The 461373-nt window shown below is 58.9% G+C and carries 393 protein-coding genes, 11 pseudogenes and 2 riboswitches (2 of these 406 running past the window's edge); of the genes and pseudogenes, 214 read left to right on the forward strand and 190 right to left on the reverse strand.

Annotation, left to right across the window (positions count from 1 at the left end; all coding sequences use genetic code 11):
* On the forward strand, nucleotides 1-1106 hold the 3' portion of the coding sequence (gene rpoD / locus ACSQ36_RS35595) for an RNA polymerase sigma factor RpoD (RefSeq protein ID WP_436186455.1). The gene continues 787 nt to the left of window position 1, outside the view; only the last 1106 of its 1893 coding nucleotides appear in the window; its start codon lies off the left edge, out of view; its stop codon occupies nucleotides 1104-1106.
* Nucleotides 1107-1259: 153 nt separating this feature from the next.
* On the opposite strand, the gene ACSQ36_RS35600 is transcribed toward rpoD, so the two are convergent.
* Nucleotides 1260-1886, reverse strand: a complete 627-nt coding sequence (locus ACSQ36_RS35600) for a ParB-like protein (protein WP_436185710.1) — start codon at nucleotides 1884-1886, stop codon at nucleotides 1260-1262.
* Nucleotides 1887-2186: 300 nt separating this feature from the next.
* Here ACSQ36_RS35600 and ACSQ36_RS35605 point away from each other — a divergent pair, with 300 nt between their 5' ends.
* Together ACSQ36_RS35605 and ACSQ36_RS35610 are read left to right on the forward strand one after the other, a co-directional pair.
* On the forward strand, nucleotides 2187-4085 hold the full coding sequence (locus ACSQ36_RS35605) for a potassium transporter Kup (RefSeq protein WP_213769209.1): 1899 nt from the start codon (nucleotides 2187-2189) through the stop codon (nucleotides 4083-4085).
* Between the two features lie 841 nt (nucleotides 4086-4926).
* Nucleotides 4927-5342 (forward strand): annotated as a pseudogene (locus tag ACSQ36_RS35610) (IS5 family transposase); the annotation flags it as partial.
* A gap of 11 nt (nucleotides 5343-5353) precedes the next feature.
* Here ACSQ36_RS35610 and ACSQ36_RS35615 read toward each other — a convergent pair.
* A protein-coding gene (locus tag ACSQ36_RS35615; protein WP_436182871.1) for an IS3 family transposase occupies nucleotides 5354-6531 on the reverse strand; the annotation gives its coding sequence in 2 pieces (ribosomal slippage) (nucleotides 5354-6264 and nucleotides 6264-6531; 1179 coding nt in all).
* 70 nt (nucleotides 6532-6601) lie between these two features.
* Between ACSQ36_RS35615 and ACSQ36_RS35620 the strand changes: the two are divergent.
* The 3 genes and pseudogenes from ACSQ36_RS35620 to ACSQ36_RS35630 form a co-directional block, all read left to right on the forward strand.
* Nucleotides 6602-6997 (forward strand): annotated as a pseudogene (locus ACSQ36_RS35620) (transposase); the annotation flags it as partial.
* Between the two features lie 211 nt (nucleotides 6998-7208).
* Nucleotides 7209-8339 (forward strand): IS110 family transposase, encoded by a 1131-nt coding sequence (locus ACSQ36_RS35625; RefSeq protein ID WP_436180774.1) that lies wholly within the window; start codon nucleotides 7209-7211, stop codon nucleotides 8337-8339.
* 513 nt (nucleotides 8340-8852) lie between these two features.
* Nucleotides 8853-9563: pseudogene (locus ACSQ36_RS35630) on the forward strand (cytochrome-c peroxidase); the annotation flags it as partial.
* A 10-nt stretch (nucleotides 9564-9573) separates the two neighbouring features.
* On the opposite strand, the gene ACSQ36_RS35635 reads toward ACSQ36_RS35630, so the two are convergent.
* Entirely contained in the window at nucleotides 9574-10479 is a 906-nt protein-coding gene (locus tag ACSQ36_RS35635; protein ID WP_436185711.1) for a LysR family transcriptional regulator, read from the reverse strand.
* Between the two features lie 133 nt (nucleotides 10480-10612).
* Here ACSQ36_RS35635 and ACSQ36_RS35640 point away from each other — a divergent pair, with 133 nt between their 5' ends.
* Both ACSQ36_RS35640 and ACSQ36_RS35645 read left to right on the forward strand, forming a co-directional pair.
* Nucleotides 10613-11464, forward strand: coding sequence for an oxidoreductase (locus ACSQ36_RS35640; protein ID WP_436185712.1), 852 nt, complete (start codon nucleotides 10613-10615; stop codon nucleotides 11462-11464).
* A gap of 146 nt (nucleotides 11465-11610) precedes the next feature.
* Nucleotides 11611-12063 (forward strand): ester cyclase, encoded by a 453-nt coding sequence (locus tag ACSQ36_RS35645; RefSeq protein WP_436185713.1) that lies wholly within the window; start codon nucleotides 11611-11613, stop codon nucleotides 12061-12063.
* Nucleotides 12064-12119: 56 nt separating this feature from the next.
* Here the strand turns inward: ACSQ36_RS35645 and ACSQ36_RS35650 are convergent.
* From ACSQ36_RS35650 to ACSQ36_RS35665, 4 genes and pseudogenes are all read right to left on the reverse strand, one after another.
* Nucleotides 12120-12290, reverse strand: a pseudogene (locus ACSQ36_RS35650) (DMT family transporter); the annotation flags it as partial.
* 121 nt (nucleotides 12291-12411) lie between these two features.
* Complete coding sequence (locus tag ACSQ36_RS35655; RefSeq protein ID WP_436185714.1) at nucleotides 12412-13014, reverse strand: hypothetical protein; 603 nt, start codon at nucleotides 13012-13014, stop codon at nucleotides 12412-12414.
* Nucleotides 13015-13115: 101 nt separating this feature from the next.
* The gene (locus ACSQ36_RS35660) at nucleotides 13116-13544 is read right to left on the reverse strand and encodes a hypothetical protein (RefSeq protein ID WP_436185715.1); all 429 of its coding nucleotides are present in this window, start codon (nucleotides 13542-13544) and stop codon (nucleotides 13116-13118) included.
* 138 nt (nucleotides 13545-13682) lie between these two features.
* Complete coding sequence (locus ACSQ36_RS35665) at nucleotides 13683-14003, reverse strand: ribbon-helix-helix domain-containing protein (protein ID WP_436185716.1); 321 nt, start codon at nucleotides 14001-14003, stop codon at nucleotides 13683-13685.
* Between the two features lie 431 nt (nucleotides 14004-14434).
* Here ACSQ36_RS35665 and sctC point away from each other — a divergent pair, with 431 nt between their 5' ends.
* Genes sctC through ACSQ36_RS35750 form a run of 17 tightly spaced genes read left to right on the forward strand, consistent with a single transcriptional unit; the run spans nucleotide 14435 to nucleotide 28462 of the window.
* Nucleotides 14435-16507 carry a type III secretion system outer membrane ring subunit SctC gene (sctC, locus tag ACSQ36_RS35670; protein ID WP_436185717.1) on the forward strand — a complete coding sequence of 691 codons (2073 nt, stop codon included), beginning with the start codon at nucleotides 14435-14437 and terminating at the stop codon, nucleotides 16505-16507.
* A complete protein-coding gene (locus tag ACSQ36_RS35675; RefSeq protein ID WP_436185718.1) occupies nucleotides 16497-17594 on the forward strand; it encodes an FHA domain-containing protein in 1098 nt (365 codons plus the stop codon). Before sctC ends, ACSQ36_RS35675 begins: the two co-directional genes overlap by 11 nt.
* Nucleotides 17572-17829 (forward strand): hypothetical protein, encoded by a 258-nt coding sequence (locus tag ACSQ36_RS35680; protein ID WP_436185719.1) that lies wholly within the window; start codon nucleotides 17572-17574, stop codon nucleotides 17827-17829. Before ACSQ36_RS35675 ends, ACSQ36_RS35680 begins: the two co-directional genes overlap by 23 nt.
* 17 nt (nucleotides 17830-17846) lie before the next feature.
* The gene (locus tag ACSQ36_RS35685; protein WP_436185720.1) at nucleotides 17847-18173 is read left to right on the forward strand and encodes a hypothetical protein; all 327 of its coding nucleotides are present in this window, start codon (nucleotides 17847-17849) and stop codon (nucleotides 18171-18173) included.
* A 55-nt stretch (nucleotides 18174-18228) separates the two neighbouring features.
* Complete coding sequence (locus tag ACSQ36_RS35690; protein WP_436185721.1) at nucleotides 18229-18687, forward strand: tetratricopeptide repeat protein; 459 nt, start codon at nucleotides 18229-18231, stop codon at nucleotides 18685-18687.
* Between the two features lie 25 nt (nucleotides 18688-18712).
* Entirely contained in the window at nucleotides 18713-19012 is a 300-nt protein-coding gene (locus ACSQ36_RS35695; RefSeq protein WP_436185722.1) for an acyl carrier protein, read from the forward strand.
* Nucleotides 19012-19929, forward strand: coding sequence for a type III secretion system inner membrane ring lipoprotein SctJ (gene sctJ / locus ACSQ36_RS35700; protein ID WP_436185723.1), 918 nt, complete (start codon nucleotides 19012-19014; stop codon nucleotides 19927-19929). The genes ACSQ36_RS35695 and sctJ overlap by 1 nt, the downstream gene beginning before the upstream one ends.
* A complete protein-coding gene (locus tag ACSQ36_RS35705; protein WP_436185724.1) occupies nucleotides 19926-20501 on the forward strand; it encodes a hypothetical protein in 576 nt (191 codons plus the stop codon). The genes sctJ and ACSQ36_RS35705 overlap by 4 nt, the downstream gene beginning before the upstream one ends.
* A complete protein-coding gene (locus tag ACSQ36_RS35710) occupies nucleotides 20495-21274 on the forward strand; it encodes a FliH/SctL family protein (protein WP_436185725.1) in 780 nt (259 codons plus the stop codon). Before ACSQ36_RS35705 ends, ACSQ36_RS35710 begins: the two co-directional genes overlap by 7 nt.
* A complete protein-coding gene (locus ACSQ36_RS35715; RefSeq protein WP_436185726.1) occupies nucleotides 21271-22242 on the forward strand; it encodes a FliM/FliN family flagellar motor switch protein in 972 nt (323 codons plus the stop codon). Before ACSQ36_RS35710 ends, ACSQ36_RS35715 begins: the two co-directional genes overlap by 4 nt.
* A complete protein-coding gene (sctR, locus tag ACSQ36_RS35720) occupies nucleotides 22239-22883 on the forward strand; it encodes a type III secretion system export apparatus subunit SctR (RefSeq protein WP_436185727.1) in 645 nt (214 codons plus the stop codon). The genes ACSQ36_RS35715 and sctR overlap by 4 nt, the downstream gene beginning before the upstream one ends.
* Entirely contained in the window at nucleotides 22880-23155 is a 276-nt protein-coding gene (sctS, locus tag ACSQ36_RS35725) for a type III secretion system export apparatus subunit SctS (protein ID WP_436185728.1), read from the forward strand. The genes sctR and sctS overlap by 4 nt, the downstream gene beginning before the upstream one ends.
* Nucleotides 23156-23157: 2 nt before the next feature.
* Nucleotides 23158-23880, forward strand: coding sequence for an EscT/YscT/HrcT family type III secretion system export apparatus protein (locus ACSQ36_RS35730; RefSeq protein WP_436185729.1), 723 nt, complete (start codon nucleotides 23158-23160; stop codon nucleotides 23878-23880).
* Nucleotides 23877-24617, forward strand: coding sequence for an EscU/YscU/HrcU family type III secretion system export apparatus switch protein (locus tag ACSQ36_RS35735; RefSeq protein WP_436185730.1), 741 nt, complete (start codon nucleotides 23877-23879; stop codon nucleotides 24615-24617). The genes ACSQ36_RS35730 and ACSQ36_RS35735 overlap by 4 nt, the downstream gene beginning before the upstream one ends.
* 1 nt (nucleotide 24618) lies before the next feature.
* Nucleotides 24619-26697: a flagellar biosynthesis protein FlhA gene (locus tag ACSQ36_RS35740; protein ID WP_436185731.1), complete on the forward strand. Its 2079-nt coding sequence runs from the start codon at nucleotides 24619-24621 to the stop codon at nucleotides 26695-26697.
* Between the two features lie 11 nt (nucleotides 26698-26708).
* On the forward strand, nucleotides 26709-28034 hold the full coding sequence (locus ACSQ36_RS35745; protein ID WP_436185732.1) for a FliI/YscN family ATPase: 1326 nt from the start codon (nucleotides 26709-26711) through the stop codon (nucleotides 28032-28034).
* Nucleotides 28010-28462 carry a hypothetical protein gene (locus ACSQ36_RS35750; protein ID WP_436185733.1) on the forward strand — a complete coding sequence of 151 codons (453 nt, stop codon included), beginning with the start codon at nucleotides 28010-28012 and terminating at the stop codon, nucleotides 28460-28462. Before ACSQ36_RS35745 ends, ACSQ36_RS35750 begins: the two co-directional genes overlap by 25 nt.
* Nucleotides 28463-28536: 74 nt before the next feature.
* Here ACSQ36_RS35750 and ACSQ36_RS35755 read toward each other — a convergent pair whose 3' ends face one another.
* The gene (locus ACSQ36_RS35755) at nucleotides 28537-28701 is read right to left on the reverse strand and encodes a hypothetical protein (protein WP_436185734.1); all 165 of its coding nucleotides are present in this window, start codon (nucleotides 28699-28701) and stop codon (nucleotides 28537-28539) included.
* A 686-nt stretch (nucleotides 28702-29387) separates the two neighbouring features.
* Complete coding sequence (locus ACSQ36_RS35760; RefSeq protein ID WP_436185735.1) at nucleotides 29388-30455, reverse strand: DUF1521 domain-containing protein; 1068 nt, start codon at nucleotides 30453-30455, stop codon at nucleotides 29388-29390.
* A gap of 445 nt (nucleotides 30456-30900) precedes the next feature.
* On the opposite strand from ACSQ36_RS35760, the gene ACSQ36_RS35765 reads away from it, so the two are divergent.
* Nucleotides 30901-32964 carry a cytotoxic necrotizing factor Rho-activating domain-containing protein gene (locus ACSQ36_RS35765; RefSeq protein WP_436185736.1) on the forward strand — a complete coding sequence of 688 codons (2064 nt, stop codon included), beginning with the start codon at nucleotides 30901-30903 and terminating at the stop codon, nucleotides 32962-32964.
* 213 nt (nucleotides 32965-33177) lie between these two features.
* On the opposite strand, the gene ACSQ36_RS35770 is transcribed toward ACSQ36_RS35765, so the two are convergent.
* Together ACSQ36_RS35770 and ACSQ36_RS35775 are read right to left on the reverse strand one after the other, a co-directional pair.
* A complete protein-coding gene (locus tag ACSQ36_RS35770; RefSeq protein WP_436185737.1) occupies nucleotides 33178-33390 on the reverse strand; it encodes a hypothetical protein in 213 nt (70 codons plus the stop codon).
* A 78-nt stretch (nucleotides 33391-33468) separates the two neighbouring features.
* Nucleotides 33469-33639: pseudogene (locus ACSQ36_RS35775) on the reverse strand (ubiquinol oxidase subunit II); the annotation flags it as partial.
* A gap of 39 nt (nucleotides 33640-33678) precedes the next feature.
* On the opposite strand from ACSQ36_RS35775, the gene ACSQ36_RS35780 reads away from it, so the two are divergent.
* Nucleotides 33679-34140: an Lrp/AsnC family transcriptional regulator gene (locus ACSQ36_RS35780; protein ID WP_213768042.1), complete on the forward strand. Its 462-nt coding sequence runs from the start codon at nucleotides 33679-33681 to the stop codon at nucleotides 34138-34140.
* 53 nt (nucleotides 34141-34193) lie between these two features.
* Here ACSQ36_RS35780 and ACSQ36_RS35785 read toward each other — a convergent pair whose 3' ends face one another.
* From ACSQ36_RS35785 to ACSQ36_RS35795, 3 genes are all read right to left on the reverse strand, one after another.
* Nucleotides 34194-35996, reverse strand: a complete 1803-nt coding sequence (locus ACSQ36_RS35785) for a S10 family peptidase (RefSeq protein WP_436185738.1) — start codon at nucleotides 35994-35996, stop codon at nucleotides 34194-34196.
* Nucleotides 35997-36313: 317 nt separating this feature from the next.
* Complete coding sequence (locus ACSQ36_RS35790; RefSeq protein WP_436185739.1) at nucleotides 36314-36856, reverse strand: GNAT family N-acetyltransferase; 543 nt, start codon at nucleotides 36854-36856, stop codon at nucleotides 36314-36316.
* Between the two features lie 133 nt (nucleotides 36857-36989).
* Nucleotides 36990-37892 (reverse strand): LysR substrate-binding domain-containing protein, encoded by a 903-nt coding sequence (locus ACSQ36_RS35795; protein ID WP_213768045.1) that lies wholly within the window; start codon nucleotides 37890-37892, stop codon nucleotides 36990-36992.
* Between ACSQ36_RS35795 and ACSQ36_RS35800 the strand changes: the two genes are divergently transcribed.
* Nucleotides 37882-38607, forward strand: coding sequence for a hypothetical protein (locus tag ACSQ36_RS35800; protein ID WP_436185740.1), 726 nt, complete (start codon nucleotides 37882-37884; stop codon nucleotides 38605-38607). The genes ACSQ36_RS35795 and ACSQ36_RS35800 overlap by 11 nt on opposite strands.
* On the opposite strand, the gene ACSQ36_RS35805 is transcribed toward ACSQ36_RS35800, so the two are convergent.
* Nucleotides 38559-39656 (reverse strand): branched-chain amino acid ABC transporter substrate-binding protein, encoded by a 1098-nt coding sequence (locus ACSQ36_RS35805; RefSeq protein WP_436186456.1) that lies wholly within the window; start codon nucleotides 39654-39656, stop codon nucleotides 38559-38561. The two genes, ACSQ36_RS35800 and ACSQ36_RS35805, sit on opposite strands and share 49 nt — an antisense overlap.
* Nucleotides 39657-39927: 271 nt before the next feature.
* The gene (locus ACSQ36_RS35810; RefSeq protein ID WP_436185741.1) at nucleotides 39928-40620 is read right to left on the reverse strand and encodes a DUF2848 domain-containing protein; all 693 of its coding nucleotides are present in this window, start codon (nucleotides 40618-40620) and stop codon (nucleotides 39928-39930) included.
* 191 nt (nucleotides 40621-40811) lie between these two features.
* Between ACSQ36_RS35810 and ACSQ36_RS35815 the strand changes: the two genes are divergently transcribed.
* Nucleotides 40812-41807: a LysR family transcriptional regulator gene (locus tag ACSQ36_RS35815; protein WP_436185742.1), complete on the forward strand. Its 996-nt coding sequence runs from the start codon at nucleotides 40812-40814 to the stop codon at nucleotides 41805-41807.
* Nucleotides 41797-42348 carry an ureidoglycolate lyase gene (locus tag ACSQ36_RS35820; RefSeq protein WP_436185743.1) on the forward strand — a complete coding sequence of 184 codons (552 nt, stop codon included), beginning with the start codon at nucleotides 41797-41799 and terminating at the stop codon, nucleotides 42346-42348. Before ACSQ36_RS35815 ends, ACSQ36_RS35820 begins: the two co-directional genes overlap by 11 nt.
* Nucleotides 42349-42368: 20 nt before the next feature.
* Here the strand turns inward: ACSQ36_RS35820 and ACSQ36_RS35825 are convergent, their stop codons facing one another.
* Nucleotides 42369-43292, reverse strand: coding sequence for a LysR substrate-binding domain-containing protein (locus ACSQ36_RS35825; protein ID WP_213768051.1), 924 nt, complete (start codon nucleotides 43290-43292; stop codon nucleotides 42369-42371).
* Nucleotides 43293-43429: 137 nt separating this feature from the next.
* Between ACSQ36_RS35825 and ACSQ36_RS35830 the strand changes: the two genes are divergently transcribed.
* From ACSQ36_RS35830 to ACSQ36_RS35870, 9 genes are all read left to right on the forward strand, one after another.
* The gene (locus tag ACSQ36_RS35830; protein ID WP_213768052.1) at nucleotides 43430-44509 is read left to right on the forward strand and encodes an ABC transporter substrate-binding protein; all 1080 of its coding nucleotides are present in this window, start codon (nucleotides 43430-43432) and stop codon (nucleotides 44507-44509) included.
* Between the two features lie 40 nt (nucleotides 44510-44549).
* The gene (locus tag ACSQ36_RS35835; RefSeq protein WP_436185744.1) at nucleotides 44550-45629 is read left to right on the forward strand and encodes an ABC transporter ATP-binding protein; all 1080 of its coding nucleotides are present in this window, start codon (nucleotides 44550-44552) and stop codon (nucleotides 45627-45629) included.
* On the forward strand, nucleotides 45616-46488 hold the full coding sequence (locus ACSQ36_RS35840; RefSeq protein ID WP_436185745.1) for an ABC transporter permease: 873 nt from the start codon (nucleotides 45616-45618) through the stop codon (nucleotides 46486-46488). The genes ACSQ36_RS35835 and ACSQ36_RS35840 overlap by 14 nt, the downstream gene beginning before the upstream one ends.
* Nucleotides 46489-46501: 13 nt before the next feature.
* Nucleotides 46502-47299, forward strand: coding sequence for an ABC transporter permease (locus ACSQ36_RS35845; RefSeq protein WP_213768055.1), 798 nt, complete (start codon nucleotides 46502-46504; stop codon nucleotides 47297-47299).
* The gene (locus ACSQ36_RS35850; protein WP_436185746.1) at nucleotides 47296-48438 is read left to right on the forward strand and encodes an NAD(P)/FAD-dependent oxidoreductase; all 1143 of its coding nucleotides are present in this window, start codon (nucleotides 47296-47298) and stop codon (nucleotides 48436-48438) included. The genes ACSQ36_RS35845 and ACSQ36_RS35850 overlap by 4 nt, the downstream gene beginning before the upstream one ends.
* A 108-nt stretch (nucleotides 48439-48546) precedes the next feature.
* A complete protein-coding gene (locus ACSQ36_RS35855) occupies nucleotides 48547-48927 on the forward strand; it encodes a (2Fe-2S)-binding protein (RefSeq protein ID WP_213768057.1) in 381 nt (126 codons plus the stop codon).
* Complete coding sequence (locus tag ACSQ36_RS35860) at nucleotides 48917-50311, forward strand: NAD(P)/FAD-dependent oxidoreductase (protein ID WP_436185747.1); 1395 nt, start codon at nucleotides 48917-48919, stop codon at nucleotides 50309-50311. Before ACSQ36_RS35855 ends, ACSQ36_RS35860 begins: the two co-directional genes overlap by 11 nt.
* The gene (locus ACSQ36_RS35865; protein WP_436185748.1) at nucleotides 50304-51440 is read left to right on the forward strand and encodes an NAD(P)/FAD-dependent oxidoreductase; all 1137 of its coding nucleotides are present in this window, start codon (nucleotides 50304-50306) and stop codon (nucleotides 51438-51440) included. Before ACSQ36_RS35860 ends, ACSQ36_RS35865 begins: the two co-directional genes overlap by 8 nt.
* A gap of 60 nt (nucleotides 51441-51500) precedes the next feature.
* Complete coding sequence (locus tag ACSQ36_RS35870) at nucleotides 51501-51854, forward strand: RidA family protein (protein ID WP_436185749.1); 354 nt, start codon at nucleotides 51501-51503, stop codon at nucleotides 51852-51854.
* Between the two features lie 196 nt (nucleotides 51855-52050).
* Here the strand turns inward: ACSQ36_RS35870 and ACSQ36_RS35875 are convergent, their stop codons facing one another.
* On the reverse strand, nucleotides 52051-52956 hold the full coding sequence (locus ACSQ36_RS35875) for a LysR family transcriptional regulator (RefSeq protein WP_436185750.1): 906 nt from the start codon (nucleotides 52954-52956) through the stop codon (nucleotides 52051-52053).
* Between the two features lie 130 nt (nucleotides 52957-53086).
* On the opposite strand from ACSQ36_RS35875, the gene ACSQ36_RS35880 reads away from it, so the two are divergent.
* From ACSQ36_RS35880 to ACSQ36_RS35890, 3 genes are all read left to right on the forward strand, one after another.
* Nucleotides 53087-54181 (forward strand): alpha/beta fold hydrolase, encoded by a 1095-nt coding sequence (locus tag ACSQ36_RS35880; RefSeq protein ID WP_436185751.1) that lies wholly within the window; start codon nucleotides 53087-53089, stop codon nucleotides 54179-54181.
* Between the two features lie 151 nt (nucleotides 54182-54332).
* Entirely contained in the window at nucleotides 54333-54746 is a 414-nt protein-coding gene (locus ACSQ36_RS35885) for a DoxX family protein (protein ID WP_213768063.1), read from the forward strand.
* 145 nt (nucleotides 54747-54891) lie between these two features.
* Complete coding sequence (locus ACSQ36_RS35890) at nucleotides 54892-55596, forward strand: YceH family protein (RefSeq protein WP_436185752.1); 705 nt, start codon at nucleotides 54892-54894, stop codon at nucleotides 55594-55596.
* 173 nt (nucleotides 55597-55769) lie between these two features.
* Here ACSQ36_RS35890 and ACSQ36_RS35895 read toward each other — a convergent pair whose 3' ends face one another.
* The gene (locus ACSQ36_RS35895; RefSeq protein ID WP_436185753.1) at nucleotides 55770-56825 is read right to left on the reverse strand and encodes a porin; all 1056 of its coding nucleotides are present in this window, start codon (nucleotides 56823-56825) and stop codon (nucleotides 55770-55772) included.
* A gap of 188 nt (nucleotides 56826-57013) precedes the next feature.
* Between ACSQ36_RS35895 and ACSQ36_RS35900 the strand changes: the two genes are divergently transcribed.
* On the forward strand, nucleotides 57014-57247 hold the full coding sequence (locus tag ACSQ36_RS35900) for a hypothetical protein (RefSeq protein WP_436185754.1): 234 nt from the start codon (nucleotides 57014-57016) through the stop codon (nucleotides 57245-57247).
* A gap of 826 nt (nucleotides 57248-58073) precedes the next feature.
* Here the strand turns inward: ACSQ36_RS35900 and ACSQ36_RS35905 are convergent.
* Complete coding sequence (locus tag ACSQ36_RS35905) at nucleotides 58074-58904, reverse strand: DUF72 domain-containing protein (protein ID WP_436185755.1); 831 nt, start codon at nucleotides 58902-58904, stop codon at nucleotides 58074-58076.
* Nucleotides 58905-59198: 294 nt separating this feature from the next.
* Here ACSQ36_RS35905 and ACSQ36_RS35910 point away from each other — a divergent pair, with 294 nt between their 5' ends.
* The 3 genes from ACSQ36_RS35910 to ACSQ36_RS35920 all read left to right on the forward strand — a co-directional run bounded on the left by ACSQ36_RS35910 (nucleotide 59199) and on the right by ACSQ36_RS35920 (nucleotide 60943).
* Nucleotides 59199-59582 carry a LysR substrate-binding domain-containing protein gene (locus ACSQ36_RS35910; protein ID WP_436185756.1) on the forward strand — a complete coding sequence of 128 codons (384 nt, stop codon included), beginning with the start codon at nucleotides 59199-59201 and terminating at the stop codon, nucleotides 59580-59582.
* 265 nt (nucleotides 59583-59847) lie between these two features.
* A complete protein-coding gene (locus tag ACSQ36_RS35915; RefSeq protein WP_436185757.1) occupies nucleotides 59848-60039 on the forward strand; it encodes a hypothetical protein in 192 nt (63 codons plus the stop codon).
* 604 nt (nucleotides 60040-60643) lie between these two features.
* Nucleotides 60644-60943, forward strand: a complete 300-nt coding sequence (locus ACSQ36_RS35920; RefSeq protein WP_436185758.1) for a hypothetical protein — start codon at nucleotides 60644-60646, stop codon at nucleotides 60941-60943.
* Between the two features lie 479 nt (nucleotides 60944-61422).
* Here the strand turns inward: ACSQ36_RS35920 and ACSQ36_RS35925 are convergent, their stop codons facing one another.
* The 3 genes from ACSQ36_RS35925 to ACSQ36_RS35935 form a co-directional block, all read right to left on the reverse strand.
* Complete coding sequence (locus ACSQ36_RS35925; protein ID WP_436185759.1) at nucleotides 61423-62217, reverse strand: ABC transporter substrate-binding protein; 795 nt, start codon at nucleotides 62215-62217, stop codon at nucleotides 61423-61425.
* An 815-nt stretch (nucleotides 62218-63032) separates the two neighbouring features.
* Nucleotides 63033-63647, reverse strand: a complete 615-nt coding sequence (locus tag ACSQ36_RS35930; RefSeq protein WP_436185760.1) for a hypothetical protein — start codon at nucleotides 63645-63647, stop codon at nucleotides 63033-63035.
* Nucleotides 63648-63681: 34 nt separating this feature from the next.
* Nucleotides 63682-64182: a hypothetical protein gene (locus tag ACSQ36_RS35935; protein WP_436185761.1), complete on the reverse strand. Its 501-nt coding sequence runs from the start codon at nucleotides 64180-64182 to the stop codon at nucleotides 63682-63684.
* A 347-nt stretch (nucleotides 64183-64529) separates the two neighbouring features.
* Here ACSQ36_RS35935 and ACSQ36_RS35940 point away from each other — a divergent pair, with 347 nt between their 5' ends.
* Entirely contained in the window at nucleotides 64530-65462 is a 933-nt protein-coding gene (locus ACSQ36_RS35940; RefSeq protein ID WP_436185762.1) for an FRG domain-containing protein, read from the forward strand.
* Between the two features lie 882 nt (nucleotides 65463-66344).
* Nucleotides 66345-66680 (forward strand): hypothetical protein, encoded by a 336-nt coding sequence (locus ACSQ36_RS35945; RefSeq protein ID WP_436185763.1) that lies wholly within the window; start codon nucleotides 66345-66347, stop codon nucleotides 66678-66680.
* Between the two features lie 191 nt (nucleotides 66681-66871).
* On the opposite strand, the gene ACSQ36_RS35950 is transcribed toward ACSQ36_RS35945, so the two are convergent.
* The 3 genes from ACSQ36_RS35950 to ACSQ36_RS35960 all read right to left on the reverse strand — a co-directional run bounded on the left by ACSQ36_RS35950 (nucleotide 66872) and on the right by ACSQ36_RS35960 (nucleotide 68244).
* A complete protein-coding gene (locus ACSQ36_RS35950) occupies nucleotides 66872-67288 on the reverse strand; it encodes a DUF1801 domain-containing protein (protein ID WP_436185764.1) in 417 nt (138 codons plus the stop codon).
* Between the two features lie 96 nt (nucleotides 67289-67384).
* The gene (locus ACSQ36_RS35955; RefSeq protein ID WP_436185765.1) at nucleotides 67385-67912 is read right to left on the reverse strand and encodes an SRPBCC family protein; all 528 of its coding nucleotides are present in this window, start codon (nucleotides 67910-67912) and stop codon (nucleotides 67385-67387) included.
* A complete protein-coding gene (locus ACSQ36_RS35960) occupies nucleotides 67909-68244 on the reverse strand; it encodes an ArsR/SmtB family transcription factor (RefSeq protein ID WP_213768076.1) in 336 nt (111 codons plus the stop codon). Before ACSQ36_RS35960 ends, ACSQ36_RS35955 begins: the two co-directional genes overlap by 4 nt.
* Nucleotides 68245-68369: 125 nt before the next feature.
* On the opposite strand from ACSQ36_RS35960, the gene ACSQ36_RS35965 reads away from it, so the two are divergent.
* Nucleotides 68370-69524, forward strand: coding sequence for an epoxide hydrolase family protein (locus ACSQ36_RS35965; protein ID WP_436185766.1), 1155 nt, complete (start codon nucleotides 68370-68372; stop codon nucleotides 69522-69524).
* A 43-nt stretch (nucleotides 69525-69567) separates the two neighbouring features.
* Nucleotides 69568-69684, forward strand: a pseudogene (locus ACSQ36_RS35970) (ester cyclase); the annotation flags it as partial.
* Nucleotides 69685-69711: 27 nt separating this feature from the next.
* On the opposite strand, the gene ACSQ36_RS35975 reads toward ACSQ36_RS35970, so the two are convergent.
* A complete protein-coding gene (locus ACSQ36_RS35975; RefSeq protein ID WP_436185767.1) occupies nucleotides 69712-70659 on the reverse strand; it encodes a LysR family transcriptional regulator in 948 nt (315 codons plus the stop codon).
* Nucleotides 70660-70781: 122 nt separating this feature from the next.
* Between ACSQ36_RS35975 and ACSQ36_RS35980 the strand changes: the two genes are divergently transcribed.
* From ACSQ36_RS35980 to ACSQ36_RS36005, 6 genes are all read left to right on the forward strand, one after another.
* Nucleotides 70782-72032: an MFS transporter gene (locus tag ACSQ36_RS35980; RefSeq protein WP_436185768.1), complete on the forward strand. Its 1251-nt coding sequence runs from the start codon at nucleotides 70782-70784 to the stop codon at nucleotides 72030-72032.
* 384 nt (nucleotides 72033-72416) lie between these two features.
* Nucleotides 72417-73136 (forward strand): ABC transporter substrate-binding protein, encoded by a 720-nt coding sequence (locus tag ACSQ36_RS35985; RefSeq protein WP_436186457.1) that lies wholly within the window; start codon nucleotides 72417-72419, stop codon nucleotides 73134-73136.
* A 486-nt stretch (nucleotides 73137-73622) separates the two neighbouring features.
* Complete coding sequence (locus ACSQ36_RS35990) at nucleotides 73623-74441, forward strand: MipA/OmpV family protein (protein ID WP_436185769.1); 819 nt, start codon at nucleotides 73623-73625, stop codon at nucleotides 74439-74441.
* Between the two features lie 9 nt (nucleotides 74442-74450).
* On the forward strand, nucleotides 74451-75176 hold the full coding sequence (locus ACSQ36_RS35995; RefSeq protein WP_213768083.1) for a response regulator transcription factor: 726 nt from the start codon (nucleotides 74451-74453) through the stop codon (nucleotides 75174-75176).
* Nucleotides 75173-75946 (forward strand): response regulator transcription factor, encoded by a 774-nt coding sequence (locus ACSQ36_RS36000; protein ID WP_436185770.1) that lies wholly within the window; start codon nucleotides 75173-75175, stop codon nucleotides 75944-75946. Before ACSQ36_RS35995 ends, ACSQ36_RS36000 begins: the two co-directional genes overlap by 4 nt.
* Nucleotides 75947-76159: 213 nt before the next feature.
* A complete protein-coding gene (locus ACSQ36_RS36005) occupies nucleotides 76160-77464 on the forward strand; it encodes a sensor histidine kinase (RefSeq protein ID WP_436185771.1) in 1305 nt (434 codons plus the stop codon).
* A gap of 169 nt (nucleotides 77465-77633) precedes the next feature.
* Here ACSQ36_RS36005 and ACSQ36_RS36010 read toward each other — a convergent pair whose 3' ends face one another.
* The gene (locus tag ACSQ36_RS36010; RefSeq protein ID WP_436185772.1) at nucleotides 77634-80747 is read right to left on the reverse strand and encodes an autotransporter outer membrane beta-barrel domain-containing protein; all 3114 of its coding nucleotides are present in this window, start codon (nucleotides 80745-80747) and stop codon (nucleotides 77634-77636) included.
* A gap of 592 nt (nucleotides 80748-81339) precedes the next feature.
* Between ACSQ36_RS36010 and ACSQ36_RS36015 the strand changes: the two genes are divergently transcribed.
* Nucleotides 81340-82335: a glycosyltransferase gene (locus tag ACSQ36_RS36015; protein ID WP_436185773.1), complete on the forward strand. Its 996-nt coding sequence runs from the start codon at nucleotides 81340-81342 to the stop codon at nucleotides 82333-82335.
* A gap of 146 nt (nucleotides 82336-82481) precedes the next feature.
* On the opposite strand, the gene speG is transcribed toward ACSQ36_RS36015, so the two are convergent.
* The 11 genes from speG to ACSQ36_RS36070 form a co-directional block, all read right to left on the reverse strand.
* On the reverse strand, nucleotides 82482-83024 hold the full coding sequence (gene speG / locus ACSQ36_RS36020) for a spermidine N1-acetyltransferase (protein ID WP_213768092.1): 543 nt from the start codon (nucleotides 83022-83024) through the stop codon (nucleotides 82482-82484).
* Between the two features lie 76 nt (nucleotides 83025-83100).
* On the reverse strand, nucleotides 83101-84072 hold the full coding sequence (locus ACSQ36_RS36025) for a LysR family transcriptional regulator (protein WP_436185774.1): 972 nt from the start codon (nucleotides 84070-84072) through the stop codon (nucleotides 83101-83103).
* Nucleotides 84073-84400: 328 nt separating this feature from the next.
* Complete coding sequence (locus ACSQ36_RS36030) at nucleotides 84401-85042, reverse strand: hypothetical protein (protein WP_436185775.1); 642 nt, start codon at nucleotides 85040-85042, stop codon at nucleotides 84401-84403.
* Between the two features lie 49 nt (nucleotides 85043-85091).
* Nucleotides 85092-86486, reverse strand: a complete 1395-nt coding sequence (locus ACSQ36_RS36035) for a selenium-binding family protein (protein ID WP_436185776.1) — start codon at nucleotides 86484-86486, stop codon at nucleotides 85092-85094.
* 714 nt (nucleotides 86487-87200) lie between these two features.
* The gene (locus tag ACSQ36_RS36040; protein ID WP_436185777.1) at nucleotides 87201-88130 is read right to left on the reverse strand and encodes a Gfo/Idh/MocA family protein; all 930 of its coding nucleotides are present in this window, start codon (nucleotides 88128-88130) and stop codon (nucleotides 87201-87203) included.
* Nucleotides 88131-88194: 64 nt separating this feature from the next.
* Entirely contained in the window at nucleotides 88195-89937 is a 1743-nt protein-coding gene (locus ACSQ36_RS36045; RefSeq protein ID WP_436185778.1) for an IlvD/Edd family dehydratase, read from the reverse strand.
* 205 nt (nucleotides 89938-90142) lie between these two features.
* Complete coding sequence (gene yjfF, locus ACSQ36_RS36050) at nucleotides 90143-91237, reverse strand: galactofuranose ABC transporter, permease protein YjfF (RefSeq protein ID WP_436185779.1); 1095 nt, start codon at nucleotides 91235-91237, stop codon at nucleotides 90143-90145.
* A complete protein-coding gene (locus tag ACSQ36_RS36055) occupies nucleotides 91234-92271 on the reverse strand; it encodes an ABC transporter permease (RefSeq protein WP_436185780.1) in 1038 nt (345 codons plus the stop codon). The genes yjfF and ACSQ36_RS36055 overlap by 4 nt, the downstream gene beginning before the upstream one ends.
* Nucleotides 92268-93782 (reverse strand): sugar ABC transporter ATP-binding protein, encoded by a 1515-nt coding sequence (locus tag ACSQ36_RS36060; protein ID WP_436185781.1) that lies wholly within the window; start codon nucleotides 93780-93782, stop codon nucleotides 92268-92270. The genes ACSQ36_RS36055 and ACSQ36_RS36060 overlap by 4 nt, the downstream gene beginning before the upstream one ends.
* Nucleotides 93783-93890: 108 nt before the next feature.
* A complete protein-coding gene (locus ACSQ36_RS36065) occupies nucleotides 93891-94859 on the reverse strand; it encodes an ABC transporter substrate-binding protein (protein ID WP_436185782.1) in 969 nt (322 codons plus the stop codon).
* 263 nt (nucleotides 94860-95122) lie between these two features.
* Nucleotides 95123-96037, reverse strand: coding sequence for a LysR family transcriptional regulator (locus ACSQ36_RS36070; protein ID WP_436185783.1), 915 nt, complete (start codon nucleotides 96035-96037; stop codon nucleotides 95123-95125).
* Nucleotides 96038-96149: 112 nt separating this feature from the next.
* Between ACSQ36_RS36070 and ACSQ36_RS36075 the strand changes: the two genes are divergently transcribed.
* Entirely contained in the window at nucleotides 96150-96971 is an 822-nt protein-coding gene (locus ACSQ36_RS36075; protein WP_436185784.1) for an SDR family oxidoreductase, read from the forward strand.
* Nucleotides 96972-97889: 918 nt separating this feature from the next.
* Nucleotides 97890-98701 (forward strand): IS5 family transposase gene (locus ACSQ36_RS36080; protein ID WP_436180705.1). Its coding sequence is split into 2 segments (ribosomal slippage): nucleotides 97890-98238 and nucleotides 98238-98701, totalling 813 coding nucleotides; the frame shifts between segments, so codons are not numbered across the junction.
* Between the two features lie 246 nt (nucleotides 98702-98947).
* On the opposite strand, the gene dld is transcribed toward ACSQ36_RS36080, so the two are convergent.
* The gene (gene dld, locus ACSQ36_RS36085; protein ID WP_436185785.1) at nucleotides 98948-100687 is read right to left on the reverse strand and encodes a D-lactate dehydrogenase; all 1740 of its coding nucleotides are present in this window, start codon (nucleotides 100685-100687) and stop codon (nucleotides 98948-98950) included.
* Nucleotides 100688-100842: 155 nt separating this feature from the next.
* On the opposite strand from dld, the gene ACSQ36_RS36090 reads away from it, so the two are divergent.
* The 3 genes from ACSQ36_RS36090 (at nucleotide 100843) to ACSQ36_RS36100 (ending at nucleotide 105313) form a co-directional block, all read left to right on the forward strand.
* On the forward strand, nucleotides 100843-101733 hold the full coding sequence (locus ACSQ36_RS36090) for a LysR family transcriptional regulator (RefSeq protein ID WP_213768806.1): 891 nt from the start codon (nucleotides 100843-100845) through the stop codon (nucleotides 101731-101733).
* A 241-nt stretch (nucleotides 101734-101974) separates the two neighbouring features.
* Nucleotides 101975-102835, forward strand: a complete 861-nt coding sequence (locus tag ACSQ36_RS36095) for an oxidoreductase (RefSeq protein WP_436185786.1) — start codon at nucleotides 101975-101977, stop codon at nucleotides 102833-102835.
* Between the two features lie 1287 nt (nucleotides 102836-104122).
* Nucleotides 104123-105313 (forward strand): porin, encoded by a 1191-nt coding sequence (locus ACSQ36_RS36100; RefSeq protein WP_213768808.1) that lies wholly within the window; start codon nucleotides 104123-104125, stop codon nucleotides 105311-105313.
* A 380-nt stretch (nucleotides 105314-105693) separates the two neighbouring features.
* Here ACSQ36_RS36100 and ACSQ36_RS36105 read toward each other — a convergent pair whose 3' ends face one another.
* From ACSQ36_RS36105 to ACSQ36_RS36120, 4 genes are all read right to left on the reverse strand, one after another.
* On the reverse strand, nucleotides 105694-106992 hold the full coding sequence (locus ACSQ36_RS36105) for an L-fuconate dehydratase (RefSeq protein WP_436185787.1): 1299 nt from the start codon (nucleotides 106990-106992) through the stop codon (nucleotides 105694-105696).
* Between the two features lie 95 nt (nucleotides 106993-107087).
* A complete protein-coding gene (locus ACSQ36_RS36110) occupies nucleotides 107088-108029 on the reverse strand; it encodes an ABC transporter substrate-binding protein (RefSeq protein WP_436185788.1) in 942 nt (313 codons plus the stop codon).
* Nucleotides 108030-108127: 98 nt separating this feature from the next.
* Nucleotides 108128-109153, reverse strand: a complete 1026-nt coding sequence (locus ACSQ36_RS36115; protein WP_436185789.1) for an ABC transporter permease — start codon at nucleotides 109151-109153, stop codon at nucleotides 108128-108130.
* 25 nt (nucleotides 109154-109178) lie between these two features.
* Nucleotides 109179-110690: a sugar ABC transporter ATP-binding protein gene (locus tag ACSQ36_RS36120; protein ID WP_436185790.1), complete on the reverse strand. Its 1512-nt coding sequence runs from the start codon at nucleotides 110688-110690 to the stop codon at nucleotides 109179-109181.
* Nucleotides 110691-111124: 434 nt separating this feature from the next.
* Between ACSQ36_RS36120 and ACSQ36_RS36125 the strand changes: the two genes are divergently transcribed.
* From ACSQ36_RS36125 to ACSQ36_RS36145, 5 genes are all read left to right on the forward strand, one after another.
* The gene (locus tag ACSQ36_RS36125) at nucleotides 111125-111919 is read left to right on the forward strand and encodes a DUF899 domain-containing protein (protein WP_436185791.1); all 795 of its coding nucleotides are present in this window, start codon (nucleotides 111125-111127) and stop codon (nucleotides 111917-111919) included.
* A gap of 322 nt (nucleotides 111920-112241) precedes the next feature.
* Nucleotides 112242-113255, forward strand: coding sequence for an SGNH/GDSL hydrolase family protein (locus ACSQ36_RS36130; protein ID WP_436185792.1), 1014 nt, complete (start codon nucleotides 112242-112244; stop codon nucleotides 113253-113255).
* A gap of 320 nt (nucleotides 113256-113575) precedes the next feature.
* On the forward strand, nucleotides 113576-114217 hold the full coding sequence (locus ACSQ36_RS36135; protein WP_213768815.1) for a TetR/AcrR family transcriptional regulator: 642 nt from the start codon (nucleotides 113576-113578) through the stop codon (nucleotides 114215-114217).
* Between the two features lie 323 nt (nucleotides 114218-114540).
* The gene (locus tag ACSQ36_RS36140; protein WP_213768816.1) at nucleotides 114541-114942 is read left to right on the forward strand and encodes a VOC family protein; all 402 of its coding nucleotides are present in this window, start codon (nucleotides 114541-114543) and stop codon (nucleotides 114940-114942) included.
* A 109-nt stretch (nucleotides 114943-115051) separates the two neighbouring features.
* The gene (locus ACSQ36_RS36145; protein ID WP_436185793.1) at nucleotides 115052-115441 is read left to right on the forward strand and encodes a hypothetical protein; all 390 of its coding nucleotides are present in this window, start codon (nucleotides 115052-115054) and stop codon (nucleotides 115439-115441) included.
* A 10-nt stretch (nucleotides 115442-115451) separates the two neighbouring features.
* On the opposite strand, the gene ACSQ36_RS36150 is transcribed toward ACSQ36_RS36145, so the two are convergent.
* Both ACSQ36_RS36150 and ACSQ36_RS36155 read right to left on the reverse strand, forming a co-directional pair.
* The gene (locus ACSQ36_RS36150; protein ID WP_436185794.1) at nucleotides 115452-115577 is read right to left on the reverse strand and encodes a hypothetical protein; all 126 of its coding nucleotides are present in this window, start codon (nucleotides 115575-115577) and stop codon (nucleotides 115452-115454) included.
* A gap of 132 nt (nucleotides 115578-115709) precedes the next feature.
* On the reverse strand, nucleotides 115710-116132 hold the full coding sequence (locus ACSQ36_RS36155; protein WP_436181452.1) for a hypothetical protein: 423 nt from the start codon (nucleotides 116130-116132) through the stop codon (nucleotides 115710-115712).
* Between ACSQ36_RS36155 and ACSQ36_RS36160 the strand changes: the two genes are divergently transcribed.
* Nucleotides 116131-117378, forward strand: a complete 1248-nt coding sequence (locus tag ACSQ36_RS36160; protein ID WP_436181453.1) for an ISL3 family transposase — start codon at nucleotides 116131-116133, stop codon at nucleotides 117376-117378. The two genes, ACSQ36_RS36155 and ACSQ36_RS36160, sit on opposite strands and share 2 nt — an antisense overlap.
* 36 nt (nucleotides 117379-117414) lie before the next feature.
* On the opposite strand, the gene ACSQ36_RS36165 is transcribed toward ACSQ36_RS36160, so the two are convergent.
* The 4 genes from ACSQ36_RS36165 to imuA all read right to left on the reverse strand — a co-directional run bounded on the left by ACSQ36_RS36165 (nucleotide 117415) and on the right by imuA (nucleotide 123321).
* Nucleotides 117415-117888 (reverse strand): DUF2501 domain-containing protein, encoded by a 474-nt coding sequence (locus tag ACSQ36_RS36165; protein WP_213768818.1) that lies wholly within the window; start codon nucleotides 117886-117888, stop codon nucleotides 117415-117417.
* Between the two features lie 134 nt (nucleotides 117889-118022).
* A complete protein-coding gene (locus tag ACSQ36_RS36170) occupies nucleotides 118023-121184 on the reverse strand; it encodes an error-prone DNA polymerase (protein WP_436185795.1) in 3162 nt (1053 codons plus the stop codon).
* Between the two features lie 6 nt (nucleotides 121185-121190).
* The gene (locus ACSQ36_RS36175) at nucleotides 121191-122684 is read right to left on the reverse strand and encodes a DNA polymerase Y family protein (protein ID WP_436185796.1); all 1494 of its coding nucleotides are present in this window, start codon (nucleotides 122682-122684) and stop codon (nucleotides 121191-121193) included.
* Complete coding sequence (imuA, locus tag ACSQ36_RS36180; protein ID WP_213768820.1) at nucleotides 122614-123321, reverse strand: translesion DNA synthesis-associated protein ImuA; 708 nt, start codon at nucleotides 123319-123321, stop codon at nucleotides 122614-122616. The genes ACSQ36_RS36175 and imuA overlap by 71 nt, the downstream gene beginning before the upstream one ends.
* A 140-nt stretch (nucleotides 123322-123461) precedes the next feature.
* Between imuA and ACSQ36_RS36185 the strand changes: the two genes are divergently transcribed.
* The 5 genes and pseudogenes from ACSQ36_RS36185 to ACSQ36_RS36205 all read left to right on the forward strand — a co-directional run.
* The gene (locus ACSQ36_RS36185) at nucleotides 123462-124382 is read left to right on the forward strand and encodes a DUF72 domain-containing protein (RefSeq protein ID WP_436185797.1); all 921 of its coding nucleotides are present in this window, start codon (nucleotides 123462-123464) and stop codon (nucleotides 124380-124382) included.
* A 622-nt stretch (nucleotides 124383-125004) separates the two neighbouring features.
* Entirely contained in the window at nucleotides 125005-126417 is a 1413-nt protein-coding gene (gene tnpC / locus ACSQ36_RS36190; protein WP_436181325.1) for an IS66 family transposase, read from the forward strand.
* A gap of 152 nt (nucleotides 126418-126569) precedes the next feature.
* Complete coding sequence (locus tag ACSQ36_RS36195; RefSeq protein WP_213768822.1) at nucleotides 126570-126920, forward strand: DUF4148 domain-containing protein; 351 nt, start codon at nucleotides 126570-126572, stop codon at nucleotides 126918-126920.
* 82 nt (nucleotides 126921-127002) lie between these two features.
* On the forward strand, nucleotides 127003-127218 hold the full coding sequence (locus ACSQ36_RS36200; protein WP_436185798.1) for a hypothetical protein: 216 nt from the start codon (nucleotides 127003-127005) through the stop codon (nucleotides 127216-127218).
* A pseudogene (locus ACSQ36_RS36205) lies at nucleotides 127125-127313 on the forward strand (ATP-binding protein); the annotation flags it as partial. The gene ACSQ36_RS36200 and the pseudogene ACSQ36_RS36205, both read left to right, overlap by 94 nt.
* A gap of 168 nt (nucleotides 127314-127481) precedes the next feature.
* On the opposite strand, the gene ACSQ36_RS36210 reads toward ACSQ36_RS36205, so the two are convergent.
* Nucleotides 127482-128222: an SDR family NAD(P)-dependent oxidoreductase gene (locus tag ACSQ36_RS36210; RefSeq protein WP_436185799.1), complete on the reverse strand. Its 741-nt coding sequence runs from the start codon at nucleotides 128220-128222 to the stop codon at nucleotides 127482-127484.
* Nucleotides 128223-128324: 102 nt separating this feature from the next.
* Here ACSQ36_RS36210 and ACSQ36_RS36215 point away from each other — a divergent pair, with 102 nt between their 5' ends.
* Nucleotides 128325-129224 carry a LysR family transcriptional regulator gene (locus tag ACSQ36_RS36215; protein WP_436185800.1) on the forward strand — a complete coding sequence of 300 codons (900 nt, stop codon included), beginning with the start codon at nucleotides 128325-128327 and terminating at the stop codon, nucleotides 129222-129224.
* Nucleotides 129225-129246: 22 nt separating this feature from the next.
* Here the strand turns inward: ACSQ36_RS36215 and ACSQ36_RS36220 are convergent, their stop codons facing one another.
* Complete coding sequence (locus ACSQ36_RS36220) at nucleotides 129247-130161, reverse strand: LysR family transcriptional regulator (RefSeq protein WP_213768824.1); 915 nt, start codon at nucleotides 130159-130161, stop codon at nucleotides 129247-129249.
* Between the two features lie 104 nt (nucleotides 130162-130265).
* Here ACSQ36_RS36220 and metE (ACSQ36_RS36225) point away from each other — a divergent pair, with 104 nt between their 5' ends.
* The 10 genes from metE (ACSQ36_RS36225) to ACSQ36_RS36270 all read left to right on the forward strand — a co-directional run bounded on the left by metE (ACSQ36_RS36225) (nucleotide 130266) and on the right by ACSQ36_RS36270 (nucleotide 146427).
* A complete protein-coding gene (gene metE / locus ACSQ36_RS36225) occupies nucleotides 130266-132545 on the forward strand; it encodes a 5-methyltetrahydropteroyltriglutamate--homocysteine S-methyltransferase (RefSeq protein ID WP_436185801.1) in 2280 nt (759 codons plus the stop codon).
* Nucleotides 132546-132837: 292 nt separating this feature from the next.
* Nucleotides 132838-134667, forward strand: coding sequence for an allophanate hydrolase (gene atzF / locus ACSQ36_RS36230; protein WP_436185802.1), 1830 nt, complete (start codon nucleotides 132838-132840; stop codon nucleotides 134665-134667).
* 12 nt (nucleotides 134668-134679) lie between these two features.
* Nucleotides 134680-138303, forward strand: a complete 3624-nt coding sequence (uca, locus tag ACSQ36_RS36235) for an urea carboxylase (protein WP_436185803.1) — start codon at nucleotides 134680-134682, stop codon at nucleotides 138301-138303.
* 26 nt (nucleotides 138304-138329) lie between these two features.
* Nucleotides 138330-139046 carry a GntR family transcriptional regulator gene (locus ACSQ36_RS36240; RefSeq protein WP_213768828.1) on the forward strand — a complete coding sequence of 239 codons (717 nt, stop codon included), beginning with the start codon at nucleotides 138330-138332 and terminating at the stop codon, nucleotides 139044-139046.
* A gap of 203 nt (nucleotides 139047-139249) precedes the next feature.
* Entirely contained in the window at nucleotides 139250-140548 is a 1299-nt protein-coding gene (urtA, locus tag ACSQ36_RS36245; RefSeq protein WP_436185804.1) for an urea ABC transporter substrate-binding protein, read from the forward strand.
* A 228-nt stretch (nucleotides 140549-140776) separates the two neighbouring features.
* Nucleotides 140777-142396 (forward strand): urea ABC transporter permease subunit UrtB, encoded by a 1620-nt coding sequence (gene urtB, locus ACSQ36_RS36250; protein ID WP_436185805.1) that lies wholly within the window; start codon nucleotides 140777-140779, stop codon nucleotides 142394-142396.
* A gap of 1 nt (nucleotide 142397) precedes the next feature.
* On the forward strand, nucleotides 142398-143588 hold the full coding sequence (gene urtC / locus ACSQ36_RS36255) for an urea ABC transporter permease subunit UrtC (protein WP_436182404.1): 1191 nt from the start codon (nucleotides 142398-142400) through the stop codon (nucleotides 143586-143588).
* A 35-nt stretch (nucleotides 143589-143623) separates the two neighbouring features.
* Nucleotides 143624-144451: an urea ABC transporter ATP-binding protein UrtD gene (gene urtD / locus ACSQ36_RS36260; protein WP_436183183.1), complete on the forward strand. Its 828-nt coding sequence runs from the start codon at nucleotides 143624-143626 to the stop codon at nucleotides 144449-144451.
* Nucleotides 144452-144462: 11 nt separating this feature from the next.
* Nucleotides 144463-145155 (forward strand): urea ABC transporter ATP-binding subunit UrtE, encoded by a 693-nt coding sequence (gene urtE, locus ACSQ36_RS36265; RefSeq protein ID WP_436182405.1) that lies wholly within the window; start codon nucleotides 144463-144465, stop codon nucleotides 145153-145155.
* A gap of 216 nt (nucleotides 145156-145371) precedes the next feature.
* Complete coding sequence (locus ACSQ36_RS36270) at nucleotides 145372-146427, forward strand: HoxN/HupN/NixA family nickel/cobalt transporter (RefSeq protein ID WP_436185806.1); 1056 nt, start codon at nucleotides 145372-145374, stop codon at nucleotides 146425-146427.
* Between the two features lie 67 nt (nucleotides 146428-146494).
* On the opposite strand, the gene ACSQ36_RS36275 is transcribed toward ACSQ36_RS36270, so the two are convergent.
* Nucleotides 146495-146668, reverse strand: coding sequence for a DUF3717 domain-containing protein (locus ACSQ36_RS36275; protein ID WP_436186458.1), 174 nt, complete (start codon nucleotides 146666-146668; stop codon nucleotides 146495-146497).
* 89 nt (nucleotides 146669-146757) lie between these two features.
* On the opposite strand from ACSQ36_RS36275, the gene metE (ACSQ36_RS36280) reads away from it, so the two are divergent.
* The 4 genes from metE (ACSQ36_RS36280) (at nucleotide 146758) to ACSQ36_RS36295 (ending at nucleotide 154435) form a co-directional block, all read left to right on the forward strand.
* Nucleotides 146758-149052, forward strand: coding sequence for a 5-methyltetrahydropteroyltriglutamate--homocysteine S-methyltransferase (gene metE / locus ACSQ36_RS36280; protein ID WP_436185807.1), 2295 nt, complete (start codon nucleotides 146758-146760; stop codon nucleotides 149050-149052).
* 383 nt (nucleotides 149053-149435) lie between these two features.
* Nucleotides 149436-149840 carry an FKBP-type peptidyl-prolyl cis-trans isomerase gene (locus ACSQ36_RS36285; RefSeq protein ID WP_436185808.1) on the forward strand — a complete coding sequence of 135 codons (405 nt, stop codon included), beginning with the start codon at nucleotides 149436-149438 and terminating at the stop codon, nucleotides 149838-149840.
* 687 nt (nucleotides 149841-150527) lie between these two features.
* Entirely contained in the window at nucleotides 150528-151322 is a 795-nt protein-coding gene (locus ACSQ36_RS36290; protein WP_213766182.1) for a substrate-binding periplasmic protein, read from the forward strand.
* Nucleotides 151319-154435 carry a bifunctional diguanylate cyclase/phosphodiesterase gene (locus ACSQ36_RS36295; RefSeq protein WP_436185809.1) on the forward strand — a complete coding sequence of 1039 codons (3117 nt, stop codon included), beginning with the start codon at nucleotides 151319-151321 and terminating at the stop codon, nucleotides 154433-154435. The genes ACSQ36_RS36290 and ACSQ36_RS36295 overlap by 4 nt, the downstream gene beginning before the upstream one ends.
* 21 nt (nucleotides 154436-154456) lie before the next feature.
* Here the strand turns inward: ACSQ36_RS36295 and ACSQ36_RS36300 are convergent, their stop codons facing one another.
* Nucleotides 154457-155323 carry a LysR substrate-binding domain-containing protein gene (locus ACSQ36_RS36300; RefSeq protein WP_436185810.1) on the reverse strand — a complete coding sequence of 289 codons (867 nt, stop codon included), beginning with the start codon at nucleotides 155321-155323 and terminating at the stop codon, nucleotides 154457-154459.
* Between the two features lie 116 nt (nucleotides 155324-155439).
* Here ACSQ36_RS36300 and ACSQ36_RS36305 point away from each other — a divergent pair, with 116 nt between their 5' ends.
* Nucleotides 155440-156657, forward strand: a complete 1218-nt coding sequence (locus tag ACSQ36_RS36305; protein WP_436185811.1) for an aminotransferase class I/II-fold pyridoxal phosphate-dependent enzyme — start codon at nucleotides 155440-155442, stop codon at nucleotides 156655-156657.
* Between the two features lie 215 nt (nucleotides 156658-156872).
* On the opposite strand, the gene ACSQ36_RS36310 is transcribed toward ACSQ36_RS36305, so the two are convergent.
* Entirely contained in the window at nucleotides 156873-158159 is a 1287-nt protein-coding gene (locus ACSQ36_RS36310; protein ID WP_436185812.1) for an MFS transporter, read from the reverse strand.
* Nucleotides 158160-158269: 110 nt separating this feature from the next.
* Between ACSQ36_RS36310 and ACSQ36_RS36315 the strand changes: the two genes are divergently transcribed.
* Nucleotides 158270-159202, forward strand: a complete 933-nt coding sequence (locus tag ACSQ36_RS36315; RefSeq protein WP_436185813.1) for a LysR family transcriptional regulator — start codon at nucleotides 158270-158272, stop codon at nucleotides 159200-159202.
* Between the two features lie 1029 nt (nucleotides 159203-160231).
* Nucleotides 160232-160335: riboswitch (glycine riboswitch) on the reverse strand.
* 542 nt (nucleotides 160336-160877) lie between these two features.
* Here the strand turns inward: ACSQ36_RS36315 and ACSQ36_RS36320 are convergent.
* From ACSQ36_RS36320 to ACSQ36_RS36335, 4 genes and pseudogenes are all read right to left on the reverse strand, one after another.
* Complete coding sequence (locus ACSQ36_RS36320; protein ID WP_436185814.1) at nucleotides 160878-161069, reverse strand: hypothetical protein; 192 nt, start codon at nucleotides 161067-161069, stop codon at nucleotides 160878-160880.
* Nucleotides 161029-161226: pseudogene (locus ACSQ36_RS36325) on the reverse strand (sensor histidine kinase); the annotation flags it as partial. The pseudogene ACSQ36_RS36325 and the gene ACSQ36_RS36320, both read right to left, overlap by 41 nt.
* A complete protein-coding gene (locus ACSQ36_RS36330) occupies nucleotides 161199-161588 on the reverse strand; it encodes a tautomerase family protein (RefSeq protein WP_436185815.1) in 390 nt (129 codons plus the stop codon). The pseudogene ACSQ36_RS36325 and the gene ACSQ36_RS36330, both read right to left, overlap by 28 nt.
* A gap of 46 nt (nucleotides 161589-161634) precedes the next feature.
* On the reverse strand, nucleotides 161635-162051 hold the full coding sequence (locus tag ACSQ36_RS36335; RefSeq protein ID WP_436185816.1) for a MarR family winged helix-turn-helix transcriptional regulator: 417 nt from the start codon (nucleotides 162049-162051) through the stop codon (nucleotides 161635-161637).
* A 210-nt stretch (nucleotides 162052-162261) separates the two neighbouring features.
* Here ACSQ36_RS36335 and ACSQ36_RS36340 point away from each other — a divergent pair, with 210 nt between their 5' ends.
* The 8 genes from ACSQ36_RS36340 to ACSQ36_RS36375 all read left to right on the forward strand — a co-directional run bounded on the left by ACSQ36_RS36340 (nucleotide 162262) and on the right by ACSQ36_RS36375 (nucleotide 172998).
* Nucleotides 162262-162528 (forward strand): hypothetical protein, encoded by a 267-nt coding sequence (locus ACSQ36_RS36340; protein WP_213766191.1) that lies wholly within the window; start codon nucleotides 162262-162264, stop codon nucleotides 162526-162528.
* Nucleotides 162529-162633: 105 nt separating this feature from the next.
* On the forward strand, nucleotides 162634-164766 hold the full coding sequence (locus tag ACSQ36_RS36345) for a phosphocholine-specific phospholipase C (protein ID WP_436185817.1): 2133 nt from the start codon (nucleotides 162634-162636) through the stop codon (nucleotides 164764-164766).
* A gap of 1317 nt (nucleotides 164767-166083) precedes the next feature.
* The gene (gene thrS, locus ACSQ36_RS36350; protein WP_436185818.1) at nucleotides 166084-167307 is read left to right on the forward strand and encodes a threonine--tRNA ligase; all 1224 of its coding nucleotides are present in this window, start codon (nucleotides 166084-166086) and stop codon (nucleotides 167305-167307) included.
* Nucleotides 167308-167632: 325 nt separating this feature from the next.
* Nucleotides 167633-168367: a GntR family transcriptional regulator gene (locus ACSQ36_RS36355; protein ID WP_213766194.1), complete on the forward strand. Its 735-nt coding sequence runs from the start codon at nucleotides 167633-167635 to the stop codon at nucleotides 168365-168367.
* Nucleotides 168367-169404 carry an ADP-ribosylglycohydrolase family protein gene (locus ACSQ36_RS36360; protein ID WP_436185819.1) on the forward strand — a complete coding sequence of 346 codons (1038 nt, stop codon included), beginning with the start codon at nucleotides 168367-168369 and terminating at the stop codon, nucleotides 169402-169404. Before ACSQ36_RS36355 ends, ACSQ36_RS36360 begins: the two co-directional genes overlap by 1 nt.
* 72 nt (nucleotides 169405-169476) lie before the next feature.
* Nucleotides 169477-170916 (forward strand): purine-cytosine permease family protein, encoded by a 1440-nt coding sequence (locus ACSQ36_RS36365; RefSeq protein ID WP_436185820.1) that lies wholly within the window; start codon nucleotides 169477-169479, stop codon nucleotides 170914-170916.
* Complete coding sequence (locus ACSQ36_RS36370) at nucleotides 170913-171860, forward strand: PfkB family carbohydrate kinase (protein WP_436185821.1); 948 nt, start codon at nucleotides 170913-170915, stop codon at nucleotides 171858-171860. The genes ACSQ36_RS36365 and ACSQ36_RS36370 overlap by 4 nt, the downstream gene beginning before the upstream one ends.
* A 100-nt stretch (nucleotides 171861-171960) precedes the next feature.
* Nucleotides 171961-172998: an NADP-dependent oxidoreductase gene (locus ACSQ36_RS36375; RefSeq protein WP_436185822.1), complete on the forward strand. Its 1038-nt coding sequence runs from the start codon at nucleotides 171961-171963 to the stop codon at nucleotides 172996-172998.
* A gap of 56 nt (nucleotides 172999-173054) precedes the next feature.
* On the opposite strand, the gene ACSQ36_RS36380 is transcribed toward ACSQ36_RS36375, so the two are convergent.
* A complete protein-coding gene (locus ACSQ36_RS36380) occupies nucleotides 173055-173645 on the reverse strand; it encodes a GNAT family N-acetyltransferase (RefSeq protein ID WP_436185823.1) in 591 nt (196 codons plus the stop codon).
* A 230-nt stretch (nucleotides 173646-173875) separates the two neighbouring features.
* Here ACSQ36_RS36380 and ACSQ36_RS36385 point away from each other — a divergent pair, with 230 nt between their 5' ends.
* Nucleotides 173876-174079 carry a hypothetical protein gene (locus ACSQ36_RS36385; RefSeq protein WP_213766200.1) on the forward strand — a complete coding sequence of 68 codons (204 nt, stop codon included), beginning with the start codon at nucleotides 173876-173878 and terminating at the stop codon, nucleotides 174077-174079.
* A 59-nt stretch (nucleotides 174080-174138) separates the two neighbouring features.
* On the opposite strand, the gene ACSQ36_RS36390 is transcribed toward ACSQ36_RS36385, so the two are convergent.
* Nucleotides 174139-175041 (reverse strand): LysR family transcriptional regulator, encoded by a 903-nt coding sequence (locus ACSQ36_RS36390; protein ID WP_436185824.1) that lies wholly within the window; start codon nucleotides 175039-175041, stop codon nucleotides 174139-174141.
* A gap of 121 nt (nucleotides 175042-175162) precedes the next feature.
* Here ACSQ36_RS36390 and ACSQ36_RS36395 point away from each other — a divergent pair, with 121 nt between their 5' ends.
* The 4 genes from ACSQ36_RS36395 to ACSQ36_RS36410 all read left to right on the forward strand — a co-directional run bounded on the left by ACSQ36_RS36395 (nucleotide 175163) and on the right by ACSQ36_RS36410 (nucleotide 179677).
* Nucleotides 175163-176128 carry a quinone oxidoreductase family protein gene (locus ACSQ36_RS36395; protein WP_436185825.1) on the forward strand — a complete coding sequence of 322 codons (966 nt, stop codon included), beginning with the start codon at nucleotides 175163-175165 and terminating at the stop codon, nucleotides 176126-176128.
* A 4-nt stretch (nucleotides 176129-176132) separates the two neighbouring features.
* Nucleotides 176133-177383, forward strand: coding sequence for a multidrug effflux MFS transporter (locus ACSQ36_RS36400; protein ID WP_436185826.1), 1251 nt, complete (start codon nucleotides 176133-176135; stop codon nucleotides 177381-177383).
* 266 nt (nucleotides 177384-177649) lie between these two features.
* Nucleotides 177650-177859, forward strand: coding sequence for a hypothetical protein (locus tag ACSQ36_RS36405; RefSeq protein WP_436185827.1), 210 nt, complete (start codon nucleotides 177650-177652; stop codon nucleotides 177857-177859).
* A gap of 216 nt (nucleotides 177860-178075) precedes the next feature.
* Complete coding sequence (locus ACSQ36_RS36410) at nucleotides 178076-179677, forward strand: peptide chain release factor 3 (protein ID WP_089163638.1); 1602 nt, start codon at nucleotides 178076-178078, stop codon at nucleotides 179675-179677.
* Nucleotides 179678-180635: 958 nt separating this feature from the next.
* On the opposite strand, the gene ACSQ36_RS36415 is transcribed toward ACSQ36_RS36410, so the two are convergent.
* A complete protein-coding gene (locus tag ACSQ36_RS36415) occupies nucleotides 180636-181448 on the reverse strand; it encodes a transporter substrate-binding domain-containing protein (protein WP_436185828.1) in 813 nt (270 codons plus the stop codon).
* A 435-nt stretch (nucleotides 181449-181883) separates the two neighbouring features.
* Here ACSQ36_RS36415 and ACSQ36_RS36420 point away from each other — a divergent pair, with 435 nt between their 5' ends.
* The 4 genes from ACSQ36_RS36420 (at nucleotide 181884) to ACSQ36_RS36435 (ending at nucleotide 185093) form a co-directional block, all read left to right on the forward strand.
* Complete coding sequence (locus tag ACSQ36_RS36420; RefSeq protein WP_436185829.1) at nucleotides 181884-182957, forward strand: acyltransferase family protein; 1074 nt, start codon at nucleotides 181884-181886, stop codon at nucleotides 182955-182957.
* A gap of 104 nt (nucleotides 182958-183061) precedes the next feature.
* Nucleotides 183062-183883 carry an AraC family transcriptional regulator gene (locus ACSQ36_RS36425; protein WP_436185830.1) on the forward strand — a complete coding sequence of 274 codons (822 nt, stop codon included), beginning with the start codon at nucleotides 183062-183064 and terminating at the stop codon, nucleotides 183881-183883.
* Between the two features lie 182 nt (nucleotides 183884-184065).
* Nucleotides 184066-184779 carry an AzlC family ABC transporter permease gene (locus ACSQ36_RS36430; RefSeq protein WP_436186459.1) on the forward strand — a complete coding sequence of 238 codons (714 nt, stop codon included), beginning with the start codon at nucleotides 184066-184068 and terminating at the stop codon, nucleotides 184777-184779.
* The gene (locus ACSQ36_RS36435; RefSeq protein WP_213766208.1) at nucleotides 184776-185093 is read left to right on the forward strand and encodes an AzlD domain-containing protein; all 318 of its coding nucleotides are present in this window, start codon (nucleotides 184776-184778) and stop codon (nucleotides 185091-185093) included. Before ACSQ36_RS36430 ends, ACSQ36_RS36435 begins: the two co-directional genes overlap by 4 nt.
* Nucleotides 185094-185150: 57 nt before the next feature.
* On the opposite strand, the gene ACSQ36_RS36440 is transcribed toward ACSQ36_RS36435, so the two are convergent.
* Entirely contained in the window at nucleotides 185151-186395 is a 1245-nt protein-coding gene (locus ACSQ36_RS36440) for a PepSY-associated TM helix domain-containing protein (protein WP_436185831.1), read from the reverse strand.
* Nucleotides 186396-186650: 255 nt separating this feature from the next.
* Nucleotides 186651-188375, reverse strand: coding sequence for an MDR family MFS transporter (locus ACSQ36_RS36445; protein WP_436185832.1), 1725 nt, complete (start codon nucleotides 188373-188375; stop codon nucleotides 186651-186653).
* 123 nt (nucleotides 188376-188498) lie between these two features.
* Between ACSQ36_RS36445 and ACSQ36_RS36450 the strand changes: the two genes are divergently transcribed.
* The 4 genes from ACSQ36_RS36450 (at nucleotide 188499) to ACSQ36_RS36465 (ending at nucleotide 192465) form a co-directional block, all read left to right on the forward strand.
* Nucleotides 188499-188990: a RidA family protein gene (locus tag ACSQ36_RS36450; protein WP_436185833.1), complete on the forward strand. Its 492-nt coding sequence runs from the start codon at nucleotides 188499-188501 to the stop codon at nucleotides 188988-188990.
* A 27-nt stretch (nucleotides 188991-189017) separates the two neighbouring features.
* A complete protein-coding gene (locus ACSQ36_RS36455; RefSeq protein WP_436185834.1) occupies nucleotides 189018-190208 on the forward strand; it encodes an amidohydrolase family protein in 1191 nt (396 codons plus the stop codon).
* A complete protein-coding gene (locus tag ACSQ36_RS36460) occupies nucleotides 190205-190720 on the forward strand; it encodes a GNAT family N-acetyltransferase (RefSeq protein WP_213766213.1) in 516 nt (171 codons plus the stop codon). The genes ACSQ36_RS36455 and ACSQ36_RS36460 overlap by 4 nt, the downstream gene beginning before the upstream one ends.
* Nucleotides 190721-190911: 191 nt before the next feature.
* Nucleotides 190912-192465 carry a methyl-accepting chemotaxis protein gene (locus ACSQ36_RS36465; RefSeq protein WP_436185835.1) on the forward strand — a complete coding sequence of 518 codons (1554 nt, stop codon included), beginning with the start codon at nucleotides 190912-190914 and terminating at the stop codon, nucleotides 192463-192465.
* 108 nt (nucleotides 192466-192573) lie between these two features.
* Here the strand turns inward: ACSQ36_RS36465 and ACSQ36_RS36470 are convergent, their stop codons facing one another.
* The gene (locus ACSQ36_RS36470; protein WP_436185836.1) at nucleotides 192574-193065 is read right to left on the reverse strand and encodes an Lrp/AsnC family transcriptional regulator; all 492 of its coding nucleotides are present in this window, start codon (nucleotides 193063-193065) and stop codon (nucleotides 192574-192576) included.
* A gap of 186 nt (nucleotides 193066-193251) precedes the next feature.
* On the opposite strand from ACSQ36_RS36470, the gene glmS reads away from it, so the two are divergent.
* The 3 genes from glmS to ACSQ36_RS36485 all read left to right on the forward strand — a co-directional run bounded on the left by glmS (nucleotide 193252) and on the right by ACSQ36_RS36485 (nucleotide 196661).
* Nucleotides 193252-195081 carry a glutamine--fructose-6-phosphate transaminase (isomerizing) gene (glmS, locus tag ACSQ36_RS36475; protein WP_436185837.1) on the forward strand — a complete coding sequence of 610 codons (1830 nt, stop codon included), beginning with the start codon at nucleotides 193252-193254 and terminating at the stop codon, nucleotides 195079-195081.
* Between the two features lie 257 nt (nucleotides 195082-195338).
* The gene (locus tag ACSQ36_RS36480) at nucleotides 195339-196181 is read left to right on the forward strand and encodes a hypothetical protein (RefSeq protein ID WP_436185838.1); all 843 of its coding nucleotides are present in this window, start codon (nucleotides 195339-195341) and stop codon (nucleotides 196179-196181) included.
* Nucleotides 196182-196316: 135 nt separating this feature from the next.
* Nucleotides 196317-196661: a helix-turn-helix domain-containing protein gene (locus tag ACSQ36_RS36485; RefSeq protein ID WP_436185839.1), complete on the forward strand. Its 345-nt coding sequence runs from the start codon at nucleotides 196317-196319 to the stop codon at nucleotides 196659-196661.
* 108 nt (nucleotides 196662-196769) lie between these two features.
* On the opposite strand, the gene ACSQ36_RS36490 is transcribed toward ACSQ36_RS36485, so the two are convergent.
* From ACSQ36_RS36490 to ACSQ36_RS36520, 7 genes are all read right to left on the reverse strand, one after another.
* Nucleotides 196770-197654: a restriction endonuclease gene (locus ACSQ36_RS36490; RefSeq protein ID WP_436185840.1), complete on the reverse strand. Its 885-nt coding sequence runs from the start codon at nucleotides 197652-197654 to the stop codon at nucleotides 196770-196772.
* 217 nt (nucleotides 197655-197871) lie between these two features.
* Nucleotides 197872-199314 carry a hypothetical protein gene (locus ACSQ36_RS36495; protein ID WP_436185841.1) on the reverse strand — a complete coding sequence of 481 codons (1443 nt, stop codon included), beginning with the start codon at nucleotides 199312-199314 and terminating at the stop codon, nucleotides 197872-197874.
* 168 nt (nucleotides 199315-199482) lie between these two features.
* Nucleotides 199483-200343, reverse strand: a complete 861-nt coding sequence (locus tag ACSQ36_RS36500) for a hypothetical protein (protein ID WP_436185842.1) — start codon at nucleotides 200341-200343, stop codon at nucleotides 199483-199485.
* Between the two features lie 574 nt (nucleotides 200344-200917).
* A complete protein-coding gene (locus ACSQ36_RS36505; RefSeq protein ID WP_436185843.1) occupies nucleotides 200918-202639 on the reverse strand; it encodes a hypothetical protein in 1722 nt (573 codons plus the stop codon).
* Nucleotides 202640-202739: 100 nt separating this feature from the next.
* Entirely contained in the window at nucleotides 202740-204797 is a 2058-nt protein-coding gene (locus ACSQ36_RS36510; protein WP_436185844.1) for an AAA family ATPase, read from the reverse strand.
* Nucleotides 204798-204799: 2 nt separating this feature from the next.
* Nucleotides 204800-205240 carry a hypothetical protein gene (locus tag ACSQ36_RS36515; RefSeq protein ID WP_436185845.1) on the reverse strand — a complete coding sequence of 147 codons (441 nt, stop codon included), beginning with the start codon at nucleotides 205238-205240 and terminating at the stop codon, nucleotides 204800-204802.
* Between the two features lie 2 nt (nucleotides 205241-205242).
* A complete protein-coding gene (locus tag ACSQ36_RS36520) occupies nucleotides 205243-206076 on the reverse strand; it encodes a hypothetical protein (protein ID WP_436185846.1) in 834 nt (277 codons plus the stop codon).
* A gap of 296 nt (nucleotides 206077-206372) precedes the next feature.
* Between ACSQ36_RS36520 and ACSQ36_RS36525 the strand changes: the two genes are divergently transcribed.
* The gene (locus ACSQ36_RS36525) at nucleotides 206373-206894 is read left to right on the forward strand and encodes a hypothetical protein (protein ID WP_436185847.1); all 522 of its coding nucleotides are present in this window, start codon (nucleotides 206373-206375) and stop codon (nucleotides 206892-206894) included.
* A gap of 352 nt (nucleotides 206895-207246) precedes the next feature.
* On the opposite strand, the gene ACSQ36_RS36530 is transcribed toward ACSQ36_RS36525, so the two are convergent.
* A complete protein-coding gene (locus ACSQ36_RS36530; protein ID WP_436185848.1) occupies nucleotides 207247-207903 on the reverse strand; it encodes a hypothetical protein in 657 nt (218 codons plus the stop codon).
* 160 nt (nucleotides 207904-208063) lie between these two features.
* A complete protein-coding gene (locus tag ACSQ36_RS36535; RefSeq protein WP_436185849.1) occupies nucleotides 208064-208471 on the reverse strand; it encodes a hypothetical protein in 408 nt (135 codons plus the stop codon).
* Nucleotides 208472-209011: 540 nt separating this feature from the next.
* Between ACSQ36_RS36535 and ACSQ36_RS36540 the strand changes: the two genes are divergently transcribed.
* The 4 genes from ACSQ36_RS36540 (at nucleotide 209012) to ACSQ36_RS36555 (ending at nucleotide 215308) form a co-directional block, all read left to right on the forward strand.
* Nucleotides 209012-211870, forward strand: coding sequence for a UvrD-helicase domain-containing protein (locus tag ACSQ36_RS36540; protein ID WP_436185850.1), 2859 nt, complete (start codon nucleotides 209012-209014; stop codon nucleotides 211868-211870).
* Between the two features lie 1686 nt (nucleotides 211871-213556).
* The gene (locus tag ACSQ36_RS36545) at nucleotides 213557-213778 is read left to right on the forward strand and encodes a flavin reductase family protein (RefSeq protein WP_436185851.1); all 222 of its coding nucleotides are present in this window, start codon (nucleotides 213557-213559) and stop codon (nucleotides 213776-213778) included.
* A gap of 119 nt (nucleotides 213779-213897) precedes the next feature.
* A complete protein-coding gene (locus ACSQ36_RS36550; protein WP_436185852.1) occupies nucleotides 213898-214146 on the forward strand; it encodes a flavin reductase in 249 nt (82 codons plus the stop codon).
* 172 nt (nucleotides 214147-214318) lie between these two features.
* Nucleotides 214319-215308, forward strand: a complete 990-nt coding sequence (locus tag ACSQ36_RS36555; protein WP_436185853.1) for a quinone oxidoreductase family protein — start codon at nucleotides 214319-214321, stop codon at nucleotides 215306-215308.
* Nucleotides 215309-215445: 137 nt separating this feature from the next.
* Here the strand turns inward: ACSQ36_RS36555 and ACSQ36_RS36560 are convergent, their stop codons facing one another.
* The 3 genes from ACSQ36_RS36560 to ACSQ36_RS36570 form a co-directional block, all read right to left on the reverse strand.
* Nucleotides 215446-215616, reverse strand: a complete 171-nt coding sequence (locus tag ACSQ36_RS36560; RefSeq protein ID WP_436185854.1) for a hypothetical protein — start codon at nucleotides 215614-215616, stop codon at nucleotides 215446-215448.
* Between the two features lie 275 nt (nucleotides 215617-215891).
* Nucleotides 215892-217010 (reverse strand): sugar ABC transporter substrate-binding protein, encoded by a 1119-nt coding sequence (locus ACSQ36_RS36565; protein ID WP_436185855.1) that lies wholly within the window; start codon nucleotides 217008-217010, stop codon nucleotides 215892-215894.
* A gap of 48 nt (nucleotides 217011-217058) precedes the next feature.
* Entirely contained in the window at nucleotides 217059-218144 is a 1086-nt protein-coding gene (locus ACSQ36_RS36570; RefSeq protein WP_436185856.1) for an SDR family oxidoreductase, read from the reverse strand.
* A gap of 623 nt (nucleotides 218145-218767) precedes the next feature.
* Between ACSQ36_RS36570 and ACSQ36_RS36575 the strand changes: the two genes are divergently transcribed.
* From ACSQ36_RS36575 to ACSQ36_RS36605, 7 genes are all read left to right on the forward strand, one after another.
* The gene (locus ACSQ36_RS36575) at nucleotides 218768-219892 is read left to right on the forward strand and encodes an LLM class flavin-dependent oxidoreductase (RefSeq protein ID WP_436185857.1); all 1125 of its coding nucleotides are present in this window, start codon (nucleotides 218768-218770) and stop codon (nucleotides 219890-219892) included.
* A 565-nt stretch (nucleotides 219893-220457) separates the two neighbouring features.
* Entirely contained in the window at nucleotides 220458-222260 is a 1803-nt protein-coding gene (locus ACSQ36_RS36580; RefSeq protein ID WP_436185858.1) for an acyl-CoA dehydrogenase, read from the forward strand.
* Nucleotides 222261-223467: 1207 nt separating this feature from the next.
* The gene (locus tag ACSQ36_RS36585) at nucleotides 223468-224400 is read left to right on the forward strand and encodes a substrate-binding domain-containing protein (protein WP_436185859.1); all 933 of its coding nucleotides are present in this window, start codon (nucleotides 223468-223470) and stop codon (nucleotides 224398-224400) included.
* Nucleotides 224401-224542: 142 nt separating this feature from the next.
* On the forward strand, nucleotides 224543-226054 hold the full coding sequence (locus ACSQ36_RS36590; RefSeq protein ID WP_436185860.1) for a sugar ABC transporter ATP-binding protein: 1512 nt from the start codon (nucleotides 224543-224545) through the stop codon (nucleotides 226052-226054).
* Nucleotides 226051-227028, forward strand: coding sequence for an ABC transporter permease (locus ACSQ36_RS36595; protein WP_436185861.1), 978 nt, complete (start codon nucleotides 226051-226053; stop codon nucleotides 227026-227028). Before ACSQ36_RS36590 ends, ACSQ36_RS36595 begins: the two co-directional genes overlap by 4 nt.
* Nucleotides 227025-227996, forward strand: coding sequence for an ABC transporter permease (locus ACSQ36_RS36600; protein ID WP_436185862.1), 972 nt, complete (start codon nucleotides 227025-227027; stop codon nucleotides 227994-227996). The genes ACSQ36_RS36595 and ACSQ36_RS36600 overlap by 4 nt, the downstream gene beginning before the upstream one ends.
* 297 nt (nucleotides 227997-228293) lie before the next feature.
* A complete protein-coding gene (locus tag ACSQ36_RS36605; protein ID WP_436185863.1) occupies nucleotides 228294-229430 on the forward strand; it encodes a porin in 1137 nt (378 codons plus the stop codon).
* Nucleotides 229431-229538: 108 nt separating this feature from the next.
* Here ACSQ36_RS36605 and ACSQ36_RS36610 read toward each other — a convergent pair whose 3' ends face one another.
* From ACSQ36_RS36610 to ACSQ36_RS36655, 10 genes are all read right to left on the reverse strand, one after another.
* Entirely contained in the window at nucleotides 229539-230234 is a 696-nt protein-coding gene (locus ACSQ36_RS36610) for a glutathione S-transferase family protein (protein ID WP_436185864.1), read from the reverse strand.
* A gap of 306 nt (nucleotides 230235-230540) precedes the next feature.
* Nucleotides 230541-230993 (reverse strand): heme-binding protein, encoded by a 453-nt coding sequence (locus tag ACSQ36_RS36615; protein WP_436185865.1) that lies wholly within the window; start codon nucleotides 230991-230993, stop codon nucleotides 230541-230543.
* Between the two features lie 44 nt (nucleotides 230994-231037).
* Nucleotides 231038-232255 (reverse strand): glycolate oxidase subunit GlcF, encoded by a 1218-nt coding sequence (gene glcF / locus ACSQ36_RS36620; protein WP_436185866.1) that lies wholly within the window; start codon nucleotides 232253-232255, stop codon nucleotides 231038-231040.
* A 15-nt stretch (nucleotides 232256-232270) separates the two neighbouring features.
* The gene (glcE, locus tag ACSQ36_RS36625) at nucleotides 232271-233338 is read right to left on the reverse strand and encodes a glycolate oxidase subunit GlcE (protein ID WP_436185867.1); all 1068 of its coding nucleotides are present in this window, start codon (nucleotides 233336-233338) and stop codon (nucleotides 232271-232273) included.
* Complete coding sequence (glcD, locus tag ACSQ36_RS36630; RefSeq protein WP_436185868.1) at nucleotides 233338-234837, reverse strand: glycolate oxidase subunit GlcD; 1500 nt, start codon at nucleotides 234835-234837, stop codon at nucleotides 233338-233340. Before glcD ends, glcE begins: the two co-directional genes overlap by 1 nt.
* A 72-nt stretch (nucleotides 234838-234909) precedes the next feature.
* On the reverse strand, nucleotides 234910-235620 hold the full coding sequence (locus ACSQ36_RS36635) for an enoyl-CoA hydratase/isomerase family protein (RefSeq protein WP_436185869.1): 711 nt from the start codon (nucleotides 235618-235620) through the stop codon (nucleotides 234910-234912).
* 81 nt (nucleotides 235621-235701) lie between these two features.
* On the reverse strand, nucleotides 235702-236484 hold the full coding sequence (locus ACSQ36_RS36640) for an enoyl-CoA hydratase/isomerase family protein (RefSeq protein WP_436185870.1): 783 nt from the start codon (nucleotides 236482-236484) through the stop codon (nucleotides 235702-235704).
* Nucleotides 236485-236533: 49 nt separating this feature from the next.
* The gene (locus tag ACSQ36_RS36645) at nucleotides 236534-238114 is read right to left on the reverse strand and encodes a class I adenylate-forming enzyme family protein (RefSeq protein WP_436185871.1); all 1581 of its coding nucleotides are present in this window, start codon (nucleotides 238112-238114) and stop codon (nucleotides 236534-236536) included.
* Between the two features lie 120 nt (nucleotides 238115-238234).
* Entirely contained in the window at nucleotides 238235-239029 is a 795-nt protein-coding gene (locus ACSQ36_RS36650) for an SDR family NAD(P)-dependent oxidoreductase (protein WP_436185872.1), read from the reverse strand.
* A 63-nt stretch (nucleotides 239030-239092) separates the two neighbouring features.
* Nucleotides 239093-240046, reverse strand: coding sequence for a LysR family transcriptional regulator (locus ACSQ36_RS36655; protein ID WP_436185873.1), 954 nt, complete (start codon nucleotides 240044-240046; stop codon nucleotides 239093-239095).
* Between the two features lie 222 nt (nucleotides 240047-240268).
* On the opposite strand from ACSQ36_RS36655, the gene ACSQ36_RS36660 reads away from it, so the two are divergent.
* The 5 genes from ACSQ36_RS36660 (at nucleotide 240269) to ACSQ36_RS36680 (ending at nucleotide 245185) form a co-directional block, all read left to right on the forward strand.
* On the forward strand, nucleotides 240269-240784 hold the full coding sequence (locus tag ACSQ36_RS36660) for a flavin reductase family protein (RefSeq protein ID WP_436185874.1): 516 nt from the start codon (nucleotides 240269-240271) through the stop codon (nucleotides 240782-240784).
* 139 nt (nucleotides 240785-240923) lie between these two features.
* Nucleotides 240924-242048 carry an LLM class flavin-dependent oxidoreductase gene (locus tag ACSQ36_RS36665; RefSeq protein WP_436185875.1) on the forward strand — a complete coding sequence of 375 codons (1125 nt, stop codon included), beginning with the start codon at nucleotides 240924-240926 and terminating at the stop codon, nucleotides 242046-242048.
* A 246-nt stretch (nucleotides 242049-242294) separates the two neighbouring features.
* Nucleotides 242295-243065 (forward strand): enoyl-CoA hydratase, encoded by a 771-nt coding sequence (locus ACSQ36_RS36670; RefSeq protein ID WP_436185876.1) that lies wholly within the window; start codon nucleotides 242295-242297, stop codon nucleotides 243063-243065.
* A 32-nt stretch (nucleotides 243066-243097) separates the two neighbouring features.
* Complete coding sequence (gene bktB / locus ACSQ36_RS36675) at nucleotides 243098-244282, forward strand: beta-ketothiolase BktB (RefSeq protein WP_436185877.1); 1185 nt, start codon at nucleotides 243098-243100, stop codon at nucleotides 244280-244282.
* Between the two features lie 54 nt (nucleotides 244283-244336).
* On the forward strand, nucleotides 244337-245185 hold the full coding sequence (locus ACSQ36_RS36680; protein ID WP_436185878.1) for a 3-hydroxybutyryl-CoA dehydrogenase: 849 nt from the start codon (nucleotides 244337-244339) through the stop codon (nucleotides 245183-245185).
* A gap of 77 nt (nucleotides 245186-245262) precedes the next feature.
* Here ACSQ36_RS36680 and ACSQ36_RS36685 read toward each other — a convergent pair whose 3' ends face one another.
* Complete coding sequence (locus ACSQ36_RS36685; RefSeq protein ID WP_436185879.1) at nucleotides 245263-245763, reverse strand: 6,7-dimethyl-8-ribityllumazine synthase; 501 nt, start codon at nucleotides 245761-245763, stop codon at nucleotides 245263-245265.
* A gap of 331 nt (nucleotides 245764-246094) precedes the next feature.
* On the opposite strand from ACSQ36_RS36685, the gene ACSQ36_RS36690 reads away from it, so the two are divergent.
* The 9 genes from ACSQ36_RS36690 (at nucleotide 246095) to ACSQ36_RS36730 (ending at nucleotide 253848) form a co-directional block, all read left to right on the forward strand.
* Nucleotides 246095-247255 carry an acyl-CoA dehydrogenase family protein gene (locus ACSQ36_RS36690; protein ID WP_436185880.1) on the forward strand — a complete coding sequence of 387 codons (1161 nt, stop codon included), beginning with the start codon at nucleotides 246095-246097 and terminating at the stop codon, nucleotides 247253-247255.
* Between the two features lie 59 nt (nucleotides 247256-247314).
* Nucleotides 247315-248472, forward strand: a complete 1158-nt coding sequence (locus tag ACSQ36_RS36695) for an acyl-CoA dehydrogenase family protein (RefSeq protein ID WP_436185881.1) — start codon at nucleotides 247315-247317, stop codon at nucleotides 248470-248472.
* Nucleotides 248473-248577: 105 nt separating this feature from the next.
* Nucleotides 248578-249237, forward strand: a complete 660-nt coding sequence (locus ACSQ36_RS36700; protein ID WP_436185882.1) for a TetR/AcrR family transcriptional regulator — start codon at nucleotides 248578-248580, stop codon at nucleotides 249235-249237.
* A 104-nt stretch (nucleotides 249238-249341) separates the two neighbouring features.
* Nucleotides 249342-250514 carry an NADH:flavin oxidoreductase/NADH oxidase gene (locus tag ACSQ36_RS36705; protein WP_436185883.1) on the forward strand — a complete coding sequence of 391 codons (1173 nt, stop codon included), beginning with the start codon at nucleotides 249342-249344 and terminating at the stop codon, nucleotides 250512-250514.
* A complete protein-coding gene (locus ACSQ36_RS36710; RefSeq protein WP_436185884.1) occupies nucleotides 250504-250965 on the forward strand; it encodes a PaaI family thioesterase in 462 nt (153 codons plus the stop codon). The genes ACSQ36_RS36705 and ACSQ36_RS36710 overlap by 11 nt, the downstream gene beginning before the upstream one ends.
* A 46-nt stretch (nucleotides 250966-251011) precedes the next feature.
* Nucleotides 251012-251761, forward strand: a complete 750-nt coding sequence (locus ACSQ36_RS36715; protein ID WP_436185885.1) for an electron transfer flavoprotein subunit beta/FixA family protein — start codon at nucleotides 251012-251014, stop codon at nucleotides 251759-251761.
* 22 nt (nucleotides 251762-251783) lie between these two features.
* The gene (locus ACSQ36_RS36720) at nucleotides 251784-252716 is read left to right on the forward strand and encodes an electron transfer flavoprotein subunit alpha/FixB family protein (RefSeq protein ID WP_436185886.1); all 933 of its coding nucleotides are present in this window, start codon (nucleotides 251784-251786) and stop codon (nucleotides 252714-252716) included.
* 260 nt (nucleotides 252717-252976) lie between these two features.
* Nucleotides 252977-253351 carry a LysR family transcriptional regulator gene (locus ACSQ36_RS36725; RefSeq protein WP_436185887.1) on the forward strand — a complete coding sequence of 125 codons (375 nt, stop codon included), beginning with the start codon at nucleotides 252977-252979 and terminating at the stop codon, nucleotides 253349-253351.
* The gene (locus tag ACSQ36_RS36730; RefSeq protein ID WP_436185888.1) at nucleotides 253327-253848 is read left to right on the forward strand and encodes a substrate binding domain-containing protein; all 522 of its coding nucleotides are present in this window, start codon (nucleotides 253327-253329) and stop codon (nucleotides 253846-253848) included. The genes ACSQ36_RS36725 and ACSQ36_RS36730 overlap by 25 nt, the downstream gene beginning before the upstream one ends.
* Before the next feature lie 123 nt (nucleotides 253849-253971).
* Here the strand turns inward: ACSQ36_RS36730 and ACSQ36_RS36735 are convergent, their stop codons facing one another.
* The 4 genes from ACSQ36_RS36735 to ACSQ36_RS36750 all read right to left on the reverse strand — a co-directional run bounded on the left by ACSQ36_RS36735 (nucleotide 253972) and on the right by ACSQ36_RS36750 (nucleotide 258634).
* The gene (locus ACSQ36_RS36735) at nucleotides 253972-255147 is read right to left on the reverse strand and encodes a 12-oxophytodienoate reductase (protein WP_436185889.1); all 1176 of its coding nucleotides are present in this window, start codon (nucleotides 255145-255147) and stop codon (nucleotides 253972-253974) included.
* Between the two features lie 802 nt (nucleotides 255148-255949).
* The gene (locus ACSQ36_RS36740) at nucleotides 255950-256588 is read right to left on the reverse strand and encodes a glutathione S-transferase family protein (RefSeq protein ID WP_436185890.1); all 639 of its coding nucleotides are present in this window, start codon (nucleotides 256586-256588) and stop codon (nucleotides 255950-255952) included.
* 122 nt (nucleotides 256589-256710) lie between these two features.
* Nucleotides 256711-257244: a hypothetical protein gene (locus tag ACSQ36_RS36745; RefSeq protein ID WP_436185891.1), complete on the reverse strand. Its 534-nt coding sequence runs from the start codon at nucleotides 257242-257244 to the stop codon at nucleotides 256711-256713.
* Nucleotides 257245-257968: 724 nt separating this feature from the next.
* Complete coding sequence (locus ACSQ36_RS36750; RefSeq protein ID WP_436185892.1) at nucleotides 257969-258634, reverse strand: gamma-glutamylcyclotransferase; 666 nt, start codon at nucleotides 258632-258634, stop codon at nucleotides 257969-257971.
* A 966-nt stretch (nucleotides 258635-259600) separates the two neighbouring features.
* Between ACSQ36_RS36750 and ACSQ36_RS36755 the strand changes: the two genes are divergently transcribed.
* From ACSQ36_RS36755 to ACSQ36_RS36790, 8 genes and pseudogenes are all read left to right on the forward strand, one after another.
* Nucleotides 259601-261178 carry an MFS transporter gene (locus ACSQ36_RS36755; protein WP_436185893.1) on the forward strand — a complete coding sequence of 526 codons (1578 nt, stop codon included), beginning with the start codon at nucleotides 259601-259603 and terminating at the stop codon, nucleotides 261176-261178.
* 100 nt (nucleotides 261179-261278) lie between these two features.
* Nucleotides 261279-262529 (forward strand): ergothioneine biosynthesis protein EgtB, encoded by a 1251-nt coding sequence (gene egtB, locus ACSQ36_RS36760; protein WP_436185894.1) that lies wholly within the window; start codon nucleotides 261279-261281, stop codon nucleotides 262527-262529.
* Entirely contained in the window at nucleotides 262513-263529 is a 1017-nt protein-coding gene (gene egtD, locus ACSQ36_RS36765; RefSeq protein WP_436185895.1) for an L-histidine N(alpha)-methyltransferase, read from the forward strand. Before egtB ends, egtD begins: the two co-directional genes overlap by 17 nt.
* A gap of 76 nt (nucleotides 263530-263605) precedes the next feature.
* Complete coding sequence (locus tag ACSQ36_RS36770; RefSeq protein ID WP_436185896.1) at nucleotides 263606-264511, forward strand: LysR family transcriptional regulator; 906 nt, start codon at nucleotides 263606-263608, stop codon at nucleotides 264509-264511.
* A 649-nt stretch (nucleotides 264512-265160) separates the two neighbouring features.
* Complete coding sequence (locus ACSQ36_RS36775) at nucleotides 265161-265580, forward strand: DUF3331 domain-containing protein (protein WP_436185897.1); 420 nt, start codon at nucleotides 265161-265163, stop codon at nucleotides 265578-265580.
* 194 nt (nucleotides 265581-265774) lie between these two features.
* Nucleotides 265775-266068, forward strand: a complete 294-nt coding sequence (locus ACSQ36_RS36780; RefSeq protein WP_436185898.1) for a hypothetical protein — start codon at nucleotides 265775-265777, stop codon at nucleotides 266066-266068.
* Between the two features lie 133 nt (nucleotides 266069-266201).
* Nucleotides 266202-266423, forward strand: a complete 222-nt coding sequence (locus ACSQ36_RS36785; protein ID WP_436185899.1) for a hypothetical protein — start codon at nucleotides 266202-266204, stop codon at nucleotides 266421-266423.
* 157 nt (nucleotides 266424-266580) lie between these two features.
* A pseudogene (locus tag ACSQ36_RS36790) lies at nucleotides 266581-267318 on the forward strand (MlaA family lipoprotein); the annotation flags it as partial.
* A 358-nt stretch (nucleotides 267319-267676) separates the two neighbouring features.
* Here ACSQ36_RS36790 and ACSQ36_RS36795 read toward each other — a convergent pair.
* The 9 genes from ACSQ36_RS36795 to ACSQ36_RS36835 all read right to left on the reverse strand — a co-directional run bounded on the left by ACSQ36_RS36795 (nucleotide 267677) and on the right by ACSQ36_RS36835 (nucleotide 279343).
* On the reverse strand, nucleotides 267677-268840 hold the full coding sequence (locus ACSQ36_RS36795; RefSeq protein WP_436185900.1) for a porin: 1164 nt from the start codon (nucleotides 268838-268840) through the stop codon (nucleotides 267677-267679).
* A gap of 701 nt (nucleotides 268841-269541) precedes the next feature.
* On the reverse strand, nucleotides 269542-269763 hold the full coding sequence (locus ACSQ36_RS36800) for a hypothetical protein (protein WP_436185901.1): 222 nt from the start codon (nucleotides 269761-269763) through the stop codon (nucleotides 269542-269544).
* 77 nt (nucleotides 269764-269840) lie between these two features.
* Nucleotides 269841-271391 carry an efflux transporter outer membrane subunit gene (locus ACSQ36_RS36805; protein WP_436185902.1) on the reverse strand — a complete coding sequence of 517 codons (1551 nt, stop codon included), beginning with the start codon at nucleotides 271389-271391 and terminating at the stop codon, nucleotides 269841-269843.
* Between the two features lie 10 nt (nucleotides 271392-271401).
* A complete protein-coding gene (locus ACSQ36_RS36810) occupies nucleotides 271402-274668 on the reverse strand; it encodes an efflux RND transporter permease subunit (protein ID WP_436185903.1) in 3267 nt (1088 codons plus the stop codon).
* Nucleotides 274669-274683: 15 nt separating this feature from the next.
* Complete coding sequence (locus tag ACSQ36_RS36815; RefSeq protein ID WP_436185904.1) at nucleotides 274684-275859, reverse strand: efflux RND transporter periplasmic adaptor subunit; 1176 nt, start codon at nucleotides 275857-275859, stop codon at nucleotides 274684-274686.
* Nucleotides 275860-276047: 188 nt separating this feature from the next.
* Complete coding sequence (locus ACSQ36_RS36820) at nucleotides 276048-276836, reverse strand: alpha/beta hydrolase (protein ID WP_436185905.1); 789 nt, start codon at nucleotides 276834-276836, stop codon at nucleotides 276048-276050.
* A gap of 172 nt (nucleotides 276837-277008) precedes the next feature.
* Nucleotides 277009-278037, reverse strand: coding sequence for a LysR family transcriptional regulator (locus ACSQ36_RS36825; protein ID WP_436185906.1), 1029 nt, complete (start codon nucleotides 278035-278037; stop codon nucleotides 277009-277011).
* A gap of 18 nt (nucleotides 278038-278055) precedes the next feature.
* Nucleotides 278056-278394 carry a gamma-glutamylcyclotransferase gene (locus ACSQ36_RS36830; RefSeq protein ID WP_436185907.1) on the reverse strand — a complete coding sequence of 113 codons (339 nt, stop codon included), beginning with the start codon at nucleotides 278392-278394 and terminating at the stop codon, nucleotides 278056-278058.
* A 370-nt stretch (nucleotides 278395-278764) separates the two neighbouring features.
* Nucleotides 278765-279343 carry a DUF3331 domain-containing protein gene (locus ACSQ36_RS36835; RefSeq protein ID WP_436185908.1) on the reverse strand — a complete coding sequence of 193 codons (579 nt, stop codon included), beginning with the start codon at nucleotides 279341-279343 and terminating at the stop codon, nucleotides 278765-278767.
* A gap of 657 nt (nucleotides 279344-280000) precedes the next feature.
* On the opposite strand from ACSQ36_RS36835, the gene ACSQ36_RS36840 reads away from it, so the two are divergent.
* Both ACSQ36_RS36840 and ACSQ36_RS36845 read left to right on the forward strand, forming a co-directional pair.
* Entirely contained in the window at nucleotides 280001-281842 is a 1842-nt protein-coding gene (locus tag ACSQ36_RS36840; protein WP_436185909.1) for an ATP-binding protein, read from the forward strand.
* A 157-nt stretch (nucleotides 281843-281999) separates the two neighbouring features.
* Nucleotides 282000-282371: a response regulator transcription factor gene (locus ACSQ36_RS36845; RefSeq protein ID WP_436185910.1), complete on the forward strand. Its 372-nt coding sequence runs from the start codon at nucleotides 282000-282002 to the stop codon at nucleotides 282369-282371.
* Nucleotides 282372-282377: 6 nt separating this feature from the next.
* Here the strand turns inward: ACSQ36_RS36845 and ACSQ36_RS36850 are convergent, their stop codons facing one another.
* Entirely contained in the window at nucleotides 282378-283085 is a 708-nt protein-coding gene (locus ACSQ36_RS36850) for a response regulator transcription factor (protein WP_436185911.1), read from the reverse strand.
* 255 nt (nucleotides 283086-283340) lie between these two features.
* Here ACSQ36_RS36850 and ACSQ36_RS36855 point away from each other — a divergent pair, with 255 nt between their 5' ends.
* Nucleotides 283341-284372, forward strand: a complete 1032-nt coding sequence (locus ACSQ36_RS36855; protein WP_436185912.1) for a helix-turn-helix domain-containing protein — start codon at nucleotides 283341-283343, stop codon at nucleotides 284370-284372.
* A gap of 156 nt (nucleotides 284373-284528) precedes the next feature.
* Here ACSQ36_RS36855 and ACSQ36_RS36860 read toward each other — a convergent pair whose 3' ends face one another.
* Both ACSQ36_RS36860 and ACSQ36_RS36865 read right to left on the reverse strand, forming a co-directional pair.
* On the reverse strand, nucleotides 284529-284780 hold the full coding sequence (locus ACSQ36_RS36860; RefSeq protein WP_436185913.1) for a hypothetical protein: 252 nt from the start codon (nucleotides 284778-284780) through the stop codon (nucleotides 284529-284531).
* Nucleotides 284781-284843: 63 nt separating this feature from the next.
* Nucleotides 284844-286148, reverse strand: coding sequence for an MFS family transporter (locus tag ACSQ36_RS36865; RefSeq protein ID WP_436185914.1), 1305 nt, complete (start codon nucleotides 286146-286148; stop codon nucleotides 284844-284846).
* A gap of 278 nt (nucleotides 286149-286426) precedes the next feature.
* Here ACSQ36_RS36865 and ACSQ36_RS36870 point away from each other — a divergent pair, with 278 nt between their 5' ends.
* Nucleotides 286427-287524: an IS5 family transposase gene (locus ACSQ36_RS36870; RefSeq protein ID WP_436182245.1), complete on the forward strand. Its 1098-nt coding sequence runs from the start codon at nucleotides 286427-286429 to the stop codon at nucleotides 287522-287524.
* Nucleotides 287525-287684: 160 nt separating this feature from the next.
* On the opposite strand, the gene ACSQ36_RS36875 is transcribed toward ACSQ36_RS36870, so the two are convergent.
* Nucleotides 287685-288917, reverse strand: a complete 1233-nt coding sequence (locus ACSQ36_RS36875) for a cation:proton antiporter (RefSeq protein ID WP_436185915.1) — start codon at nucleotides 288915-288917, stop codon at nucleotides 287685-287687.
* 918 nt (nucleotides 288918-289835) lie between these two features.
* On the opposite strand from ACSQ36_RS36875, the gene ACSQ36_RS36880 reads away from it, so the two are divergent.
* Complete coding sequence (locus ACSQ36_RS36880) at nucleotides 289836-290438, forward strand: ATP-dependent endonuclease (protein WP_436185916.1); 603 nt, start codon at nucleotides 289836-289838, stop codon at nucleotides 290436-290438.
* Nucleotides 290439-290707: 269 nt separating this feature from the next.
* Here the strand turns inward: ACSQ36_RS36880 and ACSQ36_RS36885 are convergent, their stop codons facing one another.
* Nucleotides 290708-291064 carry a helix-turn-helix domain-containing protein gene (locus tag ACSQ36_RS36885; protein WP_436185917.1) on the reverse strand — a complete coding sequence of 119 codons (357 nt, stop codon included), beginning with the start codon at nucleotides 291062-291064 and terminating at the stop codon, nucleotides 290708-290710.
* A 141-nt stretch (nucleotides 291065-291205) separates the two neighbouring features.
* Between ACSQ36_RS36885 and ACSQ36_RS36890 the strand changes: the two genes are divergently transcribed.
* Genes ACSQ36_RS36890 through ACSQ36_RS36905 form a run of 4 tightly spaced genes read left to right on the forward strand, consistent with a single transcriptional unit; the run spans nucleotide 291206 to nucleotide 295611 of the window.
* Complete coding sequence (locus ACSQ36_RS36890; protein ID WP_436185918.1) at nucleotides 291206-292327, forward strand: CBASS cGAMP-activated phospholipase; 1122 nt, start codon at nucleotides 291206-291208, stop codon at nucleotides 292325-292327.
* Nucleotides 292327-293364 carry a cyclic GMP-AMP synthase DncV-like nucleotidyltransferase gene (locus ACSQ36_RS36895; protein ID WP_436185919.1) on the forward strand — a complete coding sequence of 346 codons (1038 nt, stop codon included), beginning with the start codon at nucleotides 292327-292329 and terminating at the stop codon, nucleotides 293362-293364. Before ACSQ36_RS36890 ends, ACSQ36_RS36895 begins: the two co-directional genes overlap by 1 nt.
* Entirely contained in the window at nucleotides 293357-295147 is a 1791-nt protein-coding gene (locus tag ACSQ36_RS36900; RefSeq protein WP_436185920.1) for a ThiF family adenylyltransferase, read from the forward strand. Before ACSQ36_RS36895 ends, ACSQ36_RS36900 begins: the two co-directional genes overlap by 8 nt.
* Complete coding sequence (locus ACSQ36_RS36905; protein ID WP_436185921.1) at nucleotides 295144-295611, forward strand: Mov34/MPN/PAD-1 family protein; 468 nt, start codon at nucleotides 295144-295146, stop codon at nucleotides 295609-295611. Before ACSQ36_RS36900 ends, ACSQ36_RS36905 begins: the two co-directional genes overlap by 4 nt.
* Nucleotides 295612-295639: 28 nt before the next feature.
* Here the strand turns inward: ACSQ36_RS36905 and ACSQ36_RS36910 are convergent, their stop codons facing one another.
* The 7 genes from ACSQ36_RS36910 to ACSQ36_RS36940 all read right to left on the reverse strand — a co-directional run bounded on the left by ACSQ36_RS36910 (nucleotide 295640) and on the right by ACSQ36_RS36940 (nucleotide 300070).
* Nucleotides 295640-296380 (reverse strand): SIR2 family NAD-dependent protein deacylase, encoded by a 741-nt coding sequence (locus ACSQ36_RS36910; RefSeq protein ID WP_436186460.1) that lies wholly within the window; start codon nucleotides 296378-296380, stop codon nucleotides 295640-295642.
* 118 nt (nucleotides 296381-296498) lie between these two features.
* The gene (locus ACSQ36_RS36915) at nucleotides 296499-296924 is read right to left on the reverse strand and encodes a putative phosphothreonine lyase domain-containing protein (protein WP_436185922.1); all 426 of its coding nucleotides are present in this window, start codon (nucleotides 296922-296924) and stop codon (nucleotides 296499-296501) included.
* A 266-nt stretch (nucleotides 296925-297190) separates the two neighbouring features.
* Nucleotides 297191-297454 (reverse strand): excisionase family DNA-binding protein, encoded by a 264-nt coding sequence (locus tag ACSQ36_RS36920; RefSeq protein WP_436185923.1) that lies wholly within the window; start codon nucleotides 297452-297454, stop codon nucleotides 297191-297193.
* Between the two features lie 62 nt (nucleotides 297455-297516).
* Nucleotides 297517-297900 (reverse strand): hypothetical protein, encoded by a 384-nt coding sequence (locus ACSQ36_RS36925; protein ID WP_436185924.1) that lies wholly within the window; start codon nucleotides 297898-297900, stop codon nucleotides 297517-297519.
* Between the two features lie 50 nt (nucleotides 297901-297950).
* Nucleotides 297951-298580 (reverse strand): hypothetical protein, encoded by a 630-nt coding sequence (locus ACSQ36_RS36930; protein WP_436185925.1) that lies wholly within the window; start codon nucleotides 298578-298580, stop codon nucleotides 297951-297953.
* Nucleotides 298543-298854, reverse strand: a complete 312-nt coding sequence (locus tag ACSQ36_RS36935; RefSeq protein ID WP_436185926.1) for a BPSL0761 family protein — start codon at nucleotides 298852-298854, stop codon at nucleotides 298543-298545. The genes ACSQ36_RS36930 and ACSQ36_RS36935 overlap by 38 nt, the downstream gene beginning before the upstream one ends.
* A gap of 706 nt (nucleotides 298855-299560) precedes the next feature.
* Nucleotides 299561-300070 carry a DUF6471 domain-containing protein gene (locus ACSQ36_RS36940; protein WP_436185927.1) on the reverse strand — a complete coding sequence of 170 codons (510 nt, stop codon included), beginning with the start codon at nucleotides 300068-300070 and terminating at the stop codon, nucleotides 299561-299563.
* 2071 nt (nucleotides 300071-302141) lie between these two features.
* Here ACSQ36_RS36940 and ACSQ36_RS36945 point away from each other — a divergent pair.
* From ACSQ36_RS36945 to ACSQ36_RS36970, 6 genes are all read left to right on the forward strand, one after another.
* Nucleotides 302142-303539 (forward strand): hypothetical protein, encoded by a 1398-nt coding sequence (locus ACSQ36_RS36945; protein WP_436185928.1) that lies wholly within the window; start codon nucleotides 302142-302144, stop codon nucleotides 303537-303539.
* Nucleotides 303540-303550: 11 nt separating this feature from the next.
* The gene (locus tag ACSQ36_RS36950; RefSeq protein WP_436185929.1) at nucleotides 303551-304990 is read left to right on the forward strand and encodes a TnsD family Tn7-like transposition protein; all 1440 of its coding nucleotides are present in this window, start codon (nucleotides 303551-303553) and stop codon (nucleotides 304988-304990) included.
* The gene (locus ACSQ36_RS36955; RefSeq protein ID WP_436185930.1) at nucleotides 304987-306513 is read left to right on the forward strand and encodes a hypothetical protein; all 1527 of its coding nucleotides are present in this window, start codon (nucleotides 304987-304989) and stop codon (nucleotides 306511-306513) included. The genes ACSQ36_RS36950 and ACSQ36_RS36955 overlap by 4 nt, the downstream gene beginning before the upstream one ends.
* Nucleotides 306514-306883: 370 nt before the next feature.
* Nucleotides 306884-307570, forward strand: coding sequence for a hypothetical protein (locus ACSQ36_RS36960; protein ID WP_436185931.1), 687 nt, complete (start codon nucleotides 306884-306886; stop codon nucleotides 307568-307570).
* A 66-nt stretch (nucleotides 307571-307636) separates the two neighbouring features.
* Complete coding sequence (locus ACSQ36_RS36965) at nucleotides 307637-310024, forward strand: hypothetical protein (protein WP_436185932.1); 2388 nt, start codon at nucleotides 307637-307639, stop codon at nucleotides 310022-310024.
* Nucleotides 310025-310114: 90 nt separating this feature from the next.
* The gene (locus ACSQ36_RS36970; RefSeq protein ID WP_436185933.1) at nucleotides 310115-310678 is read left to right on the forward strand and encodes a hypothetical protein; all 564 of its coding nucleotides are present in this window, start codon (nucleotides 310115-310117) and stop codon (nucleotides 310676-310678) included.
* A gap of 193 nt (nucleotides 310679-310871) precedes the next feature.
* On the opposite strand, the gene ACSQ36_RS36975 is transcribed toward ACSQ36_RS36970, so the two are convergent.
* Nucleotides 310872-311048 (reverse strand): hypothetical protein, encoded by a 177-nt coding sequence (locus ACSQ36_RS36975; protein ID WP_436185934.1) that lies wholly within the window; start codon nucleotides 311046-311048, stop codon nucleotides 310872-310874.
* The gene (locus ACSQ36_RS36980; protein ID WP_436185935.1) at nucleotides 311023-312372 is read right to left on the reverse strand and encodes a solute carrier family 23 protein; all 1350 of its coding nucleotides are present in this window, start codon (nucleotides 312370-312372) and stop codon (nucleotides 311023-311025) included. Before ACSQ36_RS36980 ends, ACSQ36_RS36975 begins: the two co-directional genes overlap by 26 nt.
* A gap of 356 nt (nucleotides 312373-312728) precedes the next feature.
* Here ACSQ36_RS36980 and ACSQ36_RS36985 point away from each other — a divergent pair, with 356 nt between their 5' ends.
* Entirely contained in the window at nucleotides 312729-313535 is an 807-nt protein-coding gene (locus ACSQ36_RS36985; protein WP_436185936.1) for an AraC family transcriptional regulator, read from the forward strand.
* 22 nt (nucleotides 313536-313557) lie between these two features.
* On the opposite strand, the gene ACSQ36_RS36990 is transcribed toward ACSQ36_RS36985, so the two are convergent.
* Together ACSQ36_RS36990 and ACSQ36_RS36995 are read right to left on the reverse strand one after the other, a co-directional pair.
* Nucleotides 313558-315243, reverse strand: a complete 1686-nt coding sequence (locus tag ACSQ36_RS36990) for an MOSC domain-containing protein (RefSeq protein ID WP_436185937.1) — start codon at nucleotides 315241-315243, stop codon at nucleotides 313558-313560.
* 132 nt (nucleotides 315244-315375) lie between these two features.
* Nucleotides 315376-316353, reverse strand: a complete 978-nt coding sequence (locus ACSQ36_RS36995) for a LysR substrate-binding domain-containing protein (protein ID WP_436185938.1) — start codon at nucleotides 316351-316353, stop codon at nucleotides 315376-315378.
* A gap of 244 nt (nucleotides 316354-316597) precedes the next feature.
* Here ACSQ36_RS36995 and ACSQ36_RS37000 point away from each other — a divergent pair, with 244 nt between their 5' ends.
* The 4 genes from ACSQ36_RS37000 (at nucleotide 316598) to ACSQ36_RS37015 (ending at nucleotide 320026) form a co-directional block, all read left to right on the forward strand.
* Entirely contained in the window at nucleotides 316598-318016 is a 1419-nt protein-coding gene (locus ACSQ36_RS37000) for an amidohydrolase family protein (protein WP_436185939.1), read from the forward strand.
* A 22-nt stretch (nucleotides 318017-318038) separates the two neighbouring features.
* Nucleotides 318039-318518, forward strand: coding sequence for a DMT family transporter (locus ACSQ36_RS37005; protein ID WP_436185940.1), 480 nt, complete (start codon nucleotides 318039-318041; stop codon nucleotides 318516-318518).
* Nucleotides 318519-318553: 35 nt separating this feature from the next.
* The gene (locus ACSQ36_RS37010; RefSeq protein WP_436185941.1) at nucleotides 318554-318958 is read left to right on the forward strand and encodes a carboxymuconolactone decarboxylase family protein; all 405 of its coding nucleotides are present in this window, start codon (nucleotides 318554-318556) and stop codon (nucleotides 318956-318958) included.
* A gap of 171 nt (nucleotides 318959-319129) precedes the next feature.
* Nucleotides 319130-320026, forward strand: a complete 897-nt coding sequence (locus tag ACSQ36_RS37015) for a SphA family protein (RefSeq protein ID WP_436185942.1) — start codon at nucleotides 319130-319132, stop codon at nucleotides 320024-320026.
* Between the two features lie 76 nt (nucleotides 320027-320102).
* On the opposite strand, the gene ACSQ36_RS37020 is transcribed toward ACSQ36_RS37015, so the two are convergent.
* A complete protein-coding gene (locus ACSQ36_RS37020; protein ID WP_436185943.1) occupies nucleotides 320103-320888 on the reverse strand; it encodes an IclR family transcriptional regulator in 786 nt (261 codons plus the stop codon).
* A gap of 199 nt (nucleotides 320889-321087) precedes the next feature.
* Between ACSQ36_RS37020 and ACSQ36_RS37025 the strand changes: the two genes are divergently transcribed.
* From ACSQ36_RS37025 to ACSQ36_RS37035, 3 genes are read left to right on the forward strand one after another with little or no spacing between them, the layout of a single operon-like run.
* Nucleotides 321088-322644 (forward strand): MFS transporter, encoded by a 1557-nt coding sequence (locus ACSQ36_RS37025; RefSeq protein ID WP_436185944.1) that lies wholly within the window; start codon nucleotides 321088-321090, stop codon nucleotides 322642-322644.
* 9 nt (nucleotides 322645-322653) lie between these two features.
* Nucleotides 322654-323697: an HlyD family secretion protein gene (locus ACSQ36_RS37030; protein WP_436185945.1), complete on the forward strand. Its 1044-nt coding sequence runs from the start codon at nucleotides 322654-322656 to the stop codon at nucleotides 323695-323697.
* Nucleotides 323698-323701: 4 nt separating this feature from the next.
* Nucleotides 323702-325201 carry an efflux transporter outer membrane subunit gene (locus ACSQ36_RS37035; RefSeq protein WP_436185946.1) on the forward strand — a complete coding sequence of 500 codons (1500 nt, stop codon included), beginning with the start codon at nucleotides 323702-323704 and terminating at the stop codon, nucleotides 325199-325201.
* Nucleotides 325202-325306: 105 nt separating this feature from the next.
* Here ACSQ36_RS37035 and ACSQ36_RS37040 read toward each other — a convergent pair whose 3' ends face one another.
* Nucleotides 325307-326167, reverse strand: coding sequence for a pirin family protein (locus ACSQ36_RS37040; protein ID WP_436185947.1), 861 nt, complete (start codon nucleotides 326165-326167; stop codon nucleotides 325307-325309).
* Nucleotides 326168-326477: 310 nt separating this feature from the next.
* On the opposite strand from ACSQ36_RS37040, the gene ACSQ36_RS37045 reads away from it, so the two are divergent.
* Nucleotides 326478-327728, forward strand: coding sequence for a phosphatidylserine decarboxylase family protein (locus tag ACSQ36_RS37045; RefSeq protein ID WP_436185948.1), 1251 nt, complete (start codon nucleotides 326478-326480; stop codon nucleotides 327726-327728).
* A gap of 130 nt (nucleotides 327729-327858) precedes the next feature.
* Here ACSQ36_RS37045 and ACSQ36_RS37050 read toward each other — a convergent pair whose 3' ends face one another.
* The 4 genes from ACSQ36_RS37050 to ACSQ36_RS37065 all read right to left on the reverse strand — a co-directional run bounded on the left by ACSQ36_RS37050 (nucleotide 327859) and on the right by ACSQ36_RS37065 (nucleotide 331547).
* The gene (locus ACSQ36_RS37050; RefSeq protein ID WP_436185949.1) at nucleotides 327859-328146 is read right to left on the reverse strand and encodes a hypothetical protein; all 288 of its coding nucleotides are present in this window, start codon (nucleotides 328144-328146) and stop codon (nucleotides 327859-327861) included.
* Between the two features lie 59 nt (nucleotides 328147-328205).
* Entirely contained in the window at nucleotides 328206-328913 is a 708-nt protein-coding gene (locus tag ACSQ36_RS37055; RefSeq protein WP_436185950.1) for an MgtC/SapB family protein, read from the reverse strand.
* 198 nt (nucleotides 328914-329111) lie between these two features.
* Entirely contained in the window at nucleotides 329112-330908 is a 1797-nt protein-coding gene (locus ACSQ36_RS37060; protein WP_436185951.1) for a thiamine pyrophosphate-requiring protein, read from the reverse strand.
* Between the two features lie 393 nt (nucleotides 330909-331301).
* Nucleotides 331302-331547, reverse strand: a complete 246-nt coding sequence (locus tag ACSQ36_RS37065; protein WP_213766233.1) for a hypothetical protein — start codon at nucleotides 331545-331547, stop codon at nucleotides 331302-331304.
* Between the two features lie 311 nt (nucleotides 331548-331858).
* Here ACSQ36_RS37065 and ACSQ36_RS37070 point away from each other — a divergent pair, with 311 nt between their 5' ends.
* From ACSQ36_RS37070 to ACSQ36_RS37090, 5 genes are all read left to right on the forward strand, one after another.
* Complete coding sequence (locus ACSQ36_RS37070) at nucleotides 331859-332872, forward strand: SDR family oxidoreductase (protein WP_213766234.1); 1014 nt, start codon at nucleotides 331859-331861, stop codon at nucleotides 332870-332872.
* A gap of 114 nt (nucleotides 332873-332986) precedes the next feature.
* Nucleotides 332987-333859, forward strand: coding sequence for a DUF72 domain-containing protein (locus ACSQ36_RS37075; protein WP_213766235.1), 873 nt, complete (start codon nucleotides 332987-332989; stop codon nucleotides 333857-333859).
* A gap of 178 nt (nucleotides 333860-334037) precedes the next feature.
* Nucleotides 334038-338207 carry a CheR family methyltransferase gene (locus tag ACSQ36_RS37080; protein ID WP_436185952.1) on the forward strand — a complete coding sequence of 1390 codons (4170 nt, stop codon included), beginning with the start codon at nucleotides 334038-334040 and terminating at the stop codon, nucleotides 338205-338207.
* Nucleotides 338208-338657: 450 nt separating this feature from the next.
* On the forward strand, nucleotides 338658-339758 hold the full coding sequence (locus ACSQ36_RS37085; protein WP_436185953.1) for a BamA/TamA family outer membrane protein: 1101 nt from the start codon (nucleotides 338658-338660) through the stop codon (nucleotides 339756-339758).
* A 45-nt stretch (nucleotides 339759-339803) separates the two neighbouring features.
* Nucleotides 339804-340625 (forward strand): MipA/OmpV family protein, encoded by an 822-nt coding sequence (locus ACSQ36_RS37090; protein ID WP_436185954.1) that lies wholly within the window; start codon nucleotides 339804-339806, stop codon nucleotides 340623-340625.
* Nucleotides 340626-340640: 15 nt separating this feature from the next.
* On the opposite strand, the gene ACSQ36_RS37095 is transcribed toward ACSQ36_RS37090, so the two are convergent.
* The 4 genes from ACSQ36_RS37095 to ACSQ36_RS37110 form a co-directional block, all read right to left on the reverse strand.
* Nucleotides 340641-341225, reverse strand: coding sequence for a histidine phosphatase family protein (locus tag ACSQ36_RS37095; protein WP_213766239.1), 585 nt, complete (start codon nucleotides 341223-341225; stop codon nucleotides 340641-340643).
* Between the two features lie 121 nt (nucleotides 341226-341346).
* On the reverse strand, nucleotides 341347-342933 hold the full coding sequence (locus tag ACSQ36_RS37100; RefSeq protein ID WP_436185955.1) for a Na+/H+ antiporter: 1587 nt from the start codon (nucleotides 342931-342933) through the stop codon (nucleotides 341347-341349).
* Between the two features lie 218 nt (nucleotides 342934-343151).
* The gene (locus tag ACSQ36_RS37105; RefSeq protein ID WP_213766241.1) at nucleotides 343152-344036 is read right to left on the reverse strand and encodes an HpcH/HpaI aldolase/citrate lyase family protein; all 885 of its coding nucleotides are present in this window, start codon (nucleotides 344034-344036) and stop codon (nucleotides 343152-343154) included.
* Nucleotides 344037-344090: 54 nt separating this feature from the next.
* Nucleotides 344091-344900, reverse strand: a complete 810-nt coding sequence (locus ACSQ36_RS37110; RefSeq protein ID WP_436185956.1) for a transporter substrate-binding domain-containing protein — start codon at nucleotides 344898-344900, stop codon at nucleotides 344091-344093.
* Between the two features lie 206 nt (nucleotides 344901-345106).
* Between ACSQ36_RS37110 and ACSQ36_RS37115 the strand changes: the two genes are divergently transcribed.
* Nucleotides 345107-346069, forward strand: a complete 963-nt coding sequence (locus tag ACSQ36_RS37115) for a LysR family transcriptional regulator (RefSeq protein WP_436185957.1) — start codon at nucleotides 345107-345109, stop codon at nucleotides 346067-346069.
* A 29-nt stretch (nucleotides 346070-346098) separates the two neighbouring features.
* Here the strand turns inward: ACSQ36_RS37115 and ACSQ36_RS37120 are convergent, their stop codons facing one another.
* Nucleotides 346099-347025 carry a 2-hydroxyacid dehydrogenase gene (locus ACSQ36_RS37120; protein WP_436185958.1) on the reverse strand — a complete coding sequence of 309 codons (927 nt, stop codon included), beginning with the start codon at nucleotides 347023-347025 and terminating at the stop codon, nucleotides 346099-346101.
* Nucleotides 347026-348110: 1085 nt separating this feature from the next.
* Nucleotides 348111-348842, reverse strand: coding sequence for a class II aldolase/adducin family protein (locus ACSQ36_RS37125; protein WP_436186461.1), 732 nt, complete (start codon nucleotides 348840-348842; stop codon nucleotides 348111-348113).
* Between the two features lie 358 nt (nucleotides 348843-349200).
* On the opposite strand from ACSQ36_RS37125, the gene ACSQ36_RS37130 reads away from it, so the two are divergent.
* Together ACSQ36_RS37130 and ACSQ36_RS37135 are read left to right on the forward strand one after the other, a co-directional pair.
* Nucleotides 349201-350538, forward strand: coding sequence for an MFS transporter (locus ACSQ36_RS37130; RefSeq protein WP_436185959.1), 1338 nt, complete (start codon nucleotides 349201-349203; stop codon nucleotides 350536-350538).
* Nucleotides 350539-350805: 267 nt separating this feature from the next.
* Nucleotides 350806-351027, forward strand: coding sequence for a hypothetical protein (locus ACSQ36_RS37135; protein ID WP_031360236.1), 222 nt, complete (start codon nucleotides 350806-350808; stop codon nucleotides 351025-351027).
* 35 nt (nucleotides 351028-351062) lie between these two features.
* On the opposite strand, the gene ACSQ36_RS37140 is transcribed toward ACSQ36_RS37135, so the two are convergent.
* Nucleotides 351063-351671, reverse strand: a complete 609-nt coding sequence (locus tag ACSQ36_RS37140; RefSeq protein WP_436185960.1) for a TetR/AcrR family transcriptional regulator — start codon at nucleotides 351669-351671, stop codon at nucleotides 351063-351065.
* Nucleotides 351672-351811: 140 nt separating this feature from the next.
* Between ACSQ36_RS37140 and ACSQ36_RS37145 the strand changes: the two genes are divergently transcribed.
* The 4 genes from ACSQ36_RS37145 to ACSQ36_RS37160 all read left to right on the forward strand — a co-directional run bounded on the left by ACSQ36_RS37145 (nucleotide 351812) and on the right by ACSQ36_RS37160 (nucleotide 356415).
* On the forward strand, nucleotides 351812-352588 hold the full coding sequence (locus tag ACSQ36_RS37145; RefSeq protein WP_436185961.1) for an SDR family NAD(P)-dependent oxidoreductase: 777 nt from the start codon (nucleotides 351812-351814) through the stop codon (nucleotides 352586-352588).
* 322 nt (nucleotides 352589-352910) lie between these two features.
* Complete coding sequence (locus ACSQ36_RS37150; protein WP_436185962.1) at nucleotides 352911-354161, forward strand: NAD(P)/FAD-dependent oxidoreductase; 1251 nt, start codon at nucleotides 352911-352913, stop codon at nucleotides 354159-354161.
* Between the two features lie 193 nt (nucleotides 354162-354354).
* Nucleotides 354355-354936 carry a histidine phosphatase family protein gene (locus tag ACSQ36_RS37155; RefSeq protein ID WP_436185963.1) on the forward strand — a complete coding sequence of 194 codons (582 nt, stop codon included), beginning with the start codon at nucleotides 354355-354357 and terminating at the stop codon, nucleotides 354934-354936.
* Between the two features lie 696 nt (nucleotides 354937-355632).
* Nucleotides 355633-356415, forward strand: a complete 783-nt coding sequence (locus ACSQ36_RS37160; RefSeq protein ID WP_436185964.1) for a TMEM175 family protein — start codon at nucleotides 355633-355635, stop codon at nucleotides 356413-356415.
* 165 nt (nucleotides 356416-356580) lie between these two features.
* Here ACSQ36_RS37160 and ACSQ36_RS37165 read toward each other — a convergent pair.
* A pseudogene (locus ACSQ36_RS37165) lies at nucleotides 356581-356754 on the reverse strand (2OG-Fe(II) oxygenase); the annotation flags it as partial.
* Complete coding sequence (locus ACSQ36_RS37170) at nucleotides 356754-357329, reverse strand: hypothetical protein (protein ID WP_436185965.1); 576 nt, start codon at nucleotides 357327-357329, stop codon at nucleotides 356754-356756. The pseudogene ACSQ36_RS37165 and the gene ACSQ36_RS37170, both read right to left, overlap by 1 nt.
* Before the next feature lie 355 nt (nucleotides 357330-357684).
* On the opposite strand from ACSQ36_RS37170, the gene ACSQ36_RS37175 reads away from it, so the two are divergent.
* Together ACSQ36_RS37175 and ACSQ36_RS37180 are read left to right on the forward strand one after the other, a co-directional pair.
* Nucleotides 357685-358134 (forward strand): ester cyclase, encoded by a 450-nt coding sequence (locus tag ACSQ36_RS37175; protein ID WP_436185966.1) that lies wholly within the window; start codon nucleotides 357685-357687, stop codon nucleotides 358132-358134.
* Between the two features lie 65 nt (nucleotides 358135-358199).
* Complete coding sequence (locus tag ACSQ36_RS37180; protein ID WP_436185967.1) at nucleotides 358200-358892, forward strand: hypothetical protein; 693 nt, start codon at nucleotides 358200-358202, stop codon at nucleotides 358890-358892.
* Nucleotides 358893-359217: 325 nt separating this feature from the next.
* Here ACSQ36_RS37180 and ACSQ36_RS37185 read toward each other — a convergent pair whose 3' ends face one another.
* The 7 genes from ACSQ36_RS37185 to ACSQ36_RS37215 form a co-directional block, all read right to left on the reverse strand.
* Entirely contained in the window at nucleotides 359218-360648 is a 1431-nt protein-coding gene (locus ACSQ36_RS37185) for a serine hydrolase domain-containing protein (RefSeq protein WP_436185968.1), read from the reverse strand.
* A 13-nt stretch (nucleotides 360649-360661) separates the two neighbouring features.
* A complete protein-coding gene (locus ACSQ36_RS37190) occupies nucleotides 360662-361465 on the reverse strand; it encodes a lipid II flippase Amj family protein (RefSeq protein WP_436185969.1) in 804 nt (267 codons plus the stop codon).
* 132 nt (nucleotides 361466-361597) lie between these two features.
* Nucleotides 361598-362281, reverse strand: a complete 684-nt coding sequence (locus tag ACSQ36_RS37195; RefSeq protein ID WP_436185970.1) for an SDR family NAD(P)-dependent oxidoreductase — start codon at nucleotides 362279-362281, stop codon at nucleotides 361598-361600.
* A 15-nt stretch (nucleotides 362282-362296) separates the two neighbouring features.
* Nucleotides 362297-363637 carry an NAD(P)/FAD-dependent oxidoreductase gene (locus ACSQ36_RS37200; RefSeq protein ID WP_436185971.1) on the reverse strand — a complete coding sequence of 447 codons (1341 nt, stop codon included), beginning with the start codon at nucleotides 363635-363637 and terminating at the stop codon, nucleotides 362297-362299.
* A 21-nt stretch (nucleotides 363638-363658) separates the two neighbouring features.
* The gene (locus ACSQ36_RS37205; RefSeq protein WP_213766259.1) at nucleotides 363659-364450 is read right to left on the reverse strand and encodes an amino acid ABC transporter permease; all 792 of its coding nucleotides are present in this window, start codon (nucleotides 364448-364450) and stop codon (nucleotides 363659-363661) included.
* A gap of 30 nt (nucleotides 364451-364480) precedes the next feature.
* Nucleotides 364481-365299 (reverse strand): substrate-binding periplasmic protein, encoded by an 819-nt coding sequence (locus ACSQ36_RS37210; protein ID WP_436185972.1) that lies wholly within the window; start codon nucleotides 365297-365299, stop codon nucleotides 364481-364483.
* A 68-nt stretch (nucleotides 365300-365367) separates the two neighbouring features.
* Nucleotides 365368-366690: an NAD(P)/FAD-dependent oxidoreductase gene (locus ACSQ36_RS37215; RefSeq protein WP_436185973.1), complete on the reverse strand. Its 1323-nt coding sequence runs from the start codon at nucleotides 366688-366690 to the stop codon at nucleotides 365368-365370.
* 137 nt (nucleotides 366691-366827) lie between these two features.
* Here ACSQ36_RS37215 and ACSQ36_RS37220 point away from each other — a divergent pair, with 137 nt between their 5' ends.
* The 3 genes from ACSQ36_RS37220 to ACSQ36_RS37230 all read left to right on the forward strand — a co-directional run bounded on the left by ACSQ36_RS37220 (nucleotide 366828) and on the right by ACSQ36_RS37230 (nucleotide 369997).
* Nucleotides 366828-367745: a LysR substrate-binding domain-containing protein gene (locus ACSQ36_RS37220; RefSeq protein WP_213766262.1), complete on the forward strand. Its 918-nt coding sequence runs from the start codon at nucleotides 366828-366830 to the stop codon at nucleotides 367743-367745.
* Between the two features lie 209 nt (nucleotides 367746-367954).
* On the forward strand, nucleotides 367955-368821 hold the full coding sequence (locus tag ACSQ36_RS37225; RefSeq protein ID WP_213766263.1) for an AraC family transcriptional regulator: 867 nt from the start codon (nucleotides 367955-367957) through the stop codon (nucleotides 368819-368821).
* Nucleotides 368822-368902: 81 nt separating this feature from the next.
* The gene (locus ACSQ36_RS37230) at nucleotides 368903-369997 is read left to right on the forward strand and encodes a threonine aldolase family protein (RefSeq protein WP_436185974.1); all 1095 of its coding nucleotides are present in this window, start codon (nucleotides 368903-368905) and stop codon (nucleotides 369995-369997) included.
* Nucleotides 369998-370054: 57 nt separating this feature from the next.
* Here ACSQ36_RS37230 and maiA read toward each other — a convergent pair whose 3' ends face one another.
* The 3 genes from maiA to ACSQ36_RS37245 all read right to left on the reverse strand — a co-directional run bounded on the left by maiA (nucleotide 370055) and on the right by ACSQ36_RS37245 (nucleotide 372924).
* Nucleotides 370055-370717 carry a maleylacetoacetate isomerase gene (gene maiA, locus ACSQ36_RS37235; RefSeq protein WP_436185975.1) on the reverse strand — a complete coding sequence of 221 codons (663 nt, stop codon included), beginning with the start codon at nucleotides 370715-370717 and terminating at the stop codon, nucleotides 370055-370057.
* A gap of 179 nt (nucleotides 370718-370896) precedes the next feature.
* Nucleotides 370897-371172: a hypothetical protein gene (locus ACSQ36_RS37240; RefSeq protein ID WP_213766266.1), complete on the reverse strand. Its 276-nt coding sequence runs from the start codon at nucleotides 371170-371172 to the stop codon at nucleotides 370897-370899.
* A gap of 282 nt (nucleotides 371173-371454) precedes the next feature.
* Nucleotides 371455-372924 (reverse strand): MATE family efflux transporter, encoded by a 1470-nt coding sequence (locus ACSQ36_RS37245; protein ID WP_436185976.1) that lies wholly within the window; start codon nucleotides 372922-372924, stop codon nucleotides 371455-371457.
* Between the two features lie 345 nt (nucleotides 372925-373269).
* Between ACSQ36_RS37245 and ACSQ36_RS37250 the strand changes: the two genes are divergently transcribed.
* Nucleotides 373270-373671: a DUF3597 domain-containing protein gene (locus ACSQ36_RS37250; protein ID WP_213766271.1), complete on the forward strand. Its 402-nt coding sequence runs from the start codon at nucleotides 373270-373272 to the stop codon at nucleotides 373669-373671.
* A 160-nt stretch (nucleotides 373672-373831) separates the two neighbouring features.
* Here ACSQ36_RS37250 and ACSQ36_RS37255 read toward each other — a convergent pair whose 3' ends face one another.
* From ACSQ36_RS37255 to ACSQ36_RS37275, 5 genes are all read right to left on the reverse strand, one after another.
* Complete coding sequence (locus ACSQ36_RS37255) at nucleotides 373832-374938, reverse strand: lipocalin-like domain-containing protein (RefSeq protein WP_436185977.1); 1107 nt, start codon at nucleotides 374936-374938, stop codon at nucleotides 373832-373834.
* On the reverse strand, nucleotides 374938-377508 hold the full coding sequence (locus tag ACSQ36_RS37260) for an FtsX-like permease family protein (RefSeq protein WP_436185978.1): 2571 nt from the start codon (nucleotides 377506-377508) through the stop codon (nucleotides 374938-374940). The genes ACSQ36_RS37255 and ACSQ36_RS37260 overlap by 1 nt, the downstream gene beginning before the upstream one ends.
* Nucleotides 377505-378212, reverse strand: a complete 708-nt coding sequence (locus tag ACSQ36_RS37265) for an ABC transporter ATP-binding protein (RefSeq protein ID WP_436185979.1) — start codon at nucleotides 378210-378212, stop codon at nucleotides 377505-377507. The genes ACSQ36_RS37260 and ACSQ36_RS37265 overlap by 4 nt, the downstream gene beginning before the upstream one ends.
* A 110-nt stretch (nucleotides 378213-378322) precedes the next feature.
* Nucleotides 378323-379102 carry a class I SAM-dependent methyltransferase gene (locus ACSQ36_RS37270; RefSeq protein WP_436186462.1) on the reverse strand — a complete coding sequence of 260 codons (780 nt, stop codon included), beginning with the start codon at nucleotides 379100-379102 and terminating at the stop codon, nucleotides 378323-378325.
* Nucleotides 379103-379306: 204 nt separating this feature from the next.
* Complete coding sequence (locus ACSQ36_RS37275) at nucleotides 379307-380701, reverse strand: ATP-binding protein (protein ID WP_436185980.1); 1395 nt, start codon at nucleotides 380699-380701, stop codon at nucleotides 379307-379309.
* A gap of 246 nt (nucleotides 380702-380947) precedes the next feature.
* On the opposite strand from ACSQ36_RS37275, the gene ACSQ36_RS37280 reads away from it, so the two are divergent.
* Nucleotides 380948-382198 (forward strand): porin, encoded by a 1251-nt coding sequence (locus ACSQ36_RS37280; protein WP_436185981.1) that lies wholly within the window; start codon nucleotides 380948-380950, stop codon nucleotides 382196-382198.
* 46 nt (nucleotides 382199-382244) lie between these two features.
* On the opposite strand, the gene ACSQ36_RS37285 is transcribed toward ACSQ36_RS37280, so the two are convergent.
* The 3 genes from ACSQ36_RS37285 to ACSQ36_RS37295 all read right to left on the reverse strand — a co-directional run bounded on the left by ACSQ36_RS37285 (nucleotide 382245) and on the right by ACSQ36_RS37295 (nucleotide 387420).
* Nucleotides 382245-384518 carry an LPS-assembly protein LptD gene (locus ACSQ36_RS37285; RefSeq protein WP_436185982.1) on the reverse strand — a complete coding sequence of 758 codons (2274 nt, stop codon included), beginning with the start codon at nucleotides 384516-384518 and terminating at the stop codon, nucleotides 382245-382247.
* A 75-nt stretch (nucleotides 384519-384593) separates the two neighbouring features.
* On the reverse strand, nucleotides 384594-386918 hold the full coding sequence (gene bamA / locus ACSQ36_RS37290) for an outer membrane protein assembly factor BamA (protein ID WP_436185983.1): 2325 nt from the start codon (nucleotides 386916-386918) through the stop codon (nucleotides 384594-384596).
* A 133-nt stretch (nucleotides 386919-387051) separates the two neighbouring features.
* On the reverse strand, nucleotides 387052-387420 hold the full coding sequence (locus ACSQ36_RS37295; RefSeq protein WP_436185984.1) for a hypothetical protein: 369 nt from the start codon (nucleotides 387418-387420) through the stop codon (nucleotides 387052-387054).
* 1294 nt (nucleotides 387421-388714) lie between these two features.
* Here ACSQ36_RS37295 and ACSQ36_RS37300 point away from each other — a divergent pair.
* Nucleotides 388715-389851 (forward strand): porin, encoded by a 1137-nt coding sequence (locus tag ACSQ36_RS37300; RefSeq protein ID WP_436185985.1) that lies wholly within the window; start codon nucleotides 388715-388717, stop codon nucleotides 389849-389851.
* A 132-nt stretch (nucleotides 389852-389983) separates the two neighbouring features.
* Here the strand turns inward: ACSQ36_RS37300 and ACSQ36_RS37305 are convergent, their stop codons facing one another.
* The 5 genes from ACSQ36_RS37305 to ACSQ36_RS37325 all read right to left on the reverse strand — a co-directional run bounded on the left by ACSQ36_RS37305 (nucleotide 389984) and on the right by ACSQ36_RS37325 (nucleotide 393981).
* On the reverse strand, nucleotides 389984-390289 hold the full coding sequence (locus ACSQ36_RS37305; protein ID WP_213766279.1) for an NIPSNAP family protein: 306 nt from the start codon (nucleotides 390287-390289) through the stop codon (nucleotides 389984-389986).
* Nucleotides 390290-390432: 143 nt separating this feature from the next.
* Nucleotides 390433-391260: an IclR family transcriptional regulator gene (locus ACSQ36_RS37310; protein WP_436185986.1), complete on the reverse strand. Its 828-nt coding sequence runs from the start codon at nucleotides 391258-391260 to the stop codon at nucleotides 390433-390435.
* 79 nt (nucleotides 391261-391339) lie between these two features.
* Entirely contained in the window at nucleotides 391340-392068 is a 729-nt protein-coding gene (locus ACSQ36_RS37315; RefSeq protein ID WP_213766281.1) for an SDR family NAD(P)-dependent oxidoreductase, read from the reverse strand.
* A gap of 6 nt (nucleotides 392069-392074) precedes the next feature.
* Nucleotides 392075-393385: an MFS transporter gene (locus ACSQ36_RS37320; RefSeq protein ID WP_436185987.1), complete on the reverse strand. Its 1311-nt coding sequence runs from the start codon at nucleotides 393383-393385 to the stop codon at nucleotides 392075-392077.
* A gap of 68 nt (nucleotides 393386-393453) precedes the next feature.
* Nucleotides 393454-393981 (reverse strand): 2,4'-dihydroxyacetophenone dioxygenase family protein, encoded by a 528-nt coding sequence (locus tag ACSQ36_RS37325; RefSeq protein WP_213766283.1) that lies wholly within the window; start codon nucleotides 393979-393981, stop codon nucleotides 393454-393456.
* 388 nt (nucleotides 393982-394369) lie between these two features.
* Between ACSQ36_RS37325 and ACSQ36_RS37330 the strand changes: the two genes are divergently transcribed.
* Both ACSQ36_RS37330 and ACSQ36_RS37335 read left to right on the forward strand, forming a co-directional pair.
* The gene (locus tag ACSQ36_RS37330; protein ID WP_213766284.1) at nucleotides 394370-395824 is read left to right on the forward strand and encodes an MFS transporter; all 1455 of its coding nucleotides are present in this window, start codon (nucleotides 394370-394372) and stop codon (nucleotides 395822-395824) included.
* 80 nt (nucleotides 395825-395904) lie between these two features.
* Entirely contained in the window at nucleotides 395905-396345 is a 441-nt protein-coding gene (locus ACSQ36_RS37335; protein ID WP_436185988.1) for a TIGR02594 family protein, read from the forward strand.
* 49 nt (nucleotides 396346-396394) lie between these two features.
* Here the strand turns inward: ACSQ36_RS37335 and ACSQ36_RS37340 are convergent.
* Nucleotides 396395-396711 (reverse strand): annotated as a pseudogene (locus ACSQ36_RS37340) (VOC family protein).
* Nucleotides 396712-397517: 806 nt separating this feature from the next.
* On the opposite strand from ACSQ36_RS37340, the gene ACSQ36_RS37345 reads away from it, so the two are divergent.
* From ACSQ36_RS37345 to ACSQ36_RS37360, 4 genes are all read left to right on the forward strand, one after another.
* A complete protein-coding gene (locus ACSQ36_RS37345; RefSeq protein ID WP_436185989.1) occupies nucleotides 397518-398978 on the forward strand; it encodes a CBM96 family carbohydrate-binding protein in 1461 nt (486 codons plus the stop codon).
* Nucleotides 398979-399323: 345 nt separating this feature from the next.
* On the forward strand, nucleotides 399324-400205 hold the full coding sequence (locus ACSQ36_RS37350; RefSeq protein WP_436185990.1) for an alpha/beta hydrolase: 882 nt from the start codon (nucleotides 399324-399326) through the stop codon (nucleotides 400203-400205).
* Nucleotides 400206-400359: 154 nt separating this feature from the next.
* On the forward strand, nucleotides 400360-400962 hold the full coding sequence (locus ACSQ36_RS37355; protein ID WP_436185991.1) for a GNAT family N-acetyltransferase: 603 nt from the start codon (nucleotides 400360-400362) through the stop codon (nucleotides 400960-400962).
* A 1253-nt stretch (nucleotides 400963-402215) separates the two neighbouring features.
* Nucleotides 402216-404507 carry a hypothetical protein gene (locus ACSQ36_RS37360; RefSeq protein ID WP_436185992.1) on the forward strand — a complete coding sequence of 764 codons (2292 nt, stop codon included), beginning with the start codon at nucleotides 402216-402218 and terminating at the stop codon, nucleotides 404505-404507.
* Between the two features lie 193 nt (nucleotides 404508-404700).
* Here the strand turns inward: ACSQ36_RS37360 and ACSQ36_RS37365 are convergent, their stop codons facing one another.
* The gene (locus tag ACSQ36_RS37365) at nucleotides 404701-405288 is read right to left on the reverse strand and encodes a TetR family transcriptional regulator (RefSeq protein WP_436185993.1); all 588 of its coding nucleotides are present in this window, start codon (nucleotides 405286-405288) and stop codon (nucleotides 404701-404703) included.
* Between the two features lie 111 nt (nucleotides 405289-405399).
* On the opposite strand from ACSQ36_RS37365, the gene ACSQ36_RS37370 reads away from it, so the two are divergent.
* Nucleotides 405400-406149, forward strand: a complete 750-nt coding sequence (locus ACSQ36_RS37370) for an SDR family NAD(P)-dependent oxidoreductase (protein WP_436185994.1) — start codon at nucleotides 405400-405402, stop codon at nucleotides 406147-406149.
* 33 nt (nucleotides 406150-406182) lie between these two features.
* Here ACSQ36_RS37370 and ACSQ36_RS37375 read toward each other — a convergent pair whose 3' ends face one another.
* The gene (locus ACSQ36_RS37375; protein WP_436185995.1) at nucleotides 406183-406983 is read right to left on the reverse strand and encodes a hypothetical protein; all 801 of its coding nucleotides are present in this window, start codon (nucleotides 406981-406983) and stop codon (nucleotides 406183-406185) included.
* 216 nt (nucleotides 406984-407199) lie between these two features.
* Nucleotides 407200-408315 carry a porin gene (locus tag ACSQ36_RS37380; RefSeq protein ID WP_436185996.1) on the reverse strand — a complete coding sequence of 372 codons (1116 nt, stop codon included), beginning with the start codon at nucleotides 408313-408315 and terminating at the stop codon, nucleotides 407200-407202.
* 667 nt (nucleotides 408316-408982) lie between these two features.
* On the opposite strand from ACSQ36_RS37380, the gene ACSQ36_RS37385 reads away from it, so the two are divergent.
* Complete coding sequence (locus ACSQ36_RS37385) at nucleotides 408983-409756, forward strand: YkgJ family cysteine cluster protein (protein ID WP_436185997.1); 774 nt, start codon at nucleotides 408983-408985, stop codon at nucleotides 409754-409756.
* 55 nt (nucleotides 409757-409811) lie between these two features.
* Here the strand turns inward: ACSQ36_RS37385 and ACSQ36_RS37390 are convergent, their stop codons facing one another.
* The 13 genes from ACSQ36_RS37390 to ACSQ36_RS37450 form a co-directional block, all read right to left on the reverse strand.
* Complete coding sequence (locus ACSQ36_RS37390; RefSeq protein ID WP_436185998.1) at nucleotides 409812-410099, reverse strand: DUF6723 family protein; 288 nt, start codon at nucleotides 410097-410099, stop codon at nucleotides 409812-409814.
* A 731-nt stretch (nucleotides 410100-410830) separates the two neighbouring features.
* On the reverse strand, nucleotides 410831-411454 hold the full coding sequence (locus tag ACSQ36_RS37395; RefSeq protein ID WP_436185999.1) for a hypothetical protein: 624 nt from the start codon (nucleotides 411452-411454) through the stop codon (nucleotides 410831-410833).
* A gap of 96 nt (nucleotides 411455-411550) precedes the next feature.
* Nucleotides 411551-412048, reverse strand: coding sequence for a low affinity iron permease family protein (locus ACSQ36_RS37400; RefSeq protein ID WP_436186000.1), 498 nt, complete (start codon nucleotides 412046-412048; stop codon nucleotides 411551-411553).
* 263 nt (nucleotides 412049-412311) lie between these two features.
* Nucleotides 412312-413553: an MFS transporter gene (locus ACSQ36_RS37405; protein ID WP_436186001.1), complete on the reverse strand. Its 1242-nt coding sequence runs from the start codon at nucleotides 413551-413553 to the stop codon at nucleotides 412312-412314.
* A gap of 111 nt (nucleotides 413554-413664) precedes the next feature.
* Nucleotides 413665-413973 (reverse strand): type II toxin-antitoxin system RelE/ParE family toxin, encoded by a 309-nt coding sequence (locus ACSQ36_RS37410; protein ID WP_436186002.1) that lies wholly within the window; start codon nucleotides 413971-413973, stop codon nucleotides 413665-413667.
* Nucleotides 413970-414248 (reverse strand): YlcI/YnfO family protein, encoded by a 279-nt coding sequence (locus tag ACSQ36_RS37415; protein ID WP_213765913.1) that lies wholly within the window; start codon nucleotides 414246-414248, stop codon nucleotides 413970-413972. The genes ACSQ36_RS37410 and ACSQ36_RS37415 overlap by 4 nt, the downstream gene beginning before the upstream one ends.
* A gap of 186 nt (nucleotides 414249-414434) precedes the next feature.
* Nucleotides 414435-414941, reverse strand: a complete 507-nt coding sequence (locus ACSQ36_RS37420; RefSeq protein ID WP_436186003.1) for a 6,7-dimethyl-8-ribityllumazine synthase — start codon at nucleotides 414939-414941, stop codon at nucleotides 414435-414437.
* 84 nt (nucleotides 414942-415025) lie between these two features.
* Nucleotides 415026-415199, reverse strand: a riboswitch (FMN riboswitch).
* Nucleotides 415200-416342: 1143 nt separating this feature from the next.
* The gene (locus ACSQ36_RS37425; protein ID WP_436186463.1) at nucleotides 416343-417158 is read right to left on the reverse strand and encodes an ABC transporter permease subunit; all 816 of its coding nucleotides are present in this window, start codon (nucleotides 417156-417158) and stop codon (nucleotides 416343-416345) included.
* A gap of 35 nt (nucleotides 417159-417193) precedes the next feature.
* A complete protein-coding gene (locus tag ACSQ36_RS37430; protein WP_436186004.1) occupies nucleotides 417194-417985 on the reverse strand; it encodes a taurine ABC transporter ATP-binding protein in 792 nt (263 codons plus the stop codon).
* The gene (gene tauA, locus ACSQ36_RS37435; RefSeq protein ID WP_436186005.1) at nucleotides 417982-419001 is read right to left on the reverse strand and encodes a taurine ABC transporter substrate-binding protein; all 1020 of its coding nucleotides are present in this window, start codon (nucleotides 418999-419001) and stop codon (nucleotides 417982-417984) included. The genes ACSQ36_RS37430 and tauA overlap by 4 nt, the downstream gene beginning before the upstream one ends.
* Nucleotides 419002-419146: 145 nt before the next feature.
* Nucleotides 419147-419953, reverse strand: a complete 807-nt coding sequence (locus ACSQ36_RS37440; RefSeq protein ID WP_436186006.1) for an amino acid ABC transporter permease — start codon at nucleotides 419951-419953, stop codon at nucleotides 419147-419149.
* Entirely contained in the window at nucleotides 419943-420686 is a 744-nt protein-coding gene (locus ACSQ36_RS37445) for an ABC transporter permease subunit (RefSeq protein WP_436186007.1), read from the reverse strand. Before ACSQ36_RS37445 ends, ACSQ36_RS37440 begins: the two co-directional genes overlap by 11 nt.
* Before the next feature lies 1 nt (nucleotide 420687).
* Nucleotides 420688-421470, reverse strand: coding sequence for a transporter substrate-binding domain-containing protein (locus ACSQ36_RS37450; RefSeq protein ID WP_436186008.1), 783 nt, complete (start codon nucleotides 421468-421470; stop codon nucleotides 420688-420690).
* Between the two features lie 384 nt (nucleotides 421471-421854).
* Here ACSQ36_RS37450 and ACSQ36_RS37455 point away from each other — a divergent pair, with 384 nt between their 5' ends.
* The 9 genes from ACSQ36_RS37455 to ACSQ36_RS37495 all read left to right on the forward strand — a co-directional run bounded on the left by ACSQ36_RS37455 (nucleotide 421855) and on the right by ACSQ36_RS37495 (nucleotide 432000).
* Nucleotides 421855-422748, forward strand: a complete 894-nt coding sequence (locus ACSQ36_RS37455) for an amino acid ABC transporter ATP-binding protein (protein WP_436186009.1) — start codon at nucleotides 421855-421857, stop codon at nucleotides 422746-422748.
* A gap of 32 nt (nucleotides 422749-422780) precedes the next feature.
* The gene (locus ACSQ36_RS37460) at nucleotides 422781-423407 is read left to right on the forward strand and encodes a cysteine dioxygenase (RefSeq protein ID WP_436186010.1); all 627 of its coding nucleotides are present in this window, start codon (nucleotides 422781-422783) and stop codon (nucleotides 423405-423407) included.
* Nucleotides 423407-424594 carry a cystathionine beta-lyase gene (gene metC, locus ACSQ36_RS37465; RefSeq protein ID WP_436186011.1) on the forward strand — a complete coding sequence of 396 codons (1188 nt, stop codon included), beginning with the start codon at nucleotides 423407-423409 and terminating at the stop codon, nucleotides 424592-424594. Before ACSQ36_RS37460 ends, metC begins: the two co-directional genes overlap by 1 nt.
* Nucleotides 424595-424627: 33 nt before the next feature.
* Nucleotides 424628-426250 carry a rhodanese-like domain-containing protein gene (locus ACSQ36_RS37470; RefSeq protein ID WP_436186012.1) on the forward strand — a complete coding sequence of 541 codons (1623 nt, stop codon included), beginning with the start codon at nucleotides 424628-424630 and terminating at the stop codon, nucleotides 426248-426250.
* Nucleotides 426247-427068, forward strand: coding sequence for a transporter substrate-binding domain-containing protein (locus tag ACSQ36_RS37475; protein WP_436186013.1), 822 nt, complete (start codon nucleotides 426247-426249; stop codon nucleotides 427066-427068). The genes ACSQ36_RS37470 and ACSQ36_RS37475 overlap by 4 nt, the downstream gene beginning before the upstream one ends.
* 209 nt (nucleotides 427069-427277) lie before the next feature.
* A complete protein-coding gene (locus tag ACSQ36_RS37480) occupies nucleotides 427278-428723 on the forward strand; it encodes an NAD(P)-binding domain-containing protein (RefSeq protein ID WP_436186014.1) in 1446 nt (481 codons plus the stop codon).
* A gap of 174 nt (nucleotides 428724-428897) precedes the next feature.
* Complete coding sequence (locus ACSQ36_RS37485; RefSeq protein ID WP_436186015.1) at nucleotides 428898-429989, forward strand: ABC transporter permease; 1092 nt, start codon at nucleotides 428898-428900, stop codon at nucleotides 429987-429989.
* On the forward strand, nucleotides 429983-430870 hold the full coding sequence (locus ACSQ36_RS37490) for an ABC transporter ATP-binding protein (protein WP_436186016.1): 888 nt from the start codon (nucleotides 429983-429985) through the stop codon (nucleotides 430868-430870). Before ACSQ36_RS37485 ends, ACSQ36_RS37490 begins: the two co-directional genes overlap by 7 nt.
* Nucleotides 430871-430944: 74 nt before the next feature.
* A complete protein-coding gene (locus ACSQ36_RS37495) occupies nucleotides 430945-432000 on the forward strand; it encodes an ABC transporter substrate-binding protein (protein ID WP_436186017.1) in 1056 nt (351 codons plus the stop codon).
* A gap of 1111 nt (nucleotides 432001-433111) precedes the next feature.
* Here the strand turns inward: ACSQ36_RS37495 and ACSQ36_RS37500 are convergent.
* The gene (locus ACSQ36_RS37500) at nucleotides 433112-434587 is read right to left on the reverse strand and encodes a PLP-dependent aminotransferase family protein (protein ID WP_436186464.1); all 1476 of its coding nucleotides are present in this window, start codon (nucleotides 434585-434587) and stop codon (nucleotides 433112-433114) included.
* 173 nt (nucleotides 434588-434760) lie between these two features.
* On the opposite strand from ACSQ36_RS37500, the gene ACSQ36_RS37505 reads away from it, so the two are divergent.
* Nucleotides 434761-435483 carry a GNAT family N-acetyltransferase gene (locus ACSQ36_RS37505; RefSeq protein ID WP_436186018.1) on the forward strand — a complete coding sequence of 241 codons (723 nt, stop codon included), beginning with the start codon at nucleotides 434761-434763 and terminating at the stop codon, nucleotides 435481-435483.
* 247 nt (nucleotides 435484-435730) lie between these two features.
* On the opposite strand, the gene ACSQ36_RS37510 is transcribed toward ACSQ36_RS37505, so the two are convergent.
* Both ACSQ36_RS37510 and ACSQ36_RS37515 read right to left on the reverse strand, forming a co-directional pair.
* The gene (locus ACSQ36_RS37510; RefSeq protein WP_436186019.1) at nucleotides 435731-437041 is read right to left on the reverse strand and encodes a UDP-N-acetylglucosamine 1-carboxyvinyltransferase; all 1311 of its coding nucleotides are present in this window, start codon (nucleotides 437039-437041) and stop codon (nucleotides 435731-435733) included.
* A gap of 227 nt (nucleotides 437042-437268) precedes the next feature.
* Nucleotides 437269-437841, reverse strand: a complete 573-nt coding sequence (locus ACSQ36_RS37515) for a TetR/AcrR family transcriptional regulator C-terminal ligand-binding domain-containing protein (RefSeq protein ID WP_436186020.1) — start codon at nucleotides 437839-437841, stop codon at nucleotides 437269-437271.
* A 129-nt stretch (nucleotides 437842-437970) separates the two neighbouring features.
* Between ACSQ36_RS37515 and ACSQ36_RS37520 the strand changes: the two genes are divergently transcribed.
* Nucleotides 437971-439176: an MFS transporter gene (locus tag ACSQ36_RS37520; RefSeq protein WP_436186021.1), complete on the forward strand. Its 1206-nt coding sequence runs from the start codon at nucleotides 437971-437973 to the stop codon at nucleotides 439174-439176.
* 161 nt (nucleotides 439177-439337) lie between these two features.
* Here the strand turns inward: ACSQ36_RS37520 and ACSQ36_RS37525 are convergent, their stop codons facing one another.
* On the reverse strand, nucleotides 439338-440285 hold the full coding sequence (locus ACSQ36_RS37525; protein ID WP_436186022.1) for a helix-turn-helix domain-containing protein: 948 nt from the start codon (nucleotides 440283-440285) through the stop codon (nucleotides 439338-439340).
* 222 nt (nucleotides 440286-440507) lie between these two features.
* Between ACSQ36_RS37525 and ACSQ36_RS37530 the strand changes: the two genes are divergently transcribed.
* The gene (locus tag ACSQ36_RS37530; protein ID WP_436186465.1) at nucleotides 440508-441401 is read left to right on the forward strand and encodes an NAD(P)H-binding protein; all 894 of its coding nucleotides are present in this window, start codon (nucleotides 440508-440510) and stop codon (nucleotides 441399-441401) included.
* A gap of 216 nt (nucleotides 441402-441617) precedes the next feature.
* On the opposite strand, the gene ACSQ36_RS37535 is transcribed toward ACSQ36_RS37530, so the two are convergent.
* Nucleotides 441618-443753 carry a 2Fe-2S iron-sulfur cluster-binding protein gene (locus tag ACSQ36_RS37535; protein WP_436186023.1) on the reverse strand — a complete coding sequence of 712 codons (2136 nt, stop codon included), beginning with the start codon at nucleotides 443751-443753 and terminating at the stop codon, nucleotides 441618-441620.
* A gap of 6 nt (nucleotides 443754-443759) precedes the next feature.
* Nucleotides 443760-444401 carry a glutathione S-transferase family protein gene (locus tag ACSQ36_RS37540; RefSeq protein WP_213765935.1) on the reverse strand — a complete coding sequence of 214 codons (642 nt, stop codon included), beginning with the start codon at nucleotides 444399-444401 and terminating at the stop codon, nucleotides 443760-443762.
* 116 nt (nucleotides 444402-444517) lie between these two features.
* On the opposite strand from ACSQ36_RS37540, the gene ACSQ36_RS37545 reads away from it, so the two are divergent.
* Nucleotides 444518-445429, forward strand: coding sequence for a LysR family transcriptional regulator (locus tag ACSQ36_RS37545; protein ID WP_436186024.1), 912 nt, complete (start codon nucleotides 444518-444520; stop codon nucleotides 445427-445429).
* Between the two features lie 117 nt (nucleotides 445430-445546).
* On the opposite strand, the gene ACSQ36_RS37550 is transcribed toward ACSQ36_RS37545, so the two are convergent.
* The 8 genes from ACSQ36_RS37550 to ACSQ36_RS37585 all read right to left on the reverse strand — a co-directional run bounded on the left by ACSQ36_RS37550 (nucleotide 445547) and on the right by ACSQ36_RS37585 (nucleotide 455290).
* A complete protein-coding gene (locus ACSQ36_RS37550; RefSeq protein WP_436186025.1) occupies nucleotides 445547-446782 on the reverse strand; it encodes an acyl-CoA dehydrogenase family protein in 1236 nt (411 codons plus the stop codon).
* 607 nt (nucleotides 446783-447389) lie between these two features.
* On the reverse strand, nucleotides 447390-448805 hold the full coding sequence (locus tag ACSQ36_RS37555) for a YeiH family protein (RefSeq protein ID WP_436186026.1): 1416 nt from the start codon (nucleotides 448803-448805) through the stop codon (nucleotides 447390-447392).
* A gap of 324 nt (nucleotides 448806-449129) precedes the next feature.
* Entirely contained in the window at nucleotides 449130-450482 is a 1353-nt protein-coding gene (locus tag ACSQ36_RS37560) for a TAXI family TRAP transporter solute-binding subunit (protein ID WP_436186027.1), read from the reverse strand.
* Between the two features lie 257 nt (nucleotides 450483-450739).
* On the reverse strand, nucleotides 450740-451573 hold the full coding sequence (locus tag ACSQ36_RS37565; RefSeq protein WP_436186028.1) for an ABC transporter permease: 834 nt from the start codon (nucleotides 451571-451573) through the stop codon (nucleotides 450740-450742).
* On the reverse strand, nucleotides 451566-452756 hold the full coding sequence (locus tag ACSQ36_RS37570; protein ID WP_436186029.1) for an ABC transporter substrate-binding protein: 1191 nt from the start codon (nucleotides 452754-452756) through the stop codon (nucleotides 451566-451568). The genes ACSQ36_RS37565 and ACSQ36_RS37570 overlap by 8 nt, the downstream gene beginning before the upstream one ends.
* A 67-nt stretch (nucleotides 452757-452823) precedes the next feature.
* Nucleotides 452824-453612 (reverse strand): ABC transporter ATP-binding protein, encoded by a 789-nt coding sequence (locus tag ACSQ36_RS37575; protein ID WP_436186030.1) that lies wholly within the window; start codon nucleotides 453610-453612, stop codon nucleotides 452824-452826.
* A complete protein-coding gene (locus ACSQ36_RS37580; protein WP_436186031.1) occupies nucleotides 453609-454721 on the reverse strand; it encodes an acyl-CoA dehydrogenase family protein in 1113 nt (370 codons plus the stop codon). Before ACSQ36_RS37580 ends, ACSQ36_RS37575 begins: the two co-directional genes overlap by 4 nt.
* Entirely contained in the window at nucleotides 454718-455290 is a 573-nt protein-coding gene (locus tag ACSQ36_RS37585; protein ID WP_436186032.1) for a carboxymuconolactone decarboxylase family protein, read from the reverse strand. Before ACSQ36_RS37585 ends, ACSQ36_RS37580 begins: the two co-directional genes overlap by 4 nt.
* Nucleotides 455291-456395: 1105 nt before the next feature.
* On the opposite strand from ACSQ36_RS37585, the gene ACSQ36_RS37590 reads away from it, so the two are divergent.
* Nucleotides 456396-457526 (forward strand): IS110 family transposase, encoded by a 1131-nt coding sequence (locus tag ACSQ36_RS37590; protein ID WP_436181324.1) that lies wholly within the window; start codon nucleotides 456396-456398, stop codon nucleotides 457524-457526.
* A gap of 483 nt (nucleotides 457527-458009) precedes the next feature.
* Here ACSQ36_RS37590 and ACSQ36_RS37595 read toward each other — a convergent pair whose 3' ends face one another.
* The 4 genes from ACSQ36_RS37595 to ACSQ36_RS37610 form a co-directional block, all read right to left on the reverse strand.
* Nucleotides 458010-458999: an AraC family transcriptional regulator gene (locus ACSQ36_RS37595; protein WP_436186033.1), complete on the reverse strand. Its 990-nt coding sequence runs from the start codon at nucleotides 458997-458999 to the stop codon at nucleotides 458010-458012.
* A 136-nt stretch (nucleotides 459000-459135) separates the two neighbouring features.
* Nucleotides 459136-459714 carry a peroxidase-related enzyme gene (locus tag ACSQ36_RS37600; RefSeq protein ID WP_213765945.1) on the reverse strand — a complete coding sequence of 193 codons (579 nt, stop codon included), beginning with the start codon at nucleotides 459712-459714 and terminating at the stop codon, nucleotides 459136-459138.
* Nucleotides 459711-460235, reverse strand: a complete 525-nt coding sequence (locus ACSQ36_RS37605; protein ID WP_436186034.1) for a CMD domain protein — start codon at nucleotides 460233-460235, stop codon at nucleotides 459711-459713. Before ACSQ36_RS37605 ends, ACSQ36_RS37600 begins: the two co-directional genes overlap by 4 nt.
* Nucleotides 460232-461373, reverse strand: the 3' portion of a protein-coding gene (locus ACSQ36_RS37610; RefSeq protein WP_436186035.1) for an acyl-CoA thioester hydrolase/BAAT C-terminal domain-containing protein. It continues 205 nt past the right edge of the window; 1142 of the gene's 1347 nt are visible here — the last part of the coding sequence; its start codon lies off the right edge, out of view; the stop codon is at nucleotides 460232-460234. The genes ACSQ36_RS37605 and ACSQ36_RS37610 overlap by 4 nt, the downstream gene beginning before the upstream one ends.

The raw sequence follows: 461373 nt of genomic DNA on the forward strand, positions 1-461373 counted from the left end.
CGAGCGTGCAGGAACATATCCAGCGCGAGCTGGCCACGATCCGCTTTACCGCTCGTACGATCGACCGGTTGTGCGCCGAGGTCCACGAGCAGGTCGAGCAGGTCCGCGCTATTGAGCGCCGTATCCTGAAGATCGCCGTCGATCTGGCGGGCATGCCGCGTGAGAAGTTCGTGGAAGTATTCCCGGGCCACGAGACGGATCTCGAGTGGACGACCCGTCACGCTGCAGCGTCGAACGCCTATGGCAAGGCGCTGGAACGCAGCCTGCCGGCCATTCAGGCGGAACAGCAAAAGCTGATCCAGATCGAATCGAACCTGATGTTGCCGCTGTTGCAACTGAAGGCGCTGAACAAGCAGATGACGTCCGCCGAGCACAAGATGCGTCAGGCGAAGCGCGAAATGACGGAAGCGAATCTGCGTCTGGTGATCTCGATCGCGAAGAAGTACGTGAACCGCGGCATGCATTTCCTGGATCTGATCCAGGAAGGCAACATCGGCTTGATGAAGGCCGTGGACAAGTTCGAATACCGCCGTGGCTGGAAGTTTTCGACGTACGCCACGTGGTGGGTCCGTCAGGCGGTGACGCGTTCGCTCGCCGATCAGGGCCGGACCATTCGTGTGCCGGTGCACATGATCGAGACAATCAACAAGCTGAACCGCGTATCGCGCGAAATCCTGCAGCAGACGGGTCAGGAAGCGCATCCGTCGGTGCTGGCGGTTCGCCTCGATTTGTCGGAAGAGAAGGTTCGCAGCATCCTGAAGATTGCGCGGCAGCCGGTTTCGCTCGAAACGCCTTTGGGCGAAGACGGCGACACGACGCTGGGCGACATGGTGGAAGATTCGAACACCGAGTCGCCGGCCGATGCCGCCATGCATGCCGACATGCGTCTGGCGATCAAGGATGCGCTCGATTCATTGTCGCCGCGTGAAGCGAAGGTGCTGCGCATGCGCTTTGGTATCGACACCGTTTCCGACCATACGCTGGAAGAAGTCGGCAAGCAATTCGATGTGACGCGTGAGCGGATTCGCCAGATTGAAAGCAAGGCAATGCGCAAGCTCGTGCATCCTAGCCGGTCGGAGAAGCTGCGCTCGTTCCTGGCACATTAAGGACGCCGCAAGGCTCGCTGGAAGGTAGGTTGACGCCGTTGGACCCGCAGAGGGTTCAACGGCGTTTTTGCTTGGTGCTCTACGGCTTGACGCTCTCCCGCTTACCCCAGGCAGATCCGAGCCTCCCGCTTCCGATGCGAACCACGCCCACATTCAAGGGCGTGGATTTACTCCACTGCTGACCTTGCTCTTGTAGAACCCCGGAAGCACCAACGCGTCTGGACTTTTGGCAAGATGCACCCCCTGCTGCACAGCGGCGTTGAACTGAAACGACGTGCTCCACAAGCGGATGCGAGTCCGGAAGAAGTCCGCCCACTGGAATTCGGCAAACGGTTCAGGCGTTTTAATGTAGCCGCCCGCGTTGCGCACAAACGCTGCCAGGCTTCGGTACGGATCGTCTATGAGTCCCGATACATTGGATGGAATCGCGGCAACGCCATGCAGGATGCCGTGCTCGTCATAGGGGTGCACCCAGCGCCGGTTTGCCATCTCCAGCCAGAAGGCGTCGCCTTTCAGCTTCGACAGGTCGGCCATGACCTCAACGTAAGCATAATTAATCTGGGCGTCGAATAGCGCTCGCGCAAGGTGATGGTGATCGGTCGCGAAGTGAGTGCCATCCCGGCCCAACACGGCCGGAATAGGTAGGGCCTTCAGCGCGCGCTTCAATTCTTCCGCAGGCAGGGAGGCGAAGTGTTTGCGTTTCTCATCGACTTCCAGCATGCCTGCGGTTATCTGCGTCGGATGGATCTGCTGCAATTCCAGCCTGACTAATTTTTTCATGGTGTGTACGCAGGATTAAAGGGCCAGCGGCAAGCGTAACCGACGCGGTTCCCGCCAACAAGTTTGCGAGGCAGCAAGGGCGGCGCCTGCGTTCGCGTCCTGGTCACACTATTCAAACGTGTGCGCTTCGCATTTTTCTTTACATGACTCACCGTCATTTTTCGCGGTTATTGTTATGGAGATGTTCTGGAGATGTTGAAGCGCGCTTGGTGTAAATGCTGAGGTCCATGCCGATGAAACCGGTTAGTCTGTGGGCGATCCCGGATAGCGGCGATGATTAACAAATCGAGCGAAAGGCATATGTCAGCATCCGTTGCAAATTCTTCGACCAAAGTGGTCCCAGGTGCACCCGTTTTAATGCTTGGCGCTGTAGGCGTCGTTTTTGGAGACATCGGGACAAGTCCGCTTTACACCCTTAGGGAATGTCTCAAGGCCGCGGGCGGAGCCAGTCAGGTTAATGTGTTTGGCATCGTATCGCTGATCCTTTGGTCGATCCTGATTGTCGTCACGCTGAAGTACGTCAGCTTTGTCATGCGAGCAGGCAATGACGGCGAAGGCGGCATTCTTGCGCTGACCGCGCTGGCATCGGGCGTTGCTCCCGAGCGCTTGCGTAATGTCTTGCTGACGCTGGGCGTGTTCGGCGCGGCCATGTTCTATGGCGACTCCATGATTACGCCGGCTATTTCCGTCATATCGGCGGTGGAAGGCGTGACGCTGATCGATGCTCAGCTCACCGCCTGGATCGTGCCTATTTCATTGGTTATCCTGACGGGTTTGTTCGCCATCCAGAAGCACGGCACCAGTGCTGTGGGGAAGATCTTCGGGCCGGTCATGGTGGTCTGGTTCGTGACCTTGGCCGCGCTGGGTTTGCTTCACATCGTCCAACATCCGCTCATTCTTGAAGCCGCTTCGCCGACCTTCGCCATATCGTTCGTGGCGCATAGCCCGGGCACCGCGTTCATCGTGCTGGGTTCGGTCTTCCTGGCGCTGACCGGCGGCGAAGCCTTGTATGCGGACATGGGGCACTTTGGTAAAAAGCCGATCCGTCTCGCATGGATGTTTCTCGTCTGGCCGAGCCTGGTCATGAACTATTTCGGGCAGGGCGCGCTCGTGTTGATGCATCCCGCTACGCTGAAACAACCGTTCTTCGAGTCGGCTCCCGGCTGGGCGCTTGTCCCGCTTGTCATCCTGGCGACGGCGGCAACCATTATTGCGTCGCAAGCGGTGATCTCGGGCGCGTTCTCCATGACGAAGCAAGCCGTGCAGCTTGGTTTCCTGCCGCGCATTCCGATCGTCCATACATCGACGCATGAAATTGGTCAGGTCTATGTACCGTTCATCAATCTCTCGTTGTTCGCGGCTGTCGTGTTCCTGGTGGTGTTCTTCAAATCATCCGATAACCTCGCGTCCGCCTACGGCATTGCGGTGGCTTCCACCATGCTGCTCACCACCCTGTTGATGTATTTCATCACCCATTGCCTTTGGCACTGGAAACCGCTGGCTACGGCGCTTGTTATCGGGCCATTTGCGATTGTCGATGCGGTGTTTGTATCGAGTAACGTCAGCAAGGTGCTCGACGGCGGCTGGTTTCCGCTGCTTGCAGGCGCTACGTTGTTCACGGTCATGACGACCTGGCACAAGGGACGCGAAACGCTGATCGACCGCATGAAAGCGGAGAACCTGCCGCTCAAGGACATCATCCATTCGCTGTGCAGGAGCAGTCACCCGCCGTCGCGCGTTGAAGGCACGGCGGTGTTCCCCGGCGGCGTGGCCGGCATGACTCCGACGGCGTTCATGCATAACCTCAAGCACAACCGTGTGCTGCACAATACGAACATCTTTCTCGCCGGCACGACCGACAACGTGCCCCATGTCAGGGACGCTGACAAGGCCGTGGTGGAGGATCTTGGTGATGGCTGTTATGCGGTCAGGGTGCGTCACGGCTTCATGGAGATTCCCGACGTGCCGGCGCTTTTGACGCTGATCCAGAAGCAGATTCCCGGTTGGACCTATGATGCCGCCGATACCTCGTTCTTCCTCGCCCGCGACACGATTCGTGCTACCGGTGAAAGCAAGGCGATGGCGCTATGGCGCGAGAAGCTGTTCGCGTTTCTTGGGCGGAATGCTGCGCAAGCGGCGGAGTACTATAGTTTGCCGCCTAATCGTGTGGTTGAGTTGGGTGGGCAGATCAATATGTAGGGGTGGGGGGGCGGGGATGGCGGGTGGGCGGTTCTGGGGGTAGCGGTCGGGGTCTATGCCGGGTTGGTGCTTTCAGTGTTAGTGGTCTGCGAGAGTCGGATATTCTCTTTATCACTATTAGCCACTGTGCGTGGCGGCACGTCATTTCTTTGTCCAAAGCGACAAAGAAACGAAGCAAAGAAAACGCTTTCAACCACGCTACCCTAAGTGTCCACAGCGTGCAGTTTTCATTCATAGGTGCCCCAAAAGCACGGTGCTCGCCAGAGCGAAGGATGTGTGAACCCCTCCTTCTCGCGAATCCTGACACGAACACGCTTCGCCCCGTACGCTCTCGGGCAAGCACGATCGCTAAGGAATCCAAATGGCCTCACACATATTTACGGTCGCGGTTTCTTGGTGGGTTGGCTCTCGGTCTACGCGCCTATATTCACGCGTCACAGCCCGATGCGGATTTACTACTTCAGTTTTTGGTGAGTTTGCTGCACGGCCTAGACAGTTATTTTCGTTGGATACGGCCTTACGCATTTTTGCGGCCTCGTTGCTTGGCGGGTTGGCGGCGTGGTCCGTCATGCGTACAAATTTGGCGGGAGGTCGTCCGCGGATAGCGCGGGGTGCTCCTTGGGCAGGTTCAATCACTGGTGGCGAAGCGTGTGGGTATCCGTGTTCGGAGAAAGAGGGGTTCACACATCCTCCGCTCTGGCGAGCACCGTGCTTTTGGGGCACCCATGAATAGAAACTGCACGCTGTGGACACTTAGAGACTGTTGCAGAATTACAAAAAGGGGCTGTTAACTTTTTGGCTCTGGTGTTAACTTCTGTCTTGTTTTCCCTGACAGGAAGCCATGGCTAAGGAACTTATAGACGACCAATTATGGGCACTCATCGAACCGCTGCTGCCCAAAGCTGCGCCGCGCAATCGCCGGTATGCAGGACGCAAGCCAATACCTGATCGCGCCGTGCTCACAGGCATCGTGTTCGTGCTGCGCGCAGGCCTCGCGTGGAATTTGCTGCCGCAGGAAATGGGCTGCGGGTCGGGCTCCACTTGCTGGAGGCGCCTGGACCAGTGGCATAAAGCGGGCGTATGGCAACGCATGCACGAAACGATGCTGGCCGAACTGCGCCGTCGAGGCCAACTCGATATGGCCAGAGTACTGGTCGACAGCTCCTCCATTCGCGCGTTGTACGCGGGAAAAAAACAGGCCCAAACCCCACGGACCGGCGCAAACTCGGCAGCAAACACCATATCATCGTCGATGCGCAATGTAGTGGTCAAGTTATTTCGGACAGACCGATAGGTTCTTTTACTGTCAGTTTTGCCTCATAGGCAGCGGGCGACAGATAACCCAAAGTCGAGTGCAAGCGCACGGCATTGTAGAAACTGACGATGTACTGGTTGATATCGCGCCGTGCCTCTTCGTGGTTGGCGTATCGGCGCTGCCAAACACGCTCCATCTTCAGGTTCAGGAAGAATCTCTCCATCACTGAATTGTCCCAGCAATTTCCCTTGCGGCTCATACTGCAAATCACATGATGCTGCTTAAGTAAGGCTTGGTATTCATCACTCGCGTATTGGCTACCCCGGTCGGAATGCAGTACCAGTCCCGGTGCTGGGCAGCGCTGCTGCAGCGCCATGTTCAAGGCCGATATCACTAGCCCGGCTGGCATAGTGGGCGCCATGGACCAGCCAACCACCTTGCGTGAGTACAGGTCCAGCACGACCGCCAGATACAGCCAGCCTTGGGCCGTACGGATATATGTGATATCCGAAACCCACGCGCGATTGGGCTCGGCCACGTCAAACTGACGGTCGAGCACATTCGCGGCCACAGGTAACGTATGTCTGCTGTCGGTGGTCGACACGAACTTGCGCTTCCAGCTCGTGCGCAGGCTCGCTTCGCGCATCAGCGTACGCACCCGATGGCGCCCGATACGTAGCCCTTGCTCACGCAGCGCATGCATCACGCGCCGGCTGCCGTAGCTCGCGCCGCTGGCGGCGAATACCGCCTTGACGTGAGTCTGTTCTTGCAGACGCTTTACGCTCGGCCTGGCACGCCGGTGCGCGTAGTAGCCAGAGCGGCTCACCTGCAAAACCCGACAGGCGTCACTGACCGATACGGCCTCCTGTTGCAAGTGGGCTACCACGCGGTAACTCACCTCAGTTCCCGTGCAAAGAAGGCCGATGCTTTTTTTAGCAGCGTATTGTCCTCGCGCAGTTGCCGGTTCTCCATCTCAAGCTGGCGAATACGCTGCTGCTCGGCCGTCAGTGGCTTGCCCACACCGGCCCCTCCGCTGGACTCGGCATCGTACTGCGCCACCCAGCGACGCACAGCTGTCTCACCAAGTTCCATCGACCGGCAAACCTCGCTCAGCGATAGCCCTTGGTCTCGTATCATCCTCACCACTTCCAGCTTGAAGCTGGCGTCAAATTGTCGGCGCCTTCTTGTCATCTAGCTCAATTCCTCATCGATTTCAGGATTGTCCTCCTATCGACTTGTCCGAGGAAATTAGACCACCACACAAGGCATCCCGCTCGGCGTCATCCTGACGGGCGCAAACCGCCATGACGTCACTCAGCTTGACCCACTGGTCGAAGCCATTCCGCCAATTCGAGGCAAGCCAGGACGGCCCTTGCGTAAGCCCAAAATTGTTCAGGGCGACCGAGGCTATAGCTCTGAGCCACATCGGCGACGCTTTCGCAAACGCGGCATCACTCCTGAACTCGCGAAACTGCGCTCACCCCATGGCAGTGGTCTAGGCAAAACACGTTGGCCTGTCGAGCGTACGATCGCTTGGCTGCACTCCTATCGCCGCCTGAAGATGCGCTACGAGAAATATGCGCACATACACGAAGCCTTCCTCACGCTCGCGTGTGCTTTAACTTGCTGGACCCGGCTAAAAAATATGCAAACTTAATTCTGCAACAGTCTCTTAGGGTAGCGTGGTTAAAAGCGTTTTCTTTGCTTCGTTTCTTTGTCGCTTTGGACAAAGTTAGTATGACTTCCGTGAGCAGTAAGGGCTGGCCCCCGTGGCAGAGCTAAAACACGCGGGTTAGCATAGTGCCAGAGCCGTAACAGTGAGGGCGAACCCGTCACTCATAGGTTTTGTTTCCAACCCGGAGGCCAGCATGCAAAACGATATCACGTTATTTGTCGGACTGGATGTTCACAAAGACTCGATTACAGTTGCCTACGCGCTGGGCAGCGGCGAAGTCGAAGTGCTCGGCAAGATCGGCACGCGCTCTCGCGATATTGATCAGTTATGCAAAAAGCTTCAATCCAAGGCTCGCCACGTAAAAATCGTTTATGAAGCCGGTCCTCTGGGCTATGACCTGCAGCGCCGCCTCGCTGCCAAAGGCTTCGAGTGCATGGTGTGCGCCCCCTCGCTGATCCCGCGCAAAGCCGGCGATCGCGTGAAGACCGACCGCCGCGACGCGCTCAAGCTCGTGCGCTCACTGCGCGCGGGCGACCTCAGCGCCGTGCATGTGCCCACCGTCGAAGACGAAGCATTTCGCGATCTTGCGCGTGTCTGGGCCAGTACGCGCGATGCCCTCAAACGCGCCCGCCAAGCGTTAAAATCGTTCCTGCTCGCCCACGCCGTGCGATACGCGGGCACGGCGAACTGGGGACCGGCGCATCGACGCTGGATCAGCAAGTTCTCGTTCGGCAACGCATGGCAGGACCTCGCCTTCACCGAGTTGCGCCGCGCGATCGAAGACCGGTTTGCGCAGTGCGAGCGGCTTGAGTCGGCCTTGCGCGAAGCGGTGCCGCAGTGGCGCTTTTATCCCGCCGTGCTCGCCCTGCAAACCATGCGCGGCATCAAGTTCACCACCGCCGTTGGCTTGCTCTCGGAGATCGTCGATGTGACGCGCTTTGCCCATCCTCGGCAGTTGATGGCGTGGCTGGGCATAACGCCTTCAGAATACTCGTCGGGGGGCAGCCGGCGCCAGGGCAGCATCACCAAGACGGGCAATTCGCTTGCGCGAAAGTTGCTGATCGAGGCCGCCTGGAGTTATCGGCATACGGCCCGGGTGAGTCCCGAGATTCAGCAGCGTCATGAGGGCGTGCCCAAGGTGATTATCGATCGCGCCTGGGACGCGCAGTTGCGTCTGTGTGGGCGCTTTAGAAGAATGGTGGCGAAGGGCAAACTCAAAAACGTGGCGGTCGTCGCGATCGCTCGCGAACTCGCCGGGTTTATCTGGGACATCGCCCGTCTGGGCATGGAGCAGGCGATCAACAACTCCAGAGCGGCTGTCTAAACCAGCAAAAAACAGTTTTGCAATCATCGAAAAGGCAGTTTCCTGAAGGCGGCGTAGCCCGGCATCAGAGTTACCCGCGGCATTTCTTTGCAACGGCTTATCAACGGTTCACGCCGACTTGCGCACAAAGTTAGCGGCAGGCTCACGAGACGGATCACTGTAATGCGGTAACCAACCCGCGAATATCAGATTGATTCACCGTCGAGTGTTACTGCTACGCCGCCCTCAGGAAATTGTAGGAAGAGAAAAGATGACCACAGCTAAAAACACCTGTTGACACGGAAAGTCATATCAGAAATGACGTGCCGCCACGCACAGTGGCTAATAGTGATAAAGAGAAAATCCGACTCACGCAGACCACCACGGCCGAAAGCAGCAACCCGGCATTGACCCCGACCACTACCCCCAGAACCGACCAACCCGGCACTGACCCTGACCACTAACCCCAGAACCGACCAACCCAGCATTGACCCTGACCGCTACCCCCAGAACCGACCACCCCAGCATCAACCAGAACTGCGCGAAGCATTCGGCACCACCATTTTCGACAACGACGAGAAAGCCTTCGACGCTATCCTGCGCTCGCTTGAAGCATTTGAGCAGACGCCGCACAAGTTCTATCCGTACACCAGCAAGTTCGATGCATTTCTTGCGGGCAAGGCGAAGCTGAACGAGGCGGAAATGCGCGGGCTCGAATTATTCAACGACGAGAAGAAAGGCAATTGCGCCGCATGTCATATCAGCCAGCGCGCGAAAGATGGCTCGCCGCCGCAGTTCAGCGACTTTGGTTTGATTGCGCTGGGTGTGCCGCGCAATCGGGCATTGCCTATCAACAAGGACCCTAAGTATTTCGACCTCGGCGCGTGCGGTCCGGAACGCCACGACCTTAAGGGCCAGTCGGAGTATTGCGGCATCTTCAGAACACCGTCATTGCGCAATGTGGCCACACGCAAGGTGTTTTTCCATAACGGGATCTATCACTCGCTGGACGAAGCCGTGCGCTTCTATGCTCAACGCGATACGAACCCAGAGAAGTTTTATCCGACTGTTCACGGCAAGGTCCAGAAGTTCGACGACTTGCCTAAGCGCTACTGGGCGAATCTCAATACCGACGCTCCATTCGATCGCAAGCCCGGTGAAAAGCCTGCTTTGGATGAGGCGGAAATCAAGGACGTGGTCGCGTTTTTGAATACGTTGACGGATGGATATCAGGCGGCCAAATAAACCCTGGCGCTTAGCCTTTGGTTGAGCGCTTAGGCTTTAGTGCATCAATCAATGCCCTTAGCTTTGCCTGCGACTGCGTGCGGACCGGGAAATACAAATACAGGCCGTCGCCAGGAGGAGTAAAGGGCAGCAACACTTGTTCGAGTTCGCCTGCGGCCAGCTCACGCTGGGCTTCGAAATCCGCGACGTACGCGAGCCCCAGGCCCATCCGAGCAAATTTAATCAAGGCGCCTCGATCATTGACCGTCAGACGGCTGCCGATGTCGATCATGACCTTGCGGCCATCGACCTGAAAGTCCCATCGGTGGACGACGCCTGATTTAACGAAACGATACTGAATGCCTTCGTGATCCATCAGGTCTTGCGGCGTTCGTGGACGTCCTGCCCTTGCGAAATATGCGGGGCTGCCGACAACCGACCAGACAGCGTCCGGCGTGAGCCGCAAAGCCACCATGTCTTTCGCGAGCGCTTCGCCCAGGCGAATGCCGGCATCGAAGCCACTTTCCACCAGATCCACGGCGCCTTCATCGAGCGTCAGGTCCAGATGCACGTCGGGATGGGCCAGGCGAAATTGTTCGATCATTGGCTCGATCAGCAGCGTGCAGGCAGAACGGGTCATCGTGACGCGTAAGGTACCGGAGGCGTTGTCGCGAAAGCTATTGAGCGCTTCAAACGCACCGTCGATATCTTCAACAGCCGGACGCAGGCGCTCGAACAGCGATACCCCTGCCTCGGTCAACGCGACTCTCCGGGTGGTGCGCTGAAAGAGCGACACGCCGTGACGCCGCTCCAGCAACCGGATCGATTTGCTTACCGCCGTGGGTGAAACCTGCAGGCGAGCGGCTGCGGTCGTGAAACTCTTATGCTCGGCCACCGCCAGGAACATGGCCACGCCGTCCAGAAGATCCTTGTCCATGCACCGCTCCATTATGAACTTTTGGTTCATAGCGAATGTACCTCGATACGCTTTTTCAAGCTGAATCGGATGCGTAGGATTCGCGTCATGGCAGCCGGATTTCCGGTCGCCGTTCCTACCAGCGAGATTTAAAATGACCCTGCAAACCAGCTTCAAGCGCGTCTGGATGATCACCGGCGCATCGCGCGGATTGGGCGCCGAGATCACCGCAGCGGCGCTTGCTCAAGGTGACGCCGTGGTTGCCACGGCGCGCAAATCGAGTGCCGTCACCGGCGCACTCGGCTCGCAGCCCGGCCTGTTGGCTGTCGACCTCGATGTCACCAGCGAGTCGGCGGCTCATCAAGCCGTCAAGATGGCGGTCGAGCATTTCGGTCGCATCGAGGTGCTTGTCAACAACGCCGGTTATGGCTTGGCAGGCGCGGTTGAAGAGAGCAGTGCCGAAGAGGTCCGCAGTATTTTTGACACCAACGTGATGGGTTTGCTTAACGTCACGCGCGCCGTGCTGCCGCAAATGCGCAGCCAGCATTCGGGGCATGTGATCAACATGTCGTCGCTTGGCGGCTATCGGGTCGGTGCGGGTTTCGGCGTGTACGGTTCGACCAAGTTTGCAGTAGAGGGACTTTCAGAAGCGCTCCACGCAGAACTTTCGCCGCTCGGCATTCATGTCACGGTCGTCGAGCCGGGTTATTTTCGAACGGACTTTCTCGATTCGTCGTCTGTGATGGAAGCGAAGAATGTGATTGCGGACTACGCTGAAACCGCAGGCAAGGTTCGCGTGTCGGCGAGGGCGTACAACCATCAACAGCCAGGAGACCCCAAGCGGCTCGCCCAGGCCGTGCTGACGTTGGTGGCCGCCCCGAATCCACCACTGCGGCTTCAGTTGGGCACGGACGCCTTGACGCGGGTTCGTGAGAAGAATGCTTTTGTCGAGCAGGAGCTTCTGGCCTGGGAGGCGCTATCGCGGTCGACAGATTTTCCTGCGTGAAAAGGCGTCGTGTGCCGTAGTCGGGCGTAGTCTGCCAAGTGGCTTATCATTGCTAAAACCCTCTCCCATGCAGATGGAATGCAGCATAAGGGAGCGGGCCGACTGCTTGCCTATGCGCGTCTCATCAGCGCCCGAGAGGATGGAACATGACTGTATCGAACGATGTAGGGCACGCCGCCACGAGGGATGTCATCACGCGTTTTTATCGCGCTATCGAGCTTGCGGATATACCGCTTCTGCGCACGGCCGTCACTTCCGACTGGCAGTATGTTGCGGGGGCATCGGGACAACCGATCGGCGTGGAGGAGATAGCACCCATGCTTGCAGATCTGCGGCATGCGCTCCCCGATATGAGAATCATCCTGCTCGATGTCCTGATCCACGACGCCATGGTCGGCGTGCGTGCAAAGATCACGGGTACGCAGTCGGGACCATTCATGGGCATTCCGGCTACGTCCAAGGCGGTCGATTTCGCGATTCATTCTTTCCATGAACTCCGCGATGACCGCATTGCCAAGACGTGGCACATTGAAGACTGGCTGGGCTTGTTCCGGCAGATTGGCGAGTTGCCGCCGGGCCTGACGAACCGTCCCGCTTAGGATGGCCGGCTCGCGGGATTAACGGAATACACCAACATTCGTATCCTCCATGCGCCCAGCATCAACAGCGTAAGCCCGAAGGTGCCGAACAGCGGCGGCAAAAACAGATCGAGCCATGCATCGCGCTTCACGGGGGCGCAGTTTGGCTACCCGCAGGAGCGGCTACGGCACGGGACGAGTTAGATGATCGATTTGCCGATTCCGAAGTTGCTGCCGGCTAGCAGCATCGCAGTAATGAGAAGCCGGGATAACGATTCAAGTCGAAGGTCCGGATAAGAGTGCACATCAGCACGCCGGGTTATCAGAGAGGTTGGTAAAAGCGCACGCCGGCTACTTGCGTCAGGCGCCTCATGCATCGTTGTAGAGGTCATAGGGTGTGCCGCATGCGGGGTCGGCTCGGGCGAAATGCGCGATGATGCGAGGGCGGCCAGGACCCAATGCAGCTCGGCCCCCGATGATGCGCAGGCCCGTCAGACGCAGCGGGGTCCCGGGGGGCACGATGACATGATCGGCGAGCAGGGCTGTCGACAGATTCTTCTGTGGGACCGATTCGTCAAAGATCGAGAATAGCTGGTACGCCCCGTCGCGCGGTTGCGCTTGCACCGCGTTAATCGCCCATGCGGCGGCGTTGCGCGGCAGTACAAAGGCGCACTGCACGCCGAGGTCGGCAAAATGCCGGCCTCGGCTGCGTTGTAGCGCGGCGAGTCCGTCGCAAGAGACCCGCGACACCCGGTACGAGGTGCCCACGTAATCCCGCATCAACTGCAATTCGTCGAGGAAACGCTGCACGACCGCGTCCGGCGGTACGGCGTTGCGCAGCATTTCGCCGACATGGCGATGGCCGCCGTCGACAAAACCAGTAATGGCCGTGTGCAACTCCGCATTGGAGCGTCGTACGAGTCCGTCGATTCGCCGGAGGTCGAGAGGACCCGGCACGGGGGAATTATTCATTGCGTCCTGAGGGGGAGGGCGGGATTCGAAGCGGGGCGGCATACTGGATGCCGCCCCCAGGCCGGCTGAGGCTACCCGACGGCCGGCTGTTCAGGGCTCTGTCAAGAGGCGCCCGTTCCCGATGAACCCGATGAACCCGACGAACCCGCTTGGCCCATCATCGACGTGATCATGCTCATAATTGGCGAAACCACTTGTGCCGCAGCGGAAATGGCTGTTTTGATGAGGTCCATGATCTGGCCCATCGCGCCCATCATGTCGCTACCGCCACTCCCACTCCCCTGTGCCGATGAGTCGGCGTCCTGTGCGGCTTGGCTGTCACCGCCCGCGCCTGCGTGGTGGGCGTGGGCATGCTGTGCCGCTGCCCCGGAAGACGATTGCGTATCGCCGCCGTTCCCGGTTTTGTCGGCGGGGAACATATGCACGGAGGCGAAATGCGCTTCGGTCTGCTTGCCGCTTTGCGTCGGCACGGACGTGTTGCCCGTGTTGAACGACGTGCTGTTGTTCATGTTGTTGATTGCATTCGTCATGATCAAATCCTTGTGATTAAAAATTTAAACCGGTCAGTTGTTGTTTCGCGTGAGTAATTACGCGTCGTGTTCTGCGGTTATCGCACCGCCACATATGGGGAAAATGAATGTGCCTATCCCGATGAACCTCCTTGCAAGTTATTGAAACGCATTGCCTGGCGCGTCCGGGTCGATGGTCTTCATATCGATCAGGTGCTTTTGTCCGATTATTTGGGTTACGCAAATTATTCTGATAAACCCGGTGAAATTGCAGACGATTTCTTGTGTCATATCAATATCGATAGCCCACTTTGAGATTAGCTTGCCGACCGTTAGGGATTCCTGGCGTGCAATTTCTTCGATGATTCGCCAGTAAATCTCCTCGAGCCGCAGACATGTTGCAAATCCGTTGATTCTGATGGAGCGCAGTCTTGGTTTCGCAAGCTGAGGACTGAAGTTGCAATACTGTGTCATTCGCATGTCGGTGGGTCTGCGCGAGTCGGCAGATGCGAAATCCGTAGGTACAGACCCTCTATCAAGGACTCAAGGCCCATTAATGCCCTGCACGAGGGCGAGAAAATCGGAGAGTCGCGGCTTTGATCGAATGGTTCGTTTGTCATAATCCGATAATCAGGTTGGCAGTTCGTCAATCCTCTCTCTCTGCTAACTCGGCAGGTCATACAGATATACGACTTGCGACAATGTGTGATTTCGCCTTATTTTTAGGATAGGAAAACTCATCAGGGTGAACTCGAAGCGCGCATGAATTTTTTGCTTTGAGATTTTGTTTAATCAAGGCGTGCGTAGAGTTTGATCTTCGGCCGGTGTCGTATATGTGTATCACCAGGTGGTGTTGAAACAACATTAAATTTCTAGCTGACGTAGTCAATAAACGCAGCTAGGGATTTTTAATGCTAATGACGTGGTGCAACGATTCGATCATCGAGAAGGTAGGCGGAGCTCCGTCCTTGCCACAGTGGGCGATCCGGGTTGCCGTACGCCACATTGCGGGGCTGCTCGGGGTGGCTTGTCCCGTGCTGCTGATGTCAGCGGCCGACGCCGCGACCCCCGTTTGGCAGGGTGCACCGATTCACTATGCAGTGAACGGCGCACCATTGCCCGATGTGTTGCGCGACGTACTCGCCGTCGAGGGCATGAGCACCGACATCGGCCGCGAGGTAAAAGGACCGGTCAACGGCCGCTTCGACGACACGCCGGGCAACGTCTTCATCCAACTGGTAGAGGCTTACGGCCTCGTCTGGTATTTCGACGGCAAGGCGATGCATGTCGCGACGGCCTCGGACGTGCGCAGCCGGGTTATCCCGTTTGCGCCGATGACCCGCGAAGCGGTGGCGTCGTTGCTTCGCAACCTCGATCTCGACGACCCCCGCCTGCCGATCAAATACTCGGCGACCACGGTCAAGGTTGCGGGTCCATCGAAATTCGTCGACGCGGTGGCGGACGCAATCGACAAGGCGCAGCGGCAAACGACGGTCGACCCGTCATTTGATGAGACCGTCATCCGTGTTTTTCCGCTGCGCTACGCGCAGGCGCAGGACGTTCGTTACACGGTCGGGGCGCAGGAGCAGGTCGTGCTGGGTATCGCGTCACTGCTGCGCCGGTTGATGTCGGACACCTGGCAGGCTACGACGCCGCGCATAACGCGTACGCGCACCGATGAGCGCGCGAGCGAGCGCCGCACGCGGGGCGGGCCGCCCCCGCTGCCAAGCCTGCTCGGCATTGGCCTTGGCAGCGTATCGCCCGAAGGCGAGGGGGAGCGGGTCCCACTGCCTGACTCTGACACCGCGCAGCCCGCCGTGACCCAGGCGCGCCGCAACATCGTCGCCGACCAGCGCAGCAACGCGGTGGTGATCAGCGACCTCGTGTCGATGATGCCGAACTACGAGCGTGCGATCGCGATGCTCGACCAGCCGCAGGAACTGGTTGAGATCGACGCGTTAGTGATCGACGTGTCGTCGAATGCGGCGCGCTCACTCGGGGTGCGGTGGGGCGGCGCGAATGGCCGGATCAACGGCGCCGTCGGGACCGCGAGCGCGCCGCTGAGCATCGGCGCCGCGGCCCTGACGACGCCGGCCAGCGCGATGACCGGACTGAATCTCGCGACGCTGGTCGGTAATTCGGCGCAGTACCTGTTTGCACAGATCCAGGCCCTGGAAGAGAGCGGTAAGGCGCGTGTGCTGTCGCGCCCGCAGGTGCTCACGCTGAACAACACGGAAGCGGCCCTGACTTCGCGCAGTTCGGTGTATGTGCGCGTGGCGGGCAACCAGGCCGTCGACCTGTTCAACATCGACACGGGGCTAACGCTGAAGGTGACGCCGAGCGTCGAATCGAGTGGCGAGCCGCGCCGCAATATACGGCTCAACATCCAGATCGAAGACGGCACCTTCAATACGTCGATGGCGGTGGACGGAATTCCGAGGGTCGACAACCATTCGGTCGTCACTCAGGCGATCGTGCGCGACGGCGAGAGTCTGCTGATAGGCGGTTATCAATACGAGCGCAGCGACAGCACCACATCGAAGGTGCCGGTGCTCGGCGACGTCCCGTACCTTGGCGCGTTGTTCCGCGATACCCGGACCACGCGCGAGCGCTTCGAACGGCTGATCATGATCACGCCGCGCCTAAAACGCCAGCCGGGTGGCGGGGAGTCGAATGTGGTGCCGGTCGTCGCGGGAACGACGATAGGCGCCGCAAGTTCGAGTCCGGATGCCATCCCGGCACAGGTGGGTGTCGTATCGACCTTGTTGCGTACGCCGGAACCTTCGCCGGGAAGCGCCGCGGCAGGTTCCGCGGAACCGGTCCACACGGGGGGCACCGTGGCGCCCAACGTCGAGGTTGGATCGCGGACGCTGGCGCAGCCCGCTGCGGGAGGGACGCAGCAGTCATCGTCGCCATCGCTTTTGTCATTACCTTCTTTACCGATAGCGACAAAGATGCCGTGGGAGAACCGCCATGACCGCTGACGCGCTGATCGTCGTGAAGGGCGGCGTGCACAACGGCGCGAGCGTCGTGGTGCCGGCTGGCCGGCCGATGCGGATAGGCAGCGGCGGCGATGCCGACCTGATGGTGATAGACAAAGGCGTCGAACCGTTGCATATCACCATCGAATTGCACGGCACGGCGCTCGCACTGGTTGCTCACCAGGCGAAGGTCTCGGTGTTCGGCCGACCCGTGCCGCCGGGACGGCGCGTGATGCTTGCGCGCGGTGCCTGGTTTTCGGCGGGTGTCGTGACCTTTCAGTTCAGTGGCAACCATGCGCCGGGCACGGCGATTGTGCGTAACGCCGAGCGCGCTTTTTTGCTGCGCCATGCGCCGCTTGTGTATCTCGCCAGACGCTGGTCGGATGCGTCGCTTGTGACAAAAGCAGCTGTCCTCGGGACGCCGTTCGCATTTGTGCTGCTAATGTGGATTGCATCGAGCCAGTGGTCCGACGCACCGCGTGTAGCGCGTTCCAACGAAGCGTTCCGTCTGGTGACGACGCATATCGACCCGAAGTCTGGCGCGCTTGTCTATGACGGCTATGTACAGACGCCCGCCGATCTGTCTGCACTGACCGCTAGTGCGTGGTCGCAGAAGCGCGCGCCGGTGATGCACGTGATCGTGCTCACGCAGTTGCAGGACCAGGTTGGCGAGTTTCTCGCGCGCTACTACCGTGGTGCCGAGGTGCGCCCTGCAGAGCCCGGTACGTTCACTGCGATGCTGCCCGCGACCCAGGGGTTTCTGTCGCCCGAATCGTGGGATTACACACGCGTTGCCCGCCTGGCAAGTGCCGAGATCAAGGGGCTGGGCGGTCTCACTTTTCCCGGCCACGCGCAGGAAGGAGAACAGGTGCGTGTGCCGCTCGAAGCGCTCGGTCTGAATCTGCTCGCCAGCCGTCACGCAGTCTGGCTCACGGATGCACAGGGCGTGCGCTATTTCCCGGGTGCACGATTACCCATCGGACGGGTCACGCGAATCTCGACCTGCTCCGCGTATGTCGTGCGCGACGACGATGGTTCGACCTACGAATTTTTTATGGATGCTGCTCATGCCCCCAAAAAATGCCGGTAAAAGCACGTTTGGCGCGTGCGCCGACTTACTGATAGAGACTCAACTTGCTGAAGCCGGCGGCGCCGGGAGCAAGATGATCGCGACACGGCTGACCGCTGAGATCGACCGCATGAGCGGTGCGCTGGTGACGGCGGCGCCGACTGTGAAAAATGAACTGACTCTGCTTGTCGAGTGTTTGCGAGCGGCTCGGCAGGTGGTTGAACGAAGCGCGAGCTTCACAAACGCTCGGGATTAAATTTAGGAATCCAAAAAATGAGTGAAGTCAATACGACAATGTCTCCGAATTCGGGAGGCAGTAGTGCTGGTGGTGGTAGTGGTGGCTCTTCGGTGGTCGGAGACACAGGAGGTATATCGGCCCAGAAGGTTGTCGAAGTGCTGGCGAAGATTCTGGAAAAGCAGAACAAGGACTTCGACAACAAATTGAAGCAGGCCGAAGTCGCCGACGACAAGCAGCAGAACGTCGCAATGCTGAAGGTCCAGCAGGCGATGGGCTCGGTCAACACGACCCAAAGTGCTGCATCGTCCTGTATCCAGGGCCTGACCGACGCGCAGAAGGAAACGGCGCGCGCTTCCAAGTAACGTTTTTTTAACCGGGACAAAGACGCCCTAGCGGCGTCTTTGGGAGCCATTGCAGATGCAGGACGACACACTGGAATTACTGATTTCGATCGGTCATTACGCTCGCGTCAACGGGCGCTTTGATGAGGCGCGCTACCTGTTCGACCGGCTGGTCTTGCTGTATCCGCGGCGGGCCTTTCCGTACCTCGGGAAGGGTCTTGTCGAACTCGATCGTGCGAATTACCGCGGCGCATCGCTGCTGTTCAGCATAGCGCTCGAAGTTGTGCCGGACAGCGCACTGGCACGCGCCTGGCTCGGCGTGTGCCAGATTTTCGAAGGCCACTACGAGCTCGGCGCGCGCACGCTGACGGCGGTGGGGGACAGCGACGAGCCTGGTGCGAGTTCGATGGCGGCGGCATTTCTGAACCTGCCCGAATGCGCACCTTATACCCGCGCCGCTCTCGCCGCGCAGGCCGTCCCCGTTGCGGCTTCCTTTTCAACCATAGAAAGACTGACTAATCTAAGCAGGCATTGATATGTTGCAACCACCGGTCACCTCCATGCCGACGCAAGTCGGCCCATTGTCCCCTGTAGCTCCAGTCACGGATCCGTCCGCAGGCGGTACGGGCGATAGCGCTTCGCTGGTCGAGCGTCTGCTCGAGCACGCGCAGAACTCGCAGGATGCGTCGGCGCAGCAACTGGCGCAACACTTCGATCAACTCGACTCTGGCCGCGTCTCAACGTCCGACATGCTGCGTCTTCAGGCTGACATGGGCGCCTTCGCGGTGAAGGTGCAGATGACGGTGCGCGTGGCCGACGAGATCGGCCGCGCAATCCAGACGCTGACGCAACGAAGCTGATGCGCCGCGCCCTGATCCTGCTGCCGGTCTTGCTTCTCCTCGTCGGCTGCAGAACCTCGCTTTTTGAAGGCCTGGACGAGGACCAGGCGAACCGCATTGTCGCCGCGCTGAGCCATCACGGCATCAGTGGCTACAAGGAACGCAACGCGGACCGGACCTGGAACATCTCGGTCGACGACAGCGATGCGGTGATCGCCACCGAGCTGGCCAGCGCGTATGCACTGCCGCGCGGTGGCCACGCGAATCTCGGTGACCTGTTTAGCCGCCAGGGGTTGATCTCGAGCCCGGGGGAGGATCGTGTCCGCTACGTGTATGGGCTGTCGCAGGAACTGTCCGAAACGCTCGAAAAGATCGACGGCGTACTGCTCGCCCGCGTGCACATCGTGTTGCCCGAAAAGGATCCGATGGATCCCACGCGTGACACGCTGCCGTCGGCGTCCGTAATGATGCGCTACCGCAGCGACTACAACATCGAACTGATGAGCGACCGGATTCGCGCGCTGGTGGCGGGCAGTGTGGAGGGGCTGGCGCCAGAGCGCGTGTCGCTGACGTTGCTGGCGGTGACGCCGGTGCTGAGCTTTCCGGGCAACTGCGCGGACGGTGCCGACGTCGCCAGTGCCTCGGGCGCGGTCGATGCGACGGCCTGCGAGCGCGACAACAGCAAAGCGTCAATACGCGTGACGGCAATGCTGTATGTCTTGGCCGTGGTCGTGCTGCTGGTCGCCGGGTTCATGTGGTTGTGGCACTCGGGAAAGCGTACGTGGTTCAAACGGAAGACGCACGGACTACCGCCTGAAGACTCCTGGCAGCCTGTGCAGAACGCGCAACAGGACGCGTCTGACGCGAGCACCGTCGACACTGCGGAAGCCGGAACGGCTCCGCCACAATCCACAACCCGTATCGGAGGCGACACATGAAGCACGCCTATGCCTGCGCACCCGCCCATTGGGCGCATCACAGCTGGCTCGAAGCCGGACAACCGATTCGACAGGAGCGCGCCGCGCGTGCTGCCCATGCCTTTCTGTTCAGCCGTTACCCGCAACTTGCACAGGTGGTGCTTAGCGACGTGCCTCCAGTTCTGCCGCTCTGGCCGCGGCCTGCGTGCGCGCGGTTGTGCCGGATCGTTGCAGCGCTCGCGTTCGCCCGTTCGTTGCGCCGCGTAGTCGCTGCTGGGGCCCGTGCTGCGCTGGCGGTCAGCGTCGCTCCGCGCGTGCTTGTTGCGATTCAACAGCACCCGCGTGCCGACGCGGCCGACCTGAGAGTCGAGCCGCCACCATCGCTATCCCGCCGGGGCGATATGACAGCGCTCGGACTGGCGTTGGCGATGCGGGCTGCCGCGGACTCCCGCTACGCGTTCTGGTGGAGCCTGCGCCTGCCGCGCGATATATCCGAGGCGGCTGCGCACTATCAAGTGCACGGATTGTCGACGCTCGACGCGCAGGAGCTGGTTGTCGACGCGCGGCGCTTGATGGAGGCGCACTTATGCTGATCTGTCGAATGGGCGCGTGGCGAATCGAGTCAGACGGCCATTTGAGCGTGCTCGAACTGGCGTCGCTTGAAGGCATTCGAGCAGTCGAAGCGGAGCGCGCAGTTGAAGCGGCACAAGAACGCACTCACCTCGCCGCGCAGGTGCGTGAGCTCAAACGCCGTGCGTGGCGTCGCGGTCAGTCAGCCGGCAAGGCCGCTGCGTTGCGTGAGCATGTCCGACACGCGGCTGCGGCCGCCTTTGCCGCGCATCGTCTGCAAGACCGGTTGACGCAGATCGTGCTGAGCGCGGTGTGTGACATTGTCGGCGGACTGCCGCCGTCGGCCACGTTGGCCAATCAGTTGCGGCGCGCGGTCGCCGTGTCGCAGTCGCAACGACTCGTGTCTGTGCGCGTTGCCGCACCGGTGTTCAAGGAAGCCACGCAACTGATCGCAGCGATCGAAAAGGAACTCGGCACACCGTTTTGCACGGTTCTGGCCGATGCGGGATTACCTGCCCATTCGTGCGTCATCGAAACTGAAGCTGGCGTGATTGATGGCGGCCTGAAGATGCAACTGCGGGCATTGGAGCGCGGCATCCGGGACGGCGTGGCGGAAGTGTTGCGTACCTACGACCTGGCTGACGGGTCAGGTCGTACGGCGCTCGACAACATCGAGCGTGGCGTGCGGCAAACGCTGGCCCTGCTGGTCACGCCACAGGCGCCTCCGCCGCCTCGGCCCACCTCGTCGAATACGGCTCGCGTGGTTCAACGCCGGTTCGCGCGGGAGGCAGCATGAGTCTCTGGCCGGATATGGAAACCCTCACACGGGCCGACGCCGAGCGCCACAACCTGGCGATCCGGCACTTCGGCCGGCCACAGACGGTGCGCGTCGGCGCGCGCCTCTACACGCTGGAGTTCGAGTCGTGCCGCGCGCGCTATCCACTGCTCGTGTCCGGCACGGTGGGGAAAACACCGTTTAGCGCCGCGTGCGACGCCGGTGCGCTGCTGCCGGAACTCGCGCAGCCGGTGATCGCCGAGCGCGGTGACACAGCCCTGATGCACGTCGTTGACGCACTGAGCGACTGGTTGTGTGCGCTCGAAGGGCTGTTTGGCTTCACGATCGAAGTCACCACCGTCGCTTTCAATGCATTCACGCCGCCGGGCGCGTACGGCATCGCCGTCACGCACGCTGCGAGCGGTCGTGCTGCTCACTTCTCGTTTTGCAGCCCCGCGGTCGATGCCTGGCTGCAACGACGTATGCCTGTGCCGCTATCCAGCGAGGCGCTGCTGCGCCGCCTGTACGTGCGGTTGCCGATCTGTGTGCCTGGCCCGTCAATGTCGCTGCCGCGTATGCGCAAGATCGCGGTGGGCGATGCCCTGCTGTTCGACCGTAATTCGTGTTACCTGCGCGTGCCTTTGCGGTTGGGTGCGTGCCGGATTTTGTTGAAGTTCACTGAGGAGCACACCTTGATAGACCATGTACTGAATGATGAAATCCCGCCCGCTGAAGTGACCAGTGAGCTGTTGCCTATTGACTCCCTGACGTTCGCGTTCGACGCGATGCTCGCCACGCTATCGTTGTCGGTCGCTGAACTGGCGCATCTGCGCCAGGGATCGATCGTCGCATTCCGGCTGCCCGCGAATGAGCGAAAGGTCACGCTACTGTGCCAGGGCATTCCGTTCGCGCGTGGCGAGCTGATTGACATCGAGGGTTCATTAGGAGTGCGAATAACCCGGCTAACCCATGAGGATCTGCCGACATGACTCCCCAACTCGATCAGCTGCAGACTGTCAGCATGTTCTTCATGCTCGGTCTTTTACCGCTGATGGTCGTGATGACGACTTCGTTCACGAAGTTCAGCATCGTGCTCACGCTCCTGCGCTCGGCACTCGGCGTGCAGCAGGCGCCGAGCAACCTGGTGATCTCGGGGATCGCGTTAGCGGCGACGCTGGTCGTGATGTCGCCCACCATCGCGAAGATTGAAGCCGCGTTGCCGGCCGGCGACAGCGGTGAAGTTGCGATGCCTCGTCCCACCGAGCTGTGGCAGGCGGTACGCGGTCCGCTCGGCGAATTCATGCTGAAGCATTCGCGGCCCGACGAGCGGAAGTTTCTCGTCGGCGCCGCGAAGCGGATCGATCCCGTGCGCGACGCCCACGAGACTGATTTCCAACTGCTGGTTCCCGCGTTTCTGATCAGCGAAATATCGAGCGGGTTCGAGGCGGGTTTTCTGCTTTATATCGCTTTTCTGGTGGTGGATCTGGTTGTCGCCAACGTGCTGACCGCCATGGGCATGATGATGCTGTCGCCAAGCACGGTATCGATCCCATTGAAGCTTTTTATCTTCGTGTCGGTGTCAGGTATCTCAAAGCTGATGCACGGCCTTATCCTCGGCTATGCCAAATGAACAGTGTCCCGTCTCTTGCCACGTTGTCCAGCGATGCGCTCATGCTGGTGTTCTGGTTGTCGCTGCCGGCTCTCGCCGTGGCGACTGTCGTTGGTTTGCTGATCGGGCTGTTGCAGTCGGTCACGCAGATACAGGATCAGAGCCTGCCTTACGGCGCAAAGATCATCTGCGTCGGTGCGGTGCTGATCGTGACCGGTCCTTGGGCGAGCCGCGAGCTCACCCGCTTTCTCACCCATGTGTTTACCTTTATCGCTGCGGGGCGTCTGCATTGAACATGAATTACACCGGCTATATCGAGGGTTTTGCGTTCTGTGCTATCAGACCCGCAGTGGCGCTGGTCCTGATACCGTTTGGCCAGAGTGGTTCACTCGGTATCCTGTTACGGCTACCGATGCTGCTTGCATTGGCGATGCTGCCGCAACAGATCGGCTGGCCGGCACCATTGCTGCCGGCGATTTGCGTCGAAGCGGCGACCGGTGCTGCGCTCGGCATGCTGCTCGGCACGATCTTTCATGCGGCGGCGGCGGCGGGCGCAATACTGGACCAGCAGGGCGGCTACTCCAGCGCCTCGATTTACGATCCGCACTTCCAGCACGAAGCGGCGCTATTCGAAACGATGTTTTCGCAGTTTGCGGCACTGACGCTCTTTACGGGGCCAGGCATGCCGCTTCTGTTTGGCTTTTTCACGGATGCGTGGGTGTTATGGCCACCGGGCCGTTTGCACATAGATCTGAGTGACGTGTTCCGGGAGATTGCGTTGCGTGACCTGCCCGGCGCGCTGACTGAAGGCGTACGGCTCGCCAGTCCGTTGCTCGGTCTCGCGCTGCTGATCGATATCGCCTTCGGGTTGATGTCGCGGCACGCAAGGCGACTCAATCCGTTTGCCACCGCGCGCACGGTCAAGGCAATGATCCTGTCGTTTGCCGCGATGCTCAGCGTACCGCCGCTTTTTGCCCAGTTGCGCATTGCATTCGATCAAGTGATCCATCTGCGATGAGTGATAAAACTGAAGCCCCGACCCCCAAGCGGATCCGCCGTGCGCGCAAGGACGGCGAGATCGCAAAGAGCACGCATCTGACGGTCGCGTTCAGCGGTCTGTGCTGGTGGCTGTATCTGTTCATCGAGGCCCCTCGGCTGTATGCGTTGGGCACGAGGCTGATGGTGCATATGACGGCACTCGACCCCACCGTTGCGTTCGACGACCGGCTTGTGTCGACGTTCGCCGCGCTAAGCGCGTTCATGCCGGCAATCCTGACCCCGCTCGGCATTGGCGCGCTTGCCGTTCTGGCGCCGGAACTGATGCAGACGCGCGGCCTGCTCGCGTTGAAGCGCGTGACACCCGACGTGAAACGTCTGAACCCGATCAACGGGCTCAAGCAGATGTTCAGCTTGCGCCTGGTGTGGGACACGGTGCTCACGCTGTTGCAGTTCGCGATCCTGCTATTTCTGTTCGCGCAGGCGCTCGCCACATGGCTGCGGCAGCTCGCGCCTATCTGGGCCTTCTCGTTACCGGTTCACCTCGGTTATATGGCGATGTCGCACTCGCATCTGCTGGCCTGGATGGCGGCATCGCAGATCGTGCCCGCCGCCGCCGACTATTTCATCCAGCGCTTTCTGTGGCTGCGCGGTTTGCGCATGGACAAGAGCGAAATCAAACGGGAATTCCGCGACGACGAAGGCGATCCCTACGTAAAGAACCGTCGCCGTACGCTTCATCGGGAGCTTGGTCAATAAAATGTCGAACCGTTCCATTCTCAGCCGTTACGATCTGTCAGCCCTTTTTGCGCGTCACGCCGACCTGGCAGTCGGCATCGGCGTCCTTTCAGTGCTTGCGCTGCTGATCGTGCCCGTTCCGCCATTCTTGCTCGATCTGTTCATCTGTTTGAGCTTCGCTGCCAGCTTGACTATGCTGAGCGCCACCTTATATGTGTCGAAGGCCGCGGATCTTGCAAGTTTTCCGTCGTTGCTACTTCTCACCACGCTTTTGCGCCTCGCGTTGGCGATCGCGTCGACCAAGATGATCTTGTTGCATGCGCACGCCGGACAGATCATTACCGCATTCGGCGAACTGGTGGTGGGGGGCAACGTCGCGGTCGGGCTGGTGGTGTTCATCGTGCTCGCGTTGATCCAGTTCATCGTGGTCGCGAAGGGGGCTGACCGGGTGGCCGAAGTGGCCGCGCGTTTCACGCTGGATGGCATTCCGGGACGCCAGATGAGCATCGACGCGGACATGCGCAATGGCGTGCTCACGGCCGTGCAGGCAAGCCGGATGCGCGCGGCGCTCGAACGTGAGACATACTTCTACGGCTCGCTCGACGGCGCGATGAAATTCGTCAAGGGCGACGCGGTGGCAGGGCTCGTCGTCGCGCTGGTAAATATCGTGGGCGGACTGGCGGTCGGCATCGCGCAGCGCGGCATGTCGTTTGGCGACGCGCTGCACACCTATACGATTCTCACGGTCGGCGATGGTCTGGTGTCGCAGATCCCGTCGCTGATCGTGTCGGTCGCGGCCGGCATCCTCGTGACCCGTGTGGCTTCGACCGATAACGTGGATTCGCATCTGGGCGCCGACATTTACCGGCAATTGGCGCAGCATCCGAAAGCACTCGGAATGGCCGGTGTTGCATGTCTCTCATTGGCGGCGATTCCCGGTTTTCCGCACATTCAGTTTCTGGTTGCCGGCGGACTGCTGCTTGCGCTAGCGATTACGCTGATGCGCAATACCGCACTCGCGACGAACTCGCAGCGCGCGCTGATGCCTCAGATGACGCGCGACGGTGGCAACTATGTGCCGCGTATCCTTGACGACGTCGAACTGGGTACCAGTGCGACATTGCGGCTGCGGCTCGGCGTGAAGGCTTTCGATGCGTTACGGCCCGAGGCGCTGAACCGGCAACTCGGCCAGTTGCGCCGCCACCTGATGGTTGAACTGGGCGTACCGTTTCCCGGCCTCGCGTTGCTCCGCGATGCACGACTCGACCCGGATCGCTACATCGTGGATATCGAGGACGTACCGTTTGCGAGCGGGACGCTGATTGCCGCGCACACTCTGGTGAGCGGCGCTGAAAACCTGATTGCGTACGAAGGTGTCGAGGGCTACCGGCCGCGCGCGGAGAAATCGGTCTGGGTGCCGAACGCGACTGCGGCGTCGATCAGCAATCCGGAGATTCATAAGTCGACCGTCGATGAAGCCGTACGCGAGCACCTCGCCGAAATCTGCGAACGTTCGGCACCCGATTTTCTCGGCACGCAGGAAACGCGCTTCTTGCTCGATCAACTGGCCATCGAATTTCGCGAGCTGGTCGCGCAGGCAGGGCAGGCCGCGAGCACGGTGCAACTTGCCAGCGTGCTGCGGCAACTGCTGCAACAGCGCGTGCCGATTCGCAACCTGCGTGCGATTCTCGAAGCAGTCGTGCGCGTGCCGGTGGGTGAGCGCACGATCGACCGGATGGTGCGGGAAGCGCGCATCCAGCTTGGACGGCAACTGACGCGCGGTTATGCCGACCTGGAGACGTGGACGATCGCGGCGGCCGTGCTGGACCCGGCGTGGGAGGCCAGTCTCGAAGCGCAGATCAGAAGCGGTGTCGACGGCGAGCCGCAATGCGTGCTGTCCGCTGAGCAACTCACCCAGGTGCAACAGATTCTCGCAGCAGACCTGTCCGGGATCCGTCTGATCGTCACGCATGCTGTCTTGCGTCCGCACCTTGCGCGTGTGTTGAGCGATTTCGGCTGGCGCGTCGAGGTGCTGGCGATCGAAGAGATTCCACTTGACGTTTACCGCATCCAGACGGTCGCGACGCTGGGTGCGGCATGAGCGGGAATATCATGCGATCGTCCGGAAATAGCGTGCCGGTGTTGACCTCGGCTCCGGCGCTGCGCGGCCGGGTAGTCGAAGCGCGCGGCGTGGTCGCGCGAGTGGTGGGGGTGTCGTTGCGCATCGGCGAGAAGGTGCGGCTGGTGCGCCCGGATACCTTCGAGGCGCAATACGGCGAAGTGGTCGGCTTTGCGCAGGACGGCGCACTCATCATGCCGCTCGCTGGCTTGACGGGCCTCTCAGACATCACCGAGGTGCAAGGCTGTGGCTCGACGTGGGGCACGTTTGACGCCGCGGGACTGCTCGGTCGGGTGGTTGATGGTCTCGGCAACCCGCTCGACGGGGGGCCTGCGCCCCAGCCGCTAGCGACTGGCGCGGTGGCGCACGTCGATGCCGGGGCGACCCTCAATCCGCTCGAACGGCCGGTCATCGCCACACCGTTTGTCACCGGCGTGCGGGCGATCGACGGCCTGCTCACCTGCGGCGTTGGCCAGCGCACGGGCATCTTCGCACCGGCCGGCGGGGGCAAGAGCACGATCATGGGCATGATTGCGAACGGCGCATCGACCGATGCGGTCGTGGTGGCCCTGATCGGCGAGCGGGGCCGCGAGGTGGCCGAATTCATTCACGACAATCTTGGGCACCGACGTGCCTCGACGATCGTGATCGCCGCGACGTCCGACCGTCCCGCCGCGGAGCGGATCAAGGCGGCGGAACTCGCGGGCAACGTCGCGGTTGGCTTGCGCGCGACCGGGCGCAATGTGCTCTTGCTGTTCGATTCGCTGACGCGCTATGCGCGCGCGTTGCGCGAGCTCGGCTTGGCGGTTGGCGAGCCGCCGTTGCGCGGCGGCTTTCCGCCAAGCGTCTTCGCGCAGTTGCCGCGACTGATCGAATCGGCCGGCGTGACAGCGCAAGGCAGCATCACGGCTTTCTATACCGTGCTCGCCGATGAGGCCGATCTGTCCGACCCGGTCGCGGAAGAGGCGCGCTCGCTGCTGGACGGTCACATCCAGCTGTCGTCGAAACTTGGGGCGGCCGGGCATTATCCGGCGATCGACATTCTGCGCAGCCGTAGCCGCTTGATGAATCGCGTCGCGGATGCCGCGCAGCGCGCCGACGCCAACCGTGTGCGCGACTGGCTGGCGCGCTATGAAGAGATCGAGATGCTGCTGCAGATCGGCGAATACGAGTGGGGTAACGATGCCGAGACGGACCGGGCGATCGACCTGCGCCCGGACATCCAGCGTTTTCTGTGTCAGCCGTACGATCGCTGCAGTTCGTGGGCCGAAACGCGCACGCTGTTGCACGGGTTGTGCGCCGGCGTGCCCTCGGTGTGATGCGCAGCGCGGCGCAGGAGGCGGATCTTTGGCGGCTGCTCACGAGGGTGCGCGGTTTGCGGGTGCGCCGCGGGCTTCGCGCGCTGGCCGACGCGCGCCGGCGGGAGCGGCAGGGGGCCGCTGCGGTGGCTGAACAGGCCGCGGCGCTGGAACGGCACGCAGCCGAGCGGCAGCGCGTGCTCGCGTTCTGCCGACGCGATCAGAGGGCCGGCGGGCAGTGGCATGCAACGCGCCATGCGCATGACGCACAAGCGCCTGTGCTGCAGCGGCAACTGAGCGATGCACAGCACGCGCACACGCAGGCGCGCCACGAAGCGGGAGAAGCGTTGCGGGACTGGAATGTCGAGCGGATCCGGCATGACGACGCTAGGCAGCGCTGGCGGGCGGCTCTCGCACGCGTAGCGCGTGATGGCCGCGAGCGTGGCTAGCACCGGCGCGGAGCAAGGTGCGGCGAGCGGCGGTGGGAGGGGCGCCCCTTCGTTGCCCTTACCTTCAATTCCGGTTAGGAATGAGGGTCATTTTGAATGAACATTTGCATCGTGCGGCGCGGGTCGGCCGATTGATCGCGAGCGAAGTGGTAGTTCTCCAGATCGAACTGCGTCATGTAAGCCGGCGCCACAACGGCGTTTATGACCATGCCGAGCGCTGCGGCAGAGCAGTCTTTCATCGATAGATTGGGGTCCGCGACATCGCGGGCGAAGGCTCAGGCTTCGCGTGCTGACGCAGCGGCGTGATCCAGTTCGCCGGAATCCACGTGATGCACATTATTGATGATCGTTTCCGCGGACTGGTTCGAAAGATTGATACCGGGGCGCTGCAGCAGACCGTTGACCGCGTTGACGGAGATGGGATACGAGCCTGGCTGATCGTCGGTTGGCGATTTCTGCGTCTTTGCTGAAGTTAAACATCGAAATCGGCTTTGCCGAACACATCTCCAATGGAGAGGTACGGATCCATTTGAATACCTAAGCTTCCTTTCAAGGTCGTATTTACCGTTACATATTCTTTCTGCATGTAACCGAAAGGCCAGGCGGTATCGTAGCGTTTTTATCTTGCTATCAATAAGGATGTCAAACGAATTGGAGACGTCCGCGGTGCATGGCGTTAGTGATCGCCATGTCGGGATCGATCGTGGAATTTGAATAGCTAGCCTAACTATTGTTGCGGCGATCACGGCCGGACGCGAAAGCCATGCCGCTGCATGGACGTGTAGGCGGTTGGCTCATGGGAATGGAGGGCGGGAGAGGGAAATTCATGGGGAGCCGTTGGATGCCGCACTTATCCGGCGATCGTGCGTGCGGCATCCGGCGGGGGCAATGACTGATGCAGTTGCCCCCTCACCGCGTGATGCGCTTACGTGTTGGCCTTCTTGATATTGTCAGGCGTCGGCTCTTTGCCCGTGGTCGGATCGATCCAGCCGCTGCCGCCGCGGGCGGCCTTGACGGTGTAGCCGTCCGGCGCGGCGGCGTCGAGCGCGCGGCCGTTGTTGCTCTTCTGTACGCTGAGCCCCGCCTGGTTCTGCTCGCTCAGCCCCGTGACTTGGTAGGCCTGCTTGCCGTGGGTGATCGTCACCTGATCCGCGAACGAGACATCCTTGTTGTTCGCCGCCGTCTGGGTGCCAATGGTGACCTTGGTCTTGTCAGGCAGCACGAACGTCATCGGGCCGTTGAACATCGCAGTCGACGAGTTGGCTGCGTTGGCGTGCTGGGTGAGATGCGGATCTCCAAAGATCTTCGTTGTATCGCCGGATTTTGTATTGGTCATGACCATCGACGAATCGGCCTTGTTGAAATCAAGCTTGTAGTTGCCCAGGTCGATACTCGCCTTGTTGTTGCAAACTGCGGTATCGCTCCATTGCGTCTGGCTGCTCTTGCCTGAGTCCTTGCCACCGCAGTCGTTGCGCGAGGGCGTCTGGTTGCTCTTGCCTGAGTCCTTGCCACCGCAGTCGTTGCGCGAGGGCGTCTGGTTGCTCTTGCCTGAGTCCTTGCTACCGCAGTCGTTGCGCGAGGGCGTCTGGTTGCTCTTGCCCGAGTCCTTGCTACCGCAGTCGTTGCGCGGCGGCGCGCGGTTGTCGACGCGCGAGTTGTCGTTGCAGCGATTACCACCCGTTGAATTGTTTTGGCCGCCGTGATTGTCATTGCGCTCCGCGCATGGCGGTTGCTGCTTCGCGGGCTGACCGCGACTGCTGATGCTTCCCTGCGCGATGAATGTGCTGTTTTGGCGATTCCCCGCGGTTTGGCTGAAGACGGGGAACGAGGCCTTCGAGAAGCCGCTCAGCATATTCGACATCTGGCTACCCGATCCTGCGCCGCGCGAGAGCTGCGATTGTGCGCCGCCACCAAACAGGGTGTTCGCATTGCCTTGAAGCGATAGATAAGGATTACTGATTTGAGGATAATTAGTTTGGGTTGCTGCTTGCATGTCGATATTCCTAAAGTAAAAAAGGCGGCTTTCGCTGTACAGCCGGAACCGCGTTGCCGACGGTATGAGATGGGTCCCGCGTATGAATGGTAGGGGCGGAGCGGCAGCGACAGGCCATACTTATGTATAGAGTTGCACGTCGTCCCGCGGATTGACTTGTTGGTGACACATGAGACGGGTGGCCTCCTCGCGGGAGGGCACGCCGTCCTTGAAGTACTGGAGTCACACCTGCCGGAGAACCATGAGGGCACGATGGTGACTCCCTAGCTTGCTGAACGAGGTGCGCTGACTTTGCCCTCAGTCATTGTTTGCGATTCCTGAATACGAGGAAACGAGCTTGGAGCGCTAAAGGTCACCTTGAAATGTCTGGACATTTCAAGTGCGGGACAGAGTTATTCGAACATCTGGTGCGCCGGTTTGGCGCTCATTTTATGGAGGTGTGATCATGCGAGTGAATACCCAAAGTGGGTCGGCTTACGATCAGGTCGGTTCGGCATCTACAGCTAATAATTCAGATCCGACGCAAACTGGTTCGGCGGCAGATCAAAAATCGGACGTACCTAGCCCAACAGAGTTGTTGCAGGCTGGAGTGCCGTTGCCGACTAATATCCAACCGGACGCCATCTGGACGCGTCTCCAGGGGGTCGAGAAGCAAGTTCATCAGATTGAGCAAACGCAACGCGAGGGGGGCGCGCTTTCTGACGCTGACCGTTCGGTATTAGCGACGTACGACAAACTCCGCAGTGATTCTTTGTTTCAGAGTCCGAATACCGGTCGGGACCCGACGGCTATGCGGCGCGTTTCGGATAATCCCAGTGGCACAGGAACGACCGCGCCCGGGCCCACGACCAAGAAGGAAGATGGCCCTGGCCTGCGGTACATTGGCGCTGTCCAGATCAGGAGCGATTACACGCTCGATGAAGGCACTGCCATCTTCACGGACGCGCTAAGAAATCCTTTTTCCTCTTTTTCGAGAAGTGCAACGGACTCCTACCTGAAGTTGGTGCAGGGGCGTCCCATATCCGAAGAGGAAAAACAAAATATTGATCGATACATCAATTTTATCGATGCCGCCTATTCGATGACCCCTCAGGGACAAGGGATGATTGCGACGGCCCACGGGTTGGAGGCAGCAAATAAAGCGAGATCGGGCCAACTGCCGTCACCAGAGGAGATGGCAGGTGGAATACAGTCGACTACCAATGCAATTGTCCCCGGATCTTCCGGCAAGCCGTCTCAAGCCGAGACGCCGGCTAGTCCGCCGAGCACACCCTTCAAGCCGCCGACCCGTCTCCCCGACGGTCGGGTCGGCTATCCTATGAGCCCGACGCAGCCGCCCCGTTTGCCAAATGAGACGCCGACCAGTGAGCCTTCTGGTGCGCGTGACCCGCAGCAGAAAATGCCGGGAACATCGGGAACATCGGGAGCGACCGGTGCGAGACCGCGTACACCGCCGCAGCGGCCAACCGGCACGCGGCCGAAGAAAGGGCCGGTTGAGGCCGCGCGGGCCGCGTTCTCCAAGTTGAAATCGCCTTCAGTAAGAAAGGGGCGTGTGGAAAAGCTAATCGGAAAAGGACCATTTAACGTTGAACCTGCTGCAAATTCAGCAGAAGAGAACAAGAGAATCCATGAATTTCCGCTCAATTTTGATTTTTATCGGAAAGACGGAGAGGGTGGAATGAGCTACGGAGTCGATACGGGGCGCGTCATGTCGGCCAAAGACGTCGTCCCCGACGTACGAAAGGACGTCTTGACGGTCGGAAACGGCTCACAAGTTACCTCGAAGGATAGCAACAGCAAGGTCTCTCTGGGAGAATGGGGACCGTCAAAGAATCGACTTTCCAGAGAAGTGAGTGTCATCGAACTAGGCAACGGTCGGAACGGCGTCGGTGCGATCAGAATTTCGTATGAGGATCTGAAACCCGGGCAGACCATTGTTGTGACCGGAGGCTCCTTGAGTGGCTGCACTACGATGTACGCATCGGATACCGGCCATTTCTACGGCTATCATGCAGGAACCTACGGCGAGGGGAAGGAACCCTGGCTTACGTCTCGTGACGGTGCAAACGCTATTCGATATGCAAGCAGTAAAATGACGAATGAAACGACGACGGATCCTCATAACTATGAGGGCACTAACAATGACCTTGTCCATGTCGGCAATAAGTATCCATTTTCCGTCATTGTTTACAACGGAAAACATGAGGCGCCGGCAAGGAGCGGGGAATTTTTGAAGCCGTCCGATCCTCAGCCTCTGGATGCGCGCATCACGGAATCCGAGGGTGCGAGAAATCATGGCACACACGCTTTCGACTACCACATTTCAGACCAGCAAGTAGGGCAGTTGGGTACAGCGGAAGCGGTGATAAGCAAAGATAAACGAGGTGTAGTTACCGTGCGTGTGGTGGCGGAAAAGGGCGAAGTCGAGTTGCCGGGACCGAGTTCCCGTCGAGGTGGAAAATATACGCCCGTGAAGACAAATACGTACGAATATAAGCCACAGGGTTGATAGCGCTTATTGATATTGCGTGCGGTGCACAGTGTCCATACCGCGTGGACACAGATAGGCGCTTCGTCGACGCTGCTGTCGACAAACTGATTTGCCGTGAAGGGCGCCCGGACAGAGCGCGGCCGCTAATCCCGCCTCATGCGCCAGTGCTTGAATGAAGAGCGAAAACAACTCCGGTTGGATGGAAATACCGAGTTTGTGCGTAGCCTTAGGCTACCAATGCCACCGGGCGGACAATCCCGATTGCCTGCCCGGTGGCATTTTGATGCGTATCAATAGCTCGGCCTGATCGTGACCGAGCAGTCGCACCACGTCCTGCATGGGGTCCGTGCTCTGCAACTGATGCTTGAGCGCATAGACGAGCACAATCTTTTTCCCGAAAATCCACCCGTGTGTCAGTGCTGCGAGAGAGCTGACGATCGCCATGAAAATCCGCCGCGCAATGGTCGATTGCAGAGCGGAGCCGTGTCACACAGACAGCAGTCGGAACCAGTTTTCCTTTGTCGCAAAGAGCTGGCTCGAATGGCTCGACGAGGTGTTCGGGAGCACCAGGGACGGCGGCACGATGTATGGCCAGATGCTGATCACCGGTCGGCTATAGCCGAGGAAACAGATTGCGAGTGTCAACAGGAGCGGTATGGCTTCGTGTTGCAGCCGAACAGAGCGGAAGCTGCCCAGACTCGGAGAATCACAAGAGAATGACGAATGGAACAGATGGAACTTGACAAGATAGATCGCGCAATCCTGATAGCGATCCAGGCCGATGGCCGTGCGACCAACGCGAGCCTTGCCGACGCAGTCGGCCTGAGCGAAACGCCGTGCGCTCGGCGCCTCAAGCGACTCGAAGCGGAAGGTTACATTGAAGGGTATCGGGCGATCCTGTCCAAATCCGCATTAAAGCTAGGTCTGGTCGCATTTACGCTGGTGCGCTTCGGCGTGCACGACCGGCAACTGGCCGACCGATTCGAGCGCGAAATCCAGGCCATACCGCGCATTGTTTCGTGCCACAACATTTCCGGCAGCGCCGATTATCTGCTGGAGATCGTCGCGCGAGATCTGGAGGACTATGGCACGTTCCTCCGTGACGTACTGCGGACGTTGCCAGGCGTCACGGCAGTCGAGTCCACGCTGTCACTACGAGAGGTCAAGCGCCACGCGGGATTGCCGTTGCTTTGAGCGACCCTATCGGCCATTCATCAGGAATGCGAATAAGTCTGCTTGCTACCTGTTTACTGTGATGCGGGCTTGTTTGTGTCTGCCGTGGCGGCATTATAAAAACGCACGAGATCGCCCTTGAGCGAATGCAGGGCTGCATCGTCGAGATAGATCATGTGGCCCGTCGGATAATACGCGAGCTGAACATTCGATCGTAGCGATGGGTCCAGTCCCATATGCGCCAGATCGTATTCGGTCTGGAAGAACGGCGTTGCCAGATCGAAGTAGCCGTTGAGCGACAGCACGCGCAGGCGGGGATTTTGCCGTATCGCTTCAGCAAGGTCGCCGGCCGCATACGGTAGCGTAAGTTGCTCCCCCCACCATTCGCGATGTTTCCAGTTCCATTGGCGCAACGCTTCGTCGTTGAATACGCGGTACGTATCTTTCGCGTCGAAATGGAGGTCTTGCGCGAGATGCTCGTGCAAGGCCGCATCGAAGGCGCTCGATACGCTGGTGACCGACGGATCATAGTCGGGATGCTCGGAGGCATCGTCGTAGTCAAGGCCTTCGAATCGCGCATCGTAGCGACCAACGGTACGCGATTCGCTTCTCAGGAGTTCCTTGCGAAACCGCGACGGCCAGATTTGCAGCCGCGTCTGCTTGACGTAATTCACATCGAGCCCCGTGTAATGCGCCACACGTGCGGCGATTGCATCGCGCTCCGAATCGGGCAGCGAGTCACCCGCGGCTAACGCTTGCGCGTACGGACCGGAAGCGAACGCGCGGACCTCGTCGACGAACGCCGGCAAGCTCGGTGGCTTGGGTACGATCTTGTCGTGATACCAGGCAATGGCCGCATAGCTCGGCAAGTAGCTCTCGGCCTCCAGATCCGTCCCCGGCGCGTGCGCGCCCGAGTTGAGGATGGAGGACATCAACACGACTCCGTTCAATGCAATGTTGCTCTGGCTCAAACGATACGCAAGCATGGCGGCGCGCGCCGTTCCATACGATTCGCCAAGCAAGTACTTCGGTGAATTCCAGCGCTGGTTCACGCTCAGGTAGCGCTCGATAAAGTGTTCGAACGCGTCCAGGTCTTCATCGACTCCCCAGAAGCGCTTCCCGGTTGCGTGGCCTACTATCCTTGAGAAGCCTGCGCCGGGGGCATCGATGAAGACCAGATCGGTGGTGTCGAGGAGACTGTCCGGATTGTCCGAGAGCACATACGGCGCCGGTGCCGTGATGGCCGGACTCGACGTATGTGCACGCTTGGGTCCGAACGATCCCATCAGCAGAAAGACGCTGCCCGCACCCGGGCCGCCGTTAAAAAGAAACGTGATCGGACGGGTGGCGGTGCTTTTCGTATTCGCGGTGTAGGCGACATAAAAGACGCTGGCCTCAGCCTGGCCCGCGTTGTTGCGCAGAAGCAGGTTGCCGGCAGTGGCCGTGTAGTCGATCTTGCGGCCATCGAGCCTGATTGAATGTTGCGTGACGGACGTGGTTTCCGGCGGGACCGGTATCAGGGTGTCCGCTTTCGTTTCGCTGGCAGCGTCACTGGCTGCCGCTGTTCGCGCGGCGCTTGCGCGGTTGCGGCGAGCAGGGTTGAGGAGCGCATCCGATGCGGCGTGGGCGTTGGCCTGATTGGCCTGATTGGCCTGATTGGCCTGATTGGCCTGAGCAGAGGGGGGCACCGCGTCCGCGCGTACGAGTGTTCCGGCAGCCGATGAAGCGGACGCGTCGGGCGACGCCTGCGTGCCGACGGGCGCGGCTGAGGTGTCAGCCGGCGCCGTGCCGGTTTCCTGGGACAAGACGGCGGACGGACCGGCGGCGAGACCAAGCACGATCAGACCGCTTACCACTGAATAGAAACAAGGGCGCATCTTAGTCCCGGCAGTTTTTGTTTTCTTCAGGTGCTGCCTGGATTCTCGATAAGCGGACCCGCCACGTCAATAGCGTCGTCCTCATCGGAGTGACGAAGCGCGATCCGTAAGCGCGCATGTAAGTATTCCGAAGCCGTAGTGTTAGCCAAGGCCCTTGCCGGTCGTAAGTACTAACAAGGTACGACGCAAAGCGAATGACGCTTGAGTGAACCCTTGGCACGTTCCCTGTTCATTCCCTCGATGCCGTTGGACACGAGATCGATTCGCCGATCTGATTACGGTTTCCTATACCTGGGTAAACAGAGAATGGAAGCGCTTTAACTTTCACGCAACGACGCCTCGCGCTGAAATACAACGGTTGGCTTGCCCTTGTAAGTGGTCGTGCGACTTTGCGCGAATGAACATTTCCTGGCGAGTGCAAGCGAGGCCGGATTTTCCGGTGAGATGATGCAGACAATCTCTGCGTTGGGCCACCGTGTATCCGCCCACTGCAACGCGGCACGTACCGCTTCAGTTCCATACCCCTGTCCTTGCGACTCTGACGTCAACATCCATCCAATCTCTGGCGCTTCATCGAATGCCGGGTCGATACCGCGCTTGTATTGCCCAAAGCCGACCTCGCCGATGAACTTGCCGCTGAGCTTCTCGCTGACTACCCAGTAGCCGAATCCCATCAATGACCAGTGCCCTGCGCTTCGAAGCAGGCGTGCCCATGCTTCTTCCTTCGTGAAGGCGACGCCGGTGACATGGCGCACGACCGCGAGGTCCGACCACATGGCGTAGATGTCGTCGAAATCGGTGCGTTGCGGCGGACGTAGCAGAAGGCGATCGGTTTCCAGGACGGAGGCGGAATGGGGCATGGTGAAAGCATGTGAGCGTGGATAAGGCCGCGCACGCCGGGTGCAGCGTGACCGGAAACGACCATGGAATATAACCGCTCACGTCAGAACCGCAAGAGACCAGTGGCACATCCTGCACTGACCACCCGTCGCCTCAAGCCATCACGCCGCTATGCTCCGACACCAGCATCTCGATCAACGCGCTCAGGTCGCGCGTGGCTTCGTTACGCATGGTCGGCGCAACATGAAGCTCCAGTTCGGCCGGCGGCAGCGCCGGCAGACCGTCCGTGTCGCCGAACGTGCGCCAGCACGCGGGCAGCGTCCGACGATCGATGATCGTCACCGCCGCACCGTGATTCACCGCAATGCGGATTCCCGTCGGACTCTGGCTCGTATAGACGAGTTGATAATCACGCCCGATCGCAGTCAGCGCCTGCAATCCCCGTTGCCGATAGGTACAACTTTCGTCGAAGAGAGCGAGCGGCACTGGCGCATCCGCGCACAACACGAAATCGCGATGTGCTGCCCATACCAGTTCCTGACGCGCCAGGGGTTTTCCCCCGGCACGCTCGCCATGCCGCACGACCAGCGCCAGATCGAGTTCGCCGGCACCCAGCCGCTCCAGCAATTCCAGCGACGTCCGGCAATGAATATGCGGCCGTGCACCGGGGCGCAATGCATAAAACGCCCGCAGCAATTCCGGTAGCCATAGCTCCGCATAATCTTCCGGCAGCCCGAAACGAATCACATTGCCGCGGCTGCCGCGCGTCAGCGAAGCAATCGCTTCGTTTTGTACCTGCAATATCCGCCGTGCGTGGATCAGGAAGTTCTCGCCATCGCTTGAGAGCGCGAAATGACGGCTATTGCGCATGAACAGGTGCGCGCCAAGCCGTTCCTCAAGCGTCCGGATACGCAGGCTGATGGTCGATTGCGTTCGATGAAGCTGGCGCGCCGCCGCTGTAAAACCCCCGCTTTCAGCCACTACTACAAACGCACGCACGAGTTCCGCATCGAGTGAAGCGATCTTGGACCAATCGGGCTCGCTAATGGAATCCATCGGAAATACTCGCTTTCCAAAAGAAATTGGCCGCCAAAAGATCGGGCCGTTATTTGCAGATTGTGTTCGCAGATTGTTGTTGAAGTCGACTCGTAAATCCACTCGCCAAAATATCGATTTGGAGCCTGCCGTGGTTCTCTCCGTTTCACTTGCCGATGCCGAATGCCTGGATCTCGGCGATATCGTCAACACCGACCGCTATCCCCTGCATGACCCGGACAGCCCCCGCCTGAACGAACTGGTGGCTGCCTGCAGCGCCGTGCTGCACGACTTCCTGCGCCCGCAGGCGCTGGAGCGGGCGCGCAACGAGGGTCGTGCGCTGGCCGCGAAAACTACTTTTCAACCCGTAAGGTCAACGCCTACTTTACCGCCGACGACCCCGCGCTGTCCGATGCGCGATCCGCGCCGCATCTTCATGGACCGCATCAGCGGTTTTGTGACACGCGACCTGATACCGGCGGACGCGATCGTGCATCGCGTCTATGTCGCCGAGGCGATGAAACGGTTCGTGGCGAATTGCTCTCGGATTATCCGTGCGAGGATCAGGCCAGGTTGCTGGCCTGATCCTCGCACACGACGCATCATGAACATCGACAACGCCGGTTCGCCGAGCGGCGCGCTGAACGCGTCGCGTAGCAGGATCGGCTTTGCCGCCCGCAACAATCCTCACATCTTGATGACATCCATTACGGTCTTCTTCTTGTCCTTGAACTGATAGATCGTGATGGCTGCGTCCTTGAGATCACCATGCGGATCGAACGCAATACGGCCGATCACGCCGTCATACTGAGTCGATGGCATCGCGGCAAGCACCTTGGTGCGCTCGGCCGAGTCGGCGCGTTTCATCGCGTTGTAGATCACGTAGACGGCGTCATAGGTGAACGGCGCGTACGCGTCGATCGGCGTATTGAAACGTGCTGTATAGCGCTTTTCGAAGTCCTGTCCCTTGGGCATCTTCGACAGTGCCAGGCCCGCCTCCGAACAGGTCACGTTGCCGATCGCGTCGCCGGCCAGATCGATCATCTTCTCCGTGCATGCGCCGTCGCCGCCGAGCACCTTCGCTGTGATCCCGAGATTGCCCGCTTGCTTGGCCAACGGCCCGGCGGTGGCGTCCGAGCCGCCGTACATGATGACGTCGGGACGCAAGCCCTTTATCTTCGTCAGTATCGCGCGGAAATCGGTTGCCTTGTCGTTGGTCGCTTCGCGCGTGACGATCGTGCTGCCGTTCGCTTTCGCGGCTTTTTCGAATTCATCGGCGAGGCCCTGACCGTAGGCGGTCGAGTCGTCGATGATCGCAATGCGCTTCGCATGCAGCGAGTCGAGCGCGTAATGAGCGAGCGCGGGTCCCTGAAGCGCGTCGGTAGCGACTACGCGAAACGTGGTCTTGTATCCCTGCAACGTGTACGTGGGGTTGGTCGAACCTTGCGAGATCTGCACAATGCCTGCTTCGCTGTAGATCTTCGATGCAGGGATCGAGACGCCCGAATTGATGTCGCCCACGACGGCCACCACACCGTCATCCACCAGCTTCTGCGCGACCTGCGTCCCGGTGCGCGGGTCGGCGGCATCGTCCTGGGAGTCGAGCTGGAATCTGACCGGCTTGCCGCCGATCACCGGGTGCTGGCTGTTGATTTCGTCGATCGCCAGCCGGGCAGCATTTTCGCTGTCCTTGCCCATATGGGAAAGCTGCCCGGTCAGGGGCGCAGCGTGGCCGATCAGGACGATGGCCGGATCGGCTGCATAGCTCGGTCCCCCGACAACCAGAAAGACCGCTGCGGCGAGGGCGGAGCAGGCGGGACGCGAGAAAGGAAGCGGGGCGGAAGAGGAAATCACGAGCGGATCCTTGGGGCTTGGAGAGTGAGCGGAGGCAGATGTGTTCATCGAACGCGACCGGCAACATGGGCGGCGAATGAGGCTCAGTATTCAAACGCCAATTTGCCCCGTCCAGCGACTAATTCTGTTGGCCGGCAATAAACAAATCTAATGCCTCGCTGAATGGCATGAGTCTGCCGAGCCTGGTGCCCGGTCATCGCTCTCATTCGGCATGGGCCAATGCGTCGACCATGTAGCGATGCCGGAGGCTCCGTCCCAGCACCGGATCATGTAGTTCGAGCTCGTAGCCCTCGCCTGCGCTTAGTTCACCGAGCACGGCTTGCGTGCCGCAAAACATCGCCGATCCGGGCGGCATGGCGCCCGCACCGAAACCTCGTTCAACCAGCTCGTCCGGACGCAGCAAGCGGGCGAGCGTGCCCTCCTGGTACAGCACGGGGTGGGCATCGCCGTCGATCCGCCAACTCCGGGCGATCAGCGAATCCCAGTGCGAGGCGACATCGGAGTAACGCCAGAGCGCGGCGCCCACCGGCTTCGCACACATCTGTTTCGATACGGCAACGTCGTAGCTTTCCACCCGCCGGTCAGTGTGGTCGGACCCTATGCCGACGAGCAAGCCATCGTTCGCGGTCTGGATCAGCACGACTTCGACCTCGCCGGATGAGTGCGTGCCCACTACATCGATTGCGTCCTCGGTCGTCAGCAAGGCTGGGGAAATTCTGTAGAACGTTGGCACCGACGCAGGACGTTTGACGCCCAGCGCTTCCAGTTCCCGGATATGGTGCTCGACGTCGCGCGCATCGCGCCCCGCCCAGCCGGCGATGACCAGGCGGCTCACCGTTACCTCGATAACCTTGATACTCGCGCCGCCATCGATCCTGCATTCAAGTGTCTTCATCAAAACCTTTCACCCGTTGAATTCAATGAATGACAGTCTTGAAGAAGGGCGCTGCGATGTCCAACAAGTAAATGTGGGCCCACGTGGTCACTTTTTCTTGTCACGCGGGAATTCTTCCAGCGATAAACTGACGGGATTGATTCGGTCGATACCCGCCGCTTCGCCACTCAACGCATCAGCCGGGGTGCGCCATGAATGTCCGCTTTCTCGAAACGTTTGTATGGCTCGCCAAGTTGCGCAACTTCCGGATGACGGCCGAGCACCTGCACGCGACCCAAGCCGCCATCTCCAGCCGAATATCTGCCCTGGAGCAGGAGTTCGGCGTACGTCTGTTCGACCGGGGCCCACGCGATGTGACGCTCACGCAGGAAGGCACCAAGGCGCTTGCGTTCGCGGAGCAAATCCTGAAGCTGAACCGCGACATGCTCGCGAGCGTCAGCGACCGTTCCAAAGTCGCGGGGCTGCTGCGGCTGGGCGTGATCGAGTCGGTCGTGCATACATGGCTGCCGAATTTGCTGAAGCGGGTACGGGAGGCGTACCCGAACCTGACGATCGAACTCACGTCGGACACCACGGCCAATCTTTCCGGGCATCTCGTCAATGGCAACGTCGACGTCGCGTTGATGACCACGAACGTTACCGGCAGCGACGCCGTCAACATTCCGCTCGGGACACTCCCCATGCGATGGGTGGCGAGCCCTTCACTGAATCTATCGGCTGAAGCGCTTTCGGAGGCCGAACTGGCCGCGTTTCCCATCGTCAGTTTTGCGCGGCACTCGGCGCCGCATGGGTTCCTCACCGAGTTGTTCTCGGCCAGCGGCGAGACCACCGTCCAGATCAACTGTGTCTCGTCGGTGGCCGCGATCATCCGTCTCGTCCTGGATGGCTTCGGCATAGCCGTGCTGCCGACCGCGTTTGTCATGGACGAATTGCAGTCGGGCCGGCTGCAATTGCTGCAGGTGACGCACCGCGTTCCGGCGCTCCCGCTCGTCGCCACGTTCAGGCGCAGCCCGGACAGCCTGCTGTGCGAATCCATCACGCGCCTCGCGTTGCAGGTCGTGCGCGATTTCAGTCTCGCCAACGGCCCCGAGTTCGCGCTGTTCCCCAACACGGGTGATACGCCGATTTCACTGTCAAGCCTCCGTTCCCCGTTACATCCAGACGCCTTGCCGAAAAATGCCGACTGATCCTTATCCTCCTATCCCTTCCCTCACGATCGAACCGCTCAGCGCCGAGGCCTTCAACGCCTATGGCTGGATGCTGGGCAAACCGCTTAAAAACGACGGCCACGCTCCCGCGTACACCAGTCCGGCCTCGGATTTCTGGCGCGAACATCTCTTCGATACTGGCGTGACCGGCGAGACGGAAGTCCTGTGGGTCAAGTACAGGAACGCTGACGAAACGATCGCAAGCCTCGAAGCCCATTGGTTGACGCAGCAGGCCATCGTGCCGCTGACCGCGCCTGTCATTCAGATCGTTGCAACGAGTACGGAGGGCGGCCAACCCGATATGGAGTCGCTGCGTGCGTTTTGGGTGCCGCAGGGTGAGGGTGTCTGCATGCGGCCGCACTGCTGGCACGCAACGCGGGTGCTTCATGGTGAGTCGACGTGCCTGATGCTCACCCGGCGCTCGACGACCTACGACCTGGTGGTCCATCTGGAGACGGGAGCGCCCGCCTGCGAGAGTGCAATCAAGTCGATTCCGACGTATAAGCTGGCGGGTCAATAGCCGTCAGGACCACGTCCCTCTCAAGCCCGCTTCAACCGCTCCGGCTTACCCATCGCCGCCAACTGATCGTCGTGCGTCTTTCGCAGTATGTCGACGAATTCCATGGTCAGACGAGCCCGCGGCTGATGCGGGGGGAAAAGCAGATAAGTGGGAAACAGGACCGCTGGGGTGAATGGGCGGATCTCGATGCCAGGACCGGCAAAATCCTGCGCAACGATAGGATGCGACAGCGTGACGCCCATGCCGCAGCGAACCATCTCGCAGCAGATGGCCGCGTATTGGGCCTCGATTGCCAGCACCCGTTCAACGCCGGCGCGCTCGAAAACCTCGTCCATCTGTGCGCGTGTGCCGTCGCCATGACACAGCGATATGTACGGCTCACCCTGAAAATCCTTCGGCTTGAGCGACGCCTTCTTCGCCAGCCGATGACCCGCAGGCAGCACGCATACCGCCGCCACCTTCGATAACAACTCGACCTCGCAATTGGACGCCTCGCTGGGATAGATCGCGACGCCGAGGTCGCAGAACTGCGAACTCGTCCAGTGATTGACGGTGCCTGAGGTGTTCACGTGCAGCGAGATGGTGACCTCCGGATGCAACGCCTGGAAGCGCTGGATTGCGTGCGGCACCAGCGTCATTCCCGCCGACGGCATGGCTGCAATGCGCAATCTCCCGGTCCCCAGGTTCTTGATCTGAGCCGCGGCGTTGGTCAGTCCCTGCAAGCCTACATACGCGCGCTCCACTTCGCGAAAAAACGCATTGCCCTCGCTGGTTGGAATCAGCCGCACGCCGCTGCGCTGGAACAGCAGTAGTCCGGTTTCGCGTTCGAGCTGGGTGATCAGGCGGCTGATATTGGGCTGCGACGTGAACAATTCCTTCGCCGCCGCGGTCATGGAGCCTGCCAGCATGACCGCCCGGAATGCCTCTATATGCTTAAGATTCATTGAGTGAGACCCATATCATCCATGTATGGATAGTTATTTTATTCTTATTGGACGATATGCCCTGCGGCGAACAAAATAATTTCGCTTGGGGGCCACATTCCTCAACCGTCCGACCCGCATAGTCTGGAGAATCGCACATGAAACAACAGCAGCAAACCCGTTGCTCGCCGTCTTCTCGTTCGTATTTGCGGCCGCTGGTGGCCGCGCTCGGCTGTGCCGGGGCGTTGTCGGGATCGTTGTTGGCGCACGCTGAAACCACGCTCTACGTGGCGAACGTCGGTGGCTCGAACGAGACCATGTATCGCGAGAAGATCATCCCGCCGTTCGAGAAAGCGCACGACGTCAAGATCGTCTACGTTGCCGGTAATTCCAGCGACACGCTCGCGAAATTGCAGGCGCAAAAAGGGCATCAGCAGATCAACGTCGCGGTGATGGATGACGGCCCGATGTACCAGGCGATGCAGATGGGTTTGTGCGCGAAGGTCGAGGACGCGCCGGTGATGAAGGACCTGTATCCGCTTGCGCATCTTGGCCCCACGTCGGTGGGTGTCGGCATGGTCGCAACGGGCATTGGTTATAACGCGGATGCATTCAAGAAGATGGGCTTGCCCGCGCCGGATTCCTGGAACGTGCTGTACGACAAGCGCCTGAAGGGCAAGCTCGGCATGCCGCCTATCACCAACACTTACGGCCTGCATGCGCTTGTCATGCTGGCGCGTTTGAATGGCGGCGGCGAGAAGAACATCGACCCGGGTTTCACAGCGATGACCAAGCAGGTCGCGCCGGACGTGTTGTCGTGGGCGCCGACGCCGGGTGAGATGGACGGCCTGATGCAAAGCGGCGACGTGATCCTCGCACCGTATGGCAGCGGCCGCGCCGTTGCACTGCAGAACACCGGTTTCCCGCTGAAGTTCTTCTACCCGAAAGAGGGCGGCGTCGCGCTGCAGGTTGGCGCTTGCGCGGTGGCTGAGAACGCGCAGCCCGCGTTGTCGCAGCAGTTCATCCAGTACCTGTTGAGCCCGCAAGTGCAGGTGATCCAGGCGCAGGCGATCGGACTCGGCCCGGTCAACAAGACCGTACAACTGACACCAGAAGTGGCGGCGCGCGTGCCGTATGGTCCCGAGCAGATTTCGAAGCTGGTCGCGATGGACTGGGCGACGATCAACCAGCATAGGACCGAGTGGACCGAACGCTGGAATCGCAGCGTGGAGCGTTGAGCTTCACACACGGCACGCCGACTCTCACCCACGGACGCACATGAGCTTTCTGACCCTCAAAGGCATCTCGAAGCGCTACGGCGACTTCACCGCGATCGAGCAGATCGACCTTGACGTCGAACGTGGTGAGTTCCTGTCGCTGCTTGGTCCCTCCGGTTGCGGCAAGACCACGACCTTGCAGATGATCGCGGGTTTTGTTACGCCGACCACCGGCACTATCCTGCTCGACGGCCGCGACATTACGCATGAACGGCCCGAGAAGCGCGGCATGGGCGTTGTGTTCCAGAGCTATGCGTTGTTTCCGCATATGACCGTGAACGGCAATGTCGGCTTCGGTCTGGAGATGCGCAACATGAAACGCGCGGCACGCGCCGAACGCGTGGCCGAAGCGCTCGACCTGGTGCGCCTGAACGGACTGGGCGGGCGTTATCCAAAAGAGTTGTCGGGCGGCCAGCGGCAACGCGTTGCGATTGCCCGCGCGCTCGCGATGCGTCCCGAACTATTGTTGCTGGACGAACCGATGTCCAACCTCGACGCCAAGCTGCGTGAGGAAATGCACATCGAATTGCGGTCGATACAAAAGCGACTGGGTATTACCACTATTCTCGTCACGCACGATCAGGTCGAAGCCATGACGATGAGCGATCGCATCGCGGTGATGCATCGCGGAATGATTGCTCAGTTGAGCACACCGTTCGAAGCGTACGAGCGGCCGGAGACGCCGTTTGCATCGGCGTTTCTTGGCAAGACCAATTTGCTGCCGGGCGCGGTTTTGCGTCGCAACGCGCGCTGTGCTGAAGTCGATGTAGCGGGCATTACGCTCAAGGTGCCGCACGAAGGCCGCCATGTTCAGGGCGAGGTGAACGTGTATATCCGTCCGGAGAAGGTTCATCTCGCGGTCATCGATACAGCGGGTGTTCGTACCATGGGCCGCATTACCACGCGCGTATTCACCGGCAACCAGTGGCTTTTGCTGATCGATACCAGCCTTGGGCAACTGAGCGTGGCCCAGCCGAACAACGGCGCCCCGCCGCCGGATGAGGGCACGGAAGTGGGGGTGGCGTGGTCGGACGACGACCTGCGCGTGCTTCAGAAGGAGGGGCACCATGGTCACGCTTGACAACGAACGCGCGGGTGCGGCCCCGTGGCTCCTGTCCGCCCCTGCGTTGCTATTGTTCGGCAGCCTGCTGCTGGTGCCGCTGCTGTTGACGCTCGTGTTGTCCTTCCACGTATTCAGCGACAGCCAGGGCACGCTCGCGACCTACACGCTACGCAACTACCTCGAAGTCGTCACCGATCCCTACTACGGCGCAATCTTCGCCCGCACCGCGGGAATGGCGTTCACGGTGACCTTCCTCTGCATTTTGCTTGGCGTGCCCGAGACCATCGTGCTCGCGCGGATGAAGCGGCCGTGGCAGTCCATCTGCCTGCTGGTCGTGCTCGGTCCGCTGCTGATATCGGTCGTCGTGCGCACGCTCGGCTGGCAAATCCTGCTTGGAAATAACGGTGTACTGAACAATGCGTTGCAGGCGCTTCACATCACGTCGGAGCCTATCCGCCTCGTCTTCACCATGACCGGAGTTGTGATTGCGTTGACGCATGTGCTGGTGCCCTTCATGGTGATGTCGGTATGGGCGACGTTGCAGAAGCTGGACCCGCAGGTGGAATGGGCCGGCCGGTCCATGGGCGCCTCGCCGTTCCGCGTGTTCCGGCGTGTAGTGCTGCCGCAGATCCTGCCCGGCGTGCTGTCCGGATCGATCATTGTGTTCGCGCTATCCGCGTCCGCATTCGCGACACCCGCGTTGATCGGTGGCCGGCGTCTGAAAGTGGTCGCGACCGCCGCGTACGACGAGTTCCTCGGTACGCTGAACTGGCCTCTCGGGGCGACAATCGCCGTCCTGTTGCTGATTGCCAACGTGGCAATCGTGCTGGGCTGCAGTCGCCTGGCCGAGCGCCGTTTCAAACACATCTTCGATTGAACCGGGAGACGCCATGAAACAAAACGGATTCCTGGGCCTGCTGTTCAACGCGCTGTTTCTCACGTTCATTGCAGCGCCGCTGGTGGTCGTGATCGCGGTTGCATTCACTGACAAAGGCTTCATCTCGCTGCCGTTCGACGGTGCGTCGCTGCGCTGGTTCAGGGCAATTCTGGACAACGACCAGATCGTCGATGCCTTCTGGCTCTCGGTGCGCCTCGCGCTGGTGGCGGCCACGGTCGGCGTAGCGCTCGCGTTGCCGGCGGCGTTGGCTATCGCTCGTTATCGCTTCCCTGGCCGCGCCGCACTGACCGGCTTTTTCCTCTCGCCCATGATGATTCCCGCCGTCGTGCTCGGCATCGCGTTCCTGCGATTCCTGAGTTTGCTCGGCCTCGGCGGTTCGTTCTGGGCGCTCTGCGCGACGCACGTGATCATTGTGTTGCCGTACGCGTTGCGGCTGGCGTTGTCATCGGCTATTGGTCTCGATCGCGATGCCGAACGCGCAGCACTGTCATGTGGCGCGAGCCGCTTTACGGCCTTTCGCCGCGTCGTGCTGCCGATGATCCGTACCGGCGTAGCCGGCGGCTGGGTGCTGTCGTTCATCCAGAGTTTCGACGAACTCACCATGACCATTTTTGTCGCGACACCCGGCACCACCACGCTGCCCGTCGCGATGTACAACCAGATCGCGCAGACGATCGATCCACTGGTGGCCTCCGTGTCGACCGTGTTGATCGTCGGCACAATAGTACTGATGCTGGTGCTAGACCGCATGGTCGGTCTGGACCGCGTCCTGATTGGAGAAACACGATGAGAGGTCATTCAGTCGACAGTCCCGACGTGCTGGTGGTCGGGGGTGGGCTGGTAGGAACCGCGGTGGCCTACGGGCTGGCGCGCGAGGGAGCAAAGGTGACGGTGCTGGACCAGGGTGACGGCGGTTTTCGTGCATCGCGCGGCAATTTTGGGCTGGTGTGGGTGCAGGGCAAAGGCTACGGTTTGTCGCCCTACGCACGCTGGTCGCGCAGTTCGTCGCGGCTGTGGCCGGGACTCGCTGCGGCGTTGCTGGAGGAAACGGGTATAGACGTTGCGCTGAAGCAGCCGGGCGGTTTCCACCTGTGTTTCTCCGACGAAGAAATGGCCGAGCGCGAGAAGCGCCTGTCTACGTTGCAGACAGAACTTGGCGGCGAATATCCCTATCAATTGCTCGATGCTCGGGAGTTGCGCGAACGTCTTCCCGCCGTCGGACCTGAAGTGATCGGCGCAAGTTATACGCCCATGGATGGTCATGTGAATCCGCTCAAGCTGCTGCGTGCGCTGCACGACGCCATGCAGCGGCGCGGCGTGACGCTCATCAATGACGAAGACATCGGGCGCATCGTTCCCGAGACGAACGGCTTCGCCGTGCACGGCAAGAACGCCGTGTGGCGTGCGCCGAAGGTTGTCTTGTCAGCAGGTCTTGGCAACCGCGCGCTCAGCGCCCAGGTGGGTCTGCACGCGCCGGTTGCACCGAATCGCGGGCAGGTGCTGGTCAGTGAGCGGGTCGCCCCGTTCCTCCACTACCCGACCATCAACGTACGCCAGACCGATGAAGGATCGGTGCAGTTCGGCGACTCAATGGAAGAGGTCGGCTACAACGACTACACCACCGCCGATGTGCTGTCGACCATCGCGCGGCGGGGCGTGCGGGCATTCCCGTTGTTGAAGAACGTGCGGCTGGTACGCATGTGGGCTGCGCTGCGTGTCTACAGCCCGGACGGCTTTCCGATCTATGAGCAGTCGCTGCAGTATCCGGGCGCGTTCGTCGTGACCTGCCACAGCGGTGTGACGCTCGCGGCGGCACATGCCATGCGGATTGCTCCGTGGATCATGGGTGGTCCGATCCCCGATGAACTCGCGGCATTCCGCGGCGGCCGTTTTCTCGCCGCCAATCATGCGACCAGCCATGCTCACTAGCCGCTTCAACGTCTCGCTTGCATCGGCTCCGGCTTGTTGTCGCCGTTGTCCGCTCCCCGCGATGCATCCTGAACGCCGACATTCCGCTTTGCTTCGACTTGTCCGACTATGACTTCAAAACCGCTATTCAGAATACTCTCGCCGGCCCCCGGCACTGGCACTGGCACTGATACCCAGGCCGAGGCTACTATCCAGATCTGGTTCAACGACCAGCCGCTCAGCGTGCCGGGCGGACGCTCGGTTGCCGCCGCATTGCTGGCCGCTGGAGTCCAGCGATTTCGCGCGACGCCCGTGTCCGGTGCGCCCCGTGCACCATATTGCATGATGGGCGCGTGTTTCGAATGCCTGGTCGAGATCGACGGCATGCCGAGCCGGCAGAGTTGTCTCGTCACGGTGCAGGACGGCATGCGTATTCATTCGCAAGAGGGCGCACGCGATCTGCCGCCGCTGTCGGATGTGAATTCGGTGGAGAACGTTCATGGCCGCTAATACTGTCGATGTCGCCGTGATCGGCGCCGGACCTGCCGGGCTCGCTGCCGCGACTCAAGCTGCGAGAGCGGGGCTGTCCGTGGTCCTGCTCGATGAACAGGAAGCTGTGGGCGGACAGATCTATCGCGCGATCGAACGCAGCGACGCGCAACGCCGCACTATCCTTGGCGCAGACTATGCCGCCGGTGCGGCGCTGGCGAGCGAGTTCGCCCGTTCCGGCGCGCGTTATGTGCCTAACGCATCAGTTTGGCAAGTCACGCGCGAGCGCTCGGTGCACTACCTCAAGGACGGCAAGGTAAGCAGCTTCGAGGCCCGGCGCGTGGTGCTCGCGACCGGCGCGCTGGAGCGTCCCTTCCCGATTCCTGGTTGGACCCTACCCGGTGTGATGACCGCCGGTGCCGCACAGATCCTGCTGAAAAGCGCGGGCGAAGTGCCGGCTGAACCGCCGATACTCGTCGGCTGCGGACCGCTGCTTTACTTGCTCGGATGGCAGTACGTTCGCGCGGGTGTACCCATTCGCGCGCTTGTTGATACCACGCGTTACGAGGATCGCTGGCGCGCGAAGCGGCACATGTTGTCCGCCTTGCGCGCGTGGCCATACTTGAGCAAGGGCCTGCAGTTGATGCGCACGTTGCGCGAAGCCGGCGTTCCGATGCATGAAGCCGCCGATGACCTTCGGGTGGAAAGCGGTATCGATGAAGACGGTTCCGAACGGGCGCGCGCGCTGCATTTTTCGGTGCGTGGCGTGTCGCATCGAATCGAGGCCAACGTGATCCTGTTGCACCAGGGCGTGGTGCCGAATACGCAGTTCACGCTCTCGCTCAGGGCATCGCATAAGTGGGATGACGCGCAGTTATGCTTCGCACCCTTAACCGATCAATGGGGCGAGCTCGATGTCCCCGGCATCTTCGTGGCGGGCGATGGCGGCGGCATTGGCGGCGCGCAGGCGGCAGAGACGCAGGGCGAAGTGACGGCGCTGGCGATTGCTGCGCAGCTTGGCGCGATTGATACCGCCGCGCGCAATCGCAGCGCCGCGCCGCTGCTTCGCCGCCTGGCTGAGGTCATGCGCATTCGTCCTTTCCTCGACAGTCTTTATCGTCCACGCGATGAAAACCGTGTGCCGAAGGACGAGGTGATCGTGTGCCGCTGCGAGGAGGTGACGGCCGGCGAACTCCGTAGTTTCGTGAAGCTCGGTTGTCTCGGGCCGAACCAGGCGAAGTCGTTCGGCCGATGTGGCATGGGCCCATGCCAAGGCCGCCTGTGCGGATTGACCGTGACCGAAGTGATCGCCGATGCACGCAGCGTACCTCCTGAAACCGTGGGCTATTACCGCATCCGTCCGCCGATCAAGCCGCTTACGCTCGGAGAACTGGCCGGTGAATAAGCCCGTAGCCAATGAGTCAGATGTGCTGGTGATTGGCGGTGGGCTGCATGGATCGAGCAGCGCATTTCATATTGCCCGCCGTGGGGTGAGCGTGACCGTGCTGGAAGCCGATTATGTCGGCCGCCATGCGTCGGGCGTCAATGCAGGCGGCGTGCGCACGCTTGGCCGGCCATTGCCCGAGATTCCTCTGGCGTTGATGTCGCGGGAGATATGGCACAACATCGTCGATACAATTGGTGACGACGCGGGTTTCGTGGCGTCGGGTCAGTTGAAGATCGCGGAGACCGAAGCCGAACTCGATGAATGCCGCGAACGCGTCGCGCTGCTCGAGGCGCATGGTTTCACGCACGAGAAAATAATCGACCGTGAGACTTTGCTTGAGCTGGAGCCGGCGATCACGCCGCATGTGACTGGCGGCATCTGGGTCGAACGCGATGGTTACGCGTTGCCGTTCCGGACAACGACTGCGTTTCGGCTGGCAGCAGAGCGTCATGGAGCCGTGTTCCATGAAGGCACACCGGTGACAAGGATCGAACAGAAGGGCGAGCGCTGGTTCGCGCATACGCCATCGGGTGTGTTCTCGGCTGCGAAGCTGGTGGTGACGGCCGGGGCATGGGCGGGAGAACTGTCGCAACAAGTGGGCGAGCCGGTGCCGGTTCATCCCGAGGGGCTGATGCTGATGGTCACACATCGGGCCGCACCGTTCTGCCGCGCGACGCTCGGCGCAACGGGACGGCCCTTGTCGTTCAAGCAATTCGATAACGGCACGGTGGTTATTGGCGGCAAGCTGATCGGGATTGCGGACCTGCCCGGGCGTCATGGCGAAGTCGATTTCGCGCGGCTGGTGAAGAGCGCGAACACGGTTGTCGATCTGTTTCCGCACTTGCGCAATCTCGGCATCAATCGCGCATGGGCCGGCGTGGAAGCCTTCACCGACGACTCGCTACCGGTGATCTCGCCTAGCCGGCGAGCGTCCAATCTGACCTATTCGTTCGGGTATTGCGGCAGCGGGTTTCAGCTTGGGCCCGGATGCGGGAAGCTGGTGTCCGAGCTGGTGCTGGACGGCGTAGCGTCGTTGCCGCTGGATGCGTTTGCCATTGACCGGTTCAAGGATGTTGCGGCGGCATAAACGCAACACAGGGTTGTGCCATGCTGATTGATGGTTATTTTAAATTAACGAGGAATACTTATGAACGATATCGTCAGGATCGAAACCAATCAACGGATGAGCCGTGTTGTGAAGGCTGCGGGGCTGGTGTTCGTCGGCGGACAAACGTCGAATGACCGTACGCTCGATGTGAAAGGTCAGACGCAACAGGTTCTTGCGAAAATCGATGGTTTTCTCGCGCAGGCGGGTATCGATAAAACGCGGCTGGTATCCGCGCAGGTCTGGCTGGCAGATATCGGCCGCGACTTCGCGGGCATGAACGACGTGTGGGATGCATGGGTCGCACCGGGTTGCGCGCCGACACGCGCGACGGTGGAGTCGAAGCTGGCCGCGCCTGATTTGCTGGTCGAGATTACGGTGACTGCGCTGGCGTGATTTCGTAGGCTCAAGGTCGGGGCGTGAGCCGCTTTTGAATTCAGCAGCTATCGTTCCGTCCGTTTGACACTTCCCACGTATCAACCACTGCCGCATAGCGGAATGCGTGGCGGCGGCAATACCGCTTGCCACCAGTGCAGGAGCCCGGCTGTGCGGTTGTGGACCTTCACCAGCGCGCCGTAGCCTGGTCCAACGCTTAGCGATCCCACGGTGGTTCGTCACGATAAGCGTCGGCGAGATAATCGATGAACTGACGAACCTTCGACGGCACATAGCGCGCAGTCGGATAAACCGCGTTGATGGTCAGCTCGGCGGTTCTATAGTCGGGCAGCAACTTGATCAGGTTTCCAGCCTTGATATCCTGCCCAAAAACGAAGGTAGGGCCATACGCAATCCCGACGCCCGCGAGTACTGCCGAGAGCAGCATCTGCATGTTGTTGGCCTGCATCCGAAGCGCTCCGTCGATCACATGGTCGCGATTCTGTTTGTCCGTCAGTATCCACTCGGGAACCGATACCGCTTCACTGAACGCCAGACGAGGTGCACGCCGGAGGTCTTCGGGATCTTTAGGTGTGCCTTCGCGGCTCAGGTACGCCGGCGATGCGCAGATCGCCATGCGGCAAGGTGCAAGACGCCGGGCGACGAGATCAGAGTCGGGCAGCTTGCCAATGCGGATAGCGACGTCGATCCCCGCGCTTTGCAGATCGACGTAACGATCATCGAGCGAGACTTCAATGCTGACATGCGGATGGTCGTCAAGATAGCGCGCGACGACCGCGCCCATATGCAGCGTACCGAACGTGACCGGCGCGGCGACCCGCAAGGTGCCGCGTACTGTGCTGTGCGCGTCGCTGGCTTCCCGGTTGGCATCGTCGAACTCTTCGAGAATGCGTTGGCACCGGATGTAGTAGGTGCGCCCGGCGTCCGTCAGGCTCAGGCTGCGCGTGCTGCGATGAAGCAGGCGGACGTTCAACTCGGCTTCCAGCGCGCTGACATACTTGCCCGCCATCGAAGCGGACAAGCCAAAACGTTTGCCGGCGGCCACGAGACTGCCTTCATCGATAGCAGCTACAAACACGGCGATGCTTGCGAAGCGGTCCATTTTTATTCGATAGCCCGATGATTGAGTGATGATACCAAAGCGGGGATTATCGCGTTTTGCGCGCTAATCTAACATCGCGTTGTGAGTTTGGCCGAGCGTGGCCAAGCCGCCGATATCAAGGAGAAGCGCGATGAAAGTAACGTCGAACGGTATACAGATTCACGTCAAGGATCAGGGAAACGGCACGCTGCCGGTTGTTTTTCTACATTATTGGGGAGGGTCGTCGCGCACGTGGGATGACGTGATCGCGGCGTTGCCGACGCAATACAGGACCATCGCGCCCGACCTCCGGGGCTGGGGCAACTCGGACGCGCCGTCCGCTGGCTACGCGCTCGCTGACTTTGCCGATGACGTGCAGCAATTGATTGCGGCGATGAAGTTGGACCGGTTCGTCCTGGTCGGTCATTCGATGGGCGGCAAGATTGCGCAGTTGCTCGCGTCGCGCCGCCCGCAGGGACTTGCAGGGCTTGTGCTGGTTGCGCCGTCTCCACCCGTGCCGCTGGTTCTGCCCGCTGAAGCGCGCGCGGCAATGGAAGGCGCTTACCAGTCACGGGAGTCCGTCGGCATGGCGATAGACCAGATGCTGACCGCCAAACCGTTGAGTCCGAAGCACCGGGAACAGGTGATTGAGGACAGCCTGCGTGGCGCGGTTCAGGCGAAGCTGGCGTGGCCCCAGTCCACCAGCCTGGAAGACATCTCGCTTGATGTCGCCGCGATCGATGTACCGACCATTGTCATTGCCGGCGAGCTTGATCGTATCGACGGTACCGCGATACTCGAAGCGCAATTGCTCACGCGCATTCCCCATGCGGTCATGCATGTGCTGCCTGACACCGGCCACTTGTCACCGCTTGAATCGCCGATGGAAGTCGCCGGTATCATCCGCGAGTTTGTCGATGGCATCGAGCGCGTCAACTGCGATGCAATCACGGTCACTTTGCTGATGAACGTGAAGGATGATTTTGCGGCGGATTTTATTGGCGGACTGCCTGCGTTGGTGCGTGAAACATCGTCTTCGCCAGGCGTGCGGTCGGTTCGCGCGTTCCGCAATGCCGAAAGCGTTAACGCGATCCTGTTTGTCGAAGAGTGGGAGAGCGAGGCGGCGTTCAAGACGTACATTGCGTGGCGGACGGAGCGCGGCGATATGGCAAGGCTCGGTCAAATGCTGTCGAAGCCACCGGAGATTTCGACCTGGTCTACAACCGCGGCGCAGGTCGTGAGTTAGGCAACCCGCAACGTCGGGCCGCCGTTTCCTTAGCTTATCGAAACAATCCCGCCGTTTGCCTACTGCCGCATAGCGATGCTAATGTTCGACTGGTGCCCATCGGGCGTTCCAACCCCGTGTACGGTCGTGCCCTTTCCAAAGGAAAGCCATCATGCGATACACCTTGTTCGAGCAACGTAAAGACGAATTGATTCTGATCGCGCGCGTACTGCTCATGATCCTGTTCGTGATCTTTGGTTGGAGCAAGTTGACGGGGTTCTCGGGCACGGTCGGTTACATGGCCACGGAAGGCGCACCGTTCCCCACGCTCTCTGCCATCATCGCAATTGTCATGGAGTTTTTTGTCGGCATTGCGATTGTGGTCGGGTTCTACACCCGGCCGCTCGCGCTCCTCTTTGCGTTGTACACGCTGGGCACGGCCCTGATAGGACACCGCTTCTGGACCATGACCGGCGACGCGTATATGGCCAACATGATCAACTTCTACAAGAACATCAGCATCATGGGCGGCCTGCTGCTGTTGTGCGTGACCGGCGCGGGAAAATATTCAATCGATCGAAGATAAGCGCATCCATCGCCGCGTATTCTCTGGACAGGGCAGGGCGGATATCATAGTGCTCTTCGCAGGGCTGGTTAAGCGCCTATAGACATCCTCCGCCCGGCTTAACGCCCGGTCCGAATACCCGTATCTGCATCCAGCGACGTCAAGCATGAACTCCACTCCCGATGTACCTTCACGACCGCCCATGCGCACCCTGACGCCGCTCGAGGCGCGCGTGTTGGCCGTTCTTGTCGAAAAGCAGCACACGGTCCCCGATGCTTATCCGCTGTCGGTCAATGCACTCACATCCGGTTGCAACCAGAAGACCGCCCGCTCCCCGGTGATGAACGTCACCGACGCCGATGTCCTCACGACAGTCGATGACCTGAAACGCTTGAGCCTGGTTTTTGAAGGCAGCAGCAGCCGCGTGCCGCGCTTCGAGCACAACATGAACCGCGTGCTGGGCATCCCGAGCCAGGCCGCCGCGTTGCTCACCACGCTCATGCTGCGCGGGCCGCAGACCGCAGCGGAGCTACGCCTGAATGCCGCGCGTTTGCATGGTTTCGCCGATATCTCGTCGGTCGAGGCGTTCCTCGATGAACTCGCCGCGAACGAGCCGCCGCGCGTCGTGAAGTTGCCGCGCACGCCGGGCGAGCGCGAAAGCCGCTGGGCGCATTTGTTATGCGGCGAAGTGAGCGTGAGTGTGAGCGAAGTGTCGGGCGGCGGTTCTGTTGACGATTCCGTTTCGTACACCGAGTTCGAGATTCTTAAAGCCGACCACAAGCGGCTTGGTGAGGAGTTGGTCCGCCTGCGGACGATGGTTGAACAGATGGCGGCCGAACTGGGGATCACCCTCGATAAAACGGGCGAGTAGCCGTAATTATTACGCGATGCCCGTGCACGATGGCGAGGCCGCCTCCGTCGGCATTGTGCATGGACAGCGCTGCCGTAACGGCGCGTCAGGCAAAAGCGCGGCGGCGCTATCAAGGCGATTCCCACTAGTGGAATTTAATACTTGGCCGCGCGGAGCTTGTCTGAACATCTGCTTCAAAACCGTTCGATCATGCCGAATTGCACACCGCGTACCGGCGCGCCCGGGTAGGCGACCGGCAATCCCGTTACATTGACGCCGCGCAGGGTGAACGTAGCGTTGGCACGGTTTTCCAGATCGGCTGCGGTGAAATACAGCAGGAGCGAACGCGACAGTGTGTATTCGAACGCGATGCTGAACTGGTCTGCGTTGTTGCCCTCGCCGCTGCGATCGCGCGCGTGCGCGTAGCCCAGTGACGCGCGCGCCAGCGGCGAGATGGCCCAGGAGGCTGACAGCGAAATGCCGTCGTCGTGATAGCGTGGACTGCCGCCGTCGCCGTTGAACAGCGCGACGTAGGTGCGCACGGGACCGAACAGATAGGACGCGCCCGCCAGGTTCGCGCGCAATCCGGCGTCGCCATGGGTTTGTTGCCGTGCATACGATAACTGCAGGGCATTGAGCGTGTAATTGGCCGTCACGTAATACCCGCCGATCCCGTTGCCGTCACCTGGGTCGCGCAGCGCGGCCATGCCCGTGACGTCGAAGCCCGCCACCGATGGAGAGATCCAGGTCAGTGCGTTATCCGTGTAGGGCGTGATCTTCGACAAGTTGTTCAACCCCGATCCAATGGTGCCTGCGCCAAAGGCATCGAGTCCGCCCTTGAACGGGATATAGAGCGGCGAATATTGCCGGCCGAAGCGGGTTTCACCCCACGGTGCGTCGAGGCCGACCCATGCCTGCCGGTTGAACAGGGTACCGGCCGTGTCCAGGGTGCCGTCTGCAGAGCCAAAGCCGTTCTCCAGGTCGAAGATCACGCTTGTGCCATTGCCCAGGGGCTCGCTGCCGCGCAAGCCGATGCGCGAGCCGCGATACGCGCCGGAATCCATTCGCGGTGTCCAGCCATTGCCGGGATTAGTCACTTCGATGCTGGTGTCGAGCGTGCCGTATAGTGTGACTGAGCCTTGCGCATGGGCCGTGCCTGCGGTAGCGAGGAGCGGCAGCGCGCAGAGCAGCGCGTGTTTGCAAGTGCGGCGGCAGAGGAGCGCCGCATAGTGCCGGGCAGGGGAATTCATCGCGGTCGGATTACGTTCTTTGCAATTGAACTCCGCGACTGTAGCAAGTTGGACCACAGTTGCAACGAAATTCGAACGACGCCATATTGCGACTGGTGCTCGGCGACCAAAGGCTTAGCTTCTGAACCTTGTTTGATGCATAGGAAATAAGGATACCGAAGAAAGAATTAAACGCGAAACCCCACAGCATGGCGATGATCGAAATTGCAGCGGTAAGGGCCGTGGTATTGCCCGGGGGGTTGTCGGTTCTGGGGTTAGTGGGCGGGGTCTATGCCGGGTTGGTGCTTTCGGCCGTGGTGGTCTGCGTGACTCAGATTTTTTCTTTATCACTATTAGCCACTGTGCGTGGCGGCACGTCATTTCTTTGTCCAAAGCGACAAAGAAACGAAGCAAAGAAAACGCTTTCAACCACGCTACCCTAAGTGTCCACAGCGTGCAGTTTTGATTCATAGGTGCCCCAAAAGCACGGTGCTCGCCAGAGCGGAGGATGTGTGAACCCCTCTTTCTCCGAACACGGATACCCACACGCTTCGCCACCAGTGATTGAACCTGCCCAAGGAGCACCCCGCGCTATCCGCGTGAACCACCCACCGAATTTGTACACACCTCGAACCACGTCGCCAACCCTGCTGAAAACGAGGCAGCAAAGATGTTCTGGGCCGTAAGCCACGAAAATAAGCGCGCTGACCAAGCAGCTAACCCGCGAAGAACCTTAGAAGCAAATACGCGTTAGGCCGTGCAGGTTCGTGGTCAATTCGTGCTTGCCCGAGAGCACGGGTGGCGAAGCGTGTTCATTGGCAAGCGCGAGTCTACGAGTACGCGTGAGGCCGCACTGGCTCCTTGGCAACTGGTGCTTGCCCGAGAGCGTACGGGGCGAAGCGTGTTCGTGTCAGGATTCGCGAGAAGGAGGGGTTCACACATCCGTCGCTCTGGCGAGCACCGTGCTTTTGGGGCACCTATGAATCAAAACTGCACGCTGTGGACACTTAGGGTAGCTGGTTGTAAAAGCGTTTTCTTTGCTTCGTTTCTTTGTCGCTTTGGACAAAGAAATGACGTGCCGCCACGCACAGTGGCTAACAGTGATAAAGAGAAAATCCGACTCTCGCAGACCACCACGGCCGAAAGCACCAACCCAGCACTGACCCCGACCACTACACACCGACCTCCCGGCATTGACCACTACCCCTAACCCTCAAGCCCCAGCAAACCTCCTCCAACCCCGAGTGCGAACGAAACCCAATTCCCCCACTAAGCGCCACTACCGCTTAATCCCTCGATCATGGCAATACTCGCCGCCGGGTTGTGCGTCTTGAACCCGCTGATCACATACAAATAGACGTCTCGCGGCGTAGCCACCGCGGCTGGCTTGCTGACTGTTTCAAGTCCTTCCGGCGTGCCGCCAGATGCCCAGTCCCGAGCCCGCTCAGTCCATAGATCCAGCGTTTTGTCGTCATAGCCGCGCGCAAACTCCTCGGTCGTCCCCATGATGCGGGCATAGACGAACTTCGCCGTTACATCCGCGATCTGCGGATATTTCGAATCCCCCGCCATGACGATGGCAACACCATGTTTTCGCGCGAGGGCAACAAATGCCTCGTCGCGAAAACTCTCATGCCGCACTTCGAGCGCATGCCGGATCTCACGACCATCAACTTTATGGGGCAACAGGTTCAGGAAAGCTTCGAAGTCGTCCGCATCGAATTGTTTGGTCGGGGCAAATTGCCAATTGATCGGGCCGAGCTTGTTCTTCAATTCAAGCACGCCGCTCGCCAGGAAACGCTCGACAGATTCGCCGGCCTCCGCGAGCACCCGCCTGTTCGTTGAGAAACGCGGTGCCTTTAGCGAGAAGACAAAAGCATCCGGGGTTTCGTCGTGCCACTTCGCGAACGTGGCGGGCTTCTGCGAGCCGTAGAACGTGCCGTTGATCTCGATCGTGGTCAGCTTGCGGCTCGCGTATTCGAGCTCGCGCTTTTGCACGAGTCCTTTCGGATAGAACGTGCCGCGCCACGGCTCGAAGGTCCAGCCGCCGATGCCGATCCTGATCTGCCCAGCCTTGCCCGCCGTCTTCCGGGTCGCCATGAATGAGATCCCTCCCAGTGCACTCGATGCGCTCAAGTGTAGCGAATTGGCGCAGGGCGTGCGATGGGGGGACTTGAGGATCAGCTATCGGAAGACTGAAGGTCCACTGTGGGTCCTTGCTGCACCGCAGAAAGCGTCTTCCTAAGTGGCTTCCTGTTAGCACGGTCGCCAGCCAAGGCCGTTTGCCCGGTACGCGTGAACGCCACGAGCGCGAGCGAAACCAGCGCTGCAAAGACGACATAAAAAGCGGGAACATAGTGGCGGGTTGCGACGGCACACGCAGACGTCGCATCCTTGCTCAAGAGTCATCCGTTCATTCGCTTCGACCGGACCTCGCCAACGGGCGCAAAAGTCGAGCAGACCTTGCGGCGCATGCGGATAAAACCCAAGGAGATTCTCGAGGTCATTTCAGTGGCGGCCATCATCGATCTGGTCAGGCAAAACGTGGGAATTTCCATTGTGCCTTTGCTTAAGCATGTTGCATGGACGCGCGACCATTCGCTGATTGCGCTACAACTTCCATACCGTCCGCTCAAGCGCGTAATCGGGATACTTGAAAGTGACCGCCAGTTCGAGATTATGGCTGTAGTGCGACAGAAAGCTGCTGCAGGCATTGGCTTAACCCCCTTTACTTCTACGACGCATTGCCCAGATCTTACCTATCCTTACCAACACTAAAGATCTGCGCGCTTGAGTCGATAAGCTGGAGAGACCGACCAAGAGGATGAGGGAAGTTGCCATGCAGTTAAGCAATATTGCGTCGTCACCCACTTCGGAGCGAACGATATCGACTTCGAGTCCCGCGACTGACCCATGGTCTGTATCGGACGACAACGTCGACCCGGCACAAACAACACAAACAACACAAACAACGCAAGCGATAAACCCGGCAGATGCCACGACCCAGGATTCGGCCGTCACGATTTCGCCCGAAGGGGCTGCAATGGCGGGTCAGGATGCAAGCAGTGACGACGGGTCAACGTCGAACGTATCGGCGGTCAAGTCGCTTGCTTACGGGACGCTTGGCCTCGAACGTCCCGACCAGCCGCAACAGAATCGCAACGAGTTCTACACGGCTGGGAGATGGATCGCTGCGGGACTCACCGTTGGAGGAATCATTTCGCTACTGGTTTGACGTTCCCGGACATAGCCCACTCAGCGAATGTTTGCAACTTCAACCGGCAGTTCAAGACGGCGAAGGAAACGACTCCGGCAGCGTATCGCCGGGAGTTTGCCGAGGCCGGCGTTCCCGATGACGAGGATGTCGCCCGGCTAACTGAACGCTCTCCATCGCTTCAAAGGGAACGGGAACAGATTGGTTCGGAGAACGAAGAACATAGATAGTTTGCGCGCCATGCGACATGGGTGATTTGACGCTCTGCCAGGCGGCTGTACCGAGGCATGTGTCGGTCGGGGAAACCGTCACTGATCGGCGGTTTGGGGAGGGTGACTTCGGTGTTTTATCGTCGGACCAAATACGGCCCATACCGGTCGGTCAGGACAGGCGTCCAGATCGTCGATCTGCATCGGGACCGCGTATTCGCTGCTTCGACTACTAATGGACCGCTTCAGAACATCGTTTTGTTAGATGTTTTACACTGTTCATGGTATCGAGCGGTCATGCTGGCGTAGCTGCCAATTACCACGATCTCGTGAAATCCGGTGATTGCGCAATTCGTGGTCAGGCAGGGAGCGATTGTCTGCGTCGATACTCCAGTCTAATCAAGGAGATACGGATCATGAACAAGGCAATCAGCACATTAATCGCGGCCGTCGCCGCGCTCGCGCTGTCGGGCGGCGCTTATGCACAGAGCAACAACACGCTGGCGACCCCGAGCACCGTGTCGCCGGCCGCCGCCCACGCAACGAGCGGCTACGGCACGCCTGGCGCCACCGGCTCGGAAAGCGGCAAGGCCGCCGGGTCGCCGAACTCGGGCCTGCCGAATAGCACGACCAGTAGCCCGACGTCCCTCATCAACGCTCCCGGGAGTCACAACACGCTGGCGACCCCGAGCACCGTGTCGCCGGCTGCCCAATAACGGCAATTAATGACGACAAACAGGCGCAAGCAAAAAGCGAACAAGCGTCCCCTCATTCATCACTCGTCGTAAGAAAAGCCGCTGCCCTCACGGACAACGGCTTTTTGTTTCTCCCTAACCAACCTCTTCCTGGCTGCGGCTTGCGGCACACCTACTGAATAATAGCGACCGGGCTAGCCCACCGTAAGGCGTCAGATGGCCGAATTCGACCAACGTTGAATGAGCGCTTCGCGGAAAATCGAGGGACCGAAACGGGTCGATCGCCAACGATCGCAAAAACGAAAAACGCCCGCGAACCGAGGCGGGCGTAATCCATATCGGTGAAGACATGGAGGAGACGTTTCAGATATTGAGCGCGGCCTCACGGCCTTGCAATCGACCAAAAAAATTCTTGGCGATCTTCTGACCGTAAGGCGTCGCCCGTAGACGGGTCAAGCAGCCTGATTGCGTTTAGCGTCGACGGATCCTCGCGAGAATGCTTACTTCGGCGAGACGTCGATGTCGCCCAGATACTTTTTCGCTAACGATTTAACCGTGCCGTTCGCCTGAAGCTTGGCGATCGCCTTGTTCAGACGCTCCTTTAGCGCGCCGTCGTCTTTGCGAATTCCGAACGCAATGCCGCTTCCAAGGATTGCGTCATCATTCACTGGACCGCCGGCGAAGCTGAAACCCGCGCCGTCCGGTTTCGACAAGAAGCCCGATTGGCCTGCGGCGGCGAGAACCAGCGTGCCGTCGATACGACCGGACTTCAGGTCAGTGTAGATCTGGTTCTGGTCCTGATAGGTGGTCACCGTTACGCCGTTGTTGGCCCACTTGGCCTTCGCATAGGTCTCCTGGGTCGAGCCTTGCAATACGCCAATGTTTTTGCCTTTGAGCGAGTCCGGTGTCGGCATCAGGCCAATGCCCGCCTTAGCGACCAATTGAGTAGGCACCTTGTAGATGATGTTAGTGAAGTCAATTACTTCGCGGCGTTTCGCTGTGACGTTCATGGCCGAATTGATTACGTCGAACTTGCGGGCTTGCAGCGCGGGGATGATGCCGTCGAACGAGCTTTCCGTCCACTCGCACTTCATCTTGAGTTCTGAGCAGATGGCGTTGCCGATATCGATATCCAGGCCCTGCAACTCGCCCGACGCGGACTTGGACTCAAACGGCGGATATTGCGCTTCCAGTCCGTAGTGCAGGGTCCCAGCGGCGAATGCGGCGCTGGCGCCCAGCGTCGCAACCAGCAGTAAAGCAGCTTTAAAAAGAGTGATCGACGTTGCGTTCTTCATTGGCTGATCTCGTGTGGCGGATTAAAGAGTTCTGACGGGTTCGTAAGTTTTTTTCGCCGCTACGCATAGGAAACGCGGACGCAGCAAGCACTCAATTTAAGCAGGAAAACAAATCGGAAACTATTAAACCGAGTGCGGTTTCGAGCATAGCGGCGGGAGCCGGTTTGCCCGTTAGCCGCTAATTGTCCATTCGCTAACTGTATGGCTCATTGGTCCGGCCGTTTCCTCTCGGACATTGGTGCATCGCTGCGCACCAAAATTGTGCTTGGTCGACTCCTTTGCATCTTCTCCTATAGCTCTAACCGCAAACGCCGATCGCAAGCGCATTTGCGGTTCCGTGCATAGCAGGATCCCGTGCGGACGCATTTATGCATTTATCTTCGCCGACCGTACGAAGTGCATGACTGAGGCGTTGAATCGTGGGAGTTCACAACCGGCCAACGTGCGCGTCCTTGTTCCCGGACCACTCGCAAACGCGCTAACAGCACGGAACCGGTCATGCGAGTGGGGTGGCAATGCGCACTCAGTTCAGCCGCCGTCCGTGGGGAATTTTATATAGGCGCCGATGGGCGACGTTGTAGTGCCGGGGACCGTTGGCTTGATCGATCGCTAGCACGTTTCGAAGGTTCGAACGTCTTTTACCAATCGTGCAGGGGCGCATTCGGCCAGGAGTCGTCGTTCGTCCGGACCTACATCCGGACATTCAGACGTCGCCTCTGCCTCGGAAACGGCCATTCGATTCGCAGCGGTTAGCGTCGAATGATCGGCCATCGCAGCCCTTCAATATGCATTCACCGCGTGCCGGTGTCTAAATCCTAGCTTGGCGGCCAGACGTTTTTGAAGTCTATTTTTACCCGGATCGGGGTCTCGAAGTCCATAATCTTGCGCGCGCACTCGACTTTTCCCCACCAACTATCCACGACGTATGCATTGATGGGGTCTCGATAGTGGTACAGATTGTTTCCGATTTTCTGGTCAGCGTTTGCCGGAGCCAAGACGCATATCAGCCCCAGACCGTAGATGGCACTCTGGGGCAGGGTCATCGACTGATTCTTGATGTCTATAGAGAACTGCTGATGACCGTCTGCAATTTGCACCGAGACTCCGAAGCCATCGGGGAGTTCGTCCCCGTGGGCTAGGCTACAACGAAACTTTTCGTAGACGATATCTGCGAAGGTGATCCCGATATTGCCTTTTGCGTCTTTGAAGGGGAACACCGTCTCTTCCAAGTTCACCCCTCCGAACATCAGTTCGATGATGTCCAAATGCTCATTAACGAACTTTCGATAGCGCTCGCCAACCTTGCTGATGCTCGGGTAGGTTTTCTTAGCTGTACCATCGACGGCCAAGCATGCGTGCAACATCGCTTGATCCAAGTCCTTTCTGTCACTGGCATCAATAGAAAGCTTTATGTGATCTGCAATCTTCATGGTGTCACGTTCTCTACTGTAGCGGATGATTGCATTATTGCTTCTGGCGGCTCGCTACGAGCATTGCCTGTGTCTGCGCGATTTGCTCCCTCGCCGCATCGTCTGCTGCAAGCTCGCCGTGATACTTGTCAATCAAGGTGGACAGACTGTTCTTGATCTTGTGAGCGGCGACTATCTCCGACTCCAAGGGCTCGGCAGACAGGGCGGAAAAGTCAGCGCCTTCGCTCCGAATGGATGCCGCGATCTTGTCTATTTCTGCCAGATCGGCATCCGTCATCTGATGCCACGCGGCCATCGCTCCTGACCCGCCAAGTCCTTTTGCAGCCAAGACGGCTCTGCGAGACCCAGCAGCAGCGTTCACTAGGGCGCGCAACGTTGAAAGGGAATTGTGGGCATCACCAAGCGCCTTACGCAGTTCAAGCCGCAAGTCCAGCGCCTTGATCTGGTTGCTGCGCCGGTAGCCGATGAAGCCCATCACCGCGCCGAAGATTCCGGTCGCCATGCCCACATAGCCAGTCCAGTCTGAGTCAGCCATTTGGTTCCCGTTTCTGGTATTTTTCGTGTGAACATTCTGCCACCGGTGCGCGCAGGATAGCGCGCTTAAAGAAGCGTCAAAGCATGGGATTCGTCGTAAGGACTTGGAAAGATCCGGTGTGGAGCAAAGTCATCTCTAGGGCAATCATCGCTGCTGCGACTGGTACATGGGCGAGAGTTCAGGGCTATCTAATTATCACCGCATTGCAGCATGGCGTACCTCCCAGAGAACACCCCGACAATCTGAGTATGTCTTGAGGCGAAGGCGCTTTATGCAAGCAGTCGCCGACATTCGATAGCGCTGCTTCTGAACCGTTGCTTTGCCCCCTAACAACCGAGGACCACGACGTGAACGGACAATGGTTAGGCATCAAACACATGAATCCAGGAGTGCCGCGCCGAGATTCAAATCTGGCAATAAACATCGACAAAGTCGGAGGTTTCTACCAAGGAGCAATGTTTGACTGGCCTTTTGATCCGCCGCACATCTGCAGCGTGGTACCTCTGAAAGTGCCAGCGAACCTGAATCCGTTCACCCTGGAAAGCCGGGTCTATGCCTATGCAGGGCCAAATGAGCCTGCTCCGTTCGTCGACGGCAGCGAGTATTTTACGAAACTGACCGGTCAACCAATAGCACTTCCAAGACGGGTCTATATTGAGGGGGATTGGCGCGATGACCGCATGCGCATGTCGTATACGACCGACCTAGGCACGGGGGGGCATGCGATCGTTGAGCGGATGGGGGAGAAATCGAAGTCCAAGTTCGTCGCACCGATACTGAAGTGGGAGGACCTGAAGAACATTTTCGGTCTTGCACCTTATCGGACCTGTGCCTATCGTGGGCACTCGAATGCAGAGTGGCCATTGCGGTCTCTCTATCATCGAGAAGGCCGGGCAGATCTCTACCGATACAACATTGAAGACATGCAGTTGATGTACAACCGCTTGAGTGGTTCCCTGCCCCAAGCAATGAATATGCGGGATAACGACAGTCGTGGGGGGGTTCTCCACCTGTTGCAGCACCACGGCTATCCGACTCCACTGCTCGACTGGTCGTATTCGCCTTATGTCGCAGCTTATTTTGCCTTTCGACATCATCACAGCCCGAGGACAGACGACCAAGACCGGTGTGTCCGCATTTTTAAGTTCGACGTCGAGACCTATATGACGACGGTCGAGCCGATTAATCTATTGGCAACGCCTCGCTCGAATCTCACCTTTTTAGAGTTTCCGACGCAAACAACCCGCGCGCCATTCCTCAACACGCGCTCTCTGGCCTGACGAGCGTGGACGATATAGAACGATACATCCAACTTCAAGAGGGAAAATTCAAAAAAACCTTCCTGGAGGCGTTTGATATCCCGGTGTCCGAGGCACCCAAGGCGCTCGCTGATCTGAGAGCGATGGGCATTACGGTTGGGTCATTGTTTCCAGGAATTGATGGCGCGTGCGAGGAGATGCGTGGAATTCGGTTTCCATGACTTCGTATCTGGCAAACGCTGATCCGTGTTCTTCCGGCATCCTTAAACTGCCCCATACGACCGACAACGATTGATCTCAGCGGTGTGCAGGATATCGCCGAATGGCCTTTCGCCCGGTCATAGCCAATGACCGTTGCGCCCCCAAACCCGCCGTTCGCAGCACTTCGCAACGAGTATCTCGACTGGGTACGTCTGCCCGACGCGGGCTGATCAACGGCGGCCTGGCTGCGGCTAGTATCGATCGGTGAGCAGAGTGTGCAGATCGTCGACAATCCGTCCGCACCGACACCGCGCACTCGCCGCCTCAACTACTAAGGGAAGCGCTTCAGGAAATCGGTCCATTAGAAGTCTTCCATTGTCCTTGGTGTCGGGCAGTCATGCCGCCGCAGCCGCCGGTTATCACGATTTCGGGAAATTCAAACGTGCATGCTGGCTGCATGACCTCGTTCGCGTGAATTCAGGTCACGCGGCGTCTGCCGCATCTGGCCGGCCTCGAAATCGCACGTGGCGGCGCGGCTGAACGGCGTGGTCGATCTGCTAAGCGCAGACGAAAGCCGCTGGCTGCGACGCACGCCATTTTGGTGCGGACAAGGAGCACGCGGCACGGTAACTGCTCGTTCATAGTCAAGCAGGCGGCGACCGTCTGTGTCTATATTCCAGTTAAATCAAGGAGGGACGGATCATGAATAAGGCAACCAGCATATTAATCGCGGCAGTTGCCGCACTCACGTTGTCGGGTGGCGCTTATGCACAGGCGGGTGGAGGTTCAAGCGGTGGAGGTTCAAGCGGCGGCGGTTCGTCGGGCAGCACGGCTAGCCCGGCGAACGAGGTGAACGGTACAACAGGCGGCTACGGCACGCCAGGCACCACCAACTCGGACAGCGGCATGGGTGCCAAGGCGCCGAACTCGGGCCTGCCGAGTGGCACGAACAACAGCTTGACGACTGGTACCAGCGCTCCCACCAGCAACAACACGCTGGCGACGCCGAGCGTAAAGTCACCGGCCGCCGGCCAATAACAGCTGTAAAGATGACAACCGGCCGCGAAAAAATGCGCAAGCGCAAAGCGAACAAGCGCTTTAATCGCATGGGGCGCAAGAGTAATAGCGACCGCGCCCCACCTGTAACGCGCGTTATGGCAAATTCGGGCAGCAGGGCGAGGCTCCGGCGGAGCATTTGCCCGGCCCACGGAGGCAACGAATCCCGTAGTTCATTTCGCTCGCTTTGGCCTTGCTTTTGCGCCGGATGTATTCAGGGCGATAGCAGCATTGATGAGCGCCTTGAATGCATCCGAGTCGACCTCCTCGCCCTCATGGATGTCAATCGCGCGCCTTGTGTTCCCGTCGAGGCTTGAGTTGAAGAGCTTGGCCGGGTCCTTCAACGAAGCCCCTTTGGCGAAGGTCAATTTCACTACAGATTTATAAGACTCCCCCGTGCAGATGATCCCGTCGTGTGACCACACGGGAGTGCCCATCCACTTCCACTCCTCCACGATGTCCGGGTCTGCATCTTTGATGAGCTTGCGCATTCTGCTCAAGGTCTCTCCGCGCCAATCGGCAAGCTCGGTAATTCTTTTGTCAATCAGATCAGATGCCGGCTGACCCCCGGTTGAATCCGATTTTTTCATTATGTCATCCTAAATTTCCAGACTCTTCCATATTTCGGGGAAAGCCTTTTCCTGCGCTCGGGGATTTGAACGTCGTCGCCTTCCGCGTTCTGGGGTTCAGATACCAAATTGCTTCGCATACTCGGTGTTCAAGCGTGGCCAACCGAATTTCATCGCATCGCCACCGACGATACGCCCGATAGGATCGCCGGCCACGAGCCGATCGAGTACATCGAGGCAGATATGCCAGCCGGCTGCACCCATCGATATGAAGCCACGATCGATGTTGTGCCAGAGCGTGAGACGCGTGCCGCCGCCAAACAGCTCAAGTTGCCATCGCATGTCATTTTCGCCCCAGCGGTACTCAAGCAGGTTCGGCGCCTCGGCGCGCGTCACCTGCGTGTCCGAGATGTGCGGCGTCGGCGTTCCGACTGTCGAGAGCTTGACGGGGCCGACAGACGCGAGGCTCCGGTCGGCATCGAACGGTGCCCATTCACGCAGACTGGCCGGGTCGGTCAACGCTTTCCACACTTTCTCCGGCGGATGGCGCAACTCACGTACGAGAATCAGTGTCCACTTTTCTCCATCCTTTTGGACTTCGGCGCCGGCGGCCGGTCCTGGCATGTATTCGTCGCGGTTGCTCATCGTTTCTTACCCTTTTTGCGCGGTACAGGATCCATCCGATCAAGGTGGCGTTCGAGTGCGTCGACGTGGACCGACCAGAATTGGCGGAACGGCGCGAGCCAGGCGTCTATCTCCATCAGTGGTTCCGGTTTGATCCGGTATAGACGCCGCTGCGCGTCAACGCGCGACTCCACGAATCCGGCCTCTCGAAGCACCCGCAGATGCTTTGAAACCGAGGGCTGCGAGAGGTTTAACTTCTCCTCGATATCACCCACGGACCGCTCGGAAGTAGCGAGCAGACTCAGGATGGCGCGGCGGCTTGGCTCGGCGATGATGGCAAATGTTGATTCCATTTTTTATATATACGCCGCGGAGTATATAAGTGTCAAGCCGTGCGAATGCGTGTGGCGATATTAGGCGTGTTGTCCCTCACAGTCAGATCGTGGAGAATCGACTGCACTGTTCTAGCGGAGGTGTCATGCATATCGAGCCATTTCAGATTTCCGTGTCCGATGTTGAGATCGACGACTTGCGCCGGCGTTTGCGCGACAGCCGATGGGCATCCATGACTCCGTCCGAGTCGTGGCAACAAGGCACAGACACGACATGGCTGCGCGAATTGGTGAAGTACTGGGCCGACAGTTTTGATTGGCGGGCGGCTGAACGCAGTCTGAATCAGCAACCTCAATTCATGGCCGACGTGAATGGTCAGCGCGTTCACTTCGTTCATCGGCGTGGTGTGGGACCCCGGCCCTATCCGCTGGTCGTTACGCATGGCTGGCCGGGATCGTTCTTCGAATTTCACGCGTTGGCTGATCTGTTGTGCGACCCGGCTGCATTCGGCGCGGACCCGAACGATGCCTTCGACGTCGTTATTCCTTCACTGCCGGGATTTACATTTTCGCCAGCGCCCGCCACCTCCGGCACTTCCTCGTTTCAGGTGGCCGATCTATGGGCATCGCTGATGCAAGGTCTTGGGTACGAGCGATTTGGTGCTCAAGGTGGCGACTTGGGAGCGGGCGTGTCGGTCGCGCTAGCCTTGCGGCACTCCCAGGTAGTCGATGGAATTCATCTCAACTTTCTGCCGGGCTCGTATGAACCCGCAATCGACGTCGCTAATTCGCCGCTGACCGTCGCAGAACAAAACTTCCTTCGAGAGAAGGGTGAGTGGGCTGCGCTCGAGGGCGGTTATGCGCATATGCACGGCACGAGGCCGCGGACGTTAGCGGCGTCGCTTAACGACTCGCCGGCCGGGCTTGCTGCGTGGATCGGGGAGAAGTTTCGCGCATGGAGCGACTGCGACGGGGTGATCGAGCGTAGGTTTTCGAAAGATGAGTTGCTCACCAACTTATCGCTCTACTGGTACACCCAGAGCATTGGTACAGCAATCCAAATGTACTGGGAAAACCGGTTGCAGCCCATGCGTTTCGCCGCTGGACAACGGGTATTACCGCCGGTGGGCTTTGCGCACTTTCCGAAAGAGATCAATCACCCGCCGCGCGCATGGCTGGAACGAACGTTCACTGTCGCGCAGTGGACCGACATGCCGCGTGGTGGTCATTTCGCGGCAATGGAAGAACCTGAACTCCTTGCGGCCGATATTCGTAGCTTTTTCAGGCGCTTCCGGCAGTGAGTTCGTTGAAGAGGGCACATGGACGTTGGTCAGAACTCGCTGCACGAGCTTCCGCGAAGCGCTCCCGGATCTGAACTTCTGGGGCGCTGCTGATCTTATCGCCGAGGGGGAGTATGTAGTCGGCCGTTGGAAGGGTGGTGGCACGCATGCCGGTCCGGCATCCGCGCAATAACGCCAATCATTTTACTCAGGATACCAAACTGTTTGAGGAGTCTGTATCTTCCCGGTGCATCGCCGTTGTTCCTTTGGTGAGCGCCTCGGTGAGCGAACAGCGCAACAGATCAATGGCCCGCATGAGCCGGCCGGGGACGGAACCGTGAATGAACCACACATCGACTCCCGTGCGAAAGTCAGTGGCGTCGATAACCTGAAGCGCCGGACGATGCACCGTGCGTTCCAGCAAGTCCGGCGTGACGAGCCCGATACCGAGTCCACGCGCTACCAGGGACAATTGCAGCTCGGAGCCAAACGCTTCGACGGCGACATTGAATGGCACTCCCGCCGCCTCCATCGCACGTCTTAGCACCGAGCGCATCCCGCAGCCATCCTGATTGAGTACCCATTCGTAACGCGCCAGATCCGCCAGTGTCACCGGCGTATCGGGCAGACCGAGGGCGCGCGCCGCGACGATCACGGTCGGAAGGAACGCGAGGCGCGCAGCACGCAACGTCTCGGGTGGTGCGAAGCCCGACGGCATCATCACGATCGATGCATCGAGCGAGCCCCGTTCGACACTCTGCAACAGAGCCGGCGACCAACCCGCTGTTACGCGCAGCGTAAGCCGCGGAAAGGCACCGCGCAGGAGGTCGACCGGCTTTTCGAGTGCTGCTTCGGCCAGAAATGGCGGCATTCCAATTCTCAACTCGCCGGACGGCTCGCTTTCGGGAGAGACCACCAACAATAGATCGTCCACCGCGCGCAACACGGTGCGCGCCAGGGCAACGACCTCGTTGCCTGCAGCGGTCGGCTTGAGCGGCTTGCTTTGGCGATCGAGCAATTCCACACCCAGCATGCTTTCAAGGTTTTGCACGCGCCGCGTCAACCCAGGTTGCGTGAGATGGAGTTTTTCTGCAGCGCGCACCATCGAACCGCTGTCGACAACGGCAACGAACGCTTGTAGATCACGGGTGTTCAAACGGCGGCTCCGACGGGTGTTTCCATATTAACTCGCATAATCATTATCAACATATTTCAATTGTCGCATAGTGTGGGGTTCGCTAGGATGCTTTCTCAGATCCCGTTTTGAGAACCCGTTCGATGAATCCATCCGCAGAAGGTCCCGCCCGTGCCGTCGCGACGCAGGAAGCCGACAATCCGCACAGGCTCACCGGACCACTGACTGCCTTCTTCGCGGCGGCAGTCGGCGTGATTGTGATGAACCTGTTTGCCGCGCAAACGCTGACGGGTGCGATCAGCCGCAGCTTGCATCTCGCCCCTGAGTTCTCCGGCCTCGCAGCCACGGTGCCGCAACTGGGCTACGCAGTCGGACTGGTGTTGCTCGTACCGCTGTGCGACCTGCTGGAGAACCGGCGGTTGATCGTGCGCACACTGGCATGCGGCGCCGGTTTTCTCGCGGTCGCGATGTTCACCGACTCACGCGTATTGTTTCTGGCCGCTGTATTCCTGGCCGGTGCCGCATCCAGCGTGATCCAGATGCTGGTGCCGATGGCCGCTTCGATGGCGCCTGACAGTCACCGCGGACGTGCAGTCGGCAACGTGATGAGCGGCTTGATGCTCGGCATCCTGTTGGCGCGTCCGGCTGCGAGCGTGATTGCCGGGTCGATGGGCTGGCGTGCCTTCTACGGGCTTGCCGCGGTGATCGATGCGCTACTCGCTGTCGTCCTGTACATGAAACTGCCTGTGCGCATGCCAGCTATCCCGACGCGTTATCCGGCACTCCTGTACTCGCTTTGGACGCTGATGCGCACCGAGCCTGTGTTGCAACGGAACGCTGCATCGGCGGCGTTGGTGATGGGGGCGTTCAGCGCGTTCTGGACGGCGATCGGCTTGCGGCTCGTGCAGCCGCCTTTCAGCTTCGATATGAATGGCATCGCCCTGTTCGCGCTCGCCGGCGCGGCAGGTGCGATCGTGACGCCGCTCGCCGGCCGCGCGGGCGACCGTGGGTCGGGTCGCAAGACGTTGCTTGCCGGCCACCTCGCGATGCTCCTTGCGCTTGTGGCAATCGGCGTAGCGGGCGCGGGCTGGGGAGGGTTTTCGGCGAGCGCTCATCCGGTGCTGGCGGTTGCGATGCTCGTCGTGGGCGCGGCCGCGCTCGACGCAGGCGTCGTCACTGACCAGACCTTGGGCCGGCGTGCGATCAACCTGATGGATCCTGCCGCGCGTGGAAGGCTGAACGGTTTGTTCGTCGGCGTATTTTTTGTCGGCGGCGCGTTGGGTGCCGCGCTTTCCGGCGCCGCGTGGGCGATGGCCGGCTGGACCGGTGTCTGTGTAGTGGGATTCGTTTTCACCGGCCTTGCTTACGTTCTCCGGCTGACCAGGGCTGGCTGACGAGGCGAGATAAGAGTGTCGACGGTCACGGATTTTTAACAGCGTCGGTGGCAAGGGACATTCATTTGTCTGGTTGCGGCGACGCCCCCGGTGCGTTTGAGACATCCGTGCTTCACAAGAACTTATGGATGGGCACCTACGACGTGGATCGTTAGGGAATCAAGCAACGATCCTACTGAGATAATGGGTGCCGGTTCGCTAAATAAAAGGCATCCCAAGATGACGAAGCTTTCGATGATGCAACGCCCCACGGGTTTCATCGCAACGCTATCTGTAGTGTTGGCAGTTAGCGCCGCCCTATCCGTTTCCGCGTTCGCACAGTCCCAAGGCACGATCCCGCCGCCATCAACTGTTCCACAATCCGCGAAGCAGGCAAGTGAGCCCATGGTGAAAGTATTTGCGCCGAGCGGCACGCTGCGCGCATCCATCAATCTCGGGAATCCGGTGCTGGCGAGTATCGATCCGGCAACCGGCAAGGCGGCAGGGGTATCGGTTGATCTCGCCACTGAGCTCGCCAAGCGTCTCGGTGTGCCGCTGCAACTGGTCGTGGTCAGGTCGGCGGGTGCATCGGTGGATAACGTCAATCAGGACAAAGCGGACGTCGGCTTTTTCGCCGTTGATCCAAAGCGTGGACAAGAAATCAGTTTCACGAAACCGTATGTGTTGATTGAAGGCTTTTACCTGGTGCGCGCCGCGTCGCCGATTACCACCAACGATCAGGTCGACCAACCGGGAGTGACTGTCGCCGTTGGCAAAGACAGTGCGTACGATCTGTTCCTCACGCGCGAATTGCATCGCGCGAAGATTGTGCGAATTCCGACGTCACCTGCAGTGGTGCAAGGTTTCCTGGATCAGCATCTGGACGTGGCCGCCGGCGTCAGGCAACAGCTTGAAAGAGATGCCGCGAAGGCAGGTGGATTGCGGATGCTCGATCAACGTTTCATGGTGATCCGTCAAGCGATGGGGGTGCCAAAAGCAAAGGGCGATGAAGCGGCCGCGTACTTGTCGACGTTTGTCGAGGACATGAAAGCATCCGGCTTTGTCGCGGCGTCTCTGGCGCGTCATCAGATTGCGGGCGCGGTCGTTGCGAAAGACAACGACTAGCAGGCTGCGAGGCCGTGCGCATAGCGTTACTTTGCCCGGTGCGGTGGTCACGTCGACGGTGCATCACCGGATGTGCATTGTCCCGTTCGGAACAGCTAATGTCCGGACGAGTTTTGATTGCCGCAAGAAATGGCATACGCGTAGGATTCCTCTTCTTATAGCGAAGAAATTGAACGTGGATCGTGTACGGATAGATACCTCATGCCTTGAGGCTGGGCAGCACAAAATGGCGCAGCGCTAAACCTGGCGCTTGCCAGTCTCTCGGATCGTGCAGGTAACCACTGCCAGCAGATCCTTTTGATGTCGGCCGAACTTCCATTCCCAAATCACATGATTACAACCGGTCGTCGCGTCGCGTCGCGCGACGTGAAGTGACATATTTCTCGATACCTGTTCCATGGAAGTAATTGTTTGCTGAGTAAGTGAACAGTAAGTGCCCCGGTCCTACAGTGCGTCCTCACGACCACACCAATAAAAGGCACCCCTGTGAAAAAACACCTTCGTCGCGAGTATCAACTGCTATTCGCCGTTGCATCTGCTCTGATGTATTCGGGCGCGGCTTGGGCAGATGGTCCTGGCGCGAATCTGCCTTACGCCGACACGACCGGCTTCACAGTTTTGAGCAATGCCACGAACGTTACCCATTGGGGACTGGGCGGCGGGGCGGCCTTTGAGCAATCACCCTACAAAGGATATGGCACGCACATAACGCCTATTCCGTTCTTCTTTTTCGACGATAAATGGATTCACGCCATTGGCACAACCGTCGATCTGAAGGTCGGGAAATGGGGCGGCGTTGCGTTCATGCTGCGCGGGAATTACGCGATCGCCGACGGCTACAGGGGCTCCGACGCACCCATACTCAACGGAATGCAAAACCGGAGCGCTGCATTCTGGCTGGGCCCTGCACTCAAATGGCAGACGCAATATGGCGATCTTTCGGGTGAGTACCTGACTAGCGGAAACAAAGGACAGAAGGCCGATATCGAGTTCGGCAAGACCCTGGACTATGGTAACTTCTCTATAGAACCCCATGCAGCAGTCAGTTGGTTCAGCGGCGACTACGTTGATTATTATTATGGCGTGAGGACGTCGGAGGCGCGAGCCGGACGACCTGCATACACCGGGACATCCACCTACAAGGAAACCGTCGGCGCCAAGTTCGACTATCGCGTAACGCGCAAGCAGCTCGTAAGCCTTGACCTGGGTATCGCACACCTGGGCAGCGGAATGACTGACAGTCCCATCGTGGGCAAGCGATTCATTCCTGAGGCCAAGGTAGCCTATCTCTATCAATTCAATTGAACCGGCCCTATGTCGCGAATTGCACTGATCGAAGATCATGTCCGCCTGGCGGCCATGATCCGGCAATCGTTGTCCGGTGCTGGAATCGAAACCGATATCTTCAGCAATCTTTCTGAAGCAGCCTATGGCCTGAGCCATGCCGACTACTCGGTAATGATCTTTGACCGCGGATTGCCCGACGGCGACGGGCTACTTTTTCTTCGAACGTTGCGTGCCGCCGGAACCATGACCCCTTGCCTGATGCTGACCGCTCGGGATGCGTTGCACGACCGCATAGAAGGGCTCGAGACTGGCGCGGACGACTACGTTACCAAGCCATTTGAGATGAGTGAGCTGGTAGCGCGCGTACGAACGCTGATGCGCAGGCCTGCCGAAATGACGACGCTGGTTCAAAGCTTCGCTGATATTGCTATCGATCCACAGCAACATGCAATGCGGTGCGGCAACCAGTCCGTCCCGCTTGCGCCCGCTGAATTACAGATCATGTCTGTTCTATTGAAGGCCGCGGGCCGGACCGTTCGCCACTCGGCGCTTGAGCATGCGGGCTGGGGTCTGGGCGACGCGGTCACCCCCAACGCGCTTGAAGTGACCATTCACCGGCTGCGAAAGAAGCTGCTTGCGGTGGGCGCGACCACGCGACTTGCAAATATCAGGGGTGCGGGTTTCGCAGTCCAGCGACTGGACCGCCTCCCTTTGCAGGCGAGCGTCGGGCAACGCGATGAAAGGCAGAAATGAAGCGGCTTATACTTGTAGTAGACAGCGACCCCACGTGCCGCGATGTCTTGCGCACGTCCTTGCAGACCGATGGCTACGACGTCGCGGTCTTATATGACGCGAGCAAAGTGGCTCGCCGGATCGAAGAGGAGCGGCCTGCGCTGATCTTGATGGCCAGCGGTTCGTCCGAACGCGGCAGTCTTCCAGCACTCCGGGCGCTTCAGGCGCTGCGAATCGCTCAGGATGACTTACCGGTAATCATGATGGGCAATCGCGACGACGTAACGGAACGCATTATCGCGCTCGAGTGCGGCGCTGACGATTTCATATCCAAGCCATTCAATGTGCATGAAGTGTTGCTGAGAATCGGCACCGTTCTGCGACGGGTCGGACAGCATCATTTTCAGGACCCTACATACCGGAAGCCATTTTTGTTCAGCGGGTTTAAACTGGACTACGGGCTGCGCTCGCTCACGTACCTCGATGATCCAGTCTCACTGACGCAGCATGAATACGCCATACTCGCCCTGTTTTCAACAGCACCAGGGAGAGTCTTCTCAAAAGCTGCGATTGCTCAAAGCATGCATTCGGATGCGTCCAGCGCTCGCACCAACGTTGGTGTCTGGGTTCATCGACTGCGCGAACGGATCAAGCTGATAGTTGGTGCATGTGAGTTCATAGAGACGTTTCGCGGCCATGGATACGTTTTCCATCCCGACCGTCAGCCTACGCCGCAACGCCGAAGAGTGGACGCTGAACCGTCAGCGGCAAGCCAACGCAGTGCGAGATGACTACCGGTCACAGTGACCGGCACGGTTAATCATTTCGGCACCGTTTGTACTGACGCTTGCCGGTGGCTGACGGCACACGGATGGATCACTATCAGGTCCGCGCCCGCATCGCGCAATGTCATCCTTCACCGCATTCGATCAAGTTACACGGACAGCATCATCATGCTCAACTACTGGATCAAAAGCCTCTCGGTGCGCTTATGGGTTACAAGCGTGGCGGCGTTGGCCGTGAGTCTTACCCTCATCGCCACAATCGTGCTGTACGCCTTCAATCACTTGCCACCCGATACATTCCGGGTGAGCGAGAGCATAAGAAGCGCGCACCAGTTAGCCTCCCAATTGCGCTTTGACGAGTCGGGGCGCCCGGTGTCGATAAACCTCGACGAGCACGCGACGTGGCTCTTCGACTTCGCATCGACCGAGTTGCTGTATCGTACGCTCGACGCTTCGGGACATGTGCTTTTTGCGTCGCGTGGCGCGCTGAACAATGCCTCCTGGGATGCCGGTGACTTGACCAGCGCCCTCGGCGCCATGAAACGCGTGACCATTAATGGCAAGCCTTTTGACGTGGTGACCCTGGAGATCATGCACGGGCAAGCCCCTTATTTTCTACAGAGCGCGGCGAGCGTAGCGTTCAATAAAGCCGTTCTCGGCGAGAGGATCGAGCCGATTCCGAAGATCGTGGGTTATACCTTGCTGATCGCGACAATCATCTTCGGCCTGACCTTGACGTTCACTGTTCGCCGCGTGCTGCGGCCTCTTCGCGTGGCATCGGATTCCGCCGCTTCAATCACCCCGCGGAACCTTCGCATGCGGCTTTCCATCAAGGGCGTCCCCAGTGAGATCAAGCCTATTCTTGTCGCGTTCAATGATGCGCTCGCGCGCCTCGAAAATGGCTTCGCTGTACAACAGCAATTTCTCGCCTCGGCTGCTCATGAACTTCAAACACCGCTGACTTTGATAAGAGGGCAGATCGAGTTGCAACCCGAGGTCGAGAACAAGGATTTGCTGTTCCGCGAAATCGACTTGATGGCGCGGCAGGTCCGGCAACTCTTGCACCTCGCCGAGGTAAGCGAATCGCAGAACTTTGAATTCAGCGAGGTCGACAAGGTCGATGTTGCCGAGGACGTCGTGGACTATCTGGCACGCAAGGCAGACAAAAAGCAGGTGAAACTGCATGTCGACGTCCCTGTCATTCCCGCAACAATGCGAGCTGACAGGAGCGCGCTTTTCATCTTGCTGAAAAACATTGTTGAAAACGCGATCAACGCGACGCCTTCGCATGGGTCCGTCATTGTTTCCGTCGATGAAAAGACGATCTGTGTCCAGGACGAGGGACCCGGTGTCAACCCTGAATATTTGCCATTTCTGTTTGAGCGTTTTTGGCGCGCGCCCGATGCTCAACACGACGGCGCCGGCCTGGGCCTCTCGATCTGCAAAGAAATAGCGCTGGCGCACAATTGGAAACTTACCGTCAGAACGCTGGCGTCCGGAACCCGGTTTATTGTTTCCTTCTAGACCTGCTCAGTAGCCCGAATTAACCACCCCACTCGCGGTAGAGTTCGTCGATACGAGTGAGCCTTCAAACAGAAAGGCCGCGCTCGTTTCCGGGCGCGGCCTTTCTGACACGAGCTTAACTGAACGTCAAACCTCATGCACCGGTCACCCACACCGGCGCGCATCGCTTTTACCAGCTATATCGATATCCAACCTGACCAAACACGCCCTGACGATAATCGCCACCAAGGTTGCGGGAGTATTTGACGTTGGCGTACATCTCCGACGACTTGCTCATGCTCGTGGTGACACCCACGCCGACTTCATACCAGGTCTTCGAGAGACCGCTGTTGAACGACGCGCCATCCACTGCCGTGTTGCCCGGGTTCAGGAAGTCGTGCAGTACGTCGGCGGTGAAGTAGGGCGTTGCCGTTCCCGTCTTCGTGTCATTGGTCAGGTTCGCCTTGAAGATCCGGAAGCCGACGCGGCCGCGCAACGCGTTGCTCGACGTGCTCGATACCGGCGAGATGCCGTCGTCGAAGCCGTTCAGATGCAGGTACTGGTACATCAACTGGGCTTGCGGTTCGATGGCAATCGTCGTCGATCCGATCAGCAACGGCTTGCCCACTTCACCGGACAGGCCCGTGCCAACGCCGTTCTGCGAAGCGCCGCCGCCATACACATCGCCGTACTTGTTGCGATAGTGGGTGAGTTGCGCCACGGCGTCGAAGTAGCTGCCGTCTTTCAGATATTTGGTCCAGTAGCCACCGAGCGATTGCGCCTGCGTCTCGACTGAGCCGGTAGCGGTCGTCAGCGCCGGATTGAGACTGCGTGCGCTGTCTTCGAAGGTTGCCGACGACGAGCCGATAGTCACCGTGACGCCTGCATGCGTGCTGCCGCCGGCCGGGTTCGTCGAGAGCGTCCAGTCCTTGCCGAACTCTGCGAAGAACGTGCGTTCATCGCCGGAGAAACGGTCCCCCGAGTTGGCGTTCAGGCTTTGGCCGCCGATACGTCCCCACACGCCGTTACCATACGTTCCCTGCGCGTTCTCGAGACTCGCGATGTCGCCGACACGTTCATGCAGCCGATCCATGATCGTGAAACCATAGTCGAGGTTGAGCGACGGCGTCATCGTGTAGCCGACCACGGCAGGGCGATACGCGATGACCGAAGGCTGAGCGGCAGGCGGGGAGCTGGGCGTGCCCGCGGACACGATCGGTGTCACCGGTGTAACCACCGGGCCAGAGTCGGCCGGCGTGGTTGGTGGCGTCGGTGTCACAGGTGGTGTAACCGGCGGCGTCACAGGTGGCGTCACCGGCACGCTCTCAAGCGCCGAGCGCAAATAGAAGTCGTTGGGGCGCCCCGAGCCGCCTTGATACAACAGATACTGGTACGCCCCCGCCTGAACCGGCGCAAGCATGTGGAAGGTACTGGCAGCGGCGCTGCCGTTCACCTGGACGAGCTTGATGCCGTCGCCTACCGTCAGCGCGCCCAAGCCGCTCGGACGCACTGTCACGGTCGTGCTCCCGCTCGCGTTGCCGCCAATGACCAGTTGGTCGGTGAACTGGTTGGACGGCGCGCCGCCCGCGTTCATGACAGTGTTCACAATCAACTGCGCGTTGTTGCCGACGTAGTTCCCGCTCACATTGAGCACGTTGCCCGGCGTGCCCGATGCAGCCGCCAGGTTGATCGTGGCGTTATTGGTGAGATCACCGCGGATCGCAAAGGTGCCGGTCGTAGATGCTGAAAAAGCCGGCAAGGCATTCGCCGCCGCGATCGTGCCCGAGTTCGTCACGGAGCCGAATACGGTACCGAAACCGCCAAGCGTGGCGCCGTCCGCGACGGTCGTCGCGCCCGTGCCGATGCTTGCCGAATTGTGCTGTGCGTCGCCGACTGCAAGGGTACCCGCCAGCACGTTCGTGTCGCCGTAGGCGCTCGCGCCGTTCATAGTGAGCATGCCGCTGCCGAGCTTGGTCAACGAGCCGGTACCGGTCACCGCTTGTGAGAGCGTGGACGAATATTGCTGCGTGTCGATCGTCCCGCCATTCGCACCGATCGAGATGGCGCGGGTCGCGGCGAGGTCGAGGTCGTTGTTCAGTTGCAACGTGCCGCCGTTGAACGTGACACTGCCAGTGGTCGCGCCCAGCGCATTGTCCGCTGCGATATTCAGCGTGCCTTGCGTGATCAGCGTGCCGCCGGAATACGTGTTGCCGCCGGTTGCGGTGGGCGCGAGGAACAGCGTGCCCGCACCGGTTTTCTCGATCGAACCCGTGCCGCTCAACAATCCCGCGTACGTGCCGTCATCGGTTTGCGCGAAGCGGACCAGGCCGTTGTCGGTAATTGCGGCCGGCAGGCTCTGTGCCCGGGCTTGAAGCGTCCCCGCGGCATCGACGAGCATCTGTCCGGTGTACGTGCTGTTGTCGCCTGTCAGGATCAGCGTACCACCCGCAACTTCAGCACTTTGCACGTCGACCGGAATGCCGTTGACGGTCCACGTACCCGTGTCGGTCTTGATGAGCGTCTGGAAGTTGACGATGTTGCCGGTCAGCGTGTCCACGCCGAGTCCGCTCAGGAATAACTGGTTGTTGCCCGCACCGCCGTCGATATTGCCCTGCACCGACGAGCCGGTGTAGATGCGCATGACGTCGTCGCCACCGGAGAAAATGATGTCGCCGATAACCGTGCCCTTGTTGGTGAAATCGATAGGGGCGTCGCCGCTCGAACCGATCACGCTGCCGGGTGACCGGATCACGCCGGTTTCGTTATTGATGATCGTGTTGCCGCCGACCTTGTTCTGGAACCAGATGGCGCTGGCGTTGATCGCCCGGATCAAGCCGTTGTTGATGATGACATTGCCCTGGCCTTGTATGTTCACGGCCTCGGCAATGTCCTGCGTGCCCTTGGACAGCACCTTGCCACCCGCTTGCACGGTCAGCGTGCCGTTGTCCTGGAACTCGATGGTGTTGGCGCCCGTGCCATAGTTGCCGTGCGAATTCACGGCGTAATTGCTGACTGTGCCGCCCGTCTGCACGGTGATGTTCGCGTTGTTAGCGAGACTGATTGCCGATGCATCTTGCGTGGTAATCCTCGCGCCGTTCTGGACAGTGACCGTCTGATTGTCGTTGCCCGGAATATAGCCGGTACCGATGGTCGTGGTCCATGGGTTCGGCGATGTTGAGTCGCAAACCGTATCGAGGCCGTTCACGGCACATGCTGCTGCCGCCGCAATGGGACTCAGGAGAAAAGGAATCAGCAGAAGTGATGGTGCAAGCGAGATCGCTCGCGAACGAACTGGATTAGACATGAACCGCCCCCGGTGTTGTTATCTGTAAAAGCGGGCGGAATTTAACAAGCAGGCTATCTTGTGAATGTGGCTAGCCGAACGAACGAACCTGGAAACCTTACTGAGTAATACCTGCTTTGTGCAGCATCGCGCTTTAAGTGGCAGAAAGAGCCTGGGTATTTGTCAATTGTTGTCAGATCGACGAGAAATAAAATAGGCGCTTGTTCGTCAGTGGAGGGCAGGCCACTTCCGTTCCCTGGCCTTGGTTCCTTGTTCGCGTGCATTAAATAACAGAATCCGCGCGTGCGTTATGAGCGCTGCCGAACACGCAGCGCAGATGCAACGCGTTGTGTGGGTTACCCATCGCTCAAACGCCAATGTCTTGCTTCAGGGCGTTCCCTCTGTGTCCGTGCATCGGTACGATGCGTCTTTCGGCGCGTCAGGCGCTTGGGAAAGCGCTGATATCGGGGGAGATATGGGAGCGAAAAGCACGGTGGCAAACGAGTCGACTAACGTTCATGTTCACCTCTACTATGGTGTCGATCCAAGCATATATCGCAAAGACGAGAACGTTGGGTGCCTGTACGGTTATCACCACGCCGAGTCGGAATCGATGACCCTTTCGTATTCCCACGATCATCCCGAAGGACGTGCTCTCCGCACTATTCGACGCGGCTTGAAAGCGCTTCTCGGTTGCGATCTCGTTCATACATTTCGCAATCGCGCAGCGCTGCTTGAAGCGGACGTGATCTGGACGCATACGGAGCGCGAGTATCTATCGGCGGCGTTATTGCTGATGCTCAAACGTGGTCCGCGTAAGCCGCTTCTGCTTGCACAAAGCGTGTGGCTGCTCGACATATGGGAATCGCTTGGCGTGTTCAAGCGCGTGATCTTCAAGAGGCTGCTAAGCCAGGCGAGCTTGCTGACGACCCTGACTCACGACAACGCAGCACTCACGAAAAAATTCTGGAACCGCGAAGCAACGGTGGTGCTCTACGGTGTCAGTACCGACGATTTCCCCTTGCAGCCAGTGTCCGAGTGGCGTCCTCACGAACCATTGCGCGTGGCGGCCATTGGTAACGATCGCGACCGCGATTGGCAGACCTTCATGGCTGCATTCGAAAACGATCCACGCTTCAACGCGAGGCTTGCGACCCAGCGCAAAGTCACGCGTTCTGATCGGGCGGATAACGTTGTTGTCGCGCCGGTGTCGGGGTTGGCGGAGCAACGCGCGCTCTATGAATGGGCCGATGTAATCGTCGTGCCGCTTCATCCCAATCACCATGCATCGGGCATTACGGTTTTGCTCGAAGCGGTGACGGCCGGCAAGGCGGTCGTTGCAACGGGCATAGGCGGTCTGTCCGACTATTTCTCCGATGACGCCGTCTCATACGTACCGGTCCACGATGCACAAAGCCTGCGCGAGACTGTCGCCGCGCTAGGCGCCGACCCTGAAGGCACGACGAAGCGAATTCGTCGCGCGCAGCAGGAGTTGGTATCGAAGGATTTGACGACGCGCGGTTTCGCCCGGCAACACGTCATGCTGACTCATCAAATGTTGCGCCGGGCACAGTCGAAGGAACGGGAGGAATCGCTTGCGCGTGTGTAGGCCGCGGGTCATGCGGCTTAAGGCGCTCAAGCGGTGGCTCGATATCCCGTCACCACCGCAAGCGCCAGCGTCGCGTCTGACAACAACAGCGACACGACAAACAATGGCCGGGTGAACCTGATCCACTCGCCGACGCCAACGCGTGCTTACTTGGCTGCCTGCGTTTGTTTGAGGAAATCGTGCTGGAAAATGCACATGCGATACGCATTGTGATACCGGCCGTTGCCAAAGAACTCTTCGATCAATTCCGCTTCCTGTTTGAAGCCGCACTTTTCGTAGACGTGAATGGCCGACTGATTCGACACATCGACGATCAGATAAAGCTTGCGCAGATTGAGCACGGAAAACGCGTAGTCCGTTGCGAGCAGGGTTGCGTTTGTCGCATAGCCCTGGCCTTGAGCGCCGGGCGCGATGATGATCTGGAACTCGCCGCGCCTATGGATGTAATCAAGCTCGATCAATTCCGCGAGCCCTACGGTCTCGCCCGTCTTGTCGACAGCGACGAAGCGGCGTTCACGCAGATCGTGGACGTGGCGATCGTATAGCTGGGACAACTCAGAGAAGGTTTCGTAGGGTTCTTCGAACCAGTAACGCATGATCTTTGCGTTGTTGTTCAGGCTGTGGACGAAGTGGAGATCGGTACGTTCGAGCGGCCGCAGCATGAGCTGATTGTTCTCTTCGATGATCATGAGTAACACTCCGTGAATGGTGGATCGACCTGCAATATAACTTAAGGGCCTGCGCGTGCCTTGTTGCGCACAGGCCCTAAGCGATGGCATCTTGCCGCGCGCCATACACTTCGAGCGCGGCATCGTGCAGCGCCCGAAGCACAACGGTTGCCGCCGGTGACAATAATTGCGTCTGCCGCGTGATAATGCCGAATGCATCCATGCGGCAGGGCAGTTTAATAGCCAGCCGTTTGAGCGTGCCGAATTCCTCGTATTGCCGGGCGACCTCTTCGGGCATCACAGTGAGCATGTCGCTCTGCAGCAAAATGCCGGAGATGGCGAGGATGTTGTTGGTATTCACCACATTCTGCGGCGAACTGAGGCCGATCTGCGAAAACACCATATCAAATCTGTGCCGCAGCACGCTACCGGGAGGATGCAGAACCCAGCCTGCGTTGACAATGTCGTGCATGGTCAAGCCGGTCGCCTGTTCGAGCGGATGCCCGGGGCGCACGACCACGCAAAGCGGTTCCTCGGCAATAGGCTCGTATCGCACCGTGTCCTTGAACTGGCCCTGTCGCTCGAGTACGCGGCCGATCATGATGTCGAGGTGGCCCTCTGCAACCAGCGGCAGCATTACGTCTGAAGTCTCAACCTGCAGCCATATCTGCAATTGCGGATAAAGCGCCTTCACGCGCGCGATGGCAAGCGGCACCATGGTTGCGGTGGCTGCGGCAATCGCGCCAATCTGCACCTGACCCACGAGTCCCGCGCGCAACGCGGAGATCTCGTCGTGCGCCTGGCTCAGATTCGAGAGCACCATGCGCGCGTGCCGGATCATCACTTCACCGTACAGCGTAGCGTGCATCCCGTAAGGCGTGCGGTCGAAAAGCCGCACCTCCAGCACGTCCTCCAGTTCCTTCAATAAACGCGATGCAGCTGGTTGTGTCATGCCGAGGACATCGGCAGCGCGGCGGACATTGCCTTCTTCTTCCATGGCCGCGAGCAGCATCAACTGCCGCGTCTTGAGGCGCGCGCGCACGAACCAGTTCGAGGAGCTTTGAGCCATTGCCCTGTGCCTATGCGTGAATTGAAACGACACTGAAAGCTTTTTTGCTTACTGGATATGCGGGCGTTTTTTTCATTGTCGTTTTCGCTCAGTGACAAAACGGTTGTGGTTCCGGGAAGGCGCGAATGCTCTATAGGGATAGGGCGAAACCCGCAGTGAAGACGCGTCTCGCAGGCCGTGGACGTCAATCGTAGCCGATCGTGGCTGTCAGACAAGCTCGCTACGCAAGCCGCATTATCGCCGCTTGGCAGCCGTCGCCCGGTTTGGCGCACGAGTGAGAAATGACAGGCGCTTGCCGAAGCCGGGCGAGCAATCCGGCGTTCGGTTGCTAAGCCGTGGCGATCAGCAATACGCCGGTGCCCGCGAGCCCGATGGTCCAGAGCCTGTCGAAGTTGATCCAGCCGCGCCTGAGCACGCCCACGCCCAGCCAGTCGTATACCAGCAGAGCGATGGCGCCGGTCACGAGCAAGGTGGTCAGCGTATGCAGGCCGACGGCGGCGAGCGAGACCAGCAAGGGCCCGGATGATTGGCCTGCCACGGACCCGCACAATGGGATCAGCGCTGGAATCAGCATGAGACCTGCGCCGTGCGCGGTCGCCATCAGGAACGACCAGAGGACGAGGCCGACAAAACCGGTTGTCATGCCAACACGCACGCGGTGCCGGTGTCCGTAGCGAACCTGATACACCGCCCACGCGACGAGCAGGACGCCACTCGCGATGCGGATAAGATGGCTGTCAACCACCATCCCTGTGGTGAGCACGAGCGCGGCGACTATACCGATAGAGAGTGCGTGGCCCAGTGCCATTGGCGGGATCGCGAGCAGGACGGCCAGCCGGCTACGCCGATGCAGACCGAGGGCGACCGCGAACAGCCAGCCCATGGCGGGGTTGATTCCATGAAAGACGCCGAGCCCTGCAATGGCGAGCCACTCCCATGCGTGGCCCGTCCCCGCCCATGCCATGTTCATGATGTGCCCGGCGTGAGCGCTTCGCGAGAGCCGCGGCTCGCGGATAACGTCACGGATAACAATACGAGTCCGACGAGCAATCGCCGCCCTCGAGCCGCACCTGATGTGGCCGGTGCGTGGAAGGCCACTCAACCAGGAAGCGCGGATCGAATTCAATACCGCCTTCGGGCGACGCATCGAGTTTCACCATCCAGCCGTTGAGACCATCGGGATAAAACTGGTCGTCGATAGCGCCGTATAGCGAATTGGTGAAATACACGCGGCGGCCGTCGCGGCTGACCTCGACCATCTGCGGTCCGCCGTTCAGGGGGCGCCCGGCCGCCTTCGGATGTGATTCGCGCGATACGATGCCGCCGATCCTCACCGTCCCGGTGAGTTTCGGCGCGAACGGATCGGACACGTCGTATTGCCGCAAGTCGCCGGTTCCCCAGCACGCGACGTAGAGAAATCGGTCGTCCATCGACAGGTCGATGTCCGTAACGAGCGGAGGCACTGCGCCGAAACCTTTCAGCATGGGTGGCAACAGATCGGGGTTGGCGGGCTCGGCCGGAATCTCGATGATCTTCTTGACGGCCCAGGCGTCACCATCGCGATACCACGTCCAGATCGACGCGGATAAATCGTTCAGGCTGATTACGGAGTTGACGAAGCCGTATGCCTTGGTGGGATCGTGGGCCGGACGCAGTTCGAACACGAGCTGGTTTTCCGCGCCGAAATCGATTTCCTGTTTATGCTTGCGAGTATGCAGGTCCCAGAAATGCAGCTTGTGTCCGTATTGGCCGCCTAGCAGGATTTCCGGCACCAGGCCGTTTTCGAATGTAGCAGGCAAGCCCCATTCGCTTGTGACCAGGGTGTCGTGTCCGAGATGCCACCAGGCATCGTAGGAAAGTTGCTGAGGACCACGATCTATTTCCCATTGACCGCGAATATCGAAGGTTTCGTGGTCCATCAGGAAAATACCGCCCGGCGCTTCGCCCTGCGCGTTCCCCAATGCGGCCACATAAATTCCCTCGGGGCCGCAATGAACCGTATGGGGACGTGTGTAGCCCGCTTTCTCCGCGACTTCGCCTGGTTCCAGCACGCGTACTATTTTAGGGTTGCGCGGGTCCGCCTTGGTATCGAGGATATGGATTCTTGACGATCGCAAGCCGGGCACGACCAGATAACGACGTTCGGCGTGGGGGTGGGGTGCATTTGGGCATAAGCAGGAACTGCAGGCGTTCCAGCCGAAATGATGAAGCTCGTCGCCCGTGTTGGGCATTGCAACATTGCTGATCAGTTGCGAATAGCTGGCCGACGCGGGGTCCACGTCTATAACCGCGATGGCGTCTGGAACCTGTCGTGTTGGATCGAAGCTTGCGACGTACGCGATGGTTTCGTGCGGGGCTTTCATGGCCATCCGCGGGGAGGGATAGAACGTTGGATCCGGTGTCCAATTTGCCATGCCATTTCTCCAGGGAACGTTTTTCCCTGGTGGCCTGGTAGAGGCCGCTCCAAGGATTACCCGCAGACCTACCGGGCAAATATACCTTGTTTCCGGCAATTTAATTGCACGGGCGCGTTAGCGCCGAAAGCTTGTTTTCTTCTAAGCGAATATCGCGTAGCGATATAAAGACGGGCTACCTAACGGGCTCCGGCCACGGGTAAACGAGAGGGTATGTCTCCCAGGTGAGTTGCGAATCGTGAGTTCGTTTGCACGCGGTCAGAGCAATCCTCTGGCAGGACGGGTCCCAAAGTATGGAGGCGGCAAATGGTGCTTGCCCGAGAGCGTACGGGGCGAAGCGTGTTCATGTCAGGATTCGCGAGAAGGAGGGTTTCACACATCCGTGGTTCTGGCGAGCACCGTGCTTTTGGGGCACCTATGAATGAAAACTGCACGCTGTGGACACTTAGGGTAGCGTGTTTTGAAAGCGTTTTCTTTGCTTCGTTTCTTTGTCGCTTTGGACAAAGAAATGACGTGCCGCCACGCACAGTGGCTAACAGTGATAAAGAGAAAATCCGACTCACGCAGACTGCTAAGGCCGAAAGCAGCAACCCGGCACTGACCCCGACCGCTGCCCCCAGAACCTGGCAACCCGGCACTGACCCCGACCGCTACCCCCAGAACCCAACACCCCCGGCATAGACCCCTGACCACCGCCCGCGAACAAACCCCTCCCTACCCCTCGAATTTCTCAACCTCACGCCGGCCGCCAAGCAGCATCGCATCGGCAACATGCTGAAGCGGACTGACATCGACATCGCTTGAACCGGTCGAGATCAACTCGAAGAATCGATCATAAAGACTCGGATATTCCCTCTCCCGTCCGATGTCCTTCACCTCCCCGTCGATCTTTAAAAACTTCCCGCCCTGAGCTAGATGCAACACACCATCGCGGGTGGTCACTTCAATCTGCCACAATTCTTCCGGACCAAATCGCCAGTCGAATTCCGCCCGGATTGGCGTGCCAAGCGCGTCGCTGAAATCAAGGTTCGCGGCAATCGGATTGTGCCGGTTTGCCGGAACAAACAACTCCGCTGACTTGAGGAAAAACGCATGCGGCAAGATACGCGTGATGATGGATAACGCGTTGATACCCGGGTCGAATACACCGAGGCCGCCCGGTTGCCAGATCCACTCCTGACCTGGATGCCAGCGGCGCACATCTTCTTTCCACAGGACGTTCACTGCCGTAATCTCTTTACCGGCCAACCACGCACGCGCGGTTTCAACACCCGGAGCATGACGGGAATGCCACGACGCAAACAAGGTGCATCGATTTTGCTGCGCCAAGGAAGCGAGCACGGTAACTTCGGTCACGCTCGCACCCGGCGGTTTCTCCAGCATCACATGCTTGCCCGCTTCAAGCGCCGCGCGCGCCTGGGAGAAACGGACTTGCGGCGGCGCACACAACGACACGGCTTGCAAAAGCGGCTCCGCCGCCAGCATGTCTTCGACATTCTGATAATTGTGGACCCCATCGATCCGCGCATTCCGGCTCGCCCCTGCAATGAGTTTGAACCCGGAATGACCGGCGATAGCGGGTAAATGCTGATCGCGAGCGATCTTGCCGACGCCGGCAATGCCTATCGCAACTTGTTCTGTCATGGTTGGACCTTAAAGAAAGCTTCGTTGATGTGGTACGTAACGGTAGTGCGTGCAACGTGCCGGATTAATGCGAATGCCGCGGCACATCGGCACCTCGGCATCCTACGAGAAAATCGAAATCGCAGCCTTGGTCGGCTTGCAGGACGTGATCGACATACAGCTTTCTATACCCGCTCGTATCCGCAATCGCAACTGTTTGCACTTCGGCCCAATTAGCGAGACGGGAGGTGAGTTCCGCATCGCTGACGTCAAGGTGCAGCGTTCCGCCAAGGCAATCCAGTTCGATCCAGTCGCCTTCCTTCACCACCGCCAGCGGACCGCCGGCACGCGCTTCGGGCGCAACGTGCAGCACCACCGTGCCATAGGCCGTGCCGCTCATGCGCGCGTCCGAGATCCGCACCATGTCGGTTACGCCTTGCGCCAGCATCTTCGGCGGCAAGCCCATGTTGCCGACTTCTGCCATACCCGGATAGCCCTTCGGTCCGCAGTTCTTCAACACGAGAACAGAGTCGGCCGTCACATCCAGTTCGGGGTCTCCGATGCGGGCCTTGTAGTCATCGAAGTTTTCAAACACGACCGCGCGGCCACGATGCTTGAGTAACGCCGCCGTCGCCGCTGACGGTTTGACCACCGCGCCATTGGGTGCGAGATTGCCGCGCACGATGCATAGGCCGCCATCAGGAACGAGGGGATTGTCGAGTGGACGAATGACCTCTTCGTCGTAGATAGGCGCTTCTTTCACGTTCTCCCATAACGAATGGCCGTTCGCCGTCAGCGCATCGGGATGGGGCAGCAAGCCTGCTTCGCCCAGGCGCCGGATCACGCCGGGCAAGCCGCCCGCATAATAGAACTCCTCCATCAGGAAGCGCCCCGATGGTTGCAGATCGACAAGCGTAGGTGTGCCGCGGCCAATGCGCGTCCAGTCATCGAGTTCCAGATTCACGCCAATGCGCCCAGCGATTGCCTTCAAATGAATCGCTGCATTCGTCGATCCACCAATCGCCGCGTTCACGCGAATCGCGTTTTCGAAGGCTTCTTTCGTCAGGAGTTTCGAGAGCCGGACATCCTGCTGCGCCATCTCCACAATGCGCATGCCCGACATATGCGCAAGCACGTAGCGCCTGGAATCCACGGCCGGAATGGCCGCATTGTGCGGCAGCGTAACGCCAAGTGCTTCGGCCATGCAGGCCATGGTGGATGCGGTACCCATGGTGTTGCACGTGCCGGCCGAGCGCGACATGCCCGCTTCCGCCGACATGAATTCGTGCAGCGTGATCTTGCCGGCCTTCACTTGCTCGCTAAGCTGCCAGACCACCGTGCCCGAGCCGATATCGCGGCCATGATGTTTGCCGTTGAGCATCGGGCCACCGCTTACCGCAATGGCCGGCACGTCGCAACTCGCTGCGCCCATCAACAACGCGGGCGTGGTTTTATCGCAGCCGACAAGCAGCACGACGGCATCGACCGGATTGCCCCGGATCGATTCCTCCACGTCCATGCTGGCGAGATTGCGTGTGAACATGGCGGTCGGGCGAAGGTTCGATTCGCCGTTTGAGAACACGGGGAATTCGACCGGGAATCCGCCGGCTTCGAACACCCCGCGCTTCACATGCTCGGCGAGCTTCCTGAAATGCGCGTTGCAAGGCGTGAGTTCTGACCACGTATTGCAAATGCCGATGATCGGCTTGCCCTGGAATTCATGATCAGGAATGCCCTGGTTTTTCATCCAGCTTCGGTACATGAAACCGTTCTTGTCGGCTGTGCCGAACCATTGGGCGGAGCGCAGCGGGCGTTTTGCGTCTGACATCGATTTTTCCTTACCGTTTGCTATTCGTTTGCTATTTCAAGGCTTCATTTGCACGAACGCGCCTCCCGTTCGAGACCTGTTTGGTGATTCGCCAAACGCGCTGACCTATCCCTTTTATAGAGCATGCAGAGCAGTCGTGCTGTCTTACATGTCTTACTGATCTCAACGAGAGCGGCGGCTGCGAGCGCGGTTTGGGGGGGGCGCGTTAACTTCTGGATCCAAGCGCAACGGGATCGGCTTTGTTCGCCGCATCGTGTTGCCGTGCCGCATCTCGCCGCTTTAGCGTCGACCCCGCTCGTTCACCCGATGCCGTCCCATCCGATTTGCGCCTCGCCGCATGCCGTTCGATCACACGCTGCAACAGGCAGAACGCGCATAGGAGGGCTCCTATCACGATGCGGGTCCACCACGAGCTCAGCGTGCCATCGAACGTAATAAGCGTCTGGATGGTCCCGAGAATGCCCACGCCGAAGACCGACCCGATCACGTAACCAACCCCACCCGTGAGCAGGGTTCCACCAATGACCGTGGCGGCGATGGCATCGAGTTCCATGCCCTGGCCTTGCAAGCCATAGCCTGAGAGCACATACAGCGTGAACACCACGCCGCCCAGCGCCGAGCAGAAGCCGCTCAATGCATACACGCCGACCTTCGTGCGCGCCACTGGCAGCCCCATCAGCAACGCGGAACGTTCGTTGCCGCCGACCGCATAGACGTTGCGCCCGAAACGCGTGAAGTGCGCGACGAAGATGGCGAGCAGAAGCGTTGCGATGGCGATCAGGCCACCGGCCGTGAGCGACGCGCCGCGAATATCGATGTGAAAGCCCGACAGCGCGTGAAAGCTAGGGTCGTTAATGGTGATCGACTGCGTGGTGATCAGGAAACACGTGCCGCGCGCGAGGAACATACCCGCCAGCGTGACAATGAACGGCTGCAGTTTGAAGAAGTGGATCAGCGCGCCCATCGCTGCGCCATACAACGCGCCCAGCATGAGCACGAGCGGCACGATCACCCATATCGACCAGTGCAGATGTTCAGCGAATACGGCGCAGAGAATGGTCGTCAGTGCGACGACCGATCCCACCGACAGGTCGATGCCGCCCGATACGATCACAAACGTCATGCCAATTGCGACGATCAACAGGAATGCGTTGTCGACGAGCAGGCCGAGCAACACTTGCAGCGAGAAGAATCCGGTGTACATCACGGAGCCGAAGCTGAAGAGCGCGATGAACAAAACGATGGTGACGACGATCGGCAACGTACGCGGATCGACCAGGCGGTCGAGAAGGTTCCTCATTTTGCTGCCTCGGCAAGGGGCTTTTTCAGGGCGTAGGAAAGGACGCGTTTCAGTTGCCGCATGATGATCGTGCGGGCAGTGGCCGACTGGATCACGCTGACCACCAGCACCACCGCTGCCTTCACGACGAGCGTTGCTTCAGGCGGAACGCCGATGGAGTACGTGGTGTAGGTCAACGTCTGGATGATCAACGCGCCGAGCACGGTGCCCGCGAGGCTGAACTTCCCGCCGAGCAGCGACGTGCCGCCGAGCGTGACGGCGAGGATCGCATCGAGTTCGAGCAACAGTCCGGCGTTGTTGCCGTCGGCGCTGCGCACGTTGGAGCTGATCAGAATGCCTGCTATAGCCGCCGTCAGCCCGGAGAAGGTATAGACCCCGAACACGATTGCGCTTGCGCGCAAGCCGACCAGTTTCGTGGCCACTGGATTGATACCGATCGCACGGATGAACATGCCAATCGCGGTGCGATTCATGAGTAGCGCGGTTGCGGCAATCGCACCGGCCGCGACCCACACGGAACACGGCATGCGGGCCAGATAACCGCCACCGACCATGAGATATCCGGGTGCGCCGATCGGGATGATCTGGCCACCCGTGAGCAACTGCGCGACGCCGCGGCCGGCCACCATCAGGATCAGCGTCGCGATGATCGGCTGCATGCCGACGAACGCCACCAGCACGCCATTCCACATGCCGGCGAGCACGCCCACTGCGAGCGCGGCGGCGAGTGCTTCACTGACTCGCGAGGGATCGTCGGCGAGGATGCTGGCGGCTGCTGCGCCGGCGATTGCAACGACTGCGCCGACGGAAATATCAATGCCTCGCGTTGCGATCACGAGCGTCATGCCGAGCGAGACGAGCACGAGCGGCGCGGCACGATTGAGGATATCGATAGGTGCGCCGAACCAGTGGCCGTCGAGCACCGTGATTGAGAGGAAGTGCGCGTTCTGGCTCAGGTCGAGCAGGATCAGCAGCACGAGCGTGAGGGCCGGCCATACGAGAGGATGTTGCAAAGCGGCTTTGATGCGGTTCATCGGCTGCCTCCCGCAATGAGTCTGTACACCTGATCTTCCGACGCCGCGTGTCCCTCGACCTCCGCCACCTTGCGCCGGTCGCGCAGCACTGCAATCCGATGGCTCACGCGCACGACCTCGCTCACCTCGGAAGAGATGAAGACAATGGCGAGCCCTTTCGCGCACAGCGCCAGCACGCGATCCATGATTTCGAATTTCGCCGCGACGTCGATGCCGCGCGTGGGTTCATCGAGGATCAGCATCTTGGGTTCCGTCGCAAGCCAGCGCGCGAGCAGGACCTTCTGCTGGTTCCCGCCCGAGAGAAGTCCGATTGGCTGTTCGGCATCGGGCGCCTTGATGCCCAGTCGCTCGATATAGTCATCCGCTATCTGGCGTTGTTTTGCGTTGCGTATAACGCGCCACCAGCCGCGTTGCACCTGCAGCGCGAGAATGATGTTCTCTCGTATGGAAAGATCCGCGACGATGCCTTCCTTCTTCCGGTCCTCCGGGCAATACCCGATGCCGCGGCGCACTGCATCACGAGGAGAACGAAGCTTTACCGGCTTACCGTCGATAGACATGGCGCCCACGTCCGCCCGCTCCGCGCCGAACAGGAGCCGGGCAGTTTCGGTGCGGCCGGAACCGAGCAAGCCGGCCAGCCCGAGGATCTGGCCGGGCTGTACGTCGATATCAACGGGATTCATGACGCCGCGTCTGCCTACACCGCGCATTTCGAAGAACGGCGGCACAGCGGCCTTGTGCGCGGGCGGTTCGTCAGCCGCACGCTTCAGGCGCTCGGTCATGCGTTCATGGCCCACCATCTTTGAAACGAGCAGTTCCACCGGCAAGTCGCGGGCGAGATATTCACCCTCGCGTTCGCCATTACGCATGACCGTGATGCGGTCCGATATCGCGTAGGTCTGCTCAAGAAAGTGCGTGACGAACAGGATCGCCATGCCCGATTGCTTGAGCGTGCGTAGCACGTCGAAGAGCCTTGCGACTTCGCCGTCGTCAAGGCTTGAGGTGGGTTCATCGAGGATCAGCACGCGCGCATCCACCGAGACCGCGCGTGCGATTGCCACCATCTGCTGCACGGCGATCGGATAGGTATCGAGTGATTTGGTCACATCCAGGAAGACGTTCAGCTCGGCGAGCGCCGCTTCGGCCCGTGCATGAATGGTCTTCCAGTCGATGGCACCATGCTTCTTCGGCTGCCTTCCGGCGAACACGTTTTCAGCGACGGACAGATTCGGGCACAGGTTCACTTCCTGATAAAGCGTCCTGATTCCAGCCGCTTCCGCGTGAAGCGGGGTGGCGAAATTGACGGTTTCGCCGCCAAGCCGTATCTCGCCGGCATCGTGTGCATGGACACCGGTGAGTACGTTGATGAGCGTCGATTTGCCGGCACCGTTCTGGCCCATCAGCGTATGAATCTCTCCGGGAAACAAACTGAAGTCCACGTTCTGCAATGCCTTGACGCCTGGGAACGACTTGGAGATGCCAATGGTTTCAAGAATGGGCGAGCCGGTCATGAACGAAGGCCGAAAAGGGAGGTTGAAAGTGCGCAACGAGTCCGCCGTTGTTGCGCCTTATGTGACGGACTCGCGTTTGTCAGATGTTTTCTCCGCAACCGCGGCGGCTCAGTACTTGCGCTGTGGCAAGACCTGCGCTGCAACGCTCATCGGGAAAATGGTTTCATCGGTCACGATGCGCTTGGGCAAAGTTTTTCCCGCCTTCACCTCCTTGACCGCCGTCATGAGTTGCGGTCCGAGCAGCGGACTGCATTCCACGTCGACGTTGATCTTGCCCGCGACCATGGCTTCGAAGCCGCCCTTGGTGGCGTCGAACGAGACCACGCTCACATCGCGGCCGGGCTTCACGCCGGCTTCTTCCATCGCCTGGATTGCCCCGAGCGCCATGTCGTCGTTATGGGCGTAGACCACGTTGATCTGCTTGCCGTAGGTCTTGATGAAGGCTTCCATGACCTGCTTGCCGCCCGCGAGCGTGAAGTCGCCGCTTTGCGACGCGATGACCTTGAACTTCGGATCGTTCTTGATCACTTCCAGCAGCCCGGCGCGACGATCGTTGGCGGGCGCTGAGCCGACCGTGCCCTGCAACTCGGCGATGTTGATGGGACCGGCGTCGTTCTTGTAGCGCTCTTCGAGCCATCTGCCTGCGCGGCGGCCTTCTTCGAGGAAGTCCGAGCCGATCATGGTCACGTACAGCGATGTGTCTTTAACATCGATATTGCGGTCAGTGAGAATCACCGGGATCCCGGCGTTTTTCGCTTCGATGAGTACCGGTTCCCAACCGGATTCCACGACCGGGGAGAACGCGATCACATCGACTTTCTGCGCGATATAAGAGCGGATCGCCTTGATCTGGTTTTCCTGCTTTTGCTGGGCATCGGAGAATTTCAGATTGATGCCGGCGTCTTTAGCCGCGCTTTTGACAGAAACGGTATTGGCCGTGCGCCAGGCGCTTTCCGCGCCGACCTGTGAGAAACCCAGGGTGATCTTGCTGTCATCGGCGTGGGCGGTCAGGTTTGCGCCCAGTAATAGCGCAGCACCAAGCAGCGCACCAATGGCTGCGCGTCGAGCATGTCTCATGGTTGTCTCCGATTGTTTGTGTTTATGTTCGGTACTGCCGCGCTTATCCGTGCTTATGCGTTTTTGCGCGGTCAACTGGTTCAGGTCGTACCGGAATGAAGCGTAGCGCCAGGGTTCATGGCGGTCCAATCAGTTATTTGGTATTTGCGATACCAGAATTGGTATGGCGGAGGGGAGTTGTCAGCGCGGGCGGATTGCCGGAATGAGCTAGTCTCGTTGAAGCGGCCGCCCCGGTGGCGGTAAGGGACTCCAGCGCTGGAAAGTCAGTCAGGCGTATCAGGATCGGACGCCGTGCACTCGCGAATGAGGTCGATGAACGCGCGCAATCCCGCCGGCACATGCCTGTGCCCGGGGTAGTACAAACAAAGCCCGGGTGCACGCTCGGACCAGTCGTCGAGCACGCTGACGAGGCGGCCGGCGGCGATGTGATCGGCCACCGCCCACTGGCTCATCCATGCAAGGCCGACGCCGTGAAACGCGGCGTCGAGCATCAGATGCGGGCTGTCGAGCGTCAGTGCGCCCGGTACCTCCATATCGATGCGCTCGCCGTGTTGCCCGAACGTCCACTTGTAAGGCGCGCCGCCCGGCAGGCGGGCGCGAATGCATTCATGCGCGCGCAAGTCGTCGGGCACCATCGGCTTGGTGCGATCGGCAAAATACGCCGGCGCGCCCACCACCAGGAAGCGCACCGCCGCACTGCAAGGCACGGCGATCATGTCTTGCGGCACGTGGCCGATCTGCCGGACCCCGGCATCGAAACCTTCCGCGACGATGTCGACCATCCGCGCGTCCGTCACTATGTCGAGCTTCATGTCGGGATAACGCCGCAGGAATTCGTAGCCGACAGGGTTCATCAGCCGCAGCGCCGCGCCTTCTGACGCGTTGATGCGCAATGTGCCCGTCAGTGTTGCGCGATGCGTGTTGGCCTCATCCATTGCGGCGGAGATTTCGCGCAGTGCGGGACCGATGCGCGCGAGAAACTGCTCGCCGGCTTCGGTCAGCGATACGCTGCGCGTAGTGCGATGAAACAAGCGCACGCCCATGCGCTGTTCGAGCGCGGCGACCGCGTGACTCAGCGCCGATGGCGACATGCCGAGTTCTTTCGCGGCGCCGCGAAAGCTGCGGTGTGCCGCAACCGACGCCACCGATGTCAGTTCGGATAACGCTGTCTTGTTCATTGTTCCATTGTTCGATTACTTGCATTAACCCATGCGATATTGTGCGTATTGTCGCATCGATCATGGGTTGTTACCTTGTCCGCATGTCATCAACGGTCAGGGAAACAGAACCATGAGCAAGACGATTTTGATTACTGGCGCGTCGTCGGGTATTGGCCGGGCGAGCACGGCGTTGTTTGCCGCGAAGGGTTGGAACGTGGTCGCGACGATGCGTCATCCCGACGCGTCGCTTGAGGCGGACAATCTGCTGGTCGAGAAGCTGGATGTGCAGGACGTCGACAGTATTCAATACGCCGTCGATGCCGGCATCGCGCGCTTTGGCGCGATCGATGTGTTGCTCAACAACGCCGGCTATGGTCAATATGGGTTGTTCGAGGCGCTGTCGCGGGAAGACATCCAGACGCAGTTCGACGTCAACGTGTTCGGCGTGATGAACGTCACGCGCGCGGTCCTGCCGCATTTCCGGGCGCGCAAGTCCGGTGTGATCGTGAACGTCGGGTCGGGGGCGGGCATTTTCACGCTGCCGATGATCTCGCTCTACTGCGCGAGCAAGTTCGCACTGGAGGGCTTCTCTGAAGCGTTGTCGTATGAACTGGCGTCGCAAGGTATCGGCGTGAAGCTCGTTGATCCGCACGGGGGCGTGACGAGCACGCGGTTTAACGAGCGGTCGGCGCAAAGCGCGGCGAGCAGCCATGCGTTGAAGGACTATGACAATTTTGTCGGCCGAACGAGGGAGGCTTTCGCCAATCTCGCGGCGGCGAGCAATATCACGGCGGAAGAGGTGGCGCACGTCATTCACGGTGCGGCGACCGATGGTACTGACCGCTTGCGCTACCTTGTTGGTGATGATGCGCGCGGCTTTATCAGGGCCCGCCGCAACCTGGATGATCAGGACTATATCGGGTTCATGCGGGCGCGGTTTCCTTCTGTATGAGGTTTGGGGCGGCGGGGTTGGGGTGGCGTGAGGGGGAGGTCTGCTGGCGCTCGTGGTTCTGGGTTTATGCCGGGGTAGTCGGTTCTGGGGTTAGTGGTCGGGGTCAATGCTGGGTTGCTGCTTTCGGCCGTGGTGGTCTGCGAGAGTCGGATTTTCTCTTTATCACTGTTAGCCACTGTGCGTGGCGGCACGTCATTTCTTTGTCCAAAGCGACAAAGAAACGAAGCAAAGAAAACGCTTTCAACCACGCTACCCTAAGTGTCCACAGCGTGCAGTTTTGATTCATAGGTGCCCCAAAAGCACGGTGCTCGCCAGAGCGAAGGATGTTTGAACCCCTCCTTCTCGCGAATCCTGACACGAACACGCTTCGCCCCGTACGCTCTCGGGCAAGCACAATTGCTAAGGAACCCGCACGGCCTTACAGGTATTTACGGCTACGGTTCTGACGAATTAGCTACCAGTTCTGTGCGACTGTATTCATTCGCCACAGCTTGACGCGTGTTTGTGGTTACTGCTTCAGTTTCTGTGAATTGGCTGCGCGTTCTGTACAGCTATTTTCGTCGGTTACGGCCGCCCGCATCTTTGCGGCTTCGTTTCTTGGCGGGTTGGCGACGAGGTTCGAGGCGCGTACAAATTGGTGGTTGGTCGTCCGCGGATAGCGCGGGGCGCTCCTTGGGCAGGTTCCTTAGCAATTGTGCTTGCCCGAGAGCGTACGGGGCGAAGCGTGTTCGTGTCAGGATTCGCGAGAAGGAGGGGTTCAAACATCCTTCGCTCTGGCGAGCACCGTGCTTTTGGGGCACCTATGAATGAAAACTGCACGCTGTGGACACTTAGAGACTGTTGCAGAATTACAAAAAGGGGCTGTTAACTTTTTGGCTCTGGTGTTAACTTCTGTCTTGTTTTCCCTGACAGGAAGCCATGGCTAAGGAACTTATAGACGACCAATTATGGGCACTCATCGAACCGCTGCTGCCCAAAGCTGCGCCGCGCAATCGCCGGTATGCAGGACGCAAGCCAATACCTGATCGCGCCGTGCTCACAGGCATCGTGTTCGTGCTGCGCGCAGGCCTCGCGTGGAATTTGCTGCCGCAGGAAATGGGCTGCGGGTCGGGCTCCACTTGCTGGAGGCGCCTGGACCAGTGGCATAAAGCGGGCGTATGGCAACGCATGCACGAAACGATGCTGGCCGAACTGCGCCGTCGAGGCCAACTCGATATGGCCAGAGTACTGGTCGACAGCTCCTCCATTCGCGCGTTGTACGCGGGAAAAAAACAGGCCCAAACCCCACGGACCGGCGCAAACTCGGCAGCAAACACCATATCATCGTCGATGCGCAAGGCATCCCGCTCGGCGTCATCCTGACGGGCGCAAACCGCCATGACGTCACTCAGCTTGACCCACTGGTCGAAGCCATTCCGCCAATTCGAGGCAAGCCAGGACGGCCCTTGCGTAAGCCCAAAATTGTTCAGGGCGACCGAGGCTATAGCTCTGAGCCACATCGGCGACGCTTTCGCAAACGCGGCATCACTCCTGAACTCGCGAAACTGCGCTCACCCCATGGCAGTGGTCTAGGCAAAACACGTTGGCCTGTCGAGCGTACGATCGCTTGGCTGCACTCCTATCGCCGCCTGAAGATGCGCTACGAGAAATATGCGCACATACACGAAGCCTTCCTCACGCTCGCGTGTGCTTTAACTTGCTGGACCCGGCTAAAAAATATGCAAACTTAATTCTGCAACAGTCTCTTAGGGTAGCGTGGTTGAAAGCGCTTTCTTTGCTTCGTTTCTTTGTCGCTTTGGACAAAGAAATGACGTGCCGCCACGCACAGTGGCTAATAGTGATAAAGAGAAAATCCGACTCTCGCAGACCGCTAACACTGAAAGCAGCAACCCGGCATCGACTCCGACCACCACGGCCGAAAGCACCAACCCAGCATAGACCCCGACCACTAACCCCAAAACCGACCACCCCGACACCTAACCCACCACTTCCCGGTACTTCGCGAACTTCGACGTCTGCCCGATCCCCGGGTTGAAGCAATTGCAAGGATCGATCTGCTGATAAAACGCGGCGAGCTGAGGCTTCGCATGATACAGATGCCCTACGTTATGCTCCGCCGGATACTCAGCCCCGCGCCGGTCCAGCAGCGTCCACATCTTGTGTTCGACTTCAAGGCAGTCATTGCCCTTCTTGACGATGTAATCCTGATGAAACACGTGACACAGAAAGTGGCCGTAATACAACTTGATAGAGATCGTCTCTTCGATGTCCGCCGGCAGCGTCTCGATCCAGTCGCGATCATTGCGGCGCAGAGCAACGTCGAGCGCGACGATATTCTCCACTTCCCGTGTGTGCACGGCGCGATATCGGACCGCGGCGCCAGCAGCGGCGAAGCGGTGCAGGAACGCTTTCGTGCCCTCTTCGTCGGTGCATTCGAAATAGCCGCCGGTGGCGCTTTCAAAATAGCTTGATAGGAAGGCACGCGTTTCTTCCACACTTTCGGCCGTCACTTTCAGCATCAGGTGATGCTCGTACTTGTCACGATACTGTTTCATACGCGGCGGCAGATGGCTTGGAAACAGCCGGCTCGCAGCCTGCATGACGCGGTCGGTGAAATGCGAAGGGAAAAACCCGAGGCGATCGAACAGCGCATCGAAACGGCTCTTTAGTCCGAACAACGCAGGCAGCCGGGACGTGCCAAGATAGTTGATTGCGAGGAAGGTATCTTTACCGTACTCCTCAGCAATATCGAATGCGTCGCGATGAAGGTATTCCCCCGAGATCGGCAAGTGTTTGAAGTCGTGCAGCGCGTGACGGCGGATCTCGGTGAGCTCGTCGGGCCGGTTCGTGCCAATATAAAAAACCTTTGCGTTCTGCTCGATCGGGAATGTGTCGAGCCGTACCGCGAACACCATCAGCTTGCCGGCCGAGCCTGATGCTTCATGGAGGCGCTGTGGATCGGCGTTGAAGCGCGCCGGTGTATCGGCATCGACCTGGCGCACGTGAGTCGCGTAGCCGTGATCCGATCCGGCGCCCGCGTCGTGCCGGACATCGGCATCGGAGAACTCACCGCGCTCAAGCCGGCCAAGGATGCCGTCGGATGTTTCGCCAAGTTCGATTCCCAGATGGTTCACCAGGTTCAGCTTGCCTGCCGCGTCGACCTGCGCAAATACCGCCATCTCCGTATACGCCGGGCCGCGATGCACCAGCGCACCGCCTGAGTTGTTGCAGACACCGCCGAATACCGACGCGCCGATGCAGCTCGATCCAATCACTGAATGCGGCTCGCGGCCAAGGGGCTTCAGTATTCTTTCCAGTTGGTCGAGTGTCGCCCCCGGAAGGCAAACGACCTGCTTGCCATCGTTGATCACGTATACCTTCTTCATGCGGCTCGTACTGACGATCACGATGTCGCGATCATAGTCGTTGCCGTCAGGTGTCGAGCCACCCGTGAGACCGGTGTTCGACGCCTGCGTGATGACAATCACATTCGCCGCGATGCAAGCCTGCAGCACGTTCCATTGTTCGACGATCGTGCCGGGGCGCGCTACCGCGAGCGCCTTGCCTGCGCCAAAACGAAAGCCCGTGCGGTAGCGGCGGGTCGCGCCGTCATCCGTCAGGGTGTGCTCCTTGCCGATGATGTTGCGCAGGTCGGCAATCAACGTGTTGGCCGCGTCGGTCGGGAGGGTTGCCATTGGTACGCGCGCTGTTGACATGAAATTCTCCTGAGGAAAGGTTGAGCGTGACGCGCATCGGTTTCATCCGGCCGTTTCGAGTGCGGCCTTCAAGCGCATCAGGTTGACGCAAAGGTTAAAATCATGCCGGTCATTAGTCCAATATCTCGAAGTCGCTATTTGGAGACGAAAAAGATATGGAATTTCGCCAGTTGCGCTACTTCCTCGCCGTCGCCGAGCATCTGCATTTCACCGATGCCGCGGCACATCTGGGAATCGCCCAGCCGCCCTTGAGCCAGCAGATCCTGAAGCTCGAGCGGGAAATCGGCACCCAGCTCTTCATCCGGCATCCGCGCCGCGTCGAATTGACCGAAGCGGGACGGCTCTTTCGCGAAAGCGCACGGCGTATCGTCGAGGACGCGCAGCAAGCGTTCGTTGAAGTGCAGAACGCGGGGCGCGGAGAGACGGGAAGGTTATCGCTCGGTTTCGCGGGCTCCACGGTATTTCACCCCGTGGTCGCGACAACGATGCAGAAGTATCGGCATGCGTATGAGCACGTCGCCATTAGTTGTGAGGAAAGCAATAGCTCGCTGCTGCTCGACCGGGTCGCCGAGCGGCAGCTCGACGCCGCGCTGGTGCGCATGCCGCTGAACTGCCGGGATCTGATCGTCGAACCGCTAGTCGATGAAGACATGTTGGCGGTGCTGCCGGCGAACCATCGCCTGAGCCGGCGACGGCGCGTCGATCTGGCCAACCTCGCGGACGATCCGTTCATCCTCTTTCCGCGGCCGATCGGGCCGGATCTATACGATTCGATCATCAGCGCGTGCCGCGAAGCTGGCTTCGCGCCCTCGATCGGCATGGAGTCGCCACAGATTTCATCGGCGGCGAACCTCGTCGCGGCTGGATTCGGTGTTGCCGTGGTTCCCGCGTCGATCGGGCAGATCCAGGTTGAAGGCGTGTCGTATCACGAACTGCAGGGCAAGCCGCTTTCGACCGGTATCGCATTGATCCATCGGCAGCGCGAAAAGTCGCCGACCGTGCTGAACTTCGTCAGGATTTTGCGGCAGCAGCGAGTGGCCCGCTGACTTCAACTTGTGCACAGACCGCCGTGTCCCGGCGATCAGGCCGCGTAACTGCCGATACCCCGCGCAACCAGCGCTGTCGGCCCCGGCGGCGAGGATATAAGTTGCCTGAAAGGCTTATCGAAGCGATGACCCGCAGGCGAGCAGCCGACCACGCGACGCGCTCCAACATGCGATACTTTTTATCCCGCTATCCCTACCGTGTGGTTTAGCTGCCGCGCGGCTCTCGTCAAAAAGGAACCTCATGCCGTCCACGCATACTCCCTCGCCAGCACCCGTTTGGTTCATTACCGGCTGTTCCACCGGATTCGGCCGAGAGCTCGCACTTGCCGTCCTTGATAAAGGCTGGCGTGCTGTCGTGACAGCTCGTCAACCCAGCTCGCTGGCAGAATTCGACGAGCGCTACGGTGACCGCGCACTGGTGCTCGAACTCGATGTAACCCAGCCCGGCCAGATCAAACACGCCGTTGAAAAAGCCCTGCAGCAATTCGGTCGCATTGACGTGTTGGTCAACAATGCCGGCTATGGCTACCTGAGCGCCATCGAGGAAGGCGACGACCAGGACGTGCGCGAGATGTTCGAGGTCAACTTCTTTGGTGTTGCCGATACCATCAAGGCCGTCTTACCCGCGATGCGGGAACAGCGCGCCGGGCACATCGTCAACATCACGTCCGTAGGCGGCCTGATCGGCAATCCGGGAAGCGGCTACTATGCCGCCAGCAAGTTCGCGGTGGAAGGCCTGAGCGAAGCGTTGGCCGCGGAGACGGCCGATTTGGGGATCAAGGTTACGGCGGTCGAGCCCGGGCCGTTCCGTACCGATTGGGCAGGACGTTCGCTGAAGCAAGCTAAACAGCCGATTGAGGCCTACGCGGCGAGCGCTGGCAAGCGCCGCGCTACCATCTCGGCCGCTAGTGGCAAGCAGCCCGGCGACCCGGCACGCGCGGCGCTGGCTATCATCGCCGCGGTGCAGTCGCCAACGCCTCCCGGTCATCTGATTCTGGGCAGCAACGGGCTGGAGCGTGTCCAAATCAAGTTGGAGGCTCTGCGCGCCGAGATTGCCGCATGGGAAGCCACCACCCTGAGCGCCGATTTCCCTGGCGAGTAGATCCACGCAGTTGCCGGCTCGATTCCAGTTCGATTGGACCACTACTGGATCGAGTCGCCGGCGCCGATCCGGTTGTGCGGCTCATAAGGTGCGCTCTGTCGCAGAGCATAAAATTACTTTTATAAGCTTCTAATTATTTTCTGCCCTATCTCATAGGGAAACGGACGCACTTAAGCAGTCGCGTTTCTACAACACTTGTCCATCGACCCAATGGATGTAGTGGCGACATGCAATGTCATCCGAAAAAATTAATCCGACAAATACCTTTCGATAAACCAACGTAATCCGTATTTCTTATAGCCTGAATTTATTGGGAACCTTATTGTCTGACCATTGGCAAGAGGGTTAAAAAACAAACACGAGCCGCTACCTGGATGTCGGGGCAAGGTCGTTGACGGGGGCGGGTGTAATGGAACGGCGAATCGACTCAAGGGGGCGGCCCCGCGAGTGGTACGAACAGAAATAGGCCACAAGGCCTCGCAAACCGGTGGTGCAGGGTGAGCCTGTCGTTCGACCGGACCTGAACATTCACGCGATCAGCGTCGCCGAAACCGCGGTGTTGGACGGCGAGGTGATGGGCGCAGTGTTGGACGTAGACATGTCAGGGGATCGGATAGTCGCCTATGCGCAGCTTCACATGGCGCCTCGCCGCAAAGCATAGCAAAGTTATTGCGTTACGCGATAGAACATTGTGCTTCGAATTTACCCTGATTTAAGAGAATACTGCGTAATGGCATTATTCGGTCCGTTACGTCGTCAGCGACAAGTTGACATTATTGACTCCTGTCACGTAGCGCGAATCTTCATATCGTATCAGTCGCCTCCATGCGGTCGTAACTATTGATTGGTGCTGCTTCTCCCGGTTACTGGAGTGACCGGCTCCGTGTAAACCAGTATCAATATATAGGGTGTTTAGGAGAACTTTTCGTTATCGAAAAGAGAGGGGGGCCATGCAACGTGACGCAGGCGCTTTAGTGTCGAGCAGATTGTGGCGACGTTGAACCGGGCAGAAACGGGAGCTCTGCCGCGTTGAGTTGCTGAAGGTGCATGAGCGTAGATGGCGCGAGTTCGCGCGGGAAACGCGGGGATTTTGGGTTAGCCCAGTAAAACGGTGAGTGCTGTCGGGTAAAGAAGGGGAGTCAACCGGATACCGCTTACTGCAGTACCTCGCTTAATTTTGGCGTTATTGCGTGTATTGCGTGGTTGCGCGCTGACGGCAAGACAGGAACAAAGCCCGACGAACTCTGATCGGCGTTTCGAGACACATAAACGATAATCACCTACCACATGAAAAAATCAATTATCGCCTTCGTCGCGCTCGGCACACTAGCTGGCGCCGCACACGCACAAAGCAGTGTCACCCTGTTCGGTATCATCGACGAAGGGGTCGACATGATCACCAACAACAAGGGCGGCCATGTTTACCAGGCAGCCGGCAGCGTGATGCAGGGCGACCGGTGGGGCCTGACCGGCTCCGAAGACCTCGGTGGCGGCATGAAGGCGGTATTCATGCTCGAAAACGGTTTCAACATTAACAGCGGCGCGCTCAGCCAGAATGGCCTGATGTTCGGCCGCCAGGCTTGGGTCGGCCTCGCGACTCAATACGGCACGGTCACGCTCGGTCGTCAGTACGACTCTATTTTCGACTACACAGCCCCGTTCGCAGGCGGCCAACTGGGCGCTGGCGTCTATGGTGCGCACCCGGGCGACCTCGACAACTCGAACATCGATTACCACGATAACAACACCATCAAATACGCAAGTCCCACCTTTTCGGGCTTCAAATTTGGCGGTACGTACAGTCTCGGCGGTACGCCCGGCAGCATCGGCACCAATCAGATCTGGTCGCTCGGAGCGGCGTATAACCAGGGACCGCTCGGCCTCGGCGTTGCTTACCTGAACGCGCGCAATCCAGGCACCAGCATGTTCAGCACTGCCGCGTCGAGCCTGCCCGAAACCTTGATGACGCCGATCTACTCCGGCTTCATGAGCGCGAATACGTTTCAGGTGATCGATTTCGGCGGATCCTACACGTTTGGTCCGGCGACGCTCGGCGTCACGTATACGAACGCCAAGTTCATGAATTTGGGCAGCAATCCGATGCCGACCGGCGCCAAGGGTCCGGCCTCTGGCTACGCGACGGGTAGCACGGCGACCTTCAATGATGTGCAGGTCAATTTCCTGTATCGGATCACGCCCGCGCTGCGGTTGCTCGTGGCGTCTGATTACGTCGAGCGCAATTCGCTCACGGAGAAGAACGGACAGGCAGTCGACAACGGGAAGTACCTGCAATACAACGCGTCGCTCGACTACTCGCTGTCCAAGCGCACCGACGTGTACGTAATGGCGCTCTACCAACGCGCGCTCGGCGACGACTCTACAGGCGGCCCGGCCGTCGCGGCCATCACCGATACCACCGCCATTTCGTCGAACGGCAACCAGTTCGTTGGGCGCATTGGAATTCGCCACAAGTTCTGAGGACGCAAGCTTCACGCATGCCACGACCGGCAGCCCGCTGCCGGTCGCAACGCAATCGCCTTCGTGCACCGTCGTGTTGGGAATCGTATGGCGACACTGGGTCGTTTTTCGTCGAACCAGTTTGCCTTGCGGGTGATGTGGACGTCGTATCCTATATCCATGTGCCCGGGTTCGCGGTTAGTGCCAGGCGGGAGTCATCCGTTATGAGGTGGACCTGACTGCACGCACGGTCGCCTACTACGGATGTCACGATGAATCATACGTCGAGACATATCCCGCAGTGGAAATCCAGTAGCCGTAACCACCCGGCGCATTGTCTTTGTCGAAAGCGGCTTCTTGCCAGGCTTCCGAATCGATACAACGCCCCCGCGCGTACCGTCTCAAACCCGCCAGGCCGGACCCTCCGGAAAGTCATATTGATCGAGCGACGCCGCGTGCATTTCGATGCTGTAGCCGGGAAGTTGCGGTGGCATGTAACGGCCGTTCTGGATCACGACAGGATCGACGAAATGCTCATGCAGATGATCCACGTACTCGAGCACCCTATTTTCCAGCGACGCTGACACGCAGATATAGTCGAACAACGAAATGTGCTGGACGTACTCGCACAAGCCGACGCCGCCCGCATGCGGGCACACGGGCACGCCGAATTTCGCCGCCATCAGCAGGACGACGATCACCTCGTTCAGCCCGCCGAGGCGGCAGCTATCGACCTGACAGAAGTCGATAGCCTGCGCCTGCAGCAACTGCTTGAACATCACCCGGTTATGGCAGTGCTCGCCCGTGGCGACCCCTATTGGCCGAATCCGCTGGCGGATAGCCGCGTGGCCGAGAATGTCGTCGGGGCTCGTGGGTTCCTCGATCCACCACGGATCGAATTGCGCCAGGCGCCGCATGTTCGCGACGGCTTCATCGACGTCCCACACCTGGTTCGCATCCATCATCAGCTTCCGGTTTTCACCGATTTCTTCGCGCAGGATGCGGGCCCGGCGCATATCTTCTTCAAGATTGCCGCCTACTTTCTGCTTGAAGTGCGTCCAGCCCTGCGCGACGCCTTCACGGGCGAGCCGGCGAATCTTGTCGTCGTCGTAGCCGAGCCAGCCGGCCGACGTCGTGTAGGCCGGATAGCCGCGCGCCAGCATGTCCTTTTCTCGCTCGCCCCGGGTCTTTGCGTGGCGATGCAACATGGCGATGGCTTCGTTCGGCGTGATCGCATCGGTCACGTAACGGAAGTCGAGGCAACGCACGAGCGCTTCGGGGCTCATGTCGACGAGCAGCTTCCACACAGGCTTGCCTTCCGCTTTGGCCCACAGATCCCAGGCCGCGTTCACGACCGCCGCCGTCGCCAGATGGATTGCCCCCTTGTCGGGGCCGATCCAGCGCAACTGGCTGTCCGACGTCAGCGCGCGCCAGAAAGCGCCCATGTTCGCGGCAATGTCCTCAAGCGTTTTGCCGACGACCAGCGGAGCAAGCGCCTTCACCGCAGCCACGCAGATCTCGTTGCCGCGCCCGATGGTGAAGGTGAGGCCATGGCCCGTGAGCGCCTCCGGCGAATCGGTTTCGAGCGTCACGTAGGTGGCGGAGTAATCCGGCGCGGCGTTCATCGCATCGGAGCCGTCGAGCGAACGCGAGGTTGGAAACCGGATGTCCCGGACGGACAGCTTGGTGATCGTGGGCATCTGAACAATCTCCTGGACGAGAGCTATCGACTTCCAAAGAACAACGAGAGCCGCGGCGTCGAAAGACGCCGCGGCCCTTCCTCTGACGGCGACGGTTAATCGTAGAGCACGGCGGCGATCTTGGGATCGTTGATATTGCTCTTGTCGTACCAGTAGAAGCCCGTGTCGACTTTCTTGGGCAGCGTCCCGCCCTTCAGCGCCTTCACAGCAGAGTCGACCACGCATTTGCCGATGCCGATCGGGTTCTGCGTAATCGCGCCATACATCAGGCCCGAATTGATGTCGTCCTTCTGCTCCTTGCCGGAGTCATAGCCGATCAGGACGAGCTTTTTGCCCGATTCCCTGACGCCGATCGCGGCACCCTCGGCCGAGCCTTCATTCGAACCGAAGATGCCCTTGAGATTGGGGTTGGCCTGGATCATCGTCTTGGCAATTTCCGCCGACTTCAGATGGTCGCCGCCGCCATACTGGACCGAGACGATCTTGATGTTCGGATGCTTTGCTTTCATCTCGTTCAGGAAGCCGTCGCGGCGATCAACGCCGGTGCGGCTGGTCTGGTCGTGCACGATCAGGCCGACCTCACCGGAATTGCCGACCGCCTCGGCCATCTTGTCGGCGGCGAGCGCGGCCGCAGCAAGGTTGTCCGTTGCGCAGGTCGTGAGCGGAATGTCGCTGTCGACGCCGGAGTCGAAGGCGATGACCGGTATCTTGGCGGCCTGCGCTCGCTTCAACAGTGGAATGGCCGCTTTGCTGTCAAGCGCGGCGATGCCGAGTGCCTGGGGTTTCTTGGCAAGTGCGGCCGAGAGCATGTCGATCTGCTTGTCGACCATGGCCTCGGTTTCCGGACCCTCGAAGGAGATCCTGACGTTTTGCGCCTTTGCCGACTGTTCCGCGCCGGCTTTGACGGCCTGCCAGAACTGGTGCTGGAAGCCTTTCGAAATGAGCGGGATGTAGGGTTCGTCCGCGCGCACAAGACTTGTGCCGCCAATGAGCGCGCCAACGCCGACCACGACACCGATTACTTTTCTTTTCAACATGGTGGTTCTCCTCCTAAGGTGGGCCATTAACCTTCAGCCGTTTGGGGAGCCTTGGCGCTCCCTTTTCTTGATATTGTCCCGTGCAGTGTCCGCTGTCGTCAGCTCTTCTTGCGCCGCAAAATATCGGCGTAGACCGCGAGAATGATGATGAGACCTGTCACCACGATCTGCCATTCCTGGGCGACGGACAGGATGCGCAGGCCGTTGGTCAGCACGCTCATGATGAAGGCGCCGATGATCGTTCCCAGGATCGTGCCCGAGCCGCCACTGAGCGAGGTCCCGCCGATAACCACGGCCGCTATCGCTTCGAGTTCGTAACCTTGGCCGAGCGCCGGCTGGGCCGAATTCAGGCGCGAGGCTATAAGCAGTCCGGCGATGCCGCAAATTGACCCGCTCAGGCCGTAAATGGCGATCTTCCATCTATCGACGTTCACGCCGGAAAGGCGCACGGCTTCTTCGTTGCTGCCGAGGGCAAAGGTGTAGCGGCCAAGCGCCGTGCGATTCAGCGTGATCGAACTCACCACTGCCAGGAAGAACAGGATCAGGACCGCGTTCGGAACGGGCAGGCTAGGGATTAAATCGCCGATCAGCGAATCCTGAGAGATCCGGTAGAAGTTTTCGGTGTCGGTGAAATAGATGGGCTTGTCAGCCGAGACGACGAGCGACAGCCCTTTCAGCAGCAGCATCATGCCCAGGGTGGCGATGAACGGCGGTATCTTCATCTTCGCGGTGAGGGTGCCCGAAACGGTCCCGCAGAGTGCGCCTGTGCCTATTGCAGCGATCACGCCGAGCGTCATCGGTAAATGCCAATAGGTCAGGAACACACCGCAAATAACGGCCGTGAAGGTCATCAGCGTGCCGACGGACAAATCGATGCCGCCGGTGATGATGACGAACGTGCAGGCGATCGCCAGAACGCCGTTGACCGCCGTCGCCTGCAGAATCCCGAGCATATTGTCCATCTGCATGAAGGCGGGCGAGGCGAAGCTGAAAAACGCCAGCAGCAGGACCAGGCTCCCGAAGGCGAGCAGCTTTTGCAGGGCGGTCGGCGAGAAGAGCCGGGCTCTCAGGCCGGACACACGTCCCTGATTACCCAACGCCGAAGTATCCGATGGCAGTGTCATGAAACGGACCTCTCCTCTAAGAGACTCATGCCGCTTTTAAGGTTTCACGCTGCGTCGCCAATTGCATGATGCGCTCCTGCGTCGCCTCCGTGGCTGAGAGTTCGCCGGTAATGCGGCCCTCGCACATCACGACGATACGGTCGCTCATACGCAAGATTTCCGATAGTTCCGACGAGATCATCACGATCGCCTTGCCCTGGTCCGCGAGCGAGCGCAGGAGCTTGTAGATTTCGCTCTTGGCGCCGACGTCGATGCCGCGCGTCGGCTCGTCGAAGAACAGCACGTCGCAGTCGCGCTCAAGCCATTTAGCGATGACAATTTTCTGCTGATTGCCGCCCGAGAGGAGCCGCACCTCCTGCGTCGCGGAAGGCGTACGAATGGCGAGCAGATTGATGAAATGGCTAGCTGTCCGGCGTATCTGGGCGCGGCGCAAGAAAACATTGAGCGACAGGAATTTGCCCAGGTTGGACATCACGATGTTCGATTCGACGTCCATTCCCGTCGCCAGGCCGAAGCGTTTCCTGTCTTCCGAGAGATAGCCGATACCGCGCGCCACCGCGTCGCTCGGCGTCCTGATCGTCACCTTCGCGCCTTTCACCAGAACGTCGCCCGATTCGATCGGATCGGCGCCGAACACCGCTCGGGCGACCTCGGTGCGGCCGGCGCCCATCAGGCCGGCAAAGCCCAATATCTCGCCTTTGCGCAGCGCGAAGCTCACGTTCCTGACCAGCGGGCCGGCGTTCAGATTCCTTACTTCGAGCGCGACCTCGCCTTCGCCTGCGGCGCTGTGAGAAGGCGCGGCGTCGGTCAACGCTCGCCCGACCATCATCCCGATGATCGCTTCGACGGTCGTGTCCTTTGCAGTGACCGTGGCCACATATTCCCCGTCCCGCAACACGGTGACGCGGTCGGAAATCTGCTTCAGTTCGTCCATCTTGTGGGAGATATAGATGATTCCCACATCCCGGCTTTTCAGTTCCCGGACGATGCGGAAAAGCTCGGCGATCTCGGCGTCGTTGAGCGCGGAGGTGGGCTCGTCCATGATCAGGACGCGCGAATCGAAGGACAAGGCCTTGGCGATCTCGACCATCTGCTGGCTGGCGACGGTGAGGGTGCCGACAACGGCACGCGGGTCCAGATTCACATGCATGCGGGCAAGGATGTCGCGCGCCTGCGCATTGAGCTTGTCTTCGTCGAGGAACAGGCCGAGGCGTCCGCGTGGCTCTCGGCCGATGAACATATTCTGGGCGACGCTCAGATGATTCATCAACTGGAGTTCCTGATGAATGATGCAGACGCCCATGGCCTGCGCCTCGCGCGGGCTTGAGAAGTCGACGGGCTGGCCGTCGTAGAGGATTTCGCCGGAATCCCGGGTGTACACGCCGGCGAGGATTTTCATCAGCGTCGACTTGCCGGCGCCGTTCTCGCCCATCAGCGTGTGGACTTCACCCGCCATGAGCTCGAACTGGACTTCGTGAAGCGCCCTTACGCCGGGAAAGCTCTTGCTCAGTCTGTTGACGGAAATGAGCGGGATCATGGCGCGGATGGACCGACGGTTCCGCGCCGGCCGCCGGCCTCATCGTGAGAAATGGGGCGAAAAAGCGCCGGGCCGGGCTGCGTTAGACGCAGCTGGGTATTGGGGCGGAAATCGTGGTTGAAATCGTAGCGAGAAGCCAGACGCATTGCTGGGCCCCCAAATCGATGTGCCACGATTTTACGACGCCGGATGCCAGCGGCTCAATGGTAGGCATTCCCTAGTGTCGTGCGCAGAGGTATCTCGCGGATGAACACGAGCCAGACCCCGGCTGCAGCCAGCGACCCCACAGGAATACCGTCACGCTTGTTACTCCCAGCGTTCGATTTCCGATGCCAGACTATTTCACAGCCGCCAACGAGCAGTGAGCAGCGAACGGAGCCGCTCTTCAGTGACGAGGCGCGGGAATTTGTCCAAACCAGGAGATTGCAAAAGCCATGACACCATCATCCGAGAACGAACGGAAAGACGGACAGCCTGCCATGCACACACCACCGGTCGTGTCGTCGCAAGCGTGGGAGGCGGCCCGCGAGCAACTGCTCGTGAAGGAAAAGGCCCACACCCGCGCCCGCGACGCACTGGCCGCAGAGCGCCGGCGCATGCCGTGGATGGCCGTGGAGACGGCGTACGGGTTCGACGGGCCCGCTGGCAGGGTCAGCCTGCTCGACTTGTTCGAGGGTCGACGTCAGTTGATCGTCTACCGCGCCTTCTTCGAGTCGGGCGTGTTCGGCTGGCCCGAGTACGCCTGCCGGGGCTGCTCCATGGTGGCGGATCAGGTTGCCCACGTCGCTCACCTGAACGCCCGTGACACCACCCTCGTGTTCGTCTCGCGTGCGCCTCAGGCGGACATCGCGCGGCTGAAGGCGCGGATGGGCTGGGAGATGCCGTGGTTCACCCTCACGGACAGCTTCGATGCCGACTTCGACGTGGGCGAGTGGCACGGCACGAACGTGTTTTACCGCGATGGCGACCGCGTGTTCCGGACTTACTTCATCAACAGCCGCGGCGACGAGCAGATGGGGAGCACCTGGAACTATCTCGACATCACGCCGCTTGGCCGTCAGGAGATGTGGGAGGACTCGCCCGAGGGTTATCCTCAAACCCCGACCTACAAGTGGTGGAACTGGCACGACAGCTACGTCGCAGACGCAGCGCCCGACAAGAAGTGGGTCGAGGTGTCGGACGCCGGAGAGGCGGCGTTCCGGGACCCGCAGCCGAGCGCGAAGCCATGACCGTTGGATCCGAGGGGGCGCGATCGGCCGTAGAGCGAAGCTCCTCCATGAAGAGCGGTCAGTCAAGACCGACCTCGATCACACCAAGCTGAGTCCACAGACGGTCGGTCCCGAACTCACCGCTTGCGCGCTGGCGTCCTGCCGCTGGTATGGCCGCCTCTAGCGGCTGGTTTGGGGTGCCGTCGCCAATCAGGACGGTAGCGCATGCTTTTTGCTTAAGCGAAGGGGCAAAGGTACATATCGCAAGAGTGAGATGCAGGCTGGCTGGCGATAAGCCCGCCGCATGAGGGCAACTGCCCGGCCGACCAGCGGTGGAGGAGCTATGCAAGGAAGCAATGACAAGGTACGTGCTGCAATTCTTGCCGTGGCGATTTCATTGCTTACCTCATGCGGCGGAGGCGGCAGTGGTTCGAGTGGCGCGGCCGCCCCGGCGGGCGGCATTGATCTGCAAGTTGTTTCGTTCGGCGACAGTCTGTCGGACGTCGGGACCTACGCACCGATCGCCAGCGCGGCCGGCGGCGGGCGTTTCACGACCAATCCGGGGCAAGTGTGGACTCAGGATGTCGCGCAATACTACGGGGACACGCTCACCGCTGCATTTACGATCGACATCGCTCATGAGTTGAGTGCGCAAGGCGGCCTTGGCTATGCGGAGGGCGGCGCCACGGTGGCAACGCCGGCAAACCTGTATGACTTTCTGACCAACGTGATCGGCAATATAGAAATGCCCGTCAACCAGCAGGTTTCGAGCTATTTGGCCACTCACGGCAGTTTCAACTCCAATCAACTGGTGCTGGTCTGGGCGGGCGCGAACGACGTGCTTCGGGCCGGGCCGCTGCCGGCCGCGGCGCCGACCGTACAGACGGCGGCGACCACCCTGGCTCAAGTTGTCGGACAGATCGTTCAGGGCGGCGCCACTCATGTCGTAGTCGTCAATGTCCCGAATATCGGACTGACGCCGGACGGCATTACTTCGTCCGACGGCGGGGCAAACCTGACTCAGTTATCGCAACTATTCAACGATGACTTGAACGCTGCCTTGCAGGCCAATGGCCTGCAAGGCAAGGTGATCCAGATCGATTCTTATACTTGGGCGGATCAGATCATTGCGAACTTTCAGGCGAACGGCTTCGCTGTGTCAAACACGAGTACCGCCTGCGACCCCGCGAAAACGCCCGATGACACGGCATTGCTGTGCTCGCCGGCGACCTATGTAACGCCCAATGCCGATCAGACGTACATGTTCGCCGACGACATTCATCCGACGACGCATCTGCATGCACTGTTCGCCCAGTTCGTGGAGCAGCAGATCGCCGCGACCGGTCTGGGTCACTGAACCTGTGAAATGATGACTCGATGATTCGCCAGCAGAATGGGCGGGTATTCGCATGTCCGGTCAGACCTCGTCTTGCTATTGCGTCGATCATGGGTACTCCTGCGCGCCGTGATCATGACGAAGCTCGAAAATTTGCTCTCGCCGAAATCACGGCAAACCCCTTTCACTAAACCTCGAATCCGGCGGGACGTAACAGTCTTGTGCTGCGAAACAACATCCAACCGCACAGCGACTTCGTGTAGCGCTTCACTCGATCATTAATAAGTTCGCCGGAACGCTGTAGAGTCTGAGCTAATACTCGCTTTTGACCAGGTTGCATCGTGACGACAAACAGGCGTCAATCATTAAAGCCGCGAAAGATTCCGCAGCAATCCCGCGCCGAACAAACCGTTGCCGCGATTCTGGAGGCAGCGGCCCGTGTGCTCGAAACGAAGGGGATGGACGGGATGAATACCAATCTCGTCGCGCAGCGCGCGGGTGTCGGCGTCGGCTCCCTGTATCAATACTTTCCCAACAAGGACGCGCTCATTGTTGCCCTTAGCAAGCGGGAAGGGGCCGTGTTCTTTGCAGAGGCGGCAGGCGCATTGAGCGAACCCACGGGGCAGGGAGCATTGAAGCACCTCATTACCGTTTCAGTCCGCCAGCAACTGCGTCGTCCCGCGCTTGCTCGCGCGCTCGATTTCGAGGAAAACCGCCCCGTCATCGCCAATGAACTGGCGGCGTCGAAGGCTGCTTTTCATGAAGTAATCCGGCAGATTCTGGTCCGCAAGGATATTCCGCCGCAGCCAAACATGGAGACTGCGACCGATGACCTCGTTGCCATCCTTCGCGCCATCGTAGATGCGGCGGGAGAGCGCGGTGAATCGGACCGACGAGATCTGGAAAGCCGTGTCAGCCGTGCCTTATTCGGATACCTGGGGATTGTGGATCGTCAGCCCGAAAAGTCACGAACCCGGAAATAGGCGCTTCCCGGGCCGCGAAAGGCCGTCTTCGCGAGTCATCTAATCACCATAGCGTGCATCCTGGTGCCGAGATAACGGGAGTTGTTTCGGTGACTTCTTAAATGCGAGCAATTATTCATATCGTTGCTGTGGCGATGCGTAAAACGCCCGCCATTACTGGGCTGCGCGTCGCGGAAAGTGCGCTCTCCAATGCGAGTTTAAAAATCGAGCAATTACTCGCAAAATGGACATCGTGGAGCATCGCCGGATCGGCGCAACCGCATAGGATTGGGTCAGTGACCACTCGCTCCACGGCAAATTTCAACCTTTCTACGAGAACGATCATGAATCTTCATAAAGAAGCAAAGCTGAACCACCTGAGCTTTCCCACCACCAACGTAGCCGAGACGGCTGCATTTTTCGAGAAATATCTCGGCTGCGAGATCGTCGCCGCTGGAGAGAGCTGTCTGCTCAAACGGAATGGCTTCGACATCGTTCTGGACCACGTAACGGAGGAAGTGCCGGTTTGGCCTAAAAACTTCCACTTCGGCCTGGAGGTCGACAGCCTGGATGACGTCCATACCCTCTATAAGGAATTCCTGGACGGTGGCGTTCGCATGGAAACGGAGGTCTTCAACAACTCGCGTGGATCTCGGTTCTTTTGTCGCTCGCCTGGTGGCGTCCTGATCGAGGTCAACACTCGCGCAGATATGCACAAGCAGGAGCAATGGCAAAAGCTGTTTTAAAAGGAGAGGCGGATAGCATCGGAAACGTACGCCTCGGTCGAGTCACAGCGATTTTTGCGACCAATTTCCTCTGGTAAGCTGAGTGCCACGCCTTTCTACGAGGGTCGGAATGCCACGCGCATCGATCATGATCCGGATTTTGTTCGCACTATGCCTTCTTGCCGCAACCTTCAATCATGCGCGTGCCGTTCTCCAACATGGTTTGCTTTGGGATTATGGCTACGGAAACAAGATTGCCCTGACAAGCAAGATCTATTGGGATGTGCTGACTATTCTTGACCCACTCGCCGCGATCCTCTTGTTTGGCAAACCACGGGCGGGAATCTGGTTGACGGTCGCGATCATCGTGAGCGACGTTATACATAACACGTACTATGCCGCGATGAATGATCAATGGCTTGAGCCATTTTATCTGGCGGAAATCGGCTTCCTCGTGGCCGTGCTCGGTCTTGCACCGGTAGCGGCACGGCCATTTCCCTCATTGCCGAGCGATGCCTGAATACGTTCTCTCAAGAATCGCTCATGCGCCTCAGCGTCGTGCCACGATCCATCGCCAGGCATGCTTCATAGTCCGCCATGGTGCGTGGGCGGATCAGCAGGCGATCGGTCTTGAACGTGGGTAGCGGATCGCTCATCGGAACTGAAACGAAAACTAAAGAGGAGGGCGATGCATCGCGCTAACCCCGACATGTCCAATGCGAACGAAGGACTCGCCGGGGTTAAAAACTAAGGATCGTCGGGGGAATCTGTGGGTGAAATCGATGGATTCAGGCGGCGTTGAGGAAACAACATAGCTTTCGGCAGGTGGCATCGAAGAGGCCTTGCTCGCGCTCAGAGCGGTCATCCAGGAGTGGGCCACCGTCTTGCTCGTCGATATACCGTAACAGTATTGAGCGGGCGTCCAGCCTCCTGAGTTCGCGGTAAAGCTGCCGCTCTTCAACGAGACGACCACCGAGCATCCAGATGAAGTCCCGATGCTGGTGCAGGGTTTTTCGGCTGTAACCGCTGTCCAGAAGATGCAGGAGATACGGTGTGAATATCTTGACGAGATCCTGTCCGAACGGAATGTCCTGTTGCTCAAAGCTCCAAGACTTGGGCCAGTTTTGCAGGTCGGGAACGAGTCGTTCAAGAGCGCTTGATTCGGGTGTGACAATGGCGGTATTACCGACGATTTTTCGCTTGCTAGCCATGCTTTTGACCCGCTTGCTCAATTCCTGTCATCATTTCCCCGGTTTCGTTTATGAAGGGGCGCGGCTGTGCGACAGGACGCAGACCATTGAGATTGACGTGCGCCCACGTAAGGGATCCAAACCAGTTTGTTCGTGCTGCAACGAGCGCGCAAGCGGCTACGATACGCTCGGAGAACGTCGCTTCGAGTTCATCCCAATCTGGGGTTTTGCCGTCATTCTGCTGTATTCGATGCGTCGTGTCGATTGCCGTCGGTGTGGCGTAAAGGTTGAGACGGTACCGTGGGCTATCGGCAAGCATACGTTGACCAAGGCATACATGCTTTTTCTGGCCCAGTGGGCTCGTAAGCTGTCGTGGAAAGAAACCGCGCTGAGTTTCCGCACCAGCTGGGAGAAGGTCTTCAATGCCGTGGAATGGGTAGTCGACTGGGGGCTGAATCATCGTGAGCTCGGGACGATTCGCGCTTTCGGCGTTGACGAGATCCAGTATGGCCGAGGGCACCAGTACCTCACGCTCGTCTACCAGATCGAGGCCGGCCGCACGCGACTGCTCTGGGTCGGACAGGAACGTACTAAGGAGAGCTTCGCGAAGTTCTTTGCGATGATCGGCAAGCCGCTGTGCGAGAAGGTCGAATTCGTGTGTTCCGACATGTGGAAGCCCTATCTCGAAATGATAGCGCGTCATTGCCCGAACGCCCTGAATATCCTCGACCGTTTCCACATCGTTGCCAAGATGAACAAAGCGATCGATGAGGTGCGAGCCGATGAGGCCAGGCGCATGTCGCGTGATGGCTATGAGCCTGTTCTCAAAAAATCCCGCTGGTGCCTGCTTGCGCGACGCGAGAACCTTACTGGCAAACAACGCGTTCGCCTGCGTGACCTACTCCAGTACAACTTACGTAGCGTACGTGCCTATCTGCTCAAAGAAGAATTCCAGCAACTCTGGGACTACATCTCTCCTGTCTGGGCGGGCAAGTTCCTCGACCAGTGGTGCAAGCAGGTGATGCGCTCACGCATCGAGCCGATGAAGAAGTTTGCCCGGACCGTGCGCTCGCACCGGGATCTGATCCTCAACTACTTCCGTGCCAGAAAGCAGTTCTCCAGCGGCGTTATCGAGGGGCTGAACAATAAGGCCAAAGTCACTATGAGAAAAGCGTACGGCTTCCGAACCTTCCGAGCCACAGAAATCGCGCTCTATCATGCACTTGGCAAGCTTCCCGAGCCTCCATCCACCCACACTTTTTACTGACGAACCAAAACTAAAAACTAAAAAACAAACCAACTATCACCCGCCCACCAACGACTTCCCTTGCGAAAGAATCTTGTCGCAAACCTGCTTCGTAACCTGCTGCTTCAACCCACCCCCACTCAGATCAACCGACTTCCCATCACCACTTTTCAAAAGTCCCGCCGCCCCTGCGGTATACCCACTATCCGACGACGCAGCCGACGTCCCGCCCAGCTTGCTCATCAGCGAGTCTTTAACCGACGACGCTCCATTCCCACTCAGATAGTTGTTCTTGATACAAAACTGCAGCACACCCGCAACATTGCTGGTACTACCCGATGTCAGCGATGACCCGGTCAACCCGCTGGTCATACCGCTCATGCTCCCCAGGCTGCTGAGCCCGCTGGACGATGACGCATCGGATCCGCCTCCCTTCAACAAATTGCCAAGCTGTGCATGAGCGGCTGAAATAGGTAACAACATTGCAATTGCAATGCCTGCAACGGTGCTGCGATACATGCGGACTTTCATACTCAGACTCCTTCGGTGACTAAAACCAGCCTCTAATATAGTGCGTTTCAAGCAAGACGTTGAATAAGAACGCCCCCGGCTTGAGATAAAACAATTTAGATGGAGTGCTGATGATAAAAGAAGATCAGAAAAAATCAATGAAAGTCCCGGCTCACGCTCGTCAGCCCACCCAGTAGATACGACATATCCACCAGCCGTTGCGCGACGAGATGTCGAACCTCGCCCTCGCATTGCCACGTACCGTACACGGCGAGCAACGTTGAACCGAGCGCCTCGCGGCGCTGCTTCTCCAGCAGACTGGGCCACACGATCACGTTAACATTACCCGTCTCATCTTCGATCGTAACGAACATCACGCCCTTCGCCGTTCCAGGCCGTTGGCGCACGGTCACGAGTCCGCACCCGCGCGCTAATCGCCCGTTCCTGTAACTACGCAACGTAGCCGCCGACATCAACCGATGCTCAAGCAACGCCGGCCGCAGCAGTTCAAGCGGATGACGTCCGAGAGACAGCCCCGTAGCCTTGTAGTCGCTGATAATATCGTCGGCCTCAGAAGGTGCGCCGAGCAGCGGCGTGACATCTTCCACGCGTGCATCGTTGAGCAGGTCCTTGTCGGGCACTGCGGCCACGGATTGCCATAACGCTTCCCGTCGATTACCCGCGAGCGAAGTCAACGCATTGGCGGCAGCCAGCGCCTGCAGATCATGCCGGTCAAGTTGTGCCCGTTGCGCGAGGTCTCCCACGTTTTCGAACTGACGCAAACAACGGGCAGTTCCAATACGCTCAGCCGCACCATCCCGCATCCCGCGAAGCAGCGATAACCCCAGCCGCACCGCAGGCCTGCTGTCATCGCCCCGATGTTCATCCGGATATTCAAGCACCGAATCCCAGCCGCTCACCGTCACGTCAGCGGGAAACACGGCTACGCCATGGCGCTTCGCGTCCTGCACGAGTTGCGAAGGGGAGTAGAAACCCATCGGTTGCGAATTCAGCATGGCCGCAAGAAACGCCGCCGGTTCATGACGTTTCAACCAACTGCTGATATACACAAGCAGCGCGAAACTCGCCGCATGGCTTTCAGGAAAACCATATTCACCGAAGCCCTTGATCTGCTCGAATATGGCGTCTGCAAAGTCCTTTTTATAACCGTTCCTGGTCATGCCACTCACAATGCGATCGTAGTATTTCTCCAGTCCGCCCTTGCGTTTCCAGGCGGCCATCGCGCGGCGCAATTCATCGGCTTCACCGGCAGTGAAATCGGCGGCGATCATTGCGATCTGCATGACCTGTTCCTGAAAAATTGGCACCCCCAAGGTTCTGTCGAGCGCGACTTTCAGATCGTCGTTTGGAAAACTCACCGGCTCCAAACCCTGACGCCGCCGCAAATACGGATGCACTGCGCCGCCTTGAATCGGACCGGGCCGCACGATCGCGACTTCGATCACCAGATCGTAAAACTTCTTCGGCCGCAGTCGCGGCAACATCGACATCTGCGCACGCGATTCAATCTGGAACACGCCGATCGTGTCCGCCTGCGAGATCATCTCGTAGGTGGCTTCATCGTCACGCGGAATGTCCTGCATCTCGAAGCGCTCGCCGTACTTCTCCGACACCATATCGAGCGTGCGTCGAATGGCCGAGAGCATGCCGAGCGCGAGCACATCGACTTTTAAAAGCCCCAGCGCTTCCAGATCGTCCTTGTCCCACTGGATCACGCTGCGATCCGGCATAGCCGCATTTTCGACAGGAACCAGCCGCGTGAGTTTCTCCCGGCTGATCACAAAACCACCCGAATGCTGCGACAGGTGCCTCGGAAAATTCAGCAATTGCGCGGCCAGCGACGCCCACGACTGAATCAACGCATTCTCCGGATCAAGCCCGGATTCGGTGAAGCGTTGCAGCAGGTCATGACCGTTATCGAACCACTGATGCGACTTCGCGACGCGATCCACAATCTGCGGATCGACCCCCAGCGCCTTGCCCGTTTCACGCAATGCACCACGCGGCCGATACGTCGACACCGCCGCCGCAATCGCCGTGCGATCACGCCCATATTTACGATAGATGTACTGGATCACTTCCTCGCGCCGCTGATGCTCGAAGTCGACATCGATATCCGGCGGCTCACCGCGCTCTTTGCTGATAAATCGCTCAAACAGCATGTTGCTGCTCGCCGGGTCTACTTCAGTAACACCGAGGCAATAACACACGGCAGAGTTGGCGGCGGAACCGCGTCCCTGGCAAAGGATGTTTTCGCGGCGGGCAAAACGAACGAGGTCATAGACCGTGAGAAAGTACGCCTCGTATTTCATATGCTCGATCAACTCGAGTTCATGTTCTATCTGAGCCTGCACCTTGTGCTCAATGCCGAGCGGAAAACGCCGATGCGCGCCAACATAGGTTTCCTGCCGCAAATAAGCAGCGTGGGTATATCCCGCCGGCACGATTTCGTCCGGATACTCGTAGTGCAATTCATCGAGTGAAAACGTGCAGCGTGTGAGCACATTGAGCGTTTCGCCAAGCGTGTATTCCGGATAGAGATTCGCGAGCCGCAACCTGGAGCGCAGATGTTGTTCGGCGTTCGGAGCGAGATCGTAACCACATTCCGACACCGGCTTGCCGATACGAATCGCCGTCATGGTGTCCTGCAGCGGCTTGCGCGAACGCAAGTGCATCACCACGTTGCCGGTCGCCACCACGGGCACTTTGTGAAACGCGGCCACATGCTCGACGGTCCCCCGATGTATGTCATCGAGCGCGCGCTGGTGCAGCGTCAACCCAACCCACGCGCGTTGAGGAAACGTGGTGTCGAGCCATTCGATCTGGGCATCGAGCGCAGCCTGTTTTGCGGGGAAATCGGGTACGAGGATCGCGAGGCAATCCGGCATGCCACGCAGATGGGCGAATTCTTTATCGGGTCGTGCCAGATCATTCGGCGTGAGCAGGTACGCGCCTTTTTTCGACCGCATGCGGGCAATGGTGATGAGCTCCGACAGATTGCCGTATCCATTGCGGTTCGTTGCCAGCAAAATGAGTCCGAAGGCCGGCGAAAGATCCGCATTGACAAGCTTGAAATACGAGCCGATCACAAGCGGAAAATTCAGCTTCTTCGCCTCCACATGCGCGCGTACGACACCCGCGAGCGAGCATTCATCGGTGATTGCCAGACCGGCATAACTCAGTTGCGCCGCCCGCGCGACCAGCTCCTCTCCACGCGATGCCCCATGAAGAAACGTGAAGTTGGAAAACGCGAAAAGCTCCGCATACGCGGGCAGCATGGAGAAGGTCGTATCCACGATGCATCATCCAAACAGACCGTGGAGAAACCAGCGCGGATCTTCGGCTTCCGCACTCCCGGGCCGCTCGCGATAGATCCAGTAGCAACTTTGATCGCTGGCTTGCGCGACGAAATAATCACGGCTTGTCAAACCGCCGTCGAACCATCCCGCCTCGATGCGCTCAGCCGGCGACACCAGTTTCAGCGACGACCCATAGAACGGCCGATGGCTTTTCATCATCAGTTGCAGCGGCTTTTCAAGCAGCCACGTCGGGCGCGGCAGATCGGACGGCACGGCTTCAAGCTTTTGAGGATGGGTGGTGTCGGTGACGGAGATCCATCGGTTCGCCTGTTCAGGCCGGTAATCCGATGAAGGCGCCGCGCGCAGCACATTCTCGGCGCCCAGCCGCGCCACCAGCAATTCCAGCAAGCGGTTGTGGTCTTCAGGCGAACCGCCGGGTTCGGGAAAAAGCGTCTCGGTAGGCGGTTCGGCAGGCTGTATTTTTGCGGCGCTCAGACGCATGGCGATAACCGGCGCCACGAGTTCCGTGCGGCCAAGCCGCTCCTTGAACAAGCGCAGCAGATGTTCTTCGTGCCAGGTGGGTTCGGCGAGAGCGATCTGGATAACGGTGGGGTCGATGGCATCGCGGCCGCGCTCGTGTTCCAGCGTGAGCGTGGCGTACGTGAGCGCCAGTTGCTGCGCGCTCAGCCAGCCGCACAGTTGCACGATCAGCCGGCGCGCTGAAAACAACATGGCTTCCGCATGTTCTATACGATCGGGCAACTCGATGCGCGCGCTGAAAGCGGGCGGCACGGCCAGCCATTCATGGAGCTCGGGCGCGAGTCCATACGCGCGATCGAGCGAGTCCAGCAGCGCGACGCCACAGCGTTTTTTCAGACCCGCACGCGGCAGGCGCCGAATGTCGTTCAGCGTCTTGCAACCCAGCCCGTTGAACCAGTCCGTGAAAGCCCGCACTTCCGGCGCGGCCTGGAACGGCAGCGTCCCGAGCTTGCGTTCGAGCGAAGCCATTTTCAGCACGCGCCGCTTGCCGAGGTGAGCGTTCCGGGCGCTTTTGGCCAGCAGCCACGCGCCCTGGCCGGTCGGCGCTGTGCTCAGGCGCGCCGTGACGCCGATGGCATCGACAATGTTCCGCATCTGTTGACACAGCCGCACGACGCCGCCGAAGAGCCGCAAGCTCGCCGTCACGTCGATAACAATGGTTTCCTCATCGCAGAGCGCGACCATGGGTGAGAATTTCATCAGCGAAAAAGCTACCTCGCACATCAAGTCGTTTTCTCGGCTCAGCTCGCGCTCGAACATGAGGGTGTCGGGCGAGAGCGTGAGGACGCCGCCGCGTTTCATGCCTACGCATACGCCGACCTCGCGGGCGCCCGGGTCTGCTATAAAAACCGTGTCGCGGTCGAGGACGACGCAGCCATGTTCAGGCCTACGCGACCAGCGTGGACGGAACACTTCCAGCGACAACCGGGGTAGATGTATGCCGACGTACACGGGCATGGGGACTCAGCAGGACAGGAGAGGGTTGCAGGGTGACGGACAGTCTTTCGGCACGGATCGGGCCTTTGCGTTTGATGATGTCGACAGCAATACCGTCGCCGGCCGGCCGCACGCACAGCCTCAACGTGGCCGGTGACGAGTCCGCCGCACTCGCGAGCGGGCGCACCATCAGGAACAGCGTTTCAGAGGATTGCGCGGCCATGTGCAGGCGCCGCAGCGATTCCGTGCGCGCGTATTGCTGCCAGAAGACAAGCGCGCCGCAACTGCCCGTCTTGAGAATTTGCTCGGCTGACCACAATGCGTCAGCCAGTTTCGATGCACGCACCTGGAGCAGTTTGTCGAGCGGCACACCCAGATACGCAAAAGCGAGAGAATTTGGACTATGAGGCGGTTGCACAAAAGCGATAGGGCGGCGGCTCACGGCGGCGAGCGCCGGGCGTAACAGCCTGACTTCGCCCACGCCCGGCTGCTGCACCAGCAACTCGATCAGCGTTCCCAGGGGCCAGCCGCCACCCGGCAGTTCGGCCGACAGCACGGCATAACCCGTGTCGACGGTCTGCCCCTGAGCGCGCGCGAGCTGCGACCCGCGCCACAAGGCGGGGTGGATGTCTTCGACGTTCTTGAGCAGGGCTGACATGGTAAATTTAACTGTATGGATGTACAGTACTCTACCTTGAATTTGATCGAGCCTGAACTGCCCCTTTTAAACATGGGGAGGAAAAACGGGGGAGAAATTATGTCGACTGAACGTAGTGGAAATGGTAGGGAGAATGCGCGGTGACCGTCCTGGTCGGCACAGCGTCGTGGACGGACCCCACGCTGATCAAGTGCAAGCGTTTTTATCCGCCCGGCTGTTCGAGCGCGGAGGCCCGGTTGCGTCATTACGCGTCCGTGTTCCCTTTGGTGGAGGTCGATTCCAGCTATTACGCCATGCCTGACGCTGCAAATTCAGTGTTGTGGACTGAGCGGACACCGCCCGGGTTTGTGTTCAACATCAAGGCGTTCCGCTTGTTCACGGGGCACCAGACCGCACGCGACATGTTTCCGCCAGACGTTCAGCCGCACCTGCCGCAAAACGGCAAGACGAGCCTGTATTACAAGGATTTGCCGGGCGAGTTGCAGCAGGAATTATGGTGCCGGTACTTTGAAGCTATCGAGCCGCTTCGTGCCGCCGGCAAGCTTGGCGCAGTGCATTTCCAGTTCGCGCCGTGGGTGATCTGCAATCCCCACGGCATCCGGCATGTCGAGCACTGCGCGGACGTCATGGGCGCAATGGACGGCTACACCATGGCGGTCGAGTTTCGCAACCAGACCTGGTTCGACGAAAAGCGCCGCGATTCCACGCTGGCCATGGAACGTGAGCGCGGACTGGTGAATGTGGTGGTGGATGAACCGCAGGGGTCGAGTAACAGCATCCCCGCCATTTGGGAAACAACGCATCCGCGGCTGGCGTTGATTCGTATGCATGGACGCAATCAGGACACGTGGAATGTCAAAGGTGCGGTTGCGTCGTCGTCGAGATTTCAATACGAGTACAACGATGATGAAATCGATTCAATCGCCAGCCAGGTTATCGAGATTTCAAAAGCGGTCGAACTGACGCATGTGGTTTTCAATACCAACTACGAGGACCAGGGACAGAGGAACGCGCTGAAGTTGGCCGGGGCTTTGGGTGTCGCGCATTCAGTCGACGGTTGACATCGTAATGACGATGGGAGTCAGGATAAAACGCCTGGCGCCAGCACGCCAAAGGTGATACCCGTCTCACGATGAAATCTTCTCGGATATGCCAAGCCTGACAGCCCACTTTGTCACGGCACAGGGTTGATCGGGCGCTTAAAAAATCGTTTCGCATATCTAATTTAATTTTTTTCAGCAATTGCGCAGGATTCGATGAGCGGTCGATAGGGCACGACCGCCTCGTCTCGCACTCCCCTCGCGATGGCTCGGGCACGGAATCGCCCCTCATCCCCTCTCCCCAAGTCTTTCTGCCTCCGGCCAAAGATAACAATTTGGTAATGCTGATGTCAGTCTCGCGCAAAGCTTGAAAGCCGATACTGATTGCAAGTCACCGAGATTGCACTGCGGCCAGATAGAAGTTGATGGCCATGCTACGTCGTATGTAAGCAAGAGCCAAAGCAGCCAGTCGTGGCTTACGAAGGTCTGTCAGCAACAACTTGAAGAAATTATTTGATCGATCGTGGAATAACAGCAATGCCGATGTGTTTGCCACTGCATGAACGCGGTAATTTAGATTTAACGTAACTAGTCAGCACTTGTAAACTGCTGCGAAGCTCGGCATGATTCGGAGATGACATTAGTGCCTAACCTTAAAAATCTAACGGACGAGCAGAAGGACGCACTCATCATTGAGTTGGTGAGACGTCTGAATGAGATTGAAGCGAAGCTGGAGAAGGACAGCCACAACTCAAGCAAGCCACCGTCCTCGGATGGCTTGAAGCGCAAACCCAAACCCAAGTCGCAGCGCACGGTGAGCGGAGCCGCGCCAGGCGCTCAGCCAGGTCATGAGGGCAAGACACTCAAACGCGTGGCGCAGCCAGATCACGTTGAGATTCATCGCGTGAGTCGGGTATGTGATAACTGCGGGAAAGAAATCATGCCCGATCGCATTTCAGTGCTGGCCGAAGAGCGCCAGGTCATCGATTTGCCGGTGATCCGGTTTGAGGTGACAGCCCATCGCGTGGAGCGGGCGCAATGCGGCTGCGGCCAATTACATCGGGCCGAGTTTCCCAAAGGCGTAAGCCAGGCGGTGCAGTACGGCAGCCAGATCCAGGCGGCGGCGGTCTATCTGACGCAATATCAGCAGTTGCCCCTGGAGCGTACCTCGCAGGCGTTGCGCGACCTGTTTGGCCTGAGCATGAGTTCGGGCACGGTGCAAAACTGCATCACGCAAGCGGCACGGATGTTGAGTCCGGCCGTTGAACTCATTGGGCAAGCGCTGCAAAGCGCGCCGGTCGTGCATTTCGATGAAACCGGCATGCGCGTGGGACGTACCCTGCACTGGCTGCACACGGCCTCGACCCAGGCGCTGACGTGGTATGGCTCGCACCGCACGCGTGGGCGCGAAGCACTGGACAGTTTCGGTATCCTACCCTCATTTACCGGGATCGCAGTGCACGATGGCTGGGTGCCTTACTCCTACTATGAGTGCGAGCATGCGTTATGCAATGCGCATCATCTGCGCGAGTTGATCGGGGTGTGGGAGTCGACCCAGCAGCCCTGGGCCGAACACATGCTCAAGCTGCTGCGCCAGGCCAAGCGCGAGGTCGATGACAGCATTGCCTGCGGCCGTACGGGCTTGAGCCGCACGCGCACCAACTACTATCGGCGACGCAGCCGCGCCCTGATCAGAGAAGGCCGCAAGCTCAACCCGCAGCAAGCGCGCGACCCCACGCGTGAAGATGTGCGCGGCAGAATCAAACAAAGCGAAGCCTACAATCTGCTGGGGCGCCTGGAGCGTCATACCGCGCAAGTGTGGCGTTTCGTGGCCGACCATCGCGTGCCGTTCGACAATAACCAGGCCGAACGCGATATCCGCATGCCCAAGCTCAAACAAAAAGTCTCGGGATGCTTCCGCACAGCGAGCGGACTTCAGGCGTTTTGCACCATCCGATCGTATCTGGCTACCCTGCGCAAACAACGCCGCCCACTCATGGCCGCGCTCGCTCTTAGCTTCGCTGGCCACGTCCCTTCGCCTTTAGCGGCTGACTAGTTACGATTTAACCAAGAAAGGAAACCGAAACGAAGATCGGCCATTTAATAGCAGTTTCAAGGCTTGTCATCGCACTCCGGCAACTACAGCGTCATCCGTTTCAGGGCAAGGTTGCCCGTTAATCAATCACACTCATTGAAGGAATATCTATCATGAAAAAAGCACTTATCTGCCTTGCTCTCGCCGCTGGTGCCTTGGCCGCTCCGGTTCTCAGCTTTGCACAATCGAATGCTCCCGTGACACGCGCTGAAGTCCGCGCAGACCTGGTGCGTGTTGAACAGGCGGGCTACAACCCGGCGCGCGGTGGCGACGTCGACTACCCGGCCGACATCCAGGCTGCTGAAGCGAAGATCGCCGCTCAGAACGGCCAGCAACAGGCGACGCAAGCCTATGGCGGCGTGGCGGAGAACGGCACTTCGTCGTCAAGCGCCCCGATGCACACGGCCACGCGCTCGACCTGCGTTGGTCCGGTCAGCTTCTGCAACATCTACGCAGGCGGCTAAGTGGCGCGGTTCAGGCCCTGTGCTGTCGCGGTCATTTCCATTGCCTTGCACAGGACCTGAGTTGCCATGTGGACTATCAAGCTTGGCTGGGTATCGTCGCCGCCTGACGCAGCGTCAGGCGCGGCTGGAAAGTCAGGTGATGGGCAACGAGGCGTTGTCGGCGGAAGTGATCGATTCATCCGGTCGTGTTTTGCTGGAACATAACTTGTACGCGTTTTCGATCGGTTTTATCGTGCTGATCCATCGAGGACGAGCGGTGCGTCGGCGAGCGGATCGACCGGGCTGGGACTGGCGATAGTGCGGACGATCATGGAACTGCATGGCGGCAAGGTACATGCGAAAAGTGAGCCGCAGGGAACACGGTTCGTCCTGACTTTCCCGTTGGTCAAATGAATCCTCTGCTTTGGCCGGAATGGACGCTTGGCAGTACCCCACCACGCTTAAGGAATATGGCCGTCCCTGAAGCTTTGATACTGTACGGGCTTCATTTCCGTTGCCGTCCCTCAGCCGCAATCTGCAACACGCCGTGTACAAATAATCTCTTGTGCAGCAGGAAACGCATCAAAATACCATTCCGCCCGCGACATCGATCGTGCATCCGGTGACCCAGCCGGCGTCGTCCGAAACAGCGAAGGCGACGGCTGCGGCAATGTCGCTGGGCTGACCAACGCGCGCGAGCGGCGTCTTGGCGATAAAGAACTCAGCCATCCCTTTCGCAGATTCCGCATTCCCTTCGGTGGCGACGAAACCCGGCGCAATGCCGACCACGCGAATCTTGCGAGGGCCAAGCTCCATCCCCAGCGTACGCGTCAGGGTGTCCACCGCGCCCTTGGTGGCGCAGTAGACGTGAACCATCGGATAGGGGCTGTGCGCCAGACCCGAACTGATGTTGACGATCACGCCACCCGCCGGCAACACGCGGGATGCTGCCTGCGTGGTAAGAAGCAGGCCGCGTACGTTGAGGTGGAAGTGCTCGTCGAAACTCTCGGCCGTCAGCGTTTCCAGAGAGTCCATTTTGTAGACCCCCGCGTTGTTGATCAGGATATCGAGCTTGCCGAACGTATCGAGGGCAGCATCGATGAGCGGCTGGATCTCAGCCGGTTTGGAAATATCGGCTTTGACCGCGATGGCCTTGCCTCCCGCCGTAACGATTCTCTTGACGACGACATCTGCGTCTTCCGCACTGCGCGAGTAGTTCACGACCACGTGAGCGCCGTCGGCGGCGAGGCGTTCAGCGATACCCGCTCCAATGCCTTTGGATGAACCGGTGACAATAGCGACTTTGCCGGAAAGCTTGCTCATGAATGGGGTGCTCCTATGAGGATTGAGCGCCCATGATAGGCTGCCGATTGGTAAGGATTAAGGGGGGTAATCAATATGCAGCATGAAGCGCTGCTTCATAATATGGCGACGCTGCCAGACCTGCTGCCGGGTATTGCCGCCTTTGCTCGCGTGGCGCACCATGCCAGTTTTACGCGCGCCGCGGCCGAGCTGGGTGTGTCGCCGTCAGCCTTGTCGCAAACCATGCGCGCGCTGGAAGGGCGCCTCGGTGTGCGCTTGCTCGACCGTTCGACGCGCCGGGTCGGGTTGACTGAAATCGGACAGCGTTTCCTGCAGGATGCACAACCGGCGCTTGCCGCGCTCGCGACCGCCGTCGACGGGGTCAACGAATTACGTGACAAGCCTGCCGGCCTGCTGCGCCTCAACCTCTCGCGCACGGCGGCGGACATTCTGGTGATGCCTCATCTGGTCGACTTCCTGGAGGCCTATCCCGACATCACCGTGGAAATGCATTGCGACAACGCGCTCGTGGATCTCGTCGGCGGGGGCTTCGACGCCGGCATTCGCCTTGGCGAGAACCTGGCGCAGGACGTGGTAGCCGTGCCGTTCGGCGGCCGGCATCGTATTGCGACTCTCGCGGCGCCACGCTATCTGGCAGGACGCCCGCTGCCGCGCAAGCCCGAGGACTTGCGCGCGCACAGGTGTATCAATGTTCGTCTCGCGGGCAGTATTTATCGCTGGGAATATACGCACAAGGGCCGTGACTTCGACATTGAGGTGCCTGGGCCGCTGGTGACCAACGACGGCGATATCATCCTCGCGGCTGTCCGGGCTGGCGCCGGCATTGGCTGCGCGTTCGAAGTCCAGGTGCACGACGACATTCAGGCCGGGCGCCTGATTGCGCTGCTGAAGCCGTGGTGGCCCACGTTCCCCGGATTTTATCTCTACTACCCCAGCCGTGTCCACGTTCCCCGCAAGCTGCGCGCGTTCGTGGATTTCATGCAGGATCGATTGAATCGATAAGGGCTGGAAGAGCTTAGGATGCCTATGCGTGTTCCGTTTCCACCGTTACATTCCAGTCGGACCCACGCGCAAGCTCAACAAAGGCGCTCAGATAATCGATCGTCGTATCCGTTTCACGGACGCCCAGGAAGATCTGCTTGGCGATGCCTTTTTTGCCCAGCCGGACCGCATTCACCGCGACCTTGTCCGCATACTCTTCAACCAGCCAGCGCGGTAACGCGGCCACGCCCCGACCGCTTGCGACCATTTGCAACATGATGTCGGTGGTTTCTATGACCTTGTGCCGCTTCGGCATGACGTTCGCCGGCATGAGGAACTGGTTATAGATATCCAGCCGATCGATCTCGACCGGATACGTGATCAGGACCTCTTCGGCGAGTTCATCGGGCAGGATGAAAGGTGCTTGCGCCAGCCGATGCTGCCGCCCCACCACCAGTACCTGCTCATAGTCGAACACCGGTTCGAAGCGCAAGCCGGGTTTTCGCAACGGATCCGGCGTGACCAATATGTCGATGTCATAGCCGAACAACGCGCCTATGCCGCCAAACTGGAATTTCTGTTTGACGTCGACATCCACGTCGGGCCAGCGTGCGAGGTAGGGCGACACCACCTTGAGCAGCCACTGGTAGCAAGGATGGCATTCCATGCCAATGCGCAGCGTCCCACGCTGTCCCAGCGCGAATTGCCTCATGCGTTCTTCCGCATGTTCCATCTGCGGCAGCACGCGGTTCGCGAGCGCCAGCAGATACTGCCCCGCCTGCGTCAGGCGCAGGTTGCGACCGTCGCGGCTCCATACGGCGGTCCCAAGCTGCTGCTCCATCTTCTTGACGGTATGGCTAAGCGCGGACTGCGTCAGGCACAGCACGTTCGCGGCCGCTGTCAGCGAGCCGTGACGGTCGACTTCCCGAATAATGGCCAGATGAGTTCGTTCGAGCATGTGTCGTCCATGAAAGGAACTAATCGATCAATGAGAAAAGACCATTATATTTCATAGACCACGCAACCTATGATCGAGCCGTTCATTTCAGGAGCGGCACATCAATGGTCACGACGCACAATTTGGGTTTCCCCCGTATCGGCGCAAAACGCGAACTGAAATTCGCGCAGGAAGGTTATTGGAAAGGGCAGTCGTCACGCGACGAACTGACCGGGTTGGGCGCACAACTGCGCCAGCGGCACTGGGAAAACCAGGCCGGCCTTGACCATGTGCCCGTCGGCGATTTCTCGTTCTACGATCAGGTGCTCGACACGAGCTTCACGCTGGGCAACATCCCGGAACGGGTTCGCGGTTTTGACGGCGACCCGCTGGACAATTACTTCCGCGTCGCGCGTGGCCGCTCCGCGCATGACTCGGCTTGCAGCTGCGGCGTGCAGGCTGGCGAGATGACCAAATGGTTCGATACGAACTATCACTACATCGTGCCGGAATTCAGCGCATCGACCGAATTTGCACTCGATGCATCGCGCTTGCTCGATCAGTTGGCACAGGCTCGCAAGCTCGGCGTGAAAGCCAAGCCGGTCATCATTGGCCCGGTGACGTATCTTTGGCTTGGCAAGGCCAAGGACGACTCGGACAAGCTCGCGTTGCTGCCGCGCCTGTTGCCGGTGTATGCAGCGTTGCTTGAACAACTGGCGGCGCAAGGCGTTGAATGGGTGCAGATCGATGAGCCAGCCCTGGTCACTGAGCTCGATGCAACGTGGCAGCATGCATTCGTCACGGCCTACGACGCGTTGAAGGGTTCGAAGGCCAAGCTGCTGCTGACCACTTACTTCGGACAATTGCAGGATAACTTATCAATCGCGTGCAAGCTGCCGGTTCAGGGTCTGCATATCGATGCGATCAACGCGCGTGCCGAGGTTGCGCAAGTGCTCGCGCAGCTGTCTGCGGACAAGGTGCTGTCCCTTGGTGTCATCAATGGCCGGAACATCTGGAAAAGCGACCTGAGCGCCGTGCTGGACTGGCTGGAACCTATTCATCAGACATTGCAGAACCGCTTGTGGATTGCACCGTCGTGCTCGCTGTTGCATGTGCCGGTCGATCTGGCCAGCGAGCAAAAGCTCGATAAGGAAATTCAGTCCTGGCTCGCTTTCGCATTGCAGAAGCTCGATGAACTGAAGGTGCTGGCTCACGCGCTAAACGACGGCCGCCAGTCGGTGCAGGCGGCGCTCGCTGAGAACGGCGCCGCAATTCAAAACCGCCGTTCGTCGCCGCGCGTGCACAACCCGGCGGTCAAGGCAGCGGTTGCGAAAATCGATGCAGCACTTGGCCGTCGCTCAAGCGCTTACCCGCAACGCGCCACGAAGCAGTCGGCCTTGTTGAAGCTGCCGGCGTATCCGACAACGACTATCGGCTCGTTCCCGCAGACCGCCGAGATTCGTCAGGCTCGCAGCCAGTTCAAGACTGGCGAGCTGGACGATGCCGGCTACAAGGCCGTCATGCACCGCGAGATCACGCGCAGCGTGCGCGAACAGGAAGCACTAGGTCTTGACGTACTCGTGCACGGCGAAGCCGAGCGCAACGACATGGTCGAGTACTTCGGTGAACAGCTCGACGGCTACGCGTTCAGCCGGTTTGGTTGGGTACAGTCCTACGGTTCGCGCTGCGTGAAGCCGCCTATCCTGTTCGGCGACATCAGCCGTCCGAAGGCGATGACCGTGGAGTGGATCAAGTACGCACAATCGCAAACCGCCAAGCCGATGAAGGGCATGTTGACCGGCCCGGTCACCATCCTGAACTGGTCGTTCGTCCGCGATGACCAGCCGCGTTCGGTGTCGTGCCATCAGTTGGCGTTGGCTATCCGTGAGGAAGTGCTGGACCTGGAAAAAGCCGGCGTGCGTGTGATTCAGATCGACGAGGCGGCACTGCGTGAAGGTTTGCCGTTGCGCAAGTCGCAGTGGAACGAATACCTGCAGTGGGCCGTTGAATCGTTCCGTATCACGGCGAATGGCGTGCAGGACGAAACGCAGATCCACACGCATATGTGCTATTCGGAGTTCAACGACATCATTGCGTCGATCGCCGATATGGACGCCGACGTGATCACGATCGAGACGTCGCGTTCGGACATGGAGCTGCTGGATGCCTTCGATAACTTCAACTACCCGAACGAGATCGGCCCGGGCGTGTACGACATCCACTCGCCGAATATCCCGAGCCAGGAGCACATTGTGCAGTTGATGCGCAAAGCGGCTGAGCGTATTCCGGCGGAGCGTTTGTGGGTCAATCCGGATTGCGGCTTGAAGACGCGTCAGTGGGATGAGGTTATCCCCGCGCTCAAGAACATGGTCGCTGCGGCAAAGACGTTGCGCGCGGGCGTGTGAGTTTGATTTAGCGACAGGCACGAATGCGAACAGACGGCCGCCTTCGGGCGGCCGTCTGTTCTTTGGGCGGCGCACTGGCATCGGCTAAGAATGTGGCTGGCCGGGCTCGCTACTGGTGCGAACTCGCCCAATTTCCGCTCGTTCGGCGCCACTTTAGGGCGTTCCGCCGCCGCAGGACACGCTGCCAATTTTCCTTTAAAACCTCTCCGAAGCCCATCAACAAAGACCTTCCCACCATTGGCACAACTCTTGTATATGAAGTTCGAAACTTGTACACAAGAGGAAATACCAGATGCTCGGATGGACTATTCCTGACTGGAAACGTGCATACGGAACCGGTGCTAAGCCAGCGGAACTGCTTCACGAACTCAGGGCGTCGCTCTCTGCAGACGACCCAGCCTGGATTTCTATCGTGTCCGCTTCCGGGCTGGACGCTCGCCTGACCAAGCTCGCTCAAAAGCTCGATGCTGTTGGCGGCGATATGGACCGCCTTCCGTTATATGGGGTGCCGTTCGCAGCGAAAGACAATATCGACGCTGAAGGCCTTGAGACAACGGCCGCTTGTCCCACGTTTGCCTATTCACCGGACAAGGATGCAACGATCGTTCGGCGTTTGGCCGATGCCGGTGCGATCATCATTGGGAAGACCAATCTCGATCAGTTCGCAACGGGTCTCGTTGGTGTTCGATCACCTTACGGAGTACCAACTAATACGTTTAATGCGGAATTTGTGTCGGGAGGGTCGAGTTCAGGATCCGCTTCGGTCGTGGCTCGCGGTCTTGTACCCTTCGCGCTGGGGACGGACACTGCAGGCTCTGGACGTGTGCCTGCCGGGTTGAACAACATCGTTGGCATCAAGCCTACGCGTGGCGCCTTCAGCAATACCGGTGTCGTACCCGCGTGCCGTACGCTGGATTGCGTGTCCGTATTCGCGATGACCGTGGGTGACGCGATGACCGTGTATGACGTGGCGGCTGTCATCGATCTTGAAGATGGCCTTTCACGTGCCGCACCGGAAGCGTCGCGTGATTGGCGTATGCCGGCTGCGCCGCGCATCGCCATTCCCGCTCAACCGGAATTTTTTGGCGATGATTTCGCCGCGCAAGCTTTTCAGGTTGCCATCGGCCAGCTTGAGGCGCAGGGTGCGACCTGTGTGCCGATCGACTTCACCCTGTTCGACGAAGTCGCTGCGTTGCTATACGACGGCGCCTGGGTGGCCGAACGCTACGCCGCCATTCGCGAATTCGCGACTAATCACGAAGCCGATATCCATCCGGTCGTGCGTGACATCATTTTCAAAGCCAGGGAATTTTCAGCCGCCGATGCTTTTGATGGCGTGTACGAGCTTGCCGATCTCAAGCGCCGCGCCGACGCACTGCTTGCGGGATTCGACGCCATACTTGTGCCGACGGCTCCCACGCATTATCGAATCGCTGATGTCCAGGCGGATCCCGTGCGTTTGAATAGCCACATGGGGAAATACACCAACTTCGTCAACTTGCTCGACTGGAGCGCGGTGTCGGTCCCTGCGAGTCTTCGCGAAGACGGTTTGCCGTTCGGTATTACGTTCATAGGTGACGCATGGCAGGAGCGTGGACTCGCCGCGTTTGCCGAGCACTGGCATAACAGCACCGGTCTCGCACGCGGTGCGACCGGCCTGGCACTGAATCTTCAGGATGCAACGTTGTCGGTGCGCGACGCTTCGCCAGCGAACACAATCCGCGTCGCGGTCGTAGGAGCGCATCTGCGTGGAATGCCGCTCAACCATGAACTGGTCAGTCGCGGGGCAAGCTTTGTTGCAAGCACGACGACAGCGTCTAACTATCAGCTGTTTGCACTGGCCAATACAACACCGCCTAAGCCCGGCTTGATGCGTTCCGATAGCGGTGCATCGATCCAGCTTGAACTATGGGACATGCCCCTTGCCGAGTTCGGTTCCTTTGTGGCTGGCGTCGCCGCACCCCTGGGAATCGGTACCGTCAGCCTCGCCGATGGAACCGATGTCAAAGGCTTCATCTGCGAGTCCGCCGGACTGGACCACGCTGTCGACATCACCCGGTTCGGCGGCTGGGCAAACTATCTCGCCGACAGAAGCAGGACGACCGTACCATCCCACTCCTGATCGGGGACTTCCATGTTCCACACCGTATTGATCGCTAATCGCGGCGAGATTGCCTGTCGCATTGCGCGCACGCTGAGACGCATGAACATACGCTCGGTTGCCGTCTATTCAGACGCTGACCGCAACAGCCTTCATGTCTCCTCAGCCGACGCCGCAATTTCGCTGGGCGGTAACACCGCGGCCGAAAGCTATCTGCGGGTGGATCTCATCATCGATGCGGCGAAGCGAAGCGGTGCTCAGGCGATCATTCCGGGCTACGGTTTTTTGTCGGAGAACGCGGAATTCGCCGCGCGCTGCGAGGCCGAAGGTTTTGCATTCGTGGGGCCGACTCCGCAGCAAATGGAGCAGTTTGGGTTGAAGCATGCCGCTCGCGAGCTTGCTGAACTGGCCGGTGTGCCGCTAACTCCCGGATCGGGCCTGCTTGCCGACGTGTCGGACGCACGACAAGAGGCTGCAAGGATCGGCTACCCCGTCATGCTGAAGAGCACGGCTGGGGGCGGTGGCATTGGTCTCACGCGATGCAATGACGAAGCCGGGTTGATTGCCGCGTTCGAATCAGTCAAGCGATTGGGGCAGTCGTTTTTCGCGAACGCTGGCGTGTTTGTCGAACGTTTTGTCGACCAGGCTCGCCATGTTGAAGTGCAAATCTTCGGCGATGGCCGGGGTAATGTCGTCGCGCTCGGTGAACGAGATTGTTCTTTGCAGCGGCGTAATCAAAAAGTCGTTGAGGAAACACCTGCGCCGAATTTAGCGGATGCGGTTCGACAACGGTTGTGGGCCGCTGCGGAGAACCTGGGCCGTTCGGTTTCGTATCGGTCGGCCGGTACGGTCGAGTTTATTTACGACGCGCCTCAGGAGGCGTTCTACTTCCTCGAAGTCAACACGCGGTTGCAGGTTGAACACGCGATCACCGAAAGCGTGACCGGTATCGATCTGGTGGAGTGGATGATCCTGACCGCTGCCGGTCATCCGCCCGCGCTGGATCGCCCGATCATCCCGAAAGGGGTAGCAATAGAAGTGCGGGTGTACGCCGAAAATGCGCTGCGTAACTTCGCGCCGAGTCCCGGCACACTGACTGAAGTCAGCTTCCCTCCCGATATCCGCGTGGACGGCTGGGTCGAAACCGGGACGGAGGTGTCCGCTCACTACGACCCGATGATTGCGAAGCTCATCGTACATGGCGCTGATCGTTCGGCGGCTATTGCGGCGATGACCCGGGCACTCGCCGAAACACGGCTGGCCGGTATAGCGACAAATCTGGATTACTTGCGGCAAGTGGTGGCGAGCGACGCTTTTCGCACCGGCGATGTCTCGACGCGGTTTCTCGACGCGTTCGTGTATCGGCCGAGCGCGATCGAGGTGATCGATGCGGGCACTTATACCTCTATCCAGGACTATCCCGGCCGCGTTGGGTATTGGGGCATCGGCGTGCCGCCGTCTGGGCCAATGGATGACTGGGCGTTCAGGCTGGCTAACCGGATCGTCGGTAATCAGCCGCATGCTGCGGGCATTGAAACCACGGTGCTCGGACCTACGCTGCGGTTTCATTGCGATACGATCGTCGCCTTGACCGGTGCCCCGACCGATGCGACGCTGGATGGAAAACCAGTATTGTTCTGGATACCTATTTATATCAAAGCAGGGCAGATCCTGCGCATCGGAAAAGCGACCAGCGGGTGCCGGACCTATCTCGCGGTGCGCAACGGCCTGGACGTTCCGCTGTATCTCGGTAGTCGCGCCACGTTCGCGCTCGGACAATTTGGCGGCCATGCGGGCCGCACGTTGCGCCCGGCAGACGTCTTGCCCATAGCAGATCCCGGCCTGCCTGCGACGGCTGACCTGGCGCCCCTGCATGCCCCGGCGGCACTCCCTGATTCTCTCGTACCCAGGTATGGGCGTACATGGGATATCGGGGTGTTATACGGCCCGCACGGCGCCCCTGACTTCTTCACGGCGGAATCAATCGAGACATTCTTTGCGAGCGAGTGGGACGTCCACTACAACTCGAACCGTCTTGGTATCCGGCTGAATGGTCCGAAGCCTCAATGGACGCGTTCCGACGGTGGCGAAGCGGGGCTGCATCCGTCGAACGTGCACGATTGTGAGTACGCGATCGGCAGTGTCAATTTCACCGGCGACATGCCGGTGATCCTGACCCGCGATGGCCCGAGCCTCGGCGGATTCGTTTGCGCCGTGACCATCGCGAAGGCTGAATTATGGAAGGTGGGGCAGGTCAAGCCGGGCGACAAGATCCGCTTTCGTGAAATGACGTTCGACGATGCACTCGCGCTGGAACAGGCGCAGGATGCCTTTATCGCAGGATGGGATGCCTCGGTCTTCGCACTTCCAGATGCAAGCGCTGAGCGTGGCTCACCCATTTTGTTCGAGATGGCTGCGTCCGGTGAGCGTCCCAAGACGGTCTTCCGCCAAGCGGGCGACAAGTACATCCTGATCGAATACGGCGAGAACGTTCTCGATCTCAATCACCGTTTTCGCATTCACGCGTTGATGGAGGCTTTGAAGAATAGTCCGGTGAATGGCGTGTGTGAGCTCTCTCCCGGCGTGCGTTCCTTGCAGGTACGTTTCGACAGCCGCGTGATCCATCAACGCGCTCTCGTTGATGCCCTTGCCGCCACGGACGCAACGCTTGCCGGCATCTCCACCATGACGGTGCCCAGCCGTGTTGTGTACTTGCCAATGGCTTACGAGGACTCCGCGACACTCGACGCAGTGATTCGTTATCGGCAATCGGTGCGTGACACGGCCCCTTGGTTGCCCAGTAACACCGAGTTCATCCGGCGCATCAATGGCCTGGAATCGGGCAACGCAGTACGCGATACCATTTTCGAAGCCAGCTACATGGTTCTCGGGCTTGGCGACGTGTACCTGGGCGCTCCGTGTGCCGTCCCCGTTGACCCACGGCATCGCCTGGTCACATCGAAGTACAACCCGGCGCGTACGTACACCGCCGAGGGCACGGTGGGCATCGGCGGCGTCTATATGTGCATCTACGGAATGGATTCGCCCGGCGGCTATCAACTGGTTGGACGCACGTTGCCGATCTGGAACAAGTTCCTCAAGAACGAGATGTTTGTCGATGGCAAACCCTGGCTGCTCAGGTTCTTCGATCAGGTGCGTTTTTATCCGGTGAGCGAGCGCGAACTCGATGTGCTTAGAGACGAATTCAGGGAAGGGCGGTGCGGCGTTCGGATAGAAGAGCAGGTCTTTGATCTAGGCGCATACAACGCTTTTCTTGAAAGTATCGCGCCGGAACTTGAAGTCTTCCGGGCCAGGCAGAAACTCGCTTTTGACGCGGAGGTCGCGCATTGGGCGGCCGATACTGCGGCCGATACTGCGGCCGATACCCACGTATCGGCCGTAACCGAAACGGCCGGGGAGTTGATCGAAGTTGCGGAGCTATCAGGCTTCGTTGTCTCGGCGGACATTACGGGCAATGTGTGGAAGCTCATGGCGGACCCCGGTTCGCGCGTGAATGCCGGCGACCCCCTTTTGATTCTTGAAGCAATGAAAATGGAGTTTCATGTCGCGGCGCCGCACGATGGCATCGTGGGAACATTCCACTGCAAGCCCGGTATGATGATCAACGCTGGGGATCCTTTGGTCTCACTCGAATAATCGGCTTACATCGGTTGGAAAAGCACATGGTGGATACGAAGACGCCCGCGGGTCCGGCGAAAAATGCCAGCAATCTCGCGGCACAAATCTATACGCAATTGAAGGCCGATATTTTCGATTTCCGGCTGCTGCCGGGCGACAAATTCAGCGAAGGCGATATTGCAACGCGCATGCAGGTGAGCCGGACGCCGGTTCGTCAGGCGCTGTTTTGGCTGCAGCGTGAAGGATACGTCGAAGTGCATTTCAAAAGCGGCTGGCAGGTGCGCGCTTTCGATTTCAAATACTTCGAGGACCTGTACGAAGTGAGGGTCATGATGGAGACCTCCGCCATTGCCCGGGTCGTTGCTCTCGATGCAATGGACCGGCTTGATACGTTACGCGAGACATGGTGTGTGCCGGCCGAACACTACCTCGCTGACTCGACAGTCGTGGCAGCGCTTGATGAGGCGTTTCACACCCGCATTGTCGCGGCGGTGGGCAACGACGAGATGGCCCGCATTCATCAGGACGTAACGGAGCGCATCCGGATCATCCGTCGCCTGGATTTTACGAAGGCGCCCCGTATCGATGCCACCTACCGGGAGCATGGTGAAATCCTGTCGGCGATCTTCGAAAAAAATGTCTCCGGCGCACAAGAGATGATCCGTGCGCACATCGCGGAGAGCCAGGCCGAAGTGAAACGCATCACGCTTTACATGCTCCATTCCGCACGCGAGCGTTACGCCAGTCAGGATGATTCGTAGCGTACCTCCGAAAGCGTGCACACCGCACCAGTTTTGAGCGCGTACGCACCGTGCCTAGTCAGTCAGCAGGCCTGTGATTGACTGTCGAACACCGGGAAGCCTTTTCTACAAAGGCTTTCACGTCCTTGGCCCAGAATTTGCGAATGGTATTCCGTCTTGTATCCAAGACTAAATCCAACTTACATTCTGGTTAAGGACGGTCAATGAAAAAGCGTGAGTTCCTGAAGGTCGCATCGGCAGCGGGGGTTGCAGGCGTAGTTGGCAAGATCCCTTCGGCTTTCGCTCAAAGCGACAAAGGCCCCATCAAAGTGGGCGTACTGCATTCCCTGTCCGGGACGATGGCGATTTCGGAAACGTCGCTCAAAGACACGGCGCTGATGACCATTGCGCAGATCAATGCAAGCGGCGGCGTGCTGGGCCGTCAACTGGAACCGGTGGTGGTTGACCCCGCTTCGAACTGGCCGCTGTTCGCCGAAAAAGCCCGTCAACTGATCTCGCAAGACAAGGTCGCGGTGACCTTTGGCTGCTGGACATCGGTGTCGCGTAAATCGGTGCTGCCGGTGTTCGAGGAACTCAACGGCCTGCTCTTCTACCCGGTGCAGTACGAGGGTGAAGAGATGTCGAAGAACGTGTTCTACACGGGCGCCGCACCGAACCAGCAAGCCATTCCCGCCACCGAATACCTGATGAGCAAGGAAGGCGGCGCAGCAAAACGCTTCTTCCTGCTGGGCACCGACTACGTCTATCCGCGCACGACCAACAAGATCCTGCGCTCCTTCCTGCACTCGAAGGGCGTGAAGGACGATGACATTCAAGAGGTCTACACCCCGTTCGGGCACGCGGACTATCAGACGATTGTGGCGAACATCAAGACGTTCTCGCAAGCCGGCAAGACCTGCGTGATCTCGACGGTGAACGGAGACTCGAACGTGCCGTTCTACAAGGAACTCGGCAATCAGGGGCTCAAAGCCACCGATGTGCCGGTCGTCGCGTTCTCGGTGGGCGAAGAGGAACTGCGCGGCATCGATACAAAACCGCTGGTGGGTAATCTCGCGGCATGGAATTACTTCATGTCGCTGAAGAACCCGGAGAACACGAAGTTCAAGGCGATGTTCGCCGACTGGGTCAAGAAGAACAACCTGCCGGGCGGCGACAAGCGCGTGACCAACGATCCGATGGAAGCGACCTTTGTCGGCATCCACATGTGGAAGCAGGCGGCCGAGAAAGCGAAGAGCGTCGATGTCGACAAGATCCGCGTGGCGATGATCGGCCAGAAGTTCGCCGCCCCGTCGGGCTTTACGCTTGAGATGGATGGGAACCACCACCTGCACAAGCCGGTCATGATTGGTGAAGTGCGTGCCGACGGTCAGTTCAACGTCGTGTGGCGCACGAAGACGACGGTGCGCGCGCAGCCGTGGAGCCCATACATTCCGGGCAACGAAGGCAAGCCGGATGTGGTGAGTTCGATTCCGGATTTCCTGCGTCGGCGCCGCGTGGCTTAAAGGCTTGGGGTTAAGGTTAAGTCTTTTGCCTGAGTCCTGAGTCTAAAACTAAGGCCTGAACCTCGGGCTTAAGCCTTAGCAAGTACGAACTACCAACGTTGAAACATCGAACCGCCGCGCAATCAAGCACAAGAACCCCGCGGCGGTTCATACGAGTCCGGGCAGCATGGAACACGCAACACATCACACCACGCCGCCCCGCACTCCGCTCTACCTGACAGGCCATTCATGACTGATTCGATGCTTCGCTTCGCTCGCCGTGGCCTCTGCGCAATCCTGATTGCCTGCATGCCGTTGGTCGCCTTTGCGGCCCTGAGCGCCAACGATCTCGCGCCGCTCGCGGCTGACGACTTCGACGCCAAATCCGCCGCCATCGACAAGCTGATCGCCAACGCCGACGCCCCTTCAATCGCTGTGCTCAACGCGCTCTCCGATGGTTCTCTGGTCGCCACCGACGCCGGCAAGGTCTTAATCCAGACCGACGACGGCAACAAGGACCCGCTCACCAACAAGATCGTCGACGCACCCGATGCGCAACCGGTCACCTTGAACAATCTGCTGCGCTCGAAAGTATCCGGCGCGGTGTCGGGTTTGCAACTGGCATCGCCCGATATCGCTACACGACGCGCGGCCATCGATGAATTGCTCAAGAACGCCGATCCGTCGATCAAACCTTTAGTCGATAAAGCCCGCACCAAGGAAACCGATCCGACACTTAAAAAACGCCTCGATACGCTCTGGGCCACTACCGCCTTACACGATACCGATCCGAACAAACGCCTCGAAGCCGTGCAACTGGTCGCAGCGCGTCACGACCTCGATATGAACGAACTCTTGCGTCCGATCGTCGTCAAGAACGCGGACGGCACCTTCGCCGAACCCGATGCCCGCGTGCGCGCAGCAGCCCAGGCGGGCATTGAAGAGCTGAACTCGATTCAACGACGCGGCGAGATTGTCGGCACGATCTTCGCGGGTCTGTCTCTCGGTAGCGTGTTGTTGCTCGCAGCGCTGGGCCTTGCAATCACGTACGGTCTCATTGGCGTGATCAACATGGCGCATGGCGAATTCCTCATGATTGGCGCGTACGCCACGTACGTCGTGCAAAACCTCGTGCAGCACTACGCACCCGGCGCGTTCAACTGGTATCCGCTGTTCGCGGTGCCCGTGTCGTTTGCCGCCGCCGCCTTGGTCGGCATCGTGCTGGAACGACTGGTGATAAAACATCTCTACGGCCGGCCACTCGAAACGCTGCTGACCACCTTCGGCATCAGCCTGATTCTGATCCAGGCCACTCGCACCATCTTTGGCGCGCAGAACGTGCAGGTGACGAACCCCTCGTGGATGAGCGGCGGCGTGTCCATCATGCAGAATCTCATATTGCCTTACAACCGCCTGACCATTCTCGGCTTCTCGCTGGTTGTCGTGCTGCTCGCCTGGGTCGTGCTCACCAAGACGCGCCTCGGCCTGTTCGTACGCGCCGTGACGCAGAACCGCCGCATGGCCGCATGCGTGGGCGTAAAAACCGCGCGCGTGGATTCGTATGCGTTTGCCTTCGGCGCCGGCATCGCGGGACTGGGCGGTTGCGCGCTCTCGCAGATCGGCAATATCGGGCCGGATCTGGGGCAGAGTTACATCATCGATTCATTCATGACGGTGGTGCTGGGCGGTGTCGGACAACTGGCGGGAACGGTGATCGGCGGGTTCGGACTCGGACTTGTCAGCAAGACGATCGAACCGTTCTGGGGCGCGGTGCTCGCTAAAATCGCGGTGCTCGTGCTGATCGTGTTGTTCATCCAGAAGCGTCCTCAGGGCATGTTCGCCCTGAAGGGCCGCAGCGCCGAGGTTTGAGATGACTACACCCAACGTCTCAGCCAACCTCGATGTTGCGCCGCAACCCGACGAGCAAGCCCGGCGTGAAGGCTTTGCGTTAGGCCTGCCCCCGCGTGCGGCGCTTTTACCCCGCAGCGGCTGGATTGCGCTGATCGCGTTCGTGATCGCGATGGGCATCTGCGTGCCTATCGCCGCGCTCGTGCTGCCGGAGTCGAGCACGTTCCACCTCTCCGCGTATTCGATGACGCTCGTCGGCAAGCTCATGTGCTACGCGATCGGCGCATTGGCGCTTGATCTCGTGTGGGGGTATTGCGGCATCCTGAGCCTCGGGCACGCGCTGTTCTTTGCGCTCGGCGGATACGCGATGGGCATGTACCTGATGCGCTCGATTGGCCGCGAGGGCAACTATCAGAGCGACCTGCCCGACTTCATGGTGTTCCTCGACTGGCACAAGCTGCCGTGGTACTGGCAGGGCACGCAACACCTCTGGTACGCGCTGTTGCTGGTGATTGTTGTGCCCGGGGTGCTTGCCTGGATATTCGGCTTCTTCACGTTCCGCTCGCGCGTCAAAGGCGTGTACCTGTCGATCATCACGCAGGCGATGACGTTCGCCGCGATGCTGCTGTTCTATCGCAACGAAACCGGTTTCGGCGGCAATAACGGTTTTACCGATTTCAAGCGTATCGCGGGCTTTCCGATTACGTCGGCGAGTACGCGCACGGTGTTGTTCCTCATGACGCTCGGCGTGCTGATTCTGGCGTTTATCGCGGCACGGGCGATTGTGACGTCCAAGCTTGGGCGCGTGGTGACGGGCGTGCGCGATGGCGAAGCGCGGCTGATGTTCTTAGGTTACAGCCCGCTCGCTTACAAGCTATTTATCTGGACCGTGTCGGCGATTCTGTGCGGCATTGCGGGGGCGTTGTACGTGCCTCAAGTCGGCATCATCAACCCGAACGAGATGTCGCCGGGCAACTCTATCGAAATGGCGATCTGGGTGGCCGTGGGTGGTCGGGGAACCTTGATCGGACCGATCATCGGGGCGTTCGCGGTGAACGGTGCGAAGAGCTTCTTTACGGCGAACTTCCCTGAATACTGGCTGTTCTTTCTGGGCCTGATCTTTACGCTGGTGCCCTTGTTGTTGCCGAACGGCATCATGGGGCTCATTGATATGGCATTGCGCCGGAAGAAAGCGGGAGGACATTCACATTGACCGCCTACAACGCATTGATCGTGGACCTGCCGCCGCTGCCTGAAATCAACGAACGCAACCAGAACGGCATCACGGGTCTGGGCCACGTGCTCGAACCGGGCGAGATCGATGTCTCGCACGGCACGATCCTGTATCTGGAAGACGTGACCGTGAGCTTCGATGGTTTCCGGGCGCTCAACAAGCTGACGCTGTCCATCGATGTGGGCGAACTGCGCTGCGTGATCGGACCGAACGGCGCGGGCAAGACCACGATGATGGACGTGATCACCGGCAAGACGCGGCCCGATTCGGGCAAGGTGTTTCTGGGCCAGACGCTTGATCTGACGCGTATGTCGGAGCCGGTGATCGCGCGCACGGGTATCGGCCGCAAGTTCCAGAAGCCGACCGTGTTCGAGAATCACCCGGTGTGGGAGAACCTCGAACTCGCGATGAAAACCGACAAGGGGTGGTTAGCCTCGCTCAGATCGAAACTTGACCGCGAGGCACAAGCAAGGATTGAAGAGACGCTGGAACTGATTCACCTTGAAGCCGATGCCACGCGTTATGCCGGCGAGTTGTCGCACGGGCAGAAACAGCGGCTGGAGATTGGCATGTTGCTGATGCAGCAGCCGGCGCTCTTGTTACTCGATGAACCGGCCGCCGGCATGACGGACCACGAGACCATGCAGCTCGCGGAATTGCTGAACAAATTGCGCGGCACCTGTTCGATGATGGTGGTCGAGCACGACATGGAGTTCGTCGCGGCGCTCTCGGGCGACACGGGGCGGGTGACGGTGATGGCCGAGGGCAGCGTGCTCGCGCACGGCACGCTCGATGAAGTGAAGCGCAATGAGAAAGTGATCGAGTCGTACCTCGGTCGATAGAGGAAATACACATGCTCGAAGTCGATTCCCTCAACCAGTTCTACGGCGGCAGCCACATCCTGCGCGATGTGAAGATGACCGTGCCTGATGGAAAACTCACTGTATTGCTGGGCCGCAACGGCGTGGGCAAGACGACGTTATTGCGCTGCCTGATGGGCGTGGTGCCGACCAAAAGCGGCACGATCTCCTGGCGCGGCGCAAAGATCTCATCGATGCCGACTTACAAGCGCGTATCGAGCGGCCTGGCTTACGTACCGCAAGGACGCGACATCTTCGGCCGGCTGACAGTTGAGGAAAACCTGCTGGTGGGCGCGGCGAGTCGCCGAGCGCCATCGAAAGTCCCGGACCGGATCTACGAGCTGTTCCCGGTGCTCAAGGAAATGAAAAGCCGACGCGGCGGCGATCTGTCGGGCGGCCAGCAACAGCAGTTGGCCATCGGCCGGGCGCTGATGAGTGAGCCGCAGCTGCTCATTCTCGATGAACCGACAGAAGGCATTCAACCGTCGATCATTCAGGATATCGGGCGCACGTTGCGTCAACTCGTCGATGAAATGGGCATGACGGTGCTGCTGGTCGAACAGTACTACGACTTCGCGCGCGAGCTTGCCGACCGGTATTGGGTCATGAGCCGCGGAGAAATCGTAGCGGGTGGCGCAGGCGCGGATATGGAAGCGCAGGGCGTGCGGGAGTTGATCGCGGTTTAGGTATGATCGATGGCTGATACATGTTGCCCGTGAATTCATAGACATCGCGACAGGCACGGCGTAAAAGCACACAAGGGGAGAAGCCGGTGAGAACCCGGCACGGTCGCGCCACTGTATTTGGTTCGTAAGCTTTTAGATTGCCGAACCAAGAGTCAGACCTCTCCTCCCGATCGTTTTCCAATTCAAGCGGGACGCGTCTTCCCGAGGGCTGCCCAAATGATTTCTCAACTCGTACAGATTTTTAATGACTCAGGCGCCAAAGTGCGGGGCAAGCTTTTCGGCATCTATGGAATATTGATTGCGATCAATGTTGTCGCCTGGGTTTGGGCACTGGTGGCGTTCCGTCATCATCCGGTACTGCTGGGAACCGCATTGCTGGCCTACGGATTTGGGCTGCGTCATGCGGTGGATGCCGACCACATTGCCGCTATCGACAATGTCACGCGCAAGCTCATGCAGGAGAAGAAACGCCCCGTCGCGGTCGGCTTCTTCTTTTCCCTTGGGCACTCGAGCGTGGTCGTACTCGCCTCTGTCGGCGTGGCGGTTGCAACGTCGGCCATGCAAGGCCGATTCGACCACTATAAGGAAATTGGCGGAGTGGTCGGCACGTTGGTGTCGGCGCTGTTCCTGTTCGCGATTGCCCTGATGAACCTGATTATCCTGAGGTCGATCTATAAAGCGTGGCGCAACATCCGGAGCGGTGGTGCTTATGTCGATGACGATTTCGATCTGCTTCTGGCCGATCGCGGATTTCTGGCTCGCATCTTTCGCCCGCTGTTTCGCATGATCACGCGAAGCTGGCAAATGTACCCGCTAGGTTTCCTGTTCGGTCTGGGATTCGATACGGCGACTGAAATTGGTTTGCTCGGCATAGCGGCAACCCAGGCGTCGCAAGGGCTCTCTCCCTGGGCGATCATGGTGTTCCCGGTGCTGTTCAGTGCGGGCATGTCCCTGATAGACACACTGGACGGTCACCTGATGCTCGGTGCTTACGGATGGGCTTACCTGAAGCCGATCCGGAAAATCTATTACAACATGACCATTACGCTGGTGTCCGTCATCGTGGCCGTCGTGATTGGCGGTATAGAGGCGCTTGGGCTGCTCGCCGATCAATTGAAACTGCAAGGCCCGGTGTGGGATGCCATAGGGACCTTGAACGATAATTTCGGTACGCTCGGCTTTGTGATTATTGGCATTTTCGCCTTTAGCTGGATCGTGTCAGTCCTGATCTATCGTGCAAAACGTTTCGACGAGCTGGAAGTTAGCCGCTAAAGGCATGAGCGAGGCCGCACGGGTTCGGGCGGCTCCACTCCTTACTTTCCCAATCGGACACAAACAGCTAACGCACCGGACCGCGTTGATCCAGGGCACTCGTCAGTGCCCGAATTTGCTCGCTGCTAAGTGAGGAAGCATCGATCGCGTCGACTCGTGAAAAGATCATCTGCCCATAAGCATCGGCGAGAACCCGCGCTTCCCGGCAGAGTGCGCAAGGACGCGCAAGTTGCGCCGACATGAATGAAACTAATAGGAAGATGAAAACATGTCGCTTGTTGAATAACACGCCGGCATTCAGACTGTGGGCCACTCGGTTAAGGACGCGTTATGGCTCGCACTCATCTACATGGTTTTCCGCGCATCGGCGCGCATCGCGAACTCAAGTTCGCGCAAGAGGCGTTTTGGCGCGGGGAGTGCGACGATGCTTATTTGCATAGCGTCGCCGCGGCATTGCGTGCGCGCCATTGGGCGTTGCAACGCTCGGCGAAGCTGGATTTCGTAGCGGTCGGCGACTTCGCCTATTACGATCAGATGCTGAACCTGACCGCGCTGCTGGGTGCGTTGCCTGAGCGGTTCGAATTCGAACCGTCGACCCTCTCGCTCGCGCAATATTATGAGCTGGCGCGGGGCAACAAGGCACAACCCGCGATGGAGATGACCAAGTGGTTCGACACGAATTACCACTATCTCGTGCCGGAGTTGGGGCCAGGTACGACATTCAATGGTGGCGTCGACTGGTTCTTCGACGAGATCGATGAAGCGCTCGCACTGGATCATTCTCTCAAGCCGGTTCTCATCGGCCCGATTACGTACCTGTGGCTGTCCAAGAGCCCCATTCCCGGCTTTGACCGGCTTTCACTTCTGCCGAAACTCCTGATTCGCTATATGCGCATTCTCGACCGGTTGAAGCAACGTGGGATTGAATGGCTTCAACTGGACGAACCGGTACTGTGCCTTGATCTGGATGACGAATGGATCGAGGCCTTTTACGCGGCTTACGATGTGCTTGGCGTGTCAGGCAACAAGGTAATGCTGGGCACTTATTTCGACACGGCCGCTCACCATGCACCGCTCATCGCGAAGCTGCCTGTGCAGGGTGTTCATATCGACCTGATCAGGGCGCCCGAGCAACTGGACACGTGGCGCGCGGTGCTGCCGGCGGACAAAGTGCTGTCGGTGGGTGTGATCGACGGTAGGAATATCTGGCGGGCAGACCTCAGTAAAGTCGTCGACTCGCTCCGGAGTGTGAGCGAAGAACGTTCGGATAACTTATGGATTGCACCGTCCTGTTCTCTGCTGCACGTGCCGGTTACGCTTGCTTCGGAGAAAAGGCTCGATAACCGGTTAACGTCATGGCTTGCATTCGCGACTGAAAAGCTTGATGAGGTTGCCGCCATCGCGCTCGCGTTAAGCGATTCGGCGGAAGCCGGGTCTGTACTTGCCGCGTCGAACGCAGCGCTCGATACACGACGCAGTTCGGACACGATCATCAATACTCTCGTGCAGCGAAGGACCACTGCCATCACCCACGCGATGGCGAGCCGCAAAAGTCCTTTCGCCGTGCGCCAGCGAGTGCAGCGGCATACGCTCAGGTTGCCGCTTCTGCCGACCACGACCATTGGTTCGTTCCCCCAGACGCTAGCCATCCGGCAAGCTCGCGCGGCGTACCGGCGCGGGGAACTGGGCGCACTCGATTACCTGGAACGCATGCGCGCGGAGATCGCAACAGCCGTGCGCAAGCAGGAGGAACTCGGACTCGACGTCCTCGTGCATGGCGAAGCGGAACGCAACGACATGGTCGAATTTTTCGCGGAGAAGCTGTGGGGATATGCGCTGACGGAGAACGGCTGGGTTCAGAACTACGGTTCGCGCTGCGTCAAGCCGCCCATCATTTACGGCGACATCTATCGTCCTGAGCCCATGACGGTGGACAACACGTGCCATGCGCAATCCCTGACCAACCGCGTGATGAAGGGCATTCTTACGGGACCGGTGACCCTGCTCCAATGGTCTTTTGTCCGTGACGATCAACCCCGCGAAACAACAGCGCTGCAGCTTGCATTGGCCATTCGCGACGAGGTAAAAGACCTCGAAAAGGCCGGCATTCGCATTATCCAGATCGATGAACCGGCGTTCCGCGAAGGCTTGCCCTTGCGCCGGGCCGAGTGGCCCGGTTATCTTGACTGGGCGACTCGGGCATTCAAGATCTCCGCTAGCGGCGTCTCCGACGCAACACAGATTCACACCCATATGTGCTATTCGGAGTTCAATGACATTCTTCCGTCCATCGCGGCGCTGGATGCGGACGTAATTACGATCGAGACATCGCGCTCTTCAATGGAGTTGCTGGACGGCTTCGGTGCGTTTGCCTACCCGAACGGAATCGGGCCCGGCGTCTACGACTCGCACTCGGCGCGGGTGCCGAGCGCGGAGACAATGCAGCGCTTGCTTGAACGTGCATGCGAAGTCATTCCTGCGGAGCATCTATGGGTCAATCCTGACTGCGGTTTGAAAACGCGCACCTGGCCGGAGACAGAAGCGGCACTGACAAACATGATCCTGGCGGCCCGCGCCGTGCGGGAGACGCTTGCCGCAAAAAATAAGGAAATAGCGGAAGTCTGAGCGTTTGTCAGCACGCGAGTGCGGCTTTGGGCCACCATGCCATTGCCGCTGGCGACTTTTAACCGGCTTGCCGTGGCTCCTGGACATTGTTTCGTGGGCGCTGCGGCCCCTGAGGGGCTGCCTGCGACGCTTGTCACCATGACCCGGTCTTACTCTCAATCCTGCGCAGCGAAACGTGCAGAAGGCGTGCAGAAGGCCCGTTTGGCGAACGCACGCGGCCCACACTGAAGTCCACCCGAGCTTACCCGTAAAGAACCGTAAAGAATCGTCTCGAAACGAGGTTCTGCCATGCCGTGGCCTGTCCGTGCTACTGTATTTGGCTTGGCTTAGTTGACTTTGTACTTTACTCACCCCACCCACTTTCGGGACGTTCTGGACGCTTTATGAAAAAAGTATCACTGCTGCTCGCTCTTGCTTTTATCGCTTCGTCATCGGCTTATGCTGCTACGGGCGCGACTGAAACGCTTCCTTCCGGCGTCACCGTGACGCAGATCAAGGAAGGCACCGGGGCGCAGCCTACCGCCGCCGACACGGTGACCGTCAACTATCGCGGCACGCTCGCGAATGGCACCGAGTTCGACTCCTCGTACAAGCGCGGGCAGCCGGCATCGTTCCCGCTCGGCCAGGTAGTCCCTTGCTGGACACAAGGCCTTCAGAAGATGAAGGTGGGTGGCAAGGCCAAGCTCGTGTGCCCGCCGGCAACCGCATACGGCGATCGTAGCGTAGGCCCGATTCCGCCGAACAGCACGCTGACGTTTGAAGTCGAGTTGCTGAAAATCGGCAACTAAAGCCTATACAACGCGCATTCGCTCGCACGCAATCATGCGAATCGCGCGTCCTGTGCTATTGCGATATCGATATCCTTTGCTATCGCAATAGCACTGTTGTCTAACGCCATCGTGTAACGCCATCAATTGGATTTGTGAGTGTTGCGGACGTTTAATTTCATTCCAGTGGAAAACCCTCCTTCCCTATGAGTTTGCCGTTGAGACAGCCCGATCTTTAATCAGGGGATTGACGGGTGCGAAATAAAACTATCGACGCGAACAGGGCACACGAATCTGTCACTTGCACTAGCTAGCCTATGCGCCGACGTGCAGACCATTGACAGCCAAAGGTCGGAACATGGCTCTACAGCGGCGGAATCCAGTGCCACGTGCTGCCGGTACGGTAGAACCCGTAGCTACACCGGGGGTTGGCAAATGATTCCCGTCAGTTGCAGTTTTAATAAGCGTCCGGTAGTATTAATTCACGGGGCGTTATCATTTTTACTAAACCGATTACCTGCCGGGGCTGCCAGAATAAGCAATTTTCTGTCGTTTTCCGTGCGGCAGATCGGATATGCAAAGGCATCTTGAAAAAGACTCCCTGCATAACTCGTTGTCGAGGGGCCTGAATCACCAAGCATGCCCCCGCGACCGGTGTTAATAAAAAGAGGGCTGTATTCTAGTCACTTCCACCACCATGGCGACGCTGTGATCCGACACACTCTGGGCGGCTTGCTACTGGTGATCTCATGCCTCGGCCGCGCGGTCGCGGCAGGCCCCGATTGCTCACGTCCCTTCACGCTTGCACTGCATGACCACGGCCTGCTTTATTCCGCCGATACCGACACCGGTATTGACAAGGATTTCGCCGACGAACTGATCCGCCGCAGCGGCTGCAAGATTAATGTCAGCCTCATGTCGCGCGCACGCATCTGGCAATTGATCGAATCCGGCGCGCTCGATTTCAGCTTGTCCGGCATTGCCAACGACGAGCGTAACCGCTTCGCTTCGTTCGCCTGGTACTTCAGCAACAAATACTATTTGCTGGTGCGCAAGGACGCGGGCATGCATCAGCTAGCCGATTTCGAGCGTAGCGACCAGTTTCAACTGGGCGTGATTCGCAGCTTCCGGTACAGCGACTCCGCCAACAAGCTGGTCGACACGCTCGCGGCTGAAAATCGTGTCAGCCAGGCCGGCGGCCTGGCGCCGCTGTACGAGGCGCTGATCCATCAGCGTATCCAGGGCATGATCATGGAGCCCTTCGACTACCCCGCGCTGGATGAAAAGAATATCCGCGATGTCACCACTATCATCGAGTTCAACGATCCCGCCATCCCTCATGGCGTGATCATGTCGAAGAAGGCGCTGCCGCCCGCCGAGCAGGACAAGTGGCGTGCGCTGGTGAACGAGATGCGCGCGGACGGAACCGTGCTGCGTATTTTCGAGAAGTACTTCAAACCAGATCTGGCCAGATCCATGGTCGATTTCCAGGCCCCCCCGTGACCTGGGCGCGCCTGGTATTGCTGCCCTTGCTGATCTTGTCCGCTGCGCTTGGCGTCACGTGGATAGTCTGGGATCACGAACGGCAAGCTTCCCGCAACGAATTGCTCTCCCAGTTCAATTTTTCACTGGGCGACGTGGTCAGCCGCGTCGAACAGCGCATGTCGACTTACGAGCAGATGCTGCGCGGCGTGCAGGGCTTGTTCGCCGCCACCGGCCAGATGGACCGTGACCACTTGCGCGACTACGTCAGCGCACTCAATCTCGACGCCAATTTTTCCGGCATCCAGACTATCGGGGTCATCGAATGGGTACCGGCAGCGCGCAGGAACGCCCATATTGCCGCGATGCATCAGATGGGTTTTGCCGGCTACACCATCCAGCCGCAGGGCTTGCGTGAGAACTACGCGCCTATCATCCAGCGCGAACCGCCCGCTACCAGCAGCCTCGCTCCACTCGGACTGGATTCGTGGGCCGACCCTGTGCGGCGGCAGGCCATGGAGAAGGCGCGCGATTCCGGCATGGTGGCGGTCTCCGGGAAAGTCCGCCTGGGCGTGGACATCGGCCCGGATGCAAAACCCGCTTTCATCATGTACTTGCCTATCTATAACCGGGGCCAGCCGCACGACAGCGTTGTCGAGCGCCGGGCGCATCTTGCCGGCTGGGTGTACGCGTCGTTTCGCATGCACGATGTCATCGCCAGCCTTTACGGCGACCCGCTGCCCGGACTCGCGTTCGCCATCTACGACGGCGTGGAGCCGTCCGCCGCGGCCTTGCTGTATCGCTCCCGTGTCATGGGCGAGCAGCATCGGCCCCCGCTCATTTCGGCCAATGAGTACCTGGTTGTCGCAGGGCACAACTGGACGCTCTCGATGAGCACCCTGGACGACTTCAAGGGCCGCTTCGGCCGTAACGCCGAAGCACTGATCGCCGTCACCGGTACCGGTCTGAGCCTGCTGCTGGCACTGCTCGCCTGGTTGATGGTCACTGGCCGCGGCCGCGCGATGCGGCTGGCTTCCACGATGACCCGCGAGTTGCGCGAGAGCGAGGAGAAGTTCCGCGCGATCGCGGACTGCACGGTGAACTGGGAAGTCTGGTGGGGACCGGATGGCAAACCACGCTGGATCAATCCATCGGTCGAGGAATACACCGGATATACCGTCGCCGAATGCATGGCCATGACCGACTTCGCGGGCACGCTGATCCATCCCGACGACCGCGCCCGCGTTGCCCCGGAGTTCCTGAAGGGGCTCCAGGGCTTCCGTGGCGACGACCTCGAATTCCGCTGCGTTCGCAAGGACGGAACGCTGGTCTGGCTATCCGTTTCCTGGGTTCCGATCACCGACGCCAAAGGCGTTTTCACGGGTTTCCGGACCAGCGGGCGCGACATTACCGACCGCAAGCAAGTCGAGGCCGAACTGCGGATTGCGGCGGTCGCCTTCGATTCGCTCGAAGCCATGATGGTCACCGATGCCAGCAACACCATCCTGCGCGTCAACTCCGCGTTCACGGAGTGCACCGGCTACACCGCTGAAGAAGCCGTGGGCCAGACGCCGCGATTGCTGCGCTCGCACCATCACGACGATGCTTTTTTCAGCGAGATGTGGGAAACGATCCACCGCATGGGTGGCTGGCAGGGCGAGATCTGGGGGCGTCGCAAGAATGGCGAGGTCTATCCGAAATGGCTGACGATCTCGGCGGTGACAGGCGAAGGCGGCGTCGTCAGCCACTATGTGGGCACGCATCACGACATCACCGAACGCAAGATCGCGGAAGAGCGCATCAAGGAGCTTGCCTTCTTCGACGCCCTGACGCGTCTGCCCAACCGCACGCTGCTGCTGGATCGTCTGACGCAGGCCATTACGGTCAGCGCGCGAAGTGGTGCGTGTGGTGCGCTGTTGTTCATCGACCTGGATCACTTCAAGACGCTGAACGACACCCTGGGCCACGACAAGGGCGATCTGCTGCTGCAGCAGGTGGCGCAGCGTCTGGCTGCGAGCGTACGTGACGGCGATACCGTGGCGCGGGTAGGCGGCGACGAGTTCGTGGTGGTGCTCGGAAGCCTGGACGAAACCTGGCAAGAGGCGGCCAGCCAGACCGAAGCCGTGGGCGAGATAATCCTTGGCGTGCTTGGCAAGTTGTATCAGCTCGGCGACATCGATTACCGCAGCACTGCGAGCATTGGCGCCACTGTGTTCCGGGGCTATCAGACATCCATCGACGAACTCCTGAAGCAGGCGGACCTCGCCATGTACAAGTCGAAGGAACTGGGGCGCAACGCGCTGTGTTTCTTCGACCCGGCCATGCAGACCGTGGTAGTGGAACGGGCTGCGCTCGAGGCGGGCTTGCGACAGGCGATAGAGGGCAATCAGTTCCTGCTGTATTACCAGGCACAGGTGCTCGACGGTGACCGGGTCATGGGCGCTGAAGCGCTCGTGCGCTGGCAACATCCCCAGCGCGGTCTCGTGCCGCCCGCGGAGTTCATCCACCTCGCTGAAGAGACCGGGATGATCCTGGCGTTAGGAAACTGGGTGCTCGAAACCGCGTGTACTCAACTGGCGTCATGGGCAACGCGGCCGGACATGTCCTACCTGACGATCGCAGTCAATGTCAGCGCGCAGCAGTTCCGCGAGCCCGATTTCGTGCACAAGGTGTTGAGCGTGATCCGTCGAACGGGCGCCAACCCGAACCGGCTCAAGCTGGAACTGACCGAAAGCGTGCTGGTGGACAACGTGCAGGACATCATTCAAAAGATGCATGCACTCAAGGCCCGGGGCGTGGTCTTTTCACTGGACGATTTCGGTATCGGCTATTCGTCGCTTTCGTATTTGAAGCGCCTGCCTCTGGATCAGTTGAAAATCGATCAGTCATTCGTGCGCGACGTGCTCGTCGATCCAAACGACGCAGCGATTGCCAGGACGATTGTCGCGCTGGCGCAGAGCCTGGGATTAGGGGTTATCGCCGAGGGGGTGGAGACTGAAGAACAACGCGACTTCCTGGCCGGTGTCGGTTGCCATGCGTACCAGGGTTTCTATTTTTGCAGGCCGTTGCCTATTGAAGGGTTCGAAGAGTTTGCCGGCAGAGCGCAAATCAAGCCGAAAGCGGCCCGTGCATAACAGCTTGGCCGGCGGACCGCATTACTTCGCAGCGGCTCGGATTCGCAGGTCGGTCAGGATCTGTTCCGCCAAAAAATCACAGGGCGGCCGGTTCGATCCCGCGCTGCGCGCGAGCACGATTTCCAGGTCCGGCAGGGCGGGCAGGCCCTCCGCGCTGCCGAGCTGGACGAACCGTTCCGGAACGCTGCATCGGGACAGCGGGGCAATCGCGAGCCCCGCTTCGACCATGCTGAAAAGGCCCAGCAGGCTCGGACTTTCATAAGATGTGCGATAGCTGATCTTCGCCCGTTCGAGCGCCTGGATCGCCTTGGACCGCGCGACGCTACCCGGTGCAAAGACGGCAATGGGCAACGGACGTTCCTTCCAGACTTCGTTGCCGACGGCACAACCGGCCCAGACCATGGGTTCAAGCCGGATAAATTCGCAGCTCAACCCCTTCATTCGCGCCATGCAGGCGAGATCGATCTTGCCTTCCTTGATGAGCGGCGCCAGTGCGTTGCTCGGCATGCCGATGACCTGGATCTCGACCTTGGGGTAGCTGGCCGAAAATTTTCTCAGCACGGAGGGCAGGAGAGACGATGCATAGTCGTCCGGCACCCCGATTGACACCCGCCCCCTGACGTCCGGGCGAACAATCGACGCCCATGCTTCGTCGCGAAGGGCAAGCAAACGCCGCGCATAGGCGAGCAGCACATGGCCGTCCTGTGTCAGCGTGATGTTGCGCGGCTTGCGCGAAAACAAGGGTTTGCCTAAAGACGCCTCCAGCGACTTGATCTGCATGCTCACGGCGGATTGCGAACGATGCACGAGCGCGGCGCCACGCAGGAAGCTGCCTGTGTCGGCAACGGCAACAAACATGGAGAGCGCATCCAGGTCGAAGGTTTTCATGGGTATTGGAGGTATCAGAAAATCTGAACGAAGTCTTCAATATAACTCGCTTTCCTGAATCCGATGAGCCTCACATACTGGGCGTCTCTCAACGCGAAAACGCCGGAAAAGAAACGATGTCGATGACTTACGATGACTTCAGGAAGCTCGGAATAAAAATCGATATGACCCGCGGAAAGCCGTCTCCGGAACAGCTCGACCTGTCCTCGGACGCACTGGCCAACGCTCTGAAAGCGGGCGAATTCATGTCGCGGGACGGTATTGATTGCCGCAATTATGGCCATGCGCTGGGTCTGCCCGAGGCACGTGAATTCGGCGCCGATCTGCTTGGGGTTGCCGTGGAGCAGGTAGTGGCTGCGGGTAATTCCAGCCTCGAGTTGATGCATGACGCCATGGCGTTCGCCATTTTGCATGGCATGGCCGACGGCAAGCCGTGGCGCAACGCGGGTGACGTCGCGTTCCTTTGTCCCGTGCCAGGATACGACCGCCATTTCGCGATCTGCGCGGCGCTTGGCGTGCGCATGATCCCGGTACCGCTGACCGGCAATGGTCCCGACATGGATTTTGTCGAAGCACAGGTCGCCGCCGATCCGGCCATCAAGGGCATGTGGTGCGTGCCGCTCTATAGCAATCCGACCGGCGAAATCTACTCGGTCGATACAATTCACCGTCTCGCCTCGATGCAAACCGCCGCCTCCGACTTTCGCCTGTTCTGGGACGACGCGTACCGGTTCCATCACCTGACTGAGCACAAGCACACCACGTTGAACATGATCGAGGCTTGCGCGGCGGCGGGGCATCCGGACCGGGCGCTGGTGTTCGCGTCGCTGTCCAAGATTACTGTTGCCGGGGCGGCGTTAGCGTTTGTTGCATCGTCGCGGCGTAATATCGACTGGTGGCAGCGTTGCTCGGCTATCAGGACCATTGGACCGGATAAGCTCAATCAACTCCGGCACGTACGATTTTTGCGGGACCGGCTGACATTGGAGGGTTTGATGGAGCGGCATCGGGCGCTGTTACGACCCAAGTTCGACGCCATGACAACGGCCTTCAGCGAGATCCTTGCCGATCTGCCGGGCGTGTCCTGGACCGTCCCGCAAGGGGGCTATTTCATCAGCCTCTATAGTCCCGATGGCCTCGCTAAACGCACGGTCGCGCTGGCCGCTGGCGCCGGTATTGCGATGACGCCAGCAGGCGCTGCGTTCCCTCATGGTCTCGATCCACGCGATCGGCATCTGCGCGTTGCGCCGACCTTTCCTGCGCTCGATGAAGTGAAGCGGGCCGCGCAAGGTATTGCGTTGTCTTTGCGTCGCGCATTCGAAGAGCGGGAATGATTTTTGAATTTCTGCGGGCGTGGTTTTTAACCTTGCTTTGTGCAGTCGTTCCTTTAGATGATGTGCGTGTACGGTTTGCGTCCGGGTTTGCTTCCGGGTTTGCTTTCGTAATTCGGACGCAAATGCAGGTCAGGGAGGCGTGAAACCGGTAGCGGAATGAATTCATGGCATGGAGTATTGCCCATGCTTGGGCAGTACTCCTGCTCGCTATGCCATCACCGAAAATCGGCGAGTCCGCTTCTGCAAACCGGCGTAGGCCGCCGAGTGTTCGGCATGAGGAACGCCAGTCCGACGAGGATGACCGAGGCCGCCGATGCCAACCCGTACACCGGCTGAAACGAACCGAATGCGGTCTTGCATAAGCCACCCAGCACGTTTCCCAACGCCCCGCCCACACCAAACGCCGCTTCGCAGATTCCGCATACCATCGCGGCGAGAGCCGGTTCGCTTGTCTTGCCGACATACGCGTGCAGCAGGCCGAAAATCGGAAAGAACGAAAAGCCCAGGGCGACCGCCGCGACCATCAGCGCATAACTGCCCGGACGCGACGCGGCGATCATCGACGCGCACAAAAGCAGGACCCCGGCGCTGACGAGTGCGGTGCGCATGCCATCGCGTTGCGTATTCCCATTTCGATCAGGACTGCCACGCATATCGCCGATCATACCGAGCACCAGTCCACTTACCACGCCGACGAGCCCCACAAGCGCCCACGCGTGCGCTGTTACATCGAGACCCAGATGCAGGTCATCGTGCGAATAAGCTGAGAAATAGGTGATGAACGGCACACCGGCAAACCCGCATAACAATGCAATGGCGTACACCAGCAGGAATTGTCTGGCGAGCATGCGCCGCAGCCCGAGGCGCTCGCTCGGGCGCTTGGCCTGGCCCCGTGGCGTGACGCGTGGCCGCTCGGCCGACGCACGGCCAAGCCGTGCAAACACGAGGGCGATTACGCCGCTCAACACGGCGGTCAGGACAGCGCTCACGAGCCAGACAGAGCGCCAGCCCCACGACGCCAGCAACGCGGGCACCATCAGCCCGTTCAGCAAGACGCCGTAGTTCGTGCCGCTGCCAATGACACCGATTGCTTTTGCCTGATGCCGCTCATCGATCAATGGTGCGACCAGCGCCATCATCGGGACCCAGGTCGCGGCGGCGCAGGCATTGAGCGTGACGACAACTGCGCCCATCATCCATGTGTTGTCGACGAACGCGAGGCCAGCGAGGTCGATGGCCGAGAGCACGGTCGCCGTGAGCATGACCCTGGCCGCCCCAAAACGAGCGGCAGCGAGCCCCGATAACAGCGCCATCGCGACATTGGCAAGTTGCCGCGCAGCCGTGATGTACCCGGCCTGTGCATAGTCGAAACCGATGTCCTGTTTCATCTGCGGCAGGACGACTGGAAACAGATAAACGCCGAACCCGTAGGTCGCGGCGATCACGGCGGTCAGCAGCAGCGTGACAGCCAGTTGATTTGCTAAGCGCGGCGAAACATCCATGGCAGGCTACCGGAAGAAGTCGTTAGATTTATTCTCGGCGGTCTTGCTTTATGATGGAAATGATTTAATTTACTATCATTGATTAAGCTTCGTCATCATTGATTGCGACCATGAACCTCGATCTTGCCCTCCTGCGCGCGTTTGTTGCTGTCACGGAAGCTGGCGGTTTTACCAAGGCGGCGCGACGACTGAACCTGACGCAATCCGCGATCAGTCACCAGATACGGCGGCTTGAAGAAGAAGTGGGGCGGCCGCTTTTATATCGCACCACGCGCAGTCTGACCCTGACTGAAGATGGCGAGGATTTCTTGCGTTACGCGATGCAAATCCTGAATGCAATGGACGCGGTTACCCAGCGTTTTCAATCTTCGCCGGCTTCTGGTGTTGTCCGTTTTGGAGCACCGGATATTTTCATGGGAGAACGGTTACCGGTTCTGCTGACGCAATTCTCGCGCGCATTTCCGAATGTTCGGCTGGACGTGAGCGTGGGCATGAGCCTTGATTCGCAGGCGATGGTTGCCGCGCACGAACTGGATCTTGCCGTGGTGCTGTGCGTGGGTTCGGAGGCAGATCGGGATGCTGACGGTATCGTGTTGCGGCGAACGCGGTTCGTCTGGGCGGCGGCCGAGTCGTTCGAAGCGCGAGAGGGGGCGTCGCTGCCGCTCGCGTTGTTTCCGGCGCCGTGTGTGAATCGGCGAGTGGCGCTCGAAGCGCTCGATGGCTTGCCGGTGGATTGGCATGTCGCTTTTACATCGTCGAGTCAGTCGGGTATCCGTGCCGCCGTGATGGCGGGGCTTGCGATTACGCCGCTGACACGCGATGACCTGGAGCCGGGCATTGTGGTGGTCGATGAGCAGTATGGTTTGCCACTCCTTCCGGAAGCGGAATTCAGGCTGTTGTGGGGCAAGGGTGAGCCGACGCTTGCCGCGCAGGAGTTTGGACGTCTTGTGCTTGATGCACCGGTTGAGCGTCCGTTGCGAGAAGTTTCGCTCGCGCCGGTGGACGGGTTTGGGGGCGTGGGGAGGGTGGTGCTGGGGTGTTAGTGGTCGGAGTTGATGCCGGGTTGGTGCTTTCAGGGTTAGTGGTCTGCGAGAGTCGGATTTTCTCTTTATCACTATTAGCCACTGTGCGTGGCGGCACGTCATTTCTTTGTCCAAAGCGACAAAGAAACGAAGCAAAGAAAGCGCTTTCAACCACGCTACCCTAAGTGTCCACAGCGTGCAGTTTCTATTCATAGGTGCCCCAAAAGCACGGTGCTCGCCAGAGCGGAGGATGTGTGAACCCCTCCTTCTCCGAACACCGATACCCACACGCTTCGCCACCAGTGATTGAACCTGCCCAAGGGGCACCCCGCGCTATCCGCGGACGACCAACCACCGAATTTGTATGCACGACGGACCACGCCGCCAACCAGCCAAGTAATAAAGCCCCCCAATATGTAAGGCCGCAACCGACGAAAATAACCGTGTAAGCACGCATCCAACTTACCAAAAACTGAAGCACTAAACACGTATCGAGCTGCTAGACATCAAGCTGTGATCCACGAATATGGCCGCGCGAACCAGGTCGCGAACCCATCAAAAAACACGGCCGGCAGAACGCGTGAGGCCGTGCTGGTCCCTTGGCAATGGTGCTTGCCCGAGAGCGTACGGGGCGAAGCGTGTTCATGTCAGGATTCGCGAGAAGGAGGGGTTCAAACATCCTTTGCTCTGGCGAGCACCGTGCTTTTGGGGCACCCATGAATCAAAACTGCACGCTGTGGACACTTAGGGTAGAGCGGTTAAAGCGCTTTCTTTGCTTCGTTTCTTTGTCGCTTTGGACAAAGAAATGACGTGCCGCCACGCACAGTGGCTAATAGTGATAAAGAGAATATCCGACTCTCGCAGACCACCACGGCCGAAAGCACCAACCCGGCATTGACCCCGACCGCTAACACTAAAAACACCAACCCGGCACTACCCCGACCACTACCCCCAGCACTCGTGACGCCGGCAATACCGGCGCCAATGATGACGATTCGCGACATGACAAGGTCCAGATGAAAGTTGGGCATCGCCGGGATTGCCGGCGTCTATGCCCCATCTGTCCGTTTACCTGAGAGTTTCAGTCGCGGCGTTGTACGCACGACATCCCCGTCGGTGGGCGCATTAAAGCGCCGCTCTCCAGATGTTCCTGCTACGCGGTCCTTGGGCCTGAGAGTTTCCGGGGCGGTTGCTCTGCCGGCGCCGTCACCGTGTTCCGTGACAGTCTCTCCCGCGCTAGCGATTAGAACCCCGCCAAGATACCGTCTGATAAGCAAGGGGATCGACTGGGCAGCGGCGCTCGTGACTCATCACTGGCATCGATCGGAAACGCCGGACGCACGTCTTGACGCAGAGCGCGCCGGGCCGTTTTTATAGCAAGGTACTAAGGATACTTAATTATTCTTTGCGAGCCCGAGCCCGAGCCCGAGCCCGAGCCCGAGCCAGTAATGACCCAGCGGTCCGCCCTTCAACAGCGCCTGATTTCTTTAATCTTTCATTTAATACAATTATTTCTTTTTACTTTCATTCCAATATAAAATGCGCTTCCCCTAACAGATTTGGAGCCCGGCATGACCCCTTTTGCGAAGGCAGCAGCTACTTTGGCCGCCTGTATTGGCGCTTTTGCTGTTGTCGTATGTATTGTCGAAGGGCTGGCTGGATAACGCGGGCGCGACCGGGCTCCTACCCGGCGCCGCTAGCGCATTTGCCAGACGCGCAAGTGGAATAGCGGCAAGATGCCATAGACGTAGTCGAACATATCCGACTGAATTTGTTCGTACGATTCCCAGCTCGTCCTGTTCACGAACAGGAACACTTCCAGCGGCAGGCCACCGGTTGGCGGAGCCGTCGCGGGCATAGCGAACGGCGTTATCGATGAGATTGCCACACAGCTCCGCCAGCAATTCCCGATTCCCCATGACCTCGACATCCGTCTCATGCTCGAAACCGAGATCGATATTGCGCGCCCGCGCTACCGGCGACCAGTCGAGCGTCACGCTGTGCGCGAGCGAAAAATTCAGTGATGGTACCGGTACTCCTGCGTGCGGCCGCCGTATCCATACGAAGCCGCCCTGACATCTTCAACATGGATATAGCTCTCTTCATGCAGATCGCCCAATATCCTTCCGAACCCTTCAAAAACAGCCGAGATATACCGTGCCTTCTCGTCCTTTGTATTCGTTTCGTCGGTGATCTTGATATCGAAATAGAAGCTGGATTTTTTCTGCTCGCTTAGCAGCCGGCCACCGATCACCCAGCTATCCGGGTCGATGAATTGAATGGTGATCGCCGTTACCTCGCGCTTCTTGCCCAGGATACCGGAGGTCAGTTCAAGCAACATGTCCGATATGGCCGCAACAGCCTCGGGTGATTTTTCGATGCTTACCTTCACGTTCAAAATCGGCATTTTTTCATCTCCAATTAGTTCGCTATACAACTATTAAGGAAAAAATTCAGTCGAGGCTCGACCGTGCATCTTTCACGCTTGCGACTGTAGTCGCAAAGCGTTTCTCACCTAGTTCAGCCTTCAAACGTTTGGTGACTGCGGCGCTCGCGGCATTCAACTGGTCCTTGATTCGCAATGCTTCGCCAGTCGGATGAATCGCGGTCTCACGTCCGTCGGACGCGGTAACCCGACGCTCGATAAACATCAACTTCTGCAAGCCGTCCAGAGTCCGCGTTGCAGTGGACCGCGAAATGGCGAGTTCAGACGCCAACTCGCTCTGCACGATGCCAGGCTTCGCCAGCACCGCACGCAGCATGAATCCCTGCGGCGGCGTCAGACCAAACGTCTTGTACGCGTTCGCCCACTCGCGCTCGAGGGTTCGCGCAAGTGCCGTTGTGTTGAAGTAGATGCAGTGATCGAACATGAAAACACTCTAGGAGAAAATGATTCGCTATGCAACTAGTTTTCGATTTTCCGATATGCAATGCGAAAGCTAATTGACAGTATTTAGTGTCTCGCCGCGCCTTATCAATCCTTACCAGATATTTCACAAAACTTTCTTGAAGCATCTTCAGACTGGCGTCCGCGATGCAACGAAAACGTTTGCGCGTATCCCCCGACAAGCGGAGACAGCATGAAACGAACCGCGATATTGGCACTAATGGCATCAGCAACGATGGCGCTCACCGCCTGCGGACCAGACGATCAGGCAAGCGTCAGCGACACGCAAGCCTCGGCCAACTCGTCATTGCCGGCCAGCGCCGTCGAGCCGCTCATGCTGGCCGCACCAACCGATGGCCAGGCCGCGAGCAGTCCCATTGCGGCCGCTCAGGCAAGCCTCGCGTTGGATGCGCAGCAGGTCACACCCGTCCTTCATTCCGCGCCTGACGCTTCCGAGTGACGCCGCAAGCGACGCGCTCCAGTGAATAAAAATCCCCATTCCGATCGAGTCCTTCGACCGGGACGGCATTGCTGCACCTATCATGACGCCACGAGGTGAATCAAAATGACGTTGAATAGCCGCCGCCGTTTCTTGCAGACCGTTGCTACTTCAGCCGGCGCCGCCGCCGCGTTGACGGTGTTCCCCGAATCGATTCGCAAAGCGCTCGCCATTCCGGCGTCGCGGCGCACCGGATCGATCAACGACGTTGAACACATTGTTGTGTTCATGCAGGAGAACCGTTCCTTCGATCACTACATGGGCCATATGCGAGGCGTACGCGGATACAACGACCGCTTCCCGATCGCGTTGCCCAGCGGTCAGCCGGTATGGTTCCAGCCGTCGAAGGAAGACCCAACGAAGCCAGTGCTGCCGTTTCATCTGAATACGCTGACGACCAGCGCGCAGTGCATTGGCGATCTGGATCACTCGTGGTATCCGACTCACTACGCGATCAATAACGGCCGTTACGATCAGTGGCCTGCGTACAAGACGGACATGACGATGGGTTATCACCTGCGCAGCGACATTCCGTTTCACTACGCGCTCGCCGATGCCTTCACCGTCTGCGATGCCTACTTCTGCTCGCTCGCCGGCCCGACGCATCCGAACCGCGCGTACCTCATGACGGGCATGGTCGATCCAACCGGCACGCAAGGCGGCCCGCTGCTCGATAACAACGACTATGTGGATGGCGACGGCCCGCCGCAGTATCAGTTGCTCTCGTGGACGACCTATCCGGAACGTCTGGAAGCGGCCGGTATTTCGTGGCAGATCTACCAGCAAGGCCTGACCGGCGCCGACCCGCTGAACGGCAATTACGGCACCAACATCCTGCAGAATTTTGTGAACATCATCAATGCGCCACAAGGCTCTTCACTACAGTTGCGCGCGAACGCCGTGCGTACGATCGACGACCTGAAAGCCGACGTGCTGGCGAACCAATTGCCGCAAGTATCGTGGTTGTGTCCGCCCGCAGCGTACTCGGAGCATCCGAAATACACGCCGGCTTACGGGGCGGAATACACGTCGCAGATCCTGGATGCGCTGACGGCTAACCCCGAGGTCTGGAGCAAGACTGTGCTGTTCATCATGTACGACGAGAACGACGGTTTCTTCGACCACCTTGTGCCGCCGCAGCCGCCCATGTCGCGCTCGCAAGGCTTGTCGACGGTGACAACCGAAGGCGAACTCCATACGGTCGTCAATCCGGGACGGGGTGGCAGCTACACCGCCGACGGCCTGCCGTACGGCCTCGGCCCGCGCGTGCCCATGACGGTTGTTTCACCCTGGACCAAGGGTGGTTTCGTTTGCTCGCAGGTGTTCGATCACACGTCGGTGATTCGTTTTATCGAAACACGCTTTGGGGTGGTGGAGCCGAACATTACGCCGTGGCGTCGCGCGGTATGCGGCGACCTGACTACAGCCTTTGATTTCCGCACGCCCGACGCGCAGATGCCGGTGCTGCCCGACACCAGCAACTACAAGACGATCGCGGACAATCAATGCGCCACGCAACCGGCTCCGACGGTGCCGGCCGTACCTGGCGTGATTGATCCGCAGGAGCCCGGTACGCGCTTCGCTCGCGCGCTGCCCTACGAGTTGTATGTACAAAGCAGTCTCGATGCGGGCAACAAGCAATTTACGCTTCATTTCGCCAATACTGGCTCGCAGGGCGCGCACTTCTATGTCTATTCATCGAACCGTACTGACGGTCCGTGGCGCTATACGGTTGAAGCGGGCAAGACCTTGCGCGACAGCTTCGACATCAACAGAACGGCGGGCATCTATGCGTTCACGGTCTATGGTCCGAACGGATTCGTGCGCGAGTTTGCCGGTACGTTGACGCCACCGGGTAGCGGCAGTGTGTCCAATCCGCCGGCTGACCCTGAACTGGCGGCGCAATATGATGTCGCGAACGGCAATGTGTCCCTGCAGTTCACGAACCGGGGCCGTGGTATTGCGCGCTTATCGGTGGTCGATAATGCCTACGGTGCTCGGCCGCGTCCGGTGTTGGTGCCGTCGTTGGGGTCCATCGAAGAGTCGTGGATTCTTGCCACGAGTCATCATTGGTATGACCTGAGCGTCACCAGCAACGACGATCCGACGTTCTTGCGTCGTCTTGCGGGTCATGTTGAAAACGGGCGGCCCAGTATTAGCGATCCGGCTGCGGTTGCGCCGGTGACTGTGCTGGATTAAGGACGCAGGCGGTTATTTTTCGCTCGCGCCGGTGGACGGGGTTGGGGTTCTGGTGGGTTTGGGGTTCGTGGGCGGGGTGAGTGCTGGGGAGGTCGGGTCTGGGGTTAGTGGTCGGGGTTGATGCTGGGTTGGTGCTTTCGGCGTTAGCGGTCGGGGTCTATGCCGGGTTGGTGCTTTCAGTGTTAGTGGTGTGCCTGAGTCGGATTTTCTCTTTATCACTGTTAGCCACTGTGCGTGGCGGCACGTCATTTCTTTGTCCAAAGCGACAAAGAAACGAAGCAAAGAAAGCGCTTTAACCGCTCTACCCTAAGTGTCCACAGCGTGCAGTTTCTATTCATAGGTGCCCCAAAAGCACGGTGCTCGCCAGAGCCACGGATGTGTGAACCCCTCCTTCTCGCGAATCCTGACACGAACACGCTTCGCCCCGTACGCTCTCGGGCAAGCATGATTGATAAGGAACCCAAATGGCCTAAAGCATATTTACGGTCGCAGTTTTTTGGTGGTTGGCTCCCCGGTCTACGCGACCGTGTTCGTGCGTCACAGGCCGATGCGGATTTACTACTTCAGTTTTTGGTGAGTTTGCTGCGCAGCCTAGACAGTTATTTTCGTTGGATACGGCCTGACGCATTTTGGGGCTCTATTACTTGGTGGGTTGGCGACGAGATTCGTCGTGCATACAAATTCGGTGGTCGGTCGTCCGCGGATAGCGCGGGGTGCTCCTTGGGCAGGTTCAATCACTGGTGGCGAAGCGTGTGGGTATCGGTGTTCGGAGAAGGAGGGTTTCACACATCCTCCGCTCTGGCGAGCACCGTGCTTTTGGGGCACCTATGAATCAAAACTGCACGCTGTGGACACTTAGGGTAGCGCGGTTAAAGCGCTTTCTTTGCTTCGTTTCTTTGTCGCTTTGGACAAAGAAATGACGTGCCGCCACGCACAGTGGCTAATAGTGATAAAGAGAATATCCGACTCTCGCAGACAGCTAACGCCAAAAGCAGCAACCCGGCATCAACCCCGACCGCTAACCCCAGCATTGACCCCGCCCAACCTCAAAACCGACCAAACCCGTCCACCGGCGCGAGCGAAAACACTATTGACTTGGGGACCCAAAGCCCTTTATTGTGTGCCACATGAACTCGCATTTCTCCACCCTCACGACCGCGACTACCACGACCACCTTCTCAGGCGGGTCGTCTGGAGGCCGTGCGCGATAAAGTATCGAGGTGCGTTTTTCAGAAGGCCCCGCCGGAAACGGACGGGGCCTTCTGCGTTTACAGCCCTCCATGCCCGTTACGGCCCTTGAATTTAACGGAGAGCATTGTGGACGATATCGATCATCGGCAGTTAGGTAACAAGCTGGACCTGTTCCATCAGCAGGACGAAGGACCCGGAATGGTGTTCTGGCATCCGCGCGGGTGGGAGCTTTATCGCGTGGTGGAGGATTACATCCGGCGTCGAATGCGAGGCGCCGGGTTTCGCGAAGTGCGTACGCCGCAACTGCTGGCGCGTTCGCTTTGGGAGCGCAGCGGGCATTGGGATAAATTTCAGGCCGGCATGTATTCGGTGAACGGTAGTCAGGACGAAGACCATGAAAGCCACCCCTATTGCCTGAAACCCATGAGCTGTCCGTGTCATGTACAGATTTTCAATCAACGTATTCGTTCTTATCGCGACCTGCCGATCCGATACAGCGAGTTCGGCGCATGCCATCGCGACGAGCCTTCAGGATCGCTCGAGGGATTGAAACGCACGCGCGCTTTCACGCAAGACGATGCTCATGTCTTTTGCACGGAAGATCAGGTGGAAGCCGAGGTAGGGCGGTTTTGCGATTTGCTTCGCGTGGTCTATGCCGACCTTGGCTTTTCGACGTTCCGCGTTCAACTGGCAATGCGCCCGGATCAGCGGGCGGGCGATGATGCGCTCTGGGATCGCGCAGAAGAGACGCTTGCGAAGGCCGCGGCTTCCGCCGGCCTCACGTTCGATGTGCGTCCGGGAGAAGGAGCTTTCTATGGCCCGAAACTCGAATTTCATCTGACCGATAGCCGCGACCGTAGTTGGCAGTGCGGAACAATCCAGCTTGATTTCGTCTTGCCGGATCGTCTTGATGCAAGCTTCGTCTCGTTCGAGAGCGAGCACGTGCGTCCGGTGATGATTCACCACGCGGTCCTGGGCAGCATGGAGCGGTTTATCGCCATGCTTCTCGAGCATCATGAAGGTTGGCTGCCCTTATGGCTTGCGCCTGATCAGGTGACGGTGGCAACGGTGTCTGATATCAGCGTGGGTTATGGACAACGCGTGATGGACTTGCTTGACGAAGCGGGACTAAGGGCGGTGTTCGACGACAGGCCTGAGCGGCTTGAACGGAAGATCGTCGATGCACGCGAACAGCGGATCCCCATATTTATCACGGTGGGCGCACGCGACCAGCGCGACGAGACGGTGTCGCTGCGACTTCGGGACGGAACGCAAAACACCTTCCCGATACACGAGGGCGTTGAACACTTGCGTGAGATGAGCCGGACGCCCGCGAAAGCCCGATCGTAAAAATAGGGGAGGAACTGCGACGGGCTCTGTCCCTGACACGCGCTTGCCGCGCACCTCGCCGCCCGGCCGCCATCTGGCACGGCCCCAAGGGTTTCCCCTTATCAATTCCCGCTTGACCATCACAATATGACGTCTTAAATTATGTACATGTTCCTACATGTTCTTTTTAAAGGTTCATAAAAAGAACAAGCAACTGGGGCTAAGGCGGCGTCGATGATTGAATCTTTCAATCACGCCTCGTGTGCCGTTTTTTAGAAAAACATGTGCATACTTGTGCTTTTTCAGGGACTGGACTTTCCAATCTCATTGGCACAGGAGTCACACCATGGTTAAACGAGCAGTAAAAACCGCAGAGGTCGGGCGCTCGAAGGCACATATGGTTGCCGCCACGATCGAGCAGGACATCCTCACCGGGCGTCTGCCGTTCGGGCAGCAACTCGAAAGCGAGAATGAGCTGGTCGAGCGTTTTGCGGTCAGCCGTAACACTGTTCGCAAGGGGTTGGATCTTCTGACCAGCGGCGGTTTGATTACGCGCAAGGGGGGTATCGGCTCGTTCGTGACGTTCAATGGTCAGGCGATTGACGGGACGCTCGGCTGGACCACTGCGATAGAAAAAGTGGGCGGCGGCGCGCAGACCCGTTTGCTGCAAATCGCGCTGATCGAAGACGAGACGCTTGCGCAGGAGTTGAAGCTTGAGCGCACAGCCTTCGTGGCGATCGACCGGATGCGCGTGATCGGCGCCGACGCTGAGGCGCAGTGCATTTCGCTCGAACGCAGCCGCTTGCCGTTCAACGACGACCTCGCGGCGTTGCCGCTGGAAGGGCTGGTGGGCGGCTCGCTGAACCGGACGTTGATCGAGCACGGCATGGTGCCGCATCACGGCGAACAGTGGGCCGAAGTGGTCGGCCTGGAAGCGGCCGATGCACGCTTGCTCAAGCGTCGCGCCGGCACCTCGTTCCTGCGTTCGCGACGGCTCACGCGGGATCGGGATGAACGGATTATCGAGTATGTCGTGAGCTTGCTGGACCCGGCTTTTTTTGCACTACACCTGGAATTCTGATGTCTTCGTCTTTGCTTTTGAATCACCCCACATTGGCAGATCGCGCACGCGGCGCCTTCTATGGTCTTGCACTCGGCGACGCGTTCGGCATGCCGACCCAGGCACTCAGCCGCGAGCGCATCGTCGAGCAGTTTGGACGGATCGACAAGCTGGAAAACGCGTTTCCGGATCAACCGATTGCGCCGGGTCTTCGGGCTGGCTCCATCACTGACGACACGGAACAAGCGGTCCTCGTTGCGCATTTGCTGGCCGATGGCCACGGCAAGATCGAACCGATGGCGTTTGCGCATGCGTTGATCGAATGGGAAGCGTCCATGAAGGCGCGCGGTTCGCTCGATCTGCTCGGACCATCGACGAAACAGGCCATCGTGCGCATTGCCGCCGGTGAAGACCCTCTGCGCACGGGCCGTTTTGGTACGACCAACGGCGCAGCCATGCGCGTGACGCCAGTCGGGATTGCGTTCGACCTGAGACGCCATGACCAGTTTATCGATGCCGTCGTGCAGTCGTGTGTCGTGACGCATAACACCACGCTTGGCATTTCGAGCGCAGCGGCGGTGGCGGCAGCGGTATCGGCCGGACTGAACGGCGCGAGCCTGGTTGAAGCGCTGGAAGCCGGCATTTCGATGGCCGAGGCTGCCGACAGCCGTGGCTTCTGGGTGGCGGGCGGGCGCATTGCGCCGCGCATTCGCCATGCCCGTGAGCTGATGCGCAATTGCGCCGGGCACGAGGTGGCGGACACGATCTACGACGTGATCGGTACGTCGGTGGCATCGCAGGAATCGGTCGTGGCGACCTTCGCGCTGGCCTTTGATTTGGATACACGTGACAGCACGATCGAAGCCGCCCTGGGAGCTGCAGCGAGCCTGGGCGGCGACACCGACACGATCGCCGCCATGCTTGGCGCGATCCTCGGCGCGTGCGCGGGTTACGACGCGTTGCCGGCCGGTCCCATCGAAACCATTCGACGTGTGAATTCGCTCGATCTCGAGCCGCTGGTCGACCGTTTGCTTGGATTGCGTGCCGCGGCTGCCTGACGCGCTTTAACGTGCTTTAACGCATTTTTCGCAGCACCCCGCTGTACCCTTTAATCTGGAGATCGGACTCAGATGGCTTCGTCACGCACGTCAAACAGCGCTCGCCGGGTCGAGACGCGTGGTATCGAACCTGTACCGGAAGGCGAATGTCATGGGCATCCGCTGCAGCTTTTCTGGGTCTGGTTCGCCGCCAACATCAGCATCCTTGGACTGCCGCTCGGCGCGACGCTGGTTGCTTTCCAGCATCTCGCGATCTGGCAGGCGGCGCTTGTCGCGGTGATCGGCGCGGCGGGATCGTTTGCGATCGTCGGCGTGATCTCGATTGCGGGGCGGCGCGGGCATGCGCCGAGTCTCACGCTGTCGCGTGCGATCTTCGGCGTGCGCGGCAACATTGGGCCGACCATCGTCTCGCTGTTGTCACGGCTCGGCTGGGAGACCGTCAACACGACCACCGCGGCGTACGTGCTGCTGTCGCTTGCAACCATCGTGTTCGGCACGCCCGCTGAAGCCAGGAACGCACCGGTACTGACGCTCGTGTTTATCGCCGTGTTCGTGGTGCTGACGTTGATCGTGTCAGGGCTCGGTCACGCTACGCTGCTCGTGATCCAGAAATGGTCCACCTATGTCTTCGGCGTGCTCAACTTGCTGGTGGCCGGCTTTCTCGTGACGGCGATCGACTGGCATGCTGTGTTCAACGCGACGCCCGCGCCGTTGAGCGCAGTCATCATTGGCATTGGCACGATTGCAGCAGGTACGGGGATTGGCTGGGCCAATGCGGGCGCCGATATGTCGCGCTATCAGGCGCCTACGGTGAAGGGACCGGCGCTGGTGGCATCGGCTGCGTTCGGCGCGGGCATTCCGCTGATCCTTCTCGTCACGCTGGGCGCGCTGCTGTCGGTTGGCAACGATCATCTCGCATCGGCCACGGACCCAATCGCCGCGATCCGCGAAATGTTGCCACCATGGATGGCTATTCCATACCTGATCACTGCGTTCGGCGGTTTGCTGCTGTCCAATTACCTGTCCGTGTATTCGGCCGGTTTGACGACACTCACGCTTGGCCTGAAGGTGAAGCGCGTACAGGCGGTGGTGGTAGACGTCGTGGTGATCTTCACGGGTTCGATCTACTTCATGCTGATTGCCGGGAGCTTCTATGGTCCGTTCATCGGTTTCATTTCACTGCTGGCGGTGCCTATCACGGCGTGGGTCGGTATCTTCGTGGTGGATCTGATTCATCGTCAGGAATACTCCCCGGCCGACTTGCTCGATGTCTCTCCGCGTAGCGCGTACTGGTACAAAGGCGGCATTGAATGGCGTGCGTTCGGTACGTGGGCACTGGCGATCGTGCTTGGTTTTTGTTTCATCTCCACGGGTGCGATCCACGGCATATTCGCGGACTCCTGGTTCGGACGTAACGGCCTCGGATGGATCGTGACGTTCGTGGTGGCCGCAGGCATGTATGCGCTTCTGGGCGGCGCGCGCGGTGCGGCCAAACGTTGGAAGACAGCATGACGCAAAGAGACTCACAGCAGCCATCGAGATTGATTCATACGGGGCAGGTGATTGTCGATCTGGTCATGCAGATCGATACGCTGCCCGCGCCCGGTGGCGACGTGCTTGCGCACAACGCAAGCTTCGAAGTAGGCGGCGGTTTCAACGTAATGGCGGCAGCGCGGCGCAGCGGCATGCGCGTGGTGTATCCGGGCGGTCATGGACATGGCCGTTTCGGCGACATGGCGCGCCAGGCGTTAGCGCAGGAAGGCGTGGAGATTGCGGGGCCGGAGGTCGCGGACCGGGACACGGGCTTGTGCGTCGCCATTGTCGATGCATCCGCCGAGCGCACGTTCGTCTCGCACATGGGGGCGGAAAGCGTGCTCGATCGACACGTGCTTGATGCGCTCTCGGTGAACGCGCGCGATATTGTTTATGTCAGCGGTTATAGCCTGATGCTTGCGGACAAGGGCGCTGTGCTTGTCGACTGGCTTGAGCATTTGCCTTCTGAAACGCGCGTGGCTTTTGATCCGGGACCGCTTGTCGATGCTATCGATGCAACGTTGCTTGCGCGCATGCTGGCCGTCGTATCAATCTGGACGAGCAACCGGGTTGAGGCGTTGCGTTTCGCCAATACCGACAATTTCGATGCAGCGTTCGACTCGATCATCGCGCGGTTAAGAACCGGCGCGCTCGCAATCGTGCGCGATAGCGCTTCCGGCTGTCATCTGCGCGTGGGGGAAACACGCGACCATGTGCCGGGTTTCGCAGTAAAAGCGGTCGACACCAATGGTGCCGGCGACGCTCACGCGGGCGTGTTCCTGGCCGTGCTTGCAACTGGCGCCGACGCACGAACGGCGGCTCGTCGCGCGAACGCTGCGGCGGCGATTGCGGTGACGCGCTATGGACCGGCAACGTCGCCGGATGCGTCGGAAATCGATGCGTTCATTGCATCGGTTGCTTAGGCGAATCAAGCGAATCCCCCGCGTCTGAGCGCTCGACAAAGCGCGATTGCGCCCGCGCGTATATGCTCGGTTTCCCCGCGATGCATCCTGGAGAAACCGCATGACCTCAGCTACCGCTCGACAAATCGTGTTGGCCTCGCGTCCCACGGGCGGCCGTGCCGCACTCTCTGATTTTCGCCTCGAAGAAGTGCCCATGCCCGTGCCCGGTGAAGGGCAGGTGTTGCTGCGCATCGACTATCTATCGCTTGATCCGTACATGCGCGGCCGCATGAACGAAGCACGTTCTTACGCGAAACCCGCACAGATCGGCGAGGCCATGCCCGGCGAGAGCGTGGCGACGGTGGTCGAATCAAACGACGCAACGCTCCCGGTCGGCGCCCAGGTACTCGTGAACGCGGGCTGGGTCAGCCACGCGGTGGCCGATGCCCGCAACCTGAGTCCGTTATCCGCAGAGGGTATTGCAACGCGCGCTTATCTGGGCGTGCTCGGCATGCCGGGTTTCACGGCATATGCCGGCATGGCGGCGATCGGCAAGCCTAAGCCTGGCGAGACGGTCGTGGTCGGTGCGGCAAGCGGCCCGGTGGGCTCGCTCGTGGGTCAGCTTGGCAAGATCGCTGGGGCCCGCGTCGTGGGCATTGCAGGCGGTGCGAAGAAGTGCAGCTATGTGGTGGACGAACTTGGCTTCGATGCCGCCATTGACCATCGTGCGCCCGACTTCGCCGACCAGTTGGCGAATGCATGTCCCAAGGGTATCGACGTATATTTCGAGAACATTGGCGGCGCGGTGTGGAAGGCTGTGCTGCCTTTGCTCAATCAATACGGCCGGGTTCCCGTCTGCGGATTGATGGCGCAGACGTCGGGCAACAACGCTGACGCCGACGATGGCCTCGCCGCGACCATGCGCGCGATTCTTACGCGCAGCCTGACGGTGCGAGGTTATATCAACTACGAGTTCCTGCCTGGGTATCGGGATGCTTTCCTGCTCGATGTCGGCGGCTTTTTGCGTGCCGGTCAGGTGAAGCATCTGGAGGATGTCACCGTGGGATTGGAGAACGCACCGCAAGCGTTCCTCGATATGATCGACGGTCGTAATTTCGGCAAGGTGCTGGTGCGGGTGGCTGAGGAAACGAACGTCTGAGCGGAAGTTCTTAAACTCATAATCCGGCGACGGTCCGCTCCACCGCATCTCATCACTCAATCTTTCGGGTTCACCAGCGAGGTCAGAACGTGATCCGCCCATTGCCCATCGATCTTGAGATACGCCTTGGCCAGCCCTTCATGCTCGAATCCGAGGCTGGCCAGCAGACGCCCGCTGCGATCATTCTCCGGCCGATAACTCGCCATGACACGATGCAGCCGATACGCATCGAAGATAAAACCCAGCGCTGCGGCGAGCGCCTCGCGCATCAGCCCGCGTCCCTCGTAATGCTGGTCGATCGAATAGCCGAGATGACACGCCTGAAACGGCCCGCGCACGATATTCGTGAAGTGGCAGTCGCCAATCAGCGCGTTGCGGCGTTCGCTCGCGAAAATCAACAGATGCAGCGCAGTGCCGGCGGCCATCGCGTTTTCCATTAACGCCATGCGTTCATTCGCGGCCTGCATTGTGAAGAAGGAGTCTTCTCGCAACGGCTCCCAACGGTCGAGATGCGCGCGATTGGCGAGCCGGTAGATCAGCAGCGCGCCGGTGTACTGACTGCTGGCCGGACGCAGCACGACACGCTCCGTTTTCAAGCCCTCCGGCGGGAATTGCGCCGTGGCGCGGTTCTCGGCTTCGATTGCCATAAGCGGTAACTACGCCTCCTTGGTCGTGTTCAACGGCAATGCAACATTGAGACAACGACAATACAGCGACGAATTAAAGCCAGCTTTTCGTATGATGAAAAGAGGCAATAATTCCCTAAGCAGTGCGTTGGACGGTGTCGTTTTCCGTCACCGGCACCTAATTTGGACTGGCAAAAGATAGGTGAAAACCCTTATAATTCCCAAAGTGAAAGATTCAAGGAACTTTGGAAATGCCCCACCGTTTTATGATCGTCGAGCGCATCGCTTTCGCGTTATTGACCTTGTCCGCCGTAGCAGATGCTGGCTTTATCAGCTACGAAAAGAGCCCGAACTTCAGGGATAACATCCATGAAATCGTTCGTGTGAGCAAAGAGGTTTCGCTCATGTATCCCGCGACCGGCAACGACCCGTGGATGCCGCTGGCTTCCAACTAACGTGGTGAGAAAGCGCTCAAGCTGAAGTGTAAATCGCGCGTATCTTGCAGCGGAGCGCTTCACGCGGAGCTTTTTACGCCAAGCGCCTCTTGCACGAAATCGAGAAAGACCCGCACTCGCGGCGACAAATGCCGCCGGTTCGCGAACACCGCATATAACTCGATTTCATCGCAGTGATAGGGCGCAAGGCACTCAATCAGCCTGCCCGCGCGCACATCGTCTTCTATGTCCCACAGCGCCTTCAGCGCAAGGCCGCGGCCTCTGAGCGCCCAGTCGTGGAGCACTTCGCCGCTCGCAGTCGAGAGCGTGCCGCGGACCTGAATCTCGCGGCGCCGGCCGTCTTCCACGAATAACCATCTGTCGAAAACGCGCTGTCCGCGCACGAGCCGCAGGCAATCGTGCGCGGCGAGATCGGTCAGCGTTACCGGCATTCCGTGCCGCGCCAGATACTCCGGCGCCGCGCACACAATGCGCCGGCTCGACAACAGTTTCTTCGCAATCACGCCGGTATCCGCGGGCAAGCCGATACGCAATGCCACGTCGAGATTGTCGTCGATCACATCCAGCCCGATATCGGACAACACGAGCCGCACCTCGACCTCCGGATACCGATCCGAGAATGCTTCAATCAGCGGCGCGATCTGCTTGCGCCCAATTTCCGACGGCGCGCCGATGCACAACAAACCCTGCGGCACGCGCGCCTGAGCGCTGATCTCGGCCTCGGCGTCGTCGACGGCATGCAGGATGGCCACTGCGCGTTCATGAAACAGCGCGCCTTCCACCGTCAGGTCGAAGCGCCGCGACGTCCGCGTGACGAGACGCACGCCCAGGCGCTTTTCCAGCGCGGCCAGCCGCCGGCTCATGGCGGCGGTCGAGCCGTCGGTCCGGCGCGCCGCCGCCGAGAGGCTGCCGGCGTCCACCATCTGCGCGAACAGGCGCAGGTCGTTGATTTCATCGGGCATCGATTGGGTCCATCTTGATTCCGTCCATCTTTCCACTTGACGCAACGATTCTATGCGGATGGACGCCTTTTCGCCACGCGCGCCGGGGGCAATAATGCGGGCATGACAACGGAGGAACATCATGAAAGCACTGCGTTTCAACCAGCACGGCGATCCATCGGTCCTGATTACCAGCGATTTGCCCGCGCCTGCGCCTTCCGGGGATGAAGCCGTCGTACAGGTCTTCGCGGCATCGATCAATCCAAGTGACGTAAAGAACGTGCAAGGGCGCATGAGCCAGACGACGCTGCCGCGTACGCCCGGCCGCGACTATTCCGGCGTGGTCATCGCAGGTCCTGCCGAGTGGCTGGGCGCGGAGGTCTGGGGCTCGGGCGGCGACGTGGGTTTCACGCGCGACGGCACGCATGCTGAACAGGTCGTCGTGCCCGTTGCAAGCCTGCGTCGCAAACCGGTCAATCTGACGTTCGAGGAGGCATCGGCGATCGGCGTGAATTTCATCACCGCGTGGTGCGCCGTGGTGGAAGCCGCGCAATTGCAGGCCGGCGAGAGCATCGCGATCATCGGGCTCGGCGGCGTGGGCGGGGCGGCCTCGCAGATCGCGAAACGTATTGGCGCGAAGGTAGTGGGCGTGGGGCGCGGCGCGGCCGCGACGAGTCCCTACGTCGATGCAATGGTGGACTCGCAAGCCCCCGATGCCATCGCACGCATTCGTGAAGCAACGAACGGCGGTGCGGCTGTCGTATTCGATACCGTCGGCGGATCGATGTTCGAAACGGCCTTGCACATGCTGAAAGTGGGCGGACGGCTGGTGGAGATATCGGCGTCGGATCGTCGCGAAGTCACCTTTAACCTCGCGGATTTCTATCACAACGAGAGCCGCCTGATTGGCGTCGATACGTTGAAGCGCGATCTGGTAGCGTCCGCGCAGATGCTGGAGGCGCTGCGTCCGGGCTTCGAAGACGGCAGCTACAAAGCGCCGGCCATTGCGCATACCTTCGCGCTGGAAGATGCGCAAGCCGCCTTCCGGGCGGTGGCGGAGGGGACGAAAGGCCGCGTGGTGCTGACACCGCACACGAAGCGGATCTGACGACGTGACACAACGCTGGCGGCTGGCGCCGCAATCCATCCTGTTCGCTGTCTTTCTGGGCGCGCTGGCTGCGTTGCCGCCCATTTCCATCGATATGGCGTTGCCCGCGCTTGGCAATATCGCGAACTCATTGGACGCGAGTGCGAGTCAGGCCGGACTCACGCTGAGTCTCTTCATGGCGGGTTTCGCGGTCGGGCCGATCGCATACGGCCCTCTTTCCGATGCGCGTGGCCGCAAGCCTACGCTGCTGCTGGGCCTTGCCTTGTTCACCGTGGGCGGGATTGTTTCGGCGCTGGCGCCGGGCATTGCCGTGTTGCTCGGCGCCCGGCTGGTGCAGGGCATTGGGGCGGGCGCGGGGATGACGATTGCGCTTGCGATCGTCCGCGATCTGTTCGAAGGCAACGCGATGCAGCACCGGCTCGCGGCCATCACCGTGGTCGCGAACGTAGCGCCGATTGTGGCGCCTTCAATTGGCGTCGGGTTGCTGGCGGCGATTGAATGGCGAGGAATATATGGCGTCATGGCCGCCTGCGGATTGCTGGCCGCGCTTGCTACGTGGGCAGGCCTGACGGAATCGGCGCCGCAGCAGAGCGGGGGCTTCGCCCTGTCCGGACTTCGCGATGGGTATCGACGCGCGCTGACGCATCGCGCGGTGATTGGGCATATTCTCATCAACGGCTTTGGGTTTGGCTGGATGTTCGCGTATGTGGCGGGTTCGCCGCTTGTGCTGCTGCATATCCTGCATGTCCGGCCGATCATCTACGCCGCGATGTTCGCGATGACCGGCGCGGGCATTGTCGCGGGTGCAACGGTGAACGGTTTCATCGCGGCGCGCGGAGTCGAATCGTGGCGCATTCTCGCCACCGCTATTTGCACGACGCTGGCCGCGACTTTCGGTTTGATTGCACTGAGCGTGTTGCATCAGGCCTCGTTGCCGACCGTCATGCCCTTGCTCGTGGCGAGCACTTTTTGCTTCGGGCTTGCAGCGCCGAGTGCCGCACGCGGCGCGCTCGACCCCATTCCAGAGTTGGCGGGCGTGGCGGGCGGCTTGCTGACATCTATACAGATGCTGTGCGGCGCGGCGTCGAGTTCATTCGTGGCGCTGCTGTTTCCTGTACTTGGCATCTTCGCGATGAGCGGCGTGATGGCTGCCTGCGCGTTGCTCGCGGGAATGGTCTGGATCTGGCTCGGGAAGCGAGATGGAATCGAATCACCCTCAACCGATGTCGATGCAAATTCGACCTCGCCGGTTTGAACGTCGTGAAACATGCGGCGGCTTGGTAACTGCATCGATTGTCAAACAACGTTATGTACTGGCGCTGAATTTCATGCAGTGGAATAAATGAGGTACAGGGTCCGGCTTTGTGTACTAATCGAAGGAATCCTGCACACAGAAAAATTGTGTGGCTGCCGTCATTTTTTCTTTGGGATCGTGTCAACACACTTCGGGGTGAGACGTTAAACGGGTACACGCGACGTCGTCGCCGCGTAGTCGACATCAACCTCAAGGATCTCACTGCCATGAAAAAGCAACTCGTTGCCGCGACGCTTGTCGCTTTGTTCTCCGCTGGCGCATTCGCACAAGCTTCGGCACCTGCTCCGGCTCCTGCCGCTGCGATGGCTGCCGATGCAGCACCGGCTAGCGCCACGCACAAGACCAAGAAGCATCATCACAAGAAGCACAAGCATGCAGCAGCGACGACGATCCCGTCGTCGGCACCGAAGCCCTAAGCTGTATCAAGTTTTAAGCTTCAAGTTTTAGCGTTTTCGAGAAGGGCCCCGATCCAGTCGGGGCCCTTCTCGTTTGTGCCGGCAGGCAGGCCCCGGCACGAGCAGACCCCCCCTCGTGTATCATCCACACCACGCGGCTTTTTCGGGCCATTTTTGGGCCATTTTTCGGACCACCTCCCGCCCGAATGCTCAACCCCACAGCTCTCTCCAGTACCGATGTCACTCTCCGAACTCAAACGGCGCCGCACCTTCGCGGTCATTTCCCACCCTGATGCGGGCAAGACTACGCTGACCGAAAAGCTGCTGCTGTTTTCGGGCGCGATCCAGATTGCAGGCACCGTGAAGGGGCGCAAGAGCAGCCGCTATGCGACGTCGGACTGGATGGAAATCGAAAAGCAGCGTGGCATTTCGGTCGCGAGTTCGGTCATGCAGTTCGAATACGGCGATTGCGTCATCAACCTGCTCGATACGCCGGGACACGAAGACTTCTCCGAAGATACGTATCGCGTGCTGACGGCGGTGGATGCCGCCGTGATGGTGATCGACGGCGCCAATGGCGTTGAAGCGCAGACGCTCAAGCTGCTTGAAGTCTGCCGCAGCCGCCGCACGCCGATCCTTACGTTCATCAACAAGCTCGACCGCGAAGTGCGTCAACCGCTCGACCTGCTCGATGAAATTGAGCAGCACCTGGGTGTGGCCGCTGTGCCGTTCACCTGGCCTATTGGCATGGGCAAGGAATTCCAGGGCGTCTACGACATTGCACACGATCAGGTGCGAGTATTCCGCGCTGGTCAGGATACCGCCGGCGGCGCGGTCGAAACCGTGCGTGCGCTCGACGATGCCGACGGTGAGCGTCGCTTTGGCCCGAGCTGGGCGCGTGCGAAAGAAGAAATCGATTTGATCACGGGCGCGACGCCCGCGTTCGATCGCGCTGCGTTTCTGGCAGGCGAACAGTCGCCGGTGTTGTTTGGATCGGCGATCAACAACTTCGGCGTGAAGGAAATTCTCGATGCGCTTGTCGAGCTTGCACCGCCGCCGTCCATGCGCATGTCCGTGCAACGTCCGGTGTTGCCGGAAGAGCCGCGCTTTACCGGCGTGGTGTTCAAGGTGCAGGCGAACATGGATCTGGCGCACCGCGACCGCGTGGCGTTTATTCGCGTTTGCTCGGGACATTTCGAGCGTGGCATGGCGCTGAAGGTGACGCGCACCAACAAGACTTTCCGCGCGAATAACGTGGTGACGTTCCTGTCGCAACGCCGCGAGACCGTGAGTGAAGCATTCCCTGGCGATATCATTGGCATTCCGAATCATGGCACGCTGAGCCTCGGCGATACATTGACTGAAGGCGAGTTGTTGCAGTTCGTCGGCTTGCCGTTCTTCGCACCGGAAATTTTCCAGACGGTGGAGGTGGTTGATCCGATCCGGGCGAAGCAACTTGGTGAAGCGCTGCGGCAATTAGGCGATGAAGGCGCGATTCAGGTCTTCCGTCCGGTGCTTGGCGGGTCGACTATTCTGGGCGCTGTCGGGCAGCTTCAGTTTGAGGTGGTGTCGCATCGGTTGTCGGCGGAATATAAGGTGGATGTGCGGATCATGCCGGCGCGGTATCGCATGTCGCGGTGGGTTACGTGCGATGACGCCGCCGAATTGCGTCGGTTTACTGATGCGTATTCGGCTCGTATTGCGCTGGATGCGTCGAATGCGCCGACGTATCTCGCTTCGCATGTTTCCGAAATTGATGTGGCGAAGAAGGCGTGGCCGAAGATCGTTTTTAATGAGCTGCGCGAGCATTCCGGAGCGCCGTTTCAGAAGTCGATTTGATGAAGGGTTGGGCGGGGGGCCGGGGTTAGCGGTTCTGGGTCGATGCCGGGTTGCTGCTTTTGGCGTTAGCGGTCTGCGAGAGTCGGATTTTTTCTTTATCACTATTAGCCACTGTGCGTGGCGGCACGTCATTTCTTTGTCCAAAGCGACAAAGAAACGAAGCAAAGAAAGCGCTTTCAAACACGCTACCCTAAGTGTCCACAGCGTGCAGTTTCTATTCATAGGTGCTCCAAAAGCACGGTGCTCGCCAGAGCGAAGGATGTTTGAAACCCTCCTTCTCCGAACACGGATACCCACACGCTTCGCCACCAGTGATTGAATCTGCCGAAGGGGCACCCCGCGCTATCCGCGGAGAACCACCCTTCGAATTTGTACGCAAGACGGACCACGTCGCTAACCCGCCAAGTAATAAAGCCCCAAAATATGTAAGGCCGCAATCGACGAAAATAACCGCGTAAGCACGCGGTCAGCTCACCAAAGACTGAAACACTAAACACGCATCGAGCTGCCAGGCACCAAGCTGTGATCTACGAATATGGCCGCACGAACCAGGCCGCGAACCCATCAAAAAAAGACGGCCGGCAGAACGCGTGAGGCCGTGCTGGTCCTTTGGCAACTTGTGCTTGCCCGAGAGCGTACGGGGCGAAGCGTGTTCGTGTCAGGATTCGCGAGAAGGAGGGGTTCACACATCGGTGGCTCTGGCGAGCACCGTGCTTTTGGGGCACCTATGAATCAAAACTGCACGCTGTGGACACTTAGGGTAGCGTGGTTGAAAGCGTTTTCTTTGCTTCGTTTCTTTGTCGCTTTGGACAAAGAAATGACGTGCCGCCACGCACAGTGGCTAACAGTGATAAAGAGAAAATCCGACTCTCGCAGACCACCACGGCCGAAAGCACCAACCCAGCATCAACCCCGGCGTTTAGCAACCTGACGGTACAAACCCAGCCCCGCAACAAACTCAATCCGTACTCTGTGCCATCTTCTGCGGCAATGGCACATGCAGCCACTTCTCGACAATACCGTTCAACTCGCCGTCTTTCTTCGCCTCGGTGAGGATCGCATCGACCTTCGCCATCAGTTTCGGCTCGTTCTTGTCCAGCCCGACATGACACGCCGACTCATGAATCACATACTTGAGCGCAGGTTTGTTCGGCGCCGACGCCGGCAAGGTCGCGGCAATCTTGTTAGCCACGAAGTCGCCCGTGCCCACCAGCGGCACCTGACCCGCAAGGTACGCGGAGATCATGCCGCTGTTGTCCTCGAAACGCTTGATCGTGGTAGAGGGCGGCACGCTTTTCGTCAGCATCAGGTCTTCGAAGGTACCGCGAGCGACACCCACCGTCTTCCCCGCCATGTCCGCAGGGCCGTCAATTTTCATATTCGCGGGACCGTACACGCTATTGTTATAAGGCGAATACGACTGCGAGAAGTCGATGACCTTGTCGCGCTCCGCATCGCGGCCAAGGGTCGAAATGACCAGGTCGACCTTGTTCGTCTGCAAGTACGGAATGCGGTTCGCGCTCGTGACCGGCACGAGTTCCAGCTTGGCGCCGAGTTTCTTCGCAAGCAACCCGGACACGTCGATATCAAGCCCTTCCAGTTGCATGCTCGGACCGACCGATCCGAAAGGCGCAAAATCTTGCGGCACTGCCACGCGCAGCACGCCGCGTTTTTGGATGTCATCCAGCGCTTCCGCGTGGACCGGCGTCAAACGTGCGAACACGCTAAGCGCGACTACGCCAAGCGTCATCAACAACTTCGAAGTTTTCATGTTTCCCCTGAAACGTGTAGTGGTCTGTCTACGTCGATCGTCTGGTTACCCGGCTCGCGACATCGCAAAGTCTATTAGCAAGTCTTTTGTTTTCTAAACGATTCAAAATTCACGCGCTCGGCGAAATGAAGGAGCAGGCGGCGGAACCGGCTTTTCCGATGGGGCGGCAAACGACTGCGCGTGACGCAGGATCTCTCAAGCGCTCAGGATGGCCTTGACCCCGAATAGGTATCGAGGTTGTCGGCGAGATGAATCCACGGCAACTGTTCTGCGATATGCGTGTGATCGGCTACGGTCCGCCCCCGCCGCCGAAACCCCTTATCGAATTATTTTCTAATATTTTCTCGACTTGGCGACCCGAAGGGATATTTTTACGCGCGCGGATCGCATTTTTTCCACCCTACACTGAGCGCTCGATAATGACGGTCCGCCACTATGAACGCCATAAAGTCCACCCGGTTTGATTTGCTTGACGGCTTGAGAGGTCTTGCCGCAATCGCCGTCATGCTTCACCACTACACACAGCACACCGGCTGGGACTGGTTCGGCGGGGCGTGGGTCGCGGTCGACCTGTTCTTCGTGCTGTCCGGCTTCGTGATCGCGCACAGTTATGGCAAGAAGATCCTGAACGGAATGTCGTTTCGTGAATTCGCCTTCGTGCGGCTCGTCCGGCTCGCGCCGCTCTACCTCCTGGGGCTGGCCCTCGGCGTGTGCGCCGTGTTGCTGTCGATGGCAAAAACCGGCACGCCGCAAATATCGGGCACGCAGCTCGCGACAGCCACCGTGCTGGGCGCGGCGTGGCTGCCGTACTTTAATACTATCGGCTGGCCTTTTGGCACGGACACCATCGTAGGCGCGACCTTTCCGTTGAACGATCCATCCTGGTCGCTATTCTTCGAGTTATTCGTCAACGTTGTATTTGCCGCTTATCTTTACAAGTTTCGCAAACTGCCGAGCGCCAAATATTCGATACTCGCGTTCATCGCATTTATTGCCTGCACAGTCATCTTTCGGCAAATCAATCCAGGCTGGCGGGCAGAGAGTTTCCTGCTCGGATTCCCACGCGTTATTGCTGAATTCTTCGCCGGGGTTTTCATCTTTTCGATGGGGCTTCAGTATAAAAAGGCACATCCGGCATTCACGGCAATGGTCACGATCGCGGCGCTGGCGTGCTTCGCCATTGGCAGTCCCAAGGCGGCATTCGTCAACTCGCTGACGCTCGTTCCGTTGTCGGTCGCGTTGCTGTGCTCGGTGTCCATAGAAGGTATTGGCAAGGGTATCTGCAAGGTGCTGGGCGAACTCTCGTATCCGCTCTACGTGATCCATTTCCCGGTCTATCGGCTGGTGTTCGAGTCGTTCGAGATCCGGGTGCTCAACCCGATCGTCCAGACGCTGGTCGTGGCTGGCATTTCGATCGTGCTGGCCTTGCTGCTCGCGCGAGCGGACCAGGAACTCAGAAGGAAGCTGACGAGTTTCATCAAGACCAAGACGTCTCCCGCGGCCGTCTGATCGAGGCTCTTTCAGGCACAGGAAAAACGGCAGGGTTATTCAAAATCCGCTGAAAACGCGACCCGGGCTAAACTTGCGGTTTCCGCCCGCGGCATCGCAAAGCCATGACCGTCTCCCGTTTCAGCAATTCCGCGCGCTATTGGCGCTCGCCGCTCGTGCCCGGCGCGGAGATGCTCACGGCCGAGTATTACGATCATTCCTTCACGCCCCACTGGCACGACGCCTACACCGTTCCCGTCATTGAAGCGGGCGCGGAGCAGTACGACTATCGCGGATCGAACTTCGTGGCCGAGGCGGGTTCGGTGCCGGTCATCAATCCGGGCGAACTGCATACCGGCGCGCGAGCGGTGGATTTCGGCTGGCGGTATCGCGTGTTTTATCTGCCGGTCGATTTCGTGCAGTCGGTCGCCAACGAAGTGGCAGGCCGCACCCAGCCCATGCCATGGTTCTCCGCCGATGTCATCCGCGACGCCGATCTCGCCCAACGCGTGCAGATCGCGCATCAGGCAATGGAAGCCGACCTGGATCCGCTCGGGGCGGAACATGCGTTGCTCGACGCGGTATCCACGCTGCTTGCACGTCATGCCGGACAACGCCCGCCGGTACAGCGCATGCGTCAGGACTCGGTGCGTGTGAATGCGATGAAAGCCCGCATGACCGATGACCTGACTGAGCCGTTATCGCTTGCCGAACTCGCGCAGACCGTGGGACTCTCGACCTTCCATGCCGCGCGCCTGTTCACGCGCGAGACCGGACTCGCCCCTCACGCGTGGCGCAACCAGATGCGTGTCAATCGCGCGCTCGATGCCTTGCGCGCGGGCGTCCCGGTGACGGACGTCGCGGCGGCCAGTGGTTTCACCGACCAGAGCCATTTCACGCGGCACTTCAAAAAGACCTTCGGCGTGTCGCCCGGACGCTGGCGTTGAGTGTTAGCGCACCGCATCTTGTCCATGTAACCCGACCGCAAGAACGTACAAGCGCTTGAACGCGGCACGTCCTATCCTCGCTATCAACGGAGGAGACTTTGAACTCAACGCATCAAGGCCATCAGGCCCATCAGCCGCGTAACCTCGCCGAATTCGGCGCAGGCGCACGCGACACCATTCCCATGATGATCGGCGCCGCGCCATTTGGCGTGATCTTCGGCACGCTCGCCGCCACCGGTCCGCTGCATGCGTGGTCGGTGCAGTTCATGTCGCTTGCGGTATTTGCCGGCTCGGCGCAGTTCATCGCGCTTGGGCTGATCGCCGGCCATGCGAGTTTTGCGGTGATCTGGGCAACCACGTTCATCGTCAACCTGCGTCACGTCCTGTACTCCGCAACGCTCGCGCCCTACGTCGCGCACTTGCCTGCGCGCTGGCGCTGGACGCTCGGCGCGTTCATGACCGATGAGGTATTCGCCGTCTCGTACGCGCATTATCAGCGCCGGGCACCGGGCGAAACCGGGCCGTATTACTTCCTTGGCTCGGGCGTATCGATGTATGTGAACTGGCAGATATGGACCGTCGCCGGACTGCTGTTCGGTTCCGCGTTTCCGGGTCTCCAGTCGAAGGGGCTCGACTTCGCGATGGTCGCCACGTTCATTGCGATCATCGTGCCGCAGCTTGTTGCGTTGCGTTTTGTGGCAGCGGCGCTGGCCGCCGGCGTGTTGTCGTTTGCGTGGAATGACTGGCCTTACAAGCTCGGTTTGCTAGCGGCAGTCGTGGTGGGGGTGGCGGTGGGTATGCTGCTATCGATGCGTGCAAAAGACTCCACCGACTCCAGGCAACGCCCGGCACAACGTCCCGCGCAACGTCCCGCGAAAATGGAGCGTGCCAAATGAAATACGCTCTTCTGATCCTGGGCATGGCGGTGATTACCTATGGCATCCGCTCTGCGGTTTTCGTGTTCGGTGAGCGCTTGAGCTTTCCGCCTATTGTGCGCATGGCGCTTGATTTCGTGCCGGTGACGGTGTTGACGGCGATCATCGTGCCAATGACGTTTGCACCGCACGGCGGTGCTGCCGAGCTTACCTGGCGTAATTCGCAATTGATCGCGGCGGTGGTGGCCGTTGTCGTATGTGCGCTTACGCGCAAGCCCTTGCTGACCATTGCGGTCTCGCTGGCGGTGTTCTTTGGCTGGCAGATGATCGTTTAGATTTTCGCTCACGCCACGGAGATGAACGTCTCCGTGGGAGACGTAAGCGAACACCCCTCACGCAATCGTGCCGCGCCCCACGCTCACTTTCGATCCGCTCGCTGACCGGCGACGCGCTCGCGCCTTCTTCATCCAGATCAGGAACCCGGTAGCGCTGAGCATGGCCACTACGACACCCAGGACGCTGACGAGGATCCTTCCCGTCAAGCCGATGATGCGGCCCGAATGCAGCGGAAACTGAGCCTGCATGAAGATGTCGCCGACCGATCCCCGGCCCGGAATCTGAGTGCCGATAGACTTGCCGGTCTGCGCGTTCCAGAAGAGCCACGCGTTGCCCAGACCCGCATCGCCGTGATCGTTGCCGGCCTCGAAATAACCCACACCATAAGCGTTCACCAAAGGCGAATACAGCAGGCCGCCCGGCGGCGCATCGATGCCGTCATGGCGCGCCGCGACCCGCGCCATCTCAACGACCTGTTCCCGGCTCAACGGCGATGCAGTCGGACTGGCCGGCAACGCCAGCCCGGGGTCGGAGAAAGGTGTTGAGCCCAGCGTCGAGAACATCGACACAATCGGGCGCATGACGGGGTTCGTCAGGTTCATTGAGACCGAGGTGAGCGCGATCATCATCAGCAGACCCCACACCCACACGCCGCCCGAGCGATGCAGGTCGAAGGTGAGCGCATAACCACCGCGCTTCACGCGGAACGCGAGCGACTTGCGCCAGCTTTTGATACTCGGAAACGAGAGCACGATCGCAATCAGGCTGTCGAACAACCATACGATCCCGACAATGCCCATCAGCCACATGCCGAGGTCAATACCGCCGCGTATCGACAGTATTGGCAGATGCAACGAGTAGTGCAGCTTGTAGATGAACGGGATCAACTCAAGCCGTGAGACTGAGACAGCGCCCCATTCGCGACGCGCCTGGATCTCGCCGGTGGCAGGATCGACGGCAAGCTGGTTGAAGTTGATTTCGTAGGGCAGGCCCGTTGCCGGATTGGTGCGAGGTGTCACGCCCATCTGCAGCGTATGGCCCGGCTCGGCCACGAGCGGCAGGTACGTGACCTGCACGCGCGGATCGGCGGCTTCAATCCGGTTCGCCAGTTCCAGCGGAGACTGTGCAGGCAGCGTAGGCAACGCAGACGCAGACGACTTTGCCACGAAGAACTCCGGGTTCAACGCGGCATCCAGTTCGTGATCCCACGCGATGATCGCACCCGTCAAACCCGACATGAACAGGAACAGCGCAATCCCAAGGCCGAACCAACGGTGCAACCGCACCAGCCACGATCTCATGCTCGACGTGCGGTAATGGGCGCGCTACGGGATGTGCGAAAAATTACTGCTGCCTGCTTCATCGAAGTCATTTTCCATAAATGGGAATCATTCGCATTTTAGTGGCTGGGCGGCAGCGTTGCAAGTAAACTGAAAGAATGACGAGCGCGAAGGGGCCGGTCGGATTGAGCGTTGGGGCTTTGCGCTGCATGAAGGCAGGAGCAGGTGCTGCGCAGAACCGGGCTGACTCTTGAATCAGCCCGGCCTTTAATGCATTTAGTCTTCGATCGGCGATAACGCCTCAAGCGGCATCTTCTTCTCGTGCCCCAGCGTGATCGTAGGGAGGAAGAGGAGAAACCCGACGACGAAAATCGCGATCACGAAAATCGACAGAAACGTCAGATGAAGCGACTGATGCAGAACCTGACGGATTGCATCGCTACTGCCGAGGTTCGTCACCTGATTCTGAAGCAGGGCCCTCAACTGGTCCGACGTAACCGCTGCCGCACCGTTCGAATGACTGAGACCGAAGTTGAGCACGGCGCCGAACAAGGTCGCGCCGATCGTGCTGCCGAGATTACGCGAGAACAGATTCGATGCAGTCGCGCTGCCGCGCTGCGCAACATCTACTATCTCCTGAATCAGCACGAGCGAACTGACGCTCGACGTTCCCATGCCGAAGCCCATGATGAGCGAACCAAACGCCGCGATGAGCGGCGAGCTTTCCGGCGACAGCACGATCAGGAACACCGCACCGGCCGGAATAAACGCGCTGCCGCCAATCAGGATGCGCCGCAGCCCGATCCGATGAAACGACTTCGCGGCCAGCGTCGCGCCGACGGGCCATCCGACCATCATCATGGTCAATGCAAGACCGGCGACCACCGGCGAGCGATGCAGGACACCCTGCACGTACATCGGCAGGAAGGTGGTTGCGCCCATCAAGATCATGCCGGACAAGACGGTCGATCCATTACACGCTGCGATCGGCCGGCGGCTCCAGAGTGCGAACGAGATCATGGGTTCGGTTGCCCGTTTCTCCTGCATCAGGAAGAACAGCAGGCACACGATAAAGAACCCGCCCGCGATCAATGCCTTCGTGACGTCGTCATTGCCGGCATACGTCAGCGACATCATCAGCGCGGCGATCGACACCATGAAAAGCGCCGCCCCCGCAAAGTCGATGGACGGTCGCGCATGCCGCTCGGATTCCTTCAGGAACGCGATGAACCCGGCCGCCGACGCGAGGCCGATCGGCACGTTCATCCAGAAGATCCAGGCCCACGAGAAATCGTGGATGATGAGCCCGCCTACCATTGGTCCGACCACCGCCGATATGGCCCACACACTCGCCAGATAACCTTGCACCTTGCCGCGTTCGCGCGCGGGGTAGAGGTCGGCGACAATCGTCAGCGTGACCGGCTGGATCGCGCCCGCGCCGACTCCCTGGATCAGCCGGAACACGATCATTGCGGGCATCGACCAGGCGAAACCGGCGAGGATGGAGCCGATCAGAAAGATCGCGATACCGGCAAGAACGACGGGCTTGCGGCCATACAGGTCCGCGAGCTTGCCGAAGATGACCGTCATGGCGGTCTGCGTCAGCAGGAACGACGAGAAGACCCAGCTATAGAGATGCAGGTCGCCAAGCTGCGAGACGATCTGCGGCATGGCGGTGGAAACGATGGTGGCTTCGATGGCGACCATTGCCATTGAAGCCATGACCGCTGCAATGACAAGACGACGCGACGATTGCGGGCTGCGGGACATGGAGATTGGAGTAATGAGGTAATGAGGGGCGCGGACAAAGTCGCAGGGTCTTGGCGCTGCGACGCGTGAGTCGGTCGCAGCGGCGCGACCATCGAAGAGTATGCACCTTGATGGAAATGTTCGCTGAACCCCGGCCGCGCTTAAACCTGCTTGAGCGGCTGTGCGGGCAGCCCCTAAGACGTCTTCGTTAGCGACGCGGAATTGTTGAATGACTATGTAATGCCTCGTCAATCATGCGCTTTTGTTCGCCAGGGATGTTGTGACACACTTGGATCTTCGTCGCGAATGCTTTCATTTCATTTCATTCATTCGTTCTTTCGCTTAAGGCCCATCTTTTTTAATCGAGGACCGTCAATGACATCCGTGCCCGTTCCGGCCAACCCGGATTCACCCGCAAGGCGCCTTGCGGCGCTTGGACTCGTGCTGCCGAAAGTGCCTGTGCCTCGCGGCGCGTTCAAGCCGTTCTCGCGTTCGGGCTCGCTGATCTTCCTCGCGGGACAGATTTGTGAATGGGAAGGCGACGTGCGATACGCCGGTCCTATTGGTGCACAGCACGACCTTGAAACGGGGCAACGGGCAGCGCAAATTTGCGGGCTCAACCTGCTTGCAGCGCTTCACCTCGCACTCGATGGCGACCTTGACCGCGTGGTCAGTTGTCATCGGATGGGCGGCTTCGTGTATTGCACGCCGGGTTATCCTGACGTGCCAAAAGTCATCAACGGTGCCTCCGATCTCATGTTCGCGGTGTTCGGCGAACGAGGCCGGCACGCCCGGACTGCGGTGGGTGTTGCCACGCTTCCAGCGGGAGCGTCGGTGGAAGTAGACGCGATCTTTGAAGTCCGCTGATTGTCTTTTCTGTTTCCGGGAGTTCCAGTGCTCGATAGCTTGTTGGTCACCAACGTCCGTCTGCCGGACAGCGCCCTCGTGGATATTGCCGTCAGAGGTGGACGGATAGAAGAAATCGGCCCGAACCTGCAGCGCGGCGCTGACGTGGTGCGCGAAAACGGCCAGGGCGCGCTGGTCCTGCCGGGGTTTGTCGAAGGCCATACGCATCTCGACAAAACGAACTGGGGCATGCCGTGGTATCGCAACGATGTGGGTCCGAAGCTCATCGACAGGATCGAGAACGAACGAGCATGGCGCGCGAGCACGGGGCACGACGCGGGTGCGCAATCGCTCGCACTTGCGCGGGCTTTTCTCGCAGCAGGAACGACGCGGCTTAGAACGCATGTGGACATAGACACGGACGCCGGGCTCAGGTATTTGCATGGCGTGCTGGCGACGCGTGAAACACTGGCCAATGTCATGGAGATACAGGTCGTGGCGTTTCCCCAGTCGGGCATGCTGCGCCGTCCAGGGACCGACGCGCTGCTAAGCGACGCGCTCAAGGCTGGAGCCGACGTGCTCGGCGCACTGGACCCTGCGCTTATCGACCAGGACCCGGTCACCTCGCTCGACACCACGTTCGAGATTGCGAACCGCCTTCAGAAGCCTGTCGATATCCATCTTCACGAACCCGGCGAGATAGGCGCGTTCACCTTCAACCTGCTGCTCGACCGCGTCAAGGCGTTAGGCATGCAGGGATGCGTTGTCGTCAGTCATGCGTTTTGCCTGGGGCAGTTGCCGGATCGCGAGCGCGATGCATTGTTGGCGAGGATCGCGGATCTCGACGTCGCGCTGTTGACGACGGCGCCGCCATCCGTGCCCGTCCCTTCCATGCGCGCTTGCATCGAGGCAGGCGTAACGTTGTTTGCGGGAAACGACGGAATACGCGATACGTGGACGCCTTTCGGCAAGCCCGACATGCTCGAGCGGGCCATGTTCGTTGGCATGCGCTACGACCTTCGACGCGATGAAGATCTCGCGCTTGCGTTTGACTGCGTCAGTACATTGGGTGCGTGGGCCTGCGGGTTCGAGGACTATGGGTTGCACGAAGGCGCGCGGGCCGATCTTGTTTTGGTAGATGCCGAAACAGTCGCTCAAGCGGTTGTTTCTCGACCGGTTCGCAAGCTCGTGGTTGCACGCGGCAGGATTGTTGTGCGTGATGGGATTGCATCCTTATGAAACTGATTGCCGAGCGTCTTTATCTCAGGGATCTGGAACCGTCCGATGTCGACGCAGTGCACGAATATGCCGGCTCGATCGAGGTCGTCTTGCATCAGGAATGGGGGCCTAACACGATCGAGCAGACGGGAGAATATATAGCAGCCTGTGTACTGGGGAATTCGTTGCCCGACAGAAGAACCGTGGAACTGGCAGCGGTGCTCAACGATGGCAGCCTGATAGGCAGCTACCGGGCAAGTTTGTCGGAAGACGGTGCCGAGGCGGAGATCGGCTATTCACTTAGTCCCCGCTATTGGCACAAGGGCTACGCTACCGAAGCGGCGAAGCGGTTGGTCGACTACCTGGTGAGCGAGCGGAACGTGCGAGAAATCTTTGCGACCAGCCGGCCGGAGAATGTCGCGTCCATTCATGTCCTTGAGAAACTCGGGATGCAGCAGGTGGATTTTTATCGCAAGAACGTGCTGATCAGAGGCGAGTGGCGCGACACGCTGGTATTTTCGATGAAAGTTTGATGAACGTTATATGGCAGACCGCTAAGTCAATGTGAGCCGCTTGCCGCTGCGCCCGGCAATATCCCCTTTTGCGTTGACACCGTTCGGTGTGTTCCATACTTCAGAATTCCTCCAGACGGCCGATATGCACACAACGGCGCGTACATCCTGATGCGCTGGGTCATGAACTGTGCCTCGCATCGGAGAGTAGATTGGACCGTCTCAGTTTGAACACCAAATTATGGCTGGCGCTGCTTATTACCTGGCTCGGACTCTTGTTCCTCGGCGGATGGGCCGCGTGGCAGTCACGCGAAACCATGACCGCGGAGCGCAAGACTGGCGTCGAAAACGTGGTCGAGTCGGCGTACGGGATTGTTGCTGACTACGCCAGCCAGGTAGACAGCCATCAACTGACGCTGGAGCAGGCTCAGGAGCAGGCCAAGGCGAAGCTCGCCGCCATGCGTTTCTCCGGAAACGGCTACATGATCATTACGACCGCCCGCCCGGTGGTCATCATGCATCCTGTACTGGCCGATCTGCGCATGAAGGACGTGACCGACTACAAGGATACGAACGGCAAGCGTTTGTTCGTGGAAATGGTCAAGGTCGCTCAGGCAAACGGACAGGGTTTCGTGCCGTACATGGCACGCTTCCCGGGCAAATCGGAACAGGTGCCGAAGATCAGTTTTGTCAAACGGTTCGCGCCGTGGGACTGGTACCTGATCTCGGGCGTCTACGTGAACGATATCAATGACGCGTTCAAGGCCAACCTTTTGCAATACCTGATCGTGATCCTGTTGATTGGCGGCGTTAGCTCGGCGGCGCTGGTGTTGATCATCCGTAACGTGAAGCACAGCCTGGGTGGCGAACCGGCGTATGCCGCCGCCGTCGCAGAGGGCATTGCGAACGGCGACCTGTCGCACGAAGTCGCGCTGAGCGCAACGGATGCGGGCAGCATGTTGTCCGCCATGCAACGCATGCAGCAACGGCTCGCCGATACCGTCCGGCGCATTCGCGGCGGCACTGAAACCATTACCGTTGCCGCCCAGCAGATCGCGGCGGGCAACCACGATCTCTCCGCACGCACCGAGCAGCAGGCGTCGTCGATCAGCGAAACCGCGGCGAGCATGGAGCAGCTCACCGCGACCGTGAAGCAGAACGCGGAGAATGCGCATCAGGCGAACAAGATGGCCGCGAATGCATCGCTGATTGCAAGCGAAGGCGGGACGGCGGTGCAGCAGGTCGTATTGACGATGCAAAGCATTGCGGCCAGTTCTACGCGCGTGGTCGACATCATCTCCGTGATCGAAGGCATCGCTTTCCAGACCAATATTCTTGCGCTTAACGCGGCCGTCGAGGCGGCGCGCGCGGGCGAGGAAGGGCGTGGTTTTGCGGTAGTGGCGGGCGAAGTGCGCAATCTCGCACGTCGCAGCGCGGACGCGGCCAAGGAGATCAAGAGCCTGATAGAAGAGTCCACCGGCAAGGTCGATGACGGCAAGGCGCTGGTCGAGCGCGCCGGCACGACCATGCACTCGCTGGTTCAGGCCGTGCAGCGCGTGACGGATATCATCGGCGAAATTTCAGTGGCGTCCGAGGAGCAGAGCCGCGGTATCGAGCAGGTGAATATCGCTATTGCTCAAATGGACGAAACGACCCAGCAAAACGCCGCGATGGTCGAACAAGCGACGGCCGCGGCTCAGTCGATGCAGGAGCAGGCCCAGATGCTGCGCGATACCGTCAACGTGTTCCGGTTGGCGAGCGTGTGAGAGGCGGCGCGTGCCTTGGAAGCGGATCGTTGGCGCTGCGATTATCAGACGTTCGCCCGCTTGGCTTAGGCTCAAGCTCAGCGGACTGAGGTCAATGTCGGTCACGCGTTATCTGGCTCGATCACCCACGACCCTGACCGGAGCATTGGCTTCGAACTTGGCGCGATGCGTCGAAAAGAATGTTCGCACATTGCGAATGTTCGAAGAGGTCTTGAACAGGCGGCGCGCGAATTCGTCGTATTCCGGCATGTCGACGACTTCGGCTACGACCAGAAAGTCAGGCCCGGGCGACACGCGATAACACTGGGTCACCACCGCTTCCTCGCAGATATACGTTTCGAAAGCGTCCAGATCCTCGGCTGCTTGCCGGTCAAGACTCACCTCAATAATCGCGGTTAATGTTGGCCCGATTTTGGCGTAATCGAGAATGGCCACTTCGCGCTGGATGACCCCGGCTTCCTTGAGTTTGCTCACCCGACGCAAGCACGTAGGCGGTGATGCATGCGCGCGGGCGGCGAGCTCGACGTTGGAGACAGACGAGTCTCTTTGCAGGATGGCGAGGATTCGAAGGTCGAGTTCATCCAGATAAATTCCAGGCACTTTGGGCTCCGCTTTGAGCGCTAAGGGTGGTCACTCGCGCTTAGCTTAGCGTGAAATAAAATTTCATCAAGCATTCTGGTTGATTAAAAACTTCAAACATTCTACTAATATGAAATTAAATTGCATGGAGTCAACCTTAATATTCCTGCATCGGTTCCAAAGGGGAGCCGCCTAAGGAACAACGTCATGTGTGGAATTGTCGGTGCGGTCGCGCAACGCAACATCCTGCCTAACCTGGTCGATGGACTTAAACGCCTCGAATATCGCGGCTACGATTCGTGCGGTGTCGCGTTATATCAGGCAGGGAAATTGGTGCGGGCTCGTAGCGTCGATCGCGTTGCGCATTTGCAAGACGTGATCTCCAGCGAGGCTTTGTCCGGTTATACGGGGATTGCTCATACGCGTTGGGCGACGCACGGCAAGCCGGTTACCGCGAATGCGCATCCGCATTTTTCACCGAATGCAGAAGCGCCACGAATAGCGCTTTCACACAACGGGATCATTGAAAATCACGAGGAGTTGCGCGCGGAGCTTGAGGAAAGCGGCTACGTCTTCGCCAGTCAGACCGACAGCGAGGTTATCGCGCATCTGATCGATCATTTGTATAACGGCGACCTGTTCGAGGCCGTCAAGGAAGCGGTTACTCAACTGCGTGGGAGCTATGCCATTGCCGTGCTGTGCCGCGACGAGCCGCATCGGGTCGTCGGCGCGCGCGATGGCATGCCGTTGGTGGTTGGCATCGGTGACGGCGAGAACTTTCTGGCGTCGGACGCTATCGCGTTGTCGAACGTCACCGATCAGATTGCGTACTTGGAGAACGGCGACGTAGTCGACATCCAGCTTCACCGGCATCGGGTAGAAAACGCCAGTGGCCGCCGTGTCGAGCGCCGTGTGCATACCGTCGCGGCGCATAGCGGGGCGGCTGACCTGGGGCTTTATCGCTATTACATGCAGAAGGAAATTTTCGAGCAGCCGCAAGCGGTCGCCGACACGCTTCAGGATGTCACATCGATCATGCCGGAGTTATTCGGCGACAACTCGTGGCGCGTGTTGAATTCCGTTGATTCCGTGTTGCTTCTCGCGTGTGGCGGAAGTTATCACGCGGCGCTGACCGCCAAGTACTGGATAGAAAGCCTGGCACAGTTGCCGGTGAGCGTAGAGATCGCAAGTGAATACCGGTATCGCGAAAGCGTGCCGAATCCGAAGACACTGGTTGTCGCGGTGTCGCAAAGCGGAGAGACGGCGGATGTCCTGGGTGCTGTGCAAGTCGCGAGGCAGCAGGGCATGCTGAATACGCTCGCAATCTGCAATGTGCCGACCAGCGCATTGGCGCGTGAATGCGCGCTGACTTTTTTCACGCGAGCGGGGATAGAGATCGGCGTGGCATCGACGAAGGCCTTCACCACGCAACTAGTCGCGTTGTTCCTGCTCGCGTTGACGCTGGCTCAGGCGCGTCAGCGGTTATCCGAACAGGATGAGCAGACCCATCTTCGTGCGCTTCGCCATCTTCCGGACGCAATGACCAAAGTGCTTGCGCTTGAGCCGCAGATCATGGATTGGGCGGAGCAACTTACGCGAAGGCAGAACATCCTGTTTCTTGGGCGCGGCATGCATTATCCGGTCGCGCTGGAGGGCGCCCTCAAGATGAAGGAGATCTCGTACATCCATGCCGAAGCGTATCCAGCCGGCGAGTTGAAACATGGTCCCCTTGCGCTGGTTAGCGACGAGATGCCAGTTGTGGCCGTCGCGCCTAATGACCGGCTGCTCGAAAAGCTCAAGTCGAATATGCATGAGGTGAGTGCGCGCAGCGGCAAGCTATTTGTATTCGCCGATGCCGACTGTGGCATCTCGCCGAGTCCCGGCATTGAAGTGATTCGGCTTACTGAATACTTCGGTTTGTTATCGCCTATCTTGCACACTATTCCAATGCAACTGCTGGCGTTCCACGCGGCGCTCGCACGGGGAACGGATATCGATAAGCCGCGGAATCTGGCCAAGTCGGTAACTGTTGAGTGAGGGGGCATGGGTTGGTGGGCTCTCGTAGCCACTTCTATTAGTTTCACTTAAGGGCCCGCGAAAAGTTTCACTTAAACGGGTACCAAGTTTCGCTTAAGCCATATGCAGCAAGGCTTAAGCGAAACTATTAGAACTTCCGCCTGGCGTGTTCGCCGCCTCGCGGCGACTGCGAAAACGCCCGCCGAATTCAACCAGAAAGCCTCATCTATAATTGGCGCCACATCCAATCTGACTCCTACGCCGGAGCCGCCTATCACATGACCATTTTGGAAACGAACGAGAGGCTGTCCGAGACCTATAGCGAAGCTCGCTACTTCTTGAGTCTGGACCAAGCCGCGCGCGCGGACTCTGCCTGGTTCAAAGGCTTTCTGGCCTATCCCAGCGTGCGGAGCTTTTTCAAACAGTCTGTCTTCGGCAAAGGCACTGTGCTGCGGGTAACTGCAGTCACCCAAATTGCACACGCTTACGTGGCTTGCTTCGAACGCGAGCCAACCGAGCATCTGCCCACAGCCACTGAAGTTCGTGGGTTGTTGAAGAAGGCGGCCGCCTTCGAGGCCGAACTTGCAGCTGAAAGTTCGTCTTGGGTGCCACCTGAATTGGAGAAGAGCTTCCACAGCCCGATGAAGAACCTTCGGGACGCTGCATCGAGGGTCGAACGTAGGTCGGCGGGACGTCCTGCATTCAGTGAGCGGCGTATCTTCGTATTGCATCTCGCTCGCGCGCTCTACGGAATGTGCGGCGACTTTCCGGGCAGGTTCATTGCCACGGTCGCTGCTCGGGTATGGGAAGACACGGACGACCGTGCTGTCCGGAAAATATTGACCGACGACGAGCGGGGCGCCATCAAGCGGCACGCCACGGAGAATCGCCGGCAAATTGCAGAAAGCGAAAACACTACGCACTTGCTGCTGAACCGCGCTAGCATCCGACCGAAAGCTTCGCCTCAGGCCGAAGAGCCGCAGACGACCAGCGAGATATTTGAAACGATGCTGTCGCTCGCGAAGCGCATTCCGGACGAGACAACATCAATCTCCGCCGTCAATCTCATGCACATGCTTCGCGATGAAACCGGAATTGAGTCGGACTTACCACCAGAATGAGGCGGCCGAAATAGGCGTCAAAATCGGCCGAATTTCGGCCGGGTGATTTTCCGGTCAAATTGCGGGGTATTTCGGTGGCAGTGGTGCGAGGCAGGAGGCGAACAATACGCCTTGTCTTTACTACGACTGCTTCGAATGCACAATTTTCTGTCGTTCAACCGCATCATCGACAACTGGCCCGATAACACCGCCGCGCATCAGCGCGCACGCCTGCTTGAGGCAATGAGGGTACGCGGAGGGGTAACGACGCTGGAGGCGGTGCGGTTTCTCGACATCGTCGACCCTCGAGCGCGAATTGTTGAGCTGCGTAAGGAGGGATACCTCATCCACACCTCCTGGGCGCACCGGCCGTCCGAGTGCGGGCGACTGCACGTCGTCGGGTTGTATACCCTCACTGGCAACGTAGAGGGCGTCACAATCGTGAGGGGCTCGAAGGCCGCTCGCGACGCGTCCAGCCAACAGATGAGGCTCGCGCTCTAGTTGTGCAATGCGCTTCTGCTCTGGTGCTGTTCGTCGAGTCGGTACGCATGTGCACCGGTTGCTGGACTTGAGTATGGCAGCATCGTAGTCAGCGCGCCCATCATGTACTCACGCGAAAATGTCCCGAACCCGTTCGAAAGGAAGCCCCGATTCCGCAGCACGCCGGACCTTCCGTTCGAGCACATGGTTCAAGGGAAGCTGTCTGTCCAGTGTGTCGAAGAGGTCTAGGCCATCCATACAAATAACGCGCTTGGCTCGACCGAAGGCGGCTAACCTTTCCGCGGTGAAGCCACTGTTGCTCACGAACAAGCCGCGGGCCCATGCTGCTTTCTGCTCAAGCTTTCCATGAAAAGCGTGCAAGTCGCCCGTTCCGGTGGGGTCGGACTGCCACTTCGCCTCGACAAGATAGGTTTCTCCCTGCAACACGAAGCTGCCGTCTATCTGCTCGCCGCGATGGCGAAAAGGCTCCCGTGCTTCGAGGCCGAAGCAATCAAACGCCTCCTTGAGCCACACCTCAAACGCGTAACCGCGCGGATGCGGAGATAGTGACGACAGCTCAAGAAGCTTGTTCTTAAGTCCCAAAATTCGGTGAGCATCAAGCGCAGGCTTGGGTGGTGGATTCCCACCAAAGGCGGCATCGGGCTTGCCCTCGAGACGGTTAATCAGGGAAAGGAACTGTCCTTCAGCATTGACGACCCAGTCGTCTCGACCCTGCGACTGCCGTATGGCTTCGCGATATTTCCACAGAGCTTTGAGCGTGGTTATGGCTGTGGCCAAGTCGACCTTGTTCAGAAAGCACCTCAATCGCTTTGCTTTGGAGGTACCGTTATCAAGGTAGGCTGGGTCGTCGATGTCGACATTGAGCTCTTCGAGGAAGAAGATGCCCATGGTTCGGTCAGAAAAATCGAGCACATACCCGCCATTCATATCGAACAGGTCATCGACCAGTTTCATGTCGAAGGTTCGAATATTTGGCGTCTTCATCCGTTGCATAAGGTCCCCGCGTGTTGGGTAATCATGCCGGCGTCAATTTTCCGCCTGCACCGCAGGCCGCCGCTCTTCTCGAGTCCAATCTTGGGAATCGAAGAAAGTATGCCCGAACTCGAGCAGAACATCTCGACATGTCCGGCTTTGCCGACGATAGGCTCAAGGTTGTGTAGCTGCACGCGCGCATCGTCGCGAACAGCGAGTCTTATCGGCGGCGCTAGCTTCAGGAAGCTGTCACCATCTCCTTCGGTCTCGCTCGCTCCATCAACTTCTCGTAGAAGGGGGCGTAGACATCGAAAAGGTGAGGCGGTAGTTCTGGGCCGCGGTAAGGGGCCTCGTTCAGAAGGTCGGACAGCAGCAAAAGGCGCTGTTCCGGGATGCTTCGGCGCCTAGTGTAGTCTTCGAAAAACATCGCGAATCCGCACTTTTTCAGGCGGACGGCCTCGATAAGCCGGTCGACATGGTCGACGCTGAAAATGTAGACCGGGTTCCCCGATGCGAAGTGGTCTGCACTTGACGTGAATAGCTGGTCCGTCTCCGCCGCAAAAAGGTCACCGTACGTGATGACGACCTTGTGTACGGTCGCGCTTGGATAAATCTTGTGTACGAAAGTCTCGACATTCCTGAGTTGTTCATCCGCCTTTTTCACGGTCGCACTGAGCTTTGAGGCGTAATCACGTGCTGTTCCAGCCGCCGGGAGTGTGTGAGTCAAGGCCTTGTTCTTGACCTCGAGCAGCACCACATCGGCCCCATCTAAAACCGCGAAATCGCAGCACTTGCCGTCAACCGAAAAACGAGTCCGGACTTGCTCTTCGTTCAGAATCTCAAGACCAGTTAGCCTTAGGCTGCGCCCGACATACTCTTCGAACAGCTTTTCGAAGCTCTGTCGAATCCCGTGATTCTCGCTGCGGCCGACGATGTCACTCAACGTGTATCCCAGGTTACGGTCAAGGCAACAACGCCCCCAAAAATACCAAGCATCGTTGCTGAGCCGTGTAAAGGGGGACCTATAGAGCAGGTTCGGTTGGAACCATTCGTCTGTACTGACCTCGCCGAAATGTTCCGCAGTCACCTCGCGGGGGATGAGCATCGTTTGATAGAACCGCTCGACAGGTGCTCGGCCAAATATATCCTGCAGACCAGCTCTGTATCTCGGGGCAATGACTGTCGAAATATTTTCGAGTGAGTGTTTGCGAAAGAGGGTCGCGATGCCGAGAAAGTCCATCGGCGGCATGCCCAGGCTGTCTTCGAGCAAACGATAGAGATGCGAGTTCGGTTGCAGTTGGTTGATGAGGTCAATCTGACGAGCGAAGGGTCCCAGCTCTTGCTCTCGTTGATGCGGAATCTGCGGGAGAATCCACGACCGAAGTGCGAGATGAAACGAGCGTCCGGGCCCGAATCCGGTGAACGCTAGGTCGGAAACCTTCCAGGCCAAGTCAATACATCGCCGTAACTCTTGCAGCGAGATTTCCACCGAACCATACATACGTGGCTCATCGCGCAGCACCCAGACTGCGACGCGCTCGGCGAGCCATGGCGCGTGCGGCTTCCCATCATCGGCTGTCGATTCGGCCTTGATGAACTGAGACAGCTCGGCCAAAACACTGCCGTAGGAAAATTTCCGAAGCCGGTTGCGGATTGGACGAATTGCGTCGGCGTACGTCATGTGTTCTGTCGCATTTCGCGTGTAGAACGGCCGTCGAAGCAGCCAATGTGCTACGGCTAACGTGTCCGCCATTTTCCCCATCGCGCTTAAAGATGTGTCAACCCCGGAAGAGTTCACAGGGTTGGTGTAAAACAACTCGGTCGTCTCGAACAAAAAGTCGGCGTTTAATCAATACTCGCTGGTGAGCGACGGAGAGACTGTGAACCGCGGTAGATATGGCCCATGACGTACGTGGTTCATAAGGCTCCAGTATGCAGACCGAGCGAAGGAATGATTGCAACCCTCCGGATAATTATAGTGATACCGGTGGTCCTCCCCAAGCTCCTTTTGATACGACCGCGAGAATTCAGCAGCCAAATAGTCGTGGATTCCCCAAAGCAAGTCATTCAACATTTGGGCTATATGACTTGAGTGGTAAGCAAATATGTTTTCATGAAACCATTCATAGAACCCAGATAAAGCTTTAAAGCCCTCTTCAGCACCAATCTCAACGCCGCTTCTCTTAAGTGTCTGGACAATCTTCTCTACATTTGACTGAAGACGTGAAAAGTTGTGCTTGGCAATATCTCCACAAATCTTGATGTAGCGAATTCTTTCTATGCGAACGTTCACTTCGACGTCTATCTCGCCGAACCAGACATCGCGAACCAGGCAGTCACTTTCCAGCCACGCTGAGAGCGAATCGAGAGGCTTCTTTAGTTGGCAGCTATTTCTCGCGAGCTTCGGCGCCGCGCATATTTCACGTAAGTAAAAAAGAAACGTGTAATCCGTGGGGCGGCCCGATTTGGGCGGTCTCTTTAGCTTAAGAAAGCTATCATTCCCACCGCGTTCGTTAGGCTGAGATAAAAAATCTCCTAGTAAAATATTGAACAATCTCCTGTCGTTCGAGTTTTCGAACATCAAAGTGACGTCGTTCGTTCGATTGAGTTTGTTGAAAAATGCATAATTAACCATGCCACCAAGCATTTCCCAAGCCGCCAAAAGTACGATTGCTTCGTGTTCAATTTCACTGAATTTTTCTGAGCGCATATTTAGTGTTGACTGTCGGTAAAATCACGGCGCATCGTTCGATACATCGCCTTTGGAAATGCCGTCCTGTTTGAGGTTCAGCAAAGGCTCATCATTGAGTGAAAAGTATGCCGCAGAAGCTTTGCTCAGATGCAAACGCCTCGTAAGAAGTAGCGCGGCATTTACGAATGACCCACCAAAGATAGAAGTTGCGATGCGCCTCATGGCGGGAAGCGAAAGGCTCGGGGTCTGGTGCCGTCACAAGCGCTGTTCCCCATAGTCCGCTCATTCCGACTGGGTGAACCGGGTTCCATCCGGCGTTCCAATAGCCTAGTGTTGCGATTGGTCCTTTCGTGCATGAGATGTCAAGGCAGCCGTCGTTCGGCTCAATAGAAATAGGGTCTTCGACTTCCGTTAGGACCGGATAGTTGAGTCGCGAAGGATACAATCGCGCTGAAGGTACCCAATGGCATCGTGGCCCACGCTCATCCTGATTCTCGAACGAAAGCGAGGGTTGAGTTGACTTCGCCACTCCTAGTGCCCGGCGCTCGACGTCGACCTGTGCCCGGAAACATCTTCAGCTCAGTATTATGGCTCAATGGTCAACTGCCTCAAGGAGTTCGCTCAAGCTGACCAGAGAATGCTGCAGTTGCGAGGTCAGCGCCTTGATGTGCTCAAGTGGCGTTTTGTGCGTTTTCAATAGGGCCTTGCGAATCTCCGTGGCCTCGCTCCCCGTCGCATGTGTGCCGGCAAGCTTGCTGCGCAGACGCTGCAGTTCGAAAAGCGGTTCGCATACCTCGCGGACGCGGTCATCATCGACGTCCAGTCTTCTCAGCAGCTCATCAAGCCATTTGATTGAACCCCAAGTAGGCTGCCCATCACTGCCACGGGCGCGCGCCGTGGCCTCAATGAAGCGCTTCTCAAACCCCTCCGTCACGCACTTCGCCAGATTGACAATAACCTCATTCCAACCCTTGTTAGCCTGCGTCAACGGATAGTGCAGTTGCTCCAAGAGCCGTGGCTCGCGCAGGGTGAACCACGGCGCCCTATGCCGCGGCAAAACTCCAAGCTGTGCTTTCAACTCATCCAGAGGGTCGCGGTCGCTCGCGAAGGTGCCTTGAAAGTCAGTCTGGAATGAGCGCTTCGAGATGGACGATTTAGGCTTTTCGTTGAACGACTTCCAGTAAAGCTGCTCGTCGAACGGCAGGTTTCCCAGATACGTAATCATCGTGTGAACCTGGCCAGCCTCGTTGAAATCGTACGTCTTGAGGTACCAAGAGTTGCGGCAAGTTATCGACCGTGAGTCGATACGGTACTTATCAGGGTCCGCCTTGTACTTGTCCAGCACTTCGGGACGGAAGAAGACAGGAGATGTCTGGTACGGCAGCGCGGAGTCCGGCTCAAAGTACGAAGCGAGACTCGTCGGGTCACAACTGACGTCTACAATTACTCCGTTTTTGAAGTCCTGCGTGATGAAGGACGCGTATTGCCGTGGGGCATTCTGGGCTGCATATAGGGCATCGCCCATACCGTGGGAATCAAGTCGCGGCCGCAATATCTGCCCGCCACGGAAATAGCTCGAGCGATGGTTATCAACCCGGTATTTCAGAACCAGCTCGCTCCATGCGTCGGTGAAGACCTTTTCGACACCACCATCAAACATATGGAATCTGTCGTGACGGACATCCACATCGAACATCTGGAAGACACAAGTATCTGTAGCGGCCATGTGGAGGTTCATCAACTCCCGGTCGACCGTTACTATCGTCGTTCTCAGCTCATTGCCTGAGCTCTCTTCGAACTCGACCTTCGCGACATCCTCGACATCGCCGCGGTCATCAAGGCGACACCACGCGCTGCGCTCCTCCATCCAGTGCAAACCATGCGCCAAAGTCAACTCTTGTGAGAGCTCGTAATAGTTCGCTCCGTCACGGAGCGCCTCGAAGGACCTTCCGGAGACGATTCTTCTGGCAACGCCCAGCATCCCCGAGTCCCCTAGCGCTCCGCTATCGTATTCGACGCGCGGCCCTTCGCCGCCACCATACACAAGCCCACAACTCGGGCCGTCGAATGGATTACCGCTCCATCCTGTGAAGTCGGAGACTGCGCCAATGTCCACTGAAGAACTTGGGACAAGCACCGAATGAATGAGCACGGACCCCAATTCGCCAAACGCGCTAGCGTAGAGAACAACCTTATCGACGTGCCGCTCGTCACCAAGCAGTTCGTATAGGTCTGATTGCTCCTCTTTGCGACCGACTCCAACCCCCAGGTTTGCGGTCAGGATATTTTTGAGCTTTTGCCTGATGTCAGACATACCAATTGGCTATGATAGTTGCGCGAGAAATAGGGTTCGCGCATTCCCTCAATATCGAATGTGGCCGTTGTACTCGATGCAATGGCACGATGCGTTACGACTACAGAACACCATCGTGAACGAGCGGTCCGACGACCTTTTGTGGCAGTCGGATGAGATGAAATTTGCTCCCCTCAGTAACTTCCGCGAAGAGCGCGTCACTATCGTCGAAGGAAGCGGCGACGATACTCTGCAGTTGCTTCTCGCCGCTCAAAATCTGCATCAAAGCCTTTTGACTGTAGGTGCTCATCGAATGCTGGCCAGGTTCGTCGAACAGAATCACACCAGGGTGGTTTCCTTCGAAGCCTCGCTGATTGGAGGCCTGATAGATAGCGATAAGGTACGCCCAGATAAGACGGACGAAGTCGCTCGCTGACGACTCCGATTTCATGTCCCTGCGCAACATCGCCCGCAGGGTCAAATCGTCCAGTGCCGGCAACAGCGTTTCCGGATTGATGCGAATGTCGGACGGGTTCGCGCTGCTGTACTCGAATGAAGAAGCGTTAGCCCGGAAGTGCTTTTCCAGAATTCCAATCTTCGTGCGGTCGAGTTGCGAATACAGGTCGTGGGGGAAGTCCTTCTTCGCCTTCTCCGCCAAACCCAAACGGCGGGCCAACTCCGGCCCCTCCTCCAAGAAAGTCGCGAGGCGTGACTGAGCCGCCTCATATTCCCTGATTTCGCGCTCCAAAGTTACCTGCTTTCGCACCGCCGCCTCCAAAATCGCATCCGATTGAGAGGTACTGCGCCGGATGCTGACCACGTAGGCCCGTTGCTCAGAGATGACCGCTTCCAGCTGCTTCAGCACCGCGCCGGTTTCCTCGAGGTCGCTCGAGAGCCCAGCGATTTGCCTGCGCAGCATGCGAACCTGCGCTTCCAGATACTCGACGTTTGCGTCAAGGTCCATAGGCTGGATACCATCGGCACGCCCCGCGAGCGTCGCCGTCGGGGAACCACAAGTGGGGCATTCCTCTTTCGATGTAGCGAGTTCCATCGCAGCACCAAGCTCTCGCAGCTTGCGCGTGGTCTTGTTCTTCTTTAGGTCGGAATCCGCTTCCGAAGAGAGCTCCCGAAGCTCGGCAAGAGTCCCCTTCCGAAGGCGCTCCTCTGTTGCCAACTCCTCATATTGGGCCAGTGCGAGCTCAAGCTTCTCCGTCTCCGTTTGCAGAAGACGAATGACATCCGGGGACGCAGAAGTTGGACCAGCTCTCCGCTTGGCATCTATATCGTGCCACTCCTGCAGCTTGGCGGAAATTGCGGTCTGTATCGGAGCATCTTGCCCTTCGAACTGCACCCACAACGAGGCGTCCTCCGCTTTGAACTCCTTGTTGAGTATCTTCGGGACCCCTTTTACGGCCACGCCTGTCGAGCGCAGGCTGCCATTCAGTTCGGCAGAGGCATTGGCCCATTGAGCCTGGAGCGCTGCGATGAGTTGCTGGTTTTTCGCCTTATCCTCTTCTAGGCGGAAGTTGTCCATCCCGAGGAGGTACTGGACCACACGCGTCGGCGCCGAGAGTATCTGATAGAAGGGAATGTTCGCAATGTAGTCGGTCCAACCGCGCTTCTGTTCAATGAAGAGCGCGGCGGCGACGACCTGAGGATAAAGCCGCGTCAGCCCTCCGTTCGAGGATTGCACCCGCGGCAATTGCATCCCGATGAAACGCTCGAAGTAGTTCAGAAAACCCTGTTCATCTTGCGCCGCGCCGCTATCGTGCAAAAACAGAGGGATGGGCGCTCTGGTTGCCGTCGACGGCGTGGTGAGCATCGCCGCGTCGAATACCTCTACGAGCTTCGTGCCCTTGTCCACGTTCTTGATAGGACGGCGGAACGTCACGACCCGGCCCGCTGCATTGCGTACCTCCACAAGCACCGCCGATTCGTCGATTTTCCGCACTCGGCCATCGTACTGGAAGCTGTCACGAACAGCCGACGTGAGCGCCCGCTCGCCCTTCATGCCAACCAGCTCTTCGAGGCCGAGGCCGTACATCAGCGTGTTGACGAGGGTACTTTTCCCGGATGAATTGTTGCCTCGGATGACATTGAGCCCCTCCTTGAACTCGCACCTGAATCCAAAGCGTTCGCCGTTGCTATTTATTCTGACTTCCGCCGCGCTGATGAACATGCTTATATCCACCTGTTAACTATAGTTTGAACCATCTTCTCGGTAATCGAGGTCTTCAGCGTTGCAAGGAATCCCCGGTCCTCGGCATACAGCTCCTCGTCAACGACGGCAGCACATAGTTGCGCGCCCTTCTCAGTCAGTTTGACCCCCGTCGAGGTTGGCTCGACCAAACCATCCGCCTTGGCCAAGGAGACTGCTATATCCAGTGCTGGGTCGAAACCCCATGCGGGGAAATCGAGTCCTCCTTTCGTGGCGGCGGCCGCCAACTTCTTCCGGCGCGGCGCGCTCTTCAGGACCCAGTTGAACATCTGCAGCCGTACCATGCTCGACTTCTTTCCGTGCGAAGCCATCTGAAGCACGAGAAGAATCTGGACAATCTTGTAAAGCGGACGGTGCTCCGGAATGACGACCGAAGGGCGGACAGTGAATGCGAGGGATGTCATAGTTATTCGGACTCGCTGAAGTCGAGCTGGCAGACCGCCAACCAGCGAGACACCATGAGGTCCGCGAGATGCTGGGCGTCTGCCACACTGATGGTCGTCTTTGGTTCTTCCGCGAGCCGTTGGCTCAGTTCCGCTTTGATACGGTCAATGAGCTTTTGAGGCTCATCAGACCATGTAAACTGGAGCTCCGTCATCTCCTCGGCATAGCGGCCGATGACATGAACAATCTGCTGATAGGCCTGAGGCGAGACGCGCTCAATCGCAGAAAGTCGCATGTCACATTCGACGAACTTGCGCTCGGTCGTATCGTTCAAAAATTTGAGACTACGCTCAAAGTCAGGGCGATTGGACTTGCCCTGCAGGCGCACTCGGTTTTTACGGTCAACGAGCAGTTGAAACGCTTCCGGCGCCTCCGGCAGAACCACGGTCGGTGCCAACTTGGGGCCAAGCTCCAGCTTGGCTCCCTGGCTGCGTCGAAACTCTTCAAATTGACTAGCGTAATGCTCAACATCTTGAATGAAAATTGAAAAACTCGAATCAAGAATGGTGCACTGCCAGGCCCGCGCCTCTGCCTCTTTCTTCCGGGCGTGTTTGTGGATGTCGTTGTGGGGAATCACGGGCGTAATGAACAGCCACGAATGAATCTTGGTGTCCCCGATTCGAGCCTTGATTTCTTTCTCGTAGCGTTTCAGCTTCGGTATATCGGTGGTTATCTTGTCCCGGACAGCGTCGTGCAGTTCGGCCTGCGTGTAATTCTTCTCAGGACAGTAACATTGGAAAGCATGGCCGTCGGCAGTCCAGCCTTCAATTCCATAATCGCCAGGAGACGGCGGCATGTGTTGATACCTGTCCCCGTACTTAAGGACGAAAGCCGCGCGGCACATGCGCTCCCAGCTCGGGCCATCGAGGTACCCAAAGGTCGTGTGATTCAAATCGCCCCCCATATTACATACGTCTTGTGCCGGAGGTTCACCGTTTCCTTGGTCTTGGCGTGCCCATGAATTGAGCAAAGCAGGCGACCCCCGTCGCATCTCTCGCTGCGCGTCAGCATTACATTATCTTTCACAACGCACAGTATCAGGAAATCTTGACGTCAAGGCGAGCATCGCTCACCTATTCAACAGAATCCTTAATGAATAAATTTCCCCTAAATCGCTTGCTGGCCGCCGCTCGCACGAAATTTTTTGCAGCGAAACCGCCTACAAAAACCGGGCAGATTTTCAAACGCCCCCTCCCGACGCGAAAACATCCCCCCTATTTCGCGGTATACGTTGGGCTTCCCCTTCCTGGTGTGCAGCCGCCGATGACCTGTGGGCCTGTCACTCGCGAGCTATCTGCGAACTGGAAGATTCTCGTCGGCATGGCCGGCCTCTTGGCCGAGGACATGTTGAGCGGCGAGACGGACGATGCCGGCGCGATGGCTGATACCCTGTTTTTCAGAATTTCCAACGGAGAGGCCTCGACATCCGACCTTCGCCACATGGACATCACGGACATCGAACGCTGCTCTCTAAGCTACGAGCTCGTCGAGGAAGGCGTGCGCCTTCTACGTGAGGTCTGGCCAGCTGTGCAGCAGGAAGCAGAATATCTAATCGCCTCCGCTGCAACTGCACACGGTTCCCCAGCGCGCCGGCTTGCTCTTTTCGACGTTTAAAAGGCGCACCGAATCCGACGGTGACAAGCCAGGCCACCATCAGACCGGTGCTCGTGCCGGTCGTACCGCGGGAGTCAGCCGGACTGGAAGCAGCAGAAGTGACAGCGGGTGAAGAGGCCTGCGTCGCAACCGGCTGCGGAAGCGCCACGCCGGCGGCACTCCCTTGACGCACAAGAGATGCTTCCGATGTGGGCAAAGCTTGAGATGCGGGAGCGACGATTGCTTTCCGACGCTTCGCTGCCGGGACATTCATCAGTCCTCTGTTGCCCTTCATACAGTTCAGTGTTGTGACACTCGAGCAGATGAAGCGTGCGTTGGAGTTGGGTCCCTATTCGGCTTATCTGTGGCGCAATTAGGCAGCTTCGTCGTTGGCCGGGAATGTGCCGCTGAGGAAATCCCAAAGCGCATAACGGTCGGACTCGCTCAGGCTCTTGACGTAGTAGAACGCCATCGCTTCGATGGCCCGGGTGCGCGTCACCTCGTAGCCGAACGTGGCGCGCGCCCACGCCAAAGCGCTTTCGGCGTGGTCCTCGTCAACGAGATGTACGCCGCCGAGCCATTCGCGGTAGAAGTCGAGTCCGTACCCTTGGCTAGGCGTGCCTGACACCCAATCGCAGAGCCAACTGTCAGTAATCGGAAACCGCTCGGGCCTATAGAAGTGCAGGAATTTCGCGCCGGCCATCATGGAGTTATTCACCAAGCTCCACGCGAGGTTGAGCAACAAGTGTTCGTTGCTCCCGCAGTTGAGGGCGGCTGCAAACTTCTCCGCGACTTCCATATCGACCACGTAATGATGCTCACGGCGCTTAATCCACGTGTAGACGATGGCGACGTGCTCTTTGACTTTCTCTGCGGTCCAGGCACGTTCGCGCGTAACCGCCGCGAAGTTCTCGAGGTGCCCGAGGTAGGTGCTGATGTAGCAGTCATCGCGCCTTTCGCTGCCGGTCACGCTTTCGATGATGTAGTGAAGCCGCTTAGCGATTGCTGGGGGATTTGCGCGGCGTGGCATGGTGGTGGTCTCCGTGGTTTGGTGGCTTCACTTTGCCCGGAGATTTTTGATGCCACAACCTGTTCGTTGTAAGCGCATAATGTTCGAGTAGCAACCCGAGTTGACGAGTGTCGGCGCACAAGGCAACGTGGTCGCACGCCAACGACAGGAGGCATCAAGTTCATTGCACGGGCATGTTCTTATATTTTTTGTACAACTCCTGCTCAGCCGGCGAATAGTTCTTCGCCATGGGACTGCGGTAACGCCCGATGAAATCCTTGCACAAGCCAGCGACGAGCGAGTCCATGTATCGTCCATCGCCGTGGACGGTAGACACGACCGTTCCGTCGCGTAACATGAAATACGACGGCTGCGCTCCGGTGTAACCACCATAGCTGTTCCGTGCATTGATATTGACGCAGACAACGTAGCCGAACTTTAAACCATTGGACGTCTTCCGCCATCCGGACTGCGGTGAGTTCAGATAGTTGTATCTCGCGCTATCCGGGTCCTTCAGGACGTTCTCCATGTAGTCGTGAATGACATCTTGATAGTTATCTGGATAAGTGCCGTAGTCCGCCGAAGACATCTCTTCTGACGTCGGCGCGGCAGCACACGCAACCAGAGCAATGCAAAAGGTCGAAAGAAACCCCGCTCTAAAGAAACCCATTTTTTACCCGTGTCGCTTACTTTGTTAGTGTCCTGGTCGGTTGCCAGGCCCTCGTTTTTCGCGCCCGAAAGGTTATACGAAAGGGCGTTATTCGCAGCTACTTTGCCCGTGGCAATGCTATTGCCATAACTCGTTCGCTGTGAGCACGCGATGTTCGAGTAACCACGCTTTTTCGGCCGCATATTCGCTGACTTGCCGCGCATGAGCCGTAGGCGTCAGACTGAAAATACTGGCGCCAGGCCGTCTGCCACAGCGCCGAGGCGGATTGCGGCAGACGGGTTCGATTTTGTCTTTTCGCCTGGGGAGCCTTCGGCCGTATTGCAGCACTACCGGAACCGCTAGGGCTTCGCCGGCTCGACGACTTTCGTTTTCCATACAAACCGGCTACTCTACTGCTTTTGCAAGAATGCTGCCGTCACCTGCCCGATTTTTCGGCATCGCGAACGCGAGCTAATTACAATGACCAACACGGATAGCGAAAAGCAGTGGGTGCCCTCCCACTACGGCCAGATATTCACGAAATCGAGGAATTGGATTCTGCGCCTGGTGGATGGCAGTCTAGTTCTCTTCGCCGGCGGCAAGGTAAAAATCCGGCTCAACCTTGATGGCAAGAACCGACCGCTTATCAAGCATGGGGTGCTTTGGGCAGACATCACCTTCAGGGCTGGCCAGCCAGACGAAATCCGCATCGATGGGCTGCCGAATGAACAGGCGAGGGAGCTCGACGAGGCAATTGCTGCGTGCGAACGCCCTTATCTGTTCAAACTCGCGTACGGCCTGATACTGACTTGGCTGCAGCAGGGCGGCGCATACATAACCCAATGTGAGAAGGACGCACGCTGGATAACCCAGAGCTGGCAAGCGGCATTCGAGTCCCGGCGACCGCGCCTCGAGCTCTCCGATGCGGAACTGTGGAAGCTTTTCAAAGACCCGGCGGTTCGCGCCAGACTTCCCGGCGAAGCGAACTACGTCGAATCAGTGCTAAAAAGCTGGCGACAAGACTGGCCGGCCTATTGGGCGGGAAGAAATGAAGAACACACGCGGCGAGAGCTGGTCGCCTGCAAGGACTTATTGGACCAGGTCGAAGGCAAGCCACTGACTGAGGAGCAGGCCCGCGCGGTCGTCTGCTTCGACGACCGTGTGCTGGTTGTTGCCTCAGCAGGGTCGGGGAAGACATCTGCCATGGTTGCGAAGGCGGCATACGCCATCCGCCGCGGCATTGTTCGCCCCGACCAGATTCTCCTCTTGGCCTTTAATAAAAAAGCTGCCGACGAGCTTCAGGACCGCGCTAGCATATCGTTCAACCGGTTGGGTATGGCAGATGTCGTGGTGGAGGCGCGGACGTTCCACGCGCTAGGGCTCAGTATCATCGGCAAAGCCACAGGCGAGAAGCCGGATGTGCCTGACTGGGCAATTGACGCACAACCTGGTCAGCGCAAACTGACGGAGATTGTCGACCGGCTCAAAGACAGCTCGCCCACATTCCGCACGAACTGGGACCTCTTCCGTATTGTCTTTGGCCGAGACCTTCCAAAGTTCGGTGAGCAGGGTAACCCAGACGCCGCCGATTCTGATGCCAATGCGATTAAGACCATCGACGGGAAGTTTGTGCGCAGTCGGGAAGAGTGCTTCATCGCGAACTGGCTGTTTTATCAAGGCGTCCGCTACGCCTATGAAAGACCATTCGAGCACAAGACAAGAACGGCCGAACATCGTCAGTACAAGCCGGATTTTTACTATCCGGACATCGGCCTCTACCATGAGCATTTTGCTTTGGATGCCAACGGTGAACCGCCACCGCACTTCGAGAACTACCTGTCGGGCGTAGTCTGGAAGCGCGAAGAACACCAGCGCCGTGGTACTCAGCTCATCGAGACGACATCTCATCAAGTCCGCACAGGTGAAGTTTTCTCGAACCTCGAGCTGGCTCTCACTTCACGTGGAATTGTCCTCGACCCGAACCCGGAGCGTCCCGTTCCAAAGTACGGGCAGCCCCCGATGGATGCCGCACTATTGGTCAGGCTCGTCCGGTCGTTTATCGTGCATACGAAGAGCAACTGCCTTTCTGTCGATGACATGCGCAAACGTCTGGATGGCATGCCCAAAGATGCCTTCAAACACCGGCACCGGATGTTTCTCGACCTTTTCGAGCCGATACTCGAAGCCTGGAATGGTGCCCTTGCGGAAGAGGACGGTATTGACTTCGAGGATATGCTGAATCAGGCGGCTGAGCATGTTGAAAGCGGTCGATATATTTCAACGTACGAGCTTGTCATGGCGGACGAATTCCAAGACGCGTCGCGCGCCCGGGCTCGTCTATGCCGTGCTCTCGCGAATGCCCGGCTTGGCACCCGCCGAATGACATTCGGAACGATACTTGGGACGGTGGGCACCAATGTACCCACGGCGCCGGACCGTCCTGAACACCGGTACTTCTTCGCCGTGGGTGACGACTGGCAGTCTATCAACCGTTTCGCTGGCGCCGACGTCTCGGTGATGACAGGCTTCGCTGAGTGGTTTGGCAAGTCACAGGTACTCCGGCTTGAACAAACGTTCCGATGCCCACAGACGCTTTGCGACGTATCCAGCCGGTTTGTGACGAAGAACCCGCAGCAAATCAGAAAAACCGTCCGGTCATCGACGCCTGCTACCGGCGCCGTGCTGGAGGCGTTTCAGGTCAAGACGCGGCTCCAAGTCCAGAAGGCCATCGACGATTATCTGGCGAACCTGCATTGTGGTATCCGGGACGGAAGCGTTCCCCGTGCGCGCGACGGAAAAATCACCGTCTTCATTCTCGGCCGGTACAACGCGGACAAATCCGCACTCCCGTCTGGCTGGCAAGCGCGCTACGGAAGGGAAATCGCATTGTCGTTTGTCACGATGCACAGCTCGAAGGGAGCGGAAGCCGACTACGTCATTCTCCCTGGCATGGTCGCCCACGGGTTTCCTAACGCGCGAGAGGATGACCCGGTACTGGCACTGGCAATGCCTGACACCGACCCATACCCCTTCGCGGAGGAACGACGCCTCTTCTACGTAGCGCTGACTCGCGCCCGTCGTTCTGTCGCAATGTTCACGGTCGCTGGTTACCGCTCCTCGTTTCTGCAGGAACTGGTCTCCGAGGGAGCCGTTACTGTGACGTCTACAGAGCAAGAAGACGCGACGGACCAAGAGTGCCCGGCGTGCAACGCCGGCCGGCTTATTACGCGTGAAGGTCGCTACGGACCGTTCCGGGCATGCTCCAACTTTCCGGCATGCAGACACAAGCCGCCAGCGGAGAAGCAAGGCTTCCTGTCTGACGCAGACGTCCCTTTCTAGCGGACGCCACGCCGGTGGTTCCGTGCGATTCGTTTGGGCGAGTGCGCTCGTTCCTGCTTGCAGCCGAGACCTCACGCGGTCAGTATTGCCTTTCCGTACGGCACGCGAGGCCGCAATACACTAATCTGGGCCATGCGATTGTTGCCAATCCGACAAAAACAGAATCGATGTGAACTATCGAGACGTATCATTCAATAAAAATCTCAATAGATACTTCCCGAAATCTCAGGTTATGGCTCCCGCTACATATAGGTGCATAACTGCCTCAGTCGGTTGCCGACGACGGAATTCTCAGCGCTCAACGAATTTCGCAGCGGCGCGTACCCGCTCATCCTAAAACTCACTAGCGCTCCGTTCGTTCAGATACTTTCGCCAGCGCTGCGTGAGCAGGACCGTAGTGAAGGAGGTTCGAAATGGAACTACCGGAAGTTCGGAAATTTCGTCAGACTGCAAGAGACTGCCCTCCGCCAAAGCGACCATTCCGTCCCAGATGAAAGCGTCTGGCTCCTCTCCCTTACCAAACCACCGCTGATAATCAAAAGGGTCAGTGTTCGGCGGCATATCAAATCTATGCCCCGGCGACGGCTGGATAAAGCACGAAATGACCTGAAAATTCCGCGTTCGGTCGCGTTCTCGCAATGCAACTGTTCTGTGGAAGTTCATCGATATGACTTGACCTCCACCCACGATTTACTTGACCTCCACCCACACGCAACTTGACCTTCACCCACGCTTTCCTTGACCTTTACCCACGGAAAATGGGTATCCACCTCCGAAAACTCCGCTGTAGGCAAGGCGTTTTATCGCTCGAACGTTCCAGTAATCATATAATCTTTAATCTGTGTATTCGCTATGTGCGAGCGACGAGTCTCCCGACATTGGCTCGTGTTTGCGCTCTGCTGAACCTTATCGAGATTGCGTGAACCGCTGCTCGTTTGCAAGCGCGGGGTTTGTGGCAGCCAAGACAGGAGTTGGCGGGCGCAGAAGCATTTCTGCTATCAACTGGCACCTGCGCAGTACCCTTGCGACGGGGCCATACGGTCGGTACGCACACTCATTTGCACTCCCTGGCTGCCCTGTCTACAGCTTCAAAAAAGCTTTTCGTGCGAATTTGCTTTGTGCCGTGGCTCAGGTTTACCTCCCGGCAACTGGATGAAACTTAAGAAGTTTGCTAGAACTGCTGAACTTATACAGTTGATTCACAGAAGATTTGAATGAGATGAGCGAGCGTGGAACAACACGCTGCGTTCGAAAATGGTTGCAGCAAACCACGAATTCACGAGTCGGAAATGCAACGAAGGACGAACGGGCCTACGGCATGTCGAGATGAGCAAGGTTGCAGCATTCAACCACTGACTGTTTTGCGTGCGGACGGCTTAGCGTCAATCCGTCCCCCAGTAACTGCGCCGTTCTGTGTGTCAGTAAACCGTCATCTAACGGGTCCCCGAATTTATACGTCGCTTCACGATTTAATTAAGGTGAATTCGAAGAATCGATTTTGATATTTATCATATACAAAACAATGCGCCTGCTTATCCCATCCACTCGGCTGTCGTGAATGCCATCTGAAAAGGTGTTCGGGAAATTCGAAAAGTCATTTCGCCAAAAGTGAACGCAGCATGTGGGGTGTTCGGTGCTACTGTTGTTGCCGTGTAGTGTGCCAGCAAGACGGAAGGAGACACAGAGGTGCTCGCAGATACCGAGGAGACTATCCGTCCGCCAGAGCTTGCCGCAGGCTCCAAGTCGGCCATGAGCCGGGTCGCTTCTTCCGTGGCGCTAGTCCCGACCGTCGGCGAAAGCGGCCGTCCCCGCGGTCTCGCCGCATCCACGTGTCTGTCTGTGTCAATGAACCCCGCTTCCGCGCTGATGTGCGTGAACCGTTCAGCAGGCGTATCGCCGGTGATTTAGGAGACCGGGTTCTTCTGCTTAGTTATGCTGAAATCCATTCACGAGGAAATCAGCACCATGTTTGGCCAGCCTGACAATCGAAACCAACGATTTGTCAAAGGCGAGCTGGACTTGCTGGAATGCAGTACATCGACGATGAGCCTGCGATGTTCTGCCCCGTTGCCCGAGAGGTGGAGCACGGGACGCATACGGTCATCATCGGAAATGTACTCGACGTCATCGTGCCAGAAGTTCGTGACCCTCTCGTTTATATGGGAGGGCGATACCTGCGTCTGGACGCCGGAGCTGGATTTCACACAACTCCTGATGGCACGGGTACGGCGGATTGCGTTTCGAAGCAGGACGGCAGTAAGGCGATGGTCAGCTGACAGGCAAGGAGTCGGCTGGAATCACGGCAGCCTTGCCGTGGGTCGCGCATGACGGTTTCGCCGCCGCGCGAGGAACCTATCAGGAGACGACATATGCTGCTGGGTCTGCCCGGCGGTCGCGGCGACACAGTAGCAACTGTTGATTTAGTGCGTAAAAACTGGAGAGATGTAAATGAGTTGGGAAGCTGACGAGGTACGAATTCAGGAGTTTGGCGGTCCGGAACAGATGCGCCTTGAAAAGGTGAGCCTTCGAGACGTTGGGCCGGGCGAAGTTCTTCTGAGACAGGATGCCATCGGCATCAATTTCGTAGACACCTATCATCGCCGGGGGCTATTCCCGATTGGCGAACTGCCGCGTGCACTTGGCGTGGAAGCTGCGGGTATTGTTGAGGCTGTCGGGGAGGGTGTCACGCGAGTCCGTGTGGGCGACCGTGTGAGCTATCCCAGGTCGGTCACCACGGGCTCCTATGCAAGTCGCCGCATCATGCCGGAACGGATGCTGATGCGGCTCCCCGACGGCATTAGCAATGAGGTCGCGGCAGCTATCAGCCTGCAGGGTATGACGGTCCATATGCTGCTGAAGGGCGTTCGTGAGCTCAAGCCGGGCAACACCATTCTCGTTCATAGCGCTGCGGGTGGTCTTGGCCTGTTGTTGGTGCAGTGGGCCAAGAGCATCGGCGTGCGGGTCATCGGCACCGTCGGCTCGCCTGAAAAGGCGGAGCTGGCAAAGTCTGTAGGCGCAGACGAAACCATCCTCTACAAAGAGGTCGACTTCGCGGAAGCAACAAAAGAGTTGACGAAAGGCGAAGGCGTCGACGTGGTCTACGAAGGCGTCGGCGGCGATACGCTCAAGCGTTCGCTTGCGGTCATCAAGCCGTTCGGCCTCGCAGTCAATCTTGGCCAGGTTGGCGGCCCGTTACCCACCTTGGACCTGGCAGACCTTGGGCCGTACCAGTCTCTTTCGGTGTGCGTGCCGGGTCTCTCACCCTATCTGAAAACATTGCCGGACATTCAGGTGGCAGCGGACGAGCTTTTCGGAAAGGTCCTGTCCGGCGCTCTGAAGGTGCATATCGGTGCGCGGTTTCCGCTTGCGGCTGCTGCGGACGCTCACCGGCTGATTGAAGCTGGCAAATCGATGGGTTCCGTCATCCTCGAGCCCTGACGATTGAGCTTTATTCGCACATATTTCGCCATTCCTTGCCCTGTCACGGACGCCCTTCTTAGAAGCAGGGGTAGGACGACACGTGACGGCGCAATTGTCGCCTTGAGCGCCCCTGCAGCATCAAGTTCCCGTTGTTACTAGCTTAAGCGCTGGACAGCGAGCTCATCGCTGTCTCCTACCTTGCCGATAATCTTCTCCCAGCCTGACGCGTGCGGTACGAGCAGACCGGGCTGGCTGTAGCGCAAACGAGTAGGCGCCGTCTCTCGCCTGCGATTCACATATTCATGGACTTCCTTCTGAAGGCTCACGAAAGCTTAGCGCCACTGCAGCCGACGCACGTTCCAGGCCCTGATGCGGGAGTGGCCGCCTTTTGATGCGACCACATGCTGCAGGATTTACGTTCGGCCAGCTATTGCTTCGGCGCCGTAGGGACCCCCGGAGCGAGCAGGGAAGTGAGGGAGGTCGCTCGGCCAACTCGTCGAGGACGTCGCCTGCAGGACGACGCTTCCCTTTTCTGCAGCTCTGGCAGTCGTATACGGCCGCCGACGTTGGGGTTTCGTCTCGGTCGCCGCAAGCTTGCGAGCTATTTGTCTTTCGCCGAGATTTTCGTGAATTCCTGAGGTTTGAGTACGACGCCACAGTTGGTGTAGCTGGAGACAGTCTCGTAGGTGTCGGGTAACTCAGGAAAGTAGTTGACATCGACCTTCATGTCTTTTGTCATGGCATGAAGAGGCGGAAGGTAGGCAAGAGAAGGAAGGGTCTTGCCTTGCAGTAGTGCGATGGCTGCCTGCAACGCTACGGGGCCCTGACCGGGGGAGGTCGAAATGGATATCCCGGGGATTTTCTGAGAGACCAATGCCTTGACGAACCCATTGACCGCATCGCCGCCGACTGGTGTTGCAGGACTGTTCGCTGCCTTAAGAGCGTTCGTTACGCCCTGGCACCCATGCTGACAAACAATTGCATCGAAGTTGCCATTCACGGCGATGGCATCGGAGACAACTTTCTGAACGGTGCCGGTATCCCAGTTACCGACTACCTCTGTAACCTGAATATCCTTGTACCTATCCAGGACCTCGCGCGCGCCGGCATGTCGGGCTCGGTCATTTGGGGCGCCCGCGGGTCCGCGCACTTCAAGCAGTCGGCCTTTTTTTGCTGGCATGAGGTCGATGACTGTCTGAGTCTTAAGAACGCCGAACGCCTTGAAATCCGGAGTGACTCTGAACACATCGGGACTATCTACGACATTATCGAATGACACAAGTGCCGTGCCCGCCTGCTTCGCGCGCCGGATAACAGCGTCAAACGCTTTGGGGTTCACCGCATCAAAGACGATGGCGTCGTATCCGACCTGGATGAAACTATCGATTGCAGCGATTTGCGTGGCGACGTCGGACCCGGTGCTGACAACTTTCAGTTCCTTGATGTTTTTGGCGTTCTCGGGCCGGGCAACCCACGCCTGCGTTTCCTGAACCATCTGTGTGAGCCAGGGAATGCCGCTGAAGCCATAGACCAGCGCCACCCTGTAGGGTCCTTTGCGAGCCGGGTACTGAATTGTGCCGGTGGAAGCCGGCGCGGGGGTGTAGCAGGAGGGCATAAAAGTTTCGACGGCAGCCGCAATCTGCGGTGTCATCGGCGCTCCCAGTGCGAGTACAACGGCGCTCGCAAGCGCTTTAAGGGCCTTCCTGGATATGCGTGTCATTTATGTCTCTAGTCTCTTTTCGATTTTTCAAGCAATGTCGGTACGCGCCTAGGGAATCAGGCGGTATTCACGCAGCCGACGTAAGTGAGAGAGAATGCTCTGATGCGAATCGATGCATGCACCGAAGCCAGCCTGCCGAATCTTGATGGTGCTCTGGACCATGTCGCTGCCGAAGTTCAGTTGACCATCAAGGAATGGCCAGGACACCAGTTCGGACCACGGTGTCGGCGTCAGATTGTGCTTTCTAATTGTCCGTTCCCAGAGGGCTGCCTTGTCCCGCATCTGTTCGGCGAGAGACATGGGCTGGGGAGCGGCGACAGCCATATCGAAGAACTCTGCCACTTCAGGCCAGAGGTGCTGCCACCGGAAGTGGTCACCGTTCGTGACATTGAAGATTTCGTTGCGAGCGGAGGGAGAGGTGAGCGCCCAGAGCACGGCTTGCGCGAGAATTTCAGAGTCTGTCACCTGGTGCAGCGCCGTCCATGCTGCCTTCCTGCCGGGAAATCGCAACGGCACATTCAATTCACGGCTGGCTACGGCAAACGCCGCGAGTCCCATGACAAGGTTCATCGGCGAGCCAATGCTTGGACCGATTACAGCATCAGGCCGCAGCACGGTCCAGTTGTAACCCCGTGTCTGTGCGCGAGCCCAGAGAATGTCTTCCTGGTCGTTGTAGAAAATCGGACCCATGAAACGCGGGTCACTTTCCTTGGCGGGTGATTTGTAGGGGCCAAGATGCTCCGCGTATGACTTGCCACCACCGATGAGAACAACAGACTGCAATTTCGCGCCCGCGAGCTGAAGCCCTTCGAGTGCGTTGTCGAACATCGAGGCATTGGGCCCAACAGCCGCTGCCATCGATTCCCGTTCAGCGTATGCGCAGTAAACCAGGTCGGTCACGCTTTCCAGCCTGGAGCGGGCGTCCCTTATCTCTGCCGGGTTAAGCAAATCGATGCGCAGGTGGTCTGGTGTTGGAGCCCCGTCGAGCATTTGGGCTGGTGCCGCGCGTCGCGCGGCAGTCAGGACGGTCCAGTCTGTGTTTCGCATTGCGCTCGCCACGGCTGTCCCGACTACGCCGTAGCCACCCACAATGAGGAGTCTCCGAGCTGGCGCAGACCCTGTGTTAGTCGTCATGGTTACCTTTCTGAAGGTTAATTGGACAATGATGCGGATGCGTCGTGCTGCCCTAGGTCCATGCTATGCGCGAGGCTTGTTCCGAACTGCCGTCAAATTGGACTCGTTTTTACGCGCGGCCCTGAGAAGGACAATATGAGTGAACGAACTATGAGTCAATATTCATTTATGAATGACAAGTCATTTTAAGGGTAAACGACACGCACCTGGAGTCGGGTGACGACGGAGAACAGTCATCAGTTTTTATGAAATCTGTTTTCTGAAATCTCAGGAAATGAATTGTCGTCCCGTCATTTATCCTGTACCTCAGAGCGAGATGAGTGCTGCATTTTGAATGTATTTAGTGATACTAATGATGGAGAAATCAACAGAAGGGCCAGCAATGTCTTCGACGTGGTGCCGTCGGAGATAAGAGACCCCCTAGCGTACGTAAGCGGCTGCTACCGGCGGCTTCACAGCTACCCGTATTCAGACTGTTCATGTTTTAGAGGAGTGCCCTGAGAGCGCCGGCACCGCTTACCTGCGTCCTGGATAAGCGGACCGGCTTGATGCGTCGCCAGAATCAAAACGTACCGCGTAGACGGTCAGATTCTGGTCTTACATAGAAAGAGTTAGGAGATGAAATGAAACTTGGCATTTTCATGCAGCCGCTCCACCTGTCCGGCGCACCATATCACGCAATGTACGACATGGACGTTGCGTGCGCCATTCACGCGGACAAGGTAGGATATGACGAGCTCTGGATGGGCGAACACACGTCGCAGCGAACCGAACCGGTAACCAACGCGCTGCAGTTTCTTTCGGCACTGATTCCTGTTACCGAGCGCATCAAGCTTTGCACTGGCGTTCTAAACCTGCCACATCATCACCCTGCTCGCATTGCGGCGGACGCAGCCATGTTCGACCACATGTCGAAGGGGCGCTTCATTATGGGCATTGGCCCGGGAGGACTTGCATCGGACTTTGAGGTATACAAGAGCGACCACAAGGCGAGCGGGGCAATGCTCGCGTCCTGTTACCAGATGATTCGCGCTATCTGGAACACCGATGCGCCATACGACCTGAAGACGGCGCATCACGAGGTCAGCATCAAGAACACCGTTCACGAAGAACTCGGTGTAGGGCTGATGCCGGTCCCGTATCAGAACCCGTTCCCACGCGTGGCGACTTCGGCGATGAGCAACTTCTCCAGCACCGCAAGGCTGGCTGGTGCCAACGACTGGGACGTGATTTCTGCCAACTTCAACCTTCCCTCGACTGTCGCGTCGCATTGGCAGGCCTATTGCGATGGCGCGCTTTCGGCCGGGGTGAAACCTGACCGCCGGAACTGGCGAATCGCCCGTTCTGTGTTTGTTGCCGACTCCCAGTCTGAGGCAGACGAATACCTGGCCCGCGAAACTAACGCGCTGGCCACATACTTCGATTTCATGGTGACTCACCTGAAGGTCATTGGTTACGCGAGCATCTTCAAGTCGCGCCCCGACATGACGGACGACGAGGTGAACATCGAGCATTGCATCCGCGAGATGGTTATTGCCGGCGACGCAAAATCGGTCGTTGACCAACTGGTCGCGTTCAGCGAGAAGACCGGCCCGTTCGGCACTCTCCTGACCACCTTCCATGAGTGGGATGACGAGGCCCTCTGGCACCGTTCGATGGAACTGACAGCGAACCAGGTGATGCCGAAGCTGAGCGAGTACATGGAGCCCCGGCTGACCGAAGCGCAGCAGGTCGAATACGCGCAGTAAGTATTCTTTCGGCCGCTGTCGCGGCGGTTGCTGCGATATATCGAGCTGCTGCGGTGCAGTGAATGAGCGCTGTTTCGCGTTCTCCGGAACACTGAATCGCATTTCTTGTGAGGGACCAGAAGAATCTCCTGTGCTGGTTCCGCCGCTCGCGTGCACTCCAAGGGCACGCGAGCGGCTTTTTCATTTATGAAGCAACGTCTGTAAACGGGACCATGCGCGAAAGTTCGCTGACGTTGCCTGAGAGGTTTACGCACGAGTGTCGCCCCTCTACCGGGGCGGTGCGCTGCATGCTGATTCTGAGGTCATCAATGGCGCTGGGCTCCTCACGCTCGAGAGCGGACGGAACCTGTTTGAATTCGTGCCGGTATTCGTTGAACTGCGCGGGCTTATCCCGTGCGCGAGCCGCGACTGGGGATTGGGCACGCGCGGAAGCCAGCGAGCGTGGCGAAAGAGAAAGTATGGATACGACAGTCGTCGGCCCCGGTCGATATGGCGACACGTTCATTGACCTACGCGAGGTCAGTGTCCTGCTGACTCGTCCGCATCAACACTTAGGAAAATTGTAATGACCTACATCGCCCCAACCAAAGACATGTTCTTCGTACTCGAAGAACTGGCCGATATCGCAACAACCTCGACGTTGCCGGGTCTTGAAGATGCAAACCTGGAAACCGCGAAGGCAATCCTGGACGAAGCAGCGAAGTTCAGCTCGGAGGTACTAGCACCGCTGAACTTCGAAGGCGACAGGAATCCGAGCTCGTGGCAGAACGGCGACGTCATCACAACGCCGGGATTCAAGGAAGCATTTCATCAGTTCGCCGCAGGCGGTTGGCAAGGTATCGTCCATCCCACTGAGTTTGGTGGCCAAGGCCTGTCGAAGCTGATTGCGACGCCATGCACTGAAATGCAGAATGCTGCAAATATGTCCTTCGCCCTATGCTCATTTCTGACGGACGGTGCCATCGAGGCCCTGCTGACAGCGGGGTCCGACGAACTGAAAGAGCGATATTTGCCTAAGCTCATCTCGGGTGAATGGACCGGGACGATGAACCTCACTGAGCCACAGGCTGGTTCGGATTTGTCGCTGGTCAGCTCCCGCGCGGTTCCGAACACTGTCGGCACTTATGCGATGTTCGGTACGAAGATTTTTATCACCTACGGCGAACACGACATGGCGAGCAATATTGTGCATCTTGTTCTCGCGCGAACTCCTGACGCTCCCGCAGGTGTGAAGGGGATTTCGTTGTTTGTCGTGCCCAAATTCCTGGTCAATGAAGACGGCACGCTGGGTCAGCGCAACGACGTGCGATGCCTCTCAATCGAGCACAAGCTCGGTATCAAGGCGAGTCCTACGGCAGTGCTGCAATTCGGTGACAACGGCGGCGCGGTGGGCTATCTGGTCGGCGAGGAGAATCGGGGCCTCGAATACATGTTCATCATGATGAACGCGGCCAGATTCGCGGTCGGCCTGCAGGGAATCGGTGTTTCCGATGCGGCATATCAAAAGGCTGTGATTTATGCGAAGGAGCGTGTGCAAAGCCGACCGGTGGATGGTTCGTCCAAAAAATCCGTAGCCATTATTCAGCATCCCGACGTCCGAAGGATGCTGACGACAATGCGTGCACTGACGGAAGGCGCTCGAGCGCTGGCTTATGTTGCAGCGGCTCATCTTGACTTCGCACACTACGCCGAGGACAGCCCGAGACGGGGCCATCACAGAGCCCTCTACGAGTTCCTGGTGCCCATTGTAAAGGGGTGGAGCACCGAGATGTCACTGGAAGTGACGAGCCTTGGCCTGCAGGTACATGGCGGCATGGGGTTCATCGAGGAGACGGGCGCCGCGCAGTTCTATCGAGACGCCCGGATTCTCCCGATTTATGAAGGCACGACCGCCATCCAGGCAAACGACCTGGTCGGACGGAAGACGTTCAGGGATGGCGGTGCAACTGCGCGAGTCATACTCGAAGCCGTGGGGAAGACTCTAGCCGAGTTGGAGAGCATCGATGCTGGAGAAGCCGGGAACGCCTGTCGTGCGATGCACGGTCGTCTGAAAGATGGGCTCGAGGCATTGTCTGATGCTGTGCAATTCGTACTGGACACCAATAGGCACGACCCGAATGCAGTCGCAGCGGGTAGCGTGTTGTACCTCAAGCTTGCCGGCATCGTACTCACTGGCTGGCAGATGGCCCGCGCGCTCGTGGTGGCGGTCAAGAAGCGGAAGGACGACCCTGACTTCTACGGCGCCAAGATTGCGACGGCCCACTTTTTTGCAGACTACATCTTGCCGCAGGCGCCCGCTCTCGCCGTGTCGATACTGAGCGCGAAAGACGGCGAAGCGTCGCTTGCCCTTGTCGAAGACCAGTTCTGACGGGATGAGTCGTGGTAAACACAAGTTCGCCAAACAACACGACCGGCGGATGGGCCGAGCAGTACGGCCCGCGAGAGTCAATGGAACATGATGTCGTCGTCGTAGAACGGTGTGGGGCCCGCCAGAAGGCGGCGGTGGGCCCAATTACCCCAGCATGTGACTGCCAGAGCGACTAATGCGGCAGTCGCTCCGTTAGCAGAGCGACAGGCGTCGTGCCGCGAACCATGAGCATCAACGAACCGGCGGGGCCAGCAACTTTCAATGCCCCCGGTTCCGTCCAATCAATCATCCCAATAGAGGAGCTTCCCCCACTTCGGCCTGACACGTCTGGGCCACTGGTGGACGGCGTTTGCCGCCGCCACAGCTACCTCGTCAATTGTTGGCGGATATCCGATGACAGTGTCTTCAAATTACAGGCCGTCCAGTACTTCACGCCACTTGTGTATTTCCCCAGATTTCCTCAGAACATCTCGTCTCGCGGCTTGTGTCGAGAGCGCTGATAGAGGAAACGATAAGAGTGAATGAGTGCTGAGTCAATATTCATTGCGCGATTTCTGTGCACCTCGGGGTAAACGACATCGAAGATTTATAGGTTCCCAGAACCCCGAAACTAAGCATGAAACCAGTCCTCGCCACAAGTGACCATATTTCACTTTTTATGAAATCTGTTTTCGGAAGTTCCAGAGAAAGGATTGCCGGTGGCGTCATTTATCCTGTGCCTCACACCGACGGAAAACACTTTGTTCGGTAGCGCTTAATAATGATTTGATGAGACGAAGTGAGCGGTCACGACGGGCATTCTGATTCCGATATGCAATGTATTGTAGTAAGTAATACGAAATAACGTTACCTGGTTTTTGTAAGTCTAGCTTGCGAAGAAAACAGTATCGCCCAGTGAGGTCAAGAGGTAGGTCGGCGCTAGTAGGAAGGGCGGTCGGTCTTCAGCGGGGCTGCCCGAACCGAAAAAACAGATGCGGCCAAAAGAGCTTGTGCTATGCGGTTTGAGAAAATATTGGAGACGAAGATGAAGCATGCAACGAAAAGTGGCATCCCTTTGGCGGCAGCAGTTGTACTGGCGGTGGCATCGCTGGGTACGTCACTGTCATCGGTGGCAGCAGACACATACATGCCTGCGTGTTACAAGCCTGCGCCGGGCGTGACAACCACGATTAAGTACCCAGCTCGCCCGGGTCCGTATCGGGTCGCATTGGTCAACGGCTATACCGGTATTCCGTGGCGTACCCAGATGATTCAGGAAAGTCGCGCGTGGGCTGCGCGCCCTGAAAATGCACGCAACATCAAGGAGTTGAAGGTCGTCAGTACCGGTGCCGATGTTGCAGCACAAATCGCTGCCATCGACAACTTCATCGAAGCCGGCTACGACGTGATTGCCTTTGATGCCGTTAATCCCAAGGCATTCGATGCCGTCGTCCGCCGTGCGAAGAAGGCGGGAACAGTCCTGGTGTCGTTTGATAACCCGGTCGACAACGGAGACATCCTGCAGATTACGCCGGAGTGGACCCGCTTCGAGACCATCCGTACCCAAGTCATTCTCGACCAGATGCCGGTCAAGAAAGGCAGACTGCTCGAAGTCCGGGGGCCGGCCGGCAACGCTGCTGACCGCGACCTACATGCTGGCATGCAAAAGGCCCTCAGCAACTACAAGGACATTCAGGTAACCGAGGTCGTTGGCAACTGGGATACCGGTACGGTGCAAAAGGTGGTTTCTGATGCAATTGCCGTCAACGGAAATTTCGATGCGGTAACTTGCCAGTATGGTTGCCAAGGCGTTACGCGGGCACTTCAGGCAGCGCGCAGTCCTGCAATTCCTGTTGGGGGCGATGCCGCCAATGGCTTTGTAAAGGCGCTCGCTGCACAGAAGCTGCCGGGTGTCGCGGTTTCGACGTCGCCTGGACAGGGTCCTGTTGCCCTGCAGGCAGCGGTGGCACTGATGCAGGGGAAAACTTTCCCGACCCGAGCGTATCTTCCGATTCCGTATGTCCTGACGAAGGACATGAAACCTGACGTCAATTATTTCCCCAATCTCCCGGACACGTACGAAACGGTAGCGAGCTACGTGGACTGCGGCATCTCCTTCACGCCACAGGAAGTCAACAAGTTCCTGGCAGACAACAACTGAGCGTTCGGGTGTGGATGTCCCGCTAGTTGCGACGTCCACCATTTGATGTCAAGAAGAGAGGTCCATGGTGACTGCAATTGACGTGGTTGATAGCTTCCTGCGCCTGGATGGCGTAACGAAGCGCTATGGCGGTACGACCGCCTTGAAGGACATCTCGTTTGGTGCCGCGCGAGGTTCGATTCACGCAATCCTTGGCGAGAACGGTGCGGGCAAAAGCACCTTGATGAAAATCCTGGCTGGCGTTGTAAAGCCCGACAGCGGAACCATCACACTGGGCAGCTCGCCCTTGAGTATGTCAACGCCCTCCGACGCGTTGGAGAGGGGAATTGTCTGCATATTTCAGGAACTGTCGCTCGTACCCCATCTGACCGTGGCTGAAAACATCTGCATCCGAAAGCCGCCGCGGCGCTACGGTCTGGTTGACGGGGCACGCCAACACGCCGAAGCAGCCAGGGTACTGACGGAGATGGGGTTCGAGGGGCAGTTTAATCTCTCGGAGCGCTGCTCGGACCTTTCGCTCTCCAAGCGGCAAATTATCGAAATCGCCAAGGCAATCATTCAGCGTCCCCGTGTACTGATTCTGGATGAGGCGACTTCTGCGCTCGCCGCAGGCGATGTCAACAAAATCCTGAGTCTGCTTAGGAGGTTGCGCGAGGACGGCGTTTGCGTGCTTTTCATCTCGCATCGTATGCATGAAATCGATGCTTTGGCGGACACGTGCTCTGTATTTCGCAGTGGCGAGCGCGTTGCAAGCTTCCCAGCCGGCACGCGCTCACACGAAGACATCGTCAAGCTCATGATTGGTCGCCCAATCGCACAGGTCTATCCACCGAAGCCGGGGTCGGCGTCGACTCACCCTCCTTACTTGCGATTAGCAGGGTTGAACTGGAACAACGTACTCAAGGGTATAGACCTGCAGGTTCGGCCGGGTGAGATTGTCGGGCTTGGTGGTCTCGACGGGCAGGGGCAGCGTGAACTGCTACTGGCCTTGAGTGGAGTTCTTGCAAACGTGGAAGGGGAAATCTACGTCGGCGAGAGACTGGGGGTGCCTGCGAGTCCAAAGGCCGCCAAAGGGCGGGAATTTCAGCTCGCCTTTGTCCCGGAGGAGCGTAAGACGGAGGGACTGTTCATTCGCCGCTCTGTGGCGGACAACCTTAGCGTCGCCGCGCTCAGTCGGGTCACCCGGCGCGGCGCCATCGAGGACAGGTCTGAGAAGTCGATGATTCTGGAGTTGGTCGAGGCACTGCAAATCAAGGCGCCAGACCTGTCGTTGCCGGTCGCGACGCTTTCGGGAGGGAACCAGCAGAAGGTCCTGTTGGGAAAGTGGCTTGCGACCAAACCGAAATTGCTGCTGTTGATGGACCCGACCCGCGGCGTCGATGTCGGGACCAAGCAGGAGATATATCGACTCTTTCGCGACCTTGCGGAGAAGGGCATGGCCATTCTTCTCTACTCGAGCGATTACGACGAACTGATTGGGCTGTGCGACAGGGTCGCCGTCATGTACGACGGAAAAGTTCGCTCGGTCCTTTCCGGCTCGAGCCTGAATGAGCAGCAGATTCTTATGGACTCGATGAATCTGTCCAGTTCCGGCTCCGCGCAGACTCCTGCGTCTGTGTCACAGGATGTACAACTCGGGAGTTACGCGAGATGAAAACCTCATTGCCTCTGTTCTGGCGGTACCAGTCGCGATATCTGATGGCCGGTGCTGTCCTCGTCGCACTGCTGCTTCTCTTTGTTTGCATCCATCCGCGTGGCGCCTCGGTGAACGTGTTCACTGCATGGGCCAATCAAGGGGTTAGTCTTGCTCTCGTAGCGGCTGGGCAAACAATTGTTGTGTTGGTCGGTGGAATCGATATTTCAATCGGGTCCATCATGGCCCTGTGCAACAGCCTTGCCTCGGAACTGGTTCAAGGTGGTCCCGTACAGGTTGTTGCAGGCATCGCTGCCGTACTTGCTATTGGCGCACTGTGTGGCCTGGTCAACGGAATGATTATCGTGTTTGGCCGCATGCAGCCCATCGTCGCGACCCTTGGCACAAGCGCAGCATACACGGGCGTCGCGTTGCTTGTCCGGCCGGCCCCCGGCGGGGCCGTGTCGGAGGGATTAAGCGACGGTTTGACGGGCGCCTTTGCAGGCTGGTTTCCGACCTCTCTGCTTTACCTGTTGGCCCTTGTCCTTCTTCTCTGGCTACCGGTTAAACGTTCGCTGACAGGAAGAGCCATCCTGGCTGTCGGCTCGGCAGAAACATCCGCATTTATGTCGGGTCTTCCAGTCTCGAGAGCCAAGGTCGTAGCTTATACGCTCGCCGGTATGTTCGCCGCAACGGGCGGACTATTCCTCGCACTTCAGACGCTCAGCGGTGACGCGACGACGGGCATGCCTTACACGCTCAATTCCGTGGCTGCAGTTGTGTTAGGAGGGACAGCACTGAGCGGCGGTTCGGGTAGTGTCCTTGCTTCCATCGCCGGAGCCTTTATCTTGCGCACAATTGGAAGTCTCATGTTTTTCATGGGTGTGCCGCCGTCGGCACAACCCCTGTTTGACGGGCTTGTCCTTGTTGGCGCGGTGGTGGTCGGGGCTTTGGGATTGATTGGTATCCGCAACCGGTTGGAGGTGTTTCAATGAAACAGGGCATATTCCCCCGCATTGCCATGGGCTCGTCAACCCGGGCGCTACTCGTCGTGCTGGCGGTGCTGATTGTGGCGGGCGGCATGGTGCACGAGCAGTTTCTCTCTCCCCGCTATCTGCTGCTTCAACTCCAGAGCGGCGCGCTGCTGGGCATCATTGCTGCCGGCGCGATGCTCGTCATTCTCGTGGGACATATCGACCTATCGGTGCCATGGACCTTGAGCGTCTCGGCCATCGTGTCGACGGCGGTGATGCAGACCGCAGCTGGCAGCGCCTGGGCTGAACTGAGTCCGCTGGCCGGTCTGGTAGCGGGAGCGGCTATCGGTGTTCTGAATGGCTTCGGAGTCGCATATCTTCGAATTCCGTCGCTGATATGGACACTTGCAGTGAACGCGATTTTGCTCGGTGCCAGTGCCTTTTATGCGGGAAATGCTGTTGTCGCGAGTCAGCCATCGCACCTGATGACCGTATTGGGAAGCGGAAAACTCTTCAATCTCGTGCCCAACGCGGTCTTGCTATGGGTTGTCTTTTCGGTTGGGCTGATGTGGCTGCTACGGCGCACAGTGATTGGCCGATACATCTATCTGGTCGGGTCCCGGGAGAAGGCTGCTTACCTGTCCGGTATCGATACTCGCCGCGTCGTCCTTGGGGCATTCGTTTTGTCCGGGCTATGCAGTGCCATCGCCGGGATGCTGCTAGCCGGTTACGCGGGGCAGGCCTATCAAAGAATGGGTGACCCGTACCTCTTGCCGGGTATCGCCGCTGTCGTAGTCGGGGGTACAAGCATACTTGGCGGGAAGGGCACATACGGAGGGACGATTGCCGGTGTTCTCGTCATCACGCTTATCAGCAGCATGCTCTCGCTCATGCACGTCCCTGAGGCGATTAAGCAGATTTGCTACGGAATTTTAATCGTCGGTATGGTCAGTCTTTACAGCATCCGTCAAACCACTGCGACCGCATAAGACCTTGCGTCGTTGCCGACGGGCTCCACGCCAGCAGCCATCTCGCGTTATTCCGTTTGGGTAATCGAGGGAGGTCAATTGTTACGGGCGTAAAACATAGGACTACGACGTAATGAGACAAATATTGCTCTGATGAAGAGCGAAATAACTTCAGTTGATATTGGAGAATCTAGATAAAAGTGAACCAGCATTTGAATTTAATGGGTGGTGCCGAGTAAGAAAACATAAGGATTCTGGCGGGCCATAAAAGTAAAAAGGCTTGCCATTCAAATTCCATCAATGAGGTCGGAGGAAGACGTGAAGAAGGTATTTATTGCAGGTGCATCGTTGATTCTGATGGCATCACATTCGTTCGCGCAAAGCAGTGTCACCCTGTATGGAATTATCGACGAGGGTTTCCAGTACACGAGCAATACGGGCGGGAAAAGCTCGTACCAGTTGGCTGACGGGTCGATGGCGGGGGACCGTTGGGGCTTGCTGGGAAACGAGGACTTGGGCGGTGGCCTACGCGCAGTTTTTCGGTTGGAGAATGGATTCAACCTGAATTCTGGAACACTGGGTAACGCGGGACGGATTTTTGGCCGGCAGGCCTATGTCGGGGTGGCTAGCAACTCGCTTGGCACCTTGACGTTCGGGCGACAGTATGACTCGTTCGTCGATTTCATCGCACCTTTGACATCCACGGGCGGTTATGCCGGTTGGGCGTTCACGCACCCGTTCGACAACGACAACGCGGTCGATACCTTTCGGGTCAACAATTCCGTCAAATACACGAGCACCAACCTCAATGGATTGACGTTTGGAGGGCTCTATGGCCTGAGCAATCAGACGGGAGGTTTTGCCAACAACCGTGCCTACAGCCTTGGAGCTACATATTCCGCGGCGGCCTTAACGGTAGCGGCGGCTTACATGCTCATTGACAATCCCGGTCAAAATGCCAGCGGTGCGCTGGCCAACGACGATACGAACTTCACTGCACGTAAACAGCAGGTTTGGGGCGGAGCGCTTAAGTATGTATGGGCTTCGGCGAGCTTCGGGCTAATCTACACGCACACCTCGCTCGACCAGCCGACCAGTTCCATTTACGCCGGGAATTTCAGCGTTGTCCCCAGTTCATTGAAGTTCGACAACATTGAAGCAAACATGCTTTACCAGTTCACACCTGCGTTGTCGGCTCTGTTGATGTACACCTACACCAATGGAACCTTTGACGCTTCGCAGGGGACGTCAAAGCCGCATTGGCACCAAGCCGGTCTGATGGTCGACTACTATCTTTCGAGGCGGACTGACATCTACGCCCTCGCAGTTTATCAACGCGTAGCAGGCGGCCTCACGGGGACCTTCCTCGACAATGCAGACATCACCGGCGGTGCAGGACCATCCAGTGGACGAAATCAGACCTTCGCTCGCATAGGGTTGAAGCATACGTTCTAACAAGGAGCAATTCAGACACGTGCCAGTTCCTCCGACACTTTCGCCAAGAAGCGTATGTAGGGCGGCACGTGATGGCTCATTGGTACTGGTAGCGTTATCTCCGTTTCGTTAATTCCCCGTGGTCACCAGTTTAAGCGCCTGGGCAGCGAGCTCAGCGGTGTCCCCTGCCTTGCCTGTGATTTTCTCCCATCCCGAGGGGTTCGGTACAAGCACCCCCCGTTGCACAGCGTCTCGAGCTTCGACCATTGAAAGCCAGCGCTGCAGGTTAGGAAACTCTTCGATGCCGACGCCACCCCAGTCATGAATGCGCACCCACGGGAAGGTCGCAATGTCGGCGATAGAGTACGGTCCAGCAATGAAGTTCCGGGTGGCCAGTTGGCCTTCCAGCACGCCAAACAACCGCTTGACTTCAGCGTGGTAGCGCTTAATGGCCGGCTCGATTTTTTCGGGGAAGTAGCGGTAGAACACGTTTGCCTGACCCATCATCGGGCCAATGCCGCTCATCTGAAACATCAGCCACTGGATGATATGAATCCGCTCCTCGCTGGTGTTGCCGAATAGCTCGCCAGTTTTCTCCGCCAGATGAATGAGAATGGCCCCGGACTCAAAAATCGTCAGGTTGTTGCACTCAGTGTCGATGATGACAGGGATGCGCCCGTTCGGATTCAAGCTGAGAAAGTCGGGCAGCTTCTGCTCTCCCTTCAGAATGCTGACCGGGTGAACGTTGTAGGGAAGTTCAAGCTCCTCGAGGGCTATGGAGACCTTCCAGCCATTGGGAGTATCGGATGTGTAGAGTTCAATCATGGCAACGCCTGGCTAGTGTTTCGGGTGCGAGGGGGCTTTAGACCCTGTATGCCGGTTCCTGGAGTGGCCGACTTCGCAGTCGGCCGACCGTGGCGGCACGTGAGGGAAGTATGGGAGAGGAGAGGTCTGGGATAAAGACAGCTGGAAGAGACTCACTGTCGAACGCCTGGCGTCAATGCGAGGGGATTGGAAGAATCTCTCAGGTCACCGGTGCTGCATTGCTCGGCCGTGTTGAACTCTCGTCAGTAATTCGCGAATGGTCCCGCTTGGATTCCCGTTCGACGGGGTGGTGCCGACGCCCCTCGTTCATCGGCGAGGAGCGTTGAGCCAGCCTGAACTGTGTGAGCGAGAGGTTTGGCCGGAAATCGCTCCGGCGGCAGCCTTCGCAATCTGTGCATCCTGTGCCGCCTGTACGCCCGAGACCCCTACGGCGCCCACAACTTGGCCGTCTGCGATGACCGGCACGCCGCCTTCCAGAGTGCCAGATAGCGGTGCGCTCAGGAATGCCGTGCGCCCGCCGTTAATCATCTCTTCGTAGGCTTTCGATTCCCGGCGCCCCAGGGCAGCCGTACGCGCTTTCTCGGTGGCAATGTAGCTGCCAATCGGTGCGCAACCATCCAGTCGAAGCAGAGCGAGCGGATGGCCTCCGTCGTCAACGACAGCGATTGCAACCTTCCAGTCGTTCAATTGGGCTTCGGCGCGAGCAGCTTCGAGGATGCGCGTGACTTCGGCTTCTGTCAGTATAGGCTTTGTGAGCATGAGAGAGTTCCTCAGGAATGGGGTGAAATCTGTCTACGAACGACTTATGGAAGCGTGTCTTCGACGAGCTCAATCCAGTGCTTGACCGGACGTGCAGAGCCGCTCTGAAGATGAACCTGACAGCCGATATTGGCTGTCACAATCTGGTCGGGGTTGCCACTCCCAAGCGCAGTCAACTTGTTATCACGAAGCGTTGCCGCGAGCTCAGGCTGAGTGATGGAATAGGTTCCCGCGGAGCCACAGCATAGGTGTGAGTCAGGGACAGCCGTCATTGGGAATCCAAGTCGCTGCAATATCCCTTCAATCGAACCGCCCTGTTTCTGGGCATGCTGAAGCGTACACGGGCAGTGAATTGCGACACGCTGGTCGGCCGCTGCAGGCAGCATTTCGAGCGGCTCATGCGCCAATACTTCGACCAGGTCGCGTGTCAGTTCACTGACACGTTGCGCCTTGAGCGCATATAACGGGTCGTCGCGCAGAAGATGGCGGTATTCCTTGACGAACGCGCCACAACCGCTCGCCGTCATAACGATTGCTTCAGCACCCGCTTCAATTGCCGGCCACCACGCGTCGATATTCTGTCGCGCCCGCGTGAGTCCTACCTCCTGGGCGTTCAGGTGATAATCGGTGGCACCGCAGCAGCCGGCCTGTGGCGCAGCGACGACGCTGATGCCAAATTTATCCATCACTCGCGCTGCCGCCACATTGGTGTTCGGTGAAAGGGCCGGCTGAACGCAACCCTCGAGCATCAGAACCTTGCGTACGTGTTGCGGGCGAGGCCGTTCCTTGGAGGCAGTGGCGCGCTTTGGAATTTTCGCCTGCACTGCTGCCGGCAACAATGCGCGGGTCAGGCGCCCAGCGCCAAGTAACGTGCGAAACAGCATCGGCCGCGGAATGACTTGGCGTAGCCCTGCACGCAGGGCTCGCTCCCGAAGCGGCCGACTCACCCGCCGTTCGACTTCGGCGCGGCCCACGTCGAGCAGAGCGTGATAGTTCACGCCTGAGGGACACGTTGTCTCGCAGTTGCGGCAGGTGAGGCAGCGGTCCAGATGGCTCTGCGTCTTGCGAGTGACCTCTTCGCCTTCAAGTAGCTGCTTGATGAGGTAGATGCGTCCGCGCGGTCCGTCGAGCTCGTTGCCGAGTAGCTGATAGGTTGGGCACGTGGCATTGCAAAAGCCGCAGTGCACGCAGGAGCGCAGAATCGACGCCGCTTCGTCCGCGCGCGGCAGCGCCTGTGCGGCTGCACTAAGATTGGTCTGCATTGGGTTGTCTATCCTTCAGAGTGCCGTGTACATACGCGCCGGATTAAAGATGCCGCGTGGGTCCAGTTGTCGCTTGATGCGTTGATGGAGGCTTAACATGGCCCCGGGCAATGGGTGGAATGGCTCAACGTCTGCTTTGTGCGAGAAACAGGTTGCGTATCCACCGAGCTGCGCGGCATCTGCGCGAATGACATCGACCGGCTCGTCGCTTTTCAACCACCGCTGGGCACCGCCCCAGTCAAGAAGCACAGAACCTGGAAGAGGCGTGAGCGGTGCGGTTTGCGGTACAGAAATCCGCCAGAGCGGACGGTGGTCGGCAAAAAAGGGCAATTGTTGGTCGCGTAGTTCATCCCAGAATGCAGACTCGAGCTCTTCTCCGCCAATCTCCTGCACGGAATTCGCGACAAGGTCTTTGCCACCCTCCAGCCTGACGTGCAGCCAACTGTCCAGATGACTCGCGCCTGTAATGGGTAGCCCAGCGTCGCGCCAGGCGCGCAGCTTCCTCGGGACATCAGCAGCTGAGAGTTCCAGCAGCAGGCTGCGCGTAGCGCGAGGTTTCGGAAGCACCTTCATCGAGACTTCTGTGACGAGACCCAGACAACCAAAACTGCCGACCATGAGTCGCGAAACGTCATAGCCGGCCACGTTCTTCATAACCTCACCCCCAAATCGAAGGTGTTTCGCCTCTCCGGTGATGACGCGGCATCCGAGTACGAAATCGCGTGTCGCGCCGGCATAGGGTCGCCTGGGGCCAGACAAGCCCGTGGCGACCATGCCGCCGACGGTGGCGTTGCCGTCGAAGGAAGGAGGCTCCCATGGCAGCATCTGTCCGTTCTCTGCCAGCAACGCGTTGAGCTCGGCAACGGAGGTGCCGGCGCGGGCCGTAACGACAAGCTCTGTCGGGTCATAGCTCACGATGCCGCGGTGTGTGCGCGTATCTATGTCGATGCCATCGACCTCGCGGCCAGGAAACGGCTTGCTATTGCCGCCGCGAATTCGCAGGGCGTTGCCAGTGCCTGCGGCCAAAGCGACGTCAGCGAGCAAACGTCGGCTGTCGTCGAAGGAGCTATTATCGGGTTGCATCAGAATCGCTCCAGCTCTGGAAATGGCAATGCGCCATGGTGAACGTGTATTGAGCCAAATTCGGCGCAGCGATGCAGCGTGGGGATATTCTTGCCCGGATTCAGAAGACCGCTCGGGTCGAATGCGGCCTTGATGGCATGAAAGAGCGATAGCTCCTCAGAATTGAACTGAGCACACATTTGATTGATTTTCTCGCGACCAACTCCGTGCTCGCCAGTAATACTGCCGCCGACGGCCACGCAAAGCTCGAGGATGCGCGCGCCCAGTGCTTCGGCCAGGTCCATTTCCCCCGGTCTATTGGCATCGAAAAGGATGAGTGGATGCATGTTGCCATCGCCCGCATGAAAGACATTGGCCACACGCAAACCGTGTTCGACCGACAGGTCTTCGATACCCTTGAGAACACGCGGCAACTCTCGTCGCGGAATCGTCCCGTCCATGCAGTAGTAATCGGGCGAAATGCGACCGACTGCCGGGAACGCGTTTTTTCGGCCGGCCCAGAATCGCTGGCGTTCGGCTTCGCTCCCTGCGAGCCTCACGTCGGTTGCGCCCACTTCCCGCAACAACGCCTCGACCATTGCGCAATCTTCTTCGACATCGCTTTCTGCGCCGTCGAGTTCGCACAGGAGAATGGCCTGCGCATCGACTGGGTAGCCCGCGTGAATGAAGTCTTCGGCTGCCCGAATCGCGAGGTTGTCCATCATCTCAAGGCCGCCGGGGATGACCCCAGCCGCGATGATTTCGGCGACCGCAGCGCCGGCCTTGCCGATATCATCAAATGAGGCCAGCAAGACCTTCGCGCTTCTCGGTTTGACCAGAAGTTTGACCGTCACTTCCACGACGATGCCCAGCATACCTTCCGACCCGGTCATGAGCGCGAGCAGGTCGAATCCAGGCGAATCGAGCGCGTCCGAGCCGAAGGTGAGGTGCTCTCCCTCTATCGTGAGTACCTCGAGTTTTTGAATGTTGTGCACCGTGAGCCCGTACTTCAGGCAGTGCACGCCTCCGGCGTTCTCGGCTACGTTGCCACCGATTGAACAGGCTATCTGCGATGACGGGTCCGGCGCATAGTAAAGACCGAAGGGTGCAGCAGCCTGTGAGATAGCAAGGTTACGCACCCCGGGCTGAACGCATGCCGTGCCGGCCTCAATGTCGACATCGAGGATGCGATTGAATCTGGCCATCACGAGGAGAATACCCTTCTCGAGCGGTAGCGCACCGCCCGACAGGCCGGTGCCAGCGCCGCGCGCGACGATTGGGATACTGCGCTCGTGAGCGAAGCGCAGTATTGCCCGAACCTGCTCAACGCGTTCGGGAAGCACAACCATCATCGGAGTCGTTCGATAAGCAGAGAGACCATCGCACTCGTAAGGGCGTAGGTCCTCCAGCTCATGCAGAATATCCAAATCGGGCAGGAGAGAGTGAAGCTCCGCAACGGCCAGCGTCTTGTCGTACGACATCAGCGCGCCGTCGATTCTTTCGTCGTATTGATAGGACATTCGGTGTGCTCAATTGCAGGGCGAAAACTTGACACAGCGCGTGCTGCGCCTTAGTGCGATGCGTTCGCTGTTTCAGCGAACGGCCGCCTTGCCCATCATTTCCGCGGCAAAATCTCTCTCGATGTCATACGCGGTCCAAAGCGAATTTTCATCCTGATGATTCATCACCGCCCTGATTTGCTGACCAAGGGGATTCGCAAGGTTTTTGCTGATGTCGAGAGCCATCGCGATTGCCCTCTCGAGCACCGCCTCTGCGTCCGCGGCGAGTTCCTGGACGAACCCCAGGTCGAACGCGCGTTGTCCATTAATGGGCGAGCCCAGCAGAGTCATCGCCCGAGCCGCGCCATGCGGGAGGTGCTCCTTCACCATCGCGTAACCACCGTAGGCTCCCACCTTGACCTCCGGAAGCGCCAGTCGCGTGTCGGCCGTCGAGAGGCGGATGTCGCATGCGCCGGCCAGAATCATTCCGCTACCCATGACGGCACCATGTAGGGCCGCAATGGAGGGAAGAGGGCTTGACACAATCGCCTTCATCGCGTCGCGGACCATACCAATGCCGCGCATCGTCTCAGCGCAGGTAATGTTCTCGAACTCCCGAACGTCGTTGCCTCCACAGAAATGCTTCTGGGGCAAACCACTGAAGACAAGCGCAGTGGCACCTCGAGTCTTTGCGCTCGCGATGACGCCAGGTAGTTCGCCCCAGGCTGCGAAGGACATGGCATTGACCGGGGGAGCGTTGAGGTGAATAACGGCGATGCCGTTCGCGAGGTCTAGTCGAAACATGGCGGGAGTCCTTGTGCTCACTGATTTCTGAGGGCTTGATGCGGCTGCCCGGCCTTGGTGACCAAGGAGCCTGACGTCGTCTTAAGCCTTGCCGAAAATCGGCTTCCGCTTCTCAGCGAAGGCCTCGATAGCTTCGGCGTGGTCAGCGCTGAGGTTCGTGAGGCACTCGTAAGCAACGCCGGCATCCATGTGGCCGTGCGCGAGCTGGCGCAACGGGATGGTGTAACCAGCCTTTGTCCACCGAATCGCCTTGCTCGCACCGCTACGCAGCTTTGCGACGAGACTGTCCACCTTGGCGTCCAGCTCGGCTGCCGGGACCACGTGGCCGATTGCTCCCAGACGATGGGCTTCTGCGGCGCTCAGCAGTTCGCCGGTGAGAAGGATTTCGCGGGCCTTGCCGTAGCCGATGACCTGTGGCCACAGGAAGCCGCCGCCGTCGGCCGCGTTGAGGCCAACTCGCACATGCGGGTCACCAATTCGTGCGCTGTCGTCAGCAACGGTGATGTCGCATAGAAGCGCGAGCGTGGCCCCGAGGCCAACAGCGTCGCCGTTGATGCGGCCCACAATGGGGATTTCGCAATCGAGCATCGCATAAACGATGCGCTTAGCTTCCCAAGTGACAACTTCGAAGCTTTCCGGGTCACGCACGGCCGCGCGCATCCATTCGATGTCACCGCCGGCGCAGAATGCACGACCGGCACCCGTCAACACGATGGCCGACAAATCCCGACGGGCGCCGAGTTCAATGAAGATTTTGGACAGGTCGGTATGCAGGTCGCCATTGACCGCATTCAAAGCGTCTGGACGGTTAATGGTGACGTATGCGACGCGGTCGCGAACTTCGAGCAACAATGCTTCTGACATTTCAATTCCTTTCTACGGTGACTAATCGACTCTCGGGTCGGGGTGGTGCTCAGGCAGGTACCTTTGCGGTTGATGTCGATGTGGCAAGCCTGTCGCGAAGGTCACGCTTAAGAACTTTGCCCATCGGGTTTTTCGGTAGCGCGTTCAGCACATGCCACTGGCGGGGACGCGCATAGTCCGCGAGGTGGGCAGCGCAATGAGCGGCGAGCGCTTCAATATCAATTGACTGCCCAACTGCTGGCACCACACATGCGGCCACATCCTCGCCGAGTCCTTCGTGAGGTACTGCGATAACGGCTGCCTCAGCGATGCCGGGAAAGCTGTACAGGACGCTCTCCACGGCGGCCGACGAAATCTTGAGTCCGCCGCGGTTGATGATGTCCTTCATCCGGTCGACAAAATGGAGTACGCCTTCGTCATCGAAGCGACCAATGTCGCCGGTGTGAACCCAGCCATTGACAAACGTTTCGCGGGTCGCGTCCGGGTTACCGAAGTAGCCTAGGGCCATTGAGGGGCCACTGAACACGATTTCGCCCAGTTCCCCTTGTGGCACGGGTAGTCCATCGCTCTCGACGAGGCGCACCGAGCAGGTTGGCATCGCAAAGCCGATAGCCCCGGCTTTGCGCGGTAGAAGATGCGCGGGCAAGTACGTCCCGGCCGGACCTGTTTCGGTCATTCCCCAGACGTGAATCTGGTCCGCCCACGGAACGCGCGTTGAAATCTTGTCGATGACTTCCGGGGGCATGACCGAGCCGCCGTAGCCGAACCGGCGTACGCTGCGCAGGTCGTACGCGTCCCGGACGTATTCGTCGACAAGGAAGTGAATGATGGACGTGACTCCGTGGTAGACGGTCGTACATTCCGTTTCAATGAGGCGAAGACGTTCGGCGTTGGACAGAGGCACCTGCTCGAGGACCACGCAGGCGCCGCTGACCCATGAAGACATGCACGCCATGCTCATGACCGAACTGGTGAAGAACGGCCACGCACCCTGATATTTGTCACCGCGCTCAAGCCCAACCGCGCGCCCCATTGCCTGACCCGCGTGCAGCATGCTGCGATGGCTGTGCATGACTGCTTTCGAGCGGGCAGTTGTGCCCGACGTGAACAGAAGGCAGGCCAGGTCCGTATGGTTGACCTCTACGGACACGGGGTCAGCCACGAACGTGCACTCGGGGTCAGGCCAGTGCTGCGGAGATTCAGGTGGTGCGTCGAGCAGCAGCAGGCTGGCTGCCGGATACAGTTCGGCAATCCGTGCGGCGGACTCTTCCATACAGACCACAGCGACCGGTTCGGTCAGCGTTAGCGCGTGCCGGAGCTCATCATCGGAAGAGCGCGTGTTCAGGGGCACCACAACGGCACCGATTTCAAGGCAGCCAAGACCGGTCAGTACGCACTCACGGTTGGCGTAGTTGGTAAGGAAGACAGCCACTCGCTCGCCATGTCGTACGCCGTGGCGGTAGAGGGAACGCCCCATCATCTCCATCCGGTGGACCAGTTGACCGTAGGTCAAACGGTCTCGATGGCCTCGCCATGAGTGACCGGAGAACGCCGCGGACGACGGCATTTCCGTGACACGTCGGCGCAGTAAAGACGGGATAGTTAGTCCGTGAAGCTCGTTGTAGCTCATGAATTACCTGCAATCGCGTTGTTCGGGTTTCCTCGGTCTCGCGCACTGCATCAAGGTGCACGCGACATCGAGCGGTCGACCATCCTGAGTGAGGTAGGTCGGCCGAGTGCTAAGTCACCTTCAGGCAATCGTGTCGACGACACCGCCGTCGACGCGCAGGGCAGCACCTGTGGTTGCCGACGCCTGGGGCGACGAAAGGTAGACGACCAGATTGGCAACCTCGTCCATGCTCGCTGCTCGTTGGATGAGCGACGTGGGGCGATGAGCGACAACGAATGCTGCCGCTGTCTCTTCCATCGACAGGCCCGATTTCTCCTGCTCTGTCTTCAGGAGCGCCTGAAGACCGTCGGACAGCGTCGGACCAGGCAACACGGCATTGACGGTGACGCCTGTGCCTGCCATGCGCTTGGCCAGACCACGGGAGACCGTCAGGTTTGCTGTTTTCGTCGTGGCGTAATGAAGCATGTCAACTGGAACGTTGAGCGCCGATTCTGACGAGATGAACACGACGCGACCCCAACCGCGCTCCGCCATCCCCTGGAGATAAGCGCGTGCGGTTCGTACACCACCCATCACGTTCACTTCGTACATTCGAAGCCACACGTCGTCAGGTGTCTCGAAGAAATCCTGCTGGCCATAGATGCCTGCATTGTTGATGAGGATGTCGACTGCCGGCACCGCAGATTTAAGTGTTGCCGCACCTTCAGCAGTGGCGACATTGGCGATGACGCCACTGATTTCGGCGGCCGGTAAGTCTGAACGCAGTCTTTCAACCGCGCTGTCGACTTCGTCTTTCGTCAGCCCGTTCAAGACTACCGATGCTCCGGCGTTAGCCAGCCCACGCGCAATGGCGAACCCAATTCCCTGAGCGGACCCGGTGACCAGCGCCGTTTTTAAGGTTAAGTCAATCTTCATGGATAGCACTCCTATTTATCGAATATGGTTTATTCAAACGTCTAATCGGAGATAACTTTTTTGCTAGATGACCGAGTCGAGCAGGTGTGACGAGTGGGATGCAACGAGATGGCGGGCGGGCACTTCCATCTGTTTGAAATAATGAACAGTAAAATCGACGAAAGTCTTCACCCGTACCGTAAGACGCTTTGAGCCATCCGTTAGCAGGTGAAAACGTTGGGCCGGAAGATGGTAGTCTTCCAGTACGGGAACGAGTCGCCCGGCTGTAACATCAGCGCCGACTTCCCAGGCCCCTTTCCATAAAACACCCAAGCCTGCAACGGCCCATTGGCGCAGGGCATATCCGTCGTTGGTCATCCTGTTGCCCTTGACCTGCACCGAGGTCGAAAAGCCGTCCTGCATGAACCGCCAGCGGTCCAGGGGGAAGTCTGAGCGCAGCAAAATCAAGCAATTGTGGTTGCGCAGCTCATCGAGCGTGCGGGGAGCACCGTGCCTTTCGATGTAGTCAGGTGAGCAGCAAACGACCGGCCGGTCGTTGCCGAGCGGTCTGGCCACCATTGAGCTATCCGGAAGGTTTCCCCAGCGAAATGCGATGTCGAGACCGCGGTCGACGAAGTTCAGCACCTGGTCGCTGAAGTTGATGCGGAAAACAACCCCCGGATTTTCAGCGATGAAGGCGTCAATCAATTGAGAGAGGTATTGCCGGCCGAGGTCGATGGGGCAGGTGATTCCGATTGTGCCCTGAAGGTCGGCGTGACCACCTTTAATCGCGCGGTCGAGCGATTCGACGTCGTCGATAATTCCCACCGAATTCTCGAACAGGTATTGGCCTTCGGGCGTTGTGCTCAACCCACGCGTGCTCCGCTTGAGCAGGGGTGCACCGTATTGCTCCTCCATAGCCTTAAGCCGGCCGCTCATGGCCGCAGGCGAAAGGCCTAGTTGCCGTCCTGCGGTTGAAAGTGACCCTGTCTGGACGACCAGACGGAAGAGTCGCATGTCCTGTATGCGGTCAGCCATGGTGCGTTTGTCTCAAGTGTCGTTTTAGTTCTGGTGGCTGATGTCGTGTTGATGTCAGCCCAGTACGAGCCAGTATAGGCGCAGGTACAGTCACAAAGAGCGTTTCAGCTTTTCGGAAACGGTGAAAAGTTATTTCGCTAAATGTGAAAACGGCTTTCGGTGATTCCAGTGCTAATGTTTAACGACACAAAGTCGTGACAGTGAAACACGAAGGAGACACAGATGCACGCATATAACGCGGCGACTGTTGCAACGCCCGAGCTCGCCGCTGGATTCAAATCTGCCATGAGCCGGGTCGCATCGTCCGTAATGCTCATTACCACCGTCGACAGTGACGACTATCCCCACGGTCTTGCGGCCACTGCATTTTCATCGGTCTCGATGGAACCCGCGTCTGCCCTGATTTGCGTGAATCGCTCTGCCAGCGCCTCCCCGATTATCAAGGAAACCGGACTTTTCTGCGTAAGCCTGCTTCAAACTGCGCACGAGCAGATTAGTACGATTTTTAGCCGCTCGGACATGCGTACACAGCGATTCGTTGAAGGCGACTGGAAAACCGGCGTCAGAGGTATTCGCTACCTCGCTGACGCTCAGGCCGCAATTTTCTGCGAAGTCGCGCGCGAAATCGAACATGGCACCCACACCATCATCATCGGTAACGTCATCGAGGTGGTATTGCCGCAGGTGAGCGAGCCGCTGGTATATGTGGGCGGCCGTTACCGTCGGCTTGACAGCTGAAAGCTAAGCAATGTGGAGAGTAGTTCCTTGGAGGGGGGCTGTCGGTATTCATTCCGGTCAACAGAATTGGGGTCCTTCAGCCACTCAAGTGTGAGCCGCCGATGCCGGTGGTTTTTAAGTAGAAGATTCAGGAGACAATATGAAACTTGGTATGTTCATGCAGCCGTTGCACCTTGCCGGCGCGCAATATCACGAGATGTATGACATGGATGTCGCGTGCGCGATTCACGCTGACAAGGTGGGCTTCGACGAATTGTGGGTGGGCGAGCATACTTCGCAGCGCACCGAGCCGATTACCAACGCGCTGCAGTTTCTTTCAGCTCTGATTCCGGTTACCGAACGCATGAAATTGTGCACCGGCGTGCTGAACTTGCCGCACCACCATCCGGCAAGAATCGCGGCCGATGCCGCAATGTTTGACCATATGTCGAAGGGCCGCTTCATCATGGGCATTGGCCCTGGCGGTCTCGCATCGGACTTCGAGGTCTTTGACAGCGACCACAAGTCAAGTGGTGCGATGCTGGCTTCCTGCTACGCGATGATTCGCGCCATCTGGAATACGGATGCACCGTATGACCTCGAGACGGCGCATCACAAGGTCAGCATCAAGAACACGGTGAACGAGGCTCTTGGCGTAGGGCTGATGCCCGTCCCCTATCAGAACCCGTTCCCGCGCGTGGCGACTTCGGCGATGAGCAACTTCTCCAGCACGGCAAGGCTCGCGGGTGCCAACGACTGGGACGTGATTTCAGCTAACTTCAACCTTCCGTCGACTGTCGCCACGCACTGGCAGTCGTACAGCGAAGGTGCTCAGGGCGCGGGATTCAAGGCTGACCGCCGCAACTGGCGAATTGCCCGTTCCGTCTTCGTCGCAGATTCGCAGGCAGAGGCCGACGAATATCTGGCCCGTGAATCCAACGCGCTGGCCAAATACTTCGATTTCATGGTCACGCACTTGAAGGCTATCGGCTACGCAAGCATCTTCAAGTCGCGCCCCGACATGTCGGACGACGAGGTGAACATCGAGCATTGCATCCGGGAAATGGTTATTGCCGGCGACGCAAACTCGGTCGTTGACCAACTGGTGGCATTCAGTGAGAAGACCGGCCCGTTCGGTACTCTCCTGACGACCTTCCATGAATGGGACGACGAGGCACTGTGGCGCCGTTCGATGGAGCTGACAGCGAAGCGGGTGATGCCGAAGCTGAGCGAGTACATGGAGCCCCGGCTGGCCGAGGCGCAGCAGGTCGAGTACGCGCAATAAGTGTTTTTCGTCTGCTATCGCGGCGTCAGCGGCGATAGCAGGGGATATTTGTTGGCTCCAGCGCGATGTGTCGAATTGCTGCGGTGCAACGCACAAGTGCTGCGTCGCTACCTCGGAACGCTCAATCTCCGCATTTCTCGATTGAGGAACCGGCAGCGTCTCCTGTGCTGGTTTCGCCGTTCGCGTGCATTCCAAGGGCACGGGAGCGGCTTTTTTATTTGGTGAGGCTGGAGGCTCAAATCACAGATGCGAGACATCTTTTTAACTCGGGCTGCTGGCGTGCTGACCATTGCGTTCAACCGCGTCGACAAGAAGAACTCTTTTACCGCAGCGATGTACACGGACATGGTCACAGCGTTGGAAGACGCAGCAGGTGATGACCAGGTTCGCGCGGTAGTCTTTCAGGGTACCCGGCAGGTGTTTTCGGCTGGCAATGACATCGACGAGTTCAGTTCCAGTCCACCCATCGCACCGGATGCGCCAGTCTGGCAGTTCGTTCGGGCGCTTAGCACTTTCCCCAAACCCATCGTCGCCGCCGTCAACGGCTTGGCCATCGGTATTGGGACCACCATGTTGTTGCATTGCGACCTCGTCTATGCGGCAGCCGATGCCCGTTTCAGCGTTCCGTTTGTGAATCTTGGAGTGTGTCCTGAAGCCGGTTCAAGTCTTCTCCTGCAGAAGATTTTCGGTTACAGGAGCGCAGCCGAAGCTCTGCTGCTCGGAGGACAGTTCAGCGCGGAAGAGGCCTTCAAGGGCGGACTGGTAACCCGCTTGCTGCCTCCTGACGATGTGCTGGCTTACGCGCAGCAACAGGCTGCGAATCTGGCTGGCAAGCCTGTCTCCGCGTTGATGGAGACAAAGCGGCTTCTGAAGAGCCAGGACGCTGAGTCTGTCAGTTCGCGAATCGCGGAGGAGACCAGCCTGTTTCAAATAATGGTGACGCAGCCTGCAGCTCGTGAAGCCTTCGCCGCCTTCAGCGAGAAGCGCAGGCCGGATTTCCGTAAGGTCGGTCAATAAGCGGCAAATCACTTAATACCCGAGGAGTTGAAATGGAACGCGATGTAGTCGTCGTAAGCGGTGTACGTACCGCTATCGGAACGTTTGGCGGTAGCCTGAAGGACATCGCCCCGACAGAGCTCGGCGCGCAGGTGGTACGTGAAGCGCTGCGGCGTGCTTCGGTCGGTGGCGACGAGGTAGGTCACGTTGTCTTTGGCAACGTCGTTCATACCGAGCCGAATGATATGTATCTGGCGCGTGTCGCTGCGGTAAATGGCGGCGTAACGCAGGATGCGCCTGCGCTGACGGTGAACCGCCTATGCGGCTCGGGTTTGCAGGCAATCATCTCGGCAGCACAGACAATCATGCTGGGCGACGCGGAGATTGCCGTTGCGGGCGGCGCAGAGAATATGACTCGTGCTCCGTATTCGATGCCGCAGGCGCGCTTTGGGGCGCGCATGGGGGATACGCAACTGGTTGACATGATGATTGGGGCGCTCAGCGACCCGTTCCATCGGTTCCATATGGGTGTCACCGCGGAGAACGTGGCTCAGCAGTTCGACGTAACCCGCGACCAGCAGGACGCACTAGCGCTGGAATCTCATCGGCGCGCATCGAATGCCATCGAACAGGGGTATTTCAAAGAGCAGATTCTGCCTGTTGAAATAAAGAGCAAAAAGGGTCCGACATTGTTCGAAGTTGACGAGCATGTGCGCGTCGGTGCCTCGCTTGAAGATTTTGCGAAGCTTAAGCCGGTCTTCGCAAAAGAGAACGGCACGGTTACCGCTGGAAACGCCTCGGGAATCAACGACGCTGCTGCGGCTCTGGTACTGATGGAGCGCAAGGTGGCCGAGAGCCGCGGCGCAAAACCGCTCGGCAGGCTGGTTGCCTACGCTCACGCCGGCGTAGACCCGAAAATCATGGGCATCGGTCCCGTTCCGGCCAGCCGCGCGGCGCTCGCACGCGCAGGCCTCACCATCGCTGACATGGACGTCATCGAGGCCAATGAGGCGTTCGCTGCCCAGGCCTGTGCTGTCACGCGTGAGCTCGGACTGGACCCTGCCAAGGTCAACCCGAACGGTTCGGGAATCTCGCTCGGCCACCCAATCGGTGCCACCGGCGCTCTTATCACGGTCAAGGCGCTCTATGAGTTGCGGCGCACGGGCGGGCGCTATGCGCTTGTCACGATGTGTATTGGCGGCGGTCAGGGTATTGCGGCAATCTTCGAACGGATTTAAGGAGTCACCGTGCTAACGCAGAATCAGGATGGTACGCCGGTTGCCGGCAGGGTAGTGAAGTCGGTCGGTATCGTTGGCTCCGGCACGATGGGGCAGGGAATTGCGCAGACGTTGAGCACTTCCGGCTTGCAGGTCGTGCTCATTGACATCTCGACCGCAGCGCTGAAAAAAGGAGTCGGAAAGATTGACGCTGCGCTCGGTCGCTTGGTCGAAAAGGGGAAGTTAGAGGCTGCAGCCAAGGACGCGGCGCTTGCGCGCATAACGACGTCGGCGGACTATTCAGCGCTCAAAGATGTTGACTTCGTCATTGAGGCCGCGACGGAAAACGTAGACGCGAAAATTCGCATCTTTGAGCAGATTGTGCACGCAGTTTCGGAAGAGACCATCATCAGCTCCAATACGTCGTCAATTTCCATCACGCGGCTTGCTGCACACATCGGTGTTCCGTCGCGCGTGGTCGGCATGCACTTCTTCAACCCGGTTCCACTCATGCCATTGGTTGAGGTCATCCGTGGGCTTCAAACGAGCGACGTGGCTGTGGAAGCGGCGCGCCAACTGGCCGTCGTCGCTGGAAAAACACCCATCGTGGTCACCAACTCGCCGGGCTTTGTAGTCAACCGACTGTTGGTGCCGATGCTTAACGAAGCGTTTTTCCTGCTTGGGGAGGGTGTGGCCAGTCCCGAAGAAATCGATGCGGGTATGAAGCTGGGTGCAAATCACCCGCTGGGCCCGCTCGCTCTCGCAGACATGATTGGCCTAGATGTCTGTCTGTCGGTGATGGAAGTGTTCCATGCCGATTTTGGAGACCCCAAGTATCGCCCGAGCCCGCTGCTGCGCGAGATGGTGACTGCCGGTCGCCTCGGGCGGAAGACTGGACAGGGCGTCTATTCCTACGCCGTATAGAGTTTGCCGCTTGCGGATGAACACAGGTCCGCTGCATTGCGCAACGGGCCTGTATTTTCAATCGGTCTTCCCAATGCTCAAACCGTTGCGAGCGACGCAATCTTGCGTACGGTCTCGACGCAGGCTTTCGCGACCTCTGCGCCTTTGACCACGAAATGCTCACGGAAGAACGTCGCATGTTCTTCGCTTGAGTGAAAGTTGTGCGGTGTGAGTACGGCGGAGAAGACCGGCGTGCCAGTTTCGAGCTGAACCTGCATGAGTCCGTTGATGACGGCCGTCGAGACGAAATCATGACGGTAGATTCCGCCGTTGACGATGAGACCGGCGGCCGCAATCCCGGCATATTTTCTGCTTTGGGCCAGCATTTTCACGTGCAACGGGATTTCGAAGACTCCCGGCACCTCGTAGAAGTCGATGTCTTCCTGCGCGTAGTCCTGCGACTGCATGGTTTCGAGAAAGGCAGTCTTGCACCGGTCGACAATATCTCGATGCCAGCAAGCCTGGACAAACGCAATACGGTGGCGTTCACCTTTATTTGCCTTGGTGGACAGCGCATATTGGGTATCAAATGCATTCATTGCGAAAGACCTTGGGTTGAGCGATACACGCGATGCTAACGCTCTGCTTGTCTCTGCAGCCTACGAATCCGCCGAAGTCACTTTTCACATTTCACGAAGAATGCATCCACGACATTTCCCCTGTGCAATTCTCCCGGGTGTCGCGTGGTGCTGAAGTCCGCGTGGGGTGGGCGTTCCACGAGAGAGATGTCTCTTCACACATGAAGCGGGCAGCAATCTTCCACTAACAGGTTTGCCATAAAATGATTAGAAGTTCATAAAATGACGGTTGACTCAGTATTCATGTCGGAATATCTTTTTCCCATCCGCAGAACTGCAATCGGGAGAAAGAGTGGACTTCACAGAATCAAGCGAGATACAACAGCTTCGGGACACGCTGCGCCGCTTCGTAGAGAAAGAGATGCCGCGGGAAGCTGCGGCTAAGTGGGACCGGGAAAACGTGTTCCCGCGAGACGTCTTTGACAAACTCGCGTCGCTAGGGGTATTGGGTCTGACTGTCCCGGAAGAATACGGTGGGTCGGGACGAGACATTGTTGCGACCATGATGGTCATTGAGGAGTTGTCGCGTCGCAGCCTCGCGGTCTCGGTGCCGTACATCATGGCGGCCTGCTATGCAGGCATGAATCTGGTCGAGTGTGGCTCAGAGGAGCAGAAGCGGGAACTGTTGCCTCGGGTCGTCGACGGTAGTCTGCTCTTTGCGTACGGATGGACGGAACCGGACATCGGTGCTGACCTCGCGAGCGTGAAGACCCGGGCAGAGCGGGTGAGCGACAAGGTCGTTATCAACGGAGCGAAGCGCTTCTGCTCAGGCGCGGCTGTATGTGATTATATCTTCACGCTTGTCCGCAGCGGGCCAGAGGGAGAGCGGCACCGCAATCTGTCCATGGTGCTGATTCCCCCCAACACCCCGGGCGTGACAATCACCGAAATCGACAGCCTTGGCATGAAGGGTGTGGGTACGACGGATGTCATTTTTGACAACGTCGAAGTACCTGCGTGGAACATTGTCGGCGGCGACGCGGGATGGCATCAGGGGTGGTCGATGCTGGTCGGGTCGGGGCTCGACGTGGAGAAGCTGGAGGTCGCAGCGGTTGCCACTGGCGTCGCGACCGCCGCATTCGAAGATGCATGGGCGTACGCGCACGAGCGTCGACAGTTCGGTAAGTTGATTGGTGACTATCAGTCCATCAACCACAAGCTGGCGGACATGAAGACCAGCCTGCACGCTGCGCGTCTGATGCTCTTTCACGCATCGTCGATGGCAAACCGGCACGAGCGATGCGCAGTGGAGACCTCCATGACCAAGCTGTTTGCTGCAGAAGCCGCGAAGGACATTGCGCTTGAATGCCAGACGATTATGGGAGCCTACGGCTATGTGAAAGAGTTTGGTGCAGAGCGTTATGTCCGCGATGCTCTGCTCATTCCGATTATGGGTGGCTCATCGGCAATTCAGAGAAACAACATCTACAAGTGGACCAACGCTGGGCTTTAGACCCGGTGCTTCGCGTTGCTTTTCGGGTAGTTGTTTGAACAGTCAAGGATAACTTCATCGTGGATTTCACAGAGTCGGACGATATTCGTCAATTGCGCGACACTCTCCGTCGATTCGTCGACAAGGAGATGCCGCGGGACCTGGTAGCGAGGTGGGATAAGGAAAACCGGTTTCCCCGCGAAGTTTTCGAGAAGCTTGCCGGACTCGGTGTGCTCGGGCTGACGGTACCGGAGGAGTACGGCGGTCTCGGTCGCAACATCATTGGCACGATGGTGGTCATTGAGGAACTCGCGCGAAGGAGCCTTGCTGTTGCCCTCCCGTATATCAACGCCGCCTGTTACGCGGGGATGAATATCGTCGAATGCGGAACCCAGCAACAGAAAGAGGAGATTCTGCCGCGGGTTGTCGACGGGTCCATGATTTTCGCGTACGGATGGACTGAACCAGATGTCGGCTCCGACCTGGCCAGCATGAGGACCAGGGCTGAGCGCCGCGGAGACACCATTGTCGTCAACGGTGCCAAGCGTTTCTGTTCCGGGGCAGGCGTGAGCGATTACATCTACGCCCTCGTGCGGACAGGACCAGAGGAAGAGCGCTACCGGAATCTGACGCTTCTCCTGATTCCACCGACGCAGGCCGGCGTGACGATTGAGCCAATCAACGGCCTTGGCCTGAAGGGATTCCCCACGACTGACGTGACGTTCGAAGATGTGGAGTTGCCGTTGTCGAGCATCGTCGGAGGCGAGGAAAAGTGGAATGGTGCCTGGCCGATGGTGGTTGGCTCCGGTCTTGATGTAGAGAAGCTCGAAGTCGCGGCGATGGCAATCGGTATCGGCCAAGCCGCACTCGATGATGCCTGGACATACGCCAGCGAGCGGCAGCAGTTCGGCAAGGCGATTGGGAACTATCAGTCCGTCCAGCACAAGCTCGCGGAAATGAAAACGCGCCTTCACGCGGCCCGGCTGATGCTCTATCACGCGGCGAGCCTGGCGGACCGGCATTTGCCGTGTACCGGCGAGACTTCAATGGCCAAGCTCTTTGCCACGGAGGCCGGCAAGGCGATTTCTCTCGAGTGTCAGACCATTTTCGGCGCGTACGGGTACGTCAAAGACTTCGATGTAGAGCGATACGTTCGCGACTCACTCGCTCTGCCTATCATCGGTGGTTCGTCGGCTATCCAGCGCAACAACATCTATAAATGGATGAAGCGGCGATGAGACGCAGCGAGGTACCGGTAATATCGTGCGTTCGGGGGGGCTGGGAGAGATATGACCGGTACCCGCAAATCGCTATCTTGCTCTGTAGCAGATAGCGGACACGACATGAACGAGGCAGCCGGTATGACATCTGAAGTGGCAGACAAGGACGTTCCTCGCCCAGCAGGCAAGGCGAGACGCTCTACGCGAGAGGTGCGAGCGGAGGAACTGAGAAATAGGATATTTGCGTCGGCATCGACGGTAGTCGGGCGTCATGGGTACGCGGAAGCGTCCATCGGGCGGATTACCGAAGAGGCTGGCATTGCTCAGGGCACCTTCTATCTGTATTTCGAATCGCGCCAGGCGCTCTTTGACGTGTTGCTTCCCTATGTGGGCGTCGACATGCTTGCGTACATCAGCAAGAAGGTGCATGGGGCCGAGTCCTTTCTGGAAGTCGAGGAGCGCGGCTTCAGAGCGTTCTTCTCCTACCTGCGGACAAATCCCGGGTTTGTTCGTGTACTGAATGAAGCCGAGGTTGCGGCGCCAATCGCGCACGCGGCGCATATGAAGTTGCTCACCGAGCACTACGTTCATTCGCTTGAGCGAAGCGTGGCCAACGGTGAAATCAAGCGGTTTGACGGTAGGGAGCTCGAGGCGCTGGCCTACATATTCCAGTCGGCCCGAAGTTACCTGTACATGAGGTACGTAAAGGGGCATGAGAAGTCGAAGCTGCCAGAGTGGGTAGTGAACACCTATATGAAGCTTGTCAGGGACGGCCTCAAGTAAGGCTGCCCGTAGCAAGGGGACTTTGGTGTGTCAGGCTCGCATTGTTGTTTCTCGTACCACCGGTTGACCGTAGCTGCTGTTCTTTTTCTTTTGCGGAGTAAGCCTTGAATTCCAGACTGTTCTCTCCATTGACGCTGCGCTCGGTGTCCTTGCCCAATCGCATTGTCATCAGCCCGATGAGCACCTATTCAGCTGAAGACGGTTTTGCCAACGACTGGCATCTCGTCAACTATGGCAAATTTGCGCAGAGCGGTGCTGGCATGGTCATGGTCGAAACTGCGGCTGTTTCGCCGGAGGGACGCGGTACATACGGAGACCTAGGTCTCTGGGATGACGACCACATCGGCCCCCTGGCAAGAGTCGCAGCATTCATCCGGTCGCAAGGCTCGGTCCCCGCGCTTCAGATTGGCCACTCGGGGCGAAAGGGCAGCATGCAACGCCCATGGGAGGGTTACGGCATTCTGACGGGCGTGGAGGCTGCGCGCGGCGAGCCCGCCTGGCAGACGGTCGCGCCTTCAGCCATCGCGGCTGCGGATGGGTGGCCCGAGCCGATAGAGATGACCAATAGCGAACTGGAAAAGGTTGCGCTCGCATGGCAGGTCGCTGCCCGCCGCGCTGCTGAGGCCGGCTTCGACGTTCTGGAAGTTCACTGTGCCCACGGTTATCTTCTGCATGAGTTTCTTTCCCCCGTGGCGAACCAGCGTACCGACGAATATGGCGGTGACGCAGCGCGTCGCATGGCCTATCCACTCGAAATCGTGAGACGGGTGCGCGCGGTGTGGCCGACCGAAAGACCGCTGATGTGCCGTGTCTCGTCGATAGACGGCGCGGAGGGAGGCTATGACATCGAAGACACCGTTGCATTCGCGCGAGAGCTCAAGGCACTGGGCGTTGATGTTGTTGATTGCTCCTCGGGTGGAATCTCCGGGTTCGCCACGGTCTCAAATCGCCTGCCACGTACGTATGGGCACCAGGTGCCTTACGCCGCACGCGTCCGCGCGGGCGCCGGCATTTCGACGATGGCTGTCGGTCTTATCGTCAGCGCACAGCAGGCCGAGGAAGTACTGGAAGGCGAGCAGGCGGACCTGATTGGCGTCGGACGAGAGGCGCTCTATAACCCAAACTGGGCATTGCATGCGCGACACGAGCTGGGGCAGGAGACCTTTGACGGATGGCCGCCTCCCTATGGCTGGTGGTTGGCAAAGCGTGCGCGACTGATTAAATCGATGGACGAAGCGGGCGTGCCGCGGCCCGTAGGTCACCAACATGTCTACTGACATCACCCCTGAGATTGATTCCGAACACGAGGCGGCCGACTGGGTCGTCCCGGCTGGCTTCTGCCCTGTGCCGTCAGAAGGCTTTCTGGACACGGTAGGTCCCGTCTATATGCGGGAGGATGATGCGGGCGGGCTGTGCATTGCCAGCCAGATGCTTGAGCGCCATCGCAACCAGGGAGGGAACGTTCACGGCGGAATGCTCGCGACGCTGGCCGACTACGCCATCGGCTTCAACCTGCTTCAAATCGGCGAACGGCCGACTAGGTTTGGAACGGTCAGTCTGAATATTGATTTTGTCTCGAACGGCCGGATTGGCGAGTGGCTCGAGGCAACTGTGACCACCGACAAGGCGGCGGGCCGGGTGAGGTTCGCGTCATGCGTCATTCGCGGCGATGGTGGCCGATTGGTAGTGCGAGCGAGTGGAGTCTTTTCGGCGTCGACACTCGAGTAGAGACATCTGTCTGGAAGATTAAACAGCCATAGCAAAGAGGTTTTGATTGAAAGTTCTCGTTCCAGTGAAGAGAGTGGTCGACTACAACGTGAAAGTGCGCGTGAAGTCTGATGGGACCGGCGTTGACCTTGCAAACGTCAAGATGTCGATGAATCCATTCGACGAAATTGCCGTTGAAGAGGCGGTGCGCCTGAAGGAGGCGGGTATCGCGACGGAAGTAATTGCGGTGTCAGTTGGTGTTTCGCAGGCGCAGGAGACGCTGCGCACAGCCCTCGCGATTGGGGCGGACCGTGCCATCCTGATTGAGTCCAATGAAGAGCTGCAGCCACTCGCGGTGGCCAAATTGCTCAAGTCGCTCGTCGATAAAGAGCAACCGCAACTCATCATCCTTGGCAAGCAGGCCATCGATGATGATTCGAACCAGACCGGGCAGATGCTCGCAGCGCTGGCGGGGATGCCGCAGGGCACTTTTGCATCGAAATTGACTGTGACGGACGGCAAAGCGCTGGTGTCTCGCGAAGTCGATGGTGGCGCAGAGGTACTCTCGTTGACGCTGCCTGCCGTCGTAACGACGGACCTGCGACTCAACGAACCGCGATACGTGACGTTGCCTAACATCATGAAGGCGAAGAAGAAGCCTTTGGAAACCCTCAAGCCGGAAGAACTGGGTGTCGATGTTTCGCCGCGGCTCAAGACGCTTAAGGTGGTCGAACCGCCTAAGCGCTCCGCCGGCGTCAAGGTTCCTGACGTCAAGGCACTGGTTGAGAAGTTGAAGAACGAAGCCAAGGTGCTGTGAAGAAATTCGGAGAAACAGGGAAATGACGATTCTGGTAATTGCCGAGCACGACAACTCGACCCTTAAGATGGCCACGCTGAACGCCGTTGCTGCCGCACAAAAGATAGGCGGAGAAGTTCACATCCTGGTCGCTGGTCTCAATGCGCATGGCGTAGCGGAGGCTGCCGCGAAGGTAACCGGCGTAAGCAGGGTTCTTCACGCAGATGCTTCTCATCTGGAGGCCGGGCTCGCGGAAAACATTGCGGAGACCGTTCTCGCTATTGCGGCAACCTACTCACACATTCTCGCCGCGGCTACGGCATCGGGCAAGAACGTCGCGCCGCGCATCGCTGCAAGACTCGATGTGGCGCAAATCAGCGACATCATCGGGGTCCAGAGTGCCGATACATTTCAGCGGCCCATTTACGCGGGTAATGCCATCGCTACGGTCCAGTCTCAGGATGAAATCAAGGTCATTACGGTGCGCACGACAGGGTTTGATGCGGTCGCGCCTGAAGGTGGAGAGGCTGTAGTCGAGACTATCGGCGCTGGACTGGATGCCGGAACGTCACAATTCGTGAGTCGCGAGGTGACCAAACTTGACCGGCCGGAGCTAACGTCGGCGAATATTATTGTGTCTGGCGGACGCGGGCTCGGCAGCGGAGAGAATTATGCGAAGGTACTTGAGCCGCTGGCCGACAAGCTTGGCGCAGCGCTTGGTGCTTCACGAGCTGCGGTTGATGCCGGCTTCGTCCCCAACGACTATCAGGTCGGCCAGACCGGCAAGATAGTCGCGCCACAGCTCTACGTGGCGGTTGGCATATCGGGTGCCATTCAGCATCTTGCCGGGATGAAAGACTCCAAAGTTATCGTCGCCATCAACAAGGACGCTGAAGCGCCTATCTTCAGCGTCGCCGACTATGGCCTCGTAGGGGACCTTTTCTCGGTGGTTCCAGAGCTGGCTGAAACGCTCTGATGGAGGGGAGGGGGCGGCCGCCGCATGGCGACGGAAATTCGCGTGGGTCCGGTGTTGGCTTCCTTTGACGCTGGGTTCGAGGCTTCTTTGCTGACGTTTTCAGGTGAAGGACGAATTTTTCGCGGACGCGGGTGTCGCGAATATTGTCCGCTAGTGACGAATAATTAATTCGGCGAGTTAATCTTTTGTGCGCCGGGTCAACCACGTATAGTCCGCCCGCTTCCTTTGGCTTGAGAAGTGCATGTTTAATGGAGCTCGCGATGATTGACCGCCCAGACGTATCGATTCCAGAAATTTCGGCATTCGAGGCGGTGGCACAGACGGGAAATTTCACGAAGGCAGCCCAAGTACTCGGTACTGGTAAATTACATGTTGGAAAAATTGTTCAACGTCTCGAAGAGCGATTAAATACCCGACTCTTCCAACGAACCACGCGGGCTGTTCGGCTGACAGAGGATGGTGAAACTTATCTGGTGGCGGTGCAGTCGGCGCTTGGCCGATTGCGCGAGGCGGAGCGGGAACTCGCGGCTCGCAAGAATGAGGTAGTTGGCAGAGTGCGACTGGACCTGCCGGCGTCGTTTGGAAGACTGCTTTTCCGACGTTTGCAACGTTGCGTCGCTGCTATCCGAAATTAACGCTTGAGCTTGCGTTCAGCGACAAGATGTCCGACCCGGTGGCGGACGGTTGGGACATTGTGGTGCGCATTGGTGAGCTTCCCGTAGACAGTGACATAACAGTGCGGAAGCTTTGCGAGACCCGCTTTGGTCTTTATGCATCCCCGGACTACGTCGCGGAACGCGGAGTTATCCATTCTATGGGCGATTTATCCGCTCACGATGCTGTCATTTTTCGAGGGACATCGGGGAGGCTACGGCCATGGGCGCTCAATGACAATGGCCACATTCGCAGAGTTGCGCCAGAGCCCGCGATTGTTGTTGAGAACGGTCAAGCGCTCATCGAGGCACTCTCGAACGGACTTGGCGTCTCTCAGCTTCTGGACCGAATCGCGCAACCCCATGTTGAAGCAGGCCGGCTTCAACACGTTCTGCCAAGCGGGGATGTCGACGGATTGCCGGTTCACGCCATTATTCCTTGGGTCAAAAAATGGCAACAAAGACACGTGCGGTCCTGAACCAGCTCGTGGAAGACCTCCTGCCCGATACCCCATAAGACAAACCTACCCGTTCTTTACGATTCACGGCGGGACGCGTGTCCCGCTGTTTCGATATTGACAACAGGCCGGCGCGGGAGTGCTTTAGATGAGTCCCTTCAGCACTTCCGGATTCCAGTTGTTCAACTGGTCGATGCGGCCTTCGCGAACCTTGTTCGCCCAGTCGGGATTGACCAGCATGCCGCGGCCCACGGCAATCAGGTCGAAGTCGCCGCGGTCGGCGAGTAGCAGCAGGTTGTCGAGCGATGCAACGTTGCTGCCTTCACCCATGAGCGTGTCGATATGCTCACCCGTCATGCCGATAGAGCCCACTGTAATGGTCGGCTTTCCAGAGAGCTTCTTCGTCCACGCGGCCAGGTTCTGGTCAGAGCCGAATTCGGTGTCCCAGAATCGACGTGTCGAGCAATGGAAGACGTCAACGCCTGCGTCCACCATGATGCGCGAGAATTCCTCAAGCTCCTCAGGCGTGTTGAAGTTCTTCGCCTTGAAGTCCTGCACCTTCCACTGCGAGATGCGCAGCGAGATGGCGAAGTCCGGTCCGGTCATGCGGCGAATATCAGCGATGGCGTCAGCAGCGAGGCGCGCTCGATTTTGCAGCGGACCACCCCACTTGTCCTCACGCTTGTTGGTACCAGGCCAGAAGAACTGGTCGAGCAGGTAGCCGTGCGCTGCGTGGAGTTCAACGCCATCGAAGCCAATCATTTTTGCGTTGATAGCCGCCTTGCCATAGGCTTCAACGATAGAGTCTAGGTCTGCAGGGAGAGCCGGAGCGCCGTCGAGTGTAGTCGGCTTGCCGATGCCGCCAAAGAGTCCAGACGGACCGACACGACGGGGCGGTCTGTAGTCCGCGCCCTTTGCTTCGTAAAGGCCGTCAACAGTGTGCTGCTTCATCTGGCCCACGTGCCAGAGTTGCGCAAGAATGGGCGTGCCTTCTGCATGCACCGCGTCCACAACCTTCTTCCAGCCTCCAAGCGCTTCCACGCCGTACATGCGGGGAACGTCCACTTCGTTGGCTGCTGCGTCGTGCGGGACCCACGTGCCTTCTGTGATGATGAGGCCGGCACCGCCGGCCGCGCGCTTGCGGTAATACTCGGCATTGGCCTCGCCAGGGACACCCGCCGGCGCCATGGTCCGCGTCATGGGCGACATGACGACGCGATTCTTCACGGGCAGGCCGCCAATTTGAACCGGCTCGAATAGCTTCGCGGTTCGTTCAGCGGCGATGGCTTCTACAGGTTTGTTGGAGGGGTGTGCGTTCATGTGAATCTCCTGCATCGGAATCCAGCTTTTGTTTTAGGGGAAGAGGGGCACCCGACTGTTACTGGGCGCAACGAGGCCTTTCCGGCGACACGACACCGAGAAAACCGCAACGATGTATTCGCTCCCGACTGGGTATAGGCGCGTCGAATCTGTTCTGTCCGGTTCACGAGCCTGATGCGGCATCTCATCATGGCGATGCGCCAGAGAGAGTGCGAACGGCCCTTGCCGCGATGAGCCGTTGAGGAAACGTTCGCGCTCGCTTAATACTGGCTTAGAACTCGGATGAGAAAAACCCCTTGTCGGGAGACTCTCTGTCGCTTCGCGGGAGTCAATCCTCTATTGCACCGTCCGCGGTTTCCGTTTATTCAGGGCGAGTTGGGACAAGAACGCGGCGCTCTCCCCATAGGGTCCAGAATCTATCCAACATCGCCGCAATTCGGGTCATGGAAAGGAACGTCGCGTAGCCATAGGGCGGTTACGGGCCATTTCCACGCGGTCCTCAAGCGAGGGCCTGACCGAGTCGGGATACCCTTCGAGTGGGGCGATAAAGCCAAATGTCAGTTTGCCAGGCTGGAAGACGCGGGAGAATCCACGGTGCGTCGCAAGGGCTGCCGGTAGCGATGCGAGCGGGTCGGATTCACTACGCTTGATATTCTCGTTCACGGCGGCCTGAATGATGTCGAGGTCTGCAGGGACAACACGTTTTTCGGCGCACTGCAGAACCAGGGCAGCGGCCGAAATCCAATAGAAAAACTCCCCGCCGCAGGGCGAGGAGCTATTGGTGCGAAACCGCTCGGCGGTATTATGCCGCCAGCAATTTCCTGTGACGTGCGACCAGTTCCGCTTCGTCCTTCAGAGCCTTTTGTGCCGACGGACGAGCCTCGACGCGAGCGACGTAGGCCATCAGGTTGGTCAGGTGGTCCAGGTTGACGCCCGAGCGCGCCTGCCACATCGTTGCCCACACGTAAGCGTCAGCAACGGTGAACTGCTCGCCGGTCAGGTACGAACGTCCGTCTGAGAGTTGCTTGTCAAGCACGCCATATGCAGTGAGCAGCTTGTTCGTGTGGAATTCGATGCCTTCTGGGGTCATCAGCTTGCGCATGAGGGGGATATGCTTCTGCGCGATTTCGGTGGCGATGAAGGTCAGGAGCTGGTCCATACGGGTGCGCTCAATCGTGCCGCGCTTCGGAATCAGGTTGGCTTCCGGATGCTGGTCCGCGAGGTAGGACGTAATAATGATGGTCTCGGTCAGAGCGGTTTTTTCGCCGTCGAGCACCAGTGCCGGAACGTACTGGAGCGGGTTGACGTCGGAAAAGTTGCTGCCGTCCGACGTGGATTTACCGAACACGTCGAAATGGACCAGTTCCGGCGACAGGCCAAGCTCGTTGGCGATTGCCTGCGCGGCGAGGGAGCAGGTGGCCTCAGCGATGTAGAGTTTCATTTGAGCGTCCTACGAGAGGATGGATGACCGGCGTGAGCCGGGTTTCGAGTGGTGCGTGCATCCTGCACCGTTGTGATGAAGTATGGGGAAAATGGAGGTTGCGATAAAGAGTCATTCGAGCGTCACTCTGTCGACTCAAGAGCGACAATGGTTCCGTCCACTTCCATTTTCGATAGCTGTGTGGCAACAGCAGCCAGGGAAAATATGGCCAGCGATATGCCGCATAGTAGGATGCCCGCTGTTCCGAATACGGCTGAAAATGCGGCTGCCATGGCAACTCCTGTGAGTACGCCGACGCAGCCGGAGCAGACATGCAATGCCGTCGTGACGTCGGGCTTGCCCGGAGCAATCGCACGCAGCGTGGAGTGCGTAACGAGCATGCCGCTGGAGTGCGCCGCACCCCAAGCCAGAACCGCTACCACGGTCTGGAAGTCAGGGCCGCGGGCGAAGATATAGAGCAGCAAGAAGGCTAGTGCCAAGGTGGCCGGGTTGATGAGTGCCACCAGGGCCGGATAGTCGCGCAAAAGCCGCCCGCTGATGACAGCGCCCGCGATTCCGCCAATGCCGAATAAAACCATCAACAGACTGGCCGACTCGAAGTCGATTGCAGGCCGGTCGGTGAGAAGGTGCAGGGAGTTGCTGAAGACGGAGAACATCGCTGCGTATTGCAGCGATGTCGCCGCTAACGAAACCCATACGACACCCGAGAGCCGAATTAAAGGTGCAGGTGCAGACACTGACATGTGAGGCGGGCTTCTGCGCCGATGCCAGAGCATCATGCATATGCCGATGGCTGCAGTGAGATAGGCGGCGGCGACAAATGATACGGGTTCGGGCAACTTCGTCGATAGCCAGGTCGCCATCGGAAGCCCGAGGATGAGGCCGAACAGTGCGCCTCTCGCGGCGAAGGAGCCGCGCGTGGGCGAACTACCGGGTCCATCATGTGCAGTAGTGCTTGAAACCGCGCCTGCGAGAAGTACGGGATGAAGAAGCGCCGGATGAAGGGAGAGCGAAAAGCTTGCCAATCCAAAGACTGACCCAAATACTGGACTGGTTGCGCAAAGACAACTGCAAACCGCAAGGCAGAAGAGGACCGCCGTAAGCATACGCGCTCTCTTTTCTGCGGGCAGACACAAGGCCGCCGGCGGTGCCAGTAGACTGGCGACTAGAACGAGAGCGCCCATGTAATTCCCTTAAATAAGGAATACCTAGTCCGTGCCCAGAACGTCTGGCCTCGACATATATCCCACATTTCGAAGGTTCAGTTGACGGGACGAAATCCTGTGTAACGAATGTAGCGCGGCCACGAGTCGAGAAAAAGCCGTCTCTAGCGAATTGAGATTTCGCCGCTGTCTGACAAACCTGCGCGGTGCCGGTTGATTACCTGGGGCTTTGGCCGAGCTGTATCAGTTCGGCGGCAAGCTCGTCTATGTAAGGGTCTCGCATCTGGCAGTCAGCGAGCGCGCATTGCAGCTTGAACACATACTCCGCGTTAGTTCCAAGTGAACCGGATGCCGCGGCCATGAGTGGTGCAATCGTCTCGGGCTGTGCGTCGGCCTCGAATTGGGACTGCTCAGGATTTGCAACGAACACGAGGGCCGTGGCCTTTCCCCCAGTCCGAAAAGTGACCGGAGCCCACGTGGGTGTGTACGCACCCGTTACCATTTCGCGAGTCCAGAGAACACGCAGTTCATCGTTCAGGGTGGCTTGTGGAATGCGTAAGGCTACGCCTTCGGTGCTACCACTGGGCTTGAGCGAGAGCATCCTCCCTGGCTTCTCAGGGCTGCCGCGGCCGGCGATGAGCCGGATACAGAAACTGCGATGCCAGCCGTCAAGCGTTGCGACGACGCGCTTGTCGTATTCGGAGATGGGATTCCACATCAACGAGCCGTAAGCAAAAACCCAAAGGTCACCTTGGTCCGGCCGACGCGACATGGTTTCTGCGAGCGACTGGTCGATTTTGGCTTGGGTCCAGAGAATATCTTTCGGCAGAGAGTCGAAGCTCTCGAGATAAGCTCCAGAACTGATAGCAGTTCGGTTCAACATGGCATTTGTCTCAATATGACCGGCAGAGCAGTGCTCATAGGCGAGGGTGCACGCGCGGTCGACTGACGCATTCGCGTCAGCTTGAGCGACGGCCGGTCCGGCGAATCTTTAAGTTGTTCTCAGGAATTAGTCTGAGAGTGTGATTTGCAAGTATGGTGGTCGACGGCCGCCAGATAAACCCGCATACGGGAGACGCAGCGTCCTCGTAGAAGCGACAATGAGACGAGTGAAGCTGACTGCCGAAAGTCACTGTTGATTGTCCGAGGAGGCCGAGTAGTCTGTTTCTTAGAAGCATTATGAACAAAGTATGCACGGACTGCCCCATGCTCGATGGCGAACGGGTTTCGCCGGGTTGGCAATACTACCAGGCCAACTGCCCACCTCCCGGGAAGCAGTTACTCATCGGGAGGTGGACAGAACCCTTTTCAGTCCCTGACGCTGAATGTGAGGCGCCACTATTCGTCAACCAGTAGAGCGTGATGTTCTCGAGAATCTGGTCCTATGGGAAAACGTCTTCGGGGACGCCGTTGCTGTCGCTCCATGCGCCGAGCTTCTCGACCGGTTACAGCTGCGCGCCTTGGGACTGGTCATCACCGTCTCGCACTTGGGAACGCGGATAGCGTCCAGACGCTTTTTCAGGTCATCGAGGTCGACTGCGAAATGTCAACCCGAAACGGGTTGATGTTCATCGTCGAACCTTGCTTGTGAAAACCTGTGTAGGGAAACCATCCTTAGGCGAGCAGGCGGATTTCAGAAAGATGCGTCCAGAGTCGCTTGAGGCGAGGCAGTTGGCGAATCTCCCGTTCGGTGCGGAGAAAAGCATTGTCGCTTATGGGGAGACGCTCTAACCACTGTGGCGTTGTTTATCTTCGGCGATTCGTTGTTCAGAATGACGCGCTTCGAAGGCCTCATCTCACGTGAGCCCGTCGACGTGCTTCGCAATCCAATCACTCCACAGGTTCATCGATGAATACTGCAACGACATCCGGAACAGATAGTAACAAGCTGCTAATCCTTGCAGCCGTCTGTCTTTCCGCGCTAGTTTTGCCACTTGCCTTTTCAGGAGGCGCTGTCGCTACGCCAGCAATCGGGCGAGACCTGGGCGGCAGCCCCGCCATGTTGACCTGGGTGACTAACGCGTTCATGCTGAGCTTCGGTAGCCTGCTGATGGCCGCCGGTGCGTTGGCTGACCAGTTCGGGCGCAAACGACTCTTTGTTCTCGGGCTGGGTGGCTTCATCATCACTTCGTTCGCCATGAGCTTCGCGCCGTCGGTATTATGGCTCGATATTTTGCGTGGCATACAGGGTATCGCCGCTGCGGCGTCGCTCTCGAGCGGCGGCGCATCGCTTGCGCAGGAATTCGATGGCCATGCCCGTACGCGGGCTTTCAGCATGCTCGGCACGAGTTTCGGTATCGGTCTCGCGTTTGGTCCGCTGATGGCGGGCGCGCTCATCGAGCAGTTTGGTTGGCGCTCGATTTTCCAGGTCATCGCAGCAATCGGCGTTGTCGCCTTCATCTTTGGCGTGCCGCGCATGCGCGAGACGCGCGACCCCAATGCATCGGGTCTCGACTATCCGGGCACGGTCACCTTTACGGCAACGCTCGCACTTTTCACGTTCGGCGTGATTCAGGCGCCGGAGAGCGGATGGGGCAGCCCGCTTGTTGTGACGCTACTTCTTGCATCAGCCGTCTTTCTCGCAGCGTTCATCATGGTCGAGACGCGCGTCAAGCGTCCGATGCTCGAGTTGAGCCTGTTCAAATATCCCCGCTTCGTCGGCGTGCAGATTTTGCCGGTCGGCACCTGCTATTGCTACATCGTTCTCATCGTCATGTTGCCGTTGCGTTTCATTGGCGCGGAAGGGTTGAGTGAAATCGACGCTGGCATGCTGATGATTGCACTCTCTGCCCCGATGCTCGTCGTACCGATGCTGGTCGCTTCGTTCACACGCTGGATGTCTGCCGGTGTGCTTTCCGGCATCGGTTTCCTGATTGCTGCCGCTGGACTTTACTGGTTAAGCCTGGTTGATTTTAGCGGTCCGAAGGCCGAGCTCATCCTGCCGATGTTGGTGATTGGCATTGGTGCAGGTATGCCGTGGGGTCTTATGGACGGTCTGTCGGTCAGCGTGGTGCCGAAGGAGCGCGCAGGTATGGCCTCGGGCATCTTCAGCACGACCCGCGTAGCAGGTGAAGGTATCGCTCTCGCAATCGCGACTGCAATTCTTGGGGCGTTAGCGCATACCGGTCTTTCCCGCGTCGTTCCTGGGAACGGTGGTGACATCTCCGCTCGTGTTGCCGAGGCAGCGCAACGTGTGACCGCTGGTGACATGGTGCATGCCGCATCGACCTTGCCGGAGGTAACCCGGCATGCGTTGTCGTCAAGCTATGCGGACGCGTTCACGAGCCTTCTGCACGTTCTGATTGTTATCACGTTGCTGTCGGCTTTCGCCACCTTCGCGTTCCTGAGCAAGACTCCGGCGCAGGATGACGAGCCGGGTGCGAAGTCTGACAGGAAGGATGTCGTTGAAGAGGCTGTCAGCGCATAACGCTCGAGTGGCGGCGCTGAAGGGGCTGTCCCGCAATGGGGTAGCCCCTTTTCGCATCAGTCGAGTCAATCGGGCTTGACTGTTCTAGATGGGCGAATTGATGACAGACAAGGACACAATGACTTTTTTCGTCTCGAAGCTGCAACGAAATTACCGCGAGGTGCGCGAACGCAGCGTGGAGCTGGCGGAGCCTCTCACGGCGGAAGACCAAAGTGTTCAGTCGATGCCGGACGCAAGTCCAACGAAATGGCATCTGGCGCACACAACCTGGTTCTTCGAGACGGTTGTGCTCATGAAGCACGCTGCTGGCTACGTGCCGTTTAACGAGAAATACCAGTATCTGTTCAACTCATATTATGAGGCGCTCGGCCCGCGTCACGCCCGGCCGATGCGGGGGCTGTTGTCCCGGCCGTCGGTAGAAGAGGTGCTTCGGTATCGCCACCACGTGGACGAAGCGATGCTTCGTTTGTTGACCACTTCGGATGTTGTGACGCTGTCCCAGCTTGAGCCAGTTATCGTGCTGGGGTTGAATCACGAGCAGCAGCATCAGGAGCTTCTTCTTACTGACATCTTGCATGCGTTTTCGTGCAATCCAATGCTGCCAGCGTACGCGAACGTGCCCGCGGTACACGCAGACGAAGATATTTCAAGGGAAACTCGGGCTGTCCGGTGGCTTAGGCAAGCTGGCGGTGTAGTTGACATCGGTTTCGGCGGCCAGGGATTCGCGTTCGATAACGAGTCTCCGCGCCACAAGGTATTGCTGCGCCCCTACGAAATAGCAGACCACCTCGTGAGTAACGGCGAATTCGCCGACTTTGTAGCCGACGGAGGATATGAGCGCCCCGAGTTCTGGTTGTCGGACGGCTGGGCGATAGTCCAGCGGGAAGGCCTGAAGGCGCCTGCTTACTGGATTGCAACAGCGGAGCCGGCTGACGCGCCATGCTGTCTCAGCGTGTGGGAGCAGTATGGTTTGCAGGGGCTGCACCCGCTGGTGTCGAGTGCGCCGGTTTGTCATATCAGTTTCTACGAAGCCGCTGCGTACGCAGAATGGGCGGGCGCGCGGCTGCCGACGGAATTTGAGTGGGAAGCAGCGTTCCACGCCCCGGGTATCCAGCACATGACCGGTCAAGTCTGGCAGTGGACCCGTTCCTCCTATGACCCATATCCGGGTTTTCGGCCGTTGCCTGGTGTGGCGGCCGAATACAACGGCAAATTCATGGTTGGGCAGCAGGTGCTCCGCGGTGGCAGCAGTGCCACGCCGAAGGGGCATACACGAGCGAGCTATCGCAACTTCTTCCCGCCGGCGACACGCTGGCAATTCTCGGGAGTGCGTCTTGTCAGAGACATCTGAAATTCAAGCGCTACTGGACAGTGAGCGTGAGCTGATTCAGGCCATTCGGAAGAGCGATTTTGGGCGCGACCTGCTCGCTGGACTGTCGAGGTCGCCTCGCAATATTGCGCCAAAGTATTTTTATGACGCGGCCGGCTCAGCTCTCTTCGAGCGAATTTGCGAGCTGCCGGAATACTACCCAACTCGGACTGAGCTCGACATTCTGCGCTCGAACGCATCGCAAATTGCTATTCAGATGGGCGCGCATGTGAATATCATCGAGTTCGGGGCGGGCTCACTCGAGAAAATCCGTGTTCTACTTGATGCCTTCCAGCCGGATAGGGCCCCGGACCGATTCATTCCCGTGGACATTTCCGCCGAACATCTACGGGATTCCGTCCAGAGTCTGCGCCGCGCATACCCGTGTCTTGAGGTTCTGCCCATCGCCGGCGACTACATGAAGCCCGAACAGCTCGCAGATATTGAGGAGATGGGCGGTCGCAAGGTGGGCTTTTTCCCGGGCTCGACCATTGGGAATTTCACGCCACACGAGACCGTAGCTTTCCTGTGCCGTGCGCAGAAGATGTTGGCAGGCGGCGGTTTGCTAGTAGGCGTTGACCTCGTGAAGGAGGTGCAGACTTTGCATCAGGCCTACAACGATAGTGAAGGGGTAACGGCAGCATTCAACCTCAATCTGCTCGTGCGCGCGAATGCGGAGTTGCGAGCGGACTTTGACCTGTGCGGCTTCAGGCATCACGCGTTCTATAACGAGCCCATGCAGCGCATCGAGATGCATCTGATGAGCCTGCGCCAGCAGACCGTCCGCGTTGCGGGCTACGACTTCCGTTTCGAGGAAGGCGAGACCATCCACACGGAGAATTCGCACAAGTTCACGGTCGAGGGTTTCCGCGGGATTGCGACAGCCGCCGGATTCAGGCCCGGTCCTGTCTGGACGGATGACGCGGGTCTGTTTAGCGTTCACTGGCTGGAAAGCCCGAGCGCCACGCCTAGGCCGTGGTGACTGCACAGCGGTTACTCGCAGGCTGTAGGCGCCTGATACAGTTCGTTTTTCCCACCTTGCGCAACGGGGTTAAGAGATGAGTGAGCGGGTAGATGCACCCATAAACGAGATAGCGGTATTTGTGGCGGTTGCCCAAACCGGCAGCTTCACACGCGCAGCTGAAGAAATCGGTAGCAGCAAGTCCAATGTTGGTAAGGCGGTCCAGCGCCTTGAGGCCCGACTCGGCTCGCAGCTCTTTCAGCGCACGACCCGCGCGGTCCGGCTGACCGAAGACGGCGAGACGTATCTCCTTGCTGCGCAGGAGGCGCTCGAAGGTCTCCGGGAAGCGGAGCAGCAGCTCGCATCGAGGCGAGCTGAGCCTGCCGGGCGGGTCAAGATTGACCTTCCGGCGGGATTCGGACGTCTGTTGCTGCCGAGCTTCATTCAGCTCCGGGAAAAGTACCCGAAGCTCACGTTGGAGATGGCGCTTACTGACCGGATGTCTGACCCCGTGGGGGAAGGTTGGGACATTGTTGTTCGCATCGGCGCATTACCGGATGACAGCGAATTTACCGTGCGCAAGCTTTGCGTGCTAAGGCTTGGACTGTACGCATCGCCGGAGTATCTCGCGCGCCGCGGCGAAGTAAAAATGCTCGCGGAACTGGCCGAACACGACGCTATAGTTTTCCGTGGCCCAACGGGGCGACTACGTTCTTGGACCGTGCGAGAAAACGATACCGTGCGGGAAATTGTGCCGCACCCTGTGCTCGTACTTGCTGACGGGCAGGCGCTTGTCGAGGCGGCAGTGGCGGGTTTCGGCATTACGCAGATTCACGACCGTGTCGCACTTCCGCATGTGCGTGCCGGTCGTCTTGTACAACTGCTGCCCGAAGCGGATGTCGACGGGCCGCCCGTGCATGCCATCATTTCGCTCGGTCAGAAGATGGCGGCCAAGACCAGGGCAGTGGTGAATCATCTTGCTGAAACGCTGCAGACAGGATAACAAACAGGCATACGGTCGGATGCCTGACCCTGATGCCGGGCAAACTTGACCTGGTTCGTGGTGGCCCTGGCGGTTTGAAGAAGGCGTCGGTGCCGCCGATTTCGGCAGTGCCCGCGCGACAGACTCGCGTGACGCGAAGCCCGCAGCCCTGCGCGTGGCAAATCAGCGACGCCTTCCAGTCCAAGTGGTACGACGGGTTGCTACCCCACGAATTGCTGGCACCAACTCCTGGTACTCCCTCGCTTTCAGTTGCTCCAGTGACGTCGAGCAACAATGGAGCAGTATTGCTCTTGACGGTTAATCCTATGAGCACGACATGATGTGCTGATTGGAAAATCATATTTTCGCCAATTCAGAACAATCTATTTCCTGAGTCTTACTTTGCATCGCGATTAATTTGACTGTCGCTACTCAGGCTACACACTAACCACTCCAATGACCTTTATCTGAAGTCTGAAAGGTCTCAGAATTGCGAGCATCGGTTGAGTTGAAAAATACATGAAGTTAGACAACATCCTTTGCTGGATGACAGGTGTCACCAACGAAGCGTTTCTACTGGCATGCGGTGCTTTGCGCAGATGACGCTGACAGGTGTCGTAGCGCGCACAAGAGGAAACGCAAGGGTAGTGGCTGGTTCCAGGAGCAGACAATGCGCTTTCTCGAATACCGGATGGACCCGTGGGGCCACCTGGTTGGCGAGCTGCGTGCTTCTTCGAAGGGGCTACAGCACGACGCCGACCGGCGATTTTCCACGATACAGGCTCCGCTGAGCACGCGGCGGATATACAAGCCGTGTCCACAGCTTGTCGTGAACATCGTGGAGCGGACGGGCCCGACGTCGGCCACCGTGACCTGGAACGAACCTAGTTGCCGGTATGGCTACCAGACCTGGCGAGCCGTGGTATCTCGCGTTTCAGGCGTCTGTGTCGTCAGTGGCAAGACCATTCGAAAGGGGGGCATGGTGTTTCGCCCTCGGGCAAGGCCTGTTCCTTTGAACGTGAACGCGATGATTCTCGAGTCGGTGGTGGATAGACTCGCGCCGTTAATGGAAGAAAGCGAACACATGTAAATGGTTTGCCGGGTGCTTGTCTGGACGTCAGCCGGATTGTTCGGTAACCGCAAGAAATCAATTCGGCAAACTAACCTTTATCGGGAGCGATGGCACGGCTAAGCTTCATTTGCCTGGTGGCTAGGTGCCTCCAGAAGCCAAACGAAGGGGTCTTGCCATGAGCAACGCTTTCACTCATCAAACTGGAGATTCAAATGGTTTCACGACTTCTGCGCGTTTCGCTCGCGCTGATTCTGGCCGGCGCCGCGAGCGCCGCTCTCGCGGAGGGCGGCGCAGGCATTGGGCACGCAGGAACGTATCCGCCGCAGTACGGGCCGAATACGCCGTCAAACAAGGACCTGCTCGACGTGCGGAAGGAAAAGCGCGAGCAGGCTAACCGTGCAGTGGTAGCTGATGCATCGTCAGATGTGGGTGGCACGGCCAACGTAGTATCGCAATCAGGCGTGGCAAGGGCAACGGCAGCGCCGGCGATTTACAGCCATCATTAAGCGGAACGTCGTGCCAACGCGGGAGCGTTGGTACGACGGAACCCACCTCCCATTTCTCGAACGTTTAGGGTCCCGCGATAGCTGGAGCACATTTCGACATGGCGGAGGTATCTGAGTCTGCCATGGAGACAAAATGGCTATCGCAGCAATCGTAGTGGGTTTTCTGGTGAGCATCATAGGTGGTCCGAGTCTGCTGCACCACCGGTCTACAACGCAGGTCGAGCACCTACAGCAATCAGAGGAAGTGCAGCATTCGCAACTGCCGCCGGAACAGCAGAGCCCGCTAGCGCCTATGCAAGGTGTCGATAAGGCGCCGAAGTCCGCATCGGTGATGAAAGAGAGTAGCGCCTCCTGACCCCGAAGACCCAGGTTTTGGTACCGACGGCTGCCGAAAGAGTGCCGCGGGTAGCTTCGTTCGCGACTTGTCGGCGGAAACGGGCAGCGACACAGAATTATAGAAGGAAGCAGCAGAGATGAAGAAGTTGTGGAGCACGCGCGTTGCAGGTGCCCTTATGACAGTGGCCGCGATAACGGGGGTGGCTGGATGTGCAACGGGACCCGACCGAAAGGCGTCGGACCCGCTCGAACCCATGAACAGGGCGGTTTTCTCGTTTAATGAAGGCCTCGACCGGCATGTTGCGAAGCCCGTGGCTACGGGTTACACGAAGGTAACGCCAGAGCCCTTGCGCACCGCAATCGGCAACTTCTTTTCGAACCTCGGTGACATTGGCAATTTCGCCAATAACCTCCTGCAATTTAAGCTGACAGCGGCCACCGAAGATTTGATGCGGTTCGCGTTCAATTCCACCTTTGGTCTTGGCGGCTTGCTCGACTGGGCGACGACCGCAGGTTTGCCAAAACATCATGAGGATTTCGGGCTTACGCTCGGACACTATGGAGTACCAGCGGGGCCCTATTTGGTGCTACCGCTATTTGGGCCAAGTTCCGTGCGTGATGCAAGCGGCTGGATTGTTGCGAGTACGCTCACCCCTACGACTTATCTGGCGGTTGAGGCCGGTGCACCTCTCTTTGGGTTGAACGTTGTAAGTACTCGCACCGAGATGCAGAGTGCGACTGACCTTCTTGACCAGGCGGCTCTCGACAAATACAGCTTCGTGCGGGATGGATATATTCAGCGGCGTGCATACCTGTTGAATGACGGTAAGGCTTTGCCCTCGTACGAAGAGCCTGCCGATAGCGTCGACGATTTGGCAGCTCAGGCGCCGCCTGATGGCGGAGCCGCGCGTGCTTCGAAGTAGGGATGAGGGATTGGACTGATGGATGGCGCAATAACCCGCAAAGAGGGTCACGTTGCAATGTCTGGCTTTGACATTGCAACGCAGGTCGACTGCGCAATCTGCGGGTCGACGGATATTTCAGTGGTCGGCGACGAAGAGGCAAGGGCGACGTTCGAGTTTGTCAGGGGTGGCCGCACGGATAGCACATGGCTTGCAACTCCGGCTCTGGTAGTCTCGTGTGCCGAGTGCGGCGTAACCTACGAGTTGCAATCCTGATTCGATTTGATGGGCGAAAAAAAAGCGCGAAGGCTGCAGTCATCGCGCTTTTTTTTCCGCTGGTCGGGCCAGAAAATTGGCCCGACTTCAGAGGTTAGAACTTGTGGCGGATGCCCACGATTGCGATTTCCTGATGGCTCGTCCCGGCATATCCATAAGACCCAATAGATGCCTGGGCACTTTGCGTGGTACGGCCACCGGTTGCCGCATCGTAGACGGATTGCGTGCCGCTTGCGTGCTGGTAAGCCGCCATAGCGTAGAAATCGGTACGCTTGGACAGCGCGTAGTCAGCACCCAGCGAGGCCTGGTGATAGGAAGCGGACGTGTCGCCGCTCGCCTTCATGTAGGTGTAACCGGTACCCACGAGCAACGCGGGTGTGAGTTGATACGCTGCAAAGACGTTGCCGATATTGAACCGCTCGGTCTCGCTGTAGCTGGACTTACCGTCCGGGCTGTAACGCGCGTTGCTGTACGAGAGGCCAACCGTAGCGGAGCCAAAGACGTACTGGCCGGCGACCCGTGCGATGCCGATGGAATGGGCAGTCGCGTAGCCGTTATTGACCGGGCTGTTGAAGAGTGAGTCGGAAGACTGGCTATTCCAGCCTGTCGTACGATTAGCCGTCGGGTTGTTCGCGTAGAAGTAGCCCGCAGCCAGCGACACCGGGCCATTGTTGTACGTCGCCGCACCGCTCCACGTCTGACCCTGGCCAGTCGTTCCCGCGCCATTGCTGAAGCCGTAGAGGCCTTCGAACTGCAACCCTGCATAAGTCGGCGAGACATACTTCACCGCGTTGGAAGTGCGCAGACTGTTGTCGTAGTTGTCGACATCACCCGGCGTCGCGAAGATGCCGCCGAAGAAGTTGTCTCCCGTAATACCCTGAACCATGTCGACAAGTGGGTCGTACTGACGGCCGAGTGTGACGGTGCCGTACTTGTCGCTGGTCAGTCCGACAAAGGCCTGTCGACCGAACTCGCGGCCACCCTGATTCAGTCGGCCGGTACCCGGGTCAAAGCCGCTTTCCAACTGGAAAACTGCCTTCATCCCACCGCCAAGGTCTTCGGAACCTTTGATACCCCAACGATTGCCGCTCATGTTGCCGTTAATCATCCCCACCTGTTTCTTGTTGCCATCGGCGTTGTGAACATAGCCGATGCCCGCGTCGATGATGCCGTAAAGCGTGACGCTGGATTGCGCGTGGGCTGCTCCCGTGAAGCCAGCGAGCGCAATTGCGAGAGGGGTCAATACGTACTGCTTCATATCTTCGTTCTCCAGATGTTTTAATCGTGTCGGTAAGACGAACGTAAAGATAGCGTGTCAAAACGATGGCGATAAACGACAAAGTGTTGGGTGTATCAGGGGCGCTACGAAAAAATGGACGTTCGTGTCGCTTGATAAAGTTGAAGATGGAATCAGGAGAGAGCTAAATGCCTGTATTCATTGAACTCGCTAGGCATTTGTCAGGCGCTGTTCGGAATGAGCGAAAAGACTATTCGCAAGCTAGGTCTTCCGAATGGAAGCTCGGCGGGGTACCCTTCATTCAACCCTATCTCCTGGCAGTTGTTGCCTTGGGCCAGGGACTTCACGCTCATCACGCGAAGTCCCGATTCTCCTTCCCCATCGTTACCGCCTGTCCGAGATTTCAATCCAGGACAATTTTCAATTAGTATAGCGAATCGATGCACGTGAGAACGCGCGTGGGTGTTGTTCTATTTGTTGTGGGCGAACACAGCATTCGTGCACCGGGACCTTACATGGCGGTTCCGCACGCGATAAGATGCGGCCAGCCTAAGTGCTTCCCGCAAGTTGTCACCCGGGCTCGGGGTTTCGCTCACAAGGCGGGCCCCGTCTCAATCCGTCGTTCTCTTGAGCTATTCGCTCCGCCCACTCGCCGAAATCGCGCTTCAACCTTGCTGCCGGTCCCTGATTGGTGGCGAGCGGCATACTCACACTCCCGTCCCCTAGAAAAACCATACGCATCGAACTGCGTCGGCGGTCGCCAGAACGATTGCCATGCCTATCGCCAGCACCGCTGCGGCGAAATAGAGAAGCGATGCGATGATGGCGATTCGTAGCATCCTTGCTGCAAAGGTGACCTTAACTGAAAGTATCGGTCTGCAGATGGCACGATGCAGCCAGTTAAATGGTGTTCCGAGAATCGTGTGCGGCACGGTGGATTTCATGTCGTCGCTCCATAAAGCGACAGGCCCATTTGATACTTTAGATGGGCCTGTGTCATGCATAACTCAAAACTGCTTCGTTACTTCTGTGCGACCGCTGTTTGCACTGGAGCTGCGGGCGCTACCTGTCCCACGGCCGGCTGGGTAGGTTGGGGAACCACGTCACCCCAACCGCCGCCAAGCGCGCGAATCAGGTTGACCGTGGAGGTGGCCTGCACACCCTGCAGTTGCACAGCTGCCCGGCGAGCCTGCAAGACCGTACGCTCCGAATCAATGACGTCCAGATAGTTGACTGCGCCTTCGGTGTACTGCGAGCGCGAGAGGTCTGCTGCACGTTGTGATGCCTTGACCGCTTCGTTTTGCGTTTGCGTCTGGTCTTCCAGGATGCGCATGTCTGACAGGTTGTCTTCGACTTCCTGGAAGGCCACGAGAACCTGCTGCCGGTAGTTCGCAACGTCCTCCTCATAGACGGCGCGGGCGTTCGCGAGGTTGCCCTTGCGGCGGCCGCCATCAAAAATCGGGATGTTCAACGCCGTACCAGCAAGCGGACCGAGCAGGAACGCCCGGCTGCTCCACTTGAAGAGGTCGCCGATGGTCGCCGATTCGAAACCGCCCGTACCCGTGATGGTGAGAGAGGGGAAGAACGCCGCTTTCGCGATACCGATGCGCGAGTTTGCCGCGGCCATCGAACGTTCTGCAGCAGCGATGTCCGGCCGACGCTCGAGCAGCGAAGATGGCAGACCCGGCGGCACGCGCAGGTTGACCGGCCTAATTGGGTCGGCCGCCATCGAGAACTCCGCCGGCGCCTTGCCGAGCAACACCGCGAGGCTATGCTCAGAGGCGGCTCGAAGACGCTGCACGGTCATTGCATCCGACTGCGCAGTGGCCAATTCCGCTTTGGCACGCGAGAGGTCGAGCTCAGTGATTTCGCCTTCCGTGTAGCGACGCTGCACCAGTTTTAGCGCCTGCTGACGCAGCTCGACGGCGTTCCTGAACACCTCGGACTCGGCGTCGAGTTCACGGAGCGCAAAATAGTTCTGCGCGACATCAGCCTGTAGAGCAAGCATCACCGAGCGAAAGAGTGCCTCGCTGCGCTGCGTGTCGGCACGCGCCGCGTCAACTGTCGACGCGACACGACCGAACAGGTCGACTTCATACGAAGCGCTCGCCTGAGCGCGCCAGAACGTCTGCTGCGGCACATTCGTGCCATCCGACTCAAACTGGGAAGCGGCGGAGACTCGCTGCCTCGTCGGACCAAAGCCGGCGTCGAGCGAGGGGAAGAGCCCTGCGCGCGCTGCCTGGTTCATAGCCCGTGCTTCCTTCACGCGAGCCGCCGCGGCTTTGAGATTCTGGTTCGCATCCAGCGCCTGCTGTTCGAGGTCGTTCAGCTTTGCGTCCTCGAACACTTTCCACCACTCACCACGTGCGAGGTCTTCCGACGGTTGCGCCGTCTTCCAAGTGCCAGCTTCTTCTGGCGACAACGGCTGCTGCGGTGCCTCTTTAAAGGTCGCAATCGTCGGTGTGGACGGCACTTCGTACTTCGGCGCCAGCGAGCAACCGGCCAGAACCAGGAGGGTGCTCAGAAGCAAGGAGCCGGTAAAACCCTTCTTCATCAAAAAAATTCCTTTCATGACGGTTTCCTTAGTCCTGCAGGGCCGGTTCCGGCGTTTTCGCACCGGGGGCAGTTGAAGCTTCGGTGGCGCCACGATTGCCGCCATGCCCTCCATCGTTGACGTCAGGCCCATGGATGTGCGGGTGGTTGCCATGCTTGTCGGTGAGCTGTTTGCCGCCCGACAGCTTGCGCAGGAGCACATAGAACACCGGCGTGAGGGCGAGGCCGAAGAACGTCACACCCAGCATCCCGAAGAACACAGCGATACCCATCGCACGACGCATTTCCGAGCCAGCGCCCGTGGACACGACCAGAGGAATCACACCCATGATGAAGGCGATAGACGTCATCAGAATCGGACGCAGGCGCAGGCGGCAAGCTTCGATGGCCGCCTGAACAATCGTACGACCCTGCATTTCCAGTTCACGTGCGAACTCCACAATCAGAATCGCGTTTTTCGCCGATAGCCCCACTAGCACCATCAAACCAATCTGCGTGAAGATGTTGTTGTCACCACGCGTGAGCCAGACACCGAAGAGCGCGGAGAAAATGCTCATCGGCACAATCAACAGAATCGCGAGCGGCAACGTCAGGCTTTCGTACATGGCGGCGAGCACGAGGAACACGAGCAGCACGCTGATAGGGAACACCCAGAACGCGGCGTTTCCGGTCAAAATCTGCTGATAGGTCAGGTCGGTCCATTCGAACTTAATACCGCGCGGCAAGGTTTCAGCTGCAATGCGTTCGACCGCAGCCATCGCCTGGCCAGACGAGTATCCCGGCGCTGGGCCACCGTTGATGTCGGCCGCAAGGAAGCCGTTGTACCGAATCACGGTCTCCGGGCCGAACGTCGGTGTTACCTTGACGAGTGACGACAGAGGCACCATTTCGCCAGCCGCGTTGCGCGTCTTGAGCTGAAGAATGCTTTCAGCGGAGGAGCGGAACGGCGCATCGGCTTGTGCACGCACCTGATACACGCGACCGAATTTGTTGAAGTCGTTCACGTACAGCGAACCCAGATAAATCTGCATCGTGTCGAAAACGTCTGTCACGCTCACACCGAGCTGCTTCGCTTTCTCACGGTCCAGTTCAACGTTCAGCTGCGGAACGTTAATCTGGTAGCTCGAGAACGACGGGCCGAGTTCAGGGGCCTTTGCTGCGGCAGCCAGGAACGCCTGAACGGATTTGTTCAGTGCTTCGTAGCCGAGCGCGCCACGGTCCTCAATCTGCAGCTTGAAGCCACCGATAGTGCCCAGACCCGAGACCGGGGGCGGCGGGAAGGTCGCAATCACTGCGTCCTTGATACCGCCGTATTCCCTGTTCAGGTTGGCGACAATCGCATTTGCCGACTCGTCCTTGGTACGATACTTCGAGGGACTCATGACAGGAAACACCAGGCCGCTACTGGACGAATTCATCAAGCCAGTAACGTTCAAGCCAGGAAACTCCGGAGAGTGCACGACACCCGGCTGCTTGCGGGCAATGATGCCCATCTCGTGAACGACCTTTTCGGTCCGGTCGAGCGATGCACCCGGCGGCAACTGGAGGATGCTGACGAGGTAGTCCTTGTCCTGACCAGGCACAAAGCCGCCGGGCACAATCTTGCCGAGCAGGAACGTGCCGCCCAGCAGGACGCCGTAGACAACCATCATCGCAGCCTTGCGATTGATGATGCTGCCGACACCCGTGCCGTACGCTTCCGACCCGCGGCGGAATACCTTATTGAACACGTTGAAGAACGGCCCAAGAATTCGGTCCATGATTCGCGTTAGCCAGTCCTTGGGCGCGTTATGGTCCTTGAGCAGTAGTGCCGACAGTGCGGGCGACAACGTGAGCGAATTGAAGGCGGAAATGACGGTCGAAATAGCGATGGTCATCGCGAACTGCTTGTAGAACTGACCTGTCAAACCCGACATGAATGCCAAGGGCACGAACACGGCTACGAGAGTCAGTGCAATTGCGATAATCGGCCCACTCACCTGCCGCATCGCTTCGTATGACGCCTCAAGCGGCGTGAGACCGGCGGCGATGTTCCGCTCCACGTTCTCCACCACCACAATCGCGTCATCGACCACAATCCCGATGGCGAGAACCATGCCGAACAGTGACAACGCGTTGATAGTGAAGCCGAACGCCAACATCAGCGAGAACGTACCCACAATCGACACCGGCACCGCCAGCAACGGAATCAGCGAAGCGCGCCAGGTCTGCAGGAAGACGATGACGACGATAACGACAAGGACGATAGCTTCAAAGAGCGTGTGGACAACTGCGTCGATACTTTCGCGGACGAACTGCGTCGGGTCATAGACAATCTTCGCTTGAACTCCCTCCGGCATGTCCTTCTGCAGCTCCGCCGTGATTCGACGCACATCGGTCGAAATCTGAAGCGAATTTGCATTGGGTTGCTGGAAGATAATGAGCTGGACGCCGGGTTTGCCGTCGAGACTTGCACGCAGCGCATATTCTGCGGCGCCCATTTCCACCCGGGCCACGTCGCTCAGATGCGTCACCGCACCGTCCGGGGACGTTTTCAGAATGATGTTGCGGAACTCTTCTTCGGTTTTCAGGCGACCCTGGGCATTCACGCTCAATTGCAGCGGAACGTTCGTCGTCATCGGGGCCCCGCCGACGATACCTGCTGCCACCTGGACGTTCTGCTCGCGGATTGCCTTGACCACATCGGTCGCCGTCAGGTTCTGGCGGGCGACCTTGGTCGGGTCGAGCCAGACGCGCATGGAATAGTCGCCAGCGCCCCACATCGCAACTTCACCCACACCTGGAACCTGTGCAAGTCGGTCCTTGACGTTGATAAGGGCGTAGTTGCGCAGGTAGGTGAGGTCATAGCGTCCGTTCGGGGACACCAGGTTCACACCCATCGTCAGGGTTGGTGATGACTTGACGGTTGTAACGCCCAGGCGCTGCACGTCCTCCGGAAGCCGCGGCATGGCCTGCGAAACCCGGTTCTGCACCAACTGCTGTGCCTTGTCAGGGTCCGTGCCGAGCTTGAACGTCACGGTTGTCGTCATCGCGCCATCGCTATTAGCCTGCGACTGCATGTACAGCATGTTCTCGACGCCGTTAATCTGCTCTTCGATTGGAGAAGCAACGGTTTCGGCAATGACCTTCGGATTCGCGCCAGGATACTGGGCACGAACGACGACCGACGGCGGCACGACTTCGGGGTATTCGGCAGTTGGCAGTTTTGTCAGCGCGATGAAGCCCGCCAGCACAATCACCACCGACAGAACGGCCGCGAAGATTGGCCTGTCGATGAAAAATTTAGAGATGTTCATGGTGACCTTCTCGCGTTACGCATCGGATTTGGCAGCGTCGGCCATGTTGACCATGCGCGGGCTGACGGTCTCGCTAGGCCGCGCGTGCATCATGCCGTTGACGACGATGTGCTCTCCAGGCTTAAGACCCGACGTCACGACGCGCAGGTTGTCATGCAGCGTGCCAAGCTGAACTTCGCGGTAGACGACCTTGTTTGCACCATCGACAACCAGGACGAACTTCTTCGCCTGGTCGGTGCCCACTGCCGCGTCGTCAATCAGGATGGCCGGATGCGGTTCGCCACCGCCGACCTTCACGCGCGCATAGAGACCTGGAACGAGTGCACCGTCTGCGTTGTCAATAGTGGCGCGCACGCGGATAGTGCCGGACGACGTGTCGAGGCGGTTGTCGACAGAGGTAATGGCACCCTGGCGGGAATAGCCATCTTCATTCGCGAGACCCAGCGACACCGGTACCTTCGAGTTGCGGTCGCGGCCCAGGTATTGCAGATACGTCTGTTCATCGACATCGAACGAGGCGTAAATAGGTGACACCGAAACCAGCGTTGTGAGGAGCGGTGCATTGGCGCCGGCCGAAACGACGTTGCCGACAGTAAGCTCAGCGCGTGATACCCGGCCCGTTACCGGGGCCGTCACGTTGGTGTAACCCAGATTCACCTGTGCGGCTTCGAGCGCGGCCTCGGCAGCCTTTACGCCTGCCGCAGCTTCGCGCGAAGCGTTCTGCTTTTCGTCGTAATCGCGCTTCGCAATGGCGTTGTCGGTCAGCAGGCGGTCGGCGCGTGCGGCATCGGTCGACGTGTAAATGGCGCGAGCCTTGGCTGCGGCAACCTGTGCGGCGGCACGGTCGACTTCGGCCTGGTAGGGGCGGGGGTCAATCGTAAAAAGCGGGTCGCCTTTCTTCACCAGCGCGCCGTCCTTGAAGTGAACGGCAACAATGGTGCCGGCAACAAGTGGGCGGACGTCGACGTGGTCAATGGCTTCGAGCCGCCCCGAATAGCTTTGCCAGTCAGTGATGGTCTGCGAGAGGACGGTCGCGACGTCAACCTGGGTGGCTGGCGGCGGCGCATCTGCGGCCTGAGCCGCACTCACCGGACCTGAAGTGGCCTCGTAGGTGAAGCCAATACCTGCTACTGCGCCGACAATAGCCAGCGCACCGAGCGCGACGGTAAGCCGTTTGCGATTAGTGAGCATGAGTAGTACTCCTTATGGATGCAAAGTGGTCTGTAAAAACGTGAAAGCTTTGGATTTCAGTTCATAGCCGCCTCGGCTTTACATCCCTCTGGGTGTATAGCGTTGACGAAAGTATGGACTCCGTGTTTCTGGTTATAAAGTAGCGAACAGTGGTTTCTTTGTATCCATTGGAGCGATAATTCGGTGCATCACTTGGGTGCAAGCCGCTTGCGCAGGAACTCGACAACATCATCGAGCGCCGATGCATGCGAGATGAGTTCGCCATGGCAGACCCCGCTGTGGCGTGTCATCTCGACGGGCACGCCGGCCGTAATAAGCTCTCGTGCATAGGTTTCGCCGTCGCCGCGCACGACGTCCCGTTCCGCCGTCGCTATCAGCGTCGGCGGCAGGGTGCCAAGGCGTCGTGATTCGAGCGGCGCCGCATAAGGGTGGATGCGCTGGTTAGCGCTGGGCAGGTACGCGCGGTACGAGCGAGCGCAATCCTCTGGGGCAAGGTCGCTCCTGCCAGGGCGTTGCTCCTCCATCAGTCGGGTCATGCTCGGGTCAAGCATTGGGGCGAGTAGCGCCTGCGCCGACAGGCGCCGCACGCCGCGGTCGCGCGCGATGGCGGCAAGTCCCGCCGCAATGCTGCCTCCAGCGTCATGTCCGACCGCGGCAATCCGGTTCGAGTCTGCGCGATACTTGCGAGCGTTTTCCACTCCCCACTCGAGAGCGAGATGGGCATCCTCGGTCGCCGCTGGAAACGGAAACTCTGGCGCGAGCGAATAGCCCACGGCAATGACCCATGCCGGGATTCGTGCTGCAATGAGCGAAGCAGGCGTGCTGGCTTCATCCAGCGAACCCTTGACGAAACCACCTCCATGGAAATACAGCACGATGGGCATATCACTGTTAGCGCACGGATGGAAGCTGCGCAACCTGATGTCTTGCGCGTGTCCTGCAATCGTGATGTCCGAGATGTCCAGCGTGGCTTTCATCAAAGTGTCTGCGCTATGCGCCAAAGGTAAATGAGGTTTAAGCAGCCGGGATTTTGCATACATCCAACGGCCAGATAAACATCTCACTTGCGATAAGACAATTCGCTCGCAGCGAATTGTAATTTCAAGGAGTGCTCACCACGCGGCGATGCTTCACTGCTTTGCCGGACCCTTAAATCGGCACCATATCCCTGCTACGCGCACCCGGGGCCCGGGCTGACTCCAGCACGCGGCCGGTAGGGTTTGCGGACCGGCGATGTGTGACGTTTTGAGCAATCACGGACGGGAGCACGTTGTCAGCGCGAAGCAACTGACAATTCTCAAATAGTTCGGCAACCCATTCGACGAACACTCGAACCTGCGGAGATAGGTGTCGATTCTGTGGATATACCGCCGAAATCGCAAACGGGCTGGGTCGCCATTTCCCGAGCACTTCAACCAGGGCCCCCGATTCCAGATGGGGCATCGCAAGGAAGTGAGGCACTTGAATAAGCCCGAGGCCTCGCAACCCGCACTGGAGATAAGCATCGCCATCATTGGCAGCGAGCTTCGAACGCATGCGGACCTCGACTGACTTGCCGTCAACGACAAAGTCCATCTCTACAATACGGCCATTGAGGCCAGAGAAGTAGTTGACGGCGGTGTGCGTTTCCAGCTCTTCGAGCGACAATGGCTCGCCGTTGCGGGCAATGTATTCGGGGCTTGCGACAGTAACAAACTCCGACACGCCCACTCGCCTCGCAACCAGCGTGGAGTCCTGCATCGGGCCGATGCGGATGGCGCAATCTACGCTATCCTGAATCAGGTCAACGGCCCTGTCGCCGACGCCAAGCATGAGGTCGATGTCCGGGTATCGTGAGTGAAAATCGTCTAGCGCTGGAACGACTACCAGACGTCCGATTGACCCAGGCATATCGACTTTGAGCTTGCCACGCGGCGCAGACGCCCGTGAAAATGAACTCTCCGAATCCTCGACCTCGGCGAGAATGCGCGAGCAGCGCTCATAGTAGGCGGCGCCGTCTGGAGTGAGGCTGATGCGCCGGGTCGTCCGATTAAGCAGACGCACCTTGAGGTATGACTCGAGATTCTGGATAACGGTCGACACCGACGAACGCGTCATGTGCAGGGAGTCGGCCGCACCGGAAAAACTGTTGGTGTCAACTACCCGGGTGAAGACCTGCATCGCTTGAAGTTTGTCCATGATTCTCACTTAAGGCAATTACGCCACGCGGCGGGTTCTGCGCCGCTGCAGTCGTTCGGATGCGTCGGGTACATCGCAGCAGGCTCGTCGCGACAGGCGCTCAATGTCGCTCGCGAGCTCTTCGATACGGGAGTCCTGCAAACCGCACTCAAACATAGCCTCGCGCAGCGTCAGCAGGTACTCGGTATTGCTTCCAAACTGTGCCGTTGCGGTGCCAATGAGCGTGGCAACGGTCGCCACGCATAAATCTGGCTCAAACCGTTCGCGACTCTCATCCGCAACAAAAGCGAGAGCATGTGATTCGGTACCGTCGTCCATTCTTATGGACGCCCGCGTTGGCGGATACGGGTTCCACATCAGCCGGCGTCTCCTACCTGTTCTCTGTGAGCGAATTCTGGATTCGCTCAAGGGTCCACAGCTCCCGCTGCGACTTGAAATGCTCGAGGTATGCGCCTGAGTTATTCGCCTCTCTTGTCAACATCGCCATCGCCCCGTCAAGTTTGAAAGTGGTGGGGCATTGCTCAACTATCCTTGTGACGTCGCAGGAACATGTCGCCACATTTGGCGACAGTATGACGGCGGCGTCGTACGAGATAAACACTCTCGCTGGAGACGCTTTGGCCACTCAGAAGCGACAATCGGTGTGGAGTGTGCGACCTTGGCGACACTCTCGCGCAGCCCGTAAGCCTTTGCCACCAACCTCAGGCAGTGCGTTACGTGCAACCGGTCAGTCGTCACGGACGTGCTGGAGCGCTGACGCGAGAATCATGGCGTCACCATTTGCCGGGGGCGTCCCACCGCGAATCTGCGGGCGATACACCTTGTCGCCCCTTCCGATGTGCGCCCCTGAAAGTGCACATTGCCCCGAGCAGCGAGCAAGCGCTGGCGCCCAGACCTGTTCCTCGTAATTGCACAAGGTGGGGTCGTGCCACGAAAGGCACACTCTCGAGTTGGCCATGTGCTCCAGAACCGTGACGGTGAATGTTTTCATCTGCGCCCCACCCGGTGCTGTCCGCGAGGGCGCGCGCCGGCATTCCGGGCGGCTAAACACGAGCGACATCTCTGAAGGGTCCGAGAACTGCCGGAGAGCAGTAAGCGTTCGTGACCAGGGGTCACTTCCGGGCGGAGAGGCAGTGTCGGACGAGGGGCGACGCCGGCCAACTAGCCTGCGGCCATCGGATAGGTCAACGAGCGGCGCTTCCGCAGTAGCGCCTGTATCTGAGGGCACGGGCTTTGAAGAATCGAACTTGTCCGTCTCAGTCGAGGACCCCGAAAGCGCAATTAGTACTTGAGTGTTCAACATCATTTCCTCTCTTGCAGAGTTAATGCGGCTATCGAACAACTGATGAGATGCGGCGGCCCTCTACTGAAGACAGACCTGCCTTAAGTCCACGGTCCGTCTATAGACGTTTCTATCGAGCCAACTGACGAAGGTGTACTCGATGTAGCTGTTAGCGCCGATGAATATCCAATTATGTAGAGCATGTGACACGGCCAGTCCCTTGAAACAGTCATGCAACGGTTAAAGGAAGACGGTCAAGCAAGACTGCTAGCGGAGATGGATGCCGGCTTGCCTTATCGCGGTCAGCAACGGGAGAGATGGTTGTGGAGAACTTCAGAAAATCGTGCTGCCATCAGACATGCGCTATCGCGATGACTGAAGAGTAGCTACGACAAAGGAGGGAATCTATTCGACGGAGGGGTACGGCGATGCTGCAAAGGCGTAGCCGGAATATACAACGGTATAAGGCGACGGCCAAAAATGGCTCGTAGGTGGGTGTTGAATTCAAGGGAAACGAGTAACCGAAGCTTCACCGCGTTTATACGTTTGTATATGATGGAGCGTGCGTGTTGGATAGAGTAGACCGTTTTCTTCCAAATGCGTAATGAAGAGCCGAGGGCCTTAGACGGTGCTGACGCGGGCCACCTGGCGGTGAGCTAGGGGCACGCCACAGGAGGGAGCGTGGGCGGCAAGATAGGTTCGTCGGACAAGAGCAGTCAGTGGGGTTACCTGGTGCGGCTATGGATTGGCGGAAGCGTCCTTCTTTGCGCCATTGCGTGGCTTTGCCTGAACCTTCAGCTCAAAATCGCCACTGCCGGCTTCTGCATGCTGATTGTCATCGTGCTGCTGTCTCTTCTGGATAGCTTCGTTTCGTCAGCAATTTTCTCAAGCGTTGGCGGCCTGCTGCTGAACGTCTATTTCACTCCGCCCATTTATAGCCTGGCAATCGAGAAACCGCAGGATGTGCTGCCTATTGCGGCATTTTTCATCACGTCGATTGCTATTACTTCGCTCGTGCGACGTATCAGAACCGCTGAACGCCTGCAGAGGGAGCAGGCAAGGCTCCTAGACCTGACTCACGATACCGTATTCGTTCGCGACAGGCAGGACGTCATCACCTACTGGAACCACGCTGCGGAAGTACTCTATGGGTGGAACACGTCCGATGCTATCGGGAAGGTTGCCGACGTCCTGCTAAAGACCGTTTTTCTTGTGCCGCGTGAGGAGATAGAGCTGACGTTGTTACGAAGTGGGCACTGGGAAGGCGACCTGGTGCACACAAAACGTGACGGCTCTGCGGTCATCGTGGCGAGCCGCTGGACGCTACAGCATGATAGCCGGGGAGAACCCCGCGCGACGCTGGAAACGAACAACGATATAACACAGCGTCGGCAGGCTGAAGAACTTGTCAGGAAGAGTCAGGCCCAGTACCTTGCAGAAGCCCAACAACTCAGCCGCACTGGCAGCTTCGGCTGGAACGTGGCAACTGACGAACTCTTCTTCTCTGAGGAGGCGTTCCGGATTTTTGAATGCGACCCGGCCCGCGCACCCACGCTCGAGACGGTGCGCGAGCGCCTTCACCCTGAAGATGTTCATCTCTTTGAACATATGTTCTCCCAAGTAAGCGGAGCGGAAAAGGATTTTGACATCGAGCACCGGTTACTTTTCCCGGACGGCCGGGTAAAGCACCTCCACGTCGTGGCGCACGGTTCCGATTCCGTGGACGGTGGACGCCAGTTCATTGGTGCTGTCATGGACGTGACGGGCGCGCGGGAGACGGAGACCCAACTTCGGCAGACGCAAAACGAGCTCGCCCGCGCCAGCCGCATCTCAGCTCTGGGCGAGCTGAGCGCCTCAATTGCGCATGAAGTTGGACAGCCTCTCTCAGCCATCATCACGAGCGGCGAAGCCTGCCTGCGCTGGTTGCGTCGCGACCCACCCAACGTGGAGGAAATTGAAGGCTGTGTAACTGAGATGATTAGTGAGGGCAGTCGGGCTGCCGAAATCGTCCAGCGGGTGAGAAAGTTGATGAAGGGCGCACCACCCGAACACGCGCCGGTAGATGTTAACGAACTGGTCGAGGAGGTGGTCGCGCTCACAAGAATCGAGATGGAAAGCCATGGTTGCTGCCTTGTGCTACACCTTGAGCCCCAAAGTCTCGTTGTGATGGGGGACCGCGTGCAGCTTCAGCAGGTGCTTATCAATATCATCATCAACGCCTTGCAGTCGATGGCAGCTTTGCCCGGAAAGCATCGGCTGGCCGTGAGCTCGTCGACCGACGTCGACGGTAACGTGGTGCTGGCAGTGCGCGATAGTGGCCCTGGCATCACCCAGGCGAACCTCTTGCGTCTTTTCGATGCCTTCTTTACCACTCGCAGTACCGGAATGGGCATGGGGCTCGCCATCTGTAACTCGATTGTCGAGGCACATGGTGGTCAGATTTTGGCCTCCAACAACACCGAGGGCGGTGCAACGTTCAGTGTCATCTTGCCCACGGCTCGGGTGTCCATCGCCACGGCATGACCAGGCGGGTGTAAGCGGGTGCCGTCCGGTACAACCCGCTTATACAATCGTATCATCGCGCTGGGCGCGCCTGTAACGTAATCTGTAAAGGACAAGACGGACGGGCGCGACTCACCGCCCCGTCATCCATTGAGAGAGAGAAGTAGGGGCCTCGATTTTGCAGACAACACCTGTAGTATCCATTGTCGACGACGACTTGGCGGTGCGTCGCGCGCTGGGGAGCCTTGTGCGCTCATTTGGCTGGGAGGCGCGACTCTTTGAGTCAGCCGAAGCGTTCCTTGCGTCCGGGGAAGCTGCTGCCACAGCCTGCCTAATTTCTGACATCCGGATGTCTGGTATGTCCGGTGTCGAAATGCATGAACGTCTCGTCGCTCAGGGCGCAGCGCCCGCTACGATTTTTATCAGCGCCTATCCAACGCCGGCTCTGCAAGCGCGAGCAACCGGCAATGGCGCCCTTGTTCTTCTTCAGAAGCCCTATCAGGCTTCTGCGATGACGCATTGGCTATCCGTGGCAGTCGGCAAACCGTAGTCTCGACTATTGCAATGACCTCCGTGTTAGCAGGGGACCGCGTAGCTTATGCGGCTCGATGGCGAGCGCCTCTGCTTTGCGAACAAGGTCGGGCAGGGAGCGCGCGTTTAGCTTGTGCATCACCTGGCCGCGGTGAACCTTGACTGTGACTTCGCTCAGGCTCATTTCCGAAGCAATTTGTTTGTTGAGCAGACCCGCGAGTATGAACGGCACTACCTCTCTTTCGCGGGGTGAGAGGGTCTCATATGACGCCCGCAGTTCGGCCACTGCGTGTTCCGATTCGAGCCGCGTGGCGTCCCGGGCCAGCGCCTGACCGATGGCGTCGAGCATGTCCTGGTCGCGAAATGGCTTGGCGAAGAAGTCCATTGCACCGGCCTTCATTGCCTTGACACTCATCGCGATATCGCCATGACCAGTCATGAATACCACAGGAATCCGTAGTCCGCTTTGCACAATTTCCTCCTGGAAGGCCAGACCGTTTTTATTTCGCAGCCGCACATCCAGAATGAGGCAACTTGGCACGGCCGGGCGCGTGAATTGCAAAAACTCCTCTGTGGAGGAGAATGTTTCAACACGCATGTCGACCGACCGCATGAGCGTCGCCAGTGCGCGACGTACCGGTGCTTCGTCGTCGACGACGTAGACAACGGCGTCGAGCCAGTCAGGGGTGCTGGAAGGCTTCACGGGTGGTAGAAGGGCAAGTCCATTAGACATCTGGCCACACTCCGGCTGGAGCTTGATTTAAGTCCCTGGCAGGCTTTCTGTTGCGTCGACTTATTCTTTGCCTTCTAGCGAGTGAAGTATAGAACGGCAATACCGTCGCTTGTATCACGCGTCGCTCGTACATTACGAAAAAATTACATATTTTGGACCGTGCGCGTCGTAAGTCAAAATGTGTTAAATCTGCGGCAATGACGGTGAGTAATCCGTGGCGGACGCGGACTCCTCGCTTATTTTCAGGAGGCTGCAATGGCGACGCAGCGAGGCACGACTGCTTCTTCGGAAGCCGGTTTAAAGCAGGCGGGTTCCGTGGTCGGGGCCGGCAACGCGCCGGTGTCACTCAGCGTTGATGGCGCTGTGCGCCTCGCGACTTCTAGCGTCATGACGGACACCTATGCCCGGGAGTTCGCCCACCTCTTCAACGTGGACACAGCACACACGCTCACCACGACCAGTCTAAAGACGGCACAGCTGACTGCCACCCATATGTGTTCGTCAGTGCACGGACTAGGGAAGAGCACGCCATTGCCGACGGAGGACGCATATATCCTCTCGTTGCAATTGCAACACTCGGGCGCAGCGGAGCTTTGGAAGAGAGGACGACGGGTCCCGACAGAGCCGTATGCCCCGGGCTCAATAATGCTGGGCCATCTTTCCGATGAGCCTGTAGCGAACTTGCCGGACCCGTTTGAGTGCATTCTTTTTCATATCCCACGGCCCGCTTTTGACGAACTCAGCGGGCTGTCCGCTTTGCCGCCAGTAGGGGACCTGGATGACGTCAACCGGACAATTGACCCCGTTTTACACCATCTGGGCCTCGCCCTCGTCCCAGCGATGGCAGACCCCCAGCTTGCCGGCAGTCTCTTCTTTGACCATGTTGCGCATGCCATGTACGAACGGCTTGCTACCACGTACGGACGCTTTCGAGGGCCGTTGCCTCCGCGCTGCCGGGTGCTCTCGAAGACGCAGGAGCGCATAGCCAAGGAATTACTTGTAGCGGACCTGCTGGTCGAGCCACCTCTGAGTGACATTGCAATCGCGTGCGGGCTGTCGGTACGCCAGTTCGTTGACGCATTTCGCAGCACAACAGGGATGCCGCCGTTCCGGTGGTTGCGCGCCTACCGGATAGAGCGAGCCAAGGAGCTGCTTCGTCGCACTTCATTCTCGCTTGCAGAAATCGGAGCCGCTTGCGGGTTCTCAGACCAGAGCCATTTCACCAGAACGTTCTCGGCGGCAACCGGGACTACGCCGGGTGACTGGCGTCGTGCATGCGGCGCTTAGAGTCTCGTATCGAAGCAACCGTCTCGGAGTGAGTTGTGCTGGCCAAACATTCACGCAGAAATGACTGCATGAGTCCCGATTGAATCGTTGAAAGTGCTTATTCAAGTATCTGTTTGGGGAAACGCACTCGGACTAGAGCCCGCGGTCGTCGAGCAGCTAATAAATGAGACTCATCAACTGCGCCTCGGCGTTGAACGACCAGATAGACGAGGTTGAGTGGTCGAGGGGGGCAGGAACGAATCTCGTATTCGTACAAGAAACCCCCTGCGTGAACTCGTCCGCGAGTAGTACCTCGGGCTGAATGATGAGTCCGGCCCCCGCGAGCGCGGCCGAGCGCAAGGTGTAGCCATCATTGGTCGATTCGACGGCGTGCAACGGCACACGTACGCAATGTCGCCGACGCGCCATCCGTGACGCCCCCTGAAAGCGTGGATGCGGACCGAAGTGAGTTGCCGCCGACGTCTCATCAAATCAAGGCTCGTGGCGTAGGTAACCTTCCTTGTCCGTATCGCGCATGCTGAACGAGACAAGGAGGGAGACGGCGCACAGCACCGTCACGTACCAGAAGAATGTCGTTTCGCTCCCGGCCTGCTTGAACCACAGCGCGACGTATTCTGCCGAGCCGCCAAAGACAGCGTTTCCGACCGCGTACGATAGCCCCACGCCAAGCGCGCGCACTTCCGGCGGGAACATCTCAGCTTTGATGAGGCCGCTGATGGAAGTATAAAAGCTGACAATCGAAAGCGCGATGGTCACAAGAACGAACGCCATGAAGGGACTGGCGACATCCTTGAGCGCGTGAAGTAACGGAACAGTGCCGATTGTTGCAAAAAAGCCGAACAGCAGCATGGACCTGCGTCGCCCAATCTTGTCGGACAATGCGCCAAATAGAGGCTGCATGCACATGTAGACGAAGAGAGCACCGGTCATAACGTTGCTCGCAGTCTTAGCGTGCATACCGGCGGTGTTCACCAAGTATTTCTGCATGTAGGTGGTAAACGTGTAGAAGATGAGCGAGCCGCCCGCAGTGAAGCCAACCACCCTGAAAAACGCCTTACGGTGCTTCCACAGTCCTCGAAGGGTACCTGCTTCCTTTTGCATCCGCGACTCCGCCGTTGTGGTTTCCTCCAGTGACTTGCGCAGATAGAGCGCGATGAGCGCGGCGGCCGCACCAACGACAAATGGGATGCGCCAGCCCCAAGCTTTTAGCTCCGCAGTGGAGAGCGTCTGCTGAAGAATGATAAGTACGAGGAGCGCACACAATTGTCCACCAATCAGTGTGACGTACTGAAACGACGCATAAAATCCCCGCCTGCCTTTAATGGCGACTTCACTCATATATGTCGCGCTGGTGCCATATTCTCCACCGACTGACAACCCTTGAAGCAGTCGCGCCATTAGCAGCAACGCCGGGGCGGCAGCCCCAATCTGAGAGTAGGTAGGCAGGGCAGCGATGACAAGGGAGCCGCCACACATCATCAAGACGGAGACGAGCATCGAGGTCTTTCTGCCGTGCGTGTCCGCGAGCCGCCCAAAGAGCCAGCCGCCGATAGGCCGCATTAGAAATCCTGCCGCGAAAACACCTGCTGTGTTCAGTAATTGCGTGGTCGGGTCCCCACTGGGAAAGAATGCCGGAGCGAAATATATTGCACAGAAGGAATATACGTAGAAGTCGAACCATTCAACCAGATTGCCGGAGGAAGCTCCGACGATAGCGAGAACACGTTGGCGGGTGTCGCGCGCTGAGACCGCGCGGGCGTCAGTTAAATCTGTCATGCGGTACCTTTGCTGTGTTGCATTTGAAAAAAAACCGACGGTCAATTGCCGACGTCAACTATTTCTGGCCTGCAACACATACGTCTGCAGGCAACAGCTAATGCAGTTAAGCATTTCCAGCTGTCGGAAGGTTGATGATTTAAGGGCGGCACTCACGCGCATAGGTCGCAGTTTGTCGTATCTGATTCTCTTAACAGGCTGCGGAAATACCTCACTCCGAAGTCACCCAAAAGGTCAGTTCAAACGTTGTTAGTAAAGCCCCCCAACTGAGAGAAGCGATGCGCGGCGCCGATACCTTTACCGAGAATCTATTCACCTTGCGTAAGCTGGAGGACTTTGTTCCAGCAGATCATCCGCTGCGCTCGATTCGCAAGATGGCCAACGCAGCGTTGGCCAAGATGGACCGCTTGTTTGCCGGGATGTACGAGGCTGATATCAAAGGTGGGCGGCCCAGCATTGCCCCGGAGAAGCTGCTGCGCGCGATGCTGTTGCAAGTGCTCTATAGCATTCGCTCGGAGCGCCAGTTGATGGAGCAGGTTCAATATAACCTGCTGTTTCGTTGGTTTATCGGGCTGTCGATGGACGATGCCGTGTGGGTGCCCACCGTCTTCACCAAGAACCGCGAGCGCCTGATCAAGCATGACGCGGTCATTGAGTTCTTCAACGAGGTTGTGGGCATTGCCGAGAAGAAGTGCTGGCTTTCCGGTGAGCACTTCAGCGTCGATGGCACGTTAATTCAAGCATGGGCCGGCCATAAAAGCTTTGTGCGTAAAGACGATGATCAGGATAGCGAAGACGGTGGGAACTTCAAGGGCGAGACGCGTAGCAACGAGACGCATGAATCGAAGAGCGACCCGGATTCGCGGCTGTATCGCAAGGGCAAAACGGCAAGCGAGCTACGCTACATGGGCCACACGTTGAGCGACAACCGCCATGGGCTGATCGCCAGTGCCGTGGTGACGCTGGCCGATGGCTATGCCGAGCGCGAAGCGGCCAAAGTACTGATCAACGATGCCCGCCAGGCGCTTGGCGATCCAACGCGCGAGATCACGCTGGGGGCAGACAAAGGCTATGACGCCGCAGAGTTCATCAAGGCTTGCCAGGAAATGAACATCACGCCTCACGTGGCACAAAACAAGTCAGGCCGCCAGTCGGCAGTGCCCGAGTCAATCGCCGGGAGTGCGGGCTATGCGGTGTCACAGCAAAAGCGCAAGCTCATCGAACAGGGTTTCGGCTGGGCCAAGAGCATCGGCGGTATGCGCCAGGTGATGGTGCGCGGCTTGAAGAAGGTCGATCAGATGTTCGTGCTGACGATGGCCGCGTACAACCTCGTGCGCATGCGCACCTTGGGACAACTCCGTGCGTTGCAGCCGTAGTGAACCAAAAATGCGCAAGAGAACGTCATAAACAAGTCCGAAAACCGAAATTAACCGGTCCATATTCCAAACTATGAGAAATCCCCCGCTGAAAATTCTGATCACGCTCATGGCTCAGTAAAGTCGGCCTGTATTTCCGCAGCCTGTTAAACGCTTTGCTTCATGCTGTGAGGCGCCGCACCAATGGACCGAGAGTGGTGGCTTGTACAAGCAAGCTGAAGACGACTACAAGATAGGTGACGCCGATAAGCATCTCTCGCCCAGGAAACTCAGGCAGTGATAGAGCCAATGCAATCGAGATTCCGCCGCGGAGGCCACCCCACGTCATGATTTTTACTGAATGTGGGTTGACTACGCGGAAGCTACGCAGCGCCACGAGCGGTATTGCGACGCTGATGGCGCGAGCCACCAGTACAATAGGGATTGCAGCAAGAGAGACCCAGAACACTCTTACCTCGAACGAAACAGCAATGACCTGCAGTCCGATAAGCGCAAAAAGCACGAGGTTTAGCAGTTCGTCGAGCAAGCCCCAAAAACCAAACAGATGTTCCCGAGTTCGCGCCGACATCGCGCGTTTGGCGTTTTGGTTGCCAACCACGAGTCCCATGACCACCATCGCTAGTGGCGCGGAAACATGCAAAAATTCGGACAAGCTGTATCCCGCAGTCGCGAGCGCGAGAGTTACCACAATTTGGACCGCGTAGCTATTGAGCACGCGCAGCATTTGAAAGCCACCGTAGCCAAGCAGCAATCCAACAATTGCGGCTCCTCCTACCTCGCGAGCTAGAACACCTGCAGCATGGGTAGCTGAGAATTCAGTAGCCCCTGTTGCAAGACCCACCAGCGTGACGAAGGCTACGACACCGGTCCCGTCATTGAATAAAGACTCTCCAGCTATCTTTATCTTGAGGCTTTCGGGTGCGCCAGCGTTCTTTAGAACGCTCATGACGGCAATTGGGTCCGTTGGCGAGATAAGAGCGCCGAAGACGAGGCTCCACAGCCAACCAACGGGATGCCCAAGAGTGAGGGTAAGCAGATGGAACCCTGTACCGACTGCAGCCGTGGATATTAAAACGCCAGCGGTAGCAAGCAGGAATACCGGCAGCTTCACTGTGCGCATTTTTGATAAGTCGACGTGAAGTGCGCTCGCGAACAATAGGAAGCTGAGCAGCCCGTGGAAGACGACGTCCGAAAAATCAATACCACCCACAAGCCGTCTCGCCTTTGATACGAAATCGGGATTCCCGTAGCTTGCGACCAGAAAGCAGAGACTGACCAACAAGCCGACGGCGGTGATGCCAAGGGTATCGGGGAGCCTCAGAAATCTCTGGTTTATCAATCCAAAAATCGCGATAAGGGTTAGCAGAACGCCAACCGCTTGAAACATCGTCATTCGCCAGGCTCCGTGCGCTTGGTACGCCACGTATCCGGCGCTTTTCTACAAGCTATCGAGAATAAAAAGCACTGCATAGTGCTGTGCCGAAGGACCAAGAACGCTGGGAAAGACTAAGCCTGTTCGTCGCCAAGCACCCACGAGGGCTCCAATTACTCACTGCTGTACGCCGAAGCTAGCGCTTATCCCGGCGCAACAATACTGAAATGGCGGTCCCGGAAAAAGCCCTCCGTGGCGAAAAGACAAGTCGTCGCTGTCGAACAATATGCCTAAAAGATTGATTGGCGGCAGCTCAAAATCGAGCACGAAGACTCTGATACCTGGAGCGCAGCCCGTGGGGCGGTACTTCTCCGAACGCATGCGCTCCGGATGATGGGCGCTTCGACCACCTGTGTCGTTACGTCAGCGAGCCGTCTTGCTTTGACGTCCAACCGGCGCCGGAAAGTAGGTTTTTTGTATCAGCGACAGTACCGGTTGTTGCCGCGTAGGGTAAAACGTCTTCAAATGGGACTACCGATTAAATTCAATATTTTATACTCACAGCCAGAGCAATCGAAGCTTGAGACGGTGGGTATGCCATTAGACACTAGCCCTTTCGTCGACACTGGCGCTTCAGGGATTTGAGGGGCCCACCTCGTTTATGTGGGGCGGCATGGAGGCGCTAACGGAATGCCCCTATCTTGAAGCCGAGGCACTGTCCGACCTTCCTACGGTTCCGTTTCGCCTAGTCATCATCAACGTGTTGGTGACGCGGCGGTGGCTAACCTATCTCAATGACTGGAAACCGGATACGTCTGAAGCCTGATGGATGGGTTGCAGCAGAGCTATGGATAACGGCATCTCAGGGACGGTGCGCTCAAGCGGAGGCGGTGCCGTGGCGACGCTCGACGCTAGGCGACGCTGCGCTTGAGTTCTTGCTTGCCATGGCGACCGGCAAGCTTCGACTTTGCCCGCATCATGAACGCGCTGTGCTACAGGAAGCCGGGAGAGCTGATACCTGAACGTAACTCGTGCAGGGTATTTTTTGCTCGCAGAATTGTGTTCGTGGAGGGTGCTGCTGAGTTATTCCTGTTCGAGGCTCTTGCCTCTCGACTAAAGTACGAACTCAGCAAGCACGCGGTCAGCGTTATCAGCGCCGACTGTCTGAGCTTCGACGCGTTTCTCCCGCTGTTTGGCGAGAAGGGTCTCCAGGTTCCCGTGGTCGTTCTGACTGACGGCGACTCAGCCGGCGGTTACCCGAAACCAGGCGAAAGTCTTGAAATATCGGATGCAGCGAAAGGCATCACTGCTCTCGCAGACAAGTTCGTGCGGCCATTCTTCGCGGAAAAGACATTTGAGTACGACCTTGCGATGGATGCATTGAGCCGGAACACTATGCTTACTGCGCTCGCAGGCTTGCACCCGGTTATCTCCAAGGAGCTGGCCAAGGAGGTCAAGAGCGCATCTGAAGAAGAGCGCGCAATGGTTCTGTTCAAGGGAAGCCTCAGGGCCCACCGACACTATCGCAGCTGCAGCAATTAGCTTCGGCTGCCGCTCGAATACTTCGTAGACGAAAGTCTCTATATCTCGCCACCGCGCTGCGGCAAGTAGACTGCCCGCCTGTGCCGAGATGGTGTCGTCAGCCATCGTACGGAAATTTGAGTAGAGCGCACCCCGGTGAGTCGTATCGAATGTTTCATCTGTATCAAAGAACTTGCCTGTGCTGATTTGAAGCATCGTTATGTCCGCCTGCGGGCCGTACGCCCGCGAAATCTCAACAAGTTCAAACTCCTGATTTCCCGCCACGTCAACTAGCGACTTCCGTCATTCCTGTCATCCTCGTCATCGCCTTTGATGGCGCGACGCACGCGCGGCGGTGTGAGGCGCGATAGGGGCGTTTGTCGCTCCGGCAGAGTGGGCTGGGGCAGCGCAACCTGCAATCCCCTTAAGCGATTGCACGCGCGCAGGGCTGCTACCAACGTCTCGATTGTCCCCGACCCATCCCGCTCAAATCTCTGATACGTCCTGAGTGGGATGCCGATTACAGCCGAAAATTCCAGCTGAGACTTGCTTTGCCGGATGCGTTCGGCGCGTATGCGCTCTCCAATTTCCTGTGTTATTTCTACGTCACTTAGGCTATCGAAATCCGTAATTTCATAGGTTGTCATTGACAAAATCTGTGGATAAGTTGTGCATAAAATTATAACACGCCAAATATGGCGTACTGAAAGTTGTTAATTGACAAAAATCCTTACTTCAGATTAAAATTATTACGGTCAAAACTACCGACGACGATGTCGTCTTGAAGAATGTCCGAAAGTAAACCTTACCGTGTGCTTTCGCTCGACGGCGGCGGGGTACGGGGGCTATACACCGCTGTTCTGCTCGCAGAGCTTTCGCGTCGTTTTGCCGCCCAAGACGGCTTGACCCCGGGGGCCGAATTTGATTTGGGCAAGCAATTTGACATGATTGTTGGCACGAGTACGGGGGCGATTCTCGCGGTTGCATTGGCGGCCGGGGTCCCCCTTAGCGAGGTCGCGCGGCTGTTTCGCGATAAGGCACCGGGTATCTTCCAGCATCCGGTGCCGGAAGGTGGTCTCGCGTTGGTAAGCTGGATTTCCCGGCATTTGCGCAAGCCGGCGAACGCACCTGAAGCACTCCGGGCGGCGCTCGCGGAGGTGCTGAAAGACGAGACGGTCAAGCAGATGTATGAGCGCCGAGGCATCGCGCTTTGCATTCCGACGGTCAACGTCGAGACGAATAAGTCGTGGGTGTTCAAGACGCCGCACGACCGCAAGGAAAACCGCCTGCACCGCGACGACAACTACAAGCTGGTCGACGTCTGCATGGCGTCGGCTGCTGCGCCGATTGTCTTTCCGCTGAAATGTGTCGAAAAGCCGGAGGACAAGGCTCAGGTGAACTGGTTCACCGACGGTGGCCTATGGGCCAACAATCCCTCGCTCGTCGCATTGACCGAGGCGCTCACGATGGTGGACCCCGAGCGACCGATTGAACTGATGGCCGTCAGCACATGTCCGCCGTTCAAAGGTAGGGCGCTTCGCGACCACGATAGCCGTCGCGGACTGCTTGGCTGGAAGGTGGGCCTGGGTATCGTAGAGGTGGCGCTCGACGCGCAATCCTTCGCCTATCACTACGTCACGCAGGCAGTCGCGGACACTGCAAACCGGCCCGTTCGTTACGTTCGGCTGGAGGACCCCAAAGTCCCGACCGACCAGGCGAAATTTCTCAGCCTCGACAACCCCAGCCCGCAGACGCTGGAGTTGCTGACAAGGCTCGCCCATGAAGCTGCAGACTTGAATATCTCTGCGGCTACGGCGCAAAAGAATCCAACTCAGCCGCTCATCCGCGAGTTTTTCCGCGGAATCCAACCAATTGTCACGTCGAAAACAACCCAATCGGGGGAAATATAATGGCAAACGTCAACAAGCAGCTTCTTGGCTTTTTTAAGTCTCAGGTTGCGCTCACCGAGAAGACAAAGTCGGACATGCGTAATCGCCGGCACAGCTGCGAGGAGCGCTTGGAGCGCGGTCTGGAGCGTAACAAAAAGCCGAAGGTGGACAGGTTCGTCAAGCAGGGGTCGTATGCAATGCATACGATGGTGCAGTCGAACTCCATTACTTCAGATATTGACAACGGCGTCGTCTTTCACGAGGACAAGCTTGTTGGCGACCGCGGTGGCAAGTTCAGCGCCTACGACGCCAAGTGCATGGTGCGCGACGCATTGAACTATGACAACGCGTTCGAGCGTGCGCCGGAAGTGTTGAAGAACTGCGTTCGCGTCTTCTACAAAGACGGCTTCATCATCGACATGCCGGTCTACCGGGAAATCGGGGAGGGTGATGATGCGAAGTACGAACTCGCGGCAGCCGAATGGAAGCATTCCGACCCGGAGGCAGTCACCGAATGGTTTCGGAACAACGTCGCACAGAAGAGCCCGGACACCGTCGATGGGCGCCAGATGCGCCGCATGGTACGTCTGCTGAAGTCGTGGTCGAAGAGCCGCGCATCCTGGTCTTTGCCGAGCGGCTTCGTCTTGTCGATTCTGACGAACGAAGTCTATCCGTATGGCGGCTATCCGGACCGTGAAGGCCACGCGCTCTATCAAACGGTGCAGCAGATGCATAATCGCCTGCGTTGGAACCTGACAGTAAGCCGCCCGGTTTCGCAGTACGAAAATGTGACGAAGACGGCAGCCGACGCCAATATGGTCAGTCTTCGCGACAAGCTGAACGAAGCTGTCGGCCGTCTCGCACCGCTTGGGGACGCGAGCGCGACGGACCTAGAGGCGCTGAAGGCACTTAAGTGGTTCTTCTGTACCGACTACTTCGACGAAGAGATTGAATCCCTTGAAGATGCGGTGAAGACGAGTGCGAAGTTTGTTTCGACGGAATCCCGTCGACCCACCGGGCCGGTCGTGAAGTCGGGCGGCGAAGGACGCTATGCCTGATAACGGGATGGCAATGGTGGTTGCGGAGGACGCCACGTCGCCGACGTTCGAGAGTTTAATCGGACGTTGGCGCGACACCTCGCAACTGAGCAACGCGGCACTTGCGCGGCAGTACCCCAAGCGGCGGTTCACTCTCGGCTGGCGGATTCCGGCTGCCGACTTGGGATTGCCGGAACCACTCATCGTCGCACTTGAACGGGAAGGCGCCTTCCAGGTGCCGCGCATCGCGGTCGAGCGACGCCCTGAGCCTTGCGAGATGCCTCATCTCGAAAGCGATGGTGTGTTTTGCTTGCTGCCGTCGTCAACGCCGATTCGGCTGCCTGTTACTGGTGAGTTGGCGGTTTATCTTGTGGAAGAAGCCGTCAAAGTCTATTCGGATGCACTGACTGGCGCGAACCGTAATGACTATCTCGATGAGTTCGGTACCTACTGGACCTTGGACTGCGCTGCTGAGCGCGGCGTGTACGTCTGGTTTCGCGATTTCTTGCAGACGCGGACGGTCTACGCTGTGAATATGGCGAACGGCGTGATGGTCGCCGACTCAATTGAGGACGTTGAAGGCTGGATGAAGAAGCTAGGTCGTCCGGTCAAGCGTCGGGACATCGGCCGAGCGGTCTTTGTGCGCTTGAATGGGCCTCTATATCCGGAAGATTATCCGTCGAACTCTTCTGAGCTTCTTCGCCTCCTGTTCCATCGTTGTCCCGAGGCTGTCGAGAACGTATTGACGTCCATTCGTCTTGGCGAAGACCTCGTGGTCGTATGGTGTTTCGAGCATGACGCCCAGCCGGTAATGGGTGCAACAATTACGCAGGTCCAGCATCAATTTCCGCATCCTGCCAATCGCGGCCAGGCGTTCCTGTCTGGACGTAACCGAGTGAGGGTGCCGGCGAACGTGCTGACGAACAGGCTGTCACAAGCCAAGTTCCCGAGCAAGCGTGCATCGGTCGTTCGTGTTGACAGCGAATTCCTTGTCAGGCGTACAGCAGGCGAAGTAGCCGACGCTGTGAAAAGGCTCAATGTCGTTCTAGTGGGCTGTGGCGCGTTGGGCGCGATGATTGCCCTGCTCCTGGCGCAGGCTGGCGTGCGCAACATGACACTCATTGACGGAGACGTTCTGACTTACCAGAACGTCGGCAGGCATATTTTGGGCGCCCAATATATTGGCCGAAACAAGGCGGAGGCATTGCGCGACGAAATCACCGCTAGATATGTCGATTATGCCGTTCTCGCGCTTGCGTCAAAATGGCAGCTCGCTCGCGATGTCAACCAGCGGCTCTTCGAGAAAGCCGACCTCGTTATCAGCGCAACCGGTGACTGGCTTTCCGAGGCTGAGTTGAACGCCGGGCTTGAGGCCGGTGACGTGCCACCGACCATCTTCGCTTGGCTGGAACGATACGGGGTTGCCGGTCACGCTACGTTCGTGTCCGCAGACGCTTCGTTGCAGTGGGCACTAAATGAGTATGGTGAAGCGATGTGCCGGGTAGCCAAGGTGCCAGGTGAGACGCCACGGGAGGCGGCATGTGGTGCCTTCTATCAACCCTTTTCTGCGGCAGCGTCGGCTGAGGTTGCGTCGATGACTGTCAGTTTGGCTCTTGCCGCTGCGGCGAGTGAGGTCACTACGGGGCAAACGTGGACGTGGATTGGGCCGTATGAAAACCTGTTGAAGACAGGGGCAGAGATTTTGCCCGCCTGGCGCCCGCTGGTCTTCGACGGTCCTGGTTTTCAGAAGGTGTATCGTAATCAACTCAACCCACCATCGAATGAGGCTGCGCTGCAGCGATGAGTAAGCGTTATTTGACAGCTTTTGGACAGGTCGAGCTGAGTGACGACGTGTTAGATACGCTTTCCCGCTATCGACAAATTAAGGCTTCCTCAAGCGAAGCGGGTGGGCAACTGTTCGCAAGTTTTGATGGCGACAGAATGGTGATTCTGCGTGCGACCGAGCCGACGGCGAAGTCGCGTCGTGGAAGAACATTTTTCTGGCCTTCCAGATACGACGAACAGAAGGAGATAAAAGCGCTTTTCGCCGAAGGATTGCACTACGTTGGCGACTGGCATTCACATCCGGAATTTTCGCCTGAACCGTCATCGACCGATATTGACAAGATTCAGGGGATATTCGGTAGCTCGAAGCATGACCTGAACTGCATGGTGATGCTCATTGTGGGGACGAGTGAGGCCACGGACGGCATTTGGTTCGGCAGCGTATCGGACGAGGGTGTACATCACGCCACTCAGGTTGAGTAGACGTCCCGTCGCCCATGTCGACGCTCCGTCACCCGCGCGCCAGGTCGAGTAGTTTGAGTGTCGTGGCGGCCCCGCCCTCGAATCCGACACCATGCAACGGGTTCGTATTTGGCTCCCGAGGATTTATACGAATGAGTCGTTGGCGCGCGTTTCGCTCGCTGAAGCGCCGCACTGTGGGCAGTGTTTTGCCTGCGCCGAGTTCCACGACAACCAGCCGTTGAACGGTTGCAATCCAGGCCTCCAGGCGCTCCCGTTGCTTTTCGTATGGCACATCAATCCACGCCCAATCTCCGAACATCAGAATATTTGGACGTGCGAGCGCGCCGCAGCGTGGACAACGCGGCATCGGGCTCACCAACTCAGATGTCTTCTCATTCACGAGCGGGTGAAATTCCTCGGCTAGCCACGTATCGCTCGAGCAGACATTTAGGCATTGAAGTGCGTGGATAGACCCATGGCATTCGTGCACCCGATTTTCGGGAAACCGGGCATTTTGGAACTGTCCATCCACGTTGCTTGTGAACACGAAGGCGCCACGGGACATCCGGTCAGCCCACCGGCGCAAAATCGCGAAACCCTCGTGCGGGACGGTCTCGCGGTAAAGCTTCAGGCGGTGTCCGTAGAAGCCCCAAGCAAGCTCCGGATGCTCCGCAAACCTGGCTGGATTTGCCATGTCCTCGAACGAGAGGCCTTGCTGCCGGAGCGCGGGATAGGCGCGCCAGAAGCCTTCTCGGCCACGGAAGTCAGGAAGACCCGAATCGACGCCCATGCCAGCACCCGCAGTGATGAGCAGCCCGTCTGCTTCTCGCAGCCAACCGGCAGCTCTCTCCAGCTTTTCATCTCGCGGATGGGCCACTTGTGCTCCTCAATTGAGTTACGACCGCTCGCTACGCGCGCAAGTGCCACTCACCTGGACCGTATTTCCTGTTCCGAGTATCAATGTCACGCTTGTAGCCGAGTTCCTCCACGAAGCCCAGTGACAGCAACACTTCGCGGGCGCGCATGAGGTCCTGAGTATCGGCCCAGTCACGCGTGTAGACGCAGATGACGTGCCCATCGCGGCCCATGCTGCGCAGAGCGGTAGACACCTTTGCACACATTAACCGGTCGTTCTCGATAGCGTCTCTGATTTTGCTCCATTGCTCGTCCACTTCGGCGGGGCTGACAAAGATGCACCATTTCCCGGCCGCGGCTACAGAGGCGAAGTCGTTGTAGCTCGGGGATTTCTTGTAGTGCCAACTGCAACTCAAGTCCTCGGAAGGCTTGTCCGACTTCCGGAACAGTCGGTCTTCCACATCAATTCCTTCCTTCATCCGAGCCTCCTCGCGCATGGCGATTCTTTCGTTTCAATCCGCTGTGCTGAGCCTCGCTCGACATTGTTCCAACTCTTTGCTGAACGCGTCTATTTGCGCTTGAATGCCGGCCGCTCGTTTCAGTACCTGTCCCACATCGTTCCAGTAGGCATATCTTAGGCCCCCGTCATCTAGGCCCAACCGGTCGAACGTGCGAAGGGCAATCGCGAGGTCGAATGCCCTAGAGCACGTTGGCGTCGGGAACGATTGCAATGGTCACGGTCTCCTCACTCCTCTTCCGCAGCCGATGCATGGTAAGCCGCTATCGCGGCCTGCTGGGCGGCTTGGTAGGCGAGCACTGAGTCCATTCGCACAAAACGGTTATTTCCGGTTATGTGGTGAAGCTTGAGCTTGCCCTGGTCGAGGAGCTTGACAACGTACCGACGGGAGACGAACAGGAGCTTTGCCGCATCGGCCGTGGACATGTACTCATCAACGTCAGGCCGCAAGGCGGGACGATTCAGCTCGCGGATTTTCATGCGTTCAGACATACGAGACTTGACTCGAGCGCACACATTCATGACTTGGGCTTATGCACGAGCGAGCTTCAGCCTCAATGCTTCTTGCGTTGCATTGCGCGACACTGCTCGAGTTCCCTGCTGAGTGAGTCTATTTCCTCCTGCATGCCAGCCGCTCGTTTCAGTAGCTGTCTAACTGCATGCCAGTATTCATAACTTAAATCGCCACCTTCCAAGCCTAACTGGTGAAATGTGCGAAGCGCAATCTCAAGGTCAATATCGTTACCGGCGGTCATCTCTTCTTCCCCTGATTTTGTGGCGCGCGGCTCGCGCTCGGAAGTAGGCAAGCGCCTAAACAAAATCCCTTCGTTCACGTATCTCTTTTTGATGCGCAGCATGACCAAGCTGAGTACGAACGCGAGTGCCGGCACGACCAGCAACGCCGGATTCACGAGAGCGAATTGCCAGATTGCTTCCATGGCCGATACAGGTTTAAAGCTCCCGCAGCCAGCGGCAGACGACGGGGTTCTCATCGCTCGGCGAATTCCGCAGCGGCGCGCGACACTTGCTTCCTGTCGCCATAGAAAAGTGCTTGCAACGGTGTCAGGTCACTCAGCGCACTATTGGGTGTTGTGAAAAAATGCCACTTGTTCCAGCCTTCCAAGTCACCGAGCGTTCGCACAACCTTCGCCAAGTCCTTCCGGCGAATTTGTTCGACCAGGAAGAATGCCGGGAAATACGGTTCATCGTCGATGTCGACACTGAAGATGCGCTGAGCAGCGACTTCTTTATCCACCTTTTGGGGGGTGAACCCTATGGCCGCACAGAAATGAGACTTGTGCAGTAATTTTGCGCTGGCAATCAGGCGTGCAGGCGTCGACTCCCCTTGATTTGAACGGAGGTCCTCCCGCCGTCGCGCGCTTTCTTCACGAATCGAACGTTGTTCTATGTTCAACACTGTGGCTAGCCCCGCAACTTTCACCAGCGCACGTTTGAACCGGCGCCCGAGTTCGGCATCCGGAATCTCAAGAAGTGCGCGAGCTCCCACAGGGTCGAAGAGAGTCACCGCGACCCCGGCGCTCCGCAAAAGCTCTAATACGTGCGCATCAGGGGACGAAGGTTCACTTGTTGGATTGTTTCGACGGGGCGGCATGGTCATGCTCGCTCGAAACTCTGTTTGTCAGTCCGCGTCGCGAACAACTGAACGACGCGAGTGCACGCTGCAAGTTCGTCAGGGTACTCGACGGTCGGATGCGCCCAGACTCCTTGTAGCGCGGACGCTGATATGTCCAAGTCGACATCCGATGGGTAGTGCCTGAGAAGACCGATTGCACCAGACCGCGAATCGTGACCTCTTCTGCATTGGAGAGCATCTCCAAGAAGTCCCTGGTATCGACTACAGCCTTGGTACGCTCGGCTGGCGTTGTCATCATTCCTTCTCCGTAAGTAGTTCGGCAGTTACATCCGTATAGGAGGCTATGTCGTTGGCCTTGCACCACCGCGCCCAGATATATTGACCGTCCCCGAGCACCCTTGAGGGCCAACCAGTTGATAGACGCGGCCAGATGAAGTTACGCCTCGCAAAGCAGCCGGGTCAAAATGCCGAATAGCGGAGCTTACGCGACCTGTGTAGTCCCGAACGTCGCTGCCTACGAAGTGCCTAGAGCCTCTCTCCGTCTCGAGGATTTGCCAGTCAGAAATCGACATATCGGGTTCAGTGCTTACTTCGGGAACGCTCCAAACAGGCATGACTGCCTCCGTTTTCGACCGGTGAGAAGTCAACGCAAGATTGACGGCCGCGGTCATGCGAGCCGGCCTCGACAGCGCGGATGTTAGTGCTGACGGTTCGGTATCTCGTCAGCTATTGCGCGAATTTGGGAGTCGGGTAGCGAGTCAAAGGCCGACACATTCTGTCGAACTCATGCGCTAAGACTGCCACGAGACGTCTACGGAAAGAAGGACATCGGTGACCCTCAATGTCGGTGGCCGTGGACCGCACGCGCTATCCAAAGCCGCAAGGCAACGTTGACCAGTTAGAATTCTGCTTGATGAGGTCTTGTTGAGGTGCGAAATTTTTCGCACATATTCAGTCTAGTACAACAACGAAAATCCGCAACCTGCGAAAGCAAATCCAAGTGCTTAAGACCGGACTGTACTTCTCGCTGCCTCAGCGAGGTCGTCTTGGTCTATGAACCTTTCGAGAGAGTTGGAGTTCAGCAGGTACAGCAACTGAAGAAACAGACTGAGCGGAAGTGAGCCATTCTGAATTTGCGCGTCCAGGGTCTTCGCCGGCATCACCGTGCCTAACCTTGACAGGCTTGTAACGAAGTCTCTTGCAAGCTCAGGCGGCTGGTGGGACATCTCGACTCGGGCGACGGCACTGGCTCTGCTGTCCCAATCGTTTATGCCGCGAAGCGCATCTGTCCATCGTTCTGGAGGACGCACTCGCGTGACCGACAAGATGTGAAGGAAGAGGCTCAACTTGAGCGTTCCACGTGAGATACGTGAAACGATGGCCCGGTCTCCCCCGGTCTCACCGTCGTTGGTCAATGCCGTGACCAACGAAGCGTACGTGTAGTCTTTTCGAGTGAGTGCCACACGGGTAACCCGTGATGCAAGGCGGGCCCAAGGGGTGTCTGCTTCACTCATAAAAAGTTCGCGAATCGTAAAAAATTTCTTGCATTTCGAAACGTATGGACTACGCTTAAGTGCGAAATATTTCGCACCTTAACGGGGGGCAATAGTAGAACAATCGCCGAACCGAGCGGCAACCCCACATGTTGGAGATAGCTCCGAGTACCGTTACGGAGTATATCGTCGGCGCGCGCGTGCTTACACGCATACTTTCGAAAAGGGGGTCCCCATGGCCCCACGGTCCATTCTCTACGTCACGGTCGAGGGCGTTCTCGTTCCGAGTGCTGCTAGCCTGCGTCGAATCTCGGACAGGGAGTCTTGTTCGCTCAAGGCGGGCGAGCACGTCGGACGACTCGAAGAGCTACTTGCACACAACGAACAGTTGGGGATTGTGCTCAACTCGAGTCTAATAGTTCAGTTCGGCTTCCGCGCCATCTGGCAGCTCTTCCCGAGTGCGCTTCGTGGCCGCATCGTCGGTGCTACCGTTCCAGGCAATAGGCTGGTCCGCCGATGCAGGTTCGGGCGACAAACGGGGCGGTGTACCTTGCTCTCTGCGGACGTCGAACGAAGGCAGCCAGAGCAACTGGCAGTGTTAGAGCAGGACGCCCGATGTGTTCCGGTGCCGCTTCGAGACCGAACGGTCATCGTTCCAAACGGACTATGGGCTGCGACGCTTGACGACTGGAACCGATTGCGGCAGTTGCTCGCGCAGCAGGCTTTCCCAGAATAATCGTTGACAGACCATGAGAGCTTATTTAGCGCTATACATTAATGTCGCTTTTTAAACTATATATCCACGACTAATACTTGATTTGTTCTGTCTGAATATAATTTTAAATACGTCACAGCGCAAAAGTAGTCAATAAATATTCTGTCTGATAAATCGTTTCATGTGAAAAGGCAATAATGACAATGTCAGTGCCAGTTCACAAAAATTTATAGTTAAAAAAGACGCTTTTTTGTGGAAATGCTGTTGACGAGTGCCGATTCATGGCTACTATGTTGGTAGGCGCCTGGTTGGTAAAAATCTAAACAGAGTGTCAGGTTGTAGAAGTTGAAAGTAAAGAACGAAGTTGAAGTAATACAAGTTGGAGTAGTAGAAGTTGAAGTAGTAATAGTAGTAGCTGTTGTAGCAGGTGAGATTGTGAGTCGGTTGAAAAGACTCGCCGTCTTATGGAGTATGCGGCAGCCGTTAATGGCTCGGCCGCTGGAGTCTCTCTCTGGGGAGTTCTGTCGCCATACGGTGATGAGACTCCCGATTGCGAGGCGTCAACTCAACCGGACAGCGCTCACTGCAAGGTGGCGCGTGAGGAACTGCTCATGTTGTTTGCCGTCGACCAACCGTTTTCTTGGCCCTTGCGGCCCGGCCACTCCCCGCCAACGTTCGCCTGGCGGCCCAGATGCACTGACGAGTGCGCAAGCGCCTTCGACACTCGCTCCCCAATCTTCCGTCCGGCTAATGATTCGTCATTAGTCTGGCGGAGGGACAGTCGCGGCTGATTGTTTTTTCGGGTTGCTTTTGCACCGACGGTCGTCGGGAAGAGCGCTCGCGCTTAAAGCCGTGAATCCGCCGGCCTTTGTCTATCGAGGCGACCCGCTAAGGAGGTATATGGAATAACCGCTTAATTGAACCGGTCAGAATGCGTTGAACTGACCATAAAAAGATAAATGGGACGGTAACCAGCCGCCCCATTTATCCAGTTGCGCGTTATCAAAAAGATACTACGCCCCTCACACGCGCGTAGTTTCTCAAATGATAGCGCCGATGTCAACGCTCGCTCTCCGAAAACTGGTTTGAAAACCAATCCGGAGGATTTCGGCTGCCTATCGTATGAGGTAATGCAATGTATTTGCAATGTGGATTATCTAACTGCAACGCTCCAGTACCGTCGGATTTTCTGTCTCGAGGTATTGAGCCTTATAAATCAGATAATTTGGTTGGAGGCGCTCAACCGACATTTTTCCCGAGTCGCTTCCAAAACGGACGCTTCGCGCCGGGAAAACATCTCTTACAGCGACCTTTGATTCGCGGCCGTCGCACGTCTTGTGCGCCGTCTGTTCCCGCCCCATTACACGGAGGCGAATAATGGGAACGGCGACCGCAACCGCCATTGAGCGGACAACCGACGGCAGGCTGAGCTCGGCACCAATCGAGGTCACCCGCGAACCTGTGGCATTAGGCAAGCGCACAGTCACGCCAGCACAAGCCCGAAAGGAGTTGGAGTTGCTCCCGCTGGGAAATCAGTTGTCGACCACACCGGATGACCACATCTTGATAACAACTGGGGTCATGGGGCAACTAGGAGCGGACCTGAGCGTTTCTTGCCGGGAAAGCGCGGGAGAGCGGGACCTTTCCAATCCCGCCTATCGAGCAAAGGTCCTGACGATGAACCGCCTGCTCAATTATCGGAAAAATCGCCACGGACATCCTGTCGACGACCATGAAATCGTAGTGACGGGGACCCAACCGCGTGTTCACTTCGTGGTCGGGACTGCCGGCGTTGGGCTGCGCGCTCTCGTTCATTCCCTGCAGAAGTTTCTCGGTCACGACTTGAGACCAGTCGACGTGAGGGTCGACTCCGGTCAGGTGATGCGCTACTTCCGGCTCGAATCGCTGGTCATTATTCCCGCGCTGACAAGCGGTCCGAAAGCCATCGCTCGATATGTCGCGCGGTATATCGGCGCAAAGCTTCACCCGGGGTTGGCCAGTCGCGGCCGGGGCACGCTGTTCAGCACCGAGGAAGAAGCTACCACCTCGACCCAGGCAATTCTGCTCGCGGCGAACGTCGGCGCGATTATTGTCGGGCCGCTTCACACTCGCGAAGCGGAACCGCATCACGCCAGCCGAGGATGGCGAATGCTCGCAAGCATAGCCGTCGCAACCGGCATACCAATCGTCATTTTAGGCACCGCAGGCATGGCCGTTGGCCTAGTTGAGCAGTCGGCGGCGCTGAGCACCCTCACATCGCGAGGTGTTTACGTCATTGAACCGTTCGGCCGTTTCTCTGGGGCATGGCGCAACGTCGCACAGTTCATTTGGCTCAAGTACATCGCATCGGGCACAAAGGCGCCCGACTGGTTCATTGTCGAACTCTGGAGACTGACTTTCGGCCGCATCGAGCTGGCGGTCAAGCTTGGCGCCTTCATATCCGGAGCGTGGGCGGTTGACGGGAGGCAGGAGCTTACTGCGGCAATGCTGAGAGGCTACGCCAGTAACGCACTGGTCCTCGAGCAACCATTCCTGGGTGCCGTTCTGCGGGCTGAAAAAGGAGGGCAGTTCGAGCGCGGCCCCGTGTTGCGGTATGCCGACTGGTTACCGTTGCGGACGGTCCTCGATTCGTTTCCCTCGCTCGATTTGGAAGACAGCTACTCAGGCAAGAAGACGTATCCGAAGCTTCCGGAGCCACCGCTCGTCCCATATGGCGTGTCTACTTCGACGGTCTTCCAGGCTTCGCTGCCCGACTCATCTGAGAAACCACGCTAGGGAGCCGAACAATGACCTTCTTCACTTTTCCGGAGGCTGTGGCGGGGCAAAGCGCGGCTTCTATTCTGCGAACGGTCGCCGAATGCACGAACTGCACTCGGGCGCGGCGCCTTCACGCGACCAGTTTGCGCCGGTGCGCGCCGCTCATCAATTCTCTGCCTTGTCGAGCGAAGCTATTCTGCGAGATAACCGAAGACGTCTATGGCGACGCTGAGCACATACTGAGCGAGTACAGTCTTCGGGCTTGGCAAGCGCTCGGCATGTCGGAAGCGAGCTTAAAATGCCTGACTTTCTCGCTCACCGACGGCCGTTATCGCACTCCTTGCTCCAGGCTGTTACCGCTCCTCCAATGTCAGAACCGCACGGAGCTGGTCTGCCCGGAATGTGCTCTCAACGATTGGCACGAGCACAGACACCCGGTCCAATACTGCGCGCATTGCATTGACTACGTGACTCGCTGCTATCGAGATGGTGCGCTGCTCGAAAGCGAGGGCGAAGGCAGTACCTACGAAGGTCTCTTCTGCAAGGAAGGCACGGCCTGCGCAGGCCGCAACTCGCTTCTCTATGCTCGGACGGCTATCGAGCTTTCTGAGAAATGCCATTGTATAGAGACATGGCCTGCCATCGTTGCCATGCTGACCGAAAAGGGCTACGTCCGGGAATCGGGTCGCTGGGACGTCGCAACGTTGAAGCGTGAATCTGAGCGATTCTTCGCTGAGGGGTTCGAGGACCGACGGCTCTCAGAAATTGCTCGTCTGGGCGAGTTTTGGGCAATCGCAATTCGAGCTTTCGCGCGCAGCAGGCCCATTCATCCAGCAACGATTGCGCTCGCATATATCTTCGCGACTGAAGCCGGTGAAGCCCCGGTGCGAAAGAAGACGCGGCCACACGAGCCGACATCCGGGCCTGACGATGATGTGCGCTCCGCAAAACGATTGTCGTGGCTGAACCTCCTCGACGACTCGCGCGATTGCACGCGCAAAGGACTTCGGAAGAAGGCAGCTGCGTTATGGAGCTGGCTATATCGCAACGACCGTGACTGGTTTGTCGAACATCAGCCGCAGCGCTCCCGCCGGGTTGGTGGCAGGCGAGTTCAGCCTTTGCCTCCTTGCGTCGAAGACGCCATCTACAGCGCCCGCGCCGACCCTCGGAGCTCTGCATATGGTCGCGCACCGTTGCCATCCGCTTATCAGATGCGCGTCGCACACGGGATGACCGAATTCGCCTTTAATCGCGCCGTCGCTCAGTTCGGTGGTGTCGGCGCGACGGCGGTCACGCCGGCCAGCAAAGAGGTATTTGTCGCGCGTCGAATTCAAAGTGCAGTGAACGATTTCGCAATCAGTTGCTTTGCCGCGCCCACCGTTATTGCTCGCGCGGCTGGACTAAGACCGGTGACGGTAGAACGTCAACTTTCCCGCTGTGGTCTCGTGAACCTTGAGGAGGTCCTATGATGCACGCTCCGCTGCTCCAAACGTCCTTGCCACCAGATGAGATGTTATCGCTGTACTTCGGACGCCTAGGAGGGTTGACTCCGCATGAAATCCGGACTTGTGGATGGTTCGCCCCGAGCGGCTTGGATGTGCACCTTGCTCCGTTTCGCGACTTAATTGGGACGTTCGAGCAAGTGTCGGCAACGAACACTCACCTGCCGCTGCAAACGAGGGTAATGACCCCACGAGACATCGAAGTCTATATGGCTCACTGCAAAACAAAATACAAGGGTGGCATCCTGGCGTTGCTGGGGATGAATGGGCAAGGCAGCGGATGGGCTACCCCGATATTGGCATCGTGCCCAGAATGCGCGAAGGTCGACATCGCACCCTGCGGCACTCCTTTCTGGAACCGTCGTAACCTAGTTGCTGGGACGCTGTATTGCTCCTCGCATTGCCGCCCACGGGAGACCGCTTGCGTCAATTGTCGCGAATACTTCAAAGATTTTCCCGAGCGCAGTTCCTGTCCGGACAAACACTGCGGTTGTGGGTTGCGGCCCCTCTATGGAACGACGGGACTATCTAGTAGCGAGGAAGCGGCCGAAATCGAGCTGCATCGAATTTCGAATCTTTTGTTGGATGCCACGTATCGACCGGACATCCAGCGTGATGCAATTTCGTGGGCAGTATCCCGGAAAGCGACTGAACTGGGACTGGTAGTCAACAACCGCACACATGTGGGTCGCGTAGCAGACTTGTTGTCCGAGCATCCCATGCATTCGGTGTTGCAAAGAACAAGAGTCCTTGCGGACAAATCATCTGTCGATGACCTCCTGTTAGGAAAGCGGGTCTACGCGAACCCCGTCCAAAGCATTGGACTGCTCTCACTGATGCATGGAACTTGGGCGAATTTCGAAGACTGGTTGACAAAAAAACCTCCCGCCTTGGACCCGATTGTTCAGCCCTCAGCGTCTCCGCGGAAGCTGTCCCTTTTAACAATGAGGACGAAGGCGTCGGTTGAGAAACACGAGGCCCGTATTTTCGCGAAACTCTGCGCGAAATACAGCGAGATGCGGAGAAGGCATCCGGATATGACTCACTCCGAAATCGTCAGACCGATGCCTCACTCGTACGCAAGTTTTACGAGTAAATCGAGGCTGCGCGAGGCTGGCGTGGATGTCGCACCGTATCTTCGTAAAGGAAACATTAAGGATTACGAAAGAATTGACCGTTCATTGAGAGCGCATGTTCGTCTTCGTGCCAAAAGGCTAAAAAAGGATGGATTTCCCAAGGCGATTACGAAAGCGGTTCTGACTCGAGGGCACGAGCACGCCGGTCTGGTCGGAATTCTGAAGGGTCGTCTACCACGTACGCAGGACGCGTTGAAGGCCTCGGTTGAGGACCGAACCGCATGGCGAAGCCGGCTTCGAGGCTTATCTGTGTCGGCGCAGCGTGCGCCAAAAAAGCAACAAAAGCGGGAGACCAATCAAGAGGCCTTTTCTTTTGTTCAACCCGTGGCCGACGTGGAGTCGGTCCAGCGATAGGAGCAACATCATGAGACAGCATCAAGAAAATTCATACCCCACTCAATCTTTCTACGGTTGCAAAGCGGTACCCCCCAAAGTGCGGACGCGCGCGGTTCGAGACGCTGTCGCCCCGAGTTGGAGTCTCAAAGGTAGCAAGCAGCATGCGGGAATCGAGCACGCGCCAGAGATGCTAGGTCGGTCATTCGTTCCGATTGAAATCAGACGTGAGTGGGCCGATGTCAGCTTGCGCTCAAGGCCGGATAAGGTCAGAAGCAAGCCCGCGCACTTTCATCTTCGCGATTTGCCTCTACCGTTTGAGACTCCGCCCAACGTCATGCTGCCGCCGGTTGACGACTATGGATGGCCGACAGGCGAGGATTACGAGCCTATGCTGGAAGCTCGTACGCCAATGTCTATCGGCACCCGGGCGACGATGCGGGGAGTCAAATATCGCAGGCGATTTGAGATGTTGTCGATGGGTGAACTCGCCGTTCAAGTCGCACACATGTTCAACCCGTACGTGATTGACCTGCGCGAGCAGTATCCGGTCTACGACCCCGCGGACTTCTGGCGTGCGAATGCATCTGGAGAGCGCATGGTGAGAAGACAGGTGATGACCATTGACCTAGTCCTCACTTACATACTCCCCGGCAGCAACACGCCTCGCTATCACGCCATCTCAGTAAAGCACGCCGGCTATGACCCTTCGCCAAAGGACCGAGAGCGCGAAGACAGAGAACGAACGGCGATGGCCGTGCGTGGTTGGACCTGGGAACTCATTCGCGCCAACGAGATTCCGCGCATCGAGGTTGAGAACTATATGTTGCTGCACTCCTTCATGCGGTACACAGACGCTCTCTCATCTTACGAGTCGGCACGCATCTTCGCTCGGTGTCTGAATCAGAGCAGCGCGAAAGGAAAGATGTCTTCGGTCGTCAAGCGTATCTCGAAGCGATTGTGCATTGAACCAGATGAAGGGTTCAGGCTCTTCGCAGTCGCGGTCGCATATGGGTTCCTCACGCTGGACCACAGCAGGCGTCTCAAGCTTCATGAGCCCATCGCACTGATTCGTTGAGCAGTCACCAGGCATGTTGTTCTCCGCAACAGCATGCCTGGCGTCAACATTCCTAGGAGAATGTAAATGCCAGATTCAGATTTTTCGCCGGCGGTACGCAACGTGACCGACACAATGCTGGGCCGGCGGATACTCGACCTTCATCATCTTGGCGCCTGGCCAGGCAACCTCTTTAGATTTGCGCTGTTCCGCCGTGCGCGTGACCGCGAAAGTGTGGCTTACCGTGCAGTCACGTGGGACCCGCAGAGCCGCCGCATGCACGTTCTCAAAATTGCCGCCGACTCCACACCCATTGGAGTGGGCGCGTGGGAAAAATGGGAGTTATCCGGACCTAAAGCCGCACTAGAAGATGCTTACCAGGTTCAGGACACAATCACGCCTGTCGAGGTATCGGACCCCAGTAAAGAGCTGCCAAAGTCGAGCTTGGTAGGTGCCGAGCGTCGGAAATCAATCGTCGAATCCTTCTGCTGTGTCGACATTGCCTACGAAGGTCACAACCTCCGCCTTTTCAATCCCTTCGTTCAAACGGACCCTGGCGAACGGGCTGCTGCGCTGACATACGTCTGCAAAAGTCTGAAGCAACCTATGGGGTATCAGACATATGTGCTCGAACTGTTCTACCGCTACGTGTATTTCGGTGGAGTAAAACGCGCGATGGTCAGGCTGACGCGGCGCCAAGGGGGGCCGGGAGCCTCGCGCGTTGGCATCAATGTCAGGCGGCCGGGACCCCTGACGTTTCAAGAAGAGCAAGACGAGATGCGGTCCGAAATAACCGGGGAAGAATGTTCTCAACGGCACGGGCCTATCCGGCCGTCGGACATCGTCAAGTTTGTCTTTGCGGTCGTCACCTTTCATATTCAAGATAAGCAGTCGCTACCCGTGACATATGCCCGCATGGTCGAGGAGCAATACGGGCGATACCCCAAGCGACTACTTCCCGGCGAAGGTCGGTTCCTGTACTACTGCAGGGAGCATATTCTCGAGAAAAACGATGCGGAGAAAAGAAGGCTTGGGCCGCGTCTCACAGAGCAATACGCAAAGTCGAGGACAGGTCAGTCGAGCTGGATGACATTCGGCTTCAACCTCGAAGTGGTCGACGTCGACGGCTTCGTTGCCAAGATTCCAGTAAGCGCCATGATTGCTGGCAAGCTGCAGAATGTGTTTGTAACCATCATGTTCGCGGTGTCTCGGCGTACCGGAGCGGTCGTAGGCTATGAGATTGAAATGCGACACGAGAGAGCTGAATCATTTCGTCGATGTATCGCATCTGTATACATGCCAAAGGCTGAACGTGCGCAGCAACTGGGCTTGGAAAACACCCGCGGACTGCTGCACGGAAACATCGACGCTGTCTTTTTCGACAACGCTGGTATGACGAAGGAAGTCATCGCGACCGCTTGCGAAGAAATGGGCCTCACGCAGTTTGTCGCTCCTCCCGCCCGGGGCGACTTGAAGTCGGTAGGGGAGAGCCTCAACAACGTGATGGTGCATCTGTTTCTCGAGTTGAAGGGTGCATTCTCACGACAGAGAGACATCTTCTCGCGCGAATTGCGGCGCATCAAAGCAGGCGATGAGGCCATTACGGTCGAACAATTAGAGACATTCCTTCTGATGGCGATGCAGCATGTGAACCTGTACGCGAATAAACGTCATCTGCGCAGCGAAGATATGAGAGAAAAGGGCGTTCGAATCCACCCCTATTCGCTTTGGGCCTTCTACCAGCGTCCAGAAAACCGAGCCGGTGACCAGCGGCGTGAGTGGGGCCCGTTTGACATTTGGCTGCGATTCATACCTTGGCGAAAAGCGAGTGTACGCGCTGGCAAGGTTCGATACCTTGGGAGACGTTGGCGCTCAGATGAGCTTGAGGCGCTCTATGACAAGCATATGGACAAGAAGGCGAAGACACGAGGGACGCTTTCAATCGAGTACAAACGGGTCGGTCCTTACGCCGACCGCCTTCAATGGCGCGGCGATGATGGAAAAATTGGCGAGCTTGAATTGGTTGAGGAAGACAAGTTCATGATAGGCGTCATGGCGTGGAAGGCGTTGGAGCTACGGAACTTCGACGACAGAACGCAGGTGGTAAAAGCAGCGCCGAAACAAAGCCGCAGCCGTGCTCTGCTGCAACACAAACCGAATAAGAAGATTGAGAAGGTCGAAAAATCCCGGCAAGCATCGGCGGCCACGGTGTTCCACGGCCCTACTGTCCCGCTGGCTCGCGAGGCCGCACAGGCTCGCCGGGATGCGCAGAGGCTCGCGGAACTCCAGCGAGCGCAAGGTTCCTTGGACGACCAGCCAAACGACATCACTGTCGTAGGAACGGTCGTTGAGGAAAGCCTCAGCATCGTGATTCAGCCGTTTCCTGGCTCGTTAGCCGAACAGGCGTATGACGACGACCTCGAGGCTCGGCTGCTGGAGATTGCTCAATCGCAAAGTCGCATCGCACTACCCTGACGTGATTGCGTCATGTGGCGGAGCGATGTGGATATCGCTCCGCAATCGTGGCGCACGCGGCGCGGCACCATCACCGACAAGGAGCCTGACATGGCTACAGTAGACTGGAATCGTCCGTCATCGTCCGAAGACACCGCCTTCTTCTTCCCGCCATTTCTTGATTCCGTCAAGAAGCATGGCAAAAGGCTCCGGAAGCTGCTCGGCAAGGAAGCATTGTGCGTGGGTCGCGCATACAACCTCACCGCGCAGCTTTGCGGGTATGAAAGCTACACCGTCATACGCCAAGCATATCTGTCAAATGACGTTCGCCTCACCGTCTGGGACCACGAACTCAGCGAATCGCAATTGCGCGAACGGCGGAGAGTTCAAGCTCAGGTGCTGATGACCGGGATGCAGATAAGCGAGGAGGATGCTCTCCATATTCTCGATGTTAGTTCGTTCTCGGCTCGAAAAATTAACGTAGTGGACGAGCAAACGCTTCCTGAGGAATTTTGCGCTCGAGTTTGCGGTCGTGCTATCAGCGACGCTGGCGACGAACCGGCACTGACTCCAGGGGTACAGTTGGCCAACGTTGGCGGCACGGCTGCCACCGAGCAAATCAATCAGGTGAAGGTGGTCTATCGGAAGCGCAGGCTGGTGCAGAAGGGGCTGTGACTAGGGTCTGGGGAAGCGGGCATCGCTTCCCCAGACCGTCCATAAGTGAAACTATTCGAAGTTCGCGTCGCCAACGTCGCAGTCAGAAGCGACTGGCTAAATAACAGGGGATGTTGAGGTGCTCGCGACCGGGTGTTTCGTAAGTCTTTGATTGTGCTATGAAAATCTGTAGGCTTAAGTGAAACTTCGGCGCTTAAGTGAAACTAATAGAAGTGGCTATCTCGCGAAGGACCGTGACTGAAAGCGCCCCGAGCACAATACCCTTGTCCGCCAGCATCACGATGAGTTCTGTGCGCCGCCGCAGGTTGAAGTGGTCGCCGAACTTGACGAGGTCGAACGAGCGCTCAAAGGCTGTGAATGACATGCTCATCGGGGTGAACCTCCGCGACCGGCTCAGTCTTTTCGCGGGTGAGCGCACAGGCAATCGCGTGCAACGCGATGCCGCCGAAGGTCGCGGTGCCAATACCGCCCAACGAGAAGCCAAAGAACTTGAGCGTGAAATCGCCCGTGCCGAGAATGAAAATCGTTGCGCCTACGATGAGGTTGCTATTGGACGACAGGTCGACGTGATGGTTAATCCAGATGCGCACGCCGGCGACCGCGATCAGGCCGAAGACCACAACCGATACACCGCCCATGATAGCTGCAGGAATGGTCAGGATGAGCGCCCCGAACTTCGGTGAAAAGCCCAGCAGGATGGCAACCAGTGCCGCGACGACAAAAGTGAGCGACGAGTAGATCTTGGTCACCGCCATGACGCCGATGTTCTCCGCGTAGGTGGTCACCCCTGTACCGCCTACGGCGCCAGAGAGCATCGTTGCCAACCCATCGCCGAGAAAAGCGCGTCCCGCGTAGCCGTCGAGGTTGCGCCCCGTAATGGCGCCGACCGCCTTTACGTGGCCAAGGTTTTCCGCAACAAGAATGATCGCGATCGGCGCCATCATCAATGCTGCGTGCGACGAGAATGTCGGTGACGAGAATTTTGGCAAGCCGATCCAGGCGGCGTTGGCGACAACCGAGAAGTCGATTTGCCTGCCAAAGCCGAGTCCATTGGTCACGATCGCGTACAGCACATAGGCGGCAAACACGCCGAGCAGCAGCATCAGACGTTGTGAAAGGCCCTTCGCGCGCACCGCCACCGCAGTGATGAGCACAATGGTCACAAGCGCGAACAGACCGTCAAAGAGGTTCGTACTTATTCCTTTAACCGCGACGCCCGCAAGATTCAGCCCCAACACGGACACTACCGCGCCGGTGACGACCGGTGGCATGACCCGCTCGATCCAGCGGGTTCCGACGGCCATGACAAGCAGGCCGATGAGCGAATAGAGAATTCCGCAGACAATAATGCCGCCGAGGGCGACGGGTAGCGAAGGGTTGATGCCGTGACCGGCGTATCCGGTTACGGCGACCACCGACCCGATGAATGCGAAGCTGGAACCCAGATAGCTTGGCACGCGGCCGCCCACGATCACGAAGAACAGCAACGTGCCGACGCCGGACATGAGGATCGCCACGTTCGGGTCAAATCCCATGATGAGCGGTGCAATCACTGTCGCACCGAACATGGCCACGACGTGCTGCATACCCATCGCAATGGTTTGTCCCCAGGGCAATCGTTCATCGGGCGCGATCGGTTGGTCCGGATGACGGTTGACAGGAACATCCCAGTGCGGGAAATAGTCTCTTAGCATCACGTACTCCGGTATCGGAAGGGGGCACTGGCCGAATCGCTTTTCGAATGCTCGGCAGCCTGGGGTTGGCAGTCAGTGAGTCCACTCTAAGAAGTCAAATATCCGCGTACAACCGCGTGGGGTATCGACTTCCCGCCACAATTCACTTCGCCTATCTAATCTTCATATGACTCGCGAGATTGCGCCCTATGCAAGAGCGGGCGCGCACCCAAAGAGGGCGTGCGTCCCATCAAATCATTCGATGCGGTGCATGGAGGAGGCGGCGCATCGTGTCCGGGGGTACACGAGCGAAACGCACCAGGGATTTCTCGAATATGATGGGTCGTTCACAGCGCAAAAGTACGTTGGAGCGGCCAATGAATGGACAGTGGCAAAAGCCGAGGCTCGTGGAGTCGGCGTCGCGGGACGTCAGTCTGACACCGGAATTTCCACAGCTATCGCTGGCGGAGACGCTTGATAACGGCCTTGTGGTCGGCTGGCACTCTCACGACTTCGCCCAGGTGTTATGCCCATCCAAAGGTGTCGTAGCGCTGCTCGTTCGCGACTGGCTAAGCGTAGTGCCGGAAGGTTTTGCGGCACTTGTGCCGGCCGGGGTCGTGCATACGGTGGTGGCTAACACGACCACTACCCTCAGCACCATTTGCGTAAGGCAACCCGAGAGCACGCCGGGCGAGCCGGCACATGCCGTCCACCCGAAAATTTGCCGGCTGGGTCGGGACGCATTGATGGCCGAGGGTGATCTGGCGGCCCGGGTACTTTCATCGTTCGAGGCGCCGGGGCGGGATGAGGTCCACTCGCCGGAGGACGCGTTGCTGGGCTATTTGTCCGGCGTTCCGATTCCGGGTGATCGACGCGCCAGACCCATCGCGTTCCGTCTCATCAATGCGTTACACGACCAGCGTACGCTCAAGGAGTGGGGTGAGCAGTTTGGCGCGAGCGAGCGCACGCTGTCGCGAATTTTCCATGATGAAGTCGGCATGAGCTTCCGGCAGTGGCGCACTCGCGTGCAACTGGCGGAAACCATCGCACTTCTTCTGTCCGGGCGGTCGGTGAAAACGGCTTCGTGCTCCGCGGGCTACAGCAGCCCGTCGGCATTCATCGCGGCATTCCGGGCGGTAACGGGCGAATCGCCGCTGAAGTATCTGAACAGCAGCATTTGGTAACGCTCGACGCTCGAACTCGTTCTCAGATGTCGAGCGTGACGCACCCCGAGTTCGCGCGGGACACGCACACGGCCATCTTCGTCCGGCGCTCACCGGGAGAGAGGCAATAGTCGTTGTGAGCGATGACCCCATCGCGGTAGCCCACCACACAGGTCCCGCATGATCCTGATTCGCACGAGGAAGGGACGTCGACTGCGTGTTGCCTTAGCACTTCCAGAACGGTGCGGCGGGCGGCCACCTCGAGGGTCTGCCCGGACGACGCGATTCTGACCGAGAAGGCTGTGGCGCCGTCATCCACGCCCGACGCGGAAAACGCTTCGTAGTGGAAGTTCTTGAGCGGCAAGCGGGTGGGCTTCGACTGCAGCGCCTTCATCAATCCCTCTGGTCCGCAGCAGTAGACGTGCGTGTCCGAATCGAGCCCTTCCAGAACGGCGTCGAGATCGATGCCTCGTTGAGGCGCGCCACCGTCGAAATGAAAGCGTACCTCGCGTGCCTTCAGCTCGCCGAGCTGCTCAACGAAGGCGGCTTCTTTCTCCGAGCGCGTGCAGTAATGCAGGAGGAACCTCGCGCCGGTCGCACGGAAGTGCTGGATCATCGACAGGAACGGGGTAATGCCGATACCCCCGCCGATCATAAGATGGAACCCTGCGCCTTCCTCTACGGGAAAGGTGTTGATGGGCTCGGACACCTTCAACGTGTCACCCGCCTTCAGATTTGTGTGTAGCCACTTCGATGCGCCGCGGCTCGATGGCGAGAGTCCCACTCCTATCCGGTAGGCCCTGCCGTCTGAGTTCTCGCAGAGCGAGTACGCGCGCTCAAGCCCGTTGGGTAACTTCACCTTGACGTGAGCGCCCGGCGTGGAGGGAAGAAGCCGTTTTCCGGACGCGGCCACGAGTTCGAAGGAACGCACCGTGGCGCTTTCGAGCGTGACGCTCTTTACCGTCACCTCTGTCCAGCGTTCGTCGGTTGAAAGAGATTCGATGGCGCTCGTCTCTTCATCGATCAGGCGCGAATTCCACTCTTCGACTTCCATCGATTCAAGCCGCTTTCTCAACAATGCGCGCATGTCCGGCGCCAACTCTTCGAGTTCAACGAGCTCGGCGATGGCGGGCAAGTTCTGTGTATCGGAGTACAGAATGTCCTGCACACGGGAGACAGTCCACTGTGGGTGCGGGCGCTCTACGACGCGCATCTGATCACCCGCGCACACCTCACCTGTCCGAAGAACCCGGTAATACCAGCCGGTTCGGTGCGACTCCTGGGTGCGGCGCGACATGCTCGTCTGTTGAAACCGATGATTGAGTTTGAAGCATGGTTGGCGAGGCTGCGCGACCTGCAGAACGACGGACCCGACCTCCACGACGTCGCCGATGCACATGTTCATTTCGTCGAAGCCGTCAGCCACAAGGTTCTCGCCGAATCCGCCAGGGTTGAATAGGTGCGCACTGGCGGGAAGCTCTTTTCTCCATGCATCGTAGTGGTGCCGCGCGTACTGCAGCACCGCCTTATGCGGGCCGCCGTGAATGACCGCTTCGCCCTGTTCGTCGCCTTCAATCCGGACATCGGAGATACGGACCGGTCCTTGACAGACCGATTTTGCGATGCCGGTCATGATGGTGGTTTGCGCAAGGCGCTTGACCTTGCCGATGCGAATTTCTTCGAGCGTGGTCTCTTGGATAACGGTGTCGATTGCGTCCAGATTCATCATCTTTCCAGGGGATGTGAGAGGCAGCGCGGCGGCGCTTGCTCCATCCCTTCAATCTATCCGATGGAAAACCCTCCGGGCGGTTTGCGGATGTTGAGTTTCGGACATTCTGGCAAGCCGCGCGAATGCACCCACTCAAGCCGCTTCGATTGCTTGTCCGCCGGACGGTAGTCCGGGTGCGAGCATTTCCGGGAGTGGCGAGGGCGTCGCGCCTGTTCCCATCGACACGCCTTTGACAACGTCAATGAACGCGCGCAGCGCTGCGGGCATGCGGGTACGGCTCGGGTGATAGAGGTAAAACCCCGGGAAGAACGGAGACCATTCTTGCAGCAAAGGGACAAGACGCCCCGACGTCAGTTGCGGCCCCATCCAGTCTTCGGTCCACACCGTGATGCCGAGTCCATCGATGGCGGCCTGAAGCGCGACCGCACAGTCGTTGACGATCAACGTGCCTTTGACTGACACGTCAAACCACTGTCCGTCCTTTGCAAATTCCCAGTTGTAGACGCTGGTCTGCCCCGCCCGGCGCCAGTTAATGCACCGATGGTTGTGCAGGTCGTGAGGCGTTTGCGGCACGCCATGCTTTTCCAGATACTCAGGGGAGGCGACTGCAATCTGGCGCAGATCGGGACCCACGCGCACCGCCACCATGTCCTGGTCGACGTGCTCGCCGAGCCGGATACCAGCGTCAAAACCACGCGCAACGATATCCCCCAGGCTCTCGTCACTCGTCAGGTCGAGCACGACGTCGGGATACTCCTCCTGAAACACGCCGAGCATTGGCTGCAGCAGGTGAATGATCGCCATTTGCGGCGCGCATACGCGAAGCGTCCCCGACGGTTTCCCCTTTTTCTCGGCCGCATCTTCAAGTGCGGCATCGAATTCGGCGAGAAGAGGCTGCATGCGCGCGAGCAGCCGGGCTCCGGCTTCAGTGAGGCTGGTGCTACGTGTCGTGCGATTAAAAAGGCGCACGCCCAGCCGCTCCTCAAACCCACGAATAGTCTGACTCAGTGCAGAAGGTGACACCGCCATCTGTCCCGCAGCGCGGGCGAACGAACCCTGTTCGGCGACCGATACGAAGGCCCGTACATCGGCGAAATCGCTTCCTCTCATTATGTATCCCCAGCTTCACAGAGTATGAAAATTATAGGTGATTGTTAGGGGCGGCGCGCGCAACTACATTTGACGAACTCGCCGATGCAGCGCTCTTCGTGATCGGCAACGGCTTTACCACCGGTACGGTGTTGCAAATCGATGGCGGCGCCAACGCCTGAAGCAGGACCTTTCCTGAATCTCCTCGCCCGTCCGACGACGGGCAGCTTTCCAACCATTCCCGATCATTCGCTGGAACCGAACAATGTCACTCGATAATTACCCGCCGACCGCATGGGAACACCTTCGCTCGATCGTCAAGCCGCTCGAACCGGTCGACGATAAACAACGCGTCCTGATCAAGGGCGGTGCAATCGTCAGCATGGACAAGGAAGTGGGCGACCTCACGCTCGGTGACATCCTGATTGAGGGCGACCGCATTGCCGCGATCGCGCCGTCGATCGACGCCGATGGCGCTGAAATCATCGACGCCACCGACATGATCGTCATGCCCGGTTTCGTCGACTCGCATCGTCACGCATGGGAAGGGCAGTTGCGCCGTATCGACCCGAACTCGCCGACCCTGATGGACTACCTGAGGTCGACGCACTTCTCCTTCGCGACGCACTACCGTCCGGAAGACATGTACGTCGGCAATCTCATCACGGCGCTAGGTGCAATCGACTCCGGCATCACCACCATGGTCGACAACTCCCACAATGCCCGAAGCCCGGCGCACTCGGATGCCTCAGTCGATGCGCTCGAAGACGCCGGCATCCGCGCGGTCTATGCACCGGGCAAGCCGCTCGCGGGGGAATGGGCGCACCACTGGCCGCAAGACCTCGGGCGGCTGAAGCAGGAACGCTTCGATTCAGACGACCGGCTCGTCACGATGGCCATGATGTCGCAGTGGGATCGCGAAACGTGGGCGGCGGCGCGGGCGGTGGGGCTGCGCATCATCACCGAGTTCCTTGGCGAAGACATGGGCAAGCTGCTGCCGGGTCTCCAGAAAGAAGGGCTTCTCGGGCCGGACAATATTTTCAATCACTGCACGGGCCTTTCCGATGAGCAGTGGGAAATCCTGCGTGAGGCCGGTGTGAACGTCGACGTCTGCCCGCGCTCGGATGCGCAATACGGTCTGGAAGAAGGGCTGTGTGTGTACCAGCGCGCGATCGACCACGGCATTGCGCCGGCCATCAGTATCGACGTTGAAGCCTCGTACGGCGGAGACATGTTTGCCGAGATGCGCGCCGCCTACTTCATGCAGCGTGCGCACGCACAGAATCGTCGTTATCGGGGCGATGAAACGGCGCCGGCGGCAGTGTCGGTACGTAGCATCCTCGAGACGGCAACCATCAATGGCGCACGCGTGGCGGGCCTCGATGAAAAAACGGGTTCCCTGACCCCGGGCAAGAAGGCTGACATCGTGCTTATCCGCGCCGACGACCTGAACCTGTACCCATCGAACAATGCCATCGGCACCATCGTTCACGCCGCGGAACGCAGCAACGTGGATACGGTGATCGTGGGCGGCCGCGTTCGGAAGTCGGGCGGCAAGCTGCTCGGCCTCGATTTCCCGGCACTCAAGCAGGCGACGGAAGCTTCCCGTGCGCATCTGTTCGCTGGCGCCGGTTATATTCCCGACCCGTTCGCGGACGCGTCACCGAAAGTCGCGCAGGCCTGAGACTAACCAAAATGGATGTGACATGAACCTGATTTTTCTGCTCATCGCATTCTGCGCCGGCTCGGCCATTTCGATTCAGGCCGCGGTCAACAGCCAACTCGCGGGTGGTCTTGGCGGCAACGTGGTGGCCGCGGCCCTCGTGTCGTTCTCAATTGGCACGGTGGCGCTCGCGGCAATTGCGCTTGGCAAAGGCGGTTTGTCGGCTGCGATCGTGAGCTTGCCGTCGCAACCAGTCTGGCGCTTCGGCGGTGGTCTGCTCGGCGCGGCTGCGATCTTCTGCACCGTACTGCTCGCGCCACGCATTGGTCTGGCCAACATGCTGGCGCTGGTGATTGCCGGGCAACTGCTGTCGTCGCTCGCAATCGATCACTTCGGCCTGGTCGGCGTAATGACCCGTCAGGTGTCAGGTATCAAGCTTGCCGGCGCGCTGGTCATGCTGACAGGGGTCTGCCTGACGCTCTTCGGCAACTCGCTGGTTCAGGCGCTGACGAAACACAGCTAAGTGCGTATCCAATTAAATCGATCCAGAGGTATCCGATGAAAGACAATCAGCATCCCGAACCCGGCAGCCGGTATGCGCGCGGCAGCGCGATTTTCGAAGAAGCACTTGGCATTCCAGCGGACGCTTTCGCCAGGAGTCTCGCCGATGTGGCACCGCGTTTCACACGCTACGTGATGGAGTGGGAGTTTGCGGACATGGTGGGGGAGTCGTCGCTCGACGCCCGTACGCGAGAAATAGTGGCGATCACCTCGTTGGCGACGCTCGGTGCGACGGGTGCAGCGGTGTTGAAGCTTCGCATCGCTTCGGCGCTCAAAGCGGGCGTGACACGGGAAGCCATCATCGATATTTTTATCCAGCTCGGCATTACCGCCGGCTTCCCGATTGCACTCGCCGCGATTCACGCAGCTCAGGAACAATTTGGGGCCGCTGACGCCGCGTGACGATCGCGGGTGGTCGCCCGCGTTCTCCACTTCACTTAAAAATGCAATGAACCAATAGCGCGCGGGCGAGGACCGATGGATCTCGCCTGCTGTACGGACGTTCCCGTGGATTCGTCATCCTAATTAACGTAACAAACCATTTTTGAAGACTGCTGTCTGGCAGTAACACGCATGACAACGCTCAAGAAACGTATCCTCGTCGGTCTGGTCGCGCTTGCGGCGGCACTCTCACAGTCCGCCATCGCGACCGAAGGCGGCGGCGACAACATTGGGCAGGGCTCGGAGGGGTTCTTTGCGGGCATGTTGCCTGAGCCGGGCTGGTATGGCGTGCTGTACACCAACTACTATCACGCAAGCCGGTTCAATGACAGCCATGGTAAATCTTCGATCCCGGGCTTTAACTTCTCGGCCGAAGTTCTTGCCGCGCGCCTCTTCTATATGTCGAACCTGAAGGTCGCGGGTGGCCGGGTAGGGGCTTTCGCCATTGGCAATGTTGCGTCGCTGCAAAGCAGTTCGGCGTCTGGCAAGGACCATCGCAACGGCGTGGGCGACGTCACGGTGGGCTCGACTGTCGGCTGGGACGTCGGCGCGTTTCACCCGCTGGTCGCGGTCGACATCGTGCTGCCCGTCGGCGGCTATGACATGGCACGCGGGCTGAACACCGGCGGCAACTACTACTCGTTCCGCCCGATCGTCGCTTTCACTTATCTGCCAACAAACGGTCTGGAAGTGTCGGCGAAGATCACGTACACGTTCAACGTACGCAATGCGGATACTGATTACCGGTCGGGGCAGATTTTCCACTTCGACTATTCGGTGAGCTATCCGGTCGCGAAAGACCTGCGTCTTGGCGTGAACGGGTACTACGTGAACCAAACCACGGACGACTATCAGCACGGCATGCCTGTCGACGGAGACGGGTTTCGCGGCCGCGTGGCTGCCATCGGGCCGGCTGCGCATTATCAGTTCGGCAAGGTTGGCCTCGACCTGAAGGTGCTAAAGGAATTTGCCGCGCGCAATCGTACGGAGGGCGCGAGCGTCTGGGCAAAGGTCGTTGTGCCATTTTGAAGCCCAATGCACTGCGTTCAAGGGCTGGCTCGTAAGCCGCAGTCGCAGGCTCTCGGGAATGACGCGGACAGATGATTCACGCATCGGCCGAAGCCTTTCCAATCTCGCTGAGCAACGCCTCCTGGCATTTGAGCAACTGAGCGGCGAGCATTTCGCGCTTAAGGCCGAATCGCGCGCTTGGCACGACCACCGAGACGGCGTAGCGGCCAAGAATGGTGTCGATCGCGACGGCTATCGACGAGATGCCGGGTTCGGTCTCGTCTTCCTGGTACGCATAGCCCGCACTGCGCACCTTTCGAAGTTCTTTTGTCAACGCGGTGGCTGAGTGCAACGTGCGGGGCGTGACGCGCTCGTAGGTGTCTCCCATGAGCTCAAGCACTTCTTCATCGGGGTTCAGCGCAAGCAGAGCCTTTCCGCCGCATGTGCTGTGAAGCGGCAGGCTTGCGCCCACGCGCGGCACAACGCGCAGCTCTTGCTCGGAGACGACGACATGCACGAACGCAAGCTCGCGCCCGCTCATGCGCGTGAGCGCCACCGTCTCGGCGACCTCGTCGCACAGCGCCTGCATATGCGGAGTAACGACCGCAACGACGTCGGTATGCAGCTTCCCCACAAGGCGCAGCAAGGAAGGGCCGAGGCGCACGCCGTCCGCGCGATCGGATCGCACAAGGCCTTCGGTCCCGAGCGCGTTGACGATGCGCTGCACCGTCGAACGGGGCAGTTCGACTACTTTGGCTATCTCGCCCAGGCTCATGCCGCCCGGGGAAGCGCCAAGGGCATCCAGGATTCTCGCGGCGCGGCCAATGACCTGAATGCCGTTTCCGCGTTCGTCGTCGCCGTTCTGTTGTTGCTTTTCGTTCATGGTCGGTCGCTTTTCGGTGAGTCTGGAGTTTAACGCGTCTGTACGATCGTGCGTCACAAAATATCCACGATACGATACAACGGATCGTATGGTAGACTTCGCGCTTATTTTGAATCTGTACCGTAATACGAGTTGAAGTACCGTATGGCGAGCATTAACATGCGTCCAGCGGTGAGCGTTCTTTCAGTTGGAGCACGAGATGACCTCGACACAATCCATAGCCGTAGGCGGAGCGCCGCCCGCGCCACCGGTACCCACACCTTTTAACGGTCGGCTCATTGTTGGCCTTCTGGGCGTGCTGATTGCCGCGCTGGCCTCGGGCCTGAATAACCGCGTGACGGATATCGCGCTGAATGACGTTCGGGGCGTACTCGGCATGGGGTTTGACGAAGGCACGTGGGTGCGCGCGGCCTATGCCGCAGCGGAAGTGGCTGCAATGATGGTGTCCGCGTGGTGCGCCGTGACGTTTTCACTGCGCCGCTTCGCGGTGGCCGTGGTGCTGCTCTTCGCACTGCTTGGCGCGGTGTTTCCTTTCGTGCAGGGCTTCAACGCCATCATCGCGCTGCGAATCGCCCAAGGGTTGCTCGGCGGCGCGCTGCCGCCGCTCCTGATGACGGTGGCGCTTCGGTTCCTGCCACCGCCAATCAAGCTTTACGGGCTGAGCGCGTACGCATTGACCGCGACGTTCGGCCCGAACCTCGCGGTACCGCTCGTCGCACTCTGGACGGGGCCGGTGGGCTGGCAATTCGTGTACTGGCAAATCATCCCGCCTTGCCTGATCGCGGCGGCGATGATTGCCTACGGTCTTCCGCAGGACCCGCTGCGCCTTGAACGCTTCCGGCAATTCGACTGGGTGGGCGTGCTGACCGGATGCGGTGGCATGGCGGCGCTGGTTATAGGTCTGGAGCAGGGTGAGCGGCTGGACTGGTTCAACTCGCCGCTCATTTGCGTGCTGCTCGGCTCAGCGGCCGTTTCGCTCGTGGTCTTCTGCATTAACGAGTGGCATCACCCGTTGCCCTTATTCAAGCTGCAAATCCTCGCGCGCCGCAATTTCTCGCATGGCCTGCTGGCACTCGGAGGCTTGCTGACAGTCTTCATGTCCGGCTCGATGCTGCCTTCGCTTTACCTCGGGCAGGTACAGGACTTCAAGCCACTGGAGATTGGACCGCTCGCGCTAAGCATTGCGATTCCGCAGTTGCTCGCGGCGCCGGCCGCTGCCGCGCTGTGCAATCTCCGCTGGCTGGATAGCCGGTTCGTCATGGCAACCGGTCTCGCGCTATTGGTGGCGTCGTGTTTCGCAGGCTCGTTTCTAACGTCCGACTGGGGACGCGATAACTTTTACCTGTTGCAGGCGATGCAGGCGCTGGGCCAACCGCTTGCCGTGCTCCCCATCCTGATGGGTGCTACCGGCGTCGTGCAGCCGATGGAAGGACCGTTTGCTTCGGCGATGTTCAACACGGTGCGTGGTCTTAGCACCGCGGTCGGCGCGACCGTCATCGAGGTATTCATCGCTCATCGTGAGCGCTTCCACTGGACCATGCTGCTCGATCGTGCGGGCAATCTCGCCGGGCGTTTGCCGCAGACCGCGGTAGGCGCTCGACTTGGCTCCCAGGTGCACGAGCAGGTAGTCGTGCTGAGTCTCGCCGACGCCTACCTGCTGATTATGGGCATCGCACTCGCGCTGGTCATTCTGTTGATGGTTCTACCCGTTCGCGCTTTGCCTCCTCAATCCGTTTTCATACAGCCCTCGAAGTAAGGTGTTTCGATGAACAAGAAATTTCTCCGTGCTGCCGGCGTTGCGGTGGCAGTACTCGCCGTCGCGGGTGCCGTATTCGCGATGACCGGCCGTGGCCAGTCGGGCGAACAGTCAACCGACGACGCGTACGTCTCTGCCGACTACACGCTGGTCGCCCCCAAGGTCTCCGGCCAGATTGCCAAGGTGCTGGTCGAGGATAACCAGCGCGTTATGGCGGGCGCCACCCTTGCGCGCATCGACGACCGCGACTTTCAGACCGGTCTTCAGACGGCACGGGCCGAACTGGTTGCCATCAACGCACGGCTGGCCAACATCGACGCGCAGCTTGCGAAGCAAGATGCAGTCATCGCGCAGGCGAAGGCTTCGATTGCGGCGGACGATGCGGCTATCACCTTCGCGCAGCAGAACGCCGGGCGCTATCAGCGGCTGTCGAAGGACGGCGCCGGTACTATCGAGCAGCAGCAACAGGCCGAATTTACTTTGCGGCAGCAGTCCGCGATCCGGGCGCGGGACGCAGCAGCATCCGACGCGGCGCTAAAGGAACTGGGCGTGCTGAAGAGCCAGCGGGCAGAAACCGCTGCCACGGTGAAGCGCGCTGAAGCCACCGTGGAACAGGCGCAACTGAACCTGTCATACACAACGATCACAGCGCCTGTCGATGGCATCGTCGGGCAGCGCTCGGTCCGCGTGGGCGCCTATGTGAATGCAGGGACTACGCTCATGGCTGTCGTGCCCCTGCACAAGGCCTACGTGGTCGGCAACTACCGCGAAACGCAATTGACGCACGTGCGCGTCGGAGAACGCGTCCGGATTACGGTGGATGCGTATCCCGACCTTCTATTGCAGGGCAGTGTCGAGAGCATCGCGCCGGCAACGGGACTCACGTTCTCGCCAGTTGCCCGCGACAACGCAACGGGCAACTTCACCAAGGTCGTTCAGCGCGTGCCCGTGAAGATAGCCCTGGACCAGGACCAGCCGCAGGAAAACCTGCTTCGCGTCGGCATGTCGGTCGTCACGCACATCAATACCGGAAGTCCGGCGAAATCGGAGTAGCCACATGACCACGAGACAACCACGTCACCTGGTTCGCGCCGGGCTAACTACGCTCTCCTTCGCTTTGCTAACGGCATGTACGGTCGGCCCCAACTTCGTCGCTCCGCAGGCACAGGTGCCCGAAAAATGGACTCCTCATACCAGTGCGACGACGCAGAGCCATCCGGTAGATGCGTCGATCGACCCGAAGTGGTGGAGTCAGTTTGGCGACGCTCAGCTCGACGCGCTCATACAGCGCGCGGTATCAAGCAACCTCGACATCCAGGTTGCGGCGACGCGACTGCTGCAAAGCCGCTGGGAGCGCCGCATTGTGGGTGCGGCGGGGCTGCCGTCCGTGGGCGCTAACGCGGCCTACCAGCGTACGGGCGTGAGCGGCGTGGGCGTACTGGGGCAGGAGGGCGAGTCCTCCGGACCGGCGGACGGTGGAAACGCAAGCGTCATGGGCGCCGAAGCAGGCGCACCGTTCAATCTCTACCAATACGGCTTCGACGCAGCCTGGGAGCTGGACCTGTGGGGGCGCAACCGCCGCGCGAACGAATCCGCAGATGCGATGATTGTCGCGACCGATGAAATGCGACACGGCGTAATTGTGTCCGTATTGACGGAAACCGCCACCAGCTACATCCAGCTTCGTGCGGTTCAGGCGACGACGGCGACGGTGACCGAGTCGCTCACATTGGCGAAGCAGAGCCTTGAGCTCACGAAACGACGTCGCACCGAAGGGGTCGCCACCACCCTCGAAGTATCGGAGGCGTCGGCACTCGTCGCATCTATTGAGTCGGAATTGCCCGCGCTTGAAGAGCAGCAGGGGCATCTGGTCAATGCGCTCAGCCTGCTCGTCGGGCAACCGCCGGGGACATTGACAGCGGAACTGGCTGGCGCAAGGCCTGTGCCGCCGGTGCCGGCGCAGGTGCCAGTCGGGTTGCCGTCAGAGCTCGCGCGGCGGCGGCCGGACATCCGTCAGGCCGAAGCACGTTTGCATTCCAGCACTGCGAACATTGGCGTCGCTCAGGCTGACTTCTACCCCCATGTAACGCTCTCGGGCAACATCGGGATGCAATCGCTGTCTTTCGCGTCGCTCGGCACGTGGGCGGCGCGACAGTTTGCAGTCGGCCCCACGATGAGCCTGCCCATCTTCGAAGGCGGCCGCCTCAAGGGCACACTGAAGTTGCGCGAGGCGCAGCAGCAGGAGGCGGCACTGGCCTATCAGAAGACGGTCCTGAACGCGTGGCGGGAAATTGACGACGCGTTGATTGCGTACGACGCGCAGCAGCGCAGACGCGCCAGTCTCACTGCGGCAGTCGAGCATAGCCAGACCGCGTACCGGGCGGCGGTATCGCGCTACAAGGCCGGCGCAAGCACGTTCCTGGACGTGCTCGTGGTGCAGCGCACGCTGCTCGACGCGCAGACGGCACTCGTGCATAGCAATGCAGAGGTGTCGTTGACGGTGGTGCGGCTCTACAAAGCGCTCGGGGGCGGCTGGGAGGATTCGCCGCTCGCTTGAATCGCAAACTCCCTTACGTGGGAACCGGGCCGCTGGTCTGGCGAGCCCGGCATGAATGTGTCGTAAAGCTGCTCCTGCGCGCAGGCCTGAGCCATGCGCTATGCGCTACTCGGCGGGGACGTTGAACTTACCCGCGTGGAAATCAACTACAGCCTGATTCAGTTCTTCCTGCGTGTTCATGACGAACGGGCCGCGGGCTGCGATCGGCTCATCGATCGCCTCCGCATGACCGAAGAGCAGGACAGACGCGTCCGCTGCGGTCAGTTCGAGCGCATCACCGTCGTCATGTAGTTCAGCCAGGTTGAACTGTGAAACCTCTTGCCCTTCGATCGCGACCTTGCCACGGACGACGTAGAGAAAGATCTGGCGACCTCCTACATTCTCGAATCTGACCTGGCTACCAGCCGACATGTGGATGACGGACATGAAGGTGCTCGTCAGCGATTCAATGGGACCTTGCACGCCTTGCCATTCGCCCGAAATCAACTGAACATGCGCCGCCTGGTCGGGTGTGCTTACCACGGGAATATTGTTTTCCTGCAGGCCGACGTAGCGAGGCGACGTCATCTTCAGGCGCGCCGGCAGGTTCAGCCATAGCTGCAGGATTTCCAGCGGTCCGCCGTGCTCCATGAACGGATGCGGCGAGAGCTCCGCATGAATAAGACCACTGCCCGCCGTCATCCACTGGACCCCGCCGGCGTCGATGACGCTCTCGTGTCCACCGGTGTCCGAGTGCGCCAGGCTACCGTCGAGGACGAAAGTCACCGTCTCGAATCCGCGATGCGGGTGCGGCCCAAATGGCAATCCGCCATTGTGCGGTGCGTACACCTGTGGGCCGTGGTGATTCAGAAAGAGGAACGGATTCAGATGCGGTAGCGCCGGCCCCGGCAGAGGACGCCGTGTGGTCAGGTCGGCTATATCGTCGCGATGCGCGCGATGGATCGCTTTAAGCGTACGGTTGGGCATTCGATGGCTCCTTGCAGCGTCGGTAGCGAGCCCACGCAAAAGATTCAAGTTATGGACACGTTGGACGAAAACGTTGATCGTCGAACGCATGCTACCCGTGCGTGACGGGTTCGGGTAGCGGGCAATATCGATGAGCAGTGTTCTATTTCTGGAACGATAAATGTATGGCTGCCGCGTGTCAGTCTGCCCGGACCGAGCTATGACTAGCAGGTCCATTCACTCGCGTAGTTATCTGGCATATGCATTGCGTCGAATCCGAAGCGTGGTGCCGCGAGGTTGACCGCTGTAAGAACCAACAGGAGCCGTCCCCATGTCCAGTCATTCAAGCGTTTCCTTCACAGAGCGGCGTCGCCTGGGCGGCTGGCTGCCGCGGAAAGAACCGGAGCTAGCGGCGTTTAGAAAGGACCTCGCGGCAAAAGCGCGGCGGCGGGCTGGGCAGGCTCCCCGCGTAAGCGTAGTCGAGGAGCTGGCAACGCTGATTGGCAACGATCCGGTGCTTCGGATGGACCTGACACGCGCCATCAATGACGCGATTGCCGCCGGCTACGAACTTGGTTATTCAACCATCGACGAGTTGATCGATATTGTCGACTACCTGATGACGTACGCGCCGCGTTTTAGCGAAGCGAGCCTTATTCATTGCCCGCTGAACGCGGTTCTCGATTGGCCGATGTGCATGCCGTCGGGCTACGCGCTTTTTCGCGACCCCGCGCTCAATGCCCAGTTGAAGCGCGTACTTGACGTCTGGTGCGGTTTCCTTAGTGGACCCCATTCGCGAACACATCTGAATACCTCGTCGCCAGAGGGATGGTTTTCGCCAGAAGCGCAGAAGCAACTGGGTATGTCGCAGTTCATATGCGACCCGGACGCGCCGTACTGGGGATTCGCATCGTGGAACAATTTCTTCACGAGGCAATTCCGGCCGGGCGAGCGCCCGGTCGCCGAACCGGATAACAACAAGGTCATTGTCAGTGCATGCGAAGCGTCTCCCTACAACATACAGCATGACGTCAAACTGCATGATCAGTTCTGGATGAAATCCCAACCGTACTCACTGCAAGAGATGTTCACGACGAACCAGCACGCGCTGGCGAAACAATTTGTTGGTGGCAGTGTGTATCAGGCTTTTCTTAGCGCGTTCAACTATCACCGCTGGCACGCGCCGGTCGGTGGCAAGATCGTCAAGGCGTATCACGTCGACGGCAGCTATTACTCCAATGCGGAATCGGAGGGCGTCGACCCCGGCGGGTTGAACGATTCGCAGGGTTATACGACGGCAATTGCTGCGCGAGCGGTCATCGTGATCGATTGCGATGATCCCCGGATCGGCCTTGTAGGTTGCATCTTCGTCGGTATGGCCGATGTGTCCTCGTGTGTCATCGAGGCGCTTCCCGGACAGCGGGTCGCCAAAGGCGATGAACTCGGCTACTTTCAATACGGCGGCTCAACATATTGCCTGGTTTTCCAGCCGGCCGTGGTGCAAAGCTTTATGCCGCATCCGCCGTTTGACGACGCGAAACCGCCTCTTCACGTCAATGCGTGCGTCGCCAAGGCACGATAGAATTTCGGGTACTTAGTGGACGAGCGGTGGGCGTTTGGCAACCCGTGATTTGCCGAGCTTGGATCCTCTTGTCAGGCGCGCATCGGAGGTCGTCAGCGAGAGCGGCCAGCCGATAGACCCTGCGGCACCCTCAGTTCGCGGTCGAACCGGGAGGGATGGGATTCTTGTCCTGAGAAGAATCCAGCGCATTTTCCGAGGCTGGGTGTTTGTTCTTTTCCTCCACGTCTCGCGCGGTTTGCTTTGAGTCGGGCGATGGATCGGCGCGCGAATTCGTTCCTGCTCCTTTGCCTTGCGTTCCAGCCATGTTCGCTTGTTCCGCTCGCTTTACTTCTGCTTTTGCGCCGCGATGCTCTTCCGGTATGCGAGAAGCTTCTAGCGTGTGCTTCATGATGTTCTCCCACAGAAATAGGGTGTTCAATCGATCGCAGCAAGCGGTGGACCCGCTCGCGGCGAACGGCGAACCGGCTAGGCGGCAATTCATCTGACAAGAGTCCAGCAAACGGACAGCGCACCGGCTTCCATTGCCGATTCAGTAAACGGTGGCGCAGATAACGCGTCGAACGATCCGCGCCATCGGACGTCGAAACGTTCCTCGACGGTGGCCGTTCCTGCCTTTAGCTGAAAGCCCCTGGTTGCGAGACGATAGCCTTCTAGTCGAAGCAGTTCGGTCAGCCGTTCCCTGCACGCACTCGCCCGGTCATATTCGACAGTCAGCAAGGCAGTTTTTTCACGCGACATGCGACGCTCAACGCACTCGAAACCCCATAGGACGATCATGCCTAACGTGAGTCCGGCTAAGCCGAGGAGCAATTGACCACCACCAATGCATAACCCGATGACCGTGACGAACCATAGCGTCGCGGCAGTCGTCACGCCGATCACCAGACCGTCTTGACGCAGGATGGTCCCCGCACCGATAAAGCCGACGCCTGAAAGAATCCCCAGTGGCAAACGCATCAAGTCGAGTACAGCGAACGACCCGGGTTGCTTGCCGGCTTGCGCAAGCAGCGCGTTGACCTGAAGCATCGCGAGACAGGCGGCCAGGCAGACGAGCAATGTTGTCCGCAGCCCGGCTACTTTGCCTGACTCGCCGCGATTAAATCCTACCAATGTTCCGGCCAGCACCGACAGCGCGAGACGGATCACGATATCGAACCAATGAAGTGTTGTCGGCATCAGGTCCATATTCGCTTCCCGATTAAAAGCAACAGACTTCGCAGAGGTTGAATCACGGCCGACGGCGTGATTCAAGTCGCGGGCTTACGCATGGCGCCGGGATATCCAACGCGAAACCGTCAGCCTCCGCTGAGTCAGTCGGAATCGTAAAGGCGCTCGCTCTGATCGCGGTAATCCTTTTTTGGGCTCCTGCTGCGGCACAGCGTGCTACTTGTTTTTATGGCCGGGCAGCACTGCGCCCAGTACCTGCCTGGCGGTATCGATAAGTACATTGCCCTGATCCGGGTCGCCCTTCATCAATGTCGATGCGAACGCCTTGGCCTGCGCGAGCGTGATATGCGGCGGCAGGGGCGCCACGTTCGGATCGGTCTTTACCTCCAGTACGACAGGGCGATCCGAGGCGAACGCCTCGTCCCACGCGGCGCCCATCTTGTCGGCATCGTCGACATAGATTCCCTTCAGACCAATCAGCTCAGCAAACTTGTGATATGCGACAGAGGGAATGTCCTGAGATGCCTCGAACTTCGGGTCGCCCTCCATGACGCGCTGCTCCCACGTCACCTGGTTCAAATCCTCGTTGTTCAGCACCATGCAAATCCAGTGCGGACTGGCCCATTGCTTCCAGTATTTCGCCACGGTGATGAGTTCAGCCATATTGTTCATCTGCATTGCGCCGTCGCCGACAATGGCGATCACGGGCCGCTGCGGATGTGCAAATTTCGCAGCGATGGCGTAAGGGACCGCGGCACCCATCGACGCGAGCCCTCCCGACAACGAACACATCATCCCGCGCTGGACCTTCAGGTCGCGTGCATACCAATTGGCGCAAGAGCCGGAATCGCTTGTGACAATCGCATTGGATGGTATGCGCGACGAGAGCTCCCAGACCGTGCGCTGCGGATTGACGCCGCCTTGGGCGGACTCGTGTGCACGCCGGTCGAGCGTTTGCCACCAGTCCTCGGTCCATCCTTCAATCGTCTTGCGCCAACCGCGGTCCTGCTTTTCTTCAAGGAGCGGTAACAGGGCACGCAGGGTCTCGGCGCTGTCGCCAACAAGGTTCACTTCCATCGGATAGCGCAGGCTCAGCATATCGGCTTTGAGATCGATCTGAACGCCACGCGCCGCGCCTTCCTTCGGCAAGAACTCCGAGTAGGGAAAGCCGGAGCCGATCATGAGCAGCGTGTCGCATTGGGTCATCAAATCGTAGCTCGGCTTGGTGCCTAGCAGTCCGATCGAACCCGTGACCCAGCGCAGGTTGTCCGGTAGCGCGGCTTTGCCCAGAAGCGCCTTTGCAGCGCCAGCGCCGAGCTTGTCCGCCACGGCGATCAATTCGTCGGTCGCTTTCAATGCGCCTGCGCCGACGAGAATCGCCACCTTCTTGCCCGCGTTCAGCACATCCGCAGCTTGCCGGAGGTCGTCGGCATAGGGGACTGTCTTCGGGGCACGATAGCCCGCGCCTGAATGTACCGTTCCATGCTTTCGACCGGGCGGCTCGTACTCAATATCTTGCAAGTCGTTTGGAAGGATCAGTGCGGTGACGGTGCGCTCGGCTAACGCGACCCGCACAGCCCGGTCGACGAGATGGCGAATTTGGGAAGGAACGCTTGCTTGCTGCACGAAGGCGCCGGCAACGTCCTTGAACAAGGAAACGAGATCCAGTTCTTGCTGATAATGCCCACCGAGCGACGCGCGAGCTTGCTGTCCCACGATCGCGAGGACCGGCATGTGATCCATTCTGGCGTCGTAAAGGCCGGTGACCAGATGAGAGGCCCCCGGCCCTGACGTCGCGATACAGACACCGAGTTCGCCTGTAAATTTTGCATGCGCCGCCGCCATGAATGCCGCCATTTCCTCATGCCGGACCTGGACGAATTCTATTTTTCCTTTGGCCCGGTTAAGCGCGCCGAACACTCCGTTGATGCCGTCGCCGGGATAGCCGAAGATGCGGCGAACGCCCCACGAATAGAGACGATCGACGAGAAAGTCGCCAACTGTTGCGGCCATGGGATGCTCCAAAGGAGGGTGGCGGAGACTATCGACTCAGCAATGTGTATTCCCCCCTTGGCGCGGCTTTGCCCAAGGACGCAATTAACGCAGTGCACGGGGCGCGGCAGGAGGTGGTGGCGTCTGTTTAGGGTAACGAGCGCTAAATGAGTCGCCCGCATCGGTACGTTCCGTGCAGCAAGCTCGCAGCGACGACGCGGGTCTGGTCGAATCACACGAAGATTGGAACGCTGGGCTTTAGCGCAACAGGTAGGACTACGGTGCGTAGTCCATGGATAACCGGAAGAGTCGAGTAACGAGCGGCTGGTTAGCGCGCGTACTGTGTGTTTACAGCGATCAGGCCACGAGGTTGCCGCACGTGCTTGACAGCACATTGTGCTGCGGAAAAACGGTTCACCGGGGATCCCTAAAAATCCTTCCAACGAGCCAGGAAAACTCCGGCGGAGGTGTCGTCTTGATTGCGCGGCACATGTCGGCGACCGGGCCGAGATCACGACGATTTGCGAACGCGATGGCTTCGTCGAGGGATACGGTTCCCGCTACCGCTTTGCCTTCGCTGTTGCCTATCGTGAAATCAAATTCCCAGTGCGTTGCGAAAATCCCTTTCGACTCTATAACCCCAATGATTTTTGCGTCCATGTCGCACCTCCGGGCATTCTTTATAAAATAAAGAATGAGAGCGACGTCTGCCATCCAGTATTTCTGTCGAAAAATGGCGGATTTCGGACAGCCCCGACATGATTCTTTCGTGCCGCACGCGGCTGGTGAACATTTTGTAGAGGAGAACGAGCATCGTTCGTCCCGCTCAACTGCATGTCGCTACCCTGACAGCGCGTCATTAAAGATTTTCTTCTACTGCCTACCGCCTGCGCATGGAAGGCAGGAATCGCGCTTGCTGGTATGTCCACTACCGAACGCCTCGTATGAATCCGTAAACATTGGAGTGCGCCATGCCGTCCGAAAAAATATCCACTTCGCGTCGCACTTTAATGCAAGGCGCCACAGCGGGATTTGTCACCGCAGTGGCAGCACGGGCTGTCGCACAGACCGATGTTTCCAATTCGACAGGAACCGCCATGGCGAGCCCGCCGCAGGACCCACGCACGCTCTATCCGCATCCGCCATTCCCTGCCCAGGAGCAACCGTGGCCAGGCCTTGCAGGGCGCATGACGCCCCGCCCCGATCACGGCGAAACCAGCTATCGAGGCTCTGGCCGTCTCAACGGACGAAGAGCGCTGATTACTGGCGGTGACTCCGGCATTGGTCGCGCCGCAGCCATCGCATATGCACGCGAAGGAGCCGACGTCGCGATCGTCTATCTTCCGGCGGAAGAACCCGATGCCCGTGAGGTCATACAAATCATTCGTGCCGCGGGTCGCAAGGCAATCGCACTACCTGGCGACATTCGCGATGAGGCTTTCTGTCAGGCGCTGGTAGAACAGGCGGTGTCAGGACTGGGCGGCCTGGACATTCTGGTGAGCAACGCTGGACGACAGCAAAGCCACGACTCGATCCTCGACATCACCACTGAGCAGTTTGACTGGACACTCCGTACCAATCTGTATGCGATGTTCTGGATTACGAAGGCCGCGATTCCTCACATGCCACCGGGCTCGGCGATCATTTATACGAGTTCGGTGAACGCTTACGATCCCTCATTCAACCTGCTCGATTACGCAATGACCAAAGCGGCTATCGCCAACTTCTCCAAAGGGCTTTCCAAGCAAATGATCAAGCGGGGCATCCGCGTCAATGCGGTTGCCCCTGGTCCTTTTTGGACAGCGCTACAGGTCAGCGGCGGGCAGACAACCGAGAACGTCGAAAAGTTTGGTGAGCAGGTACCGATGGGGCGCCCAGGGCAGCCGGCGGAGATCGCACCCGTCTACGTTCAGCTTGCGTCTGCGCAGGCGAGCTACGTGACCGGGCAGGTCTATGGTGCATCAGGCGGCTCGGGCCAGCCGTGAATTCGCGGCTTTCTTTCCGGTGCCTCGAGCCATGCCGGTATCAACGCGAAACTTTGACCGACACGGGGAATGTGCCCAAGGCTTGACGTCCTAACAACGAGCGCGCGAGAAACGATGGCTAACAGGATCGGAATATCGGGTTGGCGCTACGAGGGATGGCGCGGCGTGTTCTACCCCAAGGGCCTTCAACAGGCTCGCGAACTGGAATTCGCTTCTCGTGCGGTAGATACGATAGAAATCAACGGTTCGCATTATTCCCTCCAAACGATCGGCAGCTACGAGTCGTGGTATGCGGCAACGCCGGCTCATTTTGTGTTCAGCGTAAAGGGTCCGCGTTATCTGACCCATATGCTCCGATTCCGGGACGACTCAGTGCGGCCAGCCATCGCGAATTTTTTCGCCTCTGGCGTTCTCGCGCTTAAAGAGAAGCTTGGACCTTTTCTCTGGCAGTTCCCGCCCAACTATTCTTTTGAGCCGGTGCGCCTGGACCGGTTTCTGGCGCTGCTGCCGCATGACACTCGCGAAGCTGCCGCTCTGGCGAGCCAGCATGACACCCGGGTAAAGCAGCCGTGGTTTGACATCAGGCGCCAGCACCGTCTCAGACACGCGATCGAGATCAGGCACCCGAGTTTCGCAAGCCCGGACTTTATAAAAACGCTGCGCGAACATCGCGTTGCGCTTGTGATTTCAGACTCGGTGGCAGGGTGGCCTTATGCCGAAGATCTGACGGCTGACTTTGTGTATATGCGCCTTCATGGCACCGAGACGCTGTACGGCGGAGCCTATACCGATGAAGGGCTCGACCATTGGGCAAGTCGGATCCGGAGTTGGTCCGCGGGAAGCGCACCTCCGGATGCGAAGCTTTTCTCGCCGGCACGCGCCCGTCCAGGAAAAATTGATGATGTGTTCTGCTACTTCGACAATGACAAAAAGGTTCGGGCGCCATTTGATGCGCAACGATTGATGACGCGTTTATCGGACGCGTAAAGCATCTTGATCTGCACTCATCCCGCTTGCCGCTCGAACGCCGATAGTTGTCCGTAGATCGCTTAGGCATGGAAATTGCCAATTCATGTGGGCATTCGTAGCAATAGCCCACCTACATTTTTCCGACGCCTCGTTGCGTCTCAACGCCTACATTGAGACCGCGGTGCGAACAGTCGCGATGACAAACGATAAAACGCCAAACGAGATGCCTGCTCCCGAATCCAAACAGCTTTCGGCAACAAGCTCGCTGGATTTTCCGGTGGTGGGCATCGGCGCCTCGGCCGGTGGCATCCAGACCTTGCTTCGTCTGTTTGAAAACATGCCTGGCGATGCCGGCATGGCGTTCGTCATCGTCTTGCATTTGTCCTCGAAACACGAGAGCGTCGCCGACCAGGTCCTGCAACGTGCAACGAAGATGCGCGTCATTCAGGTGACGATGCCCACGCGAATCGAAAAGAACTGCGTCTACCTCATCTCGCCGTCGAACAACTTGTCCATGGAAGACGGACATTTGCGTGTCACGCATGTTGATCGCCTACCCGGTCGGCCCGTCACGATTGACCTGTTCTTTCGGAGTCTGGCCGAGGCGCACGGCGAACGGGCCATCAGCATCATCCTTTCCGGGTCCGGAAGTGATGGGTCGGTTGGCATTGGTCGTATCAAGGAGCTGGCTGGAATCACGATCGCGCAGAGCCCCGAGGACGCCGAATACGAGGACATGCCTCGCAATGCGATTGCGACCGGCATGGTGGACATCGTGCTGCCGATCGTTGACATCCCGCAAAAATTGATCGAATTGTGGGCCAACATGCGCGCTATCGAGGTGCCGCGATCTGGTCAGGAACAACCCGTTGCTCCCGCCGTTGTTGGAGAGCACATCGTTTCGCCTGCCGAGCGCGCGCTTCATTCGATATTAATGACCCTGCATACCCGCACCGGTCACGATTTTCATCACTATAAGCGCGCGACCGTCCTGCGGCGTATCGAACGGCGGTTGCAAGTCAATGCACTGCCCAGCCTGCCGTTGTACGAGCGATTCCTGAGTTCGCATCCCGAGGAAACGTCACCGCTACTCAAGGACATGTTAATTGGCGTTACCAACTTTTTCCGTGATCGCGAAGCATTCGAAGCGGTCGAGCGTGAGGTAATCCCGAAGATCGTTACCGAGCGGAACTCGCTCGACGATCCGGTGCGCGTGTGGGTGCCCGGTTGTTCCACCGGAGAAGAGGTTTACTCGCTCGCGATGTTGCTATGTGAACGCCAGCCGGAAGGGAACGAGCTGCCGGCGATTCACTTGTTCGCGACCGACATTGACCAGCACGCTATCGAAATCGCCCGGGCAGGTAACTATCCTGAATCAATCCTGACGGACGTGCCGCCCACCCGTTTGAACCGATTTTTCAACCACGCCGGCAGTCGCTATGTGATCGACAAGTCGGTACGCGAAAAGGTGCTTTTTGCCCCTCACAATATCCTGCGCGATCCGCCGTTCTCGCAGGTGGACTTCGTGTCTTGTCGCAATCTGCTGATTTATCTGGATCGCGCGATTCAGCGGGAAATTTTTCAGACATTCCACTTTGCGCTGAAGCCGGGTGGCTTTTTGTTCTTGGGAAGCTCGGAATCGGCCGAAGTTGCAGACGATCTATTCATAGCGATCGACAAAAAGAACCGGATCTATCAAGCGAAGATCCTGACTTCGCGCCCGCGTGCGTCTGCTGCGTCATTCCCCCGGCTGGCGGCGGGGCCGGCATACCTCAGCATCGCGGCGCGACCCGTTACTGAACGGCCACGCCTGGAGACCGCCGACTTGCATCGCCGGGCGATTGAACACGGTGCGCCTCCCAGTGTAATTGTGGATCGCGACGCAGATGTCGTGCATATGTCTGGTCAGGTCGGGCAGTTTTTTCACTATCCAGGTGGCGAGCCATCACACAACCTTCTCACGCTGATCCATCCTGCCTTGCGGCTCGAACTGCGCACGGCGCTGTTTCAGGCGACACAAAAAGGCATCGACGTCGACACGCGGCCGGTGCGTTTGTCCGGCGGTGAGACGGCCACGCGAATCAGGATGAAGGTGCATCCGTACCACGATCAGGCAAGCGGCGTGGACATCCTGCTAATTTCGTTTAGTGAACTGGAAGACGTCGCACGGCACGAAGGGAGTGCAAATGACGAAAGCAGCTCCGCTGCGAACGATCCGGTTATGGCGCAGCTTGAAGCAGAGTTGCATCTCGCGAAAGAGAACCTGCAGTCGTCCATTGAACAGTCGAACGTATCGACCGAGGAGTTGAAAGCATCCAACGAAGAGCTGCAAGCCATCGTTGAAGAACTCCGGTCGGCTACCGAAGAGCTCGAAACGAGCAAGGAAGAGCTTCACTCGGTCAATGAAGAACTGGTGACGGTCAATGTCGAGCTGGAATCGAAGGTGGAGGAGACGGCCAAGGCGAACGATGACCTGGAGAACCTCATTGCCTCAACGGATATCGCGACTGTTTTTGTAGACCGGGCGATGCGCATTAAACGCTATACCGCGCCCGCAGTCGGCTTGTTCAATCTGATCAAGTCCGACGTCGGCCGCCCATTGCTCGATCTTACGCATCGCGTGAAATATCCCGAACTGGCCAACGATGCTGCCGCTGTCTTTGGCACCCTGCAGATGATCGAGCGAGAGGTCGAAACGGGCGATGGCCATTGGTTTCTGGCTCGTTTGCTGCCGTATCGCACTGCTGACCACCACATCGACGGCGCTGTGCTTACGCTGATCGATGTCACGTCTCAACGACAAGCGCAACTGGAGGCGCGCACAAGTGACGACCGGCTGAAGCTTGCGGCGCTGACGACCGACGATTACGGGATCATCGTCCAGGACATGGACGGAATGATTGTTAGCTGGAACAAGGGTGCGGAACGCATATTCGGATACAAGGAAGCGGAAGCGAAGGGCAACTCCATCGATATGATTTTCTTGCCCGAAGATCGGGGGGACGGTATTTCTCAAGCTGAGCGAGCCCAAGCGGCCGGCGTCGGGCGCGCGGAAGACGAACGGTGGTACCTGCGGCGTGATGGCTCGCAAGCCTACTGCAGCGGCGTTATGACATTCATCGATGCAGCCGGCTTTAAGGGTTACGCGAAGATCGTTCGCGACGTCACGGATCAGAAAGGGATTGAAAGCCAGCAGCAGTTACAGTTGACGCTTGAGCGCGAAGTGCGCCTTCAGGCGGAGGCCGCCAACCGTTTGAAGGACGAGTTCTTTGCCGTGTTGTCGCACGAACTAAAGAACCCGCTCAATCTGATTCATGTGAAAGCGGAGTTGCTCACCCGCACGCCCGAGGCAAGAGGTATCGCAGTCGTTCAAGAGGCGGCCGAAGCTATCCAGCGCTCGGTCGTCGGCCAGGCGAAAATCATCGACGATCTGCTCGACTTGTCGCGCGCCCGCACCGGCAAGCTGGCGTTGCAGCGGGGACCAGTCGACGTTTCGGTCGCAGTGAAATCGGTGGTCGAGGCGAGCGCGGCCGATGCGGCAATAAACGGCATTTCCCTATCGACGTCTGGCGTGAGCGTCCCCGTTGTCATCCGGGCCGACGCGGTCCGGCTCGAGCAGATGCTTTGGAATCTCGTGCGTAATGCACTGAAGTTCACGCCGCGCGGGGGACGTATTGGGATCACGCTCTTGCGCGATGAGGATTTCATCTGCATCGAAGTTGCCGACACGGGGCAAGGCATTGCGCCGGATTTCCTGCCGAGAATATTTGACATGTTCAGTCAGGCTGAAGCGGCAGGAAGACGCGATCGTGGAGGATTGGGAATCGGGCTCTCGCTGGTCCAGCAAATAGCGGAGATGCATGGTGGACGCATCGAGGCCGAGTCCGCGGGCTTGGGAAAGGGCGCTCGTTTTCGTCTCTGGTTGCCGGAAAGCCCGGTTTCGCGGGCGCTGAACCATCCGGGTGAGCCACTCGATTCGAGTGCTCTCATGGGGCTGAAAGTCCTGCTGGTCGACGACTCGCTGGAAGCGCTCGAAGCGTTTCGCACGCTTCTCGAACTTGAGGGCGCGCACGTGCAGGCGGAGGCGACCGCGAAGCAGGCCCTTGCGGCGGCAACCAGCAACGACTTCGATTTGATTCTGTCGGACATCGGAATGCCGGAAATGGACGGCTACGAATTAATTGAAGCCTTGCGAAAACTGCCACGGATGGTCGCGGTGCCCGCGATCGCACTCACCGGGTTTGGACGTGCTCAGGATGCTGCGAAAGCGCTGCGTGCCGGGTTTAATGCTCATCTCGCGAAGCCTGTATCGCTACCGGTTTTGCTTAGTGCCATCGATCGAATAAAAGGGCCGAAACTTGGGTAGTTGCGGCAAAGTTTCGACTTCCGCACCTCACCGCATGGTCCATGTCGCGGGTATCGCCGGAGTGTCCAGAATAACGGTTTCGCGCGTGCTCGCCTGGTTTTCGCGCGGGGGATTAGTCGCGCCTCGAACCATGATTGCGTTCTGTTTGGGTTTCTGATATCGGTCGACCTTGTCAGGCGGGTTGAGCCGCGAGCATGGCTTCCATTTTTACAGAATCCATATTTGAATCGCAGGACCAAAACGGTTCGAATTGCTAAATTATTGGCGAGTACCGATGCAGTCTCTCAAGGCTTAAACGTGCAGCGAAGCTTTGAAGTCACCGAGTCGATCAATGTGCATTCGCTTGGCGAGCGATGAACCCAATCTTGCATGACGGAATTCGTATTGATGAAATTATGCAAGCGGGATTTAAGCGCTGTCCTTGAATTACGACAAAGGATAAGGCCGTTAATGGGCTGCCTTGTGCTCACTGCTTCACTCACCGGCGTTGCATCTGCCGAAGGCAAATTCACGGACGCTGAAGACGGCATGTTCGACTTGAGCGATATGTTGTTGTCACATCGCGGAGTCCTGCCGGTACCCACTATTGTCACGGAACCTGCGGTTGGATATGGGCTCGGCCTTGGGCTGCTTTACTTCACCATGCCCAAGCATGATCCGGATGCCCCTCCGAGCGAGGTCAAGAGCTCAGCGCCTCCCAATATTACGGGCTTGGGCGGCTTCGCGACAGGCACGCATAGCTGGGGTGTAGGGCTGATGCATTTTCACACCTGGGACGACGACAGGATTCGCTATCTCGGCATTGTGGGAAAGATCAATCTGCATCTGAATTACTATGGTTCGGACGGCGGATCGCACGCGTATCAGCTAAGTGGCGTGGCCGTTGTTCAGCAGCTCTTGTTCCGCTTGGGCGATAGTCCGTGGTACGTCGGTCCTCGCTATACGTTCCTGGATTCCAATACGCGGTTCGGCGCCATGCTGCCGAATGGATTGGTCGATTTCAAGAACGAGCAACGCGTCGCAAAGGGGGGTGTCGTTATTGACTACGACACCCGCGACAATTTCTTTTTCCCGGGCAAGGGAACCTATGCCGAGCTTGAAGCGGAAATCGCCAGAGGTGGGCTAGGCAGCTCTTCAAATTTCCAGATGGAGACAGCAAAGGGTTATCACTGGATACCCCTCGCTCCATCATGGGTCCTCGGTGTGCGGGCCGACACCGGATTTTCGCAAGGCAATATCCCGTTCTTTGCGCAGCCTTACGTCTCGCTACGAGGCGTGTCTGACGCGAAGTATCAAGACCGGAATCAACTGACGAGTGAAGTCGAGCTCAGGTGGAATGTGGCGCCGCGCTGGTATGTGCTCGGTTTTGGCGGCGCCGGCAAAGCGTACGGCGAGCTTCACTCACTTTCAGATGCGCCGACAGCCTATGGTTTCGGCACGGGTTTTCGCTACCTGATCGCCCGCAAGCTGGGTTTGACGATGGGTATCGATATTGCACGCGGCCCCGGCCAGAACGCGTTCTACGTTCAAGTCGGCAGTGCCTGGCGCTAAGACTTGAACCTGAATTAAAGCCACCCCCGTTCCAATGGCCGGCCAATGAAAAACCACTCGATCCAAGCATGCCTGTACGTCGTTTTACTGGCAACGTGCTGTCTGATCACCCCGGAAAGCCGGGCAGCGTCCTTCGACCTTCCCGGCACGCTCCCCAGCATGGTCGGCGGTGGCCTTGGGTCTACAACGGACTATGCCGGGGCCAAGGACCGCTTTGTCGGCGCTGTGCCGGGCGTGCGTTATGTGACTGATGGCGGGCAGCTGTTCGAGCTATACGGGCCCTATGCCCAGTTCGATCTTGGTGGGCTGACAGGCCTGCAATACGGTCCGGCCGTGGAGCTTCGCCTGGGGCGAAGTCATGTTGACGATCCGGTCGTTTCTCAGATCCACGACGTGAATACGACCGTGGAAGCGGGCGGTTTTGTGGGCTATGAATACGATAATCAAGGCGCGTTCCCGTATCGCCTGCGGGGCTCCGTGACGGTGGTGACCAACGCGGGGATTGTTTATACGGGAGCACGGGTGTCAGTGAACGGCAGCCTCTGGTTGCCCGTGCAGCGGCGCATTTTCGTAGGTGCAGGGGTGGGCGCGAGCTGGGTCAGCCAGGGCTTTAACCAGGTGTACTACGGCGTAACAGAAGAGGATTCCACGCGCAGCGGCCTGCCTGCTTTCAGTCCTTCCGGTGGACTTGAACAGATGACCGGGTGGCTTGCCGCGATCTACCAGATCGACAAACACTGGTTCGGCGGAGCAATGATTTACTACCAGCGGTTATCCGGCTCGGCGGCTGACAGTCCTATCGTCACGCAGCGCGGAAACCGGAATCAAATCACTTACGGCGTTGGAGTCGCCTACGCATTCAAGTGACATGCCGGACGGAGGCTAAAACCTTCCTTCAACAATTTCGCAGTTGGACGGCATGTCCACGCATCGAGCGGCGTCATCCATACTGATTTCGTTCAGGATGACCCGCACGGCCTGAAGCGTCCAGCCGTGTGTGACGACCAGCACGGTCTGCGGACTACTCAGCTTCAGGTCAGCGATCAGTGATTGAACCCGCGTGAGCATTCCCGTGAAGGGTTCGCCGTCCGGCATGGCGGTAGTAGCCGGCGCGTGGGCAATGAATCGCTGGAAATCATCGCCAGGCTTTCCTTCAAATTCGGCACCCACCCGGTTTTCGTTGGCTAGCCGATTAACGACTTGCGGAACGTTCAATACCTTGTTGGCCAGCCATGCTGTTTGCCGCGCACGCAGAAATTCCGAGGTCACGATAAGCTCGATTTTCTCGTCCTTCAGGCGCTCGCCCAAGGCCCTGGCTTGCGCTTCTCCCTTCTCGGTCAGGTAAAAGCCGGTGCGGGGATTACTGTTGCAAACGCCGCGAACATTGCACGGATATTCGCCGTGACGCGCGAAGATGATGCGTTTGGACGCGGTGCTGGGTTCGGACAGCCAGTTTATTTCGGACATGTGGTGAAGAAGGACGGGGAGCTTGCCCCGATTGTACCAACCCAAGGTTGCTTGTCAGTTTGGTACCCGTGGTGACAAGCGAAGCGGACCAACCGGGGCCGTCTGCCGACACTCGACAATATCATCCACGCCCATGCCGCGCGGACACCTCTTGCAAGTCCAGGTCATGCTCGAGGATGTGCAACATCTCGTCGTGAATGGCGCCGGAGCGATGCATCCGGAGCAACTCCTTGCGCCCGGCTGCGATAGCTGCCAGGACAACATCGTAATGAGTGACACGTTCCTCATGCGGAAAATCAGTCCGGTCGCCATACGCTTTGGTGAGTGTTGCCCGGTAGGTATATTGCTCTAGCAGCCGGGGATGAATCACCTTTCCCTCACTGTCGCGTACAAGTGGTTCGATAGCGGCGAGCTGTGCCGCCTCCAGTCTTGCCCATGCTTGCGGTTCGGTGAGATGTTGGGCGCCGGCATCCGGGCTGCGATCAGGATTGATCCATTCGATGAGAACGCCAATGGTGGCGCCTTGCAGCAACACGGTCACCAGGATGACGGCAAACGACGCGACAAGGATCAAATCCCGTCCGGGCAAGGTTTCTGGAAGCGACAGTGCAACCGCGAGGGTGACCACGCCGCGCATGCCCGCCCAACTCGTTATGGTCGCGGTTCGCCAATCCAGCGCCACGTTCTCGCGGCCGGTTAAACGCCGCCATGACGCGTTGAAAAACTCGGTAGCGAAGACCCACACGAAGCGCGACAGGACCACCGCACCAAGCACTGCCGCCACGGCTGGCGCGAGCGTAAGGAGTGCATCGTCGGCACCGCCTGACCGGGCGATGACCCCTCGAAGGGAGAGCCCGATCAGGATGAATACGAGCGCTTCGAGAAGGAAGATGATGACTTGCCAGAACGCGGTGCCGCGCATGCGAACAGTTGCGCTCAAGACTTCGTGTTGATACCAGCCCAGGGTCAGGCCTGCCGTGACAGTCGCGATGACGCCCGAGACGCCAAGCATTTCGCCGACAATGTAGCTGATCCATGCCGTCAATACGCTGATGGTGATGATGAGATAGTCGTCAGCGAGGCAGCGGATGATTTGCACGATCACGTAGCCAACGACGGCGCCGACCACCACGCCACCCAGGCCGAGCAGGGCGAAGCTTGCGGCAGCATGTTCAATGCTGAACGTTCCGGTAAGCGCTGCCGCCACGGCGAAGCGAACCAGGACGAGGCCGGCCGCGTCGTTGAGCAAGCTTTCTCCCTCGAGGATAGACATCAGCTTGCGGGGCAGCGCGAGACGTTCGAGCACGGCCTTGGCTGCGATGGCATCGGGTGGCGAGACAATAGCGCCGAGCGCAAAGCAGACGGCCCAAGGCAGGCTGGGGACAATCAGGTGGGCGACCACACCGACCGCAAGTGTGGTGAACGCAACGGCACCGATAGCGAGAAGCAGGATCGCGCCGAGATTGCGCTTGAGCTCTTCCCAGACAGAGAAGTAGGCACCATCCATGAGCAGCGGCGGCAGGAATACGACAATCACCAGGTCCGGGTCAAGCCGAACGGGCGGAAGACCGGGCACGAATGCCATGGCCATGCCGCCAATCAGCAGCGCGGCAGCGGGTGGCAATCTAAGGCGCTTGGCTAGCAACTGCAAGCCGATCATCACGATTAGCGAGAGCAGGACAAGCTTGAATGCGGAGACGGAGGACATGGATTTGCCTGCAGAGCGTCAAGTGAGTGGAGCTTACCCGACGGCGGCATTTTTTCGGAATTCACGTGTGCAGGTTATCGCGTGCATCCGTTCTGAAGAAACGCTGCTACATACGCAGTTCTAGACAGAATACGATGCTTACCGCGCCCGTACGTCGCGACTGATTCCGGGACTTTACCAAGCCCGGCAATCCTTGACGCCAGGCTCACTTATCAAGCTTACTTATCGCCGTGGAAAGCCTCGTAGCGAGCGAGCAGACGTTTGGCATTATTGCGTTCGGGTGCGTCGATCCAATTGTCTGCGTCGGCGGCATAGGCCCCTTGTGCTTCGCAAGCAGCCAGCATTGCCCGCGCGGCCTCCGCAGCGCTCCCTGACGGTGTCAGCGCGCGATTGACCGCATCAACGTGTTCGGCGAACACCACGCACTTCGATGTAAATCCAAGCTGAGTCGAGAGCTCCATATCCGCTGCCAGCGTTGCGGGGGATCGGTAGGTACACGGCAGGTCGATCGGCACGCAATTCGCCGCAATACATTCAATGAGAAACCGGCTGCGTGCATAAAGCAGTTCCCGGCTTTCAGGCGTGCGACGCGCGCCCAGATTCGCGGCTAGATCCTCGACTGCGAGCATGCAGCATCGAATACGCGGGCTGACGGTCAATAACGTTCCGAGAGCGACCAGACCCTTTGCGGATTCGATAGTCGGAACAATCTCCGTCGTGCCTTGCACGATATCGTGGATACGTTCGAATTCACTGAGCGCCGCATCCAGCGCGACGAGTTGATCCGTGGTTTCGGTGTGGGGCAAAAAGACTGCATGCGGGGCTCCGGACATGATGCCTTCAAGATCGGCATGTCCATCATTCTCCAGCTTGTTGATGCGTGCGGCGCCGATCAATCCCAGGCGCGCGGCTTCACGCAGCATCGCGACGATCCGCTCTCGCGCCATTGGCCGATCCTCAGGCGTGGTCATTTCCTCGAGGTCGGCAACAATAGCGTCCGCGCCGCTTGCGAGCGCGGCTGCATGGCTGGGGGTATCGACGCCGGGAACGAAAAGCCATGCGCGCCGCAACGCGGGCGCTCGAATGGGATATGCCGGTTTCATGTTTGTTGTCTCGTGACCTGTGTGCGCGACTGTCGTTCCGGGCGAAATTAAAAATCAGAATGAGGATGCGGGTACCGAGACGCCCAGCCACTTCTTTTCGATCTGATCGATAGAGCCATCCTTGCGGGCACTGTCCAGGGCCGTGTTCAATTCGTCTCTCAACGGCCCTTCGCCCTTGTTCACCGCTATGTGCATGGGTGAGTCGAGCAGACGAATTTTTTCATCGATCGATGTTTGTGGATGCATTGCGCGAACGCGTGCAGCCACGTCTCCCCCCAGCGAAATCAGTTGTGTCTGCCCCGCAATATACGCGGCAATCGCGCTGCTTTGATCGTCGAAACGCTTGATCGTTGCGGTGCCCGGTGCCACTTTCGTCAGGCTGATGTCTTCGTTCGTCCCGCCTGCGGTCGCGACCGACTTGCCACCCAGGTCGGCGGCTTGCTTGACCTCGACGGCCTTCGGACCGAACACGGCGATGTAGTAGGGCGCGTAGGCTTGCGTGAAGTCCAGGACCTTTTCTCGTGCCGGTGTTTGCCCGACCGACATCAGCAGGTCGACTTTATGATCGGCGAGGTACGCCAGCCGGTTCGTGCCCGTCACGGGTACGAGCTCCACGCGCGTCCCGAGTTTTTTCGCCAGGACCGCGGCAAGATCTACGTCGATTCCACGCGGCTTCATGTCCGCGCCGATCGAGCCGAACGGCGGATAGTCCTGGAATACGCCGATCTTCACCACCTTGCTTTGCTTGACGTTGTCGAGCGAATCGGCGTACGCGCAGGGCAGGGAACCCAACACGGCAGACAATAAAACCAGCGCCAATACCATGCAACGTGCAACCGGAGGGGGCAGGCCAAACGCTTTCATGATGAAGTCCTTGTTGATGTCGGAGCGTGGGTAGGAAATGCAGGTCTTAAGCCATCGCTGCCGCTGCCCGCTTAGCTTTTTGCACTCGCTAATTCGTGTCGCGCGGTGGCGCATGACTCCTTTATCGGGAATACAAAATGATTAGTCCAATTTCTAATATTTATTTTAAGTATAATTTTCATGGATGATGACAGCTGAGGTTAGCAATGAGCAACGAACGATCCGATACCTACCTGAATGATCGGCTCGACTGGAATCTGCTGCGGACATTTCTCGCTATAGCGCGCGAGCGCAGTGTGAGTCGCGCGGCTACGCGGCTGCATTTGACGCAACCCGCCGTGAGTCAGGCTTTGCGGCGTCTGGAGGATCAGCTTGGCATGCGGCTGGTGGATCGTCATGGGCCGCGCATAGAAGTGACACAGGCCGGCATTGAAGTGCAGCAGATCGCAGAAGATGTGTACGGCACGATCTCGCGACTTTCGCTGGCCAAGGTCGACGGCGATCACGATATCTCGGGCGTGGTGCGCCTGAGCACGGTGAGCGGCATTGATTTCCCTGCTTACGACACATTCCTTGCCGAGTTCCATCGCGACTATCCGCGCATTGAACTCGAGAGTCAGGAGATGCGCAGCGCCGACGTAGTCAGCAGTTTGCAGCAGAAGTCCGCAACGCTTGGGCTTACGCCGCGCCGCACCTTGCCCAAGAGAGTCGAGAGCCGCGTGTTCCTGAGGCAGCGTTATGCACTTTTTTGCGGGCGCCACCATCCGTTGTTCGGGCGCACGGACCTGCGCACGTCCGATCTCGTGAGCGAGAAGTTTGTGTCCTTTACCGGTGACAAGGTAGGCGATCACATGTCGCCGCTGACGTTCTTCCGCGATGAGATGGGATTCACCGAGCGCGTGATCGGATCTTCGTCGAGCATGTGGGAAGTGAAGCGATTCATATTCGCCGGCTTCGGCATTGGTTGTCTTCCTGAACATGTGGTTCGGGAGGATATTGCGCAGGGGCGTTTTCAGCGCCTGCCACCGGATGAGGGCGTGGCCGATCTCGATGTGCATCTGCTCTGGTCGAATGACCGGAAGTTCAGCGCGGCCGAGACGGCCTTCCTGGATGCGCTGCACCGGTTTATCGATACGGAAGGCGGTGAAGCGATTCCTGTCGCGGTGTAGAGGCATCTTTGGGCGAAGAGCCTGGTGTGCTAATAGCCTCGCGTCACATCAACCGCGTTGTGCAAAGCCTCCCCATTCACGAGCCGCCGCACGTTCTCCGCTACCTGTAGTCCGATCGTATCCGCGCTGGCGACCGACGCCATATGCGGGGTCACGATCATGTTCTTCGCCCGCCAGAATGCATGTCCTCGCGGCAGTGGTTCGTTTGGAAAGACATCGACAATGGCGCCGCCAATGCGCTCCTCATTCAGCGCGCGCAGCAAATCCTCCGGTACCAGATGTTCCCCTCTTCCCACATGGATCAGCTTTGCGCCGGGACGCAATGCATTGAACGTGCGTGCATTCAGGATGCCGCGCGTTTCGTCCGTCAGGGGTAACAGGCAAACAAGGATATCGGTACCTTGGAGGAAAGGTTCCAGCCCTTGCGCACCTTCGAATGTTTCGACGCCTTGCAGGTCTCTTGCCCGACGCGCCCAACCGCGTACGCTGAATCCTAGCCGATGCACGTCTGTTGCCACGCGGCTGCCGATCTCACCGAGTCCCATCACGCCTATTGAACAGGTTGATGGATCTTGCTGAGTGGGGCGAAACCAGCGTTCTTCTTGCTGGTTCAATATCACACGATCAAGTTGTCGATAAAAATGCAGTACGCCCCACGTCACGAATTCGCTCATGCCGCGTGCGTGCTGCGGATCGACCACTCGGCACACGGGTACGCGGGGCAGGCTGGGGTCGGTCAGGATGTTGTCGACGCCGGCTGCGATGCTGTGCACGAGCCGTAACTGGGGTAACGCTGCGATAGCGCCATGGGGGGGATTCCAGCACACGGCGACCTCGGCGTTTTGGGCGTTTTCGTGACCGTGCAACGTGACTTCGAGGTCGGGCGCTGCGCGGAGAATGGACGGGACGAGGTGCGACATATCGAAGTCGCGGCTGATGAGGACAATTTTAGTCATAGGTTTTTCGCTCGCGCCGGTGGACGGGGGGTGGTTTTGGGGGTAGTGGTTGGGGTCTATGCCGGGGTGGTCGGTTCTGGGGTTCGCGGTCGGGGTCAGTGCCAGGGTGTTAGGTTCCGGGGTTAGTGGTCGGGGTCTATGCTGGGTTGGTGCTTTCGGCCGTGGTGGTCTGCGAGAGTCGGATTTTCTCTTTATCACTATTAGCCACTGTGCGTGGCGGCACGTCATTTCTTTGTCCAAAGCGACAAAGAAACGAAGCAAAGAAAGCGCTTTTAAACCACGCTACCCTAAGTGTCCACAGCGTGCAGTTTCTATTCATAGGTGCCCCAAAAGCACGGTGCTCGCCAGAGCCACCGATGTGTGAACCCCTCCTTCTCCGAACACGGATACCCACACGCTTCGCCACCAGTGATTGAACCTGCCCAAGGAGCACCCCGCGCTATCCGCGGATAACCTCCCTCCGAATTTGTACTCTCGTCGAACCACGCCGCCAACCCGCAACGTATCAAACCCCAAAGATGCTTAAGGCAGTAGCCAACGAAAATAATCGTATGAAGAACGTAGCCAATTCACTAAAGCTCGAAGTGGTAATTCGCGTCAAGCTGCTACGGATCAGGCTACGATCCACGAATATGACCGCGCAGACCAGGCAGCTAACCAACCAAAAAAACTGCGACCGTAAATACGTGTGAGGCCATTTGGATTCGTTAGAAATGGTGCTTGCCCGAGAGCGTACGGGGCGAAGCGTGTTCGTGTCAGGATTCGCGAGAAGGAGGGTTTCACACATCGGTGGCTCTGGCGAGCACCGTGCTTTTGGGGCACCTATGAATGAAAACTGCACGCTGTGGACACTTAGGGTAGAGCGGTTAAAGCGCTTTCTTTGCTTCGTTTCTTTGTCGCTTTGGACAAAGAAATGACGTGCCGCCACGCACAGTGGCTAATAGTGATAAAGAGAAAATCCAACTCTTGCAGACCACTAACACTGAAAGCAGCAACCCGGCAATAACTCCGACCGCCAACCCCAAAACCACCAGCACCCCCCCGACCACTACCTCCAAACCCCGTCCACCGGCGCGAGCAAAAAACTAATCCGTTATTAATCGCAACGCCGCCCGCCAAGCCATCTCCATGATTTCCGCCGATTCCTCGCGGTTGAACTGGCTGGCGGTCAATTCGCAAACTTCCACAGACGGAATGCGCAACGGGGTCCCGCCCGCCAACGCCTGAATCTGCGCCTGACAAGCGCGCTCAAGAAAATAGATCTCATGGAACGCCTCGGCAACCGTGGCACCCGCTACAAGCAAACCATGATTCCGCAAGATCATCGCCTTGTTGCGACCAAGATCGCGCACCAGACGTTCACGCTCTCCAAGATTCAACGCAATGCCCTCGTAGTCGTGATACCCGAGCTTGCCGTAGAACTTGAGCGCATGCTGACTGATCGGCAACAACCCATGCTCTTGCGCAGACACCGCCGTTCCCGCGGCCGTATGCGTGTGAACCACAAAACCAAGGTCCTCGCGGGCCATGTGAATCGCGGAATGTATCGTGAATCCAGCAGCATTCACGCGAAAGCGCGCGGGTTCGGTAGCGGCGCGTTCATCAATGACATTGCCCAGATGATCGATCTTGACCAGATCCGAAGCCCGCATCTCATGGAACATAACGCCATACCGGTTGATCAGGAATGCCGGCGTCGCGCCGGGCAAGCGCGCAGTAATGTGCGTATCGATCATGTCCGTCATGCGGAAATGGGCCGTAAGCCGGTACAGCGCCGCCAGATCCGAACGGACCTGCCATTCATCAGAGTCAAACATGTCGGCGTCGAACACGGCCTTGTGCGTATCGGGAGGCAGATTTTGCGTTGCTTGCATGCTATGGATCTCTCTAGTTCGTGCGCGGTGACAGGACGTAGTGTTCGTTGAACAGAAAGCATTCGTCAAATTCCCTGTCCTTATCCTCATCATCAATCCTGCTAATGCTTGACCCCGACTCCTGGCATTGAAACGCCGCAGCGCCCGCGCCGCAACGCGGGTATGGAAGTATTAGCCACGTTGATACTGACAATGCAAAAACGCGATTGTACGAATGATTTTTGACGCTTGATAAGTCGGTATCCCCTCTCGTACATCGCGTTTTGAACAACGCGCGCCACTTTCAAGGAACACGAAAATCATGAAGGCAGCGGTCTCCGGCAGGCAACCCGTCCGCGCAGCGTTTGCGGCTTTTATCGGCACGACCGTCGAGTTCTACGACTTCTATACCTACGCGACAGCCGCCGCGCTCGTGCTAGGTGACGTCTTCTTTCCAAGCAGCAATCACTTCATCAGCACGCTCGCTTCATTCGGCACATTCGCGGTCGGCTTCATTGCACGGCCTCTGAGCGGTGCGGTGTTCGGGCACTTGGGCGACAAGCTGGGACGCAAGAAAATGCTGCTGCTGACCATGTTCCTCATGGGCGTGGCGACAACCGGCATCGGCTTGTTGCCGTCTTACGCGACAGCCGGTATCTGGGCGCCGGCGATGCTGATCGTGCTCCGCATAGTGCAGGGCATTGCAGTGGGCGGCGAGTGGGGCGGTGCCGTGCTGATGTCGAGTGAACACGCGCCGGAAGGACGCAAGACCTTCTTCGCGTCGTTCCCGCAAATGGGAAGTCCCGCAGGCCTGATTCTTTCGCTCATTTCCTTCCGGCTGGTGACGTCGCTCAATCACGACGACTTCATCTCCTGGGGATGGCGTTTGCCGTTTCTCGCAAGCTTCATCCTGCTCGCGGCCGGCCTGGTGATTCGTTCGGGTGTCAATGAATCGCCTGAGTTCGAGGCAATGAAGAAGTCGGACGAAATGGTGCAGTCACCCGTCAAGGAAGTGCTCAAATCGCATTGGGTGCCGATCCTTTTCGCGGCGGCGGCAACGACTATAGGGTCCGCCGGATTCTTCTTCACCAACACGTTCATGATCTCGTACGTGACGGTCTATTTGCATATGTCGAAGTCGCTGATTCTCGACTGCCTGTTTGCCGTCACCGTCATTCAGCTTCTCTCGCAACCAATCTCGGCCATGCTGGCGGAACGATTTGGCAATGCCCGTTTCCTCACGGCCGCTGCGCTGCTTTCGATGCTAACGCCGTACCCCATGTTCATGCTCGTCAATACCGGAAACCCGGTGGCGATCATTGCGGGTATCGCGTTCTCGGTGGTCGTGTTGTCGGCGGTCTATGCGGTTATCGCGGGCTTCATGACTTATGCGTTTCCCCGGCATCTGCGCTATTCCGGCATCTCGATTGCGTACCAGCTCTGTGCGACGATTGCCGGCGGTACGACACCGATCATCGGCACCATGATCGCGCAGCGATTCCAGGGTCAATGGTTGCCGCTCGCGCTCTTTTTTACAGTGCTGTCGGCGGTCTCGCTGATTGGCATTCGCGGCCTGGCGCGTCTTCAAAATGGACGTGAGTCGAACGAGTCAAAACAGGCGGAATCGGTGGGGGCGCTTGAGCGGCAAGGGGTGAATTGAGGTTGGCGCAGCGCATGTCAAGTCACCTTATTTTACGGCCGGCATGCGCTTCCTTACCCGCTGAAAGACTTGAGTCTGGCTCGGTTGACCGGGCAATTGCAACGGGAAGTTTCTGCGGGCTCCGGTTACGGCCCGCACGGGCGGTTGTTCATTGCGAGAATGTAACCGTGTAATGCCGTGAAAAATGGCTGTAGCGTGAATGTCGATTTGGCTCTCTAGGATGCATGAACGCAAACGGTTGCGATTCATTCATGCAAGGAGATTCCCATGCTCAGCCCTCACGAGTTGTCGACACTGCTCCTGATCCAACACTCGCCGTCGCAAGTGGAACCTCAATGTTCCGACGTGGCGAGTCTCGAGCACGAGCACCTCGTCAGCATTGATGCGAGCACGAACGGTCGGGCTACGCCGCGCCTGACTTCGCAAGGCTCCGAGTTATTGCAGCAGTTGCATCGATTCTGCACCCGTGAGTTTGCTGAGAACCACTGAACCTGCACTCATGCCCGCCACCGTTCACCGTGGGTTCATTGCTGCGCAGCCCCGTCCTGCTTCATGACAAGCGCATGTGCGGCGGTGAGAATCGACAGCGCCAGTTCGTGATCGTCCACTGCGCGCGCCAGCGTGATCGCGCCCACGATGGTGGCCGCCACTCCTAGTCCCAGCGCTTCGCTCCCGGTTTCGTCTGCGTTTCCTTCTCCGGCTCCCGCGGCTTGTGTCAACTGATCTGCAAGCTGCCGCAAGTGCGTGGTGTAGAGCGCTTTTACGTCCGCTGTTGCATGCACCGTATCGCCGGCAAGTGCGCACAGCGCGCATCCGGTACCGGGATTGTCCGCGTGAGCGGGGTGCAGGTAGGCATCGACGATCGCTTCGAATGGTGTCTTTGAATGTTTCGCCGCATCGGCCGCGCGCGACATCACGCGTGTCTGGCCCCGTGTCATTGCCTGTTCCAGCGCGGCGATGATCAACGCATCGCGCGACGAAAAATGTCCATAGAACGCGCCGTGCGTAAGCCCCGCTCGGCGCATGCAATCGGCGACCCCCAACGCTTCCAGGCCGTGCTCGCGGATCTGCCGCGCTGCCGTGTCCAGCACGCGTTGCCTGCTCTCCGCTTTCTGCGCCTGTGAGTAACCCATCTCAATCCTCGCTTGACAATCTGCATGATGACGATAATACTGAATTTGTGGATTATGTTCAACATTTAGATTGATGGTGTGTCGTTACAGTCGATGCATTTTCTGCCGCAACCAGGCGGTGACCAACAGGAGAAGGACCCATGCGTTTCACTGATAAAACTGCCTTGATTACGGGCGGAAACAGCGGGATTGGTTTTGCGACAGCGAGGTTGTTGATAGCCGAAGGCGCTCGCGTGGCGATCACGGGGCGCGACCGCGCGAAGCTCGACGAGGCGGCGTCGGAGCTGGGCGCAAATGCGCTCGCCATCCAGGCGGATCTGGACGATCCGACCGCAATCGATTCGGTGATCAAGCAGGTCAGCGACGCTTACGGTTCGCTCGATATCGTGTTTGCCAACGCGGGGATTTCAGGGCCAACGCCGCTGGGAAGCACGACCGCTGCGGCGTTCGAGGCGATTCTGCGCACCAACCTCACAGCGGTTTTTCTTACGGTTCAGGCGGCGCTGCCGCTGATGTCGGCGGGGGGATCGATCGTGCTGAATGGTTCGGTCATGCGTGAGCTTGGCCGGGCGGGTACGGCGGCTTATTCGGCGTCGAAGGCCGGCATTACGGGCATGGCGAAAGTGTTTGCCGCCGAGCTTGTAGAACGCGGCATTCGCGTGAACACGGTGATCCCCGGCGCCACGCGTACGCCGATCTGGACCCGTGGTGCACGAGTCGGCGCGACACTGGACGGCACGGAAGACGCACTCTCACCGGCTATTCCAATGGGACGCCTCGCCGCCGCTGAAGAGGTCGCGGAGGCCGTATTGTTCCTTGCGTCGGACGGTGCGTCCGGGATCACGGCGGCCGAGATTGTGGTCGATGGCGGCACGATCGGCGCGCCATGGGGCTCCCCAGCGCTTCGCAAAAGCTAAGCACGCGTTATGCCACCGGCGCGGCACACGCAACGGCGTGGCCGCGTTGTGCGGCAGGCACTGCGGGCACGCTTACTATCCCCGCAGTGTCTCTGTCGAATATCGCCTGATAGACGACCGCTTAAAGCCCTGCTCAAATCGAGGCACATCATGGCGCGAAGACGCCGGCCGAGATGAAACGAAAGCTTTATTCCGAAAGCTTGGAGAGCGCGCGCGTATGATCTACGTCTGGAAGTTTCTGGGGCGGTGAACGATGAGTGGCGGATATCCGTCCACCATTCGCCGCCGCGAACAAACTGGACGTAGAGGAGAGATTCAACGCATGAAGTTCGACACAGTCGTGCTGGGCGCGGGCATCGTGGGGGTATCGGTCGCCATTCATTTGCAAAAGCGTGGCCGCTCGGTCGCGCTCGTGGACCGCAAGCGTCCTGGTCTCGAAACCTCGTTCGGCAACGCGGGGCTGTTGCAGCGGGAGGGTGTCTACCCCTACGCGCTTCCCCGCGACATCGGCACGCTGATGCACTACGCCCGCAATTCCTCCATCGATGTCCATTACCATCGCGACGCATTGCCCGCGCTGGCGCCATTCCTCTGGGCCTACTGGCGTAATTCCGAACCCGCGCGCCATGCCGCCATCGCGCGTCAGTACGCTACGCTGATCGAACATTGCGTGACCGAGCATGAGGTCCTTGCGCACGAGGCCGGCGTCGAGTCGTTGTTGCGTCCAACGGGCTGGATCAAGGTGTTCCACAGTGCCGCCGCTCAGGATGACGAGTTGCGTGACGCAGAGCGGTGGCATCGCGAGTTTGGCGTGCAATACAAGCTCCTCGATCCGGCGACGTTGCAACTAGCGGAGCCGCATCTCGACCGTTCGCTAATAGGCGGTTTGCATTACACGGATGCGGTGTCGGTCACCGATCCGGGTGCGTTGGTCGCGGGTTATGCAGCGTACTTCGAGCGTCTGGGAGGCCGCTTCCTGACCGGCGATGCAACGTCGCTCGAAGCCGATGGCGACGGCTGGCGCGTGATAACGCAAGACGGTGCGGTCAGTGCGTCGTCGGCGGTGATTGCGTTGGGGCCGTGGGCCAAAGACGTGACCTCGGCGCTCGGCTACCGGCTGCCGCTCGCGGTCAAGCGCGGTTACCACATGCATTACGCGCCGCAACCCGGGACGGTGCTGAACCATCCCGTGCTGGACGTGGATAACGGTTTCCTGCTCGCGCCAATGGCACGCGGCATTCGGCTGACAACGGGTGTTGAACTGGCGGATCGCGATGCGCCCAAGACACCCGTGCAACTGATGCGCGCCGAGCCCGTGGCGCGTACGCTGTTCCCGCTCGGTGAGCGGGTAGACGACGAACCATGGATGGGCCGGCGGCCGTGTACACCCGACATGATGCCGATCATCGGCCCCGCGCCGCGTCACAAGACCATGTGGTTTGCGTTCGGACACGCGCATCACGGGTTGACGCTCGGCGCGGTGACCGGGCGGCTGATCGCGTCCATGATGACGGGGGAAGAACCGTTCGTCGATGTCACGCCGTTCAGGGCTGACCGCTTCGAATCGGTCTGAAGGCAACCGCGTCTGGCCGAACCCGCACGCGATCGATCATCTGACATGCGGGGCCTGCTCTGAAAATTTGTCGATAGCCCCGTAGAATCGGGTCAGACGCAAGCAAGCTCCGCTCGTTTCGGTACTAAGCCGAACGCTGATTCCTGACCTCATCCTGCCAACGCCAATGAACGCTACCGCTACCGAAAACCACGTGAACCAGCCCGAGATCTGGCTGATCCGTCATGGTGAAACCGAATGGAGCCTGTCCGGCCAGCACACGGGCCGCACCGATATTCCTCTGACCGATCACGGGCGCGAACAGGCGCGTTCGCTGCGGCCGGTGCTTGCTGCACAGCCCTTCGACCTCGTGCTGTGCAGCCCGATGTCTCGCGCTCGCGATACCTGCGCCGAGGCAGGTCTTGGTGCACAGGCCGAAGAAGAGCCGCGGCTGAGCGAATGGAACTACGGTATCTATGAAGGCCGTACGACAAAGGATATCCGCGCTGAGGACCCTGACTGGGCCGTATGGACCTCGCCGATACCGGAAGGCGAAAACGTCGAAGACATCCAGGCGCGGGCGGAGTCTCTGATCCGGCGGCTGCTTGCCACGAACGGGCGCATCGCGCTGTTTTCGCATGCGCATTTCCTACGGGTTCTCGGTGCCTGCTGGATGGCCGATTCAGCGGCGCTTGGAGCGCATTTGCTGCTCGATACCGCGTCGGTGAGCGTGCTCGGTTTCGATCGCGAAACGAGGGCGCTTAAGCAATGGAATGTGCGTTATCCGCAATCGTAGGGCAGGGCCCTGAAACAGGAGGCATATTTTTGCAGCAAGTGCAGGGATAGGCTTTACCCGCAAAGTGTGACCCTATGTTTTACAACAAAGCCGACGTCAAGTCGGCTTTGTTGTATCTGGACGCAGCTTTGAAAGTCCCAGTTTGTTAAGGATTGTCGGACGCCTGCCCGCCGGCTTTCGCGTGCGCTTGCAGGCCGGGTGTTTAGGACAGGCGTCTACAATCCTTAACGACCGAATCCAACGACGACCGGCTCGGCTTGACCTACTACCGTCACTACCGTCGTTCGTCACGAGTCAACTTCAATGGTGGCTTCCAAGGTACAACGGCCGTCGGCAGTTCGGCCTTTGCGGTCGTGGGCGAGCTCGTCTCAGTCTTCGCGAATGTCGGCTTTAGGCGCCTTAGTTGAACTGGCGCTATCGGCCAAAACCGGCATCTCAATACGCACCGGTCAAGATCCTCAAGCGGTCGTTGAAGCACTGCCTCGATATCGAATTCCAAAGCAAGGAACGGAGTGTCTTGAATCGACCGTTGCGATACATTTTCCGCGACGAGATCCGTCATCGAACTCAAGATGCCGCGTCAGCGGTTTAAGGGGTCGTTGAGATCGGTGACGACCGTCCCTTGCCTCTGCGCTGCTCCCCAGACGGGCATGCCCCGAACTGCCCCTCAGAACGATTACGCGAAAGGAATCCACGATGCCAGCACTAGAGGAAAATAAACCTTTCATCGGACGTTGGTCGAGAGCCCTCTGGTGCAAGGCCCGCAATGTATGCAACGCACTCGCCCAGAAAGCAGGTCCGTCGTTTCCGCTCGCGCGGCCCAACGCGGAGGCGGCACAGGTTGCCGAGATAAAAAGCGTCTTTGGCCTCCCAGAGCCACGCCGTGTGGAAAGCTTCAGTGATGGGGCTTTCGCCATCATCATTACGCTGCTTGTTCTGGAGATCCATCGCCCGAACGCTGCGTCAGGAAGATTGGGGGAAGAGCTTGTGGCGGAATGGTCTTCCTACTTGGCCTATGCAATTGCGTTCATCTACGTTGGAATCATCTGGCTCAACCATCACTACATGTTCGAGCGTCTCTGTAAGGTGGATGTGACACTCAACTGTATCAATCTCGGCATCGTTGGTACCGCAGCCTTGATTCCGTTTCCGACCGGCGTGCTGGCGGGTGCATTCCGCGACGGGAACCTCATGGACCAGAAGGCAGCCGTGGTGCTTTATGCCTTGATAGCCGGACTAATGTCGGCGTCATGGCTCCCTGCCTTTCGGCATTTGCATCGTCATCCTGAACTCTTGAAGCCGCATCTGCCGGCGGCTGCTTTTGCGTCGCAGGTGCTTCGACCGGCGCTTGGCATCCTGCTTTACATCATGGCGGCGGCGCTAGGTTGGTTTGTTCACCCGCTTATCGCAATTGGGATTTTCATCTTCGTTGTCGGCTACTACGCCTTGACGAGCCAAGGCATCTATTCGAACCGATGAATGCCCGGCGGGGGGATGGCGCGCCATGCGTACCCGTGGGTACCGCGCAGGTGTGCGTGCAGGCGAGTCCCGGTTCGTCATACTCGGCCGCCTCCGTCGATGGCGGACCGAGTGCCGGGGCGTACGGCTTCGTTTCGTTCTGTGGGGTGGGTCTCCGGCCAGGGACTATTTAGCGTAGTGGAAGATGATGCCCAGTGTATGGCGCTGCCCGCGATCCAGCTTGCTGACGCCATGGCGCAAGTTCGCGCGATAGAACCCACGCATGGAGCGCACGGGGCGATGGTTGACGGCGAAGACCACCGCATCACCCTGCCGCAGCGGCACGACGTCGATATCGCTTACCAGCCCGGATATCTTGCAATGAGGTTGAGCCACAGCGAGAGACATCCGGCGTCACTCATGTACTGAATCGCTTCGCCTGCTCGCCAGGTACAGGGGACGCGACGCAGCCACGTCGAATCGGGACCCGATTGATATAGCCAGATGATCGTGCTTGTCATCATCTGCTGTTCCGGAGCCATGCCCCGGAATTCCGCCCGCCATCGCGCCATCTCCTCTGGATGATGTTCACCCGTTCGTTCGTTATAAGCAGCCGGATAGATGCTTCGGTGGAATTCGCCTTCCTGGCTGGGACAGAACAGCTTGGTCAATTGAAGTTGCCGAATGACCTGCTGCAGGACATTGTTGAAGCTCGCGGGACTTCGGCTGCCCAACGCCATCGGCACGCCACCAAGTGCCTCCAGCTCCATCGCGTCGTCTTCGTCGAGGTCAAGCAGACGCTGTACCAGGCGATCCAGTCGCGTGTCGTCGGAGGACGTGGATATATGAGCCTGCCGATGCAGGGCCTCGTTGATCACCGCAGCGCCGTTGGCGAAGGTTCGTTCGGCTGTATTAGCGCAGAGGTATTTCAGCATGAGAGACTTTCTCCAGAAAGCGTCGAAAGTAAGATCTTTTGATGGGTACGTCTTTCCGGTTCTTGCGGTATTCAACTCGACGTCAGTTTCTCGAAGTCACCAGTTCAACTACCGTATGCAGATGAGACGGCCCAAGGCATGGCGCGTACTAGCTTATTGAGGCGCCCGGCGCATAGAACCAACCATACGTGTTGCAGGCAATCCTTCTGCTCTGGTTCCGGATGAGCGGCGTGAAACGGATTGTCTGAATCGCACCGCAAGAAACGGGTAGTAGTGGGGAGGCGCGATGGATATTGTTCGTTCCAGGCGAAGCAAGCCCGCTTCGCTGCCAATCAAGCTCAGTAAGGAGTCGAACATGTCAAAGGAAGAGGACAACAAGGCGGTCGTAGGTCGCTGGTTCACCAGTTTCTGGGGCGAGAAATGTGACCTGAGCATTGTCGACGAGATCGCTGCGCCGGACATGCTGTTGAAATACTCGCTGCATGAACCCCGTCGTGGTCGTGACGACATCAAAGCGTTCATGACCGCTTTCCGCGAAGCCTTTCCGGACCTCAATTTCTGGGGCGTCACGGATCTCATCGCTGAAGGCGATTACGTCGTAGGCCAATGGGAAGGTGGTGGTACGCACACGGGCCCGGCTTTTGGTGACTTTCTTGCAGGGTCTCTGCCGGCGGCAACCGGCCGCAAGATGCACTTCACCGGCACCACCGTACTTCGTTTGAAGGAGGGCAAAATCGTCGAAGAGCTTGGTCTTGACGACGGTGTGTCGGCTCTCACGCAATTGGGGCTGATCAAGACGGTCTGAGCCTTTCTGTCATCATCGGTGTGGACCCGTCGGCGCGTCGAGTGATCGGGAGCGCAGACCGGCGAATGCCGGTCCGCGTTGTCCGGTCGGTCGACTCTTCATCCACGCAGGACGGGTCTGGCATATCAGTCACGAATCATCACTCTCCTCAAAAATTGCCGCAAGGAACGGAGCACTTCGGCGCTCCCGTACTCCAGATTATTCAGTTATCCTTAGCCAATTGGGGATCCAATATGCGCATCGAGAATCGTCGCGCCAGCGATGAGCCGAATCTGGCTGCCAGCTTCAAAACCGCTGTCATGAGTGTTTCCGGCGCAGTGGTAAGTGTCTGCGTCAAATACGCAATGTATGACGGGACCTTTCGGCTCTCTCATTGGTCCACTAAGCAGATCCTCGCGCTCTACAAGTGCCTCGAACACTACAGCGGCGTTCATTACTACGGCTCCGATTTGCAGCGCATATCGGACGATCCCAGTCTTTCCGATTTACTGCCAGCCCGGCATCCGGTTCACACTATGCTCAACGAAAGACCGGATCTGACACAGGAAGACTATTCGGAGGCGAACAAAGGCTTTTCCGTGAAGTCATTTATATTCGCCGATCACGGTGAAACATGCCGTATTTCTTGCGCGTTCGGCGACCACGTCCATCGCGCAGAGGTGCTGCCCGCATATATCGCGATGAACCTGTACGGTTCTCTTAAGGCGGGCATCGATCTGTCGGGTCTCGTCACTGTGGAAGCGGGCGGTTCGGCTTGACCTCCCGAATGGTCAAGCCCGAACGCGACATCATCAAGATGCACTGTCGCTCTGGCGGCTCGACATTATTCAGAGGTTGGATCGTTAAAGGTGAGTTCAGCTCCCTCGCAACCACGAGGCATCCCGAACCACCGCAAAGGCCGAATGACCCGACGCACATCACTGGCGCTCGACTGACCGATTTCAGAGCGAAGCAGCCGCACCAATGTCCATGCGGCAATCTTGCCAAATGACGCGTCTTGACCTCCGCCCTACGGACGATCGGCCGTACCCGACCCGCCGCGGTCATCGCGGGTGACGTAAAAACGGTCATTCACGCGGCCAATCAACGTCGGAAGACGATATCCGAAACCGCCGGCTCCAACGGCGATCTCAGTCTGGTAACGACCCCGTCCGCATGTCGGTCGAACGTGAAAACCAGGTCAGACAAGCGAGCTTCGTCGTCCTCTTTCAACTGCAACGAGCTTTCACCTCGATATACCAGCCTGCCTTTCAGGCCCCGCCAACTCCAACGCATGCCGGATGTATTGTGGGTGATCGAAATCGTGCCATAAGCTGGATTGCTATATTCGCCGATGAAGTGCTTGAGAAGCGCGTCTGGATACGGAACCACAATACCGTTGGCGCCAAAACGCCGTGCGTCAGCTTCTTCTTTTTCTAAAGTGCTTTGCCGTCTCGCGTGAAAGATCTCGAACCAGTCGATCGGCGAGAGCGAGCGCAATCGATCGAACACCGCGTACGTGATCAATTCGCGAACGGGACAGGGATCGCGATTCGTCAGCACGACAACCCCAATCTCACGATCCGGCATCATGCTGAACAGCGAACCCCAGCCGGGCAGCGAACCGGTGTGTGACACAGTGCGCTCGCCACGATAAAGCTGGCACGTCAGCCCGTATCCGTATTGGTTCCTACCGATCTCCGCGAATCCCGAATCGTCCGAGTCGATGTGCGGCGTCATCATCGTGGTCACTGCCGCTTCCGAAAGGATTTGCGCACCGTCGACGTGTCCTCGCGATAGCAGCAATCGCAGCCAACGGGCCATATCCGCCGCGCAGGTGTGGATGCCGCCGGCAGGCGTCGCGTGCATCGGCCACAATCTCGTTCGACGGGCATGCCGCCCATCCCGAACATGCGGATGCGCGAAATCGGCCGCCAATACCAATGTGTCAGTCGAGAATCCGAAATTCCTGAAACCCAAAGGCGACAAAAGGCGCTGCGTCGTGAACTGTTCCCAACTCTGCCCGCTGAGCCGCTCAGCGACCATGCCCGCGACGATGTAGCCGAGGTTCGAGTACTGGTACGCCTCGCGCAGAGGCCGGCTCGATTCCAGATAACGCATGGCATATAGGATCTGTTCCCGCGACCGCGCTTCTGGCAGCGACCACATGCGGTCATGACGGGGGAGCCCACTACGATGCGCAAGCAGATCGGAGACAGTGATAGCTTCAGTAGTAGCCGGATCGCGAAGCTGGAATTCCGGCAGTATTTCACGAACGCGCGTGTCCCAATTCAACCGCTTTTCGTCGACCAGTAGCGCAATACCGGCGGCGTTGATCGATTTGGTCAGCGAGCAGATCATGAATTGCGTGTCGGGCGTGACCGGAGCGCTCGCGCCCAGTTCACGTACACCATAACCCTTGAGCAGAATGATGTCGTCGCCTTGAACCACGGCGATGGCCAGGCCGGGAATGGCCCAGCACTTCATTGCATCTTCGACAAGACGGTCCAGTTCGATCCAATCGGCGTCGCGCATATCGCTCACCGTGCTAAATGAGTTCAGCTACGTGGACAATGACGATTGCCGCCGGAATGAGCACTGCCTGCGCGCACAGCGTACCGAGAACGCGCGCACCCGCGAGCGTCGTGATCGCGCGCCGAAAGCTGTTTTCCGAAATCTTGCCTTCGATGACGTCGTCAGTCATCACGGAAACTTGCGGGTCGATAATGACCGCCAGCACGACGGTCGCAAAGCCATTGATGACCGACGACAGATTCGCGCACGTCACCCGCAGCTCGGGCTTCAGGTATCCCGCATACAACGATGCGAACACCCCGACCGTCCAGATCGCCATTGCGACAACGTTCAGCCCGATAACTGTCCAGGACACGCCAGCGCTTGCGGCCAGTTGCGTAACGTTGTGTCGAGAAGGAAGCCGTGCGCCCGTGCGAATGGTGTTAAGACCGGCACGACTGAAGACGTGCAGCAGCAGGCGAGGAATCGAGCGGTTTGCGTGGAAGTGATCGACCGCGCGACTGAAGTAACGCTGGAACGTGGGAATCAGGAACGATCCTGCAATGCTTGCCACTGTGGCAGTCAGCAGGAACAACCGAAAGTCGGTGAGCAATCCGCTGCCCAGATGATGCGCAATGTCCAGTTCAACCCGTTTCGCGATGAACGGTCCTTGAAAGGAATTCGCTGTCCGGGAAACCAGCGCAATAATCCCGAAAAGGGAAAACGACACAGCAATGCGGCCCGTGCGAACACCTGCGATTCGCACGGCATAGGCCAATGTTGCAATCACGTGGATTACAAATGTAAGCCCGCAGATGACCAGAAGCTGGCTGTCCATGCTTTTTGCGGCGCGTGTGGCGGGGACATGAGTGTACCCGAGGCAAGTATCGACCGATGGTCTACGATCCATGTTAGCCAATCGAGTGACCGCAACCGGCTGGCTGCCGTCTTCAGAGGCTGGATTCAGAGGCTAGAACAAGTCCTCGTGCCGGCAATTCACCAGGATCTCCGCGACGCTTGCCGTATTCGGCATCGCCATGGTGTTCGCGATCAGCAAGGCCAGATCCTCGGGCTGGGTCATCGCCTGGGGTTCAAGGTCGGCTATGCCCGCGGCCATGTCGGTATTCACGAAGCCGGGGCAGATAGCGGTCGCGCGAATACCGTCGTCCCAGCCGGCTCGGCGCACCGCGTGATTCAACGCGATCACCGCATGCTTCGACATCTGGTAACCGGCGTTCAGGTTCTTCACCCGCTTGCCGGATAACGATGCAATCTGCACGACCCGCGCATCGCCGGGTTTGCGCAGGTGCGGCAACGCGGCCTGGATCAAGCGGAAGGGCGCCTTCACGTTGATATCGAGCGTTTCTTCCAACTGCTCGTCGGTGCCGTCCTCGAGCGTTATATGCGTGCATATTCCCGCGTTATTGATCAGGACATCTATGCGGCCAAAATGCTCGACGGTCGCGTCGACCCAGCGTTGCCCACTTAGCGGATCGCGCGCTTCATACGCAAAGGTGAATGCATCGAAGGGAAGGTGCGCCGACGAAGGGTCACGCATGCCCAGCGACAGCCGATAACCCCGCCGGTGCAATTCCGAGGCCACCGCCAGGCCAATGCCGCGATTCGCGCCGGAAATCATCGCTACCTTGTTCATTGCCGAGATCCTTACTTAAAAACCTGCATCGATAACGATCTTCGTGCCGTCACTGAAACGGCTTAGCCGGAACATGCGCGGATCGACGAGCGGTGTGTCGTTGGTGACCAGATCCGCCATCAGTTTTCCCGCGGCCGGACCGATGCCAAACCCATGCCCTGAAAACCCGGTGCCGATGAAAAGCCCCGGCACGCGTTCAACGCCCGATATCACGGGAATGGCATCGGGCGTCACGTCCATGAGACCCGCCCAGCGCTGCGCGATGCGTGCACCGCTCATATGCGGAAAGACCTTCACGAACTCACGCAGGCCAGCATCGGTATAGGCGGAAATAGGCTCGGGGTCGAGCGTGCGAACGTCCTCGAAAGCGGTACGCTGATCAAGCGCCCAATGACGCGGCCGGCGCAGTTCATCGAAGAAACGCGCACCCAATCCAATCCGTAACGCGCCCATCTGACTCTTGAGCGCAGGGATATATTGCGGAAACAGGCGGAAGCTGTCGGGCGTGATATCCGTGTAGGTACGAAAGCCGAACGCGATCGTATAACCGCCATCCGCGCGCTTGCGGAACGCGAATTCCTTGTTGCTGGCGCTGACCGCGGGACCGCCTTCTATAGGCGCCGTCCGCAACACCGAAGCCTTCACCATCAACTGCGGCACGTTGACATCCAGATTCCCGCAGAAGAGCCGCGACCACGCGCCGCCCGCAACCACCACGCTCTTGCAACGAATTGTTCCCAGTTCGGTCACCACCGCGCTGACGCGTCCCGCGCTTGTTTCCACACCGCGCACCGCACAGGGCGTGAGTATTTTCACGCCGCGTTTGCGCAGTGCATTTGCAATAGCCGGCGCCGCTTTCTGCGGTTCGGCGCGGCCGTCGCCGGCGGTGTACAGGCCGCCCTTGAACGCTTTCGTCGCGCCCGGGAGCAAACCGGCGACGGTCCTGGGATCGACTTCGCGGGTATCGAATGCATCGTTCCCGGCCAGGGCGCGCGCTTTCTCAAGCCATACGCGATGCCCTTCCATTTTCGCGTCGTCGTTGGCCATGTACAGGATGCCGCATTGCCTGAAACCAGTATCGATACCAAGTGTCTGGTCGAGCGTTCGCCAAAGCTTCAGGCTTTCTATACTCAGTTCGAACTCGCGCATGTCGCGATGCGTGACGCGCACCCATCCCCAGTTGCGGCTGGATTGTTCGCCCGCTATGTAGCCCTTCTCGCACACCGCCACGCGCAGGCCTTTGTCGCTTAGATACAGCGCCGTACTCACGCCAATAATGCCGCCGCCGACCACCACGACATCCACTTCGTCCGGCAAGGTGGTGTCGTCGGTGACGGTCTCGACTGGTGGTCCCATAAGCTTGGTATTCCCTGCTTTTTAGTTGTGTTGTTCGGTCATGCCCGCGCGCGTGGCTGCTGCCTGGCGTTTGAGTTGCTTGCGCGTGGTAGCCATGCTTGCGCCGCCGTAACGCGGATTCGAATGCCGGTTGGTCCAGCGGTCGATATGATTGATCGCGTGCGTGAGCGGCACGGTAATCAGCAGGTAGACGAACCCGGCGGCGACCAGCGGCGAAAGGTTTGCCACGTTCACCGACGTGTTCTGTCCAATGGTGAACAGGTCCCGTTGCGAGGTCAGCAAGCCGAGAAAATAAACGAGGCTCGAGTCCTTCACGATCGAAATGAACTGGTTCGCCAGCGCGGGAAGAATGCGCCGGATGCCTTGCGGCACGATCACATGACGCATGGCGGTCCAGTACGTCATGCCGAGCGCCTGACACGCGGAGAGCTGTCCCTTGCCCACGCTCTGAATGCCCGAGCGAAAAATCTCCGCTATATACGCCGATGAAATCAGCCCGAGCGCCACGATCGCAAGCGGATACGGATTCGGGCCGAACACCGCTAGCCCGACGGGCGCGAGTCCTTGGCCCACGAGCAGGATCACGAGCGCGGCGGGAAGCCCGCGAAAGACCTCGACGAACACACGCGCCGGCACTTCGAGCCAGCGCATATGCGACACCGCCATCAACGCCAGCACCATACCCGCGATGATCCCGAGCAAGGTCGAAAACAGCGACAGCACGAGCGTGTTGACCAGCCCGGTTTCGAGCAGCGCAGGCAGTGACCCGGTGAGCAACGGCCAGTCGAGGAAGTTCTGCAGGAATGCGTTCATGGCGCTCTCCGGATCATGTCGGTGACAAGTTCAGCTACCGGTTTTCATCACATACGGCGGCAGGCTGGCGGGCTTCGGATAACCGGGATGGAACTGGGTGTAGAGCTTGATCCAGGTGCCGTCGGCTACGAGCTCGTTAAGCGTCTTGTTGACCGCGGCTTCGAGTTTGACGTTGCCCTTTCGTATCGGAAAACCGGCGGGCAGGTTGATCGCGGAAATATCCAGGCGGTCGGTAATGTTCAACTGCGGGTACTTGCTTTGCAGACCGTCTACCAGCGATTTATCGATGAAGAAACCATCGATATATTTTGAACGCAGCGAGAGAAAGCCCGCGTTCACGTTAGGGAAACGCACGATCTGCGCGCCCGGCAAGTAGCTGTCCGAATACGTGTCTTCAATCGTACCTTGCACCACGCCGATCCGCTTGTCCTTGACCGACGCCTTGTCGCTTGTGATCGGGCTATCGGGAAGGCTCGCTACGCTAAGCAGCCCAGTGAGATAACCCTCGGAGAAATCGACCATCTTGAGACGGTCGGTCGTGATCGAGATCGATCCGGCGGCGAGATCAATCTGCTGGTTCGACACGCTCGGCAGCAAGCCGCTGAAGTCCTGCGCGCGGAAGTCGACGCTCACCCCCAGCTTTGCGCCAACCGCGCGCAGCAACTCCACGTCGAAGCCGGTCATCTTGCCGTTATCGATGTAGGAATAGGGCTTGTTGTTGGCGTCCACGCCGGCCATCAGTTTGCCCGGCGCAAGCGTGCCGAGGTCGTCGGCACGCGCGCTGGTGGCGGCCATCAACGAGAAGGAAGCGACAATTGAAACGAGGCTGAGAAAGTGTCGAAACCGCATGATGTTGCTCCAGGGAAGCCAGCGATGAATTGAAAATACGACGGGTCGATACAGCGTTACTAAAAACGTCAGGACAACGCGCCGCGCACACGTCCGTTCCAGCAATCGTCAAGCTGATACAGCACGGCACCCACCGGCACGCTCAAGTTGCGCGCGATGCCGCCCGGACTTAGCGGGAACGGACCTTCGCCGAATGCGCTGGGTGCGGCGTCGAAGCCTGATAGTGTTCTTGCGATGCGCTGCCCGAGGTAACTCATCAACGCGACGCCGTTGCCGTTGCAGCCGAGCGCGTAAAACACGCCGTCGCGTTCGCCTATGTGCGCGAGCTTGTCGCCGGTCATCGCAACGTATCCCTTCCATGCATGCGTGATACGCACATCGCGCAAAGCGGGCCAGAGCTGCACCATCTTCGTGTGCAGGATTCGCGCCGCCTCGCGTTCGCCGACTTCGCGAAACGATGGCCGCGAGCCGAACAACATGCGCGTGCCGTCAGGGGAAGGACGCGTATAAAACAGGTTGCGCTTGGAGTCGCTGATCATGCGACGGCCGGGATTCAGTACATCCATGAGTCCGGGCGGCAGCGGTTCCGTGGCGATCTGGTAACTCGCCACCGGCAGCACGCGCCGCGATAAAAATGGCAGCAAGGGTCCGGTATAACCGTTGGTCGCGATCAGCATTTGCTTTGCATCAATCTTGCCGCGCGCTGTATGAACAGCGAAGCGCGCGCCGGTCCGTTCAATTCGTTCGACCGCCGCGTGCGAATGCAGGCTCGCGCCGCGCCGCCGCGCGAGTTCGCGCAGGGCGCGATGATATTTTGCCGTATGCAGGCCGCCGTATTCATCCACGAGAATGCCACCATAGTAGTAGTCGGACCCCACCACGGCACGTTGCTCCGCACGCGTCACCACATGTACGGTCACGCCGGTTTTCTCGCGCAGCAGTTCACCTTGCCGGCGCAGCCGCTCGAAATGCCCAGGGGTGAACGCACCAAAAAAGCGACCGGTTATCTGCAGATCGGCGTCGAGCGATTCACTGGCTATCAGGTGCTTGAGATAGTCGAAACTCGCGGTGGATTCGGCCATCAAGCGGCTCAGCCGTTCCGCCGATACCCCGCGAATGGCATCGGTCAGCGCCAGTTTCTGCCCGCTCGACACCATGCCGCCGCTGCGCGTGCTGCCGCCCGCGCCGATCTCGGCGGCATCGAGCACAGCCACCGTTGCACCTTGCCGTGCCGCTTCCGCCGCCGCCGACAAGCCGCAATAGCCGCTCCCCACGATCACCAGATCCACGCTCGGCGGCAACGCGACGCGCGATGTTTCTGGCGGCGCTGCATCCCACCAATAGGGTGCGATGCGAAAGTCATCGTGGAAAAGCAGTGCGTCGGCTCGCATGGTTCGCTGGGAGTGGCTAGTTGCAATTAGTCTAGGAGCGCTTCCGTCATCCGGTCAAATACGGCCAAAAACGTCTGCTATTCATTTTTGATATGACAAGCTTCCCTACGGACCGGGCAAATCAAGGGAGCGGGCACATGAACCAGAAGCAAATCGAAGCGTTCAGGCTGGTGATGCTGAGGGGATCGATGACGGCCGCGGCCGAAGAACTCGGCACCTCGCAGCCTAGCGTCAGCCGCCTGATCGCGGAGCTGGAGGCGTCGACGGGACTGGCGCTTTTCACGCGCAACGGCGGCCGGATCCAGGCGACCGATGCGGGGACCGCGTTCTATCGCGAGGTCGACCGCAGTTTCGTCGGACTCGAAAAGCTTGGGCATTCAGCGCGCGAGATCCGCCAGTTCGGCAGTGGCCGGCTGCGTCTGGTGGCGCCGCCGGTGCTGGCGTTATCGTTCGTACCCCTTGTGATCGAGCGCTTCCTTGCGGCATATCCGCGTATTGCGGTGTCGCTGGAAATGCGCAGCGAGGGCACGATCCAGCGCTGGGCATCGTCGGCATATTGCGATGTCGGTTTTGCCACCACGACGCCTGATGCGTTCGGCGTGACCAGCGCGGAGTTGTATCGGCTGGCGGGGGTCTGCGCGCTGCCTGCCAAACATCCGCTCACCGCGCGCAAGCGGATTCACGCGCGTGACTTGAGGGATCAGAGCCTCATCCTGCCGTCCTACGCCGACGACACACGCTCGTCGCTCGACCATGCGCTGCGGCAAGCCGGGGTGAACCAGGTGCCGGTGATCGAGACGCCTTACGGCGCCACCATTTGCGCGATGGTCGCGCGTGGCCTGGGTGTGGGCGTGGTGAATCCGCTGGCCACTTCCGATACCAATCCGGCCCGCATCGTGTTCAGGCCGTTCTCGCCGGAAGTCATGTTTCGCGGCTTCACGGTCTGTCCTCAGTTACAGCATTCGAACCCGCTGGTGAAGGCGTTCCTTGATCTCACCAAGGAGACGATGGCGATCGAAGCAGCCCGTTTGCGAGGTTTCGCCGAAGCTGTCTGATCTGTGGGTGACCGAGCGGATCGAGGAGGCGCATGGGGGTGAACTTGTGTGTGAAGCAGGAGATCGATGCGCAGGAGCAGTGACTCCGGTACAAAAACCCACCCCGGTGGCGCTGATCTTTTTCTGCTAGATTGAACGTTCTCGCCAAGCGTCGTGCATCTGAGGTTTCAGAATCCGCACGCGCGACCCGTCTGGCGCTTCGATCGATCATGACTTCGCCTATCGCTGTTCCATCCACACTCGACACCCGGAGCCGGCCCGCAAACCGGGCGCGGATCTGGCGCGAGCCGGCGCTGGCAAATGCTGAATTGCTCCGGGCGGCTTACCGGACGCATCAATTTCCGCCTCACGCACACGACGAATACGCGATTGGTTTCATCGAACGCGGCGCGCAGGCTTATACGCGCGGCCGCAAGGAGCGGCTGATCATGCCGGTGGGAAAGATCTGCGTGATCAATCCTGGGCAGCTCCACGAGGGCAGGGGCGCGACCGAGGTCGGCTGGGACTATCGGATGATCTATATCCCGCCCGAGGGCCTGGCGATGGTTCTGGCGGGCTCGGAACCTGTTAGCGCGCGCGACTTGCCGTTCTTCGCGGAATCGGTCATAGACGACCCTGAAACATTGCAGGCACTGCACGCCGCGCACTTGTGCTCCGAGTCTTCGGACGCTTCGCAACTCGAAAAGGCATCGCGCCTGATCTACGCCTTGCGCCAACTCATGACACGGCATGGCCAGGGCATGCCGCGCGCTCAACTGCCGCGCGCGGAGCCGGGCGCGGTGCGTCGTGCAAGAGAGTTTATCGATGCAAGCGTGGCAGCGAATCCGTCACTTGACGATATCGCCCGCGCGGCCGCCATGAGTCCCTTTCATTTGTTACGCGAGTTCAAGAAGGCGATCGGTGTGCCGCCTCATGCGTATCTTGTGCAACGTCGTGTGGACAAAGCACGCCGCTTGTTACTGAAAGGGCATGCACCGAGGCTGGTCGCAATTGAAGTGGGTTACAGCGACCAGGCGCATTTCAGCCGCGAATTCAGACGTTTTTACGGTGTGCCGCCCAGCACGGCGATTCGTTAGAAAGAACCGCAATTTTCTTCAAGGCACACGCTCGGCTGTCCGTCAGACTGGACTCCATCGATTCATTGAATGGAGAAAACCATGATCGACTTGCGCAGCGACACCTGTAGCCAACCCACCGAAGCCATGCGTCACGCGATGGCGACGGCACCGGTCGGTGATGACGTCTATAGCGACGACCCCACAGTCAAACGGCTCGAACGCGAGGTCGCGGATCTGCTCGGCAAGGAAGACGCCGTCTACATGGTGACCGGCACCATGACGAACCAGGTGGCTATCCGGGCGCATACCGAGCCGGGCGATGCCGTTCTGTTCGATCAGAACGCCCATGTCTACATACTCGAAGGCGGCGCGCCTGCAGCGTATGCCGGCGTGCTTCCGCGCTTGTTACCCGGCGTGCGCGGCATCTTCAATGCAGGCGATGTGGAAGCGGCTATCGGTGTGCCCCACCGGTTCTTTCCCGCCACCATTCCCGCTCCCGTCCGGCTGCTGTGTCTTGAGAATACGCACAACATTGGTGGTGGCAAAGTGTGGCCGCTGGAGCAACTCAAGGCCGCATGCGACGCAGGACGTGCGCGCGGCGTGAAGCTGCATCTGGATGGCGCACGGCTTTGGCATGCCACGGCCGCGACCGGTATTGCGGAGAGTGAATATGCCCGGCATTTCGACACGGTCAGCGTCTGCTTTTCCAAGGGACTGGGTGCGCCTGTCGGATCGGCGCTGGCGGGATCGCGTGAATTCATCGCGCGGGCCAGGCGCTTCAAGCAGCAGATTGGCGGCGGCTTCAGACAGGCCGGGATCATCGCTGCCGGTGCGCTCTATGCGCTGCAAAATAACCGGGCGCGGCTGATCGAAGATCACGAAAACGCCCGTCTGCTTGCAGAAGGAATTGCATCACTGCCGGGTATCGAGATCGATGTGAATGCGGTCGAGACGAATATTGTCCGGTTCGTGGTGACGTCCTTGCCTGCGGGCGAGTTTGTCGAGCGCTTGTACGAGAAGGGCTTGTATGTGCTGCCTTCCGGTACCGACGGCGTGCGCGCGATTCCGTATCTGAACATCACGAAAGCGCAGGTTCAGGAGGCTATCGGCATTATTGCGTCAGTGGCCGAGGCATATGCGGAGAAGGCCGGTGTAATGGCAAGACAAGCGGCAAGGGGTGGCGCGGGATATTAAAGCAAGGGTGCGGCGGCCGGGATTCATTAGCAGCCGCACCCCCTTGCCGCTCGCGCTTTACCCCGGCGCTCCAGCTTGCCGCTTGGGATCGGCCTTCATGAATGCCGGATGCTGGTCACATGTGGCCATGATCCGGTCGATAGTCGGTATGTCAGGGATCTCGATCTTGAACACACGCGCCACAGCGACAATGCTCGCGAGGCAAATATCCGCCATGGTGGGTTCATCGCCATGACAGAACGTGCCCGTTTCCGGCGCGCCCGCCAGACGTTCTTCGACTGCGGTGAGACCCGTGCCGAACCAGCGGATTTGCCACGCGCGCCACGCTGCATCGTCGAATCCACCCGTTGTCTGAAGATACTTTTTCACACGCGGCACGACTAGCGGATGGGTATCGGCTGCACACATGGACGCAATCGAGCGCACTCGTGCGCGACCGTATAAATCGCTCGGCAACAAGGGTGGGGAAGGCTGGAGTTCATCGAGGAATTCGAGGATCGCCAGCGATTGCGTCAGCGGTTCATGCCCTTGTTCAACCAATGCGGGAATGGACCCTAGCGGACTGATTTTCAGGAATTCGGCGCTGCGTTGTTCGCCTGCGTCGAGATCGATATTTCGTTCGTGCGCGCTGAGGCCCTTCAAATTGAGGGCGACACGTACGCGAAATGCGGCGGACGAGCGCCAGAACGCGAAGAGTTCGAATTGCGCTTGCTCTGACATGGAGATCTTCCTTCGTAGTAGACGGTAGCGGCGACGTTGGTTAAGTCGACGGCTCTTAACTATGCATGAAAGTGCTCTTGCCTGTGTCCGCAGCTTGAAATATCCACAAACGCCGATGCCCGGCGAACCTGAGTTCGCCGGGCATCGGTTTGCTGCCAAGCGCCAAACTTCGGCTTTGATCAGTTATGCGAGTAGAGCGAACGCGTGCCGTCAGCTTGAACGCGATTACCGGATTGAGTGGCGGTGCTGCGCACGCCGCCGTAAGCGCTTGCGTCAGCATTGTTTGCTGCATTTTCCGCTGCGATGGTTTGCGCGCTCTGGCCGCGTTGCGAAGAGGGTGCGCCAACTTGCGGGTTATACGACGGTGCCGGACCATAACCGCTGCTGGCAAATGCGGGCGCTGCAACGGCGGCGGCAACGGCGACTAACAACGATGCAATAAGGGTCTTGTTCATGATGTGCTCCGATGCGTATCAGTGACTCAGTGACTTCATTTCATGGGCTACGCAGCGGTCCTGCTGGTTGGTGCGCTGCGTCGATGGAATGGAGTATATGCGCGCACTATCGAAATATTGTACCGATAGAGGGGAATAGTGATTCCACGCAAAACGAATAATCGGAGGCAACAGGCTTAGCCGAATTCGCTAAGAAAATGGGGCGTGATAACGCCAATGAGAAAAGCTGAATCAGGCTTGAACGCAAAGAGAAACCGCTAAGCGGTTAAGTCTCTTAACAGCCTAACCGCCTTGCACAGGCAGTTCCTTTAACTCCACGTCCGGCGCCATGGTATTTCCCGCGGCAGCGGCCGGGACATTGACGGATGATTGCTCAAGCCGGTTGCTGCTCTTGCGGGCCAGCGCGGCGCAATCGCCCATTGGCAAGCGCTTGACCACGGCGTACGCGGCCAGCATTGCCATCGTGCCGAAGATCGCATTGCCGGCGGCCTGTCCGATCATCACGCCCACAGGACCATGCCGCATCCCGGCCGCGACGAACGGCACCGTGCCGATGGTCGCGCGCCCCCAGTTGAACAGGGTCGATAACAACGGCCGATCAAGATTATTGAAGGTCGCGTTCGCCACGAACTGGCAGCCGACGAACGCATAACTTGCCACCAGCCACGAACAAAACGCCGCGATGATGATGGCGGTGTCGCCGCGCGCCGAGAATGCGCGGATCAGGCCACCCTGAGCGAACGCCAGCACGGCCCACGCAACCGCGACCGTCAGCAGCACGAACACGAGGCTGTTGCGAACCGTTTCGCGAATCCGGTCCGCGCGGCCCGCGCCGAGATTCTGCGCGATGATCGGACCGACGGCGCCGGTCAGCGCATAAATCACCGCGAACGCCACGGGCGTGATGCGGTCGATGGTGGCTTGCCCCGCCACGGCGGCAGCGCCGAAACGCGCCATTGCATGCGTCACGTATGCGCTGGCAACGGGCGTGGCGAGGTTGGTCAGCACGGCGGGCAGGGCGACCTTCATGACTGGCTGGCTGTTGGACCACAAGCGTGCAAAGCGGACACGGGCAATGAGATCGTTGACCCGGGTTGCGCCATGGAGACCGACAAGCGCGAGCGCAATACGTGCTATATCGTTCGATATGGCCGCACCCGTCAGCCCGAGATGAAAACCGAAGATCAGGATTGGATCGAGGATCGCGGTGACCACTGCTGCGGTCAGCGTGACGGTCATGGCACGGCGGGCATCGCCGACAGAACGCATCAGCGCGGCCGTACACATGCCGATAGCGAGGAACACGTAGGTGGGCGCGGTGATCAGCAGGAAGCCGCGGGTCAGTACGCGCGTCTCGCCGGCCGCCCCGAGCGCGTTGAGGATCGGGTCGAGGAAGAGCAGCGTGGCGGCGCTCAATATCACGGTGATGACGATCATCAGCACCAGACTCGCCGATGCCACCTGCCGCGCCTTGGTCCGCTGGCCCGCACCGAGAAGCCGCGCGACGGTTGCGCTGACGCCTATGGTCATGCCAATGGAAATGGCGGTGTGGAAGAAGTTGATGGTGCCGGCGAATCCGACCGCCGCGGCAACCGCTGTGTCGCCAAGCAGCGACACGTAGAAGAGATTAGCCAGGTCGACCGCGAACACGGCCATCAATCCAATTGCCCCGGTTCCTGCCATGACCACGACATGCCGCAAGGTCGAGCCGTGTACGAAGCGAGCGGAGTCGACCTGGCGTTTTGTTGTCATGGCGGAGCATCGGGTAGTGGTGGCCGAATCATCGCATGAATGATCTTTGTTTCCCTGGCTGCAAGGATGATCGTCCACTGTACTCACTAGCAGAAACGAAACGATTCCACTGTTAAACGCATGTCGCGGTAACAGTATCCTGCGCGCGTTGCGGCTTCTCTATGTCAGGGCATTTTCAAGATGATTGATCACCTACAATGTCCTTGCAGCTGTGCGCCGGACTCGAGACATAACATTCATTGACGGTTTCGGGAACGTGTCTTGCACGGCGGCTCCTCCTCCACTCGCAGCGGCGAACGCGCTGCTTCACCACGTCGTTGACTACCTCGACCAAGGACAAACATCATGAGCATTTTCGGCACGATCCTGAGCAAGATCTTCCCTTCAAGCCATCCCGCGAATACAGCGCCCGCCGATCCGGCCGCGCCCCCTGCGGCGGACCCAACCGTGGCGGCTGACGCCGCTGCAGCACCGGCTGCGGCCGCAGAACCGGTGGATGTTGAAGCAGTCCTGACTGCCATGCAGGCGAATACGTCGGAGCAATTGAACTGGCGGACATCGATTGTCGACCTGATGAAATTGCTGGGTCTCGACAGCAGCCTTGGCGCACGTAAGGAGCTGGCCGGCGAGCTGCACTATTCGGGCGACACCAACGATTCCGCATCGATGAACGTCTGGCTTCACAAAGCCGTGATGGAGCAGCTTGCGGCCAATGGTGGCAAGGTGCCGGATAGCCTGAAGGGTTAAGCTTGGCGTCGCCCTCAAGGCGACGGCTGGCACGCGTAGGCGCTTGCATGAGTATCGCAAGAAGGCGTGCCAGCATGACCCGCCACTGTTAAGTCCCAAGCGGCGTCATCTGCCTGTCATAGTGTTTCTGCATGACGCTGCGCTATGAAATCAAGCGCGGCTATCTCTCCAGCTTCAACGCCTTCCCATATCCTGTCAGCTCAAGATAGCCGTGACCCAAGGTCTCGCCGTCACGGCTGACCCGTACCGCTCCCTCCCAATACACCGCGCCCGTCGACTGGCTGGAGTCGAGTTCCTGATCGTCCATCAATGGGTCGAGCTGCCACGTGAGCGCGCCGGTCCTGACCGTTTCCGATACCGGATAAGACGTACCCGTGCGTGGTGAGCGCCACGTCCGGCGCGGCGTGAAGTTGACCTGGTCCCCATCGAATGCGCTCACGTGCCCGCTTGCATCGCGAAGCGCCGCGTGTGACCAGACTGTCCCGCCGTTTTGTCCGCGCACCTTGAACGCCATCAGCGCCGATCCGTCAGACAAATTGGCGCCGAGCCAGTCCCATCCCGTGGCGTCGCTGCTCAGCACCGTGCTTGACCATTCGTGATCCAGCCACGCCGAGCCGGTGACTGCTGCGTCAAGTCCAGGTTCGCCCTTCGCGCTCGAAGCGCGCGTGACCTTGCCGCTCACGCGCAGTTGCGGTTCGCTGTAGTAGTAGCTCGCTTGCGCGGCTAGCGGCCCCTTTCGCGAGTAACCGTTGTCGCCCTGCAGCAGTGGTTCCTGAGTCGGCGTGAGCGCCAGGTCCAGCGTGAAATCGGCGGCATTCACGGTGACGGTGTAATGACCATCGGCGGCGCGCACGAGTTGCCAGGCATCGAGCCTGACGTCGGTGTTATCGGTCTTTGCATAAGCAAGACCGAAACCCTGACGCGCAATCTTCTGATCATGCACGAGTCGTCCCAGTGAAGGATCGCTAAGCGCCGCATGAGCGATGATCAACTGCGTCGGCGCGAACGCACCCGGGTCCGCGGGATCGTGTCCGGTCGCCGAGCGAAAGAACGTGATCTGGAAACCGAGCGGCTTGCCGTCCGGCTGATTGAGCCAGCCCGTTGCATACCACCACTCGGTGCGAAAGGCCGGATGCGCGCCAGTGTCCTGCGGAAAAACCAGCGGATGATCGGGCGTGACTGCGGCGAATTCCACCGCCATGGAAGGTGTGCTGATGAAGCAGCAAGCGCACGCGATCATTGCCCATCGCCGGGCTCGATTCAGCATTACCAGTCCTCCTTCACCGCGCGCACGGCATCGAGCGACACCGCCTTTCGTCCCGCAACCACGGCTGTAGCGCACGACGAAATCAGCATGACCAGCGCCACCGTGCTCACCACATGCCAGGGAATATGCATCGACATGCTCCAGTGGAACGACTGCGGATTAACGACAAACACCAGGATGAGACTGATCGCCCAGCCCAGGATAAAGCCCACTGCAATGCCGAGCGCAGTCAGCATGCCGGCTTCCGCCGCGAGGATCGCGAGCACCTGATGGCGCGTCACGCCAACGTGCCGCAACATGCCGAACTCGCGCGCGCGAGCGAGTGTCTGCGCAGAGAAGGTTGCCGCCACACCGAATAGTCCAATCACAATGGCTACCGCTTCCAGCAGGTAGGTCACCGCGAAGCTCCGGTCGAAAATCGTCAGCGTCCGCGCGCGGATGTCGCCGGGTTCGGCGAACTCCATCGCGGCGCCGAAGGGCAGTTTGCGCAGGTTCGCAATGACACCTTCCGCGCTTGCGCCTCGGTCCACGATGATGGCGGCATCGGTGGCGCCCGTGTCTCCCGTCAAGCGTCGGTAGTCGGCAAGCCGTAACTGGATAGCACCAGTTTGCCGCGCGTAATCGCGCCACACGCCGGCTACGACGAATGTCCCGCCGCGTGTGCCGATCGACAAGTTAAGCCTTTGCCCCAGCTTGTATCGATACAAGTCGACCATCGCTTCCGAGACCCATATAGGCGTCTCGCCATCCTGCAGGGCGGACGGCGGCAGCACGGGGCCGGTCATCTGCATCGCAGCGCCGGGATCGGATGCATCGATGTCACGCGCGAGCAGCGCCACCGCGGGGCGTGCAGGGTCTAGCGTGAGATGCGATGTGCGGCTGAACGCGGCGTGCCTGATGCCGGGCGTCGCAGCGATTGCCGTTTGTTCGCCCGGGCTCAGGCTCGCTGTGTCGCCATTGGCCGCGACTCGAACGTACAGGTCGGCCGACAGGAGGTGGGTCAGCCAGTCATCGACAGATACGCGGAAGCTCGCGACCATGATGGCCATCGCGACAATCAGCGCAAAGCTCGACAAAACCCCGCCCATGGCGATCGATGCCTGGCCGGGTGCATTGGCGAGGCGGGCAAGCGCCAGCGTCGTGACGGCGCGCGTACGGCGGTTGGTACGCCATCGGCTCAGCGCGGTGAACACAATCGCCGTGCAACGCGGCATCAACGCGATACCGCCAACCAGCAGCAGCGCGACCGCGAGATAACCGAGGATGGGGACATCGAATAACGGCGGCAGGAGCGCCAGTATTCCCGCGACCGCGAGGCAAGACACTGCGGGCCAGGGCGTTGCCAGCCGCGCCAGCGCGCCTTCTTCGCTGCCCGCTTTGAGCGCCGCCGCCGGTCGTGCGCGGGCCGCTTCCAGCGCCGGGACGAGACTGCCAAGCACGGACACGCCGATACCCAACGCAAGAAATATGGCGCTCGCAACAGGCTCGAAACTGACGTGAGGCTGCACGCCCGGGAAGTAGCCGCCGCCCAGGTCGCTGCCGAAGAAGCGCAGCGCGATACTCGACAGCGCGTAGCCCAGCGCGAGGCCGAGCAGGGAACCCAGTACGCCGAGAAGTGCTCCTTCCATCAGGATCTGGCGTAGAAGCTGGCCGCGCGTATAGCCCAATACGCGCAGCATCGCGAACTGCGCGCGGCGCCGGACGACCGCTAGCGCTTGCGTTGAAAACACGAGGAACGCGCCGGTGAAAAGCGCCACCAGCGCGAGCACGTTCATGTTGATGCGATAAGCGCGCGAGAGACGGTCGGTGCGGCTTTCATCGTCGCGTGTTTCGGCTACGACCAGTTGATTGCCAAGCCGCGCTTGCAACTCGCGTTTGAAGCGTTCCCGATCGACGCCGCGCTGCAGTTGCAAGTCGATGCGCGAGAGTTTTCCTTCAAGTCCAAAACGCCACTGGGCGGCGGCGATGTCCATCACCGCGACGCGCTGTCCCGGCCGCGTCCTGACCAGACCGCCGGCCACTCTAAAACGAATAATCGATGTCCCGCTAAGCAGCGCGACATGGTCGCCGCTCGCCACGTGAAGCCACTGTTGCGCAGCGGGCGAGAGGAAGATGGCGTCGTCGGAAAGGGTATCGAGCGGACGCTGCGCGGACGGCACGCCGATCAGTTCCGGCGTGATGCGGCTCGCCCTGAAAACGTCGACGCCAAGCACTTTCAACGCAGCGGTCTGGCCGGGCACGGTCACGTCCAGGTCCAGAACGGGGCTGGCTAAAGCTACGCCCGGTGTGGTTGCGAGACGGGGGTACCACTGTTCATCGAAGGTGGGTTGTGCGCCGCGAACCTGCAAGTCGGCCTCGCCGGAAAGACTCTTGGCGGCCGCGGAGAACTCGTTGAATGCGGCACTGTTGATGAGTTGCACGGCATATCCGAGCGCCACGCCCAACGCAATAGTTGCGATAGCCACAATCGCTCGGGCCGGATGACTGCGCCACTCCGCGCCGAGCAGCCAGCGTGCGAGTAGCCGGCCGCCTGCAATTCGCCGCGAGGGTTCTGTCGTGGGTCCGCTCACCGAGATTCACCAGCCGACCGCTCCGATCGTCCCGCATGCAGGCCATGCTCGCTCAGGATAAGTATCCGGTCCGCGCTGGCTGCCGCCGCCATGGAATGCGTGACCATGATTGCCGCAGCGCCGTTTGCCTTGATCTCTGCACGGAACAACGAGAGCACCTCGTGCGCGGTCTCGGGATCCAGGTTGCCGGTTGGTTCGTCAGCCAGGATCAACGTCGGCCGATGCACCAGCGCGCGAGCGATTGCTACACGCTGCAGCTCTCCGCCCGATAGCTGTCGTGGAAAGTCGTCGCCACGGCCACCCAGGCCGACGGCTTCCAGCAAGTCGAGCGCGCGGGCCGGTGACGTGTCGTTAAGCAATAGCGGAAGCGCGACGTTTTGAACCAGCGTGAGATGCGGCAGGACGTGAAATGCCTGGAAGACGAAGCCGAGTTTTTGCCGTCGGAGGCGAGTGGCGGCGTTATCGTCGAGACTGGAAATTGACGTGCCGTCGATCAGCACTTCACCGTTGTCGGCTTGATCGAGGCCCGCGATCAGGTTCAAAAGCGTCGACTTGCCGACGCCCGAATCGCCCATGATCGCGACGAACTCCCCCGGATCGAGCGAGAAGTCGAGGCTTGCCAGTAACACGCGGCCTGCGCCGTACGCCTTGCTCAAGCCGCGACATTCTAGTGCGGGAGGAACGCCATTGTTGCGAAGGGTCATGGAGATCGGGTCGTTGGTGAGTGGGACTGGGGTGCAGTCCTCCACTGTGACAGAGAAGTGCCGCGCGTGTGCACGGCACGATCACTCCTTGTATCGACCCTGACCGCCTTCTAGCGCGCGAGCTTCTCGACATAAAACGCCGCCGTCTCGTACGGAACCGTCACCACGTCCTTTCCCGCGAGCAGCGGTTCAGCCGCGATCAACGCCTTGACCTCGCCATCGATTTTCTCGCGCTTGTCGGCGTCCAGCGCTGCAACAAAGCTGGTGGAGCGCACTCTGTTCAGGATCACGTCTTCGGGCGAACCGGTATGACCGATGCTGAAATGATGTTCATTGAGCGGACCGAAACCGTCGAACGGAAACGCGGACCGCCAGGCGCCGGTGTAATAACGCGGCGTATCGCCTTCCACCCGATTCACGATTGCGTCGAGCCGGGCGACCCACGGGACGTTGGCATCGCGCAAATTCCAGATCAGGCCGAGCTTGCCGCCCGGTTTCAAGACCCGAAGAATCTCCGCGAGCGCGGCATGGGTCGAGAACCAATGGAATGATTGCGCGCACACCACGGCATCAACCGATGCATCGGGAAGCGGGATCGAGTCGGCAGTACCCGCGTACGTTTGCACTTGCGGGAGCGCGGCGGACAGTTTGTCGAGCATCGCGGCCACGGGTTCGACTGCGATCACCCTGGCGCCTGTGCTGATCAGGCGCGGTGTAAATTTTCCGGTGCCCGCGCCGAGATCCACGACGGTCGTCCCGGCGTGAAGCCCGAGCTGATCACGTAACCAGTCCGCGATCTCCGGCGGGTAGTCGGGCCGGCCGCGTACATAGGTGTCCGCCGTTGCTGTTGTCGCGTAGCCGTCTGCTGCGGCGTGATGCACGCCATGTATTGCCTTGTTCATCGTGCGCTCCTGCTTGCTGGATTCATATCGTTCTGTCACTCCGTACGGCATCCTGTCTTATTGATTGATGCCCCCAGCGCCGCCGTATGGAAACTGGAAACAGGATAAGCAATCGCGGCATGATTTGCCATGCATGCCATCGTCGATTTTAATACCTTGAAAGGGTGGGAAGCATCCATCTGCGCACGCACGCTAACCCTGTGGCTCACGAGGCAAGGTCAGCACTGCATCGAGTCCCCGCTCTGCACGGTTGCTCAACACCAGCGTGCCACCATGCGCCATCGCGATGCTCTTCGCAATGGTCAGCCCCAACCCGGTCCCCTCGGTGTTCCCGGGCTGTGCGCGAAAATACGGTTCGAATACCCGTTCAAGCATGTCCTTTCCTGCAATGCCCGGGCCTTCATCGCTGATCGTGATGCGTACCGCGTCGCGATCATCATGGATGTGCACCGACGCGCTGCCGCCATGCAGGATTGCGTTGTCGAGCAGATTCTGCAGGCAGCGTTTCAGGTTTCGCGGATATCCGCTCAAAGGCGCGGCGGCGTGGCCGTCGAGTTCAACGCGTGCTCCCGTTTCAACGAGGTCATCGCAGAGTGCACGCAGCAGCGAGTCGATATCGATCTGATGGCGCGGCTCCGTTATCTCTACGCCCTGCACGAAGTCGAGCGTGCTGTGGACCATTGCGTCCATTTCATCGAGGTCAGTGCAAAAGCGTTCGCGCGACGCCGCATCCGGCAACATCTCGGCGCGTAGCCGAAGCTTCGTCAAGGGCGAGCGCAAATCGTGGGATATTGAAGCCAGCAAGCGCGTTCGTTCATCAATACTCCGAATCAATTGTTGCTGCATCGAGTTGAACGACTGCGCGGCGACTCGCACCTCACGCGGGCCGGATAACTTCAGCGATGCTCGATACACATTCTTGCCAAGCGCGTCGGCCGCGACCGCGAGCCGCCTTAGCGGCTGAACGGCAATGCGCACGGCCACCAGCGCGAACAGCAGCGCGGCGATGAACCTGATCGCATAGATGCGCAACAGATACTCGATCACCAGCGTTCGCGGCTCGCTCTGCCGGCCCGCTTGCCCCTCTTGCGCGGTGACGTCGAGCCAAGCGCCACCGGGTGCTTGTATCTGCACATGAAAATCTCCCGACGGCATGCGCGAGTCGAAGAGGCTGAAGATGCCGCGATGACGTCCGGTGTCGTCGGTCAGCTCGGCATCGATCAAACGCAGCGGCACGTGCTCATGCAGACGCTGCGCGAGCACGCTTGCAAGCAAGTCTTCAGTCGCACGCTGCGCGACCGTGTGTGACGGCGCTGGCGCCGGGGCTTCGATCCAGCGCAATTGATAGTTACGGTCCGCAAGCTGGCGCACGAGGGTTTGCCGCGCTGCTTGGTCCGGTGCGATCTGCAGCAGGCGCAGGGTGTCCGCGAGACGGCTTGCGAACAGGCGTGAAGGAATCTCCAGCGTGCGGTTGTCGTGGGTCTCGAACCAGATCGTGCTGGTCAGCAGTTGGCCGCCGAACATGCCGATCACAAGGATCAGCGCGAGGCGTCCGAACAGCGTGTCGGGCCAGAGGCGAAGCTTCATGCACGGCCTTCGTGCAACGCGCAGGCGGTGTCGTCGACTACCGGTAGGCGGTCCATCTGCACGGATGCATCAAGCGGGAATCGGGGGAGGGGAGTCAATGAATCACGGCCGTAAGGCGATTGAAAAGTCCGCAATTGAGCCAACACATTCCAATACAAAACAGCGGCTTTTCAACATATCGCCAATACATTTCGCCGATAAAGTGTTGCCGCGTAATGACATTGATTCTCATTTAAAGACTATAACATGCCGATTTCAGGATCTTCGCCGCGCGTCTGTCGTTCGACTGTGTTCAGGCCTGTTGCATCGCGGCTTTCCGGACTTCCCTGTGGCTCCAGTCGTACAAGGCGATACCTCGAAAAGGCGTTCGCCACGACGCTGATCGCGACCGCTTTCATCGCCGGCCCGGCCCACGCGCAGTCGAGCGTGACGCTGTATGGCGTTATCGATGCAAGCTTGCTTTATACGAACAACGCGCAGGATCACGCCAGTCTGCAGGCGAGCAGCGGCGCCGTGACGGGCAGCCATTGGGGACTGCAGGGCCGTGAGGACCTGGGCGCCGGCAACCAGGCGATCTTCCAGATAGAAGACGGCTTCAGCGTCATGAACGGCAGCTTGCGCCAGGGCGGCCGTGAGTTCGGCTACCAGTCATATGTGGGCTTGAGCAACAACCGGTTCGGCACGGTGACGCTTGGGCGGCAGTACGACTCGGTCGTCGACTACCTTGCGCCGTTGAGTTTCACCGGCCGGCGTCCGGGCGGCAATAACCTCTCCGTGCATCCATATGACAACGACAACCTGAACAACTCGTTTCGCGTCGATAACGCCGTGAAGTTCGCCAGCGCGCCCTACGCCGGCCTGAAGTTCGGCACGCTCTACGGCTTCTCGAATGAAGCGGGCGGCTTCGACGACAACCGTCTATACAGCTTCGGCGCGTCCTATGATGCCGGCCCGCTGAGTTTGGCTGCGGGCTATCTGCAGGCGAACAATCCGGGCGTAAGTAATACCGACGGCGCGATCACGCTGACCGACCGTACCTTCCTGACAGCATTACAGCGGACCTATGGAGCAGGCGTGAATTATTCGATAGGGGCCGGGAAGCTCGGGTTCGTCTGGACACGCACGCAGCTTGGCGGCCTTGCTGTTATCAACGGGGCGAACAGTCTGGGTCTCAAGCAAAACGGTCAGGGTGCGAGCTTCGACAACTTCGAAGTGAACGCGAGTTATCTGCTGACACCGTCGGTGGCCGTGAATGGCGCCTACACGTATACGGATGCCGCGCTGTCGACGGCTAGCGGCGAGCATCATCCCAAGTGGCACGAGGTATCGGTGCAGACGGACTACTTGCTTTCCAAGCGCACCGACGCGTACGTCCAAGCGAGCTACCAGCACATTGCGAGCGATGGCTCGGGACTGACCGCCGACATCAGCGGACAGTCACCGTCCAGCAAGAATGAGCAGGTTGTCGTCGCGGTGGGATTGCGTCACAGGTTCTGATGAGGCGCGTAACAACGCCACGGTCTGCGTGGCCGGCCGTCATGCGTCATTCGTAGTTCGAGAACCGCGACTCAGGCTCAGGCGGTGAAGGCAATGGCGTATAGCCTGGAATGCTTGCTTTAAATTGCTCGGACAGCCCGTTGTCGATCTTCGTCAATCCCTTGAGCTGAAGCTGCAACAGGACGCGCGTAGCGCTACTGGCGGCAGTCGTGGTGGTGGACACATTCGTATATTTTTGCACCGCGAAGCTGAGCGACCAGCAATCGGCGTCGTACTGAACCCCGAGCAATCCCGCCACCAGGCGATGAGCGACCATGTCGAAATTGGCCTGGCCGACAGCGTAGAGCTTGCGGCTCAGCGGCCATTGACCGGACGCTACGATCTGGTTTTCCGCCTCGTTGTCCAGATCTTCGTCGGCGCGGGTATACCGGTAAGCAATGCTGATTACTTCTCGATCTCCCGGTTTCCAGGTGAAGCCAGAGGTACCCTGGTCCAACTGGTTGCGCTGCTCGTCGTACTGGACTGCCTGCTCGGTCGTAAAACCTGGGCCTATCTTGAGCGACGCCCCGACAATGACGTCGCTGCCTCGAATGTCGGTCACGGACGCGCCCGGGTCCAGCGTCACTTCCGGATTGGTGAAATAGTATTGTTGCGCCACCACGAAGCGGGCTCGTTCGTCTCCTGTCGCCTGATTGATGAACCGGGTCGTCAGGGCGGCCGTGACGCGGTTCAGGTCGGCAACCCGGTCGCCGCCGACGAAGGTGTTGTCGGTGAAAATCTGGGCCAGTCCAAAGTCCTCTTCGCCTGTGTCGAAGACCGGTGCGAAGGTCTGGTTCCGGTAGGGCGTATAGACGTAGTAGAGGCGCGGTTCCAGCGTCTGGATATAGTCCGTTCCGAACAGGCGGATGCTGCGCTCGAACACGAGCCCCGAGTCCAGGCTGAGGGTGGGCACATTGAACGAAAAGCTCTTCGGCTGTCCCGTTGGCGCTGTGCTTCCGATCGAGGACAGGTCGTAGGCCACGTAGTGCCACTGAACCTTCGGCGTGATGAACCATCCCGGTCCAGACAGCGGATAGCTGACATACGGATTGAACGTGAAGCGGCTGCCTTCCGTGGAGTCGGCTGTGGAAATGCTAAAGCGCGTGGCGTCTGCCTCGGCGCCGAAATCAAATCCGCCCACGTTGTACTTATCGTATTTAACGTCCAGTTCCGGCGCCCGATTGTAGGGCGGCGCCGTACTGAACGATTGCCAGCGTTGCACCCGCGCCAGCACTGACCATGGCCCGTTGTTGTAAGTCACTCCAGCCTCTTGCTGGAAGATGTCCTGCCCATTGACCAGCGACGCGGTATTCGAATTCAGATCCGTCGTGACGTTGACGTCCGACACCTGCGCATAGTTAACATACGCAGCGAATCCACCGCCGAAGTTCTGGTTGTGCTGGATGTTGATCGAATAACGGTTGGTCTTGGTCAGGGCATCGTCGGGCAGATAGGCAATAGTCACCGAACCCGAATACGTAGGCGACAAATAGCGGAAATCCGTTGTCAGCATCGCGCCGCGTTTTGACATGTAGCGCGGTGTCAGCGTCAGGTCGTAGTTCGGCGCGACATTGAAATAATACGGGACGGTGAGGTCGAATCCGTTCGTCGAACTCAGCGAGAAAGTCGGCGGAAGAAAACCGCTCTGGCGAGCGTTGGACAAGGGAAACGACAACCACGGACTCGCGAAGATGGGCACGCCCTGGAAGAACAGCACGCCATTGTGGGCAATGCCTTCGTTCGACCCTTGATCCATGTCGAAACTTGCCGCCTTCAGGTACCAGGCCGGGTCACTTTCGCACTGGCACGCGGTGTACGTGCCGTGATGCACGACTGAACGTTCGTTGTCGATCAGGTCGATGCTGTCGGCGCTCCCCGAGCCGCCGGTCAGATTGAAGTGATAGGTCGGCGTTGTCATGGTGCCCTCGTTGGCCTCGACGTGAAGATGCGCTTCGGGGCCGGCAAAGACGTCGTAGTTGTCGACTATGCGCACATGGCCGTACGCATCGACCACATTACGGTCGATGTCGTAGTGCACGCCGTCTCCTCTGACAATGGTCGCGTCGCGCCGAAGCTCTCCATTGCCCTTCAGCGACAGATCGCGGTCCTCGTCGCCGTCCGCTGCATCGCCGATCCCGAATACGGCTGGCGACGTGTTCGCCGGCAACGGATGCTCCGTCACTTGAGGGGCGAATCGAAGACCCCAGGGTGGATCGATCGGTTCTGCCTGTGCCGCCGCGCCGCTTAGTTGCGCGTGCGCGGGCGAAGGGGTGAAGGACATGACGATCGCCGCTGCGACCGCGATATGACGCATGCGCGGCGTGAACCGGATGAGCGTTTCTGCTGACCGCACGGGTTAGAACGACGTGCCGATCTGGAACTGGAACTTCTCGTATTGGTCTCCCGCGTGCCGCACGATCGGGAAACCGAGGTCCAGCTTGAGCGGCCCGATCGGGGATATCCACTCAAGTCCCGCACCATAGCTGTAACGCAGGCCGTTGGCGCCCACGCTGTTACCCTCGTCGCCCCAGACGTTACCGCCGTCGACAAAAGTAAACACGCGCAGGGTCCGGTCGTACCCCGTACCCGGCAGCGGAAAGGTCATTTCTATATTGCCGACGATCATCTTCGATCCACCGATCGGGTCGTTGGTCGTGGCGTCACGCGGTCCGAGCGAACCGGACTCGTAGCCCCGCACCGAGCCAATACCGCCGGCGTAGTAGTTCTTGAAGATCGGATAGGCGTCGCCGTTTATGCCGTGACCATAGCCCGCCTGGAAATTCAGGCCGAGAATGAAACCCCTGGCGGGGGTGTAATAGTACTGGGCCTGAACATCTGATTTGTAGTACTGGGTATTTCCTGCCGGTGTTCCCAACTCGCCGTTGGCCTGAAGGAAATAGCCTTTGCTGGGTATCAGCGCGCTGTCGCGTGCGTCGTGCGACCAGCCGACTGTCACTGGAACGTTGTTCACCACGCGACCGAACTCGGCGACATAGTCCAGGTAGCTTTGTGGCGTTGACGAGTCTGTATTGAACCGGTCCTGCTCGAAACCCGCACCAAAATAAACCACGTCCGATTCGGAGAACGGTATGCCGAACTTCATATCCGCGCCGATCGATGTAATTCGAAAACTCGTGTCGCTGAAGTTGTAGAGCGGGTAGGTGGTTCTGTAATACATGTCGGTAATGCGCTTGATGCCATCGATCGTAAAGTAGGGATCGGTTTGCGTCACCGACAAGGTCCGGTACGTCGCGGCCGTATTCACGTTCAGCGCGAGCGTTGTTCCAGAGCCGAACACGTTGTCCTGCGACACCCCGGCCGACAGCACAACCTTGTCGCTCGAATCGTAGCCGGCGCCCAACGTGACCGCGCCCGTTGGTTTCTCTTCTACCTTGACGTCTATGTCGACCTCGTCGGTGGTGCCGGGAACGGGGACTGTGGTTATCTCCGTGTTCGTAAAATATCCCAGACGATCGACGCGCTCCTTCGAGAGCTTCAGGCGGCTGCTGTCGAACCATGAGCTTTCAATCTGGCGCATTTCACGACGGATCACCTCGTCGCGCGTCCGGGTGTTGCCTTCAATGTTCACCCGGCGCACGTACACCCGGCGTCCTGGATCGACCTGCAACGTCAACGCGACCGTATGATGGACCTGGTCAATCTCCGGCTGGGCATTGACCTGTGCGAATGCGTAGCCGTACTCCCCCAGCTTATCCACCAGAGCCTGGGTTGCGGCTTGCAATTTTTCGGCCGAAAAACGCTCGCCCCCGCGGATCGACACGAGCTTTTGCAGTTCGGCGTTGCGATCGAGCAGGTTGCCGCCAAGCTGGATGCTCGATATGGTGTACGGCTCTCCCTCGTGAATGTAGATGGTCAGGTACATGTCCTTCTTGTCGGGCGAGATCGACACTTGCGTGGAGTCAATGTTGAACTCCAGATATCCACGGTCCAGGTAATACGAGCGCACCTTTTCCAGATCCCCCGTTAGCTTGTCCTTCGCGTAGAGGTCGTTCTTCGTGTACCAGGAGAACCAGTTAGGGGTCGATAACTGCATTTCGTCGAGCAGCGTCGACGAGCTTGCAACCTGATTGCCCATGAAGTTGATCTGACGAATTTTCGCGCTGGGACCTTCTGTTACCGAGAACAGAATGGATACCCGGTTGCGGTCAATCGGCGTGACCGTGGTGGTCACCTCGGCGGCGTAATAACCTCGCGTCAGGTATTGGCGTTTCAGTTCCTGTTCAGCTTTGCTGACAAGCGCTTTGTCGTAGGTACTGCCTGGTGACAGGCCGACTGAATGCAATGCCTTGGTGAGGTTGTCCTTGTCGAACTCGTGGATGCCGGCAAAGTCGATTGACGAGACGGCAGCGCGCTCCTGCACTTTTACAATGACCACATTACCTTGCGTCTCGACCTGAACATCGTCGAAGAAGCCGGTTGCATAGAGGGCACGAATGGTTTCCGACGCTTTGTCGTCCGAGAAGAGGTCGCCTCGCTTGAGCGGGACATAAGCGAAGACCGAGCTGGGCTCAATGCGCTTCAAGCCCTCGATCTGTATGTCCTTGATGACAAAACTGCTGGTCGCCGCATAGACTCCCGGTGCAAGGAACACGTTCAATGCGATGGCAACGGCTGAGTGAGCGGTACGTAATGATCGGAAGGTTCGGAAGTTGAATTTCATTTGATGTACTTGACGAGCATATCGGCCCGAATGTGTTGCCCTGCTTTTCCGCGTCGTATCGGACGTGATCCGTGCCGTGCCTGGACTGGACCTGTGTCTTCTGGCCGCTCAGGAACTGCGTTGCGCTAGCCGGTTATTGCAAGGGGCCGCTCGCGTGGGCCGGAATCTGAACCAGTCGTGCTGCCGAAATAAGCGCGTCGACCATGGGTGGGATCTGCTCCCGGGGCAGACAAAAGGAAACGTCAGCACCGCCTTGCAGCCGGAACGTAAGGACCAGGCTTTTGCCGTTGTCGATCGCGCCGAGCTCCCATCCTTCGCAGCCCATCGCGAAGTTGATGTGCGGCGTTCGCTGAAGCATTCGCTCCGACTGCATGATCGCGGCGGGAAGCACCGCCAGCAGTTCTCGGAATACCGAGTAATGGAACGTCAGGGTCGACCGGTCGCTGTGCACCACCATATGTTGGCCGTCGGGTTCCAGCTCGATGCGCTCGATGGAAGACACCCGCACGGGCTCGGACAGGTCGTTTCTTTCGATTCCTTCTGCCCGGACCGGGGCGCGCTGGGAATCGATTTTTGCTTTAACTAATGGCATATTATGTAATCCTTATTTATTGTGTAAGGTATTGACAAGATGGGCAGCGGCCGTACGGCAGGCAAGCTACCTTGCGGCTCTGTCAGGGGCGGATTGGGAGCAAGCTGGGATTTCTATCCCTGTTTCCTGTGGGCGAGCGACGTTAGCGAGCGTTGCTTCGCCGCAAGGTGGTCGGATTCGTTTCGGTATCACGGAAGAACGCGGCGCGTTGCCGGCCCTCCGACATGGCAACGAGCATGTCCGAAAGCAACGGTGTTGAACTGGCTCGCAGAACCGCTGCAAGAACTTGTGTGGAAAGAATGTGCTTCATCATGGTTGCTGCCCTCGGGTGCAAGTCGCTAGACGAGTCACTAAAGTAGCTCGCTATATGACGCGGCGCGTTACGGCTTCGTTACCGCATTTCTCGCCGGAAATAGGGGGTGCATCGGCTGATCGGCGGGGCTTCGGGGAAAGACGCGTTACGTTGGCCAGTCGTTCAGGCTTGCGGGCAAAGCTTCCGGTCGGGTTTGCCGCATTTTCGGGCCACTCTTTCTCACGAGAGAAAGGAGTTCAAGGCGGCACTCGTGATGAATACAGAGTTCGTGCTTGGAGACACAGTGAAATGCTTGGTGAGGAATTAGAGCGGCCTGATTAACTATCGAGGCAATGGGGTCAAGGTCTTCAGGACGATTCCCTGCGTACGTTTCATATTGGTTTAACGATAGAACGATTATGCTGTTGCACACGACGAACGTCAGCGCGCATCAATGCAGCGATGACGTTTTTTTCGTTGCATCGAGCGCCGCCTGGCCGCGTTTCATGCGTCAGCAAATTGTTCCCGAATGTTCCCGTTCATGACCGCACGGTACGCGCCGAACTATTGATGACGGCCCGCGTCTTGCCGGCCGTTGCATAGGAGCGCCCGCGCACGCCTTTCCAGAGAACGCTTTGCCGGTCCACGGCATTCGCTCAGGCGCCCTGTTGGACGCAAACCGTTGCATTACTGTGTTGACCAGGTGCAACGCTTGGTAACGATGCTTGTTGTCCGCTTCCAACAGCCCTCGCAAACCGCTGCTGTTTAATGGTGCCCGTCTGATCGACGCACGGCGACGTCGATCAGTGCGTGCAGCGATGCACGTTTATCTGGCGAGACCGCGGTGTTTGCAACCCTTGGCAATGGGGCAAGCAGACCGCGTTGCTCAATCGTATTCTCGGAGAATTTGAAATGAAAAAATCCCTTCTTGCTCTCGGTGTCATCGGCACCTTCGCCGGAGCGGCACACGCTCAGAACAGCGTGACCCTCTATGGCCTGATTGACGCGGGCATTACCTACACAAACAACCAGGGCGGCAGCAAGAACATCCAGGCAACCAGCGGCCAGGTCAACGGCAGCCGTTGGGGCCTGCGTGGCTCCGAAGATTTGGGCGGTGGTCTCAAGGCCATCTTCACGTTGGAAAATGGTTTTAATATCGACAACGGCAAGTTAGGCCAGAACGGCCTGGAGTTCGGCCGTCAGGCGTTCGTTGGTTTGTCGAGTAACCAGGCAGGCGCCGTCACTCTCGGCCGCCAGTACGACTCAATGGTCGACTACGTCGCCCCGTTGGCGCTGACCGGCACGCAGTTCGGTGGGACGCAGGCGGCTCACCCGTTCGATAACGACAACCTCGACAACTCCTTCCGCATCAATAACTCGGTCAAGTACCAGAGCGTCAACTACGGCGGCTTCCAGTTCGGCGGCCTGTATGGCTTCTCGAACGACGCGGGCGGATTCTCGGACAATCGTGCATATAGCCTTGGCGCGTCGTATAACTACGGTCCTTTGAGCGCAGCGGCCAGCTACATGCAGCTCAATAGCGCGGGCTCTACGCTGAACTCGTCCGGCGCGGTGACCGCCGACGCTACGTTCGCAGCGGGCCGTCAACGCACCTACGGCGCGGGCGTCAACTATGCATTCGGCGCAGCAAATGTCGGCTTCGTGTTTTCGCAGACCCAGTTGTCCAACGCGACGGGCATTGGCGCGTCGGCTTCGGGCACGACAAACGGCATCACCCTGGCGGGTGGCAGCGCGCGCTTTAGCAACTATGAAGTGAACGGCCGATACAACTTCACGCCTGCATGGACGCTATCGGGCGCCTATACGTTCACCGATGCAAGCCTGGACGGCGTGAGCCCGAAATATAACCAGGTGACCCTGCAGACGGCGTACGCGCTGTCCAAGCGCACCGACGTTTATCTCCAAGGCGTGTATCAGCACGTGAGCGGTACGGGTGATTCGGGTTTGACTGCTTCCATCAACGGGTTGAGCGCTTCGTCGACCAATAGCCAGGTTGCTGCAACCATTGGTTTGCGTGCCCGCTTCTAAGCGAATGGCTAAGCGAATGGTTGCGGCCTTTGACATGATGAGCGGGAAGGCCGCAGCTTAGCGCGGTGTGTTTGGCAGGAAGCTTTGATAAGCCGGGGAAGTTATCCCGGCTTTTTCATTTTCAGTCTGCGGTTAACTGAAGACGGGGCGAAAGAAGCTGCGCTCGTAGCTGACAATGCACTGCGTTTCTTCCGCATATTTGAATGCTGCCTGACATTCCGGGTCAAGCTGCGATTGTTGACGGTAGCTCTCGTAGGTTGACAGGCTCGGAAACGAAAACAGCGCCAGCGCGACATTGTTCGCGCCTTCCGACGGCAGGAAATAGCCATGATGCTGGCCACCGAATTTCTCGACCAGTGGAATCCACATCTTTCCGTAGGCCTCAAATTCATTGAGTTTCGAAGGGACGATAATGTAGCGAAGGTAGCAGGTAATCATGATATGTCTATTTTGGGGGAAAGGATCGATCGGATAATATCGTGCCTCTCGATGAATAACTTTTCTCAAGCGACTCGCACCAAGCGCGGGACACCGGCTCCTCAGGCAAGCCATATCGCCGAGCGCCGGCATGAATCTATGCCCTAGCGCGATCCCGGGCCGGTCCCTTCGGCAATCACGCGGCAAGCGTCCTTCAATGGCTCGATGTAGGTTTCCAGCGGCGTCGCGCTTTTCCTATATAGGGGAATGCTGATGCTGACGCATGCGATCGGATCGCCATTTGCTCCCAGGATCACGCTGCCGTAGCAAAAGATCTGCTCCTCGTTTTCTTCGCGATCTTCCGCATAACCGCGAGCTTGGGTCGCGTCGAGCTCGGCATCGAGTGCGGTGCGTTCGATGATGGTATTCGGCGTAAAGCGCTCGAAGTTCAGGGTGGCAAGTAACGCGTCGCGATCCGGGCGCTTGAGCGAAGACAAATAGGCTTTGCCGACGGAACTTGAATACAGCGTGACACGTGTGCCTATTCGCGACGCCATGCGTACGGCGTGCGGACTTTCGAGCTTCTCGATGTAGACCATTTCAGAGCCGCTGCGCACCGCCAGATGAACTGTTTCCTGGGTAAGGTCACGCAAGGTCTGCAGCGCCTCGCTGGCAGCCACCCGCAGGTCGGAACGCTCCCAGCTCCGGCTTGCCAGGGATAACAAACGAGGACCTGGCGAATAACTGCCGCCTCGCGGCGTTTCGACCACCAGGCCCTCGGCGATCAAGGCTCCGACAATGCGATATACCGTTGGCCGCGGATACTTCGATGCAGCGGTAAGTTGGGTGATGCCGGGTGGCGCCGCTGCGTCGGCGATGCACTGAAGTACCACCATGAACTTGGAGAATGCAGCAGTGCCGCTTGGCTTGGCATCGTCTGGCGGGCGCTGCGAATTGGGGCGGCCGATAGCGGGCTTAAATGGTTTTGGCATGGCGTCCGAAGGAACTTGACGGTGTACCGGTGGTATTGAAAAGCAGTGATCGAGGCGCCGAAAATTATAATAAACCCCGCTACACAACCATATAACCTCCATCAACCGGGACTACCGCTCCCGTCATGAACGCCGCCGCTGGCGAGCAAAGAAACGCCACCACTTGCGCGACGTCGCTGGGCTGGCCCCATCGTTTCATTGGCGTGCGATCAAGGATTGCTTGCGAACGATCGTCGCTATCCTGCAGAGCTTGCGTAAGCGGCGTAGCAATCCAGCCGGGCGCGACCGCGTTGACGCGAATGTTGTCGGCTGCATAAGCAATGGCCAGCGACTTGGTCAACTGCACCACGCCGCCCTTGCTTGCGCTGTAAGCGGGTACAAGACCACCACCGAAAAAGCTCAACATGGACGCCGTGTTGACGATCGATCCTTCGCTTGCCTTCAACCGCTCGCGTGCCGCGGCGCAGACACGCATTGTCCCGCTAAGATTGACGGCGATCACACGCTCGAATACGTCGATAGCCAGTTCGTCACCCCGCCGGATCATGCCTGCGCAATTGACAAGCATATCGATGGAGTCGGCCTGCGCCACCAGTGACGCTACGCTCGCATCGTCGCTGACGTCGAGTTCGACGACTTCCACGGCGGGGCCCAGCGCCTTGCGCTGAACATCGGTTGGCGCGATGCCTGCTGCGAGGACACGCGCGCCGAGAGCCGCGAAACACTGAGCGATGCCGGCGCCAATACCCTGCGTGCCGCCAGTCACAACGGCGGTTTTACCTTTGAAAAGATCAGTCTGGAAAGTCATGGTCGGTCAGGAAAGATCGGACAGGGGAACGGTTGAAACGACGGGCTCGCTATCCTCTATTTTATTCCGTACTACGAATATATAAACCAGTGCCGCGGCGAATGCGACGCCCGCGCTGATCAGGAACGCGTTGATGAAGGAGTGGGTTTTATCTACGACGATGCCGGTGATGAATGGGGCAAAAGAACTGCCGAAGTATCCGCCGAAGTTTTGAATGCTGCCCAGCGAGGCCACCATGTGACGAGGCGCTGCGACGGTCGCCAGCGCCCAGCATGCGCCGCTCGCCATGTTGACGAAGTACATGGCGGCAGAGAGATAGACCATCGCGAGCGTCAGGTTCGGGGTGAACGCCGCCGGTACCGTGAAGAGTGCTGCGCCCAGCAAGCCGACGCAGATTGGCCACTTACGGCTCCTCATGGGCGCCATGCCACGCGCCATCAGACCATCGGCCACGAATCCGCTGGACAGCATCCCAAGCGTGCCGAAGAGGTAGGGAATCGACACGAGCCAGCCCGTATGCGCGATTGTCAGATGGCGTTCATGCTCGAGGTACGCGGGCAGCCAGGTGAGATAAAGCCACACCATGTAGATCACGCCCATGTTGCCGAAGATCATGCCCCATGTGGTTGACTTGCTGAATAACCCGCGCCATTCGCGCATGGTCATGCGGCGATCGGCGCGCTGCTCCGGCTCTCCTTCAGTCAGGAACGCAACCTCTTGAGAATCGAGGGCGAGGTTGCGACGATCACGGTAGACGAGATACCAGCCAATCGATACCGCAATGCCAAGCACGCCCATGACGATGAACATCGTGCGCCAGCCGAAGGCCAGCAAGAGCACAGTAAGGACGGGCGGCGCGAGAGCGGGTCCAATGGTCGATGACGTGATGAAGATACCGGTCGGCCGGCCGCGCTCATGCACGCCGAACCATTCACTGACCACCTTTGCGCCGGCGGGAAAATTCGGCGCCTCGCCGAGACCCAGCGCGACCCGCGCGACCAGGAACTGAGACAGGCTCGTCACAAGGCCACCGCACAATTGCGCGGCTGACCAAACGAACATGCCTAAGCCGAGCATCACGCGCGCACCGAAACGATCAAGCAGTATGCCAATGGGTAACTGCGAAAACGCATAGGCGAATGAGAAGGCGGACAGCAGCAAGCCCATCTGCGATGCGGACAGCCCCAGTTCCTGGCTAACCGAATGATTCGCTATGGAAAGCGTGCTCCGGTCGAGATAATTCACGATCCCGGCCAGTGTCAGGAACGTGATCGCGACCACCTGAATGCGCTTGAGGCGCGGTGATTTCTGCAACATGGTGTCTCCTCCGGTGCTCGTTGAGAGTCTGCGTGGAAGGTGCTTCGGGTGTTAAGTTTTGCTCCGGCTTAACGGATGAACTGGTCAACGAAATCTTCTCCCAGACCTACTGACGAAAAATGCTTGCGGCACATGTCGACCTTGGTGAAAACATCTTCGTAGCCGGTGTAATTGCCGTACGGATCGCAATAGAACATCACGCCGTTGACCTGGAAGTAGGTGATCATTTCCTCCACATCTTCCGGTACGTAGAGCGTGTGCGTTTCGCCCGGCGGTTCGAAAACATAACTGCCCTCGGTGGCTTCCCAATCGTGTTCCAGATAACGCCAGCGGCCCTTGAGCACCATGCCGTGCACCGCTTGCGGATGCCGGTGCCGGCTTAGCACGCCAGATTTGCGCACGCGCAGCAGGTTCATCCAGTACCCGGTCGAAACATTCAGGCACAGCGGACGGAACCAGACGTTCTCGGCTTGAGGGACCCAAAGGCGTTCGTCTTTGGGGATCGCCGATTCAACCACGATCTCCTTAGCCGCTTCTTTAGGAAATGGAAGCTGATACGGCGTCATTGCGTCCGCCGCGGATTTAGCGCCTGCCATGAGCTAGCTCCTTGTCCATATTGTGGATATATTAATCACTTTATGGACACACTATTCTGCATGCCGACCCTCTCTGTCAAGACGCGGTGATCGTGCAGTGCGTCATGAGTTTCGCTGCTGTGCGTGACGCTGCAAAGCGCCTTGGTCGTGAAGCTTTCAGTAATGAAAGCGTCAATTCGGCTTGATGCCGGCTAGTCGATCACGGTGCATGGACCGATGACATGGAGCTAAGTGTTACGCGATAATGCCGGGCGGGTTAACGCGTATCCAACCGCGCATCTTGTGCAAGACTTCCCGTATTCGCAGGATCCACCGGCGCTGAAAGAGCGCCAATATCAACTACCGCGCGTCGCTCAAGGCGATGTCGCCGCTCAACCTGGGATTCTCGATGAGCAGCAGTTCGTTGCCAACATCCTCTGCCGCTCGCTGGCTGCCTTACATAGTCGCGGGAACGTTCTTCATGGAGTATCTGGATACCACGGTCATCGCAACCGCGTTGCCGCAGATGGCCCATTCGTTTGGTGTCGGCCCGAATGCGCTAAGCATCGGGATGACCGCCTACATGCTGGCACTGGCGATCTTTATTCCGGTTAGCGGTTGGGTAGCTGATCGCGTTGGTTCGCGTACGGTGTTCTTTAGCGCGATCGTCGTGTTCGTGATTGCCTCAGTGTTATGCGGTTTATCGAACTCGGTCACGGAGTTCACGGCGGCGCGTTTGCTGCAGGGTGCAGGCGGTGCGATGATGGTGCCGGTAGGGCGGCTGATCGTGGTCCGCAGCACGGAGAAAAGCCGCCTCATGCAGGCTATCTCCACCATCACCTGGCCGGCTATTGCCGCGCCAGTCGTCGGGCCACCCGTTGGCGGTTTCATCACGACGTACGCGTCATGGCGCTGGATTTTCCTGTTGAACGTCCCATTCGGAATCTGTGCGCTGGTAGCCGTCGCCATGCTGGTTCCGAACCTGCGTGGCGCCGAACGCAAGCCTCTGGATATAGTGGGCCTTGTGCTTAGCGGCGCAGCCCTGACCGCCATTCTTTACGGCGCCGAACTTGCGAGCCAGCCCGACAGCAATCCATGGATTGCAGGGGGCTTAGTCCTGGCCGGCCTCGTGATTGGCTTTGCAGCGGTTCGCTACGCGGCGGGTCATCCGCATCCGCTGATCGATTTTTCGACGCTGAAGATTCCGACTTATTCGGTAACCGTCCTGACCGGTTCGCTGACGCGGATCGGCATTGGCGCCGTGCCGTATTTAATGCCGTTGCTGTTTCAGATCGGCTTTGGTCTTTCTGCTTTCAAGTCCGGTTTGTTGTTGCTTGCCAGTGCGCTTGGCAATCTCGGAATGAAAGCGCTGACCACGCGAATTCTGCGGCGTTTCGGCTTCAGGTATGTCTCCATTGTTGCTGTGGCCACAGCGGGCATATTTACGATCATATGCGGCCTCCTTACGCCCTTGTCACCGTTGGCGTGGGTGTTGATCGTGGTATTCGTCTATGGCGTGGCGCGTTCCATGCAGTTTTCGTTGCTGGCCACCCTCGCTTATGCCGACGTGGGCGCCCCGCAAATGAGCGCCGCGAGCACGTTATGGAGTGCGGCTGCACAGATGACAATAGGGCTAGGCATTGCCTATGGCGCCGTCGCCTTGCGGGCTGCCGCGCTGCTTAACGGCGAGACGGCTAGTGTGGATGGCATGCATTTCACACTCGACGACTTCCGGCTCGCGTTTCTGTTCGCCGGCTTGCTGACGCTGCTCTCCGTATGGGGATACTTCAAGGTCGCCCGCGATGCCGGGCAAAGCGTGGGCGGAGGATCGATGCGGCAGAATGTGTCGCAAAGAGGCGGTTAGAACGCGAATGCGCCGGTTGAGGAAAGAGAGCATTGCAGTGGCCCCTTGAGTCCGGCGTACAGCGGAGAATGATTGTAGGTATGGCTAATCAAATCGATACCCCCGCATGGTTGTCCCTGGCTTTCTCCGAGCGCGGGGTCCGGCGCTTTGGCCCGGGAGAGAGTAATCCGCGTATTGTCGAATACAACGCGCACACCAATCTGGTGGGCTACGACGACAAAATCTCGTGGTGCTCTTCGTTCCTGAACTGGTGTCTTGCGAATACTGGCCAGCGTGGCACGGGGTCCGCGCTTGCGCGTTCCTGGCTTGAGTGGGGCCGGGCTCTAGAGGGTCCCGCTTATGGTTGCGTCGTTGTCTTGTCCCGTGACGATCCGCCCAGCTGGAAAGGGCACGTTGGCTTTTATCTTTGCCACGACGCCGAAGCCATTTATCTCTTCGGCGGCAATCAGCTTGGAGAAGTACGCGAGCTCGACTATCCGTTAGCGTCGGTGCTGGGCTACCGGTGGCCTGAGTCTATCTGAGATTTCTGCAAGGTCCGCTTCGCAAAACTTGCACGGATCGACGCCGCACTCAGGCGGGGTCATGGCAGCACACGCTGAGCTTGTTTCCGTCAAGGTCACGAAAGTACGCGCCGTAATAATGCGCATGATAGTGCGGCTGCAAGCCGGCGGCCCATCGCACGCGCCTCCGTTCGCTAGTGCGATGGCGTGGCAGCGATCGACGGTGTTGCGGTCGTGTGCAAGAAGGGCCGTCATCTGTCCGTTGCCGGGGCTGGCAGTGTTTCCGTCGAATGGCGTTCCGATCAGGAACCACAGGCGCAGCGCGTCGGCTGCGACCGAGCCGAACCTTGGCGAATCCGAATTGCCGTTTGATGATTCGAAACGGATGCTCTGCTTTCTCGTATCGCCGCAGCACTCTTCGTTTTCGATAACTACACAGCAGCAGATCTATCCAGATGTTCCTTACGCTTGGTCGAAAGATTCTTGCCCGCGTATAAAGCAACACGTCGCATTGTGCCCGCTATGGCAAGTCGACAGAACGCTTTTATTTGTTCGTTGAATAGTCGCCGTTTTTATATGGCTCGGGTAATGTCCAAATGTCTTGACCATTACAGCTTATTCACAGCAGAAAGTTTTGAAGAGAACGAAATCCCTTTGGAGGTGGCGTGGATGAATCTTCTACATTGACCCGCACCAACGTGCACATTAAAAACATATCGCATCCTGGTCACGCCAATTGATTTTCGCGAAATAAATGATGACGCTGCAACCGCTATCGATCAGTTACCGTCAATATTGGCACAAAAAATTACAAATTCGGCTCGAATAAAGTACACGCTTGCGTATTAAAATAATTTGACACATTCGATAGAAAGCAAGAGTCAACCAACAATAGAGACCCCACCTTGTGAACGCTCGAGACATGCTCGGTCGTTATAAGCACTCGAAAGACCACATTGCCCAGCCTGCATGACGAACGATGCGGAATTCGTTGCCGCAGGCAGCGATCGTTGCATAACGAGAAAAATTGACCCGATCGACAAATTATTCATCTCAACTTTAATTTAATGTTTTGTGCGTTTAATCAAGTTCAGCGTGCAATATCGCGGCGCGCCGGGGTCGATTAATTCGAAGCTAGCTGTTGCTGGTCATTCGTACCGCGATTAAATCCAAAAAATCGAGAGACTCGGATCATGAAAATTCGTTTAAAGCTTGCGGGTTTGGCAGTGATCGTCTGTACGCTAGTAGTAGCTGCGTGTAACGGGGATAGTTCGGGCAGCGGTGCGGTGGCTGATTCAGTATTAAAAAACATAGCCAATACCGCATCACTGCCCGTTCTGAACGGACAAACCAACGTCCAGTGCAACTACAGTCACACACTTCCGGATGACCCAATCCTGATGCCCGGTATGCCTGGCATGTCGATGCTTCATGACTTCTTTGGTAATATTGCCGCGAATGCAAATACGGTAACAGCCGATTTGTATAACACTCCCGCGAATACTTGCGATAATCAAGCTGACGGTACCTCGTACTGGGTTCCCTCGCTGATGCGCAGCGGGGTAATCATCCCGCCGGCCTATCAAAAAACGTATTATCAGGTGCCCAACGCGTCGAATTATCCGGTCACACCCATGCCTCAGGGTTTAAAGTTGATTGCAGGTAGCCCTCTCAATACCGGCCCGAGCAGCGCGATCACTTACTTTTGTAAAGGCGCGGCAACGAAGTACACATCAACGCCTCAAACTACCTGCCCCGCGTGGAGCACTGACCCGGTAAGCGGCGTGCAATTCAACATCGGCATTCAGTTTCCAGATTGCTGGGACGGTCACACGATGACGCCCACCACTACCGTAAAAAACGCAGTTTATAGCACCAATGACGTATGCCCTGCAGATTATCCTGTCCGTATCCCTACCGTGAATATGAACGTGGCTTATTTTCTTGGTACCAATACCGACATGAGTGACGTGCAACTATCACTTGACCCAATCATTAATCCGGATGGATCAACCACGCTTCAGTGGGGCAATTTGTTTACTGCTCACGGAGATTTCTTTAATGGCTGGCCGGTACAATCAATGCAATACATGACCGACTATTGCTTCAACAAGGGTGTAGACTGCGGCGACTCCATCCCGATGGCCTATAGTGAACCGGACAGCGACGCTTATATCGAAAGTACGCCGAACGATACGCAAAACTACGGAAGTTCGGCTAATTTATATGTGTCCAACATTCCCGGACAACAGCAAATTTCCATGCTCCGTTTCCCGTTGCCTGCGAATGCCTCCACGCTTAACTTCAACGCAGTGAAGGTCAATCTCTACGGGGGCGCCACTTCCAGCGGTGCGAACATGATTTATCTGTATCCAATGGACGCAACTTGGGACGAAAGCACGGTTACCTGGGATAACGCGCCGGCTTGTCCATCGACGGGGCCAAAGGCGCAGTTGTATCTCGACAATGCCGTTCAATATCGAGCTTCCGATGTTACGCAGCTCATTAAGAATGCGATTGCAGCGGGCGAAACGGAAGTGGCATTCTGCGTGCGCGGTGGCGTGACGACGCAGTCTTATCTTTTCCAGTCGAAGGAAGGTGCGAACAAGCCCACTTTGCTTTTCGAGCCAATCATGCAAACGCCGCTGCCGTAGCTGAAAACATGGTGTTTAGGGCTCGTTAGCCTGGCAAATCCGCTGCGGTGTGCACGCATAAGCCGAGCACCGCAGCGTTAAAGAAGAGATAAAACCGGTTGCTGCCTGGAAGACCGCGCCTTAGTACCGATGTCGACCCAATATTTCAATACGCGCAATAGCAGGTCGGCCACGGCACAGACGTCAATCCCGATCCACAAAGGTATATTTAATTAGTATGGCAGCAACCGATAGAATATATTTTACATTTTAATCAACGCTTTGTACTCTGTGCGCTTTTCTGGTCGATCAAGTTGGCACGCCGGGAAAATTCACTTGGGCTGCTTAGCCCGACAGGAGCGTTGAATGTTTCAACATAGGCCGCATCACCTTCTATTGCGCATGTCGCTTGCAGCCGTTTGCTGTGCCCTCGGCACCCATGCCTTCGGACGTGAGATGGAGATGCACCACTCCTCACCGGACAGTGCCCAGGCGGTGGAGGTATCGTCGGCCGGCGAGGGCGTAGTGGAAGACCTGCCTTTGCAAGGCGGAGGTTTCCAGCGTGTTTTGTACACTGCTGCCAGTCGCGGAACAAAAGGCATCATCGTGATGTTTCCCGGCGGTACCGGCGAGATCGACATCGAGAAGAGTGGACAGGTCAGGAATGCGAAGAATTTCGTCGTGCGCTCGGACAGTCTTTGGCGTGACCGGGGTTATGGCATCGTGCTGGTCGATGCGCTGGATCATCAGTCCATGCGAGGGCAGCGCAGTAGCGCCGCGTACGCAGAGATAACGAAAAAGATCATCGAGTTTGCACATAGGCAGGCGAATGTCCCTGTATGGGTGCTTGGTACCAGCCAAGGTTCCATTGCCGCCATGAACGCTGCATCGCATGCCGGAGGAACGCAGCTTGCCGGCCTGATCCTGACCGAGTCCGTGTCCATTCTCGGCGGCTCTCATGAAACAGTTTTTGATGCACATCCTGGCGATGTCCGCGTGCCTTCGCTTGTTGTCGCAAACCTGGATGACAGATGCAAGGTCGCACCACCGTCCATGGCGCAGTCAATCGCGCAATCAATCGCGCAATCAATTCGCCAAGCTCCGACAGCAGTCCTGACCGTTAGCGGTGGCACGCAAAGTACCCGGGATGATTGCGGCTCCCTGACTCCGCATGGCTACTATGGAATAGAAGAAAAGGTGGTGGATGGCATTGTGGACTGGATGCAGAAAACGCAAAACCGGCCATGATGTTAAGGGGTTTTGGCAACAAGCAGGGCGAACGGACGATGGGTCGTCGAGAAGTCGGCCCGACCTTGACCGGGGTTTTGTGATTGCTTCCAATCGGAATCCGTTGTCCGGGTTTGACTTATGATTAAGGCCCTAAAAAGCAAAATTGCTGGCTATGATCCCTGACGCCTCCCATGATATTCAACCTACACTGACCGGCCCCACTATCGAACTTCGTCCTCTGCAGTCATCGCATCAGGAGGCGCTGGTGGACGCCGCGTCAGATGGTGAATTGTGGACCATGAAGGTGACGGTCGTTCCCGGTCCCGAGACGGCAGGGCAATACATTGCCACTGCGCTAGCCGGTCAGCAGGCCGGAACCGTGATGCCGTTTGTTATTGTCAAGCGAGAGACTGGGCAGGTGGTGGGCAGCACGCGGTTCTGGAAGATCGATCGCGTTAATAGAAAGCTCGAAATCGGCCATTCCTGGCTGAGCGCCTCGGTGCAACGGTCGGGTATCAATACGGAAGCGAAGTACCTTCTTCTGACCTACGCGTTCGAAACCATGAACGCTGTGCGCGTCCAATTTACAACGGATGAATTGAACGAAAAATCCCGTGCGGCGATCCTGCGCATTGGCGCAAAACAGGAAGGTATTGTCCGGCACGAGCGCATCATGCCCGACGGCCGCAAGCGCAACTCGGTGCGCTTCAGCATCATTGATTCCGAGTGGCCAGAGGTAAAGGCATTGCTGCAGCAGAAGATGCGCTTGAAGTAGCACTCGACCGGCAAACAACGCTTTTGCAGTACAGCAAAGCGCATTGTTGCTGCATTTTTAGCCTTCTGAAAACCGTATTAAATATGAAAGAAATAAGTAAGATTTAATTAATATAAGGATTATATCGCGCTATATTCGTTTTCTTAAGATTAATGTGGAAACCGGTTCGGTTATATTTACCCATAATATTAACAAAAGGTAACGTCATACAATTAAGATTGGATAAATAGTCATTCATTCGTTTGAGTACGGAGAATTGAGAAGGAAATTCCGCGTTTTCCTCTCTTCTGGGATAGCGGCCGTTCAGCACATGATGCGTGAGAAACTATTACTTATTTCCAAGTCTTTGCGAACGTTACACAGATGAAACGTTTTTTTGCGAATATAATTCGTCCATCCAAAGTGGACTGTAACTAATACCAGATCGCTGCAAGAAGACTTTCATATCAGAAGCATTTACCCAATATGGAATTGATCGCTGCCTTCGACGCGCGAAGCCTGCGCCTGCCTGATGGATTGATATCGCAGTGCAGCATTGACGCAGTTTGTCTCGGGTAACCACTCGTTGCGACGGTATGACGTCTTTTCAGGGCGCGCAACCAGCGCTCTGTGAGAGTCATGCGTGCGGCGCCAGGGCGGCCGGAAGAGGGGCTCGAAGCAGGATTTGGCGATCAGGTACGCCGTTATCTGTCAGGGGTGAGCGTTTTTTTTGATGACACAGAAGTGTTTTTACATTTTGTATAAATAGGTATGCAAACGACTTGAGCGAAACCAACAATCACTGCGTTGCTGACAACGCGGCGTACGGCGACCGATGTCCGTTTCGTAGAGGTTGATGAAGCCTCCGGGGGGATGATCGCGCGTGCGGCTCAGCCGCAGTCGGGCGTGTTACAGCAGGACGATTTAGCCCGGCCGGATCCCTCGAAGCAAGCCTGGTTCCCCGTCTTTGTGACCCTGTCAAGACGGCTGGGATAAATTCTCCATTAATTAGGATGACATATTATATGAAGAAATATTTCATGTAATTAACCGGTTCTCCATACACGAGAGCCTTGGGTCAGCCGGGAACCCGCGGAGTCAAGCGCGCGTTCGGCATCGACATGTCGAAGGGCGCTGTTTCTGCAGCACGTCAGCGATCAGCCGCATCCCCCAGGATAAATCTCTCAGCTCCACAAAAAACGCGAACGCGGGACGACTTCGGTCGATCTTGTCGATCCTCGGGGAATACTTGTAGCAGTACAACAGGGATTACGATGAAATATTTAAGACTACTTCCGATTTCTATCGCAACGACACTGGCTATGTTCGGTGCCGGTAACGCCCAGGCGCAAAGCAGCACTATCACTGTCAGCGGCGTGAAATATACGTTCTGCGGGAGTGAGAACGACAACTGTACGTTTTCCGGCAAGGGATCCGTAGTGTTCGGCGCGGTTCCGCCGAACTCGCCGACCACCATGCTGACTAGCCCACGTACCTTCACAAACGGCGTCGGCTGTTATGTCGGCGCTGTCTCGCAGACCGATCCCGCTTACGGTTACGGAAAATCGTGCTGGGTCAGCCTCGCAGCCACCACACCGCCGGTTACGACTCCGCCAGTGACAACGCCGCCCGTCACCACGCCACCAGTTACGACTCCGCCGGTGACAACGCCGCCCGTCACCACGCCACCGGTCACCACACCGCCGGTGACAACGCCACCCGTCACGACGCCGCCGGCTACCACGCCACCGGCCACCACGCCACCGGCCACCACGCCGACTCCAGGTACTTCTGCCATTTCATGCGGCTCGCCTACGCAAACGTCAGGCGGCACCGCGAATGGCTTGATCAGCGCCGACACGCCGACAACCGACGGCATGCGCATTTTCCCGAATAACACAGCATTCAACATAGCGGTCACGACCAACTCGCCGAAGGCCGACACGGTCATCTGGTCGGTCGCTGACGCGAACGGCGCGATCAAGACACAGGGTAGCTTCGCCGTGAAGTCCGGTGTGCAGACCGCCGCGATGTCGTGCAAGTCCACATGGTCCGGTTATGGCTCGATCACTGCCACGTTGCAATCTAACGGTGGCACGTTGCCGAACATGGGCACGCGTCCAATGGGCATTGCCACGTTCGGCGTGTTGCCTAATCTCACGTCTGTCCTTGGCACGGTGACGTATGCACACCAGGACCAGCATCGGTTCGGTATGCAGGGTTTCAACGACAACATTGCCGCGTTGCACGATCTGGGAATTTCCTGGACCATCGACGATCGCGAAGTGTCGGCCATGGAGCCGAACGGCCCCAACACCTATACGCCGAGCGTCAGCGACCTGGACCCGTTCTACAAGGCTAACCCTGACCAGATGCGCATCGTGCGTCTTGACGGACTGCCGGCATGGGATTCGAAGACGGGTCAGTTCAACGACAGCTACTATGCGCCGTCGAACATGACCGAGTTCCAGAGCTTCATGGGCCGCGTAGGCACCGACACGAGCCTGATCCGTGCCGCCAATTATCCGAAGCAGCAGAACAACTACTATCAGGTGACCTGGGAGCCAAGCCTCGGATGGGCTGACAGTCAGGCAAACTTTGTCGCGATGTACAAGGCCGCGTATCTGGGCTTGCACTCGACCGATCCGAACGCAGTCGTGATGGGTCCCACCAACCCGTTCCCGGCCAATTGCGACACTTGCACCACTGGCTACCTGCAGACCTTCGGCGCGCTCGGCTTGTGGAACTATATCGACGCTGTATCGACACATGGCTACTGGAACGCCGGCACCTATCCGTCCCATCCGCCTGAATTGCAGGACTCGGATCCGAACCCGGCTAACCAGGCCAACGCGCTCGACAACCTGATGACTCAGTTGCGTGCCGTCATGCAAGCCGGCAAGCCGAACATGAAGCTGTTCGTTACCGAAGCGGGCACCAGCTACGATCCGGGCGTCAACTACGGACCTACGCAACCGTCGCAGAACCAGTTGTTTGCTCAAGCTGCAGTCGGCGTGCGCTCGCACATCATTACCCTCGGTGGCGGCGCACAATTGTCCACGCTGTTCTATGGTGCGGACTATCCTGGCGAGACTGGTTACGGCACGTTCTTCGACCTGAACGATGCTCAGGGCGCGTACGGCGCATCGAATCTGTCGCCCAAGCCCGAAGCACTTGCATTCGCCGCGATGACCCGGGTGCTTGACGGCACCAATACGCTTGGCCGAGTAACGGGTACGCCCGCCGGGACATACGCGTATGCGTTCCAGCAACTCGGTAACGGCAAGGTGGTGACGGCCTTGTGGACACACAGCAATGCGCAGTGGCCGGCATCGGGCGGACTCTATAGCCAGACCTACTCGACCAGCTACTCGCTTCAGGTGGACGCTGCCGGCGCATCGGGCAACGTGACGGAGATCGACGGTTACGGCAATGTCAGCACGGTTCCCTATACCAACGGCAAAGTGACGCTGACGCTGACTGAAGTCCCGCAATATATTGTCTCGAGCAATGCGACGGTTGCCAAGGCCAACGCTACGGTTCCGGTCGGGTACACGGGTCAGTAACACTTGATGTAGCCACGCTTGGGGCGCCGCTGGTGACAGCGGTAGCTCGTCAGAAAAAGCCAATGCCTCGCGATTGAACGCGAGGCATTGGCTTTTATGGTTCCGATTCCGCCTCAGGTAAGCAGGCTTTCGGCCGGCACGTAGGCAAACCCAAGGTCGCGTGCAACGGCCAGATTGCTGTACTGCTCCCCGGTCATTCGCCCTTCTTGCCAACGCAGGATTGAATTGCCTCCGCCACGATCGTTGCCGCCTTTCGCCGCGCGGGTCCCGCCAGCGAAGGGGATTCCAGTCCATGACGCATCGTTGCAAGGCCGAGTACATATGACGCGATCAGTGCAGCCCGGAGTTCACTGTCACGCCCTCCAAGGAGCTTGGCTAGCGGTCTGACAAATTCCGCGTGGAACTGCTCGGATACCATCGCGGCGACGGCAGGGCTACCGGTTGCCCGAAGCAATACGCGCAATGCGTCGAAGGATTCACTGTCGTCCGCGTTGTCCAGAACCTGTGCAACCAGATGTATGCCGAGATTGCTCATGTTGTCCGGCAGATGCTCCTCGATGTGAAAGCCTCCCTCGATCGCTTGCGCAAACAACTTTTCCTTGCTGCCGAAGTACCGGTTGACTAGCGCCGCGTCCACTCCGGCGTCGGCCGCGATATCACGCGTCCCCACGTTCTCATAGCTCTGCCGGGAAAACCGCACGCGTGCCGCGCTCAGGATGCGTTCGCGTGTGTGTGCGGCATTGCGTGAGGGGAGCGCGTCGTCTTTCAGAGTGTCTTTCACGTGGAGAGCCTGGTTATTGCGGGTCGATTCGTATTTTGTCATCGAGTGTTGACAGCGACAAGCTCAAGGAACAATACTTGGTGTCATCAATTGATGACATATGGAGTCGGTATGACCGAAGGTAAGCTTGACGGCAAGGTGGCGGTGATCACGGGTGGCGGCAGCGGGATCGGACTGGCGACAGCGCACGTATTCAGACAGCAAGGCGCACAGGTGGTTATTGCCGGGCGTAATGAGTCGACGCTCGCAGCAGCCAGGGACGCGATAGGCGCCAATACGCTAGCCGTATGTGCCGACGTTGCGAAGCCGGACGATCTTCATACGCTGATGCAGACCGTTGGCGAATGCTTTGGCCGGATCGACGTTTTGTTCGCCAATGCAGGCATGTCAGAATGTCCCGACATACTGGATACCGATGAAGCCTTTTTCGATCGACTGATGGGCGTGAACGTCAAAGGTGTTTTCTATGCGTTCACGCATGCTTTCCCTTGGCTGGCGAAGAACGCTTCGGTCGTCTTCACGAGTTCCGTCATTCAACAACGCGGCCGGCCGGGCGATGCGCTCTACGGCGCAAGCAAGGCTGCGGTTCGCAGCCTTGCCCGCACGCTGGCGGCCGATGAGCGGGTTCTGGCGCAACAGGTGCGTATCAATGTTGTCAGTCCGGGCGCGATCCGTACGCCACTCACAACGGCTGCCACCGACAACCCCGACGTTAGCGCGTGGGTCGAATCCCAGGTGCCAATGGGACGTTGGGGCGAAGCGGACGAAGTCGCGCGCGCCGTGTTGTTTCTGGCATCAAGCGATGCGTCGTACCTGACGGGCGGCGAGATTGCAGTCGACGGCGGATTGGGGCAGATCTAAGCCTGCCGCCACGAGCAAGAACATAGCTACCGTTCACTCTCGCGGCGCCGGCGCCGTGAGAGTCTCCCCCGTGCGAGCATGTTGTGCGTGTGCCAGGCGTTTCGTGGTCCATTGCACAGCCATTGCCAGGATGGCGGCTTCGACGAATGCAAGCGAAGCCGCTTGTCTGGGAAGTGCGAAGATAAGGCAGAGGCAGGACGCGGCGAACGAGAACCGGCCGAGTACCATGCCGCGCAAAAGCGACACTACGAAGTCGGGGCCGTGCGCCCGATGAGACGAGACAGAAAGCACGATCCCCAATAGCGGGAACACCGCAAGAAGTCCGCTCCACTTGGCCCCAAGCGCAGAGGACAGTGTAGTGACCGCGACCGTTAGCACAGCGCCGGCAATCATGCGTCCAGTGAGGTCGTTACGGCTAAGCGGCGCAACCGTGGCAATGGCATTGCTGCGAGGGAGAAACGTTTGTCCAAACGTGACGGCAATGAGCGCGGCCGCAATTGCCCACGCCGGGGATGCCGGCATTGAAGCCAGGGCAATCGCCGCTATGAGCCAGCTTCCCAGTCCAGTTGTCAGGGCAATGGGCCAGGAGCGGGATCGGCAGGTCCACGCATAAGCGAAGTTGAATGCCTCGGAGGCGAGTATTGCGGACAGAGACAGGGTAGCCGCATGCGCTCCGAAAACCGGTCCCTGATCCAGGACCAGAAGGAACAGGATAGGTCCGGCAACAAAGGGCAATCCTGCAAGCCAGCCGGCGATAGTCGGACCCCACCACTTACCCGACATGGAAACGACCAGGAGAAAAAATGGGACTAGCGTCAGCTTTAGCGCGAGCATGGCAAGCCAGGCGGATTTAAAACCGGATCGTACACGAGTTCGTCACGCGCTTAGCCGGCATCGAGGCAATGTCTATTGAACGGCGCTTCGCTCTAACAAATTACTGCCTCTATCTGCTAAGCTCGGCACCCCGATAAACACCACAGCCAAAGACTCGCCGCGTCAATCGATGCGTGCAGCCGCCAAGTATCGGTGCACGCATCGATTGGTGGATCGCTAGAAAAGATGCTGGATCCCGGCGTATGCGCCGGACTGGCTATGACCGGGGAGCGGGTTGTCGGTGCTGGTTGTATCGCCGAAGGAATTGGCGTTCAAGCCAAAGTTCGCATTGGCGCTGTTGCGGGCGGTCGCAATCTGGAAATCGAGCAGGGTACGCTTCGTCAGGTTGTAGGTGCCGCCGATCGTGTAGATGGTCGCGTTGCCACCGCCGTTGTTTGCGTTGACGTGATACACCGCAGCAATAAGCGCGGCCGCTGGCGTAGCTTGCCATGTCACGCCGCCCCATTCCTGGCTGGTGACCGTGATGCCGCCCGACAAAGCACCGGAACTTGAATGCGATTGCTGATAAACCGCCTGAAGCTTGAATTTCCCTAAGAACACGTTGATGCCGCCGAAGTATTCACGCGAGAAATTGAACACATCGTCCAGCGTTCCGTTAGCGGCGTCGCGCCATTCGTCGTAGATTGCGCGAATCTGGAAAACCGGCTGTGTATAGGTTAATTGGATAGCGTCCGCGCGGCCTTGTCCGGTAGTGCCGTTGCCATTCCAGTTGGTCGCGTTGGACAGCGCGTATTGCCCGCTGACGTCAAAGCCCGCAATGGTAGGCGACTGGTACGAGATGTTGTTGCTCGTGTGGTTCCAGTTGCGACCGCGAGCGAGCGATGCTGACGACCAGTTGCTTTGCCCAAACGGGTCGAAGTCCCAGACTCCGTTCGAGAGGAAAAGCTCTTTGCCAAGTAGCACCGTACCAAAGCGGTCGTTGGCAATGCCCACCGTTGCATACCGGTCGAACAAGCCGTTGTTTGAAGGGCCTTGACCGGTCATGGTGTTGAATGCGCCCTCAAGGTGAAATACGGCCTTGGTGCCTCCGCCAATATCCTCCACGCCCTTGATGCCCCAAAGACTCGTTCCCCAGTCTCCGCTTTCCGCCCTGAAGCGATGACTGCTTCCGGTCGATGCGCCGGTCGCAGGGTTTTGTCCAGTGGGTACGCCAGTCATGTACTCCAGGCCCGCGTCTATCCGCCCATACAAGGTCACGCTGCTTTGAGCACGCGCGGCCGCTGCGCAAGTAGCCAGCACCGATGCCAGCGCAACGGCTGTGAGTTTGTTCATGTCTCCTCCAATGGTCTATTTGACTGCGTCGCCGGTTTAATCGACGTTTTTTATTGCGCAGCGGTCGTCATGTTTTTTGCGTTTGTTGAGCGAACAACGGGCAAAAAGCCCCGGGTCTCTTGGGTAAATCCAGGGCTGGCCGTGGAGGCAGGGGAGGATTTTCCCTCACGGATGAAAATGTTCACTAAGTTATTCAAACATCAGCATTAGATAAATGCGGTTAGTGAGAATAGATTTTTGTTGGTATACGAATAATCCCGCATGTTGAAGCGGCAGGACACCGGATTGACCGGCGGCAAAGGGAGAAATGAAACGCAGGCTTGATGTGCTTGTCTTCGCTGCGGCGGCGCAAGGGCAACCTCGTGAACGTTCGCGTCGGCAGGGCGGCGGGCAATCACCGCTCGGCTTGCCTGAGTATTTTTTGTGTCGCTAAAGAGAATAGAATCTGCCCGGGCGGGCCTCGCTTGTCGCACGAAGCCCGCAACAATTGATAAAGACACACGAACGATTATCCGTCATGTAGCTGCAGGCGATTCGCGCAGGAAAACCGGAGCATGTAACCCCTTGCCTGAAGTCGTCGAACTAGCATACAGGTCGCCCTATTATTCAACACCGCGACAGCGCTCGACGACAATTACAGATGCCTTTCGAGGAGAAGCGTCACCAGATGGATATCAACTTTGAATGCACCATGTGCGGCAAATGCTGCCACGACCTCAAGCTGCCCTTGAGCGTTGACGAAGCACTCGCATGGCTTGAGCGCGGCGGCGATATCCAGTTTCTCTGTGAAGCCATTCCCTGGCCTGAGGAACCGCCTGCCGACAATCTGCAGGCGCAGCATAAACGGCGCCGATCGTTCGCCGCTTCCAGCGGCGAACTGCCCGTGCGTGTAGTCGTGGTCCTGGCGGCATCGTTCGAGGGTCCGTGTCCGAACTTGCAAGCGAACATGAGTTGCGCTGTGTATGAGCAACGCCCGACTGTCTGCCGGATCTATCCTGCGGAGATCAATCCGTTCATCGAGTTGAAGCCTGAGCAGAAGGAATGTCCGCCGGAAGCGTGGGCCTCGGACAAGCCGCTTCTGGTGAGCGCACAACAGGTGGTCGATCCCGAGACGTTCGCGTTGATTGCCAAATCGCGTGCGGCCGACGTGAGCGACGCACCGGCCAAAGCGCGCGCATGCGCCGATCTGGACATTGATGTGGCAGCGCTGGCCAACGAGGGACTGGTGGTCTACTCGCCGCCTGGCGACCTGGTCATAGCCGCGTTGAAACGTGCTCGCGAGAACGGTGACGCGAGCGAGGACGTGCCGCTATGGAAGGTCGTGTCGAACCGTCGCGAAACCGTGGACACGCTCACGTCCATAGGCGCGACAGGCGTTCATTTCGTGAAAACGGACGCGCCTGCATTCGATTACCTCGGGTTCTTTCCCGCCTCGGCGTGATCCTCAATCAATGCCAGGACCGGTCGATCAGGATTGATCCGGGTTCGCGCTTCTCTCAATCTTCCGGATTGGCAATATCACTAGCGACTATCTGCTCGCCGCGCATGACTGCCGCCTCGCGCGCCTCTTCTCGAGAAGGGTACGGTCCGAGCACGGGTGCTCCCTGGAACGGGAACAACAGGCGTCCATCGGTTTTTCTAATAACCTTTAGTGTTCCTACAAACAATCCGCCGGCGTTGATCTGATACGACGCGTACACCGCGAAATCCTCAGGGCACATGCGTTGGCCTGATGCCCGGTTTTGAAGCTGGGTAACAGATAGGACAATTTTCGGCTTTTTCATGGCTTTTTACGCGTTTCAATCGTGCCGTAGATAGGCGTGGCGTGTGTCCAGCCGAGCGCGGAATCAGTCGATTCTTCGTGCTTGGGGGACATCACGACGTTCACTGCAATTCACAACACTTAACATTGAGCAATTACCAGTCCGCGCTCGCAGTACGCTTCCTGCTCGGGCGCCAATGCATATGCAGGGTGACGGTGAACGGCGAAATGCCTCGGGTCGGGCGGCGTTTCGAATGCTAAAAATCCGCGCTATCGGGACGCGCCTGCCATGCTTCCATGGCATGGGGGTAATGGGTCAGTGAGCACAAGCCCGCGGACACGGGCCGGCACGCGTGTCCAACCCGGGCGTGCTTCGATTCACGAGAGGCCTGCTAACAAAAAGGGACGCACATAACGCCCTCATCGCAGTGCTCAACGGGGGCAAAGACCTCGATTCACTACAAACGGCGGCTCGCGCGATCACGGTTGGTGCATTGATCTGCATTCGACTCTCCGGTCGGCGTTCGTTCGACCAGCGCTCTGCGTTCGACGACGAGCACGTGTTTTGCGCCACGACCTGACTGCCATATTTGCAACCGGGCGACTACCCTGTTTCAAAGGTATCGGCGAAAGCCCTCCGATACCGTGAGCATGACTACGGTCTTGCGGCAGATGCAACGGCCACACCCCCGCGTTCCGACAAGCCATTGAACGTGTTGCCGGAATGCCATGTTGCGCGTTGGCTCAAACGGCTCAAGACGCAGGAGGGTCGCTCGGGACATCCGGCTTGCCGGAGTCGGCTGCCAGCGCATCACGGAACGTGGACAGGCGCTGCTGGTAATTTTCGCCATCGCCGTAGGGAAGGAATGCTTGAGTCCTTGCCGGGGCGCCGAGTATTTTTCGAGCGTGCTTGATGGGGCACCAGTACTGTTCGGTACGCGCGGCGATCTCGGTTCCATAAGCAAGCAAGCCGTTCGCATACGCGCAGTACGCGCAATTAAACTTCTCCATGAAGTTCAGATAGCTCAGGTGCCACCGGTCCATCACGATATAGTCCGAACGCCTGACCTTGCTGATCCTGTACACAGGAAAGCAGATGGCCTGATACAAACTCAAGCCGAGGTCGAGGAACAGCAGCGGCACGATCAGCCCATAGATGACGGGCGCGACCACGACAGTAGGCGGACGACTCTTGAAGAGCCATTGCAGCAGTCCCGTCTTCGATTGCCGGTGTGCCTCCCTGACCGACTTGTCGAATCTGATCCGCTTGCCTTCCACGCGATAGAACAGGGGCACTTCCGCCTGATGTACAACGGCCCTCAGCTCATCCTCCAGCACCTTTATCTGCGCCATCAGTTGCCGCACTTTCTCGTTCACATGACCCCCGTGCCAGTTGGATACGACCGGTAATCCCGCTAACTCATGGCTGTTCGAGAAAGGCAGCAGGACTGCTGCCAAATAAACGCACGGCGACTAAGAGGAGGCATGCGCGACGGGTGCCTCATCTTCTCCGGCCGCTTTCCGGAGATAAGCGGCTGCCAGTCGTCGTAGCTCCTCTTCAGAGGCGTCCTCGATCCCGATCAGGTGATTGTCCGCAGACCGGTGAGACGCTAGTAACTCATTGAGTTTCAGGTGAAGCGCCACGCTGTCCTTGTTCTGGCTTTGCTGGATCAGGAACACCATGATGAACGTGACAATGGTCGTTCCGGTATTGATCACCAGTTGCCAGTTTTCCGAGTAGTGGAAAACCGGCCCGGTCACAGCCCAGACCACAATGCTGATTACCGCAAGGCCGAACGCTACGGGGGAACCGGTCCATCGGGTCACGGCACTCGCGAAGATATCGAAGGCGCGGGTAACAGGGTGATGGGTCGCGTAAGCGGGACTCAAGGTGTCAGGGACTGTGTCCAACGAGTCCGTTGACGACAACGGTTGCGGCGGCTGCAATGGGTGCGGCGTTTCCTTTCGCATCGCTTTCTCCTGGCTATGCCTGGCTTTGTGTCATCGGACCAAGAGCAAAAATCATTCCGGATAGGCGGCTGAGAGAAGTTTGACGCTATCGCGCTGGTATAAGACACGTTAGCACCATCATGCTTTGGCGCAGGCGAGGCGGTCTCGAAAGCTCCCGAAAGCTATAGGGACGAAGTGGACAATGGAAACCAGATGCCAATGGATAACAAACCTGAACGGCTGCTTCACGCTTCATTCAGCGATTGACCTTGCCTGGTTCCCGATCAAGACGCCGCGCCTCCAGGAAGTGCGGCCAGCTGCGTGACACGAGACAGAACGATCACCCCTAACTGGATTGCGAAAGCCACCGTCGACATCAGCAGGCATGCGCTCACGCCGGTCTGCGTCGCGAGCGCTGCACCGAGTAACGCGCCCACGGGACGCGCTCCATAGGTTGCAGTGCTCATGATGGCCGACACTCTGCCGAGCATAGCGTGGGGTGTGATTGCCTGGCGCAATGTTGTTGATCCAATTGTCCACAGCACTGGCCCGGCACCCAGCAAAAAGAAGCTTACGCAAGCCATCCATACATGCGGAAAAAACAAGGTCGCGCTCATCAGCACCGATGCCAGGAAGCCGCACACAGGGCCGATCACAAGGGTCCGGCCGAACGAAATTCGCCTGGACACTTCGGGTCCCGCCAGCGCACCGGCCACCATGCCCGCGCCATAGGCCGCCAGGCTCACGCCGATCACCCATGAGGACATATGCAGATGGTGGGCCGCATAAGCCACGTAGACCGCCTGCAACACAAAATAGCCCAGGTTGAAGAAAACCGCGGTAAGAAGAATGGGGCGAAGCAGCGAGTCGCGGAATACGAAAGCGGCGCCCTCGCGGACCTCGGCGAGGAAATGCCTACCGGTCCTGGGCAGATGCGCTGAGACGGGTAACGCGCGCAGCAGCGCAACGGCGCAGGCCGATAGCAAGCTCGCTAGCGCGTAGGCCCAACCCGCACCCACGGAGCCCACGATCACCCCGCCTAGCGCCGGCCCCGCCGAATACGCAACGCTTCTGGCTAACTCGATACGGCCGTTTGCAGCCGGCAACGCAGCGCGAGGCACGAGAGACGGAACGAGCGATGGTGCTGCGACGCTGTAAGCGACCGTACCCGCCGCGCCGATAAAACCGCAAACAGCAAGCAGCGGCAGTGTGAGCAGATGGATTCCGATCAGCACAAGGATCGTGAGCATTGCCAGTACGCGAACGGCTTCGGCACTTGCCATCAGTGCACGTCGCGAGTGACGGTCGGCATAGACACCCATCGGCAACGAGAGCAGCAGGAAGGGCAGCGTCTGGGCGGTTTGCAGCAGGCCCGTTTGCGCGGCGCTTGCACCCAGCAGGAACACTGCAACGAGCGGCGCGGCGGCAAGACTGATCTGTTCGGCGGACTGTGCCAGCAGATTCGACCATGCTAAACGATGGAATGCGGACGGCAGGGTGGTGCGCTGGTTTGACGACGAGTGCATGACGTGAGGCTCCTTGGGAGGTGGCCCGATCATCATGGTGTGCGAAGGCGTTCGATGCGCGCCGGATCTTGCGCTTACGTTCAGCTACGCCAATGGTTTCGTCATGGACAGTTAGTGGTAGTCGTCTTCCAACTGATGTCGTACCGCCAAGATTGTCACTGTATCGCTGTCGTCTATTTCGAATAACGCTACATAGCCGGATCGCCCGAAAGGGATAATCAGCTCCCGCAGAAAGGGAAGATTTGGCTGCGCCTTTCGACAGGTAAAGGGTGAGGCACGAAGTGTGGCGATACCCTCATAGACTGCGAGAAGAGCACGCTCGGCGAGCGATACGTCCAGCGCATCGCGTGTGAGGATGAAGTCGTAAAGTCGTTCGAGATCTTCTGCGGCACTACCGGTAAAGCGTATTTCGAACGTCATCGGCGCGTCTTGCTCCGCGTTTTCGCTGCATCTAGCCGCTGACTCAAGCGAGAAAGTACTTCCTCGGCCGAAATATAGTCGCCGCTACGCTTCGCATCGTCACGAGACGCAAGTCCGCGAGCAACGAACTCGCTATGATGCTGTCGACGCAGGATATTCTCGCGAATCGCCTGTTCGACAAAACCGGAGAGACTTTCGCCTTCCTGCAGGACGCTTTCGGCAGCCTCGCGCAATTCTGGTTCGACCCGTACCGACGGGAATGTCGCTGTTTTCATGATTCACGCTCCATGCATCGCAATTGCGATGCAATATCGCATTTTTTTGGATTAAACGCAAGGGAATCCAGTCAATGGTCGTGCTTGATCAAGCGGCTTTCACATCCTGAGTGTGCTGTCGTTGCAAAAAGCGCCACATGGGCTGAAATGACCACGTGACGCTTTTGCCTTTTGCATTGCCGGACGTTATCGAGCGTTCGCTAGCGCTGTGATCTTGCGGATCGTATCGGCGCAAGCAGTTGCCGCTTCAACGCCCTTCACGACGAAGTGCTCGCGAAAGAACTTCGTGTGTTCTTCGCCCGAGTGGAAGTGATGTGGTGTCAACACAGCGGACAAGACCGGCGTGCCGGTTTCCAGTTGCACTTGCATCAAGCCGGTGATGACGGCCTGCGCCACGAATTCATGCCGATAGATGCCGCCGTCTACCACGAGCCCGGCTGCAACGATAGCCGCGTAGTCGCCGCGTTGAGCGAGCAGCTTCGCGTGCAGGGGGATTTCGAAGGCACCGGCGACTTCATAGAGATCGATGTCGTCGCGGCTGAATCCTTGTGCCTGGATGGCGTCGAGGAAGGACGCTTTGCATTGGTCGACAATATCGCGATGCCAGCACGCTTGAATGAATGCGATGCGGGCACGGGGTTTTGCTGCCGTGCTAACGGCGGGATTACTTTCGAGAGTAGTGGAGAGCGTCATAAATTTAAGCCTGTTTGTGTGAACAGGGCGAAGGACGGCATGGTTCCTCAACGCACATGCTTTCGCGCAGAGGGACGCACGCCGTCCCGTTCTCTTTCATCCGGACTATGACCGTCGGCCCCGGGATCAAACCGGGTCTGCTGACCTTTGTGTTTTGCCGTGTTTTTCAGGGCAACACACAAAGCGCTCGCGGGCTACGCGCACACGCTGTACGCGATTACCGCCGGTGGGGAGTTTCGCCCCGCCCCGAGAACTTGTTCTTAGTGAACGGAACGTAAATTATCATGATTTTTAAAAATGTGCCGAATACACGATTGGGTTTTGCTCGCGCCGGTGGACGGGGGGTGGGGGTTTGGGGCGGCGGGTGGGGCGGTGCTAGGTTTTAGGGTTAGTGGTCGGGGTCGGTGCCGGGTTGGTGCTTTCCGCGTTATTGGTCTGCGAGAGTCGGATTTTCTCTTTATCACTATTAGCCACTGTGCGTGGCGGCACGTCATTTCTTTGTCCAAAGCGACAAAGAAACGAAGCAAAGAAAGCGCTTTTAAAACACGCTACCCTAAGTGTCCACAGCGTGCAGTTTTGATTCATAGGTGCCCCAAAAGCACGGTGCTCGCCAGAGCGCCGGATGTTTGAACCCCTCCTTCTCGCGAATCCTGACATGAACACGCTTCGCCCCGTACGCTCTCGGGCAAGCACATTTGCTAAGGAACCTGCACGGCCTCACACGCATTCGCTGCCGCGTTTCTTGGTGCGTTGGCCGAGCGCGCGCTGCTTTTTTTGTGGGCTACACGGGCGAACGCATATTTACGGCTTCACGTCTTGTTGAGTTAGCGGCGCGGTCTGCGCGTTGTCTGCGTGGCTACGGCCCCATGCATCTTTGCGGCCGCGTTTCTTGGCGGGTTGGCTACATGGTTCGTTATGCGTACAAATTTGGTGGGGAGGTTGTCCGCGGATAGCGCGGGGTGCTCCTTGGGCAGGTTCAATCACTGGTGGCGAAGCGTGTGGGTATCGGTGTTCGGAGAAGGAGGGTTTCACACATCCTCCGCTCTGGCGAGCACCGTGCTTTTGGGGCACCTATGAATCAAAACTGCACGCTGTGGACACTTAGGGTAGAGCGGTTAAAGCGCTTTCTTTGCTTCGTTTCTTTGTCGCTTTGGACAAAGAAATGACGTGCCGCCACGCACAGTGGCTAATAGTGATAAAGAGAAAATCCGACTCTCGCAGACCGCTAACACTGAAAGCAGCAACCCGGCACCAACCCCGACCGCTAACCCCAGAACCGACCCCCCCGGCATAGACCCCCGACCACTAACCCTGAAACCCAGCACCGACCGACCCCACCCCGACCGCCGCCCGCAAACCCGCCAAAACCCTGGTCCACCGGCGCGAGCAAACCACCCCTCGTCAAGCCTTCCCCCTCCAGGGCACTAACCGTCGCTCCAGCGCCCGCATACCGAGATCGAAGGTCCATGCAATTAATCCGATCAACACAATCCCCATCACCACCACATCGGTTCTGAGAAAGCTCGATGCGTTGAGCACCATCTGCCCAAGCCCAGCCGTTGCCGCCACCATCTCGGCCGCAACCAGCGTTGTCCAGCCAAACCCAATCGCGATCCGCAAGCCCGTCAGGATCTCGGGCAACGCAGCCGGCAGCACAACAAACCGCACGACCTGCGCAAAGCTCCCGCCAAGGGAATACGCTGCGTTCACCTGCTCAGCGGTAGCGCTCCGCGCACCTGCCCGTGCAGCCATCGCGATCGGCGCGAAACAGGCAAGATAGATCACGATCAGCTTCGCGGTTTCATCGATACCAAACCAGATCACGACCAACGGTAAATACGCGAGCGGCGGCAGCGGCCGATAAAACTCCAGCGGCGGATCGAGCAGGCCCCGCGCGATGCGGCTCACCCCCATCAGAATGCCGACAGGCACGGCCGTCACGCTCGCCAGCGCGAACGCGCCGAAGACGCGAATAGCGCTCCACAGCAAATGCTCGGACAGCGGCAGGCCGCCTTGAATACGGCCATTCCACGCGTCAATGAACGCACTCCACACCGCCTGCGGCGAGGGCAGGAAAAGCGGCGGCACCCAATGAAAAGCCGTTGCCGCCCACCACAGCAAGGCAATAGCGGCGACCGACACCGCACTCAGGACCGCGGTCGGGCCCTCGCCGGGAAGACCACGCCGTGGCTTGCGTCTGCGCTTGGCTTGCGACATGGCGGCAGCAGGTGGCAGCGAGTCGATCGAACTCATCAGACTACCTCCTGCAGCGTAGCGTGGGACCCGCCATGCAGTCGCCGAACCAGCCGCTCGCGCCATTCGATGAACGCAGGCGATGACTTCACCGCGCGTGCATCGCGCGATTCGAGAAACTGCCGCGCGAACGGCAACGCGTGGCTCTCGGCGATCCGGCCAGGACCCGGTGTCATCAGAACCAGCCGCGTCGCCAGGAACAACGCTTCTTCCACGCTATGCGTGATGAAGAAAATAGTCTTGCGGGTGCGGCCCCATACATCGAGCACGAGCTCCTGCATGGTCTCGCGCGTAAGTGCGTCAAGCGCGCCCATCGGTTCATCCATCAGCAGGACCTGCGGATCGCTCGCAAGCGCGCGTGCGATTCCAACACGTTGCTGCATGCCGCCCGAAAGCGCGTAGACTCGCGCATCCGCATGTTTTTCCAGACCGACGAGGGCCAGCGTTTCACGCGCTATCTCACGACGCCGCGTGCGGCCCACACCCTGAAAACGAAGTCCGAGCGCGACGTTATCAATCACATCGAGCCACGGCATCAACGCATATTTCTGAAACACGACACCGCGTTCGGCACCGGGCCCGACGATCGGTTCACCGTTCAGCCGCGCCTCGCCAGCAGTCGGATCGATGAAACCGGCGAGGCAGTTCAGCAGCGTTGTCTTGCCGCATCCGGAGGCGCCAAGCGCAACCACGAACTCGCCACTGTCGATCTGCAGATCGACGCCCTCCAGAGCGGCCGTCGCCGCGCCCTCATAGGTCACGCCGAGGCCGCGAATGTCCAGCGTGCTCATCGCAATGCTTGCTGTACGAAACGTGGGTCGACGCCGACCGAATAGTCAGGCAGCAGGTTCTGGATCGTGCCCTGCGCCTTCAGGAAGGCCGCAGTGGCCGCCAACGACTTCGCGGCGCCCGACTGAGCACCACCGCCAAGCCAGGCCGGTGAAGCCTGTTCGGTGAGTGTCGGGAAGGCGTAAAGCGCGAGACTGGCAGGCACGTCGGCAGCGGTCGCGCCCGATTCCTTCGCCACATCCTCGACTTCCTTCGACCCGGCTGTCCAGGCAGATTTGTGATCGCGATACTGGGCGTCGGTGGCGGCGAGCACCTTGACCAGACCCGTCACGAATGCATCGTTATCCTGCGCAAACTTGCGGCTGACAGCGAAACCGTCGAAGGTTGCCTTGCCGGTTTCCTTCGCGACTTCACCCGATGTAATCAGCACCTTGCCGTTCTTCTTGACCTTCGCCAGCACCGGGTCCCAGATATAGGTGGCGTCAATGTCACCGCGTTCCCACGCTGCAGCCACTTCAGGTGGCCGCAGGTTCAGGATCTTCACCGTAGACGGATCGACGCCGGCATTTTGCAACGCGACAAGTGCGTGGAAGTGAGAGGTGGAGACGAACGGCAGACCGATTTTCTTGCCCTTGAGATCGCTTATCCTGGTCACGCCGGAGCCGTCACGGGCAACGAGCGCTTCGGCGTCGTTGATGTTGTCGAGGATCCAGAACAGGGAGATGTCCACCCCTTGCGAGAGGCCGGCCGCGATCGGGCTGGAACCGGCTTCACCCAGTTGAATGGAACCGGATGCCAGCGCGCGGATCACATCGGCGCCGCTGCCAAGCTTGCGATACGTCACCTTATAGCCGGTCGCTTTTTCCACTGCGCCGCTCACTTGAGCGTAACGCCACGGTACGACCATGTCCTGGTAACCGATCACGACTTCACGCGACTGCGCGTGAGCGGCACTCGCGGCCACGGCGAAGAGTGCAACACCGGCGCACGCGCGCAGGGAGGAGAGAAAGCGTTTCATCGGAAGCCCCGGTTCAAGTGTGTCTCATGAGAGGCTTTCGACTATAAGCAATCCGCGCGCAAGCGGTTAGAAGCATTCGTGCGTTGCAAATGACGTCGCTCAAGCGTTGCTTTGCACGTTGTGCCGGAAGTATCGAGCCCGCGCTTTACGCGGTCCTCAGCCGTTTTTCGAACGTGCGCGTGAGCCACGAAATTGGATAGCAGTAGGCGAAGAAGATCACGAGCGTCGCGACGTAGGTCAGCACCGTAAAGCTGCTGCGCGCGACCGTGCTGCTGGCGATCTGCGCGGTGTCGAGCAGGTCATGAATGCCCACCAGCGACGACAACGCGGTGCCCATGGTGATGATGGCGTACACGTTCATCCATGGTGGCAACATGCGGCGAACGCATTGCGGCACGACTATTTTCAGCAGGATTTGCGAACGGGAAAACGCGAGCGAAGCCGCCGCTTCCCACTGCGCTGAAGGAATGGAAGCAACCGCGCCGCGAAATACTTCCGCTATGTTCGCGCTGGCTGGCAGAGCAAGCCCGAGCATCACCTTTAGCCAGTCCGGGAACGGTACGGTAGTGCCGAAAACGTGGATCTCGAAGGGGAACACGTAGGTTGTGAAGTAGATCAGCACGAGCCATGGGGCGTTGCGAAACGCGACAATCCACAGTCTTGCCAACCGCCCGGCGAAGGATTTAGACATCGCCAGGGCACCCGCAAGCAGGCCGATCAATGTCCCTATAAAAATCGCGCCGATACTGATAAGCACGTTCATCGCAAAGCCGTGGGCCAGCGCCGGAGCCCATTCTGCGAGACGTGCCAGCGTCTCGCCGCGCGAGCCTGCTTCGGGCGCGAGTGACCACAAAGTGGCGCCCACCGCGACAATGCCAAGCACGGCATAGATGCCGGGCGGCAAGCGCGTGCCAGCGAGCTTGCCCGTGGCTGACGCAGAATCAGTAGCCATAACCCGGAATCCTGTAACGACGTTCAAGCCAGCGGCCGGCCAGCGTGACCAGCCAGGTGAGCACGCCGAAGAACGCGAGAATCAGCAGCATTAAAGCGAGCACGTTGTCGCGCTGGGTCCAGATCATGATGGACTGGTAGGTGACATCGCCCACGGCGATAGCCGATGCCACCGCCGACGCTTTCACCAGTTCCACCATGTTGTTGACGAGCGCAGGCAGCGCCGCGCGTAACGCGAGCGGCAGCTCGATGCGCCAGAAACGCGCGGCACGGCTGAAACCGAGCGAGGCCGCACCTTCAAGCGTTTGAGAGGGCAGTGCGTCGAAGCCGGCGCGCAACGCTTCGGCGTGAAATGCGGCTTTATGCAGCGACAGTACAAGTACGACCCAGAAGAACGGCTTGAACGGGTTATCGATACCGCGTGCATGCAGCCATTGCGTGATCAGCATGTTCAGCACGAGAAACGCGCAGTAGAGCTGTACGAGCGTGGGTGTATTGCGGGTGATTTCGATGAAACCGCGCGCCAGTCCGGAAACCAGCCGGTTGCGGCCGCGCAGTGCGAGCAGCAACACGAGCCCTGCAACGGCGCTGGCCGTCATGGTCGAAACAATGATCTCGATGCTCACGCCCAGACCCTGCACGAACGGCACGCGCTCGTAGTCGTCGAGCAGGAAGCGGTAGTCGAGCCCAAGACGCGCTGTTGCCGTGACGAAGCCGTGCAGCAGCGTGTCCATGCTAGTTCTCCACGGGCAATTGCCGATGCCATTCAGCCAGTGCGGGCGACGGCGGGTTGAGCCCGTTCTTCGCCTCGGTTGCAATAAGCCAGCCGTTGCGATGCAGGTCGCGCACGAATGTATCGAGTTTGGCGGCGGTATCGTGTTCGCCCTGACGCACCCAGATCACCGACGGTGCGGGTTCCAGCTCAGGCTGCAGGACGCGATAGTCATGCCACTCGGGGTCACTCTGCAGCAGCGGATAAAGCAGTGGCGCAGCGTCATGGACGGCTGCGATGCAACTACCGCCGCGCAGCGCCAGCAGCGACTGGGAGGCGCCCGGAAAGGCGCGCGGGATCGCGCCGTAGCGTTCCACTATCGGGCGGATGTAACTGCTGCCCTGCGAAATGCAAACCGGCTTGCCGCGCAGATCTTCCCAGCGCGTAATACCGCTTGTTTTAAGCGTGATTGCCGTTCCGCCAACGCGATAGTAGGGCGTGGGCACATGGTCCAGCATCTCGCCGCGCTGGGCGTTGTACTCCATGTTTGCGATCAGGATGTCGACCTTGCCCTGCTGAAGAAACTGAACCCGTGTGGAGGGCAACACGGACACCAACTGCACCTTCACGCCCAACCTTTTACCGAGTTCGTTAGCCAGGTCAACATTAAAACCACGCGGCTGTTGCGTCGCGGGATCGAGTGAACCGAACGGACTGCCGCCGATCAACACACCCACGGTGAGTTCATGGCGGGAGTTGATTTTGTCCAGGGTCGCGTCCGCGTGTGCAGTCAGGGAAAAGGCCATGGCCGATGCCAGCACGACGGATCTAAGCAGGCAGCGGAAGTTCGTCAGGATCATAGCGGTGAATAGCGGCAGAAGAGCCCAATAGAATAGGTAAGCGCCCGCGCGTCGCCAAGGAAGCGAAACTGCTAAGCAAATCATAAGACCGGTGGATTAAGGACTTAGAAAAGTACGCAGGGAGTAGTTGCATTCGGGGGCATCTCTAGCATCTTTAGCAAGGAGGCTGCTATCGATTCGACGAATGCTTGGTTATCGAAAAGCGGCATGGTTCTTAGAATCTTCGCTCCAGCATGCTTTCGTGCGCTTGAGAAGGAACCCCGCGATGACACAGTTGATTCTTTCGAAACGCGCCGTCAGGGCCCTTGTAAAAACTTCTGTGGAGGTCGCATGAGTCTGCTGGCGCTTGCGCTCGATCCGCTTCAGGAAGCTTCATCGCTTGGCCTTGCGCCGGCACGATCGGGCGTCGACGGGAGCGCTGATCCAGTGCTGGTTTCATTGCGCGATGTCCACCTCTCTTACGGCGCAGTGCCGGTGCTCAAAGGTATCGATCTGCGCGTGCGGCGAGGCGAGGCCGTCTCCATCATCGGGCCGTCCGGCTCAGGTAAGTCGACGCTCTTGCGTGTGATCAACGGCCTTATCTCGCCGCAGCAGGGCGACGTGCATGTCGACGGAATCGATGTCCGCGCGCAGCGCACCGACGCGCAGAAAATAGCGCTGCGCAAGCGCATTGGGTTTGTGTTCCAGCAATACAACCTGTTCCCGCACTTGAACGTGCTCGCCAACCTGACCATCGCGCCCATGAGCGTGCTCGGACGCAGTCGCGCCGAAGCCGAGCACGACGCGCACGCTCTGCTGGCGAAGGTGCGCCTGGCTGACAAGGCCAATGCATACCCGGGCGAGCTGTCCGGAGGCCAGCAGCAGCGTGTCGCTATTGCGCGGACACTTGCCATGCGCCCGGACCTGATCCTCTTCGATGAAGTGACGTCTGCGCTGGATCCGGAAACAGTGGGCGAAGTGCTCACGGTGATTGGCGAACTCGTCGACGACGGCCAGACCTGTGTGCTGGTCACGCATGAAATGCGTTTCGCCGAAGATGTCAGCGATGAAGTGTTTTTCACGGAGGGTGGCTTGATTGTCGAGCACGGCGCACCGTCGCAAATCTTCGCCGCACCGGAGAACGAACGCACACGCCTGTTTCTTCAACGCGCACGCGGCGAGGACCGGCGCGCATTGCGCAAACGCTCGCGAAGCGGTGCCGCTCTCGCTTTGGCCGGCACCTGACTCCTGCAAAACTTTTACGACCCTATCCCGACATGACCGCAACCTCCGCACCCGATCAGATTGGCGAACGCCAGGCCGCTGTTGCCGCATTGCTGGACCATGTACGTCATATTGTGGCGAAGCAGGGCGTGACCCGCGCTGCGCTCGATGCTATCAGCGAGCGCCTGCAGGCGCTCGCCGCGCATCACGCCGAGTTGTTCACTGCAGGGGATTTCCCGCCGCCGCAAGCAGGCAGCGGCGATACGTCGACGCGATACAGGCTGAATCCCGGCGAGGACGGGTTCGCGCTTTATCTCAACTCGCTGCTGCCCGGCAAGACTACTATTCCGCATAACCACGATACGTGGGCAGTCATCGCGGCGCTCGATGGCGAGGAACTGAATCGTGTCTATAAGCGTACCGACGACGGTACGGACCCCGAACGCGCCACGCTCGATCTCGAGCGGGAAGTCGTGGTGCGTCCGGGTACCTCGATCGCGTTCCTGCCTGAAGACATTCATAGCATCCACGTGACGGGTGCAACACCCACCTTGCATTTTCATCTCTATGGGCGGCCGCTGGAAACCCTCTCTGGCCGCCTCGGATATGAACTCGATACCGGGCGTGTAGTGCGCTACAACACGACCCATCTGCACAGTGGCACGCAGGCGGTTGGCTGATGAGTCCGCCCCTGCTGCGTAAAGCGACGCGCCTGATGCGTGCCGGTGCGCCTGCGTTCATCGATGGCGCCGCACCGGTCAATGTACCGGTCGAACGCACGAGCACGGTTCGTTTCGAGAACACGTTGAGCCACGCGGCGCTTCATAAACGGCGCGAGGCCGGTGAGGCCATCAGCACGTATGGACGGCATGGCACGCAGACACACCGGGCGCTGGAAGCGGCTATCGGGGAACTGGAAGGGGGGCGTGATGTGCTGCTTGCGCCTTCAGGTTTGTCGGCAATCTCACTGGTGTTCATCGGCTTGTTGTCGCCGGGGGATCACGTGCTGGTTCACGACGGTGTCTATGGCCCCTTGCGCGAACGGATCGAACCGCTGCTTACGCGGCTGGGTGTTGCATTCAGCTATTTCAGCGCAGCCGATGGCTTGCCGCATAAGTTGCTTCAAGCCAATACGCGACTGATTTACGCAGAGTCGCCGAGTTCGTTTCTATACGAGATCATCGATCTCCCCGCACTTGCGGATTTTGCTCACGAGCAAGGGGTCCTGCTCGCCGCGGATAACACGTGGGGCGCGGGCTTGCTCTATCAACCGCTCGCGCTGGGCGCGGATGTCTCCATCCAGGCTGTCACCAAGTATCTCGGCGGACACTCGGACTTGATGCAAGGTGCGGTATCAACCGCCGATGCAGCCATCGGGCAGCGCTTAAGAGAGGCCCACGACGCGTTGGGCTTAAGCGTCAGCGCCGACGATGCCTATCTTGCATTGCGCGGCATCCGTACGCTCCCCGTACGCCTTGCACAACACGCACGCGGCGCGTTTGCCGTCGCGTCGTATCTGCAACGTGTGCGCCAGGTCACGCGCATCTTCCATCCGGCGCTGGCCACCGATCCCGGACACGCATTGTGGTCGCGCGATTTCCACGGCGCGAACGGGCTTGTCTCGTTCGCCTTGCGTGACGCCGATACTAGCCACGCTGCTGCTTTCATCGATCAGTTGCGCCTATTCAGCATTGGCGCGTCATGGGGCGGTTATGAAAGCCTTGCGCTGATCGCACCGCCACGGCGTTTGCGTTCCCATAGTTATTGGCAGGGACAGGAAGCCGTGATCCGGTTGCATATTGGGCTGGAGGATGCGGACGATCTAATCCTCGACCTTGCACAAGCGTTTCGCAGCGTGCTGTCCTGAACGCTGTCCACCTCTTTTTCCTGCCCTTCTCCAATGACCTCAATCCTAAACGATGTGGCTTACGTCGATGCATCCATTGTCCGCGCATGGCTTAACGATGAAGCCGAAATCGCCCTGCTCGATGTCCGCGAAGCCGGGCAGTTCGGTGAAGGGCATCCGTTCTTCGCGATCCCGTTGCCTTATAGCCGGCTGGAAATTGATGCGCCCCGGATGGTGCCGAGACCCGACACGCGAATCGTCTTGCTCGACGACGGCGAAGGTATCGCGGCACTCGCTGCCCGTCGCCTGGGAGCGCTCGGTTACACGAAAGTCTCCGTACTGCGTGACGGCGCCAGCGGCTGGCTGGCGGCGGGTTATACGTTATTTAAAGGCGTAAATCTGCCATCGAAGACCTTTGGCGAACTCGTTGAACACGCGTATGGCACACCGCATCTATCGCCGGAAGAGCTTGCGGTTCTGATCGAAGAAGGACGCGCTCATGCGTTGTTCGACGGACGGACGCTCGATGAGCATCGAAAGATGACGATCCCAGGTGCTATTCCCGTGCCGAACGGCGAGCTGGCGTATCGGATCGGAACGCTTGTAGCCGACCCCGCCACACCGATCGTGATTCATTGTGCAGGGCGCACGCGCAGCATTATCGGTGCTCAGACCTTGCGCAACCTTGGCGTGCCGAATCCGGTGATCGCGCTGGAGAATGGCACGCAAGGCTGGGCGCTCGCGGGACTCAAGCTCGAACATGGCAGTGAGCGCCGCTACCCGGAGGGTTTGAACGAAGCGGCGGTCGCTGACGCGCAAACGCGCGCGGCCAAGCTTGCTGCGCGCTTCCACGTTGCAACGCTCGATGCTTCCGCCGCGCAAGAATGGCTCGATGATCCGCACCGGACGACCTTCCTGATCGATGTCCGTACGCCGGAAGAGTTCGCGCAGGACGGCCTGCCGAGTGCCGTCCACGCGCCGGGAGGGCAATTAGTACAGGCAACTGACCAGACCATTGGCGTGCGGCGTGCCCGCGTGCTGCTGGTTGATTACGACGGCGTGCGCGCTCCTGTGATTGCTACATGGCTCGTGCAGTTGGGCTTCGATGCCGCGTTGATCGATGCCCCCAATGCAACTACGCTGCAACGCGTCAGGCAGATTGCATCGGCACAATCGTCCTTGCCGCTGCTCGATACAGCCGGTTTGCGCGAAGCCGCAACGGGCCATGTGTTGCTGCTGGATTTGCGATCGAGCACAGCCTACCGGCGGGAACATGCTGCTGGTGCGCACTGGTCGATTCGTCCGCAACTCGCGAAAACGCTCGCCGCGCTCAAGGCGACACCGGGCGACACGCTGCTGCTATTCGCGGATGAACCTGCGATAGCGGACATTGCCGCAACCGACTTGCGCGAGTTGGGTTTCACGTCGCTTTATCTCGCCGCGAATGGAATCGATACCTGGAAGAAAGCGGGCTTGCCGCTGGCATCGACGCCCGATGTTCCCGCCGATGCAGCGCGTATCGACTATCTGTTCTTTGTCCACGATCGTCACGATGGCAACCTCGACGCCGCTCGCCAGTATCTCGACTGGGAGACCGGTCTGATCGCGCAATGCGCACCTGATGAACTCGCTGTTTTTCGTATCGATGCACCCGCCACGGAAAGTCCCAGCCAATGAGATTTCGCTTCGCCGCCTTCTTAAGCTTTACCTTGACCGCGCTTGCACTCTCGCAAGCCGTTCACGCCGATGCCACCCTCGACCGGATCAAGTCACGCGGCACACTCACCGTCGGGGTCGTGCTCGACGGCACCTACGGTTCACTCGACCCGCAGACTCGCGAGCCTGTCGGCTACAACGTCGAACTTGCGCAGGACCTTGCCAGACGACTCGGCGTGAAATTTGAAGTGGTGGAAGTCACGCCTCCGAACCGCGTGCAATTCCTTCAGCAGGGCAAGGTCGATGCGCTGATCGCGAGCATGCAGTACACGAAAGAGCGCGACGAGATACTGAGTTACGTGCCTACGCCCTTCGAGGAGATCGGTGGCTCGGCCATGGTTCACAAGGGGTCGGGTATTCACGACTGGAGCGATCTGCGCGGGAAGCCTGTCTGTGTCTCGCAAGGCAGCAACTACACGCGTCCGCTGATTGAACAATACGGGGCACAGGTCAAGGGTTTCAAGGGCATGCCCGAAGCATTGCTGGCGTTGCGCGGCGGGACGTGCGTGGCGTCGGTCCATGTTACGCCCGGCATCCAGGCCCGGCTCGCCAGCACCTCTGGCGAGTGGCAGGACTATGAGTCACCGATGCCTGACCAACTGATTCCTTCACCGTCGGTGATCTGGGTGCGCAAGGGTGAGACGGACACCGTGGCGGCGCTGGACAAGATTGTGAAGGAGTGGCACCGAAGCGGTTTTCTCATCGATGAAGGCAATAAGTGGCACATGCCTCCCTCAAAGCAATTGCTCGCGTGGCATCGGGAATATTCGTCCAAGTGAAATAAAGCAGCACCAGGCACAAACGTGCATGCATCTGACAGATATAACCCGGTCCGCTTGGAGAGCGCATAGTCCGGGCCCAACGGCAAGCACACCTTCCCGGCCCTTCCGTAAAAAGCGTCTAAGCAAAGGTGAATTGCTTGGTTGCCAGCGCGCGCGTCCCTTTTCAATATCTCGACCATCCCTCCATTTCCTGATCAACCCGCGCAATGACAACCACAGCCGCCAATCCCGATGCAAACGCGCTCGACGCGCTGCGCCTGCTAGGCCCCGACCCTGATAACTGGGTGCCGGACCGCGCGGGTATCGACCACAACGTCGTGATCGTTGGCGGCGGACAGACCGGCGCCGCGTTTGCGTTCGCGCTGCGGCGCGCGGGTATCGGCAAGGTGTCGGTGATCGATGCGGCAGCCGACGAAGCGAGTGCGGGCGTCTGGCTCAACCGGGCGCGCATGAACAAATTGCGTACGCCGAAGACGCTGACGGGGCCGGAACTCAGCGTGGCGGGATTGAGCTTCCAGGCATGGTTCGAAGCGCGTTGGGGCGCGGCGGCCTATGCGGATATCGACCGGATTCCTCGCGTGCGCTGGGCCGAATATCTTGGGTGGTATCGACACTTCCTGAAGATTCCGATTCGTTATGCCACGCGTCTCACGCGGATTGAACCGGTGGACTCGCACTTCCGGTTGCGCCTGCTGAACGCGGAGGGTGACGAGCATGTCGAGACGGCACGCAAGGTCATCCTGTGCAACGGCGTAGCGGGTAATGGCGCTGCACAGATACCGGCTGTGCTATACGAGAACCTGCCGCGCTCGCTCTACGCACATACCTCCGAGCCTATCGATTTCACTGCACTGCGTGGCAAAGCGGTGGCGGTGATCGGCGGTGCGGCGTCCGCTTTCGACGCCGCTGCTACGGCACTCGAAGCGGGCGCCGGGCAGGTGCATCTCTTTGTGCGCCGCCCCGCGATTCCCGCCGTGCCTATCACGCGTACCCGAGCGTACCCCGGTGCGTACGACAACTACCCGCAGTTACCGGACGCCTTGCGCTGGCGTCAGGCATTGCGCTTCCGGCGGGCAGGTTCAACGCCTCCGGTCGACGCAGTGGGGCGCGTGACGAAGCATCCGAACTTTCATCTGCATCTTGGCGCGGTTTGGAGTCACACAAGCGCGGAGGGCGGGCATATTGCGGCCCAGGTAGGCAACGAGCACTTCCGGTTCGACTTTGCAATCGCGGGTACCGGCTATCTTGTCGACCCGGCTGTGCGTCCTGAGCTTTCAGCATTATCGAAAGACATCCTGCTGTGGCGCGACCGATATGTCCCCGCGGATAGCGAGCGCGATGACTATCTCGGTGCTCATCCCTACCTTGGTGCAGCGCTCGAGTATCTGGAGAAAATCCCCGGAACGGCGCCGTATCTCGCGAACCTTCACGTCTACAACCCTGCGGGCCTCGTCAGCTCCGGTGTGCCGGTAGGCGACGTGCCGAGCATGAAGCGCGATATCCCGGCGGTGGTGAGCCGGATCAGCCGCGATCTGTTTCTTGCCGATCTCGATCGCCACGAGGAACGCCTGAATGGCGAGGTGCCTCCCGACTTCAACGAGACGCTCTATGCGCATAGTGTGTGGCAAGGAGAGAAGGCCGATATCGTCTGAACGTTCATGCAATCGATAAAGCACGTGGCCTCATAAACATATCGCAAACGAATAATTGTTAAGCGGTCGAAGCGTCGCTAGTCTTAGCGTTTGTAGCGAGATAACGCGTTTTCGAAAATCCGGCTCCAGTGCGTGTGCACAGGTTTTTTCAACGTAACGAGGGCCTTCCCCATCATGTCCGGCACTCCTCATTTCGATCCAGCCTCCGGACACCCCAGCGTCGGGTTCCAGCCGCATGCGGCGAGCACCCGGACGCAACCGGCCCGCGTGAGCGCGGCGTCTTCGAGCGAGGCGGGCAAGAGCCTGTTGCCCGCATGGCTGGCAGCACTGGCATGGCTCGCCAGCGCCGGCTTGACGCGCTGGTGGCCTGACGCGGACGAGTGGCCCTACACCGGTCATCTGCTGGTCCTCAAGCTGGTGCTCGCGGTGACGGCGTTGCTGATAGGTGTGGCAGCGCGCAGAAGCCTCCTGGCGCGCCAGGCCGATGCGCCTCAATCACGCGCTGAACGCTGGCTTGCGGCCATGCCCTGGCTCGTTGCGCTCGCGGTGGCGGTGACGGCGTGGGAAGTACTCACCGCGAAACTCGAATGGCTGCCTCGGCCGTTTTTTGCTCCCCCTCAAGCACTGATCGCCGTTTATTTCGATGACTTCCCCCGCCTCGGATCAAGCGTCGCCCATTCTTTCGGATTGCTTGCTTATGGTTATGTGATCGGAGCGATAGTGGGCTTTGTGACAGGAGTCGGGATCGGCTGGTCGCGAGCAGTGGGGTACTGGCTGCATCCGGTATTGCGGCTGATCGGTCCGTTGCCGGCTACCGCCTGGTTACCGCTGGCGTTCTTTTTCTTTCCGTCGAGCTTTAGCGCCAGCGTGTTCCTGATTGCGCTCGCCACCGGCTTTCCCGTGGCGGTGCTTACGTGGTCGGGCGTGGCCGGCGTCAACAGCGCGTTCTACGACATCGCCCGGACGCTTGGCGCACGGCCCGGTTTTCTGATCCTGAAGGTTGCGATACCGGCGGCGTTGCCGTCCGTATTCGTCGGACTTTTCATGGGACTGGGGGCGTCGTTTTCCGTGCTGATCGTGGCGGAGATGATGGGTGTGAAAGCCGGGCTCGGCTGGTATTTGCAATGGGCGCAGGGATGGGCGGCTTACTCGAACATGTACGCGGCGTTGCTGGTCATGGCGCTCATGTGCTCGGGCCTGATCACGTTGCTGTTCCGCTTTAGAGACCGGTTACTTGCCTGGCAGAAGGGGTTGTTGAAATGGTAAGCACGCAAGGTGTTGCGCAATCGGCGCAATCGGCGCAATCGGCGCAAGCCGCGCAGCCGGCATTCAAGGCCGCGGCAACCGGCGCGCGTATCGACGTCAGCGACGTGAGTCATCGGTTCTCGCTGCACGGCGCGGCGCTGCCGGTTCTCGACGATGTCAGCTTCTCGGTTGCACCGGGTGAGTTCGTCGCATTGCTCGGGCCCAGCGGTTGTGGCAAGTCGACCTTGCTCAGGCTCGTGGCCGGACTCGATGCCCCTGCGGTTGGCACGGTGTCGTCGAACGGGGTGGCTATACGCGGTCCGGACCCGTCGCGGGTCGTGGTGTTTCAGGATCCGACGTTGTATCCGTGGCGCACGGTACGCGCCAATGTTGGCCTTGGACCCGAGGCGCAGCGCAGACGGCGGCGGTTTCCGTGGAGCCGGGCTCGCTCGGTCGAGTCTCTTCCCGATGGCGAGCGTTCGGCGGAACAGCGTATAGACGCCGCGTTGCAACTGGTCGGTCTGACCGACTTCGCGGCCGCCTACCCGCATCAGTTGTCCGGAGGCATGGCGCAGCGTGTTGCGCTGGCGCGCGCGCTTGTCAACGATCCCGAGTTGCTTGTACTCGATGAGCCGTTCGGCAAGCTGGACTCTCTCACCCGGCTGCGGATGCAAGGCGAGCTGGTGAAGTTGTGGCTGGACGCGCGCTTCTCCGTGCTGCTTGTGACACACGATGTGGAAGAGGCGTTGTTCCTTGCAAACCGGGTGATTGTTTTCAGTGAGCGACCGGCAAGGGTGACTGCGGAAGTGCGCAATGACGCGCCGTATCCGCGGCATCGAGACGATCCCAAGCTGGTTGAACTCAGGCGCGAAGTGCTTGCGTTACTTGGTCTGGTTGCTTGAGGTGGCAAGTGAGTTTCCTGATCAAAATCACACAGACAAAATATCAATAACGAACGACCCGTGGAGAATGTTTGATGAATCGTCCTGATGCCGATGATGGCGAAAAAGCCGTCGTGCCGGAGAATATTTCGCGCCGCGCGTGGCTGCGCAAGACCGCATGGACTGCTGGTGCGGCGGCACTTGGCGGGGCATCGTTTGGTCTTGCAGGATTGCCTGCCCGTGCCGACGACAGCCGGTTGAAACAGTTGAAGTTATCGTGGAATGCCGGTGCGATTTGTACGGCGCCGGTACCGGTGGCGGTCAAGCAGGGCTTCTTTGCCAAGCGTGGCCTGGACGTTGAGCTGATCAACTTCGCTGGGTCCACGGACCAGTTGCTCGAAGCCATTGCAACCGGCAAGTCGGATGCGGGCGTTGGCATGGCGTTGCGCTGGATCAAGCCGCTGGAACAGGGTTTCGACGTCAAGCTTACTGCCGGCATTCACGGTGGCTGCATGCGCTTGCTCGCGACGCGCAGTTCGGGAATTGTCGATCTGCCCGGCTTGCGCGGCAAGATAGTGGGCGTGAGCGACATGGCGAGTCCGGCCAAGAACTTCTTTGCTATCACGCTGAAGAAGATCGGCATTGATCCGGATAACGAAGTTCAGTGGCGTCAGTATCCCGCCAACTTGCTGGGCGAGGCATTGAAGAAGGGCGAGATCCACGCGATAGCGGACGGCGATCCGACCATCTGGATGCTGCGGGAATCGGACCATCTCTATGAGGTGTCGAACAACCTGTGCGGTGAGTATCAGACGCGCGTGTGCTGCGTGCTTGGCGTGCGTGGGACGCTGGTGAGGAAAGATCGTGCGACGGCGCAGGCATTGACGCAGGCTTTGCTCGACGCAACTGAATGGACGGCGAACCATCCTGCGGAAGCGGCGACTATCTTTGCGCAGTACGCGCCGCAAGCTGACGTGGCGCAGCTGACCGCCATGCTCAAGAGTCACACGGATCATCATCATCCGACGGGGGATGCGTTCAAGAAGGAGATTGCGCTGTACGCGGACGACTTGAAGACCGTGGGTGTGTTGAATGGCAGCACGGATTCGAGCCACTTTGCTAATCGGGTGTTCTCGGATGTGTTGGTTTAGAGATTGGTTTTTCGCTCGCGCCGGTGGACGGTTTTTTGGGGGGCGGTTGGGGTTGGTCCGGGTTCCTATGGTTAGTGGTCGGGGTTGATGTTGGGGGGGCTGCTTTCGGCGTTAGTGGTCGGGGTCAATGCCGGGTTGTGCTTTCAGTGTTAGTGGTCTGCGTGAGTCGGATTTTCTCTTTATCACTGTTAGCCACTGTGCGTGGCGGCACGTCATTTCTTTGTCCAAAGCGACAAAGAAACGAAGCAAAGAAAACGCTTTTAAAACACGCTACCCTAAGTGTCCACAGCGTGCAGTTTTGATTCATAGGTGCCCCAAAAGCACGGTGCTCGCCAGAGCGAAGGATGTGTGAAACCCTCCTTCTCGCGAATCCTTACACGAACACGCTTCGCCCCGTACGCTCTCGGGCAAGCACGCTTGCTAAGGAACCCGCACGGCCTTACGGATATTTACGGCCGCGATTTTTTAACAGGTTAGCTACCTGGTTGTGCGACCGTATTCATTGGCCACAGCTTGATGCGTTTTGTGTTTACTGCTTCAGTTTTTGTGAATTGGCTGCGCGTTCTGTACGGCTATTTTCGTCGGTTACGGCCGCCCGCATCTTCGCGACCTCGTTTTCAGCAGGGTTGGCAACGTGGTTCGAGGCGCGTACATATTTGGAGGGAGGTTGTCCGCGGATAGCGCGGGGTGCCCCTTGGGCAGGTTCAATCACTGGTGGCGAAGCGTGTGGGTATCGGTGTTCGGAGAAGGAGGGTTTCACACATCCGTGGCTCTGGCGAGCACCGTGCTTTTGGGGCACCTATGAATAGAAACTGCACGCTGTGGACACTTAGGGTAGCGTGTTTTAAAAGCGCTTTCTTTGCTTCGTTTCTTTGTCGCTTTGGACAAAGAAATGACGTGCCGCCACGCACAGTGGCTAATAGTGATAAAGAGAAAATCCGACTCTCGCAGACCACCACGGCCGAAAGCACCAACCCGGCATTGACCCCGACCACTAACCCCAGAACCGACCACCCCGGCATAGACCCCGACCACTAACCATGGAACCCGAACCCAACCCCAACCGCCCCCCAAACCCCCAAAAACCGTCCACCGGCGCGAGCGAAAAACCCTAGACCTTCACCTCAAGAACCAGCCTAGCCAGAAGCCTGACCAAAGGCTCAAACAACTCCGCCGATGTATTCCCATACCCCAGCACGAGCCCATTATCCTCGGGCATGGGCTGCAGCGCAAAACCGGATAACGGCCCGGGCGCCATGCCGTGCCGCCGTGCCGCATCGGCAATCTCGCGGTCGGGATAGCACGCCGGCAACCGTACCGTTAAGTGCAAGCCACAATACCCACCCTCAATGACATGCGTCATAGGCAAGTGCCGGATCAACGCTTCTCTCAACGCATGCTGCCGGTCGCGATACAACCGCCGCATGCGGCCCAAATGCCGGCTGAACTGACCGCTTTCGATGAACTCGGCCAACGCAAGCTGTTCATAACGGTGACCGCCTCGCAGCATGTCGTCCAGCGGCGCACGCATCTGTGCCACCAGGGTCTCGGGCAAGACCAGAAACCCCAGGCGCAACGACGGAAACATCGTCTTGCTGAACGTGCCCACGTACAGCACGGGCGCCTGCGTCACCAATCCCTGCATGGCACCAATAGGCTCACCCGCGTGCCGGAATTCACTGTCGTAGTCGTCCTCGATGATCCACGCACCATGACGCTGAGCCTGCGCAATCAGCTCAAGCCGGCGCGCGACGGTCAGCACCGCGCCTGCGGGATATTGATGCGAAGGCGTCGTGTAGATCAGCCGTGGCGGCCGCGACTTCCAGTCGCTTTCATCGGCGATGAGACCATCGGCGTCAACGCGCATCGGCACCATGCGCAGGTCGCCCGCGCGCATCGCCGCCTTCGCTCCCCGATAACCCGGGTCTTCAATCCATGCCGTATCGCCGGCATTGGTCAGCAAGCGCACGCATAGCGAAAGCGCTTCTTGCGCCCCCTCGGTAATGACGACCTGAGCGGGTTCGCATCGCACACCCCGGGCGATACCCAGATGCCGCGCAATCGACGCACGCAATGCCGGCTCGCCCGGAGGGTCCCCATAACCAAGAGCCGATGACCCCGCGTTTCGAATGGCACGGTCGATTGCACGGCGCCACGCAGCCAGCGGGAAATGAGACAAGGCGGGAACACCCGGACGCAATGCAGCGTTCCCCTCGGCCGGTGGCGCGGTGGCCTGAATGCGCATCAGCCGCTGCGAGGTGGCCGGCGCAGCCGGGGCATTGCGCCTGCCTTGCGGCGGCGCCGGACGCGACAACGCCGCTACCCGCGTGCCCTGCCGGTCAGGCTGCACATACCCTTCTGCCGCCAGCAGGTCGTACGCGGCAGTCACCGTGTTGCGGGAGATCGCCAGCGCCTCAGCCAGCGCGCGCGAGCCCGGCAGGCGGCTTCCCGGCGCAATGTGGCCGCCGAGGATGGCTTCCTTGAATCGATGGTGCAACTGCCGCTGCATGGGTGCCGCGCCGGGACCTTTGGCGAGCGGAGCCTCAAGCAGGGTTTGCGGTACAGGCGACGAAGCAGCGGTTGTCATAAGCGCAATGGAGAAGTGCATGGCAGCAGGCGGAGCCATGAGCGTGGAGCCATGAAAAATACAGAATGTGGCACTTTCTAAGGTTCCATGATGCGCGTACGTTAGCACATGGCTTCACCCACGTTTTGCGTAAGCTCCTGCTCTACGACCGTCCCAAGCCGCAAGGAACCGTTATGCCCAGCACCTTGAATCAGTATCAGCAACCCGTTGGCGAGTCCGTGCCCCACTGGACTGCGCGGGTGCATCCGCCGCGCAATCCTGTCGAAGGACAGTATTGCCGGCTTGAGCCGCTCGAACCGCACCACGCAGCCGACCTCTTCACCGCCTTTAGCCAGGCCCCGGACGGCCGTGACTGGACCTACATGCCGGTAGGCCCGTTCGACGATGCAGCGAGCTATCGCGAGTATGTCGAACGGGCCGCAGTCAGTCCCGATCCCCAGCACTATGCGGTCATCGACCTGAAGAGGGGAACCGCGATCGGCACGTTGTCGCTGATGCGGATTGACCGGGCCAATGGGGTTATCGAAGTCGGCAACGTGGCGTTCTCGCCGTTGCTCAAACGTACGCCGATCTCGACGGAAGCCCAGTACCTGTTGATGAAACATGCGTTCGATGAACTCGGCTACCGCCGCTACGAATGGAAGTGCGACGCGTTGAACGCGCCTTCGCGACAAGCGGCTGCGCGGCTGGGTTTCCAGTTCGAGGGCATTTTCCGGCAGGCCGTGCTCTACAAGGGACGGACACGGGACACTGCGTGGTTCTCAATCGTCGACAGCGAATGGCCCACGGTGCGTGCCGCATTCGAACAATGGCTCGCGCCGGAGAACTTCGATGCAGAAGGGCAGCAGCGCAAGTCGCTGGCGGACCTGCGCGCTCAGCTATCCAAGGCAGCCTAAGCGAAGTTTTCTACTGCGGCTTTTGCGGGTTCCCGTTTGTAATCTTTGTGGGTATTGCGCGCGGTGCTGGCGCGCCGGATGATCAGGGCACTGCCCAAGCGCGCTCTTTTATTGCTCGGTTATTGAAGCACGCATGATGCACGCAAAGCCGTGCCGACGGATGTTTGATTGCTGCCGGCACGGTTCGGGTTTTCTTGCGCTTTCTCGCGCCGCGGCTACCACCCGCGACGCGTATTCACCTCTGACTTCATTCGCTGCTGGTCCACTCCACGTCCGCGCCGACCGAGCGCAGGTTTTCCACGAAGCGCGGATGCGCACGGCGGATCGGCAGCGCATTGATGATTTCCGAACGCCCCTTAATGCTCGCCGCAACCATCAGCAACGCAATCGCCACGCGAATGATGTACGGGCTCTCCACTTTCGCAGGACTCAAGGGCAGGCCGCCGAACGTGATCAGCCGATGCGGGTCGGACAGGAACACATGCGCGCCGAACTTCGATAGTTCAACCGACCATCCCATCGCGCCGTCGTAGACCTTGTTCCAGAACATGGCGCTGCCTTCGGCTTTCACGCCGAGCGCAATGAAGATGGGCAGCAGGTCAACTGGCAGATAAGGCCAGGGCGCGGCTTCCACCTTGGTGAGAATGTTCTGCGTGAACGGCCGGCGCACACGCAATGGACCGTCCTGGAACGCGCGCGACCAGCCGTCCCGATGCTCCACGGTCACACCGAACTTCGCGAAGGTCCGATCGATCAGCGGAAACTGGTCGGGTGCCGTATTCCTCACCGCGATGTCGCCACCGGTGATCGCACCGAGCGCGAGGAAGGTCGCTATTTCGTGGAAGTCCTCGCTGAAACGGAACTCGCCACCGCTCAACTTGCGGCCGCCCGTGACGCTCAAACGTGACGTGCCGATGCCATCGATTGGTACACCGAGCAGCGCGAGGAAACGGCAAAACTCCTGCACGTGCGGTTCCGATGCCGCGTTGACCAGCGTCGACGTACCGTTCGCCGCTGCCGCGCAGAGCGCGAAGTTTTCGGTGGTCGTGACCGAGGCATAGTCCAGCCAGTGATGATTCGCGGTCATCTGCTTGGCGGTTGAAGCGGTCCGCACGATGAGCGAGTCGGTCGTGCGTTCGATCTGTGCGCCAAAGCGTTCGAATACCTCGACATGCGGATCGATTTCGCGGACCCCCAGCGTGCAGCCCTTGACGTCGTTTTCCAGTCGCGCCACGCCGAAACGCGCGAGCAAAGGCGGCACCAGCATGATGGACGAGCGCATCTCCTCGGGCAAATGATGCGCGACGGGATCGAAGGTCGTTGCGTGATGATGCAGGTCGAGGATGCCGGTGGAAAAGTCCATCGACACGTTGCTGCCGAGCGTACGGAAAATATCGAGGATCTTCTTGACGTCGGTGATTTCAGGTACGCCGATGAGACGCAGCGGCTGATCGGTCAGCAGCGTGGCGCAAAGGATAGGGAGGACAGCGTTTTTATTGGCGGACGGCGTGATTTCCCCGCGTAGGGGGACGCCGCCATGGACGATCAGATTCGACATGTTCGCAAGAGGCTCGTGGAAGAAGCGAGGGAATAATGATGCCACCGTGTGATGCCCACGGGCGATGGTGTTGCTAATTTGCATAACGCCGGTACCAGCCTTGTACCGTGATTCGCCGAGACCCTTATCGACTTGCCAGCCGCTTCGAACACAGGTCTGGCGCGTCATGATCGAAATGCAAAGGGCTCCTGAAAATGCACAAACCGGCCTGCTTCATAGCTTGTGATTCAAGGCGCTTTGCGTTTCGGGGCCAGCAACATTGCCATACGGGTTCGGGCGAATGCCGGGTCGATCGGGGCATCGTCGAAAAGTAGACGATAGATGAGCGGAGCAACGACGTTATCCATTACGTTATTGATATCGGGCGGTGTTTCGCCTCGTTCGACCGCCCGGTCCAGGATCATCCGGATCTGCGAGCGCGTGATGGCCGCGCACTGGCAGGCGGGGCTGCGGGCATCGTTGCTTGCCAGTACATCGCGCGTCATGGCACGGCCGGGCGCCGACGACATCTCCTCCTGATATCCCTGCGCCCATGTTTCCAGATCGCTGCGCAGCGAGCCCGTGTCGGCCGGGCCGTTATCCGGATGAAAACGCTGCAGGGCGACATCGGCGAGCAGGGTCGGCAGGTCGCCCCAACGCCGGTAGATCGTGGACGGCGTCACCCCGGCGCGCGCCGCGACCTGCGGCACCGTCAGTTCCTCGCGCGGCATTTCGTCCAGCAACGTCTTGACTGCGTGGTGCACGGACTCCTGCACCCGCGCGCTACGTCCACCGGGTCGCAACCCTTCTCTTGCTGCCATTGCCTTTCCCTCTCCACCGTGTTCGCTTGTATCGATGAAACCCGTTAAAGCTAAAAAATTGCATTAACGAAAAATAACGCGCACAATCCGCTAAAGCAATTATTTTGCGTTTATTTTCCGGAGTGTGCAATGGCCATCGATAATGCCCCGCGTTTTACTCACGACAGGACACGTTACGCGCTGCCCCTTTACGGGTTTATCGCGGCAATGTTTTTTGCCGCATCGAGTGCGCCGACGCCGCTTTATCGGCTGTATCAGGAGGCATGGGGGTTCTCCTCGGCGACGCTGACACTGGTATTCGGCGTCTACGCATTCAGCCTGCTGGTTGCGCTGCTGACGACCGGGTCGCTCTCCGATCACATCGGCCGGCGTCCGGCGATTATCGGCGGGGTAGTGCTTGAGGTCGTGGCAATGCTGATTTTCGCCGATGCCCACAGCGTCCAGATGCTGATCCTGGCGCGTGTCCTTCAGGGCTTTGCAACCGGTACGGCCACGAGCGCGCTGGGTGCCGCGATTCTCGACGCAAGCCGTACGCGCGGTTCGCTGGTCAACACGCTTTCGCCGATGCTTGGCATGGGGGTGGGCGCGCTTGGCACGAGCTTGCTGATCGACTATGCGCCCGCGCCCATGCAGAGTGTCTACTTCTTGCTGATCGCGGCGTTCGTGCTTCAGGCGGTGGCCGTGTGGATGCTGCCGGAGACGGTGAGCCGCAGCCCGGGTACGCTGGCTTCGCTGCTGCCGCGCGTGCGCGTGCCCCGTGCGGCGCGGGCGGCGATGTTGCGCATCGCACCGGTCAACGTCGCGCTATGGGCGTTGGGCGGGTTCTATCTGTCGCTAGGGCCAACGCTTGCCCGCGCTGTGACAGGCAACGACGACGTCATGACGGGCGGCTGGGTCGTGTTTGCATTGACGGGTGGCGGTTTAGCCGCCGTGCTGCTGTTGCGCGCGTTGAGCACGCCCCGGTTGCTGATGACGGGCGCCGTGGTGCTTGCAGCCGGATTGTTGGTGACGCTGGCGGGAGTGCATGCAGACAATGCATGGATCTTTTTTGCCGGCACTGTCATGGCCGGCATGGGCTTTGGCTCGGCGTTTCAAGGCGCATTGCGCTCGGTCTTGCCGCTGGCTGAACCGCACGAACGCGCGGGGCTGATGGCAGCGTTCTACGTGCTGAGTTATCTGGCGTTCAGCGTGCCGGCGATTGTTGCAGGGACGATGGCCCATGTCGTCGGGTTGCGTCTGACCACCGATGTGTACGGCATGACGCTAGTGGCGCTGGCGGGGATGACCGTTGTTGCCAGCGGGTGGGGAAGGGGACGGCGGATGGTTGGCGGGTGAGGACCATGGCATGGAACGTGATTAAGCATCCCCATGCCACATAGCTGCGGAAAAACTGACTTGGTACATACATAGTTGAACGTCAGTGCCCACGAACCGTAATCGGTTGATCGCCCGGACGTGGAGGCCCAAGCGAAGTTCCTGAAATGCCGGTCATCGATTCAACGTGAAAGAGGTGCCTTATGCGTTGCATTCGCTGTACTCGCCAGAGTTGGACCAGCGAGTTGGAGCGTCTGCCTAGCGTCTTTTGCGATCTCGCGCGGCGTAAGGCCAAGCAGCCGGTTCATCCAGTGCGCCATGTGGCTCTGATGAGAAAACCCCGTTTCCAGCGCCACCTGGCTGGTACTAAGCTTGCCTTGCAACAGCAACGCCTTCGCGCGTTCGACGCGTCGCTGCACGACGTATCGATGCACCGGCATGCCGAGCGTTTCGCGAAACAGCACCTTGAAATGCGGCACGCTAAGCTGGGCCAACGCGGCGAGTTCGTCGAGCGTCAGGCGCTGATCCAGATTGCTTTCTATGAAGTCGATCACGCTTGTAGCCGTTCGCGGCGCCAACGTCCGCCTACGGCCTTCGAGTGTGGCGATGCCGCCGCCGGTGTCGGCCAGCCGGACTACCATCGCTGTGCAAAGGCTTTCTGCAAAGAGCGGATCGGACACGTCGCCGGCTTCGAGTTCCGCCTGCAGCGCCCACGCCAGATGCTGAAAACGCGGATCGCGCATCTGGAGTTGCGGACGAATCCCGGCAATGCCTGATTTCAGTTCGAGCTGCTCAAGCGTCTTGCGCGTGAACGACTCGCTGATCCAGATGCTGAGGATCGTACAGTCCGACTCGTCGGCCCATTGGCCTTCGAGTCCTGCGGGGATCACGTCGGCGTCACCATGCGCCTGAACACGTGCGTAGCGACGTTGCTCGCACATGCAGCGCGCCATCACAGGCGGGCCGACATGCACCCCGACGCGGTGATGCGGCATGGCCGGAATCCTGTGCATGCCCGCCGAAATTCCGAGCAGCGCCGCACCGAAGCCGTTCCAGCCTCGACCGCTGCTGGAGCGCAAATTAACGCGGGAGCCTGAAAGCGGCATGGGCAATGGTGTCACGGCATTCATGGCAGGTCCTCGCAGAGGTCGGCAAGCGACTATTGTGCTGGGTTTTGCGCCAATTTGCTCGATGCCGTCGCGAGCGTTATGGGTGTTATGGCCTGACCCGGCCGTCTCGCAGCAGTGCCGCAAAAACAATCATCCGTATCTGCGCATGTCGATCCTTCCCTGCGCGCCCGCAACGTTCAACCTCCCTACGATGACGACATCCAGGCCAACAAGGAGTCGAATGTGTTCGTGATATTCGGAGCATCAGGCAAAGTAGGGCGCGTGAGCGCTGCATCGCTTCGCAATGCGGGTCATGCGGTCAGGGCCGTGGTACGAAACGAATCTCAGGGCGAGCATCTTGCGCGGATGGGCTGCGAGATCGTGCTTGCCGATTTGATGAACCCGGCATCGGTCGCAAGAGCAATAGAGGGCGCGGACGCAGTACAGATCCTGTGTCCGGTCCCAGTGGGTGACGCACATCCCGGCAGCACGATGCGTCGCATGATTGACGTGGCATCCGATGCCTTGCGCGCCAATCCGCCACGGCATGTACTCGCGCTGTCCGACTATGGCGCGGAACTGGACCACGGCACGGGCATCACCTTGCTCTTTCATGCCCTTGAAAAGCAGTTGCAAACAGCGGTTCAAAACCTGACATTGTTGCGCGCGGCGGAACATATGCAGAACTGGGCGCGCGTGATACCTGTGGCGCTGGCGACCAGTAAGTTGCCGAGCCTGCATCATCCGTCGAGCAAGCGCTTTCCAATGGTGGCGGCACAGGACGTGGGCCTGTTAGCGGCAGAACTGCTGCTGGACGAGTCGCGCGGGAGTGGGTCGCGTGTGGTCAGCATTGAAGGTCCGCGGCGAGTCTGTGCGCTCGATGTCGCCCGCGCACTGAGCGATGCAAGCAGGCGTGAAATCAGCGCCTATGAAGTGCCGCGCAACGAATGGCCGGCCATGCTGCAGCGCGCCGGCCTTGGCGCGGATCATGCACAGCTCATTATCGACCTCTACGAAACGCACAACGCGGGCCGCATCGATGTGGAAGAGGGAATAGGCGAGCAGCGTTTCGGGACGACCGAATTTACCGAGGTGCTGGCTTCGATGCTGCCTGACGCCGCAGCGGTGGCTAGCTGAATGCGCCGCCCGACACAGCAGCAAGCGACGCACTCCGCGCATTCGCCAACGGTATCCGCAAGTCGCGCACGCCGTACTAAGCGCACGTGGCTTGCGATCATCATCGGGCTTGCCGGGGTGGTTGGCGGCTATCAGTTTCAACGCATATTAAGCGCTCTACCCGACAGCAACGACGATTTTATTTTCTTCTGATTGTCCGAGACCAGTACGCTGTCCTCACAGGTCCAGTACGACGGCTGACTCTTCACCCGAACCCATCCTCGCGGGTATGGCGCTGCAAATCAACGCATGTCCCGCCGGGATTTCCCCCTCGCACGCCACGGGATATGTCACGTCCCCAGACAACACGCGCGTCGCGCACGTGCCACATACTCCGGACCGGCAATTCGACGCAACCGTTACTCCGTTGGCCTCTGCAAAATCCAGCAGGCTTCCGTCTTCTTGCGACCATTGTGCGTCGCGATGCGTACGCATGAAAACTACCTTCGATGACCGCTCAGGGTCACGAGGCGCAACAGGCTTCGCTACCGTCGATGCCGGTGCAGCACTTTCTGTCCGCTTGACACTCGCCGGTCCGAAAGCCTCAAAGCGAATCCTGTCGTCGGCAATGTTGAGCGAGCGTAAGCCGCTGTACATATCCTGCATGAACGCGGCGGGGCCGCAGAGGTAAAAGTCGTAATCACCAAACGGCAACACGCTCTTGAGATATGCAATATCAACCCGTCCGGCGGATGAGTTCGCTCCGGGAACGACATCAGCCTGGCTCTCGCGAAGATGCACCGAAAGATGCGAGTGCGCTTGCTCAGCACCCCTGAGTTCTTCAGCGAACGGACGTTCCTCCGACCGGCGAGCACCATGGATAAAATGAATGTGCTCGGGTTGTGCGCGCCCGCTCGTGTCTGCGAGCAAGCTGTTCAGCATCGCGACCATTGGCGTAATGCCAATGCCGGCAGACAGCAGCACCACCGCGCGGCCACTCGTACGGTCAAGTACGAAAGCCCCGCCGGGCGCCTTCGCCTCGATCTCCATTCCTGCCGCGACGTTCTCATGCAGCCACGTCGACGCCGCACCCTCGCGTTTTACCGTGATCCGATAGTACCGGCCATCGTGGGCATTGGAGAGGGTATAGGTTCTGATCAACGGTGCTGCGAGTCCTGGAACGTGCAACCTGATCGGCAGGAACTGCCCGGGTTCGTATGCCGCATGCGTCGATCCATCAGCGGCTTGAAAATAGAACGACCGCATGCCGGGAGCCTCGTCGCTAACCTTGTAGACCTTTAACTTGCGCCACGCCCCCACGGCTGCCGGCGTAATCTCCACCTCTTTCCAGCTACCGGTTTTCACAAGTTGCGGGGCGTATTGCACGCCCGACCAGCGCATGGGCAACGCACGCGGAGTGCGACGCACCTCACGCACGTGCCAGCGGATCAAGCGCTCGGCGCCATCGAAGGAATCGAGTTCCGGACCCTCCCAAATGATCTCGGCATCCACGGCCAGATACAGCAAATCGCCGGTGTCGAAGTCGATCACCAGCAACCCCGCGCGCGGATCGTGCATCAGGTTGCCGATGGTATTGAAAAACAGATTGCCGCTGAAATCGGGCGTAGTCAGCGTGTTGTCATCGTCGATGCGAATAAACCCCGGCTTGCCCCCACGATGCGACGCGTCGGCGCCACGTCCCATCCCTGCTTCGCTCGATGTGTTCGCGCTGGCGACGAAGAACGTATCCGCCCGCGCAAGCAGCGCCCGGTCAGCATCGTTCAGACGATTTGAAACAAGCGGCGCTTCCGACGACCCTTCTCCCGCATTAAATTCGACAGGCGTACGGCTCTGGATGTACTTCGCACAATTGCCGAAGCTCTGGCTTACCGCAATGGTGATGGCTTGGTCGTCGATGGCGGTAATGACGCCGTTCACACGATTGCGCCGCCGAGTAGCGGGCTGAATGCCGAGTCCGCCCACGACCGATCCAACCTGCCACGTACGGCCAAGCGGATCGCCTGCCAGAGTTCGCCCGGCTATCCGCAACGTGCGTTCATCCGGCGTCGAGATAAAACCCGGCGCACCGACCCGCAGCGTGGCCCATGGTTGTCCCGTTTCATCGACTCCACCGAGCACCATGAACGGCTGTTCCGCAAAGAACAGGCGGTGTTGCTCAGGCATGTAGTCGCGAATCCCGCGACGTGCGTCGACGTCCATCCGTTCGCGCACGCCCGCCCGTTCCTGTGCGGCGAGTTCACTGGCATGGAACGGCGATTCCATGGCCCGCCAGCCCGAAGGCGGCGCGGCAACAGGAGCGGGTGCGGGAGAGGACATGATGTTCTCGGTATCGGAGAGAAGCGTGTGCAGCATGGAGTGTTACGTGGTCTCGGCAAGCAGGCCGGCCTTGGTCACGGGCATTGGCAGGAAACGCGGCAGCGCCTCGATGCGCTTCAACCACGCGCGCAAATGCGGGAACGGTTCGAGCGAGATGCCGCCTTCGGGTGCATGCGCAATGTACGAATAGGCGGCGATGTCCGCGATGGTCGGCGTCTGCCCGACCGCGAACGGTTTGTCGCGAAACTCGGGATCGATGATCGCGAAGAGATCTTCCGCCATCTGCTTGGCTGTCGCGTAATCCTTCGGCGCGCCGAATACCGTGACCAGACGCGCGGCACAGGGGCCATACGCAATCTTTCCCGCCGCCAGCGACAGCCACCGTTGTACCGCCGCCGCACCTACGGGGTCTTCCGGCAGCCACGACGGGTCGCCGTATTTGCGTGCGAGATAGACCAGGATCGCGTTGGAATCGGTCACGACAATATCGCCATCTTCGATCACCGGTACTTCACCGAACGGATTGAGTGCCAGGTGCGCCGGCTTGCGGTTATCGCCGGCTTTCATGTTGAGCTCGATCGTTGTGAACGGCAGATCGAGCAGCGTCAGGAAAAGCTTTGCCCGATGCCCGTGTCCGGACAGCAGGGTGGTATGAAGGCGTATCGGTTGGAGCGGCTTGGGCATGATGGACTCTGAAAGGGTTTGAACCAATGTTTCGATAGAGCGAGCATAGTGCGCCGCACAGGGCATGAGAAGACGGATAATGATGGTTAGACAATCCTCTTAAAGTGGACAATCCCATGACGAGCCTGAGCGCTGTTAACCTCAACCGGCTGGTGGTTTTTGCGGCAGTAGTCGAGGCAGGTTCGCTGACGGCCGCGGCCGACCGTCTTGGTATCGCGAAGACCATGGTCAGTACGCACATGCAGCGTCTCGAGGCCGAGGTCGGGGCGACCCTGCTCATGCGCACCACGCGCCGGGTCAGCGTGACCGAGGCGGGCAGGACGTTCTATGATGCGAGCCGGCAGATCCTGAGCGCGACCGAAGAGGCCATTTCCGCACTGGCGCAGGACTCGGGGGTGTTGCGGGGAACGCTGCGCGTTGCGACGCCTATCGACTATGGAGCGAGCGTGGTGGCGCCCATGCTCGTCGCGCTGCAGCAACGCCATCCGGAACTCAAGGTTGAACTCGTGTCGGCTGACCGTCAGGTGGATCTGGTCGCAGAAGCAGTCGATGTCGCGATCCGGCTCGGGCGGCTGGCGGACTCGAGTCATCGCGCGGTGAAGATCGGCGGCTTCGTCAAATGGCTTGTCGCAAGTCCGGCGTTTGTCGCCCGCTGGGGCAAGCCGACCACACTCGAAGCGGTTGCCAAGTTGCCGTTCGTCGGCATGTCCGCTTTACCGAAGCCGCTGGTTGCACCGCTCGAAAGCACGCGCGGCGGGAAGCGGACTGTGCGCTTCAGTTCAGGATTGCTCGCCGACACCGCGCCTATCTGTCGCGCAGCAACATTGGCCGGCGGCGGCGTGGCGTACCTGACGAATTTCTCGATCGGAGAGGACGTTGCAGCGGGACGGCTGGTGCGCTTGCTGCCGGCGTGGTCATCGCCGCCCGCGGGGATTCACGCGATTTTTCCGTCGGCACGTTATCCGGTGCCGAAGGTGCGTGTGTTTATTGATGCGCTCAAGGCTCATCTCGAGATGAATGGCGGGTAGGCCGATATGCCGTGTGCCGGTTGCGTTCACTACGCGTCGAACCAGAAAGCGCGATCTCGCGCCCGAGTATTAATCTGTTGCGAGAGGGACAGCACATTTTCGTAAGCGTTCTGGCGCTTAAACCGCTCCCGGTCCTGCCCCGATCTTCCAGGCGTAGATGGGTTCTTTCTGGTTGATCGACCAGTCGCCAACGAGTTTCGCCTTGTACACGATCGGGTTATGCGACGAGACCGCGCGGGCATTGCGCCAATGTCGATCAAGCGCCTTGCCGCCGCCAATGGCCGATGCACCCAGCGCATCGAAAAGATGGGTCGAGGCGCGCAACGCAAGTTCCGTCACAACGATCTGTCCTTTCGCCGACTCTATTTCAGCCTCGATATTGAAGCGTTTTTCCGCGTCGATGTCATCGGCAAAATGTGCTTCATAGGCCCGCTGCGCCGGCTCCGTCGCACGCAACGCGATCGCCTCCGCGGCATACGCCCACGCCGCGATTTCCCCGACCACTTGCTGAATCTGAACGTCCTGGCTGACATGCGGCGCATTGCCGTGGCTATAGATGCGCTTGCGCGCACGCACTTCGGCGGCTGCATCGAGTTCAGCCGCTCGCGCGATGCCGGCCAGCGTCGCCAGATGGAACAGTTGATAGAACGCGGTCTGATATTTAAAGCGCCGCGAGAAGTCGATGATATGACCCTGCTCGACCACTGCGTCCTTGAACACCGTGGTGCCGCTGCCCGTGGTGCGCTGACCGAAACCGTCCCAGTCGTCGCTTAACGTCACGCCCGGCTGCTTCGCGGCCACCGCGACAATCACGTCGCTGTCGTCTTCAGCGCGCCGCGCATAGACATCGATCCAGTCCGCGAAAATGCTGCCCGTGCTGTAGTACTTCTCGCCATTCAAGACCCAGCGATCGCCTTGCTTCGCTACCTTGGTGATGACGCTGCCCAGCGCGACGTTGCCAACTTCCGTCCATGCATTGCCAAACAGGTCGCCGCGCACGAAACGTGCAAACCACTGGTCGCGTTCGGCGCTTGGCGGGGCATTGACCAGGTCCTCGACGAAAGCAAAGTGGCCACGCAATGCCTGGGGAAGATTCGAATCGGCGGCACCGAGTTCGATCAGCAAGCGGAACAGTTGTTTGACGGAGACGCCTGCACCACCATGCGATACCGGCACGCGCAGTGCACCGAAGCCTGCTTGCTTAAGCTCGGCAATCTGATCATAGGGCAGGGTCCTGAGTTGGTCGCGCTCGACCGCGCCTGCGGCAATGCGTTCGAAAATCGGCCTGAAGCGGCCGGCGACACTTTCGTAATCCGCTCCAACTGATAGCGCGACAGGCGGAAGTTGTGTCATGCGTAAGATCCCCGGGTCATGTTGATACTGAGTCGAAGGTAATGCTGGCTTGAGCGCGCAGGTTTCTCAATCTAGCCCATCAACCCCACCCGTGTTAGATCGTTTTGCACAATGTTTATCGGCTCCGTACGCATCGCAGACACTGCCCAACAGCATTGCGGCGATACCACTGTTTTAGCATTGAGTTACGTTGCTGCTCTGTCCGGCCGTCATAGGAAAGTAGCCAACTCCTGGTCTTCACTGAAAAAGCGGTTCTACTCGATTATTTAATAGGTAATGCTTAGCATATATTGATTAATCGACTCAGTAACCTTTCAGCGACAGAACCGCCTTGTGTACAGAAAGGATGAGTTTCAAAGGGCCGTGACGGCGTCATGGCCCTCGCGCACGGCCTCGAATTCGCTGCACGAATCGCCCGGTGATATCAACTGATCGTGGCGCCGGCAAAGCCGTGTCTCTCCCACACTCGCTCCGAATCCCGAGCTGAACGACGTCAACCCGGGAATCATTGATTCGAGTACGTGCCGGTCTTGTTCGCAATGCCGGCAAGCGGCGCAGACCGAGCGGGGAGCCCCTGCGCCAAAAAGCCTGGCGGCGCCGTTCATCTTCATTGTCCGAGCGAGGCCCAATACGCCCCGAATACATGCACCGAGAGCAGGTAGCCAATCACCACGTTCACGGCAACACCCGCTGTGAAAGCGATGAAAGGCTTCGCACCCGTCGCGGACAGGCTGCCGAGCCTCGTAGTCAGGCCGATGCTCAGGAAACAGAAGGTGAACGCCCAGGTGCGCAGCGCGGTGATCGGCGCGACGAAGGCGGGCGTCACGACGCTCCGGTATTCAGTCAGGGTGTAATGGCTGCCGATCCACGTAACCAGTGCCGACGCGATCAGGAAGCCGATCACAAACTTGGGAAAGCGCGTCCAGATTTCCCGCGCGGTCGTTTGCGTCTTGACGGCGCCGGGTTCGTCGCGATCCCAGCGCGTGGTAGCGACAATTGCGAGCACAAATGCCCAGATGCCGATCCAGATGTCGCGCCCGACTACCTTCATCAGCGTGAAGGCTTGCAGCGACGCTTCAGGCGCGCCGGCAATCGCGCTTCCGGCATGCTTCGCCAGATCGCCGTATGCCTGCGCGGCGGCAATACCGGCGGCATCCGCGAATTCCGATGTCCCGATCCACGCACCAGCCACCCCGGTCGGCAAGCCGAGCGCACGCGACACGAATGGCAGCGCAAACACCATCACAATTGCCCAGACCACGACGAGCGTAATGGCCACCGATGCTTGTTCGCGCTTTGCCCGCACCGCCCCCGCAATGGCGATAGCCGCCGACACGCCGCACACAGCGCCGCCGACGCCGAGCACAGCCGCAAAACGCTTGTCCAGTCCGAGTGCGCGGCCGACCAGGAAGATGACAAAAAAGGTGACCAGCGACACGACGGTCGCCTGTCCGACTGCAACGGGTCCGGCCCACACGAGCAGCGTGAAGGGCAGCGTGGCGCCGAGCAACACGATACCGACCTTGATATAGAACTCGACGCGCAACGCAGGCACGAGCCATGCCGGAAGCCGCGTCAGGTTCGAGACAATCAGGCCGAGCGCGAGTGCGATCAGCGGCGGTTCGAGGTTGTACGTCGATGAACTGGTCCAGGCCCCGGCGACGAAAATCAGCGTTGAAACCACGAACACGACAAGAAAGCCCGGCACGAACTGCGCAACCCGCTGCCCGAGCGCCGCGACCGCGACGCCGAACAGGATGGCGAAGACGATAAAGAGTGCGATGTAGTTCGGGAGGTGACTTCCCAGGTCAGTTGCCGCCTGGGCACCGCTTGACCACTTGGCGGGCGCGACTGCCAGCCACTTGATGCTCGTGCCTGATGCAAACAGCAAGTACGCGATCACGATGATTGCCAGGCCGATCCAGACTGCCCACCAATCTTCGGTTTTAAAGGGGCCGCTGCTGGACCGGTCGGGCCGGTGTTCGGCTTCGTAAGCTGGTGTGGTTGTGTTTGTGTCGCTCATCATCGCCCCGAAATTGTTATAAAGCCGGTGCGTGCGAGTCCGGACGGTACTCGCTACGTCCACCGGCATGGAGACTGAAGGTATTTGCGTGGTCCGTGGAGGTTCGCCGGATTGCTGCGCTGCGATAGCGGTTCCGTTCCGATCCGTTGCGCGCCGCGATGCATGGAATTCCACGATTGGATTATTGGCAGGCGCGGGTCACTCGCGCCAATATCGATTCGCTATTTCTAAAGCCGAAATTGTGTATTAGGGAGGGTGCTTCGTTCTCCGACCCTTCTCCGACAGAAGCCGCCGGCCATCCCCGGCGGGAACGAGACCCGAACCCTACCCATGCACTTTTTGCCGCGATGCTTCGCTCAGGTGCGCACGCACGAATCCGACGTGTTCGCGAAGCACATAAAAAGCGTCTGCATGCGCGAGCGGCATACGCAAGGTATTCAGTGATTCCTCGATCTGATCGAGTTCCGCTACGAGCGCCTTTCGCTCTTCTTCCGTCGAGCTGGTCAACGCACTGCGTTCTATTGCGATCAGCGCGCCGTAATATCGATAGATCCGCGATCTCACGCGCCACGCATACAACGCCGGGATCAGCCTCAAGGCCGGGATCAGCAGCACAGCGACGGGCAGCAGCAGTACAAGTATCCGGTCTGCAATGCTCGCGAGCCAGAAGGGCAAGATGCGGTAGAGGAAACTCTTCCCCGATTTGTAGTAGCGCGTGGCCTCTTCGCTGATTGGGTATTCGCGGGCGATCGGACTGGGAAATTGCCCGGCGTTTTGCAGCAGCCCCGGCATTCCGTGGACCTCCTGGGCCGCTTCAATGACCAGATCCGATATGGCCGGGTGCAAGTTTTGCCGCGCGAGAATCTCGACGGTCGGGCCGATCAGATGCAAAGTCTGCGGAGGTATCTTTCGGCGGAGATCGAGCACGCCTGGCGGCAGGTCGATTTCGTCCAGATACGGAAAGAGCCGCGTATAGGCGCTTGCTTCCGCGAAATCCATCACTGAAATGCCCGGTATGCCAAGCAACCTCAGCATCAGTCCGCGCGTGGTCGAGTCGCCGTTGAGCATCGCCGCATCAACGGTGCCTGCGACTAGTTGCTTTGCCGCGTCCATGCCGTCGAGCGGCACGAGTTGAGTGTCGCCGCCCGGGGCTACGCCGTTCGCCTCGAGCAGGGCGAGCGACAGCCGGCGAGTGCCGCTGCCCTCGCGGCCTATCGCGATCTTCTTGCCCTCCAGGTCCGACAACTGCGTTAGCCCCTTGCCGCGATAAAACACCACGAGTGGAACATAAAACACGCTCCCGAGCGACATGAGTGACGACCTGGCCGCCGCATCTGACACGCCCCCTTGGACCAGTGCAAGATCGACATGGCTCTTGGGGTCCATCAGTCGTTGCAGGTTCTGCACCGAACCGTCGGATTGGAGCACCTTGAGGGTGACGCCATTGCGCGCCAGGATTTTTTTGTATTCGTCGGCGGTATGCAGGAGCGCACTGTCCACGGGACCTGCGCTGATCGTGATGGTTCTTGGCGGAGCAGGGTCCGCCAGCCACACGATCAGCCCGATCACGACGATAAAAAACAGCGCGAAGGGTGCCGACGTCAGCGAAAGATCGCGCCAGGCCACATGAGAGTGGTCGTGCGGAAAACGCGGCGAATGCGGGCGATGTTGTTTCATGAGACCCCGTGGGAAAAGCCTCACACTTTTAGGAATGACATCAAGCCGTAGTCAGGCAGCGCTCAACTGGAGCAAAGTCTGTGCCTCAAAGAATACCCGCAGCATACCCGCAGGACACGCTCGCCGGGGCAAACCTGACCCGTTGCAGAGTTTATAGGGGAACCCGGGCGTCGAGGGGGAAACGCCTGGCGCTGTCAGGCGTTGGGTGTTCGAACGAATGAGAGGAGCGCCGGACTGAGCCGGCGCGCGGACGACGATTAATCTTCGCCGTCAAGCCGTCCCGCGCCGAAGCGCCGGTAGGCGAGCCGCGCAGCATAGTCCAGCAGGAATCCCAGCGCGCCGATCACCAGGATCACCGCTGTCAATTCGGAGTAGGCCAGCCGGTCGCGGGTATCGAGAACGAGGTAGCCCAGCCCCGCGCTCACGCCCAGCATTTCCGCCGGCACGAGCACGATCCACAAGATGCCGATGGACAAGCGCACGCCGGTCAGAACATGGACGGCAATGCCCGGCACGTACACATGCCACAGCATTTCAAAGCGTGTTGCCGCCAGGCTTTCACCCAGTTGCAGCCAGCGCCGGTCGATCTGCGCAACACCGGCGGCGGTGCTCATCACTAGCGGCCACAGCGCGGCGAAGGTCAACAGGAAGTACACGGCCCGATCGCCCACGCCGAGCGACATCACCGCAATTGGCATCCATGAAAGCGGCGAAATCATGCGCAGGAACTGAAGCGTGGGCGACAACGCCGCATCGAGCCAGCGCAGGCGGCCGATCAGGAATCCGAGCGGCACACCGATCAGCAGCGCCCACGCCAGACCGACGGCAATCCGCCGCAAGCTCGTGACAATGTGCTCGAACAACCGGTCGTCCGTCACAAGCGAGGGCAGCGCGGCAAGGGCGCGTGTGGGCAGGAACTGGGCGGCGAGGCTATTCGGCCCGGCCACGAGCGTCAGCACGAGCCACCAGAGCGCCACCACAGCCACGATACCCGCGAGCCCCGGCCAGGTGCGCCCGAACCATGACCGGCCGCGTGGCGGGCTGCTGGTCCCGGCGGCGGCCTGTTCGCGCGAAGAGGGCAGGCTAGACAACGATGCTCTCCGAACGCGTGAATCCGTCGGGCAGGCCGAAGGTCTTCATGCCGCCAACTGCCGCAATACTGTTCCGGACGAACCGGTCGTCGACGAGATCGCGCGCCACGAACGCCGGATCGAGTTTGGCGAGAAACTGCGCGTTGCCTTCAACCTGCGTGGTCTTCATGCGGCGCACGAGTTCTTCGGTATAGCTCGGGTACGGATACGGCTGGAAGTCGATACGTTTCTCATGCCAGTCCGCATGGACGATGGCCCGATCGGCGAGGTAACGGCCCTCGTCGCCGGGCGGCGGCGCGAGCACGCGTGTCAGCACTTGGGACGTATGCGGCGTGTAGTGGTTCTTGCCTTCCTTCGAAAGAAGCTGCGCCGCTTCCGCCGGATGCTCGCGGGTCCAGACCTGCGCCTTGACAATGGCGTCCACGACCTTCTGCGACCACGCCGCGCGCCCGGTCAGGTCCTGCTCGTGCATGAACACCACGCAGCACGCATGGTTCTTCCAGACATCGCCGGTAAAGCGCAGCACCTTGCCAATATTGAGCCCTTCGGCGGCCGCGTTAAACGGCTCGGCGACGATAAACCCGGCAATCTGTCCGGCCGCCAGCGCGGGTGGCATATCGGACGGCGACATCACGATCAGGTTCACTTCGTTCGGCTTCGGTGCGGAGGTTTTCTTGAGCACCGGAACGAGCCCTTGCGAGCGCAACATGTCCTGCAGCACGACGTTGTGGATGGAGTACCAGAAGGGCACCGCCACCGTCTTGCCGCCGAGGTCCCCGAGTTTGCCGATACCCGGCGCCACCGTAATACCGGACCCGTTCACGTGATTCCACGCGACGACCTTCGCCGGTGCCTGACTGCCGTAGCGCGCCCAGACGGTCATCGGAGAAAGCAGGTGGACGACGTTGACCTGACCCGAGAGGAACGCTTCAACCAGTTGCGCCCAGCTACGCAGGAGCGTGGGTTTCTCGGCGGACACACCAGCCGCCTCGAAGTAGCCGTTATTGTGCGCGACGAGCAGTGGGGTGGCGTCGGTGATAGGCAGGTAACCGATTCGCACCGGCGCATCGGGTTCATTCGCCGCACGCGCGTTCAGCGAGCCGAGCAAAGGCGCAGCGCCCGCGACGGTGAACAGGGAGGCGAGTTTCAACCACTCGCGGCGGGACATCGGAAGCTGGCACATTTGTGATCCTGCGTTTGCTGCATTGTTGGAAAGTGAAGCGGCGTGCCGACCCTGCTTTCAGGGCGCTTTAAGCGATCGTCCTCTCGCGCGACATCGCATCTTGCAGTGCCTGAAGAATCTCGATGCGCAATGCGCCCAGCGCCTGCACTGCGGCAGCGCGCGGCGCGGGCACGCTCACGTGCCATTGCGCGATCAATGAACCCTGGGCGCCCAGCAGCACGATCCGGTCGGACACAAGCAACGCCTCGTCTATATCGTGAGTCACGAGGACCGTGCCCGCGTGCGTGTCCTGCACGACCTTGACGAGCAGGCGCTGCATGTCGGCGCGCGTGACTTCATCGAGTGCGCCGAAGGGTTCATCGAGTAGTAGCGTGCGAGGCTGGCGCGTCAGGCAACGGGCGAGGGCCGTGCGCTGCGCCATGCCGCCGGATAACTGGCGTGGCATGTAGGTACGCGCATGAGCCAGGCCCACTTCATCGAGCGCCGCGCTCACGCGCTCGCGCCGTTGCGCCCGCGAGAGTGCCGGTTGCCGCGAGAAACCCAGGCCGAACCCCACGTTGCGTTCAACCGATAACCACGGCAGCAGGCATGGGTCCTGGAACGCCAGCGCGACGTCGGGACGAGGCCCGTCGAGCGGCGCGCCATCGACGAGAATCTGCCCCGACGTCGGCTTCAGCAGTCCGGCAAGAATGCGCAGCAAGGTCGATTTGCCCGACCCGCTGGGTCCCAGCACCGACACCAGCTCGCCGGACTGAACGCTCAAGTTCACCCTTTGCAGCACGGCGCGTCCGGGATAGGTCAGACCAACGCCGCGCGCTTCAACGAGCGGCCGATGCGTCACCATTGACTGGTTCATGCGGTGTGCGCCTTGCGATGCAATGCAAGCTGGTTTTTAAGCTGCACGAGACTCGGCGTGACGATAGGCACGAAGGCCGCCTCGCGCATGCGGCGCGCGGTGCCGGTCTGACCGCGCAAATAACCGCGGCCTCCGGTCACTTGAACTTCGAGCCCGACAGAGGCCTCTACCACTGCCGCCAATGCGATGCGGATCTCGAACAACGCGGCAGGCGTGGAGACAAACGTGCCGTTGCGCACGCCTTCTTTCAGCCGATGCGTGAGGTCGTCGAGTTCGCGCGCCAACTGCGCGGCTTCGTCCTCTACGGCGGCGCGCGATATCGCGCTCGTTTCGCCAACTGCTGCAAGGCAACGACGTGCAAGGCCGATAGACATACCGCACTGAAGGCCGAGGAAACCCGAGCGCACGCGTGCGAGCCAGGCGGGTGCGTCGGCCGTGATGCGGAACGTGTCGTCCAGTACCGCGTCTTCCACGCGTAGAGCCGCCGTATTGCTCGAACGCAACGCGATCAGGTCAAGGTCAACGCTACGCGTAACGCCTGGGGCATTGTGCGGGATAGCGAAGATGGAGGGCGGTGTGTTGTCGTCTTCTGATGCGTGATCGAATGCCGCTGCGGCGATGAAACCTTCCGGACGCAGGTTGGTGATCCACGGCAAGCTGCCGTCGAGCGTCCATCGATCATGCTCGCCGGCGTGATCGAGCAAGTGCGCTTTCATCTGCAACGGTTCGATGTTCGACAAATATTTCATCGCGTTCGACAGCCCCGTTGCGCCCGCGAGATCACCGCTCAGCAGCCGGTCGAGCCAACGGGTGCGCAACGTCTCGTTCGGACTTTGCAGCAGATATTCGATGAAAGTGCGTTGTCCCCAGAACACGAATGCCGCCGCAAGCGATTGTTCGGCCACCTTCGCGACCGCCTCGATTGCGTCTCCAATCACGCCGCCCGTGCCGCCAAGATGCGCCGGCACACCGGTACGGAACAGACCTGCGCGACCGAGCCGCGGCAGGATCTCGGAAGCAAGGTCTTGCTCTGTGTCGATAGCTTCAGCATGCGTGTCGAGCCACGCTTCAAGTTCGCTCGTGACTGGTCGCATCGCAGAGGTTGTCATGCGGCGTGTGCCTTCGCTTTGGGTTCCCACCGGTAAGCAGCCAGTTCCGGATTGAGTTCGTTTTGCGAGAGGTTGTTGGAGAAGTTGCACAAGGTGGCGAGGCTGACGCCGAGCACGACTTCGAGCGCGTTGGCGTCGGTGAAGCCGGCTGCGCGGAAGGTGTTCAGTTCTTCATCCGATACCCCGCCGCGCGCTGCGATCACGGCACGCGTGAAGACGGCAATTGCGTTGAGGCGGGCATCGTTGATTGGTTGCTGGTCGCGGATTGAGTCCACTACCGGCGCGTCCAATTGTGCCTTCTTCAATGCGACCGCCGTGTGTCCGGCAACGCAAAAACCACAGCCATGGATAGCGGCGGCCGTGATTTGAACGGTTTCGCGCTCGGCGAGTGTCAGGCCGCTACGGGCGTTGATACCTGCCACAGTCAGGTAGGTTTCAAGCGCGGTGGGCGCGTTCGCAAGCGATGCCACCAGATTGGGCAAGAAGCCGTTGTTCGCCAACGCCTTCTCAAGGTAAGGGCGGCTCGCTTCAGGTGCGCTTTCAATGGTTTGCAACGGCAGACGGCTCATGACGGTTCCTCGTAGTCGAAGGGGTATTGTCTATTGTCACTGGGCCGAGTGCTTTCGGCAATGCGCGTGCGTCTGGGATTGATGCTTATTCGTCTCAGGTTTTTTTGCTCGCGCCGGTGGACGGGGTTGTCAGGTTCTGGGGTTGGTGGTCGGGGTCTATGCTGGGGTGGTGCTTTTGGGGTTAGTGGTCGGGGTCAGTGCCGGGTTGGTGCTTTCGGCCGTGGTGGTCTGCGAGAGTCGGATTTTCTCTTTATCACTATTAGCCACTGTGCGTGGCGGCACGTCATTTCTTTGTCCAAAGCGACAAAGAAACGAAGCAAAGAAAACGCTTTCAACCACGCTACCCTAAGTGTCCACAGCGTGCAGTTTTGATTCATAGGTGCCCCAAAAGCACGGTGCTCGCCAGAACCACGGATGTGTGAACCCCTCCTTCTCGCGAATCCTGACACGAACACGCTTCGCCCCCAACGCTCTCGGGCAAGCACGCGTTGCCAAGGGACGAGCACGGCCTCACGCGTTCTGCATGCTTCGTTTCTTGCCGGGGTTAGCGGCTTGGTCTACGCGGTTGTCTTCGTGGATCAGAGCTTGATGCCTAGCAGCTCGATGCGTGTTTAGTGCTTCAGTTTTTGGTGAACTGACTGCGTGCTTACACGGCTATTTTCGTCGGTTCGGTCTTACATATTTTGGGGCTATATTACTTGGTAGGTTGGCGACGAGGTCCGAGGCGCGTCCACATTGGAGGGAGGTTATCCGCGGATAGCGCGGGGTGCTCCTCGGGCAGATTCAATCACTGGTGGCGAAGCGTGTGGGTATCGGTGTTCGGAGAAGGAGGGTTTCACACATCCTCCGCTCTGGCGAGCACCGTGCTTTTGGGGCACCTATGAATAGAAACTGCACGCTGTGGACACTTAGGGTAGCGTGGTTTGAAAGCGTTTTCTTTGCTTCGTTTCTTTGTCGCTTTGGACAAAGTTAGTATGACTTCCGTGAGCAGTAAGGGCTGGCCCCCGTGACAGAGCTAAAACACGCGGGTTAGCATAGCGCCAGAGCCGTAACAGTGAGGGCGAACCCGTCACTCATAGGTTTTGTTTCCAACACGGAGGCCAGCATGCAAAACGATATCACGTTATTTGTCGGACTGGATGTTCACAAAGACTCGATTACAGTTGCCTACGCGCTGGGCAGCGGCGAAGTCGAAGTGCTCGGCAAGATCGGCACGCGCTCTCGCGATATTGATCAGTTATGCAAAAAGCTTCAATCCAAGGCTCGCCACGTAAAAATCGTTTATGAAGCCGGTCCTCTGGGCTATGACCTGCAGCGCCGCCTCGCTGCCAAAGGCTTCGAGTGCATGGTGTGCGCCCCCTCGCTGATCCCGCGCAAAGCCGGCGATCGCGTGAAGACCGACCGCCGCGACGCGCTCAAGCTCGTGCGCTCACTGCGCGCGGGCGACCTCAGCGCAGTGCATGTGCCCACCGTCGAAGACGAAGCGTTTCGCGATCTTGCGCGTGTCTGGGCCAGTACGCGCGATGCCCTCAAACGCGCCCGCCAAGCGTTAAAATCGTTCCTGCTCGCCCACGCCGTGCGATACGCGGGCACGGCGAACTGGGGGCCGGCGCATCGACGCTGGATCAGCAAGTTCTCGTTCGGCAACGCATGGCAGGACCTCGCCTTCACCGAGTTGCGCCGCGCGATCGAAGACCGGTTTACGCAGTGCGAGCGGCTTGAGTCGGCCTTGCGCGAAGCGGTGCCGCAGTGGCGCTTTTATCCCGCCGTGCTCGCCCTGCAAACCATGCGCGGCATCAAGTTCACCACCGCCGTTGGCTTGCTCTCGGAGATCGTCGATGTGACGCGCTTTGCCCATCCTCGGCAGTTGATGGCGTGGCTGGGCATAACGCCTTCAGAATACTCGTCGGGGGGCAGCCGGCGCCAGGGCAGCATCACCAAGACGGGCAATTCGCTTGCGCGAAAGTTGCTGATCGAGGCCGCCTGGAGTTATCGGCATACGGCCCGCGTGAGTCCCGAAATTCAGCAGCGTCATGAGGGCGTGCCCAAGGTGATTATCGATCGCGCCTGGGACGCGCAGTTGCGTCTGTGTGGGCGCTTTAGAAGAATGGTGGCGAAGGGCAAACTCAAAAACGTGGCGGTCGTCGCGATCGCTCGCGAACTCGCCGGGTTTATCTGGGACATCGCCCGTCTGGGCATGGAGCAGGCGATCAACAAGTCCAGAGCGGCTGTCTAAACCAGCAAAAAACAGTTTTGCAATCATCGAAAAGGCAGTTTCCTGAAGGCGGCGTAGCCCGGCATCAGAGTTACCCGCGGCATTTCTTTGCAACGGCTTATCAACGGTTCACGCCGACTTGCGCACAAAGTTAGCGGCAGGCTCACGAGACGGATCACTGTAATGCGGTAACCAACCCGCGAATATCAGATTGATTCACCGTCGAGTGTTACTGCTACGCCGCCCTCAGGAAATTGTAGGAAGAGAAAAGATGACCACAGCTAAAAACACCTGTTGACACGGAAAGTCATATCAGAAATGACGTGCCGCCACGCACAGTGGCTAATAGTGATAAAGAGAAAATCCGACTCTCGCAGACCACTAACACTGAAAGCAGCAACCCGGCACTAACCCCTGACCACTAACCCCCAGAACCGACGACCCCAACCCCTCCCCCTACCACCACCAAAACCCCGTCCACCGGCGCGAGCGAAAATAGCTTTCTCAGTGCAGCGCCACCTGCGCATCATCAATAGCAAAACCCAAAGCGACAGGATCCTGCGTACGAGTCCGCCGGTAGGCACCCGGCTGCTCCCCGGTCACGCGCTTGAACGCCTGAGCGAACGCGGACTCAGATTGATATCCAACCTGTTCCGCGGCGTCCGGCGTCGTAGTGCCGTTCCGCAGCATCGCCGCAGCCACTTTCATACGAACCAGCGTGACGAACTGCGCGGGCGGCTGGCCACATGCTTCTACGAACTGCTTGCAGAAACGCGCCCGCGACATATGCACGAAATTCGCCATTCTGTCGGTCGTCCAGCGCTCTGCTGGGGTATCGATAATCGCAGTAATCAACGGCGCAAACTCCGCGCGGCGCATCAATGACCAAAGACCGGGCGCAATGTCGTCGCGTGCAGCGACAGAACGAAGCGCGTAGAAAAACAAAAGCTCGGTCAGGCGCGCGATCAGCGGCGAAGGTGCGTCAGGATGCCGCTGCGCCTCAGCGCGAATCAGGTCGAACACGGCACGGGGACCGTCGGGCGCCGCAGTGTCGTGGCGGGCGACGATGTGATCAGGGATCAGCGCGAGCAACTGGTCGTCCAGGCCCGAGCGGAATTCGAAGAACCCACATGCTAGTCCGAGACTCTGTTGCGCCGGACTTTCGTCGGACGATAAGGGCTGCATAGAACCCGCCCGCTGACTCTCCTGACCGGCTGGCGGCGCAACGGGCAACGGCGAGAGGCAATGCGGCATGTCGTGCAGCAGGAACACGGCGTCGCCTTGCGTCAGGCGCACGCTCGTCGCAATGCGCCCCGGCTTGGCGGGCAGATGCAGCCAGCATTCTCCATGCAGCACGACATGGAAACTCGCCTGCTGATGGCCCGCCGTCGAGGCCTGCCAGCTTCCGCAATACTGGCCGACATGGAACAGCGTGCTCTTGAGTTCGAGACCGGCAAGCAGCCAGTCGGCAATTTTTTCGGCATGAAGGGGCATGACGGGATCGGCATAGTTCAGCGGTGAATCGCTATACGTACCCGTCCTGCCGCAACAATGCAAAGAACTTGTTGTTGGAACCTTATTCCGTTTCGGGCGTGTTCAGGTCGAGCGACAGCGGCCGACCCTGGTCCGCTCATCCAACCGGTTCGCCGAGATTGAGCATCAGCCGGTTGGCCCACGCGAAGATCGCAATGGAGTGAATCAGGTCGAGGATCTCGTCGTCGCTCAATCCCACATCGCGCAGCGCCCGCAACTGTGCCGGTTCAACCTGACCCGGCGTGAGCGTCAGGTCGATCGACGCCAGCACGATCGCCTTCTCGCGCGGCGACGTGCCAGCGGTAGCCGGATCGTTGAAAACCTGTTCGATAACATCGTCGCGTTTCGCCAGTTGCTCGAAACGCTGTGCATGCACGGACGCGCAATACACGCAGCCATTGACCCGCGAAACGACCGTCGATGCCAACTCCCGCTCCGCGCGCGGCAAGCCGCCCGGTGCATACATGATTGCGTTGAAGGCCGCCGAGCGCTGCCGCAGGATTTCGGGCTGATGCACGAGGAACAGGTAATAGTCGGACTCCTTCGCTTTCGGATGGCTCTCTTCGAGCACGGTGATCTGCTCGGGCGAGGCATCGGCGAGTTCCACCACATCCAGCCACGCGTCCCATCCCAGCACGCGATTCGTGAAGCCATGCGCTTCAATGATCCGGCTCATGCTGCCTCCGTTGCATTCAAGACCTGCAGCGCGCGCAAACCGGCCGTCAGGCGAATCTGATAGGAAAGAAAGGCGATCAATTGTGCAAGGGCGACTACAGCGGGCGTCGGAATGCCGGCGGCGGGCAGACGTTCCAGCGCGGCTTTATCGCCGTCTATGGGGGTTTCGATCAGTGTGCGCGTAAAGGCCAGCATTGCGCGCAAGCGAGGTTCCTGAGCGTCGATCGAACCCTGTGCGATCTGGTCGATCACGGCACGGTCCGCATTGATCGAAGCGAGCCGTTCCGCATAATGAGTCGCTAATGCAGGGGCATTCGACAACGTGCATGCATACAACGCAACAAGCAGGCGATCGCTTAGCGACAAATCGGGCAGCGCCGGATCGAATAACGCTTCGTAGCTACGCTGGGTCGCGGCGGCGACCTTGTCGCGTTTATGTCGCGTGGCGTAGGCCGGTGAACCGGGCGTAAGGCCCGCAATCCGGTCGACAATATCGGTGCTGAGATCGTAGGTGTCTGTCATGGTTGCTCCTGCCTGAAAGAGTTGCCCGCCGTGTCGCCAGTAATTTTCGACGCGCGGGAATGGACGGCTGCGTCGAGAAAGGCCAGCACTTCGCGCCACGATGATTCATCGGCGCGCGCGTTCGCAGCGGGTTCGCCGCCGCCGGTGCTGATGCGTCCGGAAACGGGATGCGCATACACGAGTTGCGTGGTCGGCACATAAGGGAAAATGATCGCGTGGCCGGCGTTATCGAAGTCGAGATGGCGCACCGGATATGCATGTTTTTCCCGTTCAAGCCGCTCTACGACCATGCGTGAGTATTCGGAGGAGGGCCACGAACCGTCGTCGGTAGCGGAGAGCAGCAGCACCGGTCCATCTGTATTCTCGACGTGAATCCGCGCCCGCTCCACCGCTTCTTTATCGAGTAACGCGGTTCGAATTGCACGTTCGTGACGATGCGGGGGCGGGCCATCGTCGAAGGGCTTCCAGCTAGCCGTGCGGTTGTTTTCCCACAGGTGCGGCAGGGGTTTGCCGTCGAGCATCCAGGTTGGACCTTCACGACCCGTTGCGGGATCGGCGGCGTTCTGTGCGCTGTGAACGACCGCGCCGGGCACATAACCGATCACCGCCTTGACGCGATCCGGACACGTTGCGCCGAGCAGCAACGCGAGTTCGCCGCCGCGCGACTGCCCGCTTACGGCAATAAAGCCGGACGCCGGTTGCAACTCGCGCGTGATCCAGTCGAGCGCGCGGCGAAAGTATTCGAGCGGCGTATTGGAGATGTAGTCAGACAGCCCGGGCGCCTTGAAGTAACCCAGCGCGAGGGCAGCATATCCACGCGATGCGTAAAGCGCCCCGCGCGGTTCATTGATGCCGCCGCCCGACCCGTTCAGCACGAGCACCACGGGATGGGGTCCGGGCGTTGCGGGCAGGAACAACGTGCCAACGCAGCCGTCAACGCGCATGTCGCGCCGTTGCACGCCGGCCGCCATCAGCCGCTGATTCAGCAGCGTGGCGCTCAGCACTTGTCCGTCTTCACCAATGACTTCGATGCAGGTAGACAACGCCTTGGAGACATCGGCGGGAAATACTTCGCGTTTGCCCGCTTCGACGGGGACTTGCGACCAGATGAGTCCCATCGCCGATACACCGCTGTAGT

Source organism: Caballeronia sp. LjRoot34, assembly GCF_964253815.1.
Classification (GTDB): Bacteria; Pseudomonadota; Gammaproteobacteria; order Burkholderiales; family Burkholderiaceae; genus Caballeronia.

What these genes read in the sequence shown, in the direction of transcription:
- ACSQ36_RS36175 (WP_436185796.1), bottom strand. Translation starts at nt 122,684, where the DNA reads ATGCCCGTGTACGTCGGCATACATCTACCCCGGTTGTCGCTGGAAGTG.
- ACSQ36_RS35685 (WP_436185720.1), top strand. Translation starts at nt 17,847, where the DNA reads ATGAGTGAAGTCAATACGACAATGTCTCCGAATTCGGGAGGCAGTAGT.
- ACSQ36_RS37590 (WP_436181324.1), top strand. Translation starts at nt 456,396, where the DNA reads ATGCAAAACGATATCACGTTATTTGTCGGACTGGATGTTCACAAAGAC.
- ACSQ36_RS36850 (WP_436185911.1), bottom strand. Translation starts at nt 283,085, where the DNA reads ATGTCTAATGGACTTGCCCTTCTACCACCCGTGAAGCCTTCCAGCACC.
- ACSQ36_RS37425 (WP_436186463.1), bottom strand. Translation starts at nt 417,158, where the DNA reads ATGTCGCAAGCCAAGCGCAGACGCAAGCCACGGCGTGGTCTTCCCGGC.
- yjfF (WP_436185779.1), bottom strand. Translation starts at nt 91,237, where the DNA reads ATGAGGAACCTTCTCGACCGCCTGGTCGATCCGCGTACGTTGCCGATC.
- ACSQ36_RS35675 (WP_436185718.1), top strand. Translation starts at nt 16,497, where the DNA reads ATGACCGCTGACGCGCTGATCGTCGTGAAGGGCGGCGTGCACAACGGC.
- glcF (WP_436185866.1), bottom strand. Translation starts at nt 232,255, where the DNA reads ATGCAGACCAATCTTAGTGCAGCCGCACAGGCGCTGCCGCGCGCGGAC.
- ACSQ36_RS36655 (WP_436185873.1), bottom strand. Translation starts at nt 240,046, where the DNA reads ATGGCTGACCGCATACAGGACATGCGACTCTTCCGTCTGGTCGTCCAG.
- ACSQ36_RS37445 (WP_436186007.1), bottom strand. Translation starts at nt 420,686, where the DNA reads ATGGACACGCTGCTGCACGGCTTCGTCACGGCAACAGCGCGTCTTGGG.
- ACSQ36_RS37410 (WP_436186002.1), bottom strand. Translation starts at nt 413,973, where the DNA reads ATGACGTTCGAAATACGCTTTACCGGTAGTGCCGCAGAAGATCTCGAA.
- ACSQ36_RS36270 (WP_436185806.1), top strand. Translation starts at nt 145,372, where the DNA reads ATGATTTCTCAACTCGTACAGATTTTTAATGACTCAGGCGCCAAAGTG.
- ACSQ36_RS36660 (WP_436185874.1), top strand. Translation starts at nt 240,269, where the DNA reads ATGCACGCATATAACGCGGCGACTGTTGCAACGCCCGAGCTCGCCGCT.
- metE (WP_436185807.1), top strand. Translation starts at nt 146,758, where the DNA reads ATGGCTCGCACTCATCTACATGGTTTTCCGCGCATCGGCGCGCATCGC.
- ACSQ36_RS36210 (WP_436185799.1), bottom strand. Translation starts at nt 128,222, where the DNA reads ATGAGCAAGCTTTCCGGCAAAGTCGCTATTGTCACCGGTTCATCCAAA.
- ACSQ36_RS36980 (WP_436185935.1), bottom strand. Translation starts at nt 312,372, where the DNA reads ATGCTAAGAGACTATTTCCCGCACTGGGATGTTCCTGTCAACCGTCAT.
- ACSQ36_RS36950 (WP_436185929.1), top strand. Translation starts at nt 303,551, where the DNA reads ATGACCTTCTTCACTTTTCCGGAGGCTGTGGCGGGGCAAAGCGCGGCT.
- ACSQ36_RS35935 (WP_436185761.1), bottom strand. Translation starts at nt 64,182, where the DNA reads ATGGCTGACTCAGACTGGACTGGCTATGTGGGCATGGCGACCGGAATC.
- ACSQ36_RS35755 (WP_436185734.1), bottom strand. Translation starts at nt 28,701, where the DNA reads ATGAAAGACTGCTCTGCCGCAGCGCTCGGCATGGTCATAAACGCCGTT.
- ACSQ36_RS35680 (WP_436185719.1), top strand. Translation starts at nt 17,572, where the DNA reads ATGCCCCCAAAAAATGCCGGTAAAAGCACGTTTGGCGCGTGCGCCGAC.
- ACSQ36_RS36195 (WP_213768822.1), top strand. Translation starts at nt 126,570, where the DNA reads ATGAAAAAAGCACTTATCTGCCTTGCTCTCGCCGCTGGTGCCTTGGCC.
- ACSQ36_RS37580 (WP_436186031.1), bottom strand. Translation starts at nt 454,721, where the DNA reads ATGACAACCTCTGCGATGCGACCAGTCACGAGCGAACTTGAAGCGTGG.
- ACSQ36_RS35960 (WP_213768076.1), bottom strand. Translation starts at nt 68,244, where the DNA reads ATGGAATCAACATTTGCCATCATCGCCGAGCCAAGCCGCCGCGCCATC.
- ACSQ36_RS36915 (WP_436185922.1), bottom strand. Translation starts at nt 296,924, where the DNA reads ATGAAGGAAGGAATTGATGTGGAAGACCGACTGTTCCGGAAGTCGGAC.
- ACSQ36_RS37035 (WP_436185946.1), top strand. Translation starts at nt 323,702, where the DNA reads ATGACCACGAGACAACCACGTCACCTGGTTCGCGCCGGGCTAACTACG.
- ACSQ36_RS35965 (WP_436185766.1), top strand. Translation starts at nt 68,370, where the DNA reads ATGCATATCGAGCCATTTCAGATTTCCGTGTCCGATGTTGAGATCGAC.
- ACSQ36_RS37555 (WP_436186026.1), bottom strand. Translation starts at nt 448,805, where the DNA reads ATGAGCGACACAAACACAACCACACCAGCTTACGAAGCCGAACACCGG.
- ACSQ36_RS36945 (WP_436185928.1), top strand. Translation starts at nt 302,142, where the DNA reads ATGGGAACGGCGACCGCAACCGCCATTGAGCGGACAACCGACGGCAGG.
- ACSQ36_RS37265 (WP_436185979.1), bottom strand. Translation starts at nt 378,212, where the DNA reads ATGACCCTTCGCAACAATGGCGTTCCTCCCGCACTAGAATGTCGCGGC.
- ACSQ36_RS36515 (WP_436185845.1), bottom strand. Translation starts at nt 205,240, where the DNA reads ATGACATCCCTCGCATTCACTGTCCGCCCTTCGGTCGTCATTCCGGAG.
- ACSQ36_RS36480 (WP_436185838.1), top strand. Translation starts at nt 195,339, where the DNA reads ATGACCATTTTGGAAACGAACGAGAGGCTGTCCGAGACCTATAGCGAA.
- ACSQ36_RS37105 (WP_213766241.1), bottom strand. Translation starts at nt 344,036, where the DNA reads ATGAAACCGGCATATCCCATTCGAGCGCCCGCGTTGCGGCGCGCATGG.
- ACSQ36_RS36010 (WP_436185772.1), bottom strand. Translation starts at nt 80,747, where the DNA reads ATGTCTAATCCAGTTCGTTCGCGAGCGATCTCGCTTGCACCATCACTT.
- ACSQ36_RS36115 (WP_436185789.1), bottom strand. Translation starts at nt 109,153, where the DNA reads ATGACACTGCCATCGGATACTTCGGCGTTGGGTAATCAGGGACGTGTG.
- ACSQ36_RS37010 (WP_436185941.1), top strand. Translation starts at nt 318,554, where the DNA reads ATGAAAGACAATCAGCATCCCGAACCCGGCAGCCGGTATGCGCGCGGC.
- ACSQ36_RS37005 (WP_436185940.1), top strand. Translation starts at nt 318,039, where the DNA reads ATGAACCTGATTTTTCTGCTCATCGCATTCTGCGCCGGCTCGGCCATT.
- ACSQ36_RS37475 (WP_436186013.1), top strand. Translation starts at nt 426,247, where the DNA reads ATGAGATTTCGCTTCGCCGCCTTCTTAAGCTTTACCTTGACCGCGCTT.
- ACSQ36_RS37355 (WP_436185991.1), top strand. Translation starts at nt 400,360, where the DNA reads ATGATCCCTGACGCCTCCCATGATATTCAACCTACACTGACCGGCCCC.
- ACSQ36_RS36065 (WP_436185782.1), bottom strand. Translation starts at nt 94,859, where the DNA reads ATGAGACATGCTCGACGCGCAGCCATTGGTGCGCTGCTTGGTGCTGCG.
- ACSQ36_RS36305 (WP_436185811.1), top strand. Translation starts at nt 155,440, where the DNA reads ATGTCGATGACTTACGATGACTTCAGGAAGCTCGGAATAAAAATCGAT.
- ACSQ36_RS36925 (WP_436185924.1), bottom strand. Translation starts at nt 297,900, where the DNA reads ATGGAAGCAATCTGGCAATTCGCTCTCGTGAATCCGGCGTTGCTGGTC.
- ACSQ36_RS35880 (WP_436185751.1), top strand. Translation starts at nt 53,087, where the DNA reads ATGAAAGTAACGTCGAACGGTATACAGATTCACGTCAAGGATCAGGGA.
- ACSQ36_RS35945 (WP_436185763.1), top strand. Translation starts at nt 66,345, where the DNA reads ATGAATAAGGCAACCAGCATATTAATCGCGGCAGTTGCCGCACTCACG.
- ACSQ36_RS36120 (WP_436185790.1), bottom strand. Translation starts at nt 110,690, where the DNA reads ATGATCCCGCTCATTTCCGTCAACAGACTGAGCAAGAGCTTTCCCGGC.
- ACSQ36_RS36805 (WP_436185902.1), bottom strand. Translation starts at nt 271,391, where the DNA reads ATGAAAGGAATTTTTTTGATGAAGAAGGGTTTTACCGGCTCCTTGCTT.
- ACSQ36_RS37085 (WP_436185953.1), top strand. Translation starts at nt 338,658, where the DNA reads ATGGGCTGCCTTGTGCTCACTGCTTCACTCACCGGCGTTGCATCTGCC.
- ACSQ36_RS36595 (WP_436185861.1), top strand. Translation starts at nt 226,051, where the DNA reads ATGAAAACCTCATTGCCTCTGTTCTGGCGGTACCAGTCGCGATATCTG.
- ACSQ36_RS37405 (WP_436186001.1), bottom strand. Translation starts at nt 413,553, where the DNA reads ATGCACTCGTCGTCAAACCAGCGCACCACCCTGCCGTCCGCATTCCAT.
- ACSQ36_RS36355 (WP_213766194.1), top strand. Translation starts at nt 167,633, where the DNA reads ATGGTTAAACGAGCAGTAAAAACCGCAGAGGTCGGGCGCTCGAAGGCA.
- ACSQ36_RS36995 (WP_436185938.1), bottom strand. Translation starts at nt 316,353, where the DNA reads ATGAGAGGAAGCGATTTCGCCGATGTACGGGCCTTCGTATCGGTCGCC.
- ACSQ36_RS36750 (WP_436185892.1), bottom strand. Translation starts at nt 258,634, where the DNA reads ATGTTGAACCGAACTGCTATCAGTTCTGGAGCTTATCTCGAGAGCTTC.
- ACSQ36_RS37495 (WP_436186017.1), top strand. Translation starts at nt 430,945, where the DNA reads ATGAATCGTCCTGATGCCGATGATGGCGAAAAAGCCGTCGTGCCGGAG.
- ACSQ36_RS37490 (WP_436186016.1), top strand. Translation starts at nt 429,983, where the DNA reads ATGGTAAGCACGCAAGGTGTTGCGCAATCGGCGCAATCGGCGCAATCG.
- ACSQ36_RS36150 (WP_436185794.1), bottom strand. Translation starts at nt 115,577, where the DNA reads ATGAGCGATCCGCTACCCACGTTCAAGACCGATCGCCTGCTGATCCGC.
- ACSQ36_RS37505 (WP_436186018.1), top strand. Translation starts at nt 434,761, where the DNA reads ATGCCCAGCACCTTGAATCAGTATCAGCAACCCGTTGGCGAGTCCGTG.
- ACSQ36_RS36375 (WP_436185822.1), top strand. Translation starts at nt 171,961, where the DNA reads ATGACCTCAGCTACCGCTCGACAAATCGTGTTGGCCTCGCGTCCCACG.
- ACSQ36_RS36555 (WP_436185853.1), top strand. Translation starts at nt 214,319, where the DNA reads ATGAGTTGGGAAGCTGACGAGGTACGAATTCAGGAGTTTGGCGGTCCG.
- ACSQ36_RS35955 (WP_436185765.1), bottom strand. Translation starts at nt 67,912, where the DNA reads ATGAGCAACCGCGACGAATACATGCCAGGACCGGCCGCCGGCGCCGAA.
- ACSQ36_RS37175 (WP_436185966.1), top strand. Translation starts at nt 357,685, where the DNA reads ATGTCAAAGGAAGAGGACAACAAGGCGGTCGTAGGTCGCTGGTTCACC.
- ACSQ36_RS37360 (WP_436185992.1), top strand. Translation starts at nt 402,216, where the DNA reads ATGAAATATTTAAGACTACTTCCGATTTCTATCGCAACGACACTGGCT.
- ACSQ36_RS36160 (WP_436181453.1), top strand. Translation starts at nt 116,131, where the DNA reads ATGCTTTTGACCCGCTTGCTCAATTCCTGTCATCATTTCCCCGGTTTC.
- sctC (WP_436185717.1), top strand. Translation starts at nt 14,435, where the DNA reads ATGCTAATGACGTGGTGCAACGATTCGATCATCGAGAAGGTAGGCGGA.
- ACSQ36_RS36935 (WP_436185926.1), bottom strand. Translation starts at nt 298,854, where the DNA reads ATGATGACAACGCCAGCCGAGCGTACCAAGGCTGTAGTCGATACCAGG.
- ACSQ36_RS37455 (WP_436186009.1), top strand. Translation starts at nt 421,855, where the DNA reads ATGAGTCTGCTGGCGCTTGCGCTCGATCCGCTTCAGGAAGCTTCATCG.
- imuA (WP_213768820.1), bottom strand. Translation starts at nt 123,321, where the DNA reads ATGTCAGCCCTGCTCAAGAACGTCGAAGACATCCACCCCGCCTTGTGG.
- ACSQ36_RS36700 (WP_436185882.1), top strand. Translation starts at nt 248,578, where the DNA reads ATGAACGAGGCAGCCGGTATGACATCTGAAGTGGCAGACAAGGACGTT.
- ACSQ36_RS35890 (WP_436185752.1), top strand. Translation starts at nt 54,892, where the DNA reads ATGAACTCCACTCCCGATGTACCTTCACGACCGCCCATGCGCACCCTG.
- ACSQ36_RS36720 (WP_436185886.1), top strand. Translation starts at nt 251,784, where the DNA reads ATGACGATTCTGGTAATTGCCGAGCACGACAACTCGACCCTTAAGATG.
- urtA (WP_436185804.1), top strand. Translation starts at nt 139,250, where the DNA reads ATGAAAAAGCGTGAGTTCCTGAAGGTCGCATCGGCAGCGGGGGTTGCA.
- ACSQ36_RS35825 (WP_213768051.1), bottom strand. Translation starts at nt 43,292, where the DNA reads ATGAATCTTAAGCATATAGAGGCATTCCGGGCGGTCATGCTGGCAGGC.
- ACSQ36_RS37230 (WP_436185974.1), top strand. Translation starts at nt 368,903, where the DNA reads ATGATCGACTTGCGCAGCGACACCTGTAGCCAACCCACCGAAGCCATG.
- ACSQ36_RS36025 (WP_436185774.1), bottom strand. Translation starts at nt 84,072, where the DNA reads ATGGCTCAAAGCTCCTCGAACTGGTTCGTGCGCGCGCGCCTCAAGACG.
- bktB (WP_436185877.1), top strand. Translation starts at nt 243,098, where the DNA reads ATGGAACGCGATGTAGTCGTCGTAAGCGGTGTACGTACCGCTATCGGA.
- ACSQ36_RS36855 (WP_436185912.1), top strand. Translation starts at nt 283,341, where the DNA reads ATGGCGACGCAGCGAGGCACGACTGCTTCTTCGGAAGCCGGTTTAAAG.
- ACSQ36_RS36420 (WP_436185829.1), top strand. Translation starts at nt 181,884, where the DNA reads ATGAACGCCATAAAGTCCACCCGGTTTGATTTGCTTGACGGCTTGAGA.
- ACSQ36_RS36215 (WP_436185800.1), top strand. Translation starts at nt 128,325, where the DNA reads ATGGCGACGCTGCCAGACCTGCTGCCGGGTATTGCCGCCTTTGCTCGC.
- ACSQ36_RS37600 (WP_213765945.1), bottom strand. Translation starts at nt 459,714, where the DNA reads ATGAGCCGGATCATTGAAGCGCATGGCTTCACGAATCGCGTGCTGGGA.
- ACSQ36_RS36340 (WP_213766191.1), top strand. Translation starts at nt 162,262, where the DNA reads ATGAAACGAACCGCGATATTGGCACTAATGGCATCAGCAACGATGGCG.
- glmS (WP_436185837.1), top strand. Translation starts at nt 193,252, where the DNA reads ATGTGTGGAATTGTCGGTGCGGTCGCGCAACGCAACATCCTGCCTAAC.
- ACSQ36_RS36865 (WP_436185914.1), bottom strand. Translation starts at nt 286,148, where the DNA reads ATGACAGATTTAACTGACGCCCGCGCGGTCTCAGCGCGCGACACCCGC.
- ACSQ36_RS37250 (WP_213766271.1), top strand. Translation starts at nt 373,270, where the DNA reads ATGAGCATTTTCGGCACGATCCTGAGCAAGATCTTCCCTTCAAGCCAT.
- ACSQ36_RS37545 (WP_436186024.1), top strand. Translation starts at nt 444,518, where the DNA reads ATGACGAGCCTGAGCGCTGTTAACCTCAACCGGCTGGTGGTTTTTGCG.
- dld (WP_436185785.1), bottom strand. Translation starts at nt 100,687, where the DNA reads ATGTCAACAGCGCGCGTACCAATGGCAACCCTCCCGACCGACGCGGCC.
- ACSQ36_RS37210 (WP_436185972.1), bottom strand. Translation starts at nt 365,299, where the DNA reads ATGCGGTTTCGACACTTTCTCAGCCTCGTTTCAATTGTCGCTTCCTTC.
- ACSQ36_RS37190 (WP_436185969.1), bottom strand. Translation starts at nt 361,465, where the DNA reads ATGGACAGCCAGCTTCTGGTCATCTGCGGGCTTACATTTGTAATCCAC.
- metE (WP_436185801.1), top strand. Translation starts at nt 130,266, where the DNA reads ATGGTCACGACGCACAATTTGGGTTTCCCCCGTATCGGCGCAAAACGC.
- ACSQ36_RS36535 (WP_436185849.1), bottom strand. Translation starts at nt 208,471, where the DNA reads ATGTCTTCGGCGGACTACGGCACTTATCCAGATAACTATCAAGATGTC.
- ACSQ36_RS37470 (WP_436186012.1), top strand. Translation starts at nt 424,628, where the DNA reads ATGACCTCAATCCTAAACGATGTGGCTTACGTCGATGCATCCATTGTC.
- ACSQ36_RS35930 (WP_436185760.1), bottom strand. Translation starts at nt 63,647, where the DNA reads ATGAAGATTGCAGATCACATAAAGCTTTCTATTGATGCCAGTGACAGA.
- ACSQ36_RS35770 (WP_436185737.1), bottom strand. Translation starts at nt 33,390, where the DNA reads ATGGCGATCGTCAGCTCTCTCGCAGCACTGACACACGGGTGGATTTTC.
- ACSQ36_RS36775 (WP_436185897.1), top strand. Translation starts at nt 265,161, where the DNA reads ATGCGCTTTCTCGAATACCGGATGGACCCGTGGGGCCACCTGGTTGGC.
- ACSQ36_RS35845 (WP_213768055.1), top strand. Translation starts at nt 46,502, where the DNA reads ATGAAACAAAACGGATTCCTGGGCCTGCTGTTCAACGCGCTGTTTCTC.
- ACSQ36_RS36495 (WP_436185841.1), bottom strand. Translation starts at nt 199,314, where the DNA reads ATGACGTACGCCGACGCAATTCGTCCAATCCGCAACCGGCTTCGGAAA.
- ACSQ36_RS36580 (WP_436185858.1), top strand. Translation starts at nt 220,458, where the DNA reads ATGACCTACATCGCCCCAACCAAAGACATGTTCTTCGTACTCGAAGAA.
- ACSQ36_RS37115 (WP_436185957.1), top strand. Translation starts at nt 345,107, where the DNA reads ATGAGCAACGAACGATCCGATACCTACCTGAATGATCGGCTCGACTGG.
- ACSQ36_RS36015 (WP_436185773.1), top strand. Translation starts at nt 81,340, where the DNA reads ATGACCCTTTCGTATTCCCACGATCATCCCGAAGGACGTGCTCTCCGC.
- speG (WP_213768092.1), bottom strand. Translation starts at nt 83,024, where the DNA reads ATGATCATCGAAGAGAACAATCAGCTCATGCTGCGGCCGCTCGAACGT.
- ACSQ36_RS37370 (WP_436185994.1), top strand. Translation starts at nt 405,400, where the DNA reads ATGACCGAAGGTAAGCTTGACGGCAAGGTGGCGGTGATCACGGGTGGC.
- ACSQ36_RS36955 (WP_436185930.1), top strand. Translation starts at nt 304,987, where the DNA reads ATGATGCACGCTCCGCTGCTCCAAACGTCCTTGCCACCAGATGAGATG.
- ACSQ36_RS36425 (WP_436185830.1), top strand. Translation starts at nt 183,062, where the DNA reads ATGACCGTCTCCCGTTTCAGCAATTCCGCGCGCTATTGGCGCTCGCCG.
- ACSQ36_RS35895 (WP_436185753.1), bottom strand. Translation starts at nt 56,825, where the DNA reads ATGAATTCCCCTGCCCGGCACTATGCGGCGCTCCTCTGCCGCCGCACT.
- ACSQ36_RS37045 (WP_436185948.1), top strand. Translation starts at nt 326,478, where the DNA reads ATGTCCAGTCATTCAAGCGTTTCCTTCACAGAGCGGCGTCGCCTGGGC.
- ACSQ36_RS36665 (WP_436185875.1), top strand. Translation starts at nt 240,924, where the DNA reads ATGAAACTTGGTATGTTCATGCAGCCGTTGCACCTTGCCGGCGCGCAA.
- ACSQ36_RS36345 (WP_436185817.1), top strand. Translation starts at nt 162,634, where the DNA reads ATGACGTTGAATAGCCGCCGCCGTTTCTTGCAGACCGTTGCTACTTCA.
- ACSQ36_RS37345 (WP_436185989.1), top strand. Translation starts at nt 397,518, where the DNA reads ATGAAAATTCGTTTAAAGCTTGCGGGTTTGGCAGTGATCGTCTGTACG.
- ACSQ36_RS35800 (WP_436185740.1), top strand. Translation starts at nt 37,882, where the DNA reads ATGGAATCCATCGGAAATACTCGCTTTCCAAAAGAAATTGGCCGCCAA.
- ACSQ36_RS35905 (WP_436185755.1), bottom strand. Translation starts at nt 58,904, where the DNA reads ATGGCGACCCGGAAGACGGCGGGCAAGGCTGGGCAGATCAGGATCGGC.
- ACSQ36_RS36075 (WP_436185784.1), top strand. Translation starts at nt 96,150, where the DNA reads ATGAGCAAGACGATTTTGATTACTGGCGCGTCGTCGGGTATTGGCCGG.
- ACSQ36_RS36835 (WP_436185908.1), bottom strand. Translation starts at nt 279,343, where the DNA reads ATGATGTTGAACACTCAAGTACTAATTGCGCTTTCGGGGTCCTCGACT.
- ACSQ36_RS35885 (WP_213768063.1), top strand. Translation starts at nt 54,333, where the DNA reads ATGCGATACACCTTGTTCGAGCAACGTAAAGACGAATTGATTCTGATC.
- ACSQ36_RS36785 (WP_436185899.1), top strand. Translation starts at nt 266,202, where the DNA reads ATGGCTATCGCAGCAATCGTAGTGGGTTTTCTGGTGAGCATCATAGGT.
- ACSQ36_RS36940 (WP_436185927.1), bottom strand. Translation starts at nt 300,070, where the DNA reads ATGAGTGAAGCAGACACCCCTTGGGCCCGCCTTGCATCACGGGTTACC.
- ACSQ36_RS36140 (WP_213768816.1), top strand. Translation starts at nt 114,541, where the DNA reads ATGAATCTTCATAAAGAAGCAAAGCTGAACCACCTGAGCTTTCCCACC.
- ACSQ36_RS37520 (WP_436186021.1), top strand. Translation starts at nt 437,971, where the DNA reads ATGGCCATCGATAATGCCCCGCGTTTTACTCACGACAGGACACGTTAC.
- ACSQ36_RS36540 (WP_436185850.1), top strand. Translation starts at nt 209,012, where the DNA reads ATGACCAACACGGATAGCGAAAAGCAGTGGGTGCCCTCCCACTACGGC.
- ACSQ36_RS37185 (WP_436185968.1), bottom strand. Translation starts at nt 360,648, where the DNA reads ATGCGCGACGCCGATTGGATCGAACTGGACCGTCTTGTCGAAGATGCA.
- ACSQ36_RS35645 (WP_436185713.1), top strand. Translation starts at nt 11,611, where the DNA reads ATGACTGTATCGAACGATGTAGGGCACGCCGCCACGAGGGATGTCATC.
- ACSQ36_RS37480 (WP_436186014.1), top strand. Translation starts at nt 427,278, where the DNA reads ATGACAACCACAGCCGCCAATCCCGATGCAAACGCGCTCGACGCGCTG.
- ACSQ36_RS36670 (WP_436185876.1), top strand. Translation starts at nt 242,295, where the DNA reads ATGCGAGACATCTTTTTAACTCGGGCTGCTGGCGTGCTGACCATTGCG.
- ACSQ36_RS35925 (WP_436185759.1), bottom strand. Translation starts at nt 62,217, where the DNA reads ATGAAGAACGCAACGTCGATCACTCTTTTTAAAGCTGCTTTACTGCTG.
- ACSQ36_RS37440 (WP_436186006.1), bottom strand. Translation starts at nt 419,953, where the DNA reads ATGGCTACTGATTCTGCGTCAGCCACGGGCAAGCTCGCTGGCACGCGC.
- ACSQ36_RS37605 (WP_436186034.1), bottom strand. Translation starts at nt 460,235, where the DNA reads ATGACAGACACCTACGATCTCAGCACCGATATTGTCGACCGGATTGCG.
- ACSQ36_RS36055 (WP_436185780.1), bottom strand. Translation starts at nt 92,271, where the DNA reads ATGAACCGCATCAAAGCCGCTTTGCAACATCCTCTCGTATGGCCGGCC.
- ACSQ36_RS37350 (WP_436185990.1), top strand. Translation starts at nt 399,324, where the DNA reads ATGTTTCAACATAGGCCGCATCACCTTCTATTGCGCATGTCGCTTGCA.
- ACSQ36_RS35870 (WP_436185749.1), top strand. Translation starts at nt 51,501, where the DNA reads ATGAACGATATCGTCAGGATCGAAACCAATCAACGGATGAGCCGTGTT.
- ACSQ36_RS36335 (WP_436185816.1), bottom strand. Translation starts at nt 162,051, where the DNA reads ATGTTCGATCACTGCATCTACTTCAACACAACGGCACTTGCGCGAACC.
- ACSQ36_RS37310 (WP_436185986.1), bottom strand. Translation starts at nt 391,260, where the DNA reads ATGCCAAAACCATTTAAGCCCGCTATCGGCCGCCCCAATTCGCAGCGC.
- ACSQ36_RS35950 (WP_436185764.1), bottom strand. Translation starts at nt 67,288, where the DNA reads ATGAAAAAATCGGATTCAACCGGGGGTCAGCCGGCATCTGATCTGATT.
- ACSQ36_RS36825 (WP_436185906.1), bottom strand. Translation starts at nt 278,037, where the DNA reads ATGGACAAACTTCAAGCGATGCAGGTCTTCACCCGGGTAGTTGACACC.
- ACSQ36_RS37135 (WP_031360236.1), top strand. Translation starts at nt 350,806, where the DNA reads ATGCTCAGCCCTCACGAGTTGTCGACACTGCTCCTGATCCAACACTCG.
- ACSQ36_RS37130 (WP_436185959.1), top strand. Translation starts at nt 349,201, where the DNA reads ATGAAGGCAGCGGTCTCCGGCAGGCAACCCGTCCGCGCAGCGTTTGCG.
- ACSQ36_RS37145 (WP_436185961.1), top strand. Translation starts at nt 351,812, where the DNA reads ATGCGTTTCACTGATAAAACTGCCTTGATTACGGGCGGAAACAGCGGG.
- ACSQ36_RS35665 (WP_436185716.1), bottom strand. Translation starts at nt 14,003, where the DNA reads ATGCGAATGACACAGTATTGCAACTTCAGTCCTCAGCTTGCGAAACCA.
- ACSQ36_RS36890 (WP_436185918.1), top strand. Translation starts at nt 291,206, where the DNA reads ATGTCCGAAAGTAAACCTTACCGTGTGCTTTCGCTCGACGGCGGCGGG.
- ACSQ36_RS36745 (WP_436185891.1), bottom strand. Translation starts at nt 257,244, where the DNA reads ATGTTCTCCGTCTTCAGCAACTCCCTGCACCTTCTCACCGACCGGCCT.
- ACSQ36_RS37510 (WP_436186019.1), bottom strand. Translation starts at nt 437,041, where the DNA reads ATGTCGAATCTGATCGTCCATGGCGGCGTCCCCCTACGCGGGGAAATC.
- ACSQ36_RS36960 (WP_436185931.1), top strand. Translation starts at nt 306,884, where the DNA reads ATGCTGGAAGCTCGTACGCCAATGTCTATCGGCACCCGGGCGACGATG.
- ACSQ36_RS37585 (WP_436186032.1), bottom strand. Translation starts at nt 455,290, where the DNA reads ATGAGCCGTCTGCCGTTGCAAACCATTGAAAGCGCACCTGAAGCGAGC.
- ACSQ36_RS36635 (WP_436185869.1), bottom strand. Translation starts at nt 235,620, where the DNA reads ATGTTTCGACTAGACCTCGCGAACGGCATCGCCGTTATTCACCTCAAC.
- ACSQ36_RS37120 (WP_436185958.1), bottom strand. Translation starts at nt 347,025, where the DNA reads ATGACTAAAATTGTCCTCATCAGCCGCGACTTCGATATGTCGCACCTC.
- ACSQ36_RS36965 (WP_436185932.1), top strand. Translation starts at nt 307,637, where the DNA reads ATGCCAGATTCAGATTTTTCGCCGGCGGTACGCAACGTGACCGACACA.
- ACSQ36_RS37060 (WP_436185951.1), bottom strand. Translation starts at nt 330,908, where the DNA reads ATGGCCGCAACAGTTGGCGACTTTCTCGTCGATCGTCTCTATTCGTGG.
- ACSQ36_RS36040 (WP_436185777.1), bottom strand. Translation starts at nt 88,130, where the DNA reads ATGACAGAACAAGTTGCGATAGGCATTGCCGGCGTCGGCAAGATCGCT.
- ACSQ36_RS37275 (WP_436185980.1), bottom strand. Translation starts at nt 380,701, where the DNA reads ATGAAGCTTCGCCTCTGGCCCGACACGCTGTTCGGACGCCTCGCGCTG.
- ACSQ36_RS36310 (WP_436185812.1), bottom strand. Translation starts at nt 158,159, where the DNA reads ATGGATGTTTCGCCGCGCTTAGCAAATCAACTGGCTGTCACGCTGCTG.
- ACSQ36_RS37570 (WP_436186029.1), bottom strand. Translation starts at nt 452,756, where the DNA reads ATGTGCCAGCTTCCGATGTCCCGCCGCGAGTGGTTGAAACTCGCCTCC.
- ACSQ36_RS36155 (WP_436181452.1), bottom strand. Translation starts at nt 116,132, where the DNA reads ATGGCTAGCAAGCGAAAAATCGTCGGTAATACCGCCATTGTCACACCC.
- ACSQ36_RS36895 (WP_436185919.1), top strand. Translation starts at nt 292,327, where the DNA reads ATGGCAAACGTCAACAAGCAGCTTCTTGGCTTTTTTAAGTCTCAGGTT.
- ACSQ36_RS36860 (WP_436185913.1), bottom strand. Translation starts at nt 284,780, where the DNA reads ATGGCGCGTCGGCGACATTGCGTACGTGTGCCGTTGCACGCCGTCGAA.
- ACSQ36_RS36070 (WP_436185783.1), bottom strand. Translation starts at nt 96,037, where the DNA reads ATGAACAAGACAGCGTTATCCGAACTGACATCGGTGGCGTCGGTTGCG.
- ACSQ36_RS37020 (WP_436185943.1), bottom strand. Translation starts at nt 320,888, where the DNA reads ATGAACGAAAAGCAACAACAGAACGGCGACGACGAACGCGGAAACGGC.
- ACSQ36_RS37540 (WP_213765935.1), bottom strand. Translation starts at nt 444,401, where the DNA reads ATGCCCAAGCCGCTCCAACCGATACGCCTTCATACCACCCTGCTGTCC.
- ACSQ36_RS36220 (WP_213768824.1), bottom strand. Translation starts at nt 130,161, where the DNA reads ATGCTCGAACGAACTCATCTGGCCATTATTCGGGAAGTCGACCGTCAC.
- ACSQ36_RS36685 (WP_436185879.1), bottom strand. Translation starts at nt 245,763, where the DNA reads ATGAATGCATTTGATACCCAATATGCGCTGTCCACCAAGGCAAATAAA.
- ACSQ36_RS37055 (WP_436185950.1), bottom strand. Translation starts at nt 328,913, where the DNA reads ATGGACCTGATGCCGACAACACTTCATTGGTTCGATATCGTGATCCGT.
- ACSQ36_RS37335 (WP_436185988.1), top strand. Translation starts at nt 395,905, where the DNA reads ATGGCTAATCAAATCGATACCCCCGCATGGTTGTCCCTGGCTTTCTCC.
- ACSQ36_RS37400 (WP_436186000.1), bottom strand. Translation starts at nt 412,048, where the DNA reads ATGCGAAAGGAAACGCCGCACCCATTGCAGCCGCCGCAACCGTTGTCG.
- ACSQ36_RS36365 (WP_436185820.1), top strand. Translation starts at nt 169,477, where the DNA reads ATGGCTTCGTCACGCACGTCAAACAGCGCTCGCCGGGTCGAGACGCGT.
- ACSQ36_RS35820 (WP_436185743.1), top strand. Translation starts at nt 41,797, where the DNA reads ATGCCGACTGATCCTTATCCTCCTATCCCTTCCCTCACGATCGAACCG.
- glcE (WP_436185867.1), bottom strand. Translation starts at nt 233,338, where the DNA reads ATGCAACCCGATAATAGCTCCTTCGACGACAGCCGACGTTTGCTCGCT.
- ACSQ36_RS36795 (WP_436185900.1), bottom strand. Translation starts at nt 268,840, where the DNA reads ATGAAGCAGTACGTATTGACCCCTCTCGCAATTGCGCTCGCTGGCTTC.
- ACSQ36_RS37080 (WP_436185952.1), top strand. Translation starts at nt 334,038, where the DNA reads ATGACAAACGATAAAACGCCAAACGAGATGCCTGCTCCCGAATCCAAA.
- ACSQ36_RS35690 (WP_436185721.1), top strand. Translation starts at nt 18,229, where the DNA reads ATGCAGGACGACACACTGGAATTACTGATTTCGATCGGTCATTACGCT.
- ACSQ36_RS36830 (WP_436185907.1), bottom strand. Translation starts at nt 278,394, where the DNA reads ATGTGGAACCCGTATCCGCCAACGCGGGCGTCCATAAGAATGGACGAC.
- ACSQ36_RS36405 (WP_436185827.1), top strand. Translation starts at nt 177,650, where the DNA reads ATGAAAAAGCAACTCGTTGCCGCGACGCTTGTCGCTTTGTTCTCCGCT.
- ACSQ36_RS37065 (WP_213766233.1), bottom strand. Translation starts at nt 331,547, where the DNA reads ATGGACGCAAAAATCATTGGGGTTATAGAGTCGAAAGGGATTTTCGCA.
- egtB (WP_436185894.1), top strand. Translation starts at nt 261,279, where the DNA reads ATGACAGACAAGGACACAATGACTTTTTTCGTCTCGAAGCTGCAACGA.
- ACSQ36_RS36610 (WP_436185864.1), bottom strand. Translation starts at nt 230,234, where the DNA reads ATGATTGAACTCTACACATCCGATACTCCCAATGGCTGGAAGGTCTCC.
- ACSQ36_RS37450 (WP_436186008.1), bottom strand. Translation starts at nt 421,470, where the DNA reads ATGGCCTTTTCCCTGACTGCACACGCGGACGCGACCCTGGACAAAATC.
- ACSQ36_RS36645 (WP_436185871.1), bottom strand. Translation starts at nt 238,114, where the DNA reads ATGAGCTACAACGAGCTTCACGGACTAACTATCCCGTCTTTACTGCGC.
- ACSQ36_RS37125 (WP_436186461.1), bottom strand. Translation starts at nt 348,842, where the DNA reads ATGTTTGACTCTGATGAATGGCAGGTCCGTTCGGATCTGGCGGCGCTG.
- ACSQ36_RS37280 (WP_436185981.1), top strand. Translation starts at nt 380,948, where the DNA reads ATGCCGATTTCAGGATCTTCGCCGCGCGTCTGTCGTTCGACTGTGTTC.
- ACSQ36_RS36490 (WP_436185840.1), bottom strand. Translation starts at nt 197,654, where the DNA reads ATGCAACGGATGAAGACGCCAAATATTCGAACCTTCGACATGAAACTG.
- ACSQ36_RS37015 (WP_436185942.1), top strand. Translation starts at nt 319,130, where the DNA reads ATGACAACGCTCAAGAAACGTATCCTCGTCGGTCTGGTCGCGCTTGCG.
- ACSQ36_RS36130 (WP_436185792.1), top strand. Translation starts at nt 112,242, where the DNA reads ATGCAAGGAAGCAATGACAAGGTACGTGCTGCAATTCTTGCCGTGGCG.
- ACSQ36_RS35995 (WP_213768083.1), top strand. Translation starts at nt 74,451, where the DNA reads ATGTCGCGAATTGCACTGATCGAAGATCATGTCCGCCTGGCGGCCATG.
- ACSQ36_RS37420 (WP_436186003.1), bottom strand. Translation starts at nt 414,941, where the DNA reads ATGACGCTCTCCACTACTCTCGAAAGTAATCCCGCCGTTAGCACGGCA.
- ACSQ36_RS36550 (WP_436185852.1), top strand. Translation starts at nt 213,898, where the DNA reads ATGCAGTACATCGACGATGAGCCTGCGATGTTCTGCCCCGTTGCCCGA.
- ACSQ36_RS36770 (WP_436185896.1), top strand. Translation starts at nt 263,606, where the DNA reads ATGAGTGAGCGGGTAGATGCACCCATAAACGAGATAGCGGTATTTGTG.
- ACSQ36_RS37430 (WP_436186004.1), bottom strand. Translation starts at nt 417,985, where the DNA reads ATGAGCACGCTGGACATTCGCGGCCTCGGCGTGACCTATGAGGGCGCG.
- ACSQ36_RS35915 (WP_436185757.1), top strand. Translation starts at nt 59,848, where the DNA reads ATGGCGGGTCAGGATGCAAGCAGTGACGACGGGTCAACGTCGAACGTA.
- ACSQ36_RS36910 (WP_436186460.1), bottom strand. Translation starts at nt 296,380, where the DNA reads ATGGGCGTCGATTCGGGTCTTCCTGACTTCCGTGGCCGAGAAGGCTTC.
- ACSQ36_RS36615 (WP_436185865.1), bottom strand. Translation starts at nt 230,993, where the DNA reads ATGCTCACAAAGCCTATACTGACAGAAGCCGAAGTCACGCGCATCCTC.
- ACSQ36_RS37215 (WP_436185973.1), bottom strand. Translation starts at nt 366,690, where the DNA reads ATGCGAGCCGACGCACTGCTTTTCCACGATGACTTTCGCATCGCACCC.
- ACSQ36_RS37140 (WP_436185960.1), bottom strand. Translation starts at nt 351,671, where the DNA reads ATGGGTTACTCACAGGCGCAGAAAGCGGAGAGCAGGCAACGCGTGCTG.
- ACSQ36_RS36030 (WP_436185775.1), bottom strand. Translation starts at nt 85,042, where the DNA reads ATGAACATGGCATGGGCGGGGACGGGCCACGCATGGGAGTGGCTCGCC.
- ACSQ36_RS37180 (WP_436185967.1), top strand. Translation starts at nt 358,200, where the DNA reads ATGCCGGTCCGCGTTGTCCGGTCGGTCGACTCTTCATCCACGCAGGAC.
- ACSQ36_RS37255 (WP_436185977.1), bottom strand. Translation starts at nt 374,938, where the DNA reads ATGCTGAATCGAGCCCGGCGATGGGCAATGATCGCGTGCGCTTGCTGC.
- ACSQ36_RS36360 (WP_436185819.1), top strand. Translation starts at nt 168,367, where the DNA reads ATGTCTTCGTCTTTGCTTTTGAATCACCCCACATTGGCAGATCGCGCA.
- ACSQ36_RS35635 (WP_436185711.1), bottom strand. Translation starts at nt 10,479, where the DNA reads ATGGACAAGGATCTTCTGGACGGCGTGGCCATGTTCCTGGCGGTGGCC.
- ACSQ36_RS37300 (WP_436185985.1), top strand. Translation starts at nt 388,715, where the DNA reads ATGAAAAAATCCCTTCTTGCTCTCGGTGTCATCGGCACCTTCGCCGGA.
- ACSQ36_RS36110 (WP_436185788.1), bottom strand. Translation starts at nt 108,029, where the DNA reads ATGTTGAAAAGAAAAGTAATCGGTGTCGTGGTCGGCGTTGGCGCGCTC.
- ACSQ36_RS36390 (WP_436185824.1), bottom strand. Translation starts at nt 175,041, where the DNA reads ATGCCCGATGAAATCAACGACCTGCGCCTGTTCGCGCAGATGGTGGAC.
- ACSQ36_RS36820 (WP_436185905.1), bottom strand. Translation starts at nt 276,836, where the DNA reads ATGAAAGCCACGCTGGACATCTCGGACATCACGATTGCAGGACACGCG.
- ACSQ36_RS36395 (WP_436185825.1), top strand. Translation starts at nt 175,163, where the DNA reads ATGAAAGCACTGCGTTTCAACCAGCACGGCGATCCATCGGTCCTGATT.
- ACSQ36_RS37100 (WP_436185955.1), bottom strand. Translation starts at nt 342,933, where the DNA reads ATGTCCTCCGTCTCCGCATTCAAGCTTGTCCTGCTCTCGCTAATCGTG.
- ACSQ36_RS35765 (WP_436185736.1), top strand. Translation starts at nt 30,901, where the DNA reads ATGCGAGTGAATACCCAAAGTGGGTCGGCTTACGATCAGGTCGGTTCG.
- ACSQ36_RS35835 (WP_436185744.1), top strand. Translation starts at nt 44,550, where the DNA reads ATGAGCTTTCTGACCCTCAAAGGCATCTCGAAGCGCTACGGCGACTTC.
- ACSQ36_RS37320 (WP_436185987.1), bottom strand. Translation starts at nt 393,385, where the DNA reads ATGTTGCAGAAATCACCGCGCCTCAAGCGCATTCAGGTGGTCGCGATC.
- urtB (WP_436185805.1), top strand. Translation starts at nt 140,777, where the DNA reads ATGACTGATTCGATGCTTCGCTTCGCTCGCCGTGGCCTCTGCGCAATC.
- ACSQ36_RS37460 (WP_436186010.1), top strand. Translation starts at nt 422,781, where the DNA reads ATGACCGCAACCTCCGCACCCGATCAGATTGGCGAACGCCAGGCCGCT.
- ACSQ36_RS37390 (WP_436185998.1), bottom strand. Translation starts at nt 410,099, where the DNA reads ATGAAAAAGCCGAAAATTGTCCTATCTGTTACCCAGCTTCAAAACCGG.
- ACSQ36_RS35840 (WP_436185745.1), top strand. Translation starts at nt 45,616, where the DNA reads ATGGTCACGCTTGACAACGAACGCGCGGGTGCGGCCCCGTGGCTCCTG.
- ACSQ36_RS35640 (WP_436185712.1), top strand. Translation starts at nt 10,613, where the DNA reads ATGACCCTGCAAACCAGCTTCAAGCGCGTCTGGATGATCACCGGCGCA.
- ACSQ36_RS36975 (WP_436185934.1), bottom strand. Translation starts at nt 311,048, where the DNA reads ATGAGCATGTCATTCACAGCCTTTGAGCGCTCGTTCGACCTCGTCAAG.
- ACSQ36_RS37330 (WP_213766284.1), top strand. Translation starts at nt 394,370, where the DNA reads ATGAGCAGCAGTTCGTTGCCAACATCCTCTGCCGCTCGCTGGCTGCCT.
- ACSQ36_RS37500 (WP_436186464.1), bottom strand. Translation starts at nt 434,587, where the DNA reads ATGACAACCGCTGCTTCGTCGCCTGTACCGCAAACCCTGCTTGAGGCT.
- ACSQ36_RS36755 (WP_436185893.1), top strand. Translation starts at nt 259,601, where the DNA reads ATGAATACTGCAACGACATCCGGAACAGATAGTAACAAGCTGCTAATC.
- ACSQ36_RS36985 (WP_436185936.1), top strand. Translation starts at nt 312,729, where the DNA reads ATGAATGGACAGTGGCAAAAGCCGAGGCTCGTGGAGTCGGCGTCGCGG.
- metC (WP_436186011.1), top strand. Translation starts at nt 423,407, where the DNA reads ATGAGTCCGCCCCTGCTGCGTAAAGCGACGCGCCTGATGCGTGCCGGT.
- ACSQ36_RS35710 (WP_436185725.1), top strand. Translation starts at nt 20,495, where the DNA reads ATGCTGATCTGTCGAATGGGCGCGTGGCGAATCGAGTCAGACGGCCAT.
- sctR (WP_436185727.1), top strand. Translation starts at nt 22,239, where the DNA reads ATGACTCCCCAACTCGATCAGCTGCAGACTGTCAGCATGTTCTTCATG.
- ACSQ36_RS37560 (WP_436186027.1), bottom strand. Translation starts at nt 450,482, where the DNA reads ATGAAACAACATCGCCCGCATTCGCCGCGTTTTCCGCACGACCACTCT.
- ACSQ36_RS35735 (WP_436185730.1), top strand. Translation starts at nt 23,877, where the DNA reads ATGAGTGATAAAACTGAAGCCCCGACCCCCAAGCGGATCCGCCGTGCG.
- ACSQ36_RS37220 (WP_213766262.1), top strand. Translation starts at nt 366,828, where the DNA reads ATGAACCAGAAGCAAATCGAAGCGTTCAGGCTGGTGATGCTGAGGGGA.
- ACSQ36_RS36970 (WP_436185933.1), top strand. Translation starts at nt 310,115, where the DNA reads ATGGCTACAGTAGACTGGAATCGTCCGTCATCGTCCGAAGACACCGCC.
- ACSQ36_RS36575 (WP_436185857.1), top strand. Translation starts at nt 218,768, where the DNA reads ATGAAACTTGGCATTTTCATGCAGCCGCTCCACCTGTCCGGCGCACCA.
- ACSQ36_RS36125 (WP_436185791.1), top strand. Translation starts at nt 111,125, where the DNA reads ATGACACCATCATCCGAGAACGAACGGAAAGACGGACAGCCTGCCATG.
- ACSQ36_RS37550 (WP_436186025.1), bottom strand. Translation starts at nt 446,782, where the DNA reads ATGACACAACTTCCGCCTGTCGCGCTATCAGTTGGAGCGGATTACGAA.
- ACSQ36_RS37040 (WP_436185947.1), bottom strand. Translation starts at nt 326,167, where the DNA reads ATGCCCAACCGTACGCTTAAAGCGATCCATCGCGCGCATCGCGACGAT.
- urtE (WP_436182405.1), top strand. Translation starts at nt 144,463, where the DNA reads ATGCTCGAAGTCGATTCCCTCAACCAGTTCTACGGCGGCAGCCACATC.
- ACSQ36_RS35655 (WP_436185714.1), bottom strand. Translation starts at nt 13,014, where the DNA reads ATGAATAATTCCCCCGTGCCGGGTCCTCTCGACCTCCGGCGAATCGAC.
- ACSQ36_RS37225 (WP_213766263.1), top strand. Translation starts at nt 367,955, where the DNA reads ATGACTTCGCCTATCGCTGTTCCATCCACACTCGACACCCGGAGCCGG.
- ACSQ36_RS36810 (WP_436185903.1), bottom strand. Translation starts at nt 274,668, where the DNA reads ATGAACATCTCTAAATTTTTCATCGACAGGCCAATCTTCGCGGCCGTT.
- ACSQ36_RS35760 (WP_436185735.1), bottom strand. Translation starts at nt 30,455, where the DNA reads ATGCAAGCAGCAACCCAAACTAATTATCCTCAAATCAGTAATCCTTAT.
- ACSQ36_RS35790 (WP_436185739.1), bottom strand. Translation starts at nt 36,856, where the DNA reads ATGCCCCATTCCGCCTCCGTCCTGGAAACCGATCGCCTTCTGCTACGT.
- ACSQ36_RS37385 (WP_436185997.1), top strand. Translation starts at nt 408,983, where the DNA reads ATGGATATCAACTTTGAATGCACCATGTGCGGCAAATGCTGCCACGAC.
- ACSQ36_RS37315 (WP_213766281.1), bottom strand. Translation starts at nt 392,068, where the DNA reads ATGACTTTCCAGACTGATCTTTTCAAAGGTAAAACCGCCGTTGTGACT.
- ACSQ36_RS36815 (WP_436185904.1), bottom strand. Translation starts at nt 275,859, where the DNA reads ATGCTCACTAATCGCAAACGGCTTACCGTCGCGCTCGGTGCGCTGGCT.
- ACSQ36_RS36145 (WP_436185793.1), top strand. Translation starts at nt 115,052, where the DNA reads ATGCCACGCGCATCGATCATGATCCGGATTTTGTTCGCACTATGCCTT.
- ACSQ36_RS35985 (WP_436186457.1), top strand. Translation starts at nt 72,417, where the DNA reads ATGGTGAAAGTATTTGCGCCGAGCGGCACGCTGCGCGCATCCATCAAT.
- ACSQ36_RS37160 (WP_436185964.1), top strand. Translation starts at nt 355,633, where the DNA reads ATGCCAGCACTAGAGGAAAATAAACCTTTCATCGGACGTTGGTCGAGA.
- ACSQ36_RS36450 (WP_436185833.1), top strand. Translation starts at nt 188,499, where the DNA reads ATGACATCCGTGCCCGTTCCGGCCAACCCGGATTCACCCGCAAGGCGC.
- ACSQ36_RS36090 (WP_213768806.1), top strand. Translation starts at nt 100,843, where the DNA reads ATGGAATTTCGCCAGTTGCGCTACTTCCTCGCCGTCGCCGAGCATCTG.
- ACSQ36_RS35780 (WP_213768042.1), top strand. Translation starts at nt 33,679, where the DNA reads ATGGAACTTGACAAGATAGATCGCGCAATCCTGATAGCGATCCAGGCC.
- atzF (WP_436185802.1), top strand. Translation starts at nt 132,838, where the DNA reads ATGCTCGGATGGACTATTCCTGACTGGAAACGTGCATACGGAACCGGT.
- ACSQ36_RS36525 (WP_436185847.1), top strand. Translation starts at nt 206,373, where the DNA reads ATGAATAAATTTCCCCTAAATCGCTTGCTGGCCGCCGCTCGCACGAAA.
- ACSQ36_RS36060 (WP_436185781.1), bottom strand. Translation starts at nt 93,782, where the DNA reads ATGACCGGCTCGCCCATTCTTGAAACCATTGGCATCTCCAAGTCGTTC.
- ACSQ36_RS37110 (WP_436185956.1), bottom strand. Translation starts at nt 344,900, where the DNA reads ATGAAAGCGTTTGGCCTGCCCCCTCCGGTTGCACGTTGCATGGTATTG.
- ACSQ36_RS35810 (WP_436185741.1), bottom strand. Translation starts at nt 40,620, where the DNA reads ATGAAGACACTTGAATGCAGGATCGATGGCGGCGCGAGTATCAAGGTT.
- ACSQ36_RS37415 (WP_213765913.1), bottom strand. Translation starts at nt 414,248, where the DNA reads ATGAAAACAGCGACATTCCCGTCGGTACGGGTCGAACCAGAATTGCGC.
- ACSQ36_RS36920 (WP_436185923.1), bottom strand. Translation starts at nt 297,454, where the DNA reads ATGTCTGAACGCATGAAAATCCGCGAGCTGAATCGTCCCGCCTTGCGG.
- ACSQ36_RS35855 (WP_213768057.1), top strand. Translation starts at nt 48,547, where the DNA reads ATGACTTCAAAACCGCTATTCAGAATACTCTCGCCGGCCCCCGGCACT.
- ACSQ36_RS37285 (WP_436185982.1), bottom strand. Translation starts at nt 384,518, where the DNA reads ATGTCCTTCACCCCTTCGCCCGCGCACGCGCAACTAAGCGGCGCGGCG.
- ACSQ36_RS36600 (WP_436185862.1), top strand. Translation starts at nt 227,025, where the DNA reads ATGAAACAGGGCATATTCCCCCGCATTGCCATGGGCTCGTCAACCCGG.
- ACSQ36_RS36885 (WP_436185917.1), bottom strand. Translation starts at nt 291,064, where the DNA reads ATGACAACCTATGAAATTACGGATTTCGATAGCCTAAGTGACGTAGAA.
- ACSQ36_RS37030 (WP_436185945.1), top strand. Translation starts at nt 322,654, where the DNA reads ATGAACAAGAAATTTCTCCGTGCTGCCGGCGTTGCGGTGGCAGTACTC.
- ACSQ36_RS36165 (WP_213768818.1), bottom strand. Translation starts at nt 117,888, where the DNA reads ATGAAAGTCCGCATGTATCGCAGCACCGTTGCAGGCATTGCAATTGCA.
- ACSQ36_RS36440 (WP_436185831.1), bottom strand. Translation starts at nt 186,395, where the DNA reads ATGAGATCGTGGCTGGTGCGGTTGCACCGTTGGTTCGGCCTTGGGATT.
- ACSQ36_RS36045 (WP_436185778.1), bottom strand. Translation starts at nt 89,937, where the DNA reads ATGTCAGACGCAAAACGCCCGCTGCGCTCCGCCCAATGGTTCGGCACA.
- ACSQ36_RS37305 (WP_213766279.1), bottom strand. Translation starts at nt 390,289, where the DNA reads ATGATTACCTGCTACCTTCGCTACATTATCGTCCCTTCGAAACTCAAT.
- ACSQ36_RS35860 (WP_436185747.1), top strand. Translation starts at nt 48,917, where the DNA reads ATGGCCGCTAATACTGTCGATGTCGCCGTGATCGGCGCCGGACCTGCC.
- ACSQ36_RS37170 (WP_436185965.1), bottom strand. Translation starts at nt 357,329, where the DNA reads ATGCTGAAATACCTCTGCGCTAATACAGCCGAACGAACCTTCGCCAAC.
- ACSQ36_RS36460 (WP_213766213.1), top strand. Translation starts at nt 190,205, where the DNA reads ATGAAACTGATTGCCGAGCGTCTTTATCTCAGGGATCTGGAACCGTCC.
- ACSQ36_RS37535 (WP_436186023.1), bottom strand. Translation starts at nt 443,753, where the DNA reads ATGCTGCACACGCTTCTCTCCGATACCGAGAACATCATGTCCTCTCCC.
- sctS (WP_436185728.1), top strand. Translation starts at nt 22,880, where the DNA reads ATGAACAGTGTCCCGTCTCTTGCCACGTTGTCCAGCGATGCGCTCATG.
- ACSQ36_RS35730 (WP_436185729.1), top strand. Translation starts at nt 23,158, where the DNA reads ATGAATTACACCGGCTATATCGAGGGTTTTGCGTTCTGTGCTATCAGA.
- ACSQ36_RS36430 (WP_436186459.1), top strand. Translation starts at nt 184,066, where the DNA reads ATGATGATCGGCGCCGCGCCATTTGGCGTGATCTTCGGCACGCTCGCC.
- ACSQ36_RS36105 (WP_436185787.1), bottom strand. Translation starts at nt 106,992, where the DNA reads ATGCCCACGATCACCAAGCTGTCCGTCCGGGACATCCGGTTTCCAACC.
- ACSQ36_RS35785 (WP_436185738.1), bottom strand. Translation starts at nt 35,996, where the DNA reads ATGCGCCCTTGTTTCTATTCAGTGGTAAGCGGTCTGATCGTGCTTGGT.
- ACSQ36_RS36570 (WP_436185856.1), bottom strand. Translation starts at nt 218,144, where the DNA reads ATGACGACTAACACAGGGTCTGCGCCAGCTCGGAGACTCCTCATTGTG.
- ACSQ36_RS36240 (WP_213768828.1), top strand. Translation starts at nt 138,330, where the DNA reads ATGGTGGATACGAAGACGCCCGCGGGTCCGGCGAAAAATGCCAGCAAT.
- ACSQ36_RS37195 (WP_436185970.1), bottom strand. Translation starts at nt 362,281, where the DNA reads ATGAACAAGGTAGCGATGATTTCCGGCGCGAATCGCGGCATTGGCCTG.
- ACSQ36_RS36415 (WP_436185828.1), bottom strand. Translation starts at nt 181,448, where the DNA reads ATGAAAACTTCGAAGTTGTTGATGACGCTTGGCGTAGTCGCGCTTAGC.
- glcD (WP_436185868.1), bottom strand. Translation starts at nt 234,837, where the DNA reads ATGTCCTATCAATACGACGAAAGAATCGACGGCGCGCTGATGTCGTAC.
- ACSQ36_RS37485 (WP_436186015.1), top strand. Translation starts at nt 428,898, where the DNA reads ATGTCCGGCACTCCTCATTTCGATCCAGCCTCCGGACACCCCAGCGTC.
- ACSQ36_RS36990 (WP_436185937.1), bottom strand. Translation starts at nt 315,243, where the DNA reads ATGATGAATCTGGACGCAATCGACACCGTTATCCAAGAGACCACGCTC.
- ACSQ36_RS36800 (WP_436185901.1), bottom strand. Translation starts at nt 269,763, where the DNA reads ATGAAATCCACCGTGCCGCACACGATTCTCGGAACACCATTTAACTGG.
- ACSQ36_RS37075 (WP_213766235.1), top strand. Translation starts at nt 332,987, where the DNA reads ATGGCTAACAGGATCGGAATATCGGGTTGGCGCTACGAGGGATGGCGC.
- ACSQ36_RS37525 (WP_436186022.1), bottom strand. Translation starts at nt 440,285, where the DNA reads ATGAATGCCGTGACACCATTGCCCATGCCGCTTTCAGGCTCCCGCGTT.
- ACSQ36_RS36035 (WP_436185776.1), bottom strand. Translation starts at nt 86,486, where the DNA reads ATGGCAAATTGGACACCGGATCCAACGTTCTATCCCTCCCCGCGGATG.
- ACSQ36_RS37090 (WP_436185954.1), top strand. Translation starts at nt 339,804, where the DNA reads ATGAAAAACCACTCGATCCAAGCATGCCTGTACGTCGTTTTACTGGCA.
- ACSQ36_RS37025 (WP_436185944.1), top strand. Translation starts at nt 321,088, where the DNA reads ATGACCTCGACACAATCCATAGCCGTAGGCGGAGCGCCGCCCGCGCCA.
- ACSQ36_RS37245 (WP_436185976.1), bottom strand. Translation starts at nt 372,924, where the DNA reads ATGACAACAAAACGCCAGGTCGACTCCGCTCGCTTCGTACACGGCTCG.
- ACSQ36_RS35900 (WP_436185754.1), top strand. Translation starts at nt 57,014, where the DNA reads ATGGCGATGATCGAAATTGCAGCGGTAAGGGCCGTGGTATTGCCCGGG.
- ACSQ36_RS37070 (WP_213766234.1), top strand. Translation starts at nt 331,859, where the DNA reads ATGCCGTCCGAAAAAATATCCACTTCGCGTCGCACTTTAATGCAAGGC.
- ACSQ36_RS36520 (WP_436185846.1), bottom strand. Translation starts at nt 206,076, where the DNA reads ATGCCGCCGTCTCCTGGCGATTATGGAATTGAAGGCTGGACTGCCGAC.
- ACSQ36_RS35830 (WP_213768052.1), top strand. Translation starts at nt 43,430, where the DNA reads ATGAAACAACAGCAGCAAACCCGTTGCTCGCCGTCTTCTCGTTCGTAT.
- ACSQ36_RS37205 (WP_213766259.1), bottom strand. Translation starts at nt 364,450, where the DNA reads ATGAACGCATTCCTGCAGAACTTCCTCGACTGGCCGTTGCTCACCGGG.
- ACSQ36_RS37200 (WP_436185971.1), bottom strand. Translation starts at nt 363,637, where the DNA reads ATGGGACCACCAGTCGAGACCGTCACCGACGACACCACCTTGCCGGAC.
- ACSQ36_RS36735 (WP_436185889.1), bottom strand. Translation starts at nt 255,147, where the DNA reads ATGAACGCACACCCCTCCAACAAACCTGTAGAAGCCATCGCCGCTGAA.
- ACSQ36_RS36640 (WP_436185870.1), bottom strand. Translation starts at nt 236,484, where the DNA reads ATGTCAGAAGCATTGTTGCTCGAAGTTCGCGACCGCGTCGCATACGTC.
- tauA (WP_436186005.1), bottom strand. Translation starts at nt 419,001, where the DNA reads ATGAAACGCTTTCTCTCCTCCCTGCGCGCGTGCGCCGGTGTTGCACTC.
- ACSQ36_RS36565 (WP_436185855.1), bottom strand. Translation starts at nt 217,010, where the DNA reads ATGACACGCATATCCAGGAAGGCCCTTAAAGCGCTTGCGAGCGCCGTT.
- ACSQ36_RS37240 (WP_213766266.1), bottom strand. Translation starts at nt 371,172, where the DNA reads ATGAACAAGACCCTTATTGCATCGTTGTTAGTCGCCGTTGCCGCCGCC.
- ACSQ36_RS37595 (WP_436186033.1), bottom strand. Translation starts at nt 458,999, where the DNA reads ATGCCCCTTCATGCCGAAAAAATTGCCGACTGGCTGCTTGCCGGTCTC.
- ACSQ36_RS35705 (WP_436185724.1), top strand. Translation starts at nt 19,926, where the DNA reads ATGAAGCACGCCTATGCCTGCGCACCCGCCCATTGGGCGCATCACAGC.
- ACSQ36_RS36930 (WP_436185925.1), bottom strand. Translation starts at nt 298,580, where the DNA reads ATGACCATGCCGCCCCGTCGAAACAATCCAACAAGTGAACCTTCGTCC.
- ACSQ36_RS35980 (WP_436185768.1), top strand. Translation starts at nt 70,782, where the DNA reads ATGAATCCATCCGCAGAAGGTCCCGCCCGTGCCGTCGCGACGCAGGAA.
- ACSQ36_RS36275 (WP_436186458.1), bottom strand. Translation starts at nt 146,668, where the DNA reads ATGTCGGCGCAACTTGCGCGTCCTTGCGCACTCTGCCGGGAAGCGCGG.
- ACSQ36_RS36330 (WP_436185815.1), bottom strand. Translation starts at nt 161,588, where the DNA reads ATGCCGATTTTGAACGTGAAGGTAAGCATCGAAAAATCACCCGAGGCT.
- ACSQ36_RS37575 (WP_436186030.1), bottom strand. Translation starts at nt 453,612, where the DNA reads ATGAACCAGTCAATGGTGACGCATCGGCCGCTCGTTGAAGCGCGCGGC.
- ACSQ36_RS37375 (WP_436185995.1), bottom strand. Translation starts at nt 406,983, where the DNA reads ATGCTCGCGCTAAAGCTGACGCTAGTCCCATTTTTTCTCCTGGTCGTT.
- ACSQ36_RS37150 (WP_436185962.1), top strand. Translation starts at nt 352,911, where the DNA reads ATGAAGTTCGACACAGTCGTGCTGGGCGCGGGCATCGTGGGGGTATCG.
- ACSQ36_RS36875 (WP_436185915.1), bottom strand. Translation starts at nt 288,917, where the DNA reads ATGACGATGTTTCAAGCGGTTGGCGTTCTGCTAACCCTTATCGCGATT.
- ACSQ36_RS35600 (WP_436185710.1), bottom strand. Translation starts at nt 1,886, where the DNA reads ATGAAAAAATTAGTCAGGCTGGAATTGCAGCAGATCCATCCGACGCAG.
- ACSQ36_RS36500 (WP_436185842.1), bottom strand. Translation starts at nt 200,343, where the DNA reads ATGCGCTCAGAAAAATTCAGTGAAATTGAACACGAAGCAATCGTACTT.
- sctJ (WP_436185723.1), top strand. Translation starts at nt 19,012, where the DNA reads ATGCGCCGCGCCCTGATCCTGCTGCCGGTCTTGCTTCTCCTCGTCGGC.
- ACSQ36_RS37095 (WP_213766239.1), bottom strand. Translation starts at nt 341,225, where the DNA reads ATGTCCGAAATAAACTGGCTGTCCGAACCCAGCACCGCGTCCAAACGC.
- uca (WP_436185803.1), top strand. Translation starts at nt 134,680, where the DNA reads ATGTTCCACACCGTATTGATCGCTAATCGCGGCGAGATTGCCTGTCGC.
- ACSQ36_RS36780 (WP_436185898.1), top strand. Translation starts at nt 265,775, where the DNA reads ATGGTTTCACGACTTCTGCGCGTTTCGCTCGCGCTGATTCTGGCCGGC.
- ACSQ36_RS35850 (WP_436185746.1), top strand. Translation starts at nt 47,296, where the DNA reads ATGAGAGGTCATTCAGTCGACAGTCCCGACGTGCTGGTGGTCGGGGGT.
- ACSQ36_RS36505 (WP_436185843.1), bottom strand. Translation starts at nt 202,639, where the DNA reads ATGTCTGACATCAGGCAAAAGCTCAAAAATATCCTGACCGCAAACCTG.
- ACSQ36_RS35695 (WP_436185722.1), top strand. Translation starts at nt 18,713, where the DNA reads ATGCCGACGCAAGTCGGCCCATTGTCCCCTGTAGCTCCAGTCACGGAT.
- ACSQ36_RS35795 (WP_213768045.1), bottom strand. Translation starts at nt 37,892, where the DNA reads ATGGATTCCATTAGCGAGCCCGATTGGTCCAAGATCGCTTCACTCGAT.
- ACSQ36_RS36870 (WP_436182245.1), top strand. Translation starts at nt 286,427, where the DNA reads ATGCGCGGCGCCGATACCTTTACCGAGAATCTATTCACCTTGCGTAAG.
- ACSQ36_RS36285 (WP_436185808.1), top strand. Translation starts at nt 149,436, where the DNA reads ATGAAAAAAGTATCACTGCTGCTCGCTCTTGCTTTTATCGCTTCGTCA.
- maiA (WP_436185975.1), bottom strand. Translation starts at nt 370,717, where the DNA reads ATGTCAGAGCAAGCGCAATTCGAACTCTTCGCGTTCTGGCGCTCGTCC.
- ACSQ36_RS36485 (WP_436185839.1), top strand. Translation starts at nt 196,317, where the DNA reads ATGCACAATTTTCTGTCGTTCAACCGCATCATCGACAACTGGCCCGAT.
- bamA (WP_436185983.1), bottom strand. Translation starts at nt 386,918, where the DNA reads ATGAAATTCAACTTCCGAACCTTCCGATCATTACGTACCGCTCACTCA.
- ACSQ36_RS36530 (WP_436185848.1), bottom strand. Translation starts at nt 207,903, where the DNA reads ATGCCACGCCGCGCAAATCCCCCAGCAATCGCTAAGCGGCTTCACTAC.
- ACSQ36_RS37380 (WP_436185996.1), bottom strand. Translation starts at nt 408,315, where the DNA reads ATGAACAAACTCACAGCCGTTGCGCTGGCATCGGTGCTGGCTACTTGC.
- ACSQ36_RS36435 (WP_213766208.1), top strand. Translation starts at nt 184,776, where the DNA reads ATGAAATACGCTCTTCTGATCCTGGGCATGGCGGTGATTACCTATGGC.
- ACSQ36_RS36380 (WP_436185823.1), bottom strand. Translation starts at nt 173,645, where the DNA reads ATGGCAATCGAAGCCGAGAACCGCGCCACGGCGCAATTCCCGCCGGAG.
- ACSQ36_RS35605 (WP_213769209.1), top strand. Translation starts at nt 2,187, where the DNA reads ATGTCAGCATCCGTTGCAAATTCTTCGACCAAAGTGGTCCCAGGTGCA.
- ACSQ36_RS35815 (WP_436185742.1), top strand. Translation starts at nt 40,812, where the DNA reads ATGAATGTCCGCTTTCTCGAAACGTTTGTATGGCTCGCCAAGTTGCGC.
- ACSQ36_RS37000 (WP_436185939.1), top strand. Translation starts at nt 316,598, where the DNA reads ATGTCACTCGATAATTACCCGCCGACCGCATGGGAACACCTTCGCTCG.
- ACSQ36_RS36740 (WP_436185890.1), bottom strand. Translation starts at nt 256,588, where the DNA reads ATGAAACTCTACATCGCTGAGGCCACCTGCTCCCTCGCCGCGCAGGCA.
- ACSQ36_RS36900 (WP_436185920.1), top strand. Translation starts at nt 293,357, where the DNA reads ATGCCTGATAACGGGATGGCAATGGTGGTTGCGGAGGACGCCACGTCG.
- ACSQ36_RS37515 (WP_436186020.1), bottom strand. Translation starts at nt 437,841, where the DNA reads ATGGCAGCAAGAGAAGGGTTGCGACCCGGTGGACGTAGCGCGCGGGTG.
- ACSQ36_RS37325 (WP_213766283.1), bottom strand. Translation starts at nt 393,981, where the DNA reads ATGGCAGGCGCTAAATCCGCGGCGGACGCAATGACGCCGTATCAGCTT.
- ACSQ36_RS36095 (WP_436185786.1), top strand. Translation starts at nt 101,975, where the DNA reads ATGCCGTCCACGCATACTCCCTCGCCAGCACCCGTTTGGTTCATTACC.
- urtC (WP_436182404.1), top strand. Translation starts at nt 142,398, where the DNA reads ATGACTACACCCAACGTCTCAGCCAACCTCGATGTTGCGCCGCAACCC.
- ACSQ36_RS36650 (WP_436185872.1), bottom strand. Translation starts at nt 239,029, where the DNA reads ATGAAGATTGACTTAACCTTAAAAACGGCGCTGGTCACCGGGTCCGCT.
- ACSQ36_RS35740 (WP_436185731.1), top strand. Translation starts at nt 24,619, where the DNA reads ATGTCGAACCGTTCCATTCTCAGCCGTTACGATCTGTCAGCCCTTTTT.
- ACSQ36_RS36370 (WP_436185821.1), top strand. Translation starts at nt 170,913, where the DNA reads ATGACGCAAAGAGACTCACAGCAGCCATCGAGATTGATTCATACGGGG.
- ACSQ36_RS36100 (WP_213768808.1), top strand. Translation starts at nt 104,123, where the DNA reads ATGAAAAAATCAATTATCGCCTTCGTCGCGCTCGGCACACTAGCTGGC.
- ACSQ36_RS35920 (WP_436185758.1), top strand. Translation starts at nt 60,644, where the DNA reads ATGAACAAGGCAATCAGCACATTAATCGCGGCCGTCGCCGCGCTCGCG.
- ACSQ36_RS36300 (WP_436185810.1), bottom strand. Translation starts at nt 155,323, where the DNA reads ATGAAAACCTTCGACCTGGATGCGCTCTCCATGTTTGTTGCCGTTGCC.
- ACSQ36_RS35875 (WP_436185750.1), bottom strand. Translation starts at nt 52,956, where the DNA reads ATGGACCGCTTCGCAAGCATCGCCGTGTTTGTAGCTGCTATCGATGAA.
- ACSQ36_RS35625 (WP_436180774.1), top strand. Translation starts at nt 7,209, where the DNA reads ATGCAAAACGATATCACGTTATTTGTCGGACTGGATGTTCACAAAGAC.
- ACSQ36_RS36385 (WP_213766200.1), top strand. Translation starts at nt 173,876, where the DNA reads ATGCCCCACCGTTTTATGATCGTCGAGCGCATCGCTTTCGCGTTATTG.
- ACSQ36_RS35715 (WP_436185726.1), top strand. Translation starts at nt 21,271, where the DNA reads ATGAGTCTCTGGCCGGATATGGAAACCCTCACACGGGCCGACGCCGAG.
- ACSQ36_RS36000 (WP_436185770.1), top strand. Translation starts at nt 75,173, where the DNA reads ATGAAGCGGCTTATACTTGTAGTAGACAGCGACCCCACGTGCCGCGAT.
- ACSQ36_RS36725 (WP_436185887.1), top strand. Translation starts at nt 252,977, where the DNA reads ATGATTGACCGCCCAGACGTATCGATTCCAGAAATTTCGGCATTCGAG.
- ACSQ36_RS36410 (WP_089163638.1), top strand. Translation starts at nt 178,076, where the DNA reads ATGTCACTCTCCGAACTCAAACGGCGCCGCACCTTCGCGGTCATTTCC.
- ACSQ36_RS35660 (WP_436185715.1), bottom strand. Translation starts at nt 13,544, where the DNA reads ATGACGAATGCAATCAACAACATGAACAACAGCACGTCGTTCAACACG.
- ACSQ36_RS36905 (WP_436185921.1), top strand. Translation starts at nt 295,144, where the DNA reads ATGAGTAAGCGTTATTTGACAGCTTTTGGACAGGTCGAGCTGAGTGAC.
- ACSQ36_RS36510 (WP_436185844.1), bottom strand. Translation starts at nt 204,797, where the DNA reads ATGTTCATCAGCGCGGCGGAAGTCAGAATAAATAGCAACGGCGAACGC.
- ACSQ36_RS35745 (WP_436185732.1), top strand. Translation starts at nt 26,709, where the DNA reads ATGCGATCGTCCGGAAATAGCGTGCCGGTGTTGACCTCGGCTCCGGCG.
- ACSQ36_RS36710 (WP_436185884.1), top strand. Translation starts at nt 250,504, where the DNA reads ATGTCTACTGACATCACCCCTGAGATTGATTCCGAACACGAGGCGGCC.
- ACSQ36_RS36315 (WP_436185813.1), top strand. Translation starts at nt 158,270, where the DNA reads ATGAACCTCGATCTTGCCCTCCTGCGCGCGTTTGTTGCTGTCACGGAA.